The organism is Mucilaginibacter sp. P25, assembly GCF_050859465.1.
GTDB classification, from domain to species: domain Bacteria; phylum Bacteroidota; class Bacteroidia; order Sphingobacteriales; family Sphingobacteriaceae; genus Mucilaginibacter; species Mucilaginibacter gossypii.
This window is the reverse complement of record NZ_CP193937.1, coordinates 1,605,253-2,066,625: the sequence shown is the minus strand read 5'-3', so window position 1 is coordinate 2,066,625 and position 461,373 is coordinate 1,605,253. Positions and strand designations below refer to the sequence as shown.

General features: G+C 43.4%; 466 protein-coding genes, 11 tRNA genes, 3 rRNA genes, 22 pseudogenes and 1 riboswitch (2 of these 503 cut by a window edge). Of the genes and pseudogenes, 189 read left to right on the top strand and 313 right to left on the bottom strand.

Annotated elements, in window-relative coordinates; translation table 11 throughout:
* From ACRQ5D_RS10930 to ACRQ5D_RS10845, 18 genes are all read right to left on the bottom strand, one after another.
* On the bottom strand, positions 1-920 hold the 5' end (the start) of the coding sequence (locus tag ACRQ5D_RS10930) for a hypothetical protein (protein WP_432328940.1). It extends 1,099 nt beyond the left edge of the window; the window shows 920 of its 2,019 coding nt (coding positions 1-920); it begins with the start codon at positions 918-920; its stop codon lies beyond the left edge, outside the window.
* Positions 921-926: 6 nt separating this feature from the next.
* Complete coding sequence (locus ACRQ5D_RS10925) at positions 927-3,368, bottom strand: hypothetical protein (protein ID WP_432328938.1); 2,442 nt, start codon at positions 3,366-3,368, stop codon at positions 927-929.
* 51 nt (positions 3,369-3,419) lie between these two features.
* Positions 3,420-5,039, bottom strand: coding sequence for a hypothetical protein (locus ACRQ5D_RS10920; RefSeq protein ID WP_432328936.1), 1,620 nt, complete (start codon positions 5,037-5,039; stop codon positions 3,420-3,422).
* A 241-nt stretch (positions 5,040-5,280) separates the two neighbouring features.
* A complete protein-coding gene (locus tag ACRQ5D_RS10915) occupies positions 5,281-5,802 on the bottom strand; it encodes a hypothetical protein (protein WP_432328934.1) in 522 nt (173 codons plus the stop codon).
* A complete protein-coding gene (locus ACRQ5D_RS10910; RefSeq protein WP_432328932.1) occupies positions 5,802-6,617 on the bottom strand; it encodes a hypothetical protein in 816 nt (271 codons plus the stop codon). The genes ACRQ5D_RS10915 and ACRQ5D_RS10910 overlap by 1 nt, the downstream gene beginning before the upstream one ends.
* Complete coding sequence (locus ACRQ5D_RS10905) at positions 6,614-7,069, bottom strand: hypothetical protein (protein ID WP_432328930.1); 456 nt, start codon at positions 7,067-7,069, stop codon at positions 6,614-6,616. The genes ACRQ5D_RS10910 and ACRQ5D_RS10905 overlap by 4 nt, the downstream gene beginning before the upstream one ends.
* A 1-nt stretch (position 7,070) precedes the next feature.
* Positions 7,071-7,283: a hypothetical protein gene (locus ACRQ5D_RS10900; protein ID WP_432328929.1), complete on the bottom strand. Its 213-nt coding sequence runs from the start codon at positions 7,281-7,283 to the stop codon at positions 7,071-7,073.
* Between the two features lie 27 nt (positions 7,284-7,310).
* Positions 7,311-7,646, bottom strand: coding sequence for a hypothetical protein (locus ACRQ5D_RS10895; protein WP_432328927.1), 336 nt, complete (start codon positions 7,644-7,646; stop codon positions 7,311-7,313).
* 4 nt (positions 7,647-7,650) lie between these two features.
* Positions 7,651-8,208: an N-acetylmuramidase family protein gene (locus ACRQ5D_RS10890; RefSeq protein WP_432328925.1), complete on the bottom strand. Its 558-nt coding sequence runs from the start codon at positions 8,206-8,208 to the stop codon at positions 7,651-7,653.
* Positions 8,202-8,531 carry a hypothetical protein gene (locus ACRQ5D_RS10885; protein ID WP_432328923.1) on the bottom strand — a complete coding sequence of 110 codons (330 nt, stop codon included), beginning with the start codon at positions 8,529-8,531 and terminating at the stop codon, positions 8,202-8,204. The genes ACRQ5D_RS10890 and ACRQ5D_RS10885 overlap by 7 nt, the downstream gene beginning before the upstream one ends.
* Positions 8,531-9,196 carry a DUF6712 family protein gene (locus ACRQ5D_RS10880; protein WP_432328921.1) on the bottom strand — a complete coding sequence of 222 codons (666 nt, stop codon included), beginning with the start codon at positions 9,194-9,196 and terminating at the stop codon, positions 8,531-8,533. The genes ACRQ5D_RS10885 and ACRQ5D_RS10880 overlap by 1 nt, the downstream gene beginning before the upstream one ends.
* The gene (locus tag ACRQ5D_RS10875) at positions 9,196-10,539 is read right to left on the bottom strand and encodes a hypothetical protein (protein WP_432328920.1); all 1,344 of its coding nucleotides are present in this window, start codon (positions 10,537-10,539) and stop codon (positions 9,196-9,198) included. The genes ACRQ5D_RS10880 and ACRQ5D_RS10875 overlap by 1 nt, the downstream gene beginning before the upstream one ends.
* The gene (locus tag ACRQ5D_RS10870) at positions 10,536-10,841 is read right to left on the bottom strand and encodes a hypothetical protein (RefSeq protein ID WP_432328918.1); all 306 of its coding nucleotides are present in this window, start codon (positions 10,839-10,841) and stop codon (positions 10,536-10,538) included. The genes ACRQ5D_RS10875 and ACRQ5D_RS10870 overlap by 4 nt, the downstream gene beginning before the upstream one ends.
* A gap of 44 nt (positions 10,842-10,885) precedes the next feature.
* The gene (locus tag ACRQ5D_RS10865; RefSeq protein WP_432328916.1) at positions 10,886-11,092 is read right to left on the bottom strand and encodes a hypothetical protein; all 207 of its coding nucleotides are present in this window, start codon (positions 11,090-11,092) and stop codon (positions 10,886-10,888) included.
* A 233-nt stretch (positions 11,093-11,325) separates the two neighbouring features.
* A complete protein-coding gene (locus tag ACRQ5D_RS10860) occupies positions 11,326-12,999 on the bottom strand; it encodes a hypothetical protein (protein WP_432328915.1) in 1,674 nt (557 codons plus the stop codon).
* Positions 12,986-13,612 (bottom strand): hypothetical protein, encoded by a 627-nt coding sequence (locus ACRQ5D_RS10855; protein ID WP_432328913.1) that lies wholly within the window; start codon positions 13,610-13,612, stop codon positions 12,986-12,988. Before ACRQ5D_RS10855 ends, ACRQ5D_RS10860 begins: the two co-directional genes overlap by 14 nt.
* The gene (locus ACRQ5D_RS10850) at positions 13,609-14,154 is read right to left on the bottom strand and encodes a hypothetical protein (RefSeq protein WP_432328911.1); all 546 of its coding nucleotides are present in this window, start codon (positions 14,152-14,154) and stop codon (positions 13,609-13,611) included. Before ACRQ5D_RS10850 ends, ACRQ5D_RS10855 begins: the two co-directional genes overlap by 4 nt.
* Positions 14,114-14,356: a hypothetical protein gene (locus ACRQ5D_RS10845; protein ID WP_432328909.1), complete on the bottom strand. Its 243-nt coding sequence runs from the start codon at positions 14,354-14,356 to the stop codon at positions 14,114-14,116. Before ACRQ5D_RS10845 ends, ACRQ5D_RS10850 begins: the two co-directional genes overlap by 41 nt.
* A 58-nt stretch (positions 14,357-14,414) precedes the next feature.
* Between ACRQ5D_RS10845 and ACRQ5D_RS10840 the strand changes: the two genes are divergently transcribed.
* Positions 14,415-14,765 carry a hypothetical protein gene (locus ACRQ5D_RS10840; RefSeq protein WP_432328908.1) on the top strand — a complete coding sequence of 117 codons (351 nt, stop codon included), beginning with the start codon at positions 14,415-14,417 and terminating at the stop codon, positions 14,763-14,765.
* Between the two features lie 16 nt (positions 14,766-14,781).
* Here the strand turns inward: ACRQ5D_RS10840 and ACRQ5D_RS10835 are convergent, their stop codons facing one another.
* From ACRQ5D_RS10835 to ACRQ5D_RS10665, 35 genes and pseudogenes are all read right to left on the bottom strand, one after another.
* Positions 14,782-15,156 carry a hypothetical protein gene (locus tag ACRQ5D_RS10835; protein WP_432328906.1) on the bottom strand — a complete coding sequence of 125 codons (375 nt, stop codon included), beginning with the start codon at positions 15,154-15,156 and terminating at the stop codon, positions 14,782-14,784.
* A gap of 216 nt (positions 15,157-15,372) precedes the next feature.
* Entirely contained in the window at positions 15,373-15,588 is a 216-nt protein-coding gene (locus ACRQ5D_RS10830) for a hypothetical protein (RefSeq protein ID WP_432328904.1), read from the bottom strand.
* A gap of 69 nt (positions 15,589-15,657) precedes the next feature.
* Positions 15,658-16,200: a hypothetical protein gene (locus ACRQ5D_RS10825; protein ID WP_432328902.1), complete on the bottom strand. Its 543-nt coding sequence runs from the start codon at positions 16,198-16,200 to the stop codon at positions 15,658-15,660.
* A gap of 38 nt (positions 16,201-16,238) precedes the next feature.
* The gene (locus ACRQ5D_RS10820; RefSeq protein ID WP_432328900.1) at positions 16,239-16,619 is read right to left on the bottom strand and encodes a hypothetical protein; all 381 of its coding nucleotides are present in this window, start codon (positions 16,617-16,619) and stop codon (positions 16,239-16,241) included.
* Between the two features lie 84 nt (positions 16,620-16,703).
* Positions 16,704-17,786 (bottom strand): hypothetical protein, encoded by a 1,083-nt coding sequence (locus ACRQ5D_RS10815; protein WP_432328898.1) that lies wholly within the window; start codon positions 17,784-17,786, stop codon positions 16,704-16,706.
* 57 nt (positions 17,787-17,843) lie between these two features.
* Complete coding sequence (locus ACRQ5D_RS10810; protein ID WP_432328897.1) at positions 17,844-19,244, bottom strand: S49 family peptidase; 1,401 nt, start codon at positions 19,242-19,244, stop codon at positions 17,844-17,846.
* Positions 19,245-19,323: 79 nt separating this feature from the next.
* Positions 19,324-19,761, bottom strand: coding sequence for a hypothetical protein (locus ACRQ5D_RS10805; RefSeq protein ID WP_432328895.1), 438 nt, complete (start codon positions 19,759-19,761; stop codon positions 19,324-19,326).
* Between the two features lie 133 nt (positions 19,762-19,894).
* Positions 19,895-20,449: a hypothetical protein gene (locus tag ACRQ5D_RS10800; RefSeq protein WP_432328893.1), complete on the bottom strand. Its 555-nt coding sequence runs from the start codon at positions 20,447-20,449 to the stop codon at positions 19,895-19,897.
* A 69-nt stretch (positions 20,450-20,518) separates the two neighbouring features.
* A complete protein-coding gene (locus tag ACRQ5D_RS10795; RefSeq protein ID WP_432328891.1) occupies positions 20,519-20,818 on the bottom strand; it encodes a hypothetical protein in 300 nt (99 codons plus the stop codon).
* Positions 20,819-21,270: 452 nt separating this feature from the next.
* On the bottom strand, positions 21,271-22,074 hold the full coding sequence (locus ACRQ5D_RS10790) for a hypothetical protein (RefSeq protein WP_432328890.1): 804 nt from the start codon (positions 22,072-22,074) through the stop codon (positions 21,271-21,273).
* Between the two features lie 27 nt (positions 22,075-22,101).
* A complete protein-coding gene (locus ACRQ5D_RS10785) occupies positions 22,102-22,464 on the bottom strand; it encodes a hypothetical protein (protein WP_432328888.1) in 363 nt (120 codons plus the stop codon).
* Between the two features lie 4 nt (positions 22,465-22,468).
* Positions 22,469-22,750, bottom strand: a complete 282-nt coding sequence (locus ACRQ5D_RS10780) for a hypothetical protein (RefSeq protein WP_432328886.1) — start codon at positions 22,748-22,750, stop codon at positions 22,469-22,471.
* A gap of 136 nt (positions 22,751-22,886) precedes the next feature.
* A complete protein-coding gene (locus tag ACRQ5D_RS10775; protein ID WP_432328885.1) occupies positions 22,887-23,471 on the bottom strand; it encodes a hypothetical protein in 585 nt (194 codons plus the stop codon).
* A gap of 246 nt (positions 23,472-23,717) precedes the next feature.
* A complete protein-coding gene (locus ACRQ5D_RS10770; RefSeq protein WP_432328883.1) occupies positions 23,718-24,149 on the bottom strand; it encodes a hypothetical protein in 432 nt (143 codons plus the stop codon).
* 38 nt (positions 24,150-24,187) lie between these two features.
* Positions 24,188-24,415: a hypothetical protein gene (locus ACRQ5D_RS10765; RefSeq protein WP_432328882.1), complete on the bottom strand. Its 228-nt coding sequence runs from the start codon at positions 24,413-24,415 to the stop codon at positions 24,188-24,190.
* Between the two features lie 10 nt (positions 24,416-24,425).
* On the bottom strand, positions 24,426-24,758 hold the full coding sequence (locus ACRQ5D_RS10760) for a hypothetical protein (RefSeq protein WP_432328880.1): 333 nt from the start codon (positions 24,756-24,758) through the stop codon (positions 24,426-24,428).
* A gap of 2 nt (positions 24,759-24,760) precedes the next feature.
* Positions 24,761-24,982 carry a hypothetical protein gene (locus ACRQ5D_RS10755; RefSeq protein ID WP_432328879.1) on the bottom strand — a complete coding sequence of 74 codons (222 nt, stop codon included), beginning with the start codon at positions 24,980-24,982 and terminating at the stop codon, positions 24,761-24,763.
* A 137-nt stretch (positions 24,983-25,119) separates the two neighbouring features.
* Positions 25,120-25,515 (bottom strand): DUF2528 family protein, encoded by a 396-nt coding sequence (locus tag ACRQ5D_RS10750; protein WP_432328877.1) that lies wholly within the window; start codon positions 25,513-25,515, stop codon positions 25,120-25,122.
* 25 nt (positions 25,516-25,540) lie between these two features.
* Complete coding sequence (locus tag ACRQ5D_RS10745) at positions 25,541-25,798, bottom strand: hypothetical protein (protein ID WP_432328876.1); 258 nt, start codon at positions 25,796-25,798, stop codon at positions 25,541-25,543.
* An 18-nt stretch (positions 25,799-25,816) separates the two neighbouring features.
* Entirely contained in the window at positions 25,817-28,369 is a 2,553-nt protein-coding gene (locus ACRQ5D_RS10740) for a hypothetical protein (protein WP_432328874.1), read from the bottom strand.
* Complete coding sequence (locus ACRQ5D_RS10735; RefSeq protein WP_432328872.1) at positions 28,369-28,587, bottom strand: hypothetical protein; 219 nt, start codon at positions 28,585-28,587, stop codon at positions 28,369-28,371. The genes ACRQ5D_RS10740 and ACRQ5D_RS10735 overlap by 1 nt, the downstream gene beginning before the upstream one ends.
* Before the next feature lie 20 nt (positions 28,588-28,607).
* Complete coding sequence (locus tag ACRQ5D_RS10730) at positions 28,608-29,099, bottom strand: hypothetical protein (protein WP_432328871.1); 492 nt, start codon at positions 29,097-29,099, stop codon at positions 28,608-28,610.
* The gene (locus ACRQ5D_RS10725; RefSeq protein WP_432328869.1) at positions 29,099-29,305 is read right to left on the bottom strand and encodes a hypothetical protein; all 207 of its coding nucleotides are present in this window, start codon (positions 29,303-29,305) and stop codon (positions 29,099-29,101) included. Before ACRQ5D_RS10725 ends, ACRQ5D_RS10730 begins: the two co-directional genes overlap by 1 nt.
* Positions 29,302-30,348, bottom strand: a pseudogene (dnaG, locus tag ACRQ5D_RS10720) (DNA primase); the annotation flags it as partial. The gene ACRQ5D_RS10725 and the pseudogene dnaG, both read right to left, overlap by 4 nt.
* A gap of 93 nt (positions 30,349-30,441) precedes the next feature.
* Positions 30,442-30,624, bottom strand: a complete 183-nt coding sequence (locus tag ACRQ5D_RS10715; RefSeq protein WP_432328867.1) for a hypothetical protein — start codon at positions 30,622-30,624, stop codon at positions 30,442-30,444.
* On the bottom strand, positions 30,605-30,748 hold the full coding sequence (locus tag ACRQ5D_RS10710) for a hypothetical protein (RefSeq protein ID WP_432328865.1): 144 nt from the start codon (positions 30,746-30,748) through the stop codon (positions 30,605-30,607). The genes ACRQ5D_RS10715 and ACRQ5D_RS10710 overlap by 20 nt, the downstream gene beginning before the upstream one ends.
* Before the next feature lie 12 nt (positions 30,749-30,760).
* Complete coding sequence (locus ACRQ5D_RS10705; RefSeq protein WP_432328863.1) at positions 30,761-31,507, bottom strand: hypothetical protein; 747 nt, start codon at positions 31,505-31,507, stop codon at positions 30,761-30,763.
* A gap of 16 nt (positions 31,508-31,523) precedes the next feature.
* Entirely contained in the window at positions 31,524-31,775 is a 252-nt protein-coding gene (locus ACRQ5D_RS10700; protein ID WP_432328862.1) for a hypothetical protein, read from the bottom strand.
* A 24-nt stretch (positions 31,776-31,799) separates the two neighbouring features.
* Entirely contained in the window at positions 31,800-32,144 is a 345-nt protein-coding gene (locus tag ACRQ5D_RS10695) for a hypothetical protein (RefSeq protein ID WP_432328860.1), read from the bottom strand.
* A gap of 11 nt (positions 32,145-32,155) precedes the next feature.
* On the bottom strand, positions 32,156-32,338 hold the full coding sequence (locus ACRQ5D_RS10690) for a hypothetical protein (protein WP_432328858.1): 183 nt from the start codon (positions 32,336-32,338) through the stop codon (positions 32,156-32,158).
* A 141-nt stretch (positions 32,339-32,479) separates the two neighbouring features.
* A tRNA-OTHER gene (locus ACRQ5D_RS10685) sits at positions 32,480-32,573 on the bottom strand.
* A 207-nt stretch (positions 32,574-32,780) separates the two neighbouring features.
* Complete coding sequence (locus ACRQ5D_RS10680; protein WP_432328857.1) at positions 32,781-33,230, bottom strand: hypothetical protein; 450 nt, start codon at positions 33,228-33,230, stop codon at positions 32,781-32,783.
* A 150-nt stretch (positions 33,231-33,380) separates the two neighbouring features.
* Positions 33,381-33,566 (bottom strand): response regulator transcription factor, encoded by a 186-nt coding sequence (locus ACRQ5D_RS10675; RefSeq protein WP_432329749.1) that lies wholly within the window; start codon positions 33,564-33,566, stop codon positions 33,381-33,383.
* 183 nt (positions 33,567-33,749) lie between these two features.
* A complete protein-coding gene (locus ACRQ5D_RS10670; protein ID WP_432328855.1) occupies positions 33,750-33,992 on the bottom strand; it encodes a hypothetical protein in 243 nt (80 codons plus the stop codon).
* Positions 33,993-33,995: 3 nt separating this feature from the next.
* Positions 33,996-34,235, bottom strand: coding sequence for a hypothetical protein (locus ACRQ5D_RS10665; protein ID WP_432328853.1), 240 nt, complete (start codon positions 34,233-34,235; stop codon positions 33,996-33,998).
* 129 nt (positions 34,236-34,364) lie between these two features.
* Here ACRQ5D_RS10665 and ACRQ5D_RS10660 point away from each other — a divergent pair, with 129 nt between their 5' ends.
* A complete protein-coding gene (locus ACRQ5D_RS10660) occupies positions 34,365-34,730 on the top strand; it encodes a hypothetical protein (RefSeq protein WP_432328852.1) in 366 nt (121 codons plus the stop codon).
* A 234-nt stretch (positions 34,731-34,964) separates the two neighbouring features.
* Positions 34,965-35,833 (top strand): annotated as a pseudogene (locus ACRQ5D_RS10655) (DUF7003 family protein).
* Between the two features lie 133 nt (positions 35,834-35,966).
* Here the strand turns inward: ACRQ5D_RS10655 and ACRQ5D_RS10650 are convergent.
* Complete coding sequence (locus tag ACRQ5D_RS10650; RefSeq protein WP_091173085.1) at positions 35,967-37,601, bottom strand: ABC-F family ATP-binding cassette domain-containing protein; 1,635 nt, start codon at positions 37,599-37,601, stop codon at positions 35,967-35,969.
* Positions 37,602-37,927: 326 nt separating this feature from the next.
* Positions 37,928-38,692, bottom strand: coding sequence for a DUF4382 domain-containing protein (locus ACRQ5D_RS10645; RefSeq protein WP_091173087.1), 765 nt, complete (start codon positions 38,690-38,692; stop codon positions 37,928-37,930).
* Between the two features lie 433 nt (positions 38,693-39,125).
* On the opposite strand from ACRQ5D_RS10645, the gene ACRQ5D_RS10640 reads away from it, so the two are divergent.
* On the top strand, positions 39,126-39,557 hold the full coding sequence (locus ACRQ5D_RS10640) for a methyltransferase family protein (RefSeq protein WP_431199541.1): 432 nt from the start codon (positions 39,126-39,128) through the stop codon (positions 39,555-39,557).
* Between the two features lie 41 nt (positions 39,558-39,598).
* Positions 39,599-40,047: pseudogene (locus ACRQ5D_RS10635) on the top strand (methyltransferase); the annotation flags it as partial.
* A 175-nt stretch (positions 40,048-40,222) separates the two neighbouring features.
* Here ACRQ5D_RS10635 and ACRQ5D_RS10630 read toward each other — a convergent pair.
* From ACRQ5D_RS10630 to ACRQ5D_RS10620, 3 genes are all read right to left on the bottom strand, one after another.
* The gene (locus ACRQ5D_RS10630; RefSeq protein ID WP_432328849.1) at positions 40,223-40,489 is read right to left on the bottom strand and encodes an SDR family oxidoreductase; all 267 of its coding nucleotides are present in this window, start codon (positions 40,487-40,489) and stop codon (positions 40,223-40,225) included.
* Positions 40,449-41,000, bottom strand: coding sequence for an SDR family NAD(P)-dependent oxidoreductase (locus tag ACRQ5D_RS10625; protein WP_432328847.1), 552 nt, complete (start codon positions 40,998-41,000; stop codon positions 40,449-40,451). Before ACRQ5D_RS10625 ends, ACRQ5D_RS10630 begins: the two co-directional genes overlap by 41 nt.
* A gap of 163 nt (positions 41,001-41,163) precedes the next feature.
* Entirely contained in the window at positions 41,164-41,421 is a 258-nt protein-coding gene (locus ACRQ5D_RS10620; RefSeq protein ID WP_091173095.1) for a hypothetical protein, read from the bottom strand.
* Between the two features lie 168 nt (positions 41,422-41,589).
* On the opposite strand from ACRQ5D_RS10620, the gene ACRQ5D_RS10615 reads away from it, so the two are divergent.
* Positions 41,590-42,204, top strand: coding sequence for a DUF1349 domain-containing protein (locus ACRQ5D_RS10615; RefSeq protein WP_091173098.1), 615 nt, complete (start codon positions 41,590-41,592; stop codon positions 42,202-42,204).
* A 241-nt stretch (positions 42,205-42,445) separates the two neighbouring features.
* On the top strand, positions 42,446-44,035 hold the full coding sequence (abc-f, locus tag ACRQ5D_RS10610) for a ribosomal protection-like ABC-F family protein (RefSeq protein ID WP_091173100.1): 1,590 nt from the start codon (positions 42,446-42,448) through the stop codon (positions 44,033-44,035).
* 65 nt (positions 44,036-44,100) lie between these two features.
* Here the strand turns inward: abc-f and ACRQ5D_RS10605 are convergent, their stop codons facing one another.
* From ACRQ5D_RS10605 to ACRQ5D_RS10595, 3 genes and pseudogenes are all read right to left on the bottom strand, one after another.
* Positions 44,101-46,068: a ligase-associated DNA damage response DEXH box helicase gene (locus ACRQ5D_RS10605; RefSeq protein ID WP_431200764.1), complete on the bottom strand. Its 1,968-nt coding sequence runs from the start codon at positions 46,066-46,068 to the stop codon at positions 44,101-44,103.
* Positions 46,065-46,562, bottom strand: a complete 498-nt coding sequence (locus tag ACRQ5D_RS10600) for an endonuclease domain-containing protein (protein WP_432329747.1) — start codon at positions 46,560-46,562, stop codon at positions 46,065-46,067. The genes ACRQ5D_RS10605 and ACRQ5D_RS10600 overlap by 4 nt, the downstream gene beginning before the upstream one ends.
* A gap of 24 nt (positions 46,563-46,586) precedes the next feature.
* Positions 46,587-46,996, bottom strand: a pseudogene (locus ACRQ5D_RS10595) (DEAD/DEAH box helicase); the annotation flags it as partial.
* A gap of 329 nt (positions 46,997-47,325) precedes the next feature.
* On the opposite strand from ACRQ5D_RS10595, the gene ACRQ5D_RS10590 reads away from it, so the two are divergent.
* The gene (locus ACRQ5D_RS10590; RefSeq protein WP_431199537.1) at positions 47,326-47,832 is read left to right on the top strand and encodes a hypothetical protein; all 507 of its coding nucleotides are present in this window, start codon (positions 47,326-47,328) and stop codon (positions 47,830-47,832) included.
* A 160-nt stretch (positions 47,833-47,992) separates the two neighbouring features.
* On the opposite strand, the gene ACRQ5D_RS10585 is transcribed toward ACRQ5D_RS10590, so the two are convergent.
* From ACRQ5D_RS10585 to nagB, 5 genes are all read right to left on the bottom strand, one after another.
* A complete protein-coding gene (locus tag ACRQ5D_RS10585) occupies positions 47,993-48,298 on the bottom strand; it encodes a hypothetical protein (RefSeq protein ID WP_431199536.1) in 306 nt (101 codons plus the stop codon).
* On the bottom strand, positions 48,286-50,853 hold the full coding sequence (locus tag ACRQ5D_RS10580) for a M16 family metallopeptidase (protein ID WP_432328843.1): 2,568 nt from the start codon (positions 50,851-50,853) through the stop codon (positions 48,286-48,288). Before ACRQ5D_RS10580 ends, ACRQ5D_RS10585 begins: the two co-directional genes overlap by 13 nt.
* A gap of 71 nt (positions 50,854-50,924) precedes the next feature.
* Positions 50,925-51,470, bottom strand: a complete 546-nt coding sequence (locus tag ACRQ5D_RS10575; protein WP_091173110.1) for a DUF2059 domain-containing protein — start codon at positions 51,468-51,470, stop codon at positions 50,925-50,927.
* Position 51,471: 1 nt separating this feature from the next.
* Positions 51,472-52,584 (bottom strand): acyltransferase family protein, encoded by a 1,113-nt coding sequence (locus ACRQ5D_RS10570; protein WP_091173112.1) that lies wholly within the window; start codon positions 52,582-52,584, stop codon positions 51,472-51,474.
* Between the two features lie 201 nt (positions 52,585-52,785).
* Entirely contained in the window at positions 52,786-54,705 is a 1,920-nt protein-coding gene (nagB, locus tag ACRQ5D_RS10565) for a glucosamine-6-phosphate deaminase (RefSeq protein ID WP_431199535.1), read from the bottom strand.
* Between the two features lie 442 nt (positions 54,706-55,147).
* On the opposite strand from nagB, the gene ACRQ5D_RS10560 reads away from it, so the two are divergent.
* Positions 55,148-56,341, top strand: a complete 1,194-nt coding sequence (locus ACRQ5D_RS10560; protein WP_256337565.1) for an anhydro-N-acetylmuramic acid kinase — start codon at positions 55,148-55,150, stop codon at positions 56,339-56,341.
* Between the two features lie 82 nt (positions 56,342-56,423).
* Here ACRQ5D_RS10560 and ACRQ5D_RS10555 read toward each other — a convergent pair whose 3' ends face one another.
* From ACRQ5D_RS10555 to ACRQ5D_RS10505, 11 genes are all read right to left on the bottom strand, one after another.
* Positions 56,424-57,326: a glycosyltransferase family A protein gene (locus ACRQ5D_RS10555; RefSeq protein ID WP_091175620.1), complete on the bottom strand. Its 903-nt coding sequence runs from the start codon at positions 57,324-57,326 to the stop codon at positions 56,424-56,426.
* Between the two features lie 122 nt (positions 57,327-57,448).
* On the bottom strand, positions 57,449-59,095 hold the full coding sequence (locus ACRQ5D_RS10550) for an OmpA family protein (protein ID WP_432328840.1): 1,647 nt from the start codon (positions 59,093-59,095) through the stop codon (positions 57,449-57,451).
* Positions 59,059-59,400: a hypothetical protein gene (locus ACRQ5D_RS10545; protein ID WP_432328838.1), complete on the bottom strand. Its 342-nt coding sequence runs from the start codon at positions 59,398-59,400 to the stop codon at positions 59,059-59,061. The genes ACRQ5D_RS10550 and ACRQ5D_RS10545 overlap by 37 nt, the downstream gene beginning before the upstream one ends.
* A gap of 1 nt (position 59,401) precedes the next feature.
* A complete protein-coding gene (locus ACRQ5D_RS10540; RefSeq protein WP_129567868.1) occupies positions 59,402-60,400 on the bottom strand; it encodes a PorP/SprF family type IX secretion system membrane protein in 999 nt (332 codons plus the stop codon).
* Positions 60,397-62,271, bottom strand: a complete 1,875-nt coding sequence (locus tag ACRQ5D_RS10535) for a gliding motility-associated C-terminal domain-containing protein (RefSeq protein WP_432328836.1) — start codon at positions 62,269-62,271, stop codon at positions 60,397-60,399. Before ACRQ5D_RS10535 ends, ACRQ5D_RS10540 begins: the two co-directional genes overlap by 4 nt.
* A gap of 692 nt (positions 62,272-62,963) precedes the next feature.
* A complete protein-coding gene (locus ACRQ5D_RS10530) occupies positions 62,964-64,448 on the bottom strand; it encodes a lipopolysaccharide biosynthesis protein (RefSeq protein ID WP_432328834.1) in 1,485 nt (494 codons plus the stop codon).
* A complete protein-coding gene (locus ACRQ5D_RS10525; RefSeq protein WP_091175633.1) occupies positions 64,445-65,581 on the bottom strand; it encodes a glycosyltransferase in 1,137 nt (378 codons plus the stop codon). The genes ACRQ5D_RS10530 and ACRQ5D_RS10525 overlap by 4 nt, the downstream gene beginning before the upstream one ends.
* Position 65,582: 1 nt before the next feature.
* On the bottom strand, positions 65,583-66,350 hold the full coding sequence (locus ACRQ5D_RS10520; protein WP_091175636.1) for a class I SAM-dependent methyltransferase: 768 nt from the start codon (positions 66,348-66,350) through the stop codon (positions 65,583-65,585).
* 254 nt (positions 66,351-66,604) lie between these two features.
* Positions 66,605-67,636: a LamG-like jellyroll fold domain-containing protein gene (locus tag ACRQ5D_RS10515; protein WP_091175638.1), complete on the bottom strand. Its 1,032-nt coding sequence runs from the start codon at positions 67,634-67,636 to the stop codon at positions 66,605-66,607.
* A gap of 121 nt (positions 67,637-67,757) precedes the next feature.
* Positions 67,758-69,749, bottom strand: coding sequence for a TonB family protein (locus tag ACRQ5D_RS10510; protein ID WP_431199533.1), 1,992 nt, complete (start codon positions 69,747-69,749; stop codon positions 67,758-67,760).
* Positions 69,750-69,759: 10 nt separating this feature from the next.
* On the bottom strand, positions 69,760-70,131 hold the full coding sequence (locus ACRQ5D_RS10505) for a BlaI/MecI/CopY family transcriptional regulator (protein ID WP_090534685.1): 372 nt from the start codon (positions 70,129-70,131) through the stop codon (positions 69,760-69,762).
* A 157-nt stretch (positions 70,132-70,288) separates the two neighbouring features.
* Between ACRQ5D_RS10505 and ACRQ5D_RS10500 the strand changes: the two genes are divergently transcribed.
* Together ACRQ5D_RS10500 and ACRQ5D_RS10495 are read left to right on the top strand one after the other, a co-directional pair.
* The gene (locus ACRQ5D_RS10500) at positions 70,289-71,692 is read left to right on the top strand and encodes an MBL fold metallo-hydrolase RNA specificity domain-containing protein (protein WP_091175643.1); all 1,404 of its coding nucleotides are present in this window, start codon (positions 70,289-70,291) and stop codon (positions 71,690-71,692) included.
* 204 nt (positions 71,693-71,896) lie between these two features.
* On the top strand, positions 71,897-72,163 hold the full coding sequence (locus ACRQ5D_RS10495; RefSeq protein WP_091175646.1) for a GIY-YIG nuclease family protein: 267 nt from the start codon (positions 71,897-71,899) through the stop codon (positions 72,161-72,163).
* Positions 72,164-72,346: 183 nt separating this feature from the next.
* On the opposite strand, the gene ACRQ5D_RS10490 is transcribed toward ACRQ5D_RS10495, so the two are convergent.
* The 15 genes from ACRQ5D_RS10490 to ACRQ5D_RS10420 form a co-directional block, all read right to left on the bottom strand.
* The gene (locus tag ACRQ5D_RS10490; protein ID WP_091175648.1) at positions 72,347-73,204 is read right to left on the bottom strand and encodes an NAD(P)-dependent oxidoreductase; all 858 of its coding nucleotides are present in this window, start codon (positions 73,202-73,204) and stop codon (positions 72,347-72,349) included.
* Positions 73,205-73,294: 90 nt separating this feature from the next.
* Positions 73,295-73,867 carry a Crp/Fnr family transcriptional regulator gene (locus tag ACRQ5D_RS10485; protein ID WP_091175650.1) on the bottom strand — a complete coding sequence of 191 codons (573 nt, stop codon included), beginning with the start codon at positions 73,865-73,867 and terminating at the stop codon, positions 73,295-73,297.
* Positions 73,868-74,016: 149 nt separating this feature from the next.
* Entirely contained in the window at positions 74,017-74,148 is a 132-nt protein-coding gene (locus tag ACRQ5D_RS10480; protein ID WP_431199532.1) for a hypothetical protein, read from the bottom strand.
* Between the two features lie 29 nt (positions 74,149-74,177).
* A complete protein-coding gene (locus ACRQ5D_RS10475; RefSeq protein WP_431199531.1) occupies positions 74,178-74,441 on the bottom strand; it encodes a hypothetical protein in 264 nt (87 codons plus the stop codon).
* Between the two features lie 105 nt (positions 74,442-74,546).
* The gene (locus tag ACRQ5D_RS10470; RefSeq protein WP_091175750.1) at positions 74,547-75,299 is read right to left on the bottom strand and encodes an SDR family oxidoreductase; all 753 of its coding nucleotides are present in this window, start codon (positions 75,297-75,299) and stop codon (positions 74,547-74,549) included.
* 142 nt (positions 75,300-75,441) lie between these two features.
* A complete protein-coding gene (locus ACRQ5D_RS10465; RefSeq protein ID WP_091175752.1) occupies positions 75,442-76,182 on the bottom strand; it encodes an SDR family oxidoreductase in 741 nt (246 codons plus the stop codon).
* 219 nt (positions 76,183-76,401) lie between these two features.
* A complete protein-coding gene (locus ACRQ5D_RS10460; protein WP_091175652.1) occupies positions 76,402-77,340 on the bottom strand; it encodes a helix-turn-helix domain-containing protein in 939 nt (312 codons plus the stop codon).
* A gap of 118 nt (positions 77,341-77,458) precedes the next feature.
* Positions 77,459-78,895 carry a hypothetical protein gene (locus ACRQ5D_RS10455; RefSeq protein ID WP_431199530.1) on the bottom strand — a complete coding sequence of 479 codons (1,437 nt, stop codon included), beginning with the start codon at positions 78,893-78,895 and terminating at the stop codon, positions 77,459-77,461.
* The gene (locus ACRQ5D_RS10450; RefSeq protein WP_431199529.1) at positions 78,876-79,277 is read right to left on the bottom strand and encodes a hypothetical protein; all 402 of its coding nucleotides are present in this window, start codon (positions 79,275-79,277) and stop codon (positions 78,876-78,878) included. The genes ACRQ5D_RS10455 and ACRQ5D_RS10450 overlap by 20 nt, the downstream gene beginning before the upstream one ends.
* Before the next feature lie 2 nt (positions 79,278-79,279).
* A complete protein-coding gene (locus tag ACRQ5D_RS10445; protein ID WP_431199528.1) occupies positions 79,280-79,450 on the bottom strand; it encodes a hypothetical protein in 171 nt (56 codons plus the stop codon).
* On the bottom strand, positions 79,447-80,007 hold the full coding sequence (locus ACRQ5D_RS10440; RefSeq protein WP_091175659.1) for an RNA polymerase sigma factor: 561 nt from the start codon (positions 80,005-80,007) through the stop codon (positions 79,447-79,449). The genes ACRQ5D_RS10445 and ACRQ5D_RS10440 overlap by 4 nt, the downstream gene beginning before the upstream one ends.
* A 470-nt stretch (positions 80,008-80,477) precedes the next feature.
* Positions 80,478-81,008 (bottom strand): AAA family ATPase, encoded by a 531-nt coding sequence (locus ACRQ5D_RS10435; RefSeq protein ID WP_091175662.1) that lies wholly within the window; start codon positions 81,006-81,008, stop codon positions 80,478-80,480.
* 251 nt (positions 81,009-81,259) lie between these two features.
* On the bottom strand, positions 81,260-81,781 hold the full coding sequence (locus ACRQ5D_RS10430) for a M28 family metallopeptidase (protein ID WP_432328827.1): 522 nt from the start codon (positions 81,779-81,781) through the stop codon (positions 81,260-81,262).
* A gap of 25 nt (positions 81,782-81,806) precedes the next feature.
* Complete coding sequence (locus ACRQ5D_RS10425) at positions 81,807-82,568, bottom strand: hypothetical protein (RefSeq protein WP_432328826.1); 762 nt, start codon at positions 82,566-82,568, stop codon at positions 81,807-81,809.
* A gap of 2 nt (positions 82,569-82,570) precedes the next feature.
* Positions 82,571-84,445 (bottom strand): M61 family metallopeptidase, encoded by a 1,875-nt coding sequence (locus tag ACRQ5D_RS10420; protein ID WP_091175667.1) that lies wholly within the window; start codon positions 84,443-84,445, stop codon positions 82,571-82,573.
* Between the two features lie 255 nt (positions 84,446-84,700).
* Between ACRQ5D_RS10420 and ACRQ5D_RS10415 the strand changes: the two genes are divergently transcribed.
* The gene (locus tag ACRQ5D_RS10415) at positions 84,701-84,982 is read left to right on the top strand and encodes a hypothetical protein (protein ID WP_091175668.1); all 282 of its coding nucleotides are present in this window, start codon (positions 84,701-84,703) and stop codon (positions 84,980-84,982) included.
* Positions 84,983-85,115: 133 nt separating this feature from the next.
* On the opposite strand, the gene radA is transcribed toward ACRQ5D_RS10415, so the two are convergent.
* The 4 genes from radA to ACRQ5D_RS10395 form a co-directional block, all read right to left on the bottom strand.
* The gene (gene radA / locus ACRQ5D_RS10410) at positions 85,116-86,528 is read right to left on the bottom strand and encodes a DNA repair protein RadA (protein WP_091175671.1); all 1,413 of its coding nucleotides are present in this window, start codon (positions 86,526-86,528) and stop codon (positions 85,116-85,118) included.
* Positions 86,529-86,632: 104 nt separating this feature from the next.
* Positions 86,633-87,745 carry a hypothetical protein gene (locus ACRQ5D_RS10405; RefSeq protein WP_432328823.1) on the bottom strand — a complete coding sequence of 371 codons (1,113 nt, stop codon included), beginning with the start codon at positions 87,743-87,745 and terminating at the stop codon, positions 86,633-86,635.
* Positions 87,670-88,917 (bottom strand): hypothetical protein, encoded by a 1,248-nt coding sequence (locus ACRQ5D_RS10400; protein WP_432328822.1) that lies wholly within the window; start codon positions 88,915-88,917, stop codon positions 87,670-87,672. The genes ACRQ5D_RS10405 and ACRQ5D_RS10400 overlap by 76 nt, the downstream gene beginning before the upstream one ends.
* Positions 88,847-89,836 carry a hypothetical protein gene (locus ACRQ5D_RS10395; RefSeq protein ID WP_256337567.1) on the bottom strand — a complete coding sequence of 330 codons (990 nt, stop codon included), beginning with the start codon at positions 89,834-89,836 and terminating at the stop codon, positions 88,847-88,849. Before ACRQ5D_RS10395 ends, ACRQ5D_RS10400 begins: the two co-directional genes overlap by 71 nt.
* A 135-nt stretch (positions 89,837-89,971) precedes the next feature.
* Between ACRQ5D_RS10395 and ACRQ5D_RS10390 the strand changes: the two genes are divergently transcribed.
* Positions 89,972-90,352, top strand: coding sequence for a barstar family protein (locus ACRQ5D_RS10390; protein WP_176844583.1), 381 nt, complete (start codon positions 89,972-89,974; stop codon positions 90,350-90,352).
* Between the two features lie 58 nt (positions 90,353-90,410).
* Positions 90,411-90,896 (top strand): SMI1/KNR4 family protein, encoded by a 486-nt coding sequence (locus ACRQ5D_RS10385; RefSeq protein ID WP_091175682.1) that lies wholly within the window; start codon positions 90,411-90,413, stop codon positions 90,894-90,896.
* Positions 90,897-91,056: 160 nt separating this feature from the next.
* Here the strand turns inward: ACRQ5D_RS10385 and ACRQ5D_RS10380 are convergent, their stop codons facing one another.
* The gene (locus ACRQ5D_RS10380) at positions 91,057-91,224 is read right to left on the bottom strand and encodes a hypothetical protein (protein ID WP_176844584.1); all 168 of its coding nucleotides are present in this window, start codon (positions 91,222-91,224) and stop codon (positions 91,057-91,059) included.
* Positions 91,225-91,356: 132 nt separating this feature from the next.
* On the opposite strand from ACRQ5D_RS10380, the gene ACRQ5D_RS10375 reads away from it, so the two are divergent.
* The gene (locus ACRQ5D_RS10375; RefSeq protein ID WP_091175686.1) at positions 91,357-91,596 is read left to right on the top strand and encodes a hypothetical protein; all 240 of its coding nucleotides are present in this window, start codon (positions 91,357-91,359) and stop codon (positions 91,594-91,596) included.
* Between the two features lie 154 nt (positions 91,597-91,750).
* Here ACRQ5D_RS10375 and ACRQ5D_RS10370 read toward each other — a convergent pair whose 3' ends face one another.
* From ACRQ5D_RS10370 to ACRQ5D_RS10350, 5 genes are all read right to left on the bottom strand, one after another.
* The gene (locus ACRQ5D_RS10370) at positions 91,751-91,990 is read right to left on the bottom strand and encodes a hypothetical protein (RefSeq protein ID WP_090534650.1); all 240 of its coding nucleotides are present in this window, start codon (positions 91,988-91,990) and stop codon (positions 91,751-91,753) included.
* A 66-nt stretch (positions 91,991-92,056) separates the two neighbouring features.
* Positions 92,057-92,740, bottom strand: a complete 684-nt coding sequence (locus ACRQ5D_RS10365; protein WP_091175689.1) for an SAM-dependent methyltransferase — start codon at positions 92,738-92,740, stop codon at positions 92,057-92,059.
* Between the two features lie 430 nt (positions 92,741-93,170).
* Positions 93,171-94,721 (bottom strand): Rne/Rng family ribonuclease, encoded by a 1,551-nt coding sequence (locus ACRQ5D_RS10360; RefSeq protein WP_090534648.1) that lies wholly within the window; start codon positions 94,719-94,721, stop codon positions 93,171-93,173.
* Positions 94,722-95,031: 310 nt separating this feature from the next.
* The gene (locus ACRQ5D_RS10355) at positions 95,032-95,886 is read right to left on the bottom strand and encodes a tetratricopeptide repeat protein (protein WP_091175691.1); all 855 of its coding nucleotides are present in this window, start codon (positions 95,884-95,886) and stop codon (positions 95,032-95,034) included.
* A 12-nt stretch (positions 95,887-95,898) separates the two neighbouring features.
* A complete protein-coding gene (locus ACRQ5D_RS10350; RefSeq protein WP_090534644.1) occupies positions 95,899-96,195 on the bottom strand; it encodes an HU family DNA-binding protein in 297 nt (98 codons plus the stop codon).
* Positions 96,196-96,678: 483 nt separating this feature from the next.
* On the opposite strand from ACRQ5D_RS10350, the gene mutY reads away from it, so the two are divergent.
* Complete coding sequence (gene mutY / locus ACRQ5D_RS10345) at positions 96,679-97,725, top strand: A/G-specific adenine glycosylase (RefSeq protein ID WP_091175694.1); 1,047 nt, start codon at positions 96,679-96,681, stop codon at positions 97,723-97,725.
* A gap of 24 nt (positions 97,726-97,749) precedes the next feature.
* Complete coding sequence (locus tag ACRQ5D_RS10340) at positions 97,750-98,160, top strand: single-stranded DNA-binding protein (RefSeq protein ID WP_091175697.1); 411 nt, start codon at positions 97,750-97,752, stop codon at positions 98,158-98,160.
* Positions 98,161-98,250: 90 nt separating this feature from the next.
* Here the strand turns inward: ACRQ5D_RS10340 and ACRQ5D_RS10335 are convergent, their stop codons facing one another.
* The 3 genes from ACRQ5D_RS10335 to ACRQ5D_RS10325 form a co-directional block, all read right to left on the bottom strand.
* Positions 98,251-98,745 carry a hypothetical protein gene (locus ACRQ5D_RS10335; protein ID WP_143020900.1) on the bottom strand — a complete coding sequence of 165 codons (495 nt, stop codon included), beginning with the start codon at positions 98,743-98,745 and terminating at the stop codon, positions 98,251-98,253.
* A 111-nt stretch (positions 98,746-98,856) separates the two neighbouring features.
* Positions 98,857-100,842, bottom strand: a complete 1,986-nt coding sequence (locus ACRQ5D_RS10330) for a S9 family peptidase (RefSeq protein ID WP_432328816.1) — start codon at positions 100,840-100,842, stop codon at positions 98,857-98,859.
* On the bottom strand, positions 100,839-101,039 hold the full coding sequence (locus ACRQ5D_RS10325) for a hypothetical protein (RefSeq protein WP_432328815.1): 201 nt from the start codon (positions 101,037-101,039) through the stop codon (positions 100,839-100,841). Before ACRQ5D_RS10325 ends, ACRQ5D_RS10330 begins: the two co-directional genes overlap by 4 nt.
* Positions 101,040-101,147: 108 nt before the next feature.
* Here ACRQ5D_RS10325 and ACRQ5D_RS10320 point away from each other — a divergent pair, with 108 nt between their 5' ends.
* Entirely contained in the window at positions 101,148-102,680 is a 1,533-nt protein-coding gene (locus tag ACRQ5D_RS10320) for a serine hydrolase (RefSeq protein ID WP_091175707.1), read from the top strand.
* 248 nt (positions 102,681-102,928) lie between these two features.
* Here the strand turns inward: ACRQ5D_RS10320 and ACRQ5D_RS10315 are convergent, their stop codons facing one another.
* Positions 102,929-104,299: an NHL repeat-containing protein gene (locus ACRQ5D_RS10315; RefSeq protein ID WP_091175710.1), complete on the bottom strand. Its 1,371-nt coding sequence runs from the start codon at positions 104,297-104,299 to the stop codon at positions 102,929-102,931.
* Between the two features lie 223 nt (positions 104,300-104,522).
* Here ACRQ5D_RS10315 and ACRQ5D_RS10310 point away from each other — a divergent pair, with 223 nt between their 5' ends.
* Together ACRQ5D_RS10310 and ACRQ5D_RS10305 are read left to right on the top strand one after the other, a co-directional pair.
* Positions 104,523-104,720 carry a hypothetical protein gene (locus ACRQ5D_RS10310; RefSeq protein ID WP_431199526.1) on the top strand — a complete coding sequence of 66 codons (198 nt, stop codon included), beginning with the start codon at positions 104,523-104,525 and terminating at the stop codon, positions 104,718-104,720.
* On the top strand, positions 104,696-104,986 hold the full coding sequence (locus ACRQ5D_RS10305; protein WP_431200762.1) for a DUF4920 domain-containing protein: 291 nt from the start codon (positions 104,696-104,698) through the stop codon (positions 104,984-104,986). Before ACRQ5D_RS10310 ends, ACRQ5D_RS10305 begins: the two co-directional genes overlap by 25 nt.
* A gap of 23 nt (positions 104,987-105,009) precedes the next feature.
* Here ACRQ5D_RS10305 and ACRQ5D_RS10300 read toward each other — a convergent pair whose 3' ends face one another.
* The 3 genes from ACRQ5D_RS10300 to carB form a co-directional block, all read right to left on the bottom strand.
* Complete coding sequence (locus ACRQ5D_RS10300) at positions 105,010-105,336, bottom strand: hypothetical protein (RefSeq protein WP_431199525.1); 327 nt, start codon at positions 105,334-105,336, stop codon at positions 105,010-105,012.
* Between the two features lie 53 nt (positions 105,337-105,389).
* A complete protein-coding gene (locus tag ACRQ5D_RS10295) occupies positions 105,390-105,656 on the bottom strand; it encodes a hypothetical protein (protein ID WP_431199524.1) in 267 nt (88 codons plus the stop codon).
* Positions 105,657-105,755: 99 nt separating this feature from the next.
* Positions 105,756-108,572 (bottom strand): carbamoyl-phosphate synthase large subunit, encoded by a 2,817-nt coding sequence (gene carB / locus ACRQ5D_RS10290; RefSeq protein WP_091175718.1) that lies wholly within the window; start codon positions 108,570-108,572, stop codon positions 105,756-105,758.
* A gap of 330 nt (positions 108,573-108,902) precedes the next feature.
* Between carB and ACRQ5D_RS10285 the strand changes: the two genes are divergently transcribed.
* Positions 108,903-109,430: a hypothetical protein gene (locus ACRQ5D_RS10285; RefSeq protein ID WP_091175720.1), complete on the top strand. Its 528-nt coding sequence runs from the start codon at positions 108,903-108,905 to the stop codon at positions 109,428-109,430.
* 2 nt (positions 109,431-109,432) lie between these two features.
* On the opposite strand, the gene ACRQ5D_RS10280 is transcribed toward ACRQ5D_RS10285, so the two are convergent.
* The 3 genes from ACRQ5D_RS10280 to panC all read right to left on the bottom strand — a co-directional run bounded on the left by ACRQ5D_RS10280 (position 109,433) and on the right by panC (position 111,739).
* Entirely contained in the window at positions 109,433-110,404 is a 972-nt protein-coding gene (locus ACRQ5D_RS10280) for an energy transducer TonB (protein ID WP_091175723.1), read from the bottom strand.
* Positions 110,405-110,429: 25 nt separating this feature from the next.
* Positions 110,430-110,780, bottom strand: coding sequence for an aspartate 1-decarboxylase (panD, locus tag ACRQ5D_RS10275; protein ID WP_090534618.1), 351 nt, complete (start codon positions 110,778-110,780; stop codon positions 110,430-110,432).
* A 128-nt stretch (positions 110,781-110,908) separates the two neighbouring features.
* Positions 110,909-111,739, bottom strand: coding sequence for a pantoate--beta-alanine ligase (panC, locus tag ACRQ5D_RS10270; protein ID WP_091175727.1), 831 nt, complete (start codon positions 111,737-111,739; stop codon positions 110,909-110,911).
* A 153-nt stretch (positions 111,740-111,892) separates the two neighbouring features.
* Between panC and ACRQ5D_RS10265 the strand changes: the two genes are divergently transcribed.
* The 4 genes from ACRQ5D_RS10265 to ACRQ5D_RS10250 all read left to right on the top strand — a co-directional run bounded on the left by ACRQ5D_RS10265 (position 111,893) and on the right by ACRQ5D_RS10250 (position 117,024).
* Positions 111,893-112,798, top strand: a complete 906-nt coding sequence (locus ACRQ5D_RS10265) for a glycogen/starch synthase (RefSeq protein WP_432328811.1) — start codon at positions 111,893-111,895, stop codon at positions 112,796-112,798.
* Positions 112,785-114,137 (top strand): DUF4270 family protein, encoded by a 1,353-nt coding sequence (locus ACRQ5D_RS10260; protein WP_208102400.1) that lies wholly within the window; start codon positions 112,785-112,787, stop codon positions 114,135-114,137. Before ACRQ5D_RS10265 ends, ACRQ5D_RS10260 begins: the two co-directional genes overlap by 14 nt.
* A gap of 190 nt (positions 114,138-114,327) precedes the next feature.
* The gene (glmS, locus tag ACRQ5D_RS10255) at positions 114,328-116,163 is read left to right on the top strand and encodes a glutamine--fructose-6-phosphate transaminase (isomerizing) (protein ID WP_432328809.1); all 1,836 of its coding nucleotides are present in this window, start codon (positions 114,328-114,330) and stop codon (positions 116,161-116,163) included.
* Positions 116,164-116,253: 90 nt separating this feature from the next.
* A complete protein-coding gene (locus tag ACRQ5D_RS10250) occupies positions 116,254-117,024 on the top strand; it encodes a TerC family protein (protein ID WP_091175738.1) in 771 nt (256 codons plus the stop codon).
* 121 nt (positions 117,025-117,145) lie between these two features.
* Here the strand turns inward: ACRQ5D_RS10250 and ACRQ5D_RS10245 are convergent, their stop codons facing one another.
* The 8 genes and pseudogenes from ACRQ5D_RS10245 to ACRQ5D_RS10210 form a co-directional block, all read right to left on the bottom strand.
* Positions 117,146-117,481: a DUF5110 domain-containing protein gene (locus tag ACRQ5D_RS10245; protein WP_432329745.1), complete on the bottom strand. Its 336-nt coding sequence runs from the start codon at positions 117,479-117,481 to the stop codon at positions 117,146-117,148.
* Between the two features lie 15 nt (positions 117,482-117,496).
* Positions 117,497-118,776, bottom strand: a pseudogene (locus tag ACRQ5D_RS10240) (TIM-barrel domain-containing protein); the annotation flags it as partial.
* A complete protein-coding gene (locus ACRQ5D_RS10235) occupies positions 118,725-119,561 on the bottom strand; it encodes a hypothetical protein (protein ID WP_432328807.1) in 837 nt (278 codons plus the stop codon). The gene ACRQ5D_RS10235 and the pseudogene ACRQ5D_RS10240, both read right to left, overlap by 52 nt.
* 533 nt (positions 119,562-120,094) lie before the next feature.
* A 5S ribosomal RNA gene (rrf, locus tag ACRQ5D_RS10230) occupies positions 120,095-120,206 on the bottom strand.
* A 226-nt stretch (positions 120,207-120,432) separates the two neighbouring features.
* A 23S ribosomal RNA gene (locus ACRQ5D_RS10225) occupies positions 120,433-123,312 on the bottom strand.
* Between the two features lie 225 nt (positions 123,313-123,537).
* Positions 123,538-123,614: transfer RNA gene (locus ACRQ5D_RS10220), tRNA-Ala, on the bottom strand.
* Between the two features lie 85 nt (positions 123,615-123,699).
* Positions 123,700-123,774 (bottom strand) — tRNA-Ile (locus ACRQ5D_RS10215).
* 212 nt (positions 123,775-123,986) lie between these two features.
* Positions 123,987-125,507 (bottom strand): 16S ribosomal RNA (locus tag ACRQ5D_RS10210).
* Together the 16S, 23S and 5S rRNA genes with 2 tRNA genes alongside form the textbook arrangement of a ribosomal RNA operon.
* A gap of 1,035 nt (positions 125,508-126,542) precedes the next feature.
* Here ACRQ5D_RS10210 and ACRQ5D_RS10205 point away from each other — a divergent pair.
* Together ACRQ5D_RS10205 and ACRQ5D_RS10200 are read left to right on the top strand one after the other, a co-directional pair.
* The gene (locus ACRQ5D_RS10205) at positions 126,543-128,258 is read left to right on the top strand and encodes an IlvD/Edd family dehydratase (protein ID WP_091176558.1); all 1,716 of its coding nucleotides are present in this window, start codon (positions 126,543-126,545) and stop codon (positions 128,256-128,258) included.
* A 185-nt stretch (positions 128,259-128,443) separates the two neighbouring features.
* A complete protein-coding gene (locus tag ACRQ5D_RS10200) occupies positions 128,444-129,211 on the top strand; it encodes an SDR family NAD(P)-dependent oxidoreductase (RefSeq protein WP_091176555.1) in 768 nt (255 codons plus the stop codon).
* A 102-nt stretch (positions 129,212-129,313) separates the two neighbouring features.
* On the opposite strand, the gene ACRQ5D_RS10195 is transcribed toward ACRQ5D_RS10200, so the two are convergent.
* From ACRQ5D_RS10195 to ACRQ5D_RS10115, 17 genes are all read right to left on the bottom strand, one after another.
* Entirely contained in the window at positions 129,314-130,204 is an 891-nt protein-coding gene (locus ACRQ5D_RS10195; protein ID WP_091176552.1) for a hypothetical protein, read from the bottom strand.
* A gap of 131 nt (positions 130,205-130,335) precedes the next feature.
* Positions 130,336-131,187: an NAD-dependent epimerase/dehydratase family protein gene (locus ACRQ5D_RS10190; protein WP_091176548.1), complete on the bottom strand. Its 852-nt coding sequence runs from the start codon at positions 131,185-131,187 to the stop codon at positions 130,336-130,338.
* 3 nt (positions 131,188-131,190) lie between these two features.
* Positions 131,191-131,361 (bottom strand): GNAT family N-acetyltransferase, encoded by a 171-nt coding sequence (locus tag ACRQ5D_RS10185; RefSeq protein WP_431199523.1) that lies wholly within the window; start codon positions 131,359-131,361, stop codon positions 131,191-131,193.
* A gap of 184 nt (positions 131,362-131,545) precedes the next feature.
* On the bottom strand, positions 131,546-132,505 hold the full coding sequence (locus ACRQ5D_RS10180) for an alpha-amylase (RefSeq protein ID WP_432329742.1): 960 nt from the start codon (positions 132,503-132,505) through the stop codon (positions 131,546-131,548).
* Positions 132,388-133,032 carry an alpha-amylase family glycosyl hydrolase gene (locus ACRQ5D_RS10175; RefSeq protein WP_432328803.1) on the bottom strand — a complete coding sequence of 215 codons (645 nt, stop codon included), beginning with the start codon at positions 133,030-133,032 and terminating at the stop codon, positions 132,388-132,390. The genes ACRQ5D_RS10180 and ACRQ5D_RS10175 overlap by 118 nt, the downstream gene beginning before the upstream one ends.
* Positions 133,033-133,222: 190 nt before the next feature.
* Entirely contained in the window at positions 133,223-133,654 is a 432-nt protein-coding gene (locus tag ACRQ5D_RS10170; RefSeq protein ID WP_431199521.1) for an NADPH-dependent FMN reductase, read from the bottom strand.
* Positions 133,654-133,800, bottom strand: coding sequence for an NADPH-dependent FMN reductase (locus tag ACRQ5D_RS10165; protein WP_431199520.1), 147 nt, complete (start codon positions 133,798-133,800; stop codon positions 133,654-133,656). The genes ACRQ5D_RS10170 and ACRQ5D_RS10165 overlap by 1 nt, the downstream gene beginning before the upstream one ends.
* A 74-nt stretch (positions 133,801-133,874) precedes the next feature.
* Complete coding sequence (locus ACRQ5D_RS10160; RefSeq protein WP_091176536.1) at positions 133,875-134,708, bottom strand: universal stress protein; 834 nt, start codon at positions 134,706-134,708, stop codon at positions 133,875-133,877.
* A gap of 93 nt (positions 134,709-134,801) precedes the next feature.
* The gene (locus ACRQ5D_RS10155) at positions 134,802-135,752 is read right to left on the bottom strand and encodes a zinc-dependent alcohol dehydrogenase family protein (protein WP_431199519.1); all 951 of its coding nucleotides are present in this window, start codon (positions 135,750-135,752) and stop codon (positions 134,802-134,804) included.
* Between the two features lie 121 nt (positions 135,753-135,873).
* Positions 135,874-136,554 (bottom strand): porin family protein, encoded by a 681-nt coding sequence (locus ACRQ5D_RS10150; RefSeq protein WP_091176532.1) that lies wholly within the window; start codon positions 136,552-136,554, stop codon positions 135,874-135,876.
* 135 nt (positions 136,555-136,689) lie between these two features.
* Positions 136,690-139,128 carry a TonB-dependent receptor gene (locus tag ACRQ5D_RS10145; RefSeq protein WP_091176530.1) on the bottom strand — a complete coding sequence of 813 codons (2,439 nt, stop codon included), beginning with the start codon at positions 139,126-139,128 and terminating at the stop codon, positions 136,690-136,692.
* A gap of 334 nt (positions 139,129-139,462) precedes the next feature.
* Complete coding sequence (locus tag ACRQ5D_RS10140) at positions 139,463-140,104, bottom strand: DUF4291 domain-containing protein (protein WP_091176527.1); 642 nt, start codon at positions 140,102-140,104, stop codon at positions 139,463-139,465.
* A gap of 62 nt (positions 140,105-140,166) precedes the next feature.
* Positions 140,167-140,520: a hypothetical protein gene (locus ACRQ5D_RS10135; protein ID WP_431199516.1), complete on the bottom strand. Its 354-nt coding sequence runs from the start codon at positions 140,518-140,520 to the stop codon at positions 140,167-140,169.
* Positions 140,517-141,044, bottom strand: coding sequence for a hypothetical protein (locus ACRQ5D_RS10130; protein ID WP_431199515.1), 528 nt, complete (start codon positions 141,042-141,044; stop codon positions 140,517-140,519). The genes ACRQ5D_RS10135 and ACRQ5D_RS10130 overlap by 4 nt, the downstream gene beginning before the upstream one ends.
* A 7-nt stretch (positions 141,045-141,051) precedes the next feature.
* Complete coding sequence (locus ACRQ5D_RS10125) at positions 141,052-141,615, bottom strand: adenylyl-sulfate kinase (RefSeq protein ID WP_091176522.1); 564 nt, start codon at positions 141,613-141,615, stop codon at positions 141,052-141,054.
* Between the two features lie 175 nt (positions 141,616-141,790).
* Positions 141,791-142,243 carry a class I SAM-dependent methyltransferase gene (locus ACRQ5D_RS10120; protein ID WP_256337590.1) on the bottom strand — a complete coding sequence of 151 codons (453 nt, stop codon included), beginning with the start codon at positions 142,241-142,243 and terminating at the stop codon, positions 141,791-141,793.
* The gene (locus ACRQ5D_RS10115) at positions 142,236-142,421 is read right to left on the bottom strand and encodes a hypothetical protein (protein ID WP_256337589.1); all 186 of its coding nucleotides are present in this window, start codon (positions 142,419-142,421) and stop codon (positions 142,236-142,238) included. The genes ACRQ5D_RS10120 and ACRQ5D_RS10115 overlap by 8 nt, the downstream gene beginning before the upstream one ends.
* 84 nt (positions 142,422-142,505) lie before the next feature.
* Between ACRQ5D_RS10115 and ACRQ5D_RS10110 the strand changes: the two genes are divergently transcribed.
* Positions 142,506-142,832, top strand: coding sequence for an MmcQ/YjbR family DNA-binding protein (locus ACRQ5D_RS10110; protein ID WP_176844614.1), 327 nt, complete (start codon positions 142,506-142,508; stop codon positions 142,830-142,832).
* A 17-nt stretch (positions 142,833-142,849) separates the two neighbouring features.
* Here the strand turns inward: ACRQ5D_RS10110 and ACRQ5D_RS10105 are convergent, their stop codons facing one another.
* From ACRQ5D_RS10105 to tsaD, 3 genes are all read right to left on the bottom strand, one after another.
* The gene (locus ACRQ5D_RS10105; protein WP_091176516.1) at positions 142,850-143,035 is read right to left on the bottom strand and encodes a hypothetical protein; all 186 of its coding nucleotides are present in this window, start codon (positions 143,033-143,035) and stop codon (positions 142,850-142,852) included.
* Between the two features lie 108 nt (positions 143,036-143,143).
* Entirely contained in the window at positions 143,144-144,034 is an 891-nt protein-coding gene (locus ACRQ5D_RS10100; RefSeq protein WP_189549506.1) for an IS1595 family transposase, read from the bottom strand.
* A gap of 63 nt (positions 144,035-144,097) precedes the next feature.
* Positions 144,098-145,099 carry a tRNA (adenosine(37)-N6)-threonylcarbamoyltransferase complex transferase subunit TsaD gene (gene tsaD / locus ACRQ5D_RS10095; protein ID WP_091175954.1) on the bottom strand — a complete coding sequence of 334 codons (1,002 nt, stop codon included), beginning with the start codon at positions 145,097-145,099 and terminating at the stop codon, positions 144,098-144,100.
* Between the two features lie 201 nt (positions 145,100-145,300).
* Between tsaD and ACRQ5D_RS10090 the strand changes: the two genes are divergently transcribed.
* Positions 145,301-149,731: a translocation/assembly module TamB domain-containing protein gene (locus ACRQ5D_RS10090; RefSeq protein ID WP_431199514.1), complete on the top strand. Its 4,431-nt coding sequence runs from the start codon at positions 145,301-145,303 to the stop codon at positions 149,729-149,731.
* A 101-nt stretch (positions 149,732-149,832) separates the two neighbouring features.
* Here ACRQ5D_RS10090 and ACRQ5D_RS10085 read toward each other — a convergent pair whose 3' ends face one another.
* The 4 genes and pseudogenes from ACRQ5D_RS10085 to ACRQ5D_RS10070 all read right to left on the bottom strand — a co-directional run bounded on the left by ACRQ5D_RS10085 (position 149,833) and on the right by ACRQ5D_RS10070 (position 153,113).
* Positions 149,833-151,038 (bottom strand): bifunctional 3,4-dihydroxy-2-butanone-4-phosphate synthase/GTP cyclohydrolase II, encoded by a 1,206-nt coding sequence (locus ACRQ5D_RS10085; RefSeq protein WP_091175949.1) that lies wholly within the window; start codon positions 151,036-151,038, stop codon positions 149,833-149,835.
* Between the two features lie 134 nt (positions 151,039-151,172).
* A complete protein-coding gene (locus ACRQ5D_RS10080) occupies positions 151,173-151,490 on the bottom strand; it encodes an LptF/LptG family permease (protein WP_431199513.1) in 318 nt (105 codons plus the stop codon).
* Positions 151,491-151,495: 5 nt separating this feature from the next.
* Positions 151,496-152,556: pseudogene (locus ACRQ5D_RS10075) on the bottom strand (LptF/LptG family permease).
* A 176-nt stretch (positions 152,557-152,732) separates the two neighbouring features.
* Entirely contained in the window at positions 152,733-153,113 is a 381-nt protein-coding gene (locus ACRQ5D_RS10070; protein ID WP_090534561.1) for an START-like domain-containing protein, read from the bottom strand.
* Positions 153,114-153,276: 163 nt separating this feature from the next.
* On the opposite strand from ACRQ5D_RS10070, the gene ACRQ5D_RS10065 reads away from it, so the two are divergent.
* Positions 153,277-153,350, top strand: a tRNA-Met gene (locus tag ACRQ5D_RS10065).
* A gap of 86 nt (positions 153,351-153,436) precedes the next feature.
* Here the strand turns inward: ACRQ5D_RS10065 and ACRQ5D_RS10060 are convergent.
* Both ACRQ5D_RS10060 and ACRQ5D_RS10055 read right to left on the bottom strand, forming a co-directional pair.
* Positions 153,437-156,358 carry a response regulator gene (locus ACRQ5D_RS10060; protein ID WP_091175941.1) on the bottom strand — a complete coding sequence of 974 codons (2,922 nt, stop codon included), beginning with the start codon at positions 156,356-156,358 and terminating at the stop codon, positions 153,437-153,439.
* A gap of 209 nt (positions 156,359-156,567) precedes the next feature.
* Positions 156,568-156,951, bottom strand: coding sequence for an SgcJ/EcaC family oxidoreductase (locus tag ACRQ5D_RS10055; RefSeq protein ID WP_432328797.1), 384 nt, complete (start codon positions 156,949-156,951; stop codon positions 156,568-156,570).
* A gap of 174 nt (positions 156,952-157,125) precedes the next feature.
* Here ACRQ5D_RS10055 and ACRQ5D_RS10050 point away from each other — a divergent pair, with 174 nt between their 5' ends.
* Both ACRQ5D_RS10050 and ACRQ5D_RS10045 read left to right on the top strand, forming a co-directional pair.
* A complete protein-coding gene (locus ACRQ5D_RS10050) occupies positions 157,126-157,491 on the top strand; it encodes an NAD-dependent epimerase/dehydratase family protein (protein WP_431199509.1) in 366 nt (121 codons plus the stop codon).
* Positions 157,418-157,993: an NmrA family NAD(P)-binding protein gene (locus ACRQ5D_RS10045; protein ID WP_432328795.1), complete on the top strand. Its 576-nt coding sequence runs from the start codon at positions 157,418-157,420 to the stop codon at positions 157,991-157,993. The genes ACRQ5D_RS10050 and ACRQ5D_RS10045 overlap by 74 nt, the downstream gene beginning before the upstream one ends.
* A 307-nt stretch (positions 157,994-158,300) precedes the next feature.
* Here ACRQ5D_RS10045 and ACRQ5D_RS10040 read toward each other — a convergent pair whose 3' ends face one another.
* The 7 genes and pseudogenes from ACRQ5D_RS10040 to ACRQ5D_RS10010 all read right to left on the bottom strand — a co-directional run bounded on the left by ACRQ5D_RS10040 (position 158,301) and on the right by ACRQ5D_RS10010 (position 167,058).
* The gene (locus ACRQ5D_RS10040; RefSeq protein ID WP_432328793.1) at positions 158,301-158,867 is read right to left on the bottom strand and encodes a hypothetical protein; all 567 of its coding nucleotides are present in this window, start codon (positions 158,865-158,867) and stop codon (positions 158,301-158,303) included.
* Between the two features lie 286 nt (positions 158,868-159,153).
* Positions 159,154-160,311, bottom strand: coding sequence for an FAD-dependent oxidoreductase (locus tag ACRQ5D_RS10035; protein ID WP_091175926.1), 1,158 nt, complete (start codon positions 160,309-160,311; stop codon positions 159,154-159,156).
* A gap of 116 nt (positions 160,312-160,427) precedes the next feature.
* Positions 160,428-161,096: a DUF6597 domain-containing transcriptional factor gene (locus ACRQ5D_RS10030; protein WP_431199506.1), complete on the bottom strand. Its 669-nt coding sequence runs from the start codon at positions 161,094-161,096 to the stop codon at positions 160,428-160,430.
* Between the two features lie 70 nt (positions 161,097-161,166).
* The gene (locus tag ACRQ5D_RS10025) at positions 161,167-164,901 is read right to left on the bottom strand and encodes an ATP-binding protein (RefSeq protein WP_091175922.1); all 3,735 of its coding nucleotides are present in this window, start codon (positions 164,899-164,901) and stop codon (positions 161,167-161,169) included.
* Positions 164,902-164,984: 83 nt separating this feature from the next.
* Complete coding sequence (gene fabD, locus ACRQ5D_RS10020) at positions 164,985-165,872, bottom strand: ACP S-malonyltransferase (RefSeq protein WP_091175920.1); 888 nt, start codon at positions 165,870-165,872, stop codon at positions 164,985-164,987.
* 119 nt (positions 165,873-165,991) lie between these two features.
* Positions 165,992-166,632 (bottom strand): annotated as a pseudogene (gene folE, locus ACRQ5D_RS10015) (GTP cyclohydrolase I FolE).
* Between the two features lie 9 nt (positions 166,633-166,641).
* Positions 166,642-167,058 carry a 6-pyruvoyl trahydropterin synthase family protein gene (locus tag ACRQ5D_RS10010; RefSeq protein ID WP_090534603.1) on the bottom strand — a complete coding sequence of 139 codons (417 nt, stop codon included), beginning with the start codon at positions 167,056-167,058 and terminating at the stop codon, positions 166,642-166,644.
* A gap of 132 nt (positions 167,059-167,190) precedes the next feature.
* Between ACRQ5D_RS10010 and ACRQ5D_RS10005 the strand changes: the two genes are divergently transcribed.
* From ACRQ5D_RS10005 to ACRQ5D_RS09995, 3 genes are read left to right on the top strand one after another with little or no spacing between them, the layout of a single operon-like run.
* Positions 167,191-167,616, top strand: coding sequence for a hypothetical protein (locus ACRQ5D_RS10005; protein ID WP_431199505.1), 426 nt, complete (start codon positions 167,191-167,193; stop codon positions 167,614-167,616).
* Positions 167,613-167,753: a hypothetical protein gene (locus ACRQ5D_RS10000; RefSeq protein ID WP_431199504.1), complete on the top strand. Its 141-nt coding sequence runs from the start codon at positions 167,613-167,615 to the stop codon at positions 167,751-167,753. The genes ACRQ5D_RS10005 and ACRQ5D_RS10000 overlap by 4 nt, the downstream gene beginning before the upstream one ends.
* Before the next feature lie 10 nt (positions 167,754-167,763).
* Complete coding sequence (locus tag ACRQ5D_RS09995; protein WP_091175913.1) at positions 167,764-168,666, top strand: menaquinone biosynthesis family protein; 903 nt, start codon at positions 167,764-167,766, stop codon at positions 168,664-168,666.
* An 84-nt stretch (positions 168,667-168,750) separates the two neighbouring features.
* Here ACRQ5D_RS09995 and hflX read toward each other — a convergent pair whose 3' ends face one another.
* Positions 168,751-169,935 carry a GTPase HflX gene (gene hflX, locus ACRQ5D_RS09990; protein WP_091175910.1) on the bottom strand — a complete coding sequence of 395 codons (1,185 nt, stop codon included), beginning with the start codon at positions 169,933-169,935 and terminating at the stop codon, positions 168,751-168,753.
* Between the two features lie 205 nt (positions 169,936-170,140).
* On the opposite strand from hflX, the gene ACRQ5D_RS09985 reads away from it, so the two are divergent.
* The 5 genes from ACRQ5D_RS09985 to ruvC all read left to right on the top strand — a co-directional run bounded on the left by ACRQ5D_RS09985 (position 170,141) and on the right by ruvC (position 175,323).
* A complete protein-coding gene (locus tag ACRQ5D_RS09985) occupies positions 170,141-171,643 on the top strand; it encodes a DUF3857 domain-containing protein (protein WP_432328790.1) in 1,503 nt (500 codons plus the stop codon).
* A gap of 47 nt (positions 171,644-171,690) precedes the next feature.
* Positions 171,691-172,119: a hypothetical protein gene (locus ACRQ5D_RS09980; protein WP_432328788.1), complete on the top strand. Its 429-nt coding sequence runs from the start codon at positions 171,691-171,693 to the stop codon at positions 172,117-172,119.
* A gap of 8 nt (positions 172,120-172,127) precedes the next feature.
* Positions 172,128-174,062 (top strand): DUF3857 domain-containing transglutaminase family protein, encoded by a 1,935-nt coding sequence (locus tag ACRQ5D_RS09975; RefSeq protein WP_091175906.1) that lies wholly within the window; start codon positions 172,128-172,130, stop codon positions 174,060-174,062.
* A gap of 78 nt (positions 174,063-174,140) precedes the next feature.
* Positions 174,141-174,713 carry a leucyl/phenylalanyl-tRNA--protein transferase gene (aat, locus tag ACRQ5D_RS09970; RefSeq protein ID WP_432328786.1) on the top strand — a complete coding sequence of 191 codons (573 nt, stop codon included), beginning with the start codon at positions 174,141-174,143 and terminating at the stop codon, positions 174,711-174,713.
* A 19-nt stretch (positions 174,714-174,732) separates the two neighbouring features.
* Positions 174,733-175,323, top strand: coding sequence for a crossover junction endodeoxyribonuclease RuvC (ruvC, locus tag ACRQ5D_RS09965; protein ID WP_091175902.1), 591 nt, complete (start codon positions 174,733-174,735; stop codon positions 175,321-175,323).
* A gap of 127 nt (positions 175,324-175,450) precedes the next feature.
* Here ruvC and ACRQ5D_RS09960 read toward each other — a convergent pair whose 3' ends face one another.
* Both ACRQ5D_RS09960 and ACRQ5D_RS09955 read right to left on the bottom strand, forming a co-directional pair.
* Positions 175,451-177,790: a glycoside hydrolase family 3 N-terminal domain-containing protein gene (locus ACRQ5D_RS09960; RefSeq protein WP_091175960.1), complete on the bottom strand. Its 2,340-nt coding sequence runs from the start codon at positions 177,788-177,790 to the stop codon at positions 175,451-175,453.
* Between the two features lie 67 nt (positions 177,791-177,857).
* The gene (locus tag ACRQ5D_RS09955) at positions 177,858-180,242 is read right to left on the bottom strand and encodes a glycoside hydrolase family 3 C-terminal domain-containing protein (protein ID WP_091175899.1); all 2,385 of its coding nucleotides are present in this window, start codon (positions 180,240-180,242) and stop codon (positions 177,858-177,860) included.
* Positions 180,243-180,543: 301 nt separating this feature from the next.
* Here ACRQ5D_RS09955 and ACRQ5D_RS09950 point away from each other — a divergent pair, with 301 nt between their 5' ends.
* On the top strand, positions 180,544-181,101 hold the full coding sequence (locus tag ACRQ5D_RS09950) for a DUF2441 domain-containing protein (RefSeq protein ID WP_091175897.1): 558 nt from the start codon (positions 180,544-180,546) through the stop codon (positions 181,099-181,101).
* 84 nt (positions 181,102-181,185) lie between these two features.
* Here ACRQ5D_RS09950 and recO read toward each other — a convergent pair whose 3' ends face one another.
* Both recO and ACRQ5D_RS09940 read right to left on the bottom strand, forming a co-directional pair.
* Positions 181,186-181,911 (bottom strand): DNA repair protein RecO, encoded by a 726-nt coding sequence (gene recO, locus ACRQ5D_RS09945; RefSeq protein ID WP_091175895.1) that lies wholly within the window; start codon positions 181,909-181,911, stop codon positions 181,186-181,188.
* Positions 181,901-182,269, bottom strand: coding sequence for a diacylglycerol kinase family protein (locus tag ACRQ5D_RS09940; RefSeq protein ID WP_091175957.1), 369 nt, complete (start codon positions 182,267-182,269; stop codon positions 181,901-181,903). The genes recO and ACRQ5D_RS09940 overlap by 11 nt, the downstream gene beginning before the upstream one ends.
* 415 nt (positions 182,270-182,684) lie before the next feature.
* Between ACRQ5D_RS09940 and ACRQ5D_RS09935 the strand changes: the two genes are divergently transcribed.
* Positions 182,685-184,385: an efflux RND transporter permease subunit gene (locus ACRQ5D_RS09935; RefSeq protein WP_431199495.1), complete on the top strand. Its 1,701-nt coding sequence runs from the start codon at positions 182,685-182,687 to the stop codon at positions 184,383-184,385.
* Positions 184,382-185,023: an MMPL family transporter gene (locus ACRQ5D_RS09930; RefSeq protein WP_431199494.1), complete on the top strand. Its 642-nt coding sequence runs from the start codon at positions 184,382-184,384 to the stop codon at positions 185,021-185,023. The genes ACRQ5D_RS09935 and ACRQ5D_RS09930 overlap by 4 nt, the downstream gene beginning before the upstream one ends.
* A gap of 10 nt (positions 185,024-185,033) precedes the next feature.
* Here the strand turns inward: ACRQ5D_RS09930 and ACRQ5D_RS09925 are convergent, their stop codons facing one another.
* Complete coding sequence (locus ACRQ5D_RS09925; RefSeq protein ID WP_091175889.1) at positions 185,034-187,952, bottom strand: hypothetical protein; 2,919 nt, start codon at positions 187,950-187,952, stop codon at positions 185,034-185,036.
* Positions 187,953-188,033: 81 nt separating this feature from the next.
* Here ACRQ5D_RS09925 and ACRQ5D_RS09920 point away from each other — a divergent pair, with 81 nt between their 5' ends.
* The 4 genes from ACRQ5D_RS09920 to ACRQ5D_RS09905 all read left to right on the top strand — a co-directional run bounded on the left by ACRQ5D_RS09920 (position 188,034) and on the right by ACRQ5D_RS09905 (position 192,182).
* Entirely contained in the window at positions 188,034-188,519 is a 486-nt protein-coding gene (locus ACRQ5D_RS09920; protein WP_091175887.1) for a hypothetical protein, read from the top strand.
* Between the two features lie 175 nt (positions 188,520-188,694).
* A complete protein-coding gene (locus ACRQ5D_RS09915; RefSeq protein ID WP_091175885.1) occupies positions 188,695-189,753 on the top strand; it encodes a sensor histidine kinase in 1,059 nt (352 codons plus the stop codon).
* Positions 189,750-190,448, top strand: a complete 699-nt coding sequence (locus ACRQ5D_RS09910; protein ID WP_091175883.1) for a LytR/AlgR family response regulator transcription factor — start codon at positions 189,750-189,752, stop codon at positions 190,446-190,448. Before ACRQ5D_RS09915 ends, ACRQ5D_RS09910 begins: the two co-directional genes overlap by 4 nt.
* Positions 190,449-190,478: 30 nt before the next feature.
* Entirely contained in the window at positions 190,479-192,182 is a 1,704-nt protein-coding gene (locus tag ACRQ5D_RS09905) for a CocE/NonD family hydrolase (RefSeq protein WP_218134522.1), read from the top strand.
* Positions 192,183-192,335: 153 nt separating this feature from the next.
* On the opposite strand, the gene ACRQ5D_RS09900 is transcribed toward ACRQ5D_RS09905, so the two are convergent.
* From ACRQ5D_RS09900 to ACRQ5D_RS09885, 4 genes are all read right to left on the bottom strand, one after another.
* Positions 192,336-193,094: a 3-keto-disaccharide hydrolase gene (locus ACRQ5D_RS09900; RefSeq protein WP_091175879.1), complete on the bottom strand. Its 759-nt coding sequence runs from the start codon at positions 193,092-193,094 to the stop codon at positions 192,336-192,338.
* Positions 193,095-193,119: 25 nt separating this feature from the next.
* A complete protein-coding gene (locus tag ACRQ5D_RS09895; protein WP_091175877.1) occupies positions 193,120-194,835 on the bottom strand; it encodes a GMC oxidoreductase in 1,716 nt (571 codons plus the stop codon).
* 119 nt (positions 194,836-194,954) lie between these two features.
* Positions 194,955-195,683 carry a glucosamine-6-phosphate deaminase gene (locus tag ACRQ5D_RS09890; RefSeq protein ID WP_091175874.1) on the bottom strand — a complete coding sequence of 243 codons (729 nt, stop codon included), beginning with the start codon at positions 195,681-195,683 and terminating at the stop codon, positions 194,955-194,957.
* Positions 195,684-195,686: 3 nt separating this feature from the next.
* Positions 195,687-196,772, bottom strand: a complete 1,086-nt coding sequence (locus tag ACRQ5D_RS09885; RefSeq protein ID WP_091175872.1) for a Gfo/Idh/MocA family protein — start codon at positions 196,770-196,772, stop codon at positions 195,687-195,689.
* 521 nt (positions 196,773-197,293) lie between these two features.
* Here ACRQ5D_RS09885 and ACRQ5D_RS09880 point away from each other — a divergent pair.
* Positions 197,294-198,592: an IS110 family transposase gene (locus tag ACRQ5D_RS09880; protein WP_431199432.1), complete on the top strand. Its 1,299-nt coding sequence runs from the start codon at positions 197,294-197,296 to the stop codon at positions 198,590-198,592.
* Positions 198,593-198,727: 135 nt separating this feature from the next.
* Here the strand turns inward: ACRQ5D_RS09880 and ACRQ5D_RS09875 are convergent, their stop codons facing one another.
* From ACRQ5D_RS09875 to ACRQ5D_RS09860, 4 genes are all read right to left on the bottom strand, one after another.
* Positions 198,728-198,973: a hypothetical protein gene (locus ACRQ5D_RS09875; protein WP_143020856.1), complete on the bottom strand. Its 246-nt coding sequence runs from the start codon at positions 198,971-198,973 to the stop codon at positions 198,728-198,730.
* A gap of 270 nt (positions 198,974-199,243) precedes the next feature.
* On the bottom strand, positions 199,244-200,221 hold the full coding sequence (locus ACRQ5D_RS09870; protein ID WP_431199489.1) for a hypothetical protein: 978 nt from the start codon (positions 200,219-200,221) through the stop codon (positions 199,244-199,246).
* A gap of 56 nt (positions 200,222-200,277) precedes the next feature.
* On the bottom strand, positions 200,278-200,727 hold the full coding sequence (locus ACRQ5D_RS09865; RefSeq protein WP_431199488.1) for a hypothetical protein: 450 nt from the start codon (positions 200,725-200,727) through the stop codon (positions 200,278-200,280).
* Positions 200,670-201,794 carry an OstA-like protein gene (locus ACRQ5D_RS09860; protein WP_431199487.1) on the bottom strand — a complete coding sequence of 375 codons (1,125 nt, stop codon included), beginning with the start codon at positions 201,792-201,794 and terminating at the stop codon, positions 200,670-200,672. The genes ACRQ5D_RS09865 and ACRQ5D_RS09860 overlap by 58 nt, the downstream gene beginning before the upstream one ends.
* A gap of 68 nt (positions 201,795-201,862) precedes the next feature.
* Between ACRQ5D_RS09860 and tilS the strand changes: the two genes are divergently transcribed.
* Together tilS and ACRQ5D_RS09850 are read left to right on the top strand one after the other, a co-directional pair.
* Positions 201,863-203,146 (top strand): tRNA lysidine(34) synthetase TilS, encoded by a 1,284-nt coding sequence (gene tilS, locus ACRQ5D_RS09855; RefSeq protein WP_432328778.1) that lies wholly within the window; start codon positions 201,863-201,865, stop codon positions 203,144-203,146.
* A gap of 51 nt (positions 203,147-203,197) precedes the next feature.
* Positions 203,198-203,680 carry a hypothetical protein gene (locus ACRQ5D_RS09850; RefSeq protein WP_091173610.1) on the top strand — a complete coding sequence of 161 codons (483 nt, stop codon included), beginning with the start codon at positions 203,198-203,200 and terminating at the stop codon, positions 203,678-203,680.
* 258 nt (positions 203,681-203,938) lie between these two features.
* On the opposite strand, the gene ACRQ5D_RS09845 is transcribed toward ACRQ5D_RS09850, so the two are convergent.
* The 5 genes from ACRQ5D_RS09845 to ACRQ5D_RS09825 form a co-directional block, all read right to left on the bottom strand.
* Positions 203,939-204,109: a TlpA disulfide reductase family protein gene (locus ACRQ5D_RS09845; RefSeq protein WP_432328776.1), complete on the bottom strand. Its 171-nt coding sequence runs from the start codon at positions 204,107-204,109 to the stop codon at positions 203,939-203,941.
* A gap of 35 nt (positions 204,110-204,144) precedes the next feature.
* Positions 204,145-204,663 carry a hypothetical protein gene (locus ACRQ5D_RS09840; RefSeq protein ID WP_432328774.1) on the bottom strand — a complete coding sequence of 173 codons (519 nt, stop codon included), beginning with the start codon at positions 204,661-204,663 and terminating at the stop codon, positions 204,145-204,147.
* Entirely contained in the window at positions 204,645-205,229 is a 585-nt protein-coding gene (locus tag ACRQ5D_RS09835) for a hypothetical protein (RefSeq protein ID WP_431199483.1), read from the bottom strand. Before ACRQ5D_RS09835 ends, ACRQ5D_RS09840 begins: the two co-directional genes overlap by 19 nt.
* A 91-nt stretch (positions 205,230-205,320) precedes the next feature.
* Positions 205,321-205,779 carry a LysR family transcriptional regulator substrate-binding protein gene (locus ACRQ5D_RS09830; RefSeq protein ID WP_431199482.1) on the bottom strand — a complete coding sequence of 153 codons (459 nt, stop codon included), beginning with the start codon at positions 205,777-205,779 and terminating at the stop codon, positions 205,321-205,323.
* Complete coding sequence (locus ACRQ5D_RS09825) at positions 205,776-206,201, bottom strand: LysR family transcriptional regulator (RefSeq protein WP_431199481.1); 426 nt, start codon at positions 206,199-206,201, stop codon at positions 205,776-205,778. The genes ACRQ5D_RS09830 and ACRQ5D_RS09825 overlap by 4 nt, the downstream gene beginning before the upstream one ends.
* Positions 206,202-206,344: 143 nt before the next feature.
* Between ACRQ5D_RS09825 and ACRQ5D_RS09820 the strand changes: the two genes are divergently transcribed.
* Positions 206,345-207,583, top strand: coding sequence for an MFS transporter (locus tag ACRQ5D_RS09820; protein ID WP_176844552.1), 1,239 nt, complete (start codon positions 206,345-206,347; stop codon positions 207,581-207,583).
* Between the two features lie 104 nt (positions 207,584-207,687).
* On the opposite strand, the gene ACRQ5D_RS09815 is transcribed toward ACRQ5D_RS09820, so the two are convergent.
* Entirely contained in the window at positions 207,688-208,650 is a 963-nt protein-coding gene (locus tag ACRQ5D_RS09815; RefSeq protein WP_091173603.1) for an isopenicillin N synthase family dioxygenase, read from the bottom strand.
* A 204-nt stretch (positions 208,651-208,854) separates the two neighbouring features.
* Here ACRQ5D_RS09815 and ACRQ5D_RS09810 point away from each other — a divergent pair, with 204 nt between their 5' ends.
* On the top strand, positions 208,855-210,576 hold the full coding sequence (locus ACRQ5D_RS09810; protein ID WP_431199480.1) for a DUF6600 domain-containing protein: 1,722 nt from the start codon (positions 208,855-208,857) through the stop codon (positions 210,574-210,576).
* A gap of 84 nt (positions 210,577-210,660) precedes the next feature.
* Positions 210,661-211,107, top strand: coding sequence for a thioredoxin family protein (locus tag ACRQ5D_RS09805; RefSeq protein WP_091173590.1), 447 nt, complete (start codon positions 210,661-210,663; stop codon positions 211,105-211,107).
* A gap of 73 nt (positions 211,108-211,180) precedes the next feature.
* Here ACRQ5D_RS09805 and ACRQ5D_RS09800 read toward each other — a convergent pair whose 3' ends face one another.
* Together ACRQ5D_RS09800 and ACRQ5D_RS09795 are read right to left on the bottom strand one after the other, a co-directional pair.
* Positions 211,181-212,026 carry a ferritin-like domain-containing protein gene (locus tag ACRQ5D_RS09800; RefSeq protein ID WP_091173587.1) on the bottom strand — a complete coding sequence of 282 codons (846 nt, stop codon included), beginning with the start codon at positions 212,024-212,026 and terminating at the stop codon, positions 211,181-211,183.
* Positions 212,027-212,038: 12 nt separating this feature from the next.
* Positions 212,039-212,731 (bottom strand): ferritin-like domain-containing protein, encoded by a 693-nt coding sequence (locus ACRQ5D_RS09795; protein WP_091173583.1) that lies wholly within the window; start codon positions 212,729-212,731, stop codon positions 212,039-212,041.
* Positions 212,732-214,026: 1,295 nt separating this feature from the next.
* Between ACRQ5D_RS09795 and ACRQ5D_RS09790 the strand changes: the two genes are divergently transcribed.
* The 3 genes from ACRQ5D_RS09790 to ACRQ5D_RS09780 all read left to right on the top strand — a co-directional run bounded on the left by ACRQ5D_RS09790 (position 214,027) and on the right by ACRQ5D_RS09780 (position 214,737).
* Positions 214,027-214,344, top strand: coding sequence for a hypothetical protein (locus ACRQ5D_RS09790; RefSeq protein ID WP_090535036.1), 318 nt, complete (start codon positions 214,027-214,029; stop codon positions 214,342-214,344).
* 102 nt (positions 214,345-214,446) lie between these two features.
* Positions 214,447-214,521, top strand: a tRNA-Val gene (locus ACRQ5D_RS09785).
* Positions 214,522-214,662: 141 nt separating this feature from the next.
* Positions 214,663-214,737, top strand: a tRNA-Val gene (locus ACRQ5D_RS09780).
* A gap of 92 nt (positions 214,738-214,829) precedes the next feature.
* On the opposite strand, the gene ACRQ5D_RS09775 is transcribed toward ACRQ5D_RS09780, so the two are convergent.
* A complete protein-coding gene (locus ACRQ5D_RS09775; RefSeq protein WP_432328769.1) occupies positions 214,830-215,603 on the bottom strand; it encodes a M17 family peptidase N-terminal domain-containing protein in 774 nt (257 codons plus the stop codon).
* Positions 215,604-215,804: 201 nt separating this feature from the next.
* On the opposite strand from ACRQ5D_RS09775, the gene ACRQ5D_RS09770 reads away from it, so the two are divergent.
* A complete protein-coding gene (locus tag ACRQ5D_RS09770) occupies positions 215,805-217,106 on the top strand; it encodes a leucine-rich repeat-containing protein kinase family protein (RefSeq protein ID WP_432328767.1) in 1,302 nt (433 codons plus the stop codon).
* A gap of 521 nt (positions 217,107-217,627) precedes the next feature.
* On the opposite strand, the gene ACRQ5D_RS09765 is transcribed toward ACRQ5D_RS09770, so the two are convergent.
* Entirely contained in the window at positions 217,628-217,822 is a 195-nt protein-coding gene (locus tag ACRQ5D_RS09765; RefSeq protein ID WP_432328765.1) for a hypothetical protein, read from the bottom strand.
* 72 nt (positions 217,823-217,894) lie between these two features.
* On the opposite strand from ACRQ5D_RS09765, the gene ileS reads away from it, so the two are divergent.
* Genes ileS through ACRQ5D_RS09750 form a run of 3 tightly spaced genes read left to right on the top strand, consistent with a single transcriptional unit; the run spans position 217,895 to position 222,267 of the window.
* Positions 217,895-221,278, top strand: a complete 3,384-nt coding sequence (gene ileS / locus ACRQ5D_RS09760; protein ID WP_432328763.1) for an isoleucine--tRNA ligase — start codon at positions 217,895-217,897, stop codon at positions 221,276-221,278.
* Positions 221,278-221,661 carry a TraR/DksA family transcriptional regulator gene (locus tag ACRQ5D_RS09755; RefSeq protein WP_090533802.1) on the top strand — a complete coding sequence of 128 codons (384 nt, stop codon included), beginning with the start codon at positions 221,278-221,280 and terminating at the stop codon, positions 221,659-221,661. Before ileS ends, ACRQ5D_RS09755 begins: the two co-directional genes overlap by 1 nt.
* On the top strand, positions 221,662-222,267 hold the full coding sequence (locus ACRQ5D_RS09750; protein WP_090533800.1) for a lipoprotein signal peptidase: 606 nt from the start codon (positions 221,662-221,664) through the stop codon (positions 222,265-222,267).
* A gap of 179 nt (positions 222,268-222,446) precedes the next feature.
* Here ACRQ5D_RS09750 and ACRQ5D_RS09745 read toward each other — a convergent pair whose 3' ends face one another.
* Positions 222,447-223,478, bottom strand: a complete 1,032-nt coding sequence (locus tag ACRQ5D_RS09745; protein WP_139160056.1) for a hypothetical protein — start codon at positions 223,476-223,478, stop codon at positions 222,447-222,449.
* A gap of 292 nt (positions 223,479-223,770) precedes the next feature.
* On the opposite strand from ACRQ5D_RS09745, the gene ACRQ5D_RS09740 reads away from it, so the two are divergent.
* From ACRQ5D_RS09740 to ACRQ5D_RS09695, 10 genes are all read left to right on the top strand, one after another.
* The gene (locus ACRQ5D_RS09740; RefSeq protein ID WP_090533796.1) at positions 223,771-224,826 is read left to right on the top strand and encodes an AAA family ATPase; all 1,056 of its coding nucleotides are present in this window, start codon (positions 223,771-223,773) and stop codon (positions 224,824-224,826) included.
* 106 nt (positions 224,827-224,932) lie between these two features.
* Positions 224,933-225,808, top strand: a complete 876-nt coding sequence (locus ACRQ5D_RS09735; protein WP_176626649.1) for a DUF58 domain-containing protein — start codon at positions 224,933-224,935, stop codon at positions 225,806-225,808.
* A gap of 5 nt (positions 225,809-225,813) precedes the next feature.
* Complete coding sequence (locus tag ACRQ5D_RS09730; protein WP_090533792.1) at positions 225,814-226,782, top strand: hypothetical protein; 969 nt, start codon at positions 225,814-225,816, stop codon at positions 226,780-226,782.
* A complete protein-coding gene (locus ACRQ5D_RS09725; protein WP_432328760.1) occupies positions 226,779-227,531 on the top strand; it encodes a vWA domain-containing protein in 753 nt (250 codons plus the stop codon). Before ACRQ5D_RS09730 ends, ACRQ5D_RS09725 begins: the two co-directional genes overlap by 4 nt.
* Positions 227,528-227,782: a hypothetical protein gene (locus tag ACRQ5D_RS09720; RefSeq protein WP_432328758.1), complete on the top strand. Its 255-nt coding sequence runs from the start codon at positions 227,528-227,530 to the stop codon at positions 227,780-227,782. Before ACRQ5D_RS09725 ends, ACRQ5D_RS09720 begins: the two co-directional genes overlap by 4 nt.
* 4 nt (positions 227,783-227,786) lie before the next feature.
* Positions 227,787-228,827 carry a vWA domain-containing protein gene (locus tag ACRQ5D_RS09715; protein ID WP_090533789.1) on the top strand — a complete coding sequence of 347 codons (1,041 nt, stop codon included), beginning with the start codon at positions 227,787-227,789 and terminating at the stop codon, positions 228,825-228,827.
* On the top strand, positions 228,824-229,096 hold the full coding sequence (locus ACRQ5D_RS09710) for a tetratricopeptide repeat protein (RefSeq protein ID WP_432328756.1): 273 nt from the start codon (positions 228,824-228,826) through the stop codon (positions 229,094-229,096). The genes ACRQ5D_RS09715 and ACRQ5D_RS09710 overlap by 4 nt, the downstream gene beginning before the upstream one ends.
* Positions 229,097-229,235: 139 nt before the next feature.
* A complete protein-coding gene (locus ACRQ5D_RS09705) occupies positions 229,236-229,577 on the top strand; it encodes a hypothetical protein (RefSeq protein WP_432328755.1) in 342 nt (113 codons plus the stop codon).
* A gap of 24 nt (positions 229,578-229,601) precedes the next feature.
* Positions 229,602-231,419, top strand: coding sequence for a BatD family protein (locus ACRQ5D_RS09700; RefSeq protein WP_432328753.1), 1,818 nt, complete (start codon positions 229,602-229,604; stop codon positions 231,417-231,419).
* A 1-nt stretch (position 231,420) separates the two neighbouring features.
* Positions 231,421-232,182 carry a tetratricopeptide repeat protein gene (locus ACRQ5D_RS09695; protein ID WP_256337524.1) on the top strand — a complete coding sequence of 254 codons (762 nt, stop codon included), beginning with the start codon at positions 231,421-231,423 and terminating at the stop codon, positions 232,180-232,182.
* Positions 232,183-232,431: 249 nt separating this feature from the next.
* Here the strand turns inward: ACRQ5D_RS09695 and ACRQ5D_RS09690 are convergent, their stop codons facing one another.
* The 8 genes and pseudogenes from ACRQ5D_RS09690 to ACRQ5D_RS09655 all read right to left on the bottom strand — a co-directional run bounded on the left by ACRQ5D_RS09690 (position 232,432) and on the right by ACRQ5D_RS09655 (position 238,895).
* On the bottom strand, positions 232,432-233,319 hold the full coding sequence (locus tag ACRQ5D_RS09690; protein ID WP_091173540.1) for a PfkB family carbohydrate kinase: 888 nt from the start codon (positions 233,317-233,319) through the stop codon (positions 232,432-232,434).
* A gap of 132 nt (positions 233,320-233,451) precedes the next feature.
* Complete coding sequence (locus tag ACRQ5D_RS09685) at positions 233,452-233,919, bottom strand: glycosyltransferase (RefSeq protein WP_431199475.1); 468 nt, start codon at positions 233,917-233,919, stop codon at positions 233,452-233,454.
* Positions 233,886-234,614 (bottom strand): glycosyltransferase, encoded by a 729-nt coding sequence (locus ACRQ5D_RS09680; protein WP_431199474.1) that lies wholly within the window; start codon positions 234,612-234,614, stop codon positions 233,886-233,888. Before ACRQ5D_RS09680 ends, ACRQ5D_RS09685 begins: the two co-directional genes overlap by 34 nt.
* Positions 234,615-234,636: 22 nt before the next feature.
* Positions 234,637-235,212, bottom strand: a complete 576-nt coding sequence (locus ACRQ5D_RS09675; RefSeq protein ID WP_431199473.1) for a hypothetical protein — start codon at positions 235,210-235,212, stop codon at positions 234,637-234,639.
* Between the two features lie 5 nt (positions 235,213-235,217).
* A complete protein-coding gene (locus ACRQ5D_RS09670) occupies positions 235,218-235,484 on the bottom strand; it encodes a hypothetical protein (protein WP_431199472.1) in 267 nt (88 codons plus the stop codon).
* A 199-nt stretch (positions 235,485-235,683) separates the two neighbouring features.
* Positions 235,684-236,571: a glutamate--tRNA ligase family protein gene (locus ACRQ5D_RS09665; RefSeq protein WP_176844550.1), complete on the bottom strand. Its 888-nt coding sequence runs from the start codon at positions 236,569-236,571 to the stop codon at positions 235,684-235,686.
* A 73-nt stretch (positions 236,572-236,644) separates the two neighbouring features.
* Positions 236,645-237,400: pseudogene (locus ACRQ5D_RS09660) on the bottom strand (SDR family oxidoreductase); the annotation flags it as partial.
* Between the two features lie 157 nt (positions 237,401-237,557).
* Positions 237,558-238,895, bottom strand: coding sequence for a hypothetical protein (locus tag ACRQ5D_RS09655; protein WP_432328750.1), 1,338 nt, complete (start codon positions 238,893-238,895; stop codon positions 237,558-237,560).
* 121 nt (positions 238,896-239,016) lie between these two features.
* Between ACRQ5D_RS09655 and ACRQ5D_RS09650 the strand changes: the two genes are divergently transcribed.
* From ACRQ5D_RS09650 to ACRQ5D_RS09640, 3 genes are all read left to right on the top strand, one after another.
* Positions 239,017-239,715: an SMUG2 DNA glycosylase family protein gene (locus ACRQ5D_RS09650; RefSeq protein ID WP_091173520.1), complete on the top strand. Its 699-nt coding sequence runs from the start codon at positions 239,017-239,019 to the stop codon at positions 239,713-239,715.
* 63 nt (positions 239,716-239,778) lie between these two features.
* Positions 239,779-240,798, top strand: a complete 1,020-nt coding sequence (locus ACRQ5D_RS09645; RefSeq protein WP_091173517.1) for a nucleoside hydrolase — start codon at positions 239,779-239,781, stop codon at positions 240,796-240,798.
* Between the two features lie 260 nt (positions 240,799-241,058).
* Positions 241,059-242,528 (top strand): DUF5597 domain-containing protein, encoded by a 1,470-nt coding sequence (locus tag ACRQ5D_RS09640; protein WP_432328747.1) that lies wholly within the window; start codon positions 241,059-241,061, stop codon positions 242,526-242,528.
* A 122-nt stretch (positions 242,529-242,650) separates the two neighbouring features.
* Here the strand turns inward: ACRQ5D_RS09640 and ACRQ5D_RS09635 are convergent, their stop codons facing one another.
* Together ACRQ5D_RS09635 and ACRQ5D_RS09630 are read right to left on the bottom strand one after the other, a co-directional pair.
* Complete coding sequence (locus ACRQ5D_RS09635; protein WP_432328746.1) at positions 242,651-243,574, bottom strand: alpha-amylase family glycosyl hydrolase; 924 nt, start codon at positions 243,572-243,574, stop codon at positions 242,651-242,653.
* Positions 243,571-244,383: an alpha-amylase family glycosyl hydrolase gene (locus ACRQ5D_RS09630; RefSeq protein ID WP_431199469.1), complete on the bottom strand. Its 813-nt coding sequence runs from the start codon at positions 244,381-244,383 to the stop codon at positions 243,571-243,573. Before ACRQ5D_RS09630 ends, ACRQ5D_RS09635 begins: the two co-directional genes overlap by 4 nt.
* 239 nt (positions 244,384-244,622) lie before the next feature.
* Here ACRQ5D_RS09630 and ACRQ5D_RS09625 point away from each other — a divergent pair, with 239 nt between their 5' ends.
* On the top strand, positions 244,623-245,969 hold the full coding sequence (locus ACRQ5D_RS09625; protein WP_256337523.1) for a BamA/TamA family outer membrane protein: 1,347 nt from the start codon (positions 244,623-244,625) through the stop codon (positions 245,967-245,969).
* 63 nt (positions 245,970-246,032) lie between these two features.
* Here ACRQ5D_RS09625 and ACRQ5D_RS09620 read toward each other — a convergent pair whose 3' ends face one another.
* Positions 246,033-246,656 (bottom strand): hypothetical protein, encoded by a 624-nt coding sequence (locus ACRQ5D_RS09620; RefSeq protein ID WP_143020854.1) that lies wholly within the window; start codon positions 246,654-246,656, stop codon positions 246,033-246,035.
* A 261-nt stretch (positions 246,657-246,917) separates the two neighbouring features.
* On the opposite strand from ACRQ5D_RS09620, the gene ACRQ5D_RS09615 reads away from it, so the two are divergent.
* From ACRQ5D_RS09615 to ACRQ5D_RS09605, 3 genes are read left to right on the top strand one after another with little or no spacing between them, the layout of a single operon-like run.
* Entirely contained in the window at positions 246,918-247,271 is a 354-nt protein-coding gene (locus tag ACRQ5D_RS09615) for a hypothetical protein (RefSeq protein ID WP_432328743.1), read from the top strand.
* Positions 247,271-247,663, top strand: a complete 393-nt coding sequence (locus ACRQ5D_RS09610; protein ID WP_432328741.1) for a hypothetical protein — start codon at positions 247,271-247,273, stop codon at positions 247,661-247,663. The genes ACRQ5D_RS09615 and ACRQ5D_RS09610 overlap by 1 nt, the downstream gene beginning before the upstream one ends.
* Before the next feature lie 27 nt (positions 247,664-247,690).
* Positions 247,691-248,497, top strand: a complete 807-nt coding sequence (locus ACRQ5D_RS09605; protein WP_091173508.1) for a hypothetical protein — start codon at positions 247,691-247,693, stop codon at positions 248,495-248,497.
* Positions 248,498-248,610: 113 nt separating this feature from the next.
* Here the strand turns inward: ACRQ5D_RS09605 and ACRQ5D_RS09600 are convergent, their stop codons facing one another.
* The 5 genes from ACRQ5D_RS09600 to ACRQ5D_RS09580 form a co-directional block, all read right to left on the bottom strand.
* Positions 248,611-248,991: a hypothetical protein gene (locus ACRQ5D_RS09600; RefSeq protein ID WP_129570436.1), complete on the bottom strand. Its 381-nt coding sequence runs from the start codon at positions 248,989-248,991 to the stop codon at positions 248,611-248,613.
* An 89-nt stretch (positions 248,992-249,080) separates the two neighbouring features.
* Positions 249,081-250,451, bottom strand: coding sequence for a CRTAC1 family protein (locus tag ACRQ5D_RS09595; protein ID WP_432329739.1), 1,371 nt, complete (start codon positions 250,449-250,451; stop codon positions 249,081-249,083).
* Positions 250,452-250,486: 35 nt separating this feature from the next.
* Positions 250,487-251,293, bottom strand: coding sequence for a hypothetical protein (locus tag ACRQ5D_RS09590; RefSeq protein ID WP_432328739.1), 807 nt, complete (start codon positions 251,291-251,293; stop codon positions 250,487-250,489).
* A 174-nt stretch (positions 251,294-251,467) separates the two neighbouring features.
* Complete coding sequence (locus tag ACRQ5D_RS09585) at positions 251,468-252,016, bottom strand: hypothetical protein (RefSeq protein ID WP_091173497.1); 549 nt, start codon at positions 252,014-252,016, stop codon at positions 251,468-251,470.
* Positions 252,017-252,547: 531 nt separating this feature from the next.
* Positions 252,548-253,678 carry an acyltransferase family protein gene (locus ACRQ5D_RS09580; protein WP_091173494.1) on the bottom strand — a complete coding sequence of 377 codons (1,131 nt, stop codon included), beginning with the start codon at positions 253,676-253,678 and terminating at the stop codon, positions 252,548-252,550.
* A gap of 217 nt (positions 253,679-253,895) precedes the next feature.
* Between ACRQ5D_RS09580 and ACRQ5D_RS09575 the strand changes: the two genes are divergently transcribed.
* Positions 253,896-255,425 (top strand): TlpA disulfide reductase family protein, encoded by a 1,530-nt coding sequence (locus tag ACRQ5D_RS09575; protein WP_091173491.1) that lies wholly within the window; start codon positions 253,896-253,898, stop codon positions 255,423-255,425.
* Positions 255,426-255,457: 32 nt separating this feature from the next.
* Here ACRQ5D_RS09575 and ACRQ5D_RS09570 read toward each other — a convergent pair whose 3' ends face one another.
* The 5 genes from ACRQ5D_RS09570 to ACRQ5D_RS09550 form a co-directional block, all read right to left on the bottom strand.
* Positions 255,458-255,916, bottom strand: a complete 459-nt coding sequence (locus tag ACRQ5D_RS09570; RefSeq protein ID WP_176844549.1) for a putative quinol monooxygenase — start codon at positions 255,914-255,916, stop codon at positions 255,458-255,460.
* A gap of 10 nt (positions 255,917-255,926) precedes the next feature.
* A complete protein-coding gene (locus ACRQ5D_RS09565; protein ID WP_091173489.1) occupies positions 255,927-257,111 on the bottom strand; it encodes a DUF1624 domain-containing protein in 1,185 nt (394 codons plus the stop codon).
* Positions 257,112-257,277: 166 nt separating this feature from the next.
* A complete protein-coding gene (locus ACRQ5D_RS09560; protein ID WP_091173485.1) occupies positions 257,278-257,556 on the bottom strand; it encodes a hypothetical protein in 279 nt (92 codons plus the stop codon).
* A 316-nt stretch (positions 257,557-257,872) separates the two neighbouring features.
* Positions 257,873-258,307: an EthD family reductase gene (locus tag ACRQ5D_RS09555; protein ID WP_218134504.1), complete on the bottom strand. Its 435-nt coding sequence runs from the start codon at positions 258,305-258,307 to the stop codon at positions 257,873-257,875.
* Between the two features lie 160 nt (positions 258,308-258,467).
* A tRNA-Met gene (locus ACRQ5D_RS09550) sits at positions 258,468-258,543 on the bottom strand.
* A 220-nt stretch (positions 258,544-258,763) separates the two neighbouring features.
* On the opposite strand from ACRQ5D_RS09550, the gene ACRQ5D_RS09545 reads away from it, so the two are divergent.
* Positions 258,764-259,177, top strand: a complete 414-nt coding sequence (locus tag ACRQ5D_RS09545; protein WP_091173479.1) for a nuclear transport factor 2 family protein — start codon at positions 258,764-258,766, stop codon at positions 259,175-259,177.
* A gap of 168 nt (positions 259,178-259,345) precedes the next feature.
* Here ACRQ5D_RS09545 and ACRQ5D_RS09540 read toward each other — a convergent pair whose 3' ends face one another.
* Together ACRQ5D_RS09540 and ACRQ5D_RS09535 are read right to left on the bottom strand one after the other, a co-directional pair.
* Entirely contained in the window at positions 259,346-261,724 is a 2,379-nt protein-coding gene (locus tag ACRQ5D_RS09540) for a TonB-dependent receptor domain-containing protein (protein WP_091173476.1), read from the bottom strand.
* Between the two features lie 11 nt (positions 261,725-261,735).
* Positions 261,736-262,068 carry a DUF6249 domain-containing protein gene (locus ACRQ5D_RS09535; RefSeq protein ID WP_091173474.1) on the bottom strand — a complete coding sequence of 111 codons (333 nt, stop codon included), beginning with the start codon at positions 262,066-262,068 and terminating at the stop codon, positions 261,736-261,738.
* 125 nt (positions 262,069-262,193) lie between these two features.
* On the opposite strand from ACRQ5D_RS09535, the gene ACRQ5D_RS09530 reads away from it, so the two are divergent.
* The 3 genes from ACRQ5D_RS09530 to ACRQ5D_RS09520 are packed head-to-tail and all read left to right on the top strand — an operon-like array spanning position 262,194 to position 263,159.
* Positions 262,194-262,559 carry an RNA polymerase sigma factor gene (locus ACRQ5D_RS09530; protein WP_432328736.1) on the top strand — a complete coding sequence of 122 codons (366 nt, stop codon included), beginning with the start codon at positions 262,194-262,196 and terminating at the stop codon, positions 262,557-262,559.
* A 1-nt stretch (position 262,560) separates the two neighbouring features.
* Positions 262,561-262,749, top strand: a complete 189-nt coding sequence (locus ACRQ5D_RS09525; RefSeq protein ID WP_431200980.1) for an RNA polymerase sigma factor — start codon at positions 262,561-262,563, stop codon at positions 262,747-262,749.
* Positions 262,746-263,159 (top strand): hypothetical protein, encoded by a 414-nt coding sequence (locus ACRQ5D_RS09520; RefSeq protein ID WP_091173467.1) that lies wholly within the window; start codon positions 262,746-262,748, stop codon positions 263,157-263,159. The genes ACRQ5D_RS09525 and ACRQ5D_RS09520 overlap by 4 nt, the downstream gene beginning before the upstream one ends.
* Positions 263,160-263,357: 198 nt before the next feature.
* Here ACRQ5D_RS09520 and ACRQ5D_RS09515 read toward each other — a convergent pair whose 3' ends face one another.
* Entirely contained in the window at positions 263,358-263,948 is a 591-nt protein-coding gene (locus tag ACRQ5D_RS09515) for a C40 family peptidase (RefSeq protein WP_176844548.1), read from the bottom strand.
* Between the two features lie 225 nt (positions 263,949-264,173).
* Here ACRQ5D_RS09515 and ACRQ5D_RS09510 point away from each other — a divergent pair, with 225 nt between their 5' ends.
* Positions 264,174-264,368: a DUF4986 domain-containing protein gene (locus ACRQ5D_RS09510; protein ID WP_091173460.1), complete on the top strand. Its 195-nt coding sequence runs from the start codon at positions 264,174-264,176 to the stop codon at positions 264,366-264,368.
* Between the two features lie 15 nt (positions 264,369-264,383).
* On the opposite strand, the gene darG is transcribed toward ACRQ5D_RS09510, so the two are convergent.
* From darG to ACRQ5D_RS09495, 3 genes are all read right to left on the bottom strand, one after another.
* Positions 264,384-265,418, bottom strand: a complete 1,035-nt coding sequence (darG, locus tag ACRQ5D_RS09505) for a type II toxin-antitoxin system antitoxin DNA ADP-ribosyl glycohydrolase DarG (RefSeq protein ID WP_091173456.1) — start codon at positions 265,416-265,418, stop codon at positions 264,384-264,386.
* A gap of 3 nt (positions 265,419-265,421) precedes the next feature.
* Positions 265,422-266,024 (bottom strand): type II toxin-antitoxin system toxin DNA ADP-ribosyl transferase DarT, encoded by a 603-nt coding sequence (gene darT, locus ACRQ5D_RS09500; protein ID WP_091173454.1) that lies wholly within the window; start codon positions 266,022-266,024, stop codon positions 265,422-265,424.
* A gap of 129 nt (positions 266,025-266,153) precedes the next feature.
* Positions 266,154-266,226, bottom strand: a tRNA-Met gene (locus ACRQ5D_RS09495).
* A 148-nt stretch (positions 266,227-266,374) separates the two neighbouring features.
* Here ACRQ5D_RS09495 and era point away from each other — a divergent pair.
* From era to ACRQ5D_RS09475, 4 genes and pseudogenes are all read left to right on the top strand, one after another.
* Positions 266,375-267,249, top strand: a pseudogene (gene era, locus ACRQ5D_RS09490) (GTPase Era).
* Positions 267,250-267,410: 161 nt separating this feature from the next.
* Positions 267,411-268,712, top strand: coding sequence for a ribosome biogenesis GTPase Der (der, locus tag ACRQ5D_RS09485; RefSeq protein ID WP_091173447.1), 1,302 nt, complete (start codon positions 267,411-267,413; stop codon positions 268,710-268,712).
* 231 nt (positions 268,713-268,943) lie between these two features.
* On the top strand, positions 268,944-269,615 hold the full coding sequence (locus ACRQ5D_RS09480) for a hypothetical protein (RefSeq protein ID WP_091173445.1): 672 nt from the start codon (positions 268,944-268,946) through the stop codon (positions 269,613-269,615).
* A 132-nt stretch (positions 269,616-269,747) separates the two neighbouring features.
* Complete coding sequence (locus tag ACRQ5D_RS09475; protein WP_091173442.1) at positions 269,748-270,662, top strand: NAD(P)/FAD-dependent oxidoreductase; 915 nt, start codon at positions 269,748-269,750, stop codon at positions 270,660-270,662.
* 185 nt (positions 270,663-270,847) lie between these two features.
* Here ACRQ5D_RS09475 and ACRQ5D_RS09470 read toward each other — a convergent pair whose 3' ends face one another.
* Positions 270,848-271,207 carry a hypothetical protein gene (locus ACRQ5D_RS09470; protein ID WP_431199463.1) on the bottom strand — a complete coding sequence of 120 codons (360 nt, stop codon included), beginning with the start codon at positions 271,205-271,207 and terminating at the stop codon, positions 270,848-270,850.
* Positions 271,147-272,433 carry a S41 family peptidase gene (locus ACRQ5D_RS09465; protein ID WP_431199462.1) on the bottom strand — a complete coding sequence of 429 codons (1,287 nt, stop codon included), beginning with the start codon at positions 272,431-272,433 and terminating at the stop codon, positions 271,147-271,149. Before ACRQ5D_RS09465 ends, ACRQ5D_RS09470 begins: the two co-directional genes overlap by 61 nt.
* 108 nt (positions 272,434-272,541) lie before the next feature.
* Between ACRQ5D_RS09465 and murQ the strand changes: the two are divergent.
* The 5 genes and pseudogenes from murQ (at position 272,542) to ACRQ5D_RS09440 (ending at position 280,232) form a co-directional block, all read left to right on the top strand.
* A pseudogene (murQ, locus tag ACRQ5D_RS09460) lies at positions 272,542-273,373 on the top strand (N-acetylmuramic acid 6-phosphate etherase).
* An 80-nt stretch (positions 273,374-273,453) separates the two neighbouring features.
* Positions 273,454-274,020 (top strand): hypothetical protein, encoded by a 567-nt coding sequence (locus ACRQ5D_RS09455; RefSeq protein WP_091173431.1) that lies wholly within the window; start codon positions 273,454-273,456, stop codon positions 274,018-274,020.
* Positions 274,021-274,167: 147 nt separating this feature from the next.
* Positions 274,168-274,899 carry a Bax inhibitor-1/YccA family protein gene (locus tag ACRQ5D_RS09450; protein ID WP_091173427.1) on the top strand — a complete coding sequence of 244 codons (732 nt, stop codon included), beginning with the start codon at positions 274,168-274,170 and terminating at the stop codon, positions 274,897-274,899.
* A gap of 133 nt (positions 274,900-275,032) precedes the next feature.
* Positions 275,033-275,142: riboswitch (SAM riboswitch) on the top strand.
* Between the two features lie 204 nt (positions 275,143-275,346).
* A pseudogene (metH, locus tag ACRQ5D_RS09445) lies at positions 275,347-279,049 on the top strand (methionine synthase).
* Positions 279,050-279,275: 226 nt separating this feature from the next.
* Entirely contained in the window at positions 279,276-280,232 is a 957-nt protein-coding gene (locus ACRQ5D_RS09440; protein WP_091173421.1) for a methylenetetrahydrofolate reductase, read from the top strand.
* Positions 280,233-280,334: 102 nt separating this feature from the next.
* On the opposite strand, the gene ACRQ5D_RS09435 is transcribed toward ACRQ5D_RS09440, so the two are convergent.
* The 3 genes from ACRQ5D_RS09435 to ACRQ5D_RS09425 all read right to left on the bottom strand — a co-directional run bounded on the left by ACRQ5D_RS09435 (position 280,335) and on the right by ACRQ5D_RS09425 (position 283,390).
* Complete coding sequence (locus ACRQ5D_RS09435) at positions 280,335-281,165, bottom strand: hypothetical protein (RefSeq protein WP_432328731.1); 831 nt, start codon at positions 281,163-281,165, stop codon at positions 280,335-280,337.
* Positions 281,144-282,172, bottom strand: coding sequence for a hypothetical protein (locus ACRQ5D_RS09430; protein WP_431199460.1), 1,029 nt, complete (start codon positions 282,170-282,172; stop codon positions 281,144-281,146). The genes ACRQ5D_RS09435 and ACRQ5D_RS09430 overlap by 22 nt, the downstream gene beginning before the upstream one ends.
* Before the next feature lie 282 nt (positions 282,173-282,454).
* Positions 282,455-283,390: a hypothetical protein gene (locus ACRQ5D_RS09425; protein WP_091173412.1), complete on the bottom strand. Its 936-nt coding sequence runs from the start codon at positions 283,388-283,390 to the stop codon at positions 282,455-282,457.
* A gap of 355 nt (positions 283,391-283,745) precedes the next feature.
* On the opposite strand from ACRQ5D_RS09425, the gene ACRQ5D_RS09420 reads away from it, so the two are divergent.
* The 4 genes from ACRQ5D_RS09420 to ACRQ5D_RS09405 are packed head-to-tail and all read left to right on the top strand — an operon-like array spanning position 283,746 to position 286,429.
* Positions 283,746-284,234 (top strand): hypothetical protein, encoded by a 489-nt coding sequence (locus tag ACRQ5D_RS09420; RefSeq protein ID WP_091173409.1) that lies wholly within the window; start codon positions 283,746-283,748, stop codon positions 284,232-284,234.
* An 18-nt stretch (positions 284,235-284,252) separates the two neighbouring features.
* Positions 284,253-284,900 (top strand): hypothetical protein, encoded by a 648-nt coding sequence (locus ACRQ5D_RS09415; protein ID WP_091173405.1) that lies wholly within the window; start codon positions 284,253-284,255, stop codon positions 284,898-284,900.
* The gene (locus ACRQ5D_RS09410; protein WP_143020853.1) at positions 284,876-285,721 is read left to right on the top strand and encodes a sensor histidine kinase; all 846 of its coding nucleotides are present in this window, start codon (positions 284,876-284,878) and stop codon (positions 285,719-285,721) included. Before ACRQ5D_RS09415 ends, ACRQ5D_RS09410 begins: the two co-directional genes overlap by 25 nt.
* 51 nt (positions 285,722-285,772) lie before the next feature.
* Positions 285,773-286,429, top strand: coding sequence for a response regulator transcription factor (locus tag ACRQ5D_RS09405; RefSeq protein WP_091173398.1), 657 nt, complete (start codon positions 285,773-285,775; stop codon positions 286,427-286,429).
* Positions 286,430-286,491: 62 nt separating this feature from the next.
* Here the strand turns inward: ACRQ5D_RS09405 and ACRQ5D_RS09400 are convergent, their stop codons facing one another.
* Positions 286,492-287,385 carry an AraC family transcriptional regulator gene (locus tag ACRQ5D_RS09400; protein WP_090533677.1) on the bottom strand — a complete coding sequence of 298 codons (894 nt, stop codon included), beginning with the start codon at positions 287,383-287,385 and terminating at the stop codon, positions 286,492-286,494.
* Between the two features lie 123 nt (positions 287,386-287,508).
* Here ACRQ5D_RS09400 and ACRQ5D_RS09395 point away from each other — a divergent pair, with 123 nt between their 5' ends.
* On the top strand, positions 287,509-288,330 hold the full coding sequence (locus tag ACRQ5D_RS09395) for a phytanoyl-CoA dioxygenase family protein (protein WP_091173394.1): 822 nt from the start codon (positions 287,509-287,511) through the stop codon (positions 288,328-288,330).
* 92 nt (positions 288,331-288,422) lie between these two features.
* Here the strand turns inward: ACRQ5D_RS09395 and ACRQ5D_RS09390 are convergent, their stop codons facing one another.
* From ACRQ5D_RS09390 to ACRQ5D_RS09360, 7 genes and pseudogenes are all read right to left on the bottom strand, one after another.
* Positions 288,423-289,412 carry an L-histidine N(alpha)-methyltransferase gene (locus ACRQ5D_RS09390; protein WP_091173391.1) on the bottom strand — a complete coding sequence of 330 codons (990 nt, stop codon included), beginning with the start codon at positions 289,410-289,412 and terminating at the stop codon, positions 288,423-288,425.
* Positions 289,413-289,451: 39 nt separating this feature from the next.
* Positions 289,452-290,474, bottom strand: coding sequence for an ergothioneine biosynthesis protein EgtB (egtB, locus tag ACRQ5D_RS09385; RefSeq protein WP_432328727.1), 1,023 nt, complete (start codon positions 290,472-290,474; stop codon positions 289,452-289,454).
* 29 nt (positions 290,475-290,503) lie between these two features.
* Positions 290,504-290,587: pseudogene (locus tag ACRQ5D_RS09380) on the bottom strand (hypothetical protein); the annotation flags it as partial.
* A gap of 5 nt (positions 290,588-290,592) precedes the next feature.
* Positions 290,593-292,164 carry an ABC transporter permease/substrate-binding protein gene (locus ACRQ5D_RS09375; protein WP_091173383.1) on the bottom strand — a complete coding sequence of 524 codons (1,572 nt, stop codon included), beginning with the start codon at positions 292,162-292,164 and terminating at the stop codon, positions 290,593-290,595.
* Positions 292,157-293,119 carry an ABC transporter ATP-binding protein gene (locus ACRQ5D_RS09370; protein ID WP_091173379.1) on the bottom strand — a complete coding sequence of 321 codons (963 nt, stop codon included), beginning with the start codon at positions 293,117-293,119 and terminating at the stop codon, positions 292,157-292,159. The genes ACRQ5D_RS09375 and ACRQ5D_RS09370 overlap by 8 nt, the downstream gene beginning before the upstream one ends.
* A 10-nt stretch (positions 293,120-293,129) precedes the next feature.
* Positions 293,130-294,515: a mercuric reductase gene (locus tag ACRQ5D_RS09365; RefSeq protein WP_091173375.1), complete on the bottom strand. Its 1,386-nt coding sequence runs from the start codon at positions 294,513-294,515 to the stop codon at positions 293,130-293,132.
* Positions 294,516-294,519: 4 nt separating this feature from the next.
* Complete coding sequence (locus ACRQ5D_RS09360) at positions 294,520-294,801, bottom strand: DUF427 domain-containing protein (protein WP_091173371.1); 282 nt, start codon at positions 294,799-294,801, stop codon at positions 294,520-294,522.
* Positions 294,802-294,994: 193 nt separating this feature from the next.
* Here ACRQ5D_RS09360 and ACRQ5D_RS09355 point away from each other — a divergent pair.
* The 3 genes from ACRQ5D_RS09355 to ACRQ5D_RS09345 all read left to right on the top strand — a co-directional run bounded on the left by ACRQ5D_RS09355 (position 294,995) and on the right by ACRQ5D_RS09345 (position 295,807).
* Positions 294,995-295,070, top strand: a tRNA-Glu gene (locus ACRQ5D_RS09355).
* Positions 295,071-295,176: 106 nt separating this feature from the next.
* A tRNA-Glu gene (locus tag ACRQ5D_RS09350) sits at positions 295,177-295,249 on the top strand.
* Between the two features lie 69 nt (positions 295,250-295,318).
* The gene (locus ACRQ5D_RS09345) at positions 295,319-295,807 is read left to right on the top strand and encodes a hypothetical protein (protein WP_091173367.1); all 489 of its coding nucleotides are present in this window, start codon (positions 295,319-295,321) and stop codon (positions 295,805-295,807) included.
* A 327-nt stretch (positions 295,808-296,134) separates the two neighbouring features.
* Here the strand turns inward: ACRQ5D_RS09345 and ACRQ5D_RS09340 are convergent, their stop codons facing one another.
* The 4 genes from ACRQ5D_RS09340 to ACRQ5D_RS09325 all read right to left on the bottom strand — a co-directional run bounded on the left by ACRQ5D_RS09340 (position 296,135) and on the right by ACRQ5D_RS09325 (position 300,003).
* On the bottom strand, positions 296,135-296,569 hold the full coding sequence (locus ACRQ5D_RS09340) for a VOC family protein (RefSeq protein WP_091173365.1): 435 nt from the start codon (positions 296,567-296,569) through the stop codon (positions 296,135-296,137).
* 65 nt (positions 296,570-296,634) lie between these two features.
* Positions 296,635-297,135, bottom strand: coding sequence for an SRPBCC family protein (locus ACRQ5D_RS09335; protein WP_091173362.1), 501 nt, complete (start codon positions 297,133-297,135; stop codon positions 296,635-296,637).
* Complete coding sequence (locus tag ACRQ5D_RS09330; protein ID WP_091173358.1) at positions 297,132-297,452, bottom strand: ArsR/SmtB family transcription factor; 321 nt, start codon at positions 297,450-297,452, stop codon at positions 297,132-297,134. The genes ACRQ5D_RS09335 and ACRQ5D_RS09330 overlap by 4 nt, the downstream gene beginning before the upstream one ends.
* 211 nt (positions 297,453-297,663) lie before the next feature.
* Positions 297,664-300,003: a hypothetical protein gene (locus ACRQ5D_RS09325; RefSeq protein ID WP_143020852.1), complete on the bottom strand. Its 2,340-nt coding sequence runs from the start codon at positions 300,001-300,003 to the stop codon at positions 297,664-297,666.
* 178 nt (positions 300,004-300,181) lie between these two features.
* Between ACRQ5D_RS09325 and ACRQ5D_RS09320 the strand changes: the two genes are divergently transcribed.
* The 8 genes and pseudogenes from ACRQ5D_RS09320 to ACRQ5D_RS09285 all read left to right on the top strand — a co-directional run bounded on the left by ACRQ5D_RS09320 (position 300,182) and on the right by ACRQ5D_RS09285 (position 310,008).
* On the top strand, positions 300,182-300,781 hold the full coding sequence (locus ACRQ5D_RS09320; protein WP_091173352.1) for a hypothetical protein: 600 nt from the start codon (positions 300,182-300,184) through the stop codon (positions 300,779-300,781).
* Between the two features lie 204 nt (positions 300,782-300,985).
* A complete protein-coding gene (locus ACRQ5D_RS09315) occupies positions 300,986-301,861 on the top strand; it encodes an alpha/beta fold hydrolase (RefSeq protein ID WP_208102392.1) in 876 nt (291 codons plus the stop codon).
* A gap of 104 nt (positions 301,862-301,965) precedes the next feature.
* Positions 301,966-302,535, top strand: a complete 570-nt coding sequence (locus tag ACRQ5D_RS09310) for a dihydrofolate reductase family protein (protein WP_091173348.1) — start codon at positions 301,966-301,968, stop codon at positions 302,533-302,535.
* 174 nt (positions 302,536-302,709) lie between these two features.
* Positions 302,710-303,473 (top strand): annotated as a pseudogene (gene map / locus ACRQ5D_RS09305) (type I methionyl aminopeptidase).
* 232 nt (positions 303,474-303,705) lie between these two features.
* On the top strand, positions 303,706-304,848 hold the full coding sequence (locus ACRQ5D_RS09300; RefSeq protein WP_431199454.1) for a helix-turn-helix domain-containing protein: 1,143 nt from the start codon (positions 303,706-303,708) through the stop codon (positions 304,846-304,848).
* Positions 304,845-307,376 carry an FtsX-like permease family protein gene (locus ACRQ5D_RS09295; RefSeq protein ID WP_432328721.1) on the top strand — a complete coding sequence of 844 codons (2,532 nt, stop codon included), beginning with the start codon at positions 304,845-304,847 and terminating at the stop codon, positions 307,374-307,376. Before ACRQ5D_RS09300 ends, ACRQ5D_RS09295 begins: the two co-directional genes overlap by 4 nt.
* A gap of 182 nt (positions 307,377-307,558) precedes the next feature.
* Positions 307,559-309,223: an ABC transporter permease gene (locus tag ACRQ5D_RS09290; protein ID WP_431199452.1), complete on the top strand. Its 1,665-nt coding sequence runs from the start codon at positions 307,559-307,561 to the stop codon at positions 309,221-309,223.
* Positions 309,224-309,297: 74 nt separating this feature from the next.
* On the top strand, positions 309,298-310,008 hold the full coding sequence (locus tag ACRQ5D_RS09285; RefSeq protein WP_431199451.1) for an FtsX-like permease family protein: 711 nt from the start codon (positions 309,298-309,300) through the stop codon (positions 310,006-310,008).
* Between the two features lie 148 nt (positions 310,009-310,156).
* On the opposite strand, the gene ACRQ5D_RS09280 is transcribed toward ACRQ5D_RS09285, so the two are convergent.
* Together ACRQ5D_RS09280 and ACRQ5D_RS09275 are read right to left on the bottom strand one after the other, a co-directional pair.
* A complete protein-coding gene (locus ACRQ5D_RS09280) occupies positions 310,157-310,849 on the bottom strand; it encodes a LytR/AlgR family response regulator transcription factor (RefSeq protein WP_091173333.1) in 693 nt (230 codons plus the stop codon).
* Positions 310,846-311,994 carry a sensor histidine kinase gene (locus ACRQ5D_RS09275; protein ID WP_091173329.1) on the bottom strand — a complete coding sequence of 383 codons (1,149 nt, stop codon included), beginning with the start codon at positions 311,992-311,994 and terminating at the stop codon, positions 310,846-310,848. Before ACRQ5D_RS09275 ends, ACRQ5D_RS09280 begins: the two co-directional genes overlap by 4 nt.
* Positions 311,995-312,226: 232 nt before the next feature.
* On the opposite strand from ACRQ5D_RS09275, the gene ACRQ5D_RS09270 reads away from it, so the two are divergent.
* Positions 312,227-313,153: a GLPGLI family protein gene (locus ACRQ5D_RS09270; RefSeq protein WP_091173628.1), complete on the top strand. Its 927-nt coding sequence runs from the start codon at positions 312,227-312,229 to the stop codon at positions 313,151-313,153.
* The gene (locus ACRQ5D_RS09265) at positions 313,150-315,825 is read left to right on the top strand and encodes a TonB-dependent receptor (RefSeq protein WP_091173325.1); all 2,676 of its coding nucleotides are present in this window, start codon (positions 313,150-313,152) and stop codon (positions 315,823-315,825) included. The genes ACRQ5D_RS09270 and ACRQ5D_RS09265 overlap by 4 nt, the downstream gene beginning before the upstream one ends.
* Positions 315,826-315,850: 25 nt before the next feature.
* Here the strand turns inward: ACRQ5D_RS09265 and ACRQ5D_RS09260 are convergent, their stop codons facing one another.
* Both ACRQ5D_RS09260 and ACRQ5D_RS09255 read right to left on the bottom strand, forming a co-directional pair.
* Positions 315,851-316,552 (bottom strand): Crp/Fnr family transcriptional regulator, encoded by a 702-nt coding sequence (locus ACRQ5D_RS09260; protein WP_091173321.1) that lies wholly within the window; start codon positions 316,550-316,552, stop codon positions 315,851-315,853.
* Positions 316,553-316,601: 49 nt separating this feature from the next.
* Positions 316,602-316,835 (bottom strand): hypothetical protein, encoded by a 234-nt coding sequence (locus tag ACRQ5D_RS09255; RefSeq protein WP_090533632.1) that lies wholly within the window; start codon positions 316,833-316,835, stop codon positions 316,602-316,604.
* A 167-nt stretch (positions 316,836-317,002) separates the two neighbouring features.
* Between ACRQ5D_RS09255 and ACRQ5D_RS09250 the strand changes: the two genes are divergently transcribed.
* Entirely contained in the window at positions 317,003-318,859 is a 1,857-nt protein-coding gene (locus tag ACRQ5D_RS09250) for a chloride channel protein (RefSeq protein ID WP_091173314.1), read from the top strand.
* A gap of 254 nt (positions 318,860-319,113) precedes the next feature.
* Entirely contained in the window at positions 319,114-319,395 is a 282-nt protein-coding gene (locus ACRQ5D_RS09245) for a DUF4242 domain-containing protein (RefSeq protein WP_091173310.1), read from the top strand.
* Positions 319,396-319,469: 74 nt separating this feature from the next.
* On the opposite strand, the gene ACRQ5D_RS09240 is transcribed toward ACRQ5D_RS09245, so the two are convergent.
* The 5 genes from ACRQ5D_RS09240 to ACRQ5D_RS09220 form a co-directional block, all read right to left on the bottom strand.
* Entirely contained in the window at positions 319,470-320,564 is a 1,095-nt protein-coding gene (locus ACRQ5D_RS09240) for a phosphatidylinositol-specific phospholipase C1-like protein (RefSeq protein WP_091173307.1), read from the bottom strand.
* Positions 320,565-320,642: 78 nt separating this feature from the next.
* A complete protein-coding gene (locus tag ACRQ5D_RS09235) occupies positions 320,643-321,989 on the bottom strand; it encodes a RagB/SusD family nutrient uptake outer membrane protein (protein ID WP_431199447.1) in 1,347 nt (448 codons plus the stop codon).
* Positions 321,947-322,216, bottom strand: coding sequence for a hypothetical protein (locus ACRQ5D_RS09230; protein WP_431199446.1), 270 nt, complete (start codon positions 322,214-322,216; stop codon positions 321,947-321,949). The genes ACRQ5D_RS09235 and ACRQ5D_RS09230 overlap by 43 nt, the downstream gene beginning before the upstream one ends.
* Positions 322,217-322,278: 62 nt before the next feature.
* Positions 322,279-325,272: a SusC/RagA family TonB-linked outer membrane protein gene (locus tag ACRQ5D_RS09225; RefSeq protein ID WP_091173302.1), complete on the bottom strand. Its 2,994-nt coding sequence runs from the start codon at positions 325,270-325,272 to the stop codon at positions 322,279-322,281.
* Positions 325,273-325,605: 333 nt separating this feature from the next.
* Positions 325,606-326,190, bottom strand: a complete 585-nt coding sequence (locus tag ACRQ5D_RS09220) for a hypothetical protein (protein ID WP_432328717.1) — start codon at positions 326,188-326,190, stop codon at positions 325,606-325,608.
* Between the two features lie 403 nt (positions 326,191-326,593).
* Here ACRQ5D_RS09220 and ACRQ5D_RS09215 point away from each other — a divergent pair, with 403 nt between their 5' ends.
* Positions 326,594-326,935: a hypothetical protein gene (locus ACRQ5D_RS09215; protein ID WP_432328715.1), complete on the top strand. Its 342-nt coding sequence runs from the start codon at positions 326,594-326,596 to the stop codon at positions 326,933-326,935.
* A gap of 2 nt (positions 326,936-326,937) precedes the next feature.
* Positions 326,938-327,765, top strand: coding sequence for an MFS transporter (locus ACRQ5D_RS09210; RefSeq protein ID WP_432328713.1), 828 nt, complete (start codon positions 326,938-326,940; stop codon positions 327,763-327,765).
* Positions 327,766-327,828: 63 nt separating this feature from the next.
* Here ACRQ5D_RS09210 and ACRQ5D_RS09205 read toward each other — a convergent pair whose 3' ends face one another.
* The 5 genes from ACRQ5D_RS09205 to ACRQ5D_RS09185 form a co-directional block, all read right to left on the bottom strand.
* The gene (locus ACRQ5D_RS09205) at positions 327,829-328,524 is read right to left on the bottom strand and encodes a DUF4097 family beta strand repeat-containing protein (protein ID WP_432328711.1); all 696 of its coding nucleotides are present in this window, start codon (positions 328,522-328,524) and stop codon (positions 327,829-327,831) included.
* Entirely contained in the window at positions 328,521-328,868 is a 348-nt protein-coding gene (locus tag ACRQ5D_RS09200) for a hypothetical protein (protein WP_432328708.1), read from the bottom strand. Before ACRQ5D_RS09200 ends, ACRQ5D_RS09205 begins: the two co-directional genes overlap by 4 nt.
* A gap of 128 nt (positions 328,869-328,996) precedes the next feature.
* Positions 328,997-329,104 carry a hypothetical protein gene (locus tag ACRQ5D_RS09195; protein WP_432328706.1) on the bottom strand — a complete coding sequence of 36 codons (108 nt, stop codon included), beginning with the start codon at positions 329,102-329,104 and terminating at the stop codon, positions 328,997-328,999.
* Positions 329,105-329,136: 32 nt separating this feature from the next.
* The gene (locus ACRQ5D_RS09190; RefSeq protein WP_432328704.1) at positions 329,137-329,379 is read right to left on the bottom strand and encodes a VOC family protein; all 243 of its coding nucleotides are present in this window, start codon (positions 329,377-329,379) and stop codon (positions 329,137-329,139) included.
* A 44-nt stretch (positions 329,380-329,423) separates the two neighbouring features.
* Entirely contained in the window at positions 329,424-329,909 is a 486-nt protein-coding gene (locus tag ACRQ5D_RS09185) for a peptide deformylase (protein ID WP_432328702.1), read from the bottom strand.
* A gap of 157 nt (positions 329,910-330,066) precedes the next feature.
* On the opposite strand from ACRQ5D_RS09185, the gene ACRQ5D_RS09180 reads away from it, so the two are divergent.
* From ACRQ5D_RS09180 to ACRQ5D_RS09150, 7 genes are all read left to right on the top strand, one after another.
* Entirely contained in the window at positions 330,067-330,639 is a 573-nt protein-coding gene (locus ACRQ5D_RS09180; protein ID WP_091173285.1) for a Crp/Fnr family transcriptional regulator, read from the top strand.
* 109 nt (positions 330,640-330,748) lie between these two features.
* Entirely contained in the window at positions 330,749-331,282 is a 534-nt protein-coding gene (locus ACRQ5D_RS09175; protein ID WP_129569457.1) for a YceI family protein, read from the top strand.
* Between the two features lie 26 nt (positions 331,283-331,308).
* Positions 331,309-331,527 carry a tautomerase family protein gene (locus ACRQ5D_RS09170; RefSeq protein ID WP_091173280.1) on the top strand — a complete coding sequence of 73 codons (219 nt, stop codon included), beginning with the start codon at positions 331,309-331,311 and terminating at the stop codon, positions 331,525-331,527.
* A gap of 4 nt (positions 331,528-331,531) precedes the next feature.
* Complete coding sequence (locus ACRQ5D_RS09165) at positions 331,532-332,266, top strand: SDR family NAD(P)-dependent oxidoreductase (protein ID WP_432328700.1); 735 nt, start codon at positions 331,532-331,534, stop codon at positions 332,264-332,266.
* Positions 332,267-332,338: 72 nt separating this feature from the next.
* Entirely contained in the window at positions 332,339-332,716 is a 378-nt protein-coding gene (locus ACRQ5D_RS09160) for a nuclear transport factor 2 family protein (protein ID WP_432328698.1), read from the top strand.
* 113 nt (positions 332,717-332,829) lie between these two features.
* Positions 332,830-333,906, top strand: a complete 1,077-nt coding sequence (locus ACRQ5D_RS09155) for an NAD(P)H-dependent flavin oxidoreductase (RefSeq protein WP_432328696.1) — start codon at positions 332,830-332,832, stop codon at positions 333,904-333,906.
* Positions 333,903-334,652: an MBL fold metallo-hydrolase gene (locus tag ACRQ5D_RS09150; RefSeq protein WP_432328694.1), complete on the top strand. Its 750-nt coding sequence runs from the start codon at positions 333,903-333,905 to the stop codon at positions 334,650-334,652. The genes ACRQ5D_RS09155 and ACRQ5D_RS09150 overlap by 4 nt, the downstream gene beginning before the upstream one ends.
* Before the next feature lie 16 nt (positions 334,653-334,668).
* On the opposite strand, the gene ACRQ5D_RS09145 is transcribed toward ACRQ5D_RS09150, so the two are convergent.
* The 6 genes from ACRQ5D_RS09145 to ACRQ5D_RS09120 all read right to left on the bottom strand — a co-directional run bounded on the left by ACRQ5D_RS09145 (position 334,669) and on the right by ACRQ5D_RS09120 (position 339,764).
* On the bottom strand, positions 334,669-335,928 hold the full coding sequence (locus ACRQ5D_RS09145; RefSeq protein ID WP_432328692.1) for a cation:proton antiporter: 1,260 nt from the start codon (positions 335,926-335,928) through the stop codon (positions 334,669-334,671).
* On the bottom strand, positions 335,921-337,321 hold the full coding sequence (locus ACRQ5D_RS09140) for an MMPL family transporter (RefSeq protein WP_432328690.1): 1,401 nt from the start codon (positions 337,319-337,321) through the stop codon (positions 335,921-335,923). Before ACRQ5D_RS09140 ends, ACRQ5D_RS09145 begins: the two co-directional genes overlap by 8 nt.
* A gap of 64 nt (positions 337,322-337,385) precedes the next feature.
* Positions 337,386-337,802: a DUF2062 domain-containing protein gene (locus tag ACRQ5D_RS09135; protein ID WP_431199443.1), complete on the bottom strand. Its 417-nt coding sequence runs from the start codon at positions 337,800-337,802 to the stop codon at positions 337,386-337,388.
* Between the two features lie 4 nt (positions 337,803-337,806).
* Positions 337,807-338,580 (bottom strand): glycosyltransferase family 2 protein, encoded by a 774-nt coding sequence (locus ACRQ5D_RS09130; RefSeq protein WP_431199442.1) that lies wholly within the window; start codon positions 338,578-338,580, stop codon positions 337,807-337,809.
* Between the two features lie 213 nt (positions 338,581-338,793).
* On the bottom strand, positions 338,794-339,324 hold the full coding sequence (locus ACRQ5D_RS09125; protein WP_091173252.1) for a hypothetical protein: 531 nt from the start codon (positions 339,322-339,324) through the stop codon (positions 338,794-338,796).
* The gene (locus tag ACRQ5D_RS09120) at positions 339,321-339,764 is read right to left on the bottom strand and encodes a hypothetical protein (protein WP_431199441.1); all 444 of its coding nucleotides are present in this window, start codon (positions 339,762-339,764) and stop codon (positions 339,321-339,323) included. The genes ACRQ5D_RS09125 and ACRQ5D_RS09120 overlap by 4 nt, the downstream gene beginning before the upstream one ends.
* 453 nt (positions 339,765-340,217) lie before the next feature.
* Between ACRQ5D_RS09120 and ACRQ5D_RS09115 the strand changes: the two genes are divergently transcribed.
* On the top strand, positions 340,218-342,641 hold the full coding sequence (locus ACRQ5D_RS09115; RefSeq protein WP_091173245.1) for an outer membrane beta-barrel protein: 2,424 nt from the start codon (positions 340,218-340,220) through the stop codon (positions 342,639-342,641).
* A 56-nt stretch (positions 342,642-342,697) separates the two neighbouring features.
* On the opposite strand, the gene ACRQ5D_RS09110 is transcribed toward ACRQ5D_RS09115, so the two are convergent.
* Positions 342,698-343,066: a hypothetical protein gene (locus tag ACRQ5D_RS09110; RefSeq protein ID WP_091173243.1), complete on the bottom strand. Its 369-nt coding sequence runs from the start codon at positions 343,064-343,066 to the stop codon at positions 342,698-342,700.
* A gap of 140 nt (positions 343,067-343,206) precedes the next feature.
* On the opposite strand from ACRQ5D_RS09110, the gene ACRQ5D_RS09105 reads away from it, so the two are divergent.
* Both ACRQ5D_RS09105 and ACRQ5D_RS09100 read left to right on the top strand, forming a co-directional pair.
* The gene (locus tag ACRQ5D_RS09105; protein WP_091173240.1) at positions 343,207-343,533 is read left to right on the top strand and encodes a nucleotide pyrophosphohydrolase; all 327 of its coding nucleotides are present in this window, start codon (positions 343,207-343,209) and stop codon (positions 343,531-343,533) included.
* A gap of 116 nt (positions 343,534-343,649) precedes the next feature.
* Positions 343,650-344,534, top strand: a complete 885-nt coding sequence (locus ACRQ5D_RS09100) for a DUF4349 domain-containing protein (RefSeq protein WP_432328687.1) — start codon at positions 343,650-343,652, stop codon at positions 344,532-344,534.
* A 683-nt stretch (positions 344,535-345,217) separates the two neighbouring features.
* On the opposite strand, the gene dapF is transcribed toward ACRQ5D_RS09100, so the two are convergent.
* Positions 345,218-346,003, bottom strand: coding sequence for a diaminopimelate epimerase (gene dapF, locus ACRQ5D_RS09095; protein WP_176844547.1), 786 nt, complete (start codon positions 346,001-346,003; stop codon positions 345,218-345,220).
* 191 nt (positions 346,004-346,194) lie between these two features.
* Between dapF and ACRQ5D_RS09090 the strand changes: the two genes are divergently transcribed.
* A complete protein-coding gene (locus ACRQ5D_RS09090; protein ID WP_091173229.1) occupies positions 346,195-347,724 on the top strand; it encodes a Do family serine endopeptidase in 1,530 nt (509 codons plus the stop codon).
* A gap of 106 nt (positions 347,725-347,830) precedes the next feature.
* Here ACRQ5D_RS09090 and ACRQ5D_RS09085 read toward each other — a convergent pair whose 3' ends face one another.
* From ACRQ5D_RS09085 to ACRQ5D_RS09035, 11 genes are all read right to left on the bottom strand, one after another.
* Positions 347,831-348,910, bottom strand: a complete 1,080-nt coding sequence (locus ACRQ5D_RS09085) for a hypothetical protein (protein ID WP_432328684.1) — start codon at positions 348,908-348,910, stop codon at positions 347,831-347,833.
* 40 nt (positions 348,911-348,950) lie between these two features.
* On the bottom strand, positions 348,951-349,583 hold the full coding sequence (locus tag ACRQ5D_RS09080; RefSeq protein WP_432328682.1) for an STN and carboxypeptidase regulatory-like domain-containing protein: 633 nt from the start codon (positions 349,581-349,583) through the stop codon (positions 348,951-348,953).
* Between the two features lie 432 nt (positions 349,584-350,015).
* Entirely contained in the window at positions 350,016-351,008 is a 993-nt protein-coding gene (locus ACRQ5D_RS09075; protein ID WP_091173222.1) for a FecR domain-containing protein, read from the bottom strand.
* Positions 351,005-351,643, bottom strand: coding sequence for an RNA polymerase sigma-70 factor (locus tag ACRQ5D_RS09070; RefSeq protein WP_091173219.1), 639 nt, complete (start codon positions 351,641-351,643; stop codon positions 351,005-351,007). Before ACRQ5D_RS09070 ends, ACRQ5D_RS09075 begins: the two co-directional genes overlap by 4 nt.
* A 23-nt stretch (positions 351,644-351,666) precedes the next feature.
* Positions 351,667-352,350, bottom strand: a complete 684-nt coding sequence (locus ACRQ5D_RS09065) for a DUF6134 family protein (RefSeq protein WP_091173217.1) — start codon at positions 352,348-352,350, stop codon at positions 351,667-351,669.
* A gap of 551 nt (positions 352,351-352,901) precedes the next feature.
* A complete protein-coding gene (locus ACRQ5D_RS09060) occupies positions 352,902-353,219 on the bottom strand; it encodes a hypothetical protein (protein WP_091173214.1) in 318 nt (105 codons plus the stop codon).
* Between the two features lie 52 nt (positions 353,220-353,271).
* A complete protein-coding gene (locus tag ACRQ5D_RS09055) occupies positions 353,272-354,048 on the bottom strand; it encodes an HNH endonuclease (protein WP_091173210.1) in 777 nt (258 codons plus the stop codon).
* A gap of 9 nt (positions 354,049-354,057) precedes the next feature.
* The gene (locus tag ACRQ5D_RS09050) at positions 354,058-354,828 is read right to left on the bottom strand and encodes a hypothetical protein (protein ID WP_432328679.1); all 771 of its coding nucleotides are present in this window, start codon (positions 354,826-354,828) and stop codon (positions 354,058-354,060) included.
* Positions 354,813-355,130, bottom strand: a complete 318-nt coding sequence (locus tag ACRQ5D_RS09045; protein WP_432328677.1) for a DUF262 domain-containing protein — start codon at positions 355,128-355,130, stop codon at positions 354,813-354,815. The genes ACRQ5D_RS09050 and ACRQ5D_RS09045 overlap by 16 nt, the downstream gene beginning before the upstream one ends.
* Entirely contained in the window at positions 355,105-355,713 is a 609-nt protein-coding gene (locus ACRQ5D_RS09040; protein WP_091173203.1) for a hypothetical protein, read from the bottom strand. Before ACRQ5D_RS09040 ends, ACRQ5D_RS09045 begins: the two co-directional genes overlap by 26 nt.
* A 127-nt stretch (positions 355,714-355,840) precedes the next feature.
* The gene (locus ACRQ5D_RS09035) at positions 355,841-356,236 is read right to left on the bottom strand and encodes a (deoxy)nucleoside triphosphate pyrophosphohydrolase (RefSeq protein ID WP_091173200.1); all 396 of its coding nucleotides are present in this window, start codon (positions 356,234-356,236) and stop codon (positions 355,841-355,843) included.
* A gap of 465 nt (positions 356,237-356,701) precedes the next feature.
* Here ACRQ5D_RS09035 and ACRQ5D_RS09030 point away from each other — a divergent pair, with 465 nt between their 5' ends.
* Positions 356,702-357,646 (top strand): NADP-dependent oxidoreductase, encoded by a 945-nt coding sequence (locus ACRQ5D_RS09030; protein WP_091173197.1) that lies wholly within the window; start codon positions 356,702-356,704, stop codon positions 357,644-357,646.
* Positions 357,647-358,360: 714 nt separating this feature from the next.
* On the opposite strand, the pseudogene ypfJ reads toward ACRQ5D_RS09030, so the two are convergent.
* Positions 358,361-359,211 (bottom strand): annotated as a pseudogene (gene ypfJ, locus ACRQ5D_RS09025) (KPN_02809 family neutral zinc metallopeptidase).
* 115 nt (positions 359,212-359,326) lie between these two features.
* Complete coding sequence (locus ACRQ5D_RS09020; RefSeq protein ID WP_321556125.1) at positions 359,327-360,025, bottom strand: SIMPL domain-containing protein; 699 nt, start codon at positions 360,023-360,025, stop codon at positions 359,327-359,329.
* 421 nt (positions 360,026-360,446) lie between these two features.
* Between ACRQ5D_RS09020 and ACRQ5D_RS09015 the strand changes: the two are divergent.
* The 3 genes and pseudogenes from ACRQ5D_RS09015 (at position 360,447) to ACRQ5D_RS09005 (ending at position 363,633) form a co-directional block, all read left to right on the top strand.
* A pseudogene (locus ACRQ5D_RS09015) lies at positions 360,447-361,216 on the top strand (Ku protein).
* Between the two features lie 243 nt (positions 361,217-361,459).
* Positions 361,460-362,005 (top strand): ferritin-like domain-containing protein, encoded by a 546-nt coding sequence (locus ACRQ5D_RS09010; RefSeq protein WP_091173178.1) that lies wholly within the window; start codon positions 361,460-361,462, stop codon positions 362,003-362,005.
* Positions 362,006-362,238: 233 nt separating this feature from the next.
* On the top strand, positions 362,239-363,633 hold the full coding sequence (locus ACRQ5D_RS09005; RefSeq protein ID WP_143020850.1) for a hypothetical protein: 1,395 nt from the start codon (positions 362,239-362,241) through the stop codon (positions 363,631-363,633).
* 83 nt (positions 363,634-363,716) lie between these two features.
* Here the strand turns inward: ACRQ5D_RS09005 and ACRQ5D_RS09000 are convergent, their stop codons facing one another.
* A complete protein-coding gene (locus ACRQ5D_RS09000; protein WP_091173172.1) occupies positions 363,717-364,808 on the bottom strand; it encodes a hypothetical protein in 1,092 nt (363 codons plus the stop codon).
* Between the two features lie 165 nt (positions 364,809-364,973).
* Here ACRQ5D_RS09000 and ACRQ5D_RS08995 point away from each other — a divergent pair, with 165 nt between their 5' ends.
* The 6 genes from ACRQ5D_RS08995 (at position 364,974) to ACRQ5D_RS08970 (ending at position 369,046) form a co-directional block, all read left to right on the top strand.
* Positions 364,974-365,129 carry a lmo0937 family membrane protein gene (locus ACRQ5D_RS08995; RefSeq protein WP_112656449.1) on the top strand — a complete coding sequence of 52 codons (156 nt, stop codon included), beginning with the start codon at positions 364,974-364,976 and terminating at the stop codon, positions 365,127-365,129.
* Between the two features lie 180 nt (positions 365,130-365,309).
* Positions 365,310-366,137 (top strand): N-acetylmuramoyl-L-alanine amidase, encoded by an 828-nt coding sequence (locus ACRQ5D_RS08990; RefSeq protein WP_256337522.1) that lies wholly within the window; start codon positions 365,310-365,312, stop codon positions 366,135-366,137.
* Positions 366,138-366,339: 202 nt separating this feature from the next.
* Complete coding sequence (locus ACRQ5D_RS08985; protein ID WP_432328673.1) at positions 366,340-366,600, top strand: hypothetical protein; 261 nt, start codon at positions 366,340-366,342, stop codon at positions 366,598-366,600.
* A 16-nt stretch (positions 366,601-366,616) separates the two neighbouring features.
* Positions 366,617-367,090 (top strand): HAD domain-containing protein, encoded by a 474-nt coding sequence (locus tag ACRQ5D_RS08980; RefSeq protein WP_091173164.1) that lies wholly within the window; start codon positions 366,617-366,619, stop codon positions 367,088-367,090.
* A gap of 70 nt (positions 367,091-367,160) precedes the next feature.
* A complete protein-coding gene (locus tag ACRQ5D_RS08975) occupies positions 367,161-368,033 on the top strand; it encodes a helix-turn-helix domain-containing protein (RefSeq protein ID WP_091173161.1) in 873 nt (290 codons plus the stop codon).
* A gap of 71 nt (positions 368,034-368,104) precedes the next feature.
* Positions 368,105-369,046, top strand: a complete 942-nt coding sequence (locus ACRQ5D_RS08970) for a nitrilase family protein (protein WP_091173621.1) — start codon at positions 368,105-368,107, stop codon at positions 369,044-369,046.
* A gap of 204 nt (positions 369,047-369,250) precedes the next feature.
* Here the strand turns inward: ACRQ5D_RS08970 and serS are convergent, their stop codons facing one another.
* Positions 369,251-370,522, bottom strand: a complete 1,272-nt coding sequence (gene serS / locus ACRQ5D_RS08965; RefSeq protein WP_091173159.1) for a serine--tRNA ligase — start codon at positions 370,520-370,522, stop codon at positions 369,251-369,253.
* A 139-nt stretch (positions 370,523-370,661) separates the two neighbouring features.
* Here serS and rsmI point away from each other — a divergent pair.
* The 3 genes and pseudogenes from rsmI (at position 370,662) to ACRQ5D_RS08950 (ending at position 373,174) form a co-directional block, all read left to right on the top strand.
* Positions 370,662-371,389 (top strand): annotated as a pseudogene (gene rsmI / locus ACRQ5D_RS08960) (16S rRNA (cytidine(1402)-2'-O)-methyltransferase).
* 187 nt (positions 371,390-371,576) lie between these two features.
* Positions 371,577-372,623: a hypothetical protein gene (locus ACRQ5D_RS08955; protein ID WP_432328670.1), complete on the top strand. Its 1,047-nt coding sequence runs from the start codon at positions 371,577-371,579 to the stop codon at positions 372,621-372,623.
* The gene (locus ACRQ5D_RS08950; protein WP_432329737.1) at positions 372,578-373,174 is read left to right on the top strand and encodes an apolipoprotein N-acyltransferase; all 597 of its coding nucleotides are present in this window, start codon (positions 372,578-372,580) and stop codon (positions 373,172-373,174) included. The genes ACRQ5D_RS08955 and ACRQ5D_RS08950 overlap by 46 nt, the downstream gene beginning before the upstream one ends.
* 19 nt (positions 373,175-373,193) lie before the next feature.
* Here the strand turns inward: ACRQ5D_RS08950 and ACRQ5D_RS08945 are convergent, their stop codons facing one another.
* The 10 genes and pseudogenes from ACRQ5D_RS08945 to ACRQ5D_RS08900 form a co-directional block, all read right to left on the bottom strand.
* The gene (locus tag ACRQ5D_RS08945) at positions 373,194-373,775 is read right to left on the bottom strand and encodes a TetR/AcrR family transcriptional regulator (RefSeq protein ID WP_091173150.1); all 582 of its coding nucleotides are present in this window, start codon (positions 373,773-373,775) and stop codon (positions 373,194-373,196) included.
* A gap of 100 nt (positions 373,776-373,875) precedes the next feature.
* On the bottom strand, positions 373,876-374,625 hold the full coding sequence (locus tag ACRQ5D_RS08940; RefSeq protein WP_091173618.1) for a glucose 1-dehydrogenase: 750 nt from the start codon (positions 374,623-374,625) through the stop codon (positions 373,876-373,878).
* 317 nt (positions 374,626-374,942) lie between these two features.
* Positions 374,943-376,241: an IS110 family transposase gene (locus ACRQ5D_RS08935; RefSeq protein WP_431199432.1), complete on the bottom strand. Its 1,299-nt coding sequence runs from the start codon at positions 376,239-376,241 to the stop codon at positions 374,943-374,945.
* A gap of 261 nt (positions 376,242-376,502) precedes the next feature.
* Positions 376,503-377,081 (bottom strand): N-acetylglucosamine kinase, encoded by a 579-nt coding sequence (locus ACRQ5D_RS08930; RefSeq protein ID WP_432328668.1) that lies wholly within the window; start codon positions 377,079-377,081, stop codon positions 376,503-376,505.
* Between the two features lie 41 nt (positions 377,082-377,122).
* Positions 377,123-377,368 carry a hypothetical protein gene (locus ACRQ5D_RS08925; protein ID WP_431199430.1) on the bottom strand — a complete coding sequence of 82 codons (246 nt, stop codon included), beginning with the start codon at positions 377,366-377,368 and terminating at the stop codon, positions 377,123-377,125.
* The gene (locus ACRQ5D_RS08920) at positions 377,365-377,745 is read right to left on the bottom strand and encodes a response regulator (RefSeq protein WP_091176071.1); all 381 of its coding nucleotides are present in this window, start codon (positions 377,743-377,745) and stop codon (positions 377,365-377,367) included. The genes ACRQ5D_RS08925 and ACRQ5D_RS08920 overlap by 4 nt, the downstream gene beginning before the upstream one ends.
* A 41-nt stretch (positions 377,746-377,786) precedes the next feature.
* A pseudogene (locus ACRQ5D_RS08915) lies at positions 377,787-379,054 on the bottom strand (TolC family protein).
* 60 nt (positions 379,055-379,114) lie between these two features.
* A complete protein-coding gene (locus tag ACRQ5D_RS08910; RefSeq protein WP_091176074.1) occupies positions 379,115-382,273 on the bottom strand; it encodes an efflux RND transporter permease subunit in 3,159 nt (1,052 codons plus the stop codon).
* A 6-nt stretch (positions 382,274-382,279) separates the two neighbouring features.
* Complete coding sequence (locus ACRQ5D_RS08905; protein ID WP_091176077.1) at positions 382,280-383,362, bottom strand: efflux RND transporter periplasmic adaptor subunit; 1,083 nt, start codon at positions 383,360-383,362, stop codon at positions 382,280-382,282.
* Between the two features lie 7 nt (positions 383,363-383,369).
* Positions 383,370-383,837: a MarR family winged helix-turn-helix transcriptional regulator gene (locus ACRQ5D_RS08900; protein WP_090533476.1), complete on the bottom strand. Its 468-nt coding sequence runs from the start codon at positions 383,835-383,837 to the stop codon at positions 383,370-383,372.
* A gap of 183 nt (positions 383,838-384,020) precedes the next feature.
* Here ACRQ5D_RS08900 and ACRQ5D_RS08895 point away from each other — a divergent pair, with 183 nt between their 5' ends.
* The 4 genes from ACRQ5D_RS08895 (at position 384,021) to ACRQ5D_RS08880 (ending at position 389,071) form a co-directional block, all read left to right on the top strand.
* Positions 384,021-385,775 carry a M61 family metallopeptidase gene (locus tag ACRQ5D_RS08895; RefSeq protein ID WP_091176080.1) on the top strand — a complete coding sequence of 585 codons (1,755 nt, stop codon included), beginning with the start codon at positions 384,021-384,023 and terminating at the stop codon, positions 385,773-385,775.
* A 120-nt stretch (positions 385,776-385,895) separates the two neighbouring features.
* Positions 385,896-387,239, top strand: coding sequence for an APC family permease (locus tag ACRQ5D_RS08890; protein ID WP_432329736.1), 1,344 nt, complete (start codon positions 385,896-385,898; stop codon positions 387,237-387,239).
* 184 nt (positions 387,240-387,423) lie between these two features.
* Complete coding sequence (locus ACRQ5D_RS08885; protein ID WP_432328667.1) at positions 387,424-388,737, top strand: M28 family metallopeptidase; 1,314 nt, start codon at positions 387,424-387,426, stop codon at positions 388,735-388,737.
* Positions 388,703-389,071 (top strand): M28 family peptidase, encoded by a 369-nt coding sequence (locus tag ACRQ5D_RS08880; RefSeq protein WP_432328666.1) that lies wholly within the window; start codon positions 388,703-388,705, stop codon positions 389,069-389,071. Before ACRQ5D_RS08885 ends, ACRQ5D_RS08880 begins: the two co-directional genes overlap by 35 nt.
* Positions 389,072-389,182: 111 nt before the next feature.
* Here ACRQ5D_RS08880 and ACRQ5D_RS08875 read toward each other — a convergent pair whose 3' ends face one another.
* The 4 genes from ACRQ5D_RS08875 to ACRQ5D_RS08860 form a co-directional block, all read right to left on the bottom strand.
* Positions 389,183-389,545 (bottom strand): TM2 domain-containing protein, encoded by a 363-nt coding sequence (locus ACRQ5D_RS08875; RefSeq protein ID WP_090533469.1) that lies wholly within the window; start codon positions 389,543-389,545, stop codon positions 389,183-389,185.
* A 510-nt stretch (positions 389,546-390,055) separates the two neighbouring features.
* Entirely contained in the window at positions 390,056-390,364 is a 309-nt protein-coding gene (locus tag ACRQ5D_RS08870) for a DUF2752 domain-containing protein (protein ID WP_243770653.1), read from the bottom strand.
* Positions 390,357-390,608, bottom strand: coding sequence for a hypothetical protein (locus ACRQ5D_RS08865; RefSeq protein WP_432328665.1), 252 nt, complete (start codon positions 390,606-390,608; stop codon positions 390,357-390,359). Before ACRQ5D_RS08865 ends, ACRQ5D_RS08870 begins: the two co-directional genes overlap by 8 nt.
* Positions 390,605-390,766, bottom strand: a complete 162-nt coding sequence (locus tag ACRQ5D_RS08860; RefSeq protein WP_432328664.1) for a hypothetical protein — start codon at positions 390,764-390,766, stop codon at positions 390,605-390,607. Before ACRQ5D_RS08860 ends, ACRQ5D_RS08865 begins: the two co-directional genes overlap by 4 nt.
* A 156-nt stretch (positions 390,767-390,922) precedes the next feature.
* Here ACRQ5D_RS08860 and mfd point away from each other — a divergent pair.
* Positions 390,923-394,268: pseudogene (gene mfd / locus ACRQ5D_RS08855) on the top strand (transcription-repair coupling factor).
* A 106-nt stretch (positions 394,269-394,374) separates the two neighbouring features.
* Here mfd and ACRQ5D_RS08850 read toward each other — a convergent pair.
* Together ACRQ5D_RS08850 and hpt are read right to left on the bottom strand one after the other, a co-directional pair.
* Positions 394,375-394,875: a hypothetical protein gene (locus ACRQ5D_RS08850; RefSeq protein WP_090533461.1), complete on the bottom strand. Its 501-nt coding sequence runs from the start codon at positions 394,873-394,875 to the stop codon at positions 394,375-394,377.
* A 115-nt stretch (positions 394,876-394,990) separates the two neighbouring features.
* Positions 394,991-395,530, bottom strand: a complete 540-nt coding sequence (hpt, locus tag ACRQ5D_RS08845; RefSeq protein ID WP_091176095.1) for a hypoxanthine phosphoribosyltransferase — start codon at positions 395,528-395,530, stop codon at positions 394,991-394,993.
* Between the two features lie 149 nt (positions 395,531-395,679).
* Between hpt and ACRQ5D_RS08840 the strand changes: the two genes are divergently transcribed.
* From ACRQ5D_RS08840 to ACRQ5D_RS08825, 4 genes and pseudogenes are all read left to right on the top strand, one after another.
* Positions 395,680-396,336, top strand: a complete 657-nt coding sequence (locus tag ACRQ5D_RS08840) for a M16 family metallopeptidase (protein ID WP_431199427.1) — start codon at positions 395,680-395,682, stop codon at positions 396,334-396,336.
* Positions 396,337-396,359: 23 nt separating this feature from the next.
* Positions 396,360-396,911: a M16 family metallopeptidase gene (locus ACRQ5D_RS08835; protein ID WP_431200978.1), complete on the top strand. Its 552-nt coding sequence runs from the start codon at positions 396,360-396,362 to the stop codon at positions 396,909-396,911.
* A 17-nt stretch (positions 396,912-396,928) separates the two neighbouring features.
* Positions 396,929-397,502 (top strand): annotated as a pseudogene (gene def / locus ACRQ5D_RS08830) (peptide deformylase).
* A gap of 194 nt (positions 397,503-397,696) precedes the next feature.
* Complete coding sequence (locus ACRQ5D_RS08825; RefSeq protein ID WP_090533817.1) at positions 397,697-398,581, top strand: sugar phosphate isomerase/epimerase family protein; 885 nt, start codon at positions 397,697-397,699, stop codon at positions 398,579-398,581.
* Positions 398,582-398,839: 258 nt separating this feature from the next.
* On the opposite strand, the gene ACRQ5D_RS08820 is transcribed toward ACRQ5D_RS08825, so the two are convergent.
* From ACRQ5D_RS08820 to ACRQ5D_RS08800, 5 genes are read right to left on the bottom strand one after another with little or no spacing between them, the layout of a single operon-like run.
* The gene (locus ACRQ5D_RS08820) at positions 398,840-399,358 is read right to left on the bottom strand and encodes an MFS transporter (RefSeq protein WP_431199426.1); all 519 of its coding nucleotides are present in this window, start codon (positions 399,356-399,358) and stop codon (positions 398,840-398,842) included.
* A gap of 26 nt (positions 399,359-399,384) precedes the next feature.
* The gene (locus ACRQ5D_RS08815) at positions 399,385-400,206 is read right to left on the bottom strand and encodes an MFS transporter (protein WP_432328663.1); all 822 of its coding nucleotides are present in this window, start codon (positions 400,204-400,206) and stop codon (positions 399,385-399,387) included.
* Positions 400,207-400,260: 54 nt separating this feature from the next.
* Complete coding sequence (locus tag ACRQ5D_RS08810; protein ID WP_091176107.1) at positions 400,261-401,070, bottom strand: molybdopterin-dependent oxidoreductase; 810 nt, start codon at positions 401,068-401,070, stop codon at positions 400,261-400,263.
* Entirely contained in the window at positions 401,045-401,752 is a 708-nt protein-coding gene (locus ACRQ5D_RS08805; protein WP_176844595.1) for a cytochrome b/b6 domain-containing protein, read from the bottom strand. Before ACRQ5D_RS08805 ends, ACRQ5D_RS08810 begins: the two co-directional genes overlap by 26 nt.
* 29 nt (positions 401,753-401,781) lie before the next feature.
* On the bottom strand, positions 401,782-402,615 hold the full coding sequence (locus ACRQ5D_RS08800) for a DUF1223 domain-containing protein (RefSeq protein ID WP_091176165.1): 834 nt from the start codon (positions 402,613-402,615) through the stop codon (positions 401,782-401,784).
* Positions 402,616-402,857: 242 nt separating this feature from the next.
* On the opposite strand from ACRQ5D_RS08800, the gene ACRQ5D_RS08795 reads away from it, so the two are divergent.
* From ACRQ5D_RS08795 to ACRQ5D_RS08785, 3 genes are read left to right on the top strand one after another with little or no spacing between them, the layout of a single operon-like run.
* Complete coding sequence (locus tag ACRQ5D_RS08795) at positions 402,858-403,109, top strand: hypothetical protein (protein WP_431200988.1); 252 nt, start codon at positions 402,858-402,860, stop codon at positions 403,107-403,109.
* Entirely contained in the window at positions 403,004-403,432 is a 429-nt protein-coding gene (locus ACRQ5D_RS08790) for a sigma-70 family RNA polymerase sigma factor (protein WP_431200976.1), read from the top strand. Before ACRQ5D_RS08795 ends, ACRQ5D_RS08790 begins: the two co-directional genes overlap by 106 nt.
* A 6-nt stretch (positions 403,433-403,438) precedes the next feature.
* Complete coding sequence (locus tag ACRQ5D_RS08785) at positions 403,439-403,708, top strand: hypothetical protein (RefSeq protein WP_091176111.1); 270 nt, start codon at positions 403,439-403,441, stop codon at positions 403,706-403,708.
* 147 nt (positions 403,709-403,855) lie between these two features.
* Here the strand turns inward: ACRQ5D_RS08785 and ACRQ5D_RS08780 are convergent, their stop codons facing one another.
* Both ACRQ5D_RS08780 and dtd read right to left on the bottom strand, forming a co-directional pair.
* Positions 403,856-404,230: a GxxExxY protein gene (locus tag ACRQ5D_RS08780; protein ID WP_091176114.1), complete on the bottom strand. Its 375-nt coding sequence runs from the start codon at positions 404,228-404,230 to the stop codon at positions 403,856-403,858.
* 190 nt (positions 404,231-404,420) lie between these two features.
* Positions 404,421-404,875: pseudogene (dtd, locus tag ACRQ5D_RS08775) on the bottom strand (D-aminoacyl-tRNA deacylase).
* 230 nt (positions 404,876-405,105) lie between these two features.
* On the opposite strand from dtd, the gene ACRQ5D_RS08770 reads away from it, so the two are divergent.
* Together ACRQ5D_RS08770 and ACRQ5D_RS08765 are read left to right on the top strand one after the other, a co-directional pair.
* Positions 405,106-406,344, top strand: a complete 1,239-nt coding sequence (locus ACRQ5D_RS08770) for a cystathionine gamma-synthase family protein (protein ID WP_091176119.1) — start codon at positions 405,106-405,108, stop codon at positions 406,342-406,344.
* Between the two features lie 151 nt (positions 406,345-406,495).
* Positions 406,496-407,671 carry a serine hydrolase domain-containing protein gene (locus ACRQ5D_RS08765; RefSeq protein ID WP_432328662.1) on the top strand — a complete coding sequence of 392 codons (1,176 nt, stop codon included), beginning with the start codon at positions 406,496-406,498 and terminating at the stop codon, positions 407,669-407,671.
* Between the two features lie 194 nt (positions 407,672-407,865).
* Here ACRQ5D_RS08765 and rsgA read toward each other — a convergent pair.
* Positions 407,866-408,785, bottom strand: a pseudogene (gene rsgA / locus ACRQ5D_RS08760) (ribosome small subunit-dependent GTPase A).
* A gap of 442 nt (positions 408,786-409,227) precedes the next feature.
* Here rsgA and thrA point away from each other — a divergent pair.
* The 5 genes from thrA to ACRQ5D_RS08735 all read left to right on the top strand — a co-directional run bounded on the left by thrA (position 409,228) and on the right by ACRQ5D_RS08735 (position 415,401).
* Positions 409,228-411,678 carry a bifunctional aspartate kinase/homoserine dehydrogenase I gene (gene thrA, locus ACRQ5D_RS08755; protein ID WP_091176127.1) on the top strand — a complete coding sequence of 817 codons (2,451 nt, stop codon included), beginning with the start codon at positions 409,228-409,230 and terminating at the stop codon, positions 411,676-411,678.
* Positions 411,679-411,747: 69 nt separating this feature from the next.
* Complete coding sequence (locus tag ACRQ5D_RS08750; RefSeq protein WP_091176129.1) at positions 411,748-412,743, top strand: homoserine kinase; 996 nt, start codon at positions 411,748-411,750, stop codon at positions 412,741-412,743.
* A 177-nt stretch (positions 412,744-412,920) separates the two neighbouring features.
* Positions 412,921-414,231 carry a threonine synthase gene (gene thrC, locus ACRQ5D_RS08745; protein WP_091176131.1) on the top strand — a complete coding sequence of 437 codons (1,311 nt, stop codon included), beginning with the start codon at positions 412,921-412,923 and terminating at the stop codon, positions 414,229-414,231.
* 211 nt (positions 414,232-414,442) lie between these two features.
* Positions 414,443-414,799: a hypothetical protein gene (locus ACRQ5D_RS08740; RefSeq protein WP_091176136.1), complete on the top strand. Its 357-nt coding sequence runs from the start codon at positions 414,443-414,445 to the stop codon at positions 414,797-414,799.
* Positions 414,796-415,401: an HAD family hydrolase gene (locus ACRQ5D_RS08735; RefSeq protein ID WP_091176139.1), complete on the top strand. Its 606-nt coding sequence runs from the start codon at positions 414,796-414,798 to the stop codon at positions 415,399-415,401. The genes ACRQ5D_RS08740 and ACRQ5D_RS08735 overlap by 4 nt, the downstream gene beginning before the upstream one ends.
* Before the next feature lie 149 nt (positions 415,402-415,550).
* On the opposite strand, the gene ACRQ5D_RS08730 is transcribed toward ACRQ5D_RS08735, so the two are convergent.
* The 3 genes from ACRQ5D_RS08730 to ACRQ5D_RS08720 form a co-directional block, all read right to left on the bottom strand.
* Positions 415,551-415,748 carry a DUF5808 domain-containing protein gene (locus ACRQ5D_RS08730; RefSeq protein ID WP_091176142.1) on the bottom strand — a complete coding sequence of 66 codons (198 nt, stop codon included), beginning with the start codon at positions 415,746-415,748 and terminating at the stop codon, positions 415,551-415,553.
* Between the two features lie 6 nt (positions 415,749-415,754).
* On the bottom strand, positions 415,755-416,627 hold the full coding sequence (gene cysM / locus ACRQ5D_RS08725; protein ID WP_091176144.1) for a cysteine synthase CysM: 873 nt from the start codon (positions 416,625-416,627) through the stop codon (positions 415,755-415,757).
* A 62-nt stretch (positions 416,628-416,689) separates the two neighbouring features.
* Positions 416,690-417,481: a serine O-acetyltransferase gene (locus tag ACRQ5D_RS08720; RefSeq protein WP_431199419.1), complete on the bottom strand. Its 792-nt coding sequence runs from the start codon at positions 417,479-417,481 to the stop codon at positions 416,690-416,692.
* 125 nt (positions 417,482-417,606) lie between these two features.
* Between ACRQ5D_RS08720 and ACRQ5D_RS08715 the strand changes: the two genes are divergently transcribed.
* Positions 417,607-418,047: a nuclear transport factor 2 family protein gene (locus ACRQ5D_RS08715; protein WP_091176149.1), complete on the top strand. Its 441-nt coding sequence runs from the start codon at positions 417,607-417,609 to the stop codon at positions 418,045-418,047.
* 62 nt (positions 418,048-418,109) lie between these two features.
* Here the strand turns inward: ACRQ5D_RS08715 and ACRQ5D_RS08710 are convergent, their stop codons facing one another.
* Complete coding sequence (locus ACRQ5D_RS08710; protein ID WP_432328661.1) at positions 418,110-418,775, bottom strand: DMT family transporter; 666 nt, start codon at positions 418,773-418,775, stop codon at positions 418,110-418,112.
* A gap of 850 nt (positions 418,776-419,625) precedes the next feature.
* Here ACRQ5D_RS08710 and ACRQ5D_RS08705 point away from each other — a divergent pair.
* The 5 genes from ACRQ5D_RS08705 (at position 419,626) to ACRQ5D_RS08685 (ending at position 422,455) form a co-directional block, all read left to right on the top strand.
* Complete coding sequence (locus ACRQ5D_RS08705; protein ID WP_431200974.1) at positions 419,626-419,901, top strand: two-component regulator propeller domain-containing protein; 276 nt, start codon at positions 419,626-419,628, stop codon at positions 419,899-419,901.
* Positions 419,902-420,088: 187 nt separating this feature from the next.
* Complete coding sequence (locus ACRQ5D_RS08700) at positions 420,089-420,337, top strand: hypothetical protein (protein ID WP_432328660.1); 249 nt, start codon at positions 420,089-420,091, stop codon at positions 420,335-420,337.
* A gap of 5 nt (positions 420,338-420,342) precedes the next feature.
* Positions 420,343-420,537 carry a two-component regulator propeller domain-containing protein gene (locus tag ACRQ5D_RS08695; RefSeq protein WP_432328659.1) on the top strand — a complete coding sequence of 65 codons (195 nt, stop codon included), beginning with the start codon at positions 420,343-420,345 and terminating at the stop codon, positions 420,535-420,537.
* A 104-nt stretch (positions 420,538-420,641) separates the two neighbouring features.
* On the top strand, positions 420,642-421,652 hold the full coding sequence (locus tag ACRQ5D_RS08690) for a hypothetical protein (RefSeq protein ID WP_432328658.1): 1,011 nt from the start codon (positions 420,642-420,644) through the stop codon (positions 421,650-421,652).
* Positions 421,653-421,657: 5 nt separating this feature from the next.
* Positions 421,658-422,455, top strand: coding sequence for a sensor histidine kinase (locus ACRQ5D_RS08685; protein ID WP_431199415.1), 798 nt, complete (start codon positions 421,658-421,660; stop codon positions 422,453-422,455).
* A gap of 394 nt (positions 422,456-422,849) precedes the next feature.
* Here ACRQ5D_RS08685 and ACRQ5D_RS08680 read toward each other — a convergent pair whose 3' ends face one another.
* The 7 genes from ACRQ5D_RS08680 to ACRQ5D_RS08650 all read right to left on the bottom strand — a co-directional run bounded on the left by ACRQ5D_RS08680 (position 422,850) and on the right by ACRQ5D_RS08650 (position 428,222).
* Positions 422,850-423,365: a glutathione peroxidase gene (locus ACRQ5D_RS08680; protein WP_091174940.1), complete on the bottom strand. Its 516-nt coding sequence runs from the start codon at positions 423,363-423,365 to the stop codon at positions 422,850-422,852.
* A 42-nt stretch (positions 423,366-423,407) separates the two neighbouring features.
* Complete coding sequence (ybeY, locus tag ACRQ5D_RS08675; RefSeq protein ID WP_091174938.1) at positions 423,408-423,833, bottom strand: rRNA maturation RNase YbeY; 426 nt, start codon at positions 423,831-423,833, stop codon at positions 423,408-423,410.
* Positions 423,833-424,255: an ATP-binding protein gene (locus ACRQ5D_RS08670; protein WP_091174936.1), complete on the bottom strand. Its 423-nt coding sequence runs from the start codon at positions 424,253-424,255 to the stop codon at positions 423,833-423,835. Before ACRQ5D_RS08670 ends, ybeY begins: the two co-directional genes overlap by 1 nt.
* 1 nt (position 424,256) lies before the next feature.
* Positions 424,257-426,650 carry a DUF4175 family protein gene (locus ACRQ5D_RS08665; protein WP_431199414.1) on the bottom strand — a complete coding sequence of 798 codons (2,394 nt, stop codon included), beginning with the start codon at positions 426,648-426,650 and terminating at the stop codon, positions 424,257-424,259.
* 11 nt (positions 426,651-426,661) lie between these two features.
* Complete coding sequence (locus ACRQ5D_RS08660) at positions 426,662-427,063, bottom strand: hypothetical protein (RefSeq protein ID WP_432328657.1); 402 nt, start codon at positions 427,061-427,063, stop codon at positions 426,662-426,664.
* Positions 427,064-427,167: 104 nt separating this feature from the next.
* Complete coding sequence (locus ACRQ5D_RS08655; RefSeq protein WP_432328656.1) at positions 427,168-427,584, bottom strand: hypothetical protein; 417 nt, start codon at positions 427,582-427,584, stop codon at positions 427,168-427,170.
* 305 nt (positions 427,585-427,889) lie between these two features.
* On the bottom strand, positions 427,890-428,222 hold the full coding sequence (locus ACRQ5D_RS08650) for a hypothetical protein (protein ID WP_431199412.1): 333 nt from the start codon (positions 428,220-428,222) through the stop codon (positions 427,890-427,892).
* A 488-nt stretch (positions 428,223-428,710) separates the two neighbouring features.
* On the opposite strand from ACRQ5D_RS08650, the gene ACRQ5D_RS08645 reads away from it, so the two are divergent.
* Complete coding sequence (locus tag ACRQ5D_RS08645; protein WP_091174927.1) at positions 428,711-429,424, top strand: hypothetical protein; 714 nt, start codon at positions 428,711-428,713, stop codon at positions 429,422-429,424.
* A gap of 408 nt (positions 429,425-429,832) precedes the next feature.
* Here ACRQ5D_RS08645 and ACRQ5D_RS08640 read toward each other — a convergent pair whose 3' ends face one another.
* The 3 genes from ACRQ5D_RS08640 to ACRQ5D_RS08630 all read right to left on the bottom strand — a co-directional run bounded on the left by ACRQ5D_RS08640 (position 429,833) and on the right by ACRQ5D_RS08630 (position 432,051).
* Positions 429,833-430,312: a hypothetical protein gene (locus ACRQ5D_RS08640; protein ID WP_091174922.1), complete on the bottom strand. Its 480-nt coding sequence runs from the start codon at positions 430,310-430,312 to the stop codon at positions 429,833-429,835.
* 7 nt (positions 430,313-430,319) lie between these two features.
* Complete coding sequence (locus ACRQ5D_RS08635; RefSeq protein WP_431199411.1) at positions 430,320-431,042, bottom strand: SprT-like domain-containing protein; 723 nt, start codon at positions 431,040-431,042, stop codon at positions 430,320-430,322.
* Between the two features lie 121 nt (positions 431,043-431,163).
* Complete coding sequence (locus tag ACRQ5D_RS08630; protein WP_431199410.1) at positions 431,164-432,051, bottom strand: hypothetical protein; 888 nt, start codon at positions 432,049-432,051, stop codon at positions 431,164-431,166.
* Between the two features lie 374 nt (positions 432,052-432,425).
* Here ACRQ5D_RS08630 and ACRQ5D_RS08625 point away from each other — a divergent pair.
* A tRNA-Pro gene (locus ACRQ5D_RS08625) sits at positions 432,426-432,499 on the top strand.
* 375 nt (positions 432,500-432,874) lie between these two features.
* Here ACRQ5D_RS08625 and ACRQ5D_RS08620 read toward each other — a convergent pair.
* Together ACRQ5D_RS08620 and ACRQ5D_RS08615 are read right to left on the bottom strand one after the other, a co-directional pair.
* A complete protein-coding gene (locus tag ACRQ5D_RS08620; RefSeq protein ID WP_431199409.1) occupies positions 432,875-433,105 on the bottom strand; it encodes a hypothetical protein in 231 nt (76 codons plus the stop codon).
* Entirely contained in the window at positions 433,093-433,608 is a 516-nt protein-coding gene (locus tag ACRQ5D_RS08615; protein WP_431199408.1) for a polysaccharide deacetylase family protein, read from the bottom strand. The genes ACRQ5D_RS08620 and ACRQ5D_RS08615 overlap by 13 nt, the downstream gene beginning before the upstream one ends.
* A gap of 1,201 nt (positions 433,609-434,809) precedes the next feature.
* On the opposite strand from ACRQ5D_RS08615, the gene ACRQ5D_RS08610 reads away from it, so the two are divergent.
* The 3 genes from ACRQ5D_RS08610 to ACRQ5D_RS08600 all read left to right on the top strand — a co-directional run bounded on the left by ACRQ5D_RS08610 (position 434,810) and on the right by ACRQ5D_RS08600 (position 439,297).
* Complete coding sequence (locus ACRQ5D_RS08610; RefSeq protein ID WP_091174913.1) at positions 434,810-437,233, top strand: TonB-dependent receptor; 2,424 nt, start codon at positions 434,810-434,812, stop codon at positions 437,231-437,233.
* An 817-nt stretch (positions 437,234-438,050) separates the two neighbouring features.
* On the top strand, positions 438,051-438,494 hold the full coding sequence (locus tag ACRQ5D_RS08605) for a hypothetical protein (RefSeq protein ID WP_091174911.1): 444 nt from the start codon (positions 438,051-438,053) through the stop codon (positions 438,492-438,494).
* Between the two features lie 293 nt (positions 438,495-438,787).
* Positions 438,788-439,297 (top strand): DUF695 domain-containing protein, encoded by a 510-nt coding sequence (locus tag ACRQ5D_RS08600; protein ID WP_091174909.1) that lies wholly within the window; start codon positions 438,788-438,790, stop codon positions 439,295-439,297.
* Positions 439,298-439,353: 56 nt separating this feature from the next.
* Here the strand turns inward: ACRQ5D_RS08600 and ACRQ5D_RS08595 are convergent.
* The 7 genes and pseudogenes from ACRQ5D_RS08595 to ACRQ5D_RS08565 form a co-directional block, all read right to left on the bottom strand.
* A pseudogene (locus ACRQ5D_RS08595) lies at positions 439,354-439,838 on the bottom strand (DUF4256 domain-containing protein).
* 224 nt (positions 439,839-440,062) lie between these two features.
* On the bottom strand, positions 440,063-440,953 hold the full coding sequence (locus ACRQ5D_RS08590; protein ID WP_189549506.1) for an IS1595 family transposase: 891 nt from the start codon (positions 440,951-440,953) through the stop codon (positions 440,063-440,065).
* Positions 440,954-441,053: 100 nt separating this feature from the next.
* A complete protein-coding gene (locus ACRQ5D_RS08585; protein WP_091174905.1) occupies positions 441,054-441,644 on the bottom strand; it encodes a DUF1801 domain-containing protein in 591 nt (196 codons plus the stop codon).
* A complete protein-coding gene (locus tag ACRQ5D_RS08580) occupies positions 441,645-442,034 on the bottom strand; it encodes a DoxX family protein (protein ID WP_256337545.1) in 390 nt (129 codons plus the stop codon).
* An 8-nt stretch (positions 442,035-442,042) separates the two neighbouring features.
* Positions 442,043-442,237: a hypothetical protein gene (locus ACRQ5D_RS08575; RefSeq protein WP_256337544.1), complete on the bottom strand. Its 195-nt coding sequence runs from the start codon at positions 442,235-442,237 to the stop codon at positions 442,043-442,045.
* Positions 442,183-442,509 (bottom strand): SRPBCC family protein, encoded by a 327-nt coding sequence (locus ACRQ5D_RS08570; RefSeq protein WP_256337543.1) that lies wholly within the window; start codon positions 442,507-442,509, stop codon positions 442,183-442,185. The genes ACRQ5D_RS08575 and ACRQ5D_RS08570 overlap by 55 nt, the downstream gene beginning before the upstream one ends.
* Position 442,510: 1 nt before the next feature.
* A complete protein-coding gene (locus ACRQ5D_RS08565) occupies positions 442,511-442,831 on the bottom strand; it encodes an ArsR/SmtB family transcription factor (protein WP_090532792.1) in 321 nt (106 codons plus the stop codon).
* Between the two features lie 274 nt (positions 442,832-443,105).
* Between ACRQ5D_RS08565 and ACRQ5D_RS08560 the strand changes: the two genes are divergently transcribed.
* Positions 443,106-443,537: a hypothetical protein gene (locus ACRQ5D_RS08560; RefSeq protein WP_431199407.1), complete on the top strand. Its 432-nt coding sequence runs from the start codon at positions 443,106-443,108 to the stop codon at positions 443,535-443,537.
* Positions 443,486-444,598 (top strand): TonB-dependent receptor, encoded by a 1,113-nt coding sequence (locus tag ACRQ5D_RS08555; RefSeq protein ID WP_431199406.1) that lies wholly within the window; start codon positions 443,486-443,488, stop codon positions 444,596-444,598. Before ACRQ5D_RS08560 ends, ACRQ5D_RS08555 begins: the two co-directional genes overlap by 52 nt.
* 111 nt (positions 444,599-444,709) lie before the next feature.
* Here the strand turns inward: ACRQ5D_RS08555 and ACRQ5D_RS08550 are convergent, their stop codons facing one another.
* Genes ACRQ5D_RS08550 through ACRQ5D_RS08540 form a run of 3 tightly spaced genes read right to left on the bottom strand, consistent with a single transcriptional unit; the run spans position 444,710 to position 446,080 of the window.
* Complete coding sequence (locus ACRQ5D_RS08550) at positions 444,710-445,186, bottom strand: hypothetical protein (RefSeq protein ID WP_091174897.1); 477 nt, start codon at positions 445,184-445,186, stop codon at positions 444,710-444,712.
* Positions 445,187-445,190: 4 nt separating this feature from the next.
* Positions 445,191-445,916: a cytochrome P460 family protein gene (locus ACRQ5D_RS08545; protein WP_431199405.1), complete on the bottom strand. Its 726-nt coding sequence runs from the start codon at positions 445,914-445,916 to the stop codon at positions 445,191-445,193.
* Positions 445,817-446,080 carry a heme-binding domain-containing protein gene (locus tag ACRQ5D_RS08540; RefSeq protein WP_432328655.1) on the bottom strand — a complete coding sequence of 88 codons (264 nt, stop codon included), beginning with the start codon at positions 446,078-446,080 and terminating at the stop codon, positions 445,817-445,819. The genes ACRQ5D_RS08545 and ACRQ5D_RS08540 overlap by 100 nt, the downstream gene beginning before the upstream one ends.
* Positions 446,081-446,356: 276 nt before the next feature.
* On the opposite strand from ACRQ5D_RS08540, the gene ACRQ5D_RS08535 reads away from it, so the two are divergent.
* The 10 genes from ACRQ5D_RS08535 to ACRQ5D_RS08490 all read left to right on the top strand — a co-directional run bounded on the left by ACRQ5D_RS08535 (position 446,357) and on the right by ACRQ5D_RS08490 (position 453,725).
* Complete coding sequence (locus ACRQ5D_RS08535) at positions 446,357-446,596, top strand: hypothetical protein (protein WP_432328654.1); 240 nt, start codon at positions 446,357-446,359, stop codon at positions 446,594-446,596.
* The gene (locus ACRQ5D_RS08530) at positions 446,596-447,378 is read left to right on the top strand and encodes a sensor histidine kinase (RefSeq protein ID WP_432329732.1); all 783 of its coding nucleotides are present in this window, start codon (positions 446,596-446,598) and stop codon (positions 447,376-447,378) included. Before ACRQ5D_RS08535 ends, ACRQ5D_RS08530 begins: the two co-directional genes overlap by 1 nt.
* On the top strand, positions 447,375-448,154 hold the full coding sequence (locus ACRQ5D_RS08525) for a LytR/AlgR family response regulator transcription factor (RefSeq protein ID WP_091174892.1): 780 nt from the start codon (positions 447,375-447,377) through the stop codon (positions 448,152-448,154). Before ACRQ5D_RS08530 ends, ACRQ5D_RS08525 begins: the two co-directional genes overlap by 4 nt.
* Before the next feature lie 163 nt (positions 448,155-448,317).
* Positions 448,318-449,133, top strand: a complete 816-nt coding sequence (locus ACRQ5D_RS08520) for a sterol desaturase family protein (protein WP_091174889.1) — start codon at positions 448,318-448,320, stop codon at positions 449,131-449,133.
* Positions 449,134-449,192: 59 nt separating this feature from the next.
* Entirely contained in the window at positions 449,193-449,393 is a 201-nt protein-coding gene (locus tag ACRQ5D_RS08515; protein ID WP_091174887.1) for a hypothetical protein, read from the top strand.
* 44 nt (positions 449,394-449,437) lie between these two features.
* Positions 449,438-450,172, top strand: coding sequence for a hypothetical protein (locus tag ACRQ5D_RS08510; protein ID WP_091174885.1), 735 nt, complete (start codon positions 449,438-449,440; stop codon positions 450,170-450,172).
* A gap of 5 nt (positions 450,173-450,177) precedes the next feature.
* Positions 450,178-450,564 carry a hypothetical protein gene (locus tag ACRQ5D_RS08505; RefSeq protein ID WP_143020883.1) on the top strand — a complete coding sequence of 129 codons (387 nt, stop codon included), beginning with the start codon at positions 450,178-450,180 and terminating at the stop codon, positions 450,562-450,564.
* 55 nt (positions 450,565-450,619) lie between these two features.
* Positions 450,620-451,690 carry a serine hydrolase domain-containing protein gene (locus tag ACRQ5D_RS08500; protein WP_091174879.1) on the top strand — a complete coding sequence of 357 codons (1,071 nt, stop codon included), beginning with the start codon at positions 450,620-450,622 and terminating at the stop codon, positions 451,688-451,690.
* Positions 451,691-451,748: 58 nt separating this feature from the next.
* Positions 451,749-452,264, top strand: a complete 516-nt coding sequence (locus tag ACRQ5D_RS08495; RefSeq protein WP_432328653.1) for a helix-turn-helix domain-containing protein — start codon at positions 451,749-451,751, stop codon at positions 452,262-452,264.
* Between the two features lie 726 nt (positions 452,265-452,990).
* On the top strand, positions 452,991-453,725 hold the full coding sequence (locus ACRQ5D_RS08490; RefSeq protein WP_091174874.1) for a heavy metal translocating P-type ATPase: 735 nt from the start codon (positions 452,991-452,993) through the stop codon (positions 453,723-453,725).
* Positions 453,726-453,918: 193 nt separating this feature from the next.
* Here ACRQ5D_RS08490 and ACRQ5D_RS08485 read toward each other — a convergent pair whose 3' ends face one another.
* Positions 453,919-454,149 carry a hypothetical protein gene (locus ACRQ5D_RS08485; RefSeq protein ID WP_090532876.1) on the bottom strand — a complete coding sequence of 77 codons (231 nt, stop codon included), beginning with the start codon at positions 454,147-454,149 and terminating at the stop codon, positions 453,919-453,921.
* A gap of 120 nt (positions 454,150-454,269) precedes the next feature.
* A complete protein-coding gene (locus ACRQ5D_RS08480; protein WP_091174872.1) occupies positions 454,270-454,635 on the bottom strand; it encodes a response regulator in 366 nt (121 codons plus the stop codon).
* 208 nt (positions 454,636-454,843) lie between these two features.
* On the opposite strand from ACRQ5D_RS08480, the gene ACRQ5D_RS08475 reads away from it, so the two are divergent.
* Genes ACRQ5D_RS08475 through ACRQ5D_RS08465 form a run of 3 tightly spaced genes read left to right on the top strand, consistent with a single transcriptional unit; the run spans position 454,844 to position 455,852 of the window.
* A complete protein-coding gene (locus ACRQ5D_RS08475; protein ID WP_432328652.1) occupies positions 454,844-455,323 on the top strand; it encodes a LacI family DNA-binding transcriptional regulator in 480 nt (159 codons plus the stop codon).
* Positions 455,269-455,715: a substrate-binding domain-containing protein gene (locus tag ACRQ5D_RS08470; protein ID WP_432328651.1), complete on the top strand. Its 447-nt coding sequence runs from the start codon at positions 455,269-455,271 to the stop codon at positions 455,713-455,715. Before ACRQ5D_RS08475 ends, ACRQ5D_RS08470 begins: the two co-directional genes overlap by 55 nt.
* 17 nt (positions 455,716-455,732) lie before the next feature.
* Positions 455,733-455,852, top strand: coding sequence for a hypothetical protein (locus ACRQ5D_RS08465; protein ID WP_431199401.1), 120 nt, complete (start codon positions 455,733-455,735; stop codon positions 455,850-455,852).
* Positions 455,853-455,915: 63 nt separating this feature from the next.
* Here ACRQ5D_RS08465 and ACRQ5D_RS08460 read toward each other — a convergent pair whose 3' ends face one another.
* Positions 455,916-457,817, bottom strand: a complete 1,902-nt coding sequence (locus ACRQ5D_RS08460) for a 7TM diverse intracellular signaling domain-containing protein (RefSeq protein WP_091174867.1) — start codon at positions 457,815-457,817, stop codon at positions 455,916-455,918.
* Between the two features lie 623 nt (positions 457,818-458,440).
* Between ACRQ5D_RS08460 and modA (ACRQ5D_RS08455) the strand changes: the two genes are divergently transcribed.
* The 6 genes from modA (ACRQ5D_RS08455) (at position 458,441) to ACRQ5D_RS08430 (ending at position 461,054) form a co-directional block, all read left to right on the top strand.
* Positions 458,441-458,755 (top strand): molybdate ABC transporter substrate-binding protein, encoded by a 315-nt coding sequence (gene modA, locus ACRQ5D_RS08455; RefSeq protein WP_431199400.1) that lies wholly within the window; start codon positions 458,441-458,443, stop codon positions 458,753-458,755.
* Entirely contained in the window at positions 458,710-459,114 is a 405-nt protein-coding gene (gene modA / locus ACRQ5D_RS08450) for a molybdate ABC transporter substrate-binding protein (RefSeq protein WP_431200973.1), read from the top strand. The genes modA (ACRQ5D_RS08455) and modA (ACRQ5D_RS08450) overlap by 46 nt, the downstream gene beginning before the upstream one ends.
* Positions 459,115-459,129: 15 nt before the next feature.
* The gene (gene modB / locus ACRQ5D_RS08445; protein ID WP_091174864.1) at positions 459,130-459,801 is read left to right on the top strand and encodes a molybdate ABC transporter permease subunit; all 672 of its coding nucleotides are present in this window, start codon (positions 459,130-459,132) and stop codon (positions 459,799-459,801) included.
* Positions 459,798-460,082, top strand: a complete 285-nt coding sequence (locus tag ACRQ5D_RS08440) for an ATP-binding cassette domain-containing protein (RefSeq protein ID WP_431199399.1) — start codon at positions 459,798-459,800, stop codon at positions 460,080-460,082. The genes modB and ACRQ5D_RS08440 overlap by 4 nt, the downstream gene beginning before the upstream one ends.
* A complete protein-coding gene (locus ACRQ5D_RS08435) occupies positions 460,079-460,423 on the top strand; it encodes an ATP-binding cassette domain-containing protein (protein WP_432328650.1) in 345 nt (114 codons plus the stop codon). Before ACRQ5D_RS08440 ends, ACRQ5D_RS08435 begins: the two co-directional genes overlap by 4 nt.
* 256 nt (positions 460,424-460,679) lie before the next feature.
* Positions 460,680-461,054 carry a hypothetical protein gene (locus tag ACRQ5D_RS08430; protein ID WP_431199397.1) on the top strand — a complete coding sequence of 125 codons (375 nt, stop codon included), beginning with the start codon at positions 460,680-460,682 and terminating at the stop codon, positions 461,052-461,054.
* Positions 461,055-461,132: 78 nt separating this feature from the next.
* Here ACRQ5D_RS08430 and ACRQ5D_RS08425 read toward each other — a convergent pair whose 3' ends face one another.
* Positions 461,133-461,373 carry the end of a hypothetical protein gene (locus ACRQ5D_RS08425; protein ID WP_091174856.1) on the bottom strand. The gene runs 389 nt beyond the window's last position, so only the last 241 of its 630 coding nucleotides appear in the window; the start codon falls outside the window, past its right edge; its stop codon occupies positions 461,133-461,135.

The window sequence follows — 461,373 nt, the reverse complement described above, 5'->3', positions numbered from 1 at the left end:
TCGGATGACGTTAGCAGATAGGGCAACGATTCGATATAGGCGATCTTGCGGGTAAGGTCGGGGTCGATTTGGGGGCCAAACCGGTTACGGACAGCTTTAAGAAAATCGATCACCTTAATAGCCGGCATATATGTCTGAAAATCGGCTACGATGTAAACGTCGATCGGGACGTTTGTATAAATATATAGCCGCTTGATGTCGGGATCATTCAGGAATGACCCGGTTGCCTTGAGGCCGTAGAAGGCAAACACCCGCTTAATAACATAAACCAGGGAAAAGAACGGGAAATAGCTTTGCTTTTTAGGATCGATGCTGGCATCAACAACAAAGGAGCCCACACCATCGATGATTTGCCAGGCATTCATATACTGGCTTACCGGGAAACTGATATCAGGATAACTGCTGTACTGCCCCGGATCAATGACCTTGTACGCTCCATCGTTTTTAACCGGAAAAAATACCAGTGGATACTCCCCGGGGGCGGCATTCGCGGTGTCAAGCATGAACTGACCGAGTGTATCGGCGTCGAAAGCTCCGATCAGGTCAGACCCGGAACCATTGAACAGCTGGTTAAGTGTCCGGGTTGCCATATCCAGGGCTATGATCCCTTTATCGATAAGCAGGTTATAGTTGATTAACGGCCTTTGAACTGAGAATAACATCTCAGTGTCTTTGAAGGGAATATTACCAAGCCACATGCGCACCTGTTCGGTCAGCTGATCGGGCGATGAGCTGATGTAAATAGCGTTGCCAAGCAACGCCTCATTCCCTTCGAGCGGCATAGTCCCCTCTAAGCTGAAGCTTCCGGCAAAATCGCCTGAAGCATTAAAGATGCTGCTGTTGAGTTCAATGGTGAGCACGCCATCATTGGACATTACAAAAAATTGACCGGTACGGATTAATTGCAGGCGTAAAAGCATAATTACCTAAATGAAAATATCCGGAACGTCGATCTTGAACCTATTGAACATTGCCTGATGGCCCGCGTTATTAGGGTGCAACAGATCGGCTATAAATAACGATGGATTGGGGGCAGCCGTTGGGTCATTGCCAAGGCCAGTTGCTATATCAAACCGGGTACTTAACTCACCAAGGCTCAAAATTTGTGCGTTGGCTGTTACGTGAGCGGCGCTGCCTGTTTTATTATTCGCCGGAATACAATTGATAATTGGTATTGCCCCGATAGCTTTAATTTGCGACACCAGCGATTGCAGCTTTGTTAACGTGTTATTGCCATTGCTGCCTATAGTTACCATTACATATTGCGGTAACAAAAACGCGGCTTCGGTAGTAATTTTGTTGATGACAGCATCAATGATGCCGCCGCCTCTGCCCGATATTACGCAGTTATCATTTAACGCAGTAGCTAACAACCGTGAGTAACCACTACCGACTGTTGCGCCATACTCTTCAGTAATGCTATCACCTAAAAGGAAAAGTTTAGGCCTAACCTTGTCTGTATTGACGTCGAACCGGGTAACAATTGGCGTAGTGCCTGAAATATGCATTAACACCGGGTTATCATGCCCAAAACCGCCGCCATAAACCTCATTTGCGGTACCGAGGCTATCCTGTGTGCTTGATGTTACCAACTCGGTAGTAACTGCTGTAACGGTATCTGTAAGCCGTAGTTTATTGGTACGGTAAAGCTTTTCAAGCTCTAAAATATACACCCTGCCGGCGACTATGGCCGGGATAGTTGCTTCAACGCGAACAGATGGGAATGCTGCCGATCCGCTCCATGTTTCATAAAACCTTATTTTTGAGTTAACAGCATCGACAGCTGCAATAGTACCGGCTACCAGGTATGTAGTTTCCTGCGGCTTATAACCAATCGCAAAATTGGTATCTGCCTGCATGGTTAAGAATATACGGGTTTTTCGGCGCAAAATGTTGTAATTCTTATTCAATAAGATTGCATTGCCTATGCCTGCCGATGTTGATTGTAGTCCTCCGCCCGATACCGTCCATGTACCTGTATTAGTCCAATCTGTAGAGATAGAGGTAAATAGATCTGTTTTAAACGTAGTACCAATCCGAACGGGTAACAGCGATAAACCACTGATATTATTATTTGCTTGTGTGGCGAGGCCAAGCGCTGTTTGCGAAACTTTAAAAGCGATGCCCATGGTGCCGGGACTGGTGCCGAACGTGCTGCCGCTTGTTGATACTTCACTCCCTGACAGGTAATTGTAGTTACCCGCACCGGCCGAATTATATTTGATGCCGTTTGCAGGAAGCCATATAGCAACGAAATCACCGGCTTTAATAGCCATTGAAATAACGTAAGTTTTTGTACCCGCAACTATGCCACTTAAAACTACAGATGACATTGATTTAAACTGGCTCCCGAATGGGCGTACGATATGAACCTTTACACCTGCTGCTGAACTACCAAGCGTTAAAGTTACCTCACTCAATGTTCCATCGGCTAAAACAGGGTTATTTTGCTGGAAAAATGTAAAGTTGCTGCCGCTGGTGCTTGGTAACGATGATCCGTCATTGCCATAAGTTGTAGCCAAAAGCGCACCCGCCTCAACATTACCCATGCGGGTTTGCAGGTCTGTTACTGAAGCTGAATTTGCCAATATGCTGGCAGAGTTAGCCGATACCTGAGCAGGAAGCGGCGTAACGGCATCTTTTACAGTTAACACGGCGCTGGTAAACTTAACGCCGATGACACCAGTAGCCGAGGCGAACGCGGTACCGCTACCGCTTATGCCGGCAGAACTTGAAAAATAGGTGGTAGTCCCAAAACTATTATACCAAACCTTATTTGAGCCTGGTTGTACGCCGCAAAAGTCACCGGCTATGGTGTCAAGGTTAATTGTTTTGGTGTTTTGGCCCACAACAATACCGGTAACCGTGGCCGACTGCACAGTTTTATATGTATTGCCCGCCACGAGCCTGATCACGTGAACAATGATATCATCGGTTGTACTGGCCTTAAAATCGAGCTGAACCTGCTTGCCGGTGCCAACCGGTGTGTTATTGAAGAAAACGAAGTTTCCGGTACTGGTTTGACCGAGCAATGTACTTCCATCGTTACCGGTAGATGCCGCTGCTGTCACAACGGTGTCCGTTACCTTAGCGTAATCGGTAAGGTTAATAGCAACAGGTGTATAAATTAGCTGTGTAACCGCACCCGTTACCACCAAAAAGGCCGAAATTACTGGATTGCCGCTCACTGAAGTCGGCACAGTGATCGCGGTACCCGTATTGTCCTTAAAATTAGGATATGTTGTACCTGGTATAGCCGGATAAATTAAGGTTTGGGTTGGCGTACCCGGATTGGTTGCTGAGGTAGCCGTTGGTTGCACCCCGGTTGAAATAGATGCAGCCAGGGCCTTGATTTGTTCGGTGGGCAATGTTTCACCTTTCCGATAGTACAATTTGTCGGTTCTCGTCAGTTGTCATAACTATAAATCATTTAATGCTTGTTGCGGTTGGTTAATAGACGGGATAGATAGGGCGTAGCTATCGGCGGTGTACAAGTCCTCATCGTAAGCAAGGCGGTATTCAAACACCCAGGCCGAAAGATTTTTGCCATCCTGGGAGAATGTAAAAGACTTGGACGTACCAACTATAGGCATCAGCTTACTGCCAAATACCCGGTATAGTTGTTTCGCGAGTTGAACCTCCACAAACGGATCAAACTCGGCACGGGATACGATGTAACCGGTGTTAACTTTATCATTAAGTACCGCTTTAATATTGCTATTACGGTAATTGCCTTCTTCGGGCAGGTAGGAGATATCGGGCTGAAAGGCCGTTAAATCATACTCCACATCGGAAGTAGTTTCCGAACGGCCCGACGTATGGAGCGTTTTGAAATTGCCGGCGCTGTCACTGTAAATAAAATGCCGGGTATATTCCTCGTATTCCCGGTTGATGGTAAAGCTTTTTACAACAGACCGGTTTTCGAGGCTATTAGCTTCAACGATGCGGAGCTGATACCCTGATACTTTTTTAAGGCTGGTAGTGTAGGCCTGGAGCCCAAGCTGCTGATAACCGGTACCGACAGCAACTTTGCCGAAGGAATGCAAAACGCCCCCAGGCAGGTAAACGGTATTGGTTGTGCCATCATCGAAACTAATGACGACGCGTATTTTAAATGTTTCTTCAATCGACCGGTTGTTTATGAATGACAAAAATTGAGGTTGATTCGTTTTAAGATCGAACGCGTCAATAGGCCATGTTTCAAGCCAGCGCTGAAAGGCATATAGCGATGGATCGGGCAGCAGGTAATTTAACAGGTAGTTAGCCCGGTCGCTGATCTGCTGTAATGCCAGGTTGCTGTAACCTCCATAAACCACCGTGTAAAGCCCGGTTTTATGAAGCTTTTTAACCGAGGGATCATCACCGTAAAACTGAGCATACTTTACATAGTATTGCCAGCAGCTATTAGGGCAACTATGCCAGTATCCTACCAGGGATGGGGTATCAATCGCCATGAACGCGTGCAGCGTCTCCCTGATATCGACGGTAGTAGTCCCCGTCCTCGGCTCATCCAGTGCCAGGTTATTATCGTAAACCTTGATATCAGTACCACCGGCAACATATTTCCATACTTCTACATGGTGCATGAAATTAGCTTTTGAACTGCCGGATGTGCCGGGTGTGGCTACAGCCTGATTAGTTCCGGGCGTGATATCGTAATCGGTACTGGCTACTTTCGCGGTAAAAACAAGTTTGGGTATAGGCCCGCTTACATCGGCGGATACTTTAAAAGCTTGGTCAATAAAATAACTACTTTGAAAATAGGCTACGAGCGAGGTAACATAAGCGGCGCTGCCATCACCTGATGGAAATTGATTGCCGCTATCGTCGGGGATTTCGGCGGCTGTCAGGCCGGCCGAACCTGCATTCCAGGAAAGCCCGATTTGAGCACCGGGGGCAATAGCTTCAGGAAACGAAACGGTATTAACGGAGAAAGCCGGTGCGGTACTGAAATAGTCATCACTAAAGATCTGTAAGACTATCGGGTTTTTGCTCCAGGCGATAGTGGGTAAAGGGGTTGCAATGGTGATACCGGGCATGAAACGAAATTGCCCGGCCGGCGATGTCTAATAAAGGACAGCGTATGCAGATCTGTTATCGCAGGAAATTGCGGTACTGCAGGCGGGTGCAGTTAGTAACGCAGGATTATGCGATAGCTGCCGGCACCGGATAACAATGCGATGCGGAGCGCAACGCAATAAAATGCGATAGGATACAACACCTGGTTTCATCGCAAAAAAATCGATGTTGGCCAATACCAAAGTTTTTTGCGATGCGTGATCAGGGATTTACCCATTTATCAGTGGTCGGCCTTCCCTTGCCCTGCACTTTCCAGTAAAACCCTACGGAAACGCCCCAATAGTTGGTACTGATAGGGCCGATAGGATCAATTGTCGTTTCCTGCTCGGGGAAAAACACTTTAGGCGATATGGTATTATCGACAGTAATATGACCGCCCTCCAAAAACTGTTCGCTCATTTTGGCTAAAAATTCGTTGGCGATATCTTCGCACTGATCCTGCATCGCCTCAATAGTAGCACTGTCGCCGCTTTCGGTTAAACCTACAATATCAAAACGGCCGTAGATGTAGTCGATCTTATTGCGGTTTGCGCTGCGGCCTTTAGTGCTCGGGTTCTCCAACAAAAAGCAGATGTTTTTATCCAGGTTGCGAATAGCTTTATCAAATTCATCCGGGTTGTAGATATCCTTAATGTAAAGGAATGCCTTCGATTCGGATGTATGCGCGATATCGACGTTTGCGGTAGCGCTTTGCTCGAAATACCCTTTATAAAACTTTCTCATTACTTGTTTGCCTCCAATTCTTTTTGCAGCTTATTGCGGGTGTTTAACCGGCTTAAAAATTCGTGCAGGTTACTGGTTTTGGTGTCGGCCAAGGTGCCGAAAATGTCGTTTGCACCGGCTTCAATGATCTTTGACCATGGCGTTATTTCGGGCTTTTGTTGCTTTTCAGCGCCTTTTTTAGCCTTTTTACCCGGGGTAAACACCTCTTTATACTTGAGGTGCAGCGCATTTCGGCAACCTTCATAATTGAGCAAAACAGCCACTTTTATGCCCATCGATACATTTTTAAAGCGTTTCGCCCGCCTTACGTAACCGTAAGTGGTTAATTTAACCCGGATATCATCATCAATGCCCCAAAACCTGCGCGGCCGGTATAAAATAGCCATCAGCGTATCGATGTACTCGTGGTTTTTGGTAAGCTGAAACTTGTCGTAGCAATGCTCACAAAGCCCAAACTCGTAAATGGTGACATTGGCAAGGCCGTTTTTAGGGCCGTGGTATTTGAACACACCCCGCCAAATGGAGTGTATAAGCCAATTGCTGAGCAGGTTTTTACCGAAAAGAAATTTTACAGACTTAACCAGGTCATCGGCCGCGTTATCGGGAATACAAATGAATAATTTTTCCGGGATCCCGTAAAGCATTGCAGCCATTATCCGGGAAGCCAATTCGACTGTAAGCTTAGATGACAGCGATGCCGCCCAAATGATTAAATGCTTCCTGGTCATTTCTGCCCAGGAAGCGGGGGCTGTATGCGTTTCGCGATACAGGGTTGCGCCTTTGCTACTTTCGATATGGATGTCGGCGCGGTTCATGCTGCTAATGGCTGAAACTCGTTTTTATAATAATACTCGAGCACATAAACGGCATCGCTCCAACTCAGCTTGCCATCGGCAGCAACCTGGGCAATAAGGATAGCGAGTTGATGCAATACGCCGGGCTTGATCACGGGATCAAGCTGGCTGATATATTTTATTGCCGCTTGGCAAATGGCTTCGGGATCATTTAAGTTGAGCGTGCCCTCAAATAATTTCAGTTCGACCAGGAATACCGGCAGCGCCTGCCTGATCTTATCCTTAACCAGGTCATCAATTCCGCCCGGGATGAGCGCGGTTAGGATATCAGCGACCGGCGAATCGATAGCTCTCTTTAAGTTTTCTACTATCACTACGCCGGTATGTACAGCGCGTTTTATTTCGGCGGGCATTTTGCCGAACAGACCTGCAATGAAGCCTACTATTTTGCCCAGGACTGATTTTAAACTCATTTTATTGTGATTTGCGTTTGAAACTTGCATAAATGCGGATGCCCAGGGTGAACACCGCAAGCGTAGCACCGGCCCAGGTGCCTACGCCCGAAACGATCTTTAAAATATGATCATCGGTAAACAGCGTTTGTACGCGTAAACCGAGCGTTGCAAAGCCGGATACAATGCCGACCATTGGCTTTTCTTGCAGGTAATTATACATGTGCTTTAACATGGCTTTTAGGGTTAGGCGGCCTGGGGTTTATCGACCGGTGTCTCGGGATATTCTGTCTGTCACCGGCTTTAATGACTTTATTATAGCCTCCTTTTGCTCCATAAGTTCGGGGATCAACTCGACAGCAGCTTTCAATGGGTCGGGGCTGTTTTGAATGATCGCGATGTCCTTTACAGCAAACTGACTAATGAGAATAACGCCCAGGGCAATATCATTGAAGGTTGCTACAAAATGGTTTATCGGTACAACCGTCCCAAGGGAATTAATGATTAGCTGTAAAATGAAACAAACGATCTGCACTTTTCTGAAAAAATCAGGCGTTTCAGCGATAAACCGCTTCCAAATGGTTGAATCTTTAATCATGATATTAGGGGTTAAATTTTTCAAACTCGGCCTGCAGTTGCAGGTCATAATGGTGTTTTTTATAATCAGCACCATTGTACCGGTAGGCGAATGAAGCCCATTGCTGTTTTTGCAGGTAGACGGCAAGTCCCTGTGATTTGATGTACATGCAAAAGGCTTTTAACTGGTAGCTTTCGCCTTCCTTTAGGTAAAGGCCCAGTTCCTTTACAGAGTTAAACCCACAACTTGCGTAATTAAAACCCATAACCTGAAACATTCCCCAACTGGTTGCTTCCATGGCGGCGACAGGATCAAGCGCGTATGCCTGGTTAAAGCGGATATAGCTATCCTCACCGAAACGGCTATACTTTTCCGTCCAGGCCGGATATGATAAGGTAGGATGTTGGGCCGCGAACCGGCCTTTGGTGAGCTTATGAAACACGTGTCCCTCAAACTTCAGTTTGATTTTACCCGATTTCAGAAAACCCGATCCGCCGCTCTCTACGCCGCTTACCGCCTTAATTGCCGCGACGCTGCAACCTATTATGCCGGCCGCTTCTTTATAGTCCTGTTCTGTTAGCATACGAAATAAGTTGGGGCATTAGGGTCATTGACATCGAGGTCATCACCGGTATCGGTTGGCGGGACATAGCCGGTCAGGGAGCCGGCGTTTGCGATCAAATAATCTTCGAGGTTACGGAGTTCTGTTTGCGCCATTGACAGGGCATCTGTAACCATAGGGGCGAGTTGCGCCGGCGTAGCAGCCGTTTTCATCACTGCCACATCATATGTGCCGGTACTCGGTTGGCTTTGTACAATGATCCCTGATCCGTCGAACTGTAAGCCGATGGCTGAAGCGCCGTAAGCCATGGTATAATTGGCTAATGCCCGGTTGATATATGGCATCAGTTTTTTTGAGCCAGGGTAAGCGAATTGCTGAAAATATTATCCTGTAGCGTGGCCGCAAAGGCAGCGCCCAAAACAGGGATGATAAATTTACGCTCGGCAAAGCCCAGGGCAACCCGTAGTTTGTAAAACATAAAGGCCGACCCGTCCATCATGGTATAGTACCGGGTGAACTCGGCCGCGCTGTTGATGAAATTGCCTTTATTGATCAGGCGCTCATCGGAGTTGGCGTACAGTTCAAAATCGGCATCGCCGATATTACCTTCCAGGAAGGCGAGGGCCTGCTCTAAGCCGCGGTAACCATCTTCGCGCCGGCCGAGCTCAAACTTTTCGAGCTTTTTGTCAGATACCGGTTTGTTTGTAGCGGTAACGGTGACATAAAAGCCAGCATCATTGATCCTGAAGCTGCCCGAATCAGCCGATTTCCATAGCGCTAAATGAATAACAGCCTTTTGCAGATAGGGCAATAGCGCCGCTTTTTTGCCTGTGATGCCCGGTGCGTTGTAAGCGGCAACCATGTTATCGTAAAAAGCCTGCCCAATCCAGTTAACCAGGATGTTTTTTTCGGCATCATCGATAAACGACTTGAGCGAGTTGAAGTTATAGTCCTTATCGATGTTGGAAAACACCGCTTTTACTTCGTTGATGTTGTTAACCAGGTTCATTAGCTAAGGCCCTCCGTTTTAGTTTGGTTATGCCCGTTCACGGTATCCATGATACTGTCGCGGAATTTTATGGTAAAGCCGGGGTATTGGTCATAATGCCCGTTGAACCGAGCGGCGAAGTGCAGCGGATCGAGCACGATATCGCGATAAGGGTCGATCATTGACAGGCTGATGTTTTGCGCGACCTGTTTGTCTGATCCGGATCCGGCACCCATAGAGCTACCGGTTTGTAATCCGCCTGGTAATACAGGATCAAGGCCGAGCGCGCGCATCTTAAGCGAAGAGGCTTCACGCGAATCTTCGGTAAAAGCGCCGGGTTTGGTTTTATCATCGATAACCACGATCTCCCAACCCGGGATTTTTTCTTTCGTGACCGGATCGATGCCGACCTCGTTAAGTATCGACTTGCCGGCGTTCTTTACGTCGCTCAGGCTATCGTTGATTTCTTTAAGCTTTGCCTTTTTCAAACCTGCCTGGGCTTTTTCGTCCAGCTTATCCCAATTTTTGTAGACTGATGGCCAGTAAGCATTCGGGATGCGGATCAGGTATTTAATGGTCATTTGGTTTTTAAGCAATGCCATTTTAAACTCTGGTATTTTGGCAGCAATTTCAAGCCATCCACTTACGCGCAAGCCATCCCAATGAGCTACCTGGTAGTAGGTAGACCCAATGGTGGGATAGTTGAGGGGGTATATAAACTTCTTTTGGCTCGGATCGGACTTGACATTGTTTACAATATCGAAATCATAGGGATCGATAGCCGGGATTTTGGTAGTTTGATTAGTATCCTCGAGGTTGACGTAAGGCCAGTTTTTGTTATGGATCACGTTTTTGAGCTTGCCATCATCGCCCATCTGCTCCCAACGGCAGTGTATAGCCTCGTTTGTGGCGATGCTGTAGATACGGGAACGATCTTTGGTTACGATCAGTTCAGGGAATACGTTAAAGTAGGTAAACAGGTCGATAAAAGCCTCGAGGCAATATTTACGGGTTTGGATGGAGTAGAACCAATCGGTTATAGCGCGGTCTTTAATGGCCTCATACATAGGATTGCCCTGGTTATCCCTGTCGATTTCGTTCAAACAGACAAGCCCTTTACCCATCGATGAGCGAACACACCAGTTGATAAGCTCTTTCATCTCGGCATCTTTAGCCAGGATGTCGCGGATCGTGTTAGGGAAATTGTTATCATCGCCCCAATAGGCTACTTTGAATGGCCCACCCATTGAATTGATATCGGAAACCGTGCCGCTGGTAGGCTTTGCAGCCGGCTCCATTTGGACAGCCACACCAACACCGCTCATTAGCGCGACGTTGTCTTCGATCAGTAGCTCATCTGTCATATGATCACCCTTTCTCCGTTGAAGCGGGTTATCAGTACATTATGGACAGTTGTAGGGCGCGGCCTGCCTGGAATGAGCATATTGCGGGTGCCATTCATCCAGTGATTGGCATTTTTGGGGCTGTTCTTTTTGCCGAACGGGTGCCCGGCCAGGGTGACATTATCGCAGGTCATCCGCTTGCCGCCGGTTTCTTCGGTAAGGTTGCAGGTAATGAATGTGATGCTGAACGGGATGAAGTTTCCCTGCTCGTCGACCATGGCCATGATCCGGAGCGCATCGCTTAAAAAGATAAATCCTTCCATGCTTCAAACATGGCCGGCCCGGGCTATCTAATAAAGGACAGGGATCAGGATATAACCTTCATATTGCTGCGGTGTAGCTCCTGAAGTTGGGTGCGGATTTCGTCCAGGTCGATACCGGTTGAGCGGTACTGTATCGCTTTTTTCGGCGATGAGCGATCGGGTATCGCATTTTCATCCGATACAGGACCGCCGTTAAGTAGTTCTATGAACCGGGGATCATTAAAAAAGCCAGGGGGATTTTCCTTTGACATCATGCAAAAATAGGGCGACAAATGCAGGTTAAAAACTCCAAACAGCTCACCGAAAGCGAAAAAAAGCTAAAAAGCTTAAAACAAACCACTTAACCCCGTATATTTTTTTAGAAATCACCCGGTCACAGGTTTGACCACGACACGCACTATCGAAAAGTGCGCTGCGCACACCCGTTCGATCCCGATATCTGCCGTTAGGGTTTGAGGGGGCTTAGGTTTGATGCTGCCCAGGATTAGGCAGCATCAGAGAAGAATGCAGAGAGAGAAGGCAGGGCATAGCCCAGGGTTGTTTGGTACTTGCCTATGTACAGGGTGTCCATGGCATCGGTTAAGTGGGGGGCGTCTTCCTGGTTAACATCGGAGCGTAACTCGGGACGCTTGTCTTTAGTGATCCCGTTCCTGGTTTCACGGCTGCCAGTGCATTGCACTGCTATGATGAGCTGAGCGCAACCATTGCGGTTATAGCGTACCGGCATCACCCGCTCACCGGTGCCCTCGTATACCGCACCCCACATGTCATAGCGTGTCTTATGCCCGGGCTGCTGACCGATGTAGCAGTGGTTAACAGTCCATTTGTGTTTGCGCAGCACCTCGGTAACCGCGTCGGCGTAGGTGTAGGTACGGGTAGCATCGACGTGGTTAAAGGTGTGGTCATAGTAGAAGTTAACTACCTTGCAGGCGTGATGCTCATAGTACTTGCAGAAGTCTTCGATTACATCCTGGATAAGCTTGGGCTTCTTAACGAACATGCTCTTAAGGAAGCGGTAATGATCCGGTTTCTCCTGACCTATAACCAGGCTATTGATCGAGGCGTTGGCATCCATGCCTATGTCGAGGGGTTGATTGCTGATACAATCCGCATCGATGCGGCTATCCTTGATCAGGCCGCTGGGCAGGTACAGGCCCTGGGTTTCGATGTATCCATAGTTATAGTTATCCTGGGTACAGTGTACCGCGTCATCGAACCGGGCATAGAATGAATCAGGCACCATGTATATCTGCTCATTCATAACCTGGGTACGGAAGTCGACGTCCAGGTTATCACGCTTCCACTTCTTTACCGTGTCGAGGCCCAGGAAGTGAATGTTTTCGAGGGAAGGCCCGGCCGTGTAGTTAACTGTTTCTTTGCGCAGCTCGTTGATCTTACGTTCAGCTGATCGGATTTGCCTCGAATACTTATCAACGGTTTCTTTATCCTTAGCCTGGTAACGGAGATAGTAAAGCTTATTGATGTACAGCTGCCAGTTTTGGATCAGGTGAACTAATTCCTGCATTTTAAGCAGCTTGTCACCCTTCAGAATGGCGAGGTTCAAATCGTTCTTTTTATCCAGGATCCATTTGGCATCGGGCGTTGTGGGCATATCCGTCATGAACAATATGCCGTGATGCCCGGCGTACTCGCCAAACTCACGCACGTTACCACGGTTAGCCTTGTCGATCTCGAGATCAAATTTTACTTTGTTTAGCAATTTTGCCTCATCGCCATACAGCGCGTCGAGCGTTGTACCGTTGGCTGATCCAGGTCTGTCCTGGCTGATCAGTTTAAAACACGCCCCGTTATACCAGTAAATGGTATTTTGATCGGTATCCGGGGCATAGTAAGGGAGCGGAATTTTGAGTTCCTTTGGCGGCTTAATACGTGGCCAAAAGTGCACCCCTCGTTTATAGCCGATGCGCTCCCAGGCGCGGAAGAGCGGCGGGAGCGTACGGTCAAGCAACTGCATGTAAGTTGCCCCAACAATGCCAATTGATGCCCGGGGCATGTTGTTAGCCCAATCGGCCGTACGGCGAGCGCCGGGGCCTTCAGACTTGCCCCAACCACGACCGCACACGATGTATTCGGTATTTGTACTGGCTAAAATAGAGCGCAGCTGCCCGGGATGGTAGTAAATATCATTCGCTAACATCTTCGGCCTCCACGTCTTCTATGTTATCAGCATTGCGGGGCTTGCTTTTCGGGATCGATAAAATGCGTATCTCTTCATCCAGGTTATCGATGACAGGAATGCCGATTTGCCCGGGATCCATAACCACCATAAGCGGCGGCGGTTGAATTTCGGCCATGTTAGGCACATCGATATCCTTATCGTAAAAGCCTTCGAGGTGATTGAGCTCTTTGTATAGTATCGCCCACTCTTTAAATTTCTCGGCTTTCTCCATTTTGGCAAGCATTCGCCGGCCTTGTTCAATGGCTATGCCGCGTCCATACTCTTTGTCAGCGCGCGGGCGTGTAACCAGGAAAAAACGACGCGTACGTGCTATATCACTTTCAATAGTACGCCTGGTTATGCCATGGGTACCTTTAAAATACTCGTAAGTATCTTCGACCAGGTTCTTATAAATAGCCCTTTTGCCGCCATACCTTAACCGCGCATCGATGAACTCCATACGCTCGAGTATCCAAAGATCCTGAAGGCTTAAATCCTCTTCAATGGTGTGAGATAACCAGGCTTTATAAATCCGGTCGAGCGCATCATCGCGCTGTCTATCGTTAAACGGGGTCAAACCGGTGTCACTCATGACTGGCCTCCTTTAGCTTTTGCGATCTTGATGTCGATATCAGCAAGTAATTGACGCTTAAGCTGTATCAAATCGAGCGTTTTCTGCTTTGGCTTAGCTTGCTTTTTGAGCCGTTGCTCAGCTTTATTTAATGCCTTGCGTATATTTTCACGCTCATTAATGAGGTTAAGGTCGATGTTTACAGGCGTGGCTTTCGGTTTTGGGGCGAGCGGATCAATTCCGGTTTCGGTCATGTAGTTATAGCGTTGCCACAACACGGTATTTATTTTAGCCAAGTCAACCAGGCGCGTAGCCAGGATACGGAGCGGCTCACCTTCAGGTGTGGTGTCTAAATGCGGTTGCAGGCTTCGTATTTCAGCAAATGTTTGATCGCGTTGCTTAGTAACATTGAGCAGCGCCGGCAGTTCGGCGGTATTGGTAGCTGCTTGCACCGCATTATTTTGCGGTGTGACAGGTGATACCAAGGCCTGCACCGCGTTATTTTGCGATGCTGCAGTCGGATCAATCAGATCCGGCACCTCTTTTTTGCGATGGCTGATCATCGCTCTGATCTGCGATGTTACCAGGTGCAGCGCCTTCCATCAGCTGAGTAAGCAGATCAGCAAGCTTTTGCCGGTTGTAAGGGGTTTCGCTCCGTTGGAGCATGGATTTAAGGAAATCATTATCGCCGTAATGGCAATAAATGCTTAGCCCTTCCTGGTAGTTGCGGCCGTTATTTAGCCAGTTTCGTATCACTTCAAACATGCCCCAAAAAAGGGCGCTGCGGTATTTTTAATAAAGGACAGATTATATAGATTTAGGCATGAAAGATTCAAAACACAGATGGATGCTGCGTCCTTCCGATAGAATTGTGACAGAAGATATTTTAAAAGAGAAACGCGCTATCAATCCACGAGATTATGAAATAGAGATCTTAAACTACCCGCCTCCGCCGTTGACATTGGAGCATGTAAAAGATGTGGTGAACGAATATAAAGCCACAACAAACAAACATCCGAGGTTTATTTTCATCAATAAAGGATTTTACCTGTCCTTGCAAAAACAGTATCCCGGGGGAATTACTCACTTGTTTTTGCCGTCAATTATTGCCGGGTTAAATGATATGCCATTTGACAGGATCATAGCAACGCATGATGATTTAAGAAGCTATTAAAACAGAAAAGCCGCTATTAAGCGGCTTTCTTATCATCTTTATGTTTGTAGCGGCGTCCCTCCACTTTTACATCACGAGGAAAAATATTCGCCTCATGCTTTTCTGTCCATATTTTAACGGAATACAAAATATCTTTTTTCCAATGGTTGGGTCGGTCGCGCTCATAAACACGAATTAAATGCGGATTTCTTTCTAAAAAATCAGAAAAATCCTTTCCCGCCTGATAAATAAATTCCTGCCGGGTTTGCTCAAGCGTCGAAATATTGCACCCTCCCTCAATAGCATAAGCCATGTACGACTTTTGAAATTCCTCTATATCCTGATAATCAAACAGCATTTCTACTTTCATCGGGTCAAAATCAGCAGGGCTGATATATACCCGCTTGATCATGGTTTTAGGCTTGTTAAAGTAAACCCGCACATCGCATATTTGGGCTACCAACTTAATTAGCCACAGTTTTAATTTTAGTATCCGATATTTTATAACCAAATATTGTAAGTGGTTTTGTATTGGCAAAGCTTGGAAACAAAAATCCCCCGGAAGCCTCGCGCCCCGGGGGATTTACAACTAAATCTACTTTATGAAAAACACTAACTTATTGGCTAATTAAGCGGCAGCATCGGCCTTGCCTTTGGTAGCTACCGAAGCTTTAACCGAAAATTTATTGTTGCCGGCCTTGATCAGGGCGTCAACCGTTGAGGTTGAAACCGTACGGATATCGATAGTGCCGTGCACAGGGTTTTCAAACACCGGCGGGCATCCATCGGCCACGTTGTAGTTTTTAGCTACTTCCGGGTTTAGTTCAAATTTTGGAGCGTCCATTGTTATGGTTATTAAATGAAAAAATCAGTTAATTAAAAGCCCCCGCCTTATGGCAGGGGTTGGGGAAGGTTAAGCGCCTACGCGCGGCAGATCACCTGTGTAGAAGTAAACCGGGCGTTGGCTCGGTGCTTCCAGTTCAAAGGTGATGCCTTTTTCGCCTTCAGGGCCGGTACCGCTTTTCCATGATCCGTTAACCAGGCTAAGCGGCAGCTTTTTGGTGCCCACTTGCAGGTAATAGGCAGCATCTTCCTGCGGTTCGGCAAAGCCAATCAAATCGGCATTTTTAAGCGTATCTATAAAGCCGGTACATTCAGGATCCGTACCAGGATAAAACGCTGTGATCTTCGGTTTCCAGCTTTTGCCTTTACGGCCGCCTACCGATGGCGATTCGATCATCGATTTATCGTACATGATGTACAGTTCGATGGTTTTTTTGCCGGTAGCCAAAACGTGATCATCAGCGATGGTAACGCGGCCGGCATAAGTAGTTGGGTTCGCGGCCGGTGTGCTTAGCGTGGTAAACGCGCTTGCAAAACCCAAAAACAGGCGCTTGGTTAGCCCTGCCATGTTATCCTGCCCGTCGGCAAATACAACATCTGTAGTTAAGTCCATTGTTATGATAATAGGGGTAAAAAATCGGGTTAATTAACTTAGTCAGCTTTGGGCAGCTTTTTTACAGCTGTCGAACCTTCTTTAACAAGTGCCAAAATCAGCTTCTGATCACCGGCAATCTCATCGATGCCCAGCACTTTCACTGCACCGTCCTGGTGAACGGTGATGCCGTGTACCACGCGGTATACATCGTTTTTGATGGCTACTTCGGGGCGATAATTTTTATCGGCCTTTTTTTGGCGCTCATTGGCCGTCTGAAGCTCGTTGATCACCTGCGTGGCCGTTTCATTATTATTTTCCTGGTTTGCCAATGCGGCGATGGCGTTCGCGGTGATCTGCTTTATTTTTTCAGGATCACCGTTGGCAGCGGCGAAAGCGTCCTGTAATGCCTGGGCGCTTAAAAGTTCATTTTTTGCCATGATTATGGTGTTTAAGGGTTAATTGTTGCAAAAAGGGGCGGCAGCGTTTGCGGCCACCCCGGTGTTATGGTTTAGGAGAAAAGTTTAAAGTTTGTCGTTCACGTACAGTACTTCGAGATCCTGAATTTGGAAGCCGATCAGGTATTTCATTACTGCTTTGTAACCGTGCAGGATCGGGATCATCTTGCCGATGCTGTTAGCAGCGTCTAACTGATCAGTCGCCATTACCAGGTTTTTATCGAAAGTGTAGATCACGCGCTGGCTGTCGCCCATCCAGCTACATTCCTTCAGCAATACACGCTGTTGGGTACCTTTCAGGTAAATTACCGGTGCATCTTCGGTATTGTCGTTGATGCTGTTGCCTTTACCATAGCGGGTATCATAGTCGGTACGGTACATTTCCATTACCGAAGAGCTGATATACATGATGGCCTTTTTCTTACGGAATTTTGAAGGCGCGCCCAGGTAAAGTTTACGTAGCTCAGCTACCGCATTGGTAGTGCTGAAGGTGTTGGTAGCGATGATGTGATCAGCTGCTATACCTCCGCCGGTGATCTCATCTTTAATGATGGTGCCTAAACCGTCGCAAATGGCAGACGCGTTGATATTATCCCATTTTGCAGGGGTAGAGGTAGGCGACTGGCCAGCGGTGGTAGTGGCGTTGGCTTTGTAAAAGTTTTTGTCGGTAAAAACAATTACATCGCCGGCATTATAAACGGTACCTGCGTTAAACGCGGCTGCATCGGCATGGTATTCAGCATAAAAAACGCTTTCGTTGATTTCTTCGGCAACGGTCGCAAATTCCTGGTTCCAGCACCATTGCGCGAACTGCTCCTGGGCTGTGTTGATGTCGAGCATCTCGCTCATCCATGTTTTCAGCAATTCATCAGGAATCACTTTAAAAATTTTCATGGCGGGCTGAACCGAAATTTTACGACCGCTCCAAACGCGACCGGTTTCATCTACGTCATCAATGGATAAATCCAACGGACGGATGCCTTTGGTGATAGTAAGCTTGGTAAGGTTTACCGGGCCACGCACATTACGCATTACATAAATGTCCTGGGCAATGTCCAGGCCGTTAAGTAATTGCCCGATGAGCGCCTGGCTGTATGTACCGGCATATGTTTCAAGCGCGGTTACATTATTAGTAGGAATGGTAGGCATTGGTTAAATTTTTAGGGGTATTAAAAATTGTTGATAGTCAGTTTGGGAGATGCAGCCTTATTTAGCCGGCATCTTTGGCATTTTGGCGCGGATGGCGTCAAGCTCGGCATCGGCTTCGCTGTAGAAGCTTGGTTTAGCGTTGGTTTGCTCAATCACGTCTGTACCGTCCTTTTTGCCGCCTGTTGGCTCTGCATCGGGTTTAGCACCGTATGAAACTGCTTTAGCTTTCCATTGGTCGCGATCTGCTTTCAAAGCCACGATTTCGGCAGTAGCCTCGGTAGCGGTAAGGTTTAAGGCAGCAACGGCGGTTACGGCTTCAGCAAGGGTTTGCTTTTCATTGCCTTTGCCTAAAACGGCGTTTAAAGCGGTTAAGGCCGAGGCGTTTGCACTTACAGCTTCATCGGCAGTTTGCAGTTCGCTGTCTAAAACGAAAGTCGCGCCGTCGATTTTTGCCTCTACGACTTCCTTGTTAACCGCGTCGACCTGTTCGGCGGTAATTGAGCCAGCTGCAACGCCGGCAAGCCCGGCAAGGGCTGAAAATTTGTTTTTAATTGACCACATGGGATTATTTGATTTGGTGTGAGTTGAATTGATGCTGGATGAGGTATCGCCATTTGCCAGGGCCGAAACCATTGCTATGGCATCCGAGAGGTTGCCGAGCGCGTCGATCAGGCCGAGGTTTATCGCTTGTGGGGAAGCCATGAAGGTTTCGCCCTGGTAAATGGCAGGGGTTTTGGCGTCGAGCTTGTCGCCCCGTAAACTTTTGATATCACCGATAAACTGGTCGTTCATCGGGTTAAGCACTTTTTCGATCAGTGCTTTACCGTCGCCGTTTTTGGCGTCGTTATAGGTTTTGTTTTTAAGGACGGAAGCTGAGGCGTAGTACTCGTTGAACTTCATGCCCCATTTTTCAAACATGGGCTGCATGTCGCTGAAGCTGGCCATCGTGCCCAGGCTGCCAACAATGCCATGCTGATGATACATCAGGATATAATCGGTATTGGCAGCAATGCGGTAAGCCGCGCTGGCCAAAATGGTGCGGCTGTAGGTAACTACCGGCTTTGTAAGCTGGTTCATTACATCGGCAATAGGCTTGATAGCGTAAACAGCACCGCCGCCGCTCTCGAGCACCAGTACTGTACCGATGATGTTTGGATCAGCCTCAAAGGCCTGCAACTCCTGTGCAGCTTCGAGCGTGCCTTTTAAGCCATACCAGGGATCAGAGGCGCTAACGATAGCGCCCTCGATCACCACAATGCCAACGGCGCCGGGTTGCGGCGCTGTCTGCTGTTTGCCGGTGGCGGCGTTTACAGTGTAGGATTTTATGTAGCCGGGAGCGGCTGAAGATTTCGGCTGGCTAAACGACAATAAATGCGACATAGCCAACGCCTGTGCAAAGTGGGGTTCGATGCACAGGGGGCTTAATAAAATTTCATTAACGATTAGTTCGTTGATCATTGGATATTGCTTCGCGATAGCGTTGATCCAATGTTCGGGGCGATGGGGAGCCCTATAAAGGACAGGAAAAAGGGCGCGGTTATATGAAAATAGCGGGTTGTAGTTGCTGGCCAGCGAAGGTGATGGTGTAACTATTTAGGTCAGCAACTGCCGTTCCGCTGTTATTTGCATCCAAAAGGTTAAGCCTGCCCGTTATGCCGGCACGGCGTTTATACCCGTTCTGATCCTCACATTCAATGATGCAGCGCTGCCGGCGATACTTATTTAATATAGTATGTACTTCAGGCCTGATCATTGGTACAACACCGGCAATCAGCGTATCCTGGTAGCCATTGTTATCATCGTCAACCGTCTTTTCCGTAAACACGATTGATTCGGTGGTACATTCAACACTGATCCAGTCACAACCGGAATAGAATGTTATAGGGTTAAACGAGCTGAAGAAATAATCGGGCGCGAAGCGAAGTGATGACAGGCCGCCTAAATTGTCATCCTGGGTATTGGTGATGATTTCCATGCCCTGAAATTGCACGGTTACGAATGGCAGATAAAGGACACGAAGGCGAAACTTTGGCGCAAAAAAAGCCTGGCAGCCGGGTTAAGGCTGTCAGGCAGAGGACAAAAATCCCAAAAGTTTTATAAATAATTGACTATGAGGCCGAATAGTGGAATTGCGAATGCCGTTGCAGGTATTTGACCACACTTTCAGCGCTTATTTCGTCCTCGGTGATGTCATACTTTGCTAAAACGTCCTTTACAATGGCCTTTTGCCAAAAGAATTTTTCGGCCTCTTTCGTGTTGATCCGGAGCAGCCGTACTTTATCATCGGCCATGTACTGGTTAATCGAAACCTTGTCGATTTCCTTAAGGCCCTGCCTGGCTTTGATGCCGGTATGAAACAATACCACTTCGTCCATGATCACCTGTTTTATAAAACCGATAAACAGGTCGACACTTTCCTGCGGGATAAAGACGCCTTTACGCGTCGCCATATCGTGCGGGATCGTGATCGGTAAAATGATTTCGTTAGGCTTCATTTTCTCGTACCGGCACAATGAGCGTTCCAGCAGCGCATAAACAAACTTACCTTCTTTTAAATGGGTTGAAAGCCGCCAATCGTAAAACTCCTTTTTAGGATCGCGGAAAATTTTTGAGATGTACTTATACACAAACGTCGGTACAGGGACGTGCAGGGTAAAATCCATGTTTGCAATTAATTAGCTGCTTAAAGGTAAATTTTAATTATAACAAAAAAAATACCCTAAAAACACCCTTTAAACGGTAGGATCAGGCGTATAGTTGTCGCCGTATGTGCCGGCATCAATGGCGGCGGCTAATGCCTGAAGTAATGAAGCGTTAAACCTATCGGCAATCGGGACTAATCCATCGTACCAAAGGCCATCTTTTTTAACCAGGGATGCGGGTGTATATTTTTTAAACGAAAAGAAATAATAAGGCCCGCCCTCGCAGGTGACCACTGCCATATGACAAACCCTGGTTTTATCCCGGAAATTATATTGCAGGTACGTCCACCAGGTGGGCGCTCCGCTGGTTCCTGTTTGAGTTGATTCCATGCTTTTAGGGCATCAAATTTCAAGTTTTTTTTCGGAAACCGAGGGCACACCCGTTTTTATGATTTTTCACTCCAACACTCCAACAGTTCCAACAGTTCCAATTTGCTCCAACAGCTTTTAACAGGTAAAAAGTGCCTTATATATATTAAAAACAAACTTTTTTATTATTATTGGAGCTATTGGAGTGATTGGAGCGCTTTTTTACTTTTTTATCAGCTTTTACGTTTTTCGCTATGTACCCCTGTTTTTTGGCTAAAAACGCACTTTTGTCTAAAAAACGACATAGTAGCAAATTTCCAATTTGATTGGAAACAGGGGCTATTTTATTGGAGCTGTTGGAGTGAAACCGGCATTTTGGGTGCTTTTTATTAAAAAAGCTGATTGCCTACAAAATTGGTAGTCTTTATTTTTATAAAATAAAAAAGCCCCTTTCGGGGCTCTTATTTTTTGGTTTATCCTTCCCAATGCGTAAGGATGAAGTAACCGCCTTCAACCTTCAAGGCGATAAGGTGATTGGTTTGCTCTCCCGGCTTATCTGCAATATTATCTCGTAGATAAACTAAAGCCGATGGGTATTCTTTTTTGATTTCGGCTAAGGTTATCGGCAATTTTTCGAGATGCTTTTTCTTTTTATCATCCATCGTATCGGTGCCCGTTGTTAATTGTGGTATCCCCAGGGCATTGGCGATTGATCCATCAGCCCAACGAACAAGCGGATTTGGGTTTAATACATTTTTCATAAGCACTGGATACGTTGGCGCATAGATAACATTCTCCACCACACCATGTCTAACTGATGCCTCTTTACCGTAACCATGCCCACCGATAATAATGTCTCTATAAAGCGAATAAGACATTTTTTTAACCTCATCATACCACGCATTAAAAACTTTATCTTTTCCCTTAGCAACTATTCCCATTTCAACCTCAATGTTAAGCAAATCGCCGAGTATCTCATCAGGAATATCTGTTTTGCATTCGCTAATTGAATAGCCAAAAAGTTCGTAATGCTTTAGCATTATTTTATACTGCCTTTCTGTTAAATAAATGCTGTCAGGGTACTTCTGATTATAATCGATAGCCAGGTCATGAAATTGGCGATAGTCTTGAGCTTCTTCAATGTAGGTGCTTTGGGTAAAGCCTAAATCGCGCAGTTGCTGTTCTTTTTGGTCGCTGTAGGTCATATCCTCTAAAAATACATTAGCGATGTTTTCAATTTCTCTCAGCAATGATGCTCCGTGTGTTGTAGTTGTCATTTGTTTTTAGTTATTAGTTATTAAAAATTAAGATTTATGCGGTTGATAGGTGCCTAAAACACCCTGGGCAGCGCGGGCCTTTTCGCGCTCTTCCATCCATTGGCGGGCCTGTTCAAGGTTGGTGATAGCGCAGGCAGTTTCTTTCGACGGAAATTCGGCGTGTTTTAGCTTTAGGTCTTCAATCATTACCGTGATCAGGTGTTCATGCAGTGTGCCTTCCAGTGCGGGCTCCCGGTTTTCGTGGATCACTTTACTGCCCCTTACAAATATGATATTACACATTTCGCCGGTTGCCTGGATACCGGTGTTGGGTGCTACTTTGTAAACAGGTACCTTATAGTGGTGTCCTGGGATGATTGTTGTAAAAGCCCTTTTGTTTGTTTCGCTCATATAATTAAAAATTAAGTTTAAACTGTATTTCGTAGCCCATTTTGATTAGTTCGCTTACATACCAGCGCGGGCCGACGGGTATGTCCATAAAGCTTTGGTATTCGCATTTGATCCGACGCCCGGCCGCAAATACTGTAAAGTCATCAGGTAACTGTTTATGCAGGTAGTAGCGCCGCCGGGCTACCTTCCGGTTTATACGGTTGATCTCCAACTCGGCCGGTTTCTTTTTATTGGCCTTGAAAATGAGTTTTTCCGGCACATTGAATAGTAAGCCCTGATTATGCATATCTATCGGCTAAAAACAAATTCAGCAAACGGCAGGAATATTATATTGCCGTAGTTATCTACTATTTCATGCAGCTTTACGCAGTCCTCTCTGAAAAATATTATGTATCGCTTTTTCATAATTAATTGTTGTGATATCACACCTCCTTATTTTGCGATGAAACCAGGTGACGGGCTTCATCAACGTATATAAAATCGACGGAATACCCGTTCAATGCATCATCGCACTTTTTTCCGATGTTGGCCAATAGCGCATTTTTTTGCGATGTAAGATCTTGCAATATGGCGTTGCGTAATTGCGGATCGAGGCGCTTTAGTTTTCGGATAAAGTTTTTCTTTACCCGGCTCAAAGCTTCCCGCTCCCTGAAGTCTTCGCCTATGTAGCTGTAATCATGCAGCTGATCGGTAAGCTCGTAGTTGTAATAGATCCGCTCCAAAACCTGGCCTTTACGGGTGGTACTCATAAAGTTGAAGGTTTGCCACCCTGCCAGCATTTCATCGTACAGATCATTAGGATAATGGCTAAACATTACCCGGGCGTGTTTCAAGGCCCTGGTAGCTTTGATCACCGCTATGTGCTTAAATTCATCAGCCTCAAAGCGGTAAACCGGGCGCTGCCCTTTCCGGGTGCTGAACAAATAAGGCAGATCGATGTAAATAAACGTGGCTGCAGTATCGTATTTATGTGCGATGAGGTACCGGAGCACGTCTTCGGCATCCATATTAAGCAAATGGTAATGATCATGATCACGTACCGCATTTTGCCACGATGCTATTACCTGCGGGTCGATATCGTTAAGAAAATTAAGCTTTGCCGGTTTGATATGCCGTGTGATGCCGCAATTGCCCAGGCACAGGCTAAAGAATACCTCGTGCGGGGAATCCGGTTTATGATACTTTGGTAAGTACCCGAACCGGATTTCCCGCCGAAATAGCTGGTGTAGGCGTCAACCTTTATCCTTGCCATTTTAACTATTTTCGACGTTTTCTGGCTTGCCATTAGTTGATAAAGCTTTGAAGCTTATTACCCATACCCAAGGGTTCTTTTCCCAGGATGATAGGCCATTAATCGATACCCACAATGTGGTAAATGATTCAACCGAACTTTCAAACTCGAAATTTTTGTCATAATAATGTTTGTAAAGGCCGTCGTGACTTACTATTTCAACTCCTTCGGCAATTGCATCTGCTTCAGTGATATCATTTAATCGGTCAATTCTGATATCAGTAATTTCAAGCCAAATGCGCGAAAATTCCTTTGGTAAAAAGCGTGCCCTTTGCCAATGACCTAATGTCTTCCTCTTCTTTATGTTGCTTAATGTCTTTTCAGATATTTCACTAAAAGGAAGCATTATATACCCGAGGTCTTTAAATATGCACTGAACATAGTTACCGTTCAAAGTAATATTATGCTCTTCACGAACCCAAATAAGCTCACCTATTTGGCCGTTCTTGCAAGGCACTTCAAAACTACCGTCCTTTTTTTATCGGTAACTATCCGTTTGAGCGTATTAGGTAACTCAGGCTTGCTGTAGTAATTTTCAATATTATCTAAAAAAGTGATTAGCCACGGTTCATCTATAACCCGCCGGGTCATGGTTTTGCGGCCGGCTAACAAGGCCTGCACCATTGGGGTGCTGAATAGAATAGGTCGTTCTTTCCTCATAAAAGTTAGTTTATAAAAGTTTGTATTGATGCCGGCCGTTGTGATTGCGGCCGTATTTTCTGTTGGCTATATGCCTGGGCAAATCATACTTTAAATGGCAGCGCTGGCAGAGCGCTTTTAGCCGGTCATCGGTTACCTCCCAGTTTTCTTTATCATGGTCGAGGTGGGCTATAGTAAGCACCACGTAACTGAATTGATAAATGCCATGTCTGTTAGGTTTATCTGACCGGCGGCGCGTATGGTTTACTATCCCGCATTCTTCGCAACAATCACCCGCCCGCACCAAAATGCGATGCCGGATCTGTTTCCAATTGGGCGGGTAATCGTTGTAATTGCAGGGCATTGTTAGTTGGTTATTTCTTCGACGTCAAACTCATAATCATCATCTTCAGACTTGATAATGACATTAATTCCTTCAGCTGCCTGTTCCCTTTTATCTTCAGGCAACAATTTGCCCTCTGCGTCGAAATCTGCTCTCGAAAATGGAAGTTCTCCATTTCTTAATACCGGGCCGTATCCCTCTATAAACCGATGATGAGAACCAAAGCGAAGCTGATGGAAGGCCAAATTTTCGGCAATGGCCGGTAGGTCCTCGAGGTCGAAAAATACTTGCCTAAATGCCTCCCGCCATCTCGTCGTTAAACTTTTCATCGTCGAGCTCAATCTCATATACATCGGTTCGGGTAGCGGTTACCTTAAATTTTTTAATTGGCATTTGATGGTTCCTCCTCATCATCTACCGGCAGGCCATCTGAAACGACATACTGATCGTAAGAAAAATCAAAATCATCAATGGCCGTGATCTCAATACCGGCGCTGCCATCCATTTTGCACCATCCTTCGCGGCCTTCGGCATATTCCTGGATAACCCCGGTAAGGTTATAGTCATATTCGGCCTGGATATAGTTGATGTCGCGGGCAAGCCCTTTTAAAAAGGTTTTGGTGTAATCGCCCTTGTTTTCCTTCAAAAGGTTTTCCCATCCGCCCCAAAATTCAACCATCTCCCTGATAGCGTTATCAACTTCCGGGGTGTGGTCAACCACTACGGTACATTCCCACCAGGTAGGACCGTACTCAATTTCATACATTTTCTTAGCCATTATTTTCGGTTTAAATTGTTACTATTTAGTTTACCAATCCGGTCGGATCGCCTTTCACAAGCGCCTTTTTAGGCTTTATATTAAGCGGCTGCATATCATTTACCAGGGCGTCCATTTCTTTACGTACACCGTTGATGTTGGCCAGGAGCGCTTTCATTGGCTTGATATTTTGTTTACCCGGTGCGCGTTCGCCTTTGCCGCGCAGCTCTTCGAGCTTTGTTTGATAGTTGCGGTACTGCCTGTATTTTTTGATGAGGGTTTTTACTTGCTTTTCGTCGTACATTATTGATTATTTAGAAGGTTAAAAAAGGTCGGTTTGATTATCGTCATCACCCGGCGGATCGATGCGATCAAATGATAATTGGGTGTTTACCGGTGATGGCGGCGCGTATGGATTGGCGGGCGCGGCCGGGGTTGCTTCGCGGGGTACCTGCCTGATAACTTCAATGCTTTGTACCTCGAGGTTGCGCCATTGCTTTTCGCCCTGGATACTCAGCAAGCCGGTTACCCTGATCTCGTCGCCCAGCTTCAGATTATTGGCCTGTGAAAGATCAGTCCAAAAACATTTGGTTTTAGTGATCTTTTCGACCCTCACATTATCCCGCTGATAGCTTTCGTCCTTAGTCAGCATGAAAACCACTTTTTCGGTATTTAACAGGTGCTGTATGAAGGCATCACGTTCAACGTGGCCGTCGATAGTTACCAGGACGCGGTCATCATCGCCGACGCTTTCCATCAGGTTGATGTCATTTAACAGCAGGGTTTCATAGTTAAACACCATGCTACTGGTGTTCTTTTTAAGCCCTGTTTTTTTGCTTTTGAATATGCTGCCGGCAGATGTGCCTATAAAGTGTTTTTGCTCGGTTAGGTACGCTTTAACGGTGCTTTCATTAATAGCTACCTTACCGGTAACATTGCGTTTTTCTTTAGCGTAGGCCGGGTAAACATTGGTAAAGCGCATAAACAAAAGCCGGGTGGGCTTATCAAAACTGATCACCTTTTTGGAAGCACCTTCGGCTAACACGCCTTTCAACTCCGTTACAGTCTCAATTTTATAATCCCATCCCGGCTCAAGGCAAAGCCCGTCAACCCGGTCAGATAACGATTCAACCACTTTCCAAAACTCGCCGAGGGTGTTGCTTTCGGCAATAACGGTGTTCAGGTTGCGAATCTGATCTTTGCAGTAGGCATAAAAATCATCATAGGTAAAAGGAAGGTCAATAGCGCCCTGGTAAAGCTTCATGAGCGTTAAAACCACGGTGTAATTTTCTACCACACGCGTTTTAGGTGTATAGCCCTCTTCCTTGAAATCAGCATTCAGTTTGCTCATTACGTCCTTAAAGGTCGACAGGTAGTTATCCTCGATCATCGGGCGCTCTTCGATGATCACCGTTGACAGCCCTGTAATTCCGGCCTTTTCGTAAGCTTTCAGCTTGTCGAAATTATCGCGCTCTTCATCGGTATAATCGTTGTTTTCTACAAAACGCTCAGCAAGCGTACGGCTCATAATCGATCCGTCATCTATAGTAGCGGCATATTGGCCCAACAGCATAGGCAGGCAGTTTACTTCCTGGGTTTCGGTATCATTGCCTTTGCCTGATCCCTTTTGCCTGCCCTCGTTTTCGGCCATACCCTTAAAAGCTTTGGTAATTGGCTCAGGTATTGCCTGCGGGTCAAACTCGTTATAACCCATCGGTACGTTTTTAAAACGGCTTACCGATGCCCAAAACGCGAATATGGATACCTGGTTAAGGTTGATGAGCGAAAGATCATGCAGGAAAACCGCTATGATCGATTCAACAAATTTTGATTTACCCGATCCGGCCGATCCGTAGCAATATGGCAGCGGGCAATATTTTGAGCGTGACAGCACGATATCGCGGTTAGGAGCCAATAAAGCCCAGGCAATACCCATCATAGCACGTTTGCCATAAACCTTCAGCATCAGGGCACACCAATCTTTAAACCCGACGGGCGATGTGATGTACTTTAAATGCCGGTCGTTTTTATACCTGTCGGTACCGGCGCGAAGCCCCTCGAGTATATTGCTCGAGCCCATGCTCAGGTATTTGGTGCCGTCAACCTCGGCTATGCCGTATTCGTTGTAATATTTCACACCATCCTTAAAAAGCGCGTTACTAAAGGCGAAAAAGCCCTCGTCCTGCCATCCCAAAGTAGTGAGCTCATAACCGCGGGAATACTGGCCCAGGAAAAAAGACTTGATACGGTTTAGGTGGCTTTGGGTAAAACCCTCTTCACAGAAGTATACCCCGAAATCCATCAACATCGTTTCAAACTTTACCGTACTGGTAAATGCCGAGCTGGGCAGCTCAAAAACCTGTTTGGTATAGCCGTTACTGATCTCGGTTAGCCTACGCCGGCCGTCATCTTTATGACTGATCACCTGCAAAATCGGCTTTATAGTAAAATTGGTAAGCCGCCTCATGTAGTTATTATTTTCGCGGAAATAGATGCCGGTATAGTCGGGGTTTACGGTATCAACCTTCCAGTCGAAACCGATGGTATTAGCCCGGTCTTTATTTACCCAGGCGGGGAAAGCCTGTTTGCCCTCAGCTACGTGCTGTTCTTCGTGCTTCCGCCGCTCGGTATCCTGTACCGATTTAACACCTTTTGCCAGGGCGTTTTTAGCGGTACCGATCTCCTGCGAAATACGTTTGATGTAAAAATCGGCCAGGATATCATCATCAATAGAGGCAAGCATCAGCTTTATGCTGCTAACGGCCTCCGTTTGCAGATGGATATCTTCGCCGGCAGCGGCGTACAGGGTTTTGGCTTTGAAAACAACCGCGTCCTGTTTATTCAGGTTTATATAGTTTAGTAGGGGTGTAGACATTAGAAAAGTTCCTCAACATTAAGGTTCTCGATAAAAGAGGCTATTTCAGAGGTTGGCTTATTATTGTCATATCCTTTGCTCTTTCCGTACTCAATCAATTTTTCATTGAGGTGTTTATTTAAATATTGCAATGCTTGAATTGCATGCACAACCTTTATCCCGTTATCAAAATGAAAGCTGTTGGTTACCGCCAATCTCGTCACCTGGGTTAAATTCAATAGTTAGTTTTTGGCCCATGTTATTTAGAAGTTTCCGCGATTAACTCGCATTCGTGATAGTAAATCGGGATGACGCCAAAGCCGCGCACGATCACGGCAAATTTTTCATCCTGGATAGTTTGGATCGTTAACAGCTGATTTTCTTTAGCCTCGATGATCAGGTTCTTAGCCCTATCGAACTGAAGCTGCTTGTCCGTTAAGTGGGTAAATGTGCCCCGGTAAATGAATGTTTTCTCGTTAAGCAGGTCGTTCTTTTTCATCCTGTTTACCGGTGTATGGCAGTCGCTAAAGCGCACATTCATGGGCTTATTGATTACGAGCATGGTAAAGCCTTTATCATGGATGGCGTTAACGTGCTGCGGCTTGCTCCGCTGATCAGAAATAAGGATGCCGCGTTTGGCATTGTTGTCATCGGCTGAAAAGCGGTATATAAATGCCGGTGTATTTTGATAGTAAAATGGCTGGCCGGATAAAAAATAATCCTCCGTAATGCCTGGAAGTTGTTGGCTCATTATTTGGGTTCAATTAGGGTGCAGTCAGAAAAGTTAATTCGTATTTGTTTGAATGGAAAAGTTGAGATTTCAAAACCTTCATTGTCAATCTCCAAAATCTGAGCGAATGAGTATCCGCTTTTTAAAAGTCTACTCTCCACCTTTTTAAACTCGTACAATTCATTAATTTCAAAAGGTTTACCGGCTTCAAAATCTGCTCTTGTCATGCCGCTACCTCCATTTCTTCCTGTTCATCTTCCTGCGGTTCGGGCTCGGTTTCCCCTGGCTGCATATTGCGGGCGAAACTGTCAGGATCTTCCCCGGTAGGGAGCAGGCAGATATCAACTTTAAAGCCCTGTTTCAGCAGCATGTCTACATCGCGCATATTGGCTTTGTTGCCGGCATCATCGCTATCGCGTATCAATACCACATGGTTAGTGTATTTCTTTAAGATTTTGGCCTGCTCTTCGGTAAATGAGGTGCCGCAAGGCGCTACGGTATTGGGCATACCTGCCTGATGGAAGCCGGTTACATCATAGTAGCCCTCAACCACACAAGCAAACTTCATTTTGCGGATGTGAGGTCCTGCCTGGAAAAGTCCGTAAAGCACCTTGCTTTTATTGTATATCAGGCTTTCGGGGCTGTTGATGTATTTAGGGTTATCCTTTTTACCATCTTCCATTTTACGGCCCCCTATGCCTACTATTTCGCCCCGCTCGTTTTGGATCGGGAAAATGATCCGTTCGCGCTGGATGTCGTAACTACCGTTATCGCCCACTTTAACCAGGCCTATTTCTTCGGCGGGGATCAGCAAGCCGCGCTCTTTGATGTTTGGTGCTAAAAACCGCTCTTTTGGTGCGTATCCGATTTGAAACTGGATGATGGTTTCGGTAGTTAAACGGCGGTTTAACAGCAGCTCGGTTACCGGTGATCCTGCTTCCATCGGCTGTTCGGCCGTTTGCATCCTGATCATGTTGAACAGGTTTTTGCGGTATTTTTCGGCCGCGTACTTCATTAGTTCGAGCTGATCGGCGCGCTTGCTGCGCACTTCATCGGGCTCGTCCGTCCTGGTTTCTTCAACGGTGATGTTAAACCAGTCGGCCAAATATTTTACAGCAGTCGGGAAATCCATGTTTTCCTTAGCCATGATAAAGGCAACCGGGTTATTACCGCCCGCGCCGCAACCAAAACATTTATACATGTTTTTTACCGGGCTGAAAGAAAAGCTGGCCGACTTTTCATTGTGAAAAGGGCAGGGGCCGAAATGATTAGCGCCCTTTTTTTAACGGCGGCGTATTTGGATATCACCGTTAGCAGGTCAACCTCCCGCACTTTGTCGATAGTGTCTTGTGAGATCATAAGGTTATTGTTTTTGATATAGTTGCACTCGTTCAATCACGCAAAGCGGCAGTATCGTTTGCGTGATCCTTACCACGTTATTACCACCCTGGTTAAGGAGATAGCTTTTGTAACCGAAGCCCAGCACCCACATAAACGAGGTGCTGAAGCTGGGCCGGCCGATAGTTTTAAGTACTTGTTTTGGCATGGCATTGGGCTTTATAGCGTTCGTGAGCTTGTTTGGCGCGTTGCTTTTGTTTGTGATCGTCGGCGGCTTTAATCAGGATCATCGCCACATTGACGCCCGCAACCAGGATAATTGTCAGGATCATATCATTAGGTTTTTAAATGGCTAATTGTAGTTTTTGGTGTAGCAGGTGTTTTTCGATGGCATGCAGTATGCTGTGCCCGTTTTTCACGTAAATGATGGTTTTGGCATTAATGCGGATGGCTGTTTTGCCCCGCTGGGCGAACATGCCGGCCACTATAGTGCAGCCATCGGGAAGTTTTTCTTCCGTTGCAGCGCCGTTATCTGTTGCCGCTTTGTTTTGCAATGATTGAAGTCTTTCGCGGTCGGTTAAAATTTGCTTATGCTTTTCGGCTACCTGCGCCTCATGCTGCCTTTTGGCTTGTTTTCTTTCGCGACGGCTTTCGTCCAGTTGCTTGCGATGGTTGACAATAACGCCTTTTCGCTTCTCTTCCCGCTCTTCGCGTACAGCATCATCCAGGCGCTTGCGGCCGGCGTTTTTAGGATTGCCATCTACACGTTTTGCGGTGAGCTGCTGATAAAGCTCCAACGCCTTATCCATTGTGGCAGATTCGCTCAAATAGATATATTCGATCACGTCCGACTTATCAAATTTGATAACGATACGGCTATCGATGCCGGCCTGTGTAAACCCAACGATCCACTTTTTAAAGTTTACATCCGTGTCCATCAGATTTTGCAGATCTGCTTTAGGTTTTTCGGTTTTACGCCTTGCCGGGCGTGATGATTCAGTTGCGCGGGATGGCAGGGTGATTGTTTTTGTGGTGCCGACACGCCCGAGATATACCCGCTCGGACTGGCTTAGGTTGTAAGTATTATTCATATATTATTTAGTTGAATTAGCTCCTATCGCGGCACGGCTCAGTGCCTCCATTGGTTAAAACATCCCACCTGATCCTGAATTTTTGATACATATCAAGGGCATGATCAATGCTTTCGGTAGTTAAATAGATGTACTGGATCACATCGGAATGATCGGCCGGGATGACAATGTCACGGCTGTAGCCCACTACGGTTAGTTCGTGCAGCCATTGCAGGAATGCCGGATCATTATTCAATATCTCGGCTTTTTCGGTTGTTATAGTGCCCATATAGTTTAATTGATTAGTTGCGGGTTAAAATTCAGCTTCAGTGAGCTTCAGGTCGTGGGTTAGGTTATTCCTGTTTGTCCATGTTACTACTTGCGTTACTGCAACGGGCTCCTTAATTTCCTTCACCTCCATTGTTTTATTGCGCAAAAGGTTGCGGCCTTCAATCACAGCTCCGTTTCTTAGTCGCTTGCTTAGCGTAGCTGCTTTGGGTACCCGGTAACCTTGAGGGGTTATAATGCGGATAGTTTTAAACAGATCAGCCAGGGTACAGCAGTAAAAGGTGTAGAAACCGTTAGCGGTGGTATTCCCCATTCCGAAACGGTCGCCTGCTGCCATTTTGTAAGCTTTAACTAAAAAGTGTTTTTTCATTTGATTACTCGCTATTCGTGTACAGTGATGAGGATTTTTGATTTTGGGTACTTCATGGCCATGATTAAATCATCCTGTGTTTTTACCGTTACTATCCAGCAATTAGCGTATTCAGTGATATTCTGTATCTGTCCTAAATTGGCCAGCACCTCGCCCTGCTCGATGTCTTTTATATAGTTAGTTCTGTACTCCATAATTGATTTGCTTTTTAAAAAAGCCCCCTCGATCTCGCATTTCGGGGGCCTAACCTAAACCTTATCACAATTAGGCAGGTGTCTACTTGGGTGCTATCGCCTTACGGCTTAGTAACTGCCTTTCAAGCCTTGCCTTTGTTTCAGGGGCGGGAGTCGAACCCGCAATGGTGAGATACCGCGCTATATCTTTGTCACCCACAGCTAACTGCTACGTTTACCATTTCGCCACCCTGATGACTTTTTTGCCCCGGCCCATTACACCGGGGCGCTTTATCAACCTCACTTCTCCTGGCCTCCTGCCATCGCCCAGGCCATCCAACTACACATCCCACCTGCACGGCCGCCATCATAGTTGTTTTAAATGCCGGCGGGGTACCGGTTTTCCAAAACAGTTAAGCTCGTCTTCCTAACCGCATAAAGAACAGCCCCTATATTTTGATGCCTATGCCTGAAATGGGATGCCTTGCAGGTCGTGGCAGAATTGTATAATTGGTAAAATGTCTGATCGGTATTTGTCGTAATGCCGGCTTTGCGCTGAGGGGGCAAGCTTTAAAAGCAGCGGTGTTTTTTCGATGATCTTTCGGCATTGCGGATGCAAAGCGTTGCTGTGTTTGTTTATACACTCAATCAGTGTTTCGGCAAGGGTTATCCGGTCTTCATCAACAACCTCGGCATGGTTCAGGGCGTTTATCCGCTGCCCTAACCATTCGGTTAGCTGTAATTTGAAGTATTGCCTGTTGTGGAAGTAAACAATGCGCCTGCCCTCACTTTCATTAGCTACGGTAACTGTTTTGTTATCCTGGCTGTCGGGATAGCAGATAACCATTGATACATGGTTATCCTGAGTGTAATTAGCTTTAGCGTAAATCATAACGTGTGAAAAATTTTTCACGCTTTTGATACAATTTGCTGCACTTTATAGCTATATAGGAAAATTTTAGTTTCCTTTGAGTTATAACGTTTAGCGTAAAAGGCAAAAGCGTTGATCGGTTAATTAGCATTTTATTTATAGTCCCTGCCCTCCACGGCGGGGACTTGTTATTTAGGCTTGTTTGTTATGGGTAATGTTGTGCTCAACAGCGAACCTGATAATATCACCGTTGCGCCGTCCCCCTATTTTCCTGATCATATTGCGCTTGTGTACAGGCACCGTTTTTACTGAAATGTTCAGTTGGTGGGCGATTTCCTTATTCATGAAATCTTCGGCAGCAAGGCGCATGATATCTATCTCACGGGGGTAAGGTATCCCTGCTCAACTTTCATATGCGAACAGATCCGCCCTTCAAAGCTGCATTCGCCGCGTAGGCCGCAATCGTAATATTCGGTGTGGTGTACTTTGCCGTCGGCACTGATATCCGGCTTTCCGTCAAAACTTCCGAAACGGCAGCGGGCATAAATCCAAACGCGATCCCTAAGCTCTGTAACATTCAATTCTGTCGAGCGCATCCATAGCCAGCGGGTGCTTGATCAGATCGGCAGCAAGGCAATCAAATAAGTGCTGCGGCCATGCGTTAAATGCAAGCCTCTGCCCCTGGTAAATGGCATATACTTCGGTGCCGTAATAAAATATCTCTACTTCGTTACCGAATAACCCTGCGGTTACCCGTTGGTAAACTGGCTGTTTAATTTGTGATAGGGTGGTTTGGTTGGCCATGGCTTAAGCTTCTGTAGTTTTAATAACCTCCATGGTTTGCTCCATTAAGCTTGCCTGATCGTCGATAACTCCCAATACAGCCTGGTGTATGGCAGGATTAGAGGTTTCACCTCTGAAAAATCTATCTACTGTTTTGCGACTAACGGGCGATCCATTTACTGCCTCGTATTTGGACGCAACCAGCTTTAAATAGCCTCTCGGCATTTTGGTTTTTAACTCTGAAAGTGTGGTTTGATCGAGCATACTTATAAATCGGTATTGATTAAAAACATATAATGTCCTAATTATGTCCCAATAATATGACATATATGGGACATTTGCAAATTATTTCGGAAAAAAATGTCACACCTTATGAAGTTACTTTGTAATGCTATGGTAAACAGAGGTGCTGTACTTGAAAAATACATCCGAAAAGAAAGGGTGAATGTCACCTTACTGTCCCAAAAACTACCATGGACGGTTAAGACAATTTATAGACATTTCCAGGAAGAGCAATTGCCTTTAGAAAAGATGGCAGAATACGCCAAGGCATTGAAGTACGATTTTCATAGCGAAGTACCCGAATTAGCAGCGCTAAAGAACGTTGTTCACGATCCGTATGTACCCTATAAAACGCAGTCAGAAACGAATAATGATGAACTCGACTATAGAAGGAAGTATGAAGATGTACTGGAAAAATACACGGACATTTTAGTTAAGTATAACGCCTTGCTCGAACAGCGGCTGGCAGATAAGTAGTCAAAAAAACAACATTTCACTATAAACAACTGATTATTAAGAGCAAAATCGTTCTCGTCGGGACCACATCCTAAGACAAAAGCCTTTAGACGGAAGTCTCAAGGCTTTTGTCGTTATTGGAACGTTAAAGTAGTTCGGTGATAACACCGAAAGCGAGAAAAAATAATATGAGAAGCTTTAGATGAAAATTCAAAAGCTTTCGTAATTCTTACTGAATAAATTAACTTTAGTTTCATGAAACCGATTCTTATCATTGGCTTATTGACACTTGCTTTATTGTTTTCAGGCGTCACTAATACTTTTTTTAAAACAAGCTTCACCGAAAAAGAAATACTTACTCAGTTGGATCTTGCCTTTAAAGGTATTCCGAGCGAATATTACCCGGCTGGGAAGAAAGATGATATTAAATACAATTTCTTTTTTGACCTTGAACATGGCTATTTTGCTACAGCGGGTAATCGTATCCATCTTTATGCGGATGCAAGTCGTTGGGCAATTGTTTTTGAAAAAAACGGTTACGCAAACCGTGGTGGTGATGCCGAGATCGAATTGGACTATATAGGAAACTGCATTAATTATCCTATAGATAAGTACCCTGAACGGAATTATATTACCAATGCAAGTCGTATAATATTAATTATTGGAGAAGAATACGAGCGAATACAAAACAAAAGCGGGTCGGAAATGGAACAGTTCGAGTTAGTTGATCCAAACGCTAACTATGTTATTGTGAGAGGTCATAAGGTTAAGATTGAACACATTGAAAAAAATATACTCATTTTGGGATTAAGCCAAGGGCCTTCGATAACCCGAAGCGCCTAATAAATTTTGAGGGGTTAGTACGATACTTTAGCGAAACTCACCCCTTAATTATGAATGCAACCGAATACGATATCAAAGCGCATTTGCCAAGTGACCTGCCTGAAATATCGATTATAGATAAGTTTCATTTTGAGAGTGTTTATCAAAAACACATTTTGCCAAGTAACCAGGAAACCTATCAGTTGATTGCAAAAGTGCTTGTAACTGGAAATCCTGGTTTTTGGAAACCGAAAAACAAACCAAACAACCATTGGTCAAACTGGGAGTCGGGGAATTTATGATAGCTCCCTTACATTGCTTTTAAAACTTTCGTTAAGTATTCAACTCACGTATCGACTACTCAAAACAATATTGTAAAAGGAAAGCCTGCAAATAATTGCAGGCTTTCCTTTTACAGCAAAAATGCACTAATTTTTACCCCTGCTCAATCTGCTTCAAGCTATCCATTTTCTTATAAGCTAAAAATCCTTTAATATCCTCAAAATGTTCACGAACACGCTTATTTCCGAACTCAAATACCTTTTTCACCAGCCCGTCAAGGAAATCCCTGTCGTGAGATACGAGGATAAGCGTTCCGTCGAAATCTCTTAGGGCATCTTTGATGATATCCTTGGTTCTCATATCCAAGTGGTTGGTTGGCTCATCCAGGATCAATACGTTTACAGGTTCCAGCAACAGTTTGATCATTGCTAAACGTGTTTTCTCACCGCCCGAAAGTACCTTAACCTTTTTGGTAGTATCATCGCCGCTGAACATAAATGCACCCAAAAGATCTTTGATCTTTACTGTGCCATCGCTTAAGGGAATCTGGTCGATAGTATCAAACACGGTCAAATTCTCGTCTAACAAAGCTGCTTGGTTTTGGGCAAAGTAGCCGATCTTGGCGTTGTGACCTACTTTTAAGGAACCTTCAAAATCAATCTCGCCCATGATAGCTTTAATCATGGTCGATTTGCCTTCTCCGTTTTTACCAACAAAAGCCACTTTTTCGCCCCGCTCAATCACCATTGCTGCCTTTTGGAACACCACATGATCGCCATAGGTTTTTGTCAGGTCTTCAACCATTACCGGGTACTGACCGGAACGTGGCGATGGCGGAAATTTCAATCGCAAGGCAGATGTATCTACTTCATCTATCTCAATAACCTCAAGCTTTTCGAGCATTTTTACGCGGGATTGTACCTGCAAAGTTTTGGAGTACGTGCCTCTGAACCGGTCAATAAATTCCTGGTTATCGGCTATAAAACGCTGTTGTTCTTCGTATGCTTTTAATTGATGTACCCGGCGGTCAGCACGCAACTGGAGGTAATGGGTGTACTTGGCTTTGTAATCGTAGATCCTGCCCATGGTAACCTCGATGGTACGGTTGGTGATGTTATCAACAAATGTACGATCGTGGGAGATAACCATCACCGCCTTTGCCGAGTTTACCAGGAAATCTTCCAGCCATTGTATACTCTCAATATCCATGTGGTTGGTAGGCTCATCCAGCAAGATCAAATCCGGTTTCTTCAACAGGATTTTGGCCAGCTCGATACGCATACGCCAGCCGCCCGAGAACTCGGAAGTTTGGCGGGTAAAATCCTTGCGTTCAAAACCTAAACCCTTCAATACCTTTTCTACCTCCGCATCATAATTCACCTCCTCCTGCGAATAAAATTTTTCGCTCAGCTCCGATACCCGCTCAATCAGCTTCATGTAGTCGTCACTGTCGTAATCGGTACGAATATTAAGTTGCTCATTCACTTCGTCCAGCTCTTTCTGCATCTGATTAGCCTCGTCAAAAGCTTTCATCGTTTCCTCAAAAACGGTAACGTTATCCTGGGTAAGCAAGTGCTGCGGCAAATACGCTATTACCGCGTCTTTAGGGCCGGTTACATTGCCGGTCGTAGGTTTGGCCGCACCGGCGATGATCTTGAGGATGGTCGACTTGCCTGCGCCATTCTTACCCATCAGGGCTATCTTATCGTTCTCATTGATAGAGAAGGTTACGTCGCTAAATAAGGTGGTTCCGCCAAATGAAACGGAGATGTTGTTGACATTGATCACTGTATGGTAATATTGAATTTTGCGCAAAGATAAGTGAAAGACATAGAATTATGGCAGGAACTATGAAGAGGCTATCGAACCGCGTTTGCCTATACCGATGTTGAAGATTTGCAATCCACCTATATCAAAAAAATAAATAGCAAATAGCCTAATTTAGGAAACACTGCAAGCTATGAGCTTAGAAATATCCTCACTGAGGCCAAATTTCAACTAAAAAGCCTTTAATCTGAAGATCAAAGGCTTTTTACAAGATATAGGTTAACGGTGCGGAGATCATCTAACCATCCGCTGAATCTCCGCTGTTTCCTTTTAATAGTAAACCAGGGTTACTGGGTAATATTCACCGTTCCCATATCAGTGACGGTGCCGTTTGTTACCGAAATGTTAGTTACTGTTTTGATGGCATAGGGGCTAACCGGCACAAATTTCACCTGGTAACTGCCTGCTGCGAGGCCAGGAAAATAATATTTACCGGTGGCATCTGTAGTTGAGCCAATGGTGTCGGCACCTGTAATAGCATATACCTTTGGTGAGGATGCGGCCGGGCTAACTACACCGGTCAGTGCACCCGAAGCGGCAGTAGCAATTGCGCGGATCACTGGTTTGAGGATGTACTTGCCGTTACCGGTAAGTACAACGGATTGTGCGGCGTCGAAGTCCAAACGCATAGTGTAAGCGATACCGGCGGTAAGCTTATCATGAACGTTCAGCTTCACGCCGGAGGTCTGGCCACTTGGCGTAGTCAGGTCATATGATACTCCGGCTACAATCACACGGTTACCGCTGTCGTTCAACACCAGGCGCACCTGCTGAATAGTCCCTGCGGGGATATCCTGATCGGCCAGCACAGTATCACGGCCCGAACGGAAACGCAGGATATCAACCGCGCCTCCATCCACATTGAGCGTTTGTTCACCCTTGTCGGTTACAATGATCACACTTTTGATATTCAGGATTACGGCATCAAAAGCACCGGGGGCATCGGTCATCTTCACGGTCACGTGGGCGGTACTCCCGTTATTGGTACTATCCTTTTTACAGGAAAAGAGCATAAGGCTTAGGGCTGCAGTAAATAAAAATAGCTTTTTCATGATTTAAAAAGTTTGTTTATTGAGGGAACAAATCCGCCTATTTTTTGTGTCAATGTGACGATGAATGAGGTAATTGTGTCGACGAATAGCCGCGGAATGGTTTTTCGCCGATGCATTATTCCCTTTTGCCGCAAACCCTGCTCAAATCAGTCGTACCTTCATTCGTAGCGGTACTCCAAATACTGATATCATTTTAAGCAATAAAGGCACGGCTAATAGCACAATTCATTATTTCGAAGAAATTATCATGCCTTGCCTCCATTTGGCCCGAACAGAAAAAGGTATAATCAATTAACATAAATACATTCTTCACAATTATCAATCCCCCTTTCTTTTTAAATTAAATACCTGTATTTTAGATAATTAATTTCTCCCGCCCGGGTAGAATTCGCCGAAAGGCATCACCAGTTTTAAACCGATAATTACTAAAAAAATGGAACAGCAACCTAACCAGCCATCACCCGAAAACATTATGAAAATTGGCACAGGGTTTTGGGCCTCAAAAATCCTTTTAACCGCCGTAAGTTTTCAATTGTTCACCCGGCTTGCCGAAAAGAAAACCATGAAAGCCAACGATATCAAAAACATTTTAGGGCTTAAATGTACCGACAGGAATGTTTACGATTTTTTAGATGCGTTAACCATTTTTGGTTTTTTAAAGCGTGAAGGTATTTTGGATACGGCTATTTATTCTAATTCTCTCGACACAGATACATTTTTAGATAAAAACAAGCCATCATATATTGGCGGCATCCTTGAAATGATGAATAATCGTTTATATACATTTTGGGGTAGCCTGGGCGAAGGATTGCTTACCGGGCTTCCGCAAAACGAAATAAAAAAAGCGAGGATTTTTTTGGCTTAATATATTCAGATCCTGAAAAATTGAAAGGGTTTATTAATGCAATGAGTGGCATTCAAATGGGGAACTTTATGGCCTTTGCTCAAAAATTTGATTTTACCCAATATAAAACACTGATTGATGTAGGCGGTTCGGCCGGGCTACTTTCATTGATGGTTGCCAGGCATAATGCCCATATGCGTTGCACCAGTTTTGACCTTCCGCCGGTTGAGCCTGTCGCAAACGCAACTATACAGCAATTCGGGCTATCCGACCAGGTAAAAACAGCAAGCGGCAACTTCTTCACTATGCCGATACCCAATGCTGATGTTGTTGTAATGGGAAATATCCTGCATGATTGGGACGAGGAAAATAAAATATCATTAATGAAAAAGCTTATGACGCGCTCCCCGCCAACGGAGCATTTGTAGCTATCGAAAACATAATAGATAGCGAGCGAAAACAAAATGTTTTTGGAATGATGATGAGCTTGAATATGCTTATTGAAACAGGTACCGGATTTGATTACACATTTGCCGACTTTAACAGATGGGCAAATATTGCCGGGTTTAAATCAACTTCAATTATTCCATTAACCGGGCCATCAAGCGCGGCAATTGCATACAAATAGATCATGGGTTCGATATTACTGAGAGGAAAAGAAATACAGGCAAAAAGTTCGAACCTAATTAAAAAATAGCACGGCTGGCACCTCCGTCTACCTGTATGGTTGTCCCGCTGATGTATGCCGCCTGGGCAGATGAAAGGAATGCTACCAGGGCTGCAAACTCTTCCGGCTTACCAATGCGTTTGAGTGGAATGCTTTTAGCTTTTTCCTTAATTGCCTCTTCGGGGTCCACGTCCTGGGGCAGTGTGTGCCTGATCCGATCTGTCAAAATAAGGCCCGGCGCAATGTTATTGACGGTAATTCCATAAACGCCTAATCTCGTCGGCAAGCATTTTGGCCGTACCAACTACGCCCATACGCATCGCGGTAGACAGCACCGAGTTGGTCAATACAGACTTGACCGAACCGCTAACGATATTGATAATACGGCCGCTGCCTGCCTTTTTCATGAACGGTAATACCAACCGGGATGTACGAACAAAACTCAGCAAGTTTTGTTCATAAGCCTGTTGCCATTGTGTGTCGTCAAAGCTCTCAAACTTCCCGAACGGTGGCCCGCCGGCATTATTAACCAATATATCTATCCGTCCGTATATGCTGCCCGCCCCATTTATAAACGAAGTCAATTGCTCGCTATTGCTAACGTCTACCGGGAAGCAGGACACTTCATTGCCCGTCTTTGAGCTGATGTCTTCTGCGGCCTCGTTAAGTTCTGCCGCGTTCCGGGAACCGATGATGACTTTCGCGCCTTCTGCTGATAAAGCCATTGCCGAGGCTTTTCCTAATCCTTTACTTGCAGCCAGCACTACAGCTACCTTTTGATCTAATCCGAGGTTCATAAGCAAATCTTTTAAGAAGCAAATGTCCTGAATTTTTAACTATAAGACCTGCTGTTCTAAAAAATTGACGATTAGCCCACAGTCAAACAACTATTCAGTTTTTTTGCGAAAGATTACAAATACTCCATGTGGTTATTACTTTGATTTGGGGCTGATTTTTCTTTCACCTGTTTGCCCTGCTCAGTTTCCTTCTAAACCTTGAAGCCAGGGATTCCAATTCGCGTTTCTCAATGTCTTCGGGCCTATGAAACTGGGATAAAACAAGGGCCCTTGAAAGTTGAATAGTGCCGTTGGTGGTTTTTACAAGAACGTTGTCTCCGCGTTCTGAATGATTTTTATAATTTCCGATTTGAGGATCGATACCGGCAAGGCGCATCAATAATTCAACTATAGCATAGAGCGGCAGTTTGTTCTTCGACATACATTTTGCTTATGTTGTTTAATACTAAGTTAAGTATATTTTAACAATTAATAAATAATACCCCTTCTCTGGCCTTGCAAGGCTTGGTGTGACAAGGCCGGCCAAACAAAAATTTATAGCCTAAAACTATCTTCATTCTTTATTATCATATATCATAAATTTACCTCTATGAAAAAACTAACCTTTTTAACCTTATTTGCCCTGCTCAGCAAATTTGGTTTCGCACAAAATTTAAACAGTATGCAATGGTACAGTAAACCTCAAAAATCATTAATAGAAGGCAGTACGCTGCACATGACCGTTGACCCCGCAACCGATTACTGGCGGATAACACATTATGGCTTTATCAGGGATAACGGTCCATTTTATTTTACCGAACAGGAAGGCGATTTTGAAGCCAGCGTAAAAATTACCGGGGCCTACAAAGAGCTGTTTCACCAGGCCGGGTTAATGGTAAGGATAGATAACAAAAACTGGATAAAAACCGGAATTGAATATGTTGACGGCGTACAAAACGTAAGCGCTGTAGTTACCCGCGAAGTTTCGGACTGGTCTGTAGTGCCGAGGCATGACAGCCCCAAATCGGTTTGGCTGAAACTGCTGCGCAAAGGCGATTTCGTAGAAATCAAATATTCGTTCGATGGTGAAAAATATGATATGCTCCGCCTGGCTTACTTTCCGCCCAATGTAAAAGCGATGATTGGCATGGTTGCGGCAGCACCGGGTAAACAAAGCTTTGATGTAAAGTTTGAAGATTTTAAAGTACAGAAGATCAGCAAGTAATTTTGCCGGAAGATGGATAGAGCTACGCCTTTGAACTGGAGTTTGAAGGCTTTTTTATTTTAAAAGTATTATGGTAGAAAGAGGAAGAATATCGCTTTCATTACATTTCCACCATTTTTATTATTTTTGCCCCGGTAACCAACCATTCCCTTTATGTGATAAATAATTTCTTTCAGGACAGATAAACAGCGCCGTTACCACAACGCATGCTGTAATTATTCACGCTTTAAAGAAAGAAATTATGCTTATTCTGCACGATATCACTTATATACACCCTAACCGTGATCTTTTATTTGCCGGTATAGATCTCGTAGTCAATAAAAACGATAAAATTGCCCTGATAGGCAACAACGGTACCGGGAAATCAACCCTGCTTAAAATATTAGCCGGAAACTTACAACCCGCAAGCGGCGTAGTAAAAACTACTTCAAAGCCATATTATGTGCCCCAGATTTTTGGACAGTACAATGCGTTTAGCGTTGCCGAAGCCCTGCAAATAGCCGATAAACTAAATGCCGTAAAGCAGATCCTTGAAGGCAATGTTACCGACGAAAATATGACCCTGCTCAATGACGACTGGGCTATTGAGGAACGCTGCCAGGAAGCGTTTATATATTGGCAGCTTACGGATATTGATCTTTCGCAAAAAATGGGCACGCTTAGCGGCGGGCAAAAAACAAAAGTATTTTTAGCAGGCATCGCCATTCATCGCCCCGAAATAGTTTTGCTGGATGAGCCGAGCAACCATTTGGATAATTCAAGCAGGGAGCTGTTGTATAATTATATCCAATCAACCAATAATACGCTGGTGGTGGTTAGTCACGACCGTACCTTACTCAACTTACTTAATACGGTTTGCGAACTTAGCAAGCGGGGCATAACCGTTTACGGCGGAAACTACGATTTTTATGCCGAACAAAAAATGGCGGAGAGCGATGCCCTGAACCAGGATGTAAGAAACAGGGAAAAAGCGCTCCGCAAGGCTAAGGACACAGAAAGGGAATCGATTGAACGGCAGCAAAAGCTGGATGCCCGCGGTAAAAAGAAACAGGAAAAAGCCGGCGTGCCAACCATCATGATGAAAACACTTAAAAACAGCGCCGAAAAAAGCACCTCGAAGATGAAGGGTGTCCATGCCGAAAAAACTGATGCCATCGCACAGGAACTAAGCCGGCTGCGTACACGGTTGCCGGATATTGATAAAATGAAGATGGGTTTTGACAATTCGGCACTACATAAAGGGAAGGTACTGATTACCGCTAAGGACCTCAACTTTGGATACGGAGATCAGCAGCTCTGGAAGTCGCCGTTAAGTTTTCAAATCGCCAGCGGCGAAAGGCTGGTGATCAAAGGGGCAAACGGTTCGGGCAAAACAACGCTGATAAAGATGTTGTTGGGCTCACTGAAACCACAATCGGGCACAATAGAACGCGCGGCGGTTAAAGCCATTTATATCGACCAGGATTATTCACTCATCAATAACAAGCTCAGTGTTTATGAACAGGCAGAAGAATATAATTCGGGCGTATTGCAAGAACACGACATCAAAATTCGCCTCAACAGGTTTTTGTTTACTAAGGAGTATTGGGATAAACCATGCAGCGCACTGAGCGGCGGCGAAAAAATGCGGCTGATGCTCTGTTCATTAACCATCAGCAACCAGGCACCAGATATGATCATCCTGGATGAGCCCACCAATAACCTCGATATTCAAAACATCGAAATTTTAACAGCAGCTATTAACGATTACCGGGGAACGCTCATCGTTGTATCCCACGATGAATATTTTTTAAAGGAGATAAACGTAGAACAGGAGATTTTGATAAGGTAAAAGATAGAACAAAAGGGGCCACCGTTTGCTTTGCATACAGCTGGCCTCTTTTGTTTTTCATTTATTTAAAACCCCTTCTTCCTTGTGATCCCCGGCTTTCTGCTTTTCCGCTCTGCAGGTTCGGGAACACCTTCTGCTCCGTAGCTGCGGGCCATTTTGGCTATGCGCTCTTCCATGGTCTCGGTAGTCAGTTTTTCCCGGCCAAGACTGTCAACCATGATCGGAAAGGCGAAAGGTGTTGGTCGCTCAATCACTTTCAAAATGATATTTTGTGTTTGGATCCGTTGCAAAGCAGCCCTTAGCCTGAACTCTTCTAATTGAAAGGCTAAAGCCTCGTTATAGGCCTGGCGTACCAGTAAGTTATCCGGCTCATACTCGCTGAAAACTTCAAACAGCAACGAGGTTGATGCCTGCAAATGCTTATTCTTTACCTGCTGACCGGGATAACCCGTGAAAACCAAGCCACCGATATGTGCTATATCCCTGAAACGGCGGCGGGCCATTTCATTGGCGTTTAAACTGTGCTGAATATCATCTATCAGGTTATCTATCGAAAAAAAGCCGGTATCCTCCAGTGCTTCTTCAATAGGTATATCTTCGTCGGTAAGCAATTCAAAGCCGTAATCATTCATGGCGATAGAAAAACTTGCAGGCCTTATTTTACTGATGCGATAGGCCAGCAGCGATGCCATACCTTCGTGAACCAATCGTCCCTCAAAAGGGTAAAACAGCAAGTGGTGCCCCTCTTTTGATTTAAATGACTCGATCAAAAACTCATGGCTTTGCGGCAGGTGCGATAACTGTTGCTGCAAATCAAAAAGCGGCTTCAAAGCTTTAACTTCAACATCTTTTTCGATGCCATGCGCCACCTCATCCAGCTTAAGCCTGAATACAGCCGCCAGTTGCGATGATAACGGCATGCGTCCCCCGTTCCAACTCGGGATGATGCCTTTGGTTGAGTTGGATTTTTTAACGTAGGCTGTCATTTCTTTCACCCGTACAAACTCCAAGCTCCGGCCAGCAAACCAAAAAGTATTACCAGGCCTTAGTTTGGATACAAACGACTCTTCAATAGTACCCAGACTACCGCCGCTTAACCATTTAACACGGATACTCAATTCACTGGTAATGGTACCAATACTAAGCCGGTGCCGCATGGCTACTCTGCGGCTATTTACTTTATACAATCCGTTTTCGACCTCAACTTTTAAAAATTCATCATACTGGGCAAGCGTTTTGCCGCCGCTGGTAATAAAATCAAGTAGCTGACCAAATTCGTTCCTGCTCAGATCAGCAAAGGCATAGGTGGTTTTAACCTCCTTAAACAGTTCATCGGCGTAAAAACCATCAGACACGGCCAGTGTCACCATGTACTGGATTAGCACATCCATGGTAAGCAGCATCGGATCGCGGCTTTCAAAAATCTTATCCTTAATAGCTTCCTTCAGCGCCGCGCCCTCCAATAACTCGAGCGAGTGCGTGGGTACAAAATAAGCCAGAGATGTCGCTCCAGGATGGTGCCCGCTTCGCCCTGCGCGTTGCATAAAACGGGCAACACCTTTGGGACTGCCAACCTGTACAACGGTATCTACAGGGCGAAAATCAACCCCCAGGTCCAAACTTGAGGTGCACACCACCAATTTTAGCGCTTCGGCGTGCAGGGCGGCTTCTACCCAGTTGCGCAGCTCGTTATCCAATGAGCCATGGTGCATAGCCATGATGCCTGCATACTCGGGGTAATTATCCAAAATGGCATGGTACCAGATCTCCGATTGAGAGCGGGTATTGGTAAATATCAGTGTTGTTTTACTTTTGGCAACTATCTCCATCACCTCGGGCAGCAGCTTTAACCCGATATGCCCCGCCCAGGAGTAATTCTCAATATTCTGTGGAATAATAGACCGGATATCCAGCTTCTTCTCCAGGTTAGCGCGTACCATTTTAACCTGTTCCATCGGAAAATCATTTCCTAATAAAACTTCGGCAGCCTGTTCAAGATTGCCAATGGTTGCGGAGATGCCCCAGATTTTCACCGCACCCCAACCCTCCCCGAGGGGGAGGGAGCTTTTTCTAAATATTGCTTAATGGAATCAATTACCTTTTCAGGACTTTGCAACACTTCATCATTAGTATATCTCAGCACCGTATATCCCTGTGAATTTAAATATGCTGTCCTTTCTTCGTCTAAATGTTGTTGCTCTATGCTGTTATGATATCCTCCATCAACCTCAACAATCAATTTCTTCTCAAGGCAAATAAAATCTGGCATATAATTCAACACAAGATGTTGCCTACTGAATTTATATCCCGTCCTTTTACCTCTCAATAATTGCCACAAAATATTTTCAGCTTCGGTAGGTTGATGACGCATAAACTTTGCATTATCAATATTTGCCTGCCAGCTCAAAGCATCGGTTGTATGATAGCCGGGATATTTTTCTTTTACTTCAGTATCTAACTTTTCGGCTCCCTCTCCTTTGGAGAGGGTTGGGGTGAGGTGCTTTAATCTGGACAAACCCAGCTCCACCTGCACTCCCCTCTTCGTACCCAACAACTCGTGCCATTCATCAATTACAACTACCTGCAGCTGACTAAACAGTTTAGGATATTCCTTTTGGGCCAGCATGAGGTGAAGGCTTTCGGGCGTGGTAAGCAGTACTTCGGGCAGCTTTTTTTGAGGGCCTGTTTTTCGGCAGCAGGGGTATCCCCTGTGCGGGTAGCTATGCGCCATGGTAAGCCGATCTCATCGCAGGCTTCCTGCATGGCTTTGCGGATATCGTTGGTAAGCGCCCGTAATGGCGTTATCCAAAGCATCAGCAAACCATTATTTTGTTTTGTTTTATAGGTATCGGGATGTGTATTGATGAACCCTGCCAGAAAAGGCAGGAACAAAGCAAAGGTTTTACCGCTGCCCGTGGGAGCATTCAACAAGCCTGAATAGCCGCCAAGGTATGCCTCCATCATTTCGGCCTGGAAAGGGAACTGCTCCCAGTTTTTTTCCATGTACCATTGCTGTATAACCTGTTGGCCTTTGCTTATCATTATCCTGTTAACAAAATTTTTGTTGTTTGGTTATTGCACAAATAATCGAGCCAACAAAATAACTATTAAATTGGTTATGGTAATATGACGATCAGAAATAGCTTAATAATCATTTCGATAGCCATCTGCCTTTTGGCCTGCGGCAACAATTCAAAAAAGAAACAACTTTAGCCGATACCAATCACGTACCCAGGGATACCACAGGCCAGCATTCAGGCAATAAAAACGATACCTCCGTCCACCATACCATGGCATCCGATACCAATACGGCCAACACCGTTCACTCTGACTGGCTGATAACTCCCGGCAAAAGCATCGGGCATATTATTTTAAATGATGATGTGCAAAATGTGATAAAGCAATTGGGCAAGCCTGATAGCTCCGACGCGGCCATGGGCAGTTCATTGATGGTCTGGTTTGCCAAACATGATATTACCCGTTATCGTACCGCAGTTTTTTCGCACCGCAACATGGGCGGTAAGGATGAATCAATAAGTCATATACAAAAGATCCTCATAACATCGCCGCGGTTTAAAACCGGTGAGGGCGTACGTGTAGGTTCAACCAAACAGGATGTTCAAAAATACTATGCATTAAAGCTAACCTCTACCTATACCAACAATGGCGGCAAGGTGCAGATTTACACCGATCCGGGTAAAGGGATTTCTTTTGAAATAGATAGCAGCGGCCGTTGCGTTGGCGTGGTAGTACATAAAGCCAATGATACTGCAGTGGCTTATTTGAATATGCATTGATTTTTTTCGACGTAGAAACATATAATTGCGTCCTGGGCATACAAATCACGATATTAAGTAAAGCCGCCTGTCCTGCGGGAGACGCATGTGATGCGTCTTTACAAATAAAGAAGGCCTTCCCGAAACGGAAAGACCTTCTTTATTATGATATCGACTATCCTTATTTCTTTTCGGGCATCAATATCAGTTTAATCAAATTTTTACCGCTCAGGTATTTATTGGCGGCATCTTTGGTGCTTTGAGGGGTTATTTGTTCAAGGCTGCTTACATGCCCCAGGATCTGATCAGGGTTTTCGCCGTTTTGCGATGTAGAGGCAAGATATCCTGCCCAAAAAACGTTTTGCTTTAGCTGCTGCTGCGTTGAACGGGCTTCTTCGGCAACAAATTTTTGGATATCTGCCGGTAAGGCGCCGTTCTGTTTAATTTTGGCTATCTCCTCCATGGTAGCATTGATCAGCTTATCCACATTTTCGGGTGCACAACCAAAAGATATGGTAAAAGTGTAACGCCCCCCGGAATTTTATGGTAGCCGGCCCTTACCCCGGGAGCATATACACCGCTTTCCTGCTCACGTAACCGTTCAATCAGTTTAATGTTCAGTACTTCTTCCAGCGCATCTACCTGTATATTGTTAGCTTCATTGTAATCATAATCGCCGCTAAAAACCAACTGTACTGTGCTTTTTTCACCTACCCCTTTATTCACCGTTTTGGTGATCAAACCAGCAGGCGGTTCAATATTCATGTTTTTATAAGTTTCCTTGCTGTTGGTTGAGGGCAAACCGCCAAGGTAATGCTCAAGGTATGGCTTAATTGTTTCTATGTTAAAATTACCCACCAGTGTAAAGGTAAAACCACTGGCGTCGGCAAACCGTTTTTTGTAAAAATCGTAAGCTTTATCAAGTGTTGCCGCATTTAACCTTGGTAAGGTAGTTACCATACCACGGAAATTATAGTTACTTAATACAGCCGATACCGTATCCTGGTAAACACTTCCGGGATCAAGCCCGCGGGTACTCAATATCGACCTGGTTTGATCGATGTTGGCATCCCAGATGTCTTTGTCTTTACGCGGCTGGGTAAAGTACAGGTAAATCAACTGAAGGGCTGTTTCAAAATCGGCTGGTGAGGTATTTCCTGAAATACCCTGTGCAAACTCACTGATATACGGCGAAATACTCAGGTTTTTGCCGGCCAGTTTTTTATCAAGCATGCCCTGGTTAAACTGCGCTATACCGCTACCGCTGATAATAGACGAGGCCAGGTTTGCCGACGTAAATTCATCGTCACTTGCCAGTGATGTACCGCCAAAAGCATAACCGTTTATCAGGATCTGATCGTTACGGTATTCAGTAGGTTTTAAGATCACTTTTAAACCATTGCCTAAAGTAAGCGTGGTTGTACCAAGGGCCTCATCTGTTTCTTCTTTAGCAACTTTAGTACCTTCAGGAACTTTGGCCAGCAGCGGGTCACTTGATACATTATCAATATAGGCAGTTACATTTTGGCCGCCTGTGGCAATCCAGTTCAGCAAGGTTTTTTCGTCGGGCAAATTAGCTTTTTCTTTATCCGGGGCCTGTACTACCACCACACGGTTTTGATCGCTGATAAATTTACCGGCCATAGCATTCATATCGGCCAGGCTTACTTTATAGATATTGCCTATATAAAAATTGTATTCATAGCTGATACCCGGGATGGCTTCGCCGGTTAAAAAGTTAGCCTGGTATTCACGTACAAAATTTGCCGAAGGGGTTTTATCCCTCTCCCGGTAAGCATTACCAATACCAACCAGCGCATCCTGCTTGGCGCGTTCCAGCTCGGTAAGGGTAAAACCAAATTTGCGGGCGCGTTCAGATTCAGCCACTACGGCTTTAACCGCTTTTTCAAGTTCGCCGGGCTTGGCGACAACCAGTGAAGTGTAAGCATCCTGGTCGCCAATAAAATTACCATAGCTGGTACGGCCATATAAAAACGGCGGATTAGGTTTTTGCAGCAACTCGTTTATGCGCGAATTAAGCATCTGGTTAAACAACTGCACCCTTACCTGCTGCATGTAATCGCCGGTAGTTTTAGTAACTGTGCCGGGATGTTTTACAATTATCTGTGCAACAGTGTATGGATACTCCGGATCCGTAACAATTTTTACCGCGGTACCCGGTGTTGCAGGTACGGAATATTTTGTCCTCGGCTTTTCGGCGGCCGGGTTTTTAAGCTGTGAAAAGTTTTGTTTAATGAGCGCCTCAACACGTTTTGGGTCAAAATCGCCCACGGCAACAACAGCCTGCAAATCGGGGCGATACCAATCCTGGTAAAAAGCTTTGATGGTTTCCGGCTTAAAGTTTTTCAGGATGTCTTCTTTACCTATAGGCAAGCGCAACGCGTACCTTGAGTTATTAAGCAGCACGGGCAATGTTTGTTGTTGTAAACGTTCCTGGGCATTTTTGCCACGAAGGCGCTCTTCTTCCAAAACAACGCCGCGTTCTTTATCAATTTCGGCAGGATCAAAACTTACATACCCGGCCCAGTTAGCCAGTATATTAAAGCCTTTTTCAAACACACTGACGGTATCGGTTGGCAGAGGTAATTGATATACGGTTTCGTTAAACGAAGTGTAAGCGTTTAAATCGGCGCCAAATTTTACGCCTGCTTTTTGCAGGTAGTCAACCATCTGATTTTTTGGAAAATCGCGTGTACCGTTAAAAGCCATGTGCTCGGTAAAATGGGCCAGGCCCTGCTGATCGTCATTTTCCAAAACAGAACCGGCTTTATTAACCAGGTAAAGTTCGGCCCTGCTTTTAGGCTCAACATTGGCACGGATATAATAAGTTAAGCCGTTGGGTAATTTACCAATGATCACATCCTTGTCAACCGGTAATATATCGCTCTTGGCAGCAATGGCCTGGGTGCCGGGTTTATTTTTAGGCGACGGAACAGGTTTCTTTTTTACTTGTGCAAAAGCACTTCCGCCCGAAAGTGTTAAAGCCAATAGGGCCAGCGGAACGTATTTGTTCAGGTTCATTATAAAGTTTAAATAGTCAGGGTACTAAGATGCAAAACGAAAATCTTAGTTACAAAGTATTGTTATGAAAATTAATGTTTTGTAGCTGATTTTGAGGCCGGCTTTTTAGCCGGAGCGTGATTAGCCGGAGCCTGGTTAGAAGAACCAAAAGCATCCTGCATCATTTGTGTTAGCTCATCTTTATGTTCTGCAACGGCATTCTGGCCAACCATCATCCCCCTTTGCATTAACGCAGGCAATTTTGAGCTTACTTTTTGTCCTATCGGTGAGCTATAAAACACAGAAATCTGATTAAGCTCATCTTCAGTAAATTCTTCAGCATAAATAGCTGCCATCTTATCTTTAAGCAAATCCCAGGTAAAGTATTTGCTCATAAAGGTTTTCATCACATCAATGAATTTGGTACGCTGCTCTGCAGGCATTTGACTACTTGTGGAGCTAATGATATTATCCATCATTCCGCCAAACTGTTTATCTATACCAATAGAAATTAACAATTGCTCAGCGGCCTTTAAATGTGATTGGGTAATAGTTTGAGTGGTTGTTTGCGCTTTTAAGCTTGAAAAAGAAAACAGGATGATTCCTGTTAATGCGATAAGTTTAAGTTTTAGGTTCATATTAAATTTTGATAAAGATCTTTTTGATGTAGAGCACCCACATCACTACCCATAAAATGAGCACCGTAAATATAGCGCTAATCAGCGAAGCATTTACAGGTGAAAAATAAGGAGCAAAAAAAGTTTGATAAATAGATGAGCCGTTTATTTTAATCATCCCCATATAATGCGGAATAAAGCCCGACAGCACATAAGCTGTTATGGCATTTGCACCAAATACCACAAAGGGATAAGTAAAGCGTTTGTACCCTTGTACGTCAATAAGCCAGTAGCATAAAGCCAGCCCAATGGTTGCCAGGCCTCCGGTATAAAGCACAAAGGAACTTGTCCACAAGGCTTTGTTAATAGGAAAAAACAAATCCCAGAACAAGCCTGCTATAACCGCGATTATTCCGTAAACAAACATCCAGTTAGTTTTGATGTTGTCATCGCGGTCCCTACGTTTTAGCCAGCTGCCCACCCTAATGCCAAACAGGGCTGTGGCAACGGCGGGAATAGTTCCCAGCAAACCTTCCGGGTCCCAGGTATGCGATTCGCGCCAGAGGTGATCGGGCGTAAATACCAGCCTGTCTATCCAGGCTCCCATATTGGTTTCGGGTTCGAGATTGGCATAGCCTACACCCGGTACGGGGATAAAGGCCATGATGATAAAATAACCGATAAGTGCGATGGCAAAAATCCAATCGCGTGTTTTTTGCGATGTCTTGAGATAAAGCACCGTGCTGATGAAATATACCAGGGCTATGCGCGGCAACACACCTGGCAAACGTAAATGAGCCAGCCCGGTATCGGGGTGAAAGATTAGTTGAGTTATCCAGGGGATCAGCAGCAGGATCACGGTACGGCGCAGCGCCTTCAGGATGAGTTTACTATGCGATACCGTAGCCTTTTTACTTTCCATGGCATATATAACCGATACGCCAACCATAAACAAAAAGAAAGGGAAAACCAGGTCGGTAGGTGTACAACCGTTCCATTTAGAGTGTTCGAGCGGTGCATAGATATGCCCCCAATCACCGGGATCATTAACGAGGATCATCATGGCGATGGTAATGCCCCGGAACACATCAAGAGAAAAAAGGCGTTTTGGTTTTTCGGTTATAGTTGAGGTCATAGGCTACATTAAAGAAATTCCCTCCCAAGGGGGGTGCGTTTGGAATGCGCATTGGCAGGGAGGGGTTTATACACCTTGTTAAAAACAGTGCTAATCGATGAAACCCCTCCCTACACCCTCCCAAGGGAGGGAATCGCACAAGGCCTCCAATTATTAACCCCATTGTCCGCGTCCACAGACAATAGGGTTCAATCCAAATCCTTAAAACATATATCGTTTAAACGCCTCCATAGCCTCATATTCAGCAAGGCCAAGGCGGTCATAGCGCTGGGCAGTGTCGCGGGTGCGGTCTTCTGCCCTTACCCAGAACTCCCTTGCATCATCACCAGGGAATACAGGTCTGTCCTTTTGCGACTGGTGTTTGAAGATCGCATTTCGCTTCCTGATCACCTCCTGTGGCGACAATGGTACTGCCATCTCTATCTCATGTGTTTCAAACTCATGCCATGCACCACGGTACATCCACAGCCAGCAATCTTCTACCCAGGCTTCTTTACCTTTTAACCTGTCCAGTGCAGCTAAGATGATCTTGAAGCATACCAGGTGCGTACCGTTAGGATCTGCAAAGTCACCTGCCGCGAAGATCTGCTGTGGTTTTACTTTTTGAAGCAGGTCGATGGTTAATTGAATATCGTCCTCACCTACCGAGTTCTTCTTCGTTTTACCGGTTTCGTAAAACGGTAGTGCCATGAAGTGGATATGATCATCCTGTAAGCCTGCGTATCTTGCGCCTGAAATCGCTTCCGTTTTCCGGATGAAGCCTTTTACGTTTCTGATTTCCTGGGTATCAATTTCGTTTGGTTGTTTGGTTGGGAAGAAGGCACGCATATCTTCATATGACTTTTGAAGATGAGCGGTGTCTTCGCCGATGCTCTTTGTGAAATCGATAGCAAACTCCATGTACCTTAGCACGTCATCATCCCATACCGCGGTATTACCCGAGGTTTGGTAAGCTACGTGTACATCATGCCCCTGGTCTACCAAACGGATAAATGTACCGCCCATCGAAATCACGTCATCATCCGGGTGTGGTGAAAAAATGATACTTCTCTTTTTAGCAGGCAGAGCCCTTTCCGGCCTTTGTGAATCATCCGCATTCGGTTTGCCACCCGGCCAGCCGGTGATGGTATGCTGAATCTGGTTAAAGATATCAATGTTGATATTGTATACTGGCCCCTGCTCTACTGCAAGTTGCGCCATGCCGTGGTTATTGTAATCTTCTTCCGTTAGTTTCAGTACCGGTTTGTTAACCTCATTGGCTAACCAGATCACAGCCTTTTTCTTTAACTGGTTATCCCACACGCAATCTTTTACCAGCCACGGGGTATCAAACCTGGTCAGTTCTGATGCAGCATCTGCATCCAGTACAAACTCTACATGTTGTGATAGTTGCAGGTAGGTTGCAGGTACTTCGCCCGAGATCTCTCCTTCTACCGCTTTCTTAATGATTGGAGCTTTCTTCTTGTTCCAGGCCATCAGGATGATTTCCCTGGCTTTGAAGATGGTACCGATCCCCATGGTAATGGCTTTGGTTGGCACATTCGCCTTACCACCAAAATCCCTTGAAGCATCACTCCTGGTCAGGTCGTCAAGCGTTACCATCCTGGTTCCTGAGTTTGGTGCAGAACCCGGCTCGTTGAAGCCGATGTGACCTGTACGACCGATACCCAGGATCTGAAGGTCTAATCCGCCAAGTTCTTCTATCTGCTTTTCGTAAGCCAGGCAGTAGCCTGCTACGGCTTCTTTATCCAGTGTACCATCCGGGATGTGCACATTGGCTTTATCTATATCAATATGGCTGAAAAGGTTTTCGTACATGAAGGTTACATAGCTTTGTGCTGCTGTGGGCTTCATGGGGTAGTACTCATCCAGGTTGAAAGTGATCACATTCTTAAAGCTCAAGCCTGCTTCTTTGTGCTGCCTTACCAGTTCGGCATAAACCCCTATCGGGGTTACACCGGTGGCAAGCCCTAATACCGCTTTTTCGCCTTTAGCTTGTTTCGCGCGGATCAGATCTGCTATCCGGTTCGCTACCGCTACCGAGGCTTCCTGCTGGTTGTTGTATACGCTTACCGGTAACTTCTCGTAACGTGTCTCTTCCAATAAATTTAATCGTGCCATGAATCTTAGGAAATGAAAATGAGGTTAGTTGTTGTAAACAAATATATCAGATATTTACATAGTGCCGTTATTATTTTAACTTTTGCGGTAGTGTCAACCCATCTAAATGGGGTTAACACGGGTTAACACATTTCAAACCTTTAAAATACAAAACATTAATAATCAACAATTTAAATACAGTCACGGGTTACTCTAAACTGATATTTTCGAGCAATTAACACATCCAAACGTTTGCACCTGTTATTGACAAAATCAGGTGCTGATGACACCTGCCCCGTTTAACCGGCATCAGGCCATAAGACAACTATCATTAAATACTAATAGTTTGCCAATATCATCATCTTATTTCGTTAGCTATTTTAACAACAAGTCATCGTCACTAAAATATTAAATGCATTGCCCCAACTTTTGCGGGTTGCCGTACAAATAGTAATTTAAGCCCATGATAGCATTGAACCATAACCTGCAGCACCTGTTTAGCATCGCTCAAAAACCATCAAAAATGGGTGTCGGCCTAATGTCTGGCACCTCATTGGATGGGCTCGACATTGCCCTGTGCAAATTTACTGGTAATGGTTTAAGCACTCATTTTGAGCTGGTACAATTTATCACAATCCCCTATCCAGATGACTTTAAGCTGCAAGTTCAGCAGGTATTTGCCCAGCGTAATGCAGATCTGGAAAAGGTAACTTTACTTAACGCTTATATCGGCAGCTATCACGCCAAACTGATATTGCAAGCACTTGGTCAATGGAACGTCGACCCACAGGAGGTTGATTTTATCGCCAGTCATGGTCAAACTATTTACCATGCCCCCCAGCGTTTACATCAGCATAAAAACTACTCTAACGCCACTCTGCAAATTGGCGACGGCGACCATATAGCCGTAAAAACCGGCATATTAACCATCAGCGATTTCAGACAAAAGCATATTGCTGCCGGGGGAGAGGGCGCTCCGCTGGCTTTATATGGTGATGTATTATTGGGCAATAAAACCAGCCAAAACCGGGTGCTGTTAAACATAGGAGGCATTGCTAATTTAACCTGGCTTCCCGGCGATGGTGATTTTAACCGCGTGCTCTGCACAGATATTGGCCCCGGCAATACACTCATCGATGCTGCCTGCCGAAAATATTTTGATAAGCCTTTTGATGAGGATTCAGCTATAGCTTACAGAGGGCAGGTAAATGATGATCTATTAACGGCGCTCCTCTCCCATCCATTTTTTGGTGAAAAAGCCCCTAAAACCACCGGACCAGAACTGTTCAACCTTGCCATGATTGCTGAAGCTCAGCAACGGTCAGGTACCGGGCAAATTAGTGGTGAAGACCTTATTTGTACCCTAAGCGCCTTCACCGCGGCATCCATAGCCGGTTTTGTTAAGGAAAATATCACAGGGGATCATGTTAAAATTTTTACCAGCGGCGGCGGGGCGCGAAATCCATTTGTTATTGGGGAATTAAAAAAACTATTGCCCCAAGCGACAATAGAAGATAGCAGTTTACTGGGGATCAACCCCGATGCCAAAGAAGCTATATTATTTGCTTTATTAGGTAATGAAGCCTTATGCGGTGAGCCGATCAGGATCGGAACGAACCCGGCGGTGTTAATGGGGAAATTCTGCTTCCCGGTTTAAACGGGAAGTTCAAATTGATTATTTCCTCGCAGAGGCGCATCACGCGCATCTCTACTTTTTCGTTATAAACGCCCCAAATAGCTTATCGCCCCATCTGCTGCTTCATGAACCTTCTGATCCGCTGCAACAAGGTACCCTTTCTGTTTGCCAGGAAATTTTTGATCGCCTTATAAGCCTCTTCATTCTCCTCTATGGTGTCGGGAAATTGCGTTACCTGTTTGCGTCCCATTTGCACATGGTACATATCCTCTTTATTGGAGTGTACGCCAGTACCATCATGGCCTATATTTTGAATAAGCGACTGCGACGGGTTCAGTGTCAACCCGTTTTTCAAAAAAATAGAGGCATACCAGCGAATGGCCCATGAATTATTTTTACCGGCCTTAAACTGCTCTATCTGCTTCCAGAAATTCATTTTGCCTTCTATCGAAAAGCGGGCTATTTTCAGCGTATCAAACTGAGCAATCAGCTTATCAACATCGGGTTCAAAGTTTTTCCAGGCGCGGGCCCAGGTTGCCCAGCCCCAGCTGGTGGCTGCACGATAAAAGAATGTTTCGGGCAGTTTCTTGTCATGCAGATTGTACATATAGGCGCCGATATGCATTACCTGTTCCTGGTTTGCATATTTTGTTAATGCGTCATTAAAATACTGCAAGGTATATGGCGAAGATAACAGATCGTCTTCAAAAACAATCACTTTGCCATATTCATACACCAACTGTGTTACCCCGCTGACGATGGATTCGGCCAGACCGAGATTATGATTACGCAAAATAATTTTTACCGATTTAAAACCGCTTACATCTTTTACCAGTTGCCTCACCTGTTCAACCTTTGGCTTATCGGCATCGGTTTTGGCTGCATCGCAAAAAATGTGCAGGCGCGACTCATCGGCCAGCAAATTTTGCTGCAAATAACTGATGGTACGGCGGGTATGGTCGGGCCGGTTATAAACAAAAAGAGCTATCGGGGCAAGATTTTGCATGGTATGATTTCAGCAGATCAGGTATTGCAATTTAAACGCCTTGCATTAAGCGGGGGCATTTAATTTGCAAGGCAAAATTATACCATAACCTTCCGATTGCAAACAAATAAAACAATTTGTTTTTATTCTGCCGATTTTACCGTAAATGTGGTACGACGGTTAAGTTGCCTGCCCTCGGGGTTATCTTTGCCATTTGGTAATTTGTTTGGGGCGATGGGCATTCTTTTGCCATAGCCGCGGGCTGTAATACGTGCAGACTTAATGCCTTGCAGTAACAGGTAATCAACACAAGCCTCGGCCCGGGCCTGCGACAACTTCATGTTCGCTGCGTCAGTGCCTATCCCATCGGTATGCGAGCCAAGCTCGATCTTAATTTTAGGGTTATCGTTCATGATGGCAACCAGTTTATCCAGCGTATCAAATGATTCGGACCGGAGATGGGCGTTACCAAAATCAAAATAAATATTCTCAATAGTTATCTGAACATTGATCTTATAATTCTGCAGGCAAATTTCGGGGTTAATGAGCGTATCAATACCCGGCTTTACTATCGGTGCAGGAATAACTTTGGTAAAGTACCCCTTTTGTGAAATCTCCAGCTTATACCTGGGCAGTTTTTCCTTTACCTGGAAAACATAATCGCCTTTGGCATCGGTTACCTTAACGGCCAAACCCATTTTCACATCGGGATCTTTAAGGATTACCCTTGCCCCTGCCATACCACCGTTAGTGCGGCAATCAATTACACGGCCACTGATATATAAAAACTTATACTGCCCGGTAAAAAGGCTTAAGCAGCAGTCAGAGCCGCGTGCCGAACTCAGGTAAAATTTATTTGGATTGGTTGGATCAAGGCTATAGTACAAGTCGTCTTTAGATGAGTTAACCGGGTAACCTAAATTAACCGGGACTGACCAACGACCAAAATCTCCTTCGCTGCGGTAAACATCAAAGCCGCCCATACCGGTAAAACCATTCGAGCTAAAAAACAACACTTTATCCGCCTGGTCATAATATGGCGACTGTTCATCATATGCTGTGTTTACTGCATCGCCCAGGTTACTTACAGTTTTCGGTTGCCCGGCATCATCAAGGTTACTTTCCCAAATATCGTCGCCGCCTTCGCCGCCGGGCCTGTCTGATGAGAAAAACAATCGCCGGCCATCAGCGCTAACAAAAGGGTGCTTGGAATTATAGCCTTCAGCATTAACAGTATTATTCAGCCTTACCGGCTGCTGCCATACACTGCTTACCAGTTGACTAAAATAAATGGCAGATACTGTTTTCCCGTTCTTTTTATACCAGCGGGTAAGGTACATCCTGGTGCCGGTACCATCAAGCGCAGGTGTAGCGTATTCAATTTGTCCTTCTTTATCAAACGCGTTAAAGTTTGTGGCAAGCGCTTTAGTTGAATCAAGGATGGCCGAACTGTAAACCCTGTTGGTATAAAACTTATCCTTATCAACCAGGCGCGATGAGGTAAACCAATACCTGCCCAGGTTAATGGTAAGGGCGTAGTCTCCCTGGTCTTTATTTAAAAACACCAAAGCTGATACATCAACGGCGCGTGGGTGTTCCAATTGCTTCAAGGCATATTCGCACGAGATTATTTCTTTTTTAGCGAGAGCGGCATACTGCGGATCGGGAGCGTTGCCTGCAAAATGCTTTAACTGGACCAATGCTTCATTATACTTCCCGTTTGCCTGCAGGCAGATGCCGTACCAAAGCGGTATTAACGGATATTGAGCAGCTGGTGCTTCCTTAGCCAATTGGGCATACCATATGGTAGCATCAGTATAATCTTTATACAGACGATATGATTCGGCCAGGCGATAAATAATGTATTGATTAGTCTCAGCCTTTTTTGAACTGATTTTTTTACTGCTGATGAACGCGGCAAACTGCTTTTTGGCTCATCGGTTGTACCATCGGCAATATGCTTGTAATAATAGGCGGCAGTATAGTACTCATGCCTGTTAAAGGCAGTATCGGCCAGTGCCCTGTAGTTTTTCGCCTGTCCAAATGAAACCAACGGAAAAAACAATAGTAAGAAATAAGGTAATAGTTTTTTCATATTATATCCTTGGGCAAATTGGGGCCGGGGAATCAGTGTAGCGACTAAATATATAGCTTATTGATAGTTCAAAACCGCCGCGGCCTGATGTAACCGCGCGAAGCCCTGAAGTATTAAAATCATAACTGGCACCAATCACCATCCTGCGTATATGATAACCAACATTGGCAATTGCAGCGTCCTGTAAGCGGACCATACCACCGAGTACCAGTCCGTTATCATCGGCAAACTTAAGTTCGGAATATAATCCGAAAGCTTTGATCTCGCCTTTACCTTGTTTAACGTAAACTGCATTTGGGATCAGGTCAAAAAAATCAGATGCTTTTATACGCACACCGCCATGTGCTGTAAACCGCATAGGCAATTTACTGGCAATACCGCCCGCGGCAAAAGGGTCTGTTACATCATTGATATGGTTAATACTAAGTCCGCCAAACAAATTGGCTTTATTCATCGGGTCTGCATTGTAATAATAGATACCTGCGCCTGCATCAAATACCGTTTTTGACGAATAGCCAAAATTTTCGAAATTGGGCAAGGTAGGGTCGAAGCCGCTGTTCGGATCGTACTGGTTGTCAGACTGGAGTTTACCCGGATCAAAATTACGGCTGATAACTCCCGCCTGCAAGCCGAAATGCAGCCGCTGATTACCATCGCCCGACAGGGTTATGCCATAACCAAATGAACCATAAGCTGTAAAGTAATTATACCCGGCAGTACCTGCTTTTTGATCAAGTATATTAAGGCCTAAGCCCACTTTATCGGTTGGTTTAAAATCGGCAGATACCCCTGCTGTGCGGTAGCCATTGCTGATGTTTGCCCACTGGTCCCTGTAGTTGGCAGATAAGCGTGTGTCGCCGTCAAAAACGCCCGTAAGCGCCGGGTTAAGCCAAAGCGGGTAAGCGTAGTATTGTGAAAAATGCGGATCAACCTGCGCCTTCACCTTTCCTGCAACTGCAAACTGCAGCGCTATCGTAATAATGAGTAGTAGTTTCTTCATCTTAATAGCGTAATTGTTCCTTTTTTATTCAATTGCGCCCCGTTATTCATTGTAGCTTTTAAATAGTATACATATACCCCTACAGGCATCAATGAGCCTTTATAATAACCATCCCATCCTTTGTTAACATCAGTTGATGTAAAAACCAATTGTCCCCATTGATCATACACATAAAAGGAAAGTGTTTTTATATTTTTTCCATGTGCATAAATAATGTCGTTATTTCCGTCGCCATTGGGGGTAAAGTTGTTGGCTACATATATTACATTGTTATTATCGATGGTGGCGGCAGTAACCGCGGCCGATGCCCCGCTAAGCGTACATGACGATGCTCCCAAAGCCTTCACTGTAATGGTAACAGACTCGTTTAGGCCAAGGCCTCCCACTTTATGCGTTAAACCATTACTGCCCGAACTTGGCGCAGTATAGGTTAAACCATTGTTGGTACTTACCAGGTAACTGGTAGCGCCGCTTACCGCGCTCCACTCAAAAGCTATGCTCGATGACGTAACTTCGCCAACAGTTACCACGGGCGCATCAAGCGGCTTGGTCATCTGTACCTGCACTGTGACTCTTCCGCCGCTGTTACACCCAGTGCTGTTGGTTGCTTCCAGGTAATAATTTTTTGCCGATGTTAAGTTAGCCGTAACATAGGTGTTGCCCTGGGCAAGCAGGTTTCCGCCGGTCGGCGCATCATACCATGAAATAACTGCCCCGCCTGATGCTGAAGCGGTTAATGTAGCACTGGTACCCGGGCAAACAGATGTTCCCGAACTGCTTACTGTAACCACCGGCAACGGAATGATAGCTATGCTAACTGTTCCCCGGGCCGAGGAACCGCACCCTGCAGCGTTGACAGCCTGTACATAATAGGTTGTTGCTGCTGTTACGTTGCTGATTGTATAACTGGTCCCTGTATGTAAAATGTTAGCTTCGGTGGCGCCGCCGTACCAGTTATAAACAACACCACTTTGCGCGTTTTGTATGGTAATTGTCGTTGTGGAGCCGGAGCAAACGCTAATAGTGCTTTGCGTAAATTGCGGTACCGCCGGTAATGGCGAAACAGTTACCTGTATTGTTGTTAAAGGACTGCTGCAGGTGCTATTAGATGCCTCAACATAATAACTTTTGCCTGCGTTTAAAACAGGAGTTTTGTAGGTAGTACCCGTGGCAAGTATTGTAGTTTTAGCAGGCGAATCATACCAGTTGTAAGTTAACCCGGCCTGCGGCGAGGCAACCGTCAATGTAGCCGGGGTTCCCTGGCAAATGGTTATCGTTGACGCTGCAGGCGATGGAGGAGGTGGTGGTGGTGAAACCTTAATGAGCACCACATTACTAAGCGCCGGAGTTGTACATGCCCCGGAAGAAACCATACGGCGATAATAAGTATCATTGTTTAACACCGGCGGGGCATAGTTTTTTGATACAGCACCCGAAATATCATTAAATGTTGCGTTATCTGTGGATGATTGCCATTGATATGAAAAAGTTCCGTCGCCCCCTACGGGCACACTACCCGTAATAGCCGCCGGATTGCCTGTTGAACAAAATTGGGTAACAGCTGGCGCTACTATTGTATTGTTATTGACTGCTGCTATCGGCCTTACGGTAACATCATAATAAGAATCAAAATCCACTACGCCGGCGGTAGAGATCTTGCGGCGCAGGCTGTATACAATACTTGAAGCAGATGTATTTGTTAACGAAGATGTGATATAATCTTTTTGAGTATTTGCCGACGGTGCATTTACCCAGTTTCCGTTGTTATTTATTTGCCATAGATAACTGTCGGGCACAGGGTTTTTTATATCGCCGTTAAGTACAGCCGCAGCAGCGGAGCAAATGGTAATTGCCTGCAGGGGGGCGACCATAATATGGTATGGAGTAAACCTTGGTTCAACAGACCGCGGCTCCACGTTAACAGGCAATGGGGTTTCAAATGCCCGGCTAAACCCAGCGAACGGGAGAAAAGACAGGCAAAACATTGCCCATAATACTATTTTATATAGAGGTGCAGGTTTAGGGCGCATAGTTTAAATTAACGGATAATGATAATAATTATCTTTCATATTACTAAATTTTCAAAATATTTTAATCATTAACGAAACGATTTCAAGCCAATCCGCGTTGAGTTAGCCCAATCAGTTATGTTAATTAATTATTTTTGTTAATTCAGGTTTATCAATAACGTTATATTACAACGGTATCCTAAGCTCTTCTACGGTACAATTAATTATAATGTTCACATTATCAAAAAATTTCAAACTATGCTTTACTGCAATTGAAGCTATCACAATTTTTACCTTTTAAAGGAGAGGGCAAACCCGTACCGGTTGACGGCATGATGTGAAAAAACATGAATTATTAATAGCCCAATTTACAGGAAGCACATTGAATAAAGGCCTGATGAAGGGGGCGGCCTGCGGCACTAACGGTTTTATTTAATTAACCATAAAGGGTAAATGCAGCCCGGCAAATAACATAAACGGCAATAATATTGTGAGCGGATGGCAATAAAACTTTATAAAGGCCTGGAATACTATAGCAATTAATAAAACTTAACTCATACCTTTTTCAGGATGCGATCAAATACTATATTAATATCTTCTGAAATTTTTAAAATATATGCCAAAAACACATAAACCACGCCCACGATAACCGATCTGTAAATCATATCTGCGAATACATTCTTTAACGACGGAAGATAAAGCCCGATAAGCAGGCAAACCGTAAAAATCAGTAATATATAAACGTGCGCCATTGCAAGAGGCTGCAGGTTAAACTTAATTTTAACAAACAACCAATAAGCAAAGTTTAGTACAAACATGGTGATCAGGTATGATAAGGCGGCTCCCATCATGCCTAACATAGGTATCAGAACCAAATTTGACAGTACACAAAAAACCACCCCCGAAACAATAAAAACAGTGGTGAGCTTGTAATACTTAGATACATTCATGATATAGCCATTTAACCCTCCTGTCATATCAACCAGAAAGGCAACGCCCACTATAATAAATACATTGAAATAATTGGCGTACTCAGGTTTATGTAACAACATTATAATAAACGACCTGTTAATAACCAAGCCTATGAAAAGCAGGCAGCCGATAAGCATTTGTACTACTGATGTCTTGTAATAAATTTTACCAATCTTTGCCAGATCATTGGTAACCCATGACTGGGCTATGATCTGCAGTGAGGTGCGGCTCAATGCCTTTGCCGGTAAACTTATCACTACCGCAATGGCGAAAAACGTACCGTAAATACCTACATAACTAAATGACTCTTTGGTAAGCATGCTCAGCATCAGGGTATCAAGGTTCTGGATCATTACAAAGGAGCTGCCACTTAATACCGTAAAAACGCCATAACTAAAAAACGTTTTTCTTTCGCTCAGCAGCTGAGCACCAACAGTCGAAAACTTAAAGTGCCGGCCTTTTCTAATATAAGCAAGCAACACCAATACAGCCACCAGGTTAGCTGTTATATATATCATCAAAAAAACATGGTAATCAACCAGCTTAATGGCTATGAGCAAAACGCCCGCAGTTGTGAACAAACGTAATCCTACTTCGCGCAAAAAGGAAGAAAGCACATTTTTAAATACCGTAAGCGCCAGGTTTTCCAGAACAGAAAATACCAGCGTAAAAAATGACAACGGAATAAGGTAATAGAAATACCTGATCAGTAGCGGAGCTCCATTCTTATTCTTATAGTAACTAATAATAAAATCCTTAAAAACTACAAAAAGCACCGTGAAGATCGCAAAACCTATCAGGCTCCAAACAGTTACAAAAGATGCGAAACCGCCATGTTTTTTATCGTCGCTGCGATAGTAAGGGAAATATTTAAGAATGATATTACCAATACCTAATCCCGCAAGTTGTGCATACAGCAGCGATATGGTCCCCATTAAAATAAAAAAACCGATCTCTTCTGTGGTAAGGATACGCTGAAAAAGAATGATAAGGTTAAAGAAACCTAAAGCAACTCCCGCATACAATATGAGGCTGTTAAAAAATCCCTGCTTTTGTAAAAGATTCATTTAATTTTATTGTTGCTTATACTACTTTGGATAATATGATCAAGCAAAGCGATGCGCATATGAATATCATAATTATTAATCATGTGGTTCCGCGCCGCTTTACCCATTTGCACGGATAATTCAACCGATTCTGCAAGGGTGCTCATTCTTTCGGCCATTCCGGTTATATTGTATTCATCAACCAAAAAGCCAGTCTCGCCATCAATAACAGCTTCCTTAATTCCCGAATGGCGGGTTGAAATTACCGGCAAACCTGATGATGATGCTTCGAGCACGGTAACCGGTGTACCTTCTTTGTCGCCATTGGCCGCTGTAACCGAGTGTTGTACAAATGCCCGCATGGTTTTCATTAACGTGCGTATTTCTTCAGGCTTTAATACCCCGGTAAGCGTAACCTGCTCATTAAGCCCAAGGTCGGCAATCAGCTCCCGGGTTTCATCAAACAGCGGTCCGCCCCCAACCATCCACAGCCTGGCATCGGGGTGTTTTTCCTGTAAAATTTTAAAGGCCTTAACTAAGGATTGAGGAGATTTCTTTTCAACAAAACGCCCTACGAATAAAAAATCTTTAGCGGAGGCTGATGTATCAAGTAAAGGGAAAGCAGCAGTATCCACTCCGCATGAAGCGGTAAACACTTTATCGGCAGGAGCGCCCATTTCTTTCAAAGTAGCAGCCATATCTATCGATACAGCAATAAAGGCACTCGCGTACTTAAATGCATCCTGGTAAAGTTCGGCATACTCAGCAACTGTATCGCGATGATAAACATCGGCTCCATGAAAATGAATAATCAGGGGAACTCCGGCTAATTTACAGGCTTCAGTAACAGATGCACCAACCATGCCATATTCAGCAAATACAGCATCTATTTTATGCTCTTTTAAATATTTATACAAGGCACAGGTACGTACCTTAATATTTTTCCTCTTAAAGATTCTTTTTTGGATGAGATAACTTAGCAGGCCCAGTTTTGAGCGGATCAGGGTTTTGCCTTCATGATCAAATACAGGAAAGGCGCCGCCGTATAAAACTTTTTTATTACCAGCCAGGCCATCAATATGCGCTTGTATAAAGGTCTCGGAAAAAGCAGACTTATTGGGCTTTATGATGCATAAATTATACGCCTGGCTCATTTCAACCTAACTTTTTACGGACATAATACCGGCGGAAGAAACTGCCCATTTTATACACCGCCTTATTAAAGATCCTTCGGCTGCGTTGTGACGCGGTTACCGGTTTTGGATGAAAGAACGCGGCTTCGAAATCGTCATTTTTTTCCAATACGATGTGTGCATAATCGCCTACGTTCCACACGTTTTTGAGTTCATACAGGATCACTTCGGTACCGGTATCTGCAGCCAATTTACCAATAACCTCAAAAGATATATGCTCATCAACAGGCTGCATGGTTTCAGGCTTATTAACTAATGACCATTTTAGGTTAGCCGGTGTAGGGACTGTTAAAATAATACGGCCTTTATTGCGTAATATTTTTGCCAGTGCGGCATGAACAGCAGGCCTGTCTGTAACAGCTATATGTTCATACACATCCATAAAAACAATCAGATCAAACTGCTCATTAAAGGTATCGGGGGTAAGGATGCTTTCCTTAAAATTGAGCTTGCTGTCACCAAAAAGCTTTTGAGCAATCTGAATAGACATTGTGCTGATATCAATTCCAGTAATAACGGCATCGGGCCAGTATTTACGCATCCGCGAACATATATTGCCCATACCACAACCTACTTCCAAAATGCGGACCGGTGCTGAAGGCGTAAAACGCTTAATAGTTTCCCACCCAAACTCAATACGAGGGTTCACTACTATGTAATCATTAAGCTTGTTTTTGACGTGCTCATCATAATAAGACACAACGTTTTCGCGGTTCGGATTTTCAGTCATTACAGAGGATATAAAGCTATGCTTTGCAGGTACAAAGTTAATAAATAATATTAAAGGGGTTTTTGGGCAACAATTATACAGATAGCGCAGCCACGCTGTACCTGCGTTTTATCTTAACAAAGGTGTATAATCGGTCGTAGCATTTCATGCGGCTAAATTAACAGTTTTATTGTAGTTTTTCACGAGTAGGCTTTAAAGTGAAACAGGTTCTTCCAAAAGGAAAAACCTGTTTCACTTTATTAATATGGTCGGAATTAATGTATTGCAGTATACAGTTTTTTAATTTCTTTGTCCGAAAGCACCCTGTCATACAAACGCATATCGTCCAAAGCGCCTTTCAGGAAGTATCCGGGAGAGGGTACATCAGGATTATCTTTACCAATGTAAGCGTCTGCGCCTATCGTGATATTTGGAGAAGCAAACCCGTCAAATGTACTATCTTTTACACCGTCAATATAAAGCGATAGGGTGTGAGTAGTATAATTATACACCGAGGTTACCATATGCCAGTTATTCAAAGCAACAGCTCCACTGGTAAGTACTGTTAAAGGACTGGCTCCTTCGTTAAAAGTAACCAATCCCAAACCACCCTGCCCGGTAGATACAAAGTCATACCCGGAGATAGAAAGATTCCATCCATTACCTAACCCTGGCAATCTTTTAGCTATTATCTGTGAAGCAAATGAATTATTATATGCATCAAGCTTCACCCAGGTAGTAATTGTAAAATCTGTATGAGATAGCCTGAGTGTTTGTTTGTCTTTGACAACGATGTAGCTGTTAAATCCATTAAAATAGTAAGCACTATTAGCATTCCCAAATCTATCAGCAACCTGTGTTAAATTATATCCGGAGCCATTGTTACCGTTGCCAGACACGTCAGATGTATTGGCGCCAAAAGGGTAATAAGCTATAAGGCCAACCTTAAGGCTGTCTTTAACGGTTACGATACAGCTTATTGATTTTGTTTTTTCAGCATTGCTCACCGAAACTTTTGCATTTCCTTCACCTTTGGCTTCGATACGGCCTAGTTTGCTAACAGTTATAATTGAGGTATCTGATGACAACCAAACCAACTTCGTTGTGTCAAAATTTATAGGCCGAACCTTTACGTCCAATTGTACTGCCTGCCCGGTATACATGGTAAGCGTATCCCGCAATGAAATTTCACTAAGAGTTTTTGTACTGTCGGTTACCGGTTTAGGTTGGTCTGCAATTTTGGTACAAGACGTGTGTGCAAACGCATATAATGCTACCAGCAACGACAAAGGATAAAATTTCTTCATATGATAAGGTAATGGTTGTTAGGCGCAAATATAATAAGTTCATCTCAGTTACAAAAATTTCCACTGTCACCTCATCGCATTTTATAATAAATTAGTGTTAAAGTCGCATATTTTGCCGAAATTAATTATCCTTTATAATGGTTTTCATTGCTGCCTTTTTCTTAGCAGCTGTTTTTGTAGTCACCAGCACAACACCATTTACGGCCCTCTCGCCATAAATAGCCACAGTATTTTTATCTTTTAACACACTTATCCGTTCGATATCGTTCGGATTAATTTTACTTAACGATGTACCCTGGGCCAGGGCTATCCCATCTATAATAATTAAAGGCGCTGATTTACCGCTATACTTGTCACTAACTATCACATGCTGCCTGGTGGTATCAACAACCAAACCGCCATATATTGGCCTGTCTTCGCCCGACGGATTGACAACATCCCCGGTTTTATTTTCGCCTGGCTTTGCAGATTTATCATCGGCCAGTGTAAAGCTTATCGGCACAGAATACTGTACTTTCACCGGCTTGCCATTCTGAATTCCAGGTTTCCAGGCCGGCGATATACTAAGCACTCTTAAAGCTTCCTCGTCGCAACCTGAGCCTATCCCTCTTACAACCTTCATGTTTGATAACGACCCATCTTTTTCAACAACAAAAGTTATGATCACCCTGCCCTGAACATTATTATCACGGGCGGTTTTGGGATACCTCAGGTTAGTCATCAGGAACTTTCCAAACGCTTCCAACCCACCTTTAAACTCAGGCACCTGCTCAACTGAGGTAAATACCGGATCAGAACCTGATTGAGCCGAAGCTATTGAGAATGTTACAGGTGCAGTAGTCTTTGTAGTATCATCGCTGGGAGCAAGTGTAAAACTGATAGGCACTGAATATTGAGTCCTTACCGTACGATTTCCCTGCATACCGGGCTTCCAGTTAGGCGATAGTTTTATCACCCTTAATGCTTCGTTATTCAGATCATCCGTAATACCCTTTACAATCCTTTCATTTGAAAGCGTGCCATCCTTTTCAACAACAAAGGTTATGATCACCCTTCCCTGGATCTTTTGTTCACGGGCTGTTGCAGGGTATTTTATATTGGTAGATAAAAATTTACCAAAAGCCCCCAGCCCGCCCGGAAACTCGGGCAAACGGGCAACCGCAGTATATACCGGTGAGGTATCAGCTGCTATAACCGGCCTTTCAAGTTTAAGAGGCTCATCAATAGTAATCTCCGCCACTTTACTGGCCGGCGTCGAGAAAACTTTATCGGCCTTAGTGTTGATGACCGTAATGGTATCACTATTATTAATTGTAGCTGATGACAGTACCATCATCAAAATAAACAGAGGGGCCGACAGTCCGTATTTAATAAGCGTTATGCGGTGCGATTTATTTTTTTGCAACATGATAATACGTTCTTTCAACAAACTTTTGTTAAAAAATGAATTAACCAAGTTGTGTGAAGGCGTATTAAATGTTTGGCTTAAAAGCAGCATGGCATAATCGGCCTTATCCGTACCAGCTTCAACAGCATGCCTGTCGGCTATAAACTCGTGAATATGCTTGATCGCCCGACGATAGAAATACACAATCGGGTTAAACCAGTTAATGATCATCACCAGTTCAACCAGCAACACATCGGCCGAATGCCATTGTTTGGCATGTACATCCTCATGCGTGGCAATTGCTTCATTGGCCTCCCCATCGGCATTTAATTTCACGGTTTTGAAAAAGGAATAGGATACCTGTGATTGCGGCTGACTAATCACCTTTTTTAGCTTAAACAACTGCCAGATCAATCTGAGCGATAAAAAAACGATACCCGCTGCATATATAATAAACAGCACCTCCCCTATACTAATAGGCGATTCTTCAATAGGTTTAAAGTGATAAACCAATACCGGGCTACTGTACAGGGTATACTTTACCTGCTGGGTAATAAATAGATTTTGCACCCAATCGGCCTGGATAACGGGTATCATAAATGATAGTAAAGCGGCACTTACCAGGTAAAGCCTGTTAAGCTGAAAAAGGTTTCTTTGCGAAGCAAAAGCACATAAAACCCGTAAAACAGCAACAGGTATATGTTTACCAGTAATAAATATTGCCACCAGTTCATAATTACTTTTCTTTTAGTTTTTCAATCAGTTTCATGATCTCATCGGCCTCTTTCAGGTCGATCTTTTCTTTCTTTACAAAAAATGAAAGCATACGGTTAACAGAGTTGTCAAAATAACCGCTCAGTAATTTGTCGGCAGCAAAATTCTGGTATTGCTCCTTGCTGATTACCGGGTGATACTCATGACTTTTACCAAACGCTTCATGCCCAACAAAACCTTTTGTTTCCAGGATCCGGATAATTGTCGATACCGTATTGTAAGCTGGCTTGGGTTCAGGTAACTGTTCGATAACGTCTTTAACATACCCTTTTTTTAATTGCCAGAGCACTTGCATAATCTGCTCTTCGGCGCGGGTTAACTCTTTAATTTCCATGTGCGTACTTTAAATATTAATACCTCGTGTATTAATGTGTTTAATTGGTTAAACTAAGGTAAGAGATGTATTTTATATTTGCAACTAAATTTTTAGTTATTAATTTCTTAAACTTTAAATCATCATATTCGTTGTGATACTTCATACCATTTTATAAATGAACATAACCTTCCATGGTGCTGCCCGTAACGTAACCGGCAGCAAGCATTTACTCCGCTTAAACGACGGTACCAGCATATTATTAGACTGCGGCATGTTCCAGGGCCTGGGCGAGCAAACCGAAGAAATGAACGAACATTTTGGCTTTAATCCCAAAGGTGTAACACACATGATCCTTTCGCACGCGCATATTGACCATTGCGGTTTAATTCCCCGGCTCGTTGCCGAAGGATTTGAGGGAAACATTTATTGCACCTCGGCCACGATGGACCTTACACGCATCCTGCTGCTCGATTCGGCAAAGATCCAGGTACAGGACACCGAGTATAGTAACAAACACCGCATCCGCAAAGGCTTGCCGCTGCTTAATCCTTTGTACACCGAAGAGGATGTGATGGAGGCCCTTCGCCTGTTCAAAATTGTTGAATATGGCGAAGAGTTTGAAATTACCCCTGCCGTAAAATTCAACTTTACTGATGCCGGGCATATTCTGGGCAGCGCGGCAGTGCATATTACCGTTACAGAAAACGGCAGGGATACCCACATTACTTTTAGCGGCGATGTTGGCCGTTATGACGATCTGCTGTTGAAAAACCCGCAAACATTTGAGCAGGCTGATTATATTTTACTGGAATCAACCTATGGCGATTCCCTGCATAAAGAACTGGGGCCTATTGAAGAGTCGCTGCTGGAGATCATTAAAGAAACCTGCGAAGTTAAAAATGGCAAGGTAATTATCCCGGCATTCAGCGTTGGCCGTACGCAGGAATTACTGTACGCCTTAAACGGCCTGGAACTGAAAGGTATCCTGCCGGATGTTCCTTATTATGTAGATAGCCCGCTATCGGAAAAAGCAACCGAAGTATTGATGAACCACACCGAGGTTTATAATAAAAATGTGCAGGAAGTTTTAAAAACCGATGCCAATCCTTTTGGGTTTAAGGGCTTGCGCTTTATTGAAAGTGTAGAGGAATCAAAGGCCCTGAATAACGATCCGCGACCTTGTGTCATCATTTCCTCATCGGGCATGGCCGAGGCCGGGCGGGTAAAGCACCACATTAAAAACAATATCAATAATCAAAAGAACACTATTTTAATGGTAGGCTATGCTGAGCCAAATTCATTGGGCGGCCGGTTATTAAAAGGCGACCATGAGGTACATATTTTTGGTGAAATGTATGAGGTAAAAGCCGAGGTCCGCTCCATCAAATCAATGAGCGCCCACGGCGATTATGACGACCTGCTCCATTTCCTGGCCTGCCAGGACCCCGCATTGGTAAAAACCGTATTTCTTGTTCACGGCGAGTACGAAGTGCAGCAGCATTTTGCCGCGAAAATTAAAGCGCACGGCTTTCATCATGTTGAGATCCCGTACCAGCATCAGAAAATTGTTTTGGAATAGGGAGTTTAAACAAGTAAAAAGCAAAAAATTGTCATTTCGATAGAGCATGGGGGGATATGAGCACCGCGCGAAAGAGAAATCTTATACACCCTGTAAATCCCCTAAGCACATCTCATAAATCCCACTATACCTCTATGGAAATGACAATCTTCCAGTTACAAAATATCTACCTTTAAAAATGTGGAATCATAATATTACGTCTATATCACTACTAACCCAGGCAAAACTGTATTGTACATCGGAGTCACCAATGATATAAGCGTAAGGGTTTTGCAACATCTCGAAAATAAAGGAACTAATAAATCTTTTGCGGGCAAATACTACTGTTACCATTTAGTTTACTACGAACATTTCACCCACGTTGAGCACGCCATAGCCCGGGAAAAGGAGATTAAAAAATGGCGCCGAGAAAAGAAAATTGCTTTAATCGAGTCGACTAATCCGGGCTGGGAATTTTTAAATCAAATGTAATCGACTAATATCAATTGCCACTCATTTGCATCAAACAGCGAAGGCAAGACACCTCAAACAAAAAGCCTTATGCAAAACACATTAATCTAACGTGGTGTATAAGATTTCTCTTCAGCGCGACCGCACAATCCCCCTTGCTTCATCGAAATGACATCAGCTTGTATTTATATCTATGGTATTTTTTTACCCTTTACTCACCTGCTTTATCACCGCTATAATATCCTCTTCGCCAAAAGCAGCTTCGGCGGCCTGGTAGGTTTGATAAGCAGTGTAGCCAAGTGGGGTAGCCAAACCGAGGTCTTTAGCCAGGCGCAGATCTTTAGCGATATGTTTTAAGGCGAAAGCTGCCTGGTAATTATTGTTAACAATGGCATCGCCTTTTATTTTGATAAAGGGACTGCCTAAAGCACTATTGCTGATCAGCATAATTAGTGCTTCTGCTTCAATGCCATTTTGTTGTGCCAGCGTTATTGTTTCAGCAAGGCCTTGTGCAACAATACCAAGCAAAGTATTAATGGCCAGCTTAGCCGCGTTACCTGCACCGGTACCACCAACCAGCATAACCAGTTTACCCATTTTTTCGAGGATAGTTTTAGCTTGCTCAAATGCGCCGGCCTCGCCTCCAACCATAATAACCAGCATAGCATCTTCCGCTTGTTTGACACTGCCTGATACCGGGGCATCCAGGTAATAATTACCTTGAGCCTTGCATGCCGCTGCTATCTCCTTACTGATAGCAGGCGAAACTGTGCTCATGTTAATGATTATTTTGCCGCTTACTTTTGCGGCAAGTAAACCTTCATCACCATGAAAAATATCATTAATCGCATTATCGTCTGATACCATGATAAAAACAACATCAGCAGCATTCAACAATAAGGCGGGCGAAGCAGCTATACCAATGCCCTGTGCCTTAAACACCTCTTCCTTATCCTTGCTTCGGTTATAAACACTGAGCGGATATCCTGCTTTAATCAATTGCTGCGACATTGGAACACCCATTTTTCCTAATCCTATCCATCCTGTTTTAACTGTATTCATAGTAGCTATTTTGTTTTTGATTTATATAGATTTTATTGATGTCTATTTCTCTCCCTTCTAAGTCATCTAAACAGACGACAAAAAACCTAATTACCGAATATTTTTGCGGATGCGGCTCAACGATTGAGGCGTTACGCCAAGGTACGACGCGATATCGGTAAGTGATACTCTCCTGGCAACCTCGGGCTGTCGCTCCAAAAATAACCGGTACCTTTCTGATGAATCGTAACCAAGATATGTGTTTCGCGTTTTTATCTTCTCCATAAGCGTATGCTGCGAAATCTGATCGATCATTCCTTTGAGATAAGGCAGCTTTTCATATAAAGCCAGCAGGGTGTTTTTGCTAATAACCAATAGTTCTGTATCGCAGGCGGCCTGAATGCTTTCATCAGCGATCAGGTTGTTATTAAAGCTGTACAGAATGGTGCAAAACTGATTGTCCTTTAAAAAGAAATAAGTAACCTCATTTCCCTTCTCATTTCGCGCCATAATACGCAGTATGCCGTTGGTAATAAAAAAGAGCTGTCTTGCTACATGCCCCAGCTGCAAAAGCGTATCCCCTTCTTTAAATTTCGTTGGCTCAAAGGCTTTTAGTATGAGCTCCTGATCATCAACCGGGATAGGTTTTAACTGCTGTAACCGGGCTATGAGTTGCTGTTGCATGATACAAAGATCAGGTAAAATTGAAGTAAAAGCATCAATAAAAAAGTCCTTGCGGAACGAAGCAACAAGCCTCCTCTAAATCTCCCCGGAGGGAGACTTTTATTTATCTCATTTTAAAGCCCTTCCTTCCGGGGAGGGTTTGGGTGGGGCTAACCCGCCTGCCCTATTTCCAATTTACTGATCTTATTGCCGGCACCAATCGTAAACTTAAAATAGGTTTTAAAATCGCCCCACTGGTCGCTGTGAAATTTACCGTAGAGGTGCAGGCCGTTTTGTTCCACCTTGTCGATACTGGTAAAACGTTCATGGCCTAAAGCTTTTTCAAAAAAGTTTTAAAATCCATTTTATTACCATCATCAAAAAGCTGGGCATCATTGGTGAACAAGCTAAACCAAGCCTGCTTATCTCCGCTTTGCAGGGCGTCGATGGCTTGTTTTACTATCGGGTTATTTAACTTTTCGGTGTTCATGGCATTGATGTTTTGGATAGTTGCAGCAGGTGTTTTTGCAGCCTGAGCGTTTACTGCAGAAGTAATTAATGTGCCGTATATGACATAATGATTAAGCGTTTTCATGACATGGTAGATGTATAATCAAATAATGCTGCTTTTTGAATTAAATACAGGTAGCAGCTTATAGCTATGACTATAAGCTGCTACCCTATGTTACTAAACTGACCATTAATTTGTTGCGCCGCCGTTTACCAACAGGTGTTGTCCGTTCACAAATGAGGAAAGATCGCTGGCAAAAAACTCGGCCACATTGGCCACATCTTCAACTTCGGCCAGGCGGCCCATCGGACAACTGTCAAGCAATTGTTTTCTTAACGCGGGGTAACTATCAGCTTCGGCAAAGATACCTGAATGATCAACAGCAAATGGTATGATAGAGTTAACTGTTACACCACGGTGACCAATCTCTTTTGAAAGAATATCAACCAAATACCTTGGCGTAGTTTTACTGCCGCCATACACTGCCATTCCGGGTACAGGGAATGAGGTTGTGCTTGAGGCTATGTAAATAATGCGGCCGTTATCCTCAACATTTTTGGCAGCCTGCTGCATAGTAAAATAAGTGCCTTTTGTATTAATGCCAAATACACGGTCGAACTGTTCTTCGGTAAAATCAGTTACCGGGGTTTCCACCAGTTCGATACCGGCGTTAGCTACTACGATATCTATTTTACCAAACGCTTCTTTAGCTTCTTTAAAAAGCCTTTCAATATCAGCTACTTTACTTACATCGGCCTGCACAGCAATTACGTTCGCCCCCATCGCTTTGATGTTGCTGACCACTTCATCGGCCGATGCTTTATCGCGCGAATAGTTGATCACGATGTCGGCACCTAATGCTGCATAACGTTCTGCAATTGCTTTACCTAAACCACGGGCCGAGCCGGTTATTACCGCTACTTTATTATTTAATGAGTTCATGATTGTTTTTTGATTACACCGATGAAGTTTGATTTCACCGATTGCGTTAATGATTCTGATTATTATTCCTGTCTCTCGTTGTCTTGCTTCTTGACTCTTGCCGTCTTGCTTCTATCATTCCCCCTTCAGAGGGTTAGGGGGCTTACGCCATTGCACCATTTGCCCCGATATTTTGCGCAGAGATCCATTTAGCATCGTCGCTTGCCAGGAAGGTTACTATTTTGGCAATATCTTCAGGCTCACCGATACGGTTAAAAGCTGATAATGACGCCAGGCGGTCGATCAGCTCCTGAGGTTTGCCTTTGGTAAACAGTTCGGTATTTGTTGGCCCGGGAGATACTGTATTGACGTTGATACCCCTCGCGCCAACCTCTTTGGCAAACACGCGGGTTAATTGCTCCACGGCGCCTTTGGTGGCTACATAGGTAGCATAAGTTGGCATCATAACGCGGGTAGTGGTTGATGAAAAATTGATGATACTGCCGCCATTGGCCAGTTTAGTTGCGGCTTCGCGCATGGTATTAAATGTTCCGCGAACGTTGATATCAAACTGGCGGGTAAAATCCTCGTCGGTAGTGTCTTTTATTAATTTGGTAATCATGATGCCGGCGTTGTTTACCAGTACATCAATTTTGCCGTAATGAGCTATCGCTGCATCAAACATGGCTGCTACTTCATCGGCCTTGCTAACGTCGGCCTGCAGGGCAATGGCATCGCCGCCTTGTTGTTTGACAGAGTTTACGGTTTGGTCAGCAGCTTCTTTGCCGCCTGCGTAGTTGATAATTACTTTAGCGCCTTCGGCTGCTAATTTGTGAGCTACTGCTGCACCGATACCTCTTGAGGCGCCGGTTACTAATACTACTTTTGATGCTAATGTGTTCATGGTTTCCTTTGTTATTTTGTTTTCGTTGATTGACAATACAAAGGTGGCAAGAGCAAAGCCCCTGAATGATACACATATCAAAGCATTACATACGAATATCTAAGATTGGCTTATAAATTTTGTTTGAGATGGTTTAAAGTAGAGACGCCTTACATGCCTCCCCCATAGGACAAGCAGCCTTGTAAGTTATCAAGCCAGCTTACTTTATAGACATCTTTATCAAGAGGATACCCTATGGTGCTCCTTCCTGAACAGCACCGGCGACAAATCAGTATGCTTTTTAAAATAATTACTGAAATGGGTAGCTTCAGAAAAACCCAGGCGATAAGCAATTTCTTTAATGGAGAGTTTTGAGTTCTGCAAGAGGGCCTTGGCCTCAGTTATAGTTTTTTCGGCAATCCATGTGCTGATGGTTTTGCCGGTTTTTATTTTGATAACATTACTCAGATAGTTGGGATGAAGGCTTTGCGCATCGGCGTAGTCCTGCACCCTGAAAGCCTGTTCGGCCGTACCATTGCTCAGGTCGCGATAATGTTTTTCGAGCAGGCGTTTAAAGTTTTTTACAATTTCCGAGCTTCTGTTACCTTCATATATCGGGTTATAATCTTTCCAGAAATATTCTTTGAATTTTAACAGCACCACCACAAACAGGTTACCGATGATCCGGTAACGGTATGGGCTATCTGAATTGTATTCTTTCAGGATCTGGTGATATAAAATATCAAACTCCTCAAAAACTTCGGGCGTAAGTACGCGGGCCGGAAATGTTTCGGCCAGCAGAAAAGGAAACTCATCAAAGATATTGGCGTGTACGTTTTCCTTCAAAAACGATTCGCTCAGCGTAAACAGGTATACATCGCCGATACGTTCCCAGTTAAACGAACGGAAATGGCCCGGATTGGTAAAGTAAATAGCACGGGGCTGCAGTTTATGATTTTGCTCATCAATAGTATAATCACCACTCCCATCTTTAATGAAGGCAAAGACAAAAAAGTTAAGCCTGCTCAAGGGCGATCTAAACGGCATCGGCTGATTAATATCTTTTAGGTTAAAAACCGTAAAATCGGTATGTTTTATCAGCTCGAGTGGTAAGTCCAGGTGCTTGTATTGATCATAAAGGGTATTAAAGATCTGTTTTTCACTATCCTGGTGATGCATGACGAGATGTTTGCATCAAAGCTATGAGGGATACGGGAGATTTGCAACAACGGGCTAATCAATAAAAAAAGGCGCATCAGTTACAATACGCCGTTTTTTATTTTACGTCTAATATATTTTAATCAAAGCTTACGCTACCATAACTGGTGCTGATGGTAATGGTTTTATCGCTGCCGCCTTTACCTAAATGGCCCTTGTAGGTTTTTGTCGGACTATAGCCACGTTCACCGTCGGCAGGGGTTTTACTGGTGATGTTAACATCATGGCCGCTATAGTTAAAGCTACCGTAGTGCACAGTGATATCAAAATCAGCATTCTGGCCGTCGCTCACTCCCAGTTTTACACTTGAATATGATGAATTAACCGAAAGATTTTTCACATTTTTATCAACCTCTTCAATCTTTAACGCCCCGCTGAATTTAACGTTGATATTACCCGAAGTAGTAATACGGCCAATTTTGGCCGAGCCGTAACTTACATCAGCATTGAGTTTATCACAATCACCAAGATTAAGGCTGCCATAGGCTACATCCAAATCGCTGCCGGTAAGGTTGCCGATAGTTGCACTCCCATATTTAACCCTGATCTGGCAAGCTGGGTTGCTTAAAGATTTGGCGCTAAGGCTGCCATATGAGTTATTGATATTGAGTTTACCGCTCAGGTCGGGCAACTCGGTACTGCCATATTTGTTGTTAATGGTAAGCGGATTTTTGGCGGGCATGTAAACGGTATAATTGATCTCCATTTTACGCACAGAGTTTTTCTTACCAAACAAGTTGCCCCAGCTGCCATTATCATCATCGTTTTGATTGATGTAAGTTTTGAACGATACACCCGAGCCGTCTTTGCTATCCCTGATATTTACATTATCAAGCAGTTTTTGTGCTTTATCTTCATCATTGGCCCCAACTTTAATCTGTACATCAACCTTAACCTCGCTTTTAGCCCAGGTAATTACCGTGATCTTGCCAAATTTATTATCAATGTTAATCACATCGTTGCCGTCAACATTATAGCTTTTGCTGTAGCTTTTTGTTTTTTCAACTATATCGCCATTCTGCACCTGTTGCTCATAGCGCTCATCACCATCGTAACTGTAGCTAAAGTTCTGGTCGAAGTTTTTAAAGCCGAAGTTTATATTAGGACTAAGCATCTCAAATTTATCGGCAAACTTCAAGCTGTCAAATCCTTTAAACTTCATTTTAAATTTCAGGCTATCCTTAAACTTAAAAGCAAGCTGTTTGTTCAGCTTCAGCATATTTTGCAGTTTAAGGTGCATTTGCTTTTGCTGCTGTATTCGCAGGTTGCTCATTTCCTTTTGCAGTTCGTGCATTTTGGCATTCAGCTCCTTCATTTTTTGCTGATACTCCTTACTGTCGGTTACCGAAGTCCAGTTCTCCACGGTCAACCCGGCAGCAGGCGGCGGCGTGGGAGGTAATAGGGGTTTTACCGGTGCAGGCGGGGCTGCAGGACTTACCTGTGCAAAGTTTGCTGTACTTATGGCTAATAAGCCGATAAGCATAAGCAGGGCCGGACTAAATATTTTTGGTTTCATTGTTTTGTTCCTTTTTCATCTGGTTAAACTGTTCAATTACATTTAATTGCTGAGTTAGCACCTCGGTTTGTATTTGCAGGTTCCGGATCATTGCACGTAAAACACGTTCCTGGTTAGGGCTGGTGGCTAAATCACTGTTTAGTTTTTTATAGGTGGAATCCATCTTAGCTATCTCGGCGCTGAACTCCTTGTATAGCTGAGGATCATTTTTAGATGCTGACTTAAGTTCGGTAAGCTTGGTTTCAACAAGCGATGCATAGCGCACCTGCTGTTGTGCGTACTCGGGGTTAATAGCGGCAAGGTCAACGCCTTTTGTGCCTTTTTGGGTTTGTATATATATGCCGAAGCCTATGCCCATTATGATGATGACCGATGCGGCCACTTTTAGCACGAAGCCCAGCGAAAAAGTCTTTGCTTCCCGCTTTTTTGGTTGTTCCTGCTCCTGGTCCAAAAATTGAGCTGTGCCTCAATTTTACCCCACAAATCTGCCGATGGTTCTATTTCGTTAAATTCTTCATTATTGTCGTGCATGAAATCTTCAAATCGCTTGCTCATGATACTTGTCCTTTCCTGTTTAAAATTTCAATTAACTTTCTTTTAGCTCTCAAAAACTGGGTTCTTGATGTGTTTTCTGATATATTCAATATTTGACCTATTTCTTCGTGGTCATACCCTTCAAGCAGATATAATGATATCACCACGCGATAGCCATCGGGCAACTGGTTCATGCCTTCTTTTACCCTGGCAACCTGGTACTGCAGGTCTTCATCGTCCCAGCTCTCGTCATCGGCAATATTTTCAAGATGGCCATCTTCCAGCTCAACCAGTTCCAGCTTTCGTTTGCGCAGCAGGTTGATCGACCGGTTTACAACGATCTGCTTAAGCCAGAGGCCAAATGTGGTATCCTGCCTAAAATCCTTCAGCTTGGCAAAGGCATCCACAAAAGCTTCCTGCAGCACATCTTCTGCTTCGGCAATATCGCCCACTATCCGAAAGGCCACGTTCAGCATAGCTTTCGAATACAAACGGTAAAGCTCATAACAGGCTTTTTTGCTCCCCTGTTTGCACTCAATTACCAGGTTGTAATGTTTATCAATATATATTGCTTCCAAATTCGCGACCGGCTTCAGGTCAATAGACGCAAGGCATTTTGCAACGTTGCACGTATGTGAAAAATATTTTTTTAATTATTGATAATTTTTTTGACAGTTTTAAGTTGAGATGGATTTAGATAAGCAAATCGCCTGAAAAATGCCCGACAAAATAGTTTGATAAAACAGCATAATCAAGAATTGTCATTGCTTCGTTCCTAATGACGCACTCATACGCTATTGATTATTAAATATATTTTAAAAATCAACTCTATAAATATTGGGCGTTGCCTGCGGCCCGTGCTATGCGCTCATACTGCACAGGCATTAGTCACAAGGCTGGTATCCGCTCCTATCACTAACGTGGCCACCGCACAACATCGCTAAAATATATTGTACAGTTATCACTTTTTTTCAGGATTCACCTGGTGGTTCCTCGCAATGAGTTTTTTAAACATCACTTGCACATCATCCGGCAACATCTTTTAATCCTAAAAATCAGAGTTCAGATATTTATCCACCACTTTCACCGCATTATCATACCTATCCTGCCCAAGGCCTGATATTACTACATACCGGGCGTTGAGCGCCTGGAGTTCGCGGTGCCAAACGTTCATAAAATACTCGCGTTTGGTCGGAAAATTACGTAAAGGATCGTCCTGCCAGGGCAGATCAATATCTAAGAGCAAATAAAAATCATATGGATGGTGGGGCAATTCGTCAAGCACCTCCTGCGGGGCGCTGCCAAACATTTCCTCGCTCCAGATCTTTACCGTTAAAAAAGTGGTATCGCAAATCAGGATTCTGTTGGCTTGTGGCAGCAGTTTCTTTTCGAGCGCCAGCTGGCCGTGAAACATGTTCACCTCATCCTGCCAGGTGCAATCGCCCTTAAGGTTTGCACAATACTCACGCGAATACTCCGGTACAGCTATCGTATTATAATGCGCCGCCAGATATTCAGACATAGTTGACTTCCCTGTTGATTCGGGGCCTACGACTGCTATTTTGAGTATTTTGTTCATGAGGTAAAATTACATTAAATAAAAATCCCCTCATGGGAGGGGATTTGCGTCAAAGTGTTCTTTTTTCGCCAATGACAACAGCGCAACTATTGGGAAGACAAAAATGTCATAGGAGGAACAAAAGTAATCGTATGCTATACAGGGCGGCTTTGCTGCTGTGCGATCGCCACGCTATCGCTCGCAATGACATTTTCTTTTATTCTTTTCTGTAAAGGGAGCAAACTAATCTCTAATCACTAACCTCTAATCACTTATTCCGTTTTTTTCGGAACCCTTGTTGGTGTATCCTGGCCCGAAACTATAGTGCGCGAGCTCAGGGCTATCGCGCGGATGGCCGAAGTGATATTGTTCACATCCAGCGAACTAAATTCATCGCCAACAGTATGGTATAATTTGTCAATATCAATCTGGTCGGTTGAGATGGTGTGGGCCGGTACGCCAACTTCGGCCAGCGACGCGTTATCACTTCTGTAAAACAGGTTCTGATCTGGGTAAGGGTCCGGGTAAAACTTAAAGGCGGTACCTTTCAGGTTCTTCTGCAGGATCTTGCCAAAATCAGATCTTTCAAACCCGGTAATAAATGCCGAGTTAGTGCCAAATTTAGATGCCTTACCAATCATTTCGATGTTGAACATAGCAACTACCTTATCTGCATCTATTTGTTTGGCAAAATACTGCGACCCGTATTCGCCAATCTCTTCGGCAGTAAAGGCTACGAAAATAAGCGTACGGGCATTATTGTTGAGCTTTTTATAGTATTTAGTCAGGCTCAATACTGCGGTTGTGCCCGAAGCGTCATCATCCGCGCCATTGGCAATGCTGTTCTGTTACCCCGGGTTTATCAGGTTTGATAATCCCTAAGTGGTCATAGTGTCCCGAAAATACCACATATTCATTCGGTTTGGTTTTCCCGGGGAGGATACCGGCAACATTAAACAGCGGCAATTCTTCATTTTTGATATCGCAGTTAACATCAAATGATGCTGTGTTATCGAACTTGCCCAATACAAATACCAGGGGCTGTTTTACTGTGCCTTTAAAATTTGTGCTGCCTGCCCCAAGGTACGACTTAACCCGGCTAAACAGATCTTTAAACTTAGGGTCGATCAGCAAAAGTGTTTTCTTGCCGCTTTGTGAAGCTGCCCGGTACTCGGTCCTGAAATTTTTATCCGCACCAACGGTAACTACCTGTACATCTTTATCGCTTGCCCATTTAAACGAATCCGTACTGCTTGCAAACGCGCTGTCGGCAGCTATAGCTTTGCCATTGATGCTTACAGTCAAGCTAACAGGGGTCGACCGTACCATCGTAAAGTTTTGACGGTAACCGGTATTACCTGCCATAGGTTTAAGGCCGGCCTTTTTATATTCGCTTTCAATAAACTGAGCAGCTTTTTCAATGCCCGGCGTAAAAGTGGCCCTGCCCTGCATATCATCGGCCGACAGGGTTTTGATAATCCGGGCTACATCATCTTTACTAATGAGTTTATTAACATCTTGCGCAAAACCATAAGCCGAAACGCTTAACAATGCCGCTGTTATTATCGAGATCTTTTTCATAGTTATTTGACTTTTGACTGTAGCCAGTTGTTACGGAAAGTTTCCTGCTCTTTGCTCAATTGTTTACCTGCCTTTTCAAAGGTTACCACTTCAAAGTTGGGGTTTTCCTCAAGCGTTATCGTAGTTTCATGGGCACCGGTCCGGTTTTTATAGTTTACCATGATCTTATCGCCCGGCTTTTTATCGGCGATGGCATCACTAAACCCTTTCTGATCTTTAATATCTTTTCCATCAACTTTCAGGATCACATCACCCGCATCGATGCCTGCCTTGTAAACCGGGGTACCTATAGTCGTGCTTGAAAGTATTGGCAAACCTTCGGCATCTGCAGCACGTGCCTGCCCGGCGCGGCCACGGCCCGGAGTAACCGCCAGCGGACCAGCCCAGCCTTTGCCCGGCTGTACTTTACGCAGTACCAGGCCTGCTTTAGCTAACAGTTCTTCGTAATTGTTTTTGTCGGTTCCGTTGATGTAACGCTTAAAGAAATCGGCCGCAAACTTAGGGTTATTGGTTACTTTACCTAAATCGGTTTGCAGATCAGGAATGGTATACGGTTTCATTACTTTACCCCTGCTAAGCCAAACAGCACGCATATAATCATCAAGCGTCATGTTAAAATCGCTGCGGAGGCGAAGATCGAGTGCCAACGCAATAGCACCGCCATAAGTGTAATAACTGGTAAAATCGTTAACGTTATTATTAGGGTCGATAGATACTCCTGCATCTGCAAAAACCGAATAGCGGCTCATTTGGGCGGCCGAATATTTGGCAGCGGCAGGTGTGTTTAAGATCTGGTTTACCAAACCGGCAATGGTTTTGGTATAATCATCAACCGTTACAAAGCCGGCGCGGGCAAGTAATAATTCGCCGTAATATTGCGTAAAACCTTCGGCAAACCAAAGTTCGCTGCTCATGTTGGCGTGTTCAAAGTTAAAAGGCTCCAATGATTTTGGACGAATGCGTTTTACATTCCAGCTATGGAAGTATTCATGTGCGTAAACGCCCATGAGGTTGTTTTCAAATCCTTCAACTTTTGGTGCCGGGATAGTTATGGAGGTTGAATTACGATGTTCCATACCGTCACCTGATACAGCAGGATTTACATCGCTCACAAAAGTGTACTCGCCAAAATCATAAGTGGGCAGTTCGCCAAATACGGCTTTTTCTTCCAGCACCAGCTTCTGGATCATCTTGCCGAAGTTATCAATCACCGCCTGGCTATCGTCTGAGTGCATGGTAAGGTTTATTTTTTCTTTCTTGCCATCGGTATTTACTACTTCCCAACTGCTGAGTTTGTAATTGGACAGTTCGGTAGGGCTATCCATCATATATTGCAGATTGGGTGCGCTGTACACATTTGAGCCTTCATGTTTAAGTTGTGAAGCTACTTTCCAGCCGTATTTATCAATGTCGTTAAACTCAAAAGTAAGGGGGCGTTTATCCTGCCCTACCACCCACATAAACGTGGCGGGCATATTCAAGTGGGCATGACTCGGATCGATAGAAGCATAAGTACCATCGGTCCAGTTGCCAAAAAGTGTATAGCTCACTTTCACCGCTGCCGGATGTTCTCCCACTTCGTAAACATCGCCTTCAATTTGGGTTAAAGGCAGCTCCTTACCTTCAACATCGGTAGCTTTAACGTTGTAAATATTTTTACCAAACTCATGGGTTGCATACCGGCCGGCAGATGAGCGGCTCATCCGTACCCTGAAAGCGCCTGATGGTGCCTGCGGAATGGTCATGCTTATCTCAGCCTCGTGATGGGCCGCGTTTGGGAATGATATGGAATAGTAAATAGCTTTTTGTGGTTCCTGCTGTGCCATAGCACTGCACGCAAGTACCGAGGCGGCGGTAAAGAGTAGTAATTTTTTCATCAACTTAAATTATCTGCGCTGAAATTACTATTAAATCACGAAAAAATAATATCAATGTTATTATGCAGAAAATCGTTCTTTAAATAGGTAATGCAATCAGCAGCGGATAAAATGAATTTTTGCGTTCACTTCTACATATTAACTGTGGCAGGTTTAAAAAGCGTTAGTGTAAAGAACCTCTACACCCCATTTAAAAAGGCTTAATCCGGTCGCTTTCATTTTATTATATGTACATTTAAAGAAATTCGCCGGCTTATGATCCTTTTTTCAAAGAGAAATCTATACTACACCGATTACCAATGGACTATTTACATCCCGAATGATCCGCGTGTAAATGGCAGGCCCGATCATACTGCGTTCAATAAAAATGAAGGGAACGAGATGGTATACCTGATCAACAAGTTAATGATGATATGGGATTATCGTTTTGCCAACACCGGCAATAAAATGGAAAAACTGATCCACGATAAGCTACCGGCCGAAATCTCCAGCCAGGAAGAGGTGCAGAACTGGCTTAAAACAAATTTGAAGTTTTAGAGTGAAAAAGCAAAAAGCGGAATGCTTAAAGCTTAAAGCCAATAGTTTTATGATCATTGCTATCTAACAACACTATAAAAAGATAACATGAAATCAATTAAACGCTTTGAGCTTTCTGCCTTAAGCCCCCCTCTTATCCAAACAACAAGCTAAAAACCTCTTCGATACTACTTACAATTTTGATGTCGATATCGTAGCGGGACAAATCCATGCGCTTTTTATCCTGGCCGCTGGCAGGAAGGTTATATTTGGAGATAAAGATCTGGTTAAAGCCAAGCTTCTGCGCTTCGGCAATGCGTTGCTCTACGCGGTTTACCGCCCTGATTTCGCCCGAAAGTCCCAGTTCGCCTGCAAAACAGGTTTTGAACGGAATGGGCATATCTTCGTGCGATGAAATAATGGCCGCCGCCAAACCAAGGTCAATAGCCGGGTCTTCAACCCTGATGCCGCCGGTAATATTCAGGAATACATCTTTTGCACCCAACCTGAAACCGCAGCGTTTTTCCAATACAGCCAACAACATGCTCATGCGTTTGGTATCGAAACCGGTAGCAGTACGTTGCGGCGTCCCATAGGCCGACGCACTAACCAATGCCTGGGTTTCAATCAGCATTGGTCGCATACCTTCTAAGGTAGCCGAAATAGTGATGCCGCTTAATGGCGCTTCCCGGTGCGAAAGCAGGATCTCCGACGGATTGGACACTTCCCTCAATCCTTCACCCATCATTTCGTAAATACCCAGCTCTGATGCCGAGCCGAAACGGTTTTTGATGGTACGCAATATGCGGTAAACGTGGTGCCTGTCGCCCTCAAACTGCAGCACGGTATCAACCATGTGCTCCAATATCTTCGGCCCGGCAATCATACCGTCTTTGGTAATATGACCAATTAAAAATACCGGCGTCGAAGTCTCTTTGGCGAAACGTAATAGCTCGGCGGTACATTCCCTAACCTGCGATACACTGCCAGGCGTTGATTCAATATGTGCCGAATGCAGGGTTTGGATCGAGTCGATCACCACCATATCCGGCTCTAATGATTCTATCTGTTTAAATATGTTTTGGGTTGAAGTTTCTGTCAGTATATAAGCGCCTTCGCCTATGACTCCCCCTTCGGGCGAAGCTAACCTTTCGGCCCGCATTTTTATCTGCCTTTCACTTTCCTCGCCCGATACATACAAAACTTTTTGGTTTGGCATATTGAGCGCAAGTTGCAGCATCAGGGTTGATTTGCCTATGCCCGGCTCACCGCCTATCAATACCAGTGAACCGGGCACTATCCCGCCTCCCAAAACGCGGTTAAACTCTTTATCGGGAGTTGGCACACGGTGCTCTTCGGTATAAGTGATCTCCGTTACGGCCACTGGTTTATTGGCCCGCTGCTGACTGGTTGACGCAGGTTTCCAGGCAGGTACCGCTGCATTGCCTTTTTCAATCACCTCCTCAACAAAAGTGTTCCATTGCTGGCATGACGGGCATTTACCCAGCCATTTAGGCGATTCAAAGCCACAGCTTTGACAAAAATACGCGATCTTGGATTTGGCCATTATTTATTCAGATGTGCAGATTACAGATGTGCAAATATGCAGATTATTTATTTTATTACTAAATTAATTAGCAAAACACATTAATGAATACTACTCAATTACCTTTACTTTTTATCTGCATAGAGCCTGAAATAGCCACACTCCTTAAGCGCTTCTTTATAGTAAGCCGTGTTATTGTATTTCTCTTTTAACTGTGCGAAATATTTGTAATACGCATCGGTAACAGGCTGACTGGCTTTTATATCGGCAAACTTGTCGGCACCTTTAAAGTTTGGGTCATTGTATATTTCATTCAGGGCACATTTACTCAGCATAAATGTACAGCGGGCACGCTGTTCATCTGTGGTGGCATTTTTGCGGGCCAGTTGATAGTACTTCATCGCAATTTGCATCGATGTCAATTTATCATCCATGCGCTGTTCGCCTTCGTAATAATAGCGGCCGGTTGGCCCGGTAGCTACCGCATCCGATTCGTAAAACAACCGGGCGTTACCGTAGTATGTGATATTGTAATAGGCATTCGCAATGGCATAAGCATTACTGTATACGTTTTTGCCTTGCTTAATTTCTGTATTTAAAGTGTTAAGCGTTTGCAGAAAACTTAGCGGCGTATATTTTTGCTTTTGCGGGGCTGCATGATCACAGTCATGGCAGTCAACTAATCTACCGGTAAAGGGGTTGCCTGCAAGCACAAAATCTTCGGGCTTCATTTTTTTGAGTTGAGCAATAGCTTCAGGTAACTTTTGCTGATAAACCAATGTGATAGCCCGATGGTAATATAAATTGTTAAGGGTTATAGGATAATAACGCAACATCGTTTGTTCAAAAGCAGTTTTATCCGGTTTATTTAACAGATCTATCATGTGCTGCACCCTTGTGCTATCCGCATAAAAATCCTGTGCATTGTTGTTAAAGCATACCTCCCTGATTGGGTTGCCTTGCTTTTTATAAAGCCGCGATATGGCAAGGTTACAAACCGAAATGGCATTATCAAACCGCAGGTCTTTGATCTTAATCTTACTATCGCGCAGGTTGGCAAGCCAGTTAAGGGGCTCCGTTAATTTTGCCTCTGCAGTGGCATCCATTTTTTTAAGGTTTTTGATATATAACATAAGGTCGAGCAACTTGCCCTGTGCTACAATCATTTTATCGCCGGCGGGGAACTGGTTTTTTGCTGTAGCATAAAACTTACCGGCTGCGGTGTAATTGCTATCCAAAAGTTAAGGTAACCTGCCGCGAGGTTCCAATAGTAAGGCTTGGCTGTATTATTTTTAAGGGCAATGTTTTCAACAAGCCGTTTACCATCGTTATCGGATTTTATTACCGAATCGGCAGGTTTACCGCCTCCTGTTGTGGCCTCCCTGATATTAATCAGACGGCTTAGCAGCAGGTCCAGTTTTTCGGATTTTGGGTTGATAGCCGCGATAGTTTTTATAGCCCTTGCGGCATCATATTGTACCCCCATCATATGCCACAGGGTTATTTTTTCTTCCGGCGTTTTGGCAAGCCTGAGTGTGGCATTCCAATCACTTTCATTTTGCGGGTGGAAGCTCCAGAAACTCGGGATCTTTAATTTATACGTGTAATCATAACAAAGGCTGTACAGGTAGTTTGATAGGGCGTAGTTTTTTTGCCTGTAATAATATCCGGCTACATAGCCCATTGTACGGTAGTAAATGAGGTTTTTAGGAAAATGATCTTTGAACTGATTAAACAAGCTCACAGTTGTTGCCGACGACGAATTATCCAGGAAGTAATAATAACGAACGGCTTGAAACCATAAACGCTCCTTGATAAAAGGATCTGTTTCGGCATCGAAGGCACCAATCAGCGTTGAAGCCAGCTTTACCGGCGAATGATTGGGCTTTACCTTATCCCACGAATAATATTGATCGTTTACCGAATAAGCCTCACTTATTTTCGCCAGCTTCAGGTAGCTATAAAAAGCTTTGAGCATTTTTGCTGATACAGTACCAGTACTCATAACGGGGTATTTAGCGGGCAATACTTTGAGCGCGCCGGCTGATTTACGGGAAATGGAATCAACAGCGCCGGCACTGGCTTTAATAAGCAGGTACTGAAGTGATGTTTTGCTGAATTGATGGTTAAAATGATCGTACCATTCGTCAACAATAATATCGTTATACCATGTATTGCTCCCATCCGTATAGCCCAAGCCATAGTAAACCTCGTTGCCGGTATAAAAGAATGGGGAGTATTGCTTGTTGACAAAATATTCGGGAGTGAAAACGGAATATTCTTCCTCGTACGAGTCGGCACAGGCCCAGATCACTCCGGCTATGGCCAGCGTGCATAGGCTAAAAACGAGCAGAAATTTGCGTAAGGGTTTCCTGGTTAAATTTTGAAAGGTCGATATTGGCCAGTTCATAGTAGATAATAGTTGTATGTTTTTGTTTAGGCAGATGCTGTGTTAATTGCTGGGCGGCAGCGTTCAATGTATTGCTGTCCGTTTCTTCAAGTTTAAAAATATCATTTTGTTTGATATAAATTCCATCCAGAAAAAAGCTTGTTTTGGCCCTGTAATTTGCCTGCCCTTCAATTGGTTCAAAATGAGCCTGATCGGAAAGTTGCCTTCGCCCTATTTTTCCATATACCTGGATCACCCGGCCCTCCCTGATATGAATAGCCCAGGAAAATAAAGGCAAGGCAATATCCAGCTTCAGGGGATAGCTGCCCAGGTAAGCGATATACTTATCCGCATCATTGCTATTGTATATTGAATTGGGCTGCTGCAGCTCGGCGTTGAGCTTGCCCATGTTATAAAACATCAATACCCCGCGGTCGGCAGGAGGCACACCTGTACGGTCTTTAAATTTAACCTGGTGCAGGCGGATGGTTGCTTCCAGTTGTTTATGGTTCAGGTTTTTAAAAGCGGTCAAAAAGCTGAAATATTTTAACCGTGTACTTAACGACCAATCGCAATCAATTTGTACTTTGGTATAGTTGATCTTCCTTTCCGCGGCCAGTTCATTGATTAGCTTATTGCAATGTTCGGCAAGATTGGTTACAGCAGTATCTGCAGTGTTTTCAAAAGTTTTGTTTGTGATATAGATAACCGGAGTAATATTAAAGCCTGCCGGGAGCGCATTGAGTTGCACAACGGCATTTGGATATGAGCGTTGTTCTTTATCGTTCCAGCTTACATCAAAAAAACGGATGTAGGCATTGTTGCCGGTTTGCTTTAGTAAGGCTGTTTGCTGTTGATTAAGGTTGAAGCTGGTTTTCCAGTAATAAAAGGCCGTTGTAGCATTGCCGGTTTTGCGACAAGAAGCCGTTGGAAGTAACAAGACTAATATTATAAACCACCGGAAATATTTGAGCATAGGCTATGAAATAGGTTGTTAACGATGGTAAAGTAAGGGATTTTTTTATACTGTTTTAGAGGGGATAGGCTTGGGCCCATACCCATATAAAAGATGCTTATGATAGAAATTGTTTTCTTGAATGAACCCGATAAATATTTTGATGAAGGCGAATTTATCGCTCATCTTCCTGCAGTTGAAGGAGAAGGTAAATTGTTAAAAGAGCTGAGTGCGGTACTTAAATTTCCTGGTTATTTTGGGCTTAACTGGAATGCCGTTTACGATTGTCTGTGTGATTTTCATTGGATAGAAAAGAAAGGAGTTGTACTGGTGCATCGTGTTATGCCCATCCTTACCGAAGAAAAGCTAAAAGCATATATAGAGGTACTTCTTGATGCAACTAAAAGCTGGGGCATTGATGAAGCACATTATTTTAAAGTGATTTTCCCTATAAAATCGATGCCGTTTTTAGAGCGTATTTTGACGGATTTAAAAAAATAAAACCCTGAACTTCGACCCATCTTTAGTTAAGATCTAATAATCAATAATAAAGTAAGCTATGGAGATAAAATACATGAAGGTACTGAATGACAACCTATCAGTAACAGCAGCGTACACCGGAGTTAAAGAGGTTGTAAGCCCGATTTCAGTTGAAGAAATTATCGCCTTGGAAAACAAGTATAATGGTGGCAGACTATTTCCTGCAGCCTTGCGTGAATTATTGTTTTTAGCCGGAGGGTATTGTTATGTACTGGATTATGGAATGAATGATAGTCAGGAACAGATGCAGCAGAGCTCCAGAAAATATATGACTGTTTTCGGGCGTAACAGGGTTATTGCGAGGCCTTTTTATGTGATAGACGTTTACAACACAGGAGATCAGTTTGTATTTGTGTATCTGGACGAAGGAAAAGATGACCCCGATGTTTATGAGGCTTTGATAGGATATAGATTAAATGATTGGATACATCTTGTTAAGTCTCCTTTGAGTGCTCTTATAGATGGCCGAATAAAGAGATTTTTAAGTGGCGGTAATCCGTTTTGAGAAGGTTTTAAAAACTTTCAACTTAACTGTATAAGAAAACAAATTCCTATTTTATATAAGAGGGCACACAAGCAGAATGCTTGCCTTATCTTAGGCCGAAGTTACGCTGCGCTAAACACCAGAGAAGTAGAGAGGAACTTCGGCCAGCATTATTAATACCTTACTTATTCAATTTCTTTTCAACTGCACTTCGTTGGTTGGAGCCTGCTGATTTTTTTGCCGCTTCCACCTTTTTTGCGGTTGCTCCTTCTTTGTGTGCTTCGTAGTTCAATTCATGTGGTTGCTCTGATAGAGAGTTCCTTTCCACTTTTACTCCTCTTTTTGACATAGCTTTTCTTATTAGATGTAACAGATTAACAACGCTACATTTCAATGATTTTAACCACCAGGAAAATAATTATCTTTTTTAATTAATTACAACTAAATGAAATGTAGCTTGTTCAGCTATAAAGAAAAAGCTATGAAAAACCTATTTGCACAAAAAAACAATACCGGATTATGGATCACAGCCGGCATAACAGGAGTTTTGGCAGCAGGCGCGGGGATCTGGTTTTACTTCCGCGGCAAAAAATCAGATGAAATAGCCGGCTCCCAACAGGAACACGTTCAGGATTATCTTGAAGCCAAACACCCCAAAAAGAAAAAACATAAAACCGATGTGGATGAGCTGGCAGACCTGGTACATCATCAGGCAACCTGAAAAGACTGTACGCCCCTAACTGGTCGGAGTTAAGCAGCTGGCACACCTTCGACCAGGAGGGTTGCCGGCACGAACCAAACCGGAAGCAATACGACAACTATTATTAAGTAAACGTTATCTATGTGAGGGAACGTACCGGTACTTAAACAAGTATTTACTCTTCTGATGTTAGCATTACGGCGCACAGCGCCCTTATGGTTTCAGCTAACTTACCTTCCGCGTTTAACGCTATAAGTTCAGTCTCCCTAAAAACCCGTTTATGTGATTTCCCCTCGTGCTTTGCCTCAATGGTAATAAAGGCTTCAGCGTTTAAGCTATCAGGGCCTGATCTCGTTACCTTTAAAACTTCGAAGTTAGGCTCGAAAATCTCTTTTATTTTATCAATTATCTCCATATCTCAAAAATAAATGTATTGATTTTAAAAAACATCAGCCACAACCGGGCTATTTTTCACATTTACTTATGTCTTGCTTTTAATAACCAACATTTGATTACCTCCTTTTTGAAATTCGTAATCTACTTTTTGTATATCAATATTAAAATCGCTGCCAAGCACCTCAAGTAATTCGTCAAAAAACACTGGAGCCCCGGCATTGAGGTTTAATATTGGGAAGATCCGCAATTCGGGGCATATGCGCATGATCTCCCGTATAGCCTCTGTATGAAATTTTAACCCCAGGTTATCATACAGCAATAAAAAATGAGAGCTTAGGCCCAACTCAAATGCGTTATCCGCAAAAGAGGTTTTAGCGGGCATGGCATGTTTAATATATCTTTGCCGAAAGCAGTCCTGGTCAAAATCCCGCAGAAAATGGTTCATCGCGGTCATTCTTATTTCCTGCAGTTCTTCCACATCTTTAATGTTGTTCCAAACAAACTTATCGGCGTTAGCCCTCACCTGGCCTATCACTTCTACACAGGTTTCATCAATCCGTTTTCGGATATCATCAGTCGAAAATTGATATAAAGGATCGATGGAGGTAACCTGCTTACCCATTGCGTGCATCTCCGCATTAAAACTTGCCGGACCATCACCTATACTGACAATCTTTTTGGTAACATCATTGGCGCTGAGGTTAAACATTTGCTGATATTCGGTAAACGTGCGGCCCCAGGGCACAACGTTATTTAGTTCAAAAGCCATTATTATAATTTTTGTTACAGATAAAAAAGACGGACCTATATAATGATACTGCCGGACGGATACTGAAAAAAGGACTAATACCTGATAGTCGTTATGATACCGGCTGCACAAAGCTGTGACGCCACCAATTGAGTTTGGTTATGTGATAATTGATCATTGATGGGCAAGATATGATTAAAGACTGGCAATAGCAAGGTTTGTTATTTATTCCAAATGCAAACCAACATAAGGCTGACGTCGTCTCTGCTTCCATAAGGCTATTGCACCTGATGCATATGCCGAACACAGCGACGGCCACGACAGGTAACACTGTTTTGAATTGGATTTAAGACACTCTAAAAACCAAAAAGAGCAGGTGCTCATCCAACACCTGCTCTTTTTAAAGATCTTTAATTTTGTGCCATTTTCAAACAGTTGCACTTCTGAATTTTTACAGTTTGATTTCTTCGTCTTTTGATGAGAAGAAATGGAATTCCGTGATCTGATACGATGGGTTACTTTTAACCTTTATCCATTGGCCATATTTGATAAACCACTTCATTTGGCGGTTATAGATGCCCTTTTTAATAAAAGCCTCAATATATGGGTGTACGCACAGGGTTATTCCTTTTTCGTTTTGCTCTGTAAGGATATAATTGAAATTGTTCTCAATATCATCCATCAGCAAAATGGTTGGCCTAATAGTCCCTGTACCATTACAGGTAGGGCAAACCTCGCTGGTAACGATGTTCATTTCGGGCCTTACACGCTGACGGGTGATCTGCACTAAACCAAATTTGCTCGGAGGCAAAATGGTGTGCTTGGCACGGTCGTACTGCATTTCGGCACGCAGAAAATCAAAAAGCTCTTTACGGTTTTGCGGTTTGTGCATGTCGATAAAATCGATTACCACAATGCCGCCCATATCGCGCAGGCGTAACTGCCTTGCAATTTCTTTAGCTGCTTCTTTGTTTACCTGGTAAGCGTTCTCTTCCTGGTTTTCTTTGCTGGCCGTACGGTTACCGCTGTTTACGTCAATGACGTGCAGGGCTTCGGTATGCTCAATTACCAGGTAAGCGCCGCCGGCAAGGTTAACTGTTTTACCAAATGCGCCTTTAATCTGCTTTTCGATACCGAAATGGTCAAATATAGGCTCCTTATGCTTGTGCATGCGGACTATACTCTCCATATCGGGCGAGATTTCATGAATGTATGACCGAATTTCTTCGAACATACTATTGTCATTGGTATAAATGTGCTGAAAATCGGGGTTCAAAATATCCCTGAGGATAGTTGATGTGCGCCCTATTTCGCCCAATACCTTTTTTGAAGGCTCAACAGAAGGAAGCTTGGTAATAAACTGTTCCCATTTCGAGATCAGGTCAAGCAAATCTTTCTGCAGCTCATCAACCCCTTTACCTTCGGAAACTGTACGGATGATAACGCCAAAATGCTTTGGCTTAATGCTTTCAACTACTTTACGAAGACGTGTGCGCTCGGTATTGCTTTTTATCTTTTTCGAAATAGAAATTGCTTCCGAAAAGGGTACTAAAACAACATACCGCCCTGCTATCGACAGGTCGGAACTTAAACGCGGCCCCTTAGTTGATATGGGTTCTTTAGCTATCTGTACCGGGATAAGCTGATTTTTGGTTAATATCTCGGAGATTTTTCCTCCCTTATTGATATCGGCCTCAAGCTTAAACCCATCCAGTAGCTTTGACTGATATCCCCCGCTACGTACTTGCTTGGTTAGTTTAAGCAGGCTTTGTACCTGCGGACCAAGATCAAGATAATGCAAAAAGGCATCCTTCTCATAGCCAACGTCAACAAAGGCGGCATTTAGGCTGGGCATGATCTTTTTGATACGGCCCAGGTAAATATCGCCAACTGTATAGTTGTTGCTTACCTGTTCTTTGTGAAGCTCTACGAGTTGTTTATCCTGTAATAATGCAATGGTAGCCCCGTTGGGGGATGAATCGATAATTAATTCCTTTATCAATTGCTACTCCATTTCTTATAACGGTAAAAACCGTGTGTTAATAAGTGGGTAAAAAACACTAATAAATAAAAAGTACCCACCCCGGTTTGGGGCAGGTAAAATCATTAATGTTTAGTCTTAAGTCGTTGGTCGAAAGTTTAAAGTCAGAAAAAAAGACTTTGTACTTAAGACTAAGAACTATCGACTTAACATAAATGCTTATTTCTTTTTATGTCTGTTTTTTCTTAAACGTTTTTTACGTTTGTGGGTAGCCATTTTGTGTCTTTTACGTTTTTTACCGCTCGGCATAATAATAATTTTAAAATGTGTGTTAGTTATTTAATTCCTTAATATATCCATCAATGCGCTGACTGAAAACAGGGTCAGGCATCATTTCTTTGCATTTCTGGTAAGCGTCAATAGCTTCCTTTTTCATGCCTAATTGCTTATAGCTTTCGGCTAAATAGAAAGTAGGTTCCAGTTCCTGCTTTTGCGCAAGCAGTGTTTTAAACCTGCTTACCGCTTTTTCATACTGACCCGATTTCATGGCGAACATACCTAAGTTAAGGTTAGCGTTCCAATTTTTCGGGTCTTTTTTAACAACCTCAAGCAACAGCGCTATACCCTGCATAGGGCCTGCTGCGCCATTAACGTAAGCTATGCCCAACCCGGTTTTACCTTCAAGGTTTTCGGGTTGTAATTTCAAAGCATTTTGAAATGCTTCGGCAGCATCATTCACAAACGCAGGTTGAAATAAAGTATCCTGTGTAAGTTTATATGCATCATTAAAACGGTTACCTGCATTTATCCAGTCTTGTACCTTGTTTTCTTTACGGGCTAATGCCTGGTAATAAAACGCTGCAGGTGCGGGCTGGTTAACATCATCCCAGTGCTTGGCAAGCTGCGCTTGCAAAACCGGTGCATCTGCGTCTGATGCTTTTTTTAACTGGGCTTCAAGGTCATTGATCTTAGCCGCCAATGCATCCCCAATAGCTGCTTTGGCAGGGGCCGACACCATATCAACGGTAACATTAGCTGCCGGTTTAGCAGCGCCCGCTGAGGCGGCCATGGCCGGTTTGCCGTTTTTATCGTCTTTTGGTTTTACTAAACCTTTTACGGGCAACCAATACAAATAGCCCATAATAACAACTACGGCTGCACTAACGACTATTTGTTTTTTATTCATGATGGCGTATAATTATTTTTTGCTGGTTTTGTTACCTGACTTTACTTTCTCAACAAAAGTTTTGGCCGGTTTAAAGCTTGGCACAAAGTGCTCAGGGATAATGATGGCAGTATTTTTTGAAATGTTACGTGCTGTTTTCTTAGCTCTTTTTTTAACCACAAAGCTACCGAACCCTCTTACATATACGTTTTCGCCGCCAACCATTGAGCTTTTAACAACTTTGAAAAACGCCTCAACAGTTTCCTGCACGTCTACTTTCTCTATACCTGTTTTTGATGAGATTTCAGTTATAATTTCTGCCTTAGTCATATCTTATTTACTTAATTTAATTTTATAAATACTTAACTGTTTTGGGGTTGCAAAAGTATCGCTTTATCCGTTAACAGCGAAATATTTATCCGTTTTTTTGCCAGGGGCGTAAAACCTACATTTTCGTTACAATTTTGAGTATGAGAGGCTTATAAATTACTGGTTAAACATCAATTTGCCGGTGTAAAGAAGTGTGAAAAAAAGTGTGAAAATCGATCAATCCAACTGGTAGTAAAGGGCTTGTAATTTCACAGGTTAGTTGCCAATATTTATCTCTGATTTTTAAATATCAACTCCCCGACCTCCTGGCTTTCCTCCTGGTTTCTGAATCTTGATTTCATATCTCCAAACCCTCCTCCCTCTTGTTGGTTCTTGATTGCCTGCCTCATGATTCCCCCTCTATGCCTCCTGCCCTCCTCTCTTGATTCCTGATTCTTACCTTCTTGTTTCCTGCCTTCTTGTTTCTTAATTACTTTTACAACAATGAATTTTACCGACGAAGTTGTACAATGGTACTTAAACAACAAACGAAACCTGCCCTGGCGCAATACTACCGATCCTTATGTGATCTGGCTATCTGAGATCATATTGCAGCAAACCCGGGTTGAACAGGGCATGCCATATTTTTATCGTTTCCTGGAAAAATATCCTGATGTAAGCAGCTTTGCCGCTGCTCATGAAGATGAGATCCTGAAGCTGTGGCAGGGACTGGGTTACTACTCAAGGGGGCGCAACATGCTTAAAACAGCCCGGTTGGTACAGGAGCTCCATAACGGACGTTTCCCGGATAGCTATAATGAACTGATAAAACTAAAAGGTATTGGCGAATACACAGCCGCCGCTATCGCTTCGTTTGCAGCTAATGAAGCCAAAGCCGTGGTCGACGGTAACGTTTATCGTGTACTGGCGCGATACCTGGGTATCTATGAGCTTATCAACTCAACCGGGGGTAAAAAAACATTTCAACAAGCTGCCGACGATTTTCTTAATAAGAAAATGCCGGGACTGCATAATCAGGCCATGATGGAGTTTGGTGCCATGCTGTGCAAACCTAAAAATCCGGCCTGTGGTATTTGCCCTGTCCGCCTGGGTTGCGTGGCCTTTAACACCAACACTGTTGCCGCTCTCCCGGTGAAATTAAAAACTGTAAAAGTACGTGAGCGCTTTTTTAATTATTTCCTGGTAACCAACGGCGATACCATTTTGATGAACAAAAGGGGCGATAAAGACATCTGGGCTAATATGTTTGATTTACCTATGGTTGAAACAGATACGCTTTTAAGCCTTGAAGAATTATTAAAACAACCCGAAGTTTTAGCTGTTTTTGGTGATGGTATTGAAGCTACTGAAATCTCGCCGGTTCATAAACATATCCTTACTCATCAGCGGCTTTTTGTAAGACTGATAAAAATTAAAAACCAGCCACTCAAAACGCACGAAAACTGGGTTAAAATTAACGTTCATAACCTGCCTGAGTTAGCTTTACCAAAAATCATTTTTATATTATTAAAAAATATTTTTAATTTGTAAAATAATTTTACGTTAATTTATGGCATGTCTGGAATAAACAAAGTAATACTCGTTGGCCACTTAGGCAAAGACCCTGAAGTACGGAATTTAGAAGGTGGCGTATCTGTTACGAGTTTCCCTTTAGCTACTTCCGAAACTTTTAACAAAGATGGCCGCAAGGTTGAACAAACCGAATGGCATAATATTGTAATGTGGCGCGGACTGGCAGAAGTAGCGGCCAGGTTTCTTTCAAAAGGGAAACTGGTTTACATTGAGGGCAAACTCCGCACCCGCTCATTTGAGGATAAGGAAGGTATAAAAAAATACACTACCGAAATTGTGGCCGAAAACTTCACTATGCTTGGCCGAAAAAGTGATTTTGAAACCGAGCCGTTAAAATCACCCGCAAAAAACGGGGATTCGTTTATAGATCATTTAAATGCCGAAGATTATTAAATTACCGATACTTACTAAAACATCCCAAAGAAAAAATGCCGATAACACTTGTCACTGGCATTTTTTATATCCCGGAAAATTGCAAAACGGTTATTGCTTAAAATAGTTCACACCCTGCGGCGCGGTACAATCGTCGGCCGGTCCGCATATATATGTCAACGTAAGTACATTCCCTCCGGCATTTAAAACCATAGTGTAGTTGGCCGTTACCGCAATGACATTGCTAACCGCCGCCAGTTCGGAAACCGGACCAAAAGCATTGTTTTTGTTTTGATAATCGGTTATATCATACAAGGTTAACACCGAATTCTGGATCTTATACTTTCCAACCCTTTTTGACGCTGTTCCGATAAGCTTTTCGGAAACCGAGTCGATACTGGTCACCGTGCCTTCAAATGTGTGGTCGGTTTTAAAATCGTATTCGTATTGTACCCACTGTTTTGAAAAGGCAGCAGGAACAATCCATTTTCCGGATATTTTTAGCTCACTATTGGTTACCCTCTCTTTGTGACAGCCCCAAAAAGCTGTTACTAAAACAATGGCTAATAAGCCTACCACTTTGGCAGGATTCGTAATTTGTTTCATATCAATGATTACGCTTAAAAAAAGCATAATGATACAGCAGCATATTCTTTTCCCAGCAAACGCAAAAGCCCTCATATAATGGAATATATGAGGGCTTTGCCTGTTAATATTCTATCTTCCTCCCGGAGGGCATTTAGCTTTCAGATACTGTGTAAATAACGTGCGCAAATGCTGTGTTGTACCTTCGCCTTCCGATATCGAATGCGTACGGTTAGGGTATGACATCAGCTGGAACTGCCTGTTGTATTTCACCAGTTCATCAATCAGCAGCTCGGCATTTTTGTAATGCACATTATCATCGCCCGTGCCATGAATGTAAAGCAGGTTGCCTTTCAAATTCTTAGCATAAGTAACCGGCGAACCTTTGATAAACACTGCACGGCCTGCATCATCGGTTGGTACGCCCATATAGCGCTCCTGGTAAATGTTATCATAAGTAAGCTGGTTGCCTACTGCCGCTACCGCTATCCCTGTTTTATAAATATCTCCATACTGGAACATCAGGTTAAGAGTTGATGAACCGCCGCCGCTCCAGCCGTGCACTGCTATACGGGATGAATCGACAAATGGCCATTTAATGATCTCTTTGGCAGCCATAGCCTGATCGCGGATATTGATGATCCCTATGTTCTTGTAAATAGCCTTGCGCCAGGCTGTACCTTTAGGGGCGGGGGCGCCACGGCCTTCAACCGACATGTAAATATAACCGTCATCGGCCATACTGCCTTCATACAGCCTATTACGACCTGTTCCCCAGGTATCCGTTACGGTTTGTCCGGCCGGTTCGCCATAAACGGTAAACAGTACCGGGTATTTTTTATTGGGGTCGAAATTGGTTGGCTTTACCATCCAGCCGTCCATTTCAATGCCATCAACAGTTTTTACTTTGAAAAACTCGGGTTTATTTTTAGCGTTTTTATCAACGGTTATTACAGTACCGCCGATATGCTTGTGAGCTGGCAAACTGATCACCTCGCTTTGCGGGTGGGTATAGCTGTTGCTGAAATTATGCAGCGCAACCTTACCGTTGGGCGAAATATCATAGCTATGCGTGCCCGGTTCATCAGCAGGCGAAACACGCTCGGCTGTGCCGCCGCTTAATTTTATTTTGTAAAGATATTTCTGTGTAGCATTATCCGGCGAAGCGATGAAGTATACATAACCCAAAGCTTCGTCGATCATGTCGATGCCGATCACATCATAATTGCCTTTGGTGATCAGGCTTTCTTTGCCTTCACGGGTTATTTTATACAAATGGCGCCAGCCATCCTTTTCGCTCAGCCATAAAAAACTTTTGCCTTTTTCAATCCAGCCCCAGCCTACCGGGTCGCCCCCGGCTACACGTGCTTTAACATCAATCCATGAATCATTATGCTCTTCGCGGATTACACGGGTTGTGCCGTTTGACACGTTGCCTATAAACACGCGGCTTTCATTTTGCGCACGATTTAGTTGTTCAAGAATAACTTCGTTTGAGTTATCGGCCCATTCCATATTAGGGATGTAATGCTGCACAGCATCGCCGGGCACATTGATCCAGGTAGTTGTACCGGTAGCGGTGTTAACAACGCCCACTTTACATGAGCTTGGATCTTCGCCCGCAACAGGGTACTCAACCGGCACAACATAGGGATAAACCGAATCGGTAGTGTTCAGCATCAAATAGGTTTTGATCTTGCTGGCGTCTATTTGCCAGTAGGCTATCGATTTACTATCCGGCGACCAGCGGAAACCATCGCGGCAGCCAAACTCTTCCTCATAAGCCCAGTCAAAAGTACCGTTGATAAGCGTTTGGGTACCATCGGTAGTTAATTGTTTTACCGAACCATCGGCCAAATCTTCCATGTAAATGTTATGCCCGCTTACGTAAGCAGCTTTACTGCCATCTGGCGAAAATTTGGCGAACATCAGTGATGATGCCGGCCGGTTTTTACCCAACTGCCAAAGCTTTTTGGTATTAGAATCATACACCCAGTAATCGCCTCGGGTATCATAACGCCATACTTTTTTGGTATTGGTATTAATGAGTACTTTTTTGTTATCATCGCTCACCGTAAACCTTTTAACACTGATAGGCGCTTTGCCTGCTGGTGTCAATTCTTCTTTGGTAATAAAAACAGTTTTTTGGAAGTATCGCGGGCATCAATCATGATAATCTGCCCGCCGGTTATGCGGTAATACTGATAGCCGTCTTTTGTCCAGTTAACGGCGGCCCGTTGCGCCCGGGCCGTATTTTGCAGTAAGATTAACAATAGCGCAGTAAGGAAAAATAATCCCGAACGGTAAAATTTCATATACATTTAGTTTGAATTAATAGAGCGGCGTTATTTTTATTTATTAAATAACGTCACTGTAAATTTTGCGTTAAATTAGCACAATAAAGAACTCTAAAGCCCTCTGTAATGAAAAAAATACCTCTATTGCTCGCTGCCTGCATGTTATTTTTCACATCGGTAAACGCCCAGCGGGCCGACAGGAGCAAATTCATTAAAGACAGTTTAGATCTATATATCAGCAAGGCCTTAACCAACTGGCGCGTGCCGGGCATAGCTGTTTGTATTGTGAAAGATAACAAGGTTGTGCTGATGAAAGGTTATGGCATTAAAGAGCTTGGCCTCATGAACAAAGTTGATGAAAATACCTTGTTCATGATAGGCAGCAATACCAAAGCTTTCACGGCAACAGCGCTTGCCATGCTGGAGGCAAACAAAAAACTGTCATTAGATGACAAGGTAACCAAATACATACCTGAATTTAAACTGGAAGACAAAAACGCAAGCGACCAGGTAATAGTGCGAGATCTCCTTTGCCACCGCCTCGGCTTCCGAACCTTCCAGGGCGATTTTACTTTTTACAATACCAACCTTACACGCCAGGAGGTAATTCAGCGTTTGGGCAAGCTTAAAGCTACTTATCCGTTCCGTACACGCTGGGGATATACCAACGCGGCATTTTTAACGGCCGGCGAGATCATTCCGAAGGTTACCAACGGGCACTCATGGGAAGCTTACTTAAAGGAAGCCATTTTTGCACCACTGGGTATGGGCAATACTTTGGCCCTAAGCAAGGATTTGCCAACATCCTTAAACCGCACGGTGCCGCATACTATTGTCGACGGCAGGCTTACGCCAATCCCTTATTGCCAGATAGATGGGATCGCACCTGCGGGATCTATCAGCTCGTCTGTAAATGACATGAGCAAATGGGCACTTGCTTTACTGAACGATGGTAAGGTTGGGCAGCGTCAGGTAATCCCTTCCGCAGCCATTCAGGCAACACGTGTCCCGCAGGATATCGTGAGTAGTGTTCATCATATGAACGGCGAAAATAACTTTGAGCTTTATGGCTTAGGCTGGTTTATCCAGGATTACTCGGGCCACAGGCTGGTGATGCATGATGGCGGGGTTAACGGCTATTTGTCGTCAGTAACGCTTTCGCCGCAGGATAACCTGGGCATCATCATATTAACCAATACCGATCAGAACCAGTTGTTTGAGGCCCTGCGCTGGGATATTTTAGATGCTTATTTCAAACAACCCTTCCGCAATTACAGCGAAGGTTATTTAAAACAATACAAAGCCAATATCGCAACCGAACAGGCTGAAGATAAAAAGCTGAGGGATTCTGTCCTGTTAAACCCCAAACCAATGTTGTTGCCAAACAAATACATTGGCAAGTACAGCAACGATTTTTATGGCAGCATGGAGGTTACCCAGGGCGAGGGCAACAACCTCGAAATGCGCTTTGAGCATCACCCTAAAATGTATGCCTTGCTAAAACCACTTGGCGGTAACCGCTTTTATGTAACTTTTTCTGACCCTACACTGGGGAAAGCTGTATTTCCGTTCATGGTACAAAACGGCGAGGTTACGGGAGTACGCGTAAAAGTGGCTGATTTTGTAGAGCGGGGTGCGTATGATTTTAAGAAGAATTAAAGCAGGGTTAAATACGATAAAGGTGAGTTAACAAAAGCGTGGGATTGTGCGGTTCCCCTCTTGAGAGGGGCGAAGGGGTGTGTCTCTGCTTTGATAAGCTAATTACATAAACACACCCCTGCTAACGCTCTCCCCTTCGCGTTCCCTCTCAAGAGGGGATTTGAAAATTTAAAAATCTCACATAAAAAAGCGGGATAATTTTTCCCGAAAGAAAAACTATCCCGCTGAAAATATTTAAACAATTAAGCTTATTGCAGCACAATCTTACGAATTCGGTTGTTATAATAGTCGGCTACGTAAACATTGTTGCCGACATCAACGGTAACACCCTGCGGCGAATTAAAAATCCCTGCAGTGCCCACACCTTCTGCAAAACCGCTTGTTCCGTTACCGGCAATTACTTTTAACACTTTATCCTTGGTAATCTCCAGGATCCTGCCATTCTGATCGGCTATGAACAGGTTCCCGCTTTTATCAAACGCAATGGCCGACGGACTCCCGACAATCCCGGTTTGTTTATTACCGCCAACAAAAGTAGTAACAACACCCGCCGGGGTTATTTTACGAATGGCATGATTAAGCGTTTCGGCTACATATATATTATTATTGGCATCAATAGCTATGCCGTTGGGCTTATTGAAAGTAGCGCTGGTTGCGGTTGCATTATCCAGGTAGCTCGCACCCCTGCTGCCTGCAAATGTGGTAACAACACCCGCCGGGGTTATTTTGCGGATCAGGTTATTGCCCATATCGGCCACAAAAATATTTCCGGAGCCATCAATTGCTAACCCACGCGGACTGTTAAACGTTGCTTTCGTTCCTGTACCATCGGCATATCCGGCATCGCCGCTGCCTGCAAAAGTGCTTACCACACCTGCCGGGGTAATTTTGCGGATATTATTATTACCATAATCGGCTACATAAATATTGCCTGTTGCATCCGTAACCAAACTTTGCGGAGCATAAAACTGCGCGGCGGCTATAGGGCCGTCAACATAGCCAATGCTACCATTGCCGGAAAGTGTAGTGACATCTCCTGCTGCAGTAACTTTGCGTATGGCACTGTTAAATGAATCGGCTACATAAATATTGCCGTCGGCACCCACGGTTATCCCCTGCGGACTGTTGAAAAGAGCGGCGCCGCCCAAACCGTCAACAAAGTCGGCCGCCGTATTGCCCGCCAATGTGCTAACTGTTCCTCCTGTTGATGTTGTACCTTCGCCGGTGGTAAACTGCACCACTTTACCGTAGCCTGTACCCGCGCTGTTTACAGCATATGCGCGTGCATAATAAGTCGTTTTAGGGCTTAAGCCGGTAAGCTTTGTAGTATAAGCGTACAAAATTACCGTATCGGTGGTTTTCTTATCGGCAGTGGTAGGAGTTTGATTGGTAGCGCTGTAACAGATACCGTAGCTGCTCAGGCTCACGTCAGTCGATCCATTAAATAAACCGCCTGTATAGGCTATGGTTCCACTTTCGGGAGTCACCACATCCATTGTGGTTAAATCAGGCACGGTTACGGGTGTAACGTTTCCTTTTTTACCACAGCTTGTGCCGGCCAAAGCAACGGCAAATAAAAACGCGGCAAATAAAATTGTTTTGGTAAAGCTCTTTTTCACGAGTTAGTTTAAAAGTTATATGTAGTAAGTAAGCAAAATTAACTTATCAATACGTAGCAAATTACTTTAAAGTAACATTTTAACAAATATTAACATACTTATTACTTACCAAAAGGTTCCACCGCCCTGCAAACACAAATAAAACCAGTTAACTACTGCCACACGGGGGCAAAATCATCAAAATCCGGCAACATTTTTGGTGTATACCTGTTATTAATTTACTATGAAACTAATAACGCTGTTCATATCCCTTTTGATAGCCAATACAGCTATTGCGCAAAAACATGTACCACTACCCCACGGAATGATATTTGGCGAAAAGCCCGACACGATAGCTTTAATGCCCGCCTCCAAACTGGAAGCTTTTATGGGAAAAAAACACGGGTCACCACGGCCATCAGTGGCAGGGTTATTAAAGTAATCAAAGAAAAAGGCGGCTCGTTTGAAATGGATGCGGGTAACAACCGGGTCATAACTGCCCATTTTACCAATGCAGGGATAAACCTTCCCAGGCAGTTGGCGGGCCGTACGGTAATCATTTCAGGAATAGCTGCTAAACAATTCATTGCCGATGACCTGCAGCATATGGCCGGCGATACGGTTAGCGGCAAAAAGCAGCATAAGGTAAATGCCAACCCTGGCCGAAAGGTTAGCTTTGAAGTAAAAGGATTAATGATAGATAAATAAAGCTATTCAAGCCGGGTAAATATCTACCCGTTTGTTACTATGAGCTGCCTTAATTTTTCAGAAACCTCGTTTTTGTTTACTGCAGATGCTTCGCGTTTGCATTTCATATAATGTTCGCGGGCAATTTTTTCGGCCAGGTCGCCGATGGTTTTTACATGCATCTCTTTGCCAAAACGGCCTGCAAGTTTTAAACCAATCCCGGCTATTACCATACCGGCAATACCTATGGCCAGGTAATAAAAGGCCAGAACAAAGCTAACCACCAATATCATGGAAAAAAGGTTAACTATCCACTGCTTGGGCTGAAGCAAACGGATCTGGAAACCCATCTCTTCTTCAATAGCGGCCACAGCCTCAATACGGCTATCGCGCGGAAAAAGATCAGCGAGTTTGGTTTGGGGCTTTATGATATCCTTATCATACCCCGATGATGTATTGATGGCATTACGGAGTTTGTAAAACGCCTGCTGCGTGGTACAGCCATCATTTGTTTTTTTACCTTTTCAACAACAACGTCGCAAAGTTTACCAAAGTTTTGCACATCGTTTACCGATGTATCGTTCAAACTGATGTTAAATGATTTTTCAATTTTCACTAAAACATCATCCATATCTTCAGGATCAACACTCTTCAGGCTGATTTCCTGACCATTAGCCGTATTAACTTTCAATCTATAGCAACTAAATACAACAATAGTGAACCTGCAATTAGGGTTGCAGGTTCACGTTATTAGCAATTAAACTACAAAGGCTGCAATTTAATGTTTTAATTATTTACTCAAATACATTGATTTCTCTTTGTACAGATGCCTGAAGTATGGGTCCTGCAGGTTAGGGATAAAGCGGATAGCCTCACCTGTTGATTTCATTTCAGGGCCGAGCTCCTTGGTAACTTCAGGGAACTTATCAAACGAGAACACCGGTTCTTTAATGGCATACCCCCAAAGCTTGCGTTCGATGGTAAAGTCGCTCAGCTTATTGGCTTCAAGCATAACCTTTGTGGCTATGTTGATATATGGCACATCGTAAGCCTTGGCGATGAAAGGCACCGTACGCGAAGCACGCGGGTTGGCCTCAATCACATACACCTTATCATCCTTAACCGCGAACTGTATGTTAAGCAAACCGCGTACGTTAAGCGCTTTAGCTATCTTTTTGGTATATTCTTCTATCTGGTGAATTACATTATCCGACAGATCGAACGGAGGCAGTACAGCGTATGAGTCGCCTGAGTGGATACCGGCAGGCTCGATGTGCTCCATCATACCAATGATGTGTACATCCTCACCATCGCTGATCGAATCAGATTCGGCCTCGGCGGCACGGTCAAGGAAGTGGTCGATCAGTACACGGTTACCGGGCAGGTTGCGCAGCAGGCTTACTACCGCTTTTTCCAGGTCTTCATCATTGATCACAATGCTCATACCCTGGCCGCCTAATACGTAGCTTGGGCGTACAAGTACCGGGTAACCAACCTTGTGGGCAACTTCAAGTGCTTCTTCAGCGCTTTCAGCTACTCCATATTTTGGATATGGAATGTCAAGGTGTTTCAAAAGGTCAGAGAACCGGCCGCGATCTTCCGCGATGTCCATATCATTGAATGATGTGCCAATGATCCGGATGCCGTGCTCGTGCATTTTTTCGGCCATTTTAAGGGCTGTTTGGCCACCCAACTGAACAATTACACCATACGGCTTTTCAAGCTCGATGATCTCGCGTACATGCTCCCAGTAAACCGGCTCAAAGTACAGCTTATCGGCCATGTTAAAGTCGGTTGATACGGTTTCAGGGTTACAGTTAACCATGATGGCTTCAAAACCTGCTTCTTTAGCGGCGAGTAAGCCATGCACACAGCTGTAATCGAACTCGATACCCTGGCCTATACGGTTAGGGCCCGAGCCCAACACGATGATCTTTTTCTTGTCAGATGCTACCGATTCGTTTTCGCCTTCATAGCTTGAATAATAGTATGGAGTTTTAGCAGGGAACTCGGCGGCGCAGGTATCAACCATTTTGTAAACGCGGTGCATCCCTAAAGCCTTACGGCGCTGGTACACATCTTCCTCGGTTACGTTACCCAAAATGTGGGCGATTTGTACGTCTGAGAACCCTTTTTGTTTCAGGGTATACAGGAACTCTTCAGGAACATTGTTCAGTGAGTAGCGGCGAAGTTCTGTTTCAAGGTTAACCAGGTCCTGGATCTGGTTCAGGAACCAGCGGTCGATTTTGGTTGCTTTACGTACCGACTCGATAGGCACGCCAAGGCTCAACGCATCATAAATATGGAACAATCTGTCCCAGCTTGGGTGCTCCAGGCTGGCCATGATCTCTTCGAGGTTACGGCTCTGGCGACCGTCGGCACCTAAGCCGGCACGACCGATCTCCAAACTTTGACAGGCTTTTTGTAAAGCCTCGGTAAAGCTGCGGCCGATACCCATAACTTCACCTACCGATTTCATCTGCAGGCCAAGTTCTTTGTTAGCGCCTTTGAACTTATCAAAGTTCCAGCGAGGTATTTTAACGATCACGTAATCCAAAGTTGGCTCAAAGTAAGCCGAGGTTGTTTTGGTGATCTGGTTTTCAATTTCGTCGAGGTTATAACCTATAGCAAGCTTTGCAGCAATTTTAGCGATAGGGTAACCGGTAGCTTTTGAAGCAAGAGCCGATGAACGGGATACACGCGGGTTGATCTCAATAGCGATGATCGCTTCGTCAGCAGGGTTTACCGAGAACTGAACGTTACAACCACCGGCAAAGTTACCAATGGCACGCATCATTTTGATAGCCTGGTTACGCATTTCCTGGTAGCAACGATCGCTGAGGGTCATGGCAGGGGCTACAGTGATCGAGTCGCCGGTGTGGATACCCATCGGATCAAAGTTCTCGATAGAGCAGATAATGATTACGTTATCGTTGCTATCGCGCAGCAACTCCAATTCGTATTCTTTCCAGCCTAACACAGCCTGCTCAACCAATACCTCATGGGTTGGTGAAGCCTGTAAGCCACGGTTAAGGGCGGCATCAAAATCTTCCTTTCTGTGAACAAAACCTGCACCTTTACCACCCAGTGTGTAGCTTGGGCGAATAACCAGCGGGAAGCCAATTTCCTGCGCGCCTTCTTTACCTTCAAGGAAAGAGTTGGCGATTTTTGATTTGGCAACCCCTACGCCGATATCAACCATCAGCTGGCGGAACGCCTCGCGGTTTTCGGTTTTTTCGATGGCAGCAATATCTACACCGATAACCTTAACGCCATACTTTTCCCATATGCCGCGTTCAGACGCTTCGATACAAAGATTCAACGCGGTTTGACCGCCCATGGTAGGCAGCACAGCGTCTATCTGCTGTTCGGTTAAAATTTTCTCAATGCTTTCGCAAGTGAGCGGCAGAAGATAAACATGGTCGCTGATAACTTTATCCGTCATGATAGTTGCCGGATTGCTGTTAATAATAGAAACGGAGATGCCTTCTTCTTTTAGCGAGAGAGCGGCTTGTGAACCGGAATAATCAAATTCGCAAGCCTGGCCGATAATGATTGGGCCGGAGCCAATGATCAGAACGGATTTGATGGAGGTGTCTTTGGGCATAGGGCTTTTTTTAAGTCAAAAGTTCTAAGTCAAAAGTCAAAGGCATTTAAGCCTTTAAACGGTTTTTCCTATGCGCTGAAAGCCAAGAAATCCCGACTTCAGCGTCGGGGTGCAAAGATAGAGTTTTAACAAACACCATTCATGTTTTTTTCACATTTAATATTACAGCAATAACACCCGGCATTTTTTAAGTTTCGGGGCACATTTTCTTAAAACAATAGGCTCACTATTTCCGTAAAATCTCACTATATTTACTTGCAGACCGGCCTGTAATTTCCAATTGAACCTGTAATTGCGTGAAACCGCAAATACTTTTTATATTTAAGAACTATGATAAAGAAGCCTGTTTTTATATTGCTTGCGGCTATTTTATTTTTTGGCAGCTGCGCCATGCTGCAATCAGTTGTTAAATCAACATTTCCATATACTGCAACCATGGTTATTCCGGCGTCGGCCAAAGTTGATGAGGCGCAAACTGCAATAAGCACGGGTAACAGCTTTGACCAGGATTTTACTAAAGATGGCAATAATGCCAGCAGGATAAGCGAGGTACGCATCATATCAGCCAAACTGCAGTCGAGCGACCCATCAGATTATAACATTGGCAATATAGCGTCATTAAGGATATACATGGCTAAAAACGATGGCAGTGAAGAGGTGATGGTGGCTATACGTAAAGATATAAGCCCCAATGCCGGCAACAGCATAGTACTTGACATTGACAACTCTCACTTTTTAGACGAACTGGTGCGCCAGCCAAGCGTGCGCATCCGGATGGTTTACCGCCTGCGTAAAGCGACGGCAACTGATGCCAGCCTGAAAGTATCATTAGGAATTGGATCGTACCCGGCTAATTAAGCTTACCTGCCTATCGCAAAAGAAACCGGCACGCTGTATCTAACCCTAACCGGAACGCCAAATTGTGTTCCCGGAACCCATTTTGGCGAGTTATTGAGCACCCGCACAGCTTCATCATCAATAATGGGAGCAACAGATTTACTCACTTTAATATCTGTTAATGTTCCATCCTTTTCTACAACGAAAGAAAGTACCACAGTACCTTCAATACCCTTACGAAGGGCATCATCGGGATATTTGATATTATTTGATAAAAACCTGCCGAACCGCTCAAGTCCGCCTTTAAATTGCGGAGGCACCCCACGAGATTTCAGGTAAGTATTAACTTTTCCCTCTTTAGTTGTCGCTGTGCCTGATATCAACCCCCCGTTATCATAAATTTCGGTAAAAGTAGTTTTGAAGTCTTGAAAATCACCTTTCCACTGTCCATCGCGTTTACCGCCTTTTACAGGTCCTTCTTCTTCAACATAACCAAATTTGTTATCGTAACCTTTAAAGTAGCCATTACCTTCAGAAACCTGGTCGTTTCCCAACGAATCTTTATTGGCTATGATGAGGTAATTGCCAGACCTGTCGGCTGTACGGTCTTTATTATCTTCGGGATACGAAAACTGCGCGTATAACCTGCCATTGGGATAAAATTCCATATCCTCACCTGCCTTTACCCCGTTTTTATAGCTGATAACCGATTGCTTTTTGCCATTAGCATAGTAAGTAACACATTGCCCTTCAAATTGCGGCGGGTTAATCTTGCTCGATTTGCCAATAAGTTTTTGAGTTCCGTTAGCATAAAATTCAAAAACATTATACAGCGTTGAAGCCGAGTCTGGCTCACGCACCACACGGATATAGTCGGCGCTATCACGTATACCAACATACTTACCGTTATTTTTTATAAAGTAAACGTTTTGGCGCTGGGCATAGGCCCCGGTTGTAATAAGAAGAAAAAGGGTGATTGTAAAAAGCGGTTTCATAAATTGCGGCTTAGGCGCCGCTAATTTACTTAATCAATTTATTATCTGAATCGGGAAATATCAAAATTGGCTCATAATTCCGGGCTTCTTCAACCTCCATGTAGGCGTATGACATAATGATCACGATATCGCCAACCTGTGCCAGGCGGGCAGTAGCGCCGTTAAGGCATACAGTGCCTGTTCCGCGTTCGCCTTTGATAACATAGGTTTCAAAGCGGGCGCCGTTATTATTGTTCACTATCTGAACCTTTTCGTTGGGGATGATATTTGCAGCCTCAATCAGGTCTTCATCAATAGTGATACTGCCCACGTAATTCAACTCCGCCTGCGTTACCTTAACCCGGTGAATTTTGGACTTTAATATTTCAATTATCATGGCGCAAAGTTAGGAATAAATTTAGTCGATAGTCCATAGTCGATAGTCCATAGATTGTAAAAGATTTTCCATCGGCCGGATAACCAGTCTACTGAAGCGTCCCTGGACTATCGACTATGGGCTATCGACTAAGAAATCAACACATTATCAATCAATCTTGTTTTACCTACGCGTGCTGCAACAAGGGCAACAATAGTTTCGGATGCGGGGGTGGCATGATGCAGTGTTTTGCCATCGGCTATTTCAAAATACTCCAGCTCAACGCCGGGTTCGTTGCTGATCATTTGACCTGCCTGCTGCTGCAGGGTGTCAATTTTGTTAATATCGAAGTTTTCCTTAACCCAGTTAAGTGCTTTGGAGAGAATGAGCGAGTGTTCTCTGTCATACGGGGTTAGGTGGATGTTCCTTGAGCTCATGGCCAGGCCATCAGGTTCACGCTCAATCGGGCACATCACCAGCTTAACGGGCATCTTCAGCACCTCAACCATTTTATTAATCACCATAAACTGCTGATAATCCTTCTGCCCAAAAAAAGCGATATCGGGCTTTACAATATTGAACAGCTTATTTACTACCTGAGTAACCCCCTGATAATGCCCTGGTCTGAATTTTCCTTCCAGCAGGTATTCCAGATCGCCCATGTCAAAATGCCATTTTTCATTATCAGCATACATCTCGGTAACCTGCGGATTAAACAAAATATCGCAGTTAACTTCCTCAAGGCGGCGGATATCGTCAGTAATGGGGCGAGGGTATTTTTCAAGGTCCTTGGGGTCATTAAACTGGGTGGGGTTTACAAAAATGCTGCAAACAACCTGGGTGCTTTGCTGCTTTGCCAGTTCAATTAAACCCAGGTGCCCTTTATGCAATGCGCCCATGGTTGGTACAAAGCCAATTACTTTTACCGGCTTACGGTTAAAATAATCGGTTATCTCGTTTTTAGTGCTGAATATTTTCAACGTAATAGGTGTTACAAAATTTGGCAAAGGTGTACAATTGATTAAAAATAACCAAAAGTTACTTGCATAATTCGTTGGCAGTTTATATAATAATAGTTATATTTGCAAACTCAAATTTTTTGACTTCTTTACATTTTAAATACTGATTTAGTGATGGGTAAATCTAAGCTTTTGTTTATAACTCATGAAATGTCCCCTTTCCTTGAACTCACAAAAATTGCTGAAATAACACGCCAACTTCCGCAGGCCATGCAGGAGAAAGGTTACGAGATCCGTATCCTTATGCCGCGTTTCGGCAATATCAATGAGCGCAGGAACAGGCTTCATGAAGTGATCAGGTTGTCGGGTATGAATATTATTATCGACGATAATGATAACCCGCTGATCATCAAAGTAGCATCTATCCCGGCGGCGCGTATGCAGGTGTATTTTTTGGATAATGAAGAATATTTTCAGCGTAAGCATGTTTTTGCAGACAAGGAAGGTAAATTTTACGCCGACAATGACGAGCGTATGATCTTCTTTTGCAAAGGTGCATTAGAAACTGTTAAAAAATTAGGCTGGGCGCCGGATGTGATCCATTGCCATGGCTGGATGAGCGCGCTTGTGCCTGCTTATCTGAAAACAACCTACAAAGACGACCCTACATTTAAGCACTCAAAAATCATTTACTCTATTTATGAAAATGATTTTAAAGAGCAATTGCACAATGACTTTGCTACAAAAGCCATCATGAGCAATATGAATGAGCAGCATGTGGAGCCGTACAAAGGCGGCACCAATTCGGCGCTGTATGCCGGTGCAATCCACTACTCAGACGGTATTGTTTTGGGCAGCCCCGATATTGATGCAGATGTGTTAAATAATGTTAAAAACAGCAATAAATCGGTTTTAGAATTTGATTCTACCGCAGATTTCGAAAATTATTACAATTTTTACGACGAAATTACCAACGACGAGATTGGTGGATGTTGCATAAGACTTAATATTATATATGAAATTTTTCCGATTAGACTTATTGACCCTGTTAATAAGTCTTTTTATTTTGAACAGTTGTAAACGCCAGGATGGTATTGGTTTGGGCGTCAATGATCAAAACGAGATCAATGGCAACCTGATAGTTGATACCAACATCGTTATTAACACTGTTGTTGATGATACCGCGGCTACCTCGGGTCAAACCCGGACACCGCTTGCCAACTTTACCGACCCGGTATTCGGCACAACAAAAAGTATTGTTGCTTTAGGTGTTAACCTGCCTAACGGCGCCGCTTACACTGTTCCTGCAGGCACCCTGACAATTGACTCGGCTGTACTTGTGCTTAGATATTCGGACGGTTTTTATGGCGATTCGCTGGCTTCACGCTATAAAATAAACGTGTACCAGCTTCAACAAAAGGTAGAAAGCAAAACCTACTATAGTAATAATCACTGGGATGCCGACCTGGGCACTTTGCTTGGTTCTAAGACCTTCACAGCCCGTACGCACGATAGTATCACCATAGCACGCATCCGTACTGACACATTAGATACCGTTCAGCGCGTAGCACCTCAGTTACGTGTGCCGCTTAGTAAAGCCTTTATCTATAATAACCTGTTTAATGCGAGTGGTGCTGTACTTGCATCACCAACAACTTTTCAAAGTACTGTAAAAGGCCTTTACCTTTCGTTAGACAAGGCACAGGCCAGTGATGCCGGCGGTATTATCCAGCTTAATCTGGCCTCATCGCAAATTGATGTATTTTATAAAGTTGTTACTGCTGCTACCAGTACTACAAGCAGTACTATTGATACAGCATCGGTAACCCTGCCGTTCTTTAACCGTGCTGCCGAAATTACGCATACCTACAGTACTACTATCCAGGCAGCACTGAATAATACAACAACATCGCAAAATACGGTTTACCTTCAGGGGCTTGCAGGTTTAAGGGCTAAGCTTAGTTTCCCGGGCCTTGACAAGCTTGTTGACTCATCGATAGTATTAAACCGTGCCGAAATTGTGATAACACCACGTGCCGGTTCAGGTGTACCTTATGCGCCTTTACCTAAGCTTACCATGTACAAGCTGGATATAGCCAAACAACGGGCACTAATACAGGATGCCTCGGCAAGTGACCCGCGTTCGCAAACAAGTTTATTTGGCGGCCGTTATGATCGTACCAAAAAAGAATACCACTTCCTGGTTACAGCTTTTGTACAGGATCTGATCCGTAAAAAAACTGTTGATTACGGCACTTATATTGCCCCGGTTGATACCACCCTTGTTAACACTACAACAGGTATTGACGTGGCGCCGTCAACACAAACGGCAGCCCGCACGGTAATAGTGGGGAGCGATAAGTCAACCCCGGGTTACAGCATCCGCATGAACATCATTTACACCAAAGTCCGCAAGTAAGATATCTCTCAATAAACAAAAGAATCCCCGCTTAGGGGATTTTTTTGTTTAAGACAAACACACTTCTTAAAATACTTTTTTAAGTATTTCAAAACTTCCTCATTTTCGAAAAAAATCAAAATAATTATTGCGGATATGTGTTATATAGCTGTTTATTTTGCGGCGTTTAACATTTATACTTGATTATTTTATGTGCGGAATTGTTGGTTATATAGGATTCAGGGATGCTTACCCTATCGTTATAAAAGGGCTTCACAGGCTCGAATACCGGGGCTATGACAGTGCCGGTGTTGCCCTGCTTGATCATGACCTTAAAGTTTATAAAAAGGCCGGCAAGGTTGAGGACCTTGAAAATTTTGTGAAGGGAATTGAAATGAAGGGGACAATAGGGATGGGCCATACCCGCTGGGCCACCCACGGCGAACCGAGCGACCGTAACTCGCACCCCCATTCGTCGGGCGACAGGAGGCTTACCATTATCCACAATGGTATTATTGAAAACTATGGCGTGATCAAGGAAACACTTACAGCTAAAGGCCACGTTTTTAAAAGCGATACAGATACCGAGGTTTTAATACACCTGATTGAGGATATCCAAAAGGCAACCGGCCTTGATTTGAAGGACGCCGTACGCGTTGCATTAAATAAGGTAATAGGCGCATATGCCATCGTTATCATGAGTGCCGATGAGCCCGATCTGCTTATTGCAGCCCGTAAAGGCAGCCCCATGGTAATTGGCGTAGGCAAAGGCGAATATTTCATAGCTTCGGACGCTACACCTATTGTAGAGTATACTAAAAATGTAATTTACCTGAATGATAACGAAATTGCCTATGTACACCGCGAAAGCCTGCTGGTAAAAAACATCGACAACTCGGTACAAACACCCTATATCCAGGAACTGGACTTAAAACTGGAAATGCTGGAGAAAGGCGGCTACGACCATTTCATGATGAAAGAGATCTATGAGCAGCCCCGTTCCATCCGTGATTGTCTGCGTGGCCGTATTTACCCCCAGCAGGGCAAAGTTCAGTTGGGCGGCATTAAGGAATACACCGAGAAACTTAAAAATGTTGACAGGATCATTATCGTAGCCTGTGGCACCTCCTGGCATGCCGGGTTGGTGGGCGAATACCTGATTGAGGAATACGCACGTGTGCCGGTAGAAGTTGAATATGCCTCCGAGTTCAGGTACCGCAACCCAATCATTACTGAAAAAGACCTGGTGATAGCTATTTCCCAATCGGGAGAGACAGCAGATACCATGGCCGCCATTGAACTGGCTAAGGAAAAAGGCGCTACCATTTTCGGCATTTGTAATGTGGTCGGTGCATCTATTCCGCGTTTAACGCATGCGGGCGTTTATACCCATGCCGGGCCCGAAATTGGTGTAGCATCTACCAAAGCCTTCACCGCCCAGGTAAGCGTGCTAACACTAATAGCTTTTTATATAGCCCAGCAGCGGGGTAAAATTACCCAAAGCAAAATGGTTGAATATTTAACCGGCTTAAACGAGATCCCTAACCTGGTACAGGAGGCCTTGAAATTAAACGAACATATCCGGCAAATTGCAGCCCGGTTTAAAGATTCGACCAATTGCCTGTTCCTGGGCAGGGGCAGCTCATTCCCTGTAGCCCTGGAAGGCGCTTTAAAGCTCAAGGAGATCTCCTACATCCATGCCGAAGGTTATCCCGCCGCCGAGATGAAACATGGCCCTATCGCCTTAATTGACGACGAGATGCCAGTGGTGTTCATTGCCACCAAACATTCATCATACGAAAAGGTGATCAGCAACATACAGGAAGTAAAAGCCCGCAAAGGCCACGTAATTGCTATTGTATCCGAAGGAGATACCGAAGTGAAAGGCATGGCCGATTATGTGATAGAGATCCCGCAAACCAATGAGGCGTTTGTGCCGCTGGTGGCAACCATTCCGCTGCAGTTGCTGGCTTATCACATAGCCATGATGCGCGGCTGTAACGTTGATCAGCCCCGTAACCTGGCAAAATCAGTTACAGTTGAATAAAAACCAGTTATAAACCTAATTTTTTGCAAACCCCTACCAGTAACGGCAGGGGTTTTGTTATTTTTGGGAAGAAACAAATACCTGCAACCTATGAGTTTTGAAATTTTCGAACACGCCGAATCATGGATCTCCTTAATCACACTAACCTTACTGGAGATTGTTTTAGGCATCGATAACATTGTATTTATCTCAATCCTGTCCGATAAACTTCCCGCCAGTCAGCAAAGCAAAGGCCGGAGGGTTGGTCTTGGTATGGCCATGATCACCCGTGTGCTGCTGTTGTTATCCATCAGTTGGGTAATGACTTTAACAGCGCCCTTGTTTAACCTAAGCTCCATTTTCAGTATTACGGATGCCGAATGGGTTGAGAAACTGGCTATTTCCGGCCGCGATCTTATCCTCATCATCGGCGGTTTATTCTTGATTTACAAAAGCACCGCCGAAATCCATCATAAAATTGAAGGCGAAGAAGAGGCAGAAGGCAATGTAAAGAAACATTCGTTTTGGGGTACCATAATTCAGATCATGCTGTTGGATATCGTTTTCTCGCTCGACTCGGTGATCACCGCGGTAGGAATGGCCAGCCATGTGGAAATCATGATCTTAGCCGTTGTTATAGCCGTAGGTATTATGATGTGGGCATCAAACGGGGTAGCATCGTTTGTAAACAAGCACCCAACCGTAAAAATGCTGGCGCTATCATTCCTGCTGCTGATTGGCGTTTCGCTTTTGGCCGAAGCTTTTGAACAGCATATCCCAAAAGGTTATATCTATTTTGCCATGGCGTTCTCTGTTTTGGTAGAGATGCTGAATTTAAAAATGAAAGCGAATAAGGGAAAGAAAGGACAAAACAATAAGTAATTTCATTGCGAGCGTAGCGCGGCAATCGCATGCTATATAAAGCGGTTATGCTTCCGTGCGATTGCCGCGCTACGCTTATAATGACATAATGGGAGAAAATCCTAATGACTCAAATGACGCACTATAGCGCCACTACCACCGCTTTACCTGCATATTTAACAACCTTATCAGCCTTGGCAGTTAAAGCTACATCCGAGCCATGGGCGCCTTTAACCATCACAATGTTAAACGTACGGCTTTTCAGCTGGCCCGGAAAATGGCCTTTAGTATCAGATATGCTAAGTTTACGTGTTTTATCGTTCCAGCTTAATGTAAACGTAGCTGATTGTCCTTTTTCGTAATTGTAGTTATCGTTTTCATCCTCGTAAAACTTAAATGAAGCATCAGCGCCGGGATAGATGCGAAGCTCAATATTGCTGTTTGGTTTTTCGGTTGCGTATTCAACATCCGGGCCCATTGGTATAATTGAGCCCGCTTTTACATATAACGGCAAAATCTCGATAGGTGCCGCAGCGCTGATGGTTTGGCCACCGTCAAGCAGTTCGCCTGTCCAGAAGTTATACCATTTGCTGGCGGCAGGCAGGTAAACCTGGCGCGCCTTGGCTTTTTTATCTGCATCACTTGAAGTATATAGTTGTTCGGTTACCGGGTTAACCATAAAGGCCGGCCCGAACATATACTGGTCAGGAATACCGTAAACCTTGCTGTCGCCGCGGTAATCAAAAGCCAGCGAACGCATAATGGTATAGTTATCGTTAGTTACACGGCCTGCCAGTGAATAAATGTAGGGCATCAAACGATAACGGAGCTTGTCAAAATTAAGCAGGATCGACCTTGTATTTTCGTCCCAGTTTTTGCTGAAGATGGCTCGCTCACCTTTACCGTGGATTCGAAAAATAGGGCAAAACGTACCAAACTGAAACCAGCGGGTAAATAACTCCCGTTTATCCGGCTGCGACCAATCGGCAGGTTTCCAGTGGTAATGATAGCCGCCGATGTCTGACGTCCAGTAAGGGATGCCGGAGGTACAGGCGTTGATGCCCTGTGGCACCTGGTCTTTAAAATCATGAAAAGTACATTCAATATCGCTCGACCATAACGTAGAGGCGTTGCGCTGCTCACCGGCGAACGACTGCCTTACCAAAAGAAAGCGCGCTTACCCGGGATATCCCTGCGCCAGCCTTCGTATACGCCTTTAGTATGCTGTAATGAATAAGTGTTAAAATAGTCGATGCCTTTACCAATGGCAAAATTACTTTGACGGCGGGCGTCAAGTAAAGCGCCATTATCCGGCTCACACTGGTCAATCCACCAGGCATCCCAGCCGTAACGTTTAATGAGGCTGTCGCGGGCCTGGTCCCAGTAAAGCTCACGGGCTTTAGGGTTGTGGGCATCATAATAAGTATCAAAAGTGTGGGTAACCACGTTATCCCAGGTGATATCGGTTAAACCTCCCATTTTGTTCAGCGCATCATAATTAGGGGTGCCTTTACCAAACACCGGCCAGATAGAGATCATAGCATGGATATTGGCTGCGTGTAAAGCATCAACCAATTTTTGCGGATGCGGGTAACGTTCCGGTTTCATTACATGTGAGCCTATCGGCAATGGGTCCCAGTAGTACCAATCCTGTACAATCACGTCAACCGGGATATGGTTATTGCGGTAATTATCCTTTACGGTAAGGATTTCGTCCTCGCTCAGGTACCTGTCTTGCGATTGAAACAAGCCATAAGCCCATTTACCAAACATCGGCGCTTTACCGGTAGCTGTGCGATAAAGATCGATGATATGGTCAAAGCCCGGCCCGTAAAAAAGAAATAATCAACCTGCTTACCGCTTTCCGATACATATTTAAATTTAGTGTTATCCGCTTCGGCACCATAAAAATTACTGGCCGAATAGTTATCCCACATCAAGCCATAGCCCTTTGTTGACAACAGTACTGGGATAGCGCCGGTAAGATATTTGATAGCCAGGTCCTGGTTACGGCCTTTATAATTGATCGACATGGAATCTAAAGGATGGCAACCTAAACCGAACAGGGCCTCATCTTTAGGCGACGCAAATTGGGTAGTAACGTTATAAGTGCTGATCCCTGCGATGGTTGCTGGAGTAATGGATTTATTGTCGCTGTCTTCGGCAGTAATCACGTTACCCTTCAAATCAGTATAGGTGATGGCATTCGTAGCCTTATTGATCTTTACTTTCAGCTTTGCCGTAGTAATAACCACCTCGGTTTTCCCATCAGTAACCTGGTACGGTGAGTGCTGAACCCATTTATTATTCACAACCAATGACGGCTTGATCTCAAAAGCATCAAAGATGGTATATTTTACTTCGATGATATCGTCCCTGCGGATAAGCACTTTCATCAAACCTTTGTCGAGCGTGAAAGTAACCCCATCAGCTGCCTTTTTGAAAGATTTAATAACTGCTATAGCCGGCATGGCAGACATGCCAGCTAAAAGAAAAACAAACCACGCAATCGATTGCCTAACTTTTGCGCCTTTATGAAATACCTTTTTAAACATCATGACTATCACTGATTTGGTTTATACTGAGTGTGAGATTAACACTTAATTTGACACCGTGAATATAGCGTACTTTTTTTAATTGGAGTAATTTTTTTAATGTTGAATTATCAGCTAGCCACTATAAGCCCCGGATATTGGGTATATCTTAAAAGTGATACAATTTGCCACGCATTTTTAAGCCAAATGGTGACACTGTATGGTCAGTGTTCAAATGTTTAAAACAGGGTATTCTACTAATGGAATGAAGTTTTATAAATTACTGATTACCAATACCATTCTGCTCATGCCGGTTGTAAGGAGATTTTGGCAGGATTATAACCAGTTAGTTATCAGATACAATTATCCTGCAGGGTTTAACAAGTGTTCACACCTATAAAAATGGGCCGTGGGTTGTAACCGGGTCGATGCCTGCAATCGGCTATTGGGTGAATAGTAGCGTGGCGGGACAGAGGGCTTATCAAAGGCCAATAACGCAAAAAGCCTTAGTAATTAGCTAAGGCTTTTGCGATTATTGCACTATTGAAAGTGATAAAGGGTGGCACCGACCTACTCTCCCACGTTTTACCGCAGTACCATCGGCTCTGGCGGGCTTGACTTCTCTGTTCGGAATGGGAAGAGGTAGACACCGCCGATATAGGCACCTGAATTTCTTTTGTTGAGGTGAAAGCTGAAAGGTAAAAGGTCAAAGGTTTTCTTACCTTTTGCCTCTATCCTTTGGCCTTTCGCCTGAACAATGACATATTATTGAAAGAAGTGATTGAATGTAAGAGAAAACAACAGCATTGTTGTTTGTTTTTGGTTGATAGTTCATGGTTCATCGCTTTATATTACTATGAACTATGATCCAATTACTATCAACCCTTTTTTCTATCTGAAGAAAGCTTCGGGCAATTAGTATTACTCGGCTATGATGTCACCACCTTTATACCTGTAACCTATCAACGTAGTAGTCTCCTACGACCCTCAATGGAAGTCTCATCTTGTGGCTAGTTTCGCACTTAGATGCTTTCAGCGCTTATCTATTCCCAACGTAGCTACTCTGCAGTACACCTGGCGGCATAACAGATTCACCAGAGGTTAGTCCAACCCGGTCCTCTCGTACTAAGGTCAGCCCCACTCAAACTTCCTACGCCCACAACAGATAGGGACCGAACTGTCTCGCGACGTTCTGAACCCAGCTCGCGTGCCACTTTAATGAGCGAACAGCTCAACCCTTGGGACCTTCTCCAGCCCCAGGATGTGACGAGCCGACATCGAGGTGCCAAACCTCCCCGTCGATATGAGCTCTTGGGGGAGATCAGCCTGTTATCCCCAGCGTACCTTTTATCCTTTGAGCGATGGCCCTTCCATGCAGAACCACCGGATCACTATATCCGTCTTTCGACCCAGCTCGACTTGTCTGTCTCACTGTCAAGCAAGCTTATGCTATTGCACTCCGCGTACGGTTACCAAGCGTACTGAGCTTACCTTTGAAAGCCTCCGTTACCTTTTTGGAGGCGACCACCCCAGTCAAACTACCCGCCAAACAATGTTCTCCACTTTGTAGAGTTAGACACCAAATACAGAAAGGGTGGTATTTCAACGTTGACTAACCAACTCCTAGCGAAGCTGGATCACAGTCTCCCACCTATCCTACACATCCTGTATCCGATATCAATGTTAAGCTATAGTGAAGGTGCATGGGGTCTTTCCGTCCCGTTGCGGGTAACCGGCGTCTTCACCGATACCACAATTTCACCGAGCTCATGGCTGAGACAGCGCCCAGATCGTTACACCATTCGTGCAGGTCGGAACTTACCCGACAAGGAATTTCGCTACCTTAGGACCGTTATAGTTACGGCCGCCGTTTACTGGGGCTTCGATTCAATGCTTCGCCTTGCGACTAACATCCCCTCTTAACCTTCCAGCACCGGGCAGGTGTCAGGCCTTATACGTCATCTTGCGATTTTGCAAAGCCATGTGTTTTTGTTAAACAGTCGCCTGGGCCTTTTCACTGCGGCTGACATTGCTGCCAGCGCCCCTTCTCCCGAAGTTACAGGGCCATTTTGCCGAGTTCCTTAGCCATGATTCACTCGAGCACCTTAGGATTCTCTCCTCGACTACCTGTGTCGGTTTACGGTACGGGTTTTTATTACCTGAAGCTTAGCGGGTTTTCTTGGAAGTCTGATTACCTGAACTATCACCTTGTCCGAAGATTTGGTGTACTATCAGCTTTCAGCAAAGTCTGCGTACTTAACTACAAACTCTATACCTACAGCCTTTAACGAACTATTCCGTCAGTTCGCGTCAGTGTCACTACTCCGTCACCGCATCGCAGTAATAAAAAGTACTGGAATATTAACCAGTTGTCCATCGGCTACGCCTGTCGGCTTCACCTTAGGCCCCGACTAACCCTGATCCGATTAGCGTTGATCAGGAAACCTTAGTCTTTCGGTGGGCGGGTTTCTCTCCCGCCTTATCGTTACTTATGCCTACATTTGCTTTTCTATTCCCTCCACAGTCAGTTACCTTCCTGCTTCGCCGGATAATAGAATGCTCCCCTACCAGTCATATTAATATGAATCCATAGCTTCGGTATACTGCTTGATGCCCGTTTATTATCCATGCCCGATCGCTCGACTAGTGAGCTGTTACGCACTCTTTAAATGAATGGCTGCTTCCAAGCCAACATCCTAGCTGTCTGTGCAATCGGACCTCGTTAGTTCAACTTAGCAATAATTTAGGGACCTTAGCTGATGGTCTGGGTTCTTTCCCTCTCGGCCATGGACCTTAGCACCCATAGCCTCACTCCAGCGTATATTATAAAGCATTCGGAGTTTATCTGGATTTGGTAGGATTTGACTCCCCCGCACCCAATTAGTAGCTCTACCTCTTTATAACTCAACCGCCAGGCTGTTCCTAAAAACATTTCGGGGAGTACGAGCTATTTCCCAGTTTGATTAGCCTTTCACCCCTACCCACAAGTCATCCGGAAACTTTTCAACGTTTATCGGTTCGGTCCTCCAGTACCTGTTACGGCACCTTCAACCTGCCCATGGGTAGATCACAAGGTTTCGCGTCTACCTCCCCTGACTATACGCCCTTTTCAGACTCGCTTTCGCTTCGGATCCGTGTCTTAAACACTTAACCTTGCCAGGGAAGAGTAACTCGTAGGCTCATTATGCAAAAGGCACGCCGTCACCCGTTGCCAGGCTCCGACCGCTTGTAAGTACACGGTTTCAGGTTCTATTTCACTCCCCTGTTCGGGGTTCTTTTCACCTTTCCCTCACGGTACTGGTTCACTATCGGTCTCTCAGGAGTATTTAGCCTTACCGGATGGTGCCGGCAAATTCCCACAAGGCGTCTCCGACCTCGCGGTACTCAGGATACCACTATCCTATTATCTATTACCCGTACGCAGCTCTCATGCTCTATGGCCGGGTTTCCCACCCCGTTCCGGTTCTATTTAATATTCATGTTGTGGTCCTACAACCCCTGCTATGCCGTAACATAACAGGTTTGGGCTTCTTCCATTTCGCTCGCCACTACTCTGGAAATCACTATTGTTTTCTCTTCCTCTGCTTACTTAGATGTTTCAGTTCGGCAGGTTAGCGCATTTATGCAGTTATTCTTCAAATAACTAGGTTTCCCCATTCGGAAATCTGCGGATTAATTCATATTTGCTAATCCCCGCAGCTTATCGCAGCTTATCACGTCCTTCTTCGCCTCTGAGAGCCAAGGCATCCCCCGTGTACCCTTTCTTACTTTCTTCTACTCTTGCGCCTTTTGCGCCGCAAGGTATGTCTTTATTTTAGATCAGTCATTAAGTCATTATTTCATTGAGTCATTGCATTGCTGCTTTGTCTCTTTGTAGTATTGAACCTAACAACGTCTCTATCTGTTGTTTTCTCTTGTTTTCAATTACTTCTTCCAATATGTCAAAGAACGTTAGTTTTCATCTGTAGCGTAACCTATATTATAGTTACTGTAGAATACTTGGTGGAGAATAACGGATTCGAACCGTTGACCCCCTGCGTGCAAGGCAGGTGCTCTAGCCAGCTGAGCTAATCCCCCGTTAGATGAGGTGAAAACTGAAAGGTTAAAGCTGAAAGGTTTTCTTACCTTTTGCCTTTATCCTTTTCCCTTTCTTCCTTTTTTGTAGTCCCGAGCAGATTTGAACTGCTGACCCCTACATTATCAGTGTAGTGCTCTAACCAAGCTGAGCTACAGGACTATTTGTTTTTAGTTGCAGTTATCAGTTGCAGTTTGCAGGACTTTTCTGCCTACTGCTGCTGCCACTGCTTACTGCCACTTGTCCTGTACTTACTTGCGTTTGCACATTCCACAGATGGCTTCATCTTCTGGGTTTCCTTTTGTCTTTTTGTTTGTGTTTTAAGAAATATCATGTAGGTAACAGTTCCGAATTACTCAGAGATCCTGCTCCAGAAAGGAGGTATTCCAGCCACACCTTCCGGTACGGCTACCTTGTTACGACTTAGCCCCAGTTACCGACTTTACCCTAGGACGCTCCTTGCGGTTACGCACTTCAGGCACTTCCAGCTTCCATGGCTTGACGGGCGGTGTGTACAAGGCCCGGGAACGTATTCACCGCGTCATTGCTGATACGCGATTACTAGCGAATCCAACTTCACGGGGTCGAGTTGCAGACCCCGATCCGAACTGTGAATGGCTTTAAGAGATTGGCATCCTGTTGCCAGGTAGCTGCCCTCTGTACCATCCATTGTAGCACGTGTGTAGCCCCGGACGTAAGGGCCATGATGACTTGACGTCGTCCCCTCCTTCCTCTCTATTTGCATAGGCAGTCTGTTTAGAGTCCCCACCTTAAATGCTGGCAACTAAACATAGGGGTTGCGCTCGTTGCGGGACTTAACCCAACACCTCACGGCACGAGCTGACGACAGCCATGCAGCACCTAGTTTCGTGTTCCGAAGAACTGTGACGTCTCTGTCACATTCACTAACTTTCAAGCCCGGGTAAGGTTCCTCGCGTATCATCGAATTAAACCACATGCTCCTCCGCTTGTGCGGGCCCCCGTCAATTCCTTTGAGTTTCACCCTTGCGGGCGTACTCCCCAGGTGGAACACTTAACGCTTTCGCTTAGACGCTGACCGTATATCGCCAACATCGAGTGTTCATCGTTTAGGGCGTGGACTACCAGGGTATCTAATCCTGTTTGATCCCCACGCTTTCGTGCCTCAGCGTCAATCATACTTTAGTAAGCTGCCTTCGCAATTGGTGTTCTGTGACATATCTATGCATTTCACCGCTACTTGTCACATTCCGCCTACCTCAAGTACATTCAAGCTCTTCAGTATCAAGGGCACTGCGATAGTTGAGCTACCGTCTTTCACCCCTGACTTAAAAAGCCGCCTACGCACCCTTTAAACCCAATAAATCCGGATAACGCTTGGATCCTCCGTATTACCGCGGCTGCTGGCACGGAGTTAGCCGATCCTTATTCTCAAGGTACATTCAACTCGATACACGTATCGAGGTTTATTCCCCTGCAAAAGCAGTTTACAACCCGTAGGGCCGTCTTCCTGCACGCGGCATGGCTGGTTCAGACTTCCGTCCATTGACCAATATTCCTTACTGCTGCCTCCCGTAGGAGTCTGGTCCGTGTCTCAGTACCAGTGTGGGGGGTCATCCTCTCAGATCCCCTAAACATCGTCGCCTTGGTATGCCGTTACCACACCAACTAGCTAATGTTGCGCATGCCCATCTTGATCCTATAAATATTTGATTATAATACGATGCCATATCATAATGTTATGCGGTCTTAATCTCTCTTTCGAGAGGCTATCCCCCTGATCAAGGTAGGTTACATACGTGTTACGCACCCGTGCGCCACTCTCAAGGAAAGCAAGCTCTCCTATCCCGTCCGACTTGCATGTATTAGGCCTGCCGCTAGCGTTCATCCTGAGCCAGGATCAAACTCTCCATTGTAAAATGTTTTGTTTAACCACTGACCCTATTATTAATTAATAGAATCTGTATTATTATATCTTTATACAGCCTCTCTTCTTTTTGTAACTCTTCAATCTTCCTCAGCCTTAGCCTTGGTTAATCTCCCGTTACGCTACATGATTTCCATTTCTTAAAAGAACTTGCTCGCTTCATCATCCGAATCAGCTATTATGTCGTCGCAATTTTCATCGCTTAACTTGTCAGTTTGTTTCCCCGAAAATCGCTTTCGGCTCTTTTGTTTTACTCATTAACTATTGTTAACTTTCTTCCTTCTCTTATTGACTGAACTCGCTCAGCCTCAACTTCTTTCGCTCTTTCAAGCTCCCTTCCGTTTGGGTCTGCAAAGGTAGAAAACCTTTTCTTATTTCCAAAACTTTTTTATTTTTTATTTTTCAAAGTTTCAGACCCGCTTCGCTCTCTCCTTTTCCTCTTTTGCGGGCTGCAAAGGTGTGGATTTTTTTTCATTCCCACAAAAAGATTTTAATCTTTTTTTCCTTTACTTTTCTATCCTTTTAATGTACTAACCCGGCTAACTCACTTCCTCGTTTGCGGGCTGCAAAGGTAGCCACTTTTACGCCTTCTCCAAATTATTCTTTACTATTTTTCTTAATGTTTCCTTAACTAACTATACATCAACGAGAAAAAGTTTATACAAGCCTCGAAAACCAGCGTTAGGGATAGCAGCGGGTACCGGCCAACGAGCGTAAAGCCTGCAGGCGTATGAACGAATAGCCCGGCCGAAGGCAACGCCCTCATTCAGCTTGCTGTTTTGAGCACCGCAGTTAATACTTACAAAAATCACGAGTCATCAACATCTATCCGGTCTATAAATAACTTATCCAGTTGCAACCTTTGCTATATACTTAGGAAGACAACCGCCGGAAACTCTGCCAACGATGACTTGCATACCTCCGGCACACTATTTCTCTAACTTTTCATTTACAATGCCTAAAACGATTTATAGAAATCTATATTTGTTAAACAACCAATTCAAAACACAACACATCTTATATAATGGAGGAAAAACCGCTACGAAGCCGGCAATGGTTTGGTAAAAAAGGCAAGGATGGCTTCATATACCGCGCCTGGATGAAAAACCAGGGGATCCCGGCACATCAGTTGCAGGGGAAGCCGGTGATTGGCATCTGCAATACATGGTCGGAGCTTACACCCTGCAATGCCCATTTCCGGGAATTAGCCCAATCTATAAAAAACGGCATTTATGAAGCCGGTGGATATCCCGTTGAATTCCCGGTGATGTCATTAGGCGAAACTTTGGTTAAACCTACTGCCATGCTGTACCGAAACCTGGTAAGTATGGATGTTGAAGAGAGTATCCGTGCAAATCCGCTGGATGGCGTGGTGCTGCTTTGCGGCTGCGATAAAACCACGCCTGCACTGGTAATGGGAGCCTGCAGCGTAAATATTCCAACCATAGTAGTATCGGGCGGGGCCATGTTAACAGGGAAATACCGGGGCCGGGATATCGGCACATCGGATATCTGGCGCTTTTTCGCCGATCATCAAACCGGGCAAATGAACGATGAAGACCTTTATACTGCCGAAGCCTGCATGGCCCGCAGCCAGGGGCATTGCGCGGTAATGGGAACGGCATCGACAATGGCCTGCATGGTCGAATCGCTGGGACTTTCACTGGCAGAGAATGCGGCTATCCCCGCGGCCGACTCTCGTCGTAAAGTATTAGCGCACCTATCGGGCAATCGCATTGTTGATATGGTGCATGAAGATCTGAAACCTTCAGACATCCTTACCCGGCAGGCTTTTGAAAATGCCATCACCGTTAATGCGGCTATTGGCGGCTCTACAAATTTTATTATTCACCTGCTGGCCATAGCAGGCCGCATCGGGATTGATTTAAGTATGGATGATTTCAATACATCATCCCGCAAAATACCCTTACTGGCCAATCTGCAGCCCTCGGGCAAATATTTTATGGAGGATTTTTATTACGCTGGTGGTTTACCGGCCTTAATGAAAGAGCTGCATGAACAACTTAACAGCGGTGCCATAACCGTAAGCGGCCACCCTATATTGCGTAATTATGAAAACAGCGAATGTTTTAACCGCGAACTGATAGCGCCGGTTGATAATCCTTTTAACCCAACAGCAGGTATAACGGTACTGAAAGGTAATCTTTGTGAAAACGGGGCTGTGATGAAACCGTCGGCGGCAAGCCCGGGCTTAATGCAGCATACCGGTAAGGCCGTGGTATTTGAAAATATAGAGGATTTTAATCATCGCATTAACGATCCGGCATTGGATGTGGATAAAAATAGTGTGCTGGTATTGAAAAATGCAGGCCCAAAAGGCTACCCCGGTATGCCCGAAGTTGGCAATATGCTGATCCCAAAAAAACTGGCCGACCAGGGCATTACCGATATGGTACGAATCTCTGACGGGCGGATGAGCGGTACCGGCTTTGGCACGGTAGTACTGCATGTATCACCAGAAGCGGCCATCGGCGGCACATTGGCTATAGTACAGGATGGCGATATGATTAAACTTGATGTACCCGCCGGTACACTGCACCTTGAGGTTAGTGATGAAGAAATTGCCGAAAGAAAATCAAAACTGGTATTAAACAACAATATCAGCAAACGGGGATACACTTATTTATATCAAACGCATGTAGAGCAAGCCCATCTTGGGGCTGATCTCGATTTTTTAAGAGGGGGCTCGGGGAGTGAGGTTTTAAGGGATTCGCATTGAGAGATTAAAAAAATGTCATTTCGACGAGAAGGGATGGACTGCGCTGTGGAGTAAGGAGAAATCTTATACACCATGCATTTGGATTATCGCTTGTATAAGATTTCTCCTCACCCCGATCATTCCCCAACACACATGTTCGTCGAAATGACATAATGCAATAGATTATTAAACCATCAACCTAAAAAATGATAACTGATAAATTTAGCGGACAGGTAGCCATAATAACCGGTGCCGGGCAAGGGATAGGTTTTGAAATAGCTAAACAGCTAAGTCTCGCCGGTGCGGATGTATTATTGAATGATTTGAGTGAAGAACTGGCTGTTCAGGCATCCGATACCATTAATGGGCTCGGCTGTAATTGTTACCCGATAGCCGGCGATGCTTCGGACATTGATTTTATACAGCAAATGGTTGATGAAGCGGTACAGCGTTATGGCAAACTTACCATTGCCGTCGCCAATGCCGGGATCACTTTGTTTGGCGATTTTTTGAATTACCCTGCCCAATCCCTGCAAAGTGTAATGAATGTTAATTTGCAGGGCAGTTTCTTTTTGGCGCAAAGGGCAGCCAGGCAAATTGTGAAACAAAAAAGCGGGGGCAGCATCCTGTTCATGTCCTCGGTTACGGGGCACCAGGCCCATCAGGACCTTGCCGCTTACGGTATGACTAAAGCAGCCCTCGAAATGCTGGCCAAAAGCCTGGTGGTTGAACTATCACAACATCAAATTACCGTGAATACCGTGGCGCCCGGTGCCACCCTTACCGAGCGCACGATGGAAGATGCCGGATATCAAAAAACCTGGGCCCGCATTACCCCTATGGGTCGCGCCGCAACTGTTGAAGATGTGGCAAACGCGGTGTTGTTTTTGGTTTCGCCCGATGCAAGGCACATTACCGGGCAAAATTTGGTAGTTGATGGCGGATGGACGGCGGTTAGTACTTCTCCGTATTAGTGAATAGTGAGTGGTTGATTAGGTGAATGGTTTGAAAATAATCACTAACTGATGGATATTTTCAGGAGGAGGAATTAAGAGATGCGCATAAATACGTAAGGATTAACTTACCTGATACTTGTTAATCAAATTCCCAACTTTAGAAAATTCATATAAGAATTTGCCTAAGATATACTTCTCGGTGCCGATGTCCACTTGGCTTGGAAGGTGTTTATATCGTCCATGATTTATCTGCAAAAACTCATCTAACGAAATTTCACTATCATAATGGCAGACCATTAACATTCGAAAATTGATGGTTCCCAGTTCTCCTTCATGAAGCTTGGTAAATGTATTATTGATTGCATCAGGCACATCAGCAAGCGCCGATGCTTGAATATTTACTTCCTCAGTAATTTTAGAGATATCTTGTCCCCAATATTTTTTTGCTACAGTTTCGTAATTTCCAATGAGTACCGGATTCAGTTGTTTAAAGTGCTTTGCGCATTCATTTAGCCCATCAGCCGATTGAAAATGTGTTAAAATTCCGTTATTAAAATAAAGATATAATCCAAGGCTAATGGCGGTAAAAATGCCGTTTGGCTGGGTGTCTTTGAGGTTAAGGACTTTAGATAGAAACTCCACAGTCAAAGATTCGTTTTTTATCCCTTCATTTAAAATAGCAGAAACCGACACATCATCAAATTCATCCTTGATGTTGAATTTTTTCAGGAAGTTTCTCACTTTATCCTCTGATAATTTAACGACAGACTTTTTAGTACAAATAAAAACTATGTTATCAGATAAAATCTCAAGCCCAACAGCCTGAATTTCATTATTGGGATCATAGTCTCCCAAATACATTTGAATCTGATCAATGTGATAGCCTAAACTATTAGATATATCATTGAATGACGCATTAAGTGGAGGATTGGTTAATTCTGAAAAACCATTAATGCTGGGTATGAAATAACCAGAAGATTCCTTTTGTGACTTTGGTTTAAAAAAGCTCATAATTTAGCCTTGTGGTGAAACAAAGTTATAACTTTCTTGGATTTCATTATTTCAATTTGTCCAATATTTATTTCATTTAAACCCCAATTAAAACCCAGACTTGCGAAGTTTTGAAAACTTCGCAAGTCTTATCACAGTTCGAGGTTATTCAACAGATAATCAAACGTAAACTTTGGCTCATAACCAAAATACCGTTTAGCCTTGTTACTTATATAAACCCGGTCAATGCTTTTCGGAAATGTCCAGCCATTTAATTCGTAAATAGTTTTAGCCTGCGGATAGTGCTTTATGATCACTTCTGCCGGGTTATGCTTTAATTGTACAAGCTCATCTTTTTTAAAAGGAGAACTACTGGTGATATTAAAGATCTCGAACTCAGGAAAAGTTTGTTCCAAAGCTAATTGGAGGCCTTCGGCACCATCGCGTTCATCGAGGCCGCGGTATAGTCGGTGATTTAGTTTGAGGTTATCCGTTTCGGGCAGGAAACGACCAACGCGGTAAACCGATGTTTGCAAGCCTTCGCGGTAAAAGAAATCCTTACAAAGCTGCTCGGCGGTTTGCTTGGTGATGTCGTAAATATCCCGTGGTTTAATAGGCAGTTCTTCATCAACCCAAACGGCCTTTTCTTTATCTACCATTGCATCGCCATAAATAGATGTGGTGCTGGTATATAATAATTTAGATATGCCATTTGTAACGCAGGCATTGAGCAAATTGAGCGTACCATAAATATTTACGTCGATGAAAGCTTCGCGCGGATAGTTCAATTCATAATGCTTTCCGTGGATAGCGGCAGTATGAATAATTGCATCGATATTTTGGGTGATAGCTAAAACAGCATCTTTATTTAAAATATCGATCAACGCATCAGTAGTCTCAGCCGGGATCAGATCTATGCCGGTAACATCATGCCCATTAGTGCGCAAATGTTGAGCCGTAACTGCTCCTAACCTTCCAGATGAACCCGTAACTAAAACACGCATAAATTAGTGACCTGGTGCTATAGCCAAAATTCGGGACCACTCCGGGTGGCGTTTCAGGTATGATACCACATAAACACAAAGGGGCACCAGTTTGAGGTTATTCTGTTCGATATAGTTGAATGTTTTTTCAACAATAGCCGATGCCACGCCTTTGCCTTCCAGTTCAACCGGCACTTCGGTATGGATGAGGTAAATTTTATCGTCCTTTTTTTGTAGTCGATAAAAGCACGGTAGCCTTCAACAGTCAATTCAAAATTGTGGATGGCCTCATTATTTACCAGGGGATTTCTTCGTATTTCATAGCGTATATATTACGGGGTGAACAAATGTATAAAATGTTCACCCCGTTTAACAGAAATTACTTCTTAATTCCCCAAACCGATACCGATCCAGCCTTCACTTTAAACTCGGCCCAACCATCAGCGGTGATCACTACCTCTTCTCCCTCGTGTTTATCGAGGTAATCAACAAACACTTTGCCTGCATGCCCTGCCCCAATTTCCATTTCCTTAAAACCATCCTCACTGTTTGAAATCACTACGGCACAACCTGAATCTTCGTGATCGGTATCGCCTTCACGCGTCCAGCCTATGCAGTTAGGGTGGTCAAAATAATCGCGCTGAGTTCCGTAGGCCATGTTTTTCCTTACATAAAGCATGGTTTCCAGTTCGGTTACTACAGGCAGCTCTATTTCATGATCTTCACCGTCGCCCCCCTTGTCTGTATATTTTGCGCCGTACATATCGGCATAAAAAACGCATGGGTAACCGGCTTCACGCAGCAGGATCAGCGCATAGGCCAAAGGCTTAAACCATTGATCGATTGGTTGCTCCAACGACTGCAGCGGCTGGGTGTCGTGATTTTCGATAAGTGTAACTGCCAGTTCGGGCTTTACGCTCACAAGTGTATTATCAAAAATAGTGGTGAGGTCATAATCCTTCCCGGCCCTCGAAGCATGATGAAAGTTATCATGCAGTAAGGTATCAAAAAGCGACATGCGCCCTTCGGTCACCTCAATGTATTTTAATAATTTAGGCAAATCGAAAGCCCAATACTCGCCAACAGTAAAAAACTCCTGCTTAAACTCATTGCGCATATAATCAAGCCATTCGTTGTAAAAGCCATGATCCATATGTTTAATGGCATCAAGCCTGAAGCCATTAAATTTTGCGGTTTCAAAATACCATTTGCCCCATTTTTTCAGTTCGTCCCGTACGCTTGGGTTACGGGTGTCAATGTCTGAAAGCATAAGGTAATCAAAATTGCCGTTTTCGTCGTCAAGTACATCTTTCCAGCCCTCGCCATATTGGTTCTGGATGCTGAATATGGCCGTTTCCTTTTATAGGCATCATAATCAATACCCGAAAAACACTGCCAATCCCATATAAATTTGGAGTATTTACCCTTGCGGCCCGGGAAAGTGAATTTGGTATATGCACCTATTTCGTAAACCTCGCTAATAAACTCGTTACGGTTAGCGGGGTCAACTTTGCGGGCATTTACCTTTTCAATTTCGTCGGCACCGCCCATGTGGTTAAGTACCACATCCACATACACCTTTAATTTAGCTTTTTGTGCCGCAGCTATAGCATCGAGATACTCCTGTTTTGTGCCGTATTTTGTTGCGATCGTACCTTTCTGATCAAACTCGCCAAGATCATAAATATCGTAAACATCGTACCCGGCCGAGAGCCCCCCGCTTGCCGCTTTATAAGCCGGCGGAAGCCATACCGAATCGATCCCTTTTTTCTTCAGGTTTTCTGCATCATTTTTTAACTGATTCCACAATCTGCCTCCGGCTGGGTAATACCATTCAAAAAACTGCAGCATTGTAAAATTTTCCATGCCTTTAATTAAGTAAGCTAATTATAAATGACTACTTAACTAAATATAAACAGAAAGGTTTTAGCAATACTTAACGACAGCGTTAAATCATTGTGAACCCCAAGATTTACAGGACATGAATCTGTCAAAGCTTTTCTGTTTACACCATCAGGAAATACAAAACCCAGGCTGTTTAAAGCAGGGTTGTTATTTAAAACTTATCTTCTCTAATCGCTTTCATACCCTTTGTCCACCTTACCAATTGGTCGAACATAATTTTGGCATTTTTATCCAGTCTTTCATCCGCCATAAAGTTATTGTCCTCGTCAACAAACTGATTTAGCTGAGGGATATTTACCATTTCGGCAAGGGTTACATTTTTTAGTGAGAGCAAATCGGTTTTTAAACTCATAACTGCTCTTACTCCGGCAAAAGGGCCTATAGAATAACTTACAATGCCACTTGGCTTATAAGCCCACTCGTGTACTAAGTACTCAATTGCATTTTTAAGCGGGGCAGGATAACTATAATCATATTCGGCAGTTACGAAAATAAAGGCATCCGCCTCTTCAATTTTAGCGCTCCATTGTTTGGTATAGTCGTGTTCGTATTGCTTAAGGGCAGGATGAACAGGCTCATTCATTAGGGGAGGTTAAGTTCACCAAGGTCAATCATTTCAGCCTCGAAACCATGGCTGTTGGCTGCCTCAGTTATCCATTTTGCTATTGCAGGCCCTTTACGACCCGGACGTACGGTTGATGTTATTACTTTGAGTTTATACATGCTCATCTGTTTGCGGTAAAAATTAACAATTCATTAAGACGCAAACTTAAAAGACAAGATGATAAAGTCGATACAAATATTTATTTAAGTATCAATACCGGGTGCCTGGCATTTAAAGACAAAGCTTCGGTTATGCTGCTGTGGGTTAAATTATAAAAAAAGCTGTGTTTGCCCGGCAGGGCAATGATCAATTGTACTTGCTGTTCTGTAGCAAAATTGAGTATGCCCCGTACAATATTTTTATCATCCGAATAATGAAGCTTACATTCATAACAATTAACCAGTTGTTTTACCGATGCTTCAAATTCGGCCTCCCGGCCAATATGTTTTTTCTTCGGGTCGACATACAGGAGCATCAGCTTTGGGTTAAGCCAGCTGTGCGACGTGTTAAGGCCTTTTAAAACGCCGAGCCGGGCTAAGGCTTCCAAATCACAGGGTACCAGTGCCTGTTCTATTTTATGATAGTTACAATCGGGCGGAATAACCAATACTTTTACCGGACTGCTTTTTGCAATTTCGATAATCTGTTCGCCAATCATACTTAACTCATGCCCCATATCGCCGCCAACTATCATCAGGTCGGGGTGCTGATCTTCAACTACATTGTGTATAGCCCTAACGATAGGCTCAGTGCTAACTACCGTTTCTATCTCAATATTTTCGTGGCAGCGGTTTTTCAGCTTTTTCATGAGCTCCTTAAGCTGAACTTCTATTTTTTGTCGCTCATTTTCAATATCATCAGCGCTTATCAATAAAAAATCGGGAGAAGGAAGGATTTGTTCATATACCGATGTATAATAACTTTTGAGCAGTATAATTTTCTTTACCGGCATATCACAACCCATGTCGGCTGCATATTTTATAGCATTGGTATTGGTGTCGGAAAAATCTACCGGTATTAATATAGTTTTCATAACAAACAATTTAGGTACGTACGAGACCCGTGCGCTTAATGCTAAATTTACGATTTGTTTAACTATTTAATACAACTATTTGCAGCTAAAACGCTAATAAAACCTTCCCCCTTTATCATAAGCAAAAGCCTGCGCAAACTCATCAACTGTATAAGTTGCCGATGGGGAAAGCTGAAACTCGGCCCTGCCAATGGAATGTACTAAATGACTGATCATCTGAGTTTTTTCTTCGAGCGAAAGTCCTGCCACATATCCCCTCACACCAAAACCTTTAATGACCAGGTTTTTAAAAACGACTTCGGCGTTGAGGTAGGCAGCCGGCTGTGGATCAAGCAAACCATAAACAATAAGGTGCCCTCCGGGCGACAACGAGGATATTATTTCAGTAGCCAGCTCCCCGCCTACCGCGTCAAGTGCCGCTTTGATGCCCTTGCCTTTGGTAATTTCATCAATAACCTGCTTAAGCGTACCGGGTTCGGGAACTATTACTTCTTCGGCTTTTAAAGCTAATAACTCTTGCTTTTGCGCCTCATCGCGTACGGTGGCTATAACACAAATACCTTTTTCGGCGGCAAGCTGTATCACTATGCGCGATACTGTGGAATGGCCCGCGGTAAGCAGCAGCCAGTCGCCGCTTTTTACTTGTGCTTCTTGTATTAAACCATATGCGGTGTACGAATTGAGTAATAATTGCGCGGCTTTTGCTAATGGGAAGGTATCGGGCAATAATACCACGTCCTGCTCGTCAACTACCACATATTGCGCCCAAGCCCCTATTTTGCTAAAAGCTACCAGGCTGCCTTTGGGGATAATACTGTCATGTCCGGCTTCTTCAACATAACCGGCACCTTCCAGTCCTGCTATTTGGGGCAGCACCGGCTGATAGCGGTATTTTCCGGCAATAAAAAGCAGGTCGGCCGGGTGTACAGGGCAGGCCTTCACCCTGATGAGCAACTGGCCGGAAGCCGGTTTGGGGTAGGCTAAATGTTTCAGTTGTATCACATCAGCGGCATTGCCTGCCTGCTCAAAAACCAATGCTTTCATAGTTGAAATACAAATTTCGGCTATGAAAGTTTTGAATGAGGTTAACATCTGCCACAAGAAGTATAAGGTAAAGCAAGCATGTTGACAGGTCTGGTTTGCAAAATTGAGCTAAAAAGCTTCACTAAAATTTATACCCTAAAGCAATGCCCAGGCTCCGGGTCCTGGTTTTCTCGTACGGGTAATTACCAACCTCGATATTGGCAAGCCCTAAATCATGAACCGCATTAATCATTAAACCGTTATCAAACTCAAAGCCGGCGACTACATTGGCTCCATAGTCGAAAGATTTAAAATTGCTCCTGTCATCACTGCCGAATTTGGCTTTGAAGCTAAAGTTGGCGGGAGATGATTGCCCCGGCGATTCGTTGCTTGCCGGTGTAAACCTGCCTGACAAAGCCCAACCAATATATGGCCCGGCGCCCAGATAAAATTTGCCGCCATGAACCGGAATATTATAAACCAGGTTAACCGGCACCTGGATATAATATAAACGCCATTTGCCATACATCCGGTAAACAATATCTCCGCTTAAAACTTCTTCGGTAGTTTTACTGCTTAATGAATTGAAAATAATAGCCGGCTGCAACGAAAACCTGTTGACATTAAAGCTGGCAAAGGCCCCGGCGAAATAGCCGGACCCGCTTTTTTCGGCATCGCGGATCTGCACATCCGTGCCGGGCGTCCGGGATAACCAGGTGCCGCTTACGCCCGCCCTGATGCCAAATTGAATAGCGTTTGTTTGTGCGGACAATTTAAAACATGCCAATAATAGCAGGGACGACAAGGTTAAATGTAATTTCATGTTTGTGTAAAGTATGGTTTAGAAGGGATACGAAAAAATGCACCGGGATGCGACATTCAACAATAAATTTTAGCGATAAAAAAAGCTTACCCTTAATGAGGTAAGCCTTTTATATATAATTGTATGCGATTATTTTTAAAACTTAATACTCATGCTTAATGTACCACGAGTTGGGTTTTGTGGCGCCAAACGGAACGACCAGTATTTTTCATTGGTCAGGTTGTCCAGCTTAAAGCCGATGCGGAATTTGGGCTGATCATAAAATACAGTGGCATCAACCGTAGTATATGACGGTATGGTGAATTTAAACGCCGCGGTATTGGTTTGGTATGAATCACTTCCGTAGTTGCCGCCCACTCCAAAACCTAAACCCTGAACTTTACCGTGGGTAATGCGATAACTCATCCATAGGTTGGCCAACCTTGCCGGACCTGAGTTGGCAGGACGTAAACCCTGCAGACCTGTGCCAGGAGCGGCGGCGGTAATTTTGCTGTTGTTATACGCAAAGCCAGCTACAATGTTGAAACCGTTAAAAGGATTAGCAATCAATTCAGCCTCGATACCTTTGCTGAGTTGAGTACCAGCCTGGGTTGAAAAGCCGGGATGGGCAGGATCATCCATAGTAGTGTTGGTTACCGAGATATCGTAGTAACTGATAGTCGAGCTGATCTTGTGATCCCAGGCATCTACCTTTACACCTGCCTCCCACTGGTTGGCATATTGCGGTTTAAAGGGCGTATTGTCGAAACTCGTTGCGCTTACATTGTTAAAGCCATTCATGTAGTTGCCAAATAACGATAGCTGGTCTTTAACTACCTGGTAAACCAAACCAAATTTGGGCGACCATGCCGTTTGACTGAAATTGCCGGTGGTTTTGCCATCGGCGGGTGTGTAAGCGCCTTTGTTAACAAACCTGTCGATACGGATGCTGGCCATGGCATTCAGCCGTTCGGTAATATTAAACACATCTGATACATAGGCAGCGTAAGAGCTTTGGTTATTTTGAACATAATCGCCGGGCTTGGGAGCGGCAGCGGCCACAAGTGCCGAAACTTTATCTGCCGTAAAACTATTATAAGCTGCTCCCGGATCAAGGTAACTGATTGCCGGGGTGCTTACGGTAACGTTGGTATTATTGCTTTTTTGATTATAATACTCTAAACCTGCAACAATGCGGTTACGGAACTGACCGATTTTAAAATCGCCTATAAAGTTTTGCTGTACGTTGGTGATATAGTAAGGATAATCTTCCTGGGTAGCCTGCCGTTTTATCTGCTTGCTACTATCGACAAGGGTAAACGCGGTAACCATGCCTTTGGTGGTCGAAAAAGTTTTATTGAACATGGTTTGCGATTTCCAGTGATCCGAAATTTTGTAATTGATCAATGAATAAAGATCAATTTGCCTGCTCAGGTAATCAACGCTATTGTTACCGAAAGAACGTTTATAGTCGATGCCGAGATCTTTAACATTATAGGTCTTTCCTTTGATATCCGGGGCAAGCCTGTAGGCCGAAGTAGCGTTCGAGTTACCTATTTCGGCGTCAACATCAACCGATAAACGATCATTAATGATGTAGGTTATGCTGGGGGCTACAAAAAAACCGCGGTTAAAGCCCGCGTCCTGGAAACTGTGCTCGTTGTGCAGCGCCGCGTTAACGCGGAACAATACGGTTTTATCCTTATTTAAAGGCATGTTAACATCGGCCGTAAGGCGGTTGAGATCGAAGCTGCCCGTTTGGTAAGCGATTTCGGTACGTGGTGTTTCATTGGGTTGTTTGGTAACACGATTAAACAAGCCCCCGAATGAAGCCAGGCTGCTATTGAACAGTGTACCGGTAGGGCCTTTTATAGCTTCTATCTTTTCAATATCGGCAGGGTCGATACTATTAAAATTATACCCCGCCACGCTGTTACGGATAAAGTTGCCGGTAACAAAACCTCTTGATAGCAAGGTGGTACGCCCGTTATTATATACTAATGGCACACCTGTACCCGGGATATTTTTAAAACCATCTGCATAACTGGTTACAATCTGTTCTTTCATCAGTTCGCTGGTAACTACACTGTATACCTGCGGGTTTTCAAGGTTTTTCAGCGGCAGGCGGGCTACATCTTCAGTTTCTTTCTTCAGGAATTTGTTGTGCCTGGCGCTTTTAACATAAACCTCCTGCAGGTCTTTTGCCCCTTCGGTTAAAACAAAACCTACTGTGGTGGTTTCACCTGCACTAACAGTAATCTTTTTGGTTTGACTTTGCAGGCCGATAAAGCTTGCAACAACGGTATATGTACCTGCGGGAACATTTTTAATAGTAAAATGACCGCTTTGCCCGGCAGTTGCACCAAACTTAGTATTGGTTAAAACAATATTGACAAACTCCGCAGACTTACCATCAGCAGTTTTCACGGTACCCTTTACAGTTCCTGTGCCGGTTTGCGCAGTTGCATTATAGTTTAAAAACAGCATCGTCAGCATGAAGCCAAAAGCTATTTTGATTACTACTTTAAAATTTGAAGAAACATTTGTTATGGCCGGCTTGCCGGAAGCAAGAATAGGGGTAAATGTAAAATGCATATTTTACTTAATAATGAATTGATTAAAGGATCAGTATTAACTGATCCGGGCTACAGAGTGCACCAGGGCCCGGAACCGGCGCAAAGTTATATTTATTTAGATTAATTACAAATAAGGTTTTAAAATATAGACTTCTAAGCTAACCATGAACATGTTTCACAAAATCATCGGGAAGTTTATTTGACGAGCTAAATGCGCCAGCAAAGAGATCAGTATTTTCCCCGGTTTAGGGTCCGGGCCTGGGCATTACAAAGAAGTGTTGCTATTTACGTGGGACCTGATGCAAAGAAGTTTAGGTATTTGCCTAATCAAGATATAGATTTGATATTGTCGCTTATGGAGTGATCCCTACCCTTTCATTCAAGGCGTTATCAATAGTTCTGTAAACGCTTTCAACCGGTACCCGCAATTCATCAAGCCTGCCACTATCCAACAGGGATTTCTGTTGTTTAACAAAACCGGTGATATCCTCAATGCGGATAATTTGTTTTTTTCCGAAGTTTTCAAGTAACCCTCCTTTTAAGCCTAACTGTATAGCGCGGCGTTCCTGCTTATGGCCATATGGGTCATGATCGGGATCCCATTGCAGGCGTACTTCCCTTTGGTCGAGATCAGCCCGCCATTGTTCATGGTTATCATGGTAACTGGGATTAAAGGACGAGATCACAGCTTCATTTAAAATAGACTCAAAATCTTTTTTGCTTATCCATAAAGCCAGCACACTTTCCTGGTTTTCCTTTTCGGCCCAGCCGCAGCGGTACATCATCCACAAAAAATTAGGCTTAATCCACGACATGCGATTGTAGCTGTATTCATTCCCGCCTAAAAACTGGTTTTCGGCAGCGAAGCGGGCAATACTTTTCTTGTAAGCCTGGTAAACTACAATTTCCTCATTTGTTTGATGAGCAAGAATATGTTGCCCGGTTTTTGGCCAGTGTTCAAGGGCCTGTTGGTAAAATTCTGTTATAATATTCATATTATAATATAACAAATTTTCACGGCAATATCAAGCACTACGGCCTTACCGTGTTTAGAAAACTACTCCTCCCTCCCCGGAAAACTTTCACTGCCCCGCATATAGCTGCCCAAACGTTTCAGCAGGTAGGTTGCTTTTATCAGCAATGTTTTATCGGTAACAAACTCGCTAATATCGTCTGCTTTGTTCATCAGCTCCTGCTTATACACGTCCTTAAAATCGAAATAATTGAGTGCAAACTTCCATTTGCCGGTTAAAAACGAAAAAACTTCGCTGTCGTTTTCAAGCAACTGCGAATAGTTAATTACCAGGTAATCATCGGGCTTCAGCTTTTTAAGCATTTTCAATATTGCTTCATTGTAATTGATCCATACTTTTAAATAGCTTTCGGCATGGTCATGATAAAATGCTTTCAACCTGCGTGGCCGTCTGAAATGAGTCCATACCTGGCGCTGAATATATTTACGGGCCATGTACTTTTGATCAACGGATACAAAATCGCGCCTGAGCAATGAGCTAACCACCGATTGGTAATTACGCAAAACCACCAGGTACCTGGCGCCTGGCAGCAGCTTTGCATAAGTATCCAAAAAAGGCAGGTACGCGGGTCTTTCCAGGCCCATTGCTCATAAAGCTGCTGTTTAATGCCAATTACTGCCTTCATCTTTTCAAGTTGGTAAAGCGGCACCTCAATATTCCGGGTATCGGTTAGCCCCGATACTTCCAAACTGTTACGATCAAGGATCTCTTCATGCAGCTTCAAAAACTCCAGATCTTCAAAGTGGCCATCAACATTGCCTGTACCGCTGCCGCATAAGCGCTCGCCAATTTGCAGGCCGCAGCGGTTTAACCAGTTGGTTATAAGCGATGTACCCGAACGGTGCATCCCCGCAATAATTAACGTTTGCCGGGGCGTGAATTTAACTGTTGTATTGATCATAGCTTGGTTAATAACGGCCGGCTGGCTGTAGTTGCTTAATTTGCTCCTGCTGATAGTTGTCAAGAATAAAACCTGCCAACATTTCGGTTGCCTCGGTCTGCCTGGTAATATGGGTGTTGATATACAAATCAGGCGATGACGGGATTTGGAAAGGGTCATTAACACCGCTTAGGTTAGTTACCTTGTCCGGATGACCCTCGGGCAATAACGCGCGCTTGTAAAGGCCTTTGGTATCCCTTTGCAACAGCGTTTTAACCGGGCAATCAATATGGATCAGTTTCACATCAGGGTAAGTCGCTATCAGTTCACGGCGGATCACATCATATGGGTTTATAGCGCTGACAATAGTCACCACACCATGCCCGGATAATTTACCGGCAATAAAACCAAGCCTGCGGATATTTTCAAAACGGTCTTCCCTGGTGTAACCCAGGTTAGGGAACAGCTTTTGACGGTATACATCAGCATCAATAATTTCAACAGGGATATCAGTATCAGATAACCTCATTTTAACATGTTGAGCAAGGGTGGTTTTACCTGATCCAGATAACCCGCAAAGCAGAATAATCATAAGGTGGTGTGTTAAGCGTTAATAATAATTGTTGTGTAAACCGTTATTGAAAGCTTAACGCAAATATTTCGGACGAAATTGTTGTTAACACTTACTGTATCGATACATGGCAACATTGTATCGATGAACAGCAAAATGACGTAGACGGAGAGAAAACTTCAGCAGTTAATTATGATTACTGCTTCTGCATGCACCAGGTTGTCATACAGCGCAGGTTTTGCACGTTGGTGGTTTTTATAGGTTCATAAAGTTGAGCGCCCAGTTCACGGGTATATTCAAGCAGGATGCCTTCATTTACCAAAAATCGTTCGGAGCCGTCGGGCAGCAGGTAGCGATAATTGCCTAAAGGTTGTACCAATGTTTCAATGCCGATATCAGATGCAAGCCTTGCAAAGAAATAACCGCCTGGTTTCAGTACGCGCCAAAGTGAGCGCACCATATTGTCAAAATGCTCGGCATCATTAGCAAAATGCAACACGGCGCTGCAAATTACCAGGTCAAACTGTCGGTCATCAAAAGGTAAGTCTTCAACAGTACACCGTTTAAAATTATCAGGCGAATGATCAGGGCACAGATCGGCGGATAGCCTTTTGGCCAGTTCAACAGCATGCTCGCTTTGATCAACCATAAACCTTGAAGCCGTTTTGCAAAAAATAAGCTATGTTTCGCCCTTCGCCGCAACCTGCGTCAAGTATAGTGCGGCAATCGTCAAAACGCCCTTTTAATAGCTGGTCGAATAAATAGATATCGATATCGCCGTATAATTTCCGGAGGTTATTGCTGTTCATGGCCAATCCTGTTTTCACCCGAAATTACTGTTTTATTGGATGCCATGGAGAAAACTTATTAACTTTAAGTATGGCTACCGATATGTATATTTTTTTCAATTTATGAAAAGCACCTTGTTGCCGCTGCCGGGTGTTACCCATAAAATGCACTTTGAGCATCCTGCATTTTACGTTAACGATAAGATCTTCGCCAACATACATGAAAAGGATGAGCAACTGGCTATTTACACCACCGAGCGCGAAAAATGGATGGCGCTTGACACACATACCTTTTTCATTACCCCGCATTACCAAAATTATAAATACATGCTGGTGAGCCTCGAAACCGTTTCACCCGGCGATCTGAAGCACCTGTTAATAACAGCGTACCTTGCAAGGGCCACCAAAAAGTTGATTAGGGAATATGAAAAGATGATAGCAAATGGTTAGCCCGCTGCGCTTTAAGCTTATGGCCGTACGCCATTCAAAGCGTCGCGGTTAAGATAAACGTAAATCAAAACTCCTACTACTAAAACCGCCAGCACTACAAGCCCGATCTTCCCTTTTTTCTTATCCTGGCGCATAAGCCAAACCATCGCTGCTATTAGCGGAATAACAAAAACAATGTAAAAAATATATCCTGATGCGTTCATATGCTCCCTAACCCCCTAAAGGGGGAATGTTAATGTGTTATTTATTTTTATAATATCATCTTTATACTAAGCTTCAGCCATACCTCCCCTTTAGGGAGTAATAGCCCATCAAGAGGCAGTAGCCATTTTGTTAATTAAAAAGTTAAACACCTGGTTATTGCCTCTATTGTTATATTTAAATGTGAACTCATTCAGGTATGATTGCAAATGTCTGAGCGATACTTTATGGTATTGACCATATATCCCCCGTTTTAACAATGTCCAAAAGCCCTCAATCGTATTGGTGTGATACTCTCCCCGGGCATACTCTTCTTTTTCCTTGTTTAATACCTGATGTTCACGGAATATTTTATTTAAACCGGCATATCCACCAAAGCCGTCCGTTACAATAGTAGCATCTGTGCTCACTGATTGTTCAACAATGGGTTTGAGCGTTTTCCCATGTGCCTTATCTATGACCTGAAGCTTTAGACGGCCATCCCGCTCCAATAACCCAATCACGGGCTGTTTATCCTGCATGCCGGTGACCTGCAAATTATTATCGCGCCTTTCCTGCCGCTTTTTCTTTGAGTGATTGGCTTTTTTACCACCTAAATAAGTCTCATCTACCTCAACAATACCCTTAAACAAACCGCCATCCCCGCCGTCCCGCATGGCTTCCCGTATCCGCATCTGCAAATACCAGCCTGTCTTACGATTGCATCCCAGATCCCTGCTTAACTGACGTGCAGATAACCCCTTTTTCGCATTCAGCATTAATGAAATAGCCAAAAACCATTGCGGCAAAGGAAGTTTGGTGCCCTCGAAAACAGTGCCGACCAAAACGCTATAGCTGCGGTTACAGCTATTGCAAATATGCCGTTGGCTTTCCTGGCGCTTGCTGCTCCGTTTGCTGTTGCAATACGGGCATTCTGGCAATCCTTGCCATCTTAATCCTTCAAGATAGTCTATGCAACTGGACTGATCTGGAAAACGCTTAATCGTCTCTATGATATTCATTATCATAAATATACAAATTATTCCTGCCTTTTCATGGGCTATTACTCTTTAGGGGGCCGGGGGCTAAAAAGCCATCCTTGCCATCGGGGCAACGTCCTGCCCTATAAACTCGCCTTTAAGGTATTTATGATAGCCTGCTATGGCAATCATGGCGGCGTTATCAGTACAGTATTCCATTTTAGGGATAAAGCTGTTCCACCCATTTTGTTCGGCCATGGCCTGCAGTCCTAACCTTAAGCCTGTATTGGCCGATACGCCACCCGCCAAAGCTATATCTTTAATGCCATATGCCTGCGCCGCTTTTTGCAGTTTGTTAAGCAAGATGGTAGCGATCCGTTTTTCTACAGATGCGCAAATATCGGCCATGTTCTGGCTAACAAAATCAGGGTTTTGAGCTACGTTATCGCGGATAAAATACAGAATGGAAGTTTTCAGGCCACTAAAGCTAAAATCATACCCCGGGATCTGCGGCTCTGGGAACTTATAAGCATCAGGGTTCCCCTGGCGTGCATATTTATCAATGAGCGGTCCGCCGGGATAAGGCAGGCCTAAAATTTTACTGGTCTTATCCATGGCTTCGCCGGCGGCATCGTCAAGGGTTTGCCCTATGATCTCCATATCAAAATAATCTTTCACCAGCACAATTTGCGTATGGCCGCCGGATACGGTGAGGCAAAGGAAAGGGAACGACGGGTTTTTATCGCCGATAAAATGGGCCAGAATATGGGCCTGCATGTGGTTAATATCAATAAGCGGGATGCCTTTTGCCAGTGCGAAAGCTTTGGCAAATGATACGCCCACTAAAAGAGAACCTAAAAGTCCGGGACCGCGTGTAAAAGCTACCGCATCAATATCATTTTTGCTTACTTTTGCGTTTAATAATGCCTGCTGAACAGCCGGAACAATATTTTGCTGATGAACCCTTGAGGCTAACTCCGGGACTACGCCTCCATAGGCCTCATGTATGGTTTGATTGGCAATAACATTGCTCATGATCACACCATCAACACAAACCGAAGCTGAGGTTTCATCACATGATGATTCGATTCCTAAAATTACGGGCACGTGTTTATTAATTATTGATTTACTGATTTAGTGAATTAGTGATTTATTAATGAGAAGCAAACCAATCCCTCTTACTAATTGTATAGGGATAGAGGAAAATTCACCAACTCATTATTTCGCTAACTCACTAATTAAAGGTGCAAAGTTATTAAAAAAGTACTCAAAATATTCCTGGGCCTGGTATTGTTCATTTTATTGACATTGAGCATACTTTTGCTCACATTTCAGTTTAAGCCGGTACAAACCTGGGCTGCCAAAAAAGCAGCAGCTTACCTTGCCGGCGAATTGAAAACCAAGGTTGGGATTAAAAGCCTTTACCTCAGGCCATTTCGCTCGGTGGTAATTGAGGGGCTTTATATTTTGGATAAAAAGCGGGATACCTTACTAAGCACACCCCGATTAGCTGTTGATATTGAGGATTTTTATCTTTTCAGCAGTATTAAACGCCGCACCATCAACTTTTCCAATATCGAACTGGATAATGGCTCCTTCTATCTCAAAAAACAAAAAGACAGTACTACCAACCTGCAATTTGTTATAGATTATTTTAATTCGGCGGATACCACCAAAAAAACCCAAAACCAACCCTGGACGCTAAATTTTGGAACCATTGCTATCAATAACTTTCATTTCAGGTACAAGAACAGCCTGCGCGATACGGTAATAGCCGGGGTTAACTTTAACGACCTGGATGTTCAGCATTTCAGCACGTTGATACAGGGTATGGATTTAAAGAACCACCTGTTTAAAGCCAATATAAAAAGCCTAAGCCTGCATGAAAAAAGCGGGTTCACCGTAAAACACTTCGCATCGGATGCTACAATAGATACCAATCAAATTTTACTAAGGCACCTGGCCATTCAAACACCCCGATCAGACCTGAAGGATTATTTCAGGATGAAGTTTAAATCGTTTGATGATTTTGATGATTTTGAAAACAAGGTGCACATGGATGCCAGCTTTAAATCGTCACGCATTTCGTCATCAGATATTTCCTACTTTACCAGTTCATTAGAAAAAGTGAGTTTTGATTTGGGTATTGACGGGCAGGCCAAGGGCTATGTGAACAACCTCAAAGCAAAAAAAGTGACCATTACCGGCGGGCAGGCCACTTTTGTTAAAGGCGATTTTAACCTGCACAACCTTACTGATTGGGATAATGCATTCCTGGAGCTAAAATTTGACCAGGTTGCCTCCAACAAAAAAGACCTTGATTACCTGATCAGCCATTTTTCGGGAACGCCTACAGAAAAGGCCCCAGCCATACTTTCCAAATTCGGCAACTTTAATTTTACCGGCAGGTTTACCGGCTCGCAGAATGATTTTGTTGCCTATGGTGTTTTTAAAACTGCGCTCGGTCGTTTTGATTCAGACATCAACCTTAAAATTGATAAAAATGGCCGTCCAAGCTACAGCGGCAGGGTTAACGCCTATGCTTTTGACCTGGGCACCCTGCTTGATCAAAGCGATTTGGGCAGGGCCACCTTTACTTCAAACATACAGGGCAGCGGCGACGCGCTGAAAAGCCTTACTGAAAAAGTGGATGCAAAAATCGCATCCATCACTTATAATAACTACACCTATAACAGGCTTACGCTTAACGGCAGTTTTATAAACAGGCTGGCCAACGCTCATATTACCATAAACGACAGGAACGTAAAGCTTGATCTTAAAGGCAAGGTTAACCTTAACCCCGCTTTGCCAACTTATGATTTGACTGCCGATATCAGGGACGCTAACCTGAACAAGCTTGGTTTTACCAAAGATACTTTAACTGTAAGCACGCTGCTTAAAACCCAGTTTAAAGGCGATGACCTGGCCAATTTGCAGGGGAACATCCTGTTTTCGCCGGCAAGGGTGGTCAATCCGCGAAATAATTATGCCGTTGACTCTTTGTATCTATCAGCCGACGGCATAGGTAATAACCGCACCATCGCTTTAAAATCTGACTTTGCCGATGGCAGCATCAAGGGCAAATATGATCTTGCAACCCTGCCTTCGTATTTTAAAACCATCGTTAAAAAGTATATCCCTTCCATAAAAACAACTATAGTGCCGCCTAAGCCTGAGGAGTTTGATTTTTCGCTGAACCTTAAAAACCTCGATCCGCTTACAGCGATTTTCCTGCCCGATCTGAAAATCCCTGAGCAAGGAACTTTTGTTGGGCAGTTTAACTCGGAAAAGAAAACAGCTACGCTATCGGGCTATATCAAAACGCTTAAATACGGCAAAACCGTTTTCCATGATTTTATTATTGACGAAAACACTACCGATAGCTTGCTGGGCCTTAACGTATCGCTGAGGCGGGTTGACTTAACGGACAGTCTTTTTATCAAGGATATCAACATTACCAACTTCCTGAAAAACGACAGCCTTAACTTTAACGTTAAGCTCTCGGATAAAAACGCTGTTAACCAGCTGGATCTTTATGGCCTGGTTGAATTTGGCCGCGATACTACGGCCAAACTTAAACTGCTGCCATCAGACATCATACTGGAAAAAGAGAAATGGAAGATCCAGGAGCAGGTGCGCATCCGTTTACTGGACGGCAAAACACAGGTATCGGGCTTTGAACTTTCAAACGGGCCGCAAAAAGTATTTATCGATGGTTTTATATCCGATAACCCCGCCGATCAGTTAAAGCTCTCGTTCCAGAAATTTAACATGCGTACGTTTAACCAGCTCACGCGCACTTCGGGGGTAAACTTAAAAGGCTACCTGGATGGCGACGTTAAACTGACCTCGGTGCTCAAATCCCCGGGGATTGATTCGCATTTAACTGTTGATTCGCTTGTCATGAACAAGACATTGGTGGGCAATGTAAAACTGGTTACCACACTTGGTAACGACCGCAAGCAAGCCGATGTTAATATGAATATCATTAACCGCGGCCTGGAAACCATGAACATTGGCGGCACCTACTCGTTTGGCAAAGAGACTGATGATAACCTTGATTTTGATATCAAGATGAACCAAACCGAAGCTATTATATTTGAGCCTTTTGTTAAAGACCTTGTTTCGGATATAAAAGGCCATGTTTCAACCGACCTCAAACTTACCGGCAAGCCCTCAAACCCGCAACTTAACGGCACAGTTACACTTGTTAACACCGGCCTTACCGTTAATTATTTAAAAACAGCTTATACGGTTAATAACAAGCTGGATGTCAACAACAGCATTATCAGCATTAAGGATATGGTTTTGAAAGACATTCACAAAGGTACCGGAACCGCCAATGGAACCGTAAACCTCAATAACCTATCCAACCCGGATATTAATGTAAGCCTTAAAGCCGATAACCTGATGGCCCTGAATACCACATTTAAAGATAACCACCTTTATTATGGTACGGCTTATGGTACAGGCACATTTAACTTCAACGGCCCGGTTGATAACATGAAGATTGATATTACCGCCAGCACCAATGCAGGTACCGTTTTCAATATCCCCCTTAATACCTCGTCAACCGCCAATGATTACGATTTCATTAAATTTGTAAGCCATAGTGACACCGCTAAAGTTGTTGCCAAAGAGCGTGCTTTTAACGGTGTTACCCTAAACTTTGATTTAAGCGCCGATGAAAAAACTATTGTAAAAATAGCTACTGATTATGGCCAGCTGGAAGGCAGCGGCGTTGCCCGTAATTTAAAATTGAATATTAACAGCCTGGGCGATTTTGAGATGTACGGTGACTTTTTAATATCATCAGGTAAGTTTGAATTTACTGCCAAAAACTTTATCAGTAAAAACTTTACTGTAAGCCAGGGTGGTACCATAAGGTGGACGGGCAACCCTTCAAACGCGGAAATAAACCTTAAAGCCTTGTATGAAGTCCGTACCAGTAAAGCGCCGCTGTATACTGCCGCAGGCCTGCAAACTCCTACCTCGGGGCAGCAAACTTTGGTACAGGCCGAACTGATCCTGACCAAATCACTGTTACAACCTAATATTGATTTCGACTTTAACTTTCCTACCGATCCATCTGTTAAGGACGACTTGGCGACTTACCTCGCTGATGCCAATAACCGGAGCCAGCAGGCTATCAGTATTATTGTTCGCCGTAACTTTACCTCAAACAGTAATAACTTAACCAACCAGGTGCTGGGTACAGCCGGCGAGGCGGTGAGCGAATTTGCATTTAACAAGCTTAACAGCCTGATTTCGCAATCGAACATTAAATATTTTGATTTGAACATTCGCTCATTAAATGAAGCAAGTGCATCGTTTAGGTTTTATGGCGACAGACTTACATTTAACGGAAGCTTATTTAGTAATAATGGCTCAAATGATATTTTTAATAATAACAACAGTAACCTGTTTAACCAACGGTTTAACAGCCTTACCAAAGACTTTGAGGCCTTATACAAAATACGCCGAGATGGCAACCTAACGGCGCGATACTCTTACAGGGCGTTAAACAACGTAACACTAAGCAGCCTTACAGATGTGTTGGCACCACAGTATGTAAACGGATTAGGTTTGGTTTACCAGCGTGACTTTGATACCTTCGGCGAGTTTATCCGGAACATATTCAGACAGGGCCGCCGCAAAAACGCACCGGTTAACCCCGCTCCTATCCCATCATCAATTACTACACCGGCAACCAGGCCCGATGAAGATGAGGACCAGTAGAGCTGAAGGCTTAAAGCCAAAAGCTTTTCTGCACAAATACATTGAATAGTAAAAGGCTTAAAGCAGATCGCTTTCAGCCTTTCGCTTTTAGCTTATAACGATCAATGATCCCGCATAATGGCATGGTCCATCTTGTCGCGTTTGGTGCGCAGGTAAGCTTCGTTATGAGGGTTTGACGCTATTTCGATAGGTACGTTTTCAACAACTTCCAAACCGTAGCCGATAAGGCCTGCACGTTTTTTGGGGTTGTTGCTCATTAAACGCATTTTGGTAATACCCAGGCTGCGCAGGATCTGCGCACCGATACCATAATCGCGCTGATCCATTTTAAAACCCAGTTTAAGGTTGGCATCAACAGTATCATAACCGTTTTCCTGCAAATGATAGGCCCTTAATTTATTGATCAGGCCAATGCCGCGGCCTTCCTGGTTCATGTAAACAATAGCGCCCTTACCTTCCCTGCTGATCATCTCCATCGCTTTATGCAACTGCGGACCGCAATCGCAACGGCATGAACCAAAAATATCTCCGGTCATACATGAGCTATGCACGCGGACTAAAATAGGCTCACCGGGCTCCCAGGTTCCTTTTACCAGGGCAAGATGATTTTCGCCGGTATCAACCTGGGTATAAGCTATCATATCAAAATCGCCCCATTCGGTAGGCATTTTAACAGCAACTTCACGCTTTACCATCGACTCATGCTCCAGGCGATAAGCGATCAAATCTCTGATAGATACTATTTTAAGGTTAAATTCTTTGGCTATCTCCAGCAAATCGGGCAGGCGGGCCATATCGCCGTCTTCCTTCATAATTTCGCAGATAACGCCGGCAGGCTCAAAACCGGCTAAAACTGCCAGGTCAATAGCAGCCTCTGTATGCCCGGTGCGGCGCAGTACACCGCCATCCTTGGCTATCAGCGGGAAAATATGCCCCGGGCGACCAAGATCTTCGGGTTTAGTAGCCGGATCGATCAGCGCAAGTGTGGTTTTTGACCTGTCGCTCGCAGAAATGCCTGTAGTGCAGCCATGCCCAAGTAAATCGACAGAAACCGTAAAATTAGTTTCGTGCGATGTGGTGTTATGGCTTACCATAGGCATCAAGTCAAGTTCGCGCGCCCTTTGCGCCGTAATTGGGGCGCAAACCAGGCCGCGGCCATGGCGTACCATAAAATTAATTGTTTCGGGGGTGGCATTGCGGGCGGCCGTTAAAAAGTCGCCCTCGTTTTCACGATCTTCGTCATCAACTACGATAATTGTTTTACCTGCTTTGATTTCTTCAATCGCTTCCTGTATGGTGTTTAACATTCTATACTTACTTGTTGGGTAGCGCCTAAACGCTTGTTTAATCTAAATCAAATTTAACGCATATTACCATGACTTGGGTCGGCCTTGTGTAAAATGATAATGCTTTTATAATATGGCGTTTATTAAATATACCGTTAATGACCGTGGCGGGTTGCCTTGGGCTTAAACTTTGCTGCCACGCGGTTTACAAAGCGTTTATAAATCTCCATATCAAACAAGGCGGAGTCTGTAGCCGCTTTATAAGAAAGGAACAAACCGATAGGCAGCAGCGTGATAATAGAAATCCACATGCCCAAATACTTGTTAATATCGCCGCCCTTAACCGATTTTTCGCCAATAGTGGTAATGATATAGTAGATGAGAAAAAATACCACCGAAACTACAACCGGCAGGCCCAAACCACCTTTGCGGATGATGGAGCCCAGCGGCGCACCGATTAAAAACAATACCAAACAAGCTACCGAAAGGTTATATTTTTTTGATATTCTACAAAATACCTGCGGATACCTTCCGAGTCACCTTTATACCTGTCGCTCCGGTTTTTGATCACATCCTTGATCGACCTTATTTCGGAAGCCGCACTGTTGAGGCTCATTTGCTGTTCGGATAAGGTAAGGCCCTGAAAAACATCTTTTTTAGGATCAAACTCTTTATATTTTTTAATAACCTTTGATTGCGCAGGTATTGAATAGTATTTAATGTATGGTGTAACCAGTTTATAATTCACCATCACATTGCTATCTACTGAACGCTGCGACAGATCGAGATAATGCCTCAGCTGTTTAATGTTCATCATTTGAGATGCCGATTTAAATTCGCTTTCACTGGTGCGGGTGAGCTTAAATGCCGACAGATCAAACTTGGTTTCGGTTTCCTTAAAACGCTCCCGCAGCAGGCGCTGCCTCGTATTATATGTGGCATTTTCGGAAGCGGTTTCTTCATATGTCACCCCATCCTTTAAACGTAATACCAGGTATTTATCGCCCATGGTACGAAACATGGTGCCCTCGCGGGCCAGGATCACCGAATTGTTGTTATCACCTTTCTCACTTTTTTTATAGATCATGATATCGTACAACCGCTGTCCGTCCGGATCCTTACGTTTTACTCGGATTGTGTAGCCAGGAAAACTGGTACTGAACACCCCCTCGGGCAGCAAATCGGCCGATTTTTGTTTCCGGGCATCATACAACAGTGAATAATATTTAAGGTTGGCCACCGGCAGCATATAATCAGAAAAAAGAACGCTGCGATACTAAGTATGGAAATGATCACGATCATTGGGTACATGGCCCGGCGCAACGAAATGCCTGCCGCTTTGATGGCAACGAGCTCGTAATTTTCGCCAAGGGAGCCATAGGTCATGATGGTAGAGAGCAGGATGGATAACGGGAGGGCCATTTGAACATTGGTGGCCGAATTATACATCATGAGCTCCAGGATGGTGTACCAGGCAAAGCCCTTGCCAATAAGGTCGTCAATGTATTTAAACAAAAACAACATTAGCAACACAAACATCACGATGAAAAGCGTAACCAAAAAAGGCCTTATAAATGATTTAAGGAGTAAAAGGTGGATCTTCTTCATCAGTGCTATTTGCAATTAACAGGGGCAAAACCAGTTAGCCGCACAGTTAAAACCCTTTAACGTGCAAAACCAGTTCAGCGTACAAAATTAGCTAAAATAAAGTTTTATCAGGCGCCCAATACACTTATGAGGTAATCGATAGAGTTATCCCAGATCTGCTTTCGTTCTGTAATGGCATCTTCCGTTGCAAAATCAGTAATGGCCAGGGCTACATCATTGGTAAGCTCATCCTGCATTATTTCCATTTCAAAATAATACTGGGCATCATCATCGAGCCATTTAAAACGTACAGACCTGTTTTCCTTAACTGAACAAAGTTTGGCTTTTTGCGATTCGTCATCCCATGTAAAAGTATAAACATGGTCACGAATATTAACCTCATCGGCAAACCATTGAGACAAGCCATTAGGCTCGCTTAAGAAGCTGAACAGGATACGCGGAGATGACTTAATCTCGTACTCAATGGTAAATTTTTTCTTTTCGGACATTCGGTTTACACTTAAAAAAACAGAAACAAAAGTAAATGTGAAACATTTTTTCTAAAGAAAACGAATTTCTACTATATTTGCAAACCTTTTTAGGAACGGCCACTTGTTTTAACGCAAGGCCACTCTTTTTATTAACCAGAAAAAGAGCCATAAAAATAAAAACGGCGGGGTAGCTCAGATGGTTAGAGCGTAGGATTCATAACCCTAAGGTCGGCAGTTCGATCCTGCTCCCCGCTACTTGAAGATGAAGCAGTTACAGTAAAACGTAGCTGCTTTCGTTTTTTCTGGTCATACAATGTTCATGCCACCCCTTAATAATGGAGTTAACGCAATGAATTTACCTGCTTGGGCGAAAACCCGAAATGCCGTGAAAAACTTGCTGAAAAACTTGCCGGGCTGCTGAAACCTACCTGGTAAGCTACTTCGGCAATGGTGGCTGTGCGGCGCGCCAGGAGATCGTGTGCATGTTGTAACCGTATTTCGCGTACCAGTTCGCCAGGGGCCCGGCCAGTTATTGCCTTTAATTTTCGATGCAGTTGAATTCTGCTCATACCAATATCTCCAGCCATCTGATCAGTCCCATAGCTGTTGTCATCCAGGTTATTTTCAACCGCGGCTTTTATCTTATTTAAAAAAGCCTGCTCTATCGTCGGCATATTGGGCAACTCTATCAGCCATCTCTTGTGCATTGCAACATGTTGTTTCAAAATATTGCGCGTCCCGATCAGGTTTCCGATCAGGGCCAGCAGTTCGCGCTTCTCAAAAGGTTTGGCAAGATAAGCATCAGCTCCTGTTTGAATACCTTTTACACGGCTATCTACGTCAGCCTTTGCTGTCAGCATGATGACCGGGATATGGCTTGTCCGTTCGTCTTTTTTCAATGTCCCGCACAACTCATAACCATCTGTATCGGGCATCATCACATCGGTAATAATGAGTGCCGGAATTTGTTCTATACCCATTGTGATTCCTGCCTTGCCGTCCGAAGCGGTAATTACCCGGTATTGCTCCGCAAGCTGGCGTTCAATAAAGTCACGGAGCTCCCGGTGATCCTCTACCAGCAAAATCAAGTCCATATCGGCCTCTGTTTTATCAGGTTTTGCTTCTTCGCTTTCAGCGGCTGCTTTCATAGCCTTAAACTCCACTACACCCTCATGAGCGCCCGCCGCTTCGTCTAAAGGCAACTGGATCACCACCTCGGTAAATGCCCCCTCCCAGCTATTTGCAGCGATACTGCCGCCCATTAGCTCAATCAGTTCTTTACAAAGTGCCAAACCGATACCGCTTCCTTCTGCAGCCTGGCTGCCCGGCGAATTGGCCTGGTAAAAACGACTGAAAATATAGGGAAGCTTTGATCTGGGTATCCCTTTACCTGTATCGCGAACGCGAACTACATATTGATTCCCGGGCATCCCATCATCGTGATAAAGAAAAATCTCCACCCTGCCTATCGCCGTGAATTTTACCGCATTCCCGATAACGTTCAGCATGACCTTGTCCAATTTATCCCGGTCTGCCATTACCCAAAGTTCGCGATAGCTTGACCGAAAATGCAGTGTGATGCCCTTTTGCAATGCAAGCGGCTCAAAACTTTGGACATGGCCTAATAATAATGCGTTTAAATCGAGCGGTTCGTACAACAATTCCATTAATCCCTGCTCCAGTTTACTCAGATCAAGCAACTGGTTGATGAGCCTCAGCAAGCGCTCAGCATTATTCAGGATCATCCTGTAATCCCGCAGCAATGATGGATCGGTGGTCTGGCCGGCAAGTTCCTTAACCGGATTGAGGATGAGCGTTAACGGCGTCCGGAATTCGTGCGCAATATTGCCGAAAAACCTTGATTTAACAGCGTCCAGTTCACGCAGCTTATCCGCCTTTTCTTCTAGTTCGGCTGTGCGTTGCTGTACAATAGCTTCTAATTTTCGAGCTTCGGCCGCAACCTGTTCGGTTCTTTCAGCTTCTTTTAACAGTGCAGAAGCCGACAATGCTTCAACCTCGGCCAGTTGCGCGGCCAATTGCTGGTTTGTGCCGGCATAATCGAGCGCGAGATAAAGGGACAGGCACACGGGTAAAACAAGTTCGCCCGCGCTCATCACAAATACCCGCATTGAATTATAACCGTAAGGCCATACGCCGAACGTATCATCCCAGCAAAAAATATAAACCAGGAAAACTGCCATTACACCCGTTGTAACTAACCACGCCTTGCGCCTGCCTTTACGTATAAGGTGATATACACAGATAAAGCCATCCACATTGCAAACAAGGAACACTAACGAAAAAAAATCAGGAAAATCAGTTTCTTTTAAAATATAAAATTTATAAAAGTAAAAAAGTAAATAGGCTGAGCATACGCACGCCAGGGTAACCTGGCGCCATCGATGTACCTGGCCATAATCTAACTTATACAGCAAAATGAGGCCCCACCACAACAGCAACACCTTCAGGTTATAGGTCATGTAATGAGCAATATATTGTAGCTGCGGATGGGCGGTTAAATAAAAAAGGTATATACCCCCGCTGGTGATGCCTGTTAGCATAACAAACAATGCGTAATAAAAATTCAGCTTCTGCTTCGGATAAAACAGAAAAAGCAAAAAGTGCAGCAAGCCAAGAATGAACGCAGCGGCGGCACACATTGGCACAAAATTATATAGCGTCCGGGCGCGCATTATCCGCTTGCTATACAAATCGTAATTGGTAAGTAACACTTCAAAGCCTACAAAATTACGGTATACACCAAAAGGGTTGGCGTAGTGAATAGTTACCAGATGCGGCGCATTGTCCTTTAACCAAAAAGGTATCATCTCTAATGGTGCCCGGTTGGCTTCCGTTGCTTCAACCGGATGGCCTATTTTGCCATAGCCGCCTATTGGCTCACCATCAATAAATATTTCTGACGCGCCGTCATGATTAATGCGCAGGCCAAATTTTTGGCCCGCCACATCCTTACCTGCTTTTACCCAAATATTAAACCAGCCAATACCTTTCCACCCGGCGGGTAGCTTATCTGTGCCAAATGCCGTGTACTGTACAGCCTCCCAGCCGCCGGAACGGGCATCAGGCGGTGTATTTGCGTTATTTATTTCAGGATGAAAGAACCAGTGTTTATCACGCAGCGATATTTCATTGTAGGCGCCGAAATCTTTGTGATGCAGGGTTACCGTGTCCTGTGCATCGGCCGCACCATACAAACCCAATAGCAAAAGCAGTAAAACAATGGAGCATTTAGCCAGATGCATAATATGTAGATTATGTTTGCGTAAAATCGCAGGGCCTTTTATAATCAAAAATAATATTTTATTTATTATAATATACAGATACTACAGGGCTTTATTCATCACCAGAGCGGCTTTAATATTAGTTAATGCCTTTTTCCAGCCTGGCGTTTTGACCCGCAAATATCTTCCATTCACCGTCCCGTTTTACCACGACGATCATCCGGCGAAACTCAAACGTTTGACCCGGATATCGTTCTGTCGCCGGCAAGGCCTGTTCGTACATGTACAACCGCAAGGTCCTGATTCAGATAGGTAATATCTTCAACAGCCCGGGTATAGTACCGGGTGTTTTTAAAATAAGTATTATGAACCTGCTTATAATGCCTAAAAATATCATCCCGACCTTTATAGTAGGCGCCAAACCAGTTTACCCAGGTAGCATCAGAGGTGTAGTTGGCCGCCAGTTTTTCGGGGCTATGGCTATTCCATGCATCTTCATAATTTTTGATCATCTGCCGTATAGCAGCGTTATTCGATGCTGTGTCAGGCTGCTGGGCCAGTACGCTGGCACTGCATAGCCATATCAGAAGTATCAGGCTTGTTATCTTTTTCATGGGTATTTTATACAGGTGGACAAACATCCATAGCGGATACTACAAATAAAGGTGATACTTCATGATGTTACTTATGTTTATGTTACAAATCCTTTATCTTTTGTTACATAAAGCTAAACCTGCACTATTCATGAAACGATTTTTTACGGCATGAATATTGAAATTAACAGCGTTATGAAATACACACACGTTATTTTAGGAGGAACCGGCCATATCGGTGCCGCGCTTTCGACCTCTTTGCTGCAAAGCCAGCAAAAGGTCATGATCATTGGCCACGATCCGGCTAAAGCTGCCGAATGGACTGTTAAGGGGGCAGCCTATGAGGTTGCAGACATCCGGGACACAGCCCGTTTAAAAGAACTGTTCGGACAGGCGGAACGCCTGTTTGTGCTGAACCCGAATGCGGCTCCCGATAAAGATATCGATGCGGTGGAAAGGGAACAGATCGGCAGTATCCTAAACGCGCTTGAAGGGACGAGAACTGAAAAAGATCGTCGCCGCTTCTACCTATGGCGCACAGCCCGGAGATCATATTTTTGACCTCGGTGCACTGTATGAATTAGAGCAGGGCTTAGCCAAATTGAACATCCCGCTGGCAGTGATCCGCAGCGCTTATTACATGAGCAATTTTGACCAGGCAATACCAGCCGTCCGGGAAAAGGGAGAATTGACCACTTTGTTTCCGGCGGACTTTAAGTTGCCCATGGTTGCGCCGGCAGATATCGGTGCGTTCGCAGCCAAATTAATGCTGGACGACCGGACCGGGCTGTTCTTCCTGGAAGGGCCTGAAACCTATTCTAATCAGGATGTGGCCGAAACATTCGGTAAGCTATTGCACAAAACGGTAAACGTGGTGACTGTGCCGGAAGCTGGATGGAAAGACTTTATGATAAAGGGCGGCTTTTCCGAAAAAGCGGCGGCATCTTTCGCTAATATGACGAAACTTACCATTAGCCAGCAATCGGAAATACCAACCGCCCAACACGGGCCTACTACCTTGTTTCACTACCTGGAAAAGCAATTGCAGGTTAATGATGCTTAAAATACTGTATCTCTTTTTCGTGTTTCATCGCGGCTTCTTGTTTTACCGCAAGGTCAATCTTTTTACTAACCACAAAAAGAGCTATAAAAATAAAAAGCCTAAGGTCGGCGGTTCGATTCTGCTCCCGCTACTAAATGCGCAATTGAGGCATATTTACAGAAAGGGTTCGCTGATTGTGCGTTTCTCGAACCACTTATTGACAGGGACTGATCGATGAATTATTTAGTGAAAGAACTCCAATGCTTAGTCCAATAACGGCCTAAATCAAAATCGATATGCGGCCCTGTTGTAACCGGCGTATCACCATTTATGCGCACGTTCCATTTTTTAGCAATATCTTTTTACCATTAAGTTTAAAAAAAGATAGTCCGTAACCATCCCGATATTTAATGTGCCCAATATTAATAATTTTCGAGTCAGCAATATAAAAGAGGTTACTACTCCAATTTCTTCCCATGCAACAATCTTCATATGAATAATAATATTTTGTCCTGGGTATTTCTCGAGCATTCGAACAATTGCCAGCTAACTTAAACCGTTTTGATTTTGGGTCATAAATAATCAGGTCTTGCTGGCCAGAATCCACAGCTATTAATTCTAATACTATATCCTTATATCCATCACTATTAAAATCCAGGAATTTAAAGCTTACAACTCCGCCATCTTTATAGGTGTAAACAATTTTACCGCTCTCATCTTTTATATAGAATTTAACTCCCCAATTGTCAATAATATTAACGGCAGTATATTTATTGCCATCTATAATTTCCGTTCCACGTTGTAAAACTGAATCTTTCTTTAAAACAGCTGAATTAAGGCTTTCCTCAGTTTTTGCACAGAGTTGTTGATAAGAATAATTTAGAGGTAAAGACAATAGCAAAAATTTACAGAGAAAGTTCATTAATGCAATTTAATCTAAAAGATCGGGGCATGACAGATATGAGCAAAAAAACCTCAATATTATTAATTACTACGGGAGTTCATTTGTCACAATAGACTAAACTTTTAAGAATCTCAAGGAACCAGTTCAAAAATTGCCCGGTAAAAGCTACTAAAGCCGCCATTTGTATACCAATGGCGGCTTTTTACTGATTTTCTTTGAAGGGTCTGGGCAGAACTTTAGATCGCACAGGCCTTTACTCCAATTCGTAGTTGTTTCCTTATTGTTTCTCCACGTGATTAAAAAATTCAGCCATTTGCGCCAAACCAGTTTTTGAAAACATTCTCTCCGAATTTTCCAGCGTGTCTTTTGTGGCTTTAGCTCCTCTTTCAACCATTTCTTTTTCAAAATGGGCAATCGCTTCTTTGATATCAGTAAATTGATTCCCGGTTAAACATTCGGCCAGTTCAAACGAATCCTGCAATGCCACATTAGCACCTTCGCCTGCATATGGTGGCATCCGGTGCGCGGCATCCCCAATCATTGTAAGGCTCTCATCCGTTTCCCAGCTTTGATTTAATGGAAAATAATATTGCGGGCGGGGAATGAAACAAACTGCATCATTTGTAAAAAACTCATGCCATTCATCGCTCCAGCTGGCAAAATCTTTCTTAAACCATTCAAAAACTTCCTCTCTGTTATTGAAATTAATGCCGCTTTGTTCCAGCCAGTTTTCGGGCGTTTTAAAATTCACCACAAACATAATTGAGCCATCAGCTTTTGTGCCATAACCTACAAATTGTCCGTCATCAAACGCCATTACTTTACCTCCCCTTGCAAAGGAAAAAAGTTTTGGGGTGTATTTTTCAGCATTGTAAATATTGCCTTCAATCAGCGTGATACCTGAGTAAACCGGTTCAACATCACTTAAATAAGGCCGCACTTTTGAATTGGCCCCGTCAGCCGCAATTACCAGATCGGCATAGGCATTCGATCCGTTTTTAAAAAACAAACGCCAGCCTTTTCTTTCTCTTTCCATTGAAATGAAATGGCTGTCCCATACCACGGTATCCTGCCGCAATGAGTTCAATAAAATATCCCGCAAAGGCGCACGGTCTATTTCGGGGCGGGTTTCTGCGGTAATAGTCGCAAAGTTGTGGTCATCAAAAGCAATATCGAGCATTCTGTCTACAAGCAGCATCTTACTTGCTACAGGACGGTGGTATTTATAAAATTTATCCAGCAAACCGCTCCGTTTCAGCGCTTCCAGTCCTGTGCCTTCGTGCAGGTCGAGCGTGGCACCCTGCACCCGTACATTTCTGTCTATATCCCGTTCATATACTTTTACATCTGCACCTTTAAGTTGTAAAAGCCTTGCTAAGGCCAACCCCGCCGGTCCGCCACCTACTATGGCAACCTGTTTATTATCTAATAACATAATTTTTCATCGTTTAATTACGATGCAAAATTATTTCTGCCTTATGGCTGATAATAGTATAAATCGGTCGTTTTTGTTTTTAGATAATTCTTTGGGCACAACGCCCGAAAACTTCTTCACTTCTTTGATAAAGTGGTTCTGGTCAAAAAGTTCTCCTCCGGAAACAGCCGGCCGTCTGCAATATGCTCCAACGAGGCGCGGAAACGAAGAATATTGCAATAGGCTTTAAGTGAGATCCCGAATTGCTGATTAAAGTAGCGATTTATCTGCCTGCTGCTCCAAAACACTTTTCCGGAAAGCTCTTTAACCGTGATCGTCCCTTTCGTTACATAAATCAGTTCAAACAATTTCCGTTTACGTTCATCTATATCTTCCGGCATGAGCGATTTGATTTTTTGCGTTGCTTTTTCTACAAAGCAGTCAAAATCCAGCAGGTCGTTTTCGGTAAACCCCCAATAGCCATCTGGTAAGAACCTGCCACCGTTTACTATATTGGCAATGGCCTCTCCAAAAATATACTCAACGGCAAGCAATTTGAAGCTAATGCAGAATATTACGCTATTGGCCGAAACTTTGGCCTGTTCAAACTGGGTTAACCCTCCAAGCTGTGCAATACTAAAAGGCTGTGTAGCGGATTTAAAAAGCAATATATCAATAAGTCCGTCGGGTAACCCTGTTGTATCTTTATCGGCGTCAGATAGGTTACGTAAAAACCAAAAGCTATCAACAAAATCCGAAAGTGGTTTACCGGGCCTAACAATTCTGTATTCCAGGTTATTGCTCATAGCTTTTGTTAATTTGCTTTGTTGTATTGTAAATCCGCAGTTGATCAGTGATTTACCGGCGGTTTAACTATTAAGCAGCAGGTAAACTTAAATAAAATGTGGTTCCTGTACCCATAGTTGTTTCAAACCAAATTTTGCCGTTGGCATTTTCAATAGAGTTTTTGATGAATGCAAGGCCTAAACCCGTTCCGGAGCTTTTGGTGGTAAAGTTTGGCTCAAAGATCTTTTCACGCATCTCTTCCGGAATCCCGTTACCGTTATCTTTGATGGTAAGCAGGATGTTTTTGCTGGTTACCAGGTAATTGATATCTATGATGCACTTCCTGTCTTGAGGGGTGGCTTCAATAGCATTTTTCAACAGGTTATTAAAACAGCGCAATAGCTGGTCGCGATCGGCATTAATAATGAATGCACTTTCTGGTTGCAGATAGGTGATCTGCACGTTATCCATCTGTTTAAAAATGGTAACTGCCTGGTTTAACATATCAAAAATATTGATCTGCTCAATACGGGTATCCGGCATCTTGGCAAATGCCGAAAACTCCGACGCTATCGACGACAGGCTTTCAATCTGCTCTACAAATGACTTGCTGAAACGTTCAAATTTTTGATCAAACCTGGGATCTTTGTCCTTCCATGATTTATCAAGCAGTTGTAAGCCCAGTTTTAGCGGCGTTAGCGGGTTTTTGATTTCATGCGCAACCTGCTTGGCCATTTCGCGCCAGGCACTTTCGCGTTCGGATTGTGCCAGCCGCTGGGCACTGTTTTCAAGGGCCGATATCATTTTGTTATACTCCTTAACCAATGCGCCGATCTCGTCATCGCGCGACCATTTGATATGTTCGTTCTTTTTACCGTAGATGGTTTTGCTGAGGCTTTGTTGTATAAAGTTTAAGGGCGCGGTTATTTGCCTTGCTATAATAATGGCAAATAAGCCAATTGCTATAAAAACTATGGCGTAAACGTTTATCATCACATTAAGCAATGAGCTTATTCGCTCTCGGTAATCGGCTTCATTACTAAAATAAGGCAGCTGAATATAGGCAACCGTTTTGTTTGATGCAGTAAGGGTTACCGGGGCATAGGCCGCTTTATAGCTCAGTTCGCCAATTTTTTCATCGTTTACAAACTCGGTTTTTTGCAATTTGCTCAAAAAGATGAATGCACGGGCGTTCATCCGTTTTGCCACGAGGCCGTTTTCATAAATTTTAGGCTGAGTGGTTAATAAGGGAACACCATTGGTATCAAACAAAGTGAGATCGGTTGCGTAAGTATTGGCCAATTCATTGAAATGAACCTGGCTCTCCTCATTGAGATGCTCAACATACTGGGTAAAAAGGCCGTTTTCAAATGCCGATGCTATACGGGTTATTTTATCCCTGATCATTTTTTCCTGCTGGGTATAGTACTGGTTACTGATGGATAAAAAAGTAATAAAACCAACAAGCACCAAGGTAACCACTACGGCCAATATCATCGAGATCTGGATGCGGGTTTTATACAATACCTTATCAAAATTTATCCTGAAGTTTATCTTCAGTCCGTCTTCTGCTATGTTAAAGATTTTGATGCGGGCCCACGACCATTTTAAAGTGATGATAACCGCGCTGAATATCAGTATAACCACCAAAAAGAAGGTGAGCGAAGTAACCGCATAGTAAAGTGAGTTTTCCTCCCTGCTAACAACAATCAGGTTTCTTTCGCTGGGCCTGTATATCAGGTGATTGTATGTTGTAAAGCTTTCGTACCAGGCAGTGCTGCGGTTTTTCGTGGTTTTTTCGGTGTATTTTTTCAGGTCGCCTTTAAACTCCCTGTTATCAAGCGAGTAAACATAGGTGCCGCGCTGGCTCAGCAATTTGTTATCGCTATAAAAGGCGTATGAATAATCTTTAAAGTCATTTTCCGGGCTTATGTTGCCGTCAATCAATAACTCAGGGAAAGCACCTGATAATTGCAGCGGTTTTGATTTAAGTTCAATTACAATAGTGCCCAATTGCTTATTACTGGTATTTACAGGCAGTATGGCAAAGTAATTCTGATATCCGAATGATTCGTTTTCGCGGTAAAAATAGTCGGATACCTTAAATGAGCTATATAGTACGAGGTCTTTAAACACACTCAGCGAGTAGTTTTTATCTGCCGAGGTAGGTTCTTCATTGGCATCAAATTCATGAACTTTAAACTCGTACTTTGACAGGTAGCCATCAAAATACAGTTTTTGGAAACGGGTTTTAAGATAATCGCCGTTGTGCAGGCCGTTGGTAAAATAGCGTACTATGGCCGTATCCGTTATAATTTGGTTTTCTATCCTTTTAAAAATATAATCGGCCGTAGCATCATCCGGGATCTCCAGTTTTTGTACCAGGGCCCTCCGGGTTTCGTGCTCTTTCTGATCTTCAAAATGATTAAGCTTAATTGCTGCTATCAGGGCACAAACAAACACGATACCTAAAAACGATGTGGCAAAAAGCTGCTCTTTATAGTAAATAAAATTATAAGCCCTTATCAGTACCAACAGTGCCCACAATATGTAAAACAAAGTAAATTCATTATAATAGGTAAACACGGCGGTAGCTATGATAATTCCAGTCAAAAACAGGAATAACTGGTGCGTTCGGGGTACGTTAAGCTTCAGACATATAGTTAAAATGATTTCATTGAGCAGGTAAAATATCAAAAAGCTAAAACAGAGCATTAATACCCCCAATATGCTGAACCCCGTTAAGCTGAGTACATTGTTTACATCAAAATTGATTTTTGAGTTGATAACCAGGCCATGAAACAAACGCAATAATGATGTTGACACCCCTACAAGTGTTAAAATAGCAATAACCACAATAACATAGCCGGCAGTTTTGCTTTGCACATTGGTTAAAAACCTGCGGCGCTGCCTGTACACAAAGGCTACGAACCAAAAAATGACCAGAATATTGATACAAAAATCGCCCAGCGAAGGATAAACCAGGCTTGAGCCATAAAATGCCGGATTGAAAATGCTAAGCTTATAAGTAAAATCGGGCAGGTTATAATGCAGGTTAACAAACCTGAACAGCACAATATATAAAGCAAGGAATATGATAGATAATACCACATACCCTTTTGATGCCACGTAATTGCAAATATTATGCATCAGTACACAAAGCGTAATGGCGGTGAGTATCCAAAATGAAAGTTCATAGTAAACAAAATCATTATTGGCGTCATTATTTTTAAGCTTTACCGAAAACAGGTAATCATTATCGCTGCTATGAACTTCATAAACGTTGACATCTGTAAAATCGGCTATGTCAATATTATCATCGTCGAGCAGATCCCTGGCAAATTTGTTTTGAAGGTATTTATTCTGGAACGCATAATTGATCTTAACCGGAATAAAGAAGATAACCGAAAAATTCCCTTCCGTTTTCCGGAACGTTTCATAATACCCATTGGGCTGCTTAATAAAGGAATAACCATCTTTAATGGTATTGGTACTATCCGGCAATACCTTTATGCCGCTCCAAAAGCTTAATTTATTATTGGTTAAGGTTATAAACCAAATGCTGTTTTGGGTGGTGAAATTTTCAATAGCATTAATAGCGTCCTGCTCATTATTGCGCAGGTTCATCATCTTTTTAAAACGTTCGGTGCCGTTAAGCTGCTTATTTATAAACGCTTCTTTGTTATGGAGATTGTCTTCAAGTATCCGGGCAGACTGCACAAGGCTATTTACGGGCGTATATGTTTTTTGAACAATAACGGCCGTAAGCAGCAAACTAAGCCCTAAAAGGGCAAGCAATAGGCGTATTTTTCCGGAAGTAGTCAAGATGTTGCTATACTATGGATTTTTTGTTTAATACAAGCCTATAACAAAAATAAAAGCCACATGTTGTATGTGGCTTTTAAAAATTATTGCGGTAACGCGGCGCTTGCAGTTTCAACGGTTTTATCAACCTTTTTAACAAGGCCCTGCAGTACGTTACCCGGCCCTACTTCGGTAAATGAAGTGGCACCATCTTCAAGCATATGCATTACGGTTTGTGTCCACCTAACGGCACCGGTAAGCTGAGCTATCAGGTTGTGTTTAATCCGTTCAGGATCGGTATATGGCTTGGCATCTATGTTTTGATAGATGGGGCAAATGGGGGCTTTGATCTCGGTAGCCACAATCGCGGCCTCCAGTTCAACCCTCGCGGCCTCCATTAACGGCGAATGGAACGCTCCGCCTACTTTGAGCTTCAGGGCACGTTTTGCACCGGCTTCGGTCATCTTAATACAAGCCTCGTCAATACCGGCAATGGAGCCCGATATCACCAGCTGGCCAGGGCAGTTGTAATTTGCAGGCACAACAACCTCGCTTATGCGCTGGCAAATATCTTCTACAGTAAAATCATCCAGGCCTAAAATAGCGGCCATGGTTGATGGTTGTATTTCACAAGCTTTTTGCATAGCGTTGGCACGTGCTGCTACCAAACGCAAGCCATCTTCAAATGATAAAGCGCCTGCGGCTACCAGGGCCGAAAATTCACCCAGTGAGTGGCCCGCAACCATTTCGGGCTTAAAATCATCACCCAAAACTGTGGCCAAAATGGTTGAATGTAAGTAAATAGCAGGCTGGGTAACGTTGGTTTGCACCAGGTCATCGGCTGTGCCTTCAAACATTACATCAGTAATGCGGAAACCCAGGATTTCGTTGGCTTTTTCAAACAGCTCACGTGCTTTTTCTGATTGATTGTACAGGTCCTTGCCCATACCCGGAAACTGGGCGCCCTGGCCCGGGAAAATATATGCTTTCATTTTAGAGATTAGAGGTTAGTTAATTAGAGATTGGTTGTATACGATTAAAGGCGGGAATCTGATTAGGTTTTTAAAAACTAATCTCTGATCTCCAACCTCTAATCTCTCCCCAACGGGGCTTAACTTAACTTCGAACTTATCAAATTCAAAAACTCAGTCCTGGTTTTTTCTTTCAGGAACTCGCCGGTAAAGGCCGACGTGGTGGTTACCGAGTTTTGTTTTTGTACGCCGCGCATGCTCATGCACAGGTGGCGGCATTCAATTACCACACCAACGCCTACAGGGTTCAGTGTTTGCTGAATACAATCGCGGATCTCGTTTGTTAAACGTTCCTGCACCTGCAAACGGCGGGCGAAAACATCAACCACGCGTGGGATCTTGCTTAAACCAACCACATGTCCGTTAGGAATGTAGGCTACGTGCGCCTTGCCAAAAAGGGTAGCATATGGTGCTCGCACATCGAATAAACTTCAATGTCTTTTACTACCACCATCTGGCTGTAATCTTCCTTGAATTTGGCCGAGTTCAGGATTTCTTCGGCATTAAGCTCGTAACCGTGGGTTAAATAAAGCATGGCTTTTGCAACGCGTTCGGGGGTTTTTAACAAACCCTCGCGTGCGGCATCTTCGCCTAATTGCTTTAGTACGTCTCGGTAGTTATCTTTCAAACTATCAATCCGGTCCTGGTTATAACGATCTATTTTAATGTATCCGCCGAAATCGTCATCGTCGGTATCCTGGCTAAATTGTGAGTCGCTCATTTTATAAAATTAACCGCCAAAATACTCGGCAGAATTATTTTCAGTTTCGTAAAGCTTAACCGAATGTAAAAACACACCCTCATAAGCTTCTATAGGTCCTTTTAACTGGTTAAAGATCTCAATGCAGAGCAACTCGGTCGATGCCATTTTGCCCGCCATAAAATCAACATCCTTGTTGATGTTTTTATGGTCAAGTTTTTCAATAACATACTCGTTGATTATAATTTTAAGCTCTTTTAAATCGATAAGATAACCGGTAGCGTGCGTGACTTCGCCCTTTACAGTTACAAACAGGTTGTAATTGTGACCATGCCAGTTGGGGTTGGCGCATTTGCCAAACACCTCAAAGTTTTTTTCAGCGCTCCATTCCTCACGGTACATCCGGTGAGCGGCATTAAAATGTTCCTTGCGCGTTATATGTATCATCATAACAAAAGTGGGTGCAAATATACAAAACAAAAACAGGGTAGTTGTTTTATATTAGCCGTCAAAATAATGCAATATGCTTATACTCATTGTTGCAGCTACCAAATTTGAGGTTGCCCCCTCGTAAATCAATTGGGCAATAAGGTTGATGTACTGATAACCGGTGCAGGCATGGTACCAACAGCCTTTGGCATGGCCCGGCAATTAAGCAACCATACCTATGATCTTGTACTCAATCTTGGCATAGCAGGCAGTTTCGACCGTAATTTCAATTTAGGCGATGTGCTGGAAGTAACCGAAGATACCTTTGCTGAGCTTGGCGCACAGGATGACGAAGCTTTTATCCCCATTGATACGCTTGGCTTTGGCGAGAGTGTTTTTTTGCCCACAACATCGCTTGAGCAGGTTTATCCAAACTTTTTTCTGAAAAAGGCAAAGGCTATAACCGTTAATACGGTGCACGGCCACGAGCCATCCATCCAAAAAGTACAGCAACGGTTACACCCGCAATTGGAAAGTATGGAAGGTGCGGCTTTTTTTACGCCTGCCGGCAGATGAACGTACCTGGCATGCAAATCAGGGCAGTGTCAAATTATGTTGAGAAACGTAATCGTGAGGCCTGGAACATTGGGCTGGCCATTAAAAATCTGAATACATTTGCCATCGACCTGGTGAACCAGATCATTAACAGTTAATACTACCCGCATGAAACTAACGCTCGGATTTTCGCCCTGCCCTAACGATACATTTATTTTTGATGCCCTCATCCATCATAAAATTGACACCGAAGGCCTGGAGTTTGAAGTATTTTATGATGATGTGGAAACGCTTAACCAAAAAGCCTTTCGCGGCGAATTGGACATTACCAAACTGAGCTATCACGCTTTTGCTTATGTAACTGACAAGTATGTACTGCTTGACTCGGGCAGCGCGCTGGGTTTTGGGGTTGGGCCTATGCTTATTTTCAACCCACCGGTAACGCGCTTTGTAAATGATGAGGATAAAGAAATATTTAAGGGAGAATCGGGCACAAGTGAAAAAGTTGATTTAGCGCCTATTGTTTCTAAATCCAAAATTGGGATCCCTGGAAAATATACAACCGCCAATTTCTTACTAAGCCTCGCGTTTCCGGAAGCAAATAACAAAACAGAAATTGTTTTTTCTGAAATAGAAAATTCTGTACTAAACGGAACCATTGATTTTGGATTGATCATCCACGAAAACAGGTTTACTTATCAGGACAGGGGACTGGCTAAATTAATCGACCTTGGCGATTACTGGGAAAAACGTACGGGTTGCGCTATACCGCTTGGGGGCATTGTAGCTAACCGTAATTTACCGCTGGATGTTCAGCATAAAATTAACCGGGTACTGCGTAAATCGGTTGAGTTTGCTTTTGCCAATCCAAAATCAGGCCTGGAGTTCATTAAACAACACGCCCAGGAAATGAGTGAAGAAGTGATGTACAAGCATATTGAACTTTATGTAAATCAATACTCAGTTGAGCTGGGGGAAGAAGGGCGTAAAGCTATTAACCTGATGTTTGATACCGCATTGGAGAAGGGCATTATACCGGAGGTGAAGCAGGGTATATTTTTGACTGATTAGTCTAACTGCATTGCTTCCAAAAACAAAAGAGGGACTCACCAAAAAGTGCGTCCCTCTTTTGTTTATATTATTTTCAACCAATTATCAATACAACAAAGCGTCATACGGATACCTTTCAGTATGTATAGCCTTCACTTCTTTATAAAGTAAGGCCCTAAACTCCTCCACATTTTCCTTTTTAGTTGCGGAGATAAATATGGCAGGAGCATTGTTTTTGGCCATCCAGCTTTGTTTAAAGTCTTCCAGTGTCAATGGTTCTTCCTGTTGCGGTAACTGGTGATCTTCGGGTTTAAAGGCATCTATCTTGTTAAATACAGTAATAATGCGTTTATCGATCGCACCTATATCTTTCAGGGTTTCGTTAACGGTACGGATCTGGTCTTCAAAATTGGGATGCGAAATATCCACTACATGGATCAGGATATCCGCCTCGCGGGTTTCATCAAGTGTTGATTTAAAACACTCAACCAAATGGTGCGGCAATTTGCGGATAAACCCTACCGTATCCGACATCAGGAAAGGCAGGTTCTCGATCACAACTTTCCTCACCGTAGTATCCAGTGTGGCAAACAGCTTATTCTCCGCAAACACTTCCGATTTAGCTATCATATTCATGATAGTTGATTTACCTACGTTGGTATAACCAACCAATGCTGTACGTACAAGTTGATGGCGATTTTTGCGCTGGGTCTCGTTCTGCTTGTCTATCTGCTTCAGTTTATCCTTAAGCAGCGAGATTTTATTCAGGATCAAACGACGGTCGGTTTCAATTTGCGACTCACCCGGGCCGCGCATACCAATACCACCTTTCTGGCGCTCCAGGTGGGTCCAGAGGCGGGTAAGGCGGGGCAGCAGGTATTGCAATTGCGCCAGTTCAACCTGGGTTTTGGCCTGCGCTGTTTGGGCACGGCTTGCAAAAATATCCAGGATGAGGTTATTCCGATCGAGGATCTTTACCTGCAGTTCGTTCTCAATATTACGCAATTGCGATGGCGAAAGGCCATCATCAAAAATAACTATATCAATTTCTTCTTCTTTAACGTAGGCTTTAATATCTTCCAGCTTACCTGAGCCAACAAAAGTTGCCCTGTCCGGGCGCTGTAGTTTTTGAGTGAAATGGCTCACCGTTAACGCTCCCGCGGTGCTGGCCAAAAACTCGAGCTCTTCCAGGTGCTCTTTCTCAATCTCGTCGGTTTCATTGGGGGTTATTACACCCACAAGTACCGCTTTTTCCTGCTTCACAGCAGTATCATAAAATTTTTGCTTCATTAATTACAGTATATCAATCAAAGTGCCAATTAAATAAATGTACGTAAACGGGGCTATGAAATAAAATTTTAATGTCAAAATAACATAAGCGGGAATAAATTCATGACACGAGCTTTTATTAAAAAATTAAATTAAAATGACTAAAAAAATTTGCTTTTAAATATTCCAACAATTGCTATTTTTGATTTGATTAAACCTCATCACGATGAACAGGCTCTTACTGCTGCTTGGAGCAGCCCTATTTGCGTTACCGGTAAACGCTCAAAAAACCGAAACCCCTTCTAAAGTTTTACCCTTTGGCAAAATTGAAATCGCGGACCTTGAGATGACCAAATGCGATTTTGAGCCCGATGCAAATGCCGAAGTCCTTTTTAACAAAGGCGATGTTTATTACGATAGTTCGTTTGACATTAGCGGCGAGTATCACAAAAGGATCAAGATTTTTAACGATAATGGTAAAGATGAAGCCAACATCCGTATTGAATATTACGGCGGTAACCGGCTGGAATATATTAACGATGTGCAAGCCGAAACCATTAACCTGGTTAACGGAAAGCCCGAAATAACCAAGCTGGATAAAAAACTTATCTATACCCAAGCCATTGATAAAGTACGCAGCGCTATTGTATTTTCAATGCCAAACGTTAAGGCAGGGTCAGTAATTGAATACAAGTATAAATATCATACTGTTTCGATAAGCAATTTCCCGTCGTGGGATTTTCAGCAAAAAATACCGGTGCGGTACAGCGAGTTGGATACGTCTATTCCCGATCTGTTGTATTTCCGCACGGTGAACCACGTTTGGATGCCTTATTCAAAAGCAACCCATGATTCAGAAGCCCGCACCATGCCCGGCACAAATCCTTTATCATATAATGATGAAAAAGATTTTAGGGTTATGGAAAACATCCCTTCGCTGCATGATGAGCCTTACATGCGCTCATATACCGACAATATCATGTCGTTACAGTTTAACCTTACTTCTGTAAAATCAAGCTATGGCTTTTACAAGTCATATTCAGATACCTGGGCTAAAGTGGGCGGTCTTATTGCCGATGATGAAGATTTTGGCGGCCAGTTAAAACGTAAATTAAAAGACGAAGAGCCCATTATCACCAAAGCCAAAACCTTTAAAACTGATGATGAAAAAATAGCTTACGTTTTTAACCAGGTAAAAACCCTCATGAAATGGGATGGAGTTGACCGCTGGTATACCAACGATGGTACTTACCGGGCATGGGAAAAGAAAACGGGCAATTCGGCCGAGGTTAATATTATTTTATACCACCTGCTTAAACAATCGGGCATTAAGGAAATCTACCCAATGATTGTGAGCACCCGCGAACACGGAAAAGTGAACCGCTTCAACACCTCGCTTTCGCAGTTTAACCGTGCAGTGGTTTATATTCCTGTTGATAGCACAAAAGAGTACATACTTGATGCTACAAACAAATACAATTTATATAATGAAACACCCGATATGCTATTGAATTCATCGGGTTTGTATATCGATAAGCAGGCCAACGCTTACGATATGCTTTATATTACAAAAGCAGCTCCGGCCAGGCAGGTGGTTATGATCAATGCCGACATTAAGGCGGATAGCAAAATGACCGGAACTGCAGATATCAGCAGCTTCAGCTACCACAAAATAAGCAGTGTTGAACGCTATAAAACCGATGGTGAAAAAAATATATCGACTACATAAAGGCCAACGACAATAACCTTAAAATATCGTCATTAAAAATGAAGGATATGGAGTCAGATACCCTGCCACTGGTACAAAATATAGCTTTTGACCTGGAGCTCACCGGTTCCGACGGAACATATATATATTTTAACCCCAACCTTTTTACCCCTATACGTACCAACCCTTTCCTGAGCGAAAAGCGCGCTACTGATATTGATTTTGGGCATCGTAACAGGTATGAGATAAACGGTACCTACAAAATTCCGGCAGGTTATAAAGTTGATGCGCTGCCAAAAAGCATACGCATGGTTATGCCCGATCAAAGTATAAGCCTTAAACGTTTTATTGCCGAACAGGGCGGAATGATTGTAGTGCGATATGTTATATCATACGAAAAGGCTTTTTACGAAAAAGAAAGTTATCCTGAGCTGAGAGAGTTCTACAAACAAATGCAGGATATGCTTACTGAGCAGATAGTACTTAAAAAAGCCTGATCGAAAACATGAGCACTACATATTTTTACAGGCTGCTAACTATTGCAGGCATTGTCATTTTATCAATCAAAAGCTACGGACAGGATAAAAATCTCCCGAAAGAATTTTATATAGCATCAACCATCCCCGATTCATTAAAGGGAGAAGCAAATTCGGTTGTGCGGTATTCTTCAGACGAGGTTACCGTAAAAGCAGCTGGTAAAATGACGCTAAAGCATCACGCCATCATTACTGTTTTAAATGAAAAAGGTGATGCCGCTGCTCAACTTGGCCTGGGTTACGATAAAAAATTCAGCAGTGTTGATAACGTGCAAATGCTGGTTTACAACGCTGATGGAACGATGATAAAAAAATATCACAAGAGCGATTTTTATGATTATGCCGCTACCGATGGGATCTCGATTGTAACGGACGACCGGATGCTGGCCATAAAACATCCGATATCTGCATATCCAACTACTATAGAGGTAATTTTTGAGGAGGATATGAACAGCTTTCTTGATCTTGGTGAATGGGATATCCAACGATCTGAAAGGTCCGTCCAAAACGCGGAGTATACTGTCCTGGTCAATCCTTCGGTAGGCTTCAGGTACATGAATAAGAATACTACCATCAAGCCCGAAAAAACACCTGCCGGCGAATTTGAAAAGTACACCTGGCATGTAAAAAATTTAAAAGCTGTAAAGCCCGAAGACGATGCTGAATCATGGCAGGTTATGCCGCGGATCATGTTTGCAGCAAACTCATTCCAGTTTGGTGGTATTCCCGGCGACATCAGCACCTGGCAAAATTTTGGCAAATGGCTGCAGGCCCTCAATGCAGACGTATGCTCGCTTAGTCCGGAGCGGATAGCCGAGGTTAAAAAAATGACGGCCGACTTTAAAACAGACAAAGAGAAAGCCAGATTTTTATACCAATACATGCAGCAAAACATGCGTTATGTAAGTATCCAGCTCGGCATTGGAGGTTTAAAGCCATTCCCGGCTACATTTGTCGACCAGAAAAAGTATGGCGATTGCAAGGCATTATCAAACTACATGTATGCCTTATTAAAGGCAGCTGATATTCCATCGTATTATGCCATAATAAACGCAGGTTCAAACGAAGAGCCCGCTGATCCTGCATTTCCAAGCGATCCCTTTAATCACATTATTTTATGTGTACCTTTTAAAGGCGATACTACCTGGCTTGAGTGTACCAATATGCAAAAGCCATTTGGTAAGCTTGGCCCATTTACCGAAAACAGGTATGCATTGCTGGTTACCGAAGATGGGGGCAAACTGGTTAAAACGCCACGCAGTACAGATATTGATAACCAATTTAATAGCGAGGCGCATGTGGTACTTGACGCGGATGGCGGCGCAAAGGCAACACTTAAAATTTTAAGCACAGGCGAATATCGCGATGATTACCTGGGTATAGCAGCTTTAAAAACCGACGAGCAAAAACAGGTATTGATTAAGATGCTGAACATGAAGCAGCCATCAGTTTTTGAGTTCAAGCCATCAACAGATAAAGACGGCATAAAAGAACTGGACATTGAGCTGGAGTACGATAAATTTTGCGATGTATCGGCGGGCAACAAGCAGTTTTACAAACCCCGTGTTTTTGATCTGTGGAAAACAACCGTACCCATACTTGAAAAACGAAAAAGCGATTTTTTCTTTGAAATTCCCATGTTAAAAACATGCGTTACCACCATTGATTTGCCTGCCGGCTTTGAAATTGATGCTTTGCCTGCCGATCAAAGCCTTAAATTTACTTACGGCACTTATGATGTTAGGTATGTTTATGACGCAACTAAAAACCAGGTGGTAAGCACTACCAAATTCAACTTAAAAAACCATGTAATCCCCGCCGCCAAATACACCGAATTGCAGGTTTATCTGGATGCGATAGCCAAAGCCCAAAATAAAAAGCTGGTGATCCGCCGTAAAGCATAAATTTGCGCCTGATGATATTCAGGCTCGACAGAACGTTTAATATTTCCAAAGCCCGATCTGGCCGAACCAGACGGGCTTTTGGCTGTTGGCGGCGATTTGAGTACCAAACGGTTATTGCTGGCCTATCAAAACGGCATTTTTCCGTGGTATAGCGATGATACACCTATTCTGTGGTATTCGCCGCACGAGCGGTTTGTTTTATTTCCTGATGAGTTGAAAGTATCCAAATCCATGCGGCAGGTGTTACGCTCCGGCAAACTGAACATTACTGTTGACACCTGCTTTAACGATGTTATAACAGCCTGTTCAACCGCTCCGCGCGAAGGGCAGGATGGCACCTGGATTGTGCCCGATATGATAGCTGCATACAATCGCCTGCATTTGGAAGGCTATGCCCATTCGGTTGAGGTATGGCAGGATGACAAGCTGGTCGGTGGCCTGTACGGCGTACACGTAGATAATGTTTTTTGCGGTGAGAGCATGTTTAGCCGCGTTAGCAACGCTTCAAAAACAGCGCTCATCTATCTGTGCAATACAGGGCTGTACAAGCTTATCGATTGCCAGGTGCACACCGGTCATCTCGAATCGCTTGGAGCAAGGATGATAAGCCGGGAGCAATATATGGATGTATTGCTAAATAATTTAGTTTGATTAGTTACCTTTGAGCCATATGCAGCAGGTGATAAATTTAAAGGAAAGGATCATTTTAGGTATCGACCCCGGCACAGCTGTTATGGGTTACGGACTGCTAAAGGAAACCGGCCCTAAAATTGAGCTACTTGCTATGGGCGTAGTAAAAATGCCCGTTACCGACGATCATATGCTTAAGCTGCAGCGCATCTTTGAAAAAACCGTTGCCCTCATTGATAACTACCACCCTGATTGTCTCGCTATAGAAGCCCCCTTTTATGGCAAAAACATACAGGTGATGCTGAAACTCGGTCGCGCCCAGGGAATGGCCATAGCTGCTGCATTATCGCGCAATGTAGAGATCACCGAATATGCCCCCCGTAAAATAAAACAATCCATAACGGGTAATGGTAATGCAACCAAAGAACAGGTAGCAGCCATGCTGCAAAGCTTGCTGAAATTTAAAGAAACCCCCGATTTTTTGGATGCTACCGATGGTTTGGCTGTAGCTGTTTGTCATTCATTTCAGCGTATCCCTACGGGTTCGGGTTCTGGAAAATCGGGCTCTAAAAAATCATATTCAGGTTGGGATACTTTTGTGAAGGATAATGCTAAGCGGGTTGTGAAGTGAGATTATCCATCAAATGTAGAGACGCATAATTGCGTCTCCCACATTCAAATTACAATAGACCATCATACAGCATGTCCTACGGGAGACGCAATTATGCGTCTCTACATTAATGTTATATTTTAATATCTTACGGCTTCACCACACTTTTCACATACTTATCCACACGCCCATCTTTAATAACCCCTTTCCAGTTTAAGCCGAAACCAAAATCATATTTATTGCCCTGTTCATCAACATAGCATTTCATATCGTGAGGAACATCCTCAAACTGCGCTTCAACGGCTTTCATATCCACCGGCATTTGCAGCGGTAACAATGCAGATGGCTCTGCTTTACCTGTCATGATATCAAGCGAGGCCTGGCCTTGCACGCCGAAATCAACAATGATAGCATTGGCATCCTTTTCAAATTCAGCAAATACCATCGGATTGCTCATATTAACAGATACAATAACCGGCTTCCCTTTCATTTTGGCATAAGTATCGGTAACCATAGCCAAATCGGTAACATTAATAGCAGTACTTGATTTACCCTTGTAAGTACGATTGGTAAATTTCTCCAGCGGGTCGCCACCTGCTATACTGGTTGCACGGGCATCGGCAGCAGTGTATGTTCCGTATTGCAGGTTCACCGGCACATAACCTGTTCCGCCGTTTTTGGCGTCGGCGCTGTTATAACCGCCGCCACTGTTGGGGCTGGCAATAAACACTAATGCATAATCGGCTTCATCAGGGTTATCAGTCACTTTAAAATACTTTTTAACAGTTTCCATATTTACCGGGTATTCCAATTTTTCAGGTGTCTCCATTCCCAAAAAATTCCTGCCGGCCGGGGTGAATTTTTTAGGAACATATACCGTTTTGCCGCTTTGCAAAGGCAGAATATTAGCCTTATTTTTAAGCATCACTATTGATTTAAGCTGCGCCTGGTAACCGGCATCCATAAACTCGGGCTTGCCAACAACTTGTTTAGAAACTTCGGGTTCCAGGTAAGGGTTTTCAAATAATCCCGTCCTGAAAATATTGCGCAATAACCTCACTGCCGATTGCTCAAACCTTGCCCGCATAAACGCTTCGCCATGTTCTTTTATGCCTATTTGGTATGCTTCAACAACCGGGGCAACCTCGTTATTGCCGCCAAACTGATCAACACCCGCCATCAGCACCTTGTAATGGCGCTGCGCTATAGATAGGCCTTCTACGCCCCATGATTTGCCCGAAAGGAAGGAATCAACCGTAGTTTCATCGCCGGTAACCAGCCAGTCGGTACAAACTACGCCATCGTATTTGTATCTTTTACGGAGGAGGTCGTTGATAATGTAGGAGTTATAGTTGTTGGCCACGTTTTCGTGGTTTTTGATATCCTGGTTGTATGAGATGGTATAATAGGGCATTACGGCCGCAGCCATGCCTGTTTTACCCTGCAGCTTAAATGCGCCCTCGGTAAAAGGGATCAAATGCTGCTTAAAATTGTTGCCCGGATAAACCGCATACTTGCCATAGGCATAATGCGCATCCCTGCCACCCTCTCCTGCACCGCCGCCTGGCCAGTGTTTAACCATAGCGTTTACGCTGTTATAACCCCAGCCATTTTTAATTTCCTTTTCGGCAGCCGAAGTCTGGAAGCCATCGATATACGCACGGGCCATATCGGCAGCTAATTGAGGGTCTTCGCCAAAAGTACCGCTCACACGCGCCCATCGCGGATCGGTAGCGATATCTACCTGCGGCGAAAGCGCCGTTGAAATACCCAAGGCCCGATATTCCTGCGCAGCTATATGCCCAAAGTTTTTTATCACTTCAGGATCAAAGGTAGCAGCCAGCCCAAGCGATCCAGGCCACATGGAAATAGCCCCTCCTGCCCCGGCATTGTATTCGGCTGTTGCCACGGTGCCATGCCGGGGATCGGAACTGTTATTGTTCGGGATACCCAAACCCTGGCCTTCCACAAATGCCTGCGCGTTATTATTCCATTGCGCGGCTATTTCAGGACTTTGTACAGAGGTTACCAGCACATGCCTTACATTATCCTTAGCCAAAAACTGCTTCTGCTGATCAGACAGGTCTGATGGCTTGGCTCCACTTTCAGCAAAAACCTTGTTGTTATAAGTCCCCGCAAACGGCCCTCCCGCCGCCGCCGGGATTGGTTGATGACGGCTGTACAACATCAATCCCGCAATTTGCTCAACGCTCATTTTTGAGGCGAGGTCTTTAGCGCGTTCATCAACAGGCAAGCGCCAGTCTTCGTACTTATCCAGCTTGCCATTCTTGTTCAGATCTTTAAAAGCAAAGCCATCAACAGTCAATATTTTCACACCCGATGTGGTGGCATAACCCAGGTTTTGCCCGCCTGTGTTAGTAACAAAAGCAATATCGCCCGCTTTTCTTTCTGTCCATTTGTTTTGTGCTATAACAGCGGTTGCCGGCAGCAGGGCCAGCAGGGTTATCAGTTTAATAGGTTTGGCCATGATCATTCATGATTCAGGTTAAAGAAAAAAGCCCCTGCAAAAAATATTGCAGAGGCCGGGGTTGGTTTTACTTTAGTTTTAGTTCGTTTATGGTTTGTTCGGGCAGCAGCGCCTTGTTTACTTTTTCAACAGTGATATCTTTGGCGAGGCTGAAAGATGCCGTTTCCTCTATTTTGCGCGATGATGAACCTATTTTCACTTTATAGTCTCCTTCATCAGCTATCCAGGCCTGCCTGTCGGTATAAAACGAAGCCAGGTCGGCCGCTTTGATAGTAAACGTTAAGGTTTGAGATTGGCCCGGTGCCAGCAGTTTGGTTTTACCAAAAGCCTTCAGTTCATCTTCCGGTTTATCCAGGTCCTTTTTAGGAGCCGCGAGATATAGCTGAACCACCTCTTTACCTGCTACATCGCCGGTATTTTTAACAGTAACCGAGGCAGTGATCATGTTTTTGAAAACCTTCGAACTTAATTTCAGATCGCTGAATTTAAAGTTGGTGTATGACAATCCGTAGCCAAACTCATAGGCCGGGGTAACTTTAGCGGCATCGTAATAACGGTATCCCACGTAAATACCTTCCTCATAGATAACCTGTGTTGGTTTACCTTCGGGCGTACCGGGGAAGTTATTAGCCGATGGCACATCTTTATAGTCGGCAGGGAAAGTAGTTGCCAGTTTGCCCGATGGGTTTACTTTACCGCTTAACACATCGGCAATGGCGTTACCGGCTTCCAGGCCTGGCTGCCAAGCTAATAAAATCCCGTCAACCTTATCGCGCCAGGCGGTAACATCAACAACACCACCTACGTTAAGTACAACAATTACCTTTTTACCTTTAGCATGAAACGCGCTGGCAACACCATTGATCAATCCTTTTTCGGCATCGTTTAGATAATAATCGCTTTCCAATTTTCGGTCAGCACCTTCACCTGCGTTACGGCCTATCGTAATCAGCGCTTCATCAGCACCGTTAGCTTCCTCGCCCACAATTGCGTTTACATCCATTTCGGGGATAGGTGCGGGGTGGTCAAAAAAGTTTTTAGGTTTCGGTTGTTTGGCCTTCATATCAGCCAGGTAGGCCTTATAATTATTGGAAAGCGTTTCCTGCAGCTTAAAATTGGCATTGGCCAAACCTTGCATCAATGAAATAGTATATGCTTTGTTTACATCGCCACTGCCGGTACCGCCTGCAATAATATCATATGAGGTATTGCCGAAAACAGCAATCCTTTTACCTGTACCAAATGGCAATGCGTGATCATCATTTTTCAAAAGCACCATACCCTGCGCGGCTGCCTCACGGGCTACAGCAGCATGACCGGCCAGATCAGGGGCATCAGAATATTTATATTTTTTAAACGTAGGCGATTGAACTATCACATTCAGGATGCGCTCAACGTTGGCATCAAGTTGCTGAGCGCTAAGCTTCCCGCTTTTTACAGCAGCCACTATGTCATCAGATTGGGTTGGGTTACCCGGCATCAGCAGGTCGTTGCCTGCTTTCATCTGCGCTACGGCATCTTTACCGCCAAACCAATCGGTCATGACAAAACCTTTAAAGCCCCACTCCTTTTTAAGGATTGTAGTGAGCAGGTCGCGCCTTTCGGATGTAAAAGTGCCGTTCAGTTTGTTATATGACGACATCACCGTCCATGGCTGCGCTTTTTTTACCGCAATCTCAAAACCGCGCAGGTACAACTCACGCATAGCACGTTCGCTTACTATGGTGTTGATGGAGTTACGGTTGGTTTCCTGGTTGTTAGCCGCATAATGTTTAATAGAAGTACCTACCCCGTTTGATTCGATACCGTTAACAACGGCAGCGGTCATACTGCCGGCAACTAAAGGATCTTCAGAATAGTACTCAAAATTTCGGCCGCCGAGCGGGTTGCGGTGAATGTTGAGGCCCGGCGCCAGCAAAATATCCACACCGTATTCGCGCACTTCGTTACCAAAGGCAACGCCTACTTTATTTACCAATTGTGTATCCCAGGTTGAGGCCAGCAAGGTGGCAACCGGGAACGCCGTAGCATAATACGTTTTTGATTTATCGCCATTGCGGATAGGCTCGATCCTCAACCCTGCCGGACCATCAGATACCGTGATAGACGGGATACCTAAACGTGGAATAGCATGCGTGCGACCGGCAGCCCCGGGAACTTTTTCGGGGATATTGTAAGCATCCGGATCAGAGGGTGGCAATTTAAAACCACCTATATCAATAGCTTCGGGCTTTTTACCCTTTACCGGCGGCGGTACACCCGGCATTTTAAAACCCATTCCCACAACAAGCTTCGATTTTTCTTCGAGTGTCATGGCAGCAACAATCTGCTTTACGTTTGTTGCGCTTAATTGTGGGGCAGGGCTTTTGCTTTGGGCTTGTACTGCCTGGTGAATACCACCGGCAAATAAAACGCATGCTAAAGCAACGTGTAGTTTGTAGCTCGTTCTCATTTTTTAAAATTAAATAGGTTAAAGGGGCTAATTGGCGATAATAACAGCAAGAAAAATATACTCTTTGTGTCATTATTACACAATAGTAAAAATTAAGTTTTACAATAGCAAGTTTTATCGATGAATAGATGAAGAATACGGATGGAAAGGAGGAGTTGAGACGATGAAGTTGAAAATAAAAGCAAAGAAATATGACATTATTGCATTAAGCGTATACAATCAAATCATGATAGATAATGAATATGGCTTTTAATTCATAACACCATTATTTACCTTTGAAATTGACCGAATTGATTTGTTTATGAAACTTTTTACTGTTGATCGAGCGCAAACGCTAAACGAGGGTTTAACAATCTCACTAACAAAAGAAGACCCGCATAATATCAAATTATGGGGAGTAGAAAATCTTTTAGATGAAGAATCATTGAAAAAACATATTCAAAGACTTTACCCTGAAGGAATGTCTAATCATGGATGGTATTATCTTAATCAACGTCATACCTTTGGAACCTATCCAAATTTCACACACCATATTCATATTATCACAGAAGCTAATGTTGAACACGTTCGACAGGCCTATTTCAGCTCGTTTACGTCAAGGTTTCAATCATTGTTTGCTTGCGGCTCCATACAAGACGCGCTGAAGTTGAGAACGCAATTTAAGAGTGAAGACAGCCCAATATTTGAACTCGAAACCAACTTTTTTAGAAAACTGGATATGAACTGGCTTTTCTTTGGAACTCAAAACATAACAAGCCCCTATTTAGCCCATCAGTATTGGGAAGGTAAAGAAAGTCTAAATCCTTTTTGGGAATATTGTGTAGAGTTGCCCGTAACCATTGGGCAAAGAGTAGCTTGATTCTCATTCAGGCAAGAAATTCAGTAAATGCGATTTGTCAAAGTAAAAGAACATCGATACCATTCAATAAATAGAACAATAATCCTACGCCAACACCTCTTCCAGCACATCGGCCGATTTGATATTGCCGAAGCCTTCAATATGCATGGCGTAATATTCAAGCAGTTTATTTACCAGGTAGCGGCGTTCATCATTGTTTAGTTTAAGCAGGTGCATGTCTTCAAAACCGGTTTGCAGCACTAATCGAAAATTATCGGTATACGGGGGCGACAGGTATGAAACACTATCGGGTTTAAAACGGGTGAATTGCCCGTTTTTGATATCGAAGTAATCGGCATTACCGGCCATATAGCGGTCGGGGTAAAAACCGAGGTAACGGGTTAGGCGGGTTAAAAATACCAGGTGAAAGTTGGCAACACTTTCTGTTTGATGATCGAGCCATTCAATAGCGCTGAAAATAAAGTCGAACAGGTTCTCATCCGGCGATTGCTGTTTTATCGCTTTGTACAACACTTCGTTCAAAAATATGGCTATACAGCTCTTAATCACATCGTAAGGGATACTGAGCAGTACCGGCGCATTCTTTAATTCGGAAATGCGCTGCACGCTGCCTGTATTTTTGTGATAAACCACCAGGTCGAGCAAATGCAGGGGTTGCAGCATGTTTCGACTTATTTTTGCCTTGGGCTTTTTAGCTCCGTTGATGATATACGATTGCAGCCCAAATTTCTCGGTAAAGATCTGTACGATCACACTGCTTTCACCGTAATCGGTAGCCCTGAATATGATACCCCGGGTTTTATGCAGCATGCCTTATCAATAAAATGATCTTCGGTAAAAAAATAACTATCCCGGTTATCAGCGCGAACAATGCAGCCACAACAACAGCGCCGGCAGCTATATCTTTTACATGCCCCGCTTTTTCGTTATAAGTAGGCGAAACCAGGTCGGTCAGTGTTTCGAGCGAAGTATTGAGTAATTCGGTAATAAGCACTACTGCAATGCAGGCCGTAAGCCAAAGCCACTCGGCAGTTGAGATCTGAAAAAGTAAGCCCAGGATTACTGCAATCGTTCCGGCCACCAAATGAAACCTGAAATTAGGCTGGGTTTTAGCAGCATACCCCAAACCCTTAAACGCAAAACCAAAACTGCGTATCAACCTTTTCATGCTCAAAAATACAAAGTTTAGGTGCAAAAGCCGATAGCGCATTTACAGCGCTCCTGCCATAGGTAATAGCACCAATAGCAAAGGGCATAATACAAGTGTTCAACTTTTAAAAAAACCGGTGTTCAACTTTTTCTTTTACCAAAACACAAACCCCTGATTATCAACACAAAGTTGTTCAAATATCTAAAAACAGCCAATCCAACAAAACATAACTCGCTGATTATCAAGGTCAATATTTTATAAAACAACAACAAGTGTTCAGCCCTAAAAAAGTTGAACACTAAACGCAGCAAATAAATCAACTAATGGCATATAACCCGTTACCCGTTAACTCATTGTCACATTATCACTATCATTAATAGGCAGATAACGCATTTTTTGTAGTTTTGCGCCTCTCTCTTATATATTGTTAATAATGTTCTGGAAACATATAGCTTCTGCAATTCTTAAAAACAGGCTGATAATTTTTATTTGCGTTTTAGCGCTGAGTGCCTTTATGGGCTATGAAGCGTCGAAGGTAAAAATCACCTTCAATGGCGGCAAAGTGCTTCCGGTTACTGATTCGGCGTTTATCCGCTACGCCGAGTTTAAGAAAACCTTCGGGCAGGACGCTTCATCAATGGTTATTGGCATTAAATCGCCCAATATTTTTGATAAAGATGTTTTTAACGACTGGTACCAGATTGGCGAACAGTTAAAGAAAATAAAAGGGATCAAAGCTGTGATCTCGGCGGCTAATATCTACAACCTGCAAAAGGACACCCTGCAGCATAAATTTGTATTGAAGCCTTTGGTTTCCGGTCTGCTGCAAACCGCCGCGGCTGTTGATAGTGTAAAACAACAACTTGCTTCCATGCCATTTTATAAGGGGCTGATTGTAAGTAACGATGGCCAGAGCACCCTGATGGCCATCACTTTTGATGATAAGATCATTAATACGCCATTCCGCGTGCCCATTATTAAAAAGATAAATCAGCTTGGGCAGGCATTTGAAAACAAGCATAATATCAAAGTACACTATTCGGGTTTACCGCTTATCCGCACCGTAGTAGGCGATTTGGTAGCCCATGAGTTTTCGTTGTTCCTGAGCCTTTCGGTAGTTATTACCGCGCTGATCCTGTTACTGTTTTTCCGTTCGGTATTCCCGGTTATTTTCCCGGTGCTGATCGTGATATTGGGTGTAATATTCAGCCTCGGCGTATTGCAAATGATGCATTATGAGATGACACTTTTAACCGGTATCATCCCGCCGCTTATTGTGGTTATCGGGATCCCCAACTGTGTATTTATCCTCAATAAGTATTTTCACGAATACGGCATCAGCGGCAATAAAATGGCTGCTTTGGAGGTTGCCGTTGAGCGAGCAGGTATCACCACCTTTATAGCCAACGTAACTACGGCTATTGGCTTTGGTGTGTTATGCTTTACCAATAGCGAATTGCTTACCCAATTTGGTTTAATAGCCTCAATTGGTATCATGGGAACTTTTGCCTTAAGCCTTATTTTAGTGCCTATTATCTTCAGCTTTCTGCCTGCACCCAGGGCAAGCCAAACGGGGATTAAAGACAGCAAGCTGATGGACGGCCTGTTGGCCACTTTAGATAAGCTGGTGCATACCAAACGTAAAACTATTTATTTAACCACCGCCCTATTGGTTATCATCGCCATTGTTGGTATGGTCAGGATTAATATCAATGGATATGTGGTTGACGACCTGCCCCAAAGCAATAATACCTTGCACGATCTTAAATTTTTCGAATCGAATTTTAACGGGGTGCTTCCTTTAGAGGTTAGTATCGATACTAAACGCAAAAACGGGGTAATGAATTTAGCTACTATCCGCAAGGTAGAGAAACTGGAAAAACTGATTTCCTCCTACCCTGAATTTAGTCGCTCGGTATCATTGATCCAGGTGTTGAAATTCAGCACACAGGCATTTTACGGCGGCAGTCCTGAATATTACCGCCTGCCCGATGGATTGGAACAAAATTTTATCCTTAACTATGCCGGCAACTCAGGCAAAGGTACAAGCGGTTTGCTAAAAACCTATCTGGACAGTACTCACCGCGTTACCCGTGTTACCTTTGAAATGGTTGATGCCGGTTCAAAAAAATGAATACCGTACTGGCCGAATTGCAACCACGCATCGATTCGATCTTTAACCCGAAGAAGTTTCATGTTGAGCTGACTGGGTCGAGTATCATATTTATAAAGGGCACCAACTACCTGTTGAAAAACCTATATGAAAGCCTGGCCTGGGCTATTGTACTTATCGCGGGCGTAATGTGGATCCTTTTCCGGGGTATAAGAATGATTGCCATATCACTGGTGCCAAACCTTATTCCTCTTATTATTACGGCAGGTATTATGGGCTTTTTTGGCATCCCGCTTAAACCGTCAACTATATTGATTTTCAGTATTGCCATGGGTATCTCGTCCGACCAGACCATTTACTTCATTACCCGTTACCGTCATGAATTACGCCACAGCAAAAAGAGCATCTCGCAAATAGTCTCAGATACCATTCGCGAAACCGGGGTCAGCATGATCTTCATTGCTACGGTGCTGTTTTTTGGGTTCGGTATTTTCGCGATATCAAATTTTGGTGGCACCGTTGCCCTTGGCGTATTATTATCTATAACCCTGCTGGTGGCTATGATCAGCAACCTTACGTTGCTTCCTGCGTTTTTGTTATCACTTGAAGGTGGCGTTGATCGTAACAAGATCAAGGGGCCGGATATTGATGAAGCTTAAGCCAGAGCTTTCATGGATTGGTATTGCCTGTTACCTTAATTTTACCATAAGTATAGCCAACACTGCCATCCATATTAGTACCTTCTAAAATATAGGTGTAAGTTGATGGCTTATCAGCGGTATAAAATGATATGGTTGCTTTGCCATCGGCGCCTGTTGTTACATTGGGCTCCCAATGTATGGTTGAACGCAAATCCGGAGTATGTTTATTGGTATTATCAGGTAGATAACGCGGGCGATAAAAGCGGGAGGGAACACTTAATGCTAATGGTTTATATAAATAAGCCCCGGGGGTATGCCCTATCGCGGGCCCTTTACCGCTGCGTGTGGTAATCTCAACAAAAGCTATCTGAGCTGGATTTAAAGAATGCTTCCAATCCTCAAGAATATATCTCCAGAAATACTCCCAGCTATACTTGCTCGAACTATTAACCTCAATCCCCTTAACATCTTCAGCAGTATTTGATTCAAGATAGCTCTTAATATCATTTCCATTTGGCTCGTTAAGTGACATTACCTTGATTACGCTTCCAAAGGAAATCCCGTCAACTATCAACATCATGGGTTTGTTATCTATCAAATACCACGGAATGGTAGGTGTAGGAGGTATAGGAACAAATTGAAATATCGCGCTAATTTCATCCTTTGACTTATCCTGCAAAGCAAACCTTAAATTATATTGTTTGGTTAAAGTCCCCCATTTCAGGTTTGGAACATGTTGCTCTAAAAAATTCAGCAGGCTCTTTTTACCCGCTTTCACCATGTCGCCCTCGTCAAAGGCCAAATCAGCATTGCCCGCACCATTCAAATTTTGTGAGCCTTTAACTATTTTCTTTGCTGTAATTTTTACCTCTTTTAACGCTTTCGTGTCAGCAGGCAGGTTGTCGGCCAGGTTTTGCCGTATCCGGTTATTTTTTAAACTGTTGAACAAAGTAGTGTCATTGCTTACATACCAGGGCATTGGTGTGGGGCCGGCAGATGCCAGCAGCACTGGTGGCGGCGCATCATCCATTACAATGCCAACATTAAAATTTTTAGCGGTTTTAATAAAATAAGCTGGGGTATCTGCAAGTGGGAGATTACGAAACGCGAACCTGCCATCCTTATCAGTAAGCGTATCAGTTACAACTACGGGCGATTTTGAAAACAGCTGCACTTTAGTTTGTTTAACAGGTTTGTTAAAAACGTTAATTACACGGCCCTTAACTGCTGTCTCAGTTTCGGCAGCGTAACCAGGGTTATCCTTACCATCGGGCCAGTTGTAACTTACCCAGCCCTGTGTAAGCAACAGGTTATCAAGTGCCTCTTTGGCTTGCGAATTGTTGGCGATGAGATAATAGTTGGGTTGCTCCACAAAGCCTTTCAATTCGGATGTAAGCAGCATGCGGGTAACAATATTCTCGTTGCTCAGGCTATCCTGATGTACTTGCGCGTCATCGGTAACCGCCATCGAAAAATTGCCCCTGAGTGGATTACCCAGGGCATCCTGTGCGCTAATGTGTAATGCTATACTATCGCGCAGGTTATAAGCCATTTTATCTGCGTTAATGTTTAAATGCAGGTTGTCATGCCGGTTAATGAAAATCAACCGCTCATTTAACGGCTTGTTGTTTTTATCAAGCAGCAAAAAATGAGTGATGCCGGAAGGGAAAAGCTTTTTGTTGATTTTTTGGCTAATGGATGTCCCGTTTTTAAAATCAACCATTGCACCATAACAAATAATTTCGCGGGCTTTACCAATCAGGAAATAGCTTTCACCCGACCGGGCAATTTTATCAGTTGCGGAAAGCAGGACTTTTACAGAATCTTCATTGGGGGGATTGATCACATTCAGACCGATCCCTTCCTTTTTAACATCGGGCAAGGTAAACTCACGTATTGCGCCACCCGGTAGGGTTACTTTAGCAGTATAATTTTCGCCGGTATTAACAACGGGCAGGTTAAAACTCCCCATGCCTAAATGCTCCGATTCAAAATTAGCAACAACCTGTTTTTCATGATCCAGAACTGCGCCTGAAACATTGATGCCCTTACCGTCCAAACCTATCGCTTTAAAACCAACATGTGCCGGTAAACCTGCTATCAGCTCGCCCCCTTCTGGCATAAACTGAACATCGGCATCTTGGGGGCGATTAAAGTTTAGTGGGATATTTACATGGTTACCTGCACCATCTCCGGCAACAATGCGAATATCTCCCGGTTTGGCCGGTAGCTTAAAAGTAATATCTATAAGCCCTTTTTCATCTGTTTGAATTGCTTGCCGATATAGTTGTCTCCGGCCTTTCAATACCGATAATTGAACAGGCTTACCCGCTACGTTGGCTTTATAGATATCACTCAGCAGTAGCTTAACATGTGCCTGCTCCTTGTTATCAGCCATCACACTTGAGCAGGTATAATTAGCCAGCCAATTGCAGCCTGTGTCATCGGCAACGGTAAATTGTTTACGAAAAAAACAATCCTGGCTAAAGTTTTGAAGCCATTGGGTATAGGCAATGAGCGTGTAAGTGCCGGCAGGTATATCTTTCAGGCTGATGTTGCCCCAGCTAAGCCCTTTCTCAACAGGCAATCGCTGCTTTTTTACCATTACATTGCTATCGGTAACAATGCTCACATACATGATACCGCTTTTGGCCGACAGGTTAAGTGTAGGCGCGTTAAACAGATAAGCCTTAAACCACAGGGTATCGCCAGGGGTATAAATGCTTTTATCCAGTTGAACATAGATCTTTTCGGCAGGGTTTTGGAGGGTAAGGCTATCCTGTGCCGATTTCATTTCACGCAACTGCGAAGCAGGGTCTTTTTCTTGGGCATAGCCCTCAACTCCTAAAAACAAAAAGCAGGCTAAAAATATGAGGCAGGCGATAAAACTCCGCATTACTTTTATCAAATAAATAAATACCGGTTTGGCGGAGCCGAGAATTTTCAATTTGGATATATTTAGGTTTATAATTGGGTGATATAAAGTTAATTATTATTACCAATAAATAAAAGATTGTACATTTATAATATGCCGAAAGATGAGGTTACCGATCTGCTTTTCTTTATGAGGACTTTTCCTTCCGAAGTGCGGGAACGAGCCTTATGGCTGCGCGATTTTGTATGGGATTTGTACCCGCAGGCCAATGAGCTTATTTATGATAATTATAATGCTTTGGCCGTGGGCTGGTCTCCTACCGAAAAAATGAGCCATATCTTTTGCTCGTTTGCCATATACCGTGGCGTTAATTACAATACTCATTTCGGCTTTTACTGGGGCTCCGAACTTTCCGATCCGCAAAAAATACTTATCGGCGAAGGCAAGCAGTACCGCTATTTGCTGGTGAATGATATTGAAGCATTTCCACAACAGGAAGTAAAAAAACTGGTTGACGAAGCCTGGCAAAATTCACTGGCAAAAGTTAAAGATGCCAAACAGCTAATCCATGGCAAAACCATTGTAAAAATGGTATCCGATAATAAGAGAGAGAAGAAACTTAAAGCATCTAAGAAGTAACGCCGTTAAAGTCTATAAATCACTATGAGTATAAGCTATAACACTCTTGGCTCTTGCATCTAAAAGCCTTGCATCTTTTCTTCATTCATCCCCTAAATACCTGCACTCATGTACTTTATCTTTTAACTGTATAATAGTTTTTGTTGCTTTGGTAAAACAATTCGGCAACAAGTAATTGAAACAACAGGTAACTATATCGCTTTATTGGAAATGTCAGCTCATTGGCTGGTCGGTTGCGGCGCTTTACTGGGGGTATACGGGCTACAATCAGCCAGGCTTTAACTGGTGGTTAAGCATTCTTCAATTTACTACCGATGTTGCTCTTTATATCCTCATTACTCACTTATATCGTTGCCTTGCCTTAAAATTGGGCTGGCAAAACCTGGGATTAAACAAATTATTACCACGATTGGTACTCGCTGTTTTTATATTGGGGTTGGTTTACCTGTTTGTAACTGCTTCGAAGGTTTACCTTTTCAGGGTTTGGTTTAAACCGGGGTTTTCGGAACCGTTCGGCGATTTTTTTGATTTCTATCGCGATAGCATTTTTGTGGCCGGGGTACGATTGATGTCGATCTGGCTACTGGCTTATCATCTATACCACTACGCAAAACGCGAAATCAATATAGCCCAAGAAAATGCCCGGCTGGCGGTTACTACCCGCGATGCACAGCTTAGCAATCTTTCGGCACAACTTAACCCTCATTTTTTGTTCAACTCTTTAAATAATATCAAAGCTTTAGTTATTGATGATCCCAAATCGGCAAGGCGGGCAATCGACCTGCTGGCCGACCTACTGCGGAACTCCCTTTACAGCGGCGACAAACAAATGATCTCCATAAAAGAAGAGCTGGAACTTGTTAAAGATTATCTCGAACTGGAAGAACTCCGGCTTGAAGAGCGGTTGCAGTATCACATTGAAGCGGGCGATGAGTATCATAGTATACTTATTCCCCGCTTGTGTATTCAAACGCTTGTTGAAAATGCTATAAAGCATGGCATCAGTCAGCAAAAACAAGGTGGGCTCATTCGGGTACAACTTATTAATGATCATGACAATTTGATAATATCCGTAAGTAATCCCGGCCGGTTAAATCCGACGGACGATAGCAGCGGGCTTGGCCTTAAAAACCTAACCGAACGCTTAGAATTACAATACAAAGACTTTGCCCATTTTACCCTCAGCGAAACAAATGATATAGTAACAGCAACCATTAAAATTCCTGTTTTATGACAAAGATAAGGGCCTTGATTGTTGATGATGAACGTGCTGCCAGAAATGAAATAACGCGTCTGCTTGCCGGTTACCCTGATTTTGAAATCATGGGAGAAGCCACCAATGCCGACGATGCCCTGAAAATGATAGGCGAGGAAACCCCCGACCTCCTTTTCTTAGACATTCAGATGCCCGAAAAATCAGGCTTTGATTTGCTTGAATCGTTAGATCAGGTACCACCGGTGATATTTACAACGGCTTATGACCAATATGCGGTTAAAGCTTTCGAAGTAAGTGCGCTTGATTACCTTGTAAAACCTATCCGCGAAGAAAGATTTGAGAAAGCCATAGCGCAGTCAAGGCAGCGCCTGGGTAAAACAGACCCTGCCGGACAGATCTTTGTGAAAGACCGTCAGCAATATCATTTCATTCAGTGGAGCTCTGTACACCTTATTGAATCGATGGATAATTATGCAAGGATCTTTTTGGGCGATAAAACGGTGTTCCTGAAAAGCTCTCTTAACCAGTTGGAGGATAAATTGACCAGCAATATCTTTTTCAGGATCAATCGTGCGCAAATTGTTAATAGGCAATACATCCAAACCATAACAACGGTGGATGGCCGTTTAAAAATAACGCTTAGTACCGGTGCTCAACTGGAGATTTCCGAACGACAGTCTGGCAAATTCAGGCAATGGATAGCAAGTAAGTAAATCAACCAACACATATATAAACAATAAAAAATGATGAGAAAATTATTCTCCCTGCTATTGCTATGCTTTGTTTTTGGCAGCATGGCATCGGCACAAAGCAAAAAAGCTACGGGATCTTACCTTCAGGATAGCGTATTGCTAAAAACACGTGACGGCGTATTTGTTACCGTGATGGTGGCCCGCAAAAAAGGCGTAACCGAAAAGCTGCCAGCTATTTTCCAGTTTACCATTTATGCCCGACGAACAGATTCGTTAAAAATTCAGGAAGCTGCAGACAGAGGTTATGTTGGTGTATTTGCCTATACCCGCGGCAAATGGAGCAGTCCCGGTGAGCCGCTGGCTTATGAAACCGATGGCCGCGATGCATACGATGTGATTGACTGGATCAGTAAACAATCCTGGAGTGATGGCCGGGTTGGCATGTACGGTGGAAGTTATAACGGCTTTACCCAATGGGCAGCTGCCAAAAAGCTTCACCCGGCGCTTAAAACCATTGTACCATCGGCCGCGGTAGCACCAGGGCTTGATGTACCCATGACCAATAATGTGCAAATGAGCTTCGTTTTTTCGTGGACTTATTACACCAGCAACAATAAATTCCTGGATGAAAAAGATTACAACAGTCCGCAATGGAACCAGTTGTACTGGAAATGGTATAATGCAGGGTTAGCATATCACACGCTCGACAGCCTAACCGGCAGAGGGGCCAACAACATGTTCAGGCATTGGGTAGCACACCCAACCTATGATCAATACTGGCAGAACATGATCCCTTATAAAAAAGACTTTGCAGATATCAATATACCCGTGTTAACAACCACCGGCTATTACGATGGCGGGCAAATTGGCGGCATGTATTACTATCGCGAACATCTGAAATATAATGCCAATCCTAATCATTATGTAATTATCGGGCCATACGGACATTTCGGCTCACAGGGGCATCCTGATTCCGTTTTCAACGGTTACAAAATTGATGATGCAGCGCGGATCAACATCCACGAAATTATTTATCAATGGTTTGATTATATCTTCAAAAACAAACCCAAACCTGCTTTTCTGAAGGATAAATTCAACTTTGAAGTTATGGGCAGCAACGAGTGGAAACATGTGCCTTCATTAAAGCAAATGAGTAACGATACCCTGAAATTTTACCTGGATAACTCCCGGTTAAACCCTGTTAAGCCATTGAAGAAGCACTTCACCTCACAACGTGTAGATTTTGCCAACCGGGATAGTATCAGCAGTTATTATTTTTTAAATCAGCTTATTTACGACACGCTGAATACCGGCAGCAGCCTTGTTTTTAAAAGTGATCCGCTCGAAAAGCCTTTAACTATAAGCGGAGCTTTTTCGGGCGTTTTAAAAACCATCATCAATAAAAAAGATATGGACTACCACGTGGTGATGTTTGAAGAAATGCCCGACGGGAAATACTTTTACCTCACCTACTTTATGGGGAGGGCGAGTTATGCCGGCAACCCGGAGGAAAGACATTTATTAAAACCGGGACAAATGGAAAACATTCCCTTTACTAACAGCTATATCACCAGCAAGCAATTTAGCAGAAGCAGCCGTATTGTGATCCTGCTCAATATCAACAAAAGCCCTTTTGAGCAGGTCAACTATGGAACGGGCAAAAATGTAAGCGATGAAACTATCAGTGATGCTAAAGTGCCGCTGCAAATAAAATGGTTTAATGATAGTTATATTAATATTCCGGTGCTCAGGTGAGGAAAGACGCAAGACGCCAGGAAACAAGGGACAGGAAGATAAAATATATCGTCACGGTGTAGAATCCAGACTTACGAAGTTTTTGAAACTTCGTAAGTCTTCACACGTCAAATTTTCTACCTCACAACAATGACGATTCGTTATGAACAAGCCTTATAACTTCTTAATCTCAATATTCCTGTACCACACATCCGCACCATGATCCTGCAGCACGATGTGGCCGGTTTTAAACGTACCGAAGTCTGGCCATTCCTTGAATTTGCTGCCTGCTACCAGTTTTTTCCAGTTATCGTCCCACAGGGTGGTTGACAATACATGCTCTCCGTTAATGGTAAAATCAAGCTTGCTGTTGTTGCAAACAATCTCTACCTGGTTCCACTCGCCGGCAGGTTTAACTACTTCTTTTGATATCGAGATCAGGTCATACAGATCACCTGCACGGTGTTTGATGAGTTTGCCGTCTTCGTTCTCCTTGTTATCAACAACCTGGCATTCGGGGCCGGTAAAGTAGCTGTATTTGTATTTAGTAGTATCTTCCTTAACATGAAACAGGATCCCGCTGTTACCGCCTTTGGAAATTTTCCACTCCAGCTTCAGGTCAAAATTTTCATATTCACCATTGCTAACCATGTCGCCGCCGTTTTTGCTTTGCCAGTCGCCTTTTTGCGATGCGTCAAGATGCAGTACGCCATCTTCTGCTTTCCAGGACAAACCCGGTGCCGGTTTACCGTATGCATGCCAGCCGTCGGTAGTTTTACCATCAAATAATGGCTCAAATCCAGTAGTTGTGACCGCCGTTTTTTTGTTGGTATTGGCAACAACGGTGCTGTCATTATTATAGTTTTTTGGGGTGGATGAATGGCAGCCGCTTATGACGATGGCTGTTAACGCTATTAAAAATACCTTGTTCATTGGTGTTATGTTTAATTAGTAAGTTTTAAAGATTTCCCTTTTTAAATTCGCCCACCGCATAAGTAGCAGCACGGGCAGTTAAAGCCATATACAAAATTGAAGGACTTTGGTTTCCGGTAGTCGCCATACAAGCGCCATCGGTCACAAACACGTTTTTGCACAAGTGGAGTTGGTTCCATTGGTTAAGCAGCGATGTCTTTGGATCTTTCCCCATGCGCACCCCTCCCATTTCATGGATATCGAGGCCCGGCGCCTGTTTGTTTTCGTGCTTTTGAATATTGGTACAGCCGGCTTTCTCAAACATATCGGCGGTTTGGGTTAAAAAGTCCTGGATCATGCGCTCATCATTATCATCATACTCAACCGAGGTGATCAGCAGCGGGATGCCCCATTGATCTTTCTGCTCTTTACTTAAACGCACATGATTCCTTTCCTTGGGTATGGTTTCGCCCTGTAGGTACATGTAAGCACTCCATCCGCCCGGTTCTGTAAGCGAATCTTTGTAAGCTCCTCCTACCTCGCCTTCGGCAGTTTCTTTTGGTCCCCGGTTACGATATGCGCCCATAAACGTAGTGAAGCCACCTTTATAATCGGTTTCCTGTTTGTGCAGGTTACGATAATTGGCGAGGATTAGCTCGGTTGGGTTTCGGCCGAAGTAATAGCGGTTTAAAAAGCCATCCATATCTGCCGTTACCGATGCCCGGTAATTTTGAAAAGCGATGTATTTACCCAGCAGGCCATTATCATTGCCAAGCCCGTTCGGGAACCTTTCTGATTTTGAATTGAGCAGGATGAGGTTAGTATTCAATGCCGAAGCATTCATAAAAATGATCCGGGCCTTATACACGAACTCAGCTTTAGTATTGGTATCGATAACTTTTACCCCGGTAGCTTTGCCAAGCTTTTCGTCATAAATAATTGAATGCACCACCGAAAAGGGACGTATAGTGAGGTTACCCGTTTTTTTGGCCCAGGGCAGCGTTGAACTTACCGAACTAAAATAACCACCGAAGGGGCAGCCGCGCATACACAGGTTCCGTGCCATACATTTAACGCGCCCCTGATCTATGTGGATCTGCTTCGGCTCAGTAATATGCGCCCAGCGGGCATGTACCAGGTGCCTGTCGGGATAGTTTTCTTTTATCTTTTTGCTGATATGTTCCTGCACTGCGTTCATATCAAAAGGAGGCAAAAACTCGCCATCGGGCATGGCTTCAATGCCGTCTTTATTACCGCAAACGCCTATGAATTTTTCTACATGTGAGTACCATGGCGCTACATCATCGTAACTAATAGGCCATTCAATGCCGTAACCAAAACGGGCTGGGTTTTCAAACTCAAACTTGCTCCATCGCTGGCAAGCCCTGCCCCAGGTAAGCGACTTACCACCAACCTGGTAACCTCGGATCCAGTCGAACGGTTTTTCCTGTATGTAAGGATGATCTTTATCTTTTACGAAGAAGTGGGCATCGTCCTCACCATAACCGGCAGCCCTGCTGATCAGTGGGTTTTCTTTCAAAAAATCCTTCGTCATTTCGCCGCGGTGCTTGAACTCCCAGGGATCCATAGTTGCTGTTGGATAATCCTTGATATGTTGCACATCCCTGCCCCGTTCAAGCACCAAGGTTTTTAAACCCTGTTCGCAAAGCTCCTTCGCTGCCCATCCTCCGCTAATACCCGAGCCTATCACTATAGCATCATAGGTTAACTGATCTTTAGCATTTTGGGGTTCTTGAGGCATAGTTACAATTGGTTATGATTAATAAACTGTTTAATTGTCAATAGGTTTTATAAAGCTGAAAGTAGAAGGCCGAAAGCTGAAAGCTTTAAATTTTTGCCTTCGGCTTTCAGTCTTTAGCTTTAAGCTTCCAGTTGTGCGGCCGCGGCATCATCTATAAATATCTGCGCATTTTGCAGCGTTTTAAATATTGATGCCGGTACATCGTTGGTAACACAGCCTTGCAATGCCTCAGCAATAATTGGTGCTTTTTTACTTCCGCTGGCTATCAGCACCGGTACAGCAGCTTCGGCTAAATGCCGTAAGCCAAGGGTAATGCCCTCGGTTAAAACTGTATCAGTAGTAAAGTATTTTTGAGCAACTTCTACAGTAATAGCTGCTAAAGGCGAATGATGCGCATAAGAATGAAAATCGGAGCCGGGTTCATTAAGGCCGATATGACCATTAAGCCCTACTCCAACCACCATCATATCCAATCCGCCATGGTTATCAATATGTTTATTCATGGCCTGGCATTCGGCATCCAGGTCATCAGCAACAGCGTTAAAGAACTTTACTTTTCCGGGCGAAATATTAAGCGGCGTAAAAAAGTGCTTTTCGAGGAAATAAGTGCAGCTGCCATCATTAGTACGGTCGAGGCCAACCCATTCATCCAGTCCCACAAAGTTGGTTTGGCTAAAATCGACCTGTCCGTTATTTGCATACTGAACCAGGTAACTGAACATACCGGTTGGCGAATCGCCTGAAGGGAAACAGATCAGTGAATCGGGCTTTTGGTTAATCAGGGTAACTACCAGGTCGGCCACTGCTTTCGACATGGTATTATAATCAGGATATGTATGTAGTTTCATTTGTTATTTATTATCGAGCCAAAGATTTACAGGTTTATCAATCTTTGCCGAAAATGGCAGCTCAATTTTTTTGCCGGCACCTGCCGAGGCATAAGCTGCGTAGATAAGTTCGAGCACAGCTCTGCCGTCTTCCCCGGTTACAAGCGGGGTTTTGTTGTTCTGTACACAATCAATAAAATGTTTGAGCTCATGCGGATAACCCTGGTTAAAAGCTTCTTCAAAAATGGTGAAGCTCCAGCCTTGTGTGGTATCTGATTTTTCCATGGCGTAGCCGTATCCATCACGGCTATAGGTTACTGCGGCATTGCCCATAAACAAATCGGCGTAAATAACGCCGCCAAGTCCGTGAATTTCGCAACGATCATCCATGCCGCCATGTTTGGCCCAGCTGTTTTCGGCAACAGCGGTTACCCCGTTTTCAAACTCAATAATAATAACCGAATTATCTTCGCCTTTGGTACGCCCTTTATGTAGCACCGTGCTCATACTGGCATAAACACTTTTAGGTTTAGCATTGTCCAGCATCCACCTAAACCAGCCCAATGCATGGCAACCCATATCCATAATTACACCGCCTCCTGAAAAGTTGATATCATAAAACCAGTCCGAATGCGGCCCCGAATGTTTTTCGCCTTGTTTTAGCATATAGATGTCGCCAATAGCTCCTTCCTTTACCAAATGCCTTGCCCGCTCATATTTTGGCGCGAAGCAAAGCTCTTCGGCATACATTAGTTTTACATTGTTGGCCTTGCATACGGCTATCATTTCATCAGCTTCTTCAATGGTTACAGCCAGCGGCTTTTCGATGATAACATGTTTGCCTGCTTTCGCGGCTTTGATGGTAGCTTCGGCATGCAGGTAATTAGGCAGGCAGATGTCTACCACCTCACAGCCCGATTCGGCAAGCAGTTTATCAATATCATCAAACCATTGGGTTATGTGATATTTTTCGGCAAAGGCTTTGGCTTTTTCGGGCTTGCGGGCATAGCAGGCCACCACGTCGGCTTCGGGGATAAAACGATGGTATGATTCCATGTGGATATCGGTAATAAAACCGGCACCCAGTATGGCTACTTTAGTTTTGTTCATAAAACGTATATATAATAAAGCGCCGATAATTGGAACAGCGCACAGGATTTACCTGGTTCAGAATACCGTTCAAGATTAATGAATAATATTTAGAAATTGAAAATTTTTAGAAGATGTATAAAGGCAACTTAGCATGATTTTATAATATACTTCGTTTATCCTATGGAGGATAAAATTGCTGTCATGTTGAACTTGTTTCAACACCTCATTTGCATAGCCGCGTGCTAATCAAAGCGCCTACCTTTCTTGTGGGGGTGCTGAAACAAGTTACCCACGACATGTTAAAAAAGTCTGTCATTCTGAGTGTTTAAATCCGTGGCCTCTGAAGGTGAAATGACATAGATTTGCTGAACCGTGCAGTGTGGCCGACCGAGTTATAGTGCTTATTGCCTGTTGCTGAGTATGGTTCCGAAGCAAGAGTCTGAAGGTATGGTACGATCCCTTGTGTGGGTGATTTGTCCGATGGGTAGCCTGTCTTTTCTTTAAACTCCTTCGGGCACGGTTTAAAAAGCGTTATAAGTATGGAAAAGATGCATTTTCATGCGGCAGGTATAGATATTGGAGCCCGCAAGGTATTTGTGGGTCTTGAAGGCCAGCCGGTTCGTTCGTTTGAGACTTTCACCAGTGATCTGGTATCACTTAAGAACTATTTATTGGAGCATAAGGTAAGTACAGTGGCAATGGAAGCCACAGGAGTATACTGGTATGTACTTTACGATATTCTTTTAGATGGGGGATTGGATGTGTGGCTTGTTGACGGAAGACAGACCCGCCAGTTACCAGGCAGGAAAACAGATGTAAAAGATTGTCAGTGGATACAGCAATTGCATAGTTATGGCTTGCTGAACCGCTGTTATGTATCCGAAGGTCATATCAAAGAATTGCGTAGTTATCAGCGCCTTCGTGAAGATCATCTTCGGAGTGCGGCCATGCATGTGCAACACATGCAGAAGGCCCTGATAGAAATGAATATCCGTTTGCCGGAGGTATTAAGCCAGGTCCATGGAGTAAGCGGGATGGCGTTAATCGATGCGATACTGCAAGGCGAGCGAGATCCTGATAAGTTGTTTTCACTTTGCCATAAAAAGATCAGGGAGAATAAAGGGGAAGAGCTATTGAAAGCCCTGCAAGGTCATTATACAGCGCAAGGGCTTTTTTCATTAGGTCAGGCCTATAAGGCTTATGGTTTTTATCAAGGCCAGATAATGGAATGCGACAGCCAGATTGATAGTGTTTTACAACGGATCAACAGGGATAAGAACCTGCCGCCGGGAATAAGCGAAGGAAAACGCAAGGCGATCCGTCACAACAAACCTCATATCAACAACCTGGGAGATCATCTGTTAAAAATATTTGATGGTAAGGATGCAACTAAACTTCCGGGTATTACAGATTACAACTGGTTACAGTTATACACAGAGGTGGGTTCGGATCTTAGCCGATGGCCAAGTGAAAAACATTTCACAAGCTGGCTTGGTTTATCTCCCGGCCAGGACCGTTCAGGGAAAAAGAACAAAAGTAAAAGTAAGGGTAAACCGGCCGTTGGGCAAATATTCAAACAAATGGCCCATGGATTATTGAACAGCAAGTATATCGGCTGGGGTTCATTTGCAAGAAGATTAAGAGGCAGAAAAGGTCCGGCAATAGCTATTAAAGCAACGGCCAGAAAACTGGCCGCTCAATACTGGCGTTTAATTGTAAAAGGAGCCGACTTTGTGGAAAAAGGGCTGCAAGCCTATGAAAATATCATTAAGGAACAGAAACAAAGGCGATTAGAAAAACTCGCCTTTGAATTAAATAGGGAACTTGTACCTGCTTAAATTATTATGTCATGGGTAGCGATAGCGAGGAATCTTCTGCAGCATAAAAAGCCACTTTGCAGGGCGAAGAAGATCCTTCGTTCCTCAGGATGACAAAAGGCAAAATATATTAACTCCAAATCCGAACGCGATTTCCTATTGCTCCATGATATGTTTCTTGATAAACTCAATGGTTGATTCGGGCAGGGAATTGCCGCTGGCCTGGGTAAGGCTGCCGTCGGGCTGTAACTCCAGCTCGGCGTTGATATTATTATCAATAAAAACATGCAGCTTATTTTGTTCTTTCTCAACACGGCAGGTAAGCTCACGTTCTGAGTAGTTGATCAGGAATTCGTACTTTCCATCTTTTGCGGCCGGGGTGGTATCTTTTTGATCGATCATAGCGGTTTGTTTATTGAAATAACACGCCACTATAGATGATGTTTACTTTATCGATAAATAAAACAGCTGTTTAAACATGCTTTAAAAAGAGGCAGAAAAAAAGAGATAGCCCGCCGGCTGTCTCTTTTTTAAATTTAAGTTGACTGACCTCATTATTTATCATAAAGAACTAATTGGTTAGATCGATAATAACAATTAGTCAAATATAAGCACTATAGAATTAGTAGACTAATTTTTTTGATAAAAAATATAACTTTTTTTCATTTAGGGTCAGTTTTTCTTAACAGATGGCGTTTTGTTAACAATACTGTCCTTTTTCTGCCCATTTCCGGGTAGTTTTGGTGCAAAATTTCTGATTATCGTATCCTTTTTAAATTTTATCGCATTATTCTTCCCAGTATCAACTTTTAGGGTACTATCCTGCATGTTTTTTAGTCCAGGCCCCTTCAGGCTATCAGTTTTGAGATTGGCACCCGGCTTAGCAGTTCCGGGTTTAGCAGGAGCATTTTTTGCCGGCGATTTGGTGGTCGCTGCCTTTTTACTGCGCTTTTTAATGATGTCTTCTTTGGATGCCGGCCGCTCTTTAGGTTTCCACAAAAAGCCTTTCAGGATCTTATCATCTTCTTTAACCTTTTCAATAGGGATGTACCTGTTTTCGGGTTTGGTTAAAAAGTAGATATCTGTAGCCTGGTTCTTTTTAAAAACGGTACGGATCCTGCTGCTCAACGATCGTTGCATACCCGACACCTTACCGCTGTCGCGCTGAAAATATATGGTTTCGGCATTGCCAAACGTATACATCTGATCAAGCTTATCATCTTTAAAATATCCCCGCATTTTTTTACCCGATACCTGGTTAAAATGCGTTGAATCATCCTTTTCAATATTCACAATAAATGCCGACGGGAACAACTCGATGTTATCCAGCTTTTTATGTCGCATTTGCATGTAAACGGTATCGCCGCTTAGCTGCGAACCCTGTGACCAGATAATAGGGTTCACATACATGCGCATGGTAGAGTCGCTGTTACTATAAAATACCGAATCGGATTTAGCCTGCAGATCAGATTTAAAGATCTTGACATGATGATGGCCGATAAGCATCCGCACGCGTGCCGTATCTTTCAAATTAACCGGGTATTGTTTAAAAACCGGGTCACGCTGCATCTGTTCACGGGCTATGCTATCCTGTTTTGCTTTTCTAATAGCGGCAAGTGCATCCTTTTTACGCTGCAATGAATCATTCACCGGCTTAGGCTTTCCAAAAAAGTCGCGGTGAAAGTAGCTGGTATCTTTAGGTACCTTTATATAATAGGCAGTAAGAAACTTTGAGTTTTTTTATCAGCCGCCACCTTGCGCTGCTTTAGTGTAGTATCACGCAAAGTACGCTGGCGCTCCTGGTAAATTTTCTGGTTTTTATAAGTCATGATCTGCGTTTCAATGGTGTCTGCAGTCATGTATATCGAATCGCGTTTGATGTGGCTGGTATCTTTTGGCGCTACCGCCGCTTTTACAGGTATAAGCTTTCCTGTTACTTTAGCAACACCTGGCTTAATAGCATCGGCCACACCCGCCAGGCTACCTATGTTTTTTATGCCGACTTTGTCCTTATTATTTTTTAATGCCGGAGCAGCCGCCTTCAGCGCCGAATCAATCAGCTTTTCGTTCCCTTTTTTTGATTGCGTTGCTGCTTTTATCAAAGCATCGGCATCTTTATTGTTTTGTAAAGCGCCCTGCACCAGTTTAGTTGCCATATCAACATTGGCACTGTCTTTTTTCCTATGGCAAATGGCTGCTTAATGGGCATGGTATTGGCCGGGGCCTTATGGCTGCTGTCGGGCTTTATGGCACCGGCAATCTTAGTAAGATCGGTTATGTTTTTGGCTGATACTTTTGCATTCTTATTATTTACGGCGGGTAATTGCTTAACCGCGGTATCGGTTTTACTGGTATCCTTTTGCTCGGATATCAATACAACGTAAGCATTTTCAGTAACAACGGTTTTTTCCTCGGCTCTGTAATAAGTACCAAGGTCTCCTTTAATAGTTACCTTTTGTTCCCTGTCTTCAAAGGTGATGTTTTTTACCGCGCGGCCATAACCTTTTAGCTTATCATAAAAAAGGCTGTCGCCTTTTAGTGATTTGGTGCCTTGCCTGTATGAGTTTTTCTTTCCAAAGTAAGCCTGTTCCGTAACGGTATTATATAAACCATTTTCGGTATACAAGGTATCCTTATCCTTGGTGCCGTAAATATTGGTTGGTCCGAAAAAATAGGCTATCCGTGTACCTGTATTGTACTTAAGGGTATCGGTTTTTATCAAAGCATCGGGTGTGGTAAGTACCACATCGTACCTGAAATAGGAGTCGCGGGTGAAGGCAAAGTAATAGCCGTTTTTACTGGTAAGCACATTGTCTTTATTCACCAGCTTTCCGCCACCTGTGTAAGTACCTATGCGACTGGCGGTATTGTAGGTAAGATAGTTGGTAGTTAGCGTAGCATCGCGGTCGACCATTTTAACATTATCTGTTAAGATGGCAATTTTTGTATTTCCGTTATAATTCAGCTTATCCGAAAATATATTCAGTGTATCGCCCTGGTTTATATTTACGTTGCCAAAAGCGTCAAACGCGTTTTCGTTGGGATAAAAGTATGCACTATCCGACCGTAGGATGGAGTAATCCTGCTTAAACACGCCTTTATAAACCTTGAACATCTGCTTGCCATTGATTTTTCCGCCGGTGCTTCGTTCAGATTGTATCAGGTTTACAATTGATTTTTTTGAGCCATAGCTGCAGTTGCCATCGCCAAAAACAAAAAGCATAAAACATATTTCCTCACAGTGGCAAAATTAGTTTTTTGTTGGGGTTATTAAATTAATAATTTTGATGAATGCTGCCAGTTAATCAGTTTGTTAATTTTATTGAGCAAAACAGCTTATTTACGCCCGCTGCCAAAATACTGGCGGCTGTAAGCGGCGGCATCGATTCGGTTTTAATGGTGCACCTGCTCAAAGCTGCCGGTTATGATTTTGGCATCGCCCATTGTAATTTCCAGCTGCGTGGCGACGAAGCCCTGCGCGACCAGACTTTTTGCCGCAACCTCGCTACAACTCTTGGTGTACCATTTCATACTGTTAATTTTGATACGGAGCAATACGCTGCAGACAACAAGGTATCCATACAAATGGCTGCCCGCGATTTACGTTATCAGTGGTTTGAAACCATCAATCAGCAATCAGGTTATGAGGTTGTTGCGCTTGCTCACCACCAAAACGATACTATCGAAACAATATTGTTAAACCTTACACGTGGCACCGGAATTGCCGGTTTGCATGGCATTTTACCCAAAAACGGTAAACTGGTGCGCCCGCTGATGTTCCTCAGCCGTTTGGAAATACAGACCATGGTTAGTGCCGAAGGTTTAACTTTTGTTGAAGACAGTTCCAATGCTTCGGCAAAATATGCCCGAAATAAGATCAGGCTGGAGGTTGTGCCAAAGCTTAAAGAATTGAACCCATCGCTCGAAAAAACGTTTGAAAGCAACCTGCTCCATTTCCGAGACCTGGAATTGTTGCTTGAGATCAGGCTTGATGAGTTAAGGCAAACCTTGTTGCAAATACATGATGGCATCATTTACCTGCGCATAGCCGAAGTAAAAAAACTTAAGCCAAAAAGGTTGCTTCTTTTTAAATTGCTAAATGAATACGGTTTTAATGAAGCTACCATTGATGACCTCATTGCCTCGCTCGATAAACACTCGGGCCGGATATTTGAATCAGGAACACACACTTTATTGCTCGATCGCGATAATATTATCCTTAAGCCAAAAACTACTGTGCTACCTGCCGAAGTTATTATCAACGCTACAGACCATGAAGCAAATTTTGGCGTTTATAAGCTTAACTTGTTACATGACGATAGCCCGTTGATTATAAAGAACAATCCGCTGGCAGTATCTATTGATGCTGATAAGCTGGTTTACCCGTTAAAAATACGTGCATGGTACGAGGGAGATCATTTTTTTCCTCTTGGGATGAAAGGCAAAAAGAAATTGAGCGATTTTTTCATTAACCAGAAAGTGCCGCTGTACCAAAAGGAAGAAATCCCAATCCTGGTAAACGGCAACGGTGAAATTATGTGGATTGGCGGCTATCGCCCCGACAGAAAGGTATAAAGTGAGTGATAACACTAAAAAAGTTACTATCTTCGAACTGTTTAAACTAACATGAGCGATAAATCCGTTTTTACTGAAAAGCAATACCTTGGCCGGGAATTTATACCGCTAACCATACGCCTGGTTTTAGCCATGTTTTGTTTTGCAGCCTATTTCTTCACCGACGAACGTGAGCGTAACGGCGATTTGCTGGTTGTTGTGGGCTTTTCCATCATCATTATTTCCATTATCCTGGGGTTCCTGCTGCATTTCCGCACCCGTGTTGAAAACAAAAGCGTTATGCTTGACGGCTTGTGGACAACCAAACTGGTAAAAATAGATTTGAACAGTATTGTTAAAGCCGAAAAAGGCACCTACAGCCGCTACATGTTCAACAATCCGGTTTATAACCTGCATACCAAAGGCACCATCCGCTTTTTCACATCAGGCAATGAAGCCATCCACCTTACAGATCGTGACGGTCTGCTTTATATTATCGGCTCCAAACATCCTAATGAATTTTTGAGGGCGATAAAAGAAGAGATGAAGAAGTAAATTTATTACATCTCCCATTGTTATATAATACAATCAATTTTTTATTAGAGTAGATCAGCGCGATATTTAGTCAAATAACAAACTTTTACCTGGTGCGTATCAAATCCTTCAACTCATCAACAAAACCGGGCTCTGTGGGCTGATAAAAGTTTGATGATATTATTTTTAAGTTATCCAAAATCACATATCGCGGAATAGATGATATATTTAACTGGCGCACAATAGCTGATTTAGTGGCCGCATTAAGGTGATAATTGTTTATTCCAAGGTGTTTTTTTCGGCCAGGGATGCTGTTTTCCAGGATACTTCTTTTTGATCGAGATTAATTGAAATTACCTCAACAGCGTTTTTTCTCAACGCAGATCTTAAACTATCCATCACCGGCAACTGGGCCCTGCACGGCGAGCACCAACTTGCCCAAAAATCCAATATGTAAAACTGTTTCTTTGATTTAAGCAGATTATTTAATGATACTTTTTTCCGTTTAAACCAATTAACATATCGTTTGCTATAAGCTGTTTGCCATCCAACATGTTTCTCATAATGTTGTCGAGATGTATCGAATAGCTTGTATTAGCCATCTTTCTCCTGTAGTCCTTCATTATTTCGTTAAATCCATTACCTTTTTTTACCGGAGAATGAGTTAAACAAATAAGAAGATAGCTGGATTTAAACCTGCCCAAATTAGCTGCCGATGCTTCTTTATATATGGTAATGCCATTAACATAGTCCCCACCTTTGTTAATGATTTTGAGCCTGACGTAGCCGTCAATCACACTCAATAAATCTTCGGCCAAAAATAGGTGTGGGCTATTTAAAACATGCTCGATATCCTCACTCAACTTTGAAAGTACAGGTAAAGCAGGCTCAAAGTATTGGCCATTACCCTCATAAAGCCAATTAAACAACCGTTTGTAATAATGAAGTTTACAGTTGATTGTCAGTTGCTCAAATGCTGATGAATCTATTTGAAAATTAGCCAAAAGGCCATTGATCCTATCCGTTTCTTCTCGAAATTTTCTATTAAATTCTGTATAAAAAGATTCCCAAAGTTCATTCTTGGAGGATACTGCTTTGCCGCCGGGCGCAGTAGTATAGTTGGTATAATATGAAATAGAATCGTTGGATAATACAATTCTTTTTTTAATCTTTCTGTATTCAGAAATCCCTGGCTTGTTAATGATAAATTCAATGTATCTCCAGGCGATGCAAGTACTGAAAACTTTCTTTCTTTCGTGCTTTTATCTTTTCCAAACTCAAAAAAAGTCATTGTTAAGGCAACAGGAATATTGGTTGTTACATTACGTATAATTACAGTATCCTTTTCCCCGGGATTGATAAATTTAAGTTGTTTTGCCTCCAAAAATGCGTTCATATATTCGAGCCTGAACTGCTCATGGGCTTTAAGCCGGAATAGAATCGTTGCTTTAGAGCCGTTTTCCGTTGCTTGACTATGAATTGATTTGTGCTGATCAGGCCGAAACGCGGCAAAGAGCTGAATACATATTACAGATAGTAATATCTGGTAAAAAATTGGTTTAAGGTTCATAGATAAGGCTTATATCGGGTTATAAATCAAATATAAAGAGATTATTATAACGCTCACAGCCTCTTAGGATATATAATACATGAATATTTTACTACTCACTCTCCATCACCTTCATCAATTCCTCAATAAATAAAATAGCCGCACGTTTACGGTAAACTCCTTTTTGCCACAGGATATATGATTGCCGTTTGATATCTTTTGATTCGATGGGAATGGCGGCCACTTTATTCCAGCCGATGATGGCTTTTTCATTCAGGATAGTTGCCCAATGGCCGCTCTCAACCAAAGCCAGCAATGAATGCACATCATTGAGCTCAATTTTTATATTGGGCACTATCTTTTTGCGGTTAAACAAATCATTAATAAAATCGCGCGAGCTGAAGCCTTTTCCCGGTAGGATGAGATCAAGTTTGGCCAGCTCTTCCGGGCTTACTTTCTTGAGTTGGGTCAGCGGATTATTTTTAGATACCACCATTACCACGCTCGAACTAAACAATTCCTGCATTTCCAGGTCTTCGTCATCACTTTCATTGTGGAAAGCGAGGATCATATCCAGCTCGGCCAGTCGTAGTTTTTTTCCAATTCTTCCGGGCTACCATAGGTAATAAAGATTTTGATGCCGGGGTATTTGGTACTGAACGGAGCCAATGCGGGCAACAATAAAGAAGTAAATGCATATGAAACGCCGATGTTAAGCTCGCCGATGGTAGCATTTTGCAATTCACTTATGGCCTGCTTGCTCCGCTGCACATCGTTAAGGATCTTGCGGGCATGAGTTAAAAATATATGACCAGCCTCAGTGATCCGTACGTGCTTGCCTATCCTGTCGAACAAAAGCATGCCCAGCTCCTCTTCAAGCTGCTTTATTTGTTGTGATAGCGTGCTTTGTGTAATGAATACCGCAGCAGCAGCCTCGGTAAAGTTCATGGTTTCGGCAGCCTTAACAAAGTATTGCAGTTGACGTAATTCCACAATCAATCGTTTTTATCTATCAATCCTATTAAAACAATCTATTTTACAAATGTATTGATATGGGCGATATTTGCAGCATAAAACAATTCAATAGTCTTGCATTAAGTACTCCCCTGAATTTGCTTTTGTTATGAATTGAACAAATGAATGTGTTTCGCTCTTTAAAGTACCGTAATTTTAAGCTGTTTTTTTACGGTCAGTCAATATCCCTCATTGGCACATGGATGCAAAAAACAGCAGTGAGCTGGCTTGTTTACCGCCTTACAGGTTCGGCACTTTTATTAGGAATTGTGAGTTTTGTGAGCCTTATTCCATCGCTAATCCTAGCACCCTATGCAGGTAGTATTGTTGACAGGCATAACCGTTACCGCATTTTAGTTATTACCCAGGTAGTATCCATGCTTCAAGCCGGTGCTTTTGCTTTCATGATCTTCTTTAAAATCTATAATATCCCAGCTATTATTGGCCTCAGCCTGTTGCAAGGTATTGTAAATGCCTTCGATGTAACCTGCCGCCAATCATTAATGGTGGATATGGTTGATGACAAGGCTGATTTGCCTAATGCCATCGCTTTAAACTCAACCATGACCAACCTGGCGCGTATTGCAGGCCCGGCAATTGCAGGTATCGTATTAAGTGCTTTTGGTGAGGATGTTTGTTTCTTCGGCAACTTTTTGAGCTATATCCCTGTGCTCACCTGTTTATTTATGATGAAGCTAAACACCATAGTGCCTGTCCGTTCGGAAAAAAGCATCTGGACAGAATTACAGGAAGGTTTCAGATACGTATCCGGCGACAGCGACCTGAGCAGTATGATCCTGATGCTTACTGCAAGCAGCCTGTTTGTGATACCATTTAATACACTAATGCCAATCTTCGCCAAAGATCTTTTTAACGGCGATGCAAAAACCTTCAGCTGGTTTGAGAGCGCAGCTGGTTTAGGCTCGGTAATTAGTGCGGTATATCTGGCTAACCTGAAGAGTAATAAAAACCTGGTAAAGATCATGTCGATAGCAAGTCTCATTTTTGGTACAAGCGTGCTGATGGTGGCCTATGCAGGCAAACTCCCTTTTGCTTTAATATTTATGGTATTTACCGGCGTTGGTATGATGGCGCAAACATCGGCCATCAACACCTATATCCAAACCCATGCTATCCCGGCTATGCGGGCAAGGGCTATCAGCTATTATGTGATGGCTTACCAGGGCATGATTCCGGTGGGAAGTTTGATGGCCGGTTGGTCAGCCAATGAGCTTGGGCCGCGCAGGGCTGTTTGTATCGAGGGAATTATTGGGGTATTGGCCACTGCATTGTTTGTATTATATAAAAGAAGACAGGCAGCAGGTGAAGCCGTTGAAGGCAAAGCAGTGTTCGTTAAGTAAATCTATTTCATCTACCTGTTTAAATAAAGAAGCCCTTTCAAGTTTTGGAAGGGCTTTGTTATTCTCTATAGAACGTCAATGACGATTTTATTTGTCTTTGAGACCTACATCTTCAAACCAATCTCCCTCAAGCGTTCATCCAGATACTCACCGGCAGTGATATCAGTATATAATTTAGGATGCTGTTCATCAATGCACGAATCAAGACTGGTCAGATCCATGTTCGATTTTGGGTGCAGGAAAAACGGCACGGAAAAACGGGAGAACTTCATCAGCTCACGCGGTGGGTTTACTACGCGATGGGTGGTTGATTTTAACTTGTTATTGGTTAAACGCTGCAGCATGTCGCCAACGTTAACTACCAGGTCTTCACCATAAGCTTTAACCGGGAACCAGGTATTATCGCGGGTTAACAGTTCAAGGCCATCGGCGCTGGCTCCTATTAACAGGGTGATCAGGTTAATATCTTCGTGGGCTCCGGCACGTACAGCATCATCGGGCACCGAATCAGGATCGGTTATAGGGAAATAATGCAGGGTGCGAAGTATTGAATTACCGTTATGAACTTTATCATCAAAATAGTTTTCGGGCAATTCGAGGTAAACGGCAATTGCGCGGAGTAAATGTTTACCAGCTGCTTCCAGTTTTTTGTAAACTTCGATGGTGGTTGGGTTAAATTCGGGCAGTTCATTAACGGTTACATTATCCGGGTACTGTGCTTTCAGTACCTCGTCATCAGTTACGGTTTGGCCAATTTGCCAAAATTCTTTCAGGTCGGGGGTTTTAAAACCTTTTGCCGTTTCCTTGCCTTTACCGGTGTACCCGCGCTGGCCTGCTAAGCCTGGGATTTCATATTGCTGTTTTACTGCATCGGGCAGGGCAAACAGCGTTTTAACCTGGTTGTAAAGCCTATCTATCAATTCTTTACTAAGACCGTGATTAGTAATGGTAACAAATCCTGTTTCGTTAAAAGCCTTGCCAATATCGTTCGAAAATTGCTTGCGTTCATCGGCACTGCCGTTTATATAGGTATTCAGGTCCAGGCGTGGAATGTTTACTGTGCTCATAGTTATCGTTTATAAAACAGGTAGCAAAATTATTTAATTTTTAAGCGAGGAATACAAGATAGTGATAAAATTTTATCCCCATAATTACGCTGACCCTGTTCTCATTAACTCTTTAAAACAATTTTTGCTTTAAACGTTTTATACTTCTGCTTGTCATACATTCAGCAACACCAATGTGACAGGCCATCTTAAACATACATTATTATGAAATTTATTAATAAAATATGCGGTATTAGCTTAATAGCATTTTTAATAATGCTTGCCGCACCAAACATGAGTAAAGCCCAGGAAGGAGGCTATGTATCCGACCAGGAGTTTTACGACGAACTTGATCCATACGGTACCTGGGTTAACGACCCGCAATACGGTAACGTTTGGATCCCGGACGCCGGTGACAATTTCAGGCCATATGCTACCCGGGGCCACTGGGTAGTAACCGACTATGGCAATACCTGGGTATCCGATTATGAATGGGGCTGGGCTCCGTTTCATTATGGCCGTTGGCGCTATGATGATTATTATGGATGGGAATGGATTCCAGGCCATGAATGGGCCCCGGCATGGGTAAGCTGGAGGCACGGCGGCGGTTATTACGGCTGGGCGCCTTTACAGCCAGGTATAAGTATCAATATCTCTTTTGGCAATAGTTACAATGTGCCCGACAATTACTGGGTTTGCGCACCACAGGCATATATTACCAGGCCGAATATCTATAATTATTATGTGCCGCAAACACGAGTAGTTAACATTATTCATCAAACAACAATTATTAACAACACTTATGTTAATAACAACCGTACTTATATAACCGGCCCAAGAGTAAATGAGATCAGGCAGGTTACTAACAACCGTAACGTGCGTGTTTACAACATTAACAACGTTAACCGGCCAAACGGCGGCGGCAGGATAGTTAATAATACAGTAAACATTTACCGTCCGGAAGTAAGAAAAGCACCCGATGCACGACCTGCAAGGGTGGTAAACGCTGCGGCTTACAGGCAGCAAAACCCTAATGATGGCATCGCCAACAGACGCGGCGGTAACGCTACTATCAACCCCAATAATGCGGCCCGTCTGCGTCAAATTGCCCGTAACGAAAGACCTGATAACAAAATAGTACAGGTTAACCATCCAGGCCCGGCAGCCCGGCCTAACCCGGAAAATGGAGCTCGCCCAAATCAGCCAAATGCAAGGCCAGGAGACAATCAAGCTCAGCGTCAGCAACAGGCTCAACAACGCCTGCAACAGCAACAAGCACAAAGGCAACAACAGCTTGATCAAAGACAAAATAATCAAACCCAACGCCAGCAGCAACAACAAGCCCAGCGTCAACAACAATTACAGCAAAGGCAGCAAGATCAACGGGTAAAAAGCGAGCAGCAGAACCGTCCGCAGTCCCAGCAGGAACAGCAAGCCCAAAGGCAACAACAAGTACAGCAAAGACAGCAGCAACAGCAAGCTCAAAGAGAGCAGCAGCTACAACAGCGCCAGCAGCAGGAACAGCAGCAGGCTCAACGTCAACAGCAGCAGCAACAACAACGTCAGCAACAAATGCAGGCCCAACGCCAGCAACAGGAACAACAGCGCCAGCAACAAATGCAGGCTCAACGTCAGCAGCAGGAACAGCAACGTCAGCAACAAATGCAGGCCCAACGTCAGCAGCAGGAACAACAGCGCCAGCAACAAATGCAGGCCCAACGTCAGCAGCAGGAACAACAGCGCCAGCAACAAATGCAGGCCCAACGTCAGCAACAGGAACAACAGCGCCAGCAACAAATGCAGGCTCAACGTCAACAACAGGAACAGCAACGCCAGCAACAAATGCAGGCTCAACGTCAGCAGCAGGAGCAGCAACGCCAGCAACAACAACAGCGTCAGCAACAGCAACAACGCCAGCAGCAGGAAAGGCGACCTGCAAACCGGTAAAATAAATTTATAACCGCTGCAATAAACAGCACGTATAAAGCATTATATACGTGCTGTTTTTATTTATAATCGCTATTATTAACAATGAAGAAATTCCTGCATATTAATTATTTTATCATCGCACTTGTTATCGTACTCAGTTCCACCGTCAGGGCACAGGAAAACGTAAGCAAGTCATCAACCCAAATCAACTTTATTGAAAACTCCTGGACCGAAGCTCTAAAACAGGCTGCCCGTCAAAACAAATATATTTTTGTTGATGCTTATGCCACTTGGTGTGGCCCCTGCAAAATGCTCAAGGCTACCACATTTAAAAACAACAAAGTAGCCGATTTTTACAACGATAATTTTGTAAATGTAGCTATCGACATGGAAAAAGGACAAGGCCCTGCCCTGGCTGCTGAATGGGGACTGCAGGCCTACCCTACCATGATTATATTTACCAGCAAAGGCAAACCCGTATCAGGAACCGTAGGCTATATCAGGGCAAATGACCTCATTAAATTTGGCAGGCAGGCATTGAACAAATAATTGAATTTTAACTATAAAAAAGACCGGCGCTATAAGCAACCGGTCTTTTTTTTAACTCAATTAACAACTTTATTTAGGTGTAGATAAAAGTACCTACTAATAAAGCCAACACCTGGTCCATAGATAATGGCTCGTCAAAAGCAGCGGTAGCAACAGCTACTGAAGTAGATGTGCCTGATACACCCGGCAATGTGGTGAGATTGACCCCGCCCTGGGTAACGTTTTGTTCGCCATCGTAATTTCCGTTAACCTGCGGCACACCGGTATCGTTGCCTAAAGTAGCGGTACTGGTGATCCACGGGGAAACGCCCAGCAACTGACGGATAGCCGATGCGTGACGGGCTTCAACGGCATGAATTGATAAAGCCGCCGTCAAAATATCTTTATTGCCCAGCAAGTTAGGCGCCTGGCCTTTATAAGCACGTACACCTGTATCTTCAAAAGCCAGCGCCACCTTCAAAAACAAGTTGTAATTGCCGAACAAACCTTTAAAGGGCCCCTCACCTGTGCCGCCGCCTGCTGTAAAGTCAAACTTGGGCGAAGTAACCGGCGTACCGCCCGAAGCTGTAATAGCTGATTTCAGGAAGGCCACGTGTTGGTTTTCGTCTTCTTTTACTGCGTTAATATAAGAGGCGCCTGCAGCAGGGATCAAACCTGCTGAGGCAGCACCTGTATTATAAAATGACGACTCAAGATATTCAAGTGTTAAAGCATAATTTAAAACCTCAATCACTGTTGGAGCAGCAGCAGCCCCGTACGCCTTTTTGAGCATGGTACCCATGGCAAACGGCACAGCGGCCATAGCCACTTTTGAACCGAAGCTGGTTATATTTTTGATAGCTGCACGACGCGGATTAAGCCTGTCGTTCAGTTCGGGATCAAATTTTTCTATCTCGTCTATTATATTAAATAAATTCATGGCGATGTGGGATTAAGCTGTGTAACTATAATTGGATGCACTCACTTTAGTTTTGAGGTAGGTGTTTGCGATAGGCAATACCTCGGCAATGGTAGCTGATTTATTCAACCCGTTGCTGTCTACCTGGTCATCGGCAGCAAATGACCCTGCAACAAGCATATTGCTAATCAATGCAGCGTGCCTTGCCTCAACCGATACAATTTTACCCGCAATGGTTAAATAACCGGCATCCTGAATCAGGTAACCGGCACCATCATAAGCTTTAACACCGGTATCTTCAAATGCTTTGGCAGCACCAAGTACGGCAGCTTTTTTGGTAAAATCGATAGTGCTGAAATCGACAGTAAGTGCAGGGATTGCATTACCGCCTAAAGCAGCTTTGAAAAATTCACGGTGTAGCACCTCATGATCACGGATACTTGTGAAAAGCGCTTTTTCATCGGCGGTCATGCCCGAATATGGCGTGGTAATTACCTGGATATAAAATGCGGCTTCCAGTTGCTCAAGCGCGTAAGCGTAGTTAAGGATCGCAAGATCGCCTTTGGCACCGATATCAATGCCCCCGCCAACAATTACCTTGTGGTCTTTGTGACAAGCTGCTGTAGCTAAGAGTCCGGCTGATGCCACGCCTAACCCCGCATAGCGTAAAAATGACCTCCTGGCCATATTTGCTCCGCCTATGCTTTCCTGTTCAGATGTTTTCATAGAGTTCGATTTTTAATGCTATAATTAGTTATCTTGTAGATGGATATACGCCCGTAATAACCCGCCGGATTTCAATTTGCGATAATTAAGCTACTCTTAATTGGAGTGTTTAACTGCGGGTAAAACCTATGGCTCTATTACAGCTAAAAAGACCTCCCCAAAATTCGGAATAATAAAAAAGGCCGAAACGCTCTCGCAGTTTTTCGGCCCTACATCTACCTATGAAAACAACCCTTTGAAAAGGGTATTAATACTTATCCAAACCTGGTGCCAAATCCTAAAACCGCTTTTAAACTTCTATAAATAAGCTTTTGAAGCTAACAGATATCCCCGTGTGGAAAGCAATCCCAAAATCGGGAATTATAAGCTACTATCATTAACCATTCTTAATTAAAAAGCAATCAGATCAGAGAGAGATTGAAATTTCCGCTAAATAAAAAAGGCCGGACAACTCTCGCAGTTATTCCGGCCCTACATCTACCTATGAAAAACAACCCTTTGAGAAGGGTATTAAACTATATTCAAACCTGATGCCAATGTTTAAAAATGGCTTTAAATGCCTAATTGGCAGCTTTTTAAAACACAAACACTTCTCAATGTGTAGAAATGACACCCAAAACCGGGAATTAATTTCCCATTGGTTAATTTCGGCAGGCTACATTTTAATCATCAGGCAACATAACGCCGTAATAAAAAAGGCCGGACAACTCTCGCAGTTGATCCGGCCCTACATCTACCTATGAAAAACAACCCTTTTTAGTAAGGGTATTAACTTTAATTCAAACCGGGTGCCAAATACCAAAACGCCTTTCCAGTATTCTAAACGCATTTTCAAAGGCCTAATGAATATAAAGTGTGTAGATACTTTCCGGGAATAGTGGTATAATTTTCCCAAAAGTTAAAACTTGACCGGCTAAACTACCTTGCCAGTCATCACATGCCTAGATGACATATCCAGTTATATAAACCTGCTTTGGAGAGGAAACCGGCATTAAACATTTGATAATAAAAAAGGTCGAAATACTCTCGCAGTATTTCGACCCTACATCTACCTATGAAAAACAACCCTTTGAGAAGGGTAATAACATTTATTCAAACGAAATGCCAATTAATAAACATGCATCTATATGCCTTAAAAACAGGTTTTTAATATTACTTAAATATTAAACTGTAGATTTTTTCCCCAAACGAGGGTGCTATTTCCACACCCAGGGGAAACGATTAAAAAGTCAAACAATTTTTAACATAAATGCTTAATCAGGAAACCATCCCATATAAACTTTGTTAAACCGATTATGGACTATAATGTATATTTACTGGCAACCGATCCTCAAAACCCCTGCAGGGATGTGATCCACTCCAGGGATACACGCCTCAAGGTAAAAGTTTACTGCCTTGATGAAGAACAATTTAGTCCGGATGACAACGAAATTCAGCTTTACGGCTACGCCGACCAGAAGCTTTACGCTTTTGAAACGGTTAGCGTAGCTGCCGAAGACGCGCTGGATTTGGTAGGCGCCATACAATGGTATGCCCACTACATCGAATTTCCGGAAATGGAAATTCTTCCGGAAGACCCCCGCCCGCGTGCCCAGTACAGGGATGTGAAGTAAATTATTAAAACACATCTCATTAAAAATCAACACATTACAAAAAATGCAAAATATTTTTTGAAGAATAAACATCAAGCCCTATATTTGCAGTCCCAAAAGCAAGGGAGCTTAGCTCAGCTGGTTCAGAGCATCTGCCTTACAAGCAGAGGGTCACTGGTTCGAACCCAGTAGCTCCCACTAAAAGCCTGACAGCAATGTTGGGCTTTTTTATACTTGCAATCTTCGCTAAATACTTCACAAAAGTATTTGCATTATATGGCAAAGTGATTTAACTTCGCCGCTCGGTTTTACCAAAACGATGGTAAAATTAAAAACAAAGGGAGCTTAGCTCAGCTGGTTCAGAGCATCTGCCTTACAAGCAGAGGGTCACTGGTTCGAACCCAGTAGTTCCCACAATAAAAAAGCCCTGCAAATCGCAGGGCTTTTTTATTTAAAATCAGCCTTTAAAGTCTTTCAAACTCATTATTATCGCAATACGCTTTGAGTTAATCCCCCTTGAAACTACCCACAAAAGCTTTAACCGCATCAGCAGTGGTTTGAAAGAACGTCGGCCCTGCAAGCAGCGTTATTTGAGTAACAGGCTTAGCGGAACTAAGCGAATGATTTTTCAAAAAAGCCTCCGTTTCATAGGCGCTTATAGCGCCTTTAATAACGTTTACAGCAACAACGCCTGTAGGCGAATCAATACCAGCATCCTTTAAATCACTGGCATGCGAGTAACTGCTTACCCCCAACCTTAAAGCTTCGCGCATTTCCACACGGCCAACGCTGATCATTAGTTCGGGATTAAAGGACTTTCGGTCGCCAAGCCCTATGATCAGCAACTTTCCGGCAGGCAAGCTGCCAACCGACGGTGTAATGAGCATTGTTTCCAGGGCCCTGCCTTCAAACCGGCCGCTTTTACGCAATTCGGTGAGTATACCTTTTAAGGCCTCATCTACATGTACAAGGCCGTTAAGATTACGTGGCAATGCGGGCGGCGAATTAAAAATATCGCCCTCCGTGTATTCAAAAACACAAATTACCTGAAGTGGTGTTTGCTGGTTAGAGGGTGATTGAACGGCAGTTGATATTGTTATACCGTCTATTTGGCCAATTGTTGCCGATGTACCGGGAGCGGGTAAAGTTGACGCTTGCGTTTGTGCCCACCCTTTTGTAAAACTTACTAAGCTAATGATTGCCATTGCAAACATCAGCTTTAACAAACCTGTATGCGATTTTATAGCTACTTTCTTGATTATTGTAATATTGTGTTGCATGGATGGCGATGTTTAAATTGATATTATTTATCTCTCTTACTAATACATCAAAAGTGGAGGAAATTGAAAAACAAAAAGATGACGTAGATTAAGAAATAAAAAATCATCTTAAAAGCTAAATAAATCTAAACGCTATTCCACCATATCATATATGAGGCACAACCAAAATGTTAAGCATTTTTTGTTCTTTTGCTTTAGCCTATGCAAACGTTAAAACAGTTAAAAAACGGAGAATTAAAAGGAGCAGTATCGCTTAAACTATCAGAAAATCTTTCCCACTTTCCTATTGAAATTTTTGAACTGGCAGATACGCTGGAATACCTCGATCTTTCATTTAATAAACTGAACGCATTACCGTCAGATTTTGGCCGCCTCCAAAAGCTGAAAACCTTTTTCTGTTCAGAAAACCAATTCACTGTTTTGCCGGAAGTATTGTCCGATTGCCCCTTTTTGGATATCGCAGGGTTTAAATCGAACCGAATAGAAAAGGTGCCGCCAGCATCGCTTAATCCTAATCTTCGCTGGCTCATCCTTACCAACAACAGGATTACCGAGCTACCCGCTCATATAGGCAACTGCAGCAGGATGCAGAAACTAATGCTTGCGGGTAACAGACTAACAAAACTGCCGGCTACACTTGCAGGCTGTCGTAACCTGGAGCTGCTCAGGATTTCCGCCAATCAGCTAAGTGAATTTCCCGAATGGCTCTTATCTATGCCCAAACTATCATGGCTGGCGTTTTCGGGCAATCCTTTCAGCTATAAACCAACAGTACATTCACTTACAGCGATTGATAGCAGCGAATTGGGAATCAACCAATTGCTTGGCGAAGGCGCATCCGGTGTTATCTCCAAAGCTACCTGGCGGCATGCCGGTGAAACCACTGAGGTTGCGGTTAAAATATTCAAAGGAGCAATTACCAGCGATGGCCTGCCCGAAGATGAGATGAACGCCTGCATTACCGCAGGCAACCATGAGGGATTGGTAGAATTAATAGGCCAAATCGCCAATCATCCCGAAAATAAAAAAGGGCTGGTGATGAAGCTCATACCAGGGAGTTTTTACAATCTCGGCCTGCCTCCCAGCCTTGTTAGCTGCACGCGTGATGTTTTTAAGCCTGATCTGACTCTGACACCCGAACAAGTATTAAAAATTGCAGGTACCATTGCATCCGTGGCGGAGCACCTGCACTGCAAGGGGATTATGCACAGCGACCTGTATGCACACAATATTTTGATTGATGATGAAGCCAACACACTGTTCAGCGATTTTGGGGCAGCCTGCTTTTATGATAAAGCCAATACAACAATAGCCGACAAACTTGAACGGCTTGAAGTAAGGGCTTTTGGCTATTTATTAGACGACCTGGCAAGGCTATGCAATGATACAGAACATCCTGATCTTAAAAAGTTATTAGTTTTGAAAGAAAGCTGCCTTAGCGAACTATTAACGAACAGACCCACATTTCAATATTTAAACGCAAAATTTTCCGGATTAAAATAGCCAGCCAAACATGCCCCTATTCATCCGAAACGCTACAGCGAATTTCATTTCCCTGACGACCTGTTTTATTTTGGAAAAACGAGTTACCTGCCCGCAATATTTCTAATTTTTTAGAAAAATTTAAACAAAAAACGATAGTTTTTGATAATCCGTCGATTCATTTAATCTATTCGTCGGTTTTTTTGATTTTAGCAATCCATGTATTAGATTTGTAGCTATTTCAATACAAGGTTACCACCTTGATTTGTGATAAGGTTTAGGTTTAAAGCCTCCAAGCAGCGAGTGCAAGGAGGCTTTTATTTTTTAACCTTATCCATAACGCATCAACTAAAGTTTTAGTATATGAAAAACTCCTAAGTCGAAAGTATTTAGTAAAAAGTAATATTGTTGACTTCTAACTTCGAGATCAGTGATTTATGATTTAAAATACGGTGGTGGCTCCGGCTGAGCAATGTTGCAATACTTATCCGGGTTTGAACTTACGACTAACAACTTGAGACTAACAACTCGGGCCTTAAGGCTTACTTATTTTCCTTCACCACATAAATAAGCCAGGTCACCAGACCAATAAAGCCGGCAATAAATAACCCTGCTCCTGCACCGCGTGCGTAGTCGTCCCATTTTTCGCCAGGGCCGCTGGGAATGGCCATCCCTGCCGAAAACAGGATAATACCTATTAACAAAAGATAAACAGAGCGTTTTGCTTTATTTTTCATCGGCGTAAATTAAAAAAATCATTTTTAAATTCTGTATTTTTGCAACCTCTTAAAAACGAGGTGAAATAATAGATGTACAAGGAATATAAGCAGTTAAACTTATCGCAAACCGGCAAAGAGATACTGGACTTCTGGAAACAGAAAAATATTTTCGAGAAAAGCATTACCAGCCGTCCGGCAGGTAACCCTTATACTTTTTATGAAGGGCCGCCGAGCGCTAACGGTATGCCCGGTATTCACCACGTAATGGCGCGCTCAATTAAAGATATTTTTTGTCGCTACAAAACCCTTAAAGGTTATCAGGTAAAACGCAAAGGCGGTTGGGATACTCATGGACTGCCTATCGAGCTTGCCGTTGAAAAAGCCCTGGGCATCACCAAAGATGATATCGGCAAAAAAATTAGCGTTAAAGATTATAACGACGCCTGCCGCAAGGAAGTTATGCGTTATACCGATGTTTGGAACGACCTGACCGAAAAAATGGGCTACTGGGTTGACCTGAACGATCCGTACATCACTTACAAAAACGAATACATTGAAAGCCTTTGGTGGATCCTTAAACAGCTGCACAACAAAGATCTGCTGTATAAAGGTTACACCGTACAGCCATACTCTCCAAAATCAGGTACCGGCCTAAGCTCACATGAGCTTAACCAGCCTGGCACTTACAAAATGGTGAAGGATACCACCATCACCGCGCAGTTTAAAGTTAAACGCGACGGCGATTCGGAGTTTTTGTTCAACGGAATAGATACGGAAGTATTTATCCTTGCCTGGACAACTACCCCATGGACTTTACCATCAAACTGCGCCCTCGCAGTTGGCGAAGCCATTACCTACGTTAAGATCAGCACCTTTAACCCTTACACCTACCTACCGGTTTGCGTAGTGCTGGCTAAAGACCTCGTTAAGAAATATTTTAAAGCCGAAGGTGAGAATGCTTCATTTGCTGATTACAAAGGCGGTGATAAGATCATCCCATGGAAAATTGAGGCAGAAGTAAAAGGCAGTCAACTGGTGGGCATCCACTACGAGCAGTTGATGCCTTATGTAACCAACGAGGATCTGGAGAAAAACGCGTTCCGCGTTATTCCTGCTGACTTTGTTACCACGGAAGACGGTACCGGTATAGTACACACCGCATCTGTTTTTGGTGCGGATGACTTCAGGGCATGTAAGGAAAACAATGTACCATCGGTAATGGTGAAAGACGAAACCGGCAAAGATGTTCCGTTGGTGAACAAACAAGGCCGTTTTGTTGATGAAGTTACCGATTACGCCGGCCGTTACGTTAAGGAAGAATATTATACCGACGCCGAGCGTGCCGAAGAAGGTTTTAAACCGACCGACGTACTCATCTCTATCAAATTAAAAACAGAGAACCGCGCGTTCGACGTTAAAAAATACGAGCACAGCTACCCGCACTCATGGCGCAGCGATGAGCCGATATTATACTATCCGCTCGATAGCTGGTTTATCCGTACCACCGCGGTTAAGGATAAAATGGTGGAGCTTAACAAAACTATCAACTGGAAACCGGAATCAACCGGTACAGGCCGTTTTGGTAACTGGCTGGAAAACCTGGTTGACTGGAACCTATCGCGTTCACGCTACTGGGGCACCCCGCTGCCCATCTGGCGCGAAGAAAACGGTGCTGAGGAGATCTGCATTGGTTCAATTGCTGAACTGAATGCAGAGATCGCAAAATCAATCAAAGCAGGTTTCATGCCTGAGGGTTTTGAATTGGAAGATATGCACCGCCCTTATGTTGACGATGTTGTTTTAGTATCGTCAACCGGCAGTAAAATGCTGCGCGAGCCCGACCTGATTGACGTTTGGTTCGATTCTGGCGCTATGCCTTATGCGCAATGGCATTTCCCGTTTGAAGGCCAGGAAGAATTTAAGAATGCGTACCCGGCAGATTTCATTGCCGAGGGCGTTGACCAAACCCGCGGCTGGTTCTTCACCCTGCACGCAATTGCTGTAATGCTAAGCGAGGCAAGTGACGAAGTTAAGGCCATCAACGAACGGGTAGGCAATAAAGGCATCGCCTTTAAAAACGTAGTATCAAACGGTTTGGTACTTGATAAAAACGGCAATAAAATGTCTAAACGCTTAGGCAACGCTGTTGATCCGTTCGAAACCATCGAAAAATATGGTGCTGATGCCGCGCGCTGGTACATGATCAGCAATGCATCGCCATGGGATAACCTTAAATTTAACGAAGATGGTATAGATGAAGTTAGGCGTAAGTTTTTCGGTACGCTGTACAACACCTATTCATTCTTCACCTTGTACGCTAACATTGATAAGTTCACTTACAGCGAAGCCGAAATTGAAATCAGCAAACGCCCGGAGATCGACCGCTGGATCATCTCGCTGTTAAACACCCTGGGCAAAGAAGTTGACGGTTATTATGCAGATTTTGAACCAACTAAAGCCGCCCGCGCTATCCAGGAGTTTGTGGATGTGCATTTCAGCAACTGGTTTATCCGTTTAAGCCGCCGCCGTTTCTGGAAATCTGATAACACAGAAGATAAACTTTCGGCTTATCAAACTTTATATACCTGTTTAATTGCTATCAGCAAACTGATGTCTCCAATTGCACCATTCTTTGCCGATAGGTTATATTGTGACCTGAACGCTGTTACCCGCAAGGAAGAGTTTGAATCGGTACACCTTGCTTACTTCCCCGAGTATAACAGCGCACTGGTTGATGCCGAGCTCGAAGAGCGCATGCAGCTTGCGCAGGATGTTTCGTCATTAACCTTGTCACTTCGTAAAAAGGTGAATATCAACGTTCGCCAGCCATTGAGCAAAATTTTATTGCCAATACTGGATAAAAGCTTTAAATTACACGTTGAGCAGGTTAAAGACCTGATTTTGTCTGAAACCAACATTAAGGATATCGAGTATATTACCGATACCGCAGGTTTCATTAAAAAGAAAATAAAGCCAAACTTCAAGGCCTTAGGCCAAAAAGTGGGTAAGGATATGAAAGTTGTAGCCGAAGCCATCACAAACTTCTCCCAGGATGATATTGCCGCTTTAGAAACCAACGGCAACATCCCGGTTCTTGATGGCAAATACGAAGTATTAGCTACCGACGTTGAGATCATAGCCGAAGATGTTCCCGGATGGCAGGTGGCAAATTTGGGAAAACTAACCGTGGCTTTAGATGTTACCATAACCAACGAATTAAAACAGGAAGGTATCTCGCGCGAGTTTATCAACCGTGTGCAGAATATACGTAAGACCAAAGGATTTGAAGTAACTGACAGGATAAACGTGCAGGTAAGCAGCACCCCGGCGATCAGAGAGGCCGTGGAAAACAATCTATCCTACATTTGCGCCGAAATTTTGGCCGACAGCATTACGTTTGTGGATAACCTTACCGGGGGCGAACCTGTTACAATTGACGAACAAGAAATATTGATTGCTATTAGTAAAGTATAATGAAACAAGAACAAGAAAAAACCAGATATTCTGAAGCTGACCTGCAGGAATTTAAAGGGATTATCCTGGATAAAATGCGCATAGCCCGCGAGGAATTAAACTCATTGGCTACCTCATTGAGTTCGCCTAATGCCAACGGCACCGATGATACCGCCGGTACTTACAAAACATTAGAAGATGGTTCGGCCACGCTTGAAAAAGAGCAGATAAACCAGTTGGCCGCCCGTCAAAAAAAGTTTATTGAGCAGCTTGAAGCCGCGCTTGTACGTATTGAAAATAAAACTTACGGTGTTTGCCGCGAAACAGGCAAGCTGATCCCGAAAGAGCGTTTACGTGCTGTTCCGCACACTACCCTCTCTATGGAAGCTAAATTAAAGCAATAAATGAAGGCTGCTTATACCAAACCTTTTTTAACTGCTGCCTTCATCATCCTTGCCGACCAGATCATCAAGACCTGGGTCCGCGCGCACATGCAGCTCCAGGACGAAATTCGTTTCCTGGGAAGCAGGGGGATGCTGCACTATACCGAAAACAACGGTATGGCATTTGGTATGGAGTGGGGCGGCGATGCAGGCAAACTGGCTTTAACGCTGTTCCGCATAGTTGCGGTTTGCGGTATAATTTACACCCTTATTTATTTAATTAAACACAAATACCACCGCGGGCTCATCATGAACGTAGCGCTCATTTTAGCCGGTGCCATGGGCAATATTATCGATTCAACCTTTTATGGTATAATGTATAAATATGCCCCTTTATTTCATGGCCGTGTGGTTGATATGTTTTACTTTCCGCTATTGCGTGGCACCTATCCGTCTTGGTTCCCGTTTTGGGCAGGCGAGTCGTTCGAGTTTTTCAGGCCGGTTTTTAACCTGGCCGATGCCTCTATCTGTGTAGGCGTAATTATGATTCTCCTGTACCAGAAGCGCTATTTTAAACACGAAAAACCAGAAGTAGCCAGCCCCAACAGCGAAATGGTTGAAGAATAAAATTATTAAATACTTAATATATTAAAGCCGCGATAAGCGGCTTTTTTGCTTTAACCCAATAATCAGAAGTCATGCTGGACTTGTTTCAGCACCCCACTCGCTAAGCACCAGCATGCTTAACGTCGACTAATTACATGGGGTCCCGAAACAAGTTCGGGATGACGGTAGGTGTTCGTTCCTCAAAAATCCACGTAAACCAACCTGCAAACCTGCTTACTACTCCTGTTGGCATCGGTAACAATCAATGCCCCCTTCTTAAACAGGGCTATACCTTCCCAGTTATTTTTGACACCATCAAATGAACGTACATATTTCCACTGCTTACTTTTACGGGTGTCCAACATCACAATCGCTGCGTAAGGGTTATTATGCAAGTAGTTAGGATCAGTACTCAGTTTATTCCCAAGTTCAGGAATCAGTTTACCCATAGCTGCCTCGGGCTTCTTAACCCAACTGTTATTTAAATAGGCATCATAATCACCATTCCAAAAATAGTTGACACCATAGATCTTCCCATCACCGGCTGCTGCTATGTCCGTGATCCTGAAATACAGGAATGGTGTTGTAATTTGCTGAGGCATCTTACTAAACGAAGTATCTATCAAGTAGCCGCAGCCACCTTTAGACATTGCATTAAACTCATAATAAGCCAGCAATTTGTTTTCTTTAGGGAGATAGGTAACACTTTCAAACCCGGCATTGCTGATGGATGGATATCTTCGCAGGGAAATAAAATGCTCCGGGTCAATTATCACTGCTCCTTTAAAGGTATCTAATTTGCCCTTCAGCACAAAACAGTATGGGTATTTATCGTCCGTTTCGATAGAAAGGAAAACCGTATTATTAGCGATGCTGATAGCTTCAAAGCCTTCATAGTTTGCTTTTACAGAATCGGGGAGCAAGTTCAAATTTTTTACGCTGATGGTTTTAAAGGCTGATAATGCTGTATCCTGTCCGTCAATAACCCTGTTAATACTATCTGCAAGGATACTATACAGGTTAAATGTGCCATCCAATTTTGTTTCTTTATGATCGCCGTATTGCGGTTCGAGGTAAAGGCGACCGCCATAAATGGTCATACCCGAAAATTCTTCGTTTACACCGTTGATGGCTTTTGGCAGAGGGATATTTTTATACCTATTTTGCGCCCTCGCAGCCATTGCCGAAAGGACGGTTATAACCAGCATAAATAACAATCTTCTCTTTTTCATGTCGCCCGGATTATGTTGATTAAAAATAGATAATAAAGTCCGGAAAACTTTAACCTATGCCAATCAATAAAACCCACTTTAACACGTTATATATCACCACAAGCAACTAAATAGTGTATATTGGGACTTAACACGGCCGGATTTAACAATTATTACCAAACATTGTGAGTGTTAAACAGATATATCCGCCGCGATATATAACGATTTAACACTTTTTAACATTTAAGCATGGATTTTAGTTGGCGAAAAATTGAGCGGGTGTTTAAGTTTGCCTACCGAAACAAAAAAATTAATGGAAGAACAAAATAGTTACACAGGAAATGTTTCATCAGCAGCTCCGGCAGCTCCAACATCGTATTCAACCGATATCAGGGCACTGAATGAAATGATACAAAGGGAAAGCGCGTTTATCGACCTGCTGCTTATGGAGATGGATAAAGTGATCGTTGGTCAGCGTTATATGGTTGAGCGTTTGCTGATCGGTTTACTGGCTAATGGGCACATTCTATTGGAAGGTGTACCGGGACTGGCAAAAACCCTGGCCATCAATACCCTGTCAAGAGCTATTCAGGCTGATTTTAGCCGGATCCAGTTTACTCCGGATTTGCTCCCTGCCGACGTATTGGGTACCATGATCTACAACCAAAAGAAAGAAGAGTTCATTGTGCGCAAAGGACCAATCTTCTCCAACTTTGTTTTGGCCGATGAGATTAACCGTGCGCCTGCCAAAGTGCAAAGCGCGCTGCTTGAGGCCATGCAGGAACGCCAGGTAACTATCGGCGATACCACCTATAAACTGCCCGATCCGTTCCTGGTACTGGCAACCCAAAACCCTATTGAGCAGGAAGGCACTTATCCCCTGCCCGAGGCACAGGTTGACCGTTTTATGCTAAAAGTAGTGATCAAATATCCTAACAAAGAGGATGAGAAAAAGATCATGCGCGCCAATATCTCGCCTTCGGGCATGAATAAGCCAAACGCCATCATCAAGCCAGATGAAATCATCAAGGCTCGCAAAATTGTGCGCGAGGTTTATATGGACGAAAAAATAGAGCAATACATCATCGATATTGTTTTCGCTACCCGTTTCCCCGATCAGTTTAAGCTTGCCAAATACAAAACACTGATCACCTTTGGCGCATCGCCAAGGGCAAGTATCAGTTTGGCGCTGGCAGCAAAAGCATATGCCTTTATTAAACGTCGCGGTTATGTGATCCCCGAGGATGTACGCGCAGTTTGTCATGATGTGTTAAGGCACCGTGTTGGCTTAAGCTACGAGGCAGAGGCCGAAAACATCACCAGTGAGGATATCATTACCGGCATCCTGAACGTGGTTGAGGTACCGTAGCCCCACCCAAACCCTCCCCGGAAGGGAGGGCTTTAGAAGCAGGGTATTATTAATTAACTAAAACATTCAAAAGTCTCCCCTACCGGGGGAGATTTAGAGGGGGCCTATGGAAACCAAGGATCTGCTAAAAAAGGTAAGGAAGATAGAGATCAAGACCCGTGGCTTAAGTAACCACTTATTTTCGGGCGAGTATCACTCGGCTTTTAAGGGGCGTGGTATGGCCTTTAGCGAGGTGCGCGAATACCAGATCGGCGACGAGATCCGTACTATCGACTGGAACGTAACCGCCCGCTTCAATGCGCCATACGTAAAAGTATTTGAAGAGGAGCGCGAGCTTACCGTGATGTTATTGATGGATGTGAGCGGTTCTGAAAACTTCGGCACACAAAACCAGCAAAAGCAGGACCTGGCAACTGAACTCTGCGCGGTACTGGCATTTTCGGCCATACAGAACAATGATAAGGTGGGCGTGATATTTTTCAGCGATAAGATCGAGAAGTTTATCCCGCCCAAAAAAGGCCGCAGCCATATCCTGATGATCATCCGTGAGCTGATAGCTTTTCAGCCCGAAAATAAAGGTACCAATGTAGCCGAGGCTTTAAAATACTTCACAAGCGTTATCAAAAAGAAATGTACTGCTTTCGTGATATCTGATTTTATTACGCCCGAATTTGAAAGTGAGCTCAAGATCGCCAATAAAAAACACGATATCATCGCTTTAAAACTGTACGATAAACACGAGGAAGAGTTCCCTAACCTGGGCCTCATTCCGGTTAAGGACGAAGAAAGCGGCCATATCATGTGGGTAAATACCGGTGATAAGGCCGTTCGCGATGCCTTTAAATGGGATGCTGTGAAACGCAACGCCGCCCTGCAGGACGCTTTTCGTCGCTCGGGGGTTGATTATACTACCATTGGCACACATGAATCATACGTTAAACCATTAATGACATTATTTAAAAAGCGGGAAGGCCGGCGGTAAAATATATGAACAGGTACATTAAATACACCCTGGCTATGTTGGTATTGCTTGCAGGCTTTTATCAAACAGGCAGGGCGCAAAACTTTGGGGCTAAAGCTACACTGGATAAAAAATCTATCCTGATAGGCGAGCAAACACAGCTCAACTTAAGCATCCGTTTTCACGCTAAAGACAGCATCGGCTTTCCTAAACTGGCCGACAGTATAGGCAAAATCCAGGTGGTAAAATTTAAAGCTGATACTGCTTTTGACCCGGGCGATAAATCCATCAAAACTGTAACCCGGCATTATACTATTACTGCTTTTGACAGCGGTACTTATGTTATACCGTCATACGTGTTCAAATCGCCGGTAGGTGATTTACCAACGGATACATTAAACCTTGATGTTAAAACAGTTGCGGTTGATACAACTAAAGCATTTTATGATATTAAACAGCCGCTTACCATTAAATATACTTTTTGGGATTGGCTGCGTGATAACTGGAAGCTGATTGCAGGTATACTGGCAGGTTTGATTGTTGGCGGAGGTTCGATATTTTATCTGCTCAAAAAGCCTAAAAAAGAAGTTGTTGTTGAAGAGGTTAAACCCGACATTCCGCTGCATATCCAGGCACTTCAAAAGCTTGAGGAGATCAAAAGCAAGCAGCTCTGGCAGCACGATCAGGTTAAGCAATATTATATTGAACTGAGCGACGTGGTGCGCGAGTACCTCGAAAAAAGGTACACGATACAGGCCCTCGAGCAAACATCCGAAGAAATTTTTGCCAGCTTAAGGCATATGGACATCGCCAGCGAAGACAGGAACCTGCTAAGGCAATTGCTTGTGCTATCGGACATGGTGAAATTTGCCAAAGAGAAACCTGCGGCCCATGAAAATGAAAAGAGCATGGAAAACGCTGTCACCTTTATTAAGGACACACAGCCTCATGCCCAGCCAACCGATGTAAATGTGAAGGGAGATGAGGCAAAATGATTTGGTTTAAAGGAATAGAATTCGCTCATCCAAGCTTTTTCTGGCTGTTCATCAGCATTCCGCTTATGGTGGGCTGGTACATCTGGAAACAAAAGCAGCTGCAGGGTAACCTGGCTATGCCAACTATCAGGGGCTTTGCCATGATCACCAAAAGCATGCTGCCCCGTTTCAGGCATTTGAGCATCATATTACGTTCGCTGGCTATGGCGGCGCTTATTGTTGCGCTGGCAAGGCCGCAATCGTCGTTAAGCTGGCAGGATACTACGACCGAAGGTATTGATATCGTTATTGCATCAGATATCTCGGGCAGTATGCTTGCCGAAGATTTTAAGCCCAACAGGCTTGAGGCCGGCAAAAACATCGCCATCGATTTTATCCAGAACCGCCCTAATGACAGGATCGGCCTGGTAGTTTTCAGTGGTGAAAGCTTTACGCAATGTCCGCTCACCATCGATCACTCGGTATTGGTAAATCTTTATGCCGACATCAAAAACGGGATGATTGAAGATGGAACCGCCATTGGCATGGGTTTGGCAACAGCCGTAAACCGTTTAAAGGATAGCGAGGCCAAAAGTAAAGTAGTGATCCTGCTTACGGATGGTTCAAACAATTCGGGCTCTATCCCTCCGGTTACCGCTGCCGAAATTGCCAAACAGTTTGGTGTAAGGGTTTATACAGTTGGTATAGGTACCAACGGCTATGCCCCTATCCTGTTCAAACGCCAATGGGTGTACAATACCAGCGCATGAAGGTTGATATTGACGAAGGTACGCTGAACAAAATTGCCACCATTACCGGCGGCAAATACTTCAGGGCTACCAACAACAGCGCATTGAAGGATATTTACGAACAGATTGACAAACTGGAAAAAGCCAAGATTGATGTTACCCAGTACCGCAAAAAAACAGAGCGCTTTTTACCGTTCGCAATTATCGCACTGGCGCTTTTATCGTTGGAATTTTTAACAAGACACACCCTGCTTAAGGGAGCTATAACATAACAGCATGCTACGTTTTGCAAATACAGAATTTTTATGGGGATTGCTTGCTATTCCGCTGCTGCTCTTTATTTTTTTGAGGGTAAACTGGTGGAAACGTAAAGCAATTGCCTCGCTGGGTAATAAGGAGGTGGTGATGCAGCTGATGCCACAGGTATCCTTTTCACGCCCCTGGATCAAGTTCATCTTTTTTATTTTAGCCTATGCGCTTGTTGTTATCGGCATAGCTGACCCTCAGCTTGGTTCAAAAACCGAAGAGGTAAAACGCAAAGGCGCTGACCTGATGATCCTGCTCGACGTTTCAAACAGTATGCTGGCGCAGGATTTGGCCCCTAACCGGCTGGAAAATGCCAAACGTGCACTATCTCAACTGATTGATAAACTGCACGACGACCGTATCGGCATCGTTGTATTTGCGGGCCAAGCCTATGTACAACTCCCGGTAACTACCGATTACGCAGCGGCCAAACTGTTCCTCAATACCATTAACACCGAAATGGTGCCAACGCAGGGTACTGCCATTGGTGCGGCAATTAACCTGGGGATGCAGTCGTTTGATTTTAAGAACGGCACCGGTAAATCCATGATCATTATTACCGATGGTGAAAATCATGAGGATGATGCCGTATCGGCAGCCAAAGCCGCTTTAGCCAGAAATGTTACTGTGAATGTGGTTGGTGTAGGTTCGGAAGAGGGTGCGCCGGTTCCAATTTACCAGGGTGGTAAACAAGTTGGGTTTCACAATGACAGCACCGGACACCCTGTAGTTAGTAAACTTGATGAGGCTATGGGCAAGGAGATTGCCGAAGCCGGTAACGGCGTTTATGTACGTGCCAACAATGCCAACAGCGGCCTTAACATTGTGATGGACCAGATTGCCAAGGTGCAACGCAAAATGACGGATACCAAACAGTTTAAGGATTTTGAAGACAGGTTCCAGTTTTTCCTGGGCATTGCCTTTGTGCTGTTACTGGTTGAGTTCTTCATCTCCATTCGCAAAAACATGCGCTTGAGCAAGATCAAATTATTTGAAGTAAAAAACACATGAAGCAATATATCATAGCCATTTTATTAGTGCTGCAGGCTTCATTTCTTTTTGCCCAGCAGGAAAGAAAATACCTGAGGCAGGGTGACCAACTCTATCAGCAAAAAAAGTATAAAGAAGCCGAAGCCGCGTACCGCCAGGCCATGAGCAAAAAGGCCAAAACCCTGGAGGGTAATTTTAACCTTGGCGACGCCATGTTTAAGCAAAAAAATATGATGATGCCGCCGCACAGTTCAATAAACTGGCAACTGCATCTATTGATAAAAATGTAAAAGCAGGCGCCTATCACAACATTGGCAACTCCTTTTTAACACAAAAAAATACCAGGAAAGTATCGACGCCTATAAAAAAGCGCTGGTTAATAACCCTAAAGATGAGGAAACCCGGTATAACCTTGCCTATGCCCAAAAAATGCTGAAAAACCAGCAGAATAAAAATAAAGGCGGCGGGGGCAACAATAATAATAAGGACAAGGACAAAAACAAGGATAAGAATAAAGATAACAAAGACAATAAGGACAAGGATAAAGAGAAAAAAGACCAGGATAAAAATAAGCAGGACCAGGACAAGAAGGATCAGGACAAGCAAAAACAGGATCAGAAAGATCAGCAGGGACAACAGCCTAACCAGTTGTCAAAAGATGACGCTCAGCGAATGCTTGATGCCCTTAACAATGATGAAAAGCAAACCCAGGATAAGCTTAAGAATAAAAAATTAAAAGGTGCTAAGGTGCCTATTTCAAAAGATTGGTAAAATCTTGTTGTTTTGTAAATACTAATGAAAATTAAACTTTCCATATTAACGCTGCTGCTGTGTTGCTCAAGCCTGATTTTTGCGCAGGTAAAGTTCACAGCATCGGTAAATAAAACGACCATAGGCACAGGCGAGGTCCTCGAGGTCACCTTTTCCATCAATGCCAATGGCGAGCGTTTTGCGCCGCCTGCTTTTGGCGGCTTCCAGGTAGTGGGCGGACCCAATGTATCCAACAGTATGTCCATGATCAATGGGGTTACTTCATCAAGCATTGCTTACGGATATGACCTGGTGCCTACCCGCGAAGGCGAATTTACTATTGGCCCGGCTACAATTATATCGGGTGGACGGTCTTACAGTACATTCCCGATAAAAATTAAGGTAGTAAAAGGCCAGGGCGGGCAGGCTAACCAGCAGGCTCAGCAACAACAAAGTAACGGCCCCGATAGCCGCAACATTCAAAAAGGACGTGTAAGCGATATCTCCAAATCATTGTTTTTACGTGCTGAGGTAGATAAAACAACGGCCTACATGGGTCAACAGATCATGATGAACCTGCGCCTTTATACCCGGGTTAACATCGCCAACGGCGAACCGGAAAAAATCCCTGATCTGAACGGATTTTACAGCCAGGAGATCAAAAACAATAATCCTAACGCCCAATGGCGCACCGAAATTTTAAATGGCGTACGGTACAACGTAACCGACATTAAGCAAACCGTACTGTTCCCAGAGCATGAGGGCGATATCACCATTGAGCCTTCGGTCATGAACTTCATAGTAAGGCAGCAAGCAGCTTCATCATCAGGCGACCCATTCGATGCATTTTTTGGCGGATACGAGGATGTGAAGTACAAGGTTAAAAGCACTCCTGTTGTTATCCACGTAAAATCATTGCCGCTGGCAGGCAAACCTGCCGAGTTTACCGGCGCTGTGGGTAAATTTAATATTGAAGCTTCGCTCGATAAAAAAGATGTAAAGGCTAATGATGCCATTAATTACACCATAAAGGTAAGCGGTGCTGGAAACCTGAAATTATTAAAACCGATAAGCCCAACTTTCCCGGCTGACTTTGAGAAGTATGAGCCCAAGATCACCGATACTATTACCATAAATGCCAGCGGGGCTTCGGGCAGCAGAAAATACACCTATCTGCTGATCCCAAGGCACCAGGGTGACTTTACCATCGATCCGGTTAAATTCGCATACTTTAACCCAGCTACCGGCAGATATGTTACTTTAACTACCCAGGCATTCCATATCAAAGTAGCTAAAGGCTCCGGTGATGGCAGTAACGTTACCGCCTTTTCAAACGCGGGCAAACAGGATGTTAAGGTGCTGAGCAATGATATCCGTTACATAAAAACCGGCAGCGAGCTAAATGAAGTAGGCAGCGATTTTTATGGATCGGGATTGTATTATTTCCTGCTGATCCTGGGTCCGGTAGGTTTTGTTGGCGCTTTGGTTTACGGTAAATGGCGCGATAAAAACAACGCAGATGTGGTTGGTTTAAAAAGTCGTAAAGCAGGTAAAGTGGCAGCTAAACACCTGGCCAGTGCCAAACAGCAACTAAACGATAAAAAGGCCTTTTATGAAAACCTGTTCCGTGGTCTGTATGGTTATTTGAGTGACAAGCTTAATATTCCTTACGCAGATCTGAACCGTGAAAAGATAGCATCAGAGCTAAAAGCACGCTCGCTTGATGAAAGCCTCATTAACGAGATGTTGGACACACTCGATCTTTGCGAAATGGCCCGCTATGCCCCTGTATCAGGCATTACCGAGCAACAGGTGTTTGATAAGGCCCAGAACATGATCAATAACATTGAAAATAAAATATAACATGATGAAGCGCATTGTATACTTACTGCTCATCATCGTTATGCCGATATATGCATTAGCTAACGATGAAGCTAACATCCTGTTAAAAAAAGGGAACGACCAATATGCCAAAGGCCAGTACAAAGAAGCCATAGCCACATACCAAAAAATTGTAGATGAGGGGCACCAGTCGGCAGTGGTTTATTATAATTTGGGCAACGCCTACTTTAAAAATGAGGATGTGCCATCTGCCTTGTTGTATTATGAAAAAGCGCACAAGCTTTCGCCGGGCGATGAGGATATCAATTTCAATATCCAGTTTGCCAATCAAAAAACAACAGATAAGGTAGAAGCCGGTACCGAGTTTTTCATAACCAAATGGTGGCACTCGTTTATTCTCCGCTTTTCGTTAACAACTTTGGCAGTGATGACAATCCTGTTCTTTGTTGCAGGATGTGCATTGCTGATAGTGTATAGGTTCACTAATTCGGTAAGCATAAAAAAATGGTCGTTTTATTTGGCTTTAGTGATATTGATTTTCGGATTTGCAAGCATGTTTGTTGCAAGTCGCCAGGATCAATATTTTGACGCACACCATGGCGCAATCATTTTCAGCACATCAGTAAACGTAAAAAGTGCTCCCACACCCAATGCCAAAAACCTGTTCCTGATCCATGATGGCACCAAGGTTGAGATACTGGAAAACAATAACGACTGGATGAAGATCAGGCTGGCCAGCGGCAACGAGGGCTGGATCAATGCCTCGGACGCTAAGGAGATATAGTTTTGAGGAGGTGAAAGGATAAAGGTAAAAGGCGAAAGGTTGCAGTCCTGATAGAGTTTAATTCACCACGATGTCATTTCGACGAACAAAGGGCGGCTTGTGCGGAAGGCTGTGAGGAGAAATCTTATACGCCCTACTTAGCGACCATGAAAGCGTTAGTACAGAGCGTATAAGATTTCTCTTTCGCCCTATAGCTCTTACCCTCCACCGCTCTATCGAAATGACAAAAAAATAAAAATGCTTTTTGCCTTAAGCTTTAGGTTTTAAGCTGTGTTTCGCTAACAACTCCAATACATCCTCTTCCGTTCCGGTAAAAGGGCCTGATGATTCTATTTTAAAACTGGCCATGGCGGCGGCAAACTCACCTGCTTCCTGGAAACCTTTGCCTTTGGCACGCTGATATAAATATCCTGCCATGTAGGTATCGCCGCAACCTGTAGCATCAACTACTTCAACCGGTTTATATGCCGGGATCTGGTAATAAACACCGTCGTTGTAAATAACCGACCCCATGCTGCCCAGGGTTACAACCACTTCTTTAACGCCCCATTCGTTTAACACTTTGGCACCTTCATGGATATCAGTGATACCGGTAAGTACTTCCATTTCGTGCTCATTCACTTTCAGAATGTGGATGTGTTGCAGGGCTTCGCGTTTTTCGGGCCAGTCGATAGCCACTACGTTTTTATCTTCCACTTTACGCAGGTACCCCTGCGCATCAAGAGAAAGCTTGCCGCGCTGAGCGAGAGCTTTTATAAATTCTACAGAAATATCATCGGCCAGTAAAGGACCTAAATGATAAACGTTAGACTGAATTTCGTCAAGTTGTTCGATAGTGAAAGGATCAGCTTTTTGCAGCACACGCTGGGTACGGTGATCCTGGTTAACAGAGTAAATATTTTCAAAGTAAACTGTTTCGCCACCTGTAGTAGCATGTACTTCGATACCCTTGTTACGGAGTTTTTCAACAACCGGCATTTCGCTCAAAGCAAGCGAAGTAACCAGTGTATAGTTCACGTCCATATTACGGATGGCGTTTGAAAAGTAAAAAGAAGTACCGCCAGCCATATGCTTCACCGCTTGCGGTGTCACCACTTTATCTAACGTAATATGCCCTACACAACAAATATCGTACATGAAAATTCCCTATTATGATTTGATACTCAGCTCCTATTATAAAAACAAACGGCAAATGTAAGAAATAGGATTTTGTGTACAACAAGTTATCTGTTTTGTGACAGGGAAATCACTTTATGAGTTACTTAGAATTTATACGATGCTCAACACATCCGCACCCGCCATTTCGGCCAGATCATCAAAATATACTGATGCCAGGTGCTCCCAGCTTAACCGGCTGCTGTATTGAAGTCCCTCTTCAATAAATTGTTCTCTCAGGCTATTACTTTTAAGCAGTAGTTCAATCCTTTCAACATAACAGGCGGCATTATAGGGTTCGCATTTAAAACCGTTAATGCCTTGCTCAATAAAATCTTTTGAACCGCCGCCATCGGCGATAACGCACGGTAACCCGGATGCCATAGCCTCAATCACCACATTACCATAAGCCTCAGATACCGATGGGAACAGGAACAGGGTTGACGATGCATATAACACCGAAAGCGTTTTATGATCTACCTTACCGGTAAACACCGCGTTGGGCATCTTTAATTCACAGGCCTTACGCGCAACACCGTCACCGGCAATTATGAAGTTAACTTCGGGGTGGCGGTCCTGCATGGTGGTATAGATCTCAAACAGTGTTTCCAGGTTTTTTCCCAAACCAAGCGACTGGCAAACAAAATGGCGGGATTATCATTTCCCATCAACGGGCGCAGACTCTTTTTATGCCGAGGCGAAAACAGGCTGGTGTCTATTCCTCTCTGCCATAGTTTCATGCGATAGGTATCAACCCCCATATCAATCAGTTCGTCCTTCATAGTAACTGAAGGAACATACACCTGATCGCATTGATTATAAAAAGCTTTGTGGCTTTCCGACATCATCTGTTTAACCTTATTAATCAGGAATGGGGTATGTTTCAGGTAGTAATCGATATATGAAATAAAATGTGTGTGATAGATACTGATAACAGGCAGCCCCTGCTGAGTAGCATATTTTAACGCGAAACTACCTAAAAGCGATGGCGTAGCAATGTGTACAACATCTGGCGAAAAGTTATCTATCTCTTCTTTTAGCTCGCTCATCACCAAGCCAGGTATTGCCATGGTGTAACCGGTGTTAATTGGTAATGTTAAAGCCGGAACTTTTAATGATTCAAATCCGGCTATACTGTCGGGACCGGCACCATAAACAAACAGAAATTCAAAAATATTCCGGTCTATACGTTTAATGAGCTGATACATGGTGCGTATTGCACCGTCAAAATCTTCAATAAGTATCTCGGCGAAAAATGCTACTCTAATCTTTTTCATCTTATTGAGTGATTAGTGGGTATTACCTGGTGTTCACCTTCGCGTATCTTACAGGCTCCGGCCCCGTCATCAGGAACTCTCTTAATTCGGCTAATTTATCGGTGTTGATCAGGTCTACCTCACATTCAAGCAAAGCTTTCCATACTTCTTTATTTTCGGGGGATGCCCACAAGCGTACCCTCTTTTTATAGTGATGTGCTGCGGCTACATAATCGCGAAGCAATTGTCTCTGATCTTCGGGCATCGGGCCTTTACCTGTCCAGCTAATCAGGCGTGAATATTTGCAACTGGCAGTTTTATAAACGGTATTTGAAAGCGTATCGGTATGCACCTGCATCAGGTCTTCATCAATAAAAGCGTAGCGCTGCTTTTGCGCCTGAAGCATTTTATAAGGTTTATTGCCGGTGATGACAATTGTTACTTTTCCCTCTATTATTTCGCCATCATTATAACTCGACAGCATAGGCGCATAGCGTTTTAAAACTTCCGACAGCTTTGCATAAGTCTTTTCAGCGTCTGATTTTATATCGATCATCAGCGTAACCGGAGAAAGTGGGTATACCACCTCCCTGTTTTTACCCTCGTAACAGTTAAACAATGGCTTTAAATAAAGCTGCTCCAGGGTGCGTTTTTTTGAAAAGCGGGCAACATATGTGCAACCAGCAATTCGTCATCACGCAGGTAAATGTCAGCTTCTATGTTTTGAAAACCGTTATCCAAAGCATCGTACAGCGGTCGGTTGTGCCAGTAGTCATTATGTGCGAAACCTTTAGAGAGCGGGTTATTTTGAGCCTGGCAGGTAATGGCTCTGAAGGTAAGGATAACAAAAAACAGAAATTTCAGGTGCTTGTGGCAAAATGCTGCTTGCATCGTAATTTGTATTTGTTGCCACAAATTTATCCTTCAGATATGTACAGGCAGTTATGTCATGGTAAAGTAAAAGCACGAACTGCTTTAATTTATTGTAAATGACTTAACATTTTCATCACATTAAAACATACAAATTGACATCGTTCGATTAAGCTGGAGTCACATTAAACAGATATTTTATAAAGAAGTGTTGATAAACCTATGAAAGCTTGCGAAGAATTGATGCCGCAAGCTCCTGCCAGTTATTTGCTTTTTCGGGAAGTGAACAAAGATCTGAGATAAGCATAAATACATCTTCCGCACTTTTGCCTTCCTGACTTAGATATCTAATCGACGTTGAACCGGCCGATTTGGATAGCTTTTTACCATCTGCTTCAAGCAACAGCGGATGATGATAAAATACGATATCATTAAAAGTCTGCTTCTCCAATACAGTCGCCACCTGAATCTGCGCCAGTGTTGACGCCCATAGATCTTCGCCCCTTACAATCAGGTCAACGCCATAAAACAGATCGTCAATAACTGAGGTAAGCTGATAAGCCGGGAAACCGTCTTTTTTCCTGACCACAAAATTTTCCATTTCGGCAGGTAGTTGAGTTAGGATAATTTTATCGTTATAACTTTTCACCTGCAATGTAGCAGCGTTATCTGTACGTAAGCGCCAGCTCGCTTCAGGGGTATTTAAAGGGATCTGCTTATCTGAGCAGGTACAGCTTCCCGTTTCACTCATCTGCTTCCGCGAACAGGTGCAGGCAAAAACAAAATCACCCGCAACCAATTGATCAAGAGCTTCGTTGTACAGCTGCATCCGATGAATTTGGGAGAACCGGGATTCAAAATCATCAGCATCCTGCGGGCCTTCATCCCAGGGGATTTCTAAAAAGCGGAGCGTATCAAAAATATCGGTTAAATATTCGCGATTAACCCTCGCCCGGTCAAGATCATCAATCCGCAATAATATTTTTGCCCCGTGTTTGCGGGCCAGTCCCGCAGTAACAGCAAACGACAAGATATTACCCACATGCAAAAACCCGCTTGGCGTTGGTGCTATGCGGGTTTTATTAAAATGTGTTGGTATGCTTGTCAATTGCTTTTTATGCTTGATGAACGCCACAAGATACAAAAGCGGCCGGCATCAACCAATAGTGTTATATCAGGGATTAAACCAGCAATGTACCACCATCAACAACTAAATTCAACCCGGTGCCAAAACTTTGCTTCATAAGATAAACAAATGCAAGGGCAACGTCATCGGCATGACCAACACGGCCGAGCAGTAATGTATCTTTTGCCCAATTATAAAGGCCCTCTTTATTTTCGGCAGGCAGGCTGTCCCAAAGGTTAGTATCAATTACACCGGGCACCACTGCGTTTACGCGTATTGGAGCAAGCTCAACAGCAAGCGCCCTTACCAAACCTTCAATAGCACCGCAAATACTGCTGGCCATCGACCAGCCGGCTGCCGGTCTTGTTCCCGCCGTGCCACCAGTTAGGTTTACCGAGCCGCCCTCATTAATGAACGGGATGCCATATTTAACAGCAGCATAAGCTCCCCAGTAACGCAGATTAAAAAACTTACGCGCAGCCTCGATATCTGTTTGATCGATATTATAAAGATTAATGTTTTCCGCAGCAGTATAAACCAGGTGGTCGAACTTCCCGGCCTGTTCAAAAAATGATTTAATATTTTCTTCGTGCGACAGATCCACGGCGTAGCCTTCAGCATCTTCAGGCAATTGACTTAAAGCATTATTGATCTTACTTTGATTACCTGAAACTATTACAACTTTAGCACCTTCGGCAGCCGCAGCTTTTGCTGTTGCGAAGCCTATACCAGTACTACCTCCCAATATAATTACCCTTTTGCCATTTAATGACGATTTACTTTCAATTTGATTGTTCATGATGTTTATTCTTTTTTGGACACCACAAAGTTCCCCCGCAAAAAACCGATTTCACTTACCATTTGGTAAAAAGCGAATATCTAATAGCTTTATTATAGAGATACCAGGTAGCCATAAGCAAACACAATATCCAACTCAATTAATATACTTATTTAGGCATATTACTTACCTAAAAAGCCCCCGCTGTTAAAGCGGCAAATTTTGCTTTAAAAAGATCCATTATTGCAAACTTTACCATTTCCGTCTGCTTAAAGAAGTCGGTTTCCGCATATTTGAGCATAGCATTCATATACATATCGGCTGAATCTATTTGGTCAATTGCAGAAAAATAACGGCACATGCAGGCATAATAAACTAATGCTTCACCTACATGAAAAACATTGCGATCAGGATATAAATAATTAAGATCGGACTTGCCATTAAAAACGGCTAAAACTGCTTCAGGCTCTTCATGCACAAAAAGCATTCCCGCGTAATTAATAAGTGATGGAAAATAATCAGGAAATACATTGTACATTAAAGTTATGATTTCTTCAGCTTCATCATATTGCTGGTTGTTGATGTAAGCCGTTTGGAGCAGGTTGTAAAATGGCGGTGTTGCCGGGTATTTTAAACGCGCTTCCTCAAACTCTTTTACCCGAATAGTATCTTTGTTGGCAATAATCGTTCTTAGTCTATAATACTTGCCCGCCGCTTCGTCATTATCAAAACGATTGTGTTCCAATGCGCCTTCTGTTTCACTCAACTCATACTTAGCGCCAATATAACGCTCTGATAATATCTGCCGTTCTTGTTCCGTCCTTATTTTAGCATCGTAGGTCTCACTTACATTTTTCAGAAGTTTCAGCATTGCTCCCAATTCGTTTCCATCGTTGGGATAATCAATATCATCGTCATCATAGTCATCTTCGTCCCAGTCATCCATATCGTCAAATCCATCTCCAAGATATGTATGAGTAAAATTGCCTTCGCCCGCTGTTCGTTCAAGTGTAGCTATGATATTATTGACTTTCACAGCGTCATCATAAGGACCCGATACATAATGAGGTTTTCCATTTAATCCAAAATCAAGCTCCATCAGCTCTATCGCTTCATCATCTTCCTCTAAAATATACAGTGCTGTTTCAAATTCTTTGTGCGGCTTAAATCCGTAATCTTCGGCGTATGCTATCGCGCCAAAAATGATATTATGAGCAAGTACATAATCGCACCTCTCCCAATTGAACTTGTCTTTTAAATCTTCATAGTCGTCCTGGTACAAATTGAATTCGTATTGAGCACCCTTAACACCCAGGCAAAACATATCAACCAGGTAAATACCTGCTGTTACATTTCCGTTTTTGTGCTGGCGGGCCACTATGATATTACATAAGCCGGATGTCTCCCAATCATCATTTATCAGACATTCAAAAATAGGCAGCGTACGTGCCTGTGTTTTAATATACTTTTCCGGACTTAGCTGAATTGGCTTCATTGCAACTACTTTCCCTTTTTTCTTTTTTGACATAAGTCCCCTTATTGTAAACGGTTTTGTTATTGCTCGCAAAATAAGTCAAATGTTACAAGCACTAAAGCAGAAAGCCACAACACATCAAAAACAATTGCTCAACTAATACTACATTTGAGTTATGACATTTGCAGACAGGGTTATCCAATTCAATGAGCAGCTAACCTATACCGGCGATCCTTTACCCAAAGGCATCCGTATCATGAACCCGTTTAAGGAGCATCCGCAAACTATGCGTATTGTTGATGAGTTTTATCATAAATATTACAACGATAATCAGCAGCGCCACATCATTTTGGGTATCAACCCCGGCAGGTTTGGCGGCGGTTTAACAGGCATTCCTTTTACCGATCCTAAGCGGTTGATAGCTGAATGCCACATCAACTACGAAGGCAAAATGTCGCACGAGCCTTCTTCTGTGTTTGTTTATGAGGTGATCAACGCCTTTGGCGGCCCGGAAGCTTTTTATAAGCAGATCTATATCAATTCTCCCTGCCCGCTTGGCTTTACCAGTATCGATACCAACGGCAAGGAAAAGAACTACAATTACTACGACAGCAAGGAATTAACCCGCGCCGTTTACCATTTCATGATCGAAAACATCCGCAAGCAGATTGATCTGGGCATTAATACCGAAAAATGCTTTTGTTTTGGTACGGGAAAGAATGAAACATTCCTGCGCAAGTTAAATGATGAGTACCACTTTTTTGGCGAGATCATAGCACTTGAACATCCGCGTTTTATTATGCAGTATAAAACGGCAAGCAAGCAATTTTATATTGATAAATACCTTTCAGCTTTTGAAAGTATTGCGGGGTAAACAGACACTTATTTCATGGTAAAACACTTATATTATGTGCACCAACCAATTAACCTTTAAGCTATGACCCAAAGCAAGTTTTTAACATTCCTGCTGATGCTTTTTGTTTTTCCTTTTGTTTCAAAAGGGCAATCAGCTGCAAACAATAAACTTATCTCGCCCCGCATCAGGGTGATTATGGATAATGATTTTAGCGGCGACCCGGATGGCTTATTTGCGTTAACACATTTGGTATTATCACCATCGGTTGACGTTAGAGGGATTATTGGTTCGCACCTGAATGCCAATGATGGGTTCGACAAATCTAAAACCCAGGCCGACAAGGCTGCAAAAAAAGCTGCCGAGCTATTGGCTGTTTTAAAAATCAAAGATCAATTCCCGGTAATAGCAGGCTCTAACACCGCGATGGTAAACGACAGTACCCCGGTAAAAAGTAAAGCTGTCGATCTGATCATTAAAGAAGCATCCCGTACAGATACCTCACTGCCCCTTTATATCCTCTGCGGTGCCGGGCTTACCGAAATTGCGTCGGCAGTGCTAACCGAACCTAAAATTGCCGACAAACTCACACTGGTGTGGATTGGTGGCCCGGAGTACAGCGATCTTGCACTACCCCCACCCAATTACAGCAGCCCCGAGTATAACCTCAATATCGATATCAATGCGGCGAGAGCTGTGTTTAACCATTCTCAGCTAAAATTATGGCAGATTCCGAGGGATGGGTATCGCCAGGCGATACTTTCCTACTCAGAATTACTGCTTAAAGTAAAGCCGCAAGGCGAAACAGGGAAATACCTGGCTGGTGCACTTGAAAACGTCATGAAGCTCATCCAGCAATATCATCTTAATTTGGGTGAAACCTATATCATAGGTGATAGTCCGCTGGTGTTGCTTACCGCGCTGCAATCATCCTTTGAAGCCGATCCATCATCAAGTGAATATGTGTTAAAGCCCTGCCCGCTTATTAACGCGCAAGGGGGATATGATTATAATGCCAAGGGCCGTAATATCCGTGTTTATCGCAGGTTAGATATCAACCTCATGTTTAATGATTTTTTTGCCAAGCTGGAGTTGGCAAAATAAACGCTGCATTTGGTATATTTTTAACCATAAACCGTTTATTTAGTATTACCAAAAGCGCTGTTTTGTAATTATTTTGCATGGTCATAAACCTTTGTTATCATGCTTAAAATAATTGGCAAAAAAACTCAGAATACGCTCCTGCTTACATCACTATTATTTGCGGGGGTAAAACCCTTGCCCAAACTAATGATGCATCGCTACCCCGGCTTATCGAAAAAAATGGCAGGCACGCGTTTTTAGTTGATGGCAAACCATTTTTAATGCTGGGAGGCCAGGCGCACAACTCAAGTGCATGGCCCGCTTTAATGCCAGGCGTATGGAAATCGGCCGGGGCAATGCACCTTAACACGCTTGAAGTACCCATTTACTGGGAGCAAATAGAACCCCAGCCCGGAAAGTTTGATTTTTCGCTGGTTGATACTTTGCTTACCCAAGCCCGGCAGCATAACGTTCATTTGGTACTATTATGGTTTGGTACCTGGAAAAACGGCAGTAACCATTACATGCCCGAATGGATGAAACGCGACGCGGAGAAATATCCAAACATAACAGGTAAAACAGGCAAGCCCATTGACTCGCCTTCACCTCATTCAAAAGCCACTTTAGATGCTGATATCAAAGCGTTTTCGGCAGTTATGCGCTACTTAAAGCAGGCAGATACGCAGCATACAGTTATCATGGTACAGGTTGAAAACGAACCCGGCTCATGGGACACCGTTCGCGACTATTCAGCCAAGGCGCAAAAACTGTTTGAAGCCGATGTACCCGCCCAACTATTAAAACCGGCCATACTAAAAGCCCTGAACGTGCCGGAAAATTCAAAAGGCTCATGGGCCAAAGTTTTTGGTGAAAGGGCTGATGAATACTTCCAGGCCTGGTCAATAGCCCGGTTCATTGAACAGGTGGCAGCAGCGGGTAAGGCTGAGTATCCGCTGCCGCTATATGTAAACGTGGCACTTCGCGATCCACTTACCAATCCGTCGGCAACCCATTATGAAAGTGGGGGCGCAACAGATAATGTAATCCCGATCTGGAAAGCAGCCGCACCATCTATTGACCTGCTTGCTCCCGATATTTACCTGTCGGGCAGCGAAAGAGTGCTGAAAGTGATTGACCTGTACACCCGGGCAGATAATCCCTTGTTTGTACCCGAAGCCGGGTTAGTTGCTGATAACGCCAAATATTTTTATGATGTGCTGGCCCACGGTGGTATTGGTTTTTCGCCTTTTGGAATAGATAATAATGGCGAAAGCTCAAACGATGAACACCTCGCCGAACTCCTTGCCCATTTTGCGGATGAATATGCCATGACAGCTCCTATGATGAGGGAGATGGCGCAATGGGCATTTGACGACAAGATAAAAGCAGTTGTTGAACATGAAGACGGTGCGGAGCAAAGCATTAAACTTGGTGTCTGGGATGCCATTATAAAATTTGGTAGCGGCCGGGGTGGTGAACTTAAACCCAATAAAGACCATAGCGGTAAAGCCATGATTGTTAGCCTCGACGAAAATAAATTCATCGTGACCGGAACCAATTGTCGCATCACTTTCCAACCGGCCGACAGCAATACCGGCAAGGCATGGCAATACCTTAAGGTTGAGGAAGGCTGCTATGAAAACGGCGTATTTAAATCGCTTCGCATCCTTAATGGTGATGAAACAGATTGGGGTGGCCCGGCCATTGGCGATAAGCCGAGGGTCTTGCAGATTTCGCTGGTGGTGAGGTAAGATTAATAAATGTAGAGACGCATAATTGCGTCTCTCGCAGGCAGGTCACGCATGCAATTTTCAATTAAATGAGACTCTGTACATTAGGAGACGCAATTATGCGTCTCTACATTAAACCCCTCCTACTTCACCTCATAAACCACCGCCTCATACGGCATAAGTGTACCACTTTTTGACGGCTTTTGATAATTGCCGATTAAAACCGTTGCATTGCCCAAATCCATACCTGTTTGAGCCGGAGCTGTTTTACTTGTAAAATTCAGGAGTACCAGCAGCCTCCTGCCGTTCAACTCCCGGGTGTAAGCATAAGTACCGGGGTTTTGTGCATCGAGCAATGTATATTTTCCGTATACCAGTACCGGGTTATCCTTCCGCAGCTTTACTATCCGCCTGAAATAATTCAACGTGCTATTGGCATCTTTTTCCTGCGCAGCAGCGTTGATGCTTTTATAATTGGGATTTACCTTTATCCAGGGTATACCCGTTGTAAAACCGGCATTGGCCGTGCTGTTCCATTGAAATGGAGTGCGCCCGTTATCACGGCTTTCAAAGGCTATTCGTTTTAAATATGTAGGCAAATCGGCACCAATATTTTTTTGCCGCTGATATTCATTCAAGGTTTGCACGTCACGATAGTCATCAATTGTGCTGAAACCGGCATTGGTCATGCCCAGTTCGTCGCCATTATAATAGTATGGCGTACCGCGCATGGTCATCAAAAATGTAGTGAGCATCTTTGATGATACAGCCCTGAACTCAGGGCTATCATTACCGAACCTGCTTACCAGCCGGGCCTGGTCATGATTAGCCAGAAATATAGATAGCCAGCCCTTTGCTGCAAATGCACTGTCCCATTTGGTGAATACCTGCTTTAAATGAGTTAAACTATAGCCTTCCGGTTTGGCAATATCCACTGCTTCAAAAGCGTAAGCCATGTTCAATTCATTCCTGTCGGCATCAACTAAATTGTGCCCATCTTCAAATGTGTTACCGGCACCTTCGGCCACACTCATTACGTTATATTTACTGAGCACTTCTCTGTTCATTTCCTGCAGGTATCCGTGCAAATTGCCCTGTACGCCGTAATATTGGGTAAAGTTTTTTCAAACCCTTTCGGAAAGGCCGGGAATGTGGTATCCTTCGCGGCAAACTGGAAAGCATCCAGCCTGAAGCCGTCAATCCCCTTATCAGCCCAAAACTTCATTATGCCGTATACTTCATTCCTGAGTTTTGGATTTTCCCAGTTAAGGTCGGGCTGCTTGCGCGAAAAATAATGCAGGTAATAGGCATTGGTAAGCGAATCATAACGCCAGGCATCATGATTTACGTCAAATAAACTGTAGCGATAAGCGGGTTTGCCCTTTTCGGCGTTCCACCAGTGATAATATTCCCGGTACGGATTGTTGCGCGAGCTCCTGCTTTGCTTAAACCATTCGTGTTCATCGCTGCTATGATTTACTACCAGATCCATCACCAGTTTTATACCGCGGGAATGCATGCCTTTCAGCAAAGCATCAAAATCATCCATGGTTCCAAAATCCTTCATGATGTTGCGGTAATCGCTTACATCATAGCCATTATCGTCATTAGGCGAGCTGTAAATTGGGTTAAGCCAAACAACATCAACACCGAGGCTTTTGATATAATCAAGTTTGGAGATAATGCCTTTCAGGTCACCAATACCGTCTCCATCGTTGTCCTTAAAGCTTCGGGGATAAACCTGGTAAACTACGGCTTCCTTCCACCATTTGCGATCAATAGTGTCTGCTCTGCCTTGATTGATTTGCGCAGCCCCTGAAAAGGCGACAAACATAAAAACAATGAGGGCCACAAAACGAATGTAAGGTACGTTCATGATTATAATTGGTTAAGTTTTAGCAGGACGAAGCCGACTTTCTGTGGTTTATAACAAGAGAATATTAAGGTAGCAATATTTAAGCGAAACAAAAAATAATGCAACTAAATCCGTCGCCTTAGCACCCGTACAAATTTGAAGTTCAAACATTATGCACATTTCGGGGTTTAGAAATGAGCTAACACCTATCACAATTAAACAGTCAGTAAATTGAATTTTTAATATTTATATCCGTTAGCGTGCATCACAAACCACCACATAAAATCTCTGCCCTGCTTTTAAAAACAGTTTTATTCATACTATTTACAGGCATATCGGTACATGCTTTCGGCCAGGTACCTGTACCTGCCGATTCGGTAAAAGCCGATTCATTGCGCATTAAAGAAAAAGTAGTACAAGCGGCCAAACCGACTGATACTTTATATAAACAATATGACTTTGGCGACCTGGTGCGTAACATACTTCATCCCGGCCGACCGGCTGCAGCCGCCAATAAAAAGTCATCGGGAATTACCATCATACCCAACGTGGCATCTAATCCAACCATCGGGTCGCAAATTGGCATCAAGGCTGTAGCAGGTAAAAAATTAGGAAACGATCCTAATACCCTGTTATCGGTTGCTGCCACATCGGCATCTATTACCACCAAGGGGATCATCTATTTTTATATCAACCATAACATATATGCACCGGGTAATAAATGGAATTTTCAGGGCAGTTTGGTTGCAGCCAAAACGGTATCGCCCGATTATGGTTTGGGAATTGGCCAGGCATCAAGCGGCAGCGAAGCCGACCAGGTGCTGGCCAACCCCGGGCGTAAAGGCAGGGCGCTGCATTCGCAATTTTATAATATCCGCGAGAAGGTATACAAAGAAATTGATAAGGGGTTATTTTTAGGTGCGGGCGCTTCCTTTGATATCAGGCGAAAAATTGAGGATACCAAATCAACAACTGATCTTACCCCATACAATATCTATAGCGACCGTCATGGATTTGCCCGCGACCATTATGCTGCTAACGGCTTGCTTTTTAACCTGCAATACACCACCCGCGACAATCAAAACCGGGCCTACAGAGGGATTTACGTCGATGCCGGCTTCCGCATTAATCAAAGCTGGATGGGGAGCTCCAAAAATGCGGTACAGTTCACTACCGATTTCAGAAAGTATTTCAGCCTGTCAGAAACTAACCCCGAACATGTTGTTGCTTTCTGGAACTGGGGCTCATACCTTATCAGCGGTAACATCCCCTATCTCGAGCTGCCAGGCACCGGCAAAGATCCGGGCTTCCGGAGCGGCAGGGGTTATGTAGTACAATATTTTAAGGGTACGCAATACAACTACTCGGAAGTAGAATACCGTTTCCCAATACTGCGGAATAAATTTGTAAGCGGCGTGGCATTCGCCAACCTGCAAACAACCAATGATGAATCGGGCACCAAAATATTCCAGGTATGGCAACCGGGTTATGGCGGCGGTTTGCGGGTACTATTTAATAAAGCAACCCGTACCAATCTTTGTCTTGACTATGCCTTTGGTCGGTATGGTTCAAAGGGGTTCTTTTTGGGCTTGAATGAAGCATTTTAAAACGGCCTCTATGTTAATCACGAAGGCCGTTTCGTTAAATCGACTACGATAGTTCTGTATAGCTTACCTAGTATAAACAGCGAACTTAGTATTTTTAGCATTGAGCGGTGTCATCCATTTAATATCTTTTCTTTTGATCGTGCCGTTTAATTGATCTGCAATTACCAATTGTTTTTTATTTATCGATATCGAGTCCTTATCGGAAGATATCGCGATCCATCCTGTTTCATCCACCATATAAAACTTATTATCAACCTTAACCAACACATCCTGATTGCCAGCTTTTGCTGCAGATAGTTTATTATCAAATGTTCGGGCGATTTTTATCTGATCAAAATGTTCCAGCGTACTGTGATAATCCAGATCGCCAATCGCCTTGTTTACCATTTTTGAAAAAGAGTTTGATCCTGATCCTTTATCTAACCCAAAATACATCAGCGCTTTTGTATCTCCCGGCAAATTGCCCCAATGCTCACTTTGCATAATGTTATTATAGCCTTTTTTAATAATCTTTAACTTAAACCTCATTTCCCCATCGGCCATAAAACCAAGTGAGATCTTAAAATAGCCCCTTACATCCGTTTTGCCAAGCAGTTTTTCATCGGCCCCGTAAATACCAGCTGCTTCAATTGGTAATAAGGTTTTTGAATCAACAATGAGACCAGCGATGTCTATATTTCTTGTCATTTTGTTATGTTTGCTGGCCAATAGCACGGCCGGGGTGAAAAACAGAAGTATCGCAACAAAAGACAACTTTGTTATTAAAATTTTATTCATGACAGTATTTAAGTTTAGGTGAAGATAGGAGTTTAACTAAAGAAAAAGAAATACGACATAAAATATCTGTGCTGTTAATTATTATTCTTAATTTTATATTACAAGCACCTGTGAAACAACCATGTAAATAAAAATACATGACATTCCTAACCCTATCAATAACCGGGAAGCATGGCCAAAAAGAAAACAGCCGATAAAGACAGCATATGGAAAAGCCTGCAATTGAAACTGGGCGTTATCACTGTTATTTTAGGTTTACTAACTACCGGGTATAATTTGATTAAGAGAGACCCGCCACCGCCGGTTAACCTTGATCTGAAGGCCAGCCTGGAAATTTCCTATATCAGCATGGTCAATGATATTTATGCCCTGGCGGGGGTGATAGTGCTGTGCGGAAAAAGGATGCCTTTTATCTTGATTACCCCATACTCACCAATGAAATTTCGGATAAAAACCTGCAGAAAACCGATCAGCTTTTTAACGACACCACAGCTAACAATTATGACCTGTTTATCACCTGCCTGATGATCCAGAACAAAGGCAAAGGCGATGCATCAGACATTGAGCTTGACATGAGCAAGCTCAATATTAACCAGCCGCTTACCGTAACTGAAGACCCTCAAAGCAAAAATGATTATGACAGCCAGATCAGGGCCAAAGGCAACGCTATGAAACAAATTATAAAACTACCTTCAAGGCTTTCAACCGGGCAAGGAATTTTAATCCCCTTATTCGTGACCTATGATAAACCAAACCCTGTTAATAAAAACAGACAATGGAAAATTGAATCGAAAACAATTTTTCTGCCGGATAATATCCGCTATACAGAACCGGCAGATACCGCCCGGAAATCATTAACAATACGAAAAATGCTGAGCCCGGTGAGGCTGGCCGAAGGTGTACAGGGGCGCGGATAGTTCGACAATGATCAGATATTCATAAGAATGGAAAATAACGAAAACCCAATACCGGTCAAACAACCTAAAAACAGCCTCGCCCTTATCCTGATAGTGGCTGGCTGTATTTTGATCATTGGCAACCTGTATTTTTATATTGCCCGGCAAAAACGCTATACTATAAAAAGGCAACAATTGGACAGCCTTGCCAAACAGCTGGACACCGCTAACGCGAAATTTGAAATTGGTTATGGCGAAATGAGCATAGCCTCATACAACAAGATGAAAATAGCTGCCGGCCAAAAAGATCATAGCCCTTTGGTTTACCCGGTAATGAAGAACGAAATAGATGATCTCATTACTGCAGGAAGCTATCACCCCGACTATGGAATTTCTTCTACCTACCTGGAGCAGTTTACAACTTTATACAGGCAAAAAAAGCTGAAGCCAATGGGTACGGCAGTAGCCTGCTTAATTATTAAACAAGTTGGAAAAGGCAAAGCAGAATCTGTAAAGCTCGACATCAACCGTTTAAAGCTTGATGAAGTAAGTGAAATGTTTGACCCTACCGATATTAATAAATTTACAGATCCGGAACGTGCAGCTAAATCTTTCCATTCTAATTCACTGCAAATAGATCTTGGCCCGATGGATACCGGAGAGGCCTTACTCATGCCCCTTTACATCAGCAACGGTTTTTTAAGACTAACAGAAGGCGGCGATCCGCCGGGATGGTCGGTTACCGCCGGGCCAATACTTCTCCCGGTTAGTTTAAATTATATCAAAAAAGATAAGCGTATTCAAAAGATCCCGCTGCAAGAAGTACTTAACCGGCCTATAGAGATCCTGGATTAGGAATCAGTTAAGGTACGATATGAACTATCTGCCGGTTAAACAAATTTTATAAATAAACAGGCCGCTCTAATCACAAGAAAAGCGGCCTGTTATTTTGTTACTACTGAAACTGGTTATTGACCGCTTGTAGCGCTCCAGCCATCACCCCAGCCACTGCCGGCTGCTGCTTTGGTACCTTTTAAAAGTTTATCATATTTTACTGTCTGTTCTTTAGTTAAAACAGCTTTGATCTTTGAGATGGTAGCTTCCCGTAATGGCTTAATATCAACCATCATTTTCGTATTATCACCTTTATCAGCGGCTTTGATCTTTTCAAACTTATCGGATGATTCCTGGTATATCACCGCAATTTTTTCGGTTTGTTTATCAGTGAGCTTTAATTGCTTTTGCAGGTCTTTTGATTTTTCAACAGGTTTGGCACCGGGCTTGGTTTGCGCGTTGCCTGCTACAGCCAATCCAATGAACATGCAGCATAGTAATAAGAGTTTTCTCATGGTTAAGATTTATTTTAATTGTTGTTGATATAAATGTAACTATTTTGGTATAAAACCAGAGCTAATATTTTCTATTACAGAAACATAATTTAATTTGTTTTGGCTGCCATTTGCATCGGCATACAACCCGGCATGTTTTTACTGCGGAAAATCAATTTTGTTAATTGGAGGGTTTTGTATTGTGCATTACCCTCGGTAATGTTTAAAAACTGGTTAGGGGCAACATTTTTAAAGTGCTGCACAGCGCCGCTTCCTGCCCACTTGATCTCAATTTCATCAATTATCCTGGCCTGGCCAACGCCTATCTCCTGCTGCAATGGCGATGACCCAAAGCTCCCGCCCGAGTTAACATCTTTATAAACAGAACGTTTAACCCCATTTTCGGTAAAAGTGAGTTTAATATGGCTCCCAATGGCTGCATTATTGGCTTTTATGCCGTTCAATTTCAGGCTAATCCAGTTATTATTACTTACACCGGGGTTCATGTATAGTGAACTGGTATATGAGTCACCAATATAAGCCCCGCCCATTTGAGCAAAAATATCCTGGTGGCCGTTGTTCCGCAAATCGGCAAATGCAACACCATGGCCTTTTTGCAAATTACCCATACGTGATGACGAAGTAATATCGGCAAATCTTTTCCCGCCGATGTTCCTGAAAAATTTGTTAGGCACCAGCGATTTGAAATCGGGGTTCCCTGTACCAAAATACATATCAGGATAGCCATCATTATCAATATCGCCAAAGTTAGCGCCCATGCTGTAAACTACCTTATCCAAGCCTGCTTCTTTGGTTACGTTAGTAAAAGTGCCGTTATGATTGTTTTTGTATAGATAGATGTTGCCGGCTTCCGGCATGGCTTTGCCCAGGGCAGCAGCGGCACTGTAATACCCCAAAGTACGATCAAAGTGATAGTTGGCAACCATTAAATCGGGCCAGCCATCATTATTATAATCATAAAACCAGGTAGTAAAAGTCCGTTGCTTGATCTGGTCAAGGCCCGATTGCACGGTCACATCTTCAAAATCAACCCCGGCTTCGGTTTTGCCTTTATTTCTAAGCAGGTATTTGCGCCCGTCCATGGTTGAGATAAATATGTCGGCAAAGCCGTCGTTATCATAATCGGCAGACGTTACCCCTTTTACAAAAGCTTTGATGCCGCAATGGGCAGCCGTGGTTACGTTGCTGAATGTGCCATTACGGTTATTCATGTATAACTGGCAGGTTGATTCATCGGCGTAGTACATCGACTCCGAATTTTCGTTACCCACAAACACGTCCAGCCAGCCATCGTTATTAAAATCGGCCCAGGTTGCGGTTTGAGTAGGGTGAAGCATAAATAAACCACTTATGGCGGTTACATCAGTAAAAGTCCCATCGCCATTGTTGCGCAATAAGGAACTTGGTTGGTTGCCGAAGCCCTTGGTGAGCCATGCACCACGTAAAACAAAAACATCCAGTTTACCATCATTGTTATAATCTGTTTGCTGGATATTCAGCCCCCGGTAATCCCTTTTAAACCGGCGGCTTCGGTTCGGTCACTAAACGTGCCGTCCTGGTTATTTTGAAAGTAATGCATCGGATCGCTCAGGTCCCAGCCCGATGTCATGATATCAAGATAACCATCGTTATTAAAATCATCAACAATGACCCCGCCTGCCCGGCCGTTGATGTTAAGGCCAAGGCTACCGGCCACATCAACAAAGGATTTAACCTGTGATGCAGTATCCGGGTCGGCATTAAGGCCCGGGATCAGGGCATTCTTAGGCACTTTTTGAGGATACTCGCCAAGCGTCATATAGGCTATATTAATCAACCAGCGCGACTCATAATCATCCGGGCGAAGCTTTAACAATGCTTTATACACTTCAATTGCTTTTCTTGAACCTGTTTGGATCTTGTGCACCCCATCATCTTTAATTGGGAAGATACATGATGAGCCGGTATGGTTAAGCATACAATTGCTCCGTTCACCCAAACGCATATAAGCTATGGCCTGTTCGGACAGCATCTCATCGGTCGACATAAAGTCGATATTATCCATCAAGTACTTATAAACGTTTACAGATTGCTGCTCCTGCCCGGCCTTTAACAACAGCGAGGCCTTTGAAAATAAAATTTCCTGGCTTTTGGCAAGCCGTTTAATGTTAAGCAGCGAATCGCAATAAGCCAGCTTCATTTCGGGGTTAAACGGGTTTGAAATGGTGTTATTCTTTTTATTTATCTGCTTCAGCACCTGGGCCATCTCCTCATTAGATGAGTTTTGGCATGATGCTATTATGGTGAAGCCGCACAGCAGCACAAGCGCGGCGGTAACTTTTTCTTTATCATAGGATGTTTATATACCCTCGCGGATAAAATGCCATGGCTTTTACCCGCGATAGATGTGGTATTAAATTGTCAATAGAAATTTCGGACAACACGACCATGGGCATTAAAACAAATGCAGGTCGGTAAATAGACTAAATGGAGAAAATCAGCAGGTTGCTTTGGGTGGTTGTTCGGGAATATCCTGATGAAAACTTACTAACGATTGCACAGGTTGTACAACGTTTTCAGGCAATGGTGTTACAGGGCAGTAAAATTCAAATTGCACAAATGAAAGGCTTACATTATCCTTTAAAACCATTTTGCCAAAGGGCACATGCTCTTTTGGAGAAACAGGAGTACCCTTTATTCCTTTTGCATCAAGCACATTGCTATCGGCAAAGCGGGTAGTTTTATAATTAGGAATGCACATCAGGTGAAGGGCATTCCTCGTCAATCGCATTTTTACGTAATTGTAGGTGGCGTTTCCAAATGTAATATGCCCCGATATATTTTCAAAAGTTCGCCAATCATGAATAGCAGGTAAGTTAACCGGGATAGTGACTTCGGTAAGGTCATTTACATTATACAAGCCTTTCCCAACCTGTTCATTAAAAAACCGGTCCGATTTATAAACCAGGTATTGGTGCAAAGCCAGCTGCCCGCCAATGTTAAGCAGGTAAATATTGAGCAATATTAAGGCAACAATCTTTTTCAAATGGTTTATAGTAACCTAAAGATGAGGTTTATAAACGATATTTTCAAGCTTTATCTATATTATTATGCAATTAATATTATTTAACGGGATTTAAAATATATAATACCAGGCGCATAATTGACTCACCTTGTCGGCGCTCGGCCGGACCACCCTCTCTATAACTTCGCAGCATAGCGAGTAGGGAAAATAAAAAAACAGACAGAGGCTGTATCATAAATCATGATCAGCTTTTCTTTAATTTATTCAGATACTTAAGCGATATATAGTTTTGGGTTGGATTGCCCTGTTAACAAAAAGAGGGGTTAACAGGGTTAACACAATTCAGGATTAACATTCATACATATAACTAACAATCAGAGAATTGAATGTTTTTTTCGAAAAAACGTCAACCCCTTTTTGTATAAATATTATCGGCTAATTTTAATTCATAAGTAACACCACACCAGGGGCGATCAATTTGATTTATGATACAACCCCTACCAGCACAGCGATGTTCGGATGGGTCGATGCGTTTAATGTATACAATCAGTATTATGCCTTTTTCAGCAGGAAACGTTTCTTTAACCAATCTCTGACAGGCTCATCATACAATTTTAGGCAACCGTAGGCAATAGCTATACTGACTATAAAAATCCCCAGCCCGCCAAGCAGGCCCTGTGCCATGGGTACCTTATTATTTGTTACCCAGGCTACGTGAAAATATATTAAAGGATAATGCGTAATGTAAAGCGGGTACGAAATATCCCCCATAAATTTGCAAATCCTGATCGAGTTTTTACTTTTTAAACTCCCGCCGGCGCCGATAGCAACAATTAACGGAAAAACGATAATAATACAAAAGGACTCATACAAACCATTCATCCATAAATGTTCAGCCCCTCCTATTCTTGGCACGCATAAAACAGCAATGATCAAAATACTACAAACCGTAAACGCGCCTTTAACATGAATGAGTTTACCCATGCGACACAACAACATGCCAGCAAAAAACGGATACAGCAACCGCGTGAACCCAATATAGAGCTGTGTTTTATCAACCGACCAGCCGCCGATGACATCGCCCTGCGGCCCCATCACGGTATAATGAATCAGAAGGCAGGCCGATGCAAAAACCAATATGGCCAGCAAGGTTTTGGAGAACTTGCGGATCACCAGCGCGTACAGGATATTAGCGATATATTCAAAAAACAGTGACCAGGCCGGCCCATTTAAGGGGTGCATTTCCTGCCAGCCGCGGATATCCATAGACGGCAGTATGGGTATCAGCGTACAACCAACCAACATTACCAATAGCATTTTCCAAACCGGCGTATCATGAATAAGCGGAAAGGCTGTGCCGCTTTGCGAATAGAAGAACAGCGCACCAATAATTGATCCGACAATAACCATTGGTTGCAGGCGAATAAGGCGGCGTTTGTAAAAATCCCATTGGGTCATTTTGCCCCAGCGGTCGTCATAGGCGTAGGCAACTACGAAACCCGAGAGCACAAAAAAGAAATCGACTGCCAGGTATCCGTGATTTATGATTTGCTTAAAGCGGTTACCATCAGCATAGGTTTCAAAAACATGAAAAGCCACTACAAAAAGGGATGCCACACCGCGCAATCCGTCAAGAATTTGATAATGGCCTTTTGATTCAAGGTACGTAGGGTTTTTACTCATCAGCAGGAAAAATAAAATTGGTTGTTTTGGGGTTGATAGCACGCACTGCAAACAGGGGCATAGCACCATGGGTATAAAGATGCTTTAATTTGTTGGCAAGTCAAAACCGCTGCTGCTGAATAGCTTAAATTTGCGACAAATACATAAAAATAAATTGCTTGTACTCCCGTTATAAGTCAGGAAATATTATATCCCTTAATATAAACCAACCTTTATCATGAAAAATATGCTAAAATATCCGCTAAGCGTCATCCTCTTATTTATCTTAAGCGCAATTGATCCCGCTTGCGCGCAAAAAAAGATTTCCAAAAGTGCCGACTCCGCAGCCCGCGTAAAAGCTTTGGAAATAAAAAAGTTTCAGGAGGCTGTAGAAGCAACTCCGGATAGCCTTAAAGCACATGATGCATACATCGGGAAAGCGGGTATATATAATCCTGCGCTTATTATCCAATACGACAAGTGGATGAAACAATATCCGCAAAAAGCAAATATTCCCCTTGCCATAGGCGAGGCTTTCTATAACCGAGAAATGCCGCAAGCAAAAAAGTACTTACTGAAAGTTACAGAAATAGCTCCTAACATAGCCAAGGTATGGTATATGCTCGCTTTTGATGCTGATAGATGGGGGCACGACACCCAGGCGTCAGAATATATGAAAAAGGCAAGTATCGCCGATACTACCGATGCCAGTTATGCCTATTATTATGCCGAAACACTTAAAAAACACGACCCAAATCTATACAAACAGAAAGTACTTGATATTGTGAAGCGCTTTCCTGGTAATGAGCGTGGCGCCCAGGGTTTGTACTGGCTTGCTGAAAGGGCGGTTGACACTGCGGATAAGATCGGGTACTTTGAGCAGCTGCATTCACTATATCCACCGAAAAAATCCGAATGGTCAAATGCAGGCATGCAAAGTTTATGGGGTGTCTATATAATCACCGATCCGGAAAAAGCCCTTTCATTAGCTACCGAAATTGGAAACTATCAAAACTGGAAACCTTTAAGACTTTTTACGGAAAATGTTATTGCCGAGCGAAAGTTGGCTGCAAACCAGGATTATAGAGGTGCGGCAACGTTGCTTGCACAGGTAAAACCGCCAAGGTATCCTGATATCAGTGATTTTTATTCGCAGGAACAGGCTTCTTTGCAGGAAAAAACAGGAGATGTTAAAGGAGCCTACGATACGTTGGTTAAAAAACTTGCAAAAATGCCAATTGAAAGCACTATGGCTATAACAAAAAGATATGGGGAAAAATTGGGCAAAACCAACGATGAAGTACAACAGGATATCCAAAATATCCGGGCCGGGGCCGCTGTTAACGCATATCCATTTGAACTTGGTCTTTATAGCGGTAAAGGAAAGCTTGGTTTAAAAGACCTTAAGGGGAAGGTGGTTTTGCTGACCTTTTGGTTCCCTGGCTGCGGGCCATGCCGACGAGAATTTCCGCATTTTCAAAAAGCTATAGACAAATTTAAAGGCAAAAACGTAGAATACATAGGGATCAATGTATTGCCCGAGCAGGATGCCTATGTATTGCCATTTATGGCAAATACTAAATTCTCATTTATCCCTTTACGCGGCACGCAGGATTTTGCTTCAAAAGCTTACGGCGTTACCGGCGAACCCGAAAATTTTTTGATTGACCAAAACGGAAAAATCATGTTCCGCAACTTCAGCATTGACGAAAATAACGTCCATTCGTTAGAAATGATGATCTCATCTTTATTGGAAAAAAGGCCATAAGGCTTAAGGTAAGAATGTTGGCATGCCCGCAGCTACAATCGCGGCTTAGCGGCCAGCACTATTGGCGTGGTTTCCACAAGCTCAAGCGATTTAACCATATCTTTTGTGGTGCTTTTGTATTTTTTAAAATGAGCCGTTTGCAAATGGGCCTGGTATGCGGCGGCATCGGCATAAATTTCAAAAACTGTTATGTGGGTAGGGTTATTCTTTTCGGCTACTGCGTATAGGGTTAAAACTCCCGGCTCAACGCGTACGGCGGTTTCGGCATGCTCTTTCAATGCAGCCATATAATTCTGCAATTGAGCAGAATCAATTACAAGTTTGGCTATGCGTACCACATTGTTTTTATCCTGGGCGGCGGCACTATGTGGCGAAAATATCGATAACATAAAAACTATTAAAACTGATAACAACCCGCTGCCAAAAGCCGGTATCCATGCTGTGCGGGTATGTTTTCCTGTTGGTTCTGAAATTTCATTTATAGCTTCCATTTTTTACTTTTTATAAATAACTCAACCACCATTTTCCTTTGTTGGCCTGTTTGTAATCATCATAGCGCTTGCATAAAGGATATAAGGCCATTACTATTCCAATCCAAACAAGATACGCAACAGGCAATGAAAACCCGTAGCCCTTCAGGTTTGTTGTAAACCAGATAGGTTGTTTCAGGAACCAGATCGTCCAGTCCTGCCCGGGCGTAAGCGCTGATGCGATAATTGCTATCAGGTGTATTATATAAATATGAATAAGGTAATAAAACATGGGCACCCTGCCGTATACCGAAACTACTTTTACAACAGCTCCTTTTGATTTTTCGGTAAATGACAGGAACAGAAAGGCCGCACCCAGCGTCAACAGCAGGTACAACAACGATGGCGGATATTTATTTACCTTAATAAATGACAGGATGGTAAATAATGTATTTTTCTGTACGTTCCATTTCACCGGATCTCCATAGAGGTTAGTATAACGTAATACAATAAACAAAACAATACAGGTGGCGCCGGCTATCCATAAGTTTCTTTGCCTTTTGCTAACTTCATAGCCCGCCGCGTACCATGCGCCTAAACAATAACCTAAAGACATAACCGCCATTAAGGGTACAATGGGATACCCTACCAATAAAATTTCCTTATGCCAGGTAAAAAACTGCTGGTCATGAAGCAGCGACCAGCCAAAAGCCGGCAAAGTGCTGCCCGGCACATGAACGCCGTCTAAAAGATTATGCCCCAATATGATTATAACGCTAATGCCCAGGACCAATTTTATAGGCAGATGGATCAATGCCGCCAGTATGATCATGCTTAAGCCCAGCGCCCATATAGTAATAAAGAAAAACATGGGAAATGTGATATTGAAGTTCCAGCCGAAGTTAACTACGAACATTTCGAGAAATATGAGCCACAATCCCCGTTTTACCAGGAATATGGATAACTCTTTTTTAGTTTTCTTTTGCCCGATGAGGTATGCCGATGTTCCGGCAAGCAGCATAAATATAGGAGCGCAAAAATGAGTGATCCACCGGGTGAAAAATAATATGCCGCTTGTTTTTGTAAGGTCAAGCGGATCATAAAAAAATGACCCGGAGTATAAATAATCCCTCACATGATCAAGGGCCATAATAATCATGATAGTACCCCGGAGAAAGTCAATAGAGGTTATCCGGTTTTTTAAAATTGTGCTCATTCAGGTTTTTGGGGTAAAATTAAAGATAGCTCTTTTTTGTAATCCGTTTTTTACAAAGATTTGTCAAATTCCATAGCCGACAAAGAGGGGCTGTAAAAAGGTCGCACGCAGAGGCCCGGATTAAACACTCAGCATGACACCAATTCAAGTCTGACTATAGACAATACTAATAAATTTTATCAGGTATTAAAATTACCATATTAGCCAATTCATCATTCACCAGTATACCACATGCCATAACATTCCTTTTAACCTGTGAATATGGCGAGGCTATTTGTACCACGCAAGTGCCGCAACTACCCATTCCGCAACATAATCCAAATCCCGGGATTGCCAAATAATCTGCTATGAGCGACATCAAACTATGATACTGCCCATGAACAATTTGTAACCGGTGACTTTCGCCCAGATAATTAAGTGTTAGCGGTATTTTATTGCTTTCCATTATTTGCAGGTAGTAAACGCCGGTTTAGTAACTAATAAAAAACTATCTTCTCCGCCCTATAACTACTGCAACAATGACCATAGCGGCAGCGGGAGGTATTTTATTAGTTGTAACCGGATGTATTCGGCGGTCCCCTGTATACATTGTTATTAAAAACACCCCTATAATAAACATGGCTAAGCAGCATATCCGGATATATCCCATAACTATAGTTATTTAGTTTGGCAGTATTAACTCTCATACAAACGTTACCTGCTAACATTTAAAAATTTGTTGAGGCGTTGAATTGGTCGCCACTTTATGAAAATATTACGTTTTACTTCACCACCTCACTTACCAAAATAACAGGACTGACATTAGTATAATTTGCAAAATCCGCACGGATGGCGTCTCTTTTGGGCGCTATAGCGGCTTGATAGTCGCTTAGGCTTTTTACATAAAAAGTGCCGACTGCCATAAAAGGCAGCGGTTGGTTAGGGATACCACTTGCAATCCCTTTTTCAATGCTGTATTTAACCAAATTTGATCCTAAAAGCTGCGCCACCATCGGCATGTGCTTCGTTTCATAATATTCCATATTAAAGGTTTTACCTTCAGCATAAGGATACATGACTGATATTTTAACTAAGCCCTTTTCAACAATAGCTTCGTTCTTCTTTTCCTGACTAAACGCAGTAAAGCAAGTGGCTAAAAGGATAAATGATAAAATTAGTCTTAATTTCATAACTGGTTTATTTAAATGATAAAGCATTCTATTTTAACAGATTACACAAATATTAAAATATTGCCATTATTCACAAAACATTATGCTGACTAATGTTTAAAGTCGCACGAACGGACATGCCACGAGATTGCGTATAGGACAAAAACAAAAGCCTCAAATCTTTCGACTTGAGGCTTTTGACTTTTTCTGGTAGCGGGAACAGGACTCGAACCTATGACCTTCGGGTTATGAGCCCGACGAGCTACCAACTGCTCCATCCCGCACTGTTTTGATAGTGCAAATGTACAATAAGTTATCACATCTGTTTGTCACAAATTGGCTCATGTGGTCAACAATTTCTTAACACACTATAATCTAACCTTTTAATTTGGTTGATATAAGTCAATTTCTTTCTTACTATAAATCAATGTGTGGCGGTTGGGTACTTTGCACCTTTGTGATACCCTGACCGATGAACGGACAGGATCATAAAATTTCAAAGAAATGAAAACCGCTAAAGAATTATTGCTCAGCTATCTTGAGCATGTCAATAACCCCGATACAGCTATTGAACTTTTTGCCGACGACGCAGTGTTCGAGCTTCCCTACCTTGCAAGTTTAGGTTTACCCTGGCAATGGAAAGGCCGGGACGTAATATATAATTTCCTTAAAAACCTACCTAAAACATTCGGCAACTTCAAATTTCAAAACATCAGGATCCATATTGATACACCTGATCAGGCCTTTGGCGAATATGATGTGGACGCTATAGTCAATTCAACCGGTCGGGTTTATCCGCAAACCTATATGGGGCGCGTGGTTGCCGAAAATGGCAAGATCAAACTGATCCGCGAAGCGCTTGATATGGTTGTAGTGGCCAAAGGAATGTTTCCTGACGGGCTGGCACACTTAGCTTAAAGCTACTTACGAGCCTGGGCCCTTTTTTAAAAATTACAATTAACCATATCTTCCTTGGTTGTCCAAACCTGTTTTTCTTAGATTCATTGCCTCAAAAATGCTTCGATCAACGTACAAAGGCCTTAACTAAAATTGTTGAGGCCTTTGCAATAATCAGATACGCTATCATCAATTAGCCACATCATTATTTTCAATCCCTGTTTTGTTTTTATTGATCCTGTCTTTTAAGCCTCCAAAATTGTAGTTCAGGCTGATGCTGAATGACCTGTAATAGTTCATGCTTTGGTAGGTTTGATTAAACTGAGGACCAAATTTTTTGCTTACACTGTTACGGTATTTGGTAAATGGATTTTTGATCCCCCCAGAGATACTGAACTTATTTTTTACAATATCCTTGTTGAAATTGAACGCGCTGTAAAAAAAGCCGTTGGTGTACCCCTGTAAACCCGTAGGGTTGCGGCTATTTATACCCAAATCGGCATTCAGGGCCCAGCCATGGTTCAGGCGTACTACGTTTGATAGCGTGGCCCCATACATCAGCAGGTTATTATTCACTACTTTTCCGTCGGCCTGGCCTTGCAGCCACAAGTACATCATATTACCATTGAGGCTTACGTTGTAAATTTTAGTCACAGGGTAACTAAGGTTAAAATTAACGCCCGCACTGCTGGCCTTGCCTGTATTAGCATAGGTAACTTGTGTAACCTGGGTAGCCCGGTCAAAATTAACTACCTGCAAATCGAGATTGTTCATGAACGAATAGTCGAGCCCGATGTTTACTGATAATTTTTTATTGCTGCCATACCCAAGCTGGATATCGTTCAATAAAACAGGTCTCAGGTTTGGGTTACCGGTAACTTCATAATTAGGGTTTGAGCGGTCAACATAAGGGTTAAGCCTGTTGATTCCCGGCCTCCTGATCCTTTGCGAAAAACCGAAGTTGATACTGCTTTCGTCTTTAAATCTTTTACTTACCGAAACAGAAGGAACAATGTTAAAATAGTTTTGATCGGCCACAGATGCCGTACTCATGAAATCAGCCCGGATCACGGTTTCCTCAACCCGCACACCGGCATTGATGTTCCAACTGTTTAAAGCCAATTGATAGGAGTTATAAGCGCTAAATACATTTTGGGTATTGGTAAACGCGTTTGACTGCGCTGCATCATGCTCATATAAACCAGTTGTTTCATTTAATGAGCTATAGCTAAAATCGCTGCTGTTATTCCTGAATATAGCTTTAATGCCGGCATCAATGGTCATTTTATTTACTGGGGTAACAAAATCAACTTGTACAGTGTGTTCTTTAAATTTTTGTTTATCGCTTTGTTGAAAATTGGGGCCCGGGAAATTTACCCTGTCAAAAAATTGAACGTCGCCATTTTTGTTATTTGTGTTGCTGCTGTACACGTATGAGAATGTAAGTAGCCTGTTTTTAACTCCTTTAAAGCCCAATTCATAATTGATACCTGCATCAATGCCATAGCTGGTGGCCTTATTATTGTTTTGAAAACGGTATTGCTCAGGCTTACTATCGCCGGTTAGCAGGGACGACTGCCCGTTATGATCGGTTGCACGGCTGCCGTTATAATTGAACTGGGCGGTTAATAAATTCAGTGTATCTATCTGCAGGCTTAATTCGGTGCCGAAATAAGCGGTTTTATTATTTGAACGTTGATAACCTGTTTGCGCCAGTGTTGTACCGGCAGTATCAACACGCTTGTTGATATTATAGGTTTGCGGCGAATTGTTGATGCTGCCACCGCCAAAAGCAGAAACACCGAACTTGCCTTTTTTAGCCGTAACAGAACCTCCAATGCCGGGGCCACCTGTAGGCAAGCTTTCATTGATATTTACAGAACCATTGATACCATCGTTGACTTTTTTGCTGGTGATGATGTTAATGATGCCCGCCAAACCTTCGGCATCATATTTTGATGGCGGTGTGGTGATCACCTCAATCCGCTCAATGGTTGATGCCGGGATGCTTTTTAAAACGGCTTTAAGGTTGCTTTCCAAGCTGCCGGAGGGCTTACCGTTAATAAGCACTTTAAAGCTTGAATTTCCTTTGAGCAGTAAATTATCATCCCCATCTAATGACAGGTAAGGAATTTTCCTCATCATGCTTAGTACATTATTTCCCTTACTTTCAGGATCCGCCTTCAGGTCGTAAATTATTCTGTCGGCCTTTTGCCTGATAATCGGTCTTTCGGCGGTTATGGCAACCTCTTTCAGATTGGTCATTACATCACTTAGATAAACCGGTTTTAGCACCAGTGTTTGCTGCTGATGTGTAAGATCGAGGGGTATTGTTTTTGAACTGTAGCCAATAGCGTTAATAGACAGCGAATAGTTTGACGGTTGTACCGAAGCAAAACTGAAGGAGCCATCGTCTTTAGTAACAGCAACCATAATGGTTTCATTGGCAGCATTCTTTAGTCGTACGGTTATCAATGGCAAAGGCGCTTTAGTTACCGAATCAGCAATATCTCCTTTTACCTGCACCGCGGTTTGGCTATAACTATTGAGGTTATAAGTGATTAACACAGGCTAATTATTTAATCCTTACGGCGGCGAAGCAGCAGGTAATAGATTAGAAAGCCGGCTGAGATAAAGATCATTTCAACTCCGTAAGGAACGGGCGAATCTTCGGCACTGTAGGGGATGAATTGCATTACTATAAAACCTATACCGGCGCAAAGGAGGATGAGCCCCCATTTTAAGGCCTCGTTGCCTGAGTTTAACTGGGCCAGAAATTTCACGCTGTTCTCATCCAGCGGCCCCGATTTAATAATGCGTTTTTTCAGCATGTAATTATAAAGGGCAAGTATGAATATGGCTATCAGTATAAAGAATACAATGATTACGATGAATGGCATTAACTGTTTCATGATCTTGTTTGTTTAAGCATTTGCTACAGTAGTCAACACATGCTGTACCGCGGTTGCAATTATTTTAAAATATTTTTTTATTCTTTTTTTGCAACCGCTAAACCTTATATATTGACTACTGTAATATGTTTAATGAACACGAGGTTGTATCCAGAATATTAAATAAAGATCTCCGGGCTTTTGAACTGCTGGTAAAGCAGTACGAAAAGCTGGTTTTCTTTGTGATAAACCGGCTGGTGCAAGACCAGCAAAACAAGGAGGATATATGCCAGGAAGTTTTCATTAAGATTCACCAAAACCTGCACCGGTTTGAGTTTCAGTCGAAACTATCAACCTGGATAGCACGTATAGCCTACTTAACCGCTGTAAACTATTTTAAAAAGAACAAGAACAATCCCCCTGCCGAATATCCAGAAAATATTGATAATCATCATTTTACAGATAAAAACCCCGAACAGGAACTGATAAAAAAATACCGCAGCTTATGTTAACCTGCTTATTGAGCAAATGCCGCATCAATATAAAACAGTGTTAACGCTGTACCACCTAAATGAGTTTTCATGTGCTGAGATCGAAGAGATCACGGGCATCCCGGAAGGAACAGTGAAAAGCCATCTTTTCAGGGCGCGGAAATTATTGAAAGAGAAAATTGAAAAAGACCTTAAGAAAGAAAATATATGAAAGAGCTGGATGACGACGAATTACAGGAACTATTGAACAACGGTTTAGTTCCCGATAACAAAACACTTTCGGAAGAAGATAAGAACGACCTGCTTGCTTATCAAAACTTATTTACCGCACTGGGTACCGAGCCAAAAGAAGGCCTGCCTATGAGTTTTGCCGCTAACGTTAGGAGAAAACTGCAGGAACAAATCAACCGTAAAAACGATCTGCGCTTTAACTTGTTGGCACTTGGGATATTTGCATCGGGCTTGGCCTTGGCCTATGGGTTGCTATCGGTAATGAGCCCAGAAAGCGGTGATATGTTTTTAAATGCAATTATCAGCTTTAAATGGGTATTATTAACACTGGTTGCAGGGTTTGTGGGCTATCTTTTTATTGATCAGAGATTGGTAAACAGGAGTTATTAAGAACAGGGAAACGTAGAGATCATCATTGGGAATGGGGGTTAACAGGGTTAACACGAATTCAGAAACAAACCATCAAGTAACTGATAATCAATCGAATAAAACACAATAGCGGTTACACATCTCACAATGCGCAGAGCGGGCTTAAATGTTTTGTAACCTGCAAACGGGAGACGCATGTGATGCGTCTCTACATTAAGATTAACGGGCTTCTTCTAACGTATCAGGAACGGCATCTTCGTCCTCTTCCTGTGGTTGAGACTCTTCCTTAAACACACGGATGGTTTTAATATACCTGCGCTGGTAACGATCATTCATGGCGGTTTCAGTAACGCCATTTTCATCACCCGATGTAGAATGGATAAACACCAATGGTTCACCAGGTTGTGATATCACAATACCAATATGCCCTGCACTGTGGTAATTGTGACTGCGGGTTCCGGTAAACAAAATCAGATCGCCAAATTTGGCGTCTTTAATATCAATCCCCTTAACCGGCGCAAAATCCGATGAACTGCGGGGGATAGAGATGCCGAAATGAGTAAAAACATAATTAACATAGCCTGAGCAATCAAAACCTTTTTCCGGGTTGCTTGAACCATACCGATACCTAACGCCTTTCAGGGTTTGGGCAAATTCAACCAGCTCGTCGGGTGTGGTTTCGCCGGTTTCATAATTGGCCTCAACTTCGGCATAATGATGCCTCAACCTCGCATGGCTATGCAATTTTACCGTTTTATTTGCTTTATGTTTTTTTGATGCGTGAAGTACGGCAGGCTTTGCCGGCTTCATAAGTGATAAACAAGCTACAAGGAGGAGTTTGGAACCAATTACAACATGCATTTTGTAATGATAGGTAAAAATTTCCACGGATAGCAATCAAAATGTAAAAAAGATGATTGAATCTGATACTATTATTTCATTTGCTTCATCAAAACGTAAAATGGATGTTAAAATAACAGCCATTGAAAATTACCGCAGCCCCGAGGTAAAACATATCCGTTAAATAAGGCACCTATACTGGTAAGTAACCAGTCTGATCCTGAAAAATACCTGAAACCAGTAGCCGGAAAACCACAAACTTTCATTGCGCCCGAACTGATCAGTCCGGCTAAGTTCAAAGGCTTGGAACTGATCCCTTTTTACAAATTACATGATGCCCGGTATATGATCTACTGGCACCAGGGAGATTTGAAAGAGGCAGGGAATTAAATAAATGTTAAAGCCTTATAAATTATGCCCCTCAAGCTTCGCTATTGCCTGTTCAACAAATTTTTCATTGGAGAAAAGTGTCCGTTTTCTATCGCTCCAACCGTGAAGACGGTTTAATATTTCATCCAAATTTTTGGTCTTGAACTTGACAGAAAGAAAATCTATAGTAGACAATAGCTCCAACCCAAAAGCAGAGTAAAACCCGGATAAAAAATTTTTGGTTTTGTTTACAATATCAAGAAAAGCGAGGTTTGATTCCTGGCTAAGATATGCCAGAACATCCTCTTCCGTGTCCATCATAATACCCAACTCTTCAAATGGCTTTTTATCCATAGCGCTATACCCTGTGATATAATTTCCGTTTAGATAGTAAAGCACACGTCTCACTTTACCCGAATAGGGGCCATAGAAATTTGGCTCAAAAGTTAGTTTAAACTCGCTTTTTGCCCCAAAGCGCTGCAAAAAATAAGCAACCTTTTCAGCAGCAAACTCCGATACAAATTCCCCGCTTTTAGCAAGGTCGAACAAGACCGCTAATAACATAGCCCGGGCAGGTGTCAATTTAGCGCGCTCCTCTTTCATAGCCTCTTTTATCACAGCATTAGGTAAGTAGACCTGAATATCACTCTCTATTCCATTTAAGTTTGACTCTATCAATTCCTTAACTTTATTCCATTCTAAGCCCCCGTGCCCTGTTCCTAAAGATGGTATTGCTATCGACTTAATCTGCCTTTCGTTTATTACAGATGCCAGCTGTTTCAAGCCTGTGTCTATATAGTTATATTCAGATGGTTTACGCCAGTCTGTTTTAGTTGGCAAATCAATTATTATCTTCTTACCATACAACAACGATTCTTCTTCGGTAACTATTAGATTGCCAATATCAAAACTTTTATTTTTGCAGGCCTGTTGATAGATTTTAAAATTGTGAGGAAATTCCTTTTTGAATTGAAGAGCCAATCCTTTCCCCATAACTCCAACAGTGTTTACGGTATTCACCAAAGCGTCAACCCTACTTTCTAATATATTCCCTTCAATGTATGTAATCATCTGTTAAAAATAGTAATCAGGTTTGATAACAATTTTACTTTCACTAATATCAAATGCCAAAAGTTTTTGTTTGGCATTTTTATTATAAACTGCAAACCCTAATATTGCACTTGCAGGTATATCGTCTATGACCAAAAACTCGGCCTCTTTTCTTCTTTTCAAATCAAGATCATTGTAATCAACCCAATATTGTGCGTTTATTGCTGAAAGATCAATTATATTAAGAATATCATCTATATCTGCTTCGTAAAAAAAATCAGTCAGATCGCTTACTGCATGCCCGTTTGAAAAAACAAACCTCAAATTATGAACCCTTATCTGCTCAACACTTGTAATACAATAAACAATATCTTCTGTAGATACCGGTCGCATGTTATAATATATGCTATTGGCCCCTTGCTTAATTACATATAGCATTGGCATCCGCGCACCGAAGTAAAAAGGGATGTAACGCCCAAGTGCTTCGCCATTTGGTAATATAAAACTTTCCCTCTTTGATATTAAACTTCCGGATCCAATAGGGACGTAATCTTTATTGCTATTGGCCGACCATTGATGAGTAATGCCGTTTTTAAGAATATGTGGTATATTCTCAACATGTGTCATCCTGTATAAATATATCTTTTTCAGTTATCAATAGATAAATAACGTTAAATATAATCAATACATCTCTATTAAGAGAACATCAAACAAAAAGCCTCAAATTTTTCAACTTGAGGCTTTTCATTTTCTTCGTAGCGGGAGCAGGACTCGAACCTACGACCTTCGGGTTATGAGCCCGACGAGCTACCAACTGCTCCATCCCGCACTGTATTGTGCTATATATTTGAGATCCGGCCATAACCCCGGAAAGGTGCTTCCAATTATCAAAATGCAAATTTGCACTCCGTTTTAATTGGACTGCAAAGATATAATTCGTTTCTTTGCAGTCCAAATATATTTTTAATTATTTTTTTATGGCTCATCAGGCAGGTTTTGTAAGTATAATAGGTAAACCCAACGCAGGGAAATCAACCCTTATGAACGCGCTGGTGGGCGAAAAAATGTCCATCATCACCCCTAAAGCGCAGACTACACGCCACCGCATTTTGGGTATTGTGAATGACGAAAACTACCAGATCGTGTTTTCGGACACCCCTGGTGTTATCAAACCGCACTACGCCCTGCACGAAAGCATGATGCACCAGGTTGACGGTTCTATTGTTGATGCCGACCTTATTTTGCTGGTTACAGACATTTATGAAGAATATGACGAAGCAGACGTTCTTAAAAAACTGGAACGTTCATCAGCGCCTCTTGCCGTACTCATCAACAAAATTGACCAAAGCGATGAAGAAACCGTAAAAAAGAAGGTCGAATTTTGGCAGGAGAAATTAAACCCTAAAGCCATCTTCGCGATATCGGCATTGCATGGGCACAACATTAAGGCCATTATGGATTTCGTGATCGAAAACCTGCCGGAGCATGCCGCTTATTACGAAAAAGATGCGCTAACCGACCGTAACGACCGCTTTTTCGCTTCAGAAATGATCCGCGAACAGGTGTTTAAACAATACAAAAAGAAATTCCGTACAGCACCGAGGTTATTGTAACCGCCTTTATTGAGGGCGAAAAGCTTTACCGTATCAGCGCAGAAATTATTGTTGAGCGCGAATCGCAAAAGAACATCATCATAGGCAAAGGCGGCGAAATGTTAAAAATTACCGGCACCTATGCCCGCCGCGCCATGGAAGACTTTTTTCAGCAAAAAGTTTTCCTGGAGATGTTTGTAAAAGTGATCCTCGACTGGCGTACCAAAAAGAATTACCTCAAACAATTCGGGTACGAATAGAAAGAACAGAACCAAGACTTTTAGAATCAAGATGCAGGATAATCCAACATCTTGATCTATCATTAATAAAAATTAAAAATTTCGTAGAAGCATTTGTTAAGTTAGATAGATTTGTATTCCTGAATCTTGATTTCTTGCATCCTGACTCTTAATAAAAAAGCATGAGTAACATAGTAGCCATTGTGGGCAGGCCCAACGTAGGCAAATCAACATTATATAACCGTTTAACCGAAAGTCGCAAGGCCATTGTTGATGACTTTAGCGGTGTCACGCGCGACAGGCATTACGGCGTTGCCGAGTGGCTTAACCACAATTTTACCGTTATTGATACAGGCGGCTATGTAGCCAATTCAGACGATGTTTTTGAAACCGCCATCCGTGAGCAGGTTGACATTGCCATTGAAGAAGCTTCGGTAATCCTTTTTGTTGTTGATGTTACAACCGGCATCACAGATTTGGATGATGAGATTGCCAACCGCCTGCGCAAAAGCAATAAACCTGTTTTTGTGGTAGTAAACAAGCTGGACAATAACAACCAGGTTGCCGATGCTATGGTGTTTTACAGCTTCGGCCTTGGCGAAATCTACAGCATTTCATCAATGACCGGCTCAGGTACCGGCGAATTGCTCGACGAAGTGGTAAAACACTTTGAAGACGAAGTACTGGAAGAAAACACCCGCCCTAAATATGCTATTGTCGGTCGCCCCAACGTGGGTAAATCATCTATCATTAACGCACTTATCGGTAAAGACCGTAACATAGTTACCCCTATTGCCGGTACCACCCGCGACTCTATCCATATCCATTATAACCAGTATGGTCATGATTTTATGCTGATAGATACAGCCGGGATGCGTAAAAAAACCAAGGTTAAGGAAAACATTGAGTTTTACTCGGTAATGCGTACCATCAAAGCACTGGAAGAAGCCGATGTAATTATCCTGATGATTGATGCGGTTGAAGGCTTTGAATCGCAGGACATCAATATCTTTCACCTGGCCGAAAAGAACAAAAAAGGCGTAGTAATTGTGGTGAATAAATGGGATTTGATTGAGAAGAACAGCAAAACCATCAAGGTTTTTGAAGAGCAGATCCGCGATAAGATAGCCCCCTTTACCGATGTGCCTATTGTATTTACCTCAGTTACCGAAAAGCAAAGGGTATTAAAGGTGATCGATGTAGCCAACCAGGTTTACCAGAACCGCGCCCGTAAGATCCCTACTTCAAAACTAAACGAGGTAATGCTGCCAATTATCGAAAACTACCCGCCACCATCAATTAAAGGTAAATACGTTAAAATAAAATACATTACCCAAATTGCCGGCACTTCGCCAATGTTTGCGTTTTTCTGCAATTTGCCGCAATATGTAAAGGAGCCTTACTATCGGTTTATCGAAAATAAACTAAGGGAAAACTTTGATTTTTCGGGCGCGCCGGTGCAGGTATGGTTCAGGCAGAAATAAGAACCTTGATTTTTAGGATTTGAGGATTACCTTGAATTTGATCTATCAAATCCAGACTTTCAAAGGTTCACCACCGCGTCATTGCGAGGAACGAAGCAATCCCCTATTCGAAGGTACGCCCTGCATAGTCCGCGATTGCTTCGTCCCTCGCAATGACGTTTTTTACCCCCTGGTTGTTACGTTTCCATCCCCCTCTCCGTAATACTGCTAAACCTCAATACTTTACACTTCATGAAAAAGTTTTACTGTTTAGTACTAATAGTACTGGCCGCTTTTACTGCATGCAAAAAAGGCGAGCTATCATCTACCGGCGGAGAAGATAATGGCTGCATCAGTCGCGTTAAACGTGATTATAGCGACAGCAATAGAGTTGAACTGGCAACAGCTATTACGCTCCTGCAAAAAAATAATATCCCGGTTAACGGCCTGGTAATATATAGAGTTATTTTAAACGATAGCATAAGCAATAATGGTCCGCTTAATATCTACCAGCATGTTATAGCCTATGAAGAAAGCAAAGGTTTACCCATCTTTAATTCGGGAATAGGCTATCATTTTAGGAACGAGGTTTTTTCAACTACCATTGGCCGGCGCTATGGCACACTTAGCCTAAATACTACAGCAACGGCTCCGCTGCTCCAAATACGTAAAATTTTTATTGATGCTTTTAAAAAAGATGGCTATACCATTGATAACCGCGTTAATGAATCATCATGCCTTAATGCGGAGTTCGGGTATTACAACCTAACGCCGGATACGCCTGATCAGCCTCATTTTGCCAAAGTATGGAAGGTTACTTTTATGAATTACGATTATCCGGTGGCCTACATTCAGGATGATAACCGAAAACTATTATCCTATTTCAACGGATTATTAACACTGAACAAAACCAATAAAAAATAAAATACCGGCGCAATTGGCATTTCTTTAGCCAGCCGGCCATTCTACTTTGTCAGTTTAAAAACACAAAATGCAACATGGTTGCATTTTGTGTTTTTGTCATTTACCTTTATCCATAATTAACCGCAATATCATATGAAGGATTTTGATGTGATCATTATCGGCGGCAGCAGCGCCGGTTTATCTGCAGGCATGGCTTTGGGCCGTGCCATGCGTAAAGTATTAATTATTGATAGTGGCATGCCCTGCAACCGCCAAACGCCACACTCACACAACTTTTTTACCCGCGATGGTCAAACCCCGCACGAGATTTTGACTATTGCCCGTGAACAAACTTTAAAATACCCAACTATCACGCTGCTCCATAGCGAGGCCACTCAATGTACACCAATAACTAAGGGCTTTGAGGTTAGTACAATATCCGGTGAAACATTCAGCGCAAAGAAAATTATCCTTGCTGCCGGTATTAAAGATCAAATGCCTGACATTCCCGGCTTTGCCGAATGCTGGGGAATATCGATTATTCATTGCCCCTATTGCCATGGTTATGAATACGGCTATCAGCCTACAGGCATATTTGCTAATGGCGAAATGGCTTTTGAGCTGGCTAAACTTATTTCAAACTGGACCAAAGATCTCATCCTGTTCACTAACGGAAAATCAACTTTAAACGAAGGTCAGCAATCCATTATCAGTCATAATAATATACAAATTATTGAGGGGGAAATAGCAGCGTTTGATCATCATGACGGCCAGATAACTACCATCCATTTGCAAAACGGCTCCGAAATAAAACTTAAAGCATTATATGCGAGGCTCCCATTTGTGCAACACAGTGATATTGCATTACAATTAGGCTGCTCATTTACCGATCAGGGCCACATCCAGGTTGATGCACAGCAAAAAACAACGGTACCCGGCGTTTACGCCGCCGGCGACAGCGCTTCGGGCATTCGCTCCATAGCCAATGCGGTTAATAGCGGCACAATGGCAGGTGTTATGGCAAATTTGGAATTGATTAATGAGATTTTCCTGGCGGAAAAGAATTAGGATACGTAGAGCGTAAAAACTACTGTCATTTCGACGAGACAAGCGCGGGGATCGCGCTACGCCAGTGAGGAGAAATCTTATACGCAGGCACAGCCATACAAGCATAATGTATAAGATTTCTCTTTCGCCCCGGCGCTCATGCCCCTCACGGACTCACTCGAAATGACATCTTTTGTTTAGCCTCCTTACTGCTCCAAGCCTTTTTTAAAGGTCACATCATCGGTGTTGATCACTTTAAAGTAGGCGTTATCACCCCATTTAAAGCGGGCCGCCTGGGCTTTGAGGATCGTTTTAATAGGCTCCCTTGAGATCTGTACTTCGTGCGAATCCATTTCTTTAATGGTTTGCGAGGCATACAGTATAAATTTATCTACCTCGTCATTACTAACAGCATATTGAGTTAAAAACTCAGCTTCAGTCGGATATTTTTTAAGTAATTGCTGCTGGCGGTCAACAACGTAAGCGGTAAATAATTGCTGCTGGCTCAGGTCCTGGATAAGAGGGGTGAATTTGCTGGTATCCGCCGGTACAAAAACATCGGGCATAATGCCTCCGCCGCTAAAAACTTTACGCCCGCTTGAAGTATGGAATGATGGGGTACCTTTAAAAACACTATCATTAAGGTTGCTTTGTTCTGAAAAAGTTCGCCTTTTTGCATACGCTGGGCAAGTTCATTGCGATAACTGTCAACCCCGTTTTTGTATGATTTCTGGATAGAGCGGCCCGAAGGGGTATAGTACCTGGCCACTGTTAAATTCACTGCTGAACCATCGTCAAAAGCAAACTGCTGCTGTACCAAACCTTTACCAAATGATCGTCGACCAACAATAGTAGCCCTGTCAAGGTCCTGCAGGGCCCCTGCTAAAATCTCACTGGCCGAGGCCGAATATTCATCAATAAGCACGGTAAGTTTCCCTTTCTGAAACATGCCCGAATCGGTGGCAAAGTAATCAGTGCGGGGCTCGTGGATACCTTTAGTATAAACTATCAGCTTTCCATCGGCTAAAAACTCATCGGCTAATGATGTAGCAGCGTTAAGGTAGCCACCGCCATTGCCTCTCAGGTCGAGTAGCAATTTATTCATACCGTCAACTTTTAGCGCCGTTAACGCCTTTCTGAAATCGAGGTCGGTAGTGGCCGAAAACTTACTGATCTTGATATAGCCGGTGTTAGCATCGGCCATATAGACGGCATCAACGCTGCTTAGGTCAACATGTCCCCGTTTAACCATAAGTATTTTTAAATCTTTGCTCAGCGGAGGCACAACACTCAGTTTTATTTCTGCATCCTTTTCACCCCTGAAAACACCATTTATCCGGGAGGCTGTTAGCTTGCTCCCCGAAAATTTTTTATCGTCAACATTGATCACCTTACTGCCCACCAGTAAGCCTGCTTTTTCGGCCGGACCGCCGGCATAAACCTGCGTAATGATCAGCGTATCACGCAGTAACTGGTATTCGATACCAATACCGTTAAAACCACCGTCTAACCGTTCATTAATGGATTGCGCCTGCTGCTGCGGTAAATAAAGCGAATGCGGATCAAGGTTTTGAAGCAGGTTATTTACCGATACACCTTCAATACTATCGATATTAACGCTGTCAACATAGTTGCGGTCAACCAGTTGCAGCACCTTTGCTATTTTACTATTACTCACAAAGGAGAAGCCAAGGTTACGCGCGGCAAAATCCTTGTTAAGCACCTGGCCTATCATCACCCCTACCAGCAGCAGGATTATTGTCCGGAAAATTACACCCGCGGTCCTCTTCATAACTTATTACACACAAAGTTAACAATTGCAGGGTCAATAATTTTTACCCGCACCCTTGCATTTGATGATTTTTACCGAATTTTGTTATAAATTATTTGAAAATAAGCAATGGAAACCACTACCGAAAGGGAATCGCACTACAAAAACCTCGAAAAACAGACCGTAAGGGAAATTTTAGAAAACATTAATAACGAGGATAAAACGGTTCCGCTGGCAGTGGAAAAGGCATTGCCACAGATAGAAGCCCTGGCAACTATCACCGCAGAAAGGATGAAAAACGGCGGACGTTTATTTTACATAGGCGCCGGCACCAGTGGCCGTTTAGGCGTGGTTGATGCATCAGAATGCCCGCCGACATTCGGCGTTCCGTTTGATATGGTGGTGGGCTTGATAGCAGGCGGCGATGGCGCGATCCGCAAAGCTGTTGAATTTGCTGAAGACGATGCTATACAGGCCTGGAAAGATCTGGAAGCTTTCGACATTAATGATAAAGACGTAGTTGTTGGCATAGCCGCTTCGGGCACTACACCGTATGTGATCGGCGGCTTAAAAACGGCTAATGAGCATAATTTAGTTACCGGCTGTATTGTTTGTAACAGCGGCAGCCCGGTAGCGGCTGTGGCGCAGTACCCGGTTGAAGTAGTAACAGGCCCTGAGTTTTTAACCGGGTCGACCCGCATGAAGGCCGGTACCGCACAAAAATTAGTTTTAAATATGCTGAGCACAAGTGTCATGATCCAGCTTGGCCGTGTAAAAGGGAACAGAATGGTTGACATGCAGTTAAGCAACCACAAATTGGTGAACAGGGGCACCCGCATGGTAATGGACGAGAACCGGGCTGAACGAAGAGGAAGCAGCCGGGTTACTGAAACAATACGGCAGCGTACGAAGCGCTGTTGATCATTATTTAAAAAATAAACTGAAATTGAAGATGTGTTGATTTGGAAATTTGAAGATGCTTGTATTCGATAAATTCTCAAATTCAAAAAATTCGGGTTCAGACAATTTGAAATCAAAAACATGCACGATATTGAACCATATTACCGCTGGAGAGACGATTACGTGGCATCGGAAGATGAGTTTTCGCCTTTTTATGCGACAGAATACAGCGAATTTGAATTTGACAAGCAGGTATACAATTACCTGCTGCACCCGCAATGGGACTCATTCGGCTCCAATACCCTTTATTTAAAAGTGCTTTTTGCCGATTATGATAAAGGCTACACAATTATTGAGCTGATAGGTGAATGGAATGATGCCATCAATAACGACATTATGATGCTGAAGCGTGAGCTGCTCGACCTGATGATAGATAATGGCATCACTCATTTTATCCTGATCGGCGAAAACGTACTCAACTTTCATTCAAGCGATGATTGCTATTACGAAGAGTGGTTCCAGGATGTAGAGGACGGCTGGATAGCAGGCATCAACTTCCGCGAACACGTGATAGACGAATTTAAACACAGCAATATCGACTATTACATCAATTTTGGCGGCGAACTCGATAGCATTGGCTGGCGTACCCTGAAACCCATACAGGTTTTCAAAAAAGTGGAGGAGCAGTTGATGAGGAGATTGAATTGAGAATCAAGATTCAAGAAGTCAAGAGCCAGGAAAGCGCCAACAGGTAGCCAGACTTCTTCTTGCCTCTTGACTCTAATAGTCTTGCACCTTTCTTCATGCTGCATTCACCTTTTATTTATATATTCGTACTATAATTTTTAACACAAAATGGAATTTAAAGATCCCGAATACGTTTATAAAAACGTAATACAATTAAATGAACAGGATGCATCCCGCAAATTCATAGCTAATGTATTTATGTGGATGTTTGTCGCACTGGGCCTTTCGGCTTTATGCGCGTTCATATTTTCAGGCAACCAGGCATTATATGAAATGCTTAGGGACCCGGCAACAGGTGGCAATACTGGCTTAGGTACTATTGTAATGTTTGCACCGCTCGCTTTCGTACTAATTATATCATTTGGCTTTAACCGTTTATCATACGGTGTTGCAGCATTGCTATTCATTGCATTTTCTGCAGTTATGGGCATTAGCTTAAGCTATATACTAAGAGTATTTACAGAAAGTTCGGTACTTGGCGTATTTATTACAACCTCAGTTGTTTTCGGTATAATGGCTGTAGCCGGGTATACCACCAACACAGATCTGACCAAATTTGGATCGATTATGATGATGGGGCTCATTGGTATTATTGTGGCATCATTATTTAATATGTTTATGCATAGCTCCCAGTTAGAATACATCATTAGCTATGTTGGCATCGCCGTATTTGTTGGACTAACAGCTTACGACGTTCAAAAACTAAAACGCATAGGAGCCGGTCTTGAATATGGCACGTCATCAACAAGCAAAATGGCCCTTTTAGGCGGTTTAACTTTGTATCTTGATTTTATCAACCTTTTCCTGATGATCCTCCGTTTATTCGGCAGAAGAAGATAATCTCATTAAGAAATTCAATCATAAAGCTGCCTCCGCAAAAGGCGGCTTTTTTTGTTTAACAATGTGGCTTAGCTATGATATTTAGCGTACGTTATACACTTGCAAATGATAACTTTATTGCGCAACTTTGCAGTGCTTATGGAGAAAGACGGAGGGATTAGACCCTGCGATGTCTTAGCAACCTGTGCTTCACAAGGTGCTACATTCTACCAGGCGGCAATTACGCGCCCGGACAGATAAGCGAAAGTCATAACAACACCCGACTTTTCGAGATAAGCTGTATTTAGATTTGAGATATTAGACGTGAGATTTGAGATAGCATCTGCTTTTTCCAATTGCCTGTTTAGTGTCTTTTTATCAGATATATGGGATTAAAGATTTAAGGATCTGGCAAAGACTTTTTGCCAAGGTCTCACATCTTATATCTCATATCTCACATCTCAAAAAATGGACATTAGAAAAGAATTACAGAAACGCATCCTGGTGATTGACGGAGCAATGGGTACCATGATTCAAAGGTACCAGCTCACGGAGAAGGATTTTCGTGGCGAGCGTTTTCGCGATCATCATAGCGACCTGCAGGGCAATAACGACCTGCTCAATATCACGCGCCCTGATATTATCAAAGCCATCCATGCCGAATACCTGGATGCCGGTGCGGATATCATTGAAACTAACACTTTCAGCACACAGGTAATTTCCCTTGCCGATTATCACCTGGAAGAACTGGCTTATGAACTAAGCTACGAGGGTGCACGCATTGCCCGCGAAGTAGCCGACGAATATACCCGGCGCACCCCCGAAAAGCCGCGCTTTGTTGCCGGTGCCATCGGGCCAACCAACCGTACTGCTTCCTTATCGCCAGACGTTAACGACCCCGGATATCGCGCCGTTACCTTTGATGATCTGGCCGAGGCCTACTATGACCAGGTACGCGGTTTGGTTGACGGTGGTTCGCACCTGTTATTGGTTGAAACCATATTTGATACCCTGAATGCAAAAGCAGCCCTGTTTGCCATAAAACGTTATGAGCAGGAGTGTAAAGCTGCAGGCAAGGATTTTCCTGCTTTCAGGAATTCGGGCGGGATCATGATCTCAGGAACCATTACCGATGCTTCAGGCCGTACCCTTTCAGGGCAAACTGTCGAAGCTTTCTGGAACTCGATAAGCCATGCCAACCTGCTATCAGTAGGCCTAAACTGCGCTTTGGGTGCGCGGGAAATGCGTCCGCACCTTGCCGAGCTTTCTGAAAAGGCAGGTGTATTTATTTCGGCCTATCCAAACGCCGGCTTACCCAACGAGTTTGGTCAATACGATGAAACTCCGCATGAAACCGCTCATCAGGTTGACGATTTTATCAAAGCCGGCCTGGTTAATATAGTTGGTGGGTGCTGCGGTACCACGCCCGAGCATATTAAATGTATTGCCGATAAGGCTGCCAAATATCCGCCCCGCCCCATTCCGGAAATTGAGCCGGACATGCGCCTGAGCGGTTTGGAATCCGTTACCATAAAACCCGAAAGCATTTTTGTTAATGTGGGTGAGCGTACCAATATCACCGGTTCACCAAAGTTTTCCAAATTGATCCTCGCCGAAGATTATGAGGCAGCTCTAAGTGTTGCTCTGCAACAGGTAGAAGGCGGCGCGCAGGTCATCGATATTAACATGGATGAGGGCATGATTGATTCGGAGGCTGTGATGGTAAAATTCCTGAACCTGGTTGCTTCTGAACCGGATATTGCCAAACTGCCTATTATGATCGACTCATCCAAATGGACGGTGATTGAGGCTGGTTTAAAATGCGTACAGGGAAAAGGTATCGTGAACTCTATCTCCCTTAAAGAGGGCGAAGAAAAATTTAAGGAACAGGCCCGGAAAATCTTAAGCTATGGCGCTGCTACCGTTGTAATGGCCTTTGACGAAACCGGTCAGGCCGATTCACTGGAGCGCCGGATCGAGATCTGTAAACGGTCATACGATATACTGGTGAACGAAGTAGGATTCCCCCGCAGGATATTATTTTCGACCCAAACATCTTAACAGTTGCTACCGGCCTGGAAGAACATAATAATTACGCGGTTGATTTTATTGAAGCTACCCGCTGGATCAAGCAAAACCTGCCGCACGCTAAAGTGAGCGGCGGTGTGAGTAATATTTCATTCTCGTTCAGGGGTAATAATACCGTGCGCGAGGCTATGCACTCGGCTTTCCTGTACCATGCTATTAAAGCGGGTATGGATATGGGTATTGTAAATGCCGGGATGCTGGAGGTTTACGAGGAAATTCCGAAAAACCTTTTGGAGCTTGTAGAAGATGTACTCCTTAACCGCCGCCCGGATGCTACCGAGCGCCTGGTTGAGTTTGCCGACACCATCAAAAGTAAAGGCAAAGAAGTAGTACGCGACGAAGAATGGCGCAAAGGCACCGTTCAGGAGCGCCTCTCCCACTCGCTGGTAAAAGGCATTGTTGAATACCTTGACGACGATGTGGAGGAAGCCCGCCAGGCCTACAGCAAACCCCTTGAGGTTATTGAAGGTCCGTTGATGGACGGTATGAATATCGTAGGCGACTTGTTCGGTGCCGGTAAAATGTTTTTACCACAAGTGGTAAAATCAGCCCGTGTAATGAAAAAGGCTGTGGCTTACCTACTGCCTTTTATTGAGGAAGAAAAAAGAACAACGTAAATGCCGATCAGCGCGCCAACGCCGGCAAGGTGTTAATGGCCACCGTAAAAGGCGATGTACATGATATCGGCAAAAATATAGTTGGCGTAGTGCTGGCTTGTAACAACTTTGAGGTGATTGACCTTGGGGTGATGGTGCCCGCGCAACGCATTATTGAAGAGGCTAAAAAGCAAAACGTTGATATCATTGGGTTAAGTGGTTTAATCACCCCATCGCTTGATGAAATGGTGCACTTTGCCAAGGAAATGGAACGCGAAGGTTTTACCATTCCGCTAATCATTGGTGGTGCTACAACGTCGCGCATTCACGCTGCCGTAAAAGTAGCGCCGCAATACTCCGGGGCTGCCATTCACGTTTTGGATGCTTCGCGCAGCGTTACCGTTTGCAGCAATCTAATGAGCAAGGACAACCGGGATGCCTATATCCAGGGCATTAAGGATGAATATGCCAAAGCCCGCGAGGCACATGCCAACAAAAAATCGGACAAGCGTTTTGTAACTATCGAAGAAGCCCGTGCCGGTAAATTCCAGATTAGCCTGGATGGCGATGTGGCGCCGAAACCCGCGTTTACAGGCACCAAAGTATTTGAGAATTTCCCGCTGGAAGAGTTGCTGCCTTATATCGACTGGACGCCGTTTTTCCATACCTGGGAACTTCGCGGCAGCTATCCGAAGATCTTTGACGATAAGTTTGTAGGCGTTGAAGCCAAAAAACTATTTGATGATGCGCAGGTATTGATGAAACGTATTGTTGACCAGAAACTGTTCACCGCAAAAGGTGTAATTGGCTTCTGGCCGGCCAATGCCGTAGGTGATGATATTGAATTATATACCGATGAAAATCGCACAACAGTTTTAAATCGCATCCATACCTTACGCCAGCAGGCCGAAAAGGTGAAGAATGATCCGTATTATGCCTTGTCAGATTTTATCGCACCAAAAGAAAGCGGTGTGCCTGATTATTTCGGCGGCTTTGCGGTAACAACCGGTTTAGGTTGTGATGAATTGGTTGCTGAGTTTGAGGCCGACCATGACGACTATAACAGCATTATGGCCAAAGCCCTTGCCGACCGCCTTGCCGAAGCTTTTGCCGAAAAAATGCACGAACTGGTACGTAAGGAATACTGGGGCTATGCCAAAGGCGAACAGCTAAGCAATGCCGACCTGATCAAGGAAGAGTACCAGGGCATCCGTCCGGCACCGGGTTATCCGGCCTGTCCGGACCATACCGAAAAAACCACCTTGTTTGAATTACTAAAAGCAGAAGACAACGCAAACATGCACCTAACCGAAAGCCTGGCCATGCTGCCGGCCGCATCGGTAAGCGGTTTCTACTTCGCACATCCGCAGGCAAGATATTTTGGCTTGGGTAAAATCAGTAAGGATCAGGTTGAGGATTATGCTATCCGTAAACAAATGCCATTGGAGGATGTGGAAAGATGGTTAGGGCCGAATATTAATTATTAGCCCCCGGCCCCCTAAAGGGGGAGTAAGGGAAGAAACGACAAAGCGAGGGCTTGTGCGATTCCCCTCTTGAGAGGGGTGGAGGGGTGTGTTAACGGAGCGAAAAATAAACGCCACATAATACACCCCGCCAACACACAATTCCACCGCGCCCCCTCTCAAGAGGGGAACTTAAATTGTAATTATAAAACTTAAATAAAAAAATTCCCCCTTGGGGGTTAGGGGTCAAATGAAAATACCTGAACATATAGCAAACGCCAATGGCAAAACACTCTTTTCTTTTGAACTGATCCCGCCTTTAAAGGGGCAAAGTATCCAGGGCATCTATAATGCTATTGATCCGCTGATGGAGTTTAAACCTCCGTTTATTGATGTTACTACCCTGCGCGAGGATTTTATTTACAAGCAGCATCCAAGCGGTTTGCTCGAGAAACTATCGTACCGCAAACGCCCGGGCACTATTGCCATCTGCGCGGCTATCATGAACAGGTATAAGGTTGATACCGTGCCCCACCTGCTTTGTGGCGGCTTTACCAAAGACGAAACCGAGAACGCCCTTATAGAATTAGAGTTTTTAGGTATCGAAAACGTACTGGTATTGCGTGGCGATGCGCGCCTTGGCGATTCATCATTTGTACCTACGCCTAATGGCCATTGTTATGCTACCGATTTGCTGCAGCAGGTAGTAAACCTTAACAACGGTATTTATTTGCATGAGGACCATGGCAATACAGCCAAAACAAACTTTTGTATTGGCGTAGCCGGTTATCCCGAAAAGCATTTTGAAGCCCCGAACCTTAAAACCGACTTTAAATACCTGAAGCAAAAGGTAGAAATGGGTGCACAGTTCATTGTAACCCAGATGTTTTTTGATATTGGTAAATACAAGGAGTTTGTAAATGGTTGCCGGGCCAACGGTATCAATGTGCCTATTATTCCGGGGCTGAAACCGATCACATCATCAAAACAATTGGTTACGCTGTCAAAGACATTCCATATTGATATTCCGGAAGATCTGAGCGATGCTATCCACGCCTGTGCCACCGAAAAGGATGTAAAAGAGGTAGGTATTGAATGGATGATTAACCAGTGTAAAGAACTGATTGCTTTTGGCGCACCGGTACTGCATTTTTATACCATGAGTAACGCCGGGCCTACTAAAAGGATTGCGGAGGCGATATTTTAAGAACTTTTCACAATGTCGATTGTAGGCTAACCATGCCCAGATTTAATAAAATGAGAGGGCGCCGACATGCAACGGCACCCTCTTCCCCCGTTCACATGCAGGTTACTTGCAAAAGATAACCTGGTTCGTTTTTCCCCAGTCGTTAATTTCGCCGGTGGTTAATTTGCGATAGGTTGTCAGGGTTAGGCTATAGGCGCATGAGGGCCATGCGCTAAAAGGTGGAGTTAAAACAAATGGTGACGGCGAGGCCATGTCAAATTTCTTAGCATCTCCGCGCGGAGTTGTGCCACTGGGCAAACCGCTGACCGTACCCGTAGCGTTTGACCATACACCCAGCGACCAGCTGGCAATCAGTTCATGATCAACTGTGTAATCGGCATGGGCGGTTCCGCTTACCGGAGTGCAGCCGCTGCCTCCGCCGGCAAAAAGCTCTTCCAGCTTCAGCAGGTTCACTTCGTTCCAGTTATTCACATAGATTTTGCCGATAAGCGATTGGGTATTCAGGTTTGGCGAGCCTGGATTAGCCGGATCGTCAGTAGTTTGAAATTGGATGTATAACATTCTGCCGTTTTTCTGATCCGCCACAGGTACAGCTAAACCAGGCGTTAAACCGGCGCTGGCATCGCCGCCGCCGATGATGGTAGTTGTGTTTAAGTAAAACAACGAGCCATAAAAGCCATTATCAAGCGCGGGTTGGTCAACCCGTACCCAGCCGTTAACATCCGGGTGCAGCACATGATCCGGGATTGGGTTAGGGTAATTATCTACCGGTACGCTATCGGGCACAGAAGCCGGTTGATTGATATCGATCACTACATCCTGAAATGCGGTGGTACCATTCCAGGTGATTTGCCGGCTGGCGACTTTTAAGGCTGTAGTTTCCATCTGGGCGGTGGTTACCGGGCTGAAGTTCACGTTATCGGTAGAAAACAAAAAGCGGTAATAAAGCGGGCTGGCCGGCGCGGTGGGCACTTTCTTGGTGGCGTAGCCCCCAGCTTAACCGAACCAAAGAAACCGTAACCTGTGCCACCCGCTCCAAATTTGCTGATGAGGGTTTTACCGCTGCCGTCGATATCAGATGTAATGCTGAAATTCCCTACCGAAGTAAACCATGGTGTATCGCTGGTAATAATGCCGCCGCCTTTAATACACAGCTTTACGCAGAAACAGTTATTGGCGTTGTGCCTGTCGTTTTGGCGGCCGCGGGTGCGGTCTTCCGCTAACAATACAGTGCCAGATGAGCTTTCAACCCTGAAATAATAATCAGGTCCGGCAGGCCATTCTACATTAAGCCATGGCAATAAGGTTTTCCTAAAATTGTCGCCAGGATATACGATAGTGAACTTGCCGTTGTTATCGGTATAGGCGTTGCCCAAATAGTCGTCTTGCAGCAGGTCTACATCATAAGCAAAAACTTTAACACCGGGGATTGGCTTTTGGGTTTCACAATCGTTTACATAACCGCAAACTACCCAAATATCCAACAGGGTAAGGATACGGCAAAACCATTTGGCATCTATTTTATAATCAAATCTCGCATATTGAGCACTTTCCTGGCTGCTTTTATACAGGGGTTGCAGCGTAGTAATGTGGAACTGTAATGCCGGATCCTTTTTAGGCAAAGGAATTTTGAAAGGCACGTTGCCGCAATACCAGTCTACATCAATACTGCCGCCTTCATAGCCTGATTTGCCGCCATCGATTTCTATAGTAAAATCGCCGTTTTCCTGCACATCGGCCTGGGTGATGAACAGCCGTTCCTTGGCTTTCAGTTCATCATCATTTACCTGATGAAAGGTTTGTTTGGGATCGGCTACAGCAAGCCGGGTTTCATTTTGCTGATCGGACGGGCGATAAACTTTTACCGATGTACCCGCAACGGGCAGTTCGCAATCTGAACATAATAAACCGCGAAGGTTCCCTTTAATAATGTAGTTCATAAGTTTTTGATTAGTATTTGTACCGGCTTACTCTTTAAACTGGATTTTCAGCATACTCCACCGCAAGCAGGCTGATGTCCAGCTCATTTGCTGTGTCAAAGTTTGGGTAAAACGGCTGCGCAATCAACGTTGCCAGTACGCTATTATAGCCTGTGCTTGTACGTGATATAAAAGCGTATCATCAACATGAACCAAACGTAGAATTACGTTTAAAGGGAAAGTATATAACAAAAAAGCGCCCTCCCAAATAGGAAAGACGCTTTGCAATCACATTTTAGGTTGTTATTGATACAGATACGTTTCGGTGAGGTGCTGCATAGCTTCTTGGAACAAGGCAAAAGCAGTTTCCTCATCATTTTGGTTTATCGCGTTAAGCGAAGTAGCAATATATTTATCGTACAGGCCTTTAAATATCGCCTCTTGGTTTGGTGTTTTGTCAAGAGCTTCCAGCAGCGATGCAGAAATGGTGTAATATTTCTCAACTTCCACACCACTAAACTTATCGGTTAGTATTTTATCGCGGAACGCGCGCAGTGTATTTAACTGGCCTTCGGCTTCGGTGCCTAACATAGTAGTTGTAATACGGGTAAGGGCGCATGGGTCTTTGCCTGTAGTTGGGCAACCTGTTGAACCTGGACACGGATATGATTGATCTCCTATTAAAAACATATTGCTTTCAGGGTGTATAATTGCTTTATAAGAGTAGTCAGCATCAATACTGTGCCCGAAGTGATAGACCAAGTTATTTACTTTTGTGCTACATACGAGTTCGGTTAATATTTCTCTTCCCATGAACGATCCGCGGTTAATTTGTGTATAAGCCATAGTCGGATCAAGCTTTTTAAAATTCAATACATGATTAAATAATACCTGCCATGTTCTTTCTAATGAAATAACTTCACCAGTGTTAGTCATAAAACCATGCTGGTTGATAATGGAATTAGGTAAACTGGCAGTTACTGTGTAATTACAGGGGATCAGTATCAACATTCTTGATGAAGGATCATTGGCATCTTCAAGGCCGTTCATAAACTTGATACCGGATACGTTTTCGCCGCTTAAAACAGTTTCAACAGCTGTGCGGCTAAGCATTACCGATTTAACTTCTGTAGGGAATTTTTGCTGAAAATTTTCGGTTAACTCTTGATAAAAGCTTTCGCTGATGAACTCGCCTACCTGATCAGGGCTGATCTGTGTAATTAGCATTTCTTGTTTCATAAAATTGAGGTTAAGGTTTTTGTGATATTATTATCAAAAGCAATTTAATAAACAATATCCATATTCAGATATTATATTAAAAACTTTTTTGCATCCTGAAAAACAGGATTATTTAAGCGCAAAAGACCTATATAACCAGCAATTTCATGCCACGTAAGATTACAGTTTCTGATACGTAAAAATACGTATAATACGCGGGTAATAAAACGCATATAATTTGTAATTCATTAATAACCAACAACATAAAACCAAACCAAAAACCTATCATAACCTATATGGCCGGGGCATCTCATTGAGAGAGATACTTATTAGTATTAGTTTTATACAAAAAAATCCCTACACGCTATTATTTTTTATGGAAACACAAGAAAGAAGACCTTCATCACCTATCACCGGAAAAGAAGGCGCACCGATTGATATCAACCTGGCCGCCGAATGGACAAAGAATCACAGGCATCGTAATCCAAAAGATATCATATCACAATTTTTCGGACAGGAAATATTAAACACCATATTAAAGCAAGATGGCTGCATGGGCATCCGTATCTATTATGCCAACGATCAAAAACTTAATAGCTGGCAAAAGTTTTGGGTTTCTGTAAGCAATTTCCTTTTATCTGTTATCGCCAATGTTAGCGGGCAGCAGCATTTTATAATCACTGGGGTAACGGCTGATGGAGAAGATCAACTTCCAGGCAATAAATCAGCAGTGGCTAAAGAGTCTGCCAAAGGTGTTCAAACCTTCGCACTCATGACAGCCCAAAATGACAATATTGTTGGTGAACAGGCTATGCCATGCCCTGGAACATCTGGATGCCCACAAAATATACTTACAAACGATTAGATATCTATCCTAAACACCATGGATGTCGCCCTATTATTATCTAAAATATCAGTAATTTCTGGCGTTGTCCCGCTATTGGCCGCTGCCTATAATTACAAGGGGTTGGATAGACTAATGAAAACATTGTCACTATTTTTGCTAATATCAAGTCTTTTTGATTTTGGTCAATGGTTGGCTTTCGCTTTCAAACCATATACAGGACATCCATTAAACACCAATCCATTACTTCATGTTTATGTTACAATTAGCATTATTTTCTTTGGTATTATCTACTATAATTTGTTTAGAAATTCGATACTGAAAATAACAACATTAATATTAGCAGCTTCGACAATGAGTATTGTATTGTATTATGCGAGGCATCCTTTCGATTATCCATCGGTTTCGAATACAGCATCAAGTCTTTTACTAATAGTATTGTCGCTTATATACTTCTATCAGCTTTTAAATCCACAAACCTTTATTCATATTGAAAAACAAGGTTTATTTTGGTTTAATTCAGGCGTGCTATTTTACTCAGCAGTCAATATCTTTTTATTTATGCTTTTTAGCAAGATACCTGATAAGGATAAAGCAGATTATTATGTTATCTTTAGCATAACTAATATTATTACGAATCTAATATACTCTGTTGCATTACTTTGCAAGCCACAAAAAAAGGCATAGCAGGTTTGCATATTATGATCATGTATAACAGCCTTATTTTAGAGATAACCCAAAATGGCTTAATCCCGGTACTCATCATCGGGACACTCGTAGTTGTTATATTGATCGGCTTTTTATTTTTCTTCGTGATTATTTACCAGCGAAGGATGCTAAAAAACCAGGCAGAGTTACGCGCCATGCATGATGCACGGCAAACAGATTTAATGAACGCTGTTTTTGAAACCCAGGAAAGTGAGCGCAGACGCCTGGCCGAAGACCTGCACGACAGCGTTGGGCAGGTGCTTTCGGCAATCAAGCTTAACCTGCACCGGCTGGACAAAAATTGCGTGAGCGAGGTAAGCCAACCCCTGCTGATAGATACCCGCAAACTGGCCGATGAGTGCATCCAGGAGATCAGGAACATTATACAAAACGTCCTGCCTCCTATACTTACCGACTATGGATTGCTGATTGCTGTTGAGGCGCTGTGTACCAAGGTGGAAAACAACACCCATATCAAAGTTAATTTCACTAAAAATTTTGCCGACAAGCGCTTCTCTAATGAAATTGAACTGGCACTGTACCGCATAGCCCAGGAGTTGTTTGGTAATGCTATCAAACACTCGGAAGCTACGGTCATAAACCTTAATATGGCCTTACAAGCCGGTTACCTCATTATGGAGTTTAAGGATAACGGCAAAGGCTTTAATATGGGCGATGTTAAGCAGGGCTTTGGTCTTAAAAATTTACAAAGCCGCGTGCAACTCATTAATGGCGAAATAAATACGTACAGCAAACCGCTTAGCGGGGCAATCAGTATCATTAAATTAAAAGTAGCATAGTTAAAATCAATAGTTTATATTTATTGATAATTTGAATCTTGTTAACAACCTATGGGCCCAATTAAATTAGGTATAGTAGACGACCATAAAATTTTCAGAAATGGTTTAAAAGCTACCCTTGAAGATTGCGGAGGTTTTGAGCTGGTACTCGAAGCTTCGAACGGCAAAGAGCTGATAGGCTTATTGACCGACAAAACCCCCGATGTTATATTGATGGATATTAAAATGCCCGAAATGGACGGCATCCAAACCGCCACCTATGTCCATCAGCATTTTAAGGACATTAAGATCCTGGCGTTATCCATGTTTAATGAAGACAAATACATTGTGGATATGATGAAAGCCGGCGCGTCGGGCTACCTGCTTAAAAACGCCGAACCGGAAGAGATCATCGAGGCTGTATCAACCGTTTATAACAAAGGTTTTTATTTTAATGAGCATCTTTCTATAACGCTCATCAAACAGCTGGTAGGTAACGACCACGCCGATAATATCCCCAATAACAAAACCGACCTTAACGAGCGCGAAATTGAAGTGCTTAAACTGGTTTGCCAGGAGTGCTCCAACCAGGAGATAGCAGATAAAATTTTCCTGAGTGTGCGCACGGTTGAAGGTTACCGCGCAAGGCTGTTTGAAAAAACCGGATCGAAAAATTTAGTAGGGTTGGTTATTTACGCTATTAAGCGTGGTATTATTAACGTCACGTAACCATTGGTACTAAGCTATAGAAAAGGGAACTTTCGGACTTCTGACGTTGGACTTAGTAACAACTACGCCGACAACTTTTTATCGCCGGCCAGGTTGCGCATAAACCTTTTGCGGTAGTTAAGTGGGCTGAGGTTCATTTTGGCTTTAAACATTTTATAAAAGTGCGATACATCGCCAAAGCCACTCTCATAGGAGATCTCTGAAATAGGCTTATCTGTTTGCACCAGTTGCTGTATGGCATAATTAAGGCGATACTCAATTATAGTTTCCATGAATGTTTTGCGGGTAACTTTTTTAAAGTATTTGCAAAAAGCATTCGGGGTCATATTGGCAATACCGGCCGCTTTATCTAATGATACATGTTTTCTGAAATTTTCAACCAGGTAAGCAAATACCGGGTTAATACGCTCACGCTCGGTATTTGAGCGCTCGCCAATAATGCGGTTCTGATCGAGCAGCACGTACTCTTCTGATGAAGCCATACGGTGCAGGATCTCGAGCAAACCTATCAGCATCCTGAAATTACTTTTCTCTTCAACCAGGCTAAGCAGTAGTTTGTTAACTTCGGCACGCGTTTCGCCATAAAATGACACTCCGCAACCGCTTTGCTGAAAAAGTTTTTTGATAAGCTGAAGCTCAAATTTGTTAAAAAACTCCTCGCCCAAAAAAGCATCATTAAACTGGATCACCACCGCGCTTGCCTCGCGAAGCACTGTTTCATTGGGTTCAAGTTTCCAGCAATGCGGCAGGTTAGAACCAAGCAACACCAGATCGCCGGACGCAAAATCTTCCATGTGGCTGCCAACATAGCGTTTGCCGGTGCCGCTGATGATACACGTTAATTCATATTCTTCATGAAAATGATAAGGGGCATCAAATGCCAGCTTATCAAATTTCCGTACCAGAAATGACTGCGTATTTGTAGGTTGAAGAACTTCGTACGACGCTTTTATCATTGCATATTTTAACGTAAATAAAATTCTAATTCAAATTACGGATAAAATCATCCATAAATGTACCATTCATTTCATTTTTTTCAACTAAAGTTAACCTTACTTTGAAATATAAACCTAAAAACTATGGATACACAGATCGCTCATTTACCGTCACTTGATAATTTTATAAAACTATCCAACCACAATATTAATGAATTTCGTGAAAAAGGCCATACCCTTGTACACGAAGTGCTTACAAAAGATGAAATTGCTGCCTATCGCCCCGTAATTGTTGGCGCGGCCGACAGGTACAACACCGAAAAGCGCAAACTGGAAGAGCGCGATACTTATGGTAAAGCCTTTTTGCAGATCATGAACCTTTGGCAGGTTGATGAAGATGTTAAAACCTTTGTAATGGCCAAACGCCTGGCCAAAATTGCCGCCGACCTCATGGGAGTTGAAAATGTGCGTATCTATCACGACCAGGCACTCTTTAAAGAACCCGGCGGCGGCCCTACCCCATGGCACCAGGACCAATATTACTGGCCCATCGATACCAACAATACGGTAACCCTCTGGATGCCCCTGGTTGATATTGATGTAAACATGGGTATGCTGACCTTTGCCTCGGGTTCATACGTTAATGGCGCTGTATTTAACCATGAAATTTCTGACGAATCGGAATCGGCGTTTGACGAATATGTGAAAGAGAAAGGGTTTGAAATAACCCGCGCCAAAACCATGAAGGCTGGCGACGCAACCTGGCACCGGGGCTTCACCATCCACAATGCTCCCGGCAACAACTCAGACAAAATGCGCGAGATCATGACCATCATTTATGTAGCCGATGGCGCCCGCGTCACCCCTTACAAAAACGAATGGCAAAAAAATGATCATCAAAAATGGCTTATGGGTAAGCCTATCGGCGGGCTGATTGATTCGGAGTTGAACCCGAAGGTGCTCTGAACCGCTGATGATTTTTGATTGCACTGATTACGTTGATCGTATGAACATGTTAAAGCATCAGCGAAATCAACGTAATCATTATCAATCAACGGTCACGCTGCCACCCAAACCGCATCAATAAACCATTTTTTGGTATCAAAAAACTGGCCTACCGGTTGAAAGCCTGTGTTTATGGCTATCTGATCGGTTTGCATAAGGGTAAACTTTTGGGATATCTCCATATAGATGTATTCATCCTTCTTGAAATCTATTTTTTCGTTGCCGATGCTTACCTGCTGATCTTGCAAACTGATGAGGTAGCTTTTGCACGCCCCGGTTTCAGGATCGTAGGTTGGATAATGTTCAAACTTGCTTATATCAAAATTAGCATGCAGCTCGCGGTTAATGCGGCGTAACAGGTTGAGATTAAACTCGCGGGTAATACCATCTTTGTCATTATAAGCAGCAAGAATAACGCGCGGGTCTTTTTTCAGGTCCATGCCAATTAACACCATATCCCCTTCTGATAGGTTATTCCTTAGCTCACGACAAAACTCTATAGCCCCATCAAGTGGCATATTGCCGATGTTTGAACCTAAAAACAGCACCACTTTACGCCTTGGTGAAATAGCTGCAGCCTTATTCAGCATTTCAAAATATTCACCGTTAAGTCCGGTGATCTTTAAACCTGGCAAGGTTACGGGCAGCGTTATGTTGAGGTATGATATTACATTATCTGAGATATCAATAGGCAAATAAGTAAAATCAGCCTTTTTATCCAGCAGATATTTAAGCAGGTAAGAGGATTTTGTGGCATCACCAGCACCAAGTTCTATCAGGTCAAAAGCATCGCCATCAGCAATCAGCGCATCGCAGATTTCAGCGGTTTTTTCTGAAAAGATCTCCAGTTCGCAGTTAGTCGGATAGTATTCAGGGCAGTTCATGAGCTCCTGGAACAGCTTATCGCCATTGGCATCATAAAAATACTTTGAATTGAGATGCTTTGGCTCCGCCTGCAGCCCTGCTACAACGTCGGCATAAAACTGCCTGTTTTCGGCGCTTATGTCACAATTTACGGCTGTGGGTGTAAAGGCTTGGTTCATAGATGTGGTGGTGTTTTGTGTCAATTTACCTCGCAAGTCTTATGCCAGTAAATTGCCATCGTAAATTTGTCTGAAAAAATTGCGATAAGTTGCACGACTATGACCCGGAGGTGTAACTTCTGACGCGCCGCGCAAAACTTTCTGGTTAACCATAAACTTGCCATTGTATTCGCCTATGGCACCCGGCGCCTTGGCAAAACCCGGGTAAGGCAGGTAGGAACTTTCTGTCCACTCCCAGCGGCGCCCCCAGTTAAATTTTGAAGAGGCAGCTTCCCACTCAAACTCGGTCGGCAAACGCAAGCCCTTCCACGAAGCGTAAGCATAGGCTTCAAAATAGCTGATATGGGTAACCGGATCTTTCAAATGAAGTGGCTCTAAACCGTGATAGGTATAGTTATGCCATTCATTATCTATCAAATGCCAATACAAAGGCGCTTCTACTTTATTGGTTTTCACCCAATCCCAGCCTTCGGCATGCCAGTGCCGGAAATCATGATAACCGCCGCTGTTAATAAATTCCAGGTATTCGGCATTGGTTACCAGTTTGGGGCTTATTTCATAAGCATTGAGGTATACTTTATGCCGGTTAAGCTCATTATCGAAACAAAATCCATCGCCGGTAAAACCTATTTCATAAATGCCTTCATCCATGCTGATAAAAGCATCACCCTCCCCTTCATCAATACGGGGGGCAGCGTAATTTTTATTATAGGCAGGAAACAGCGGATTATGGCCCAGGATGTATTTAATATCCGTCATTAAAAGTTCCTGGTGCTGCTCTTCGTGGTTAAAACCGAGAATAAGGAGTTCTTTAACATCGTCACCTACTTCGCCGCATAAAAAGCCCTCCATGGCCTCGTCAACATATTTACGGTAACTGTAAATTTCAATAACCGTTGGGCGGCTTAAGTTACCACGATCTGTACGGATCACGCGCGTGCCAACAGTTTCGTAGTAACTGTTAAAAACGTAATTATAATCAGGATTATATTCCTTGTAACCCATGAAGTAGGGCTTAAGGATGAACGTTTCAAAAACCAGGTAACGTGACCAATGTGCCATTTAGGCGGACTAACGTCCACTACGGGCTGCACCACATAGTCTTCCGTTTGCAAATACGAACAAATTTTTTCTGTACGTTGGCGTACCTCTTTGTACCGGGCTATTAAATCCATCGATGTTATTTCTTATCCAAAAACTGTTTTAAGTTTGAAATTGTTTTAATCCCCAATTTCCTGGCCTGCTGCTGCCTCATCATTAAAGCGTAAGCATTGTTAAAACCAATGGGTTTAAGCCATTTAATTTGATACCTGCTTTCAAACTGGCGTTGTACATAATTGTATGTGCTATCCCTGTTTACTGTTACCTCATTAACCGTTTTTGGCGATGCCTGTAAAATAGCCAGCAAACCCGTCCCCGTGTATTCTGGGTAAAAATCTATCTGGTTATTGGTTAGCGCGTCAAAGCAAATTTTGGTGCCGCCAAGGCCTGTTTTGGTTGATACCTCATGATCTGTATAACCCTTTATCAGCATGCTGTACATATTAGCCAGGATGTATTGTTCACCAAATATCTTTGAACCTATCCGCACTATACCATCGTTCCCGCCCCGTTCCGGTCGCCATAATTTATTGGCAACCAAAAAATCCTTTGCAACGCGCTCGGGGCTTTGGTGAAGATAGTCGGTACGGTAATTTAAAACCGTCATGACTGAATCATTTATTTTGCCCGAAAGCAGATTTAATGTCGGCTCAAGGTCAGGAAATTTTTTCAGGGCATCATCGCGAACAATTGGCGCCGCATAGTATGGCGGAAAAATGTGCTTATCATCATCCAGCACAACCAAATCGTAAGCTTTTAGCCTGCCATCGGTTGAGTATCCGCTGATCACGTCGAGATGCTTCTCAAACGCAGCTTTATACATTACAGCATCACTGATTACGATAGTATGGATCTTTAAGCCATATTTGCTCCTAAGGCCGAGGTCGCCGTCCTGCCTGCCCATAAACTCGGGCGTAAAACCCGCGGTAAGCCTTCCTTCTGATTTTGCCGGGATGATATAGAACAGGCATAAAACAATCAGCAATACCGGAAAAGCATATACCACCCGTTTAAGCTTTTTAAAGCTGACCTTCTGCACCATCGACAGTAATAAATCAAAAATAACAGCAAGCAAGGCCGATGGGATTGCTCCTGCCAGGATCATGTTGGTATTATTAAGTGAGATCCCACCGAAAATAAACTCGCCCAAACCACCGGCTGCAATGAGCGAGGCCAGTGTTGCCACGCCAACGTTGATCACCGTAGCGGTACGGATGCCCGCAAATATTACCGGCATAGCCAGGGGCAATTCTACCTTAAACAGTATTTGCCATTTGCTCATCCCCATAGCAACAGCAGCTTCTTTAACGGCCGCATCAACCCCTAAAATGCCCGTGTAGGTGTTGCGGATAATGGGTAGAAGTGCGTATAGCAATAATGCAACAATGGCTGGCTTAGGACCAATCCCTAAAAGCGGGATCATGAAACCAAGCAACGCTATACTGGGAATTGTTTGCAATACACCTGCAATACCTAAAACTACACCGGCGAATTGTTTTTTACGAACAATAAGAATGCCCAGCGGCAAGCCAACCAATACAGCTATACACAACGAAATAAAAGTAAGCCCGATATGCTGCAGTGTTTGTTCCTGCAACTTGCCGGCCTGCTGCTGTATAAACTGCCATAAAGTTTGCTGTTGCTCATTCATGGGCCTGATGGTTTTTATATTGATAAAAGGCCGTCATCAGTTGTTCAAAGCTTACAGTTTTAATCTGGTTTTGATCTTTGCTGATATTAATGGTTTCGCCGTTATTAAATTTAAAACTCTCCAGGGCTTCCCACAGGTTAATACCAGCTTCAAATGACGAAGCTTTTGCTTCTTTGTTCAACTCTGGTAACAACTCCCAAAGGTCAATCAGTTTAATCGCCTTAAATTCCAGCTGCAACCGCTGATGTTTCAGAAAATCCTTTACAAAATCATTGACAGGATTAAAAAGCAATTGAGCAGGTGTGCCCGACTGTACAATTTTTCCTTTATCCATCAGGCAGATCCTGTCGCCCAATTCAAAAGCTTCCTGTACATCGTGCGTTACCATGATGATGGTTTTACGCTTAAGCTCATCAAGTGCCTTAAATTCGGCGTGGATTTTTGATCGGGTAACATTGTCCAACGCCCCGAAGGGCTCATCCATCAACAGCACCGGCGGGTCCGAAACCAATGCTCTGGCCAGGCCAATGCGCTGCTGCTGGCCACCGCTCAGTTCGTTAGGGTAAATATTCAGATACGAAGCATCGAGGTGGAGTTTTTCCATTAGCTCGGCCGTGCGCTTTTCAGTTTTCTGCTTATCCCATTTTAATAAGTTAGGAACAACCGCTATATTTTGAGCAACCGTATAATGCGGAAACAAGCCATTATTTTGCAATACGTAGCCAATTCCGCGGCGCAGGATTTCAGGCTGCTGCTCCATGATGTTTTTACCATGAATGTAAATACTGCCTTTGGTTGGCTCAATAAGCCGGTTGATCATTTTTAGCGTGGTGGTTTTACCGCAGCCGCTGGTGCCCAACAAAATGAGGTTCTCCTGCTCCCCTACCTCGAAAGATACCCCATCAACTGCTTTAACCCCACCAAAATATTTGCTTACCTTATCAACCTTGATCATGCGCGCTGGTTTAATCCCCAAGGGTCATGAAAAGGTTATTCAGCGATTCGGAATACAGTGGATGGGCAAAAACACAATAGCGGATCCTATCGTAAGTGATACCGCCTTCCATGGCCATTTGCAGCACAGTCATGATTTCTCCGCCTTCGGGGCCAAGTACCGTAGCACCTAAGATCTTTTTCGTATCGGGATCAACAATGGCTTTCATAAAACCACGTGTATCGCCGGTTTCAATAGCACGCGCCACATGGGCCATGGGCAGTTTTGCTACTTTATATTTAATCCCCAGCTTTTTTGCCCCGGTTTCATCCAAACCGATCCTGCCCAGTTGCGGATCGGTAAACATGCAATAAGGCACCGGACGGTCCTGGATGTTATAATCCGTTTTTTCAAAAAGGTTACGGTAAACAATGGTATAATCGTTATAGGAAATGTGTGTAAACGCCGGTCCTCCTTTTGCATCTCCCAATGCATAGACACCGGCGGCGGAGGTTTCCAGCTTATCGTTCACTTTGATATTACCATGCTCATCCGTTTCAATCCCGGCGATGGGCAAATTCAAAGCCTCCGTTTGCGGTTTACGGCCGATGGCCACCAATACATGGGTGCATTTAATTTTGCGCTCCTCCCCTTTTTGAGCTATTGTTGCTGTTATTTTGCCGCCGGCTTTTTGTTTAAACTTAACAGCCTGAGCATTATTGAGTACCTCGATTTTCTCCAGTTCGAGGATCTTTTGCATCTCTGCCGAAATATCCTCATCCTCATGCGAAACTATCCGCTCTGATTTTTCTAAAATAGTAACCTTGCTGCCAAACCGCCGAAACATCTGCCCAAACTCCAGTCCAATGTAATTTCCGCCAAGCACAAGCAGATGCCCCGGTACTTCTTCCAAATCAAGTATGGTGGTTGAGTTGAGATATTGTATCTCATTCAATCCTTCAATTTGGGGAATCAAAGGCAGCGCGCCGGGGTTTAAAAAGATAAGATCGGCAGTAATCGTTTGCTTTTTCCCGCTATTAAGCTTAACCTCAACCGTTTTTTCGCCGGTAAAAGTCGCCTCGCCTAACACCACATCGAGGTTCTGTGTTTTTTCGGCAGATTTTAGTCCGCCATTACGCGAGCGTAATACGATATCATCCTTACGTTTTTTTATGGCGGCAAGATCAACCGAAAACTTTTTTACCGGCACGCCCAATTCATGACTTTTACCGGCCATGTAAGCCGCCTTTGCCGAAGCAACCATGGTTTTAGTAGGCGTACAGCCATCGTTAACGCAAGTACCGCCATAAAATCGTTTCTCAATTATAACGGTCTTTTTCCCGGCATTAGCCAATTTTTTGGCTAATGGGGCGCCGGCCTGACCGGCGCCTATAACAATGGCATCGTATGTTTTCATAGCTTTATTCGGTAATTTTCACGCCCTTCCAAAACGCCACATAGTTAGTAATGTTTTTTGCGGCATCCTTTGGTTCGGGATAATACCAGGCAGCATCCTGGTTTTCTTTGCCGTCAACTTCGAGGGAATAATATGATGCCAGTCCCTTCCACGGGCAGGTTGTATGCACATCGGACGGTTTAAGATACTCGGCCTTAACACTTTCTTTAGGGAAATAATGATTATTTTCAACAACAATAGTGTCATTGCTTTCGGCAATGACCTGGTTATTCCAGATAGCTTTCATAAAAAGATGATTGATTTATGGAATAAAGATAGCTTTAACCCTGCAAGGTTTGCAAGCCCCATCTTAATTTTTTATTTTATTTAATTGATATACAACAACTTTCATCAACAATTTGGATTTTTTTATTCTTTATTTTAATTTTATTATTTAAACTCTATCTTTGCAATCCCAAATCAAGGGAAACAATAAAAAAGGCCCGTCTCGTCTAGGGGTTAGGACAGGAGATTTTCATTCTTCAAACAGGGGTTCGATTCCCCTACGGGCTACCACAAGACGCGAAACCTCAAATCGAAAGATCTGGGGTTTTTTAATACGTTATCAATCCAGCGTTTTCCGGGATTGTGTAATGCAAGTTACAGGAAACAAAATAAAAAAGGCCCGTTCTGTCTAGGGGTTAGGACAGGAGATTTTCATTCTTCAAACAGGGGTTCGATTCCCCTACGGGCTACGAAGCCGCTTTGCGAAAGTAAAGCGGCTTTTTTATTTTTAGAACCTTTGTCTCATTTCAGAAATCCACATGGAGAAGTTTCTTAAAACGCCTGATCAAATATCTGCTTTAATGCAGCATTGGTTCCTTTCTTATCATCGTAAGGACAGAGATTCTTTTTCAGGGTCTGAAGCTTTCACCTTTTTTGATCTTATACCTGAAGGTCTCCAACAGGCACTTCTTCAGCGAGCAAATTTAGATGAGCACGAAAAGCCCGTATTCTTGCTCAATTGCGGCAATGCCGGATTTGTATTGAATACCACTCATAGATTCATAAGGATAGGCGAATCTGATCTTGATTCTATTTTTTATACAGAGTTTACGTGGCACAGTGGTTATAAATCAATAAGGATAGAAGGGGCGCCAATAGGAATTAAGTCGGATGGATATTTTGCCGAGTTCGGTTTGGAAACCCAAAGACGTGAAATTGTATATTGGTTGATCCCATCCGGAAAAGCCGGGTTTGCTTTTTGGAATGTCACAAAAAAATGTGAGCTCATAGGGCGAAAGTATCTTTAACAGGTTCACTGAAAACATCGAACTGAATTCATTCCTTCCATTTCGAATAACGGGCGTTATTAGGGCAACAACGGGTGTATTTGCTTTGGTGCTGATGATGCTATATATCGCTATGATGGAAATTCCATTACCGGATTTAAAGATAAAGAAGGGCAGAAATAACAACAAGGAATGACAATGCGAGGTTTAGCACACATAAACTTTAAAACAAGTCAACTACATCCAACGAAAAAGCCGATTAAACCTGTCGTTAATCAGCCTTTTCGTTGGATTCTGAAACATGCAGCAGGTCTGAACCAACCGAGCTGCATTTCCTTCCCCTTGATTTTACCCCTTATACCCCGGATCAAACTCCACAATCCATTCAATACCATATTTATCCCTGAACATACCGGCGTATGTACCCCACGGACTGTCGCCAATCGGCCCTTCGACCTCTCCTCCGGCTGATAGTCCGTTAAATATTTTGTCGGCTTCTTCACGACTTTCGGCGCTCGCATATATTTTAGACCTGTTTTCGTTTTCGCTTACCTTCCCCATAAATCCAGGAACATCGTTAGCTATCAACACATTGTGTTTACCGATAGGTAGTCCAATGTACATTATTTTGTTTTCTTCGCTTTCCGCCACCTGGAATTCAGGGCCAGCTAAGTCTTTGAAGCGAATGATCCTGGTGAACTCTCCGCCAAAAACTGATTTGTAAAAACTGAATGCTTCCTGAGCGTTGCCATTGAAGTTGATCCAGGGATTAATTGCTCTCATAATTTTTAGTTTTTAAATTGTTATGTTTTTTGTTTAACTCTTCGGTTATTAATATTCATTTCACCTTATGATTTTTGCGATAAGGTTGAAAACAGATCGTCCAGGTTTTTCAACATCAGCATCATTCCTTTGGTGAAACCATCGGTTAAGCGCTCCATTCGTTCGAGCGATTCATTATAAATGGAAATATTCACTGTGGTTATGCCTTCTTGTTCGCTGAAATTATAATCCCATTCGGAGCCCGGTAATTCGGGATTTTCATCTTTGTCGGCAAAAGAATTGTATAATTGAAAATTGGTTTTGGGCGTAATAGAGGTGTATTTCTGCAACAGCCAGCGTTCTTGCCCGTCGGGGCTTATCATGGCGTAAAATCTTCGTCCCCCAACTTCAAAATTCATGTATTTGGTTTTAGAGCGCATTGGTGCGGGTGCAGCCCACTGGTCAAGTATTTCCTGTTTGGTAAAAGCATCCCATACCAGGTCAAGCCCGGCATCAAACTCCCGGGTTATAAATACCTTTTGCGCTACTTTATCAACGGTAAAATCAAATAGCAAATCGTTGTTCATATTTTTTGTTGTTTAATTGTTGATAATACTTTGTCGAGCTGATTAAACTGTGTTTCCCAGCTTTGCCTGAATTGGGCCAACCAATTATCAAACTCCTGCATTTTCTTTGCATTAAAGTGATAATAAATTTCCCTGCCCGAGTGCTCAGGTTTAATCAGTTCACATTCATGCAGTACTTTAATATGTTTAGATACTGCCTGCCGGGTCATATCAAATTTTTCGGCCATTGCATTAGGCGTTAACGCCTTAATAGCAATTAAAGTTAAAATCGCCCTGCGTGTCGGATCGGCTATGGCCTGGAATAGATCTTGTTTCATTTTAAAACGCGCAACTTTTAAGTTGCGTAAATATATATGCAACTTTTGAGTTGCGCAAATTTATTTGCGATTATTTTTTAGATGGTTGACGAGATTGTAGAGAGCTTATGAGTTAGGACACGAGATTTTCATAATTCAGGCATGGAGTTAATATCAGCATAAATGTGTCGGCAATGAGATTGAAGGTACTTTTTCTGAAGTTATCTGCATTTCAAAATATCTTTTCAATATGTGTTAGCCTGCCATTTGAATTTAGACCTTCAATCACCAATTTAAATCTGTTGGCCAGGTCGTTATTATAGAATCGTATCACATACTCTTTCATTTTCTTGTTGAATATTATATTGGGATTCCAATATAAGGTTTTCCGATAATCCGGATTTGCCAGGTTTACCCCTGTTGCATACCGGGGCGAATAAAATTTTATTACCGGAGAGTAACCCCGAATTGTGGCATATTTGTTTCCCTGACTATCGAAATCATACCCCCTTCCTTTTTTTGTATACACAGCAATAACTCCTCCGGATGCACCGAAAATCCCTCCCATTGATGGATCATATACCTTAACGTAGTCAAACTCGGTCATCCCAATGCTACGGATATCATATGCTGAACTTTTTTGATTGTTAAGAAAGAAGGTAACAGAGTCCCTCCTCCATGTCGCGGTAGGATTGAGTGATATAGCATTTGAGATTTCTAAACCCGGAATTTTTCCTAAAAGGTATTGAAAAAGTGAAACAAAGGTTTCAGCTTTCTTATCGTTCCCAATATTAAAGTTTTTGGAGATACCTCCGCTGAAAACGCCTGATGTATAGATTTTATCAACTTTTTCATTTTCCGGAAGGGCTTTTGCCTGTATCCTGACTTCTTTCAAAGTTTTAACATTCCCGTTTAAAATATACTCAACAGGAATGCTAAATAATTTTTTATTGTAACCGGGCAGCTCGGGCAACTCCTCTTTTAAGCTATAATTTAATGTTTGAATACTGTCGATCAGCCCATTGCTGATAGGGATTTTATACAAACCTTCCTGTATCGTTTTATCCCTGGTTCTGAAATATAACTTCGCATCGCCATAAAATATCAGGCCATCTTTGAAAAAAGTCCCAGACTTACCAGTTTCAAGAGGTACCAAAACGGAGCTCGAATCAGCTGCCTGGATAATAACGCTAATGTCAGTATCTGAGGGGCCTTTAGATAATTTTAACCCCGCATTCTTCTTTCCGTCTATCGCTAAATAATTGTGATCAACAAACGAATTAACTGTTTGCTTCCAGGTTGTATCAGTCCATTCATATTTTCTCCAGCCGTGAGTCAGCATTACCAAATCCAGGGCTCCCGATACACTATCAATTTTGTTTGAAAAATAATAGTAAGGATTGACGATTTTACCTCTGAGTTCCCCGGTTAAAAGCAGGTTTGAAATGATATTATCGTCCCAGTTAGCGTGATTTGACCAATTATAATCAGATATAGAAACTGAAATATTCGACCTAAGCGTATCTTTCACCGATAGCAGAATTTGATTAAGCCCGCGCTTTCGCTTATCTACCGTTGTAAACTGTGTATCTACTTCAAAGAAGTAGTTTAAATTGTTCACGAAAGTTAAACGCCCGGCTATAGGAACGCCAGCCGCATTCAGCAATTTAATTTCCATTATACCCGTTGGCAAATCCTTCAATGGAACAACACCATTTATTGCTTCACTTTGCGAGAGGTTAATTTTTGCTTCGTAAATCTGGTATCCGTCAATCGTTGCAATGAGGGTGAGGTTTTTATCATTTTCATCCACAAGTTTTGTGCGGTATACGAAAAACTTTTTCCCATCCCTAACATCATTAACGTGTATGCCCACACCGTGGTGCTTTCTTTGCGGAAGTTCCATATGATGGTCTAATCCGTCAGCGGTTTTCCATTCCGCAATGTATTCTTTCCCGGCTTCCGGAATCATTGTCATGCTTCCCATCCCGTCATGTTGCGTTTTAAAGTCAGCAAGCACTTTACCATTACATTTCACAACACCCGTAACATTTACTGGCATATCACTATTATCAGTGAAACTAAAGGCAACAAGAGAAGGAAGCCCATCAATCCAATAGCCCCCTTCGGGCAAAAAGCGAGGTAATACAGTAGTGGAATCCTGGCTTGTTTTTGATACATTAATTTGAGATACCGTAATCCTTTTAATGTAACCCTTACCCTTGGTTTCTTTTAAAAAATTCAAAGTATATGCACGGCAATACACATCTTGCAAATCCTTAGTGTCTGGCAAAATAATACTACCCGAAGCGGTCGATTCGTAGATCGGCGCTGTAACCCGTCTTTCCAGATGACCGTCTGTAGTATAAATTTCAAAATAAAAGTTCCTGGATGCTTCTTTGATATTCCCTGCCCGAACCAAATAAGCTTTAAACCAGACAGTATCGCCGGGTACGTAATTATCACGATCAAGATGAACGTATATTTTACTGAATTTCTGCCGATCCTGGAAATCCTGCGTTTTCAAATCGCCATCTTGTGCAAAACTTGGGTGGCATAAAAAATTGATCATTATAATAAATCCGAGCCTGCCGCACAGCGCATGTTTTTGACTTTTTTAAATATTCCGTACTTGGATAAGGTCATCAGCTATAGGTTTTATTGTTTTTCTAATATATTGATTTACAACCATTACTAAATCTTCTATTTTATTACTACTTTTAAATCAACTGATTATCATTCCAATAACGATGAGAAGACTGCTACTCCTATTTTCCTGCCTTCTTGCAATTATTTGCGCCGCCTCATGTCGTAAAAGTGATAATGCTACCCTTTCAAAGCCGAGTCCCGATTCGCTGAAAAAACCGGTTATTATCACACCGCCCCCAGTAACATTGGTTGGCCGGTGGGATGTAAGCGCAGAAAAATTCGTAAAATATCGGGATGGTGCAGAAATATCGAATACCACCGGCGCAGCTGCTCCTTATAATTTAGCTTACGTAATTTTTAATAACGACAGCACTTATACGTGTTTAGCGATGGACTGGTACCCGGCACTTTCAACATATGGAGTGGTGAAGGACGAAGTTGCCGGGACTTATCGGCTTGCTGACAGCAGTTTATCCGTATCCTCCTACCTGGCTGGTTTAAATACGATATATTATGGTGGCCCTCCAAATTCGCCGCCTACCTTGACGCCCGTTTCGGATAAAATGGTGTTGAGACAGTTTACGGATTCCACCCTCACTGTGCATCACGAATATGTATTTAATGCCACCGATCCATCGGCCGGGCCTATTGGTAATTACAAGTATATCTGGGACCTGTATTACAGGAAACATGGTTATTAATCAGTTCCTGCAAGGTACAATCATACTGTTAAAACAGGTCGCATTCTTACTTTCGGTACATAACTAGGGCTTAAATAAAACAATACCGGCAACATCTGTGTCGCGATCCACCCCGCAACTTGTCGTTTTCACACAGTACACAAGCCTAAAATACCCACCATCTTTGTATTGTCAATCAAATCGAAACAATTAAACTAACATTCCATGAAAAGAGTATTTAAAGGATCTAATGTCATCCAACCGGTATTGATAATTGCTATGTTTCTTTTTACAATATTTCAATGTAAAGGGCAACAGCTTAAGCCTGCCGCCAGTGGCTATGCACCGGTTAATGGCATCAAAGTTTATTACGAAGTTTATGGCGAGGGTAAGCCTATCGTTTTGCTGCACGGTGCATTTTATACCATTGAGCTGAACTGGGCGCAGTTAATCCCTGAACTCTCAAAAACAAGAAAGGTAATTGCCCTTGAAATGCAGGGGCACGGACATACGCCATATTCGGACAGAAAATTAGACATTGCTACCCTGGCAAGTGATGTGGAAGGAGTAATGGATTTTTTAAAAATTGATAGTGCCGATGTTGCAGGATACAGCATGGGAGGCTCTATAGCTTACCAGTTCGCCGTAAAAAGCCCTAAAAGGGTGAAAAAATTGGTGATCATTTCATCCACCTACAAAACTAATGGCTGGCTACCTGTGGTAAATGGTGGTTTTAAAGGCTTTAAGCCTGAATTTTTTGATAATACCCCTTTAAAAACTGCATATGATGCAGTAGCACCCGACAAAACGAAATGGAGAAAGTTTATAGAACAAATGATTGTTTTTGCCGGGGTACCCTTTGACGTGGGTGATGCCAATATTGCAAAAATCGCCTCGCCGGTGTTGCTTATTTCTGGCGATAATGACGGGCTGGACAAAGTGGAGTTGGCAAAAACATACCAATTATTGGGCGGTGGTGTAGCTGCAGATTTAGCCCCCATGCCAAAATCGCATTTAGCCATTGTACCGGCGCAGAGCCATGTGGGCTTAATGCAGCAGACCAAAACTATCTTGGATCTTCTGAATGGCTTTTTACAATAACAAATCTTCAGTTTTGAAAATAAGGAGTTTGAAATTTTGAGCAAATTCCATTTTCAAACGGAGAATATAAATGACAGATTTATCTATAAACCAATTATACATAAATGAGAAAAATCAGAATTTTTGAACATATCTCGCTGGATGGTGTGATAGAACATGACGGAGACTATACCTATGGCGCATGGACAACACCCTATCGCAGTCCTGCCGGGGCGGCAACCCTCCTGGAGGCATACGGGCCAAACTTCGACCTGCTGCTTGCCCGCCACACTTACGATATATTTAGCGGATTTTGGCCTACTGCCGGAGATTTCCCAATGGCAAATGCTATAAATGCCGCAACAAAATACATAGTAACCCACAGGCCCGACAGCCTGGAATGGGGGCCGGTAAAGGGTTTGGGCGAGGACGTTATAGCGTCTATTCGCGATCTCAAATCAACCGATGGCCCCGACCTGATCGTTGTAGGAAGTTCAACGCTAACTTCTGTGTTGCTTGACCAGGGACTGGCTGACGAGGTTGTGCTCATCACCTACCCGGTATTGCTTGGCCGGGGTAAACGCTTATTGTCGGACACTATTGACGCCCGGGAACTTGCTTTTGTTAACTCGAAGAGTACGCCCACAGGTTTGCTCATCAACACGTACCGGCACGTCGGCACGTTGAAAAAATAACTTTTCGCCCCGGAGGGAAGAATTTCCCAAACACACTACAAAGCCACTTTACAAAAATAGAGCGGCTTTTTTAATTACGTCCGGGAACACAGCACCTACCCTTACAAACTGACATTTGATAAACCGTGCCAACTGCATTTAATTGTTAATTTTGCAACAGATAAAAATTTAAGAATGTCGATAACTACCGAAGACGAAAAAATTGGGATGCAGCAGGCAAGTGATGCTGTAGCCATTACGCTCAGGAGGATGCGGGAGTACGCAAAACCGGGTATCTCTACAAAAGAGCTTGACGAATACGGCGGCGAATTACTGGCACAACTGGGTGCAAGATCTGCACCTTTGTTAACCTACAATTTCCCGGGACATACTTGTATAAGCGTGAATGAGGAAGCAGCGCACGGTATACCTTCGGCCGATAAGATCCTTAAAGAAGGCGACCTGGTAAATATAGATGTATCGGCAGAGCTAAATGGTTACTGGGCCGATAACGGCGGGTCCTTCGTTTTAGGGCAGGATATCCACGGCTATGGCAAACTGGTGGAGGCCTCGAAAGAGATCTTAAAAAAGCGATCAAAAACATTAAAGGCGGTGTCCGGATTTCGGAGATCGGCAGGTTAATTGAAACTGAAGCCAAAAAAGCCGGCTACACGGTAATAAAAAACCTGACCGGACATGGTGTTGGCCGCAGTTTGCACGAAGAGCCGCATGAAGTTGCCAACTTCTGCGACAGGTATAACACTGCGCGCTTTAAAAAGAATTCGGTGGTGGCGATAGAGACATTCATTTCAACACGGTCGACAATTGCCGATACTCAAGCCGATGGCTGGACATTAATTGGCAATAAAGGTGGTTTTGTTGCACAGCACGAGCACACCATTATGGTAACCGGCGGTGAGCCGGTAATATTTACCGCACAGAACGGTATTTGGGATTAATTCTTTTTGGAACAGATCAGGCAATACCCTGAAGTATGTATTAGATAACTACTAAGCCGCTTTACCAAACCGAGCGGCTTTTTTGTGCGCATGCTATGACAAGCCGAGGGTATACAGTCATTTAAAAAACGCTGCAAAGCAGAACCGTGTATTTTAGATTTAATTTACCCGTTAACCTATTATCCATTAGTATTTTATTAATTTGGAGTAGTTATTAACCTCATTCATTTGCTTGAAGCCGTATACATTCCATATCACCCTTTATGACGCTGCGTTTTTTGGGATGCTGTTTATCGGCCTCACTTTTATCCTGCTTTTATGGTTCACCAGGAAAACAAACCAGTCGGCAAACCGGTTGTTGGCGACGATACTGGCTATTGCTGCTTTTTGGATATTTCGGATCCTCGGCACCGATATCGGGCTGTCAACCTATATTACCAACTGGGGCCGGCTGCCGCTGCAGTTTTCGCTGGCATTTGGCCCGCTCATTTTCTTTTATGTACTTAAAATAACCCGGCCGGAGTATAAATTCACCCGCAGGGACCTGCTGCATTTCAGCCCCTTGTTAGTCGAACTAAGCGCCTGGGCTTTAGAAGTACTGGAAAGTATAAAAACAGGCCGAGCAACTTATGATACGCTGATATTTCAACGAATAAACCCTGTATTACTACTATTAGCATTTATCTCGGTCATTATTTATCTATACCGGTGCCGCAAGCTGATCGAAAACTTTTACCAGGAGCTAAAATTTAACGGAGGCGACCGGTACCGGCATGAGTTGAAATGGATACATAACCTACTGACAGGCTTCGGGTTGTTATGGCTGTTGTGGATCCCTTTTATAGCTGCCGACTATTTTTATTATGATTACCAATTGGGCATACAGGCCTACTACCCTTTGTATTTCCTGCTAATGTCCATGCTTATCTGGATGGCGGCAAGAGCATTTTCAAGGCCGGAAATTACCGCACAGGCAGATAGCTTACCGGTTTTTAAACCATTACTACCAGCGGAGCTGAAGCGAAAAGGCGCTTGGTTAAAGCGGGTTGTTAAAGAAAATAATTACTACCAGGATCCTGAGTTGAGTTTAAGCTCCCTCGCCGAAAAGCTCGGTATGCATACCCATGAGTTATCACGGATCATCAATACTGTGCTCAAAAAAAGCTTCAATGATTTTATTAATGAATACCGGGTACAGGCTGCTGCGCGGAAAATGCAGGACCCCGCTAATGATCATATCACCCTTTTAGGGATAGCGTTTGAATCGGGATTTAACTCCCAAAGTACCTTTAGCCGCATTTTCAAGCAGGTGACCGGGAAAAGCCCGCAGGAATATAAAAACAACTTAAAAAAGAATACCCAACTTATAAGTTGAGAAGCGATACCCAATTTGCGCCGGTAGTTTTGAATCATGAAACCGCTCCTAAATGGTCTCATGATAAAACAAACCGCAACTTTATGTTTAAAAATTATTTCAAAATCGCCTGGCGTAATTTAACACGCAATAAAAGCTATGCCGCTATTAACATTACCGGCCTGGCCGTAGGTATTGCTGTTTGTATGGTGATCTTTATCATTATACAGTTTCAAACAAGCTTTGATAGTTTTCACCCAAAGAAAGACCGTGCCTATCGTGTGCTAACCGAATACCATCACGCAGAAACTGGCGATATTACCTATGGCAAAGATATCCCCTTTCCGTTGCCTTTAGGATTAAAAACGGCTTTCCCCCAAATAGAACAAGTTGCCCCAATTTTTGCAAGCCAGAATGACCAGTTAATTATACCTGACGAAAACGGCGTCACAGTAAAAATGTTTAAGGAACAAAGGGGCCTGTTTTACACCAATCCGTCGTTCTTTAAAATTTTCAACTTCCCGCTGCTTGCCGGCTCATACGCTTCATTAAAAGATCCTGACAACGTACTGCTTACCAAAGAGGTTGCTGAAAAGTATTTTGGCGACTGGAAATCGGCAATGGGTAAAACCATTAAATTGCAAATGGGCGGCTTTATGTTTGAGCATGGCACAGACGTATTAAAAGTGTCGGGGATCCTGGCGACCATTCCCCCAAATTCCGACTTTCAGCTCAAACTTGTTGTTAGCTTTGGCACTGGGTTTACAGGAGACTATTTAGCAAAATCTACAGATTGGAACAGAACGGTAACTGATTTTGGCTGCTATATTTTGTTACCTCAGAGCCTTTCTGCCGACAATTTTAATCAACAGCTGAGAGCTTATTCACAAAAAGTACAATCTTCTGATAACAAGGACAGCCATATTATACAATCATTAAATGTTGTTCATTATGATTCACAAACAGGCAACTACAGCAATCAAACAGCCAGCCATCAGTTGCTCAATGTATTGTGGTTAATTGCCGCGTTCATCCTGCTCATTGCCTGTGTAAACTTTATCAACCTCTCTACCGCGCAGGCTGTTAACCGGGCAAAAGAGGTTGGTGTCAGGAAGGTTTTGGGGAGCAATAAATCGCAATTGCAACTCCAGTTCATTGTCGAAACATTTTTGATCGTAGCAAGCGCTGTATTACTTGCAGTTGCTATTACCATGCTTGCATTACCTTATATAAGCCGGCTTTTAGAGTTGTCGCTTTCATTCAACATATTCAGCAATCCTTCAATTATTTTATTCCTCCTGGCTGTAGCAGTTGTTGTAACTGCATTAGCGGGTTTTTATCCTTCTATTGTTTTATCGCGTTTCAATCCTGTTAATGCTTTAAAAAGTAAACTTACAACAGATCCCGCAAAGGGAATTTCATTAAGAAGGGGCCTGGTGGTGTTTCAATTCATCATTGCGCAGGCACTGATCATCGGAACGCTCGTTATTGTAAAGCAAATGAACTATTTTATGGATCAGCCTTTAGGCTTCGATAAAGAAACAATTGTTAATATTCCGTTCCGGGTAGATAGTCTTCGAATGAGCAGGCTGAGTTATTTGAGGGACCAGTTATTATCCATAAATGGCGTACAAGCGGTATGCTACAGTTCGAACACCCCGATTGAAAACGGTAATGATACGTGGAGCGCAGTCAGGTTTGACCACGCAACAAAAGAAACAGGTTTCAAGGCGATTACCAAATTTGCCGACGAAGGCTACGTACCCACCTACAAACTAAAGTTGATAGCAGGAAGAAACCTTCAGCCCTCTCCTTTAACCCGGGAGTTTTTGGTAAACGAATCGTTTGTAAAAAGCTTAGGGATTAAAAACCCCGGGGATATATTGAACAAGGAAATCAGCATATGGGATGGTGTAATAAAATGCCCGGTTGTTGGCGTATTAAAAGATTTTAATGACAGGTCTTTCCGACACGGCCTTGCACCATTACTTATCGCCACAAACATCACCATGTATAATCAGGCCGGCATAAAGCTTAAAACCACGAATGTTTTTTCGACTATGCAATCTGTTAAACAAGTGTTCGAAAAAACATTTCCCAATTTTGTTTATGAATACCGGTTTTTGGATGATAAAATTGCAAGTTTTTACAAACAGGAAAATCAGTTAGCCCAGTTGTATAAAATTTTTGCAGCTATCGCGATACTTCTAAGCTGCCTGGGTTTGTATGGCTTAGCCTCGTTCATGGCTGTACAACGGATAAAAGAAGTCGGCATCCGCAAAGTACTTGGCGCTACGTCAGGCAGCATCGTTTATTTGTTTTCGAAAGAGTTTATTATACTCATTGCTATCGCCTTTGCCATCGCTACCCCCATTGCATGGTATTACATGCACCAGTGGCTGCAAGCTTATGTTTACCGCATCAATATCAGTTGGTGGCTATTTGCGGCGGGTGGAATGGCAGCAATTGTTATTGCACTTGCAACCATAAGTTTCCAGGCAATAAAAGCCGCGAAAGCTAATCCGGTGAAGAGTTTGAGGAGTGAATGATTAAGTGGTTCAGTTTGGCAGGCAAACAAAGATATTAAATGGATTTGGTTCAATATAATATGTTGAATTATTTACTTTTAACAAATTAAATTCTTTAAATTGATCGCATAAAGAATCTAATTAAACCCTATGCGGAACGCAGCCGCTAAACCTTAACATCAACCTCACATATCAATACAGCCATGATCAAAAACTATTTTAAAGCAGCGCTTCGCAATTTCCGGGCGCACCGTTTTTTTACTTTCGTAAATATAGTGGGATTGGCTATTGGTGTCAGTGCGGCCCTGGCTATTTATGTTATCGTAAGTTTTGATCTCAGTTTCGATAGGTTTCACAACGATAGTGACAGGATTTACAGGGTCGTAACGGACTTTTCATACATGGATAAGGTAGTAGCCAAATTGGGCATGGTAAATGGCCCGCTTCCCGCAATAGTAAAAACAGAAGCACCTGGTATAAAAACTGCCACCCGCTTTTTAGAAATGAAAAACACTGATGTACAGGTCCCCGATGAAACATCAAGTCCGGTTAAATTCAGAGGTGAAAGTAGTATTGTACTGGCTGATGATGAATATTTTAATCTGTTTAATTACAAATGGCTGGCAGGTTCGCCAGCTACAGCACTTCGAGAGCCATACCAGGTGGTACTTACCTCTGATCAGGCCAGGAAATATTTCCCCAATGCCCCTTACAACCAATTATTGGGCAAAACGGTTATATATGACAGCATCAAAACAACCGTTTCGGGCATAGTTCAAACTCCCGCTCAAAATACCGATTTTTATTTTAAGGATTTTATATCCTATCCAACCTGTTTGCATAATGCTAATCTGAAAAACATGACCCGTTTAACCGAGTGGCCGGGTGTGGTGTGGCAATTATTCATTAAGATTGATAAACATGCGAATGCCGCTGACATAGAAGAGCGGATCAACGGGTTGCTGAAAAAATACAATAAGGAACTAAGGCCTGGAGACGGCCAGACTGAACATTTACAATCATTCCGCGACCTGCATTTCGACCCGGTATATGCCAATTTTGAAAAAGGGAGGCGGGCAAACAAGACTACGCTATATAGTTTACTCATTGCTGCCGGATTTCTGTTATTGCTCGGATCCATCAATTTTATTAATCTTTCAACAGCGCAGGCTGCACAGCGGGCCAAAGAAATTGGGATCCGTAAAACTATGGGTAGCAGCAGATGGCAGCTAATTGTACAGTTTTTGAGCGAAACTTTGGTTATCACACTTGTTGCCATCTGCATAGCCATGGTACTGACACCGGTGATACTGAAATTCTTTGCAGATTTTATCCCACCGGGCGTATCTGTTAATTATTTTGATAGTAACCTGTTGCTGTTTTTATTCACACTCCTGATAACAGTAACCCTACTGGCCGGGTTGTACCCCGCAATTATCCTTTCCGGGTACCGGCCGGTATCTGTATTGCATAACCTGCCGAACAAAGATACAGGCAACAGCGGCGGAACGTTGCTTAGAAAATCGCTATCAGTTACGCAGTTTATAATCGCCCAATTTTTCATCATGACAACGCTGTTGGTTAATAAACAGGTTTTTTATGCGCTGCATAAAGATATGGGCTTCAGTAAAGATGGGATCATCAACATAAGTACTCCTCTCAATACGATAAATACTAACAAACAACAGTTATTTAAAGACAAAATAAGTCAGATCCCCCAGATCGACGTAATGAGTATCGGAAGCGAGCCGCCTGCTGATGAAAAGATCGGAGTATGGGAAGTAACTTATAACGACGGAAAAAAGAAGTTAAAGCAACGCTTCAACAACGAAACGGCGACGAGAACTACCTTAAAGTTTACCGCATAAAATTATTAGCCGGCCGTAACCTGCAACCGGCAGATTCACTGACCGCCGTACTGGTAAATGAAAAATATACTCATATGATAGGTTTTCAGAACCCCGCGGATGCTGTTGGGGCATCTTTTGATTATGAGGGCAATAAGAGGATGATAGTTGGCGTAGTTGCTGATTTTTATCAGAAATCACTCCGGGCCCCAATCATGCCCATGTCTATACAAACCCCGCATTACCGGTTTAATGATCGGTTTTTCCATATCTTGCTAAAGCCTCAAACTACCGGAAATAACGATTGGAGCAATGCCATCGGCAGAATGAGAAAAGCCTGGACGGAGGTTTATCCAGATATTGAATTTGATTATCATTTTTTTGATGAAGAGGTAGCCCGTTTTTATGATGGCGAACAGCGCACATCGAAATTACTTGGCTGGGCAACCGGACTGTCTATATTAATCAGTTGTTTGGGCTTACTCGGCCTAACCATTTTTAATACCAACAGGCGCACACGGGAAATTGGTATCAGAAAAGTACTTGGCGCGTCGGTAACACAAATAGTAAAGTTATTGTCGTCAGAGATAGCCAGATTAATTATTTTATCTTTTATATTGGTTATGCCATTTGCCTGGTTCGCAATGAATAAATGGTTACAAAGCTATGCGGACCGTACGCCAATAAGCTGGTGGATATTTGTTCTTAGTGGAATTGGAATGTTGTTTGCCGCATTTTTAACATCAGCTTTTCAAACAATAAGGACGGCCTCCTCAAATCCGGTAAAAAGTTTAAGAAACGATTAAAATGCCTTTTGTAAAAACATTCTTTATTATTCTTTCAAAAAACCAGTTTTTATTTAGTGGTGTCAAGCCACCACTAAAGTCAGAAATTTCTAAACATTAAACCTTATATCCCCTGAAGTAAATGCCGTCGTATTTTACATGGGGGACATTATTTTAACCCCAGCCTGCTGCGCAGAAGATCCCGGTATGTGCTGCCTATCGGGATTTTTTCGCCGTTAATAATAAGCTGATGTACTTCGATCATGGTAATATGTTTGATAGCTACCACATACGATTTATGCACCCGTAAAAAATCCGCTGCGGGTACAAGGTCAAAAATATCCCCCATATTTTCACGCACCAGGATATTTCTGTCTTTAAGGTGAATGGTGATATAATTACCATCTTTTTCCAGATACAAGATCTCATCTACTTTAACCTGGTAAGTTTGCGGACCGCTTTTGATAAAAACGGTGGGCTCATCCTCTTTGCTTACTCCATTTTTTGAAGATAGCGCTGCCACCGCTTTATTTATGGCTGCAAGAAAGCGCTCAAAAGTGATAGGTTTCAACAGGTAATCGAGGGCGTTCAGGTCGTAGCTTTCTACCGCATAGTGACTATAAGCGGTAGTAAAAATGATCATTGGCCTGGGCGACAAGGTTTGCACCAACTGCATTCCGCTGATATCAGGCATATTAATATCCAGAAAAATAAGGTCTACCTTTTCGCGGTTCAGGAATTCGATGGCCTTCACCGGTTCGCGAAAGGTGGCTTTCAAATCAACCAGGCTGGTTTTAAGGCAATAGCGCTCTATCACTTCAAGCGCCTTAGGCTCATCATCAATGGCAATGCAGGTTATCATTCCAGGTCAATTTCGAGTTTAACAATATATTTCCCCTGGTCTTCATTGATCTGCAGGTTATGTTTGCCGGGGTACAAAAGATCGAGCCGTCGCTTTACATTTTCGAGCCCGATGCCGCTTTTTTCATCCTCCATTTTTTTGATGGCGCTATATTTGGTATTGACACAGGTAAAGATCAGCTTATGGTCTGCAAGCACAATGGCAATATCTATCCCGGATGTTTGCCCAATAGAAACGCCGTGCTTAAAGGCATTTTCAACAAAAGGGATAAATAGCATCAGAGCGACGACAACAGTTCCCGTCTGCGCAGGGTGATCAAATATCACTTTTACCTCATCATCTGCATAACGCAGCTTATTCAGGGTAATACAGTCTTCCAGGTATGCTATTTCTTTATTTAGCGGCACGCCACCGGCATTGCTGTCATAGATCATGTAGCGCATCATGCCCGAAAGTTTGGAAATCCCGTCGGCAAGCTCATCATTCCCCTTTTCCTGTGCCATCGAAAACAGGTTATTGAGGGTATTAAACAGGAAATGCGGATTGATCTGCGATTTAAGGAATTTGATCTCAGTACTCAGTTGATAAGCCTCCAGCTGATTGCGTACCAGTTCAGTTCGGGCCCATTCTTTCAAAAAGAAATAGGCTATTGAAAGCCCAGCCGCAGTTAAAAAAATAAGCAGCATGGTGAGCTGCATGTGCACCCAGTTCCCTATTGCAAAAAATGCGTTATGATTTGGTATCAGGTGATTAAGGCCATCCTTGCCTGCTGCAAAACCAGGGGGCGGAGGCCCCATGGGTAGGCTATTGTTCAATTTAGAACCAACTAAAATATAATTAGCAAGAAAGACCAATATAAACCAGCCCGCGGCGGTAGCGATGCCTGCAAATAAGCTTTTATACCGAAGCGCCTTTTTAAAGATCCAAAATATATTGCCGTAAAACAGCAGGGCCAGAAACGCGAGTGTAAAGCGGGAATACGGAAAAATGGTGTCTACCTCACTTCTTTCCATGATCTTTCCGTTGTGGTTTACCCGGATCTTGACCGTTGAGCTGGTTAGCGAATTCAGGGTATAGTACACCCCTATCCAGAACGCCAGATGGATCAGTATCTCGATGATATGTTTAACCTTGATACGGTGCATTCTTCAAAAGTATATTAAGCCCGGCTTATTCATAAATTATTGATGTTAATATAGCGATTTGCCGGCTAAACGGGCAATTTTTGAAATCCGGGCTTAACGCCACCGGAAATTTGTTTTCGGCAGAAGCTCAAATAACAAATATCCATTCTATGCAGAAATGATGACGCTGTTCATACCAAAGTTTTTGGTGGATTTAAAGGGCAAAGTACTATTGCTTAAAAATATCCAAATTATGAAAAAGCGATTTTTATTGTGCACAGCCCTTTTATCATGCACCATTATGGCCCGGGCACAAAAACCGGATACCGCACAAGTGCTGGTACACTACAAGTTTTCCCACATCAGGGATACTACCAACCGGGAACACCCCTACACCGAGAACATGGTTTTGATTGTAGGAAAAAATGCCGGGGTTTATAAAAGTTATGACAAGCAGCTGCAGGATGCGCTATTTAAAAAGCAGGTACAGGAACAGGTAGCCAACTCACCCGACGGACATGTAAACATCCAGCGGAGATCATCGGGCTCGGGTACAGACTATTACCAGTTCCCAAACGTTAAAAAACTGGCAAGGAAAGAACCGCTGCTGTTCAATAGCTATCTCATAACAGATGCCCTGCCCGCCATCGAGTGGAAAATAAGCGGAGATACAGCAACGTTTGGAGGCTTGCATTGCCAAAAAGCAACAGGCCATTTCAAGGGAAGGGATTATACGGCCTGGTTCAGTCCTGATCTGCCGCTGCATATAGGCCCCTGGAAACTCAATGGACTACCAGGGGTGATTGTAGAGGCTTATGATACCAAAAAAGAAGTTTATTTTAAGTTTGACGGGATTGAAAAAGCGGTCATATCTCCCCAAAAGGGTGATCAGCCAACCGGCCCGGCCCCGGATAACCAGGGACGGATGGCCGTGATGATAGGCATGGACGACCAGGTTGGCGATCCAAATATCATCCAGCTCCCCACCAATGCCATTAAAACTACCGAAAAGGAGTTTTCCAAATTGCAGGAGGCCATGCGTAAAGACCCTAATGCCTTTGCCCAGTCAATGGTGGCTGCACAGGCGGCAAGTCAGGGCAGGCCAGCCCCAAAAATCGATATCAGGATCGGGCCGCAGCCGGTGATCAATAACCCGATAGAATTGCCTGAAAAGAAATGAGCCGGATTATAAAGTCAGTATGGTTGCTGGTTATAGGGTTACTGTTTTCGGCTCACGGCTTTGGTCAAAGTATTAAGGGCACAGTGAAAGACAGCACCGGGAAACCGGTGCCTTATGCCACCATTAACCTCAAAAACGCGGCCACTAATAACATTATAAACTATACCATTACCGATACCAGAGGCGCCTACATTTTGCCGGCCCCGGCAGATACACCCGTGAGCGGCCTGCTGGTCGAGGTGCGTTGTATAGGCTATAAAAATGAGAGCAGGGTCATTACGGATTTGCAAGCTCCCGTTGATTTCACTTTATCTGTTTCCATCAACCAATTACAGGCCGTAGTGATTAAAAGCAGCCGGCCGGTGTTGCGGACAAACGGTGATACCCTAAGCTATAAAGTATCTGATTTCAGCAGTGTGCAGGACAGGGTTATTGGCGATGTGATCAAAAAACTGCCGGGTATAACGGTTGCCGCTGATGGCAGGATCAGCTATAACAATAAGCCGATCTCCAACCTGTACATCGGTGGTGATAACCTGCTGGACGATAAATATAATATCGCTACCACTACCATTCCCCAAGGGGTGGTAGACCAGGTGCAGGTGATCCAGAACCACCAGCCCGTTAAAGTGCTCCAAAATAAAGTAATGAGCGATGATGTGGCGCTCAACCTCAGCTTCAAAAAAGGCGCTAAATTGCAGATGGTGGGGCAAGAGAGCATCGGCGCGGGCTTGCCGGGCAATTATGATGTAGATTTGAACGCCATGATGTTTAAGGATAAGTACAAAGCCATTAATTACCTTAAAGGCAATAACACAGGTAACGACCTGCAGCAGGACCTGGTATCGCACAATTTTGCCGATAATATGCAGCGGATCGATAACGATGTGCCGGCCACCATGTTATCGCTTGGTTCGGTGAATGACCCGGCTTTATCACGTAACCGGTATCTGTTCAATCGCCCGGGGATCCTCAATCTCAATAACCTGGTCAATTTTAAAAAGAATGTGCAGATGAAGATCAATGCTTACTATTTGCGCGATACCCGGCGGCAGGACTACAGCCAGCACACCACCATCTTTTTACCCGGCGATACGGTACGCTATAATGAAACTCAACGTAACCGCTTCCGCCCCCACATATTGCATACCCAGTTTACGCTGAACATTAACCAGGATAAATATTACCTGAACGATGTGTTGCTGATGGATAACAACCGGTCCACCAATTACTCAGACCTGAATACAAACGGCGGCATGGTAAACCAGGTATTTAAAGATAACGCGCTGAATTTTTCTAATGAATTTAACCTGATCAAATCCTTAAGATCAAACAACATTATCCAGGCTTACTCCTATATCAGTCATTCGACTGAGCCCGAGAGCAGGACAATTGGGCCGGACTATAACAATCCAATTTTTAACAATGATGTCCCTTATGCGCAGTTGGTGCAAAATGTGAATGTACCTGCGTGGTATACCAATAACTATATTTCTTTCAAAATACCGTCGAACCTTATCACGCAAAGTTTCAGAACAGGGTTCAGTGTTCAATCACAAAAGTTAAACTCAGATCTAAACGTTGTACAGACTAATAATACCATCAACCTGCAATCAGACAGTTCCATCAACCATTTAAACTGGACAAGAAAAAAACTATACACGGAAGCAGCCTACGATCTGCCAGGCAGTATCCTCAAAGTGAACCTCACCTTGCCGTTAAGTCTGCAGCAGATCAATTATTCGGATGGCCTGTATGCCCTGCGTAAGGGTTTAACCAGGTTATATTTCAATCCGCAGCTAAAAGTAAAATATCAAACCGGGATGGAGAACTACCTGAATTTGCTTTACAGCTACCGCAGTGAGGCGGGTACCATAGAAGATATGTACCAGGGCTATATCCTGAAGGACTACCGGACACTTTATGCCAATAATGCCGGCCTTACCGAACGGCAGAACCAACTTGTGGCCCTTGGGTTTAACTACCGCAAGGCGCTCACCCTTTTGTTCGCCAGCCTGAACATTGTTTATAACCATATCGTTTCCAATAATATCGCTTCAGAAGTAATTACCAACACCCTGCGGCAGCGTGTAGTGCTGCCATACCGCAACAGTACCGATTCATGGACGGTGAACGGCACCGTCAGCAAATATTCCTTTGCTTTAAAAACCACTTTCAGCGGAGGGATACAATGGCAAAGTAATAAGTCGGTGCAGATCCAGAATAACGTGCTGCTGCCTTTCAATACCATTTCCAGAACCATCAATGCCGGTGCAGATACCAAAGTGAATGAGCAGGTAAATTTTAGCTATAAAGTTATATTTACCCAAATCCAAAGTCATTCGGCTGTGGAGGCATCGGCTTATCATATTAACCAGTTGCTTCAGCAAGCCTCGATCAATTATAACCCTGTAACCAATTTGCAGTTCAAATTATCAGGCGAGCATTACTTTACCCGTCAGCAAGGCAATCCTGAACTCAAATACTTTTTTGCAGATGCCTCGGCAAAATTCAGGGTCGAAAAATGGAAAACCGACCTGGAGCTGAGTGCCGCTAATTTTCTGAACGTAAAAACTTATAACACGCTTTATTTATCGGCCAATACATTAACCGCCAGTTCGTACACCTTGCCGGGAAGGATTATATTGCTCAAAATAATGTTTCATATTTGAGTGGTGTCAGGTTTTTTCAGGCAACCTATCCGGCCTGCTGCTCCTCTTCCGTCAGTTTCAGCAATGTGGCTTCATTTTTTATGCGGATGCTTTTGCCCGATATTTCGATGATCTCCTCATCGATAAAATCATTAATGGTGCGAAAGAGTGATTCATAAGCTGCGCCTGTAAATGAGGCCAGATCCTGCCGGGTAAGTTCAATATTGATAAAGCCCTGTTCATTTAGGCCGAATTTGTTTTTAAGCGAAATAAAAGCCTGGGCTACGCGGCCTTTAACCGGCATGTGTGCCAGGTTGCGCATCCGTTTTTCCGATTCCTGCAATTCGTTGGCAAAGAAGCGCATCAGCTTAATAACAAAGTTATTGTTAACCTGCAGTGTACTTTCAAAAAAGGGCATTTCGATATAGCAAATTATACCTGCCTTAATGGCTGTGGCCGAAACCGGGTAAAACTCAGTACTGCCTAAACCAAGATGCCCAACAATATCGCCTTCGCGGGCAAACCGGAGAATAAGCTCTTTTTCCTTATCCCACTTTTTATGAACCTTTACCGTGCCTGAATAAACAAAGTAAATGCCGGTAACGGGATCACCTTCTTTAAAGATCTGCTGCCCCTTTTTTACAATGATATTTTTCCTGGCGGCGCTGATTGCCGGGATCCAGTCGGGCAGGCAGTGTGTACATAAAAAGCAAGTCCCCAAATCGCATTTATCTTTGTTTTTCGCCATTTATTGATGTGTATTTAAGCCGGTGCTGTTATAAAAACATGCTAATTTATTAAAAGCGGCGGCCTTTTGGCTGTTCCCAGGTAGCCATGTTAAAAATAACTCCCAAACTTAACAATACCGCACCGCCAAAAACAGGCCATGGAAATGAGCGGATGCCATTGATGTTAATGCTCCATGGATGGGAATCGAAAGGGTTAACGGTATTCAGGTTCCTGAATAGCAACAATCCGGCAATGATGCTTGCGGCACCTAAAACAGAAAGAATAATACTGGTAATTTTCATAACTATTGTTTGTGCAATGATTTTTATTAAAAACTTAGCAAATGTTAAATAAAAACATTGCATATGCAATATAAAATTGAAAATAAAATTTATTTATGCTGCTTTAAGTATTACCTTTGCAAGAAAAATAGCACAGTCCCCTAAAACGGAACGGGACTAATCAAAACATGGAAACAAAACAGAACGCCATCCCGGTTTCACCTTCACTAAATGATCTTTATAATTTTAAATCCGGCTTAAAAGGCACCAGGCAAATGAAAACAAGGCTGATCTTTATATCGGCACTTTGTATACTTATTGCCGGCCTTATCAGCGTAATAGCCAAAGGCCTTATCTATCTTATTAATATCGTTACCAATATCTCATTTTACGGAACGCTGGATGCCGGCTTTCACAGCCCGGCCAATAACCATTTGGGTTTATGGGTAATTGTTATACCGGCTATAGGCGGCATTATAGTAGGCATTATGGCCCTGTATGGCTCCAAGGCGATCAGGGGGCATGGCATACCTGAGGCAATGGAGCAGATCCTGGTAAATAAAAGCAAAATAAAACCGATTATAACTTTTCTGAAACCCGTATCATCGGCCATAGCCATAGGTACCGGCGGGCCATTTGGCGCCGAGGGACCTATTATTGCAACAGGCGGGGCACTTGGTTCAACCTTTGGTCAGTTATTCAAAATATCGCCCAACGAGCGTAAAATTATTTTGGCAGCAGGAGCAACAGCGGGTATGTCGGCCATATTTGGCACACCCATAGCAGCGGTGTTTTTAGCTATTGAGCTGTTGCTGTTCGAGTTTTCGCCCAGGGCCATATTACCGGTGGCATTAGCTTGTATCACCGGAGCGGCCGGGCACCATCTGTTATTTGAAGCTGGGCCTGTATTCCCGATGCCTGATGTAGATACACCTTCAAATACCGCCCTGGCTATTTACAGCATCATTGGCCTGGTCATTGGCTTTATATCATTGGGGCTTACCAAAATAGTTTATTTTATTGAAGATAGCTTTGAAAAACTGCCTATCCACTGGATGTGGTGGCCTGCAATTGGTGGCCTGGCGGTAGGCCTGATAGGTTATTTTGCGCCGCACACCCTCGGCGTAGGATATGATAATATTATTACTATTCTTTCGGGCACATTATCATTGATGCTAATTGTGCGTTTGTGTTTATTCAAATTTCTTTCATGGGCTATAGCCCTGGGCAGCGGCACTTCGGGCGGTACGCTTGCTCCCTTGTTAACCATTGGCGGTGCGGCTGGTGCGGCTTTTGGCACACTGGTACACCTGGTATTTCCTGATGCGGGCATAAGTGTTCCAATAGCTGCGCTTATTGGTATGGCCGCTATGTTTGCAGGCGCTTCAAGGGCTTATTTAACCAGTATCACCTTCGCGCTGGAGGCTACCATGCAATCGCACGCATTACTGCCTTTGCTTGGTGCCTGTACAGCATCATACCTGGTTTCATTCTTCCTGATGGAAAATACCATCATGACCGAAAAAATTGCCCGCCGTGGGGTATACACCCCTGATTCATACGAACCTGATTTGTTACAGGTATTAACTGTTGCCGACGTTAATAATGAAGTTGGTGAAACCTTAAAAAGCAATAGTACCATAGCCGAAACCAGGGCCTGGCTTACCGGAAATAATATTACCCAAAGTTTTTTTATAGTGATTAATAATGATGGAAGCTATGCAGGCATGGTTAGCCTGACCGACATTTATAACCATAGTATTTCTGCCGAACTCGCCATAAGTAATATAACCAGGGCAAGTAAACAGGCCGTGAAAAGCAATGATCCGCTGAAACGCGTTGTGGAGATTATGGCCGAAGAATCGGTAGAGGTGCTTCCCGTTATTGCCACCGGAAATACCATAGCCGGGCAAATCTCCTATAAAGAGATCTTGAACACCTACTATCAGTACGTTGCCGAAAACAGGAAGCAAAACACACAGATCTCCCTTAAACGGCGTAGGCTTAAAATCGCTGCCCGTGGCCGCAGCAAGGCTAAATCTTAAAAATAAAAGGCGTTTGAATTAAAAAGGAACCCCGCGTGATGTAAGATCACGCGGGGTTTCTTTTTTCTGAACACTCCTACCTCGTAAAAATTAAATACGCCGAAGCTGGGTTATTGCTTATTTATTCTATAGCTTTGATTTATAAAATGTTGCTACTTATTTATCAGCATTTTATTTTCCATTTCTGCCAATTACACCTGTTGATTTAGCGTTGCTGTTGAAAGTAATATTTAACCTTTATTAAATCATATTTTATGAAAAAATTTGTAATTGAAAGGGAGCTGCCCGGCGCTGGTAACCTATCGGCCGAGGAATTACAGGCTATTTCACAGGCATCGTGTTCGGTTGTAAATGAATTGGGAAAGCCATACCATTGGATTCAGTCGTTTGTTACGGCTGATAAGATCTATTGCATCCACATTGCCGAAAGTGAAGATGTTATTCGCGAACATGCCATGAAAGGCGGCTTCCCGGTAACCAGTATTGCCGAAGTTAAAGCCATCATTGATCCAACAACAAGCACCGCCACAGTTTAATATCAATGCCGGCTGGTAACAAAAAGAGGCCCGTAGTTTTAATACCGGCCTCTATTATTTTATAGTGATGTGTTTTAGTTACCCACCGAAACAGAAGCGTTGGTTTTAAACAGCGGATCGGGTTTAAAATAATTGCCGCCTGCAAAACTGATCACATAATCAGATTTAAAATGGGTACTTTTTTTATAATAATCGGTACTGATGATCTGTGCACCTGATTTTTGGGCTGCTATAAACGAGCTCATATCATTTGCGCGGGCTTCTTCTGTATCCGAGTCGGCACGGGTACGGATAATGTAACCTTTCTTAACCAGTTTTTGAATGGCTGCCAGGTCCTTTTTAGCATCATTCATAATGTGAATGGCGGCTTCAGGTGTGCCCGGCAATGCATCGGCAAACAATACACGGCCTTTTAACGATGGGTGACCTGCGATATAGGCAGCTCTTTTTTCGCCTTTTTCATCAAGAATAAAAATGAACTTCCCTTTGGCCGCTTTAAGCGTTGGCCAGTTGTTGTGCAATACAGCGGCTTCAAGGGTTTTGTATGTGCCGCGCACATCATCGGGGGTAATTAAATATTGTTTGCCCAGATAGTCTAAAATTTCTTTATCCAGATTGTCAAAGGTTTTAGCTGTAAATTTTTCCGGAACAGTGAACCCTGGTTTTTTTGACGGCTCGTCTTTAGCATTCATGGTAATGTAAATGGGATTATGATCAGGATGTTCATCACTCCATTTCTTCAACTCCTGCAGGCAAAGCTTAAAAGTTGCGCAATTGCTGCGGAAGTCAATATCCTCAATGTGGAATACTTTAAAACCCGGCTCCTTCATTACGCCCCGGGTATCAAAAGCAGGCTGGCCCGGTACCCAATCCAGCCCTTTAGGGTGGGCATACTTGCCACCTTTGGTATCGGCGTAAACGTCTATTTCCAAAGCGTTTAAACCTAAATTAAGCTGGTCGGTAAGACTGATGTGCTCATAATCGATCTTGCTCATACCAACCGAATCGCGCTGTTGCAAAAAACGGAACAGCTTAGGGTTGATGGCTTGTTTATAGCTATTGTGCGAGCCTATTACCTGGAAATGGTTCATTTTCTGGTCGCCTGGATTGCTCAATAGCGCAGATGCTGAAAGAATAATGCCCCCAATTAATCCGCCTGTAAGTTTCATTTTGGTAAATATATTATTGGTTTAACAAAACAAGCGCAAAAGGCAGGCCTTTTGCGCTTGTATAAAAAATGTTACTAATTAATAGCCCGGGTTCTGTTTCAGGTTAGGGTTGGTTTTTAATTCGGTTGATGGAATCGGATATAACCTACGGGTTGGATCGGTGTTCATTTTCAGGTCGTCCGTTTTGCCGCCCATAACCGGTAGTGGATACTCTTTCTCGAATAAGCCATAACGGATCAGGTCATTACGGCGCCATGCTTCCCATGAAAGCTCACGCGCGCGCTCATCCAGCAAACCATCCAAATCAATTGATGTAGCAAGCTCCGCGTGGGCACGGCTGCGTAGTTTGTTTACCAAAGTAAGCGGAGTTTGGGCATCGCCATTGATGGTTGTTGGAGCCGCACCGCGTAAAATAGCTTCAGCTTTCATCAGGTAAATATCGGCCAAACGGAATACCGGTACATCGTTACTGTTTAAACGGGTAGCCTGGATGATGTTAACATCAGGATAGTATTTAATTGAACGTACACCTTCCGATTGCGAGGTTGTCACATCATTACCCAAATCCATTGGTTTTAAGCCGGTAAGGGTTAGTGTTGGGATAATGTTAATTTGTTTGATTGCATTCGGAGCCGGGTAATAGACAGGTTGATTGGTGAAGCCGCCATTGCCATCAGGATAATATTGCGGTCCCGCAAGCCATGTTTTGGTACGGTCATCGCCGGGAATGTTAAAGCGGTTATAGAACTCAGGTGTGGTGCTCATGGCAATACTTAAGCCTACGTTAAAGCCGTATGCTTGCGCCAGGTAATAAAAGAAACCAAAACGGGTAAACTGGTTGCCCGGAATTTGCTGATCATAAGGAACGGCGAAAATAGTTTCATTGACTTGAGCGCCGTTGGTTGGCAAAAATATATCGCGGTATTTTGCATCCAGGAAATAATTGGTGTTGGCCTGCACGCTATCGCACATGGCAACGGTTTCCTGGTAACGGGTGGTACCCGTGTATACACCCGAGTTTAGGTACATTTTTGCGAGCAAGGCAAACACCATACCCTTTGTTGGACGGCCGTATTGTGCTACGTTTGTTGGGCCGTTGCTGCTTTTTGCGGGTAATAACGGTAAAACGGATTTTAATTCGCTTTCAATAAACTCATACACTTTAGCGCGTGGCTGATTGGTAGGTTGCGTAGTCACAGGGAAGTCGGTGATGATAGGAACGTTTCCATACAAATCCATCATAAAATACAGGTACAAGGCACGCATTGCTTTAACCTCGGCAGTTGACGACGCTTTTTTTGTTGCTGACGATGGTGAGTTATTTATAACGCTGATAATACGATTACAGGTATTGATACCGCCAAAGCCCCATTGCCATACGCCTATGACGTTAGGGTGATCAAAGGTCCAGGTGTGGTAGTGCAACTGACGGTACTGCCCCCATCGTCAAAGTTGCCATCTCGGGCAGGCAGGATAGCCTCATCGGTTGACATATCCTGCATGCGCCAGTATGGTACTGCGTAACTTGACGACAGGTTTGAATAAATAGTACCCAGTAATGCCGTATAATCGGCATCAGTAACAGGGAAATTTGACTTTACATATTGTGATTCAACAGGTACATCTAATTTTGTACATGAATATGTGCTCATGATCACAGCAATAGCGGCACATATAAAAAAATCTTTTTCATCTTTTGTCTTTCTGAGGTTTTTTAGAATGATGCGGTTATACCTAAGCTGAACGTGCGTGTTTTAGGATAGAAATCGCGGTTATCGATACCCGGGGTTAAGCCGCCGATATTAACTTCGGGATCAACACCACGGTATTTGGTGATGATAAAAATATTATTGCCCGATGCATAAAAACGCAGGCTTTTTATGGCCTGGATGTGTGGCTTGACGGTATAACCCAAAGTAGCGTTATCCAAACGCAGGTATGAGCCGCTTTCAAGGAAACGGTCAGAGATCAGGTAGGCATTGACATCCTTAAATGATTCGCCCAAGGTAAACCTTGGGATGTTCTGCAGTTTTGAATCCGCAGGGTTATTCAATGAAGCAAGGGTGGCGTTAAGGATCTTGTTACCATAAACACCACGCACCAGGAAGTTTAAGTCGAAGCCTTTATAAAAGAAACTGTTGCTCCAACCGTAAACCAATTTAGGCTGCGCATCATATTTAATAAACTGATCAGAAGTTAAAGGCTGGGTTGCTATTACCGATCCGTCGGCTTTTTGATAGGTACTTACACCATTGGCGTTTTTACCCATATAGTGCCACAGGTCAAATGTGCCGATAGCATAACCAGGTTGTATGATCTGACTATAATTGCCCGACTGGCCTTTACCGCCTAACTGCGCGGTTTGTATAAAGTTAAGACCGAACTGGCTGTTCGATAAGCTTTGTACAACGTTTTTATTATGCGAAACGTTGAATGAAGTACGCCATGTAAAAGCTTGTGATTTTACAGGTACCGCATTTAAAACAACCTCGATACCGCTGTTTTTGATTTTACCTACGTTAGCAGTGTAAAACGGATAGAAGTAAAGCGTGGTTGATACCGGGTAGGTATAGATCAGGTCGGATGTTTTTTTGATATAATAATCTACCGAGCCGGTTAAGCGGTTGTTGAACAAACCAAAGTCCAAACCGATGTTGGTGGTAGCAGTACTTTCCCATTTCAAATCAGGGTTATCATTACGTACTGGGCCAATGGGATTAATAATGTTACCATTGCTCAGGAATTTACCGCCGCCCGGCGGCACACCGTAAATTAACCTTGCAGTAAAGGCATCAAAACCTAAGCTGTTACCAGATACACCGTAACCAGCCCTTAATTTCAGGTCGCTGATAACCGGAACCGATTTCATGAAATCTTCGTTAATGATTTTCCAACCCGCAGAAGCCGCCGGGAAGTAACCATGGCGCTGGTTAATACCAAATGCCGATGAACCGTCTTCCCTTAACGAAGCCTGTAACAAGTATTTATCCGAAAACTCATACTGGCCACGGGCATAGAACGATACGAACCTCAACGTAGAAATATAGTTAGGGTTGAACACAATTTGCGAAAGCTGCGTTGGGTTTGACAGCGCCAGGTAGTTGTATGTTAAAGCATCATTTGAAAAGTTTTGTGTTTGCACACCAAAACCATCGTTATTACGGTCTTGCTGATAAGAGTAACCACCTAACAATTTCAATGAATGCTTACCGAATACGCGATCGTAGTTAAAATAAGCCTCAACTACGTTGCTGGTATTGGTGTAAGCACTGCGTACGGCCACTCCATTTTGATTAACATAGATACCAGATTGGCTGGTAGAATAGGTATTAACGTTATTCTGTTCTTTTTGGGTTGATCCCGATATGGTAAATTTTAAACCTTTCAGGATGTCAACAGAGGCAAAACCATTGATCAATGTTTTGTTGTTCTCTGTTTTGGTAAAGTTGTTATTTATTAATGATAACGGGTTCAAAGGACCGCTACCTGTACGGGTATAGTTTTCTTTATAGGTACCATCCGGGTTAAAAGGACTAACCGTTGGCAGGTAGAATAAAATACCCGATAACACCTGGCTTTGGAAGATATCGTTGTTTTTGGTAGCACTGTTGGTAAGTGTGATACCCAATTTTAAACGATCATTAAAAAACCGCTGGTTGATATAACCTTTATAAATAGTACGTTCCAGGCTGGTATTTCTCAATATACCATTGTTTTTCATGTAGTTTACGCTTGCACCATACTCCGAATTGGTGCCGGCGCCGCCATATGAAAGATTATGGTTTTGTGAATAACCCGTACGCTCGGCCAGTTTTTGCCAATTGGTATTTGAACCATCGTCATCAGCAGCGCTTAATTTAGGCACACCGTTGTCTGTTAAATATTTACGCAGCTCGTCGCCGGTAAGTACATCAATGTTTTTTGACACGTTCTCAACGGCGCCATAAGCACTGTAAGTTAACCTTGTTTGACCGGCTTTGGCCCTGCGGGTAGTAACAATGATTACACCGTTGGCAGCACGTGAACCGTAAATAGCTGTCGACGATGCGTCTTTCAGCACGTCGATGCTTTCGATATCGGCGGGGGCCAAAAGATCGATAGAAGCACCCGGCACCCCATCAATTACATAAAAAGGTTGCTGAGCTGCACCTTCACGTAAAGTTGAGGGCCCCCTTAAAATGGTAGCAGGCTGTTTGTTAGGGTCACCACTTTTGGTAATATTTAAACCGGCTACCTTACCCTGCAATAGTTCGGCAGGAGTGGTTAATACACCGGCATTAAAATCTTCGGCTTTAACCGAAGTAATAGCGCCTGTTACATCCTTGCGGCTTGCGGTACCATAACCGATAACTACAACATCTTTAAGTTGTTTGGTATCGGTAACCATAGTAACATTCACCGTGTTCTTTTCGCCAATAGTAACCTCCTTTGGTACCGAGCCTAAAAAGGTAAATTTAAGGACATCGCCGGCGCCGCTTGTTTTTACGGTATAGCCACCGTTAGCGTTGGTTGAAGTTGATCTTCCCGAACTTTTTACGGTTACCACTACGCCGGGTAAAGGAAGATTACTTTCATCGGTAACGGTACCTTTTATGGTGCCGTCCTGTGCAAAAACCGCTGACGAGGCTATAAACATCAGCAGGAAAAGACAAATCGTTTTACTTTTTTCAAAAAAGAGCCTTAAAATAAATCTGTAGTTTTTTTTCATAGTTTTAATTAATGACAAACCCTGTTTTAATAGATGCCCAAGTTGAGATAGTAGGGCGATAATTGGTGCAAAGCAACGGTTGTTTTATTATCAGGAAATAAATATAGGGTTAACTTATCTATTAATTAAAATCGATATTGTTTTTCTTATTTACGCTGCTTTTAGCTGGTTTTCAGCTTTTTGTTATTGACAAACAAGCAGACCTTGTTAACCGGGGATTAACAAGGTTTAAATTTGGGCGTTTTGTAAAAAGGGTGTTATGAAGCGCCTGCTAAAAAATTTGACTTTTTTACAATCGATCAAAAAAGATACGTTTAGAAGCAATGGCGCAATTTACCGGTTGGCCAACGAGATCATTGTGTAGGCTCCATTGGTTTGAATAGTAAACATAAACTCGTTGTTTTGGTAAATCTTGCTTCCGGGTTTTCCATAAATTATGTCTCTGAAGTCGTGGCTTTCAAGATAGTCCTGGAATGAATGATCGTGCAGCACAGGGCACATGTACAGGAGTTGTTCCATCCTGATGGCGAGGGCTGTTTTTCGTTTCTTATTTTCCCATCTGTCTTTATCCTGGTCAAAAACCCATCCGCTGTTGATTTTATTGAGTTCGGTAGTATAAACGCCCGGCCCTGCTTTCATAAGCAGGATCATATCGGCTGGGGTTATTTCTCTTTCGGCTGTGTTTAATTCATGCTGATGATGGTAGTATAAAGTACCCAGCGTAAAGATAGCAGCAAGGGTTAATAAAACAGACCACCAATAATTACGACGTTTATCGGGCTCAATAAATTCAGGGCATTTTTCTGGAAACAATTCATGTTTGATTATAGCAAGAGCACGCTTTGCTTCGGCACGTGTAACCCCCTCTCCAATCAACAAAGCCTCAATTTCATGGTCGGTATTACCATCAGCTATCATTCATTTTATCTGCTCGGTAATTTGTTGTTTATCCATTGATAGTGGCGAAAGGTTAGGGTAGGTTTGAAATTCAAGATACATATTTTTCTAAAAGCAACATAACGTAAAATAAAAATGGAAATCATATCACATTTAAATACGAGGCATCTACGGAGCCTTTAGTTGTTTAAGATGATTTTGCTATAAACACGATACTCCTCCGGTGTTTTACAGCCTCGGCTATTTACTCCATAGGAGCATCGTGTTTATCGAAAGGTCAAATCAAAATATATTGGCTCTGCAGGTGCGATGTGTCGATGATTAAACGCCCCCTGACAAAAACAGTTCTTATATTTCTAACACGGTTTATAACTATTATTGTGGGCTTTTAATATCCTCCATTATAAGAGTATTTCCAAATCAAATGAAACGTATACTCCCGGTAATTGTATTTTCCCAGTTTTTTTGCACTTCATTGTGGTTTGCAGGCAATGCTGTTATGAGCGATATGGCCAAACAATTGCAGCTTGAACCCTCTTATCTGGCTTACTTAACAAGCGCGGTTCAGCTTGGCTTTATTACCGGCACTCTCGTTTTTGCTATCCTTAGCATTGCCGACAGATTTTCGCCGGTGCGGGTGTTTTTTATCTGCGCGCTTATTGCCGCTTTTATCAACGCATTGGCGTGCCTGTCGGGTACAGGTGCTGCTACAATACTGATACTAAGATATTCCACAGGTTTTTCCTGGCCGGGATTTATCCGGTAGGCATGAAAATAGCCTCAGATCATTATCCGCAGGGATTAGGCAAAGCGTTGGGATTTTTGGTTGGGGCTTTGGTATTAGGCACATCATTTCCGCACCTGCTAAAAAGTTTAATGGGGGCATTGCCATGGCGCTATGTTATTTTGTCAACTTCGGCATTAGCCGCTTTGGGTGGATGTGCTATGGTATTGCTTGTACCGGATGGTGCGGAAAGAAAACCCGCACAGGCGCTGAACCCGGCCGCGTTTATACAAAGTTTTGGCAACCGACAGTTCAGGGCTGCTGCCTTCGGCTACTTTGGTCATATGTGGGAGCTTTATGCTTTTTGGGCTTTTGTGCCGGTAATGTTAACAACTTACAACGCCAGGTTCATAGCTGCCGATTTAAATGTTCCGTTGTTATCTTTTCTGATTATTGGGGCTGGGGCGCTGGCCTGTGCGGGCAGCGGCATTATATCTAAATACAAGGGTGTAAAAAATGTGGCGGTACTGGCATTAACAATTTCGTGTACCTGCTGTTTGGTATCGCCGCTATTTTTGTTTGCAGGTTCGGCTGGGGCAATGATCGGGTTTTTATTGGTTTGGAGTACGGCTGCAATCGCCGATTCGCCGTTATTTTCGACTCTGGTTGCGCAAAATGCCGATCAGCAATTAAAAGGTACCGCGTTAACTATTGTTAATTGCATAGGCTTTGCCATTACTATTATAAGTATTCAACTGATCGCGGCTTTACGAACGGCCGAAAACGCGCGATATATTTATATGCTACTGGCCATAGGGCCGGTTTGGGGATTAATGGCATTGATAAACGGGCGGAACACCAACAAGGGATAGAAAAAGAAAAGCTCCGGATCACAAACCCGGAGCTTTTCTTTTTATTGCTTAATTATTAAATGCTTACCTGAATTTTATATTAACACTCCCTCCAGATGCCTCTGCGTTAACCGGAATGCCGCCGCCATTGTATTTGCCGCTAACCCGTTCTTTTTCCCATTGCCCGTTAAATTTGGCAACCGATGATGGAGAAACACCTTCACCTCGCAGATCGAGGTCATAGCCCTGGTTTTGCGGAAGTTCGATATCAACATTGCCGGCGCTTGATTCCAGTTTAAGATATTTGCCAACTTTTAGCATTTGGGCGTACAGACCGCCGCCGCTGGTTTGCGCGCTAATACTCCCTGCCATGCGTTTAAGATCAATGCTGCCTCCTGATGTGCTGGTGATGAGCTCACCACTGATATTATTGCCGTTAACACCGCCACCACTGGTTTCGGCGTTAATATTACCCTTTAAATTTTCTAAAGTTATACCACCGCCACTGGTTTCAAGCCTGATCCTGCCGTTACAGTTTTTAGCCTCAATACCGCCTCCGCTGGTTTCAAGCGAAATATCATCGCCCGAATTGGAAACATGAATGCCGCCGCCCGAGGTGTTACCGCGGATGGTACCGTAAAGCCTGTCGATAGTTAAACCGCCGCCGCTGGTGCTAAATTTTTCGTTGCCTTTTAAATTATCAAGACCAATACCGCCGCCGCTGGTTTCCAGGTCGGTTGCGCATTGCTGCGGTACATAAATACGAAACGAGATGCTCAATGAGCTTCTCCAGTTAAAAAGTTTTGACGCTTGCTTTTAGCAATGGCCCTAACTTCATGCCCGCTAACCGATATGTCGAGTGTATAATCCTTGTCAAGGCGTTTTTTGATCTCTTCCTTTGAAAGATCATTACCGTTGTTGCCTTTAATATAAACTTCCACCCGCGGAGCTTGGCCGGCCTGCCCGCTAACTACAATACCTCCGGCCGATGTACGTACCACGGCGCTGGTAATGGCATCGTTAGCCAATGATTTGGTAAGATATAACGAACGGCTGTCGCCATCTTGCGCTGCTGCCACCGCGGTTTGCCCGGCAAGCAGAAGAAGTAAAATATAGTTTTTCATAAATGGGGTTTTAATGGTAATACAGCTATGACCACACTTTACCCCTATACGTTACAGGCGTTTTTAATTTTTTATTTAACAGCCGTATTATAAGAAGCTTTGGTGACCGGATTTTGGCAGCTTTGGGCTCAACCAAGCAAATCCCATAAATTACCAAAGGGATCTTTAAAAACGGCAACCGTGCCGTATGGTTCCGCCTGGGGTTCACGAACGAAGATGATGTTTTTGTCCTGCATCGCACGGTAATCGCGCCAAAAATCATCGGTCCTTAAAAAAGAAATACGCGGCCACCCGTTTGCTGTCCTATCCGACTTTTTTGTTCATCACCTACGGCCTTTGCTAACAGCAAGCTACACTCAAATGCCCCCCTGGGCCTTACCAAAACCCATCTTTTATTTTCATTGATCGATGTGTCTTCGACCAGGTCGAAATTCAATTTTTCTACATAGAATTGAATTGCTTCGTCATAGTCATTAACCACCAATGTAATGTGTGTTATAAATTGCTTCATAAGCAGAAAAATAAGATGAATACATCAACAGTTAAAAAAACTTACTACAGCCGCCATTTAAATGACTTGCTGTCGATAGCCCGCATGGTACATAAAATACCATTTAAATGATCATGCTCGTGCTGCATCAGTTCAGACAGGGCATCCATCATTACCCACTGCTGTTGCTGCCAGTTTTCGTCGAGGTAATTTACCGTGATGGTTTTATGCCTTTTAACGTTTACCAGCAGGTTAGGAAAGCTCATGCAATCGTCCCAAAGTTCAAAAAGTTCATCGCTGGCGTCCTGTATTTCGGGGTTAATGAAAACTACAGGCTTGTCAATATTCATGTAAACGAGGCGTTTCATAATGCCCAATTGGGGGGCAGCGATAGCCCGGCCGAAGTTGTATTTCAGCCTTATTTCATGCATTACATTATGCATATCTTCAACCCAACCGCGTACAAGTGGCAGTTCGTCTGGTAATACTGGCGGGCAAACCTGGTAAAGACGCTCATCGCCAAGCAGCAAAATATCGTTCAATTTTTTCATTCCATAGTAAAACGTAAATTTATCACTTACGGAATCACTTTAATCCCTCATGAATTGCTTTAACTTTATATCAAGACCCCAATAAGCGGAAATGCGGGAAAGTTAAACATTGACTTTCTTATACAAATAAAGTTTTTTTGTAGTTATTTTATATCACATGCAGCCAAAAGAAATTTTAAAAGAGCACGTAAGCAAAACCGCCTCGCTGACCGACGAGCAGTTCGATTATTTCTTTTCGCATTTTACCTACAAAACATTTAAAAAAGGGCAAACTATAATCGGGGAAGGTGATAAAGTAGACTGTGAGTATTTTGTACTTTCGGGCTATCTGAAGTCGTTTTTTATTAACGACGACATGAAAATGTTCATCCTGCAGTTTGCCATGCCTACCTGGTGGGCTTCAGATTATAACGCGCTTTACAGCGGTGAACGTGCTACAATTAGCCTGGATTGTATTACCGATGCCGAAGTACTTTGCCTCACCGGCCAGGACCGCGAAAAGCTTTGCAATGAAATTCACGCAAGCGAGCACTTTTTTCGCTGGCGTACCAACAAGGGCTATGTAGCTGCTCAAAAAAGGCTGCTATCATTTATGAATAACAACGCAAAACGTCGTTATGAAGAGTTACTGGCGCAGTACCCTACTTTGTACAATGTGGTTCCTAAACAATTAATAGCCTCATACTTAGGCGTTTCAAGGGAAACATTGAGCCGTTTATACCATTCTTAAAATGTGATGTACATCACATAAATAAAGTGGTATTTCAATTGTGATGTAGGTCACACAGTTTCCAGGCCATTAGTCCCCAACTTTGTATTGTCATTAAAGACATAACAAAATGGAAACTCAAAAATTTGAAATCATCAGCGCAAAAAGTAACATCGACTGGATTGGTCGTAAAGTTACAGGCGCACACAATGGTACCATCGCTATAAAAGAAGGCTCTTTAACTTTTGCAGATGGACAATTAACCGGCGGTAAATTCGATATAGACACCACCTCTATTAAAATTCTTGACATAACTGACCCGGCTACCAACGCCCAGTTTGCAGGCCACCTTGCTTCCGACGACTTCTTTAATTCAGAAAACTATCCTGAAGCTCAATTTGTGGTTACTGCGATCAACAAAGGCAGCAACGGCACTTATCGGATCACCGGCGACCTGACCATAAAAGGCATTACCCATGCTGTAGGTTTTGATGCGCAAGTTAACCGCGCTGCCGATACGGTAAGCGCAACCGGTAAAGTTGTGGTGGACCGTACCAAATATGGTATGAGGTTTCGTTCCGGAAACTTTTTTAAAGACCTGGGCGATACACTTATCTACAACGATTTTGACCTGAATGTAAACATAACCGCAAAAGCTGTTTAAAACAGCTTTGCTTAAAAACTAAAGCCATGCCATACGTAAAAATTGAACTGACCCGCGAAGGTGTTACCCGCGAGCAGAAACAAATCCTGATAAAGGGTGTAACCGATTTGATTACCGATACCCTGAACAAAGACCCGCATTTAACCCATGTAGTGATCAGCGAAATTGAGCTGGATGATTGGGGATATGCCGGCGAACAGACATCAGTATTAAGAGAAAGAGGCATCACTGCCAACAAGAAATAAGAAAATGAAAAAGCAAACAATAATCGTTACCGGAGCATCATCCGGTATCGGTAAAGAAATAGCCCGTTATTTTTTAGAAAAGGGCGATAACGTAGTCATCAACTCAACAACTGCCGATAAACTGGAAGCTGTTTACCAGGAGCTGGGCGCAGGTGATAACCTGGCCATGGTTGCCGGAAATGTAAGCGATAAAGCCACAGGAGAAAACCTGGCCCAAACAGCCCTTGATAAATTTGGAAGCGTAGATGTGCTGATCAACAACGCCGGTATTTTTGAAACCAGGCCGTTTCTTGAAGTTGATGAAGCCTACCTCGACCGTTTTTTAAACACCAACCTTAAAGGTACTTACTTCACCACCCAGGCCGCGATTACGCAAATGCTTAAACAGCATGATGGTGTGGTGATCAATATAGGTACACCATTGGTTAACCATGCTCTTGGCGGAGTTCCCATTACAGCACAAATGGCATCAAAAGGTGCAATACACGCGCTTACTATACAACTGGCCGGCGAGTTTGGTAAAGATAATATCCGGGTAAATACCATTGCGCCCGGTACTATCCGTACCCCAATGCACGGTGATGATGCCGACCAAAGCGCAGGATTACACCTGCTGAACCGGGTGGGCGAAGTTGAGGACGTAGCCCAAATGGTGTACGCCGTTGCCAAAAACAATTTCATCAGCGGGGCCATTATCAATGTTGATGGTGGCATGGCAGCAGGCCATAATTTAAATTGAGTGTAAAATTCTTTTAGCAATTGCATTATGCCTTGCTTAGCGGCAGGCATAATGTTTAATTTATCAATAAAAATGGAAACTAACGATCAAAGCAAAGCTGCCATTGAACAGGCGCTTGAAAATTACTACTTCAAAGGGATTTATGAAGGTAATTTGGATTTGTTAAACCAGGTAATGAATGCCGGCACCCTGCTTTTTGGCGATGTAAAAGGACAGCCTTATGCCAAAACATTGGATGTTTATTTGGATGGGGTAAAAAACAGGGTAAGCCCTAAGGATTCGGGCAAACCATTTAACGGGAAAATCATTTCTGTTAAAGCAGTAAATTCAATTGCAGTTGCCGAAGTACAGGTAAAAATGTACGATTATAACTATCATGAGTTTTTATCGTTCCATAAACTCGACGGCAAGTGGCTCATTGTAAATAAAATGATCAGCGATACGAATTAATTTCGTTTGAGTGATAAATTGACCTTTAGTCTAAAGTCGTAAGCTCTAAGTGCAGAAAAAGAAAATCAGACTTGTGACTTCAGACTTAGTACTATCCACTTAATACTAAAATCATGTGGTATAACACAAAAGCATCGGAAATGCTGGGTATTGATTACCCGATTTTACAAGGGCCTTTTGGCGGTAATTTATCGTCGGTTGAATTGGTTGCCGCGGTATCAAATGCCGGCGGGCTGGGCGGCTACGGGGCTTACACCCTGAGCGCGCCCGAAATTGCAGCGGTAGATAAACAGATCAAAGCAGCAACCAATAAACCGTACAACATTAACATATGGGTTTCGGAAACCGATGCACCTGACGGTGCAGCTACCGATGCGCAGTATGAACATGCAACACAATTGTTTAAACCCTATTTTGATGAAGCCGGGATCCCGTTGCCCGCTAAACCGGCTCCGTTTAAATTACGATTTAAAAACCAGTTGCAGGTGATCCTTGACCTACGCCCAAAAGTATTCAGCTTTATGTTTGGCACGTTGCCTGCCGATGTGATGGAGCAGTGCCGTAAGTTAGGCATCGTTACTGTAGGCGCAGCTACCACGCTGGATGAGGCTATAGCATTGGAGGCAAGCGGGGTGGACCTGATCATAGCCTCGGGCTTTGAAGCGGGCGGTCACAGGCCATCATTCCTTGCCCCCGCCGAATCATCAACCACCGGTACTTTTGTGTTACTTCAATTAATTAAGGAGAAAGTAAAAGTGCCCGTTATTGCCGCTGGGGGCATTGCTAATGGCCGGGGGGTAGCCGGAGCCTTAACATTAGGTGCCGATGCTGTACAGATAGGGACTGCTTTTTTGGCCGTTGATGAATCGGGTGCGCTTCCTATCCACAGGCAAATGCTGTTCTCAGATGCAGCGAAATATACTACCTTATCCCGCGCGTTTACCGGCAGGCTTGGCCGGGGTATTACCAGCAGGGTTGCTAAAGACCTGGCCGGAAAGGAAGCGGGATTTTTACCCTTTCCCCTGCAAACAACTTTTATGTCGCCGTTGAGAAAAGCGGCGCTTGAGCAGCAAAAATGGGATATGATTTTGTTTTGGGGCGGACAGATAGCACCAATATTGAAACACACCAATGCCACCGCGCTGATGCAATCATTAATTGAAGACACTACTAAAATTATGAACCCATGAAAAACGAAGTTAATGTAACCTACCTGGGTGGACCAACCATCATTTTGGAGATCGGCGGCTTAAGGCTCATGACCGACCCTACGCTTGACCCCGCGGGTGAGCAATTCATGATCAACGATAAGCCTGCCTACCATAAAACCGAAGGCCCGGCTACTACCGACATCGGTAAAATAGATGTGGTTTTACTAAGTCATGACCAGCACGGCGATAATCTTGACCACGCCGGCCGGGAGCTGCTTAAACAGGTTGATAAAACATTAACCACCAAAATAGGAGCCGAAAGATTAGGCGGCAATGCCCTTGGCCTGGCACCATGGGAAAGCATAGCGCTTAACGATGAAGTGGTTATAACCGGCACACCTGCAAGGCATGGCCCCGCTGGCAGCGAAAAACTTACCGGCGATGTAACGGGTTTTATTATAACTATCGCCGGGCTCCAGATCTATATCACCGGCGATACCGTGTTTTATGATGGTGTAAAGGAGGTTGCAGAAAAATTTAAACCTCAATATGTATTCATATTTGCCGGGGCAGCCAAGCCCCGCGGCCCGTTCAATGTAACTATGGGCACCAATGATGCTATTGATACCGCTTTTGCCTTTCCTGATGCTACAATCATTCCGGTGCATTTTGAGGGCTGGTCGCATTATACCGAAACGGGCGAGATGCTGCAGCAATCATTTAACGCGCTGGGTATTGGCGGCCAGCTCAGGATTTTAGAGCCGGGCGTAAAAACAAGTTTATAACCAATTACTGGTATCATTACCGCTCGTGGCCGGTAATTTGGGGTTCTGATAAAATTTCGGGTTCTTCAATTGATGCAACCACCTTTTTAGCGGCGCGCTCTGTAGCAAATGATGCAACCACGCAGGTAACCAGTATCAATATAATGGTGCCGTTCAGGATATTGTCGTCAATAATCTGCGCCTTGTATCCCACTAAAATAATGGCAAGGGTAGCCGCGGCATGTGCACTGCTTAAACCGAAAATGAGGTTGCGCTGTATGCCCGAATATTTGAATATTTTTTGGGTAGATAATGCCGCCAGCCATTTACCCAGCAAGGCTCCAAGCGTTAAGCTTACTGCCACAATGGTAGCCTGCGGTCCGCGGCCCAGCACACGCAAATCAACCAGCATGCCTACACTGATCAGGAAGAATGGAATAAATATGGCATTACCCACAAAATCGATCCTGCTCATTAGGGTTGATGACTGCTGTACTGCTTTATTTAAAGCAAGCCCCGCCACAAAGGCCCCTATAATGGGTTCAACCCCTGCCAGCTGGGATAAAAAGGCCGACACAAACACAATAAAAAGCACAAACACATATGGCAGTGTTTTACTATCGCGATAGCGGTTAAAAAACCAGTTTGCCAACGGCGGGATCAGCACAAACATAATGAACGCGAATATCGAAAGCGAGATCATCAGCTGCAGCCAGAAGCCGAACCCCAGCCCCCCATCCTTAGCGCCCATAATTACAGGCAGCAAAATCAGTACGGCGGTATCGGTCAATATGGTGCCCCCTACACTTATGGCGACGGCCTCATTTTTTGCGACGCCATATTTGCTCACTATGGGATAGGCCACGAGTGTATGCGTGGCAAACATACTGGCCGTTAAGGCCGATGTTATTAACGAATAACCGAGCGCATAATAACAAACAGGAAAACCGATGAGTATTGGGATGCAGAAAGTAAAGAAGCCAAACACAAAGCTTTTATGTTTCTTCTGCTTAAACTCGTTCAGATCAAGCTCGATGCCGGCAATGAACATAATATAGAGCAGCCCGATGGTAGAGAACAGCTCAACCGCCGAGTTTTTGGTGAGCAGGTTTAACCCATGCGGACCAACCGCTATGCCAGCCATAATAAAACCCACAATACCGGGAATTTTGAACTTGCCCATGATGATTGGAGCAAGTAATATGATCAACAATATCAGCGAAAAAACAAGTACCGGGTTACTAAATGGCAGCTCAAGCTGTTGTGTTAACCGGCCCAGGATATCGGCATTATGCATGGGGCAAAGTTAGCACATAATAGCTACTTTCTTTTATCGATAAACTTAACAGGCTTGCGTACCGCTTCAGGGAATTGTAATTTCTGCATCTCGTCGTGCTTACTACGGTAAGAATGACAATAGTTGAAATAATAAACTTATTGTACTCGGGGTTATAGGCCGATAGCCTATCAATCCACGAAAGCTGCGCTGTATGCTGATTTTGTTCTTTTTTTGACGCGATAAAATGCGGCAGGAACACCAGCGAGCAAAATGAAGCGCCGATCAAACTAAAGGCCGCAAACAGACCAAGATCTTTCAGCATTTTCGACTCTACAAATTCCAGGGAGAAAAAACCGCCGATAGTAGTAAAACTGCCCACGGTAAGCGGCATAGCCAAATCACGAATTACCTGCTCAATACTGCGGGTATGCCGGTAATGGTTAAACACATGCAGCGAGTAATTAACCGCGCCCCCCAACACCACCGAACCCGTACCTAAAGCTATTACCGAAATACTGCCTTTTACAAAGTAAACCACAGCCAGCGAAAACAATGCACCAAACAAAACCGGCACCAGTATCACCACAGGAGCCCGCTTTTTCCTAAAATAAAAACCCAGGAACACGATCAGGAAAACCACCGTAATGCCCTGCGTAAACATGGAATCCTTACGCAATTGCAGGGCGTTACCTACCGATACGGCTGTGGTACCGAAATAGCTGCAATCAACTGATTTAAAGCTTTTAGTTTGTAAACTATCGATAACCTGGTCGATGCCTTTAAGCATTATCGCGTTCTCGCCGGTGTTATTGGGCGAATATTTTGGCGTAATAAACAGCAACAGGTTTTTGTGATCTTTGGTCATCACATAGCTATCATACAGTTCAAATTTTTCGTCGTATTGCAGCTGTTGTAATTTTTTTAGACCGAGGTATGAGATGCCAACCGGGTCGGCACTGATCATGCTTTTCAGCGCCAATCCAGCAGGCGAGGTTAGTGTGCGCAAATCGCGGGCAAGGGTTTCTTTTACCTGATCGGGGCGGATAAGTGTGTCAATATTTAAATAATAGCACTCGGTAAGGTAAATGGGCAGTTTTTTATTAATAGTGCCAAAAAGCGCCAGCACCAACCCGTCATCAACCTTTGCATTGATCTTACTTACATAACGGGGAAGTTTCTGCTGAACGATTTCCGTAAAGCTATCAGCAAAAGCGATGAGGCTATCGGGTTGCTGCTGCGTGGAATCTTTAAGCGATACCATTATCACCAGCTTATCAACAAACTTGGAGTTTTGAAAAATATAGTTGAGCTTCTCTATCTTTTTATCCTTCGGCAGTATTTTGGAAATATCCTCCTCAAACCTTATCCGCGAAGCAAAAAAACCGATAAGCACAAAACTTAACGCAAACACTGTATAAACAACGGCTTGCGGGCATTGAAATAATTATAGATACCTACCAGGATTTTTCCATGAATTACAGGGCGGGGACTGGCCTCCGCTTAAACAGCTTCAATAACGCAAAAGTGAGGAATCCCGCTATAATACCCGCAAAAATTGCCAGCGAAATGCTGCCGTAAAGATATTGTTCCAAATGTTCGCCAATGGATTTAAGCGAAATTTTATCCAATGGGATATCCACATCCTTGCCGCCCATCCACAGGCTACCGGTTTTATAACTCAGAAAAATAATAACCGGGATCATGGGCGCAACGCTGATGTGGGCAGCCGTAACCACGATGGCCTTGTTGAGCCTGAACAGGAAGGCCAGCGAAATAGCCACCAACAACTGGAAACCCCAGATAGGCACAATCCCCATAAAAACGCCAAAAGCTACAGATTTAGCTTTTAACTGATGCGAGTGTTCAGGGTTAAAAAACAGGTTTTTGAACATTAGCTTAGCTTTTTTTATCAAAAAGCGTCCTGAAAAAATCGCGGGGTTTGATGTATGCGAAAGTTATGATAACCAGTACAGTGTTGAGTACACTAATGCGCGAAAAATCCTGAAAAGGGCGAAAATGCGATACCCGTATTTCTTTCGGGGCATAATAAACCTTTACCGGAACCCAATCTATCTTGATACCTTTCCAGGCGGCACGAACTATTACCTCTATTTCAAACTCGTATTTACGGGTGATGAATTTGCTGTTTTTTAGGAGGTGAATCGGGTACAAGCGATAACCCGATTGCGTATCCGGACATTTAATGCCTGTCTCCACCCAAAACCAAAAGTTAGAAAACTTATGCCCGAAACTGCTTTTACCCGGCACCGACGATTGCTCCATATTACACGAACCAATAATCAGCGAATCCGGTTCCTGTTCCAGTTTTTCAATAAAAGCAGGCAGGTCGGTAGCAAAATGTTGCCCGTCTGAATCGATAGTGATAGCATGTTGATAACCCTGTTCGGTTGCAAATTCAAATGCTTTGTGTAAGGCCCAGCCCTTGCCTACATTCTGGGTATAGCTAACTGATTTTATTTGCGGGAATGATTGAATAATGGCAGGAGTACTATCGGTCGAGCCATCATTTACCACAATAACCTGATCGGTATAAGCTAACACATCGGTAATAACAGCGGGCAGCGTACCCTGGTTATTATAGGTGGGTATAATAACGCATACCTGTAATTGTTTAAACTTTGCCTGTATAAGTTCTAAATTATCCGTCATATATCATTCAATCGCACGTACCGGCTTCAGTCCAGGTTTTTATCAATGGGTTTTGTGGGTTTACGTTTAATACTTTACAAAGTTATTGTTTCGGCTTAAATTAAACGTTAATTTTTAGTGTGAAGTATTTTATAAACTGTTATGGTGAACGTTAAGGAAAAACCGCCCCCGCCTCAACTAACTACTATGATTTCACAAAACATGTAAGTAGGTTTAATAATGCACTGAAAGGAAGCTAAGTCCACAAAATGAAGCCATATAAACTGTAAAAAGTATATAATCAGCTGCCGTAAGTTGCTTGTTCTCGATTAAATCGGGCCCTCCACCTTTAGTAGGAACAACAAAATCTCGTTTCTGAAACTCTCTGCTAAGAAATCTTAAAAGTTGAAAAAGCAATAGTAGAGGGATCGTATTGAGCAGTGGCCCGGAAGCTGTTCCATTAGGCAATTCCAAATCATTATCTCCCTTAAAATATAGGTAGAGAAAAACATGTACTGTACCAAAACATAACCAGATCAAATATGATCTGAAATTTTTTAATGATACATATAGAAAAATGTATAAAAAAGCCTGCGTTAATGTGGCATACATAAAGATTACTGTTTGCCTAACTCCTTCGCTAAAAAACAGCCGGGAGGATGCGAGGCAGAGAGTTACAATAGCATAGACCACGAAAACAACTCTTTCCCAATATTTAAGCTCTTCGTAGTGAATAAAGAGTTTCTGAATTTTAGCGTTCTTCATTTCGCGACAAGGTCAACTATCAAAACTATCATTTTTTTGATGAATGGAGAATTTATCAAAAGGTTGCCAGCCGGTTGGCGTGGAGTAAAGATATTGAAGATCATTATAGTTGATGGAGATGATCTCGGCATCCTCCATCGCCTGGATATAATATGCGCAAGGGTATTGATTGATAAAACTGCGGAATGATACCAGGAACTGCCTTTCCGAAAAAAGTAGATGTTCTTTTCTTCCTGAGTTTCGGGGTATACGTAGTAGATCTGGAACAGACCTTTGTTAATAAGCGCAAGATCGGTACATACAATGTTCTGCATGTTAAAAAAATCGCCTTTCTCAATTTTACGGGTGCGCCAATACGGCAAGCTAACCGCCACGTCGTTTTCAGACATACCGGCAAAATTGCCAAGAAGTTCGTTTAATACCTGTTGCTTATCGGCCATAATTAACAAAGTGCAATAAGGTTAAATATCGGCACAAAAAATCATACTAATTTTCACCTGGGTTAAAAACAACTTATTTTATTTTCTTATTTTACAATCAAACTAAATTGAATAAAAAACAATCATTAAATCAATCAACACAATGAAGCATATAAATACATCTCCCCATGTTAGTGAGTTTGATAAAGATCACCCTGTTCCTGGCGGTTATTATATTGGCCGTTTCAGGTCCCCGGAAAAGAAAAAAGAAAGACAATAACATCAACACGGATGCCCTTCTGCGTTCCGAATACCACATTACCGAAAACGGGAAATTGGAACATGTAAGAAGTGATACATAACATCAACCCTCTTCACGGGATACCACTTTAAATAAAACAGAACCGCCGCTAAACAATTTGCGGCGGTTTTTTATTTAATTTACGGAATTATAAACCTCATCCCCGTCCCGGCTTGAAACATATCTACAGCTTTTTATTTTTTTGTTTAATTTATAGCAGCCTGTTTGCCCAGGTAAAAGTCAGCGGTAAAATTGTCGACAATTCTAAAGTTCCTGTGGCTTTTGCTGTGGTTAACCTGCAACAGCAAAATTCAGAGCAAACAAGGGTAGTGCAAACCGATTCCGTCGGGCTATTTAGTTTTACTGACGTTGATAAAGGGACCTATCATTTAACTATCACCTTCACCGGCTATCAAAAAACCAAACTTAAATTAAACTTGCAACAAGATACCTCGGTATCTATTACCCTCCCTGATAATACCACACAGTTGAACGAAGTAACCGTAACCGCGAGCAAAGCATCTGTTGAGAACAAAAACGACAAGCTGGTTTACAACGTATCCACCAGTGCCACATCGGCCGGGGCTGATGCACTTACGGTTATTGGTCGAGTGCCGGGTATAAAAGTTGGCGATAATGACCTGAGCATTGTTGGTAAAGGCAGCGTTAAAGTTATGGTGAACGAAAGATTGGTTCAACTGGCTGGAACCGATCTGCTCCGTTACCTGCGCTCATTATCTGCAAGCCAGGTGGGCAGTATTGAGGTAATTAAAAACCCGGGGGCTGCTTATGATGCTGAGGGCAACGCCGGATTGATCAACATCACGCTCAAACATAGCAAAAAACATGGCTATGCGGGCAGTGTACAGATCAATGATAAGCAATGGTTGCATAGCCCCGCCTCGGTTTATGGTACCAGCAATTACTGGTGGTTAAATGCCAGCGGCGATATTAATTACAATTCGGCCAAACTCTCCGCATATGCCAGCGTAAACGTTGATCACGACCACGAATTGGAAGGCTTTGAAACCGATATTTATTACCCCAAACAAACCTGGCTGCAAACCGATACCGGCAACTATCGCTATCATAATTTAAACGTCATTGCCGGTGCCGATTACCGGTTTAGTCCGAGGGTTACTATAGGCGTAAATTACCAGGGCGGTAAAAACACTTATGATGGATCTGACCATGTGAATAACCCCATCATTAACAACACTACCGGTACTATCGATTCAACATTAAGAACCTATGCCACCTATCACCCGGTGGCTATCAGCAATGCAGGTAACCTGCATAGCACCATCAGCCTGGATACATCAGGTGCTAAACTGGTACTTAATGCCGACTATTTTAACTATTACCGCACCGACAGATCGGACTTTGAGAGCAACACTTATCTCGCTGACAGATCATTGAATGCAGCCAGTCGTAATCGCTACCATGATACCAATAAGCAGGACATCAACATTTATACATTCAAGGCCGATGCGCTTTTGCCAACCAAATATGCCCGCTTTGCGTTTGGCGGTAAGCTCAGCTTTATCAACAATTACAGCAACGCTTTTTATTATAAAAACGCAACCAACGATTCGCTAAAGTATGACCCGAACTTAAGCAATGAATTTACCTATACCGAAAATACCCAATCTGTTTATGGCAGCATAAACCGCGAGGATGGTAAATGGAAGTACCAGGCCGGCTTGCGGGCAGAGCGCACCGAAACCAAAGGCTACTCGCACACGCTTAACCAAACTACCATTAATAATTACACAAGGTTGTTTCCATCGGCAACGGTGAGTTACCAGGCAGCTGTTAATCACAGCTTATCGCTAAATTTTGGCAGGCGGGTTAACCGGCCAACTTTCTGGAATCTTAACCCATTCAAGAGCCTGTTTACAGCTTATAGCTATGGCGAAGGCAACCCCTATCTTCAACCAGAATATAATACCAATTTTGAGCTTTCGCATACCTACAAAAACAGGCTTACATCGGCCATATTTTTAAACGTTACCAACAATGGTTTCAACAATGTGACCATTGCCCGGGCAGATACCAACCTGGTTTATACCACGCCGCTCAATTTTATTAAAACTTACCGGGTAGGTATTTCCGAAAATTATTCGATGCAATTGCTTAGCTGGCTTGATAATAATAACCAGTTCACTTTTTATCATACCGATGCAAAATCGGCGTTTGCTGCAGTAAAAGGCATTAGCGGGTTTGGAGCTTATATCGCTACCAACAATAACATTTATTTTAATGCGGATAAAAGCTTTTCAGGAGCGGTAAATTTCTGGTACCAGTTCCCGGAGATTGATCACATCGGCAGAAGCGATGCTTATTATAAACTCGACCTCGGCATTAAGGCCTCCGCTTTTAAAAAGAAAATAGATGTTTCATTGGTAATGAATGATGTTTTCAGGAGCAGTGCATCGGCAGTTACCACAATCGTAAACGGGGTAAGGCAAAAGTATACCAACTTCCAGATCAACAGGTATGCCCTGGTGGGTATCAGCTATCGTTTTGGGAATAGTCAGGCTAAAGCAGAGAAGCAGGATACCGGCAACCAGGACGAGAAAGGCAGGATCCATTAAAAGCAAAAGGGAGCTCATGCGGGCTCCCTTTAAACAATCACGAAACAAAAGCAAGGTTACATTTTGCCTGAGCTGTCTTTGCCCATTTTACCTTTACTCATTTTACTTTTTGACATTTTATCGTGGCTCATTTTGTCCGAACCCATCTTGTCTTTTGACATTTTATCAGAGCCCATTTTGTCTGATGCCATTTTATCATGGCTCATCTTGTCTGAACCCATCTTGTCCTTACCCATTTTATCCGAAGCCATTTTATCATGGCTCATTTTGTCTTTACTCATCTTATCCTTTTTCATTTTGCCGGTATCACTAAGGGCAACGGTATTATGTAAAGGAGCCGATGTTTTTGCCTGTACATTAACAGAAAGGCCGGCAACAGCAAAAATGGCGATAAGGGCGCCTGAAATGATTGATCTGGTTTTCATGTTTGATTTTTTAAGTTGTTTGCCTCTTAGTCGCACGGGGCAACGAAACCTTACAAGGTATTTTCATTTTGTTTTCGGCATATACCTATTCGCCTTATTCCAAAAAATTTAATGAAATTCGGCCGCACTAAAACTATTTTATGGAGATAAGCGAAGCACAACAACTGGTAGATAACTGGATTAAAACAACGGGCATCCGGTATTTTAACGAGCTTACCAACACCGCCATTTTAATGGAAGAAGTTGGCGAAGTGGCCCGCATTATGGCCAGAAAATACGGCGAGCAATCATTCAAAAAATCAGATACAGAAGTTAACCTGGCCGACGAAATGGCCGACGTTCTTTTTGTACTTATTTGCCTTGCCAATCAAACCGGCATCGACCTAACCGAAGCCCTGGAAAAGAATATGGAAAAGAAAAGTATCCGGGATGCCGAGCGGCATAAAAATAACGAAAAATTGAAATAGATAAAATTTAATTTTCTATATTTCAATTAAACAAAATTAAATTCTTCAAAATTAAAGTTTAATATAATTTAATAAGGCAAAAAGCGTTTAATCTAAAACAATTAAACAACCTTATTATGAAAACCTATTTTTTCCTGTCGATAAGTTTTTTGCTTTTACTTATGTCATGCAAGCATGAAACGGAACAAAAAGTAAATGTAGCCAACGTTGAGTTAGTACCTCCTCCACCCGCCGGGGAAAAAGCATGGCAGCAGCCGATCAACTGGAAGATGCCGGTACTGCCAATAAACCGACCGCTTCAAACCTATCCATTACCGACACTGCCAAAAAGATCATCAAGGAAGGCGATATCCGCTTTGAAACCGACAATCCTAAGGCGGCAAGACAAAACATTGTTCTCGTCTCTAAAAAAGTTAGGCGGTTACCTCGCAGAAGAAAATGAAACCAACAGCGGCGAAACCAATCAGAAAGAGTACAGCCTCAAAATCAGGATACCCTCCAAAAATTTTGATGCTTTTTTAAGCACCTTAACTTCCAGCACCGATCATATCGAATCAAAAAACATTCATATCAGGGACGTAACCACACAGTTTATCGATGTTCGCGCCGAAATCAGCAATAACAAACAGTTAGAACAACGTTACCTGCAACTCGCTGCTAAAGCCACCAAAATGACCGATCTGCTGGCAATAGAAGATAAGCTGGCCAGCATCCGTACAACGATCGATTCGGCCCAGGGGCAACTTAATTATCTGAGCAGCCAGGTTAGTTACAGTTCGCTTGATATCAGCTTTTATACCCGGCACCCGGGCGAAGTAAACACAGGTAACGGTTTCGCCTATAAATTTAAAACCGCAATTGGCGAAGGCTGGGAAGTTTTACAAAACCTCTTTTTCGCACTTATAGCGTTATGGCCTTTAATGATAGGCGCTATCATCTTTCTGCTATTAATCAGGCGTTGGAAAAGGCGTAGAAAAGCCAATATTATAAGTGAGGCATAAAAATTATCGCAAAAATTAATTTAGTGTTAAAATTATAAAAACCGAAAGTAATAAAAGGTATCACCTTATGAAGATTTAATTTTAAGAGCATAGTTTTTATTAAATTAATTAATAAATGCTTGACAAGTAGAAATTTAAGAACTACTTTTAAGCACCTAATTGATTGATCATGATCCGTGTACGGTCTAAAGTTGTACTGTTGGTTGCCCCCATGTAGTTGGCCTTGAGGTATTACCTAATAACAAGGTTTTTAAGCATATTTCAATCACCGCGGCCATCTTTCCGGCAATACACGAGATCAAACCCAACCTGCTTATACTTGATTACGATTATCTTGTTCAGGATATCGAAAAAATTCTTCGCCGTTTAAGCACAAACCCGTCATACAAAGGCATTAAAATTTGCTGCTATAAAAACAAATGGCACTCCAAAGTTGATCCATTCCTGAAAACACTGGGGGTTGACCATATTTTTTATGCAGAAGATATGAAAGCCGAGGCCAGCAGAAAAACCGTGTTTGACTCTATCGGCAATGTTATTATGGACGGTACATTTTTTAGCTTATTGAAACCGGTACATTAAGCGCCCGGGAGCGGATAATTTCTCACTTCATTGCGAACGCAGCGCGGCAATGTCATAGTTTTATATTCTTTTATCTTGGTTCTTGCTTCCTGGCTTTCGTGCTAAATAACAACATCCCCTTCAAAAACCCTTTCAGCAGGGCCTTCTAAAAAGATGTCTGTAAAAGCTTTGCCATCATAATCAAAACGAATGTTGAGGTTGCCCCCTAATACTTTTATCGGAGTAGTGATATGCCCGGTTTGCTGTTTGTGCTGCGCCATGGCCAGGGCAACGGCAGTTACTCCTGTTCCGCATGCAAAGGTTTCATCCTCTACCCCACGCTCAAACGTGCGAACAAAGTAGCCCTTCTCCATTGGTTCAACAAAATTTACATTAATGCCATTTTTGCGGTAAGTGGCATTATTGCGGATAGCGTGGCCTTCCTGGTAAACATTGCGCTGTTCAAGCCCATCAACCAGCTTTACGTAATGTGGCGAGCCGGTGTTGAGCACATAAGCGTCGGCATCGGTATTAACTTCGTTTACATCGATCATTTGCAGGCTCACCCAATCGCCTTCGTCTGAAATTTTGGCATAATGCGGACCATCTACCGCCAAAAATTCAGTTTCAGATTCAATAACGCCTAAAAATTTGGCAAAGGCCACAATACAGCGCCCGCCGTTGCCGCACATACTGCTCGGCTGGCCGTCGGCGTTATAATAAATCATCTCAAAATCGTACCCTTCTTTGTTTTGCAATAGCATCAAACCGTCACCACCGATACCGAAACGACGGTCGCACAGGCCCGAAATCAGCTTAGGATTATGATGATCAACGCTGTTATCGCGGTTATCAATCAAAATAAAATCGTTGCCAGCGCCCTGGTATTTATAAAAATGTATCTTCACAATTATCCTGTTAATATCAGCCTCTTTAGTCTTCAACAAAACCCGTGCTAACAATTAAAATAGCCGATGTTTATCTATTTAACAAATTTTAACAAAAAACGGGATAACTAATCATTGATTATCTCGTCTATATGGTATTAAATTTGATCTGTAAAATAAGTAAACTTAATAATAAGAAAGGCAAATAATAAATGAAAAAGATTGGTTTAACACTATTAACCGCTTTTGTTGGAGGTGCGATGGCCTTAGGAGTATACAAGGTTATCGAAAACAAGTACTCTGACAACCTGAGCTTTGAAGACAAGCAAAAGGTATATTTTACAAGCAACCCCTCAGCTCCGGTTTCATCAACCGGCGACCTTGATTTTACCCAGGCAGCGGCTGCAGCAACCCCGGCGGTGGTTTACATCCGCACAACCTATACTAACAAAGGCAGCGGCGGACAGGATCAACTGGAGCAGATGTTTGGCGATATGTTTGGTCAGCGGGTGCGTCCGCAAGGCCCACAGATGGCATCAGGCTCTGGTGTTATCATTTCGCCCGATGGCTACATTGTAACCAACAACCACGTGGTTGAAAAGGCCGATAAAATTACCGTTGCTACTAATGATCACCGTACTTTCAGCGCCAAAGTTATCGGCACCGACCCAAGTACAGATCTTGCCCTCATTAAAGTTAGCGCTAACAACCTGCCAATTGTAAAATTAGGCAACAGCGATGACGCTAAAGTTGGCGAATGGGTTTTAGCCGTAGGTAACCCTTTTAACTTAACATCAACCGTTACAGCCGGTATCATCAGCGCCAAAGGCCGTAATATTGGTATCATCGGCAGCGAAAACAGTGATGACGACAACCCGTTCGGCCGTACCCGCAACCAGTCGACTCCTAAGCTGAACAAAGCTATCGAGTCGTTCATTCAAACTGATGCGGCCATTAACCCTGGCAACAGCGGTGGCGCCCTGGTAAACACCCGTGGCGAACTGATCGGTATTAACGCCGCTATCGCTTCACACACCGGTTCATACGAAGGCTATGGCTTTGCCATCCCGGTTAACCTGGCTAAAAAAGTACTGAACGATATCAAGAAATTCGGTACAGTAAAACGCGGTTTTGTGGGTGTAACTTTCACCGAACTTAACCCGGACGTAGCCCAAAAGCTCGACGTAACAACCACCAACGGTTTATACGTGAACGACCTTGTACCGGGCGGCGGTGCCGAACAGGCAGGCTTACGCAAAGGCGATATCATTGTTAAGGTTGAGGGTCAGCCGGTATATGAATCATCTGATCTGCAGGAACGTGTAGGCCGTTTACAACCCGGCGATAAGATCAATGTTACTGTACTGCGCGATGGTAAGAACAAAGATTTCGCGGTAACGCTTAAAGGCGATGCCGTAGCACCATCAAACCGTATAGCGGCATCTAAATCGGCCGAGGAGCTGTTTAACAAACTGGGTGCAAGCTTCCACGCTTTAACTCCAGCCGAAAAGAACAGGCTGCATGTTAACGCCGGTGTACTGGTTACCCAGGTGCGTGAAGGTGGCTTATTTGACGCTGCCGAAATACCTGAAGGCGTGGTGATCACCAGTATTAACAAACTGCCGATCAGCAGTATCGAAGATATTGACAAGGCAATTGTAAAACCTATCCAGGGCAATATCATCATTGCCGGAATCTACCCTGACGGTTCGCACTTCAGCAGCGCGTTCCCGGCTCAATAAGCTTTTTTAAGTGATTTTGCATGTGAACCCCTTGGTCTTTTTAGATCAGGGGGTTCTTTTTATATTTGGTCAAATACAACTAAGGCCTGTTATCAGCCAACACATCTTAAAACAAATTAACCCCAAAACTCCATCCAACCCACCCGCTCCAGTTCCTGTTATCACGGATAAAAGAATGATGCAGGTCTCGCGCATAGGCGTAACCATCAACAGGTGCGCGCTGATCTGAATAAAGGAAATTTAACGATGGCCCCGCGAAAACGGAAAACTTCCGGCTTACCTTATAAGTAAAATCAAGGTTAAACTTATTAAGCTGATTGGTTTTTAACCAGGTACCCTGGTACAGGTAACTTGAACCTATTTCGGTGTTGATAGCCAGGTGCTGCCCCAATCCAAACTCCCGCCCGAAACCCAAACCAAATGAATATAATTTACTGTTGTCATCAACCCGCATACCGCCCTGCCAAATGGTGTACAGCTTGCTGTTGCCGTTTTTAAAGGCGAGGTTGATATTTTGAGTTTCGTTAGTGGAGATAGCGAGCTTATGATAACCGCTGTTGATAATATTCAACAGCCCGATACTAAATCCCGAAGAAGTATCGGCTATGTTCACCAGCGCCAATTGCACCCCGGTAAGATGTTTGGCATAATTAAACAAGCCTGCCACCTGCAAGCCGCCAAACTTTTGCTGTGCTATATTACCAATCCCACCCAGTTGTAACGCGTCGGAATTTTTGCCTGCAATATTGCCTATCGCCCCTAACTGAATGCCCCTGACTGATCCGCGGGTATGGTTGTAAAGTGCTGACAACTGCAAACCATTCATGTTTTGTTTTACGCTGTTATGGAGCAGGGCCAGCTGAATGCCCCGCACGTTGCCCAGCACGTTATTGTACAAGCCACCAAGCTGAATGCCATTTACTGAGCCGCCCACCACATTAAAGATTCCGGCTATTTGTACCGCGCCAACGTCGCCTTTATCTAAATTGAAAATAATGCCCATTTCAAAGCCATCAACCCCGGCATTATAGCCGCCTACAGCATTGAGGGAAACCACATTTACTACCTGTCCGCTGAAGTTGCCGTGAGTGCTTACGCCTGGTATGGCCGAAGCCTGGAAGGGGGCCTGTGCAATCAGCCCGCCGAGATTGGCCGCCTGGATCTGCTGCTTGGTGGAAAGGAACAACCTACCGAGCGAAGTATTTTCGACACCCGAATAATCGTCACTAAGGATATAACCCAGCAGGCTGCGTTTTTTTCAGGGTTGTGTCGGTACTCCTTACATTAACATCCGCTAAAAAAGTAACCGTAGTATCCTTATAAAACTCTTTGCTTATTGTTAAGGTGATCGGCTGGCCTTCGTTGCGGACGATCATATCAAAATGGCCTTCCTTGTCGGTCAATACCGATTGCAATTGTTCGTGCGAATATACACTGGCATTAGGCAGGTTATGACCGGTTTGCTCGTCGGTTACGGTACCGCTGATGCTGTAGTTGTCGCCATCGGTAGCGGCTTTATCGGTTACTATGGTGAGTTGTAAGGGCGCATATCTCAGGATAATAAAATTCTTTGTTTCACGATACTCAAAGCGATAGCGAAGCATGTGGTCAAGCACTTCTTTAATCGTCCAGTTATCAGCATTGATGGTAACCAGGCTGTCGGTTTTCACAATGTTGCTGTTGTATGAAAAGTAGAAGTTGCCTTTTTGTTCGATGGTTTTAAGCACCGTGCCCAGTCGCATTTCGGTTACATGGACGGATATGTTTTTGGAGAGAATGGAATCGGCACGGGCGGTTAGGGCCGAGAGAAGCAGCAGGGCAATGGTGTAGTTTAGGTAACGATGTAGTTTATACAACATAAAAATAGTATTCTAATAAACCATGTTATTGCGAGTGCAGCGTGGCAATCTCGTAGCCAATTACTCCACCACGTCATTGCGAGGCACGAAGCAATCCCTAACTGTACAGAGCGGTTTACATGGCCGATCTGCTAATCGAGGATTGCTTCGTGCCTCGCAATGACGCTTTTAAAGGGATGTCATGCTGAGCTCCGTCGAAGCATGGTGGGCTGGGCCTCTACGCGCGTCCTTCGACAGGCTATCCATGACATAATAAAAAATACAGTCATGCTGAACTTGTTTCAGCACCCCACATGCAAGGCCGCTTGCATAGCCGCTCAGCGCGTGGGATCCCGAAATAAATTCGGGATGACGGGTAGTGTAAATGTCATTTCACTTCAGAGGCCTCCGGATTTAATTTACTCAGGATGACTGGCCACTGCATACAATCCCTTACTTCAACACAATCCCCTTTTTCCCGCGCTCCACTTTGATCTTGAACGTTTCGGAGATCACAACCAACACCTGATCTAACGACTGATCTTTAAACACCGTAGTGATAGGCAGGTTAGCAATGGCTTTATTACCGATAACTATGTGAGCCCCGTACACTTCATTTAATGAGCCAACCAGCTCATTTAGCGGGGTTTCATCGCAAAGCAGTTCATGGGTTGCATAGTAATTATATAAACGCCCTTTTATGCTTTCCTTAGCCTGCAGGCCATCTTTGCCGGTAACCAGTACCTTTTCGCCGGGATTGAGGTTTACATTTTTGTTTTTCTCGCTTACGTTAACAATGCCCGTTTCAACAATCACCTGCGTTTTGCCATCGCGGCTTTTTACATTGAATGACGTGCCAACCACCCTAACCGTTACACCGTTCACCCTAATTATAAAAGGTTTTGTTTTATCGGGTGTTACTTTAAAGAAAGCCTCGCCCAGCATAGTAACCGGACGGATTTTGCCTGTAAACTTTTCAGGGTAAATAAGCGTACTATGGCTGTTCATGGTAACTATCGAACCATCGGGCAGGGTTTGCTCGCGGGTTTTAGCTTCGCTTTCTACTTTGATAAAAGCAATGTTCCGGTTATCGTAATAATGGCTTATAGTTAACCAGGTCACGGTGCAAACTAACAGCAATGATGCCGCAATGCCTACCCACCAGCTGGCTTTCATTTTACGCACTGGTGCCGGTTTAGCTGTAGCCGGGCCGGTATTATTCAGCCTTTTTTGCAGGCGGAAGTAGGAGGCATCCTCATCCAAATTTTTGGTTGAGGCTATATATTGGCTCTCATCCCAGATCAGTTTAAAATTATCATATTCCTGTCTGTTAGCAGGCGAAGCGGCAATCCAGTTCTGTATAGCTTCAACCTCGGCGGGCGTGGCTTCGCCAACCAGGTATTTCACCAGCAAATCATCATCTATGGGCATACCGGTATAGCTCATACAAACCAATTAATAAATAACAATAAAATAATGGGTAAAAACTCAGCCAATTTTTGGCGCATTACCCGCAGCGCTTTGCCCATCTGGTTTTCGATGGTTTTGATCGAAAGACCCATATGATCGGCAATTTGCTGATATTTAAGCTGCTCAAACCTGCTCAGCTGAAAAATGATGCGGCATTGCTCGGGCAGTTCGCTCAGGGCTTTTTCAATATGCTTTTGCAGCTCGGCCGTAAGCAGCTTCTTTGAGGCCGAATCATCGTTGCCAACCTGCTCCATTTCATCGGCATAATAAACGCCGAAATTGGCACGTACCTTCTGGTGCTTTAAATAGTTCAAACTTTCGTTATGTACAGATCGGTACAGATAAGCCTTGATACTGCCATCGGTTTTAAGCTGATCGCGTTTTTCCCAAATGCGGCAAAATACGTTTTGTACTATCTCTTCGGCCATTTCATCATCCTTTAAAAAAGTGTAGGCATAGGCGTGCAGACTTTTAAAGTGATCTTTAAAAAGCCGCTCAAAAGCTTTCTGGCTTCCTTGTTTAATTAAACCAATGGCCGTGCTATCGCTGTATTCCACTTTTAAGGTGTAGATGTTAGCGCTAAAGATAGCTTGTTTGGCCGTTAAATTCATAGTACCCAAATGTTAAAAATAAATCAGGCCAGTTGGATCTGGATAGTGTATAACGAATGATGAATATCCACCTTGCTGCACACACCATTGGTATAGCTGTAGAAATTGTAATTACCATCGGGCAGATCAATACGGTATACATGCGGGCTCACCTGTTTAACCTGCAGAAACTGCTGAAAGTTATCCGAGTACACCTGCGCCTGGTCTGCAGGCTCGTGGCAGTATAGCAGCATGAGGTTGGCGGCTATTTGCTTTTGATCAACCGTTTTTCCGCATTTGCCTTCGGCGGTGGTTTGGTAGCCTGAGGCCACGGCTTTGGTTTGGCGGTTGCATTTTTCTGAACCATTGACATTTCTGCACACCTGCGAACTGATGAGCTTGCCATTATTAAAAGTGCTCTCCTCCTGGATCTCCACCTTGATGCTGAAAATAAAGCGCATTTTAACTTCGGAGATCATTTTGAGGTACAGCTCATCGCCCTGGCGCTTTTGATACAGGTTCATGTGGCCAACCACTTTGCCGCTGTGCAGCACATTGTATTTAACCGTTTGCTCCTGTGCCAGGGCGCCCACAGCGAGGCATAGCAAGGCCACCACCATAGCCGCCCATTTTAGCGGACCGAAGATATTGAACGTTGGGAAAGTTTTATTTTGAAGGGCAGGCCGGATATATTTTTTAAATAACCAAATTATTAAAGCGGGTATCATGGGTTGTCATTTTAAAGTGATTGAATAAAGCTTTTAACGCGTTTACTTTATTACAACACTCTAAACTTTTACCCCTATGCCTTTGCATTATTTTGTTCGATTAATTAAATTACTACTATGCCTATATGTATTATATAATTTCAAATATAAGTAAAAAAATGGGGTGTCCCAATTTTTTGATTCCCCACGAAAAAATGAAGAAAGCACACCGCCCGTTTTTGCGAAAATAAGCGTGTTCCATTTTTTGAGTGTGAAAACGCGGAACATCTTTTTTATGAAACATACTGATAGTCAAATAATTAATATTTCGACTGAAACAATGACAAAACACTGACAGTCAATTACTAAAACTTTTAGGAGTAAAATATAGTCTTAGTTGAGGCAGCGCCGGCAGAAGGATTTTTTTGGTGTTTTTTTGATGTTTTTTAACGAAAATGGCTTGAGGCGATGCGGGGTGGTTGGGATGCTGACAATATAGCGCCACCATTTGTGTGGGGTTAAGTACTATTTTATAATAACCATTTTGCTGATGTCGGCAAAATGGTTAGCGACTATGTGATATTTGCAACCGTTTGAAGAATGCACATAAACGAAGCCAAATCCATTCCACTATCAGCTGCCTCATTTGTATACTCCACACTTTCAAATTCGTGGAAGGTATGATCAAGTTCGTTATCCCATGAGTCGAAATGGAGATCGGCTACCTGCCATTGATCGGCATAAAACCAGTGTTGGGATATGAGTTTGGAGCGGATCAATTCTTCTAATGCCGGTAACAGTATATTTTGCGGGTTGTTAAAAACAATGCTGTTGAAGTTTTTATAGTTGCCGCCATCACGGTAGAGGTAATTGAATTTAATATTGGGCATCCGGCAAGTTATGCCGTATGATGGCGTTTGTCAATCGGAGATAAGTGAACTTTTACAGGCTTGCGAAAATCTCGTTATGCAATTTTAAAAACTCCGCTTTGGGATAAAACTTCTTGGGTTCAAGGAGCGACTTGCCATCTATATCGATAAAGTTTTGTTTGATAGCCGGTGTGTTTTTTTGAGTATAAAACTTGGGAGAAACTTTGATCCTAAAATCTTCTGTAACGGTTATCATGTGCCTATCAAAAGCTTTATCATGCAGCGCGTTTAAGGCGAAACCATTTTGAGGATTTAGCCGATTGCCCTCGTCTTTACTCCACGGTGCTATGTGACTTGCGACCAACAAGCTTGGAATGGCGATGCCGGTAATACAACATTGGTTATTATAATTGGAAAGTACCGCTCCCCTGAAAATAGATTGATTTAAACGCACCTTAACCGACCGTGTAACTTCCCGCCCTTCATTTTCCTTGTATTCATCAAGGTTAATGGCATATAACTTCTCTACAGTTGTATGCTTCTTTTGGGCCAGCAATACTTCACCTTCCATATATTTTTCATCCCAGCGGTGCATGTACTCGTCCCAAACCTCCTTGTCCAGCTTACTGGCATTACTCATGCCTTTAATACTCCGCTGTTTTAAACCAGGATCTAAACTTGCGAAGTTCACCAACTTTAAAGCCACCGAGCCCGGCGTTCTGCCTATTAAACCGGCAAGTTCTATAATTAAAGGATTGCCTTGATGAATTTGGCCAAATAGCAATTTGGTGTACAGGTTGATGGCTAATGTTAGCTCATCTTTTGTCCAGAGTGTTTGGCCTTGTTTCATGGTTAAAAATTATTCGAGAAGAATTGACTTAAGATATTGGTTTCGTAATAATCTTTCTCTTTTATTATTAACAGCTTCTTTTGCCGCCAATTTATAGTCAGCCGGCGTATTATTTTCGAAATTATCCAGTTTTTCTTTCAGTGATTTTTCATCGAGTTTTTCAACAACATCGATGTTTTTTGCAAATAAGCTAATTAAAGAAAAAGCGTTGGCCTTATTTAGCCAATAAGATTTTTTCTTCAGTTTAAGCTTTAGTATTTTATTTGCTGCTCGTTCGAGACATTCTAAAGCAAGGTTTTTCTTTTCATAAGATTCGGAATATTCATTTAAATACCTTGTGACAAACTCGTTTCTGTTATAAAAATCACCAGTAAAGGTAGCAAGTATATTTAACGTAAACATCAAATGCACTTGTCTCGTCAATTCATAAGGAGTGAAAATCCCCTCGTTTAGAATTAACTCATTATAGTGTTTAACTTTTACACTTTTAGACCATTCAATGAATGAATTCGGTATTGTTGGGTCAAATTGAAGCGGAATATCAATGTCATCATCTTCATCGTCCTTATTAAACTTTATCTCGTTTGTGAGCAGTTTCGCAAGCAACATGAATTCAGAAGGAGCATATTCAGTAGATAACTTTTCAATTGCCGATAATGAGTAAAAAGTTCTGTTTAATCTCTGAAATATTTCTATTATTTCGGGTGCATCATTGTTAATGTCTAAATCAATAATTGGAACTTGGTATTTAAGAAAAGCTTCCTTTATATTTGGATCCAACTCACCAAAGGTCTTGCCTTCAACTTTAAATTCCCTTTCACATATTCGATAATTGCATTCATTCTTTGTTGACCGTCAACAATACATGAAGTTGTGGACATTGTATTTAAATCAATGCTTCCTTTAGCGATAAAAATTTGGGGGAAAGGATACCCTAATAAAATTGTTTTTATAAAATCAATCTTATGAATTTGTCGCCATACTAAATTACGTTGAAAGTAAGGTGACATTATAAGTCTCCTGCTTTTAATTTCGTTTACAACGTCTATAAGCTCTTTAGACCTTACTTGATATTTTATCATATTTTTCTGTATTTCTTAAATATAGTTCAATGCTTTCAGCTTGTTTAAATTCAAAAAAGTATTCTGAAGCATAAATACAACCGGTTATGTTTTTGAACAAATCAAAATGCTCGTTCGACAGTGAATTGAAAAAATCGATGAGCCAATACTTATAATCGCAATCCGGCATAAAGACTGGATTAATATATCCTCTCATAAAGTTAAATTTAAACTGGTTCATTGAGGAGCGGCCTCTGTATAGAGGAAAGGCAGAAAAATCACTGTAACCTTTTGACACATCGTTAACAACTTCTGAAAATCTGTTGAATAATGGAAGGCTAATGATAGCAATGTCTAAATCCGAGTCTCCTGGAACAAATAACTTCTCTTTAAAAAAACTTATTCCAGTTTTACTTGATCCTGAAACTGCAATGCTTGAAAATGGAACGTCGAATTCTGCAGCAATTTTATCTTTAATATAAAACTCCTTGTCTCCATTATCTTTAAAAATCTCCGTATAATGAGATAAATATAGCTTTCTTGCTATAGCATTTATGTGATCTTTATTTCTTATGCTGGATTTAATTCCATCAATAGCACGCATAATTGAGGTTGGCGGTTATTTCGCCAATATAACAATAAGTATTATCAGTTAATTCTAATATCAAAAAAATGTGTTGGGACTATAGGCACAATAGAATTATGTGTTTTGCATTATCTCTTAAGATAAATTAGTTAATATTATTGTATTCTATATAATATTCAACCACGGCCACATCCGCCTCCGCCCAATCCAAAGCTAATAATTCATCTTTATGCAGCCACTTAAAATCAAAATGCTCTTTTAACACAATCTGCCCAGAAGTAATTCTACAAACAAAGGGAATCAGTTGTATGCTAACATTGGGATACTGGTGCGTATTGACGGGCAGGGCCTTCAAAATTTCAACATCCACATGAAGCTCCTCCTTAATCTCGCGGATGAGGCTGGCTTCGGCGGTTTCGCCGGGTTCAATTTTACCGCCGGGGAACTCCCATTTTAAAGGCAGGCTCATGGTTGCGCTCCGCTGGGCGGCAAATACAAGTCCGTTGGCATTAACAATAATAGCGCATGTTACTTTGATCACGTTTCTAAGATAAGGCTTTGCAAGAAGAAACAAGACTGTTAGAATCAAGAAGTAAGACAATAAGATCAAGGATGCGAGACAACAAAAGCCGGGAAATAAGATAAAAGCGGAATGCTTAATAGGGAACAAGGGCTATCACAATACTCCAAATAAAAGCGCGTCGGCCCGACAAAAAAGCGGGCCTGGGAGTATGGCCCGTGGGAGGAAGCATTTTTTTGTCTTGATGTTTGGTTACTTTGCATCTAAGGTAAAGTAAAGTCCTCCGCCCGGCCAAGAGGGCGACGATGTAGGTCAGTACAACAATGTTTAAACCTGATGATGTATACCCATTTACCCAACGCCTATCACCATCCTACTAAAACATGGAGTTGGGGTCGGATATAAGCGCAACGCCAAATTATATCCCATTTATGCCCGTTTTTTATTGATAGTGACATAACTTTAACCCTATAAAACGCATCACCCATGAAAGCAATAATTTTAAAAGACTTTGGCGGGGTTGAAAACCTGGTGCCTGCCGAAATCCCTGTACCAACCATAGCTACCGATGAAGTGCTGGTAAAACTGAAAGCCATCAGCATAAACCCTGTGGATGTTAAAACCCGCTCGGGGAAAGGCGTTGCAGGGCTTATTAAGGACGAGTCGCCGATTATTTTGGGCTGGGATATTTCGGGCGAGATCACCGAAGTGGGCGCGGATGTTACCGGTTTTAAACCCGGCGACGAGGTTTTTGCCATGATAGATTTCCCCAAAACCGGTAAAGCCTATGCCGAATATGTTAAGGCCAAAGCTAATGAGCTTGCACTGAAACCAGCCGGCGTCAGTCATGAGGAGGCCGCCGCAGCTACACTTGCCGCGCTTACTGCCTGGCAGGCTTTCCACACCAATGCACCTGTTAAACCCGGCGACCGGGTACTGATCCATGCCGCATCCGGCGGGGTTGGTCATTATGCTGTGCAGATAGCTAAACATTTGGGCGCCTATGTTATCGCCACTTCCTCGGCTGCCAACCGCGATTTTGTGTTGGGCCTTGGTGCCGATGAGCATATCGACTATAAAGCGCAGCCCTTTGAAACCGCTACCGGCAATATCGATTTTGTGCTTGACACCATTGGCGGCGAATACATTGACCGCTCGCTGCAGGTGATGAAAAAAGGCGGCACCATTATAAGCATCGTTTCCGGCATGAACGAAACCGTTACCCCCAAAGCCAACGCGCTGGGCATCAATGGCCACAACACCAGGGTAAAACCCAATGCTGAAAATATGGCCACCATTGCGGGATTACTGCAAAAAGGGATCATTAAATCGCACGTATCCAAAGTATTTCCGTTTGAGCAAATGGCCGATGCGCATTTGCAGTTAGAAAGTGGGAGAACGGTTGGGAAAGTGGTGTTGGTATTTCAATAAAATATGTCATTGCGAGCGATAGCGTGGCAATCGCATGCTGTACCGAGCCGGGCGCCAAGTCCGCTATTGCTCTTTTAAAAGACCTTAGTTGTATTTAACTAACATCGGCCCCGCTCAATCGCCGCGGGTTGGCTGTTACTTTTGTCTTGACACAAAAGTAACCAAAAAGTCAAGTCAGCAGATAGGCTTCTTTGCCGCACAGGGCCTTTGCCCTGCAAACCGGGCAGAACCACGGGCTGCAATTATTTTGCCCTGCTTCACCCGCTCATTGCCCCGGCTTCTGCAAAAACTTGCTATGCCCCTGCAGCCACACAAGGCCACAATTGTTCTGCCCGCTTTCACCCGAAGCTTACCTGCCGACGGGGTGAGGAAGAAGCAAGACGGTAAGAGTCAAGAATTAAGATAAGAACCGTGAAATATTGTTATCAAACCCAAAACAAAAGTGCGTTGGGCCGACAAAAAAGCGGGCCTGGGAGTATGGCCTGCGGGGAGAAGCATTTTTTTGTCTTGATTTATTCGCAAGGTTGTTTTGCTTTGTAGGTGCTCATGAGCTCGCTCCGCTCGGTTTTTGGTTACTTTTTCATCAAGGAAAAAGTGACTGGCCCCCGCCCGGCCAAGAGGGCGACGATGTTTGTTATAAAACCACAAAAGCCCTTTCCTAACCTCAACGCCCTCCCACCAATGAACAACTGAACTATTGAGCCAATAAACTAATCAATCCAAATCCCCGTTTCCAAAAGTATCTCCCTGGTTAATATCCCCGGTGTCGAAACCTTTTTTAAACCAGTACATCCGCTGGGCGCTGGTGCCATGCGTAAAACTATCGGGCTCTACATGGCCCTGTGCTTGTTTCTGCAGCCGATCGTCACCTATGGCGTTGGCCGCGTTCAGGGCTTCTTCTATGTCGCCTTTGTCGAGCACGTTTTTCATGGTTTTTTCGTAATGCGCCCAAACGCCGGCATAAAAGTCGGCCTGGAGCTCCAGTTTTACTGAAAGCTTATTGTATGCGCGTTCGCTCAATCTTGACCGTGCCTGATCCATTTTCTGTGAGATTCCCAAAAGATTTTGTACATGATGGCCAACTTCGTGCGCTATCACATAAGCCTGCGCAAAATCGCCGGCGGCACCGAAACGGTTCTTCAACTCATCGTAAAAAGAAAGATCAATATATACCCGCGAATCGCCGGGGCAATAAAACGGACCGCTTGCCGAGCTGGCATTACCGCAAGCTGACTGTACATAATCGCTAAATAGGGTTAAACGCGGCTTTTCATAAGTACGGCCCATGTCGTTAAACAGTTTTGTCCAGATATCTTCGGTATCGGCCAAAACCACGCGCACAAATTTCTTGCCTTCATCTTCGGGGCCGTTATTAACGGTTTGCTCCTGCCGGGCCGGCTGGTTGGTTGCTACCTGGTTAAACAGCGCCGAAGGATCGACCCCGGTAAAAAATAAATAGCGGCTGCTATAATACCAAGTACGCCACCGCCAATGGCTAACCTGCCGCCGCCACCACCGCGTTCATCATCTACGTTATCGCTTTCGCGTCTGCCAAACCATTGCATATGTTGCTCCCCGGCCCCCTAAAGGGGGAGTTTTTTATACAAGATAATGAAAAAAGCCCCTGTTTGTTTTAACAGAGGCTTCAGATTTTTTAACTCCCCCTTTAGGGGGACGAGATTATTTCACAATCTCAAACACCGCCTGGATCTGGAAACTTAGTTTGATGTTTTTGAAACTGATATCCGAATCGCCAACATTGCTGTCTGCCGATGCTTTGAATGTCATCACATTGGCAGCATACATCCTTGGTTGCGGAAAGCTGCTGTTATCGCTTTCGGTAATATTGATAGCACCACCCAGCTTTTCGCCAAGGGCAGCCAACAGGTAGGTTGCTTTATCACGTGCGGCCAACAGCGCTTTTATTTTAAGGTCGCGCTTTAAATCGGCCATTTTTGAATAGTCGTAGCTTTCAATATTGGTAGCCTGAATCCCTTTAGGATCAATTTTCGACATGATCTGGTTAAACTTGTTCAGGTCGCGCACACGCAGGCCGTATTGTTTGCTGGCCAAAAAGTCGGGTGCTTTTTTCTTTTGATAGGTATTGTTCCAGGCAGATACATTGTTCACCGTAAAATCTGACGATGGAATGCCGGCGTCTTTAACGGCTTTTTCCAGCTGATCTTCCAGGTCGTTAATGGCAATGTGCTTTTTGCCGTCCATGTATTCCTGTAGTGATATGGTCACGTTTATAATATCAGGAGTAACCTCCTGCTCGGCGATGCCGGTAACTTCAATTTTACGCCTAAGGTCAACGTTTTGGGCAAATGCGCCAATGGTAGTTGCTAATAGTGCGGCAAGGATAAATAGCTTTTTCATGTGTATATTATTTGATGTTATGACTAAGGTAACGTGTATTTAGTTTAATGTGTAACAGTAAGGCTACAATTAATTGCTAAGCCATTGGTATGCTTGTAAATAAACCGGCGGCCTGACGCATAGTTGACTCACCCGGTCTGCGCTACGCTTGTCACCCCTCTCTTCGCCTTTGGCGTAAAGAGGGCAAAGAAAAGTCCCCTCTTTACGCTTGCGTAGAGAGGGGTGACAAGCGTAGCGATGTCGGGGTGAGTCGATAGGGTGTTTAATTCCTTACTTATGTCTTTTAATGGGTTATTACTCTCAAGAGGGAGTTCTCACGATGCCATACTTTTACCTTTTAGCACACAACAACTTACTTCCCTTTTCCAAACCCTTTCCATCCTTAATGGTTATATTACAGCACATTTAATAACGTTTAGCTATGAGATCGATATGGAAAGGTTCGATAGGTTTTGGATTGGTGAGCATCCCCGTTAAATTATATTCGGCAGTACAAACCAGTTCGCTTGATTTTGATATGCTGGATAGCCGTGATCATGCACGCATCCGTTTTCAGCGGGTAAACGAAAATACCCACAAGGAAGTCCCCTACGATAAAATTGTAAAAGGCTATAAGCTTGATGAAGATTACGTGATCATGGACGAACAGGACTTTGAGGATGCAGCGCCCGAAAAAAGCAAGGTAATTGAAATTGAAAGCTTTGTAGATATTGCCGATGTAAACCCCATGTTTTACGAAACATCATACTATACCGAGCCCGATACCAAAAACAACAAAGCCTATGCCCTGCTTATCCAGGCACTTACGCAATCAAAAAAGCAGGGCTGGCCCGTTTTGTGCTGCGCAGCACCGAAAGCCTTTGTATCGTTCACCCGCTTAAAAATGTACTGGTAGTAACCCGCATCCGCTTTGGGCAGGAGATTCGTGATACCGATGATCTTAACCTGCCCGATAAGATTGAGGTAAGTAAAAAGGAACTGGATATGGGCCTCACCCTTATAAATCAATACGCCGAAGATTTTGATGTGTCTAAATTTAAAGACGAGTATAATGATGAGCTGCTCAGGATCATCGAGGCCAAATCAAAAGGTAAACGCGCCAAAGTTAAAAAGCTTAAACCCCGCAAAACAGGTAGTGACGATTTGTACGACCAGCTGATGGCCAGTTTAAAAAGCAAGAAAGGGGCTTAATGAAGCCGGAAGTACGGAGTTGAAAGTTTTAAGTCTGTAATTGAAATATTCCTCAAAAAGAGTCAACATGTGTTGTTTTCAGAACTCATGGTTGGAAATGTTTGGAAAGCTGTTTTTTTAAGAAGATAAAATCCTTCAGATATTACGAATAAATTATCCTAATAATTAATTTTATTTTTAAAAGAATAAGTTTTGGCTTTGTGTTTGTAGTGTTTATCTCACAAAAACATTAAAACATCTATCATGGCAACTACTAAAGTAAAAACACCCGAACAAACTAATGATGTGCAGGAATCGGCACTGAATGAATTATTTATTGATGAATTAAAAGACATTTACTGGGCCGAAAAACATCTTACAAAAGCACTGCCTAAAATGGCTAAAGCGGCAACATCCGATGAATTACGCTCGGCTATCGAAAGCCACCTGGCCGAAACCGAGCGGCAGGTGATTCGTTTGGAAGATGCATTTGCTTCCATTGGCCAAAAAGCCGTGGCTGTAAAATGTGAGGCGATGGCTGGCCTCATCAAAGAAGGTGAAGAAATTATATCAGAAACCGAAAAAGGCAGTATTACCCGTGATGCCGGTATTATTTCTGCAGCTCAAAAAATTGAGCATTACGAAATAGCGTCATACGGCACCCTCCGCACACTGGCCGGCGTGCTGGGCTATGACCACGCGGCCGAACTGCTTGATTCAACCCTTCAGGAAGAAAAAACCTGCGACAGCCTGCTCACACAAATTGCCGAAGCCGGTATCAACCAGGCATCAAAAGCCGAAAAAGCTTAACGTTTATTAGTTTTTTAAGAGCGGTCGTGGGGGAATTATTCCTCGCGGCCGTTTTTTATTTGAGCGTGTTGTTGCTAATCGATGAACTTAGCGCATAAGATTTTTCCTCGTTCATCGTCGAAATGACATGTCACCTTATATTAAGCAGCACCAACATTAATTACATATTAATTAAAGCATTTCCACAAACAATAAGCGGCAAACACGGTTTACCAACAAAAAACCGACGCCCTATGAAACAATTCCTCCTGGTACTATTCGCCTTTTTATTTTGCCTTTACGATAATGTTTTTGCCCAGGATAAATTAGATGGCGTTTATGCCGGATGCGAGTTTTCGCCAAGTCCGATATTTGGCGGCGGCATGAACAGAACTGACGTAGCTATATTATTCAGACCTGATGGTACTTTCAATTCTTCGCTTAACAGTGCCGACTGGCAAACCAGCGTAAGCGGGCATTACACCATAAGCAAAGGAGAGGTAACACTTAAATATACTAAAAGCTCGTCTGTTTATGGCATAACCAAATATGGAAGCCTTTCCAACTATGCACATGAACTGTTTAAACTTCAGGGGAACATTATACCTCCGGGCTATTACTCGTTCATCAGCGCTATGGGCGGTGGCGGCGCTGCCTATGGTACAACTTATGTAGGCGCTTTAAGCACACAGGGATTAAATTTCGATGGCAAGGGGCATTTTAGCAATTCGCGCTATTCGGGCTCGGTTGTAGCCGGCGAAAATGTTGGCGGTGGCAGCTCAAGCAGCCGGGACGGCGCCGGCACCTATAAAATAAACAAGGGGGTGCTTACACTTACCTATACCGATGGCCATACCGAACTACACAGCTTTTTTTGTGATATGGGCGGTAAAACCCGTATGGCTGTAGTTGACGGGCGGGTATTTTTTGTAGACAACGATGACAATACCACCGCTAACAATACCAAATCATCAACCGCGGCTAAAAAAACTTCCGAAAACTCCGCCGCAAATACAAGCAATGCCGCCGTGCCAAATGGAAAAACCCTGCTTTTAAAAGCCAATGCCGCCCATGGAGGCGATAAACTGAATGCCCTGAAAACCGCCCGGTTAACGGGTTCCGTTTCGGGGTTAAAAGTTGTTGAGCTGATTGATATCCCCAACAGCAAGGTACGCGTTGAAATATGGAAAAACGGCAAACCGGTTTCGGTGCAACAAACCGAAGGCAGTAACGGATGGCAGTGGAGCAGCGGCAACAAGTCCGATCTTCCGGCCAATAACGTTGCCGAGATAAAAACCGCCTTATACACCGGGGTTATTGGGTTACGCAGATCATCACTTGATCAAATGCAGGTCATCAATACACAAAAAATCCCCGATAATGATATGTATACGGTTCAATGCAGGTTAAATGGCAACGAATACGTGTTTGCCATAAATAATCAAAACCAACTAATGGCTTACGGCTATAAGGTAGGCGACAAAACCCTGTTCGCTATGCTATCAGATCTTCGGCCGGTACAGGGTATTACTATTCCATATCGTGAAGCCACAACAAGCGGCCAGCAAAAGCTCAATATTCAATACGAGAGCATGGATGTGAACCCGGTTTTAGACGGGCAAAGCTGGGCGGTACCTGCCGGAAACTAAATTCTATTTCAGGTAGATAATTTATTGGGCTTCAGGTACAGGTAATCACTTTTAAAATCGAGGATCATATTGAACCGTTTTAGCTACCCGTTACCTAAATAATTAATTTCAAAACCCATCGGGTTTTTATTGTTCAGCATAATGGCCGGTACATTACTAACAGGAAAGCTATTGAGCCTGAACAATGGTGTTTCTACAATCTTCATTTCATATTTTACCCCGCGCGGATCGCTGATTGTGGATGACTTGATGAGTTTAAGATCCCTGGGGAAATTATTTTTAACAGCCCATTCACTATCCAGTATCAATGACTGTTCGGATCCGGTATCCATAGAAAAATTGCCGGTGTATTTTTTGCCGTCTATTTCAAACGTACCGGTAACATATGGGAACGAATGGATAAACCCAATCTTCGAGCGTTCATAACCTTTTAAGTTTTTAGGCATTTTATCGCGGATGATGATACGGTTGTTATCATAATCAACCTCTACCTGTTTACCCTCAAACAGGTTCCAGCCAAAACGGCCGTCCATTCCAGTCGAGGTTATGTTTGTGGGCAACATTTCCAGGTTGTGCCAAACTGATGTGCCGATTTGCAGCTTCAAAGCTTTGCTCATTTCATTAAAATTTGGCTTTGCTTTACCGGCCAAAACATCAGCCTGGTTAGGCAGCAGTTTCGTTTTATTTAATATGGCATCCCTTGTTAAATGAAAGTCAAATGAGCTCAGGTCAAAATGCAGGTTTAACGTGTCGGTATCATTCATCACGGCCTTTACCGCTATGGCGCCGTAGGCTGTAAGTTTAAACGGAATAGTATCGTTTTTGCTGATTCGGGCTTCATGTTTGGCCGCCGGCGGTATAGCGCTTGCAATTTGTGTATAACATGAATCCTTACCGTTAAGCAGGATAACGAAGTTATACCTTGTACCGGGCTTAACCTTTACCCTTATCGAATCGATGTCGGTATAAAAAGTTACCCACTTTGTCGCCCGGGTCCTATCGGCAGTATAAACGTCCGGTCGTGTTTTTGGCGAAAGCGACCATGCATTTTTATCTAAAAATCCACCGTCATTGATGGCTACTTTTTTAGAAGTGGCTTTGATTACCGGCAGTTTCGACTGACCAAACACAAGCCCGGCGGGCAGCAGGCAGATAAGCAGCAGAAAATATTTCATCGTTTTTATAGGTAAGGTGCCTAAAGGTACGCAGGGAATAAATCTTTACAAAACACAACGTTAAATGAGCTGTATCTCCCCTAAAAAAAACAAAATTTAAAACTTTTCAGTCATCATAGTTATTATACTAATATCTATGAAAATCATTAATTAAAACAAATTATTATGAACTCACTCCTGTATATAATTGCAGTCATCCTTATAATAGGATGGGCAATCGGCGTATTTTTCACAACAGTAGGCAGCCTTATCCACATTTTGCTGGTAATAGCTATTATCGCGATTTTGTTAGGTGTAATAAGGCGGTCGACAGCTATATAACGCTGTTGAAAATATAAAACTGACAGGCTATCTCCAACGAGGTAAGCTATCTGAGCCTTGATTTAATTGATTTGTGGACTACCTGATAAAATCAGAAAGTCTTTAAATCAAATGGATCAAGGTTTTTTGTATACTTGTTTAAATCATTAGGGAGGAATCTTTAATCAGGAGAATCAAGGTTTGAAAAATATATACGTTTTTTTATTTATGGCCGTTGTAGCCACCATCAGCGCGTGCTCGCCTAAAGTACAACCGTTCGCGGCCACTAGTAAAGTATACAACAATCAAACCGATTCATTAGTAGAGGTAATTAGCCGCGAGCAGCCTGCCATGCTGGTTGACAGCGCGGGAGGCGCCATCCCTTCGGAGTGGGTTGGCACCGTGAATTTCAACCTGCGCAAGCCCAACTATGTTATCATTCACTATACAGCTCAGGACTCGGTTAAGCAAACCCTCAATACTTTTACCCTGGTAAAGCCACAGGTAAGCGCGCACTATGTAGTAAGTAAAGACGGCAAGGTTTACCACATGCTTAATGATTACCTGCGGGCCTGGCATGCCGGCATCAGCAAATGGGGCAGTATTACCGATATGAACAGCTGTTCCATCGGCATTGAGATTGACAATAATGGGCACGAGCCTTTTAATGATGTACAGGTAAAAAGCCTGCTTGCTTTATTGGCTCAGCTCAAAAAAGCCTACAACATTCCGCAGGCTAATTTTATAGGGCACCAGGATATAGCGCCATTGCGCAAACCCGATCCGGGGCCATTATTTCCATGGAAACTATTAGCTCAAAAAGGTTTTGGGTTTTGGAGAGAAGAACTGCTTGAACTTCCGCCCGATAATTTTGATTATGCTACAGCACTTAAGCTGATTGGCTATGATATCAGCAATCTCCCGGTAGCCATTGTTGCCTTTAAGCGTCACTTTGTACAAACGGATGAAACACCGGTAATGACCCAGCTAGATTTGAATATTCTTTATAACGTTTACAGGAAATATTGAGATCTCCGGATCCTGAGGAAGTGGGAATTACATTAAGAATAGCCTAAGCCGACATTTAATATCACATAAATGAAGAAAATTACACAACAATTTATTTTGGAATTTATTGCAGCTAATGATATTCCCTTTATTCCGACGCAACCCAGGTTATCTATCCCCATAATTTCAAGAATGTGCAGCAAGATGGAACATCTCGTAAAATTTGACAGAAATAAAAATATGCGGTAACTTGATTATAGATGGACATCACAGATATTTAAGTTCTTTGATCATGAATTTCGAGTTGGGACAAGTAGAAACTAACTTAACATCTGCAACCAAAGAAACCCCATGGAGCCAAATTGAATTTGATGAAAATGATTGGGATTCCGCGGCTGGAATTGAACACCTAAACAGATTAGATGCGGAATACAATAAATTAGAATTGGAATTTTTAAGACGAATAACATCTAATGACGAATAAGTAGTAATTTTGTATTATGTGGATTTTATTAGATATTGATGGAGTATTAGTCCCAGCAAACTCGTGGAAGAAACCCGAGTTTATGCCCGATGGCTTTCCCGTATTTAATTCAAGGGCCGTAAAGGCGCTTCAACATATTATAGCGGAAACTAATGCCTCTGTAATATTAACTACCTCACATAAATCGAAGTATAAGGTCGCCGAATGGAAAGATCTGTTAAAGACCAGGGGAATTAGCCCTAAAAAGGTTCATCGATTGACGACAAATAGTTTAAAGAAGACACGTACTGAAGAAATATTGGAATGGTATAAGAAAAAACATCAACCGAGTCAAGAATTTGTGATTATCGACGATGATAAAATGTTAAATGGACTGCCTGAATATATAAAGCATAACCTTGTTTTAACCAGCCCATCGGTAGGACTAACAGAGGATCTTGCAGAAGATGCCATTTCTATTTTAAGGAACAGGAATTTTACTTTTTCTTAAGTAAACAATAACATAAGCCTCGGCGCAATGCACCGGGGCTTTATTATGAACCTTTTTTAACCTATCATGGGTGAAAGCTATCGCCTACGGTTCCACATTTTTATTTATTTTTAGGGTCTGGCTCAACATTACCATGCAAATAGCACCACATCCTTTGCTTTCGGGTATCGTTAAGCACTATTTAATTATAGCGCATAATCAGCGGGTTGCTATGAATTACCGCCTGTTTTCGGACGGTAACCCGGGGATGGTGTTTCATTTAAAAGATCCTTTATTCCAATACAACCAGCAACACACGGTTGCCAGCAAGCAACCCGGCAGTTTTGTTTACGGGCAAATAACCCGCTATAATGATATTATTTCGGCCGGTGAACTGGCTATGCTGATTGTGGTTTTGCAACCTAATGCTTTGTTGTCTTTACTTGGTGTGGCGGCCTATGAGTTAAATAACAATACGGTAACATTAAAAGATCTTTTCGGGCAGGAAGCCTTTGATTTTGAAGACCAAATCGCAAACGCGGCCAACCTCCCGGCGGCCACGGTAATTACCGAGCAATTTTTATTGAACAAAATGGCTTCGAAAAGAAAACATGCAGACATTACAGATCGGGCCATAAACATCATTCACGCAAACAAGGGTATTATTAACGTTAAAAATTTACTTGATGTGATGCCAGTAACCGAACGGCAACTTGAGCGCAAATTCAATGAGGAAGTAGGTATTTCCCCTAAAAAGTATATTGACGCCGTTAAGTTTCAAACCTATCTTAAACAACTTCAAAAACTATCTTCAACAAAAGAGCTAAGCTCATTGAGTTATGCCTGCGGATATTATGACCAGGCGCATCTTAATAATTTTTTCCGGAAACATACAGGTCTTACTCCTCTTCAATACAAAGCCAATCATCATCTGTTGGCTATAAACTTTATGCCGCTCGTTTAAATTGCGTTTGTCGGTTTTTTACAATGCTTTTCGGTATAGCTCTGGTAGTTTTGAAAAAAGATGATCAGCGTATGGAAAACCTAACAATCGCCACTGCTCAATTTGAAAACAGAAGCGGTGATAAAGCTTATAATTTATCAGTTATTGAAAAAATGACAGCGGATGCCACCGCACAAGGCGCCCAAGCGATAGCTTTTCATGAATGCTCGATAACAGGCTATACCTTTGCCCGGAAACTTGATAAAGCACAAATGCTTGAGCTGGCCGAAGAAATTCCGGACGGACCGAGCATCGCTGCGTTAACAGAATACGCCCGACGATACGACATTGCCATACTGGCCGGTTTGTTTGAAAAGGACAAAGATGATAACTTGTTCAAGGCATATGTATGCGTTGACAAAACCGGGATCGTTGCCAAACATCGTAAGCTGCACCCTTTTATCAACCCGCATCTTTTACCCGGCACAGCATATACTGTATTTGATTTGTATGGATGGAAATGCGGCATATTAATTTGTTATGATAATAATATAATTGAAAATGTACGTGCAACTACTCTCCTCGGTGCACAGGTTATTTTTATGCCGCACGTTACCATGTGCACACCATCAACCCGACCGGGCGCCGGTTTTGTTGACCCGGAATTATGGAAAGACAAAGAAGCAAATGCACTGTTACTTCGCCAGGAATTTGACGGCCTTAAAGGCAGGCAATGGCTAATGAAATGGCTGCCCGCCCGGGCATATGATAACGCAATTTATGCAGTATTCGCCAATCCGATAGGTATGGACGATGATCAGCTAAAAAATGGCTGCTCCATGATCATCGACCCTTATGGTGATATTATAGCCGAATGCAGATCATTAAACAATGAATTAGTTTTGGCCGAAATAACTCCTGATAAGCTGACAAAAGCAGGCGGATATCGTTATATCCAGGCACGCAAGCCCGATCTATACCGGGATATCATCGGCCGTGAACATGAAAGCTTTCAAAAAGTAGTTTGGCTTTGATATTAGGCCTCAACAACTTGTGCTCATTTGTAATGAGTGCTTAATGTGGTTTGGTGATTGCATCGCCAGTCGCGTTATAAACGCTAACCCATGTTAAGCACTCGTTGAAAACGAGCGCAAGAAATAAGAAATGCATAAAGAACGCCCCGGCATAGGAATTACCGGGGCGCTATATTTTTGACCTCCCCTTTAGGGGGCAGGGGGCTAATCAATCCACTCAAACTTAGTATAAGGCACAAGTACTTCCGGTACTTTAATCCCCTTCTCGGTTTGGTTATTCTCTAACAAAGTAGCAACAATACGCGGCAGGGCCAGCGCGCTGCCGTTTAGCGTATGTGCTAACTGTGTTTTACCATCGGCATTGCGGAACCGCAGTTTAAGCCTGTTGCTTTGGAAGGTTTCAAAGTTTGATACTGATGAAACTTCCAGCCAGCGTTGTTGTGCCGCGCTCCAGGTTTCCATATCATAAGTTAAGGCAGAGCCAAAGCCCATATCGCCACCGCAAAGGCGTAATACTCGGTATGGTAAACCTAACTTTTGTAACAGGCCCTGTACATGGCTGCTCATTAGCTCCAATATTTCGTATGATTTATCAGGATGGGCAATGGTTACTACCTCTACTTTATCAAACTGGTGCAGGCGGTTCAAGCCGCGTACATGCGCACCATATGAACCAGCCTCGCGGCGGAAACAAGGTGTATGGCCACAGTTACGTACAGGCAATTGATCTTCTTTCAATATCACTTCACGGTACAGGTTAGTAATAGGCACCTCGGCGGTAGGGATCAGGTACAGGTTATCGATACCAACATGGTACATCTGTCCTTCTTTATCCGGCAGCTGTGACGTACCGAAGCCAGATGCTTCGTTTACCATAAGCGGCACACTTACTTCGCTGTAGCCTGCTTTTTCGGCTTCATCAATAAAATAATTGATCAAAGCGCGTTGCAGCTTAGCCCCTTTGTTTTTATATACGGGGAAACCGGCGCCGGTTATTTTAACACCCAGTTCAAAATCAATCAGGTTGTATTTTGCCGCGAGCTCCCAATGCGGTAGCGCATCGGCAGGCAACTCCGGCTTGGTGCCGTTCTCCAATACTACCTCGTTATCTTCAGGAGTTAAGCCTTTGGGTACAGAACTATGAGGCAGGTTGGGCAGCAATACCAGCTTCTGGTAAAGTTCCTCTTCGGTAATGGTAAGCAGGTCGCCGAGCTTTTTGATCTCTTCTTTCCATGCGCCGGTTTTGCCCTTAAGGCCTTCAGCTTCTTCTTTTTTACCGGCACGCATCAGCTCGCCTATTTGTTTTGCAGCTGCATTGGCCTCGGCCGAAACATTATCCATGCTGGTTTGAGTGGAGCGACGTTTGTCGTCCAGTTCAATTATTTCATCAACCAGTTGGGGCTGTTTAAAATTTTTTACAGCCAAACGTTCCAAAACCTGTTCCCGGTTATCACGGATATAACTAACTTGCAGCATTATTTTATTTTTTAGGCAAAGATATAAATAAGTCCATAGTCCATAGTCCATAGTCCATAGTAATTTACGTTAGCGGTGTAAGCACCGGAAATGATGAAGAGCCATGGACCATCGACTATCGACCATCGACTCAAACAACATGAACAATCCCATAGGCAAACTATATTTAGTCCCCACCCCGATAGGTAATTTGGAGGATATGACCTTCAGGGCTATCCGCGTGTTGAAAGAGGTTGATCTGATACTGGCAGAGGATACCCGTACCTCCGCCCCGATGTTGAAACACTTCGAGATCCATCAAAAAGTATTCGCGCATCATCAGCATAATGAGCATCAATCAAGCAACGAGATCATTAAGTTTTTGCTGCAGGGGAAAAATATCGCGCTCATTTCGGATGCCGGTACACCGGCTATATCCGATCCGGGCTTTTTCCTGGTACGCGAAGCTTTAAAATTTAATATCGCTGTGGAATGTCTGCCAGGCGCTACCGCATTTGTGCCGGCCCTGGTAAATTCGGGCTTTCCTACCGACAAGTTTTGTTTCGAGGGATTTTTGCCATTAAAAAAGGCCGTCAAACCCGGTACAAGTTTTTGGCCGAAGAGGAGCGGACCATCATACTATATGAGTCGCCCCACCGTTTGTTAAAAACACTGGATGAAATGGCCACCTATTTTGGGGCCGACAGGCAGATCTCGGTATCCCGCGAGCTTACCAAAATGTTTGAAGAAACCGTGCGTGGCACTGTAGTTGAAGTAAAACAATACTTTGAAACGCACCCCATGAAAGGCGAGTTTGTGATGTGCGTGGCCGGCGCAGCGGCTAAACCGGCAAAAGGGAAATATGAAAGGGATGAGGAAGAAGATTAAAACTTCAACTCTCCCGCATGTCATTGCGAGGCACGAAGCAATCGCATGCTATACAGAATTGCTTTGCTTCCGTGCGATTGCCAAGCTACGCTCGCAATGACATTTTACAATTTTAAATATAAGCGACAACAGCATAATTCTTGTCACTCTACATGAAAAAAATCTACCATTAGCCATACTATCTGGCTTGCTTTTATGGATAGCCTGGCCACCTACTCCTTATACTACGTTTTTACTTTTCATTGGCTTTGTGCCTATGCTGCTGGCTGTTGAAAATATCATTAATGATGAAAAGCCCAAAAAAGGCAAACGGGCATTTAATGTAACTTTTATCGGCTTTTTTATCTGGAACTCATTATCTGTTTACTGGGTTTATAATGCACTTAAAATAGTGGGGGAGATTGTGGCCATACCCATTACCCTTGTCCCCTATTCGCTGGGGCCGCTGTTAATGGCAACTGCTTTCTGGCTATACTACAGGTTGAGACTGGTCGTCCCACGCTGGATAGCACTGATAGGTTTAATCTGTTTCTGGATCGGGTATGAATACCTGCACCAAAGCTGGGACCTTTACTTTCCGTGGATGACGCTTGGTAACGGCTTTGCCGTATCGCACCAATGGATTCAATGGTATGAATATACCGGCGTTTACGGCGGAACTTTATGGATCTGGGTTGTAAATATCCTGGCTTTTTTAATTTATACAAGTCTTCGCGGAGCTCAAACCAAACGCCACAGAATGGCATTGATCATGGCGATTGTAATTGTTGTAACAGTGCCTCTTGGCTATTCATTATCGGTTTATCATAACTATGTTGAAGAAGTAAACCCATCAAACATCGTTATTGCCCAGCCCAATATAGATCCGTACGAGAAAGATGGTACCATTCCCCCTGCTTCACAACTTGATATCCTGATCCAGCTTTCAAGACAGGTGGCCCAACCCAATACCGAATTTTTTATATGGCCCGAAACAGCCATCCCCGCGCCTGTTTATATCAACGAGGAACAGATAGGCCAAAATGATTTTATTAGGCAGGCCCAGCTTTTTTACGGAAATATCCTAATGGCAACCTGGTTACCGGCGCCGAAACATACAGGCTATATAACAACAGGGCAACCCCAACGGCGGTTCCCTCACCATGGGGAGGCGACCAGTTCGCAGACTTTTACAGCACAGCCCTCAATATTGAAAATGGCGACAGGATTCAAACTTACCATAAATCACGGTTAGTCCCCGGGGCCGAATCACTGCCTTTTGGCGATGCACTTTCATTCCTGAAACCCGTATTTGAACATTTAGGCGGTGCTACCGGCAACTATGCTCCCGAAAAGGATGCAAAAGTGCTTTATTCGCAAAGCGGTATCGGGGTCGATCCGGTTATTTGTTATGAATCCATATGGGGAGGGTACATTGCCCGCTCAGTTAAAAAAGGGGCCCAGTTCATCGCTATTATTACTAACGATGGCTGGTGGGAAAACACATCGGGCAAGGACCAGCATTTAGATTATGCCAAACTTCGGGCTATCGAAACCCGCCGCTGGGTTTGTCAGTCGGCCAATACCGGTATTTCCGGGTTTATCAACCAGCGCGGCGATGTGGTTAAACATACAGAATGGTGGACTAAAACCTCGATCAAGCAAGATATCAACCTTAATAGTGAGCTCACATTTTATGTTAAACACGGCGATTATATCCCGCAAGCCGGCAGTATATTTGCAGGCATTGGCATATTATTTTTACTGGGGATGAGATTGAGGAAGAAGCAAACCTTAACGGTTTGAAAACTCAACCCATAAATGGCTAATCAAGTACAGACAGGGTGGTTTTTATAATATCATCAAAAAAAGCCTTATCGGCGGTGGCTTTGGCTGACACCTGCATGCCCCTTACCGCATTCATGATGAACCGGGCCAATGCCAGGGAATCCTGGGAGTTACGAACCTCACCGCTTGCCTGCCCTTTTTTTATGGCACTAAGAATGGCATCTTCAAACTGCTGCTCATTCCGGCAAATCAGGTCCTTAACCTCAGCATCCAGCGACGCCAGTTCAATCTCGGCATTTACCATAAAACAACCTTTACGTTGCTCATCGTTCAGCAAATCGCGCATGGTAAGCTCCAAAAGCTTTTGTATAGCCTCTTTGGCCGATGCCGTATTATTGATAATATCACACATCTGGTTTCCACCTGCCTTTTGATAGCTATCCAAAGCTTTAATATATAAAGCGTGTTTATCACCAAAAGTATCATACAAGCTTGAGCGGCTTATGCCAAGGCCATCAACCAAATCCTGCATAGACGTGCCATTGTAGCCCTTATGCCAAAAAATGCAAACGGCCTTGCTCAATACCTCGGCTTCATCAAAATCTTTACTTCGTGCCATAACAGAAAAGCTTTACCCGTTTTGCAGGCAAAGCTATTCATTTTTAATTAATTGTTTAATCTTATACCCCGTTTGTGCTTAACGGGCCTTACCGGCATAATTATCTTACCCCACCACTTGCAAGGATAATTTCGCCGGTTAACCAGCGTGAATCATCAGATGCCAGGAATACGGCAACAGGTGCAATATCATCCGGCTGACCGATACGGCCAAGCGGTGTAGTTTTTTCAAGCTCAGCTTGGAAATCGCTGCCTATAAAACCTGCTGTGTGTGTGCCTTCGGTTTCAACCATGCCCGGGTTAATAGCATTTACACGGATCTTCTTAGGGCCAAGCTCTTTTGACAAAACTTGTGTAATAGAATCAACCGCACCTTTAGTACCTGTATAAATAGCACTTTGCGGCGGAGTAATACGGGTTACCGTTGAGCTTATGTTAATTATGCTGCCACCTTTATCGCCAAAGCTATTTACCGCTCCCTGGGTTGCAAGCAGTAAGCCCAGTACATTGATATCAAACTGGCGGTGAAATTCTTCTTCGGTTACAACTTCTATCGGTGTAAACTGGTATACACCTGCATTGTTCACCAAAACATCAACACCACCGAACGCCTCTTTGGTTTCGGCAAAAAGACGGTCAACGTCGGCCTTTTTTGCTACGCTGCCTTGCACGGCGATAGCTTTGCCACCTTCGGCGGTAATTTCGGCCACTACTTTATCAGCACCGTTTTTATCTGATGCATAATTTACAACTACCGCAGCACCTGCCGAAGCCAGGCTTTTAGCTATACCTGCGCCAATACCTTTTGAAGCTCCTGTTACTACTGCAACCTTGTTTTCTAATTTTTTCATTTTCTGGAAGATTAATTTAATTTGGATCAATCGTTCCGCAAATATAAACTCATTTTGGAACAATCATTCCTGAATTAATTTTTATTAGGCTGGGATGACAAATGGGGTTGGCTAAATATGGTGGCGGCGCTAAAGACAGATAACCTACAAAACTGCGTTCCACGAAGAGTTAGGAATGGTGAAATATTGAATTATTTAAATCCTGGGCTGTAGAAGACGAAATGACAAAATAGGGCCGGGTCATGCTGAGCTTGTCGAAGACTCGCGCGCAGAGGCCTGCCCACTATGCTTCGACAAGCTACCCATGACATAATAATTTAAGCAGGTACAAGTTCCCTATTTAATTCAAAGGCGAGTTTTTCTAATCGCCTTTGTTTCTGTTCCTTAATGATATTTTCATAGGCTTGCAGCCCTTTTTCCACAAAGTCGGCTCCTTTTACAATTAAACGCCAGTATTGAGCGGCCAGTTTTCTGGCCGTTGCTTTAATAGCTATTGCCGGACCTTTTCTGCCTCTTAATCTTCTTGCAAATGAACCCCAGCCGATATACTTGCTGTTCAATAATCCATGGGCCATTTGTTTGAATATTTGCCCAACGGCCGGTTTACCCTTACTTTTACTTTTGTTCTTTTTCCCTGAACGGTCCTGGCCGGGAGATAAACCAAGCCAGCTTGTGAAATGTTTTTCACTTGGCCATCGGCTAAGATCCGAACCCACCTCTGTGTATAACTGTAACCAGTTGTAATCTGTAATACCCGGAAGTTTAGTTGCATCCTTACCATCAAATATTTTTAACAGATGATCTCCCAGGTTGTTGATATGAGGTTTGTTGTGACGGATCGCCTTGCGTTTTCCTTCGCTTATTCCCGGCGGCAGGTTCTTATCCCTGTTGATCCGTTGTAAAACACTATCAATCTGGCTGTCGCATTCCATTATCTGGCCTTGATAAAAACCATAAGCCTTATAGGCCTGACCTAATGAAAAAAGCCCTTGCGCTGTATAATGACCTTGCAGGGCTTTCAATAGCTCTTCCCCTTTATTCTCCCTGATCTTTTTATGGCAAAGTGAAAACAACTTATCAGGATCTCGCTCGCCTTGCAGTATCGCATCGATTAACGCCATCCCGCTTACTCCATGGACCTGGCTTAATACCTCCGGCAAACGGATATTCATTTCTATCAGGGCCTTCTGCATGTGTTGCACATGCATGGCCGCACTCCGAAGATGATCTTCACGAAGGCGCTGATAACTACGCAATTCTTTGATATGACCTTCGGATACATAACAGCGGTTCAGCAAGCCATAACTATGCAATTGCTGTATCCACTGACAATCTTTTACATCTGTTTTCCTGCCTGGTAACTGGCGGGTCTGTCTTCCGTCAACAAGCCACACATCCAATCCCCCATCTAAAAGAATATCGTAAAGTACATACCAGTATACTCCTGTGGCTTCCATTGCCACTGTACTTACCTTATGCTCCAATAAATAGTTCTTAAGTGATACCAGATCACTGGTGAAAGTCTCAAACGAACGAACCGGCTGGCCTTCAAGACCCACAAATACCTTGCGGGCTCCAATATCTATACCTGCCGCATGAAAATGCATCTTTTCCATACTTATAACGCTTTTTAAACCGTGCCCGAAGGAGTTTAAAGAAAAGACAGGCTACCCATCGGACAAATCACCCACACAAGGGATCGTACCATACCTTCAGACTCTTGCTTCGGAACCATACTCAGCAACAGGCAATAAGCACTATAACTCGGTCGGCCACACTGCACGGTTCAGCAAATCTATGTCATTTCACCTTCAGAGGCCACGGATTTAAACACTCAGCATGACCCGGTTCTAATTTTGTCGCGGGTATAATTCTGCCTACTCTTCCGTTGCCATTTCATTCCTTTTCAGGATAAAGGCCATCAGGTCATTGATGGGGTGTTTGATGATCTTGCCGGTTTTTACGCCGTGCAGGTGACATAATGAGATAAGTTCTTCGGAGAACGAATAAGCTATGGAGCCCACAAAGTGGCATTTATACTTGTGGTATTCGGGGTACGATTTAATATTGGTTTCAATAAACTCCACCAACCCATCAACCAGCATGGAATGCCCGTATTCGGTAGTTTTTATTTCGCTTACAAACTTACTGAATGATGCCAGGTAAGTATTGGCATTCGGCTTTTGATACACATTTTTGATCACGATCTCCTTGTTCAGGTGGTAGGCCTTATCAAACTTCTGGCTGATATCATACGGCATATTACCATATAAAAAATCAGTGATCAGCTTTTTGCCAAACCAGGTGCCTGAGCCTTCATCGCCCAAAACAAAACCAAGGCCATGCTGTCCGTCGTAAATGTCTTCACCATCAAAAAAAGAGATGTTACTGCCGGTTCCCAGCACACAACAAATGCCTTTTTCATGACCACAGGTTGCATAAGCGCATCCAAGCAAATCGCTGTCAACACTGATATAGGCTTTATTAAAATGCGTGCTCAGGGCATTTGATACAATTTCGTGCCGGTCGGGGCTGCTGCACCCGGCACCAAAAAATATATCTCAGAGATCTCTGCGGCAAGCGCAACCATATCCGGGGCCTGTTCAAGGATGATACGGGCTATCTCTTTTTCGGTTAAAAAATACGGGTTTAGCCCGGCGGTAAGGAACGAACGGGTTTCCTGGTCTGAAACGGTCAGCAGCCAATCAGTTTTTGATGATCCGCTATCTGCTACTAAGATCATTGACAAATTTCTTCGAGCGCTTTAACAGTAAGTGGCTTATGAATAAACTGTGTAATATGCTTATTATCTTCCGAGTCCCTGATATCGGTAGGATCAAGCGATGACGATAACATATATATTTTTATTCCTTTTTTAGCGATATCCAAACCGGCAAATTCGTGCAGAAACTCAAACCCCGTCATTATTGGCATCCTGATATCTAAAAAAATAACGTCGGGGTTTACCGATCCGCTTTTTAACGACTCAATGGCCTCCATTGGCGATTGACGCACAATAATATTTTCGGCAAAGTTGCTGCTTTCCAAAACCCGGCGCGTTATAAAGCTATCAATGTAGTTATCATCAATAAGCATACAGGTTTTGAAAGGCGCGGTCATGATTCAAAAATAAGTTTTTAAACTTACTATTAAAATATTTTTTATTTGATGTTAATACTGTTTGTTATCTGTTTTAACATGATCTCGGCCTGTTTGCTTTGGTATTGCGCGGCAAAGAATTTTGATTGCGCGTCAAGATAGTTACGCTGTGCTTCCCTTACCTCAAGCGGGGTAATGTTACCTAACTTATATTTATCAAGCGTAATATCCAGGTTTTTTTGTTAAGGTTTACATTGGCTTCTTCCAGTTTTACCAGGTCAAGGCCGGAAAGGTATGCTACAAACAAGCTGTTGATCTGGCTTTCAATATCCAGTTTGGTTTGCTTGGCGGCAATACCCGCATTATCAATCTGGATCTTCGCATTTTTTTCGCGCCTGTTTTGGTTAAAGCCATTAAAAATATTGATGCTTGCCGTGAGGCCATAATTAAAGCCATGTACATTTTGCGACAATGTAAACCCTGCCGGTGTTTTGCTGTTGGTAAAAGTATAGCCCGATGTTACCCCCACCTGCGGATACCGTGTAGCGCGCACCTGTTTAAGATTGATTTCGGCCAGGCGCTGGTTTATTTGTGCCGATAGTATTGCCGGGTTTTGAAGCTGCGCGTTGTTAAGCACATCGGCCAGTGCCAGCTTTTCATCAACTATAATGGTATCGGCAACAGAAAAATCGGTTTGCAGATCGCGGATCAGTAACTGATTAAGCCGTATTTTTGCTGTCTTGAATTGCTGGTACTGGATCACCAGGTTACCGGTATCCGTATTCAGGTTTACCTGGGCATTCAACACTTCCAATCGCGAAGCCCTGCCTACAGCAAACTTATCATTGGCAATGCGTAACTGCGTGCGGGAAATATCAATAGCTCCTTTTAATGCCTTGATCTGTTCATTTTGGCTGATCAAATTATAATAAGTATCGATAACACTGGCCACCGTCCTTTGTACGGTATCCTGTAATCGCAGTACACCCAGTTTATCTACTTGCTTTAGCTAATCATAATTTGCAAACATGGCAAAGCCATCAAAAATTGTCCAGTTAAGGTTTACACCATAATTATTATTGGAGTTTTTGGCATTGCGGATATTGTTAACCGTACCATCATTACGGGTTTGCTTGGTTGTTTGGCGACTGTTATTGTCATTAAAGTCACCGGTAACCACCGGCAAAATCCCTGCATTACCAAGTGTAACATTATTTGATGCTATGGTTGAATTGTTTTGCGACAACTTGATATTGTAGTTGTTTTTCAGTGCTATTTCTACCGCATCTTTTAAAGTAAGTAAGGGCGCATCCTGCTGGGCTAAAGCCATGGTTGATATCACAGCGAAACAACAAACCAGGCAGGCTATTTTCTTGATCATCATATTACGTTACAAGTTTTCGATCAGTTTAGGTTCTTGATGGTGCGGGTGACGGGCAGCTTCGGCTATTTCAGCTTCAGCAGCCAGGTCCTCAGGGTTATGGTCATGGTCTTTACGGGTTTTAGCGGCCAGCAACAGGTACATCATCGGGATAATATAAAGCGTTAACACCAACGAAAACAGCATTCCCCCCATAATCACAATACCTAATGAAACACGGCTTTTTGCACCGGCGCCCAGCGCAAACGCAATAGGCACGGCACCAAGCACCACGGCCAGGCTGGTCATTAATATTGGGCGTAAACGCGCCGTTGCCGCTTCAATAACTGCCTCGTATTTGGCTACGCCCTGTTCCATCCGTTGGTTTGCAAACTCCACGATAAGAATACCGTTTTTAGTTACCAGCCCCACAAGGGTGATGATCCCGATCTCGCTGAAAATATTAAGGGTTTGATTAAACAGCCATAGCGACAAAAACGCCCCCGAAATAGCCAGCGGCACGGTAAGCATCACGATAAGCGGGTCCATAAAGCTTTCAAACTGAGCCGCAAGTACCAGGTAGATGAGCAGCAAGGCAAAGCCAAAAGCAAAAAGAATGTTTGACGAACCTTCGGCATAGTCACGTGAGGGGCCGCTTAGCGCGGTACTAAAAGTATCGTCAAGTAAGCTTTTGGAGATCCTGTCCATCTCCTTAATACCATCACCTACGGTATAACCCGGAGCAAGACCGGCCGAAAGTGTCGCCGATTTATAACGGTTAAAATGGTAAATGGCCGGAGGCGTAGCGCCCTCGGATGTTTTAACTACGTTATCCAGTTGAACCAAAGTTCCTTTTGAGCTGCGTACATAAATTGATTTCAGATCAAGCGGCTGATCGCGGTTAGCGCGGTCAACCTGTGCTATTACCTGGTATTGCTTACCGTTTATCAGGAAGTAGTCGAGCCGGCCGGCGCTATAATATAGTTGCAGCGTTTGGGCAATATCATCAACCGAAACACCTAAGTCACGGGCACGTTCACGGTCGGTAACCACGCGTAACTCGGGTTTGGTAAATTTCAGATTAACGTCCGTTCCCTGGAAAACCGGGCTTTTGGATACCTCGGCAAAAAACGTTGGCAGCACTTTACGGATCTTTTCAAAATCCTGGTTTTGGATAACATATTGCACAGGCAACGAGGTTTTTGAGCCCGAACCACCGCCGCTGATAGTTTGCTCCTGCACCACAATGGCACGTGCATCGGGCATTTTGCGTAGTTTACCATTCAGCCAGTCGGCAAGTTCCTGCTGGGTGCGCACACGTTTATCAGGAGCAACAAGCCCAACCCTGCCAAAGCCGGTATTTGAAGCACCGCCACCACCAAATGATGGCGAAACAATTTCAAGGTTAACATTGGCCTCCGGAATTGAATCTGCAACCAGGTTAGATACCTTATCCATGTACTTGGTCATGTACTCATAAGTTGCACCTTCCGAGCCGGTAACGCTATAACGCAGCAAGCTGCGATCATCAAGCGGGGCAAGCTCGGATGGGATAACTTTTACCAGGATCCCGATGATAACCAAAGATGCAGCAAGAATAGCAAATGATACCCATTTACGCTTCATGAACTTAATGAGCGATTCGGTATATGAAGTGGTCATATTAATGAAGAACGGCTCCGTTCTTTCATAAAACCTTGATTTCTTTTGGTTTTTGCGAATCAGCTTTACGTTAAGCATCGGTGTTAATGACAGGGACACGAATGCCGATATCAACACAGCCCCGGCCACCACTACCGCAAACTCGCGGAACAAACGGCCGGTGAAACCCTGTAAAAACACGATAGGCAAAAACACAGCTGCCAGCGTAACTGATGTAGATACTACCGCAAAAAAGATCTCGGCCGAACCTTCAAATGCCGCTTTACGGATCGCCATGCCCGCCTCTACCTTCTTATAGATATTTTCTGTTACCACAATACCGTCATCCACCACCAGGCCCGTCGCCAGTACTATCCCCAAAAGGGTTAAGATATTAATAGAAAACCCGAAGATGTACATAATAAAGAAAGCACCGATCAATGATACCGGGATATCTATCAGTGGGCGGAAAGCTATCAGCCAATCGCGGAAGAAAAGGTAGATGATAATTACCACCAGTACAAAGGCCACGATCAGTGTTTCCTGCACCTCAGATATCGACTGGTTAATGAACCTCGTATTATCCAAAGCCACTTTCACCGAAATATCGGGCGGAAGATCTTTTTTAATCTGTTCTAAACGGGTATAAAAATCCTTGGCTATCTGTACATAATTAGCTCCGGGCTGCGGCACCAGGGCCAAAGCAACCATCGGCACCCCCGACTCTTTAAATATGGTTTCCTCGTTTGCAGAGCCCAACACAGCATAACCAATATCGCTCAGCCTTATCACCCTGTTGCTGTCGGCACGGATAATGAGGTTGTTAAAATCTTTTTCAGTTGCCAGTTTGCCCAAAGCCCTGATGGTAACTTCGGTATTATTACCCTCGATTTTACCTGCAGGCAACTCTACGTTTTCTTTAGCTAAAGCCGCACCAATGTCGGTAGCAGTAACGCCAAGTGCCGAAAGCTTGGTAGGGTCTATCCACAGGCGCATAGCATACTGGCGCTGTCCCTGTACGTTAATGGTACTTACACCGGGGATGGTTTGCAGTCCTTCCAGCAGCACATTTTCCGCGTAATCATCCAACTGGTTGATGTTACGGGTGTCACTGCTCACGGTAAGGGTAATGATTTGGTCGGCGCTGGCATCGGCTTTGGTTACTACTGGCGGGGCGTTAATATCCTGCGGTAGCTGGCGCTGGGCCTGCCCCACTTTATCGCGCACGTCGTTGGCGGCAGTTTCCAGGTCGGCATCAAGGTCAAACTCAACTGTGATGTTACTTTGGCCTACCGAACTTGTTGACGATATGTTACGGATGCCCGGCACACCGTTGATAGATTTTTCAAGCGGCTCTGTGATCTGCGATTCAATTACATCGGCGTTGGCACCGGAGTAACTGGTTGACACCGAAATAATGGGTGGGTCGACCGAAGGAAAATCCCTCACGCCCAAAAACTTATAGCCGATAATACCAAATACAACAATAACCACAGACATTACTGTTGCCAATACCGGCCGCTTAATACTTACTGAGGATAAACTCATATTGGTTTATTTAATAACTTTTAAAATTTTCAAAGGCACTTTTGGCCGCATTTGGATCAGGCCCGATACTACCACACTGTCGCCAGGCTTTAAGCCTTCAATAACCTGGATCTTTGTATCGGTTCGCAGGTCTGTTTTTACCGGTTTTGACATGGCTTTACCATTGTGGTAGATCCAAACCAGGCTGCTTTTTAAATCTGGAATAACCGCTTCTGTTGGCAGCAAAATGGTTTTAGGAATTTGATCAAGCGTTAAATTGATCTTGGCAAAGCTACCCGCAGTGAGGATCCCTTTAGGATTGGGTGCCTTAGCGCGCACAGTAATAGTGCGCGAGCTTGCATCAATTGAAGGGTCAATGGCATACACTGTACCCACAAAACTCTCCATCGAGCTTTCTGTTTTGAACCTGATCTTACTGCCGGGGCCGAGTATAGAAAGGTACCTTTCAGGCACAGCAAAAGTTACTTTTGCCGGATCGATATTAACCAGATCGGCAATAGGCGATGATGGCGAGAGGTAACTGCCCGGGCTCACATTCCTTAAACCGATAGTCCCTGAAAAGGGCGCCCGGATCTCGGTACGGGCAATCTGCGCCTTAATTACATTTGCGGCAGCTTTTAACGAATTTAATGATGTTAATGAAGTATCATACTCCTCCTGGCTTATGGCTTCTTTTTGAAGCAGTTGGCGGTTGCGGCTTTCCTGTTGTTTTGCCAATGCCACCTGGTACTGGTTTTGCTGCAATGATGCTTCCAGGTCCTGGTTGTACACTTTAACCAGCAACTGGCCCTTTGTTACTTTAGTGCCTTCATTAAAATAGATCCCGGTAATATTCCCTGCTGTTTGGCTTATCAGGCTTACCTTTTCATTGGCATCAATGGTGCCAGTAATATCAATAATGTTGTTTACGGCGGTATCTTTAACTATCATTACTTTAACCCCTACCGCGCCGCCGCCTTTTTTCTTATCACCTTTACCCGAAGCGATAGCCGCGGCCGATTTCTTTGCCCCTTCGCTAAAAAATTTATTGTAAATTAAATAGGCAACCAGCAGGGCCAGCGCCGTGTAAATAATATATTTCGTTTTCATACTTTGTTTAATCCGTGTGTGATTTAGCTTGTAGGGTTGTTTCGGGTGATACCAATGGTTTTAAATTTTTATGCATGCGGGTAAGTACGCTTTCAAATACCTGCATATCGGCTTCGGATATGCCTTCGGTAATATCCGCATTGATGGCTTCAAATGTTTCGATGATCTGCGGAACGGCCAGTTTTGCCTTATCGGTAACGCGGAGCAATTGCTGCCGCCTGTCGTTCGGGTTGTTTTCGCGGTAAACAAAGCCTTTTGCTGTAAGCAGGTTAATGATGCTTACCATGGCCGATTTATCCTTGCCCAGCAGATGTGCCAGCGCGTTTTGGGTAAGTTGCCCGTCATGGAAGTAAATGAGCGAAAGTATATAATGATACCGGGTAACATCCAGGTGAACGGTATGCTTTACCAGTACATTAAGGTACAGTTTACCTAAGCGTATCAGCTTGCGCGAAATAGGTTCAATCAGTTCCATTTACTTAAAAATCGATGTAAAACTAATAGCATAATATCAACAATAGTTGCATGTATCAACCATTTTACAACGGTGTTTAGGGCGCTGTAACGCCACATACATAACTGATTATATAATATTTTATAAATTGCGGCCATGAAACTGACCAACCTACGCACGTTATTTTTTCTAACGATTTTTATTATGAGTACTACTATCAGCAAAGCCGCCGCCAACGCTCAGATTACCTACAATGTTTCGTTTCCTGAAGCCCAGGCCCATTATGCTGATATTGAAATGCATATTACCAGCCTTCAGCAAAATACCCTTGAGCTTAAAATGCCGGTATGGACACCTGGTTCATACCTGGTACGCGAGTTCGCAAAAAACATCGAATCATTAACTGCGGAAGCTAACGGCAAACCCATTGCAGCACCTAAAATCAATAAGAATACCTGGCAAATTGTTACAAAAGGAATTTCGTCGGTAACGGTAAAATACAGGGTTTACGCTTTTGAGCTTTCAGTTCGCACCAGTTTTATCGATGCATCACACGGTTTCCTTTCAACCACCGGTATTTTCATCTATCCGGCCAATATGCTGCACTCGCCGGCTGTTATACATATCAAACCATATAAAAACTGGGATAAAGTTTCAACAAGCCTCGATATGGTGAATAATGATCCGTTTACCCGTTTATCACCAAGCTTCGATATCCTGTTCGATTCGCCAATTGAAGTAGGCAACCAGGATGTTTTTGGCTTTGATGCATCAGGCGTTCATTATGAAATTTGCATGTACGGAGGCGGCAATTATGATAAGGAAAAATTAAAAGCCGATATCCGCAAAATTGTTGATCAGGAAGCAGCTGTTTTTGGCGAAAACCCTAACAAACACTATGTATTTATTGTACATAACCGCCAACGTAATGGTGGTGGTTTGGAGCACCTGAGCTCGACAGTTTTAGGAGCATCTCGCGATAACTACACCAACGACAAAGGATATCAAAGCTTTTTAGGCCTTGTTGCCCACGAGCATTTTCACTTATGGAACGTGAAACGCCTGCGCCCGATTGTGTTAGGCCCTTTTGATTATGACAATGAAAACTATACTACCAATTTGTGGATAGCCGAAGGTTTTACCGAGTACTACCAGGGTATCATTGTACGCCGTACGCAACTGTTCCCGGTTCAGAATTATTTTGATGTTTTGGAGGGCGAGTTCAATGTTCTGGAAAACCTACCCGGAAAAAATGTACAAACCGTTGCCGAATCAAGCTTTGATGCCTGGATTAAAGCTTACCGCCCTAACGAAAACTCTAACAATACTACTATTTCATACTACAACAAAGGGGCAATCATTGGTATGATGCTCGATCTGGAGATCATCAACGACAGCAAAGGCAAATACTCGTTAGATGATGCCATGAAGTACATGTACACCCAGTATTATAAAATCAAAAAGCGCGGTTATACCGATGCTGAGTTTAAAGCAGCCTTTGAAAAATTTGCAGGTAAAAAACTCGATGATTTTTATGCCAGATACATCAATGGCCTAACCCCTATCGATTATAATAAATACTTAGGTTATGCCGGTTATAAAGTAGAGGATGAACTGGCCGATAAAAACGATGCTGCTTTAGGTATCACTACTACAACAACCGCAGCTAAAAAAATTATTGTTACGAGCGTGCAGCGTGGTACTGCCGCTTATATTGATGGCATTAACGTAAACGACGAGATCACCGCCATCGACGGCACCCTGGTTACTGATGCTGCAACCCTGATCAATGGTAAAAATCCCGGCGATAAAATTGAAGTTACTGTAACCCGCGACGGGCAAGCTATGACCTTACCGGTTACCCTGCTGAAAAGCAACCGCGTTAAATACAATATTGTTACTGTTGATAGCCCAACCGAACAGCAAATGGTTGTTAGGAAAAAGTGGTTAAGCATATAACATTGCTTTTTTAGGAAAAAGGCCGGCTGAGAAGCTGGCCTTTTTTTACCTCGTATCATCATTCCGAACTTGCTTCAGCACAACATAAGGGCTCAAACAAAAAAATTAAAATATTAAAGCATAAGTTATATTTTTATAGCTTATGCCCTCTGCAACCTCATTAAAAAAATACGCCCGATACAGCTTGTCGCTGTTATTTTTTTTACTGTATCCGGTGGCCCTTATGGCCTTGAGCCACTATTAAGTTATGCAGGCGATCATGGGGCATTGATCATCCTGCTCATAACCCCGTTAATGTGGGATGTGCCAGCCATATTTACCGTGCTTGAGCTTAACAGCATGATGCCTATTACCGGCGGCTATTACAAATGGGTAAAATATGCCCTCGGCACCCACTGGGGGTTTGTTGAGGGCTGGTGGACCTGGCTCTATACTTTTGTCGACCTTGCCATTTACCCGGTGCTTTTTGTGCAATACGCCGGTTTCTTTTTCCCCGAATTGCTAAATTTTCAGATTCCGGTTTGTTTGGTAATCATCTGGGCATCCGCCGGGTTAAATATTTTAGGCATTATGCCGGTGGGTAGGGTATCGCTGTTTTTAAGTGCTGCTGTACTTGCGCCTATTATATTAATGATAGCATTAGGTATTTATCACCACAGCGGACCGATGCACATCCCTGCCACTTCGTTAAAAGGGCTCAGCTTTCCGTCATTTGGCATGGCACTGTACACCGTCATGTGGAACTGCCTGGGCTGGGATAATGTAACCACCTATGCCGAAGAAGTTGAAAAACCCGTACGCTCATATCTTATTTCAATTTTTACGGCTTTCGTGCTGGTAATGGTGGTATACTTTTTTGCCATTTGGGTTGCCCAGCAATCGGGCATTAACCATGATACCTTAACCGAAAACGGGTTCCCTGCGCTGGGCGAATTGATTGGCGGGCACTGGCTGGGTATAGTAGTGGCAGCGGGCGGTATGGCCAGTACCCTCGGGATCTATACCGCTGTATTGTTATCGGTATCACGAGTGCCACAGGTAATGTCTGAAGACAATTTACTTCCAAAAGGTGTTAACAAACTGCACTCTCGTTTTAAAACACCTTTTGTTTCCATCATCATTTGCTCCATAGTTGTAAGTTTTATGGTATTGTGGACCTTTGCCGATCTGCTCATTATTGATGTAACCGTTTACGGTGCAGGGCTTTCTTTAGAGTATATCGCCCTCGTAAAGCTCCGCGTCAAGGAGCCGATGAAAGAGCGGCCTTTCCGGATCCCGCTTGGTGTTACCGGCCTGTGCCTGGTTTTGCTGCTGCCATTTATTGTTTACAGCGTAGCGCTGGGCGGGGCATTAAGCTCGACACCAAAAGCACTTTCGGCGGCTATATTTGCTTTGGTAGCGTTATCAAGCGCGGAAGTTGCATGGCAAATCATCAAACTAAGCAGGCCGGAACTAAACCAATAATACACGAATTATATTGGCTATCTGTTACATTAGTTCGAATTTCACAAATCGTGGCACAGAAAAAAATTCGTGTAATTCAATTAATTCGAAAAAATTCGTGGCGATAATTTCTTCAACGTTTCAATGATTGGATAATTTACGGGGATTTGCGTAAATTCGATCCTTTCCCGAAAACTCATATCATATGAAAATCAAACACCGATACCTGATGCTTATTGGTGGCCTTGCTATTTTTGCAGGCTGCCAGAATAATAAAAGCGTGCCGGCCGAAAAAGCTATTACCGCCGCCGAAATAAAAAAATATATCTCGGCTTTAGCCAATGATTCCATGATGGGCCGCAAACCTTTCACCGCCGGCGAAGACAAGGCGATTAAATACATTTCGGAGCAGTTTAAACTGGCCGGGCTCGAGCCGGGCAACAATGGCATTTATTTCCAGGATGTGCCCATGGTACAGATCACCAGTACGCCTTCTCCTGTCATGGAAATAACGGGCGGTAAAACGCCGCTCAGCCTTCACGCTACAACTGATTTTGTAACCTTCAGCCGCCGCGAGGTTGATTCAGTAACACTTAAAAACTCACCGCTGGTTTTTGCCGGGTATGGTGTTGTTGCTCCCGAATATCACTGGAATGATTATGCCGGACTTGATGTTAAAGGCAAAACAGTTGTGGTACTGGTGAACGATCCGGGATTTAAAAACGGCGATCCTACATTTTTCAAAGGCGATACCATGACCTACTACGGCAGGTGGACTTACAAGTATGAAGAAGCCGCGCGCCAGGGTGCTGCAGGCGTGCTTATCATCCACCAAAAAGAACCTGCAAGCTATGGCTGGGAAGTGGTATCCAACAGTAACACAGGCGCCAAACTTTACCTGCAGCAAAAAGACAAGCATATGAACCGCTGCAAAGTTGAAGGCTGGATCACCGAAGATATGGGTAAAAAACTTTTAGCTGAAGTGGGCATAACCGGCGATTTCCGCGCCCTGGCCCGTAAAAAAGATTTTAAAGCCATTCCACTTAAGCAATCAGTTACTTTAACTATCAATAACCAATTAAAATATTCCACATCGCACAACGTGATCGGTACACTTAAAGGCAGTTCACAGCCGGGCGAATATGTACTGTACACCGCCCATTGGGACCACCTGGGCGTAGGTAAGCCTAACGCCAAAGGCGATAGCATTTACAATGGCGCGGTTGATAATGCCGATGGTGTGGCTGCTATTATCAGTGTGGCCAAAGCATTTAACAAGGCCAAAGAAAAACCCAAACGCTCCATTGTATTTTTAGCTGTTACAGCCGAAGAGCAGGGTTTACTGGGTTCGGAATATTATGCTACCCACCCCATTTACCCGGTTAACAAAACAGTTGCCGACCTCAACATGGATGCCCTTGGCGATTACGGCGAAACCAAAGACATAGCTGTAACCGGCAAAGGCCAAAATGATTTGGAAGATTATGTTGACGAGAATAGTAAAAGCACAAGGGCTTAGCACTGTTGGCGACAGGCACCCCGGCTCTGGCAGCTACTACCGGTCGGACCATTTTAACTTTGCCAAGGTTGGTGTACCGGCCCTTGACATTAACAATGGCAGCATCAGCGCAGTACATGATGGCAGCTACGGCGAAGCCAAACAAAAAGATTATGGCGACAACCGCTATCACCAACAGACCGATAATTACACCGATACTATGGATGCCACAGGCATGGCACAGATAGCTAATATCCTTTATGAAGTTGGTACTAAGTTGGGTAACGAAACAACCTTCCCCGGCTGGAAAAACGGTTCGGAGTTTAAGGCGATAAGGGGGAAATCGATGAAGTAAAGCCCCTCTAAATCTCCCCTGAAAGGGAGACTTTAAAAAGACGAAAAAATCCACCCCGTAACAGAAGGTGGATTTTTTTGATATATAGTGAAACTATACCCTTAAAGGGATTTAGTTGCTCATTTTAGCTATGTTGAAGCTTTCGTAAGCCATTTGCCTGTTGTAATCGTTGGCAATGGTTTTGTAGTTGATCAGGTCGACAATGGTACCGATGAAACAAAAACCAGCTGTGAAAAAATAAAGTATACCCATACCGATCTGATCAGTCATGAAACGCTGTACACCTGATACACCAAGGAAACCTGCAAGCGTTGCGAACATGATATCCTGCGGATTGCGCCTTTTGCTGGCATAAAATGACATAAAAGTGCGAGCCTGGTTTTCTGTTAATGAGGCAGTGGCCTGTTGCAGAAATGTATATTCTTCGGGAGTGATACCGTCGAAAGACATATATGGATTTTGATAAGCGTTCATTTCAGTAAGTTTTAAAGTTTGCGATTGTTTTATGATATAAAGGTACCGCAGCAGCCATGAAACGCCTACAGGAGATAGGTTAGCGGAGATAAGTAGTCGGTGAAATGATAGGTTTTAACGGTGAAAAGTAGCGTGGAAATTTTACCGATGATAGGAGTAGCGATAAAATGTCATTGCTGTAAGAAACCACCTGAGAAAGCCCCGAAAAAACCGTGATGGCGTATAAAGTATATTTTGGTGATAGTGCGCTGGGGCCGCGTTAGTGATAGGAGCGGATACCTGCCTGTGGCTAAGGCCTGCGCAGTATGAGGGGATAGCACGGGCCGCAGGCAACGCCCCAATTTATAATATCGATCAAAAACGCACCTAATAATCAAAAACTTACAATCACATCATTATACAGAACGAAGCAATCGCAGGGAAGGATGGCCAACCTGTATAGCATGCGCTTGCCACGTCGCGCCCTGATCATGCCCCTCCCGCTCCTCGCAATGACATGATTTATAAAATTTAGGTAAGGCTCTTAAACTGATTCCTTTCCAGCAGCCTCGCTTTGGTAAGTACATAAATCCGGTTAAAGATCACGGCTACGGCAGGAATGCCAAGCCAGTGGGCACGGAAAGAATTGCTGATATCGCCATGAAAAAGATAAATAATACTATGCCCTAAGCCGCAGCCCGGGCACCAGCCTATGCCCATCAGCTTAAGAGGACACAAGGTGAAGTGTGATGCTTCCGTTGGCGAGGTCATCGCCAATGAAAGCATCGCGGCTGTCCAGAACAAGAGTTCAAAATATTTTGAAAAATAACGCTTAATCAAGTTTGTTTGCTTTGTTGGTGAATAACAACGATACCGCAAAGGCGAGCAGCACCCCAACTATCAATGCACCAAAAATCCGTTCAGAAAAATCCTTTATGTTATCGCCCGATGATGAAACGTAGCTAATATAAAGTATTGAGCCAAAAACGGCTATGATGCCGCCTACAATTAATATTTTAAAGCTTTGAAAAAGAGCTTCTAAAAAGCCCATCTGGCCATTACACTCGTTTTTTCGATAACTCATGATGCCGAAAAAAGACCGATAGCCGGTATAATAAATGAAAAGTATTCGACTGGGGCCACAACGTCTTTTTGCGGCATAACGCCAAGCCGTGGCATAGCAAAAATCCAGATGACACTTAATACGCCGATGATACCCCCTGATAACACTGCATTCTTCATAATTATATAATTAAGATTGATTTATAAATCGGTATGCGCGTTTACATACATAAATTTATCATTAAAAAGTAAATAAGCCGTCATATTGTTTGCATTAATTTTTAGCCCAACGCTTTTTTATTTTGGCTTTCCTTTTTTGTTTATCTTTGCCGCGGTTTGAACATCCGTGATATATTAGACAGATATAAGGCTGATGACCGGATAAAAACGTTGGCCACTGCGCTTAACGCATCAAAAAATCCAAGGGTACAGCTGCGTGGTTTGGTGGGATCAAGTGATTCGGCCATGGCGGTAGCATTGTATTTTTTGCAGCACAAACACATGGTATTTGTACTGCCCGACCGCGAAGAAGCAGGTTATTTCCAGGCCGACCTGGAAAACCTTACCGGTAAAGAAGCCCTGCTGTTCCCTTCATCATACCGCAAGCCTTTTGAATTTACCCAGCCCGATAGCAGTAATGTACTGGCCCGTGCCGAGGTTTTGAACGAGCTTAACCACAGTTCAGAATATGGCCAGCTCATTGTAACTTATCCCGAGGCTTTGGCCGAAAAGGTGATCGATCGTTCATCGCTTGAAAAAAACACCCTCGAAATAGCCGTTAGCAACAAGCTCAGTATTGATTTCATCAACGAGTTTTTGATAGAGTATGATTTTGAGCGGGTTGATTTTGTATATGAGCCGGGGCAATTTTCTATCCGTGGCGGCATTGTTGATATCTTCTCTTTTTCGCATATGCTCCCCTACCGGGTTGAGTTTTTTGGTGATTTCATTGAGTCGATCCGTACGTTTGAAATCGAGAGCCAGCTGTCGGTTGAGCATGTTAAAAGCATTACCATTGTTCCCAACGTACAATCTAAATTTCTAACGGAGAATAATATCTCCCTGCTTGAATATGTTGAAGCAGGTACACAGGTGTGGATCAAAGATGTTCAGTTTACGCTGGACATTATCCAAACCGGTTATAAAAAGGCTGTAAACCTTTGGAAAGCTCTCTCTGCAGATGAAAAAGCGCAAAACCCTGATTGGATAGATCCCAAATTTGGTTTTACCGACGAAAAGCTAATAGGCGATCAATTGCATGATTTTCCTGTGGTAGAGTTTGGAAAGCAGTTCTTTTACCATGACGCCACCGCTATCAATTTTGATATGCGGCCGCAGCCATCGTTCAATAAAGATTTTACGCTGCTCATCCACAACTTTAAAAACAACGAGGCCGATAAGATCGAGAATTTCATCTTCACCGATTCGGCCAAACAGGTTGAGCGTTTATACGCCATTTTGGACGACCTGGATAAAAAGGTAAAATTTACTCCTATAAGCATCTCCGTACGCGAAGGTTTTATTGATCATGAGCAGAAAATAGCCTGCTATACCGATCACCAGATCTTTGACCGTTACTATAAATACAAAACCCGCAAGGGCTACCAGCGTTCCCAAGCTATTACACTAAAAGAGCTCCGCGACCTTAAACCTGGCGATTATGTTACGCATATCGACCACGGTATCGGCAAATATGCGGGTTTGGAAAAGGTTGACGTGAACGGCAAACAACAGGAAATGATCCGCCTGATTTATGCTGATAACGACCTGCTGTATGTGAACATCAACTCACTTAACCGCATTTCCAAATTCAGCGGCAAAGAAGGTTCCGTTCCCAAAATGAACAAGCTGGGTACCGACACCTGGGAACGTTTGAAGAAAACAACAAAAAAAAGTTAAGGACATAGCCCGCGACCTGATCAAGCTTTACGCCCTTCGTAAAGCCCAGCATGGCAATGCCTTTTCGCCCGATAGCTACCTGCAAACCGAACTGGAGGCATCATTCCTGTACGAGGACACTCCCGACCAGGAAAAAGCCACGGCCGATTTCAAAAAAGATATGGAGTCGCCCCACCCTATGGACCGCCTCATTTGCGGCGACGTGGGTTTTGGTAAAACTGAAGTAGCTGTTCGCGCAGCATTTAAAGCTGTTGCCGATAGCAAGCAGGTGGCCATATTGGTACCAACAACTATCCTGGCAGCACAACATTACAAAACCTTTACCGACAGGCTCAAGGGGTTCCCTGCCAATATTGATTATGTTAACCGCTTTAAATCAACCAGGCAGATCAAGGATACCTTGGAAAAACTGAAAGAAGGCAAGGTAGATATCATCATAGGCACACATCGTTTGGTAAGCAAGGATGTGAAATTCAAAGACCTTGGCCTGATGATCATTGACGAAGAGCAGAAGTTTGGCGTATCGACCAAAGAGAAGCTGAAACAGATGCGCGCTAATGTGGATACGCTTACCTTAACGGCAACGCCCATTCCGCGAACGCTTCATTTTTCGTTAATGGGTGCACGTGATCTTTCTATCATATCAACTCCGCCGCCAAACCGTCAGCCGGTTGTTACCGAGCTGCATGTGTTTAATGATAAACTCATTAAAGAAGCGGTTGAATTTGAGATTGACCGCGGCGGACAAGTGTTCTTTATCCACAACCGCGTGGCCGATCTGCCGCAATTGGGCGGCATGATCCGTAAGCTTGTTCCTAAAGCACGTATCGGCATTGCTCACGGCCAATTGGAAGGTGACGACCTGGAAGATGTAATGCTTAAATTTGTGAACCACGAGTATGATGTGCTGGTGGCTACAACCATTATTGAGGCCGGCCTGGACATTCCCAATGCCAATACCATTATCATCAACTACGCCCATATGTTTGGCTTGAGCGACCTGCACCAGATGCGTGGCCGTGTGGGCAGGAGTAATAAAAAGGCGTATTGTTATTTGCTAAGTCCGCCTTTGTCAACGTTAACCAGCGAGGCCCGCAAACGCCTGAGTGCCATTGAAGAGTTCAGCGACCTGGGCAGCGGCTTTAATGTGGCTATGAGGGATTTGGATATCCGTGGCAGCGGTAACCTGCTTGGCGCCGAACAAAGCGGCTTCATTGCCGAAATAGGCTTTGAAATGTATCATAAGATCCTCGACGAGGCTATACAGGAACTTAAAGACGATGAGTTTAAAGGCGTATTCCCCGAGGATAAGCCCCGCCCCTATATTTCTTTTACCCAAATTGATACCGACCTGGAGATCCTCATCCCCGATGAGTATGTAACCAATCTCTCCGAGCGATATAACCTGTATACCGAGCTTTCCAAACTGGAAAACGAGGTGGAACTGCAGGCATTTCAACAAAAATTGCACGACCGTTTTGGCCCGGTACCGGCCCAGGTTGACGGTTTACTCAATACCCTGCGGTTGCAATGGCTGGGCAAGGCCATCGGTTTTGAAAAAATCTCGCTCAAGAAAAACGTTTTGCGTGGCTATTTTATCACCAACCAGCAATCAAGTTACTTTGAAACCGAGGCCTTCCGTAATGTGCTCGACTTTGTGAAGAATAACCCAAGGCGCACTAATTTGAAAGAAGTTAAAAACACGCTCCGTTTGGGAATTGAGGGAATTGACAGCGTTGACGAGGCGCTGAGGATGCTGAGCGAGGTGGCGGGGATAATATAATCATCTCCTGTTGTCGTATCCCCACGACAACATAATGTTCAACCTATAACAATAAAGCTACCGATTTTCACCGGTAGCTTTACTATAAAATGAGTCTCTCTGTAAATTAATAAACCGCTAAGCTGTAATTAAGCGTTTGTCCTTCTTGCAAAAACAAATTCGGCGCTTTTGCTTTATCCGAATCGTTGATAACGCCATCGTTATTGGTGTCCTTAAATTTCACGGAACCAATTATTGCTGCGGGTGTTTGTTTAGGGCTGCTGTCAATATCGGCCTGAGTTTTAAAAATACCTATCGGAATCAGTCCATTGTAATAGCTTTTTTGGGTTCCTTTTTCAGCAACAATGTAATACTCTCCTATATAGGCAACTACTGCAGTCGCTTTTCCTGACGCATCCGTAGTAAGTGTGTATGAAGGCGCTTCCCCGGTATTGGGTTTATTTACATCATCATACAGTTTTACTGTTGCACCTGCCGATGCAGCGCCGGTCTGGCCATCAGTTATGGTAATAGCAACAGTTGAAGTAGCCGGCCCTTTTTTATCACATGAAGAAAACAAAAACGATGCTGCTATGCAGCCTGATAAAAGTAAAGATGTATATTTCATAAACCCTAAAACGAAACAAGGGAGCTATTGTTTTAATCATCTGTTAAAAAAATTACCCGTAATGTGCTATGTCTCAATAGCAACTGCCACATTTTCTGTTAAGATCCGTTTATTCTTATCCTACTTTTTTATAAATATCTTTTAAATTACGCCCCATTTCCTTGTAATCAAGGCCATAACCTACTACAAATTCGTTTTCTATTTCAAAGCCTACATACTTAAGCTCCTCTATCTTTTTTTGAAGAGCGGCCGGCTTTAATAATAATGAGCATAACCTTAATGAGGCGGGCTCTCTTTCCTTCAGTTTCTGGATTAGATAGTGAGCTGTATTGCCCGTATCAACAATATCTTCAATAATAACTACATCGCGTCCCTTAATATCGACTGTTAAATCAATATCTTCCCGTATTTTTAACGTACTGGAGACACCGCCATAGTATGATGCTAATTTGGTGAAGTTAATTTCGCAGGGAATGCTCACTTGTTTGATCAGGTCGGCTATAAAAAGAAAGCTGCCGCTGAGTACCCCTATAAAAACGGGTATGCTATTATTATAATCTTCATTTAATTGTATGCCAATGGCTTTAACACGTTCTTCAATCTTATCGGCAGTTAGTAGTATCTCAAATTCCAGATCGGCTATTTGTTTTGTCATTGGGTTTAGTTTGTGTTTTTTAAAGGCAGTATAGTTCCGCCGTTTACATTAATCCCGGCGAAATTGGATTTTAAGCGCCTAAAATACTATTAATCACTTACAATAGCGTGAAAAATAATTGTGACATATAAGCTTATCTTTGCAGCCGAATGATTGACTATCAACTTTATACTTTGCCTAATGGTATCCGCATACTGTATAAGCACTGGCCATCGGCAATTACACATTGTTGCTTTATTGTAAACGCAGGATCGCGCGATGAAGCTCCGGGACAGGAAGGCCTTGCCCATTTTATTGAGCACCTGCTGTTTAAAGAAACCGAACGCCGTAACACCAGTCAGATCCTGAACAGACTTGAGCTTGTTGGCGCCGATCTTAACGCTTATACCACTAAAGAATATACCTGCATCCACGCATCGTTGCTTAACCAGCACCTTGACCGCACTATGGATCTTTTTGAGGATATATTATTTCATTCCACGTTCCCGGATGATGAACAGGAGAAAGAGCGCGGTGTCATTTTAGATGAAATAGCTTCCTATCTTGACCAACCGGAAGAAGCCATACAGGATGATTTTGAAGAGCTGCTGTTTAAGGAGCACCCCATGGGGCAAAACATTTTAGGTACGCCCGAAACCGTTGGCAGGCTTAACGGGGACGACATCCGGGGGTTTATAGCGGCAAACTATAATACAACCGAAATGATCTTTGCTGTACACGGCAATTATGAGTTCAGGAAACTGGTGGCCATGTCTGAAAAGTATTTCGGTCATGTGCCTTTAAATGAACTTAAAAAAATCGGGTAAAGCCCGTACAAGGTACGGGTAGTATCCATATCGTTAACAAACCTATCTCACAAACGCACTGCATTATAGGCACACAGGCTTATTCATCGTCGCATGAGCACAAATGGGGCTTATTATTGCTTAACAACCTCCTGGGCGGGGTGGGCATGAGCAGCAGGCTCAACCTCGAAATCAGGGAAAAACATGGTATAGCCTATACTGTCGAATCAAATTACACTCCTTTAACTGACACCGGCATCTTTTCTATTTACTTTGGTACGGATACCGAAAAAGCGAACAAAGCTTCAAAACTGATTCATAAGGAGCTGAAAAAACTGCGTGAACAAAAGCTGGGCACATTGCAATTGCACCAGGCCCGGCAAAAGTTCATCGGGCAAATAGCATTAGCGGAAGAAAACCGCATGAGCCTCATTATAGCTATGGCCAAAAGCATGATTGATTTTAACCGTGTTGACACCCTCGAAGAGATCTTTGCTAAAATTAACCAGGTAAGCGCCGAGCAATTGCTGACCATCAGCAATGAAATTTTTGATAATAACCGCTTGATCACTTTGCTATTTGAGCCTAAGCAATAATCCTTTATTTTTGCAAGATGAAGTATCCTATCATTGCCTACGGTGATCCTGTTTTAAGAAAGAAAGCAACAGCTATTGAGCCCGACGAGTATCCGCATATAAAAGAACTGGTTGAAAATATGTTTGAAACCATGTACGCGGCCCGTGGTGTTGGCCTGGCAGCGCCGCAGGTAGGCATGTCAATGCGTTTATTTGTGGTGGATGCCACCCCCTTTGATGATGACGAGACCGGAACTGAAAGATTTCAAAAAAGCGTTCATCAATGCTACCATACTGGAAGAAACCGGTGAGGAATGGGGTTTTAACGAAGGCTGCCTGAGCATTCCGGATATCCGCGAGGATGTATACCGCAAGCCGGTTGTACGCATGTCATATTATGATGCAGACTGGAAACACCATGAAGAAACTTTTAAGGGCATGGCCGCTCGCGTTATCCAGCATGAATATGACCATATTGAAGGCAAACTGTTTACAGATAAGCTAAGCCCGCTGCGTAAGCGACTTATTGAAAAGAAACTTAACGATATTTCAAAAGGCATGGTTGATGTGGATTATAAAATGAAGTTTCCCAACATTAAAAAAGGAAGATAATACTTTACCCAAAGCATATAAAAAGCCGCCATACAGCGGCTTTTTCCTTTTATATATTTTTATAAATATTAACTACACCTGTAAAAATTACAATACTATACCCCAGCATTAAACCAATCCGCGTAATTTCGGTCTTTGTTTTGGCATTTTTAATGCGTTATATTTACACAACCAATCATAAAAATCATAAACCAATGACTACCAGACGATCTTTCCTAAAAACTTCGGCGCTACTTTCAGCAGGCCTGTTGGCAGCTCCTAATTTGTTTGCATATGATAAAAAATATATAGGCTTACAATTATATACTGTGCGTGATGCAATGGCTGCCGACCCTGTTGCTGCATTGGCAAAGGTTGCCAAAACAGGTTTCACATCTGTGGAAGGTGCAACTTATACCGGCACCGAATTGTTTTATGGCATGCGCCCCGGCGATTTTGCAAATGTTTTAAAACAAAACGGCCTTATTATGCCGAGCGCGCATTACCGTTTAGGTGAGGAGCTGGTTAACGGCGAACAACAAAAAGGAACCATCATGAACGACTGGAAAAAAGCCGTTGATGACGCTGCCGAAGCCGGTGTGCAATACATGGTTTGCGCATATCTTTCGCAATCTGAGCGCGGCAATCTTGACCATTATAAAAACGTGGCCAATATGCTTGATATAGCCGGCGAAACCTGTAAAGGCGCGGGTATCCAACTTTGCTATCACAACCACGACTTTGAATTTATACAGGAAAACGGTAAATACCCATATGAGATCCTTTTGGAGAACACTGATAAAGACCTGGTAAAAATGGAAATGGACTTGTATTGGGTTAATAAAGCAAACCAGGACCCAATCGCCCTTATTGATAAACACCCGGGCCGTTTCCCGCTGTGGCATGTTAAGGATATGGACAAAACCCCTGAAAAGAAATTTACTGAAGTTGGAAACGGGGTTATCGACTTTAAAAAGATCTTTACCCAGGCAAAAAAATCAGGCCTCAAATATTTCTTTGTTGAGCAGGATGTTTGCCCGGGCGATCCGTTTGTGAGCATTGCACAAAGTATCAGCTATATTAAAAAGAACCTGGTGTAATATTGCTTTTACACTGATATCCTGAAGGCCTGCATTTAAAACAAATGGCAGGCCTTTTTTATTCTACAAGGGCAAATTGTTTTATAACACATTTAACGGCAAAGGAAAATGAGTGCAACCATAATCAAATACCTCATAGTCATTTTGATGGCTTCTCTTCTTTTTGCCTGCGTTGCAGAAGCGCAAACCGATAAACAGCCGCTTCAGGTTACACAGCGGCACGTTACCTGCCTTTAAGGATCTGGCGGAACATGAAGCTCAATGATGGGCGGTTCTCTTTTTACCCCTGTTCCCGCGCTCCCTGAACCGGTTAAAGAAAACAAAAGCCAGCAAACAGAGCACACAACCGCAAATACCATTCAGGCGCAGGCCATAATCGTTGCCCGGGTCTTTTCCATAAATGGTTAAAAACGCAAACAATGCAATACCCAGTGTTTGGCCCAGTTTTACAAACAGGTATTTAACCGCAAAGAACATCCCCTCGCGGTTCTCGCCGGTACGTTTAGCCTCGTTCTGTGCTATTTCGGCAAGTATAGCATTGGGCAAAATACCCAGCGAGGCCAGCGGAAACGACGCACTGATAACCAGCGTATAGATTTGCACCTGCGGTGTAAATGGAAGTTTGCCCAGGAAAAATATCGCCACAAAAATCAAACTCAGTAACGCGAACGAAAAAAGCACGATAGGTTTTTTGCCGATCTTTTGCGACAGGTAATTAACCAGCGGATAAAACAGCAGTGATACCAGTACCATAGTAGCCATAAGTTCTCCGCCCATAGATTCGGGCAGATATAATAACGATTTTAAAAAAACAGTAAGCCGCTTGATATAATGCTTAATGCCATATAGTACGAAAAATCGGATATCAGGTAATATTTGAAATTCCGATTTTGAAAGGTTTTTTGAATAGCTGGTAAGAGTGATAAATGCGAGGGATGACCATTTGAATACCGCTTTTCGTCAATGGCGAATACAGGTACGAGCATTACCAGCCCGGCAAATATGGCCAGCCCCCAAATGGTGTACTGCACGGCGGTATCACGATTGGGGGTGCCGGCAAAGCGTTGTACCCAGTCGGCAAAGTTATTGACCATGGCCGATAAGATAATCCCAATTACAAAACCCACCTGTTGTAATGATGATAGTTTAACCCTTTCGCTGCCTGTGCGGGTAAGCTCGGGCAGCAAGGCGTTGTACGGGATAATATAGGCCGTAGCGCCCATAAAAAAACAAATAAGCGTAAAGGTAAGCCAGTAAGCGTTATGGATACTTTCGCCCTTTACCATGGGGTAAAAGGTTAATCCGCAAAATAAAGCGGCAGGTAAAATAGCCCATTGCATAAAAGGAATGCGCCGCCCACGACGGTTTTCGCTTTTATCGCTTAGCGAGGCAATAAAAGGATCAAAAAAAGCATCCACCAACCGCCCGGATGCTGTGATTACCGACATGATATTGAACAGGCCCAAAAGTAACAATTGGGGTACCAGCGTAGTAAGCCCGGCATTGTTTGGCGGCAGGTAAAAGTAAGGCAGCATCACAATGATAATATTGGTCATGATGCTCCATCCTATCATTCCGCAGGCATAAGCAAGCTGTTTGGAAAGTGGTAGTTTATTGGCCGGCATTTAATGCAATATGCAAATATTACATCAATATATAATGGCGGTTTAACTGGTCTTTTACAACCCTGCGTAATAATCATAACCCTGTTCGGCCCAGTAATCGCGGGGACGGCTATTGCTGAAGGTTATGCTGCCTATCCGTTTCAGGTTTTTGATGCCATATTTTACAGGGATAATGAGCCTTAGCGGCGCGCCATGCTTCGGCGGCAAGGGTTTTTCGTTCACCTCATAGGCCAGCAAAGTTTGCGGGTGCATAGCGCTTGGCATGTCAACGCCCACGTAATATTCCTTGTCGGGCGTTTCCATGCCTACATACTCAAACCGGGTTTCGGCATCAAGCTTAAAGTGAGCTATAAAATCGCTGAATTTTACACCGCCCCAGTGCGAAATCTGGTCCCAGCCCTCTACGCACTTAAAATCATAAACGATCTCCGTTTTAGGAAGTTTCTTTATTTCATCGATACCGATATTCAATAGCTCACCATTCTGCTTTTTAACCGACAGTTTCCAGTTGCCTACATCAATCAAACCCTCCGAGCCTATATCACTATTATGACGCACTACCTTGGCGGCCATTTCTTTAGGATAGGTTTTTACCAGGTTTTTATTACTGTATAATTGGCGCACCACCTTTTCATTGGCGTTAAGCACAGCGCGCAGTGGCTTATGGGCCTCTCCCGTTATACCGGGTACCTCATTGGGCGACGTATACAACCAACGCCAGCCCCCATAGGCGGCACCGCCCAATACCAGGAAGCTGCCGAAGGAAATAAAATTGCGGCGGCTGATCTTTTGCTCAACTGTAAGCTCCTTTTTGGGGCCTTTATTTTTGCTGAAAACCTTACTCAGTTTTTTCGTTAGTTTCATCGTTTTGAATTTGAATAGCGGGCAGTGGCTTTTTATCTATTACCTCAAAACCCGAAATAACCGATCTGAAGTTGTTCCAGCCGGCAAGTACTACCTGAACAACATGCACCAGGAAAAACAATACATAACCAATGGTGAGCACAAAATGCCAGATGCGGGCCAAATGGTACCCTCCGCAAATCCAGGCGAGGTAATTAAATTGCACCGGCTTATAAATAGCCAGCCCTGTTATCAGCGAGCCAAACCCCATAACAATAATAGCCGTATAGGCAATTCGCTGAGCTGCGTTGTATTTATTCTGAGGCGGAGCCATTTTCCGGATGTGCAGGTCGTGCAAAACCACCAGCCAGGCTTCTTTAAATGAATGCCGGTTAGGCACAAGCTCACGCCACTGGCCCGATATTATGGTATATGACACATACAACAAGCCGTTAAGCGCAAAAAACCACATAAACAAAAAATGGAAAGCCATACCCTCGGCCAGTCGCCGGGGAATGTGCAGCGCATCATAAAGGCCCTGCGGAAAAAAGCGAATAAAAGTGACACCGAAGAGCGTGAAAGTGTAAGTATCATTGGCCCAGTAAATGAGCAGCCCGCTCCAAATCATGATGGTAAGGATGGGAAAGTTTACCCAATGCGTCCAGCGCATTAACAGCGGGTGTTTCTCTTTAATTATCTTCATCTAAATACTCTTAATGCCATTCAACACAACTATTGTATGTTTTTATCTTGTTGCCCAACATCCGCCGATACTTTAACCAGGCTTTTCGATGCTGCCAAAACAGCACCGTTATTTGTATTTTGTACAAAACCTATTACTTCCCATCCCCGGGCCTCAACCCCGGCAGGCAAAGCAATAGTTGCGCTGCCATTGTTTTTGTTTAAAGGCATGGTTTGCAGGTTTCGTACAATTTGAGCATGGGCCAATGTGCGGCCACCATTTTCACCCCGCTCAACTTTTACAACAGCTTGTTTTTGAACCAATGCCAATGATATCACATTAGATGCGCTCCCGGTATTGCCTTCAACTTTGTATTGTACCGAAGCTGTATTATTCGCATTAAGAGTAACACCTAAGTTTAATTGAACACTGCCGCTCCCCTGCAGGCCGCTTTTAATAGTGCTGCGTAAACGCTCCTCCTGCGAACCTACAAACTCCGTTTTACCATTAACCACAATTTGCGGCGTGTAAACCTGCGACAAGTTTAACCAGTGCGCATATTCATTTTGCCGTTTTGAATAATCGGCACTACTGAAAACGTCTTTCCAGCCAAGACGGTTCCAGTAATCAACATGGTAGGCTAAAATATAAACGGGCTTATCGCCAACCTCTTTTTGAACTTTGGCAACCAGCTCGTCGGCAGGCGGGCAGCTTGAACAGCCTTCGGAAGTAAACAGTTCAACAAGGGCAAAACCTTTACCATTAAACTTTAAATTATCGTTTTGGTTGGTTTTAGCTCCACTTTTGCAATTTATGAATGCAACAGAAATGATTACTGCACCTATAACAAACGACACAAACGCAAATATTCTGATCTTTTTCATTTCACTTAGTTTAAATGATATACATTTTTTCTGCTTTGTCGGGTTTATTGGGATAACCTTACAATAATTTTTTACTTTTTTGGCTGATATAAATATCGGCATAATATGCTCAAATCAAGACACGTAGCGTAACTTAGTAATCATCAGGAAGGTCTTGGATTAAAATAGATTTGAATTTATCTTGTAAGGATTAAGCCCAGCGCCCGACTAAGCCTGTAATTGTATTAGCATTACCGCATTTCATGTTAACCGAAACTAATGTATTAAACCCTCATAAATGGGTTACAGCCTATGCCGATTACCTGTATATGTATGCCATTGTGCGCATCAATGATGAGGATACGGCCAAAGACCTGGTACAGGAAACTTTTTGGCAGCCCTTGAAAAAGTGGACCGGTTTGAGGGCAAAAGCACCGAACGAACGTGGCTTACCGCTATCCTTAAAAATAAGATTATTGATGTATACCGCAAAAAATCATCAGGTTTGGCTATAGCTTCGGCTAATAAAGCAGCTCAGGAGCAGGATGATTTTTTTGAGGAAGACAATGGGCACTGGAAAGCTGAATATGCTCCACAGCCCATCGCGGCAATGGACGACCAGGATCCTTTGTTAAAAAAAGAGCTGAACAGCATTCTGCAAAAATGCCTGCAAAAATTACCTGCCCTGTGGAACGCAGTATTTACCATGAAACACATAGACGATGCGGCTACCGAAAATATTTGCACCGAACTGCATGTTAGCCAGGCCAACTTCTGGGTTATCATTCACCGGGCAAAAGTTAACCTGAGGGCCTGCCTTCAAAAAAACTGGAATTAAACTGAAATGAGCTATTTAAAAAAAATTATATATAACTGTAAACAAGCTACTTTCCTCATCGAAAAAAAACAGCTTAAACGGCTTAGCTTCCGCGAGGAAATGGAACTGCGCATTCACCTGGCCGGTTGCGGCGTGTGCGTATTATACAATAAACAAAGCCGCGTTATTAATGATATGGTGCAGCAGCTATTTCATGATTCGCTAAAAAATGAGCTGAAACTTGATGATGCTTTTAAAGCAGATTTGCAGGCAAGGATTGAAGAAGGATTGGCGTAATAAGATTTTATCACGAATGGATTTGCATTATGAATAAAATTTGAGCGAATTACACGAATCCATGTTTGACACGAATCTTTGCTTGGCGTAGATAATAGGATCGAATTATACGAATTGGCGTGGGTGATTAGATAGCCGGATCCTTTTTTAGAAAACAACTCGTTGATATTCAATTGAAGGTTTTCCGAAATTTATTACAAGGCCTAATTTGAGGCCAGAGGCTTTTAAGTAGTTAAGCGTTTGTTTGATATATGGGTCGCCGATGTAATTGCCTATTTTTACTTCGAGAATGATACCGTCATAAACTACAAAGTCAGCAACAAAGAAATGCTTGAGTTTTTGTTCTTTATATGTAATGGTAAATGGTCTTTCTCGTACAAATGGGATATTTAACCTGGCAAACTCAAACTCGAGGGCATCCTTATAAACTGCTTCTTTAAATCCGTGCCCCAATATGTTATGAACCTCAAAACATGCCCCGATAATTTTGTAAGATTCTTCCTTAAATAAGATTTCAACCACGGTTAACAGAATTGGTGACCAAAATATAGAATGATTTTAATTTCATCAATTATTTAATTAACTCTCCCGAGGAGTCGATAAAAAACAATTCGTGTAATTCAAAATAATTCTCTTCAGAGAGCAAGGATTCGTGTCAAACATGGATTCGTGTAATTCGATCTAATTGTAATCGACACGCAAAATATTCGTGTTAAAACTCTCTATCCTTCGTATCCATTATAATAGTAACCGGACCATCATTAAGCAGGTTGATTTTCATATCAGCACCAAAAATGCCTGTTGCTATCTTTTTGCCTGTTAATGTTTCAAGCGTTTGAACCATTTGTTCGTACATCGGGATAGCTTTATCCGGCTTGGCAGCCCGCAGAAACGACGGGCGGTTTCCTTTTTAGTTTGAGCGAAAAGGGTAAACTGTGATATCAATAGTATATCCCCGTTAACATCGGCAAGGGCTTTATTCATAAGTCCGTTCTCGTCGCCAAAAACACGCATGCCTGTAATTTTATTAGCAAGCCACTGCATATCCTCTGGGGTATCGGCATCTTCAATCCCTAATAATACCAAAAATCCGACACCTATTTCGCCTGTAACATTTCCATCTACTGTGCAGCTTGCCTGGGTAACGCGTTGTAGTACAGCCCTCATAATTTTTACACGAATTAATTTATGTTGGTCACAATTTAGGCGAATTTCATTAATCTTATTCGCTATAGATAAGTAATTCGTGTAATTCGATCAAATTGCAAACGCCTTATAAGTATTTGTGTCAATTCGTTATCATTAGTGCAATTAGTGCTAATTCCATTCGTGTAATTAGTGCGTAATTAATTAAGTTCGCAACCGCTATTATGTATATCTAATTAATAGGATTAAAAATGAGTACAAAAAAAGGCTTCACTACCACCATATTACATGCCGACCGGCTTGGTAAACCCGAGCATGGTTCATTACATAAACCCATCCACACCTCTGTAACCTACGGGCACGAGGATGTGCAGGACCTGGTTGATATTTTCCAAAATAAAAAAAGTGGTTACGCTTATTCACGCCAGGGTAACCCAACTGTTACCGCTCTGGAGCAAAAGGTAACTCAAATGGAACATGGGGTATCAAGTATCGCTTTCTCAACCGGTATGGCGGCAATTTCGGCAACGGTGATGGCCCTTATTAAAGGTACTGACCATATCGTAGCCAGCTCGTTCCTGTTTGGGAACAGCCGCAGCATTTTCCAAACATTTATTGATATGGGTATCAGTATTGATTTTGTTGATGCTACCTCGGTTGATAATGTACGCGCGGCAGTAAAAGCAAATACCCGCATGGTGTTTGTTGAAACTATTGCCAACCCGGCCACGCAAATTGCCGACCTAAAAAACATTGGCGACCTGTGCGAGGAAAAAGGCATTATGTACGTTGTTGATAACACCATGACCTCGCCATACCTGTTTAACCCAATTAATGTTAAAGCAAGTTTAGTGATTAATTCACTTACCAAATACATTGGCGGTCATGGCAACGCCCTCGGTGGCGCGGTTACGAATACCGGCTTGTTTGATTGGGCAAACTACCCAAATATTTTCCCCGGATTTAAAGCAGCTGTAAAACCAGAGAACCTGGGCATGACCCAGATCCGTAAGAAAGGGTTACGTGACGCCGGTGGCACTTTATCACCCGAAGCTGCACATACAATATCTGTTGGTGCCGAAACCCTGGCCCTGCGCCTTGACCGTGCCTGCAGCAACGCTTTGGCACTGGCTAAATATTTCGATAATCACCCAAAAGTTAAAAAGGTATTTTACCCGGGCGTTGAATCGCACCCGCAGCATGAATTGGCCGGTGAGTTATTTACACGCTATGGCGGCTTGATGAGCATTGAGCTTGATGAAAGTATCAACTGCCTGGCATTTTTAAATAAACTGAAACTGGTTGTAAAATCAAGCAACCTTGGTGATACACGTACCCTGGCCATACCGGTTGCACAAACCATTTTCTTTGAACTTGGTGCCGAGCGCCGCGCAGAAATGGGCATTCCTGAAAGCATGATCCGCCTCTCGGTAGGTATTGAAGACCTCGACGATTTGCTCGACGATTTCAAAACCGCTTTAGGCGAATAAATATTGGGCCTTGTGAATAACACAAGGCCTTTTTTGTTGAATACCATACCTGTTCGCGACTTTCATAGCAGAACATAAAATAATTTTCATTGATCGATAGGGGTTTATATGCTGTTTGTTGTAATATAGACGTATGAAAACCTATAAAACCTTGAAAACACTTCTTCGTGTGCTAACCCTTGCACTTATAACCAGCGGCATCCAGGCGCAAACTCAACCAGACTCTTTAACCATCAAATTACAACAGGCTTTTACGCATGAAAGTCTGCCCGGCATGTATGTGATCATGACCGATGGTAATAAAGTTAGCTACTCCCATAGTTTTGGCTATGCAGATGAAGCCAACCAAGTACCCTATTTAGCTAATACAATTCAAAACATTGGCTCGGTGAGTAAAACTGTTATTGCCGTAGCGTTGATGAAAGCTATCGAATTAAAATATTTTACGCTGGAAACAGATATCAACGATGTGCTACCTTTTAAGGTAACCAATCCTAATGACCCAAACGGAAAAATAACCATCAGGCAGTTAACCAACCATACATCAGGGATTGTTGATAACCCTGATGTATATCATTACTGCTATCATTTTTATCCTAAACTACGGGCCTATGACAGTGTTTCGATTAAAACCCTTAACCAAATGGGGTTTGGTGATAAATTAAAGGATACAACTTTAGCCCAGTTCTTTTACAACTATTTATCCCCACAGGGAGAATACTACAGCAAGGCCAATTTCGGGGAAGGTCCGGCAGGAAGCGTTTCCTCATATTCTAACATCGGCTCGGCACTGGCGGCATATCTCATTGAACTTAAATCGGGCCTTTCTTATGCACAGTTTACCCAAAAGTATATCCTGAAGCCCCTAAAAATGGATCATTCAGGCTGGCATATTCAAGATGTGGATTTAAAAAACCACGCCTATTTATACCTCGATCAAAAGAACCGGTTCCCGTTATATGACCTGGTTACGTATCCGGATGGAGGGCTAAAAACTTCGCCCGAAGATTTGAGCAAATATTTAGTGGCAATTGCCAGGCACGATAAAAAGCTGCTTACTGAGCCATCTTATCAAACCATGTTCACCGCGCAGTTCAACAAGGAGCATCCGCCTAAAAACATCAATTTAACCTATCGTAACAAAGGCATCTTCTGGAATTTATATACTAACGGCACCGTAGGCCATGACGGCGATGATCCCGGCGTAGGCACTTATTTGTTCTTTAATACCTCGACAGGTAAAGGAGGATTGTTTTTGTGTAATAAATATTTGCCGAACAAACAGGCTATTGTTGATGTGCTGGTGAAGGAAGCGGCGAAGAAGTAAGGTGTTTAATAAAAATTGTCATTTCGACCATCGGGAGAAATCTTATCTGTCATGCATTGCCAACTATGGGGTGCGGTTTACATGGCTAATAAGATTTCTCTTTCGCCCCGACACACCATCCTCCTCTGCTCTATCGAAATGACAAGAGTTGAGTTTCTTCCTGACTCCTGACTCTAAAAGTCTTGATTCTCAAATCAGGCCCTTGTGTCATTACCATGATAAATACTCAGGTAACTCTCATAGCGCGATAGCGTTATCTCTCCTTCTTCCAAAGCTTCAAGTACGGCGCAGCCGGGTTCATTGATGTGGCGGCAATTGTTAAAACGGCATTGGTTCATCCGTTCACGCATTTCGGGAAAAAATGACTAAGCTCCTGTTTTTCTATGTCGATAACACCCAGTTCGCGGATGCCGGGGGTATCAATAATAAAACCACCCTGCGGCAGCTCAAACATTTCGGCAAAGGTGGTGGTGTGCATCCCCTTATCGCTCCAGTCGGATACCATGTGTGTGCGCAGGTCCAACTCGGGTAGCAACGCGTTGATCAGGCTTGATTTACCCACGCCCGAGTGGCCGGAAAACAAAGTGACCTTATCCTTCAACAGATCCTGCACCTGGTTGATATTAGTACCTTCAATAGCCGAAACTTCAAAACAGGGGTAGCCAATATCTTCATAAATAGCTTTATAATCGGCCAAAACCTCCAGGCCTTCATCGCTAAACAGATCGAGCTTATTGAACACCAGTCTTGCAGGGATATCGTAAGCCTCGGCAGTTACCAAAAAGCGATCTATAAAACCCAGAGAAGTACGCGGAGAAGCCAGCGTAACTACCAAAATAGCCTGGTCGAGATTGGCAGCAATGATCTGCGCCTGTTTGCTCAGGTTAATAGCCTTGCGGATGATGTAGTTTTTTCGTTGATGCAGGTTGGTGATCACGCCATCTTCCCTGTCGGGCTCCATTTCAAAATCAACCACATCGCCAACGGCAATAGGGTTGGTTGTGGTAATACCTTTTATACGGAACTTACCTTTGATGCGGCAATCTATCTTTTGCCCATCGGGGGTTTGTACCTGGTACCAGCTTCCGGTTGATTTTGTAATTAGTCCCTGCATATTATCGAGCCTCAAAAGTAGCAAATTAAATTTATTGAGGCTTTTTTGAAGCCCTGATGATACATTATCGTTTTTAATTGAGTTAGGTTGCAGCTGAGCCGCGTGTCAATCGTCTGCGATGACAGAACCCCAACATTTTGGTAAAACCTTTTATCTATCGCCCTCATTATCAAATCCATCAATCACCCACTCAATCGCCTTGCAATTATTACGAAAATCATAATTTGTTAAATAATCCTTGCAAATCAGAAAATAATCTACTTACTTTACAGACATTATATATGACAATTAACAACACCATTTCTACAATTATTATTACCACCGGTATAAACCTCGGAGGAAGATAATCGTATGGTGTAAAACATAAAATGAAAGCCAAAAGAAAAACCTTCCTCCGCAAAGAGGAAGGTTTTTTTGTTACAGAACGATTACTAACCCATAAATGAAAGTTTTAAAATTCGGAGGTACTTCCGTTGGATCTGTAAGCAGCATCCAAACCCTGTTAAGCATCCTGAAGGATGAAGTAAAAAATGAAGAAAAGCCGGTGGTGGTATTATCTGCCATGGGCGGTGTAACCAACCTGCTTTCGGCCATGGCCGAAGATGCGGCAAACGGCAAAGAGTTTACCGCAGGCTTAGCCGAATTGGAGAAACGTCACTTTGATACGGTTAAAGCCCTTTTGGATGTACAAAACCAAAACCCGGCGCTTACCCGTTTAAAAATTCACTTCAACCAACTGGAAGAACTTTTACAGGGCGTGCTTACCCTTCGCGAACTTACCCCGAAAACCCGCGACCAGGTACTGGCCTTCGGCGAACGTTGCTCAACCCTGATGGTGAGCAAAGTTGCAGCCCAGCATTTTGGCGATGTACTTTTTGTTGATGCTGCTGATGTAATTAAAACCGACAGCGCTTTCGGCAATGCCAAGGTAAACACCGAACTTACCGAAAGACTGGTACAAGGCCTGTATACCGAAAACAAAGGCAAAACATTGATCGTTACCGGTTTCATCGCCTCAAACGATGCAGGGCAAACTACAACATTAGGTCGCGGTGGATCTGATTATACAGCAGCCATATTCGGCGCAGCGTTAAATGCTCAGGAGGTTCAGATCTGGACGGATGTTAACGGCATGATGACTGCCGATCCCCGCATGGTGAAAAAAGCGTTCTCCTTAACCGAGCTTACTTATACCGAAGCTATGGAGCTTTCCTACTTCGGCGCCAAGGTGATCTATCCGCCAACCATGATCCCGGCATTTTTAAAGAAGATACCTATCGTAATTAAAAACACCTTTGAGCCAGAGTTTGAAGGTACCGTGATCCGTCATGATTGCAAGGCCTCTACCCTGCCAATCAAAGGGATCTCATCTATCAACAATATCAGTATCCTAAATTTAGAGGGCAGCGGTATGGTGGGCAAATCGGGCTTTAGCGGCCGTTTGTTCTCCTTGCTTGCCCGAGAGCAGATCAACGTAATCCTGATCACCCAATCATCATCTGAACATAGCATCACCTTCGCAGTTCAGCCGCAAGATACAGACAGGGCAAAACAGGTTATCGAACAGGAGTTTGAACTGGAGCTTGCCGCTAAAAAACTCGAGCATCTGGTTATCGAGAAAAATCTGGCTATTCTTGCAATAGTAGGCGAAAACATGAAACAAACCCCGGGCATGTCGGGCAAGTTGTTCCATGCGCTGGGCCGTAACGGTGTTAACGTAAGGGCTATAGCACAAGGCTCATCTGAATATAACATCTCGGTGATCATCTCGGCGAACGATCTGTCAAAAGCCTTGAACGCCGTGCACGACGCCTTCTTTGTACAGTTGACCAAAACCCTGCATGCGTTTTGCCTGGGTACCGGCAACATTGGCAAAACATTATTTAATCAATTGAACGCCCATAGCGAATACCTGAAAGATAACAACGGCATCCAGGTTAAAATAGCGGGTATCAGCAATACCCGCAAAATGACGTTCAATAGTGATGGCATCTCTTTAGATACCTGGCAAAATGACCTGCAATCGTCACCTTATGAAGCCGATCTGCAATCGTTTATTAACCGGATGAAAGAAATGAACCTGCCAAACTGTGTATTTATTGACAACACTGCAAGTCCCGTTCCTATCGGTTTTTACGAGGAGATCTTTAAAGCCAATATCTCGGTAATCACCTGTAATAAAATAGGTAACTCGGGCAGTTATAAGCAGTACCGCACGTTTAAAGATACCGCGCGCGCTCATGGCGTTGATTTCTTCTACGAAACCAACGTTGGCGCTGGCTTGCCGATCATCAATACCCTTAAAAACCTGATGAACAGCGGCGACAGGGTTCAGCGTATCGAAGCAATACTTTCGGGCACTATATCGTTCATCTTTAATAACTTTAAGGGCGATGCAAATTTCCACGATGTGGTAAAAGAAGCCCAGGACAAAGGCTATACCGAACCAGATCCTCGTGATGACCTGAGCGGTAAGGATTTTATGCGCAAAATGCTCATCCTTGCCCGCGATGCCGGATATGCTATGGAAGAGGCCGACGTTGAAATAGAAAGCGTATTGCCAAAAGCAAGCCTTGAGGCTAAAACCGTTGAGGATTTTTATGCTACCCTTAAAACCGAAGACGCACATTTTGCCAAACTAAAAGATGCAGCCGAAAAAGACGGCAAAGTATTGCGTTACATTGGCAAGTTAGAGGACAGCAAAGTAACTATCACCCTGCAAATGGTTGATGAAAACCATCCGTTCTACATGCTGTCGGGCAGCGATAACATTATATCCTTCACTACCGACAGGTACCGTGAGCGTCCGCTGGTAGTAAAAGGCCCCGGCGCAGGCGCCGAAGTAACCGCCGCAGGCGTATTTGCTGATTTAATAAATGTGGGCGCGAATTAACCCCCTAAAGGGGGAACTATAGTTTACCCCCGCCCCCTAAAGGGGGAGGAACAGTTTGATAATTTTAATATGGAAAATAATTTAGAAGAAGTTAAAGCCGCCCCACAGGTAGCACCCCCTTCAGGGGGCGCGGGGGGTAGCATCCGCGTTTTCGCCCCGGCTACTGTTGCCAATGTGGTTTGCGGTTTTGATGTGTTGGGCTTTGCGGTTGATGAGCCCGGTGACGAGGTGATCATGCGCGTCACAGGCAAACCTGGCATCACCCTCAGCAAGATTACCGGCGATGACGGCAGGCTACCGCTTGATCCGGCAAAGAATACCGTAAGCGTGAGCGTTCAGCATTATTTACAAAGTATTGGCCGTACCGATATTGGTTTAGATATCGAGCTGCACAAAAAAATGCCCATTGGCAGTGGTTTAGGTTCAAGCTCGGCCAGTACGGTTGCAGGTTTGTTTGCTATTAAAACATTATTAGGTGATAATTCCGACCCGATAAAACTACTTCCTTTTGCTATGAAAGGCGAAGAGATGGCTTGCGGTCATGGTCATGCTGATAACGTAGCCCCTGCCTTGTTTGGTGGTTTTGTGCTGATCCGTAGTTATGAGCCGCTTGATGTGGTAAGGCTACCGCATCCTAAAAACCTGTGGTGCGCTATTGTATTCCCTGATGTGGATGTACCTACAAGAGAGGCCCGCCAAATCATCCGTAAAAACATCCAGATGAAGGATGCCGTTACCCAGTGGGGCAATATTGCGGGCTTAGTAAGCGGTTTATTTATGCAGGATATCGAACTGATTGGCCGCAGTATGAAAGATGTGCTCGTTGAGCCAGTACGCTCTATGCTGATCCCTGACTTTTACAAAATGCGCGAAATGGCGATGGAACTTGGTGCGGTAAGCTTTGGTATATCAGGCTCTGGCCCGTCGGTGTTTGCTTTTACCAAAGACGAAGCCACCGCACGAGCCATCACCCAAAAATTACAGCAGCATTTAACCGGCTTAAAAATCGGATCCAATAGCTACGTATCAACTATAAATGACGCGGGGCCGAAGGTTTTGGGATAGCCTTAAATCCTTCGCAATACAAACCACTATGTCATTGCGAGGTACGAAGCAATCGCACGGAAGCAGGTCCGCCCTGTATAGCATGCGATTGCTTCGTACCTCGCGATGACATGGTAGGATGAGCTCTAATAAACCTAATTAAATCCGAAATCGAACATCCGAATTCCGAAATCAAAAATGAAACTCTACAGTACCAATAATACCCTATTTGAAGTATCGTTCAAAGACGCGGTTTTTAACAGCATGCCGCAGGATAAAGGCTTATATATGCCTTACAGCATCCCCCGTTTGGATGCTGATTTTATCAACAACCTTGATAAATACTCCCTCCCCGAAATTGCTTTCAAAGTAGCACAAAACCTGCTTGGCGACTCTATTCCGGAGGCCGATTTGAAAGCCTTGATCGATGATGCCATTAACTTCCCAGCTCCTATTGTAAAGCTGGAAGACAATGTATATGTCCTCGAGCTTTTCCACGGACCATCACTGGCATTTAAAGATTTTGGTGCCCGCTTTATGAGCCGCGTAATGAGCTATTTCCTTGAGCCCGGCGAAAAACAACTGGACGTACTGGTTGCCACTAGTGGCGATACCGGCGGTGCTGTAGCCCTTGGCTTTTTAGGTGTCCCCAATACCCGTGTTACCATCCTTTATCCAAAAGGTAAAGTGAGCGGCGTGCAGGAGCAGCAACTAACTACCAATGGTCAAAACATCCGTGCCCTTGAGGTTGACGGTACCTTCGATGATTGCCAGGCCCTGGTGAAACAGGCGTTTGTTGATGATGAGCTAAACGAAAAATTCCGCCTTACATCCGCCAATTCCATCAATATTGCACGTTTGGTTCCGCAAACTTTTTATTACTTCAATGCATATGCACAGCTATTAAGGCAAGGCATTAAAAAAGTAGTTTTCTCCGTGCCAAGCGGCAACTTCGGCAATATAGGCGCAGGTTTGTTAGCCTGGAAAATGGGCTTACCTGTCGAAAAATTTATTGCGGCTACCAATGTCAATGATACTGTGCCTGAGTTTCTAAAAACCGGCGTTTATCAACCCAAACCATCGGTAGCAACTTTATCTAACGCAATGGACGTAGGCAACCCAAGCAACTGGGTACGTATTGCCGATCTGTTTAAAAACGATACCGAAGCGCTTAAAGAATTGGTTATTGGCTTTAAGTACGATGACGAGGAAACTGTAAAAGCCATCAACTGGGTATTTGATAACTATAATTATGTGGTTTGCCCACACACTGCTATCGCATGGCAGGCTTTAACCGATTATAAACAGGGCCATGCCGCTGTTGACACCGCCGGTGTATTCCTTTCAACCGCACATCCTTGTAAATTCCCTGACGTATTTAGCGATGAGGTTGCTGCTAAAATTGAAGTACCGGAACAGGTAAAAGAACTGGAAGCAAAAACCAAGCTCGCAGTTGCCATCAGTAAAGATTTTGCTGATTTTAAAGGCTATCTTTTAGGGGTTAATTAATTTCAGTATTTTTAGCTGCTGGAAAACCAACAACTACCCGTTATTGCAGAAAGCTGGGTAGGCCTGTCAGTCTGAGCCTGTCGAAGACTCGCGCGGAGAGGCCTGCCCACCATGCTTCGACAGGCTCAGCATGACACCCTTTTTCGGTCGTGGGAAAGCTACGCAATAACGGGCAGTTGAAATATGGCCTGATTCAATACTGAAACATAAAATGCTTAGCAAAACCCTGATATTTATCTGCCTCCTGGCAGTTTGCCTAACCGCCTGCAGCCGTAAACAAAAGTTCGACCGTGATAAATGGGATGATGGAGATGGCCTTACGTTCGCTTATCGCCCGGGTATGGTTAATGACCTGATTGAAAGTAAACAGCTTAATAATCTTAAATATCAACAGGTGATCCATTTGCTCCACCGCCCTCAATTAAGCAGTAAAGACAGCATGGTATACGACCTTGACCGAGAATACAGCAAAGGCAAATTGATTTATACTCAAACGCTTGTTGTTTTTTTGAAAGATTCGGTTGTTACAAAGGCCGAGGTTCATGAAACCCACGCAAAGAAAAAATGATCAACACCATAATATTCGATCTGGGGGCCGTTTTAATCGATTGGAACCCGCATTATATGTACCGCACCCTGTTTGCTGATGAACAGGAAATGATAGACTTTTTGGCTAATATTTGTACCTCCGACTGGAATGAGGAGCAGGATGCCGGCCGGTCCTTACAGGAAGGCACAGATTTGCTTGTTGCCCAATTTCCAGAACACGAAGCCAATATCCGTGCTTTTTATTCCCGCTGGATAGAGATGCTTGGCGATCCTTTTCACGATACGGTAGAGATCTTCAAACAATTAAAAGAAAGCGGTAAATACAAAATCTACGCATTGACCAACTGGTCGGCCGAAACTTTTCCGATGGCCCAGGAGCGTTTCGATTTTTTAGGATGGTTTGATGGCATTGTTGTATCCGGCGCCGAAAAAATGCGTAAACCCACCCCTGCCTTTTATCAAACCCTGCTTGATCGTTACCATGTAAATGCAGATGAGGCTTTATTTATTGACGATAACTATCGTAATATTTTAGCGGCGGAAAAAATGGGAATTGAATGTATCCATTTTACATCGGCGGAAGCTTTAGAGATTAAGCTGAAGGAGTTAGAGGTGTTGTAAAATCTTGCAAATCGGCCGCGAGACCATCTGTGATGACGTTCTTAAAACAGGCCTATATTTCTAACGTAAGCGCCGGTAATTGCGTTACAAACGCCATACCATGTTAAGCACCCGTTACAAACGGGCGCTAGTTTATGAACAACACGTATTTATTTCTGCGGGGCAACTATCCATGCTACAATTACCACAGCCAGTATCCCGCCCATAATCAAATAACTTAACGGGTGGGCAAAATTCACTGTCCATCCCATGTACTTAATTCTTTTGGGCACAATGATCCGGCTATCATCTTTGTTGTAATAAAATACGCCGTATTTATAATTATTACTATCCTCTGTAGGTTCCATCGGTACTTATCCAAATAACTCGCTACTCAAATACCTGTCGCCCCGGTCACAGCAAATAAAAACGATTAGGCCCTCTTCCAGTTCTTGAGCAAGCCTTACAGCCGCAGATAGTGCACCGCCGCTGCTCATGCCTGCAAATACACCTTCAACCTTAGCCATTTGGCGGGCCATTTGAGTCGCTTCTTCCTGCGAAATATCCATTACCCTGTCAACCCGTTTGGCCTCAAAAATCTTGGGCAGGTATTCTTCGGGCCACCTGCGGATGCCGGGGATGGAAGAGCCTTCAACCGGTTGGCAACCTACTATCTGTACGTTGGCGTTTTGCTCTTTCAAATATCTTGAACAGCCCATGATGGTACCTGTAGTTCCCATAGCACTTACAAAGTGGGTGATTTTGCCTTCGGTATCGTGCCAAATTTCGGGGCCTGTTGTTTTTACGTGTGCCATGTAGTTATCCGGGTTGGCAAACTGGTTCAGCAGGAAATATTCGCCCGTAGCGGCCTTTTCTTCTGCATAATCACGACAGACTTCTATTCCTTCCAACAGGGTAACTTTAGCTCCAAATGCCTCCATAGTAAGCGTACGCTCGCGGGTGGAGTTGGATGGCATCACCAGCTCTATCTCCAGATCAAACAACCTTGCAATCATAGCCAATGCTATCCCTGTATTGCCGCTGGTAGCTTCAATCAACTTTGTGCCAGGCTTAATGTCGCCGCGCTCAATAGCACTCCTGATCATGTTGAGCGACGCGCGGTCTTTTACGCTGCCACCCGGATTATTGCCTTCCAGCTTGGCGAAGATCCGCACTTTTGGATTTGGGTTCAGCTTTTTAATTTCTACCATAGGCGTGTTGCCTATCAGGTCTATCAATGAAGCCATTATATATTTTTTATGGTAAATGTTCTATTTCTTGTGGCCGAACAATTTAATGCTCAATCTTTTCAGTACCCTGTGGTTAGGTGTGTGGTATACCCTTGAATTTGGCGGCAAACTCTTGGTGAGCCAAACGTTCCCCCTACCACACTGTTATGGCCGATGATGGTTTCTCCGCCCAAAATAGTAGCGCCGGAGTAAATTACCACATTATCCTGAACTGTAGGATGGCGCTTGGTATTGGCCATACTTTTATCCACACTTAATGCCCCCAGGGTAACGCCCTGGTACAGCTTTACATGCTTACCTATTTTACAGCTTTCGCCAATAACAATACCGGTACCATGATCTATATAGAAATACTCGTCTATCTGGGCAGCAGGATGAATATCTATCCCTGTTTTAGAATGCGCATATTCTGTAAGGATCCTTGGCAACAACGGAATATCATCGATATAAAGGCTGTGCGCCACCCGGTAAAGCGAAATGGCATAAAAGCCCGGATAAGTACGGATCACTTCAAACTCGCTGCGAGCAGCAGGGTCTCCGTTAAAAATAGCCTGGATATCGGTATTCAGAATGCGGAATAACTCGGGAAGGCCCTCAAAAAACTTTTTGGCCAGCTTTGAGGTATCACAGTTACTGCAGGCTTTGGTGGCATGCATAATGTCACAAAGTTCATTCTCAAGCCTTAAAAACTCATCCTTCAGCTCCTCAACCGAAGCATACTGTTGCCCGGTTTGTTCGGGGTACAGCAAATGGATCACTTTTAGTGCCCAGGCAGTAATCTCCCTGTTTGAAGGCACAGCCTCCAGCTTTTGCTGTTTAGCAAAAATATGTTGATAAAAATCCTGACTCATGTTTTATGGTGGGGCTGTTTTGGGAAAACAGCCAATAACAGTACAAGTTTATATAAAAGATTGTTGTTAATATGTAAAATGAACCGGATAATTGATATTTGAGTGAATTTAACCTATGCAAAACCATGAAAGACCAGATAATTGAAACGGTAATAAGGCTGTTTGCCGGAGCTGACGAGCGAGATTGGGATAAAATTAAAAACGCCTTTGCCGAAAATGTAGAGCTTGATTATAGTTCCATGACTGGCAACCCGGCAAGTATTGTACCTGCTGAAGGTATTATTACGGCGTGGCGTGGCTTTTTGCCCGGCTTTGACAAAACCAATCATCAGCTGGCCGATTTTTATGTCATGCAAAACGGGTCGGTAGCGCTTGTTCATTATTATGGCAAAGCCGATCATTTTATTGGTGACGACCTATGGATTGTTGAGGGCACTTATGATACCGAGCTCACTGAAACTGATGGCAAATGGATCATCACGAAACATAAGCTTAACCTAATTAAGCAGGATGGCAATACGGACTTGCCGGTACAGGCAGCCGCCCGGGTATCTGAACGGGGTTAATAAAAGACCTTGAAGAGTTACGAAGTTTTAAAAACTTCGTAACTCTGGGATTATGTAACTCATTACAAATCTGCCCCGGCCCTTTTTCTCCGGCTTAGTCCCGCCTGTAAGATTACGGATATGATGATGATCAATAGGCCTGCATAAAAGGATAAATTGAGCTGCCGGGATTCATTGAATAAAATTATTGCCAGTAAAATACTGTAAACAGGCTCCAGGTTAAAGGTTAAGTTAACCGTAAAGGCAGACATTTTCCTCAAAACCTCGGCCACCATAACATAAAGGCCAACCGTGCAAAAAAGCGATAAAAGCAGCAAATAAATGATATCTAATGTGCCTGGTATTATCGTTTTTGAAGGGAAGAAATAAAGATATAGCGGCGAGGCCAGTATCAGCGCGACAGATCCGGCCAGCATCTGATACAAGTTCATAACGGTTGAATCATACTTTTTAACCAGACGCTCGTTCAATATGGTATAAAGGGATGCCAGGAAGGATGAAATTACGCCAAGGATGATCCCGGTTCTGAATGAGGTATCAAAATGAAATATCAAACCGATACCGGCAAGTGTAAGCATACTTAGCAGCAATTCAGTAATATTGAAAGGTTTTTTGTTGATAAGCGGAGACAGAAATGCAGTAAAAAAACTGGTGAGGCAATAGCAAACTACGCCTACCGAAACGTTGGAATATTTGATGCTGGCATAAAAAAACCCAGTGAAAGGCAATTAGTAATCCAGCCTTACCCATTTCCGTTATGTTGCTCCATGAGTATTTAAATTGTGGCTTTTTGAGCCATACAATAATCACCAGGAATAAAAAAGAGAACAGCGTACGGTAACAGGTAAGCAGGTATTCATTTAACGAGATAAGCTTTCCGAATACCCCGGTAAAGCCCGCCAGTATTACGGCTATATGCAACAGAGCAAATGTTTTTTTCATTTTTTGCTAAATTAAGAATCGGTTGGGCAAAGCATAACAATACCAGCAATTGCCCGCATTGAATAAATTGTTTTGAAAATAATGTTGAAAAAATTCAGATCCGATAGAGATTATCGATATCCGTTAGCAAAAAAGAGCTGGTGGTGAATCATTGAAAAATGGCTCCGACGCAAGGATATTGCGAATAAGGGATTTCGAAGCCCCTGCGGTTCCATTTTTAATGTTTACTGTTGTCATTTGTTGATGAGTCAAAAATAAGGAAAAGTTTTGTTTTAACTAAAGATTTGTGATTGTCTTGTCACTTTGGCTATTACCATAAAATTGAAGGCCGTTTTGGTTCACAGAGATAACTTCTACCGCAGGTAGCTTAAGCAGAGATCGGTGCGTCCCACAAGCCGAACGGCCGGGACACACACATACCCTGTGTGTACGAGCCGGGACACTTATATAATAAATGTTTACAGGCGAGCTGCTTATTATTTAGATGGATATAATTACATATCATTTCTTTTTAAATTTATCGGTGATACAACAAAACAATGCCATACACCGTATCATTGCATATTGATAAAAGCAGCAATGTTAAATTGATACAAATCATAGAATGCCGCTAAAACGCCTTTTTTTAAACTTTTAATATTAACGCTGTTTCTATTCCCGGGCCGGGTATGTGCCGACATTCCGTATCAGTTAGTTTACCTGAAAAATTATAGCGCGCCTGATGGCCTGCCCAGTTCAAGGGTTAACTATTTAATGCAGGACAGTAGGGGTTTTATCTGGCTGGCCACCGATAAAGGCGTGAGCAGGTTTGACGGCCAGCACTTTAAAAACTTCACATCGGCCGATGGGCTGGAAAACAATGAGTGTTTCAGGATTGCCGAGGATAATTATCACCGGATTTTTTTACTGTAATAACTACAGGGTCTGTTATTATGAAAACGGGCTTATACATAAGCTTAATTCATCTCAAAAAGTAATCGTTTCACCCTTCGCCAATTTCTTTTTTAACCGTTATAATGAGCTCTGTGTAAATTACAGGCTTAGTACCAAAGTTTATCATTTTGAAGAGTTAAAATCGGAAAGACATGCCATAAGGCATTTGAACGGGTACATTTATGGTTCTGACGGAGAAGAGATCATCCTATCTGAAAACGACCTTGACATCCTCGAAGAAGAGCTTAAGGCCGGCCAGTTAAGTTTTCAAACTGCCAATACCAATATCAAACCTTACCGGTTGGCTTTACATCAAAATTATTTACTATTGATAACTAAAGACTGGGTACATGTTTATCGGTATCAAAAAAGCGGGATCGTCCCGCTCAGTAAAATCTTTTTACCGGGAATGTAACTTCAGTGTATCTTACCGGCAAAAATACGTTTGCCGTTACAACGGTAAAACAGGGCACCTACATTATTAACTATCTTACCGGCGAACGGAAAAATTACCTTAATAATAACATCACTACCGCTACGGTTATTGACCGGGAAAATAATTTATGGTTTGGCAGCTATGACAAAGGCTTTTTCTATGTACCAATCCCGAAATAAAAATCATTAACAAAGAAAGCGGGCTGGCCAATGAAGATGTTTTAAAACTGGCCATTGCAGGAGGTTACCTGTTTACCGGGCATGTTTTAAGCACACTGAGTTATATGAAACTTGGCGCAAATCAAACGCCGTCGATAGGCACTATAACTATGAATCAAAACCGGTCTGACTTTAACCGGATAACCAATCTGCTTACAATCTCGGGCAACACTCTCGTCATAGGTACCGATAATGGTATATTCAGATTAGATATTTCCAATAAGAACCCGTTGTCATGGCATTCTGTAAAAATTTTTTATGGTCCGATAAAAGGAATTGCTGCACGATCCGACACAGTGTATTTCCTTACACAAAATGCAGTTGGCGTTTTGACAGATAAGTTTAAACATCAATTGGGGTACAATTTTAAGCCCATACGTATGACATCTGTAACATGGTATAAGAGTAAGACGCTCGTAGGCTCACTTTACGGGTTATACCAGTTTGTACCTTTCGGGAGCGCCGGCAAGTTTTCCTCTATTCGAATATTGGCCGATAAAGGAATAAATGTTGTTAAGAGCCTGGCATCAAATAATGAAGTATGCGCCATAGGTACCGAAGCTCAGGGGATGTTTTTGCTGGCCGGCGAAAAAATTGTTCAGTTTAGATCTCCTGCTATTTTTTCAGGCGATATCCGTAAACTGGTATGGACAGATGACAATACTTTATGGGTCTGTACCGCAAACGGTGTAAGCATTATCAGCTTCCATAATCATTATCAAAATTACCGCATAAGTTTGCTCAATACCAGTAACGGGCTCCCCTCTGATAACGTTGCCGATGTAGTGCAGAACGGGCATGATTATTACATAGCCACCGATCAGGGCATAGCCGTCACTCAAAATTTAGGGAATACGAGCCTGCCTAAACCTGTGTTGATTAACGACGGGATACCCGGAACTCAAAGCAGCTTTACTTACGGCAGGCCTGTTATATTTAACTGCGTTGCCCTATCCTACAAAAGCATGGGTAAAATACAATACCGCTTCAGGCTTAAGGGGGTTGATAAAAATTGGAGCGTCGCGCCTTCCGGCGAAAAACGGTTCGACCTGCTGCCCCCGGAAACTATGAGTTAGAAGCCGTGGCTGCCGACCGTTTTAACCAGTTAAGCCAGCCGCTCATTTTTAAATTTGACGTTATGCCTTTATGGTATCAACAGTTATGGCTGCAGGTGGTGGCTGTATTAAGTGCCATAATCATCGCTTTCCTGCTGGTACGGAAATATTATCAGTCCATCATCGGCTTACAAAAAAAGGACTATGAAAATGCACTTGCCCTGCAGCGCGAACGACAGCGGATCAGCAGCGAGGTGCATGATGATTTAGGGGCAAGCATCTCCGGCATTAAGCTCAGGACCGAATTGCTCAGCCGCAAAACGGCCGATCAGCCCGCTTTTAAGGAGATAGACGCTATTCATGAAGCCATCACCGATATATCTACCCAGGTAAGGTTAATTATCTGGAGCCTTGATGCCGAAAACGACGAAGTAAGCAACCTGGCCGGCTTTATTCATAAACAAGCCATTAAAATATTTGAATACAGCAATATTGACCTTCATGTAAATACCTCCATTAGCGAAACCCCGGTTACCATCAGCGGCGAAAAAAGGCGCCAGGTATACCTCCTTGTTAAGGAAGTATTAAACAATGTTGTCAAACATTCGGAGGCACAAAACGCGTTTCTGGAAATCAACCTTTACAAAAACCGGCTGCAGATCAGCATCCGTGATGACGGGCGCGGATTTGACCCTGATGTGCGCAAACACGAAACCATGGGCATCCGGAATATTTACGCCCGGGCAAAAAGATTGAACGCCGAACTCAAAATTGATACCGCCCACGGTAAAGGCACATCCATCAGTCTTAAACTAAACCTTTAGCGTATACCCCATAATAGGTATTAAGAAACCCGGGATAATTTAGGAATTAGCATTTTATATTTACTGCAAAGCACGCTCCAGATAATTTTGTTAAAGGATAATTTACACTACCCGCGCGGGCTGGAACAGAAGAAACTAAAAGGCCTCGTTAAAATAACTCCCCTGTTAGTGATCTTTAAAGCCTAACCTTATCATTACCATAATTCGTTGCCGCCCGGCTTCGCGGCACTTGTTATTCACCTTCGCACAATTATAATCACCAGCCTAAAAGATCAATCCCGCTTTAACAGTAAAGGGGCAAACAACCAATTGGTCATTTGCCCCTTTACTTTGTTCAAACCTATCCTGCGCAACCGGAACGACCGCCGGCAGCCTGTGCCTTAAAGGCAAATTCTTAGTTCAGATATTTGGTGATATCCTCAGATAGCGGGGTAGTTTGCGATCTGAAACGGTGGATCAGTTTACCGTTTTCGTCTATGAGGAATTTTTCGAAATTCCATTTGATGTCACCGGTAAAATCAGGGTTTGGAGCGGTTGTTAAGTATTGAAACAACGGATCGATATCCAAACCTAAAACGCTTACTTTACCGCTCATCGGGAATTTTACGTTAAAGTTTTCTTTGCAAAAGGTCTTAATGTCCTGATTAGTGCCCGGCTCCTGGCCGCCAAAGTTATTGGCCGGGAAACCTACTACTACCAGTTTGCCTTTGTATTGTTCAGATAGTTTTTCCAGGTCGGCGTATTGTTTGGTGAAGCCGCATTTTGAAGCCGTATTTACGATCAATACTTTTTTGCCTTTGTATTTAGCCAGGCTAAAATCTTTGCCATCAATGGTTTTCAGTTTAAAATCATATACTGAAGATGGTGCGGTGGCAAATAATAAGGCGATGATGAGTGCCAGTGTTTTCATGGTTTTTACAATTGATTTTTATAATCCACTATAAAAGTAAGGCTAAAAATTTCTTTTAGCTAAGTACTCATCTTCTTTTTGTGTCATTTTTTGTTTTGTAACAACACTTTTATCCGTGTAACCCAACAGGTGCAGGGCGCCGTGAATGATAACACGGTGCAGCTCATTGGTTTCGCCGGTTTTAAATTTGGCGCCATTTTCACGGATGCGGTCTATCGAAATAAAGATATCGCCAACAATATCCCCCTCTACTTCCGAATTATCAAAAGTTACAATGTCGGTAAAAGTATCATGATCAAGATATTGCTGGTTTATTTGCAGCAGGTATGCGTCTGAGCAAAAAATGTAGTTAAGCTCTTTCAGTTTAAAGCCCTCGGCAATTACCGTTTCCTTTATCCATTGTCTTAATTGCGCTTTTTGTTTCGGCTTAAAGGTTGTGTCTTCTTCAAAAAAATTAATCGTGGGCATCAGATCTTAAAGTGAAGTTCAATTTCATTACCCGAGGCATTAAAAATACATTGGTCGGCAAGGTGTTTAATGATAAACACACCGCGGCCGGTGAGGTTCTCGAGATTTTCGGGAGCTGTAGGATCGGCAAGGTTATTATAGTCAAAGCCCGGGCCTTCATCTGTAACAGTCCAGATGATACGCTTCGGTTCCACTTCGGCATTAACAATCACTTTTTTTGTTTCATCCTGTTTGTTACCATGCATAATGGCATTAATAACCGCTTCATTAAGGCAGGTCATCATATTGGCGAAGGTATCCTCCTCAACATGATATTTATCAGCAATTTCTTCTATCAGCTGCTCAAGCAACGTTATGCTCTCCGGTTTTGACGGCAGCTGCAACGTATATAGCTCGCTGGTTTGAACATTTGCCTCTTCCATATTATTTGGCATTAAGTTGATCAAAGTAAGATTTTATTTTTTGTTTATAATACAAATTAAGTGCCGGAGATACCGTTCTGATCTGCTCCGTCTGCTTTGCTTTTTGTTGCTGGTACCCCTGCAGTGCCTTTATGTATCCCGGTGGCAAATCCTTACCTGCATTGCTCTCTCTTTGCTGATCCTGATCTCGTTGCTGCTCGGCCTTTTCGGCCTCTAATAACCGGGTTTGAATTTGCTGCTGCCTTTTTAGCGCGTCATCTGTAATCTTCCTGTTTACGAGATCACGTTCGGTTTGTTCCATTTCTTTCGAAATTTTATCCAAATTGCCCAATCCGCCTGTCCCGTCTTTATTTTCGTCCCTGTCAATTTGTTGCAAAGCCTGCCGTATCATCTGCTGCTGACGTGCCATTTTAGCAAACTGCTCGCTCATATTACCACTATTGCCCTGCTGGCCTTTACCCTGGTTGCCTTGTTGCTGCATCTGCTCGCGGGCCTTTTGCATATTTTGATTAAGCTGTTGCTGCATTTTTGCCAATTGCGATATGGATTGCTGCTTTCCCTTGCCTCCTTTGCCGCCCTTATTCATCATTTTTTGCATTTGCTCAAGCGCTTCGCTCAGCATCAAGGCAAGGTTGTTCATGGATGTCATAGCGTATTGCTGGTTGCGGTTTGCCTCAAGCGTACGCCTGTCGCCCAGAAACTCAAGAGCCTGGTCAATATGCTCGTTGATACTGGTAATCTCCTTATTAACTGTCGACTGGATCTGCGGCACCCTCCTGCTGATGGCATACAAGCTGTCTTCGGCCGTTTTCAAGTTGTCTTTTATATCCTTTTGATTTTGCGATAGCGTAACATATGACGGATCTGTAGGATTGGTGTTTTTAAGCGTTTGCATCAGCTTTTCCTGATTAAACGAACTGTTAACCAGGCTTTTTAACAATTCCCTCAACTGCTGGGCATCAACAGCATTCTCTTTTGATTCGCCTTCGTCGCTATCTTTTTGCATTTTTGCAGCAAGCTCCTTCATTTGCTTTGCTGCCTGCTGCTGCGATTTTGAGGCTTTTGAATTATCCTTTTTTTGCAGATCGCCGGCACTTTGATCCATCTGCTGCTCAATATCTTTGGTTTCCTTTTCAGGATTTTGATAGTCTGATTTACGTTCGGACTGCTCATTGACCTTCTGCAACTCATCGAAGCCTTTCTTCACATCCTGAAAATCCCGCTTCAGCTTATCCTGTTGCTGCTGAAGGTTCTTCTGGTCGGCACCGGGCTGTTTGGTTTGATCAGATAGTTTTTGCTGCTCATCGGCCAGCTTATTCAGCTGATCGAGGTTTTGATTGAGCTTTTGCTCAAACTCCAGCTTTTTGTAAAGTTCCAGCACCCGGTCGAGCTCCTTTTTTAACGATTTATTATCCATCTGCATTTTGGATAATTCATCGCGGGTAGCATCTTTTTGTTGCTCGTTTAACAGTTGTTGCAGGTTTTGAAGCAGCTCTTTTGTTTTTTGATCAAGTACATTGTTAAACAAATCTTCAATCTGCTTTTGCTTAGCCATGATCTCTTCGGTTTGCTGCTGGTTTTCCTGGCGATTGTATAAATTCTTTTTGTTATCGGCCTGGATATCTTTTACCAAATCTTCCAGGTCTTTACGCTTTTGCATCAGGTCTTCTATCTGCTTTTTCTCATCAAACGAGAGTGTATTTTTGTTCAGCAGGTTTTGATTAAGCTTTTGCGCGTCGCGTTCAACCTGTCCCGCCAGCTTTATAGCCGAAGCCATTTTTTCTTTTATAGCTTTTGAGCCCGCATTTAACTGTTGGTTAATCTCCTTGTTGTCAGGCACATTTAGTGTATGTTTTGCTGTACGCGCTGTTTTGTGGCCGGTCACTTCGTCGTTATCGGCAACCTCAAAAAAGTAGCTTACATGGTCGCCGGGATTAATGCCCATTTCCTTTAAGTTCCAATAATAAAAGAAATCGGCTTGTGTTTGGGCCAGGTCTGCATTAACCTTTTTGGTAAATTCCCTTTCTTTGCTGTTGCCTGTAGCCGCGATGGTATAATGAAACGTTAGCGATGAAAAACCATGATCATCCTGGATCTTGCCATTAAAATAAAACGCTTTCATGCTTACCGAATCTGGCTTTTCATCAACAAAGATGGATGGCGCTTCGTCAGTAACAACGTTGATGCGATATGTAGCCGAATCACTCTGATTTACCTGTGCATTAACCGGTAAAAGTTTGTAAACCGACGTTTTCAATATCCGCTCACGGTGTTCAAACAGGTCTGGCCCATTTTGTACCGTAACGTGGCTTTGCCCATTTATGTCAAACATCAATGTACTGGCATACTGGGTATGCAATTGCCAGTTCACAGTTGTACCGGCAGGAATAGTCAAATCGCCGGCATTTAGCAGCCTTTCATTTTTTTATGGAGGTAGGCCGGATAATTTAGGTCAACGTCAAAGTGTAACAGTGCAGGCTTTTGATTTACCTTGATTTCGTAAACAGCCGAACTAAAGCCATTGCCAGAAAACTTAAAGCGGGTATTTTGCTGCAGGTTGCTGAACTGGTAATGAAAACGGCTGATGTTATCTTTATCCAATTTAAACGTATTCTCCCCTGTTTCAACATAAACATCTGCGGGCAGCTTATCGCCTTCCAGTTTAAGGTCGAGCTTTAAATCACTCCCCTGCACAACTGAGAGTGTTTTGTTCAATACAATAAACCTGAACGGAGCAGCAGGAACAAAATATTCGTTATGCCTGATCAGTCTTTTAGTACTTTCGGTTAATACAGAAGGCGCCGCCAATGCAATGATGATAATTACCCCCAGCGGACCAAGCGCCCATTTTAAATATTTGGTGTTTTCTTTAAGGTTGATAGCAGATGGAAAGCTTACCGGTTTAAGCGCCTCTATCTTTTGGTCGATACTGGCCTCGATGAGTGCACGGTGACTTTCATCTTCGGCAGCAAGCTTTTTAGCTGCAGGGTATTGAGCAGCTTATCATGAACATCGTTAAAATGCCTGCCAATAATTTCGGCAGCTTCATCATGCGTTAAAGTTTTGCCCAGCTTAAGCCAGGCCAGCAATGATGGTAAAACCAGCCAGCAAACAAGCACTGTATTAAACAGGATAAAAAAGTAAAAAAGAATGGTACGCAGCAGGATACTGAAATTGCCGAAATATTCGCTTAGGGTAATTACTACATAAGCTGAGAAAAGACCGGCACCTAAAAATATTAATCCACGCAAAAAATTATTGAAATAATACTTCCGGGTGAAAGTATTGATTTTGCCAAGCAAAAGTTCATAATTTTCTGTCGAGGCCATACTACATGTGGAAAACGTTAAATAAACACGCCTTATTAAACGCAAAAGCCATGTATTATATATAACACGTGTTGGTTTAAGTTAAAAATTAAAGCAATAATAATAAAATGTTAATTGTTTATGACAATTAAAATTGATTCCCGCTCTTTATTGGGAAATACATGGTTTAAAACAATGATAATGGGCAAAATTGGGAAAATCTTATTCCTGCTCCTCAACTGTTTCTTCCTCAGGCTCCGGGGATTCCAGCTTATGCAGCCAAATACCGGCTATTCCCGTAATTGAATATGGAAATATAATTACTGCTATAGAAGATACAGCCGAAACCTTTTTTCAAAAAGTAATTCAAAAAACGGGAGCATAGTAATTATCAATATAGCTATGGTTAAAACCTGTTTTACATAAAACGGCTCTCTCTTTTTTGATAAAGAGTATACTGCCCCCCAAAATACAAAGGCGAAAGGAATAGTAAGCAGCAGAACCATATCTGCAAAAATGATGTAGTCTTTTTGGATCTCTGCAATAAGGCTTATTTCAGGATTTTCGATAATAAACCATGACAGCACAAGGTGGAGCAATGGCGCAATGATTACCATCAGCAACCAAACTTTTAAACTGTATATAAATGACCTGTTCATAATTTATTAAGCGCGCTAACAAGATACATAGCAGTCAATAAAATAACAAGGCTACCCGGGTTCGTAAACGGTATCCGATTATTATTTAACACCGCAATTATAATCGTGATAACCCGGAAAATGCTTTTTTACATACAGCCGTTGCGCTTCCATACTTGCAGATTTGAAAACAACACTGATTTAAAGGCCACGCCATTTAATTTAAAAGGTTTACATTAAAATATAGAACTGTTTTTTTATCCAAAAATTATATCTGCAACAGCAGAAAACCCTCTCCTAAAATAGCGGAACAAAAATTTCGACTTTCGGGGAACAAACGTAGGATTTGGGCCACAAATAACAAGTACGATTATTTATTTTAAATTTCTACATTAAATTAACCCCGGGTTAATTGCCGCAATATAAATTACCATAAAAAAGGGTGTTTTCACGGATTGTTAAGCGTATAGTTAATTATTACCTTGCATCAATTTAGCCACAGCCCTATCATGACCATTCCGATCCAACTCAATAAATCCATATTGGACTACTTTAGTGTAGGTGGCGTTTGGCAAAATATTTTATTTTATGCCACTATACTTTGCCTTTTATATATTAACATTTTGTTAACCCGTCGAAAGAAAAGTTATAAGCTGCAGCCAGTTGGGGACTTACCTGACGAAAAAGACGAGTCTGCGCTGACGACGGCAGATAGCACCGGGCTCAAAACAAACGCCGCTTTAAATAATGAAACAGCTACACTAAGAAACGAGCTTTTGGCTTTGGGCGAAAAATTGGAGCTTTCGTACATGAAATCGGAAAGACTTAATGGCCAGTTATCGGAAATATTGGATAGTGTTGAATTAACAATGGCCTACGATCATACCCTTTGGGATTGGTCGCTGGATTTCAGCAGCAAAGAGATTACGCTTTCCGAATATGGCTTAAAGCTCTTCGGCTTTCCGGAAAATACAAAGCCCGTTTTAAATGAGGCTATCCATATTGTTGATCCCCGGTACCAGACGGCACTTATGGATGCTGTTGAAAAATCATTTAAAACCGGTGCCGACTTCTCAATCACCTGCCTCGTTCATCCATTAAATGGTAGCCAGTCAAAAGAAATAAAGGCAGCGGGCAGGGTGTATTATAACGAGCACGAAACACCCCTAAAACTATCCGGGAAATTTTCAATTACCCATACCGAGCCACTGATGAAGAGGTGATTGTGCTTTACAGATTCCGTTTCCGGGCGGATCTGCAAGTGTTCAATTTTTAAAAGTGTGAACGCCCGCCTTCTTTCCATAAAAAAACATTGCTGGTTGTCAGACACTTGCGTTTTCGCTAAAATGCTTTAAAAGCCGACCTGAACAAACAAGCGCTGATAATCAACAAGTTACAAATTTTCATTTCCAAACATTGAACACCCGGTTTTCAAAAATTGAACACTGACAAGATCCTGTCAGTTTATTGGGAGGGATTAGCCCGTTAAGTAACCGGCTTAATCAGCCTGGCACTTACACTTCAATCCGTTTAAAGCGCTAAGTCTTTTGAATGTTGTTCAGCGCCTTATTAATTCTTTTAACCGCTGTAGTTATAATTTGCAGCTTCATGTCATTATCACTAAAACATCATTATTTATTTCTGCGTTTTTTATCCGGCGTTGGTGTTACATTTTCAAAATCTACACTGGCCTCTCTTTTTCGCGGAGTTAACAATCTTGTTTTGTGCACAATGTACTCATTGTCCTTCCCTATCTCTATTATATAGAATACATAAAGCGTTTGAGCAGTGAGATCTGTTGTTTTTTTCGCAAAATCGATCAGCGTGGGAAGACTGACCATCTTGATCTTTGATAGTGAAGCATTACTAACACTCTGGCCAGAATCCTTTAAATTATATACAAAAGTTGGTTCGCTATTGTATTTGAGACATGGGCATTTTACGGTAAAGTATTTGTACTGTGATTCTATCCCAACATCCCACATCCTATCTTTCGGCATTGTATTAGCAGTATCCAGCAAATAATAAACCGTGTCGATATTGTTGGCTACCTTTTGAGCCGAAGCGCTATAAATGTTAAGCCAAAGTATTACGATCAAAAAGTATTTCATAAACTAATTAGTTGCAATTTCCGGGTAATTTATCATTTGAGTTCAAAGAACTGTTATAAAAATTATTTAACTGCGCATCTGTTAGCGAGTATTTTGTTTTAATAGCATTATACGCCTGTTGTAAAGTAGCTGTTTCCGTCGCTGTTGCTGATGGATCGGAAGTATTTAATCCATATAACATTGCGCTGGCATATTCTGCGTCCGTATGGGCTGATTTATCCCATGTTTTCAAGGCGCCGACCGCTTGGTCAAAATAATTGGTCAGCATGACCAGATGGTTGCTGTAATTGGCAGGCAAACCATCCAGCGTACACCATTGATCTATAGATAAAAGCCAGTTGTTGTTTGTGAAATCGGTATATCCCTGGGACGCATTATCTTGGGCAGTCGATAGTCCGTAGTTGATATAAGCATGCATAGTTTCATGTATAATTGTTGCAGCAATCAATAACCTCGAACTATTTTGAAGCATCTTTGTATTTAATGTGATGGTCGCGCTTTGACCGATACCGGAAGACTGAGGCTGGGTTTGCCCAAGTTTATAGGTTAACTCAGTGCTATTGGGCTTAGAAACGGCCCAATCAAGGTTAGCGTTTTGCCAAACCAGATCAGGTCTTTGCGATGTTATAAATGGAGACACCAGATTGGTATATACGCCGATACTTGCCAGTTGATCAATAATCAATTTAGTAGCACATGGGAAATACTTCGCAAGGCTGTCAGTTCTCACTGTAAAAAGCACCGGTGGCGGTGGTACTACACATGGCGAAGCCGGTGGATCCGGGGGATATGTTGGCGGGGGAAAGTTCCATCGCCATCGCCAGGAGGCTGCTGTACATTTTTATCAAGGATTAAACGATCACCTGTCGATTGCACTTGTAATTTGGTAGCATTCGTTCCTGGGCAAGGCTGGCTTGGTGGATTGCTGCCACCAGCGCTACCACTTCCTGTGGAACCTGATGGTGCCCCCCATCCCCGCCACCATCTACCCAATCACAAGTCGCTCCTAAATATTTAACGTCTACAACCTCTCCGTTTACCTCCGATATCTGATACCAATCAGTACAATCCTGTTGTAATTTATTAGTTTGTAAGCTTTGAACAGCCTGGCTACCCTTTTGAGATAATGGACCAGAAGTGGTTGACATCGCTTTGAGGATTCGGCCATTCTTATAAAACCAACCGCTTATAAATTTACCTTTTGGGGTACTGTATAAAACTGTTCCGGAAAAATCACTGTCGCGCTTGTTATATCTGTTCCTGTCAAGTTTGCTCAGGTCATTCTTTAAATAAGCTGGGTCTGCGATCACAGTCATCACATAAGCATCGTAGCTTTCTCCGTTTTTTAATAATAAGAAGGAGCTGTGGCTTTGGAACTGCTCGGTGGCCTTTCCGGAATTCATGTTTTTTAGTTCAGCATGGTACTGTACACTCGGATCAATCGGGATTTCGAGGACTTGCTGCCCTGTACGCAGGTACGTACTCCCATTCTGCCATACTGGTCTTATTAGCTGACTAATGTCCGCACTATCTTGTATTGACTGAACTCCCATTTTGCTATTCGCCGGGAATGCATTTTCATACCAGGCCTTAGCCCGAACAATCGCCGGGTCGCTTATTTGAACGGTGGAATCTTCATGGCGGTCTTTTTTACAACTATTTACGGATAGAATAATCGCAGAAACAATAGCGATTGGGTACAAGACTTTAGGAAAAGATTTAAGTTTAAGGTATTTCATATTACGCGGTTCAGGCTTTGAACAAATATTGAAATTATATTTAAAGTTTATAGTACGTAAAGAAAATATTACCTATTACTATAAAATATTTCATTTATAAGCCTAAGGGAAAATAACTGAACCCGAGATATTAGAAAGTCAATTATCGTGGAGTCCGTGAATGTAACAGCGAATCAGATAGCGCTTATTAAGTAATAGCGGGACTACTTAAAATGAAATGATCTTATTGGACTTTTTTCTCCTGAAACCATAATCTTATTAAGACAGAAAACCTTTAAATCCGCAGTTGCCGCCAAGATAGCTTTAAAAGCCACATTTACATTTTGAAATATCCCGCCAACAATTATATTTGCAGCCCGGCCATACATTTATTTCGGGATGTAGCGTAGCCCGGTATCGCGCCAGCATGGGGTGCTGGAGGTCGTGGGTTCGAATCCCGCCATCCCGACTTGAACACAAGCTTTAAAGAGCATATTTGAGCAGTTTTTTACTGATTGAATATGCTCTTTTTTGATTGTTGACCTTCTTATAGACCTTGATATTAGTATTACTGCCATAACAGATTATGTTATGAAATAGGTTTGCCTGCCCGTTTACACAAAAATCCCGATGATCGTTTCGTCCGGGATTGTAATGCTTCACAAGCATGATGCTTGCTTTATTTTAGGACGAAGTTATGCTTTCGCTAAACTTCGACCAGTAGGGGATGTAGTGAAGAAAACGACTGTTGCAAAAACTGGAGAGACGGGTAAAGGAAAGAAAGATGCGAAAGACAGCCAAAATTAACTTTCCTAACTATCTGATTTATGTCCTATAGTAAAACTTAGCGGCCCGTAAAGCCGCTTTTTATATTTCTAAAAAGATCGCGAGATGTCCATAATCCACTGGCAATGATCCGCCGCATAGTCAGGTTCGGATAAGTTTTGTCACGTGGCGCATCCAGCTGAAAAGCCGCTTTAAACCCTATCTTTTTTAGCTCGGGCAAGCCTTTACTATTCCAGTAACCGAAAGGAAAAGCGAAATAATCCACAACTTTTCCGGTTATGTCTTCCAAATTTTTTTCGAAGCTGCGATCTGCGGCTCAAATTCCACAGGCTTCAAATGCCTGAAGTCCGTATGGCTTTGGGTATGGCAGCCGATTACATGCCCTTCAGCTGAAAGCTGTTTAATCTGCGCGGCATTCATGAACCAGGGATGCGTGCCGATCTTCCCGGTAATGATAAAGAATACTCCCTTAAAGCCGTAAGATTCCAGCACCGGCAATCCGTTTTTGAACTGGTCGGCATTGGTATCATCAAAAGTCAGCATAATGGGTTTGGCAGGCAGCAGCTTACCAGATAATAGCCCATCCGGTAAAACCGTCTGATAACCACTGTCCGCCAGCATTTTCATTTGCGCTTTAAAAACGGCAGGCGGGATAATGTACTGCTTATCCGTCCGGCTGTCTTTAGCTTTAAAATCCCGGATCTGGTGATAACAAAGGATCGGGATTTGTCTTTGGGCAAATCCGCAAAGGCAGCATACTAATAGGGAAAGTAGGGCGCTTAATTTTTTCAAGAATGTAAAAATAAACTTCGTTTTGACGGATGCAAAAGTTAATTATGGTTAGAGCTTAAGTTAATTTTAAACAACAAAAAAGCTCTTATACCATTGATTGTAGGTGTCGTACTTAAAACAATAGTCGTTTCAATAAACTTCTACTTTGTTAACTTCAAAGGAAGAGTATTAATTGAAATACCGGTAGTCTACTGGCTATTCGTATCACCATTAATAATTTTCACCTATATATTCAATAATTCTTAAGAATTTTGGAAAGGTGTACTTATAAATTACGATATTCGAACTGGTGAATATTCTAACTTAATAAAAACTATGATTCGGGTAATCTCTATCCCAATTGCGTTGGATTTGGTGGTTACGATGCCGATTGTTATTTTAAGCAACCCGAACAATATCATCTTCTGTATCGTCTTTTACCTAACATCTCTATCTATTTTAATGAGCTTTTTCCTAATATGGTCAACACTTTTTCCAATTAAAGTTGGGTCATATTTCCAAATGAAAGGTAATACTTCATTTCTCGGCCACCTTGCCTCCACATTATTAGTCGTAATTACCTATAAAAAGGGCTTTTATCTGTTAGTTCCTTTATACATGATTATTACATATATCACCTTTAAAATAGGTAAAAATCTTTACCGTAATAACAGGAAAGAAATATTTCAAAAAATATTAATTAATTACAATGATTATGCAAACACTTATAGTAATATGCACACTTATTGGGGTCGTATTTTATATTAGAAAAGCTCGTAAGTCAGTTTGATAACTAGCATCAATAATTGTTGATACTTGCTATATCAATTCAAGCAAATTCAGACCAGTACGCACTGTAGATATTATTACTTGAGATCAAATTGCCTTTGCCATATACTTATTATTCACTTATCGATTAGCTTTAATTTACCGAAATCAGAAACGATTTTATATTAGATATACAACATTTTCTCCTGAATGTTCCTGCAACTAAGTTTAAACAAAACCTTTGGGTGTTATCTTCAGGACGGGTGCATTTTATAGATTAAGCCGCAGACCGGGGCGAAATTTCCTAAATGCAATTCTTTTATGAGCAATTCAATCAGGCATGTTTTATTTAAATAAAAATAAAAAAAGATCTTTTTTATAGCTTAGCGTTATATTTTTAAAAACACAACGATGGTCGAAAACAAACCGACATGTCAAAAAACGCGATCATTCTATGAAAAAAGCTTTCCTTACCTTTCTCCTTTTCTTAATGCTTACCCAGGCTTTTTCCCAATCAACCGGCAATATTAAAGGTAGCATCACCGACAATTCAAAAGCCCCGTTGGAGCTGGTGAATATTATTCTTTACAAAACAAATTTCAGCGCCACCACAAATAATAAAGGCCAATACAGCATCAATAATATTCCTGCCGGAAACTACCAGGTCATTATTTCGCACATCGGCTATAAATCTGTTAAACAGCATATACTCGTAAAAAACAATGACACTACTGAATTTTCCTATACGCTTCAGGCCGGCGTTATTAAGATATCTGCTGTTGAAGTACAAGGCGAAAGAGGCGTAGGAAGCATCAAAGCGTTACCCGAGATCGGCGGAACAAATATTTATTCGGGCAAAAAAAATGAAGTTGTTTTGGTTGACAGCGTCAATGCAGATATCGCACAAAATAAAGCCCGCGATGTGTTTGCAAAAGTACCGGGTATCACGTCGTGGGAGTTGGATGGTTCTGGCACTCAAACCAGTGTAGCGGCAAGAGGATTAAGTCCGCACAGATCATGGGAGTTCAATGTGAACCAGAATGGCTACAATGTTAATAACGATCTGTATGGTTATCCCGAGGCCATGTATAACCCGCCGTTGGAAGCCGTACAGCAAATTGAGCTCATCAGGGGATCAGCCGCTCTTCAATATGGCCCTCAGTTTGGAGGGATGCTCAATTATGTAATTAAACAACCCGATACCACGAAGTCATTAAGCATTGAAACCGAACAAACGTACGGCTCGTTCAATACCTCAAATTCCTTTGCTTCGGTAGGTGGAAAAAAAGGCAAGCTCACTTTTTATGCTTTCTTTAATTACCGTAGCAGCGATGGATGGCGCCTTAACTCCAACTATAATTTCCTGAATGCTTATGCAAGTTTGCACTATAAGCCAACAGCTAAAATTGATATTGGCCTTGAATACTCAAGAGAAAACTATATGCAGAAATTTGCTGGCGGGCTTACCGACGCGATGTTTGCTGCCGATCCGCGCCAATCAACCAGGAGCAGAAATTATTTTAACCCGATAATCAACCTCCCCGCTTTACTTTTTAATTACGCCATCAATAATAAAACACTATTGAATGTAAAAGCCTATACTTTTTTTGGGCAAAGAAACATGGTTATTGCCAGCCCGGGCTTAGCCACCAATGCAGATACCATCAGCAAAGCTACAGGCTCCTACGCGCCAAGAGAGATAAACAGGGACTTTTACAACAGCTATACTGTTGATGCACGAATGATAAAAAAATACGATCTGTTAGGCCATGAGAGTGCCCTATCGGGCGGCTTAAAATATTCCAACGCTGCTACAAACAGAAAACAAAACGGAGAGGGAAGTACAGGAACTAATTTTGACCTTACCCAAACCGGCAATTACGGTATTGCCCTGCTCTTTAAAACAATAAACTACGGCGCGTTTCTTGAAAACCTTTTCCGCATCACCGATAGGCTATCCGTTACCCCCGGCATCAGGTATGATAACCTCAAATCAACTTTAAACGGAACGGAATATAAAGTATACAAAAATTTCAACCCCGTATCGCTTTCAACCTCCAGGAACATCGTGCTGGGTGGAATCGGTGCGCAGTATAAGATCACTGAAAGCATTAATATTTATGGCAATTACTCGCAGGCATACAGGCCCATCCTTTATGCAAATCTTATCATCGGGTCGAGCACAGCGGTGATCGACCCGAATTTGAAAGACGCGAGCGGCCATAATGCAGATATTGGCGTTCGGGGAGGGGTTAAAAAGATATTGAACTTTGATCTAAGCGTATTTGAACTGAAGTATAACAACAGGATAGGAAATATAACGCTGACTGATGGCAACGGAAAACCCTACACCTACACCACCAATGCCGGCAATGCGCTCACCAAGGGAGTGGAAGCTTTTGTTGAGGTTCACCTGCTTAATTTCAATACCGAGGACACTAACAGTGATCTTTCCATATTTTCTTCTTACGCTTATAATCACGCCAGGTATTTGAATGGCAAAGCAGGCGTGGTTAATCTGACTGGAAAAACGTTGGAAGACGTTCCTCAATTTGTTAGCCGCTCGGGCATAAATGGCTCTGTACATAACCTCTCCGCTACCTTTTATTATTCATACGTTGGCGGATCATGGTCAGATGCGAATAATACAGCTGCTACCAAAACAAGTCCCAATATAGGCTATGTCCCACGATATCACGTGGCCGATTTTGCCCTGGGCTATAAGTTTTCCGACAAGTACAACATCAGGATCGGTATCAATAATCTGACAGATAATAAATACTTTACCCGCCGAACAGAAACGCTCGTTTACCTTGGCAATGGTATATTACCCGGCGACGGAAGATCATGTTATGTTACATTAGGTGCTAAATTCTGACAGCAGGATATCAATCCTGTTTTTGAACAATCGATGTCCAACCTATCTCCGCCGACCAATAGTTCGTATGCCTGCTTGCAAGATTGCTAAAATGCGAACCACATAGTTTAGACCGGCAGGGCGCCATTGTTCTTTTCCTATTCACCAATTTCGCGAGTTTAGCCCACCGCCGGGATAAAAAGTAAAGGCTATACAAGCGGGCGGATTTGTCTCGTCTTTAGAGGAGCCATAACTACAAGATCTTTTATTTGTAACAGACATTCATTATGTTTTATAACAAGTTCATTGATTATCAACTATAGCATAAATAAGTATCAAAGGCCATCAAACCGAAGCGCAATATATGTGCCCTATACGGCGCCCGTCCTGAATATCATAGATATAAATGCCGGGGTAATCGTCTCCTCATCCCGACTTGAAAACAACAAAAAAGCATATCTGCACAGTAGTTTTACTGTTTGGATATGCTTTTTTTATTTAAACAAATGCTTATATGCCGTAATTGATAATTAGAAATTTACGGAATCATCTACTGGTTGTAATTTTAAACGTTTCCGGTCTTTCCAGCCTTTTATCCAATCTTTTGCTGGAATTTCAATGAAAAAATAACAGGCAATTGAAATACAAATAAGCGCAACCAAAAAGGTATAAAATTGTAGTTCGGGATTTACAACCCGTATTTTTTGAAGAAAAAGCTGAGGAAAGATTTCATTGGATGTTGAAGGATGTACGCTGGCAATGCTCTTGTAAACAGCATGGTATTGATTGTACTCATCAAAACTGTTATATTAGGATTAAACTATTAACATCTAACTAAATGCTCAATTCTTCAACTATCACTATTGAAACAGAAATAGGGGAACAAGAAATTTATATAAGTCCTTTTTTATTACAATCGGAAGAGCCGCCCAATCTTAAGTCTGGAACTATTGAGAAACTTTATTTTTATAAAGATTTAAATGACGATGCTTATAAAGCAACTTTGGCTCTTGAGCCGATGAGGCACCAGTTTAAAACAGATGATTATATACTTAATTTAGGTCAGAATTTTGAAAACTATTATTTGGGTAGCTTTCATATTGATTTTAAAAACCGGCGCTGCCGGCAATGGGAAGGCAAACCCAATATGCTTACAGAACAAGACGTAAAAAACCTGGGCGAAAACCTTTTTAATCCAAATGTTAAATCACGGCAATTTACTTTATTTACACCTACCCGCCCTTCTGATTTTAACACCGGAAGATTAAAATATAAGATATAGATAAGGCCAATCATTAGATCCCGCCGGCATCCATTATGGCTAATGCGCTCAAACCCTCAAAGCACCCTACTGGTCGAAGTTTAGCGCCAGCGTAACTCCGTCCCCCAATAAAGTAAGCATCCTGCTTGAAATCTGAAGCATTACCCGGAGATTCCGCCAGATAAAAATAAAGCCTTACTATACCATAAATTCAACCAGTGAACTTAAACCATATAATGCGTCGGGAACTCAATACCACTTGTTTTAGCCACATTGAATATCTATTTTAGCATCGCATAATACTAACCTTATCCATGCTACGTTACTTTCGCCTTATCATAGTTATTTTACTACAATTACTAATATTGGGTTGTAAGGCCCAGAACAAGCATACCATTTTTCCTCCCGAAAGTTTTTCAGTTATTGAAGCAAAATTACCAGACGGGAGGCCTGTTGTTGGATCTGTTAACACCGCCTATAAAAATTACGGCGAAAAGAAAAGCTATCCGTGGTGCCTGCAAATTCACGTTGCGCTTAAGCATGATAGTGTTATGAAAAATGGGCTACCGCTTGAGTCAGAAATAGACGTTGCTAATACGCTTGAGGACGAATTAATCAATGAAACGGGTAAAGTAGTAACCCTGCATTACATTGGCCATGTCTATAACGATTCCTTCTTAGATGTTTATGCTTATATTGATCATCCCGAGAAAGCAAACGAATATCTTCAGAAAAAAACAAAAGCGCCCGATGTAAAGCGAGAGTTTTCATTTGAAATAAAACAGGATAAAGAATGGGTAGAGGTTAAACCGTTTTTAGAGTAAGTACATGACCTCTTATATTTGAGTTCCCAACTCAAGCGACAGTGCAAAAGAAAAACTCAAACCCTCAACGCCCCTCTAAACCCCCGGGCAGCATAATATGACTCCGCCCCATTATGGTAAATAAATATGGTGCCATAACGAAAATCGGCAAAAATGGCTCCGCCGAGCTCCCTAATATCGGCCGGTGTTTTGATCCAGCTTGAGGTTTTGGTATCAAACGTTCCAAGCTTTTGCAATTCGCGGTATTGTTCTTCATTTAAAAGTTCAATGCCCATATCCTTCGCCATTTCAACAGCGCTGTTTCCGGGCTTGTGTTCTTTTCTGGCTTCCAGCGCTTCATGATCGTAGCAAACACTTCTGCGGCCTTTGGGGCTTTCTGCAGCACAGTCGAAAAAATATATTCGTCCGTATTTTTATCGTAAGCAACAACATCGGGTTCTCCGCCGGTTATTTCCATTTCATTAAGTGGCAATAGTTTTTCGGTATCGGCTTCCAGCTTTGCCTGTACCCCGGCCCATTCTATGCCGGTGTGGCGATTCATGTTTTTCTCAAAACGGGTTTTTAGTATGCCGATAAGTTCTTTCTGTTGTTCTGGTGATAGCTTCATATTTATTGCAGGTTATGGTTTATTGGTTTTTAGGTAATTTTTCAATTCCCCTCTTGAGAGGGGGCGCGTAGGACAGCGCGGTGGCAGGGGTGTGTATGCGATTGCCTTTTCAAAGCAGCAACACACCCCTACACCCCTCTCGAGAGAGTAATAGCCCATCAAGAGGCAGTAGCCATTTTGTTAATTAAAAAGTTAAACACCTGGTTATTGCCTCTATTGTTATATTTAAATGTGAACTCATTCAGGTATGATTGCAAATGTCTGAGCGATACTTTATGGTATTGACCATATATCCCCCGTTTTAACAATGTCCAAAAGCCCTCAATCGTATTGGTGTGATACTCTCCCCGGGCATACTCTTCTTTTTCCTTGTTTAATACCTGATGTTCACGGAATATTTTATTTAAACCGGCATATCCACCAAAGCCGTCCGTTACAATAGTAGCATCTGTGCTCACTGATTGTTCAACAATGGGTTTGAGCGTTTTCCCATGTGCCTTATCTATGACCTGAAGCTTTAGACGGCCATCCCGCTCCAATAACCCAATCACGGGCTGTTTATCCTGCATGCCGGTGACCTGCAAATTATTATCGCGCCTTTCCTGCCGCTTTTTCTTTGAGTGATTGGCTTTTTTACCACCTAAATAAGTCTCATCTACCTCAACAATACCCTTAAACAAACCGCCATCCCCGCCGTCCCGCATGGCTTCCCGTATCCGCATCTGCAAATACCAGCCTGTCTTACGATTGCATCCCAGATCCCTGCTTAACTGACGTGCAGATAACCCCTTTTTCGCATTCAGCATTAATGAAATAGCCAAAAACCATTGCGGCAAAGGAAGTTTGGTGCCCTCGAAAACAGTGCCGACCAAAACGCTATAGCTGCGGTTACAGCTATTGCAAATATGCCGTTGGCTTTCCTGGCGCTTGCTGCTCCGTTTGCTGTTGCAATACGGGCATTCTGGCAATCCTTGCCATCTTAATCCTTCAAGATAGTCTATGCAACTGGACTGATCTGGAAAACGCTTAATCGTCTCTATGATATTCATTATCATAAATATACAAATTATTCCTGCCTTTTCATGGGCTATTACTCTCGAGAGGGGAATCGCACAGGCCTCCGCTTTTTATTCTTAAAAACGGGCTGTATTACAAATCATTCAATCCTTTACCGTTAAGGATTTGCGGCATCCATTTTTCAACTCTTGCCTCGCGGGTTGAGGCTTGTTTGGGTTGGGAAAAATGAAGCAGATACGCTTTTTGCCGTCCGGGTGTTAATGCTTCAAATGCGATTTTAAGGGCGGGTATGGTATTTAATTTTTGTTGAAACTCCTGAGCGACCGCAAAATCTTTCGTCTGCTTTAAATTTACTTTTAGTCCTGCCTTTTCCACCTCAATGGCTTCATAAATATACGCTTTCAGGATACTCCTTTGCCCGGCTATTTCACCGGCATTGGTAAACCTGATTTGCCGCGCAGCTTGTACGTTTTCGGTTTGCTGAATAAGGATGTTATGGGTATCACTTAATAAAGCTCCCTTGAAAAATAAAAGCGCGCAATATTCTTTAAATACATGGATCAAAACGATGTTGCTTTCCCGAAAGGTATAACAGGGACAGCCCCATTTTAATTCTTCGGTCAATCCGCAATCAAGAACAATCGATCTTAATTGCTCTACTTCTTCCTGCCACTTCCCGGCTTTATTAAAATAAAAATCAACTTTGGGGTTCATATCGTTCATTTATTGGTTTCCCGAAATTACTTTTCTTTCGGCAGGTCTGAAATACCATGATATTACAGTAAGTACCAGTAATAGCAGCGCGGGAAATATCTCAGCTATAGCATTCCCCGCTGCGATATGCGAAAAAATCGCGCCCGACATAGCAAAGAAAAAACCCGCGTACGCCCATTCCTTTACCACCGGAAATTTAGGAATCAATACTGCTATAACACCCAAAACTTTCCAGGTGCCCAATATAGTTAAAACATAACCCGGATAGCCTAAATGCGTCAAACTGTCGGCCCCTCCTGCCCCGGCCTTCGCTTTTAATAACTGTACCATTCCTGTTGATATCATCCCTAAAGCAAGCCAGATGGTAGCTATCCAATAGATAATTTTATTCCGTTTCATGATATGTGTTATTTCAATTTGTTTACTACTTCCTGCAGGCGGTTATGGGCCATATTTATACCATAGGCAAAAGGCAGCTTAAGCATTTGGTCCCTCAGTTCGGGCGTTCGGTAAACCACATGCATATTGAGCTTGCTGGTATCGTCAGTTAGTTTTTCAAACTCCAGGAACTCGAGTTGTACATCAAAAGGCGCGTTATCCATTTCAAACGTACGGGTGATCTTTTGCCGGGGATAAACTCATGAATTGTTCCGTTGGCTTTGAACACTACATTCCCATGCGGATCTTTTGTTTCAAATTGCCAGCTGCCGTGCTTTTTATTTTCAAGCTTCAGCACTTTTGTTCCCATCCATTGCTCAACAATTTCGGGCTCCATGTAGGCTTTAAAAAGCAGTTCCACCGGTAAGTCAAACACTCTTGTAATGGTTAAATCCTGTTTGCCGTTTTCAGCGTCTATTTTTGTTTTTTGTTCCATGTTATTTGCCTTTATAATTTTTCATAATAGTTTCTAATTTGTTGAACCTGTCTTCCCACATTGCGCGGAACGGTTCGATGAAGTCGGCCACATCTTTCATTTTTTCTGCATTGATATGATAGTAAATCTCCCTGCCGTTTTGCTCCTGTTTAAGCAGCTCGCACTCGGTAAGTATTTGCAGGTGTTTGGAAACGGTGGGCCGGGCGGTGTCAAAGTTTGACGCAATTACACCAGCAGTCATCGCTTGTGTGGCAACTAGTAAAAGGATGGCCCTTCGGGTTGGGTCGGCTATGGCTTGAAATACATCTCGTCTTAAATTCATCATGTAGCTATTTGACTACAAATATAAATGTAGCCATTTAACTACGCAAGTTTTTGTTTTATTTTTTTACTTGAACCTTTATCTGATGGCCCTGAGTATCAAGCCTGAATATCTGTCAAAAACACATTAATTTATTTTCTGAACGTAATAAAACGAGCCGATTGCTTATTTTGTAATACATTCTTAACACGCCTTCGCTTAAAAAAGTGTAATTTTATACCTTCTTAGCAAGGTTATACTACTGGTAACAGTAAACTATAATAATTTAATGGGTATGAATGCCATTCACAATAAAGATATTGGGACCAAACAAAAAGCGCTGGCCATTAATCTTAACCCCGAAATTTATGGCTCATTTGCCGAAATAGGTGCCGGACAGGACGTAGCAGCAAACTTTTTTAAAGCCGGGGCATCATCCGGTACCATAGCCAAAACCATGTCGGCCTATGACATGCTTTTTTCAGATGCCATTTATGGGGTACAACAAACCCGCCGTTATGTAAGCGAACCGCGGCTGATGGCCATGCTTGGTCATGAATATGGCCTGATCATTGAACGCCTTGGTACGCAGCGTGGTGACACTTCAACTTTTTTGCTTTCGCGGATACCATATCGGCCCTCAATTACAACAAAACAAATGAAGGCCACGGTTGGATGGGCGTACGCTTTCAGCTTGAGCCGAACGGGCAGTACAATGATGTGGTGATCCATGTTAAGCTGCTGGATAACGATAATAACCTGCAACAGCAAGCTGTGGGGATATTAGGTGTAAACCTGATGTATGCCTGCTTTTATTATAATGAGATTCCACCGGTATTCCTGCTTTCGCTGATGGATAACCTCTCGCGCGACAGGATCCAGATAGACATGATCCGCTTTGAAGGACCAAACTTTACCAAAGTTGATAACCGGCTCATGAGCCTTCACCTGGTAAAATACGGCTTTTCGGATGCGGCGCTGTTTGGGCCCGATGGTAAAAACCTGCAACCATCCGAAGTTTTATACAAAAAGCATATCGTAATGGTGCGCGGCCGTTTCCGCCCGGTTATCAACGTACATATGGATATGCTGAACACCGGTGTTAAACAGTTTTTACAGGAATCGGATGTTGATAAGGAAAACGTTGTTGTTGTTACCGAGCTTACCCTCCAGGCCCTGAAAGAACGTAACGCCGATATCAATGCCGATATAGACGAGAAGGACTTTCTCGACCGTGTAGACATCCTCGGCTCACTGGGCCAAACGGTGATGATCTCTAATTTTCACGAGTATTATAAATTGGTGGCCTATCTTTCAAAGATCACCAAACTTAAAATGGGCGTGGTACTTGGTTTCCCTAACCTGGAGTACATTTTCTCGGAAGAACATTATAAAGATTTGCCGGGCGGCATTTTGGAATCGTTCGCTACGTTGTTCAGTCGTAAGGTAAAATTGTTTATATATCCTACCCTGCGCGATGGCGTGATCTGGAATTGCCTGCGTTTTTACCTTCCGCCACACCTGATTGACCTGTACCGCTACCTGATAGCCAACAATAAGATAGAAGACATCAGGCATTATAACGAAAACAACCTCAACGTTGAAACCGACAATGTGCTTGAGCTGATAAAACTGGGCGCCGATGGCTGGGAAGAGTTTGTGCCGCCCGAAGTTGCTACCATAATCAAAGAACGCCGCCTGTTTGGATATGCCTCCGGGTTAGAACCGGTAAAAACACTTGATGTGCCTCCGGTGGATGGTGATCGTACAGAAATAGATATAGCTTAAAGCTAAAAGCATAAGGCGAAAAGCCAAGGGCCCGGAGCTTGCTCTATATAAAAGGGGCTGGTGAATTATTTCACAGCCCCTTTTTTCACTTTACTCATGTATCCTGAATTACTACGGCAAAACAGAAGGCTTTTGCCCAAGAATATATTTAATCCTTTCAGACTGGCCCGAAGTATCTGCTTTTAAGTCGAGAGACTTGCCATTAAGTTGTTGATAATTAACAGCGACGCTATTACCAGACGATGTAGTTTTAATCACTTCCACCGATTCAATATCCGAAGGGATCTTCGCGCCAAACCAATGATCGTCATCCTGTTGCTTCCAGGTTACTAATGTAAATACTTCGTTAGTTCCAACTGTTTTGTTTCCATCAATTGCCGATTTCAAAGCCTGGTCATTCCCGTAAAGTGTTGAGGCTGTTCCTTTGGTCTTATTAACAAATGAAGTGATTACCTTCAAACCATCGAGGTTATATTTCGGGGATGATGGCAGCGCGGCTTTGGTATTGTATAATTCAACCGGTTTGTTATCGGAGCAGGCCGCAAACATTAAGCTGCATACAGCAAATAAACTATATAATGCTTTCATGGGGTTAGTGTTTAATTGGTTGGGTAAATACAAAATCTTCGGCAGCCATCGGTTTGTGGCAATTCGTACATTCTGTGGTAAACATGACATTTGCACCGCCGTACGGCACCATTTTCGGGGTCTTAAACCTCGCCCATCCCCAGCCAAAGGTAGATGCATATTTTTTATCGTCTTTTATCATGTACTCCACCTGCTTAAACTCGCCGGTATGGGTGGTCCCGTCTTTATCCTGTAGTTGTGCCCAGGCCACTTTGGCAAATATGGCGCCGTTTGGCCAGGGGTGGATCTTGTTTTCTTTGATTGCTTTCACGGCAATATCATTACCGAAGATTACACGCAGGGTATTATTATCAAATCGTTCAGTTGTACTGATAGGCTGCCAGTTTTTATAATCGGGGATATAAGAGATGCCGTTGGCTGCTGTTGGCAATTTGCTTATTGCTGTTTTGTTTTTTTGCCAATGCTGATATTGCCTGTCGGCGGCATTGATAACCGCCGTATCGGCAGGCTTGCTGTGCACCATTGAAGCAAGATAGTTCTTCAAAACAGCAAGATCGGCTGCAGATACTTTTGCGCCGGTATGAACAGCGGTATAACCCGGCAAAGGCATTGCTCCGGCTATTATCTGATTTACCGACTCCCAGAGTTTGCCTTTCTGATCGGCCGGCGCGAGCCTATTCCATTCGGAAAAATTAAGGTCGGCCCTGCCCTGTTTGATATGGGATGCCACCCCCAGTAAATAGGAACTATTTTATCGTACCAGCGTAAATTGGTATTGTTTGAATGGCAATCATAACAGGCACGTTGAATAACAGCCTTAACATCTGCCGGGGCTTCCAGGTCGCCCGTTACCGGCGGGTTAGGAACATCCGGGCGCATAAACTGGATGCACAAAAAGCCTGCAAATAAAATCAGGATGATAAGGAACGCTTTTCTGTCGATACAAGGGTTTTCTGTTGGTTTTCATAGCCATTCGTTTGCAATGCAAAGAAAACGACAATCCTTTATAATAAATGTAACAATTAGTTGGGCGAGTGCAAATAATCGTTAAATAAGGAAAAAAGGAAGTTGAGACTACAAAACATGTCATTTTGATGCTTCACCTCCTGATATTTCAGCTTCGCCCTGCTATATGAGTATCACCAATAAATATTAAATTAGCTTTACCTGATGGATAAAACCGAAAAACGCATTTGTTTGTATAGCTCGCTGCTCGTCGGACTCATGATGAATTCGGGCAAACTGCTGGCCCTGCGCGAAAACGGCATCATAGCCCGCTACTGGCATTTCAACCTGGGCGAATGGAGCTTCCAGCTTCTGTATAACATCGTTTTCTGTTTTTTGATGTTTTATTTGAATTTAAAGGAAGGTGGTACGCTTTCTGTATTCCGCAATCAAAAAAGCATGTGATGTATGTGCTGGCCAATATTATTATTGCGGTGCCATCCATTGTCGTCGGGGTCATTTTACAACGCGTTTTATTTGTTTATCAAAGTGTTCCGGGCGGCCTTGCACTTGGGTATTTTACCCGCTTTGCCCTAAGCATCATACTGATTAGCATCGTTATAAAAATAATTTTATTGCTGCGCGAAGCAAGGATGAGGGAAACAGAAAACCAACTATTAAAAAACGCGCGGATGCAGGCCGAACTTGAACTGCTTAAAGAACAAATGAACCCGCATTTCCTGTTCAATTCATTAAGTAGCTTATCGGGAGTAATTGGCGAAAACCCGGCATTAGCACAGCAATATGTAAAAGAATTATCCGCCGTTTTTCGTTATGCGCTTATTAAGGGAAAAACAAACCTCGTAACGCTGCAGGATGAGTTGACAATGCTCCGCTCATTTGCACAGCTTATAACCCTGCGTTTGGAAGATGCCTTTAAGCTTGATATCAATGTTGATAGCGCCCGGCTCAATAATGAACTCCCTCACCTCTCCTTGCAACCCCTGCTTGAAAACGCCGTAAAACATAATGCGGCAACCATTACAAAACCACTAACAGTTAGCATTTATATGGAGGGTGATCTGCTCGTTATCAGTAATAATTTACAAGAGGTCTCCTCGCCCGAAAACAGTAACGGCATAGGGCTGGCCAACCTGAACGAACGTTTCAGGATCATGACAGGCCGGGAGATAGAGATCATAAAAACGGCCGGCCGGTTTATTGTTAAATTGCCCTTGAAAGTATGAGACCCCTACGTGTAGTTATAGTTGAAGATGAAGCGGCAACAGCCCGCAACCTCGCCCGTTTATTAACTGCAATAGATGATAAAATAGCTATAGCTGCCACGCTCCCATCAGTAGCAGAAAGTGTGACCTGGTTCAGTGATCAGGCAAATAGTTATGACCTCATATTTATGGATATCCGCCTGGCCGACGGCATATCTTTCGATATTTTTAAGCAGGTGGCTATTACCAAACCTGTAATTTTTGTTACTGCTTATAATGACTATGCGCTTCCTGCTTTTAAAAACAACGGCATCGATTATATCCTAAAGCCATTTGATGAGCAGGAAATAGCCCGCGCATTGCAAAAACATAATGATTTCTTTGCATCGAACCGGGATGAAGCTCCTGCTTTGGCAGTTGAAGCAATGCTTCAGCAGATTAGCCTTCTTACTCGTTCCTACAAAAAATCGTTCCTCATCCATTTTCGTGAAAAACTGATCCCGGTTGAAGCTATTAAAATAGCCTGGTTTTATACCACTAACGAAATTGTTTATGCGCATACTTCAGATGCCCGTCAATACATTATGGAGTTCACCATGGAACAGTTGGAACTGCAGCTTGATCCGCAGCAGTTTTTCCGCGCCAACCGCCAATTTATTCTTAATCGCGATGCTATAACCGAGGTAGATTTCTATTTCAACGGCCGATTATCTATCAAAGTAAAGCCGGAACCGGCCGAAAGCATACTTATCAGCAAGGCCCGCGTTCCCGAATTTAAAAGCTGGATGAACCGCTAAGCACTTCGCCCCCTGCTTTTGCAGCTTCACCTGGATTTGCCCTGCCCTCCCCCATTTTTCCTTCCACTTTTGTAATGCCGACGCGGGTAGATATGTGTCGGCGGATATCAAAATAGTCAAGTCACTGTTTACGTGTCTCACACAAACTTTAAAACATTAAAAAATGAAACATCAAATTGGCCCATACCGAATTTACATCCTGCTGTTTCTGTTGATACTGGTTACAATCGAAATTATCTGGAGCTGGAAAAAAGACCGGGGCGCTTACGAGGTTAAAGAAACGTTTGCCAACCTGGCTGTATTTGCCGGCTTCCAGTTTTCCAAATATCTTTTTGCCGGTTACCAGTTAGCTGTATTAGGGTTTTTCGCCGGCCTTTCACCTCTAAAAATGCCGCATAACGTTTGGATATTTTCATTAACCTTCATCACAGTCGACTTTATTTATTATTGGTTCCACCGCATCTCGCATGTTTGGAAACCGCTTTGGGCATTTCATCTTATACACCACTCGGCTATGCACATGAACTTAACGGCAGCTTACCGGCTCAACTGGTTTTCGGCAATTATCAGTCCGCTGTTTTTCATACCTGCTGCATTGCTGGGCTTACCTACCGATTTCATCGTGATCTCCTACGTGCTGAACCTGGCCTATCAGTTCTTTTTACATACCGAAGCTGTAGGCACGCTCGGCATTATTGAGCGGGTAATGGATACGCCTTCATCGCACCGGGTACATCATGGGAGTAATCCAATCTATATCGATAAAAACTTTGGGGGAGTATTTATCATCTGGGACAGGTTGTTTAACACTTATCAACCCGAAACCGAACCTGTAAAGTACGGCTTAACGACCGGTTTTTTGAGCTATAACCCATTTAAACTGGTTTTGCAGGGTTTTGTCATTTGGTTTAAACCAGCAAGTTCATCCGCGGTAAAAGAAAGTTCAACGCTGCCTTTGGAAGCTTCACCCCAAAAGTAAAAACCCGTTACCGACCCAATAGTCATACCTGTAAAAATCAAATTTAAATCATTGAAATCATGAAAAAGATCATTTTAATCCTTTGCCTCGCTGTCGCAGGCATCACCAATGCAAATGCTCAAACGGTAATTGTAATGCGCCCGGTACGCCGGGTGGTGGTAACACCGGCACATACAGTTATTGTTAGACCCGTAAGGCGTGTTGTTGTTGCCCGCCCGGTTGTTGTAACCCGCCGCCGGGTGGTGGTGGTACACCATTAAATCAGTATAAAATCAAATCATAAACCATACAAAAAAACAACGTTATGAAAACCTCTTTAAAAGCAAGAAAAATATTATTTAGCCTGGCAGTAACTGCCGGCCTGGCCGTGATCATATCATCATGTAAAAAGGATAACGCATCAACCACAGAAAATACAACGGTCACCGAGGCCGATGCAGCCGAGCTGACTACAAATGCCATTGTGCCATCAAGCGGTGGCTTTGCGGTACAGGTAAACAGCTCAGTAACCGTTTATAAAACCGTAAAGCTAAGCTGCGGCATTGCAAAAGACTCATCTATTACCAAATCAAGTGCAACAGGAGTAAGCCCATCATATAATTATACGTTGAGCTGGAATTACCTGCTCAACTGTTCGGGCGTTGTTCCTAACGATCTTACCTTCAACTTTACCGGCAGCAGCAAATATGACGGGCCACGTATGTCATCAGAGGATAGCTGTTCCGGAGGTTTTGTATTAACAGGACTGGCCCCAACGGCACCTGCTTACGTGCTTAATACTACCTATACCCGTGATGGCAGCCAGGTATCGAAGATCGGCCGCAATTATTCTTTCAGCAGCAAATTAATTATTAAATCGTCAGATATCACGGTTGATAAAACCAGTCTCAAAATTTTATCCGGAACAGCAACGGTTACCATTAGCGGCGCTTCATCATCAGGCAAAAGCTTTAACTTTAATGGTACTATTACGTTTAATGGCAATAACAAAGCAACACTGTTATTAAACAGCGGTGCATCCTACAACATTCAATGGTAAACAATATGAAAAAGCTCTTCAGTTTAATAACGGTTTTAACCTTCACACTTTTTATTGGATCTGTCTTTGCGCAAACCGGTGCCGATCTGAAAAATAAAACACCCGAACAGCGTGCACAATTTCAAACCGAGATGATGACGACTAAGCTCGAGCTTAGTCCCGATCAAACCTCCAAAGTGCAGGCCATCAATTTAAAATACGCACAAAAAATGGATCCGATCATTAAAAGCGATGCCGGGCGGTTCTCTAAATTTAAGCAGGCGAAAGCATTGTTAAAGGAAAAGGATACCGAACTGAAAGGCGTGTTCACCGCTGACCAGTTTAAACAGTACCAGGACTTTGAAGCAGAGATGCGGGATAAGATGAAGGAGAAAAAAGAGGCAAAACAGTAAGGTTTAAAAGGCAGGACGCAATTTTTTCCTAACGCACCTTAAAAATCATCCAAAAATGAAAACGAGACTTTTCCTACTTCTAACGCTTATCAGCCTTTGCGCTATCCCGGCCAGTGCTCAATACAATTTTACCAAAGTTGATAACTGGCTAAATGACCACGCATCCGAAATGGGTGGCCGGGTGGTGCTTGTTGTTTATAAAGATGGCAGGGTGGTTTACAATCACGCAGTTAATGATATGAACATGAGGCAAAAATTTGTTGGCCGCATGATAGCCCGCAAACAAGGCAAAAAGGCTGATCTGGATGATTATACGTCTACCTCAAAGGTGGCTATTGCCAGCTGCAGCAAATGGCTTAGTGCCGCTTTAGTGATGACCTTTGTTGATGAGGGAAAGCTAAAATTGACCGATACAGCCGGCAAATACTTGCCTGTACTATCGCAACATGGCAAGGGGGGCATCACCATTGGTCAATGCCTGTCGCACCAAACCGGGATCAAGACGCCGCCATTAAAAGAAAGTTTAGAAGATATGCGCCAGGACAACTCGATGGATGATGCAATAGCCGATATAGCAGCCTTACCGATGGAAGGTACACCCGGCAAGGTTTTTCACTACAGCAATGCCGGCTTGCAAATTGCCGGGGCTATCATCGAAAAAATCAGCGGCAAAAATTTTGAAACCTTATTTGCCGAACGTATTGCCAGGCCGCTTAATATGCAGCATACTGATTTTGGAAATGCCAAAGTAGCCCTGCCCGCGGGCGGGGCCTACAGTACTACCGAGGATTACCTGAGCTTTTTAACCATGATCATGAACCGGGGCGTTTTTAACGGAAAGCGTGTCCTGAGCGAAAATAGTATAGCCCGGATGCAGGAAAACAGGATTACCGCCGACGTTAAGATCGCCTATTCACCTGCCGAGGCCGGAGGTTTAGGTTACGGTTACGGCGAGTGGGTGTTTGATGCCCATACCGTAAGCAGTCCGGGGTTGTTCGGGAGCTTTCCGTGGATAGACAAGGATAAAAAGTACGCCGCCTTTATGATGACTTTTTATATTAAAAGCGATGGCAGGCAACAGCGTTATCGCGAACTGAAACAACTGGTGGATGAAGCAGTAAAATAGTAGTTTTGCAGCCATGAAGCTGTATATAAAAAACATGGTTTGCAGCCGCTGCAAAATAATGGTGAAAACCGAGCTGGAAAAAGCCGGGCTGCAGCCTGTTTCTGTTGATCTTGGTGAGGTAGAGATTAAAGAAGGCCCTAACCCGGCTCAGCTCAAACAATTGGAGACATCGTTAAATGCACTTGGGTTTGAACTCATCGATGATCAAAAGAGCCGTATTATTGAACAGATCAAAACCCTCATCATTGAGCATGTGCACTACGCCGAAACACAATCGCCCTTGAAGCTTTCGGCGTTGCTTACTTCAAAACTTAATTATGATTATGGGTACCTGAGCAACCTTTTTTCGGCTGTAGAAGGTACAACCATCGAAAAATACTACATAGCCCAGCGTATTGAAAAAGTGAAGGAGCTCCTGGTTTATAATGAACTTAGTCTTTCCGAAATCGCATTTCAATTAAGCTATAGCAGCGTTGCCTACCTATCCAGCCAGTTTAAACAGATAACCGGGATGACACCATCTGCCTTTAAAGCCCTTCAGGGTAGTAAACGCACAAACCTGGAAGATATATAAAGCACGAATTTTATTCTGCAATGGTTTGTATAACCCGATCAAATTGTGCCCGGCTTTGCTGAGTGATTTAAATCCGGGGCCTCTGAAGGTTAGATGACAAAGAGCACCTGTCAGTCTGAACCTGTCGAAGACTCGTGCGCAGAGGCCTGCCCGCCATACTTCGACGGGCTACCCATGACAAGATAAAAAATGTGGTTTTTCACAGCAGATCAGCTTCGGGTGAAAACGAGTAGAACGATGCTGGGCGGTGCGGCTGCAGGGGCATGGCAAGTTTTTGCAGAAGCGGAGGCATTGCGTGCGAATCGGGGCAAAATAATTGCAGCCCGTGGTTCTGTTCGTTTTGCAGGGTGAAGGCCGCGCCGATGGCTATGGGGCCAGATTGTGCGCAAAGAAGCCTCTCTGCTGCAAGCCTTTTTGGTTACTTTTGTGGCGACAAAAGTAATTGGCCCCGCGCGGCCAGGAGCGCGACGATGTAAGTCAAATACCAATGAAGCCCGTTACCAGCCTGTCGGGGGTTGCTTCATTCCTTACAGCAATGACGTGACGCAGATGTCATTTTACCTTCAGAGGCCACCGGATTTAAATCACTCAGTATGACACCCATTTTTTTTCGTTGTAATGGGTAGCACTCGTGCTAACCTGTAAATCTTATAAATCATACCCATAATACCGTAATGCCTTCCCTGCCGGCTCATGGTAATTTTGTATCAGCAAATACAAATTATCATGACACATACATATAATATCACCGGCATGACCTGCAGCGGTTGCCTGGCTAAAGTGCAAGGCCTGTTACAGCAGGTTCCCAACATCGAAAAAGTTGAGATCTCATTAGCCGAAGGTACTGCCGACATCACGATGAAAAAGCACGTATCAACAGGCGACCTTCAACAAGCTCTTGCCGCTTATCCTAAATACCAGCTTAGCGAAGCAGAGGCACATCATCACCATATGAGTACGACAGATGCTGCTGAAAACCGCACCTGGCTGCAAACCTACAAGCCGATCCTGCTCATTTTTGGTTATATTTTAGCAGCAGCAATAATTGCCGGAAGCCATACAGGCGGATTTAACATCTTTACGGTCATGCGCGTTTTCATGAGCGGCTTTTTCCTGGTATTTTCCTTTTTTAAACTGCTGGATCTCGCGGGCTTTGCCGATAGCTATGCCATGTATGATGTGGTGGCCAAACGCTGGCGCGGATGGGGTTACGTGTATGTTTTTGTTGAACTGGGCTTAGGTCTTGCCTTTGCGCTTAATATTGCGCCGGTAACGGTTAACGCCATTATGGTTGCGTTAATGAGCATAAGCCTGATTGGTGTGCTGCAAAGTGTTTTCAGCAAAAGGCAGATCCGTTGTGCATGTCTTGGCGCGGTATTTAATTTGCCCATGAGCACAGTTACCATTATTGAAGATGGATTGATGATTGTAATGGGTTTAGTGATGCTGGGGTTAATGTAAGAGACCTTCAACAGGGTGTCATTTCGATTGAGCGGAAGAGGCATGAGCACCGGGGCGAAAGAGAAATCTTATACGCTGTGAAAGTTCGCTATAAAAGTTTGCAAGCAGGGTGTATAGGATTTCTCCTCTCTCCCATTACAATTCCCCGTCTGTTCTGTCGAAATGACAACTTTAATAAGAAATTATTAAGCTCCTACATCCTAAACCGCAAGGCAACCGAGCGTCCCAAAGCTTGCGCAAATTCGGGGTCAATTACCGGGCCTTCGCCTTTTTGTACCCATACACGGCGGGCGTCTTTTTGAAGGATTATTTTCTCGCCATTTAACAGGATCTCAAGTTCGCTGGTGGTTGGGGTAATTGGCGAGGTATTAATTTGATACACATGGTCGGTATCGTTAAAAGTTATTCTTAGTGGCAATCCCATCTTTATCTTCTCTACGGTAAACATACGTATCCCATGTTACAAAAGCAACAACAGGGTGGCTGACAACCCTAAATTCTAATTTAACAGGCTAATTTACAGATCATTATTTTACACAATTAATCAGGCCGCCAGCAGTAACTGAACCTTATGGATCAGGCTGTTCATGCCAAATGGCTTGTGCAAAACATCATCCGGCGCCCCTTTTTGCGGTTCCTGTGCTTCGGTTTCTTCGTTTTCTGAACAAACAATTACACGGAGATTTTCAGTGGCCCGGTTCAATTTAATGAGCCGGCACAGCTCGCGGCCATCCATGCTTTTATTAACAATATCCAGAATCACCAGGTCGGGGTGGCATGCTTTTATCGTTCTAAAAATTTCATGGGCATGGGTTGATGAGGCCACTTCGTAACCTTTGCCCAGCAAGATGTAGGTCATTACCTCTATCATCAGCTCGTTATCATCAACTATCAAAATTCGTTTTGCCATAAACCCTGCCCTGCTTTCTGTACTAATATTATGCAAACCGCATGCCACTGATTAACTTACAGTTAACTACTTGCCGTCCAGTCCGGGGGCCATTCCTGATAGAGCCCTGTTTTGTAATGATATTTTGACAATTATAGCCTTAATGTTTAAACACAATTGATCTGTTTTATTACATTTGGCCTATAGGAAATAGATTTAGCGAGCGAAAATGGACAATATCAATATCAAAAAACTGGCAAAGGAACTCAATATCTCCACATCAACCATCTCGAGGGCCTTTAATGGAAACACTGATATTAATAAAGACACTAAAGAGCGGATTTTAGCCTACGCCAAACAACATAACTATTTGCCCAACCATTATGCCAGTAACCTCCGCGATAAAAAGACCAACACCCTGGCTGTTATTGTTCCCGAAATAGCTAATGACTTTTTTTCGCAGGCTATCAATGGCATTGAAGAGGTTGCCCGTAAAAAAGGGTTCTACATTTTACTTTACCGCACCGACGACGTTTTTGAAAAGGAAGTATCGTTTGTAAATTACCTTAACAATGGCAAAGCCGATGGCATTATCATGTCGGTATCCGGCGAAGCCAGCGACCACAACTATCTGCGTCAACTGGAAAAAAACATGTGCCTGTTGTTTTTTTCGACCGCGTTTACGAGGATATTGAGGCCGCCAAAGTAACTACTAACGACTATGACGCCAGTTTTGCAGCAACCGAACACCTTATTAAAACCGGGTGCAAAAAGATAGCTTACCTGGTGGTTAACAAAAGTATTTCGATAGGTAAGGTGCGAATGCAGGGCTATATGGATGCATTAGCTAAGCACAAGATCGTGTTTGATGATACCCTTGTTATTGATTGCAGCAACGATGAAAAGGAAAATTATAAGATTTTGAAAAAGGCCTTACAGGTAATCAAGCCTGATGGTATTTTCAGTTCGGTTGAACGTTTGGCCTTTGCCACCTACTACGTTTGTAATGACCTTGGCATTTCGATACCTAACGATCTGAAAGTGATTAGCTTTTCAAGCCTCAGGGTAGCCCCGCTCCTTTCCCCCCTCTTTCAACCATAACGCAACCCGCTTACGAAATGGGCGTAAAGGCTGCAACTTTATTGTTCGATGTGCTGGAAAACAACGGCCTGGCCCCTAAAAAGCAACATGTATTGAAATCAAAACTGTTTATCAGGAAGTCTTCGTCGGGTTCATAGATCATGGTTCGTAGGTCATGATTAATGGAAAGAAGACCCGATTGGGTTCAAAGATCATGATTGCTAAGCAGTCATGTCGATCACTAATTTACTCCACCCTTTATTCCCCGCGTTTTTGATCTCTTTTTTACGCTGCTCCATTACTTTTTTAATGCGCGAGCTGTAAGCCCAACAGGTGCTTTGGCGGATGGAAAGAATTTCGGAAAGTTTATGTGACGAGATCTTACCCTTGGTTGAATACATCAGGAAGATCATATAAAAAGCTTTATTGATAGGGATCCGGGTGTTTTGCAATATGGTGTAAGCTATTACCGACTCTTCATAACCACATTTTGAACACCGGCGGCTGTAAGGCAGATGCCCGCTGCCGTAATGCGTATTGCTGCATTTGCGGCAGGCGTAACCATGCTCCCATTTCAGATCGGACAGGAATTTGAAGCAGGTTTCCCTGTCGGGATAAATACGGCTAAACTCTTCAAAGTCAACTTCGGTGAGCATTACCCTATCGTGTGTTACTTTTTCAATATCATTATGCAGGATAATGTTGTCTTTTTCGAGGAGCACATTCATGCGCGAGATCTCTTCGGCCTGTTGTTGCAGCAGCTCATTAACTGATTTTAGCTCCTCATTTTGTTCCGCTATCATTGATGACTTTTCAACCAGCTCGCGGGTGCGTTCCTGCACCTGGGCTTCAAGGCTGCGGTTCAGGATATCTTTCAGCTCTTCGTTTTGCTTCATCTGGGCTATAATATCCTGCTGGGCAACATCCTTTTCCTTTTTAAGGATCCGCACTTTATCTCCTATAGCAAAAGAGATGAACAGCATCTCCATAATAAAACAAATACTAAGGCTGTAGTAATCAAACTCGGTAACGGGCAGCCACCAAATATTTAGTGCTATACAGCTTTTAATCACAAAGCCGGTAAGTAAAAACGTATATCCGATAACAAAGAACCGCGCCGGTTTGTACCCTTTTATCAATACATAACAGCCCGCATAAAAAGAAATGCACAGCGGCAAAAACTCGATAATCTTGTAGTTAAACCAGGCCATATTAATGGCAATGCAAGCCAGGAAATAAATGCACCTGAAAATGATCACCCACTTGATCACTTTATTTAATCGCGGGGCATTAACTTTTAAATTGAGCAGCTTTTGGGCAAAAAGGATTGCAAAAATACTGGCCGAAAACAGGGCGATACCATACGCGTAATTGTTCCAGCCCGGATAGTTTGGCCAGATGTACTGGTAAGCTATGCCATCGGCACACATTTCATAAAGGCCAATACTTAAGTTATAAATGATGTAATACAAGTACTGTACCTGGCGCATGGCTATGAACATCATGAAATTGTACAGGCCAAAAACCAGGATCATACCGTAAAAAACACCAAAGAAAAAATATTCGTCGAGCGCGTAACCAATAAAGCGGCTTACCGTACGCAATACCATGATCACATTAACCGAATGCCCCGAACGGATGCGGATATAATAAACATCATCGGGCCCCTGGCTGCTGTTGATATTAAAGCTAAAGTTTTTGTGTTTGTAAAAGCGCGCGGCAAAAGGACGGCTACTGCCAAGCGACGTTGCCCTGTAAGTATTTTTAACGGGCGAATAAACGGTAATACTGTCGATAGTTTGATCAAAAAACTCCAGGATCCAGTTGTTGCTGGTGGCATTGGCCTTGCCAATTTTTATGCGGTACCAGTAAGCCGAATTGTTGTGATGGGTAACCGGGGTAGGTTCATGGTTAACTGCGAATTTGCCTGCTAAGTAAGCATCGCGAGTATCATCGAGGCCGAGTTTTCCGGTTGTGTCCTCAAAATAAACTATCTGCTTATATTCAAAAATGTGCTGGTTTACTTTGTCGTTTATTTGAACCGTGGTTTGAGCTATGCCTGTTGAAAAGCATAAGCAAAACAATATAATACCGATAAAAGATCTCAGTAAAAGTTTAAACATAGGCTTGGGAAATGGATGTATTCCGCACCTGTAATGGTGGTTTCACTACAGGCGCGAAAAAAATGGTTGTTTGGTTAGCGTCAGGCCGGATACAATTATAATATTTTTATTTTTCTATTCCTATTAAAAGTACATTAAACAGTTATTTAAAATGTTAATTTTTAGCTATTTGTTGTTAATATCCGGGATTTACTATGCATAAATAGTGATAAGCCCATTTACTAAAGTGTTCGAAGCGGTTTTTCCATCTATTTCATATTAAAGGGCTACGCCTAAAAAACAACAATGGCATTTCTCTTCAGGCGTATCTTTAAAGCCGGTGCGCACGGCGCCTGACCGTTTTATCATTGTTAAAATTTGATTTATCAGATAACTTAACATGACTAATATATGAACCGCTATTGGTTATAACAAGCGTATATTTGTAGTGTTAGGGCATTAAAATATCGCTTCTTAAAAATCACGATGTGCTTCATTACCAAAACGAAAACTGTTGCCTGCAAGCTAAAAACTATAAAACAGATGCAAAGCGAACATTACAATGCCGGGCTTAAAAAAGCATTCTTTTTTTATTCGCCCTGCTATTTACAGCAAGCTTAACCGTAAACGCCCAAAATATCCGGGTGGCGGCCGCTGCTAACCTGCAGCCGGTAATGGCGGTTTTACAAAAAGATTTTAAGCAAAAAACAGGAATTACTATTGATGTCGTTATCGGTTCATCGGGTAAGCTGGTAGCTCAGATCAGCAACGGCGCGCCGTTTGATGTGTTTTTATCGGCAGATATGACTTTTCCCGAAATGCTGTTTAAAAATGGTTTTGCAAAGGAAAAACCGGTAGTGTATGCCTCGGGCAGCCTGATCATTTGCAGTACGCAAAACATTGGTTTTGAAAACTGGGAACGCCTGCTGCTTTCGGCAAGGATAAAAAAATCGCCATAGCAAACCCGGCTATAGCGCCTTATGGTAGAGCCGCCGAGCAATCGCTCAGGGATAAGGGGATTTTGGATGATGCCAAATCGAAGGCCGTTTATGGAGAAAGCATATCGCAGGTAAATACTTACATTACCACAGGCGTGGCCGATATCGGTTTCACTACCCAATCGCTGGTAAAGGAACTGAGAAATAAAACACCGCTGTTTTATATGGTCGTCGATCCCAAAACCTACGACCCCATACTGCAGGGCATCGTGATCCTGAAACACGGAGCGGTTAATCCTGCGGCCGGAAAATTTTACCGGTACATTTTAAGCCCGGCGGCTAAAAGTATTTTTAAAGCGTATGGTTATAGGGTACAATAATTTGTATTTTTATCGATGGACCTATCGCCCATATGGCTCACATTAAAATTAGCAGGCATCACCACGCTTTTGCTACTGCTTATCGGGCTGCCATTTGCCTGGTGGCTTTCAAGGGGGCGATCTTTTATCAAGATCATTGCCGAAGCAATTATTACTATGCCTTTGGTATTGCCGCCATCGGTACTGGGCTTTTATCTGCTGCTGGCTTTTAGTCCGCAGCATGGTTTAGGGAAATGGCTGCATGATACTTTTGATGTACAACTGGTTTTTTCCTTTCCGGGGCTGATCCTGGCTTCGGTAATTTATAGTATGCCTTTTATGGTGGGGCCGGTAAAATCTGCTCTGCAGCAATTGCCGGTTTCATTAGCCGAAGCGTCATACACATTGGGAAAAACCGAATGGCAAACGTTCAGGTATGTACTGCTGCCCAACATCAAACCATCATTATTAACCGCCGCGGTTTTAACCTTTGCCCATACGCTGGGCGAGTTTGGTGTTGTGCTGATGATTGGCGGCAATATCCCCGGTGTTACCCGTGTAGCTTCTATTGCGGTATATGATTCGGTAGAGAAGATGGACTATGCCTCGGCCAATAATTATTCGTTGATTTTATTCTCCATTACGTTCATTTTGGTGATAGCTGTTTTTATATTCAATAAATACCAGGCGAAAGGCCCCATAGCATGATCAGCATTGATATTGAAATAAAACTGAAAGCCTATCATGGCGGACAATTGCTGAAAATAAACCGGCAATTTAATACAGGAAGTATCATAAAAATTTTAGGGCCGTCCGGTTCAGGAAAAACCACTTTATTAAAAATGATAGCCGGATTGGGGACACCTGAAAATGGGGTGATCATGGCTAATGGTGTTACCTGGTTTGATTCGAGGGAAAAAATCAACCTGTCTCCTCAAAAAGAAATGTTGGTTTTGTGTTTCAAAACTATGGCCTGTTTCCGAACATGACCGCAAAACAACACCTGGAATATGCCACAAATGATACAGATTGGATAAAGCAGTTATTGTCGTTAGGTCAATTGGATAAGTTTACTAATCACAAACCAAATCATCTTTCAGGAGGACAGCAACAACGACTGGCCATTTTGAGGGCCCTGGCTATTAAACCTAAATTGCTTTTAATGGATGAGCCATTTTCGGCACTGGATAATAAAGTAAAAACAAGCCTGATAGCTGAGCTTAGATATTTAATTAAGCAAATGGGTATCACTACTATTATTGTAAGTCATAATTTGCAGGAGTTGGAAATGTTTGAGGGCGAGGTGATGGATTTTGAGGGATTGGTTTGATATATCAGATTAAATTGTTCTGATCATCCAGGTATTGCTTGTGCTGATTTTATTCAGATTATACTACAGGATCCTGTAACAAATTCTATTTCAAACCATCCTATGAGTTATAAGGGATACCCCTTTTTACTTAAACCGTATCTACTATGCAATCTCGTAAAAAAACATTTTTATAGCAATTGGATTCCTTTTGATCATTGTCATATTCAAGAATACGACGTTTAGTTATAATAAGACCGAAGGAAGCTACAGTGTTATGGCTAATTGGCCGGAGGGATTTAGAAAAGATTCGGCAATATCAGCAAAAGGGAGCAAAGGCGATTTATCCGTAATTGTGTTATTTAAAAAGGATACACTTTATAAAGAAATTAATAAAGCAGCACCCATTATCATCAACGTCAATTCGTTAGAAACGGGACCCTTATGGGTACCTTTTTATAAATCAATTGATTATACCGCCGTAGGTAATCTGAATGATATACAATCTAAAGCTCCGGTGCAGCTTACTACCATGGGGCATGTTTCTTTAACCGGGAATTATTCAAGCAAACAAGCAATAGCGATGATTAATAAAGCTGTGGCCGAAAGTTTTGTGAATGAAATAAAGAATCATTTTTATCCCGCTCAATAATTACCAAAAGGAGCTTTATGTCATGGAATAATTCCGCCGCCGCTTAGCTCCAGCCGGGTGGTAACGTTTAAATCTTGATTACTTACTACTCTTATCTCCGTCAGATATCGACTTAATGAGGCTACCCCATGCCAACGGGTTTAACAGCGGATTGGGTGTAAGCGAGTGCGAATTCAGGATGCTGGTGTGCATAGCCTGCGCATTGGCCGATTGTATTTCCTGGGCATCGCGGGGCAAAGTGTTATACAAGGCCGATAGGGTTGCTTTGCTGATGTTTTTGCGGGCAATCTCCAAATCGTCATCAGCAAGTTTTATAGCC

Bases quoted from the DNA above. Each gene is read 5' to 3' on its own strand.
- ACRQ5D_RS09605 (WP_091173508.1), top strand. From the start codon at position 247,691: ATGGAAAATAACGAAAACCCAATACCGGTCAAACAACCTAAAAACAGC.
- ACRQ5D_RS08555 (WP_431199406.1), top strand. From the start codon at position 443,486: ATGGGCGTACGCTTTCAGCTTGAGCCGAACGGGCAGTACAATGATGTG.
- ACRQ5D_RS09060 (WP_091173214.1), bottom strand. From the start codon at position 353,219: ATGCCCAATATTAAATTCAATTACCTCTACCGTGATGGCGGCAACTAT.
- ACRQ5D_RS09815 (WP_091173603.1), bottom strand. From the start codon at position 208,650: ATGAGCACAGTAAACATTCCACGCCTGGACCTGAATACCTATATAAAC.
- ACRQ5D_RS10710 (WP_432328865.1), bottom strand. From the start codon at position 30,748: ATGATCCTGACAATTATCCTGGTTGCGGGCGTCAATGTGGCGATGATC.
- ACRQ5D_RS08895 (WP_091176080.1), top strand. From the start codon at position 384,021: ATGAGTACTACTATCAGCAAAGCCGCCGCCAACGCTCAGATTACCTAC.
- ACRQ5D_RS09170 (WP_091173280.1), top strand. From the start codon at position 331,309: ATGCCATACGTAAAAATTGAACTGACCCGCGAAGGTGTTACCCGCGAG.
- ACRQ5D_RS09755 (WP_090533802.1), top strand. From the start codon at position 221,278: ATGAAACAAGAACAAGAAAAAACCAGATATTCTGAAGCTGACCTGCAG.
- ACRQ5D_RS08805 (WP_176844595.1), bottom strand. From the start codon at position 401,752: ATGAAGATAATTAAAGAGAAACACCCGCTGTTAATGCGCTGGACGCAT.
- ACRQ5D_RS09690 (WP_091173540.1), bottom strand. From the start codon at position 233,319: ATGTACGATATTTGTTGTGTAGGGCATATTACGTTAGATAAAGTGGTG.
- ACRQ5D_RS10465 (WP_091175752.1), bottom strand. From the start codon at position 76,182: ATGAACACATTAGCATCAAAAGTAGTATTAGTAACCGGCGCCTCAAGA.
- ACRQ5D_RS08885 (WP_432328667.1), top strand. From the start codon at position 387,424: ATGAAAATCAAACACCGATACCTGATGCTTATTGGTGGCCTTGCTATT.
- ACRQ5D_RS10785 (WP_432328888.1), bottom strand. From the start codon at position 22,464: ATGAGCGAAACAAACAAAAGGGCTTTTACAACAATCATCCCAGGACAC.
- ACRQ5D_RS10590 (WP_431199537.1), top strand. From the start codon at position 47,326: ATGGCATCCGATACCAATACGGCCAACACCGTTCACTCTGACTGGCTG.
- ACRQ5D_RS10885 (WP_432328923.1), bottom strand. From the start codon at position 8,531: ATGCCATATATCAACCGGGCATTAGCCAATTATACCATGGCTTACGGC.
- ACRQ5D_RS08480 (WP_091174872.1), bottom strand. From the start codon at position 454,635: ATGGCAAAACGAATTTTGATAGTTGATGATAACGAGCTGATGATAGAG.
- ACRQ5D_RS10490 (WP_091175648.1), bottom strand. From the start codon at position 73,204: ATGAATACAGTTAAAACAGGATGGATAGGATTAGGAAAAATGGGTGTT.
- ACRQ5D_RS09575 (WP_091173491.1), top strand. From the start codon at position 253,896: ATGAAAAATATGCTAAAATATCCGCTAAGCGTCATCCTCTTATTTATC.
- darG (WP_091173456.1), bottom strand. From the start codon at position 265,418: ATGATTACATACATTGAAGGGAATATATTAGAAAGTAGGGTTGACGCT.
- ACRQ5D_RS08440 (WP_431199399.1), top strand. From the start codon at position 459,798: ATGATCAGCATTGATATTGAAATAAAACTGAAAGCCTATCATGGCGGA.
- ACRQ5D_RS09765 (WP_432328765.1), bottom strand. From the start codon at position 217,822: ATGAAAAATAAAGCAAAACGCTCTGTTTATCTTTTGTTAATAGGTATT.
- ACRQ5D_RS10370 (WP_090534650.1), bottom strand. From the start codon at position 91,990: ATGGAGATAATTGATAAAATAAAAGAGATTTTCGAGCCTAACTTCGAA.
- ACRQ5D_RS10435 (WP_091175662.1), bottom strand. From the start codon at position 81,008: ATGAACAAAATACTCAAAATAGCAGTCGTAGGCCCCGAATCAACAGGG.
- ACRQ5D_RS10865 (WP_432328916.1), bottom strand. From the start codon at position 11,092: ATGTCAAAGGAAAATCCCCCTGGCTTTTTTAATGATCCCCGGTTCATA.
- ACRQ5D_RS10855 (WP_432328913.1), bottom strand. From the start codon at position 13,612: ATGAGTGACACCGGTTTGACCCCGTTTAACGATAGACAGCGCGATGAT.
- ACRQ5D_RS09240 (WP_091173307.1), bottom strand. From the start codon at position 320,564: ATGAAACTTACAGGCGGATTAATTGGGGGCATTATTCTTTCAGCATCT.
- recO (WP_091175895.1), bottom strand. From the start codon at position 181,911: ATGCTGCATAAAACCCGGGGTATCATATTCAGGGCTACCGATTACGGT.
- ACRQ5D_RS09710 (WP_432328756.1), top strand. From the start codon at position 228,824: ATGAAGCAATATATCATAGCCATTTTATTAGTGCTGCAGGCTTCATTT.
- ACRQ5D_RS09630 (WP_431199469.1), bottom strand. From the start codon at position 244,383: ATGAACGTACCTTACATTCGTTTTGTGGCCCTCATTGTTTTTATGTTT.
- ACRQ5D_RS09995 (WP_091175913.1), top strand. From the start codon at position 167,764: ATGAAACTAACGCTCGGATTTTCGCCCTGCCCTAACGATACATTTATT.
- ACRQ5D_RS09315 (WP_208102392.1), top strand. From the start codon at position 300,986: ATGAAAAGAGTATTTAAAGGATCTAATGTCATCCAACCGGTATTGATA.
- ACRQ5D_RS09960 (WP_091175960.1), bottom strand. From the start codon at position 177,790: ATGGCCAAACCTATTAAACTGATAACCCTGCTGGCCCTGCTGCCGGCA.
- ACRQ5D_RS08875 (WP_090533469.1), bottom strand. From the start codon at position 389,545: ATGAACGCTTATCAAAATCCATATATGTCTTTCGACGGTATCACTCCC.
- ACRQ5D_RS10160 (WP_091176536.1), bottom strand. From the start codon at position 134,708: ATGAAAACTATATTAATACCGGTAGATTTTTCCGACACCAATACCAAT.
- ACRQ5D_RS09080 (WP_432328682.1), bottom strand. From the start codon at position 349,583: ATGTTGTATAAACTACATCGTTACCTAAACTACACCATTGCCCTGCTG.
- ACRQ5D_RS10060 (WP_091175941.1), bottom strand. From the start codon at position 156,358: ATGCATCTGGCTAAATGCTCCATTGTTTTACTGCTTTTGCTATTGGGT.
- ACRQ5D_RS09560 (WP_091173485.1), bottom strand. From the start codon at position 257,556: ATGGAAAGCAATAAAATACCGCTAACACTTAATTATCTGGGCGAAAGT.
- ACRQ5D_RS08900 (WP_090533476.1), bottom strand. From the start codon at position 383,837: ATGGAACTGATTGAACCTATTTCGCGCAAGCTGATACGCTTAGGTAAA.
- ACRQ5D_RS10920 (WP_432328936.1), bottom strand. From the start codon at position 5,039: ATGCCCGGTATCACCATTGCAACCCCTTTACCCACTATCGCCTGGAGC.
- ACRQ5D_RS09110 (WP_091173243.1), bottom strand. From the start codon at position 343,066: ATGAAAACCAGATCAATCATTTCAGGCGCCCTTATCGCCATTTTTGCT.
- ACRQ5D_RS10205 (WP_091176558.1), top strand. From the start codon at position 126,543: ATGGAGGAAAAACCGCTACGAAGCCGGCAATGGTTTGGTAAAAAAGGC.
- ACRQ5D_RS09620 (WP_143020854.1), bottom strand. From the start codon at position 246,656: ATGACAAGAAATATAGACATCGCTGGTCTCATTGTTGATTCAAAAACC.
- ACRQ5D_RS09475 (WP_091173442.1), top strand. From the start codon at position 269,748: ATGAAGGATTTTGATGTGATCATTATCGGCGGCAGCAGCGCCGGTTTA.
- ACRQ5D_RS10575 (WP_091173110.1), bottom strand. From the start codon at position 51,470: ATGAACCTAAAACTTAAACTTATCGCATTAACAGGAATCATCCTGTTT.
- ACRQ5D_RS09775 (WP_432328769.1), bottom strand. From the start codon at position 215,603: ATGCAACACAATATTACAATAATCAAGAAAGTAGCTATAAAATCGCAT.
- ACRQ5D_RS10125 (WP_091176522.1), bottom strand. From the start codon at position 141,615: ATGATTATTCTGCTTTGCGGGTTATCTGGATCAGGTAAAACCACCCTT.
- ACRQ5D_RS08565 (WP_090532792.1), bottom strand. From the start codon at position 442,831: ATGAATTTAAGACGAGATGTATTTCAAGCCATAGCCGACCCAACCCGA.
- ACRQ5D_RS10245 (WP_432329745.1), bottom strand. From the start codon at position 117,481: ATGGGCCCGGATGTTGAATACGCAACCGAAAAACCAAACAGCAATATT.
- ACRQ5D_RS08585 (WP_091174905.1), bottom strand. From the start codon at position 441,644: ATGAACGATATGAACCCCAAAGTTGATTTTTATTTTAATAAAGCCGGG.
- ACRQ5D_RS10805 (WP_432328895.1), bottom strand. From the start codon at position 19,761: ATGGAAATCATCACCAATACCCAGGATGACAATTTAGGCGGCCTGTCA.
- ACRQ5D_RS08800 (WP_091176165.1), bottom strand. From the start codon at position 402,615: ATGAAAAAGATCAGAATATTTGCGTTTGTGTCGTTTGTTATAGGTGCA.
- ACRQ5D_RS10150 (WP_091176532.1), bottom strand. From the start codon at position 136,554: ATGAAATTACATTTAACCTTGTCGTCCCTGCTATTATTGGCATGTTTT.
- ACRQ5D_RS10400 (WP_432328822.1), bottom strand. From the start codon at position 88,917: ATGAACTGGCCAATATCGACCTTTCAAAATTTAACCAGGAAACCCTTA.
- ACRQ5D_RS10130 (WP_431199515.1), bottom strand. From the start codon at position 141,044: ATGATCAATACAACAGTTAAATTCACGCCCCGGCAAACGTTAATTATT.
- ACRQ5D_RS10355 (WP_091175691.1), bottom strand. From the start codon at position 95,886: ATGAATAAAAAACAAATAGTCGTTAGTGCAGCCGTAGTTGTTATTATG.
- ACRQ5D_RS10830 (WP_432328904.1), bottom strand. From the start codon at position 15,588: ATGGACGCTCCAAAATTTGAACTAAACCCGGAAGTAGCTAAAAACTAC.
- ACRQ5D_RS08865 (WP_432328665.1), bottom strand. From the start codon at position 390,608: ATGAGTTATCGAAAAAACGAGTGTAATGGCCAGATGGGCTTTTTAGAA.
- ACRQ5D_RS10030 (WP_431199506.1), bottom strand. From the start codon at position 161,096: ATGAGCAATAACCTGGAATACAGAATTGTTAGGCCCGGTAAACCACTT.
- ACRQ5D_RS09280 (WP_091173333.1), bottom strand. From the start codon at position 310,849: ATGATAACCTGCATTGCCATTGATGATGAGCCTAAGGCGCTTGAAGTG.
- ACRQ5D_RS10280 (WP_091175723.1), bottom strand. From the start codon at position 110,404: ATGAAACCGCTTTTTACAATCACCCTTTTTCTTCTTATTACAACCGGG.
- ACRQ5D_RS10900 (WP_432328929.1), bottom strand. From the start codon at position 7,283: ATGTTAAAGCACATGTATAATTACCTGCAAGAAAAGCCAATGGTCGGC.
- ACRQ5D_RS09920 (WP_091175887.1), top strand. From the start codon at position 188,034: ATGCCGAAAGATGAGGTTACCGATCTGCTTTTCTTTATGAGGACTTTT.
- ACRQ5D_RS09480 (WP_091173445.1), top strand. From the start codon at position 268,944: ATGAAAAAGTTTTACTGTTTAGTACTAATAGTACTGGCCGCTTTTACT.
- ACRQ5D_RS09455 (WP_091173431.1), top strand. From the start codon at position 273,454: ATGCACGATATTGAACCATATTACCGCTGGAGAGACGATTACGTGGCA.
- tilS (WP_432328778.1), top strand. From the start codon at position 201,863: ATGCTGCCAGTTAATCAGTTTGTTAATTTTATTGAGCAAAACAGCTTA.
- ACRQ5D_RS10840 (WP_432328908.1), top strand. From the start codon at position 14,415: ATGAAAGATTCAAAACACAGATGGATGCTGCGTCCTTCCGATAGAATT.
- ACRQ5D_RS08515 (WP_091174887.1), top strand. From the start codon at position 449,193: ATGAAAAAGATCATTTTAATCCTTTGCCTCGCTGTCGCAGGCATCACC.
- ACRQ5D_RS09320 (WP_091173352.1), top strand. From the start codon at position 300,182: ATGAGAAGACTGCTACTCCTATTTTCCTGCCTTCTTGCAATTATTTGC.
- ACRQ5D_RS09820 (WP_176844552.1), top strand. From the start codon at position 206,345: ATGAATGTGTTTCGCTCTTTAAAGTACCGTAATTTTAAGCTGTTTTTT.
- ACRQ5D_RS08850 (WP_090533461.1), bottom strand. From the start codon at position 394,875: ATGAAATATACATCTTTACTTTTATCAGGCTGCATAGCAGCATCGTTT.
- ACRQ5D_RS09985 (WP_432328790.1), top strand. From the start codon at position 170,141: ATGAACAGGCTCTTACTGCTGCTTGGAGCAGCCCTATTTGCGTTACCG.
- ACRQ5D_RS10120 (WP_256337590.1), bottom strand. From the start codon at position 142,243: ATGGTTGATCAAAGCGAGCATGCTGTTGAACTGGCCAAAAGGCTATCC.
- ACRQ5D_RS08770 (WP_091176119.1), top strand. From the start codon at position 405,106: ATGAGTACAAAAAAAGGCTTCACTACCACCATATTACATGCCGACCGG.
- ACRQ5D_RS08500 (WP_091174879.1), top strand. From the start codon at position 450,620: ATGAAAACGAGACTTTTCCTACTTCTAACGCTTATCAGCCTTTGCGCT.
- ACRQ5D_RS09130 (WP_431199442.1), bottom strand. From the start codon at position 338,580: ATGACGGATAATTTAGAACTTATACAGGCAAAGTTTAAACAATTACAG.
- ACRQ5D_RS08435 (WP_432328650.1), top strand. From the start codon at position 460,079: ATGACCGCAAAACAACACCTGGAATATGCCACAAATGATACAGATTGG.
- ACRQ5D_RS08490 (WP_091174874.1), top strand. From the start codon at position 452,991: ATGACACATACATATAATATCACCGGCATGACCTGCAGCGGTTGCCTG.
- ACRQ5D_RS10070 (WP_090534561.1), bottom strand. From the start codon at position 153,113: ATGTCCGAAAAGAAAAAATTTACCATTGAGTACGAGATTAAGTCATCT.
- panD (WP_090534618.1), bottom strand. From the start codon at position 110,780: ATGATAATTGAAATATTAAAGTCCAAAATTCACCGGGTTAAGGTAACG.
- ACRQ5D_RS08510 (WP_091174885.1), top strand. From the start codon at position 449,438: ATGAAAACCTCTTTAAAAGCAAGAAAAATATTATTTAGCCTGGCAGTA.
- ACRQ5D_RS09245 (WP_091173310.1), top strand. From the start codon at position 319,114: ATGAAAAAATTTGTAATTGAAAGGGAGCTGCCCGGCGCTGGTAACCTA.
- ACRQ5D_RS09530 (WP_432328736.1), top strand. From the start codon at position 262,194: ATGTTTAATGAACACGAGGTTGTATCCAGAATATTAAATAAAGATCTC.
- ACRQ5D_RS09020 (WP_321556125.1), bottom strand. From the start codon at position 360,025: ATGAAAAAGCTATTTATCCTTGCCGCACTATTAGCAACTACCATTGGC.
- ACRQ5D_RS09265 (WP_091173325.1), top strand. From the start codon at position 313,150: ATGAGCCGGATTATAAAGTCAGTATGGTTGCTGGTTATAGGGTTACTG.
- ACRQ5D_RS09450 (WP_091173427.1), top strand. From the start codon at position 274,168: ATGGAATTTAAAGATCCCGAATACGTTTATAAAAACGTAATACAATTA.
- ACRQ5D_RS09670 (WP_431199472.1), bottom strand. From the start codon at position 235,484: ATGCAAGCAGCATTTTGCCACAAGCACCTGAAATTTCTGTTTTTTGTT.
- ACRQ5D_RS10340 (WP_091175697.1), top strand. From the start codon at position 97,750: ATGTCTGGAATAAACAAAGTAATACTCGTTGGCCACTTAGGCAAAGAC.
- ACRQ5D_RS10690 (WP_432328858.1), bottom strand. From the start codon at position 32,338: ATGGAGTACAGAACTAACTATATAAAAGACATCGAGCAGGGCGAGGTG.
- ACRQ5D_RS10320 (WP_091175707.1), top strand. From the start codon at position 101,148: ATGAAAAAAATACCTCTATTGCTCGCTGCCTGCATGTTATTTTTCACA.
- ACRQ5D_RS08970 (WP_091173621.1), top strand. From the start codon at position 368,105: ATGGAAAACCTAACAATCGCCACTGCTCAATTTGAAAACAGAAGCGGT.
- ACRQ5D_RS09750 (WP_090533800.1), top strand. From the start codon at position 221,662: ATGAAGGCTGCTTATACCAAACCTTTTTTAACTGCTGCCTTCATCATC.
- ACRQ5D_RS09545 (WP_091173479.1), top strand. From the start codon at position 258,764: ATGAAAACCGCTAAAGAATTATTGCTCAGCTATCTTGAGCATGTCAAT.
- ACRQ5D_RS10525 (WP_091175633.1), bottom strand. From the start codon at position 65,581: ATGAGCCAGGCGTATAATTTATGCATCATAAAGCCCAATAAGTCTGCT.
- ACRQ5D_RS09370 (WP_091173379.1), bottom strand. From the start codon at position 293,119: ATGATCAAGGTTGATAAGGTAAGCAAATATTTTGGTGGGGTTAAAGCA.
- ACRQ5D_RS09425 (WP_091173412.1), bottom strand. From the start codon at position 283,390: ATGAAACAAGAAATGCTAATTACACAGATCAGCCCTGATCAGGTAGGC.
- ACRQ5D_RS10420 (WP_091175667.1), bottom strand. From the start codon at position 84,445: ATGAAAAAATTACTACTCTTTACCGCCGCCTCGGTACTTGCGTGCAGT.
- ACRQ5D_RS10875 (WP_432328920.1), bottom strand. From the start codon at position 10,539: ATGACAGATGAGCTACTGATCGAAGACAACGTCGCGCTAATGAGCGGT.
- ACRQ5D_RS08505 (WP_143020883.1), top strand. From the start codon at position 450,178: ATGAAAAAGCTCTTCAGTTTAATAACGGTTTTAACCTTCACACTTTTT.
- ACRQ5D_RS09430 (WP_431199460.1), bottom strand. From the start codon at position 282,172: ATGAACTACATTATTAAAGGGAACCTTCGCGGTTTATTATGTTCAGAT.
- radA (WP_091175671.1), bottom strand. From the start codon at position 86,528: ATGGCCAAATCCAAGATCGCGTATTTTTGTCAAAGCTGTGGCTTTGAA.
- ACRQ5D_RS09360 (WP_091173371.1), bottom strand. From the start codon at position 294,801: ATGAAAGCTATCTGGAATAACCAGGTCATTGCCGAAAGCAATGACACT.
- ACRQ5D_RS09070 (WP_091173219.1), bottom strand. From the start codon at position 351,643: ATGAATTTAACGGCCAAACAAGCTATCTTTAGCGCTAACATCTACACC.
- ACRQ5D_RS08525 (WP_091174892.1), top strand. From the start codon at position 447,375: ATGAGACCCCTACGTGTAGTTATAGTTGAAGATGAAGCGGCAACAGCC.
- ACRQ5D_RS09310 (WP_091173348.1), top strand. From the start codon at position 301,966: ATGAGAAAAATCAGAATTTTTGAACATATCTCGCTGGATGGTGTGATA.
- ACRQ5D_RS09175 (WP_129569457.1), top strand. From the start codon at position 330,749: ATGGAAACTCAAAAATTTGAAATCATCAGCGCAAAAAGTAACATCGAC.
- ACRQ5D_RS10795 (WP_432328891.1), bottom strand. From the start codon at position 20,818: ATGGAATCAACTCAAACAGGAACCAGCGGAGCGCCCACCTGGTGGACG.
- ACRQ5D_RS08905 (WP_091176077.1), bottom strand. From the start codon at position 383,362: ATGAAAACGAAATATATTATTTACACGGCGCTGGCCCTGCTGGTTGCC.
- der (WP_091173447.1), top strand. From the start codon at position 267,411: ATGAGTAACATAGTAGCCATTGTGGGCAGGCCCAACGTAGGCAAATCA.
- ACRQ5D_RS10445 (WP_431199528.1), bottom strand. From the start codon at position 79,450: ATGAGCAAGCGATTTGAAGATTTCATGCACGACAATAATGAAGAATTT.
- ACRQ5D_RS10535 (WP_432328836.1), bottom strand. From the start codon at position 62,271: ATGGTCGCCCCCCTGCAGGCAATTACCATTTGCTCCGCTGCTGCGGCT.
- ACRQ5D_RS09120 (WP_431199441.1), bottom strand. From the start codon at position 339,764: ATGGCCGATAAGCAACAGGTATTAAACGAACTTCTTGGCAATTTTGCC.
- egtB (WP_432328727.1), bottom strand. From the start codon at position 290,474: ATGGCACATTGGTCACGTTACCTGGTTTTTGAAACGTTCATCCTTAAG.
- ACRQ5D_RS09225 (WP_091173302.1), bottom strand. From the start codon at position 325,272: ATGAAAAAAAACTACAGATTTATTTTAAGGCTCTTTTTTGAAAAAAGT.
- ACRQ5D_RS10250 (WP_091175738.1), top strand. From the start codon at position 116,254: ATGAGTTTTGAAATTTTCGAACACGCCGAATCATGGATCTCCTTAATC.
- ACRQ5D_RS10310 (WP_431199526.1), top strand. From the start codon at position 104,523: ATGAAACTAATAACGCTGTTCATATCCCTTTTGATAGCCAATACAGCT.
- ACRQ5D_RS09165 (WP_432328700.1), top strand. From the start codon at position 331,532: ATGAAAAAGCAAACAATAATCGTTACCGGAGCATCATCCGGTATCGGT.
- ACRQ5D_RS09745 (WP_139160056.1), bottom strand. From the start codon at position 223,478: ATGAAAAAGAGAAGATTGTTATTTATGCTGGTTATAACCGTCCTTTCG.
- ACRQ5D_RS09065 (WP_091173217.1), bottom strand. From the start codon at position 352,350: ATGATACCCGCTTTAATAATTTGGTTATTTAAAAAATATATCCGGCCT.
- ACRQ5D_RS10725 (WP_432328869.1), bottom strand. From the start codon at position 29,305: ATGACAAGAGCAGATTTTGAAGCCGGTAAACCTTTTGAAATTAATGAA.
- ACRQ5D_RS08580 (WP_256337545.1), bottom strand. From the start codon at position 442,034: ATGAAACGGAATAAAATTATCTATTGGATAGCTACCATCTGGCTTGCT.
- ACRQ5D_RS08605 (WP_091174911.1), top strand. From the start codon at position 438,051: ATGCTCAATTCTTCAACTATCACTATTGAAACAGAAATAGGGGAACAA.
- glmS (WP_432328809.1), top strand. From the start codon at position 114,328: ATGTGCGGAATTGTTGGTTATATAGGATTCAGGGATGCTTACCCTATC.
- ACRQ5D_RS10765 (WP_432328882.1), bottom strand. From the start codon at position 24,415: ATGAGGAAAGAACGACCTATTCTATTCAGCACCCCAATGGTGCAGGCC.
- ACRQ5D_RS09565 (WP_091173489.1), bottom strand. From the start codon at position 257,111: ATGAGCACAATTTTAAAAAACCGGATAACCTCTATTGACTTTCTCCGG.
- ACRQ5D_RS09520 (WP_091173467.1), top strand. From the start codon at position 262,746: ATGAAAGAGCTGGATGACGACGAATTACAGGAACTATTGAACAACGGT.
- ACRQ5D_RS08860 (WP_432328664.1), bottom strand. From the start codon at position 390,766: ATGAAGAATGCAGTGTTATCAGGGGGTATCATCGGCGTATTAAGTGTC.
- ACRQ5D_RS10775 (WP_432328885.1), bottom strand. From the start codon at position 23,471: ATGGATGCCGAAGACGTGCTCCGGTACCTCATCGCACATAAATACGAT.
- ACRQ5D_RS09795 (WP_091173583.1), bottom strand. From the start codon at position 212,731: ATGAAAACATCTGAACAGGAAAGCATAGGCGGAGCAAATATGGCCAGG.
- ACRQ5D_RS08935 (WP_431199432.1), bottom strand. From the start codon at position 376,241: ATGGAAAAGATGCATTTTCATGCGGCAGGTATAGATATTGGAGCCCGC.
- ACRQ5D_RS10905 (WP_432328930.1), bottom strand. From the start codon at position 7,069: ATGAGTTTAAAATCAGTCCTGGGCAAAATAGTAGGCTTCATTGCAGGT.
- ACRQ5D_RS08720 (WP_431199419.1), bottom strand. From the start codon at position 417,481: ATGAGTCAGGATTTTTATCAACATATTTTTGCTAAACAGCAAAAGCTG.
- ACRQ5D_RS08735 (WP_091176139.1), top strand. From the start codon at position 414,796: ATGATCAACACCATAATATTCGATCTGGGGGCCGTTTTAATCGATTGG.
- ACRQ5D_RS09075 (WP_091173222.1), bottom strand. From the start codon at position 351,008: ATGAGCTATACCGGTATGCCCATAGATGATGATTTGCTGGTGAAATAC.
- ACRQ5D_RS08610 (WP_091174913.1), top strand. From the start codon at position 434,810: ATGAAAAAAGCTTTCCTTACCTTTCTCCTTTTCTTAATGCTTACCCAG.
- ACRQ5D_RS10790 (WP_432328890.1), bottom strand. From the start codon at position 22,074: ATGACAACTACAACACACGGAGCATCATTGCTGAGAGAAATTGAAAAC.
- ACRQ5D_RS10165 (WP_431199520.1), bottom strand. From the start codon at position 133,800: ATGAGCATGTATAAACTCAAAGTAATAACATCAACCGTACGTCCGGGT.
- modB (WP_091174864.1), top strand. From the start codon at position 459,130: ATGGACCTATCGCCCATATGGCTCACATTAAAATTAGCAGGCATCACC.
- ACRQ5D_RS09885 (WP_091175872.1), bottom strand. From the start codon at position 196,772: ATGAACAAAACTAAAGTAGCCATACTGGGTGCCGGTTTTATTACCGAT.
- ACRQ5D_RS09555 (WP_218134504.1), bottom strand. From the start codon at position 258,307: ATGCTTTATCATTTAAATAAACCAGTTATGAAATTAAGACTAATTTTA.
- ACRQ5D_RS09365 (WP_091173375.1), bottom strand. From the start codon at position 294,515: ATGAAAACATACGATGCCATTGTTATAGGCGCCGGTCAGGCCGGCGCC.
- ACRQ5D_RS08640 (WP_091174922.1), bottom strand. From the start codon at position 430,312: ATGAAATACTTTTTGATCGTAATACTTTGGCTTAACATTTATAGCGCT.
- ACRQ5D_RS09645 (WP_091173517.1), top strand. From the start codon at position 239,779: ATGACCCAAAGCAAGTTTTTAACATTCCTGCTGATGCTTTTTGTTTTT.
- ACRQ5D_RS10475 (WP_431199531.1), bottom strand. From the start codon at position 74,441: ATGAAAACGCTTAATCATTATGTCATATACGGCACATTAATTACTTCT.
- ACRQ5D_RS09895 (WP_091175877.1), bottom strand. From the start codon at position 194,835: ATGCCTCAAGAACCCCAAAATGCTAAAGATCAGTTAACCTATGATGCT.
- ACRQ5D_RS09335 (WP_091173362.1), bottom strand. From the start codon at position 297,135: ATGAACAACGATTTGCTATTTGATTTTACCGTTGATAAAGTAGCGCAA.
- ACRQ5D_RS10520 (WP_091175636.1), bottom strand. From the start codon at position 66,350: ATGACTGAAAATCCGAACCGCGAAAACGTTGTGTCTTATTATGATGAG.
- thrA (WP_091176127.1), top strand. From the start codon at position 409,228: ATGAAAGTTTTAAAATTCGGAGGTACTTCCGTTGGATCTGTAAGCAGC.
- ACRQ5D_RS09345 (WP_091173367.1), top strand. From the start codon at position 295,319: ATGGAGAAGTTTCTTAAAACGCCTGATCAAATATCTGCTTTAATGCAG.
- ACRQ5D_RS10835 (WP_432328906.1), bottom strand. From the start codon at position 15,156: ATGATCAAGCGGGTATATATCAGCCCTGCTGATTTTGACCCGATGAAA.
- ACRQ5D_RS09720 (WP_432328758.1), top strand. From the start codon at position 227,528: ATGAAGGTTGATATTGACGAAGGTACGCTGAACAAAATTGCCACCATT.
- ACRQ5D_RS08460 (WP_091174867.1), bottom strand. From the start codon at position 457,817: ATGTTTAAACTTTTACTGAGATCTTTTATCGGTATTATATTGTTTTGC.
- ACRQ5D_RS09260 (WP_091173321.1), bottom strand. From the start codon at position 316,552: ATGGCGAAAAACAAAGATAAATGCGATTTGGGGACTTGCTTTTTATGT.
- ACRQ5D_RS08795 (WP_431200988.1), top strand. From the start codon at position 402,858: ATGTTAACCGAAACTAATGTATTAAACCCTCATAAATGGGTTACAGCC.
- ACRQ5D_RS10505 (WP_090534685.1), bottom strand. From the start codon at position 70,131: ATGGAAATTAAAGAGTTAACCCGCGCCGAAGAGCAGATTATGCAAGTG.
- ACRQ5D_RS09250 (WP_091173314.1), top strand. From the start codon at position 317,003: ATGGAAACAAAACAGAACGCCATCCCGGTTTCACCTTCACTAAATGAT.
- ACRQ5D_RS10035 (WP_091175926.1), bottom strand. From the start codon at position 160,311: ATGTTATTAGATAATAAACAGGTTGCCATAGTAGGTGGCGGACCGGCG.
- ACRQ5D_RS10365 (WP_091175689.1), bottom strand. From the start codon at position 92,740: ATGGCTTTTGAACTAAATAACGTTGTGCCCTGGGGCCGCACGTTTACC.
- ACRQ5D_RS09830 (WP_431199482.1), bottom strand. From the start codon at position 205,779: ATGATCCTCGCTTTCCACAATGAAAGTGATGACGAAGACCTGGAAATG.
- ACRQ5D_RS10485 (WP_091175650.1), bottom strand. From the start codon at position 73,867: ATGCAACAGCAACTCATAGCCCGGTTACAGCAGTTAAAACCTATCCCG.
- ACRQ5D_RS08750 (WP_091176129.1), top strand. From the start codon at position 411,748: ATGGAAAATAATTTAGAAGAAGTTAAAGCCGCCCCACAGGTAGCACCC.
- thrC (WP_091176131.1), top strand. From the start codon at position 412,921: ATGAAACTCTACAGTACCAATAATACCCTATTTGAAGTATCGTTCAAA.
- ACRQ5D_RS10470 (WP_091175750.1), bottom strand. From the start codon at position 75,299: ATGAACTCATTAAATAATAAAGTAGCGGTAATAACCGGCTCGGCCCGT.
- darT (WP_091173454.1), bottom strand. From the start codon at position 266,024: ATGACACATGTTGAGAATATACCACATATTCTTAAAAACGGCATTACT.
- ACRQ5D_RS08600 (WP_091174909.1), top strand. From the start codon at position 438,788: ATGCTACGTTACTTTCGCCTTATCATAGTTATTTTACTACAATTACTA.
- ACRQ5D_RS09090 (WP_091173229.1), top strand. From the start codon at position 346,195: ATGAAAAAGATTGGTTTAACACTATTAACCGCTTTTGTTGGAGGTGCG.
- ACRQ5D_RS10515 (WP_091175638.1), bottom strand. From the start codon at position 67,636: ATGAAGAAATTTTATCCTTTGTCGTTGCTGGTAGCATTATATGCGTTT.
- ACRQ5D_RS10670 (WP_432328855.1), bottom strand. From the start codon at position 33,992: ATGGCCAACCAAACCACCCTATCACAAATTAAACAGCCAGTTTACCAA.
- ACRQ5D_RS09705 (WP_432328755.1), top strand. From the start codon at position 229,236: ATGCTGAAAAACCAGCAGAATAAAAATAAAGGCGGCGGGGGCAACAAT.
- ACRQ5D_RS09100 (WP_432328687.1), top strand. From the start codon at position 343,650: ATGAAAACCTATTTTTTCCTGTCGATAAGTTTTTTGCTTTTACTTATG.
- ACRQ5D_RS09790 (WP_090535036.1), top strand. From the start codon at position 214,027: ATGGACTATAATGTATATTTACTGGCAACCGATCCTCAAAACCCCTGC.
- ACRQ5D_RS09875 (WP_143020856.1), bottom strand. From the start codon at position 198,973: ATGATCGATCAAAAAGATACCACCCCGGCCGCAAAAGATGGAAAGTAC.
- ACRQ5D_RS10580 (WP_432328843.1), bottom strand. From the start codon at position 50,853: ATGAACCTGAACAAATACGTTCCGCTGGCCCTATTGGCTTTAACACTT.
- ACRQ5D_RS10820 (WP_432328900.1), bottom strand. From the start codon at position 16,619: ATGGCAAAAAATGAACTTTTAAGCGCCCAGGCATTACAGGACGCTTTC.
- ACRQ5D_RS09725 (WP_432328760.1), top strand. From the start codon at position 226,779: ATGATTTGGTTTAAAGGAATAGAATTCGCTCATCCAAGCTTTTTCTGG.
- ACRQ5D_RS09880 (WP_431199432.1), top strand. From the start codon at position 197,294: ATGGAAAAGATGCATTTTCATGCGGCAGGTATAGATATTGGAGCCCGC.
- ACRQ5D_RS08840 (WP_431199427.1), top strand. From the start codon at position 395,680: ATGATTGACTATCAACTTTATACTTTGCCTAATGGTATCCGCATACTG.
- ACRQ5D_RS09635 (WP_432328746.1), bottom strand. From the start codon at position 243,574: ATGAACAGAGAAGTGCTCAGTAAATATAACGTAATGAGTGTGGCCGAA.
- carB (WP_091175718.1), bottom strand. From the start codon at position 108,572: ATGCCCAAAGACACCTCCATCAAATCCGTTCTGATCATTGGCTCCGGC.
- ACRQ5D_RS08785 (WP_091176111.1), top strand. From the start codon at position 403,439: ATGAGCTATTTAAAAAAAATTATATATAACTGTAAACAAGCTACTTTC.
- ACRQ5D_RS09195 (WP_432328706.1), bottom strand. From the start codon at position 329,104: ATGCAGGACAAAAACATCATCTTCGTTCGTGAACCCCAGGCGGAACCA.
- ACRQ5D_RS10570 (WP_091173112.1), bottom strand. From the start codon at position 52,584: ATGACCTCAACTATAACCGAAAAACCAAAACGCCTTTTTTCTCTTGAT.
- ACRQ5D_RS08730 (WP_091176142.1), bottom strand. From the start codon at position 415,748: ATGGAACCTACAGAGGATAGTAATAATTATAAATACGGCGTATTTTAT.
- ACRQ5D_RS09535 (WP_091173474.1), bottom strand. From the start codon at position 262,068: ATGAAACAGTTAATGCCATTCATCGTAATCATTGTATTCTTTATACTG.
- ACRQ5D_RS09975 (WP_091175906.1), top strand. From the start codon at position 172,128: ATGAGCACTACATATTTTTACAGGCTGCTAACTATTGCAGGCATTGTC.
- ACRQ5D_RS09890 (WP_091175874.1), bottom strand. From the start codon at position 195,683: ATGAAACTACATACATATCCTGATTATAATACCATGTCGAAAGCAGTG.
- ACRQ5D_RS09905 (WP_218134522.1), top strand. From the start codon at position 190,479: ATGATGAGAAAATTATTCTCCCTGCTATTGCTATGCTTTGTTTTTGGC.
- ACRQ5D_RS10010 (WP_090534603.1), bottom strand. From the start codon at position 167,058: ATGATACATATAACGCGCAAGGAACATTTTAATGCCGCTCACCGGATG.
- ACRQ5D_RS09185 (WP_432328702.1), bottom strand. From the start codon at position 329,909: ATGAAAAAATTGAACGATATTTTGCTGCTTGGCGATGAGCGTCTTTAC.
- ACRQ5D_RS09180 (WP_091173285.1), top strand. From the start codon at position 330,067: ATGCAGCCAAAAGAAATTTTAAAAGAGCACGTAAGCAAAACCGCCTCG.
- ACRQ5D_RS10845 (WP_432328909.1), bottom strand. From the start codon at position 14,356: ATGTTTGAAGTGATACGAAACTGGCTAAATAACGGCCGCAACTACCAG.
- ACRQ5D_RS10335 (WP_143020900.1), bottom strand. From the start codon at position 98,745: ATGAAACAAATTACGAATCCTGCCAAAGTGGTAGGCTTATTAGCCATT.
- ACRQ5D_RS09270 (WP_091173628.1), top strand. From the start codon at position 312,227: ATGAAAAAGCGATTTTTATTGTGCACAGCCCTTTTATCATGCACCATT.
- ACRQ5D_RS09000 (WP_091173172.1), bottom strand. From the start codon at position 364,808: ATGAAATATTTTCTGCTGCTTATCTGCCTGCTGCCCGCCGGGCTTGTG.
- ACRQ5D_RS10350 (WP_090534644.1), bottom strand. From the start codon at position 96,195: ATGACTAAGGCAGAAATTATAACTGAAATCTCATCAAAAACAGGTATA.
- ACRQ5D_RS09570 (WP_176844549.1), bottom strand. From the start codon at position 255,916: ATGGAAGCTATAAATGAAATTTCAGAACCAACAGGAAAACATACCCGC.
- ACRQ5D_RS09405 (WP_091173398.1), top strand. From the start codon at position 285,773: ATGGGCCCAATTAAATTAGGTATAGTAGACGACCATAAAATTTTCAGA.
- ACRQ5D_RS08820 (WP_431199426.1), bottom strand. From the start codon at position 399,358: ATGGGCGGAGAACTTATGGCTACTATGGTACTGGTATCACTGCTGTTT.
- mutY (WP_091175694.1), top strand. From the start codon at position 96,679: ATGAATTTTACCGACGAAGTTGTACAATGGTACTTAAACAACAAACGA.
- ACRQ5D_RS09930 (WP_431199494.1), top strand. From the start codon at position 184,382: ATGAATACCGTACTGGCCGAATTGCAACCACGCATCGATTCGATCTTT.
- serS (WP_091173159.1), bottom strand. From the start codon at position 370,522: ATGCTGCAAGTTAGTTATATCCGTGATAACCGGGAACAGGTTTTGGAA.
- ACRQ5D_RS10190 (WP_091176548.1), bottom strand. From the start codon at position 131,187: ATGCGTGTTTTAGTTACGGGTTCATCTGGAAGGTTAGGAGCAGTTACG.
- ACRQ5D_RS08815 (WP_432328663.1), bottom strand. From the start codon at position 400,206: ATGCCGGCCAATAAACTACCACTTTCCAAACAGCTTGCTTATGCCTGC.
- ACRQ5D_RS09680 (WP_431199474.1), bottom strand. From the start codon at position 234,614: ATGAAAAAGATTAGAGTAGCATTTTTCGCCGAGATACTTATTGAAGAT.
- ACRQ5D_RS09255 (WP_090533632.1), bottom strand. From the start codon at position 316,835: ATGAAAATTACCAGTATTATTCTTTCTGTTTTAGGTGCCGCAAGCATC.
- ACRQ5D_RS09045 (WP_432328677.1), bottom strand. From the start codon at position 355,130: ATGATAAAATATCAAGTAAGGTCTAAAGAGCTTATAGACGTTGTAAAC.
- ACRQ5D_RS09640 (WP_432328747.1), top strand. From the start codon at position 241,059: ATGCTGGGAGGCCAGGCGCACAACTCAAGTGCATGGCCCGCTTTAATG.
- ACRQ5D_RS10385 (WP_091175682.1), top strand. From the start codon at position 90,411: ATGGAGATAAAATACATGAAGGTACTGAATGACAACCTATCAGTAACA.
- ACRQ5D_RS10460 (WP_091175652.1), bottom strand. From the start codon at position 77,340: ATGCATCACCAGGATAGTGAAAAACAGATCTTTAATACCCTTTATGAT.
- ACRQ5D_RS10540 (WP_129567868.1), bottom strand. From the start codon at position 60,400: ATGAAGAAACTACTACTCATTATTACGATAGCGCTGCAGTTTGCAGTT.
- ACRQ5D_RS08945 (WP_091173150.1), bottom strand. From the start codon at position 373,775: ATGGCACGAAGTAAAGATTTTGATGAAGCCGAGGTATTGAGCAAGGCC.
- ACRQ5D_RS08575 (WP_256337544.1), bottom strand. From the start codon at position 442,237: ATGGATAACGCGCCTTTTGATGTACAACTCGAGTTCCTGGAGTTTGAA.
- ACRQ5D_RS10915 (WP_432328934.1), bottom strand. From the start codon at position 5,802: ATGAGAAAGTTTTATAAAGGGTATTTCGAGCAAAGCGCTACCGCAAAC.
- ACRQ5D_RS10615 (WP_091173098.1), top strand. From the start codon at position 41,590: ATGAAAAAACTAACCTTTTTAACCTTATTTGCCCTGCTCAGCAAATTT.
- ACRQ5D_RS08590 (WP_189549506.1), bottom strand. From the start codon at position 440,953: ATGAATATCATAGAGACGATTAAGCGTTTTCCAGATCAGTCCAGTTGC.
- ACRQ5D_RS09610 (WP_432328741.1), top strand. From the start codon at position 247,271: ATGATCCAGAACAAAGGCAAAGGCGATGCATCAGACATTGAGCTTGAC.
- cysM (WP_091176144.1), bottom strand. From the start codon at position 416,627: ATGGCTTCATTGATAGACCTGATAGGCAACACGCCTATGGTAGAAATT.
- ACRQ5D_RS10380 (WP_176844584.1), bottom strand. From the start codon at position 91,224: ATGTCAAAAAGAGGAGTAAAAGTGGAAAGGAACTCTCTATCAGAGCAA.
- ACRQ5D_RS09395 (WP_091173394.1), top strand. From the start codon at position 287,509: ATGGATACACAGATCGCTCATTTACCGTCACTTGATAATTTTATAAAA.
- ACRQ5D_RS08535 (WP_432328654.1), top strand. From the start codon at position 446,357: ATGGATAAAACCGAAAAACGCATTTGTTTGTATAGCTCGCTGCTCGTC.
- ACRQ5D_RS09215 (WP_432328715.1), top strand. From the start codon at position 326,594: ATGAAACGTATACTCCCGGTAATTGTATTTTCCCAGTTTTTTTGCACT.
- ACRQ5D_RS08825 (WP_090533817.1), top strand. From the start codon at position 397,697: ATGACTACCAGACGATCTTTCCTAAAAACTTCGGCGCTACTTTCAGCA.
- ACRQ5D_RS09940 (WP_091175957.1), bottom strand. From the start codon at position 182,269: ATGAAAAGGTTGATACGCAGTTTTGGTTTTGCGTTTAAGGGTTTGGGG.
- ACRQ5D_RS10625 (WP_432328847.1), bottom strand. From the start codon at position 41,000: ATGAACCTCGGATTAGATCAAAAGGTAGCTGTAGTGCTGGCTGCAAGT.
- ACRQ5D_RS09935 (WP_431199495.1), top strand. From the start codon at position 182,685: ATGTTCTGGAAACATATAGCTTCTGCAATTCTTAAAAACAGGCTGATA.
- hflX (WP_091175910.1), bottom strand. From the start codon at position 169,935: ATGAAGCAAAAATTTTATGATACTGCTGTGAAGCAGGAAAAAGCGGTA.
- ACRQ5D_RS10715 (WP_432328867.1), bottom strand. From the start codon at position 30,624: ATGCCAAAACAAGTACTTAAAACTATCGGCCGGCCCAGCTTCAGCACC.
- ACRQ5D_RS09220 (WP_432328717.1), bottom strand. From the start codon at position 326,190: ATGATAGCTGATGGTAATACCGACCATGAAATTGAGGCTTTGTTGATT.
- ACRQ5D_RS08485 (WP_090532876.1), bottom strand. From the start codon at position 454,149: ATGGGATTGCCACTAAGAATAACTTTTAACGATACCGACCATGTGTAT.
- ACRQ5D_RS09980 (WP_432328788.1), top strand. From the start codon at position 171,691: ATGGAGTCAGATACCCTGCCACTGGTACAAAATATAGCTTTTGACCTG.
- ACRQ5D_RS08475 (WP_432328652.1), top strand. From the start codon at position 454,844: ATGGACAATATCAATATCAAAAAACTGGCAAAGGAACTCAATATCTCC.
- ACRQ5D_RS08520 (WP_091174889.1), top strand. From the start codon at position 448,318: ATGAAACATCAAATTGGCCCATACCGAATTTACATCCTGCTGTTTCTG.
- ACRQ5D_RS10815 (WP_432328898.1), bottom strand. From the start codon at position 17,786: ATGCCTACCATTCCTACTAATAATGTAACCGCGCTTGAAACATATGCC.
- ACRQ5D_RS08430 (WP_431199397.1), top strand. From the start codon at position 460,680: ATGGCTAATTGGCCGGAGGGATTTAGAAAAGATTCGGCAATATCAGCA.
- ACRQ5D_RS10235 (WP_432328807.1), bottom strand. From the start codon at position 119,561: ATGATGTTTAAAAAGGTATTTCATAAAGGCGCAAAAGTTAGGCAATCG.
- ACRQ5D_RS10730 (WP_432328871.1), bottom strand. From the start codon at position 29,099: ATGAGCCAACAACTTCCAGGCATTACGGAGGATTATTTTTTATCCGGC.
- ACRQ5D_RS09155 (WP_432328696.1), top strand. From the start codon at position 332,830: ATGTGGTATAACACAAAAGCATCGGAAATGCTGGGTATTGATTACCCG.
- ACRQ5D_RS10000 (WP_431199504.1), top strand. From the start codon at position 167,613: ATGAACGTACCTGGCATGCAAATCAGGGCAGTGTCAAATTATGTTGAG.
- ACRQ5D_RS10640 (WP_431199541.1), top strand. From the start codon at position 39,126: ATGGAACAGCAACCTAACCAGCCATCACCCGAAAACATTATGAAAATT.
- ACRQ5D_RS10860 (WP_432328915.1), bottom strand. From the start codon at position 12,999: ATGTTAGCGAATGATATTTACTACCATCCCGGGCAGCTGCGCTCTATT.
- ruvC (WP_091175902.1), top strand. From the start codon at position 174,733: ATGCAGCAGGTGATAAATTTAAAGGAAAGGATCATTTTAGGTATCGAC.
- ACRQ5D_RS10545 (WP_432328838.1), bottom strand. From the start codon at position 59,400: ATGAAAAAACTATTACCTTATTTCTTACTATTGTTTTTTCCGTTGGTT.
- ACRQ5D_RS08980 (WP_091173164.1), top strand. From the start codon at position 366,617: ATGTGGATTTTATTAGATATTGATGGAGTATTAGTCCCAGCAAACTCG.
- ACRQ5D_RS10870 (WP_432328918.1), bottom strand. From the start codon at position 10,841: ATGGAAGGATTTATCTTTTTAAGCGATGCGCTCCGGATCATGGCCATG.
- ACRQ5D_RS08910 (WP_091176074.1), bottom strand. From the start codon at position 382,273: ATGAGTTTATCCTCAGTAAGTATTAAGCGGCCGGTATTGGCAACAGTA.
- ACRQ5D_RS08715 (WP_091176149.1), top strand. From the start codon at position 417,607: ATGAAAGACCAGATAATTGAAACGGTAATAAGGCTGTTTGCCGGAGCT.
- ACRQ5D_RS10200 (WP_091176555.1), top strand. From the start codon at position 128,444: ATGATAACTGATAAATTTAGCGGACAGGTAGCCATAATAACCGGTGCC.
- ACRQ5D_RS10745 (WP_432328876.1), bottom strand. From the start codon at position 25,798: ATGTACGACGAAAAGCAAGTAAAAACCCTCATCAAAAAATACAGGCAG.
- ACRQ5D_RS09865 (WP_431199488.1), bottom strand. From the start codon at position 200,727: ATGGCAACTAAACTGGTGCAGGGCGCTTTACAAAACAATAAAGATGCC.
- ACRQ5D_RS09190 (WP_432328704.1), bottom strand. From the start codon at position 329,379: ATGAAGCAATTTATAACACACATTACATTGGTGGTTAATGACTATGAC.
- ACRQ5D_RS09005 (WP_143020850.1), top strand. From the start codon at position 362,239: ATGAAACAATTCCTCCTGGTACTATTCGCCTTTTTATTTTGCCTTTAC.
- hpt (WP_091176095.1), bottom strand. From the start codon at position 395,530: ATGACAAAACAAATAGCCGATCTGGAATTTGAGATACTACTAACTGCC.
- ACRQ5D_RS08690 (WP_432328658.1), top strand. From the start codon at position 420,642: ATGAAACTTGGCGCAAATCAAACGCCGTCGATAGGCACTATAACTATG.
- ACRQ5D_RS10800 (WP_432328893.1), bottom strand. From the start codon at position 20,449: ATGGATTTTACCCTGCACGTCCCTGTACCGACGTTTGTGTATAAGTAC.
- ACRQ5D_RS09150 (WP_432328694.1), top strand. From the start codon at position 333,903: ATGAAAAACGAAGTTAATGTAACCTACCTGGGTGGACCAACCATCATT.
- ACRQ5D_RS10375 (WP_091175686.1), top strand. From the start codon at position 91,357: ATGAAAAACCTATTTGCACAAAAAAACAATACCGGATTATGGATCACA.
- ACRQ5D_RS09955 (WP_091175899.1), bottom strand. From the start codon at position 180,242: ATGAGAACGAGCTACAAACTACACGTTGCTTTAGCATGCGTTTTATTT.
- ACRQ5D_RS09770 (WP_432328767.1), top strand. From the start codon at position 215,805: ATGCAAACGTTAAAACAGTTAAAAAACGGAGAATTAAAAGGAGCAGTA.
- ACRQ5D_RS09910 (WP_091175883.1), top strand. From the start codon at position 189,750: ATGACAAAGATAAGGGCCTTGATTGTTGATGATGAACGTGCTGCCAGA.
- ACRQ5D_RS09290 (WP_431199452.1), top strand. From the start codon at position 307,559: ATGATCAAAAACTATTTTAAAGCAGCGCTTCGCAATTTCCGGGCGCAC.
- fabD (WP_091175920.1), bottom strand. From the start codon at position 165,872: ATGAAAGCATATATTTTCCCGGGCCAGGGCGCCCAGTTTCCGGGTATG.
- ACRQ5D_RS10750 (WP_432328877.1), bottom strand. From the start codon at position 25,515: ATGGCTAAGAAAATGTATGAAATTGAGTACGGTCCTACCTGGTGGGAA.
- ACRQ5D_RS09900 (WP_091175879.1), bottom strand. From the start codon at position 193,094: ATGAACAAGGTATTTTTAATAGCGTTAACAGCCATCGTCATAAGCGGC.
- ACRQ5D_RS10760 (WP_432328880.1), bottom strand. From the start codon at position 24,758: ATGCCCTGCAATTACAACGATTACCCGCCCAATTGGAAACAGATCCGG.
- ACRQ5D_RS10110 (WP_176844614.1), top strand. From the start codon at position 142,506: ATGAAAAGCACCTTGTTGCCGCTGCCGGGTGTTACCCATAAAATGCAC.
- ACRQ5D_RS09835 (WP_431199483.1), bottom strand. From the start codon at position 205,229: ATGAACCTTAAACCAATTTTTTACCAGATATTACTATCTGTAATATGT.
- ACRQ5D_RS10145 (WP_091176530.1), bottom strand. From the start codon at position 139,128: ATGCATTTTACATTTACCCCTATTCTTGCTTCCGGCAAGCCGGCCATA.
- nagB (WP_431199535.1), bottom strand. From the start codon at position 54,705: ATGGCACGATTAAATTTATTGGAAGAGACACGTTACGAGAAGTTACCG.
- ACRQ5D_RS09400 (WP_090533677.1), bottom strand. From the start codon at position 287,385: ATGATAAAAGCGTCGTACGAAGTTCTTCAACCTACAAATACGCAGTCA.
- ACRQ5D_RS09010 (WP_091173178.1), top strand. From the start codon at position 361,460: ATGGCAACTACTAAAGTAAAAACACCCGAACAAACTAATGATGTGCAG.
- ACRQ5D_RS08680 (WP_091174940.1), bottom strand. From the start codon at position 423,365: ATGAAAACACTGGCACTCATCATCGCCTTATTATTTGCCACCGCACCA.
- ACRQ5D_RS09860 (WP_431199487.1), bottom strand. From the start codon at position 201,794: ATGCTTTTTGTTTTTGGCGATGGCAACTGCAGCTATGGCTCAAAAAAA.
- ACRQ5D_RS08880 (WP_432328666.1), top strand. From the start codon at position 388,703: ATGTTGACGAGAATAGTAAAAGCACAAGGGCTTAGCACTGTTGGCGAC.
- ACRQ5D_RS10050 (WP_431199509.1), top strand. From the start codon at position 157,126: ATGAAATACACACACGTTATTTTAGGAGGAACCGGCCATATCGGTGCC.
- ACRQ5D_RS09465 (WP_431199462.1), bottom strand. From the start codon at position 272,433: ATGAAGAGGACCGCGGGTGTAATTTTCCGGACAATAATCCTGCTGCTG.
- ACRQ5D_RS09695 (WP_256337524.1), top strand. From the start codon at position 231,421: ATGATGAAGCGCATTGTATACTTACTGCTCATCATCGTTATGCCGATA.
- abc-f (WP_091173100.1), top strand. From the start codon at position 42,446: ATGCTTATTCTGCACGATATCACTTATATACACCCTAACCGTGATCTT.
- ACRQ5D_RS09040 (WP_091173203.1), bottom strand. From the start codon at position 355,713: ATGCGTGCTATTGATGGAATTAAATCCAGCATAAGAAATAAAGATCAC.
- ACRQ5D_RS10170 (WP_431199521.1), bottom strand. From the start codon at position 133,654: ATGAATGAGCCTGTTCATCCTGCCCTTAAGCAATACGAACACGACTAT.
- ACRQ5D_RS10890 (WP_432328925.1), bottom strand. From the start codon at position 8,208: ATGCTAACAGAACAGGACTATAAAGAAGCGGCCGGCATAATAGGTTGC.
- ACRQ5D_RS08670 (WP_091174936.1), bottom strand. From the start codon at position 424,255: ATGGAAGAGGCAAATGTTCAAACCAGCGAGCTATATACGTTGCAGCTG.
- ACRQ5D_RS10880 (WP_432328921.1), bottom strand. From the start codon at position 9,196: ATGAACCTGGTTAACAACATCAACGAAGTAAAAGCGGTGTTTTCCAAC.
- ACRQ5D_RS08925 (WP_431199430.1), bottom strand. From the start codon at position 377,368: ATGATCTTAGTAGCAGATAGCGGATCATCAAAAACTGATTGGCTGCTG.
- ACRQ5D_RS10325 (WP_432328815.1), bottom strand. From the start codon at position 101,039: ATGAAATTTTACCGTTCGGGATTATTTTTCCTTACTGCGCTATTGTTA.
- ACRQ5D_RS09735 (WP_176626649.1), top strand. From the start codon at position 224,933: ATGGAAACCAAGGATCTGCTAAAAAAGGTAAGGAAGATAGAGATCAAG.
- ACRQ5D_RS09275 (WP_091173329.1), bottom strand. From the start codon at position 311,994: ATGCACCGTATCAAGGTTAAACATATCATCGAGATACTGATCCATCTG.
- ACRQ5D_RS10055 (WP_432328797.1), bottom strand. From the start codon at position 156,951: ATGAAAAAGATAACAAGCCTGATACTTCTGATATGGCTATGCAGTGCC.
- ACRQ5D_RS08560 (WP_431199407.1), top strand. From the start codon at position 443,106: ATGAATGCCATTCACAATAAAGATATTGGGACCAAACAAAAAGCGCTG.
- ACRQ5D_RS10700 (WP_432328862.1), bottom strand. From the start codon at position 31,775: ATGGGCACTATAACAACCGAAAAAGCCGAGATATTGAATAATGATCCG.
- ACRQ5D_RS08940 (WP_091173618.1), bottom strand. From the start codon at position 374,625: ATGAAAAAATTAGAAAACAAGGTTGCAGTAGTAACAGGAGCTTCAAAA.
- ACRQ5D_RS08650 (WP_431199412.1), bottom strand. From the start codon at position 428,222: ATGAACAGGTCATTTATATACAGTTTAAAAGTTTGGTTGCTGATGGTA.
- ACRQ5D_RS09210 (WP_432328713.1), top strand. From the start codon at position 326,938: ATGAAAATAGCCTCAGATCATTATCCGCAGGGATTAGGCAAAGCGTTG.
- ACRQ5D_RS09730 (WP_090533792.1), top strand. From the start codon at position 225,814: ATGAACAGGTACATTAAATACACCCTGGCTATGTTGGTATTGCTTGCA.
- ACRQ5D_RS10265 (WP_432328811.1), top strand. From the start codon at position 111,893: ATGGGTAAATCTAAGCTTTTGTTTATAACTCATGAAATGTCCCCTTTC.
- ACRQ5D_RS10455 (WP_431199530.1), bottom strand. From the start codon at position 78,895: ATGAAACCAAAAATATTTAGTCCGGCCCTGCTTATGCTTATCGGCTTA.
- ACRQ5D_RS10285 (WP_091175720.1), top strand. From the start codon at position 108,903: ATGATAAAGAAGCCTGTTTTTATATTGCTTGCGGCTATTTTATTTTTT.
- ACRQ5D_RS10500 (WP_091175643.1), top strand. From the start codon at position 70,289: ATGAACATAACCTTCCATGGTGCTGCCCGTAACGTAACCGGCAGCAAG.
- ACRQ5D_RS10105 (WP_091176516.1), bottom strand. From the start codon at position 143,035: ATGAACGCATCAGGATATATTTTTTACATTGTTTTTGTTATTCCGCTA.
- ACRQ5D_RS09515 (WP_176844548.1), bottom strand. From the start codon at position 263,948: ATGAAGCCGGCAAAGCCTGCCGTACTTCACGCATCAAAAAAACATAAA.
- ACRQ5D_RS10660 (WP_432328852.1), top strand. From the start codon at position 34,365: ATGGTAAACAGAGGTGCTGTACTTGAAAAATACATCCGAAAAGAAAGG.
- ACRQ5D_RS09330 (WP_091173358.1), bottom strand. From the start codon at position 297,452: ATGAAACAAGATCTATTCCAGGCCATAGCCGATCCGACACGCAGGGCG.
- ACRQ5D_RS09375 (WP_091173383.1), bottom strand. From the start codon at position 292,164: ATGAATGAGCAACAGCAAACTTTATGGCAGTTTATACAGCAGCAGGCC.
- ACRQ5D_RS10850 (WP_432328911.1), bottom strand. From the start codon at position 14,154: ATGATCAGCCATCGCAAAAAAGAGGTGCCGGATCTGATTGATCCGACT.
- ACRQ5D_RS09650 (WP_091173520.1), top strand. From the start codon at position 239,017: ATGACATTTGCAGACAGGGTTATCCAATTCAATGAGCAGCTAACCTAT.
- ACRQ5D_RS09200 (WP_432328708.1), bottom strand. From the start codon at position 328,868: ATGAAAAACTATATTTTACTTCTTCTGCTTGCCGGGCAAACCGCGGTG.
- ACRQ5D_RS10665 (WP_432328853.1), bottom strand. From the start codon at position 34,235: ATGCTCGATCAAACCACACTTTCAGAGTTAAAAACCAAAATGCCGAGA.
- ACRQ5D_RS08920 (WP_091176071.1), bottom strand. From the start codon at position 377,745: ATGACCGCGCCTTTCAAAACCTGTATGCTTATTGATGATAACTACATT.
- ACRQ5D_RS09030 (WP_091173197.1), top strand. From the start codon at position 356,702: ATGAAAGCAATAATTTTAAAAGACTTTGGCGGGGTTGAAAACCTGGTG.
- ACRQ5D_RS09655 (WP_432328750.1), bottom strand. From the start codon at position 238,895: ATGTCAAAAAAGAAAAAAGGGAAAGTAGTTGCAATGAAGCCAATTCAG.
- ACRQ5D_RS10695 (WP_432328860.1), bottom strand. From the start codon at position 32,144: ATGAAAAAACACTTTTTAGTTAAAGCTTACAAAATGGCAGCAGGCGAC.
- ACRQ5D_RS09615 (WP_432328743.1), top strand. From the start codon at position 246,918: ATGGCCAAAAAGAAAACAGCCGATAAAGACAGCATATGGAAAAGCCTG.
- ACRQ5D_RS10810 (WP_432328897.1), bottom strand. From the start codon at position 19,244: ATGATCAACGAACTAATCGTTAATGAAATTTTATTAAGCCCCCTGTGC.
- ileS (WP_432328763.1), top strand. From the start codon at position 217,895: ATGTACAAGGAATATAAGCAGTTAAACTTATCGCAAACCGGCAAAGAG.
- ACRQ5D_RS10555 (WP_091175620.1), bottom strand. From the start codon at position 57,326: ATGCAAAATCTTGCCCCGATAGCTCTTTTTGTTTATAACCGGCCCGAC.
- ACRQ5D_RS08740 (WP_091176136.1), top strand. From the start codon at position 414,443: ATGCTTAGCAAAACCCTGATATTTATCTGCCTCCTGGCAGTTTGCCTA.
- ACRQ5D_RS09230 (WP_431199446.1), bottom strand. From the start codon at position 322,216: ATGAGCACATATTCATGTACAAAATTAGATGTACCTGTTGAATCACAA.
- ACRQ5D_RS10705 (WP_432328863.1), bottom strand. From the start codon at position 31,507: ATGAATAATACTTACAACCTAAGCCAGTCCGAGCGGGTATATCTCGGG.
- ACRQ5D_RS09160 (WP_432328698.1), top strand. From the start codon at position 332,339: ATGGAAACTAACGATCAAAGCAAAGCTGCCATTGAACAGGCGCTTGAA.
- ACRQ5D_RS10740 (WP_432328874.1), bottom strand. From the start codon at position 28,369: ATGTCTACACCCCTACTAAACTATATAAACCTGAATAAACAGGACGCG.
- ACRQ5D_RS09740 (WP_090533796.1), top strand. From the start codon at position 223,771: ATGGAAGAACAAAATAGTTACACAGGAAATGTTTCATCAGCAGCTCCG.
- ACRQ5D_RS09805 (WP_091173590.1), top strand. From the start codon at position 210,661: ATGAAGAAATTCCTGCATATTAATTATTTTATCATCGCACTTGTTATC.
- ACRQ5D_RS10645 (WP_091173087.1), bottom strand. From the start codon at position 38,692: ATGAAAAAGCTATTTTTATTTACTGCAGCCCTAAGCCTTATGCTCTTT.
- ACRQ5D_RS09105 (WP_091173240.1), top strand. From the start codon at position 343,207: ATGGAGATAAGCGAAGCACAACAACTGGTAGATAACTGGATTAAAACA.
- ACRQ5D_RS10895 (WP_432328927.1), bottom strand. From the start codon at position 7,646: ATGATTAAAGATTCAACCATTTGGAAGCGGTTTATCGCTGAAACGCCT.
- ACRQ5D_RS08465 (WP_431199401.1), top strand. From the start codon at position 455,733: ATGGGCGTAAAGGCTGCAACTTTATTGTTCGATGTGCTGGAAAACAAC.
- ACRQ5D_RS08550 (WP_091174897.1), bottom strand. From the start codon at position 445,186: ATGAAAGCATTATATAGTTTATTTGCTGTATGCAGCTTAATGTTTGCG.
- ACRQ5D_RS10530 (WP_432328834.1), bottom strand. From the start codon at position 64,448: ATGAATCTTTTACAAAAGCAGGGATTTTTTAACAGCCTCATATTGTAT.
- ACRQ5D_RS09325 (WP_143020852.1), bottom strand. From the start codon at position 300,003: ATGATCAATTTTTTATGCCACCCAAGTTTTGCACAAGATGGCGATTTG.
- ACRQ5D_RS10140 (WP_091176527.1), bottom strand. From the start codon at position 140,104: ATGAATATTATAACAGAATTTTACCAACAGGCCCTTGAACACTGGCCA.
- ACRQ5D_RS10390 (WP_176844583.1), top strand. From the start codon at position 89,972: ATGATAGAAATTGTTTTCTTGAATGAACCCGATAAATATTTTGATGAA.
- ACRQ5D_RS08570 (WP_256337543.1), bottom strand. From the start codon at position 442,509: ATGGAACAAAAAACAAAAATAGACGCTGAAAACGGCAAACAGGATTTA.
- ACRQ5D_RS10155 (WP_431199519.1), bottom strand. From the start codon at position 135,752: ATGAAAGCATTGGTTTTTGAGCAGGCAGGCAATGCCGCTGATGTGATA.
- ACRQ5D_RS08630 (WP_431199410.1), bottom strand. From the start codon at position 432,051: ATGAAATACCTTAAACTTAAATCTTTTCCTAAAGTCTTGTACCCAATC.
- ACRQ5D_RS08645 (WP_091174927.1), top strand. From the start codon at position 428,711: ATGACCATTCCGATCCAACTCAATAAATCCATATTGGACTACTTTAGT.
- ACRQ5D_RS09950 (WP_091175897.1), top strand. From the start codon at position 180,544: ATGAAACTTTTTACTGTTGATCGAGCGCAAACGCTAAACGAGGGTTTA.
- ACRQ5D_RS09685 (WP_431199475.1), bottom strand. From the start codon at position 233,919: ATGCAGGACCGCCACCCCGAAGTTAACTTCATAATTGCCGGTGACGGT.
- ACRQ5D_RS10175 (WP_432328803.1), bottom strand. From the start codon at position 133,032: ATGGAAAATTTTACAATGCTGCAGTTTTTTGAATGGTATTACCCAGCC.
- ACRQ5D_RS08995 (WP_112656449.1), top strand. From the start codon at position 364,974: ATGAACTCACTCCTGTATATAATTGCAGTCATCCTTATAATAGGATGG.
- ACRQ5D_RS09715 (WP_090533789.1), top strand. From the start codon at position 227,787: ATGCTACGTTTTGCAAATACAGAATTTTTATGGGGATTGCTTGCTATT.
- ACRQ5D_RS10620 (WP_091173095.1), bottom strand. From the start codon at position 41,421: ATGTCGAAGAACAAACTGCCGCTCTATGCTATAGTTGAATTATTGATG.
- ACRQ5D_RS09600 (WP_129570436.1), bottom strand. From the start codon at position 248,991: ATGAGAAAACTCTTATTACTATGCTGCATGTTCATTGGATTGGCTGTA.
- ACRQ5D_RS10780 (WP_432328886.1), bottom strand. From the start codon at position 22,750: ATGCATAATCAGGGCTTACTATTCAATGTGCCGGAAAAACTCATTTTC.
- ACRQ5D_RS10085 (WP_091175949.1), bottom strand. From the start codon at position 151,038: ATGTTAAACACCATACAGGAAGCGATTGAAGAAATCAAAGCAGGTAAA.
- ACRQ5D_RS10415 (WP_091175668.1), top strand. From the start codon at position 84,701: ATGATCCTTTTTTCAAAGAGAAATCTATACTACACCGATTACCAATGG.
- ACRQ5D_RS09850 (WP_091173610.1), top strand. From the start codon at position 203,198: ATGAGCGATAAATCCGTTTTTACTGAAAAGCAATACCTTGGCCGGGAA.
- ACRQ5D_RS10560 (WP_256337565.1), top strand. From the start codon at position 55,148: ATGATAGCATTGAACCATAACCTGCAGCACCTGTTTAGCATCGCTCAA.
- ACRQ5D_RS09340 (WP_091173365.1), bottom strand. From the start codon at position 296,569: ATGAGAGCAATTAATCCCTGGATCAACTTCAATGGCAACGCTCAGGAA.
- ACRQ5D_RS08530 (WP_432329732.1), top strand. From the start codon at position 446,596: ATGTATGTGCTGGCCAATATTATTATTGCGGTGCCATCCATTGTCGTC.
- ACRQ5D_RS09135 (WP_431199443.1), bottom strand. From the start codon at position 337,802: ATGTTCAAAAACCTGTTTTTTAACCCTGAACACTCGCATCAGTTAAAA.
- ACRQ5D_RS10195 (WP_091176552.1), bottom strand. From the start codon at position 130,204: ATGAGCTTTTTTAAACCAAAGTCACAAAAGGAATCTTCTGGTTATTTC.
- ACRQ5D_RS09125 (WP_091173252.1), bottom strand. From the start codon at position 339,324: ATGAAGAACGCTAAAATTCAGAAACTCTTTATTCACTACGAAGAGCTT.
- ACRQ5D_RS08655 (WP_432328656.1), bottom strand. From the start codon at position 427,584: ATGGCCTCGACAGAAAATTATGAACTTTTGCTTGGCAAAATCAATACT.
- ACRQ5D_RS09700 (WP_432328753.1), top strand. From the start codon at position 229,602: ATGAAAATTAAACTTTCCATATTAACGCTGCTGCTGTGTTGCTCAAGC.
- ACRQ5D_RS09470 (WP_431199463.1), bottom strand. From the start codon at position 271,207: ATGCCCGATGTTTTTGTACCGGCGGATACCAGCAAATTCACCCCTCTT.
- ACRQ5D_RS09810 (WP_431199480.1), top strand. From the start codon at position 208,855: ATGAAATTTATTAATAAAATATGCGGTATTAGCTTAATAGCATTTTTA.
- ACRQ5D_RS09415 (WP_091173405.1), top strand. From the start codon at position 284,253: ATGGATGTCGCCCTATTATTATCTAAAATATCAGTAATTTCTGGCGTT.
- ACRQ5D_RS10425 (WP_432328826.1), bottom strand. From the start codon at position 82,568: ATGAAAAAGATCTCGATAATAACAGCGGCATTGTTAAGCGTTTCGGCT.
- ACRQ5D_RS09800 (WP_091173587.1), bottom strand. From the start codon at position 212,026: ATGAATTTATTTAATATAATAGACGAGATAGAAAAATTTGATCCCGAA.
- ACRQ5D_RS10100 (WP_189549506.1), bottom strand. From the start codon at position 144,034: ATGAATATCATAGAGACGATTAAGCGTTTTCCAGATCAGTCCAGTTGC.
- ACRQ5D_RS09145 (WP_432328692.1), bottom strand. From the start codon at position 335,928: ATGCATAATGCCGATATCCTGGGCCGGTTAACACAACAGCTTGAGCTG.
- ACRQ5D_RS10910 (WP_432328932.1), bottom strand. From the start codon at position 6,617: ATGAACCGCGCCGACATCCATATCGAAAGTAGCAAAGGCGCAACCCTG.
- ACRQ5D_RS09440 (WP_091173421.1), top strand. From the start codon at position 279,276: ATGAAAATACCTGAACATATAGCAAACGCCAATGGCAAAACACTCTTT.
- ACRQ5D_RS08810 (WP_091176107.1), bottom strand. From the start codon at position 401,070: ATGAAACTAACGAAAAAACTGAGTAAGGTTTTCAGCAAAAATAAAGGC.
- ACRQ5D_RS09055 (WP_091173210.1), bottom strand. From the start codon at position 354,048: ATGAAACAAGGCCAAACACTCTGGACAAAAGATGAGCTAACATTAGCC.
- ACRQ5D_RS09580 (WP_091173494.1), bottom strand. From the start codon at position 253,678: ATGAGTAAAAACCCTACGTACCTTGAATCAAAAGGCCATTATCAAATT.
- ACRQ5D_RS08495 (WP_432328653.1), top strand. From the start codon at position 451,749: ATGGTGAAAACCGAGCTGGAAAAAGCCGGGCTGCAGCCTGTTTCTGTT.
- ybeY (WP_091174938.1), bottom strand. From the start codon at position 423,833: ATGCCCACGATTAATTTTTTTGAAGAAGACACAACCTTTAAGCCGAAA.
- ACRQ5D_RS09390 (WP_091173391.1), bottom strand. From the start codon at position 289,412: ATGAACCAAGCCTTTACACCCACAGCCGTAAATTGTGACATAAGCGCC.
- ACRQ5D_RS10825 (WP_432328902.1), bottom strand. From the start codon at position 16,200: ATGGACTTAACTACAGATGTTGTATTTGCCGACGGGCAGGATAACATG.
- ACRQ5D_RS09420 (WP_091173409.1), top strand. From the start codon at position 283,746: ATGGAAACACAAGAAAGAAGACCTTCATCACCTATCACCGGAAAAGAA.
- ACRQ5D_RS09285 (WP_431199451.1), top strand. From the start codon at position 309,298: ATGATAGGTTTTCAGAACCCCGCGGATGCTGTTGGGGCATCTTTTGAT.